Consider the following 456,414-nt stretch of genomic DNA (forward strand, 5'->3'; position numbering starts at 1 on the left):
GTGGCGGTTGCCGGCGTACGCGATGCGCGGCGGGAAAGCCGGGTCGAGGTCGGCGGCGGCCCAGTCCAGTGCGGCCAGCGCCTCCGCCACCTCGCTCTCCGCCACGTCCGCCACGTGCGGCTCGACGCTGGTGAGGGTGGCGCGGTACGTGCCGTCGGCGGACTCGGTCACCTCCACCGGGACCGTGCCGGCCGGCGTCTCGAAGACCAGCTCCCCCGGGCGGCCCCGGTGCTCGGCGAGCGCGATCGCCGTCGCGACGGTGGCGTGACCGCAGAACGCGACCTCGGCCTGCGGGCTGAAGTACCGGACGGTGAAGGCGCGTCCGGGCTCCAGCTCCTCCGTGAGGAACGCGGTCTCGCTGTAGCCGACCTCGGCCGCCACGGCGAGCATGGCCGTGTCGTCGAGCCCGGCCGCGTCCAGGACGACACCCGCCGGATTGCCGCCCTCCGGGTCGGTCGAGAAGGCCGTGTACCGCAGGACGTCGGTGGGGGTGAACGACTTCATACCGCGGTCAACCACCGCACCCGCCGTGATGTTCCCTCCGTCGTGCTGTCCCCTCAGCCGCGCCCGACGTACGGCATCGTCGTCGCCAGCACCGTCGCGAACTGCACGTTCGCCTCCAGCGGAAGCTCCGCCATGTGCAGCACCGTGCGCGCCACGTCCCGCACGTCCATCACCGGCTCCGCCATCAGCTCGCCGTTCGCCTGGAGGATGCCCGCCTGCATCCGCTCCGTCATGTCCGTCGCCGCGTTGCCGATGTCGATCTGGCCGCACGCGATCCGGTACGGACGCCCGTCCAGGGAGAGGGACTTCGTCAGGCCCGTCATGGCGTGTTTGGTGGTCGTGTAGGCGAGGGAGTGCGGCCGGGGCGCGTGCGCCGAGATCGAGCCGTTGTTGATGATCCGGCCGCCCTGCGGGTCCTGGCCCTTCATCTGCCGGAACGCCGCCTGCGCGCACAGGAACGAGCCGGTGACGTTCACGTCGACGACCGAGCGCCACTCCTCGTACGCGATGTCCTCCACCGGCACACCGCGCGGCCCGAACGTGCCCGCGTTGTTGAAGAGCAGGTCGAGCCGCCCGTACCGCTCACGCGCGGCGGCGAAGAGCGCGTCCACGTCGCCGGGCGCGGACACGTCCGCCGGTACGCACAGGGTGTCGCCGCCGGCCGCCTCCGCGGTCTCTTCGAGGGGCTGCGCACGCCGTCCCGCCAGCGCCACCGACCACCCCGCCCCGGCCAGGGCGAGTGCGACGGCCCGGCCGATGCCCGAGCCCGCTCCGGTCACGACGGCGGTCTTCGTCCGAGGGTTCATGGCCCAGCAGCGTACGTGACACGTACATGAAAGCGTGGCGACGCCCCGTGCCACTCCAATGCCTGTGACAACAGCCGTCAGGGGAGGGGCAGATGACTACCACATCGGGCGCGTCGGACGCGTCAGGCGTGTCAGGCGCATCGGGCACGTCAGGCGTATCGGGCGCATCGGGCCGTGGTCACGGCCGGGAGCTCAGGGCCGCAGCGCGGCACATCCACCGCCGCCGGTTCCTCACCGTCACCGGAGCCGCCGCCGCGCTCGCCTTCGCGACGAACCTGCCGGGGACCGCACAGGCCGCGGAGTTCGACGCCAAGAAGATCGCGGACGACCCCTTCACCCTCGGCGTCGCGTCCGGCGATCCGCTGCCCTCGTCCGTACTCCTGTGGACGAGGCTCGCCCCCAGGCCGTACGAGCCGGACAGCGGCCTGCCGCGCGCCCGCGTCCAGGTGCGCTGGGAACTCGCCCGCGACGCCGGTTTCAGGCGGACCGTCAGGCGCGGCCACGTCACCGCGCACCCCGAGTTCCACCACAGCGTCCGCGTCGAGGCCGGCGGGCTCGACCCCGACCGCGTCTACTACTACCGCTTCCGCGCGGGCGACTGGATCAGCCCGGTCGGCCGCACCCGCACGGCGCCCGCCCGCTCCGCGCGGATCAGCGAGCTGCGGCTCGGCGCGGTCTCCTGCCAGGCGTACCACGACGGGTACTTCACCGCGTACAAGCACCTCGCGGAGGAGGACCTCGACGTCGTCCTCCACCTCGGCGACTACCTCTACGAGTACGCCGTGAACGCCGCCGGGGGCGCCCGCGCCTACCCCGACCGCCGCGTGCCCGCCCACTTCAACCGCGAGACGGTCACGCTGGAGGACTACCGCCTGCGGTACGCCCTCTACAAGTCCGACCCCGACCTGATGGCCGCGCACGCCGCGCACCCCTTCGTCGTCACCTGGGACGACCACGAGACGGAGAACAACTACGCGGGCGGCATCCCCGAGAACGGCGTACCGCCCGAGGAGTTCCTGCTGCGCCGGGCGGCGGCGTACCGCGCCTACTGGGAGAACCAGCCGCTGCGCGCCCCGCAGCAGCCCGACGGCGCGGACATGCGGCTCTACCGGCGGCTGCACTTCGGGCGGCTCGCGCAGTTCGACATCCTCGACACCCGCCAGTACCGCTCCAACCAGGCGTACGGCGACGGCTGGCAGCTCCCGGGCCCCGAGTCCGAGGACCCGTCGCGCACCATGACCGGCGCGGAGCAGGAGCGGTGGCTCATCGACGGCTGGCGCGACTCGCGGGCGCGGTGGAACGTCGTGCCGCAGCAGGTCACCTTCGCCCGGCGGCGCAGCGCGGGCGACCCGAAGGTCAGCATGGACGCGTGGGACGGCTACCCGGCCTCGCGCAGGCGCGTGCTCGACGGCGCGGAGGCGGCCGGCGTCGACAACCTCGTGGTGCTCACGGGCGACGTCCACGTGTCGTACGCCTTCGACCTGAAGAAGGACTTCGAGGACCCGGCCTCGCGCACCGTCGGCACGGAGTTCGTCGCCACGTCCGTTTCCAGCGGCAAGGACGGCGCGCAGAGGCCCGCCAACTACGACCGCCTGATGCAGGGCAACGCGCACCTGAAGTTCTACGACGGCAGGCGCGGCTACACGACACTCACGCTCGGCGAGGACGCGGCGCGCGCGGACTTCCGGACGGTGTCCGCGGTCACCACGCCCGGCGCGCCGGTCACGACCGCCGCCTCACTGGTCACCGAGGCGGGGAATCCAGGACTGAAGCCCGCCTAGACCTCGTCTCCCGGGTAGCGGACGCCGATGCGGTCGCGCACCGCGTCGAGCGTCCGCATCACGGCGAGGCTGCCGTCCAGCGGGACCAGCGGCGACTCCTTCTCGCCCGCGCGCAGACAGCGCATCACCTCCGCCGCTTCGTACTGGAGGCTGTGACGGCTGCCGGCCCCGACGGTGAACTCCTCAGGCTCCGCCCCGTTCCGGTGCAGCGTGAACCGGTCGGGGTAGAAGAAGCCGTGCCCCAGCTCGATCCTGCCCTTCGTCCCCGTCACGGCCGCCGTGACGGGGGTGTCGGCGGTGATGGAACAGCTCAGCAGCGCCGTCGCCCCCGCGTCCCACCCGAGCAGCATGCCGGTGTTCAGGTCGACGCCCTCCGGCGACAGCAGCGCGTCGGCCTGTACGCGGTCCGGCTCGCCCAGCAGCAGATGCGCGAACGACACCGGGTACACGCCGAGGTCCAGCAGCGCCCCGCCGCCCAGCGCGGGATCACGCAGCCGGTGCTCGGGCGCGAACGGTCCCGCGAGCCCGAAGTCGGCGTGCACGGTGCGCACTTCCCCGATCGCACCGTCCCTCACCAGCTCCGCGAGCCGTCTGATGGCGGGGTTGCAGTACATCCACATCCCCTCCATCAGGAACCGGTCGTGGCGCCGGGCCACGGCGACCAGTTCCTCCGCCTCACGGGAGTTGAGCGTGAACGCCTTCTCGCACAGCACCGCCCGGCCCGCCTCCAGGCACAGGCCGGCGGCCACCCGGTGCGCGGAGTGCGGGCCTGCGACGTACACCACATCGACGTCCTCGTCCGCGGCGAGCTCCGCCCAGCTCCCGTACGCCCGCGGTATCCCGAACCGCTCGGCGAACGCCTTCGCGCCGGCGGTCGTACGGGATGCCACCGCCACCACCTCGGCGTTCTCCGCCTCCCGCATCTCCAGCAGATCCGCGGTGAACGAGGACGCGATGCCGCCCGTCGCCAGCACACCCCACCGCACGGTTGTTCCGCCCATACCCAGCTCCCAGGAAAAGGTGTCGACCACTCCGGCCGAGCTGAGAGCATAGATGCGTATTCAACGACATGGAGATGCGAATGCCGGAGACCGGCCAGTCCGCGCAAGGTCACATACCCGGGGCGGAGGCCGCGGCCGCAACCGCCCCCGCCCCCGCCCCCGTTGCCACCACCACCGCCCGTCGCACGGGTCTCCTGGTCACGCTGGTACTCGGCGGGCTCACCGCCCTGCCGCCGCTCTCCATGGACATGTACCTCCCCGCCCTGCCCGTGGTCACGGAGTCCCTGCGCTCGCCCGCCGCGACCGTGCAGCTCACCCTGACCGCGTGCCTGGCCGGCATGGCGCTCGGACAGTTGGTCGTGGGCCCGATGAGCGACCGGTTCGGCCGCCGAGGGCCGCTCCTCCTCGGCATGGTCGTGTACGTCGTGGCCACCGCGATCTGCGCGTTCGCACCCTCCGCCGAACTCCTCGTCGCCTTCCGCCTCCTCCAGGGGCTCGCGGGGGCGGCGGGCATCGTGATCGCCCGAGCGGTGGTCCGCGACCTCTACGACGGCGTCGAGATGGCGCGTTTCTTCTCCACCCTGATGCTGATCTCCGGTGTCGCGCCGGTCGTCGCGCCGGTCATCGGCGGCCAGGTGCTCCGCCTGACGGACTGGCGGGGCATCTTCGTCGTCCTCACCGCCGTCGGCGTCCTCCTCACCCTCGTCGTGTGGAAGTGGCTGCACGAGACGCTGCCGCCCGGCCGGCGCCACGAGGGAGGCGTGGGCGAGGCCCTGCGCACGATGCGCGGACTCCTCGCGGACCGCGTCTTCACCGGCTACCTGCTGGCCGGTGGCCTCGCCTTCGCCGCCCTCTTCGCCTACATCGCCGCCTCGCCCTTCGTGATCCAGGAAATCTTCGGCGCGTCCCCGCAGACCTTCAGCCTGCTCTTCGGCATCAACTCGATCGGCCTGATCACCGTCGGCCAGATCAACGGCAAGCTGCTGGTGGGCCGGGTCAGCATGGACAAGGTCCTGGCCGTGGGCCTGGTCCTCATCGCGCTCGCGTCGCTCGCGCTGCTCCTGATGACCACGGGCGTCTTCGGCGAGGCCGGCCTGGTCCCGGTCGCGGCCGGACTCTTCGTCCTGATGTCGTCGATGGGCCTCGCCCTGCCCAACACCAACACCCAGGCCCTGATGCGCACTCCGCACGCGGCCGGCTCGGCGTCCGCGCTGCTCGGCACGTCGTCGTTCCTGATCGGCGCCATCGCCTCACCGCTGGTCGGCATCGCGGGCGAGGCGACGGCGGTCCCGATGGCGGTGGTCCAGCTGACCTGCGCACTGGCCTCGCTGACGTGCTTCGCGGTCCTGTGCCGCCCGTGGCGGCGCACCGCGTCGGTGTGACCCCGGCGTCCCCCGGGCGGCCTGCCCGCAACCGTCGGGCGCGCCCGGGGCCTCAGCCCCGGCGGGCGTAGGCGATCAGGTGGGGGCGGTCCCTGCGGTCCGTCCAGGAGAACAGGGCCGTGCCCGCCACCTCCACCGCGGGTACCTGCACGTTCGCCGGGAGCGCCGTCGGCTCCGACGTGGTGAGGTCGGCCTCCACGGGGGTGCGCGTCGCCGTCGTGCCGTACGCGATGCCCCTGTCCGTCACCGCCGTCAGGGACAGCGGCTTCGTGCCGTCCGCCTCCTCGAAGCAGTGCCCCGACCCCGTCTCCAGGTCGAATCCCAGCCTTCCCGCCACCACGTACCGCCCCTCCGGCGCCACCGCCGCCTGCGGGTGCCTCCCGGGCTCCATCGCCGGCTTGCGGCACTCCGCCTTCGCCAGCGCCATCCCCGTCGCCGCGTCGTGCACCGCCCACACGTCGTAGCCGCCCGCGCCCGCGCTGCCCCGCTTCTTCTGCCACCTGGCGAGCACGCGCCCGCCCGTCACCGACGTCGGCACCCCCGACGCCGCGTCAGTCCCGGCCGGGGCCGCCTTCCGGCTGTGCCAGCCGTCGCGCACCCAGAAGCCCCGGCGCCCGCTCACCAGGACCCCCTTCTCCGTGACCGCCCGCACCTGGGTCTGCACCCGGCAGTCCCCGCAGCCCTTCGGGTGACGGAGGTCCTGCGGGGCCAGCAGCGACACCCGGCCCGTCACCGGATCGACGACCGCGCTGTCCGCGCCGCCGTCGCTGACGAGGATGCCGGGGCCGGACCCGTTCACGGCCGGGGTGCCGGCCCAGGGCAGTTCGACGCGCCGCTGCGCACCGCTTTGCGCGTCGTACACGTCGAGCGCCACGATCATGTCGGCGGCGGTCAGCGCGTCCTCGCCGGCCTGCCCGTACGACCAGGTGACGAAGAACTCCCGGCCGTCCTTCGCGACCGACAGCAGCCGGGGGAAGTACGCCGGGTCGGAGAGCGGCCGCCAGGCGTCGCCCGCCCACCGCGTCCTCCCGCTCACCGCGTCGACGGCCCGCAGCCGGAAGCGGGCGGCGGACACCCGCTCCAGGTACCCGACCCGGCCCGCGCCCACGGCGACCGCGTACTCGGCCGACGCGCCGGTGACCTCCCAGCCCCGCCGGTTGGTGTACGCCGGAGGAACGGCCAGCCGCGTCGCGGGCCCGGCCGCGCCCTTCCGCGCGGGCTCCGCCGGCCCGGCCTTCCGCGGCCCGCCCGTACGGCCGTCGCCGCCGCACGTGGCCAGCAGGAGCAGCAGGGCCAGGACGGTCACACCGGCCACCAGCGCCACGCGTACGACCCGCTGTCTCATGCGTCCCCCCGACGGTCGAGTCAACGGGCGCCAGCGTAGCAACCGCCTCTCGCACCGCATCAGTTCGTCCGAGCCCCCTCCCGCCCCGGTACGGGCGATCCGCGGCGTACTCCGGAAGTGCCTAAAATCTTCCGGTGAACTCCACCCTCCCCACCGCAGAAGCCCTGCGCACCGCACTCGCCGGACTTCTCGACGGGCTGCCGCCCAAGCAGGCCGCACAGGCCGTCGAGCGGCTGATCACCAGCTACCGGGGGACCACCCCCACCGACGCGCCCGTCCTGCGCGACCGCTCCGACGTCGCCGCGTACGCCGCGTACCGGATGCCGGCGACCTTCGAGGCGGTACGCTCCGCGCTCGCCGCCCTCCGCGACGCGGCCCCGGAGTGGGTCCCGGCGACGCACACGGACATCGGCGGCGGGACGGGGGCCGCGACCTGGGCCGTGGCGGAGGCGTGGCAGGAGGAGCCGGCCAGCACGGTCGTCGACTGGGCCGAGCCCGCCCTCGCGCTCGGCCGGGAGCTCGCCGAGGCCTCCGGCTCGCCCGCCCTGCGCGCGGCGGCCTGGCAGCGCTCCCGGATCGGATCGGCGCTCCGGATCGAGAGCACCGATCTCGTCACCGTCTCGTATGTTCTCAAGGAGCTCACCGCCGCCGACCGCGCGCACCTCGTCACCGAGGCCGCCCGCGCCGCCCGCGCCGTCGTGGTCGTCGAGCCCGGCACCCCCGACGGCTACCTCCGCGTCATCGAGGCCAGGCGGCAGCTGATCGACGCGGGCCTGCGCGTCGCCGCCCCCTGCCCGCACAGCGGCGCCTGCCCCATCGAGCCCGGCGCCGACTGGTGCCACTTCTCGGCCCGGGTGAGCCGTTCCTCCCTGCACCGCCAGGTGAAGGGAGGAACGCTGCCGTACGAGGACGAGAAGTTCAGTTACGTCGCCGCCGTCCGCGACGACGCGGACGGTCCGGCCGCCGTTCCGGCCGCCAACCGCGTGATCCGCAGGCCGCAGATCCGCAAGGGCATGGTCCTGCTGGAACTGTGCGCGAAGCCGGAGGAACTCACCCGCGAGACGGTCACCAAGAAGCGCCACGGCGACCTCTACCGGGCGGCCCGGGACATCGACTGGGGCGACGCCTGGCCGCCGCCCCCGCCGGCCGCTCCCTAGCCGCGCAGCTCCTGTGTGCAGCACTTCACACTGCCGCCGCCCTTGAGCAGCTCCCCGAGGTCCATCCCGACCGGTTCGTACCCGCGCGCCCGCAACGGCTCGAAGAGCCCGAGCGCGCTGTGCGGCAGCAGCACGTGGCGCCCGTCGCTCACCGCGTTGAGCCCGAGCGCCACCGCGTCCGCCTCCCGGGCGACGATCGCGTCGGGGAAGAGCCGGGCGAGGACGGCCCGGCTGCCGGGGGAGAAGGCGCCGGGGTAGTACATGATCCCGTCCTCGCGGTCGTCGAGGACGGCCAGCGCGGTGTCCAGGTGGTAGTAGCGCGGGTCGACGAGGTCCAGGCCGATGACCGGGCGGCCGAAGAACTCCTGCGCCTCGTCGTGCGAGAGCGGGCTGGAGCGGAAGCCCCGCCCGGCGAGGATCCAGGACGAGGTGACGGCGAAGTCGCCCTCGCCCTCGTTGATGTGCGAGGGCTCGCGGATCTCGGTGAAGCCGTGGGCGCGGAACCACTCCAGGTGCGCCTCGGCCTCCGGCGTCCGCTCCGCGTACGCGAACCGGGCGCCGAGCACCCGTCCGTCGATGACGGTGGCGCCGTTGGCGGCGTACACCATGTCGGGCAGGCCGGGCCTGGGGGTGAGGAGCTCGACGGTGTGGCCGAGGCTCAGGTAGCGGTCGCGCAGGTCCTCCCACTGGGCGAGGGCCAGCGGCAGGTCGACCGGCTTTCCGGGGTCCATCCAGGGGTTGATGGAGTACGTCACCCTGAAGTGCTCCGGGGGGCACATCAGATAACGGCGGGGCGAGGCGTCACGAGGCAATGAGGGCTCCTCACGAGCGGCATGGCGCACCGAGTGTGCGTGAGAGCCATGGTGCGCCGTACGGGGCCGTCGCGCTGTGCACCGATCGGGTGGTTCCCGGCTGGTCAGTCCGCGCCCAGCGTGCGAGACGTATCGTCTCGCCATGCTGGTAGATTGGCCTCATGGCCGACACCGGAACCCCCAGAACGCCCAGGACCCCCGACTCCACGCGCCGCAGCGAGCGCTCGCGCCGCGCGATCTACGAAGCGGCCCTCTCCCTCGTCGGCGAGGCGGGCTACGCCAGGACGACGATCGAGGGCATCGCCGCCCGCGCCGGCGTGGGCAAGCAGACGATCTACCGCTGGTGGCCCTCGAAGGCCGCCGTGCTGCTCGAAGCCTTCATCGACCTCGGCGAACAGGCCGCGAAGGCGGCGGGCAGCGGCGACGGCGTGTACGAGTTCCCCGACACCGGCGACCTGGCGGCCGACCTCAGGACGGTCCTGCGCGCCACCGTCGACGAACTTGTCGACCCCAGGTACGAAGCCCCCACCCGCGCCCTCACCGCCGCGGGTGTCGTCGACCCGGCCCTGGGCGCGGAGTTCGTGGAGAAGCTGCTCGAACCGTCGCTCCAGCTGTACGTGAAGCGGCTGCGCGCGGCGCAGGAGGCCGGCGACGTACGGGACGGGATCGACCCGCGCGTCGCCGTGGAGCTGCTCGTCGGCCCGCTCTCCCACCGCTGGCTGCTGCGCACCCTCCCGCTCACGCACGAGTACGCCGACGCCGTCGTCGACTGCGCGCTGGGCGGTCTCGCCCCGCGCCGGTAGCACGCGGAGGTGAATTCGCTCACGGGGCCGCGGGGGCGGTCGCTGCCGTACGGGCGGTCGCCGCAGGGCCGCGTACCGGGGCAAAGGTGTCAATCGCACCGCCGCCGCGCCGACGGCCCGCGTACCCCGGATGGGGACTGCGGCCACCCGGGGCGCAGGATGGTGGCAGCATGGACAGCACAACGCTGAGGTGAGGGGTTGAATGGGCGCCGACTTCGGCCGCTATCGCGGCACAGAGAGCAGGCAGAGGGTGGAGGGCAGACTGCCCCAGTGGCTGCGCCGCCGCCCGAAGGCCGCCGCCCACGACGCGGCCGAGAACCGCGAGGCCCTGCTCCTGGCCGCCGCCGCCGCGGGCCTGCCGCTCGCCCCCGCGGCGCATCCCGTCGGATACCGGTGTTCGTGCGAACGCGTCGGCTGTCCCACCCCCGCCCGGCACCCCCTCTCGTTCGCCTGGCAGACCCAGTCGACCACCGACTCCGCGCAGGTCGAACGCTGGGTCGAGGGGCAGCCCGAGGCCAACTTCATCACCGCGACGGGCATGGTCCACGACGTGCTCGACGTACCGCTCGAAGCGGGCCGCAGCGCGCTGGAGCGGTTGCTCGAAGCCGGGGTCGACGTCGGGCCCGTGGCCGAGTTCGGCGCCGGCAACGGCGACGAGGCGCGCCTGCTCTTCTTCACCGCCACCCGCGGCACCCCGGACGACGAGGACGAGTGGTGGCCGTGCGAGCTGGACTGCCACCCCGAGACCATGGACGAGCATCCGGGGCTGCGCTGGCACTGCCGCGGCAGCTACGTCCTCGTACCGCCCGCGAAGCTGCCCGGCGAGCACGAGGTCAGCTGGGTCCGCGGCCTCGAACACCCGCTGCCCGACCCGCTGACCCTCCTGGAAACGCTGACCGACGCCTGCGCGCGGTACGTCGGCGAGGACGACCCCGACGACCACCACGCGGTGGCCTGGCCGCTGGGCCGCTGAGCTCCGGGCCGCGCGCGGGCGCCGGTCAGGAGCCCTGGGCGGCCGTGAGCCCCTGGATCCGGGAGAGCACCGTCACCTGCTGCTCCTGCTGCCTGCTCCTGCCCGCGCCGGCCGCGCCCTTCTCCGGGACCTGCACGACCTGACTGGAGACCCGCTCCTTGGTGAGCTTGGTCTTCGCGGTGCCGGTCATCAGCGCCCGTACGTCGGCGTTGAGGTCCAGCCGCACCCCCTTGGCCACGGTCTGCTGCTCGTACTGGCGGGTGGCGAAGAACACTGTCGCCCCGCCGCCCTCCGTGGCGAGCCCCAGCGGCGCGAACGCCCCGCTGTCCAGGCGTTGGTCGGCGTACTGGACGGAGCGCCCGATCTGGCGCGCCGCCTTCTGGCGCGCCTGGCGCACGGCGGAGGTGTGCGGCCCCGGCGCGAAGACCTCGGGCTCGCCGTTCCGCAGGTACGACGCGTACTGCTCGCTCAGGTCCTTCGGCGCCACCACGAGTCCGGACGCGTCCGGCTCGACCGCCTCGGCCCAACCGTCCTCGTCCTTCTTGAAGTCCGGCATCCGGGCCGGTGTGAGGACCCACAGGTGCGAGACCTCCCACAACTGGTCGGCGCCGCCGCGTACGAACACCAGCAGCCAGCGGGTGTCGAGCCGGCCGGTGTCCTGGTCGCGGTTGCTGTCGACGTCCGCGACGAACCACCGGGGCCAGCCCGCCTTCTTGGGGATGGCGTACTCCGCGTCGGACAGCTTCAGCGGCTCGTGGCGCGGATTGCCGTCCGGGTTCTGCGCCTGCCGCGCCTTGAGCCCGGCCTGGTTGATCGCGCCGAGCGCGCCGGTGACCCGCCCCGCGTCGAGGGCCGGGTCGTACGCCTTGTCCGCCTTGTTGTACGCGGCCGTGAAGTCCTTGAGGGCCCGGGCGGCCTCGGCCTTCGTCGCCGACGGTACGACCTCCAGCTCGCCGTGCACCGTCACGCACCCACTCGCCGTCACCGACAGTGCCGTCGTCGCCGCGAGACCCGTTCCCAGCCGCTTCAGCGTGCTCAGCCTGCTCATGCGCTGCCTTCTGTGTCTTCGTCCCCACCGACTCCGGAACCCTACCGGGGGCAGGGGAGGCGCGAGCGTGGGGACCGGGTACAGCGGCCGCACCGTGACCTGGCGGACAGCCGGACCACGGCGGGCCGGTGCTTCAATGCCGGGATGAACGAACTCGACGTACTCCACGTCTTCTGCGGCCCCGGCGGACACCACGGCAACGCCCTCGGCGTCGTGCGCGACGGGCGTACGTGTCCCGACGAGGCGTCCCGGCAGGCGCTCGCCGCCGAACTCGGCTTCAGTGAGACCGTGTTCGTCGACGACCCGGAGCGCGGCGTCGTCGACATCCACACGCCGGGCCTGCGCCTGCCCTTCGCCGGACACCCCCTGGTGGGCGTCGCCTGGCTGCTCGACCTGGAAGTGGTCAACCCGCCCGCCGGGGAGGTGTGGGCGCGCCACGACGGCGAGTTCACCTGGATCACGGTGCGCCCCGAGTGGGCCCCGCCGCGCCGCCTCCAGAGGTACGCGACGGCCGCCGAGGTCGACGCGCTGCCCGCGCCTCCTCCGGGGGAGGGCTGGCTGTACGCCTGGGCCTGGGAGGACGAGGCGGCGGGCCGGGTCCGCGCCCGGGCGTTCCCGCGCCGCGACGACGGCATCGCGGAGGACGAGGCGACCGGCGCGGCGGCCCTCCTGCTCACCGCCGGACTGGGCCGCGCCCTGAACATCACGCAGGGCCGCGGCTCCCAGATCCTGACGGCGCCGGCGCCCGACGGCATGATCGAGATCGGCGGCCGGGTCCGCTTCGCCCCGCACGCGGCGCACCGGTCGCACTAAGCGGTGAGCGGGAACTCCCTGCCCAGTTCGCGGAAGACCGCGCCGTTGAAGTCGAAGGCGCGCTTGCACTCGTCGACGATGCGCCGCTTCTCCAGGTCGTCCGCGTTCACCCGGTCCAGCAGCTCGCGGTAACCCCGCTTGAAGGCCGCCGGGTTGGGGATGTCCTCGAAGACGTAGAAGCGCACCCCGTCACCCTTGCGCGCGAAGCCCCACGTCTTCTCCGCCTTGTCGCGGATGATCTGGCCGCCCGACAGGTCGCCGAGGTAGCGGGTGTAGTGGTGCGCCACGTACCCGGCCGGCCAGTCGCGCGCGCACTCGGCGACCCGCTCGGCGTACGCCGCGGTCGCGGGCAGCGGCCCGGCCCCTTCACGCCAGTGCGCGCCGCGCAGGTGCGCCAGGTCGCGCTCCAGCTCGGCCGTGCGCATCAGCTCGGGCTGGATGAACGGGCCCGCGACCGGGTCGTCCGCCAGTGACCCGGCCGCGTCCTCCAGCGCCCGGTACACGAACCACAGCTGCTCGGTGTAGCGCGCGTACGCGTCCACGGGGAGCTTCCCGCCGAGCAGGTCGCTCATGAAGGTCGAGGTCTCCGCCTCGGTGTGCTGCTCGTGCGAGGCGACACGGATGAGCGTGGAGAACGGTGTTCCGGCGGTGGTGGCGGCTGTGACGGTTGCGTCCAAGGCGGGCCTCCGGGGGCCGAGGGGACGGGAAAGGAGGAGCGTGCGGTGGCAGCACGCGCAGCCGCCACCGCCGATCTTCCTACTTAGGTATGCCTAAGTCAATGGGTTCCCGACGACCTGTCGGTAAAAACGCTACCGCGCGGATCCGTTCACGGCAGCGTGAGAATGTCCGCGCCGGTCTCCGTCACCACCAGGGTGTGCTCGAACTGCGCCGTCCGCTTCCGGTCCTTGGTCACGACCGTCCAGCCGTCGTCCCACATGTCGTACTCGTGCGTGCCGAGCGTGAGCATCGGCTCGATGGTGAAGGTCATGCCGGGCTGCATCACCGTCGTCGCGTGCGGGCTGTCGTAGTGCGGAATGATCAGTCCGGAGTGGAACGACGAGTTGATGCCGTGCCCCGTGAAGTCCCGCACCACGCCGTAGCCGAAGCGCTTGGCGTACGACTCGATCACCCGCCCGATGACGTTGATCTGGCGCCCCGGCTTGACGGCCTTGATCGCGCGCGTCAGCGACTCCCGGGTGCGCTCCACGAGCAGCCGCGACTCCTCGTCGACGTCGCCGCACAGGTACGTCGCGTTGTTGTCGCCGTGCACGCCGTTGATGTACGCCGTGACGTCGAGGTTCACGATGTCGCCGTCCCGCAGCACCGTGGAGTCCGGGATGCCGTGGCAGATGACCTCGTTGACGGAGCTGCACAGCGACTTCGGGTAGCCGCGGTATCCGAGGGTAGACGGGTACGCACCATGATCGATCATGAAGTCGTGAGCGACCCGGTCCAGTTCGTCCGTGGTCACCCCCGGCGCGATGTGCTTGGCGGCTTCCTCCATCGCCTGCGCGGCGATGCGGCCCGCGATGCGCATCCGCTCGACGGTGTCGGAATCCTGGATCTCCGGGCCGGTGTACGGCGTGGGCGCCGGCTTCCCGACGTACTCGGGGCGCCGGATGTTGCCGGGGACGGAGCGGGCGGGAGAGAGCTCCCCTGGTACGAGCAGCGACTGGCCAGACATGCAAGCGAGTGTATCCAGCCGCCATCGGGCAGCATGGCGGCAGAGGAAGGAGCCGACGATGGCCCTGTTCAAGAAGCGCACAGCCGGAAAGCCGGGCGAATGGTTCTACTGCCTGGAGCACAAGAAGGTGGAAGAGGGCCCCGAGTGCCCGGCCAAGGACCGCTTCGGCCCCTATCCGACGCGCCAGGAGGCGCAGCGCGCGATGGAGACCGCGGCCGAGCGCAATCTCCAGTGGGAGACGGACCCGAAGTGGCACGACAGGAACGACGAGCGGCCGGGGGCGGACGGCGCCTGACCACCGGGCGCCCGCTTCGCCGGGCGCCCGCTCATCCCGCCGCTTCAGCCGTCGCCGCGTCCTTCTGGGCCCGGCGGCGCTGTGCGTCCGCGTCCGTGTCCGCGTCGTACGTCATGAGCTTCGGCAGCGCCGCGGCCAGCAGGCCGACGGAGGCCAGGCAGGCGAGGCCGCCGCTCCAGACGGCGGGCCGGGTCCCGGACCAGCCCGCCATGGCGCCGGCCCGCACCTGGCCGAGCTGCGGGCCGACGCTGTACGAGAGCACTTCGATGCCCGCGAGCCGGCCGCGCAGCTCCTCCGGGACGGTCTGGTTCCAGATGGTCGACCGCCCGAGCCCGCTGAGCATGTCGCCCCCGCCCGCGACGGCCAGGCACACCAGCACCGCCCACACGTTCGAGAACCACCCGGCGGCGGTGATCGCGAGCCCCCAGCCGGCCGCGCCGTACACGACCAGCTGCCCGTGCCGCCTGATGCGCGAGGTCCAGCCGCTGGTCAGGCTGACGACGACCGATCCGACGGACCCCGCGGCGAACATCAGGCCGAGCGCCCACTCGGCGTCGAGGTCGTCCGCGAGGAACGGGAAGACCGCGTTGGGGAACGCGAAGAACATCGCGGCCATGTCGACGGCGTACGTCCCGAGCAGTACCGGGCGGCTCCACGCGTAGCGCGCGCCCTCCGCGATGCCGCGCAGGGAGGGCCTGGACGCGTCGCGAGGGGCCGGCGCCGCCCCGAGCCGGGTGCACAGCGCGACGGACACCGCGAACGCGGCGACGGTGACGGCGTACGCCGTGGCATGCCCGGCGTACGCGACGACCACGCCCGCCAGGGCGGGGCCGGCGATCGCACCGGTCTGCCAGCGCAGTGAGTTGAGCGCGGCGGCGGCGGTGAGCTGGTCGTGCGGCACGATCCGCGCCATGAGGGAGTCGAGCGCCGGACGCTGCAGCCCGGCGAGCGCGGAAACCCCGGCCGCCACCCCGTACAGCGGCCACAGCGAAGGCTCGTCCAGCAGCGAGTTCACCAGCAGCAGGACCGCCAGCACGCCCAGCCCGGCCTCGCTCAGCAGGATGACCTTGCGCCGGTCGGCGGCGTCGGCCAGCGCCCCGCCGTACAGCCCGAACACGACCAGCGGCACCAGTTCGACGGCGCCCATCGCGCCGACGGCGAGCGGCGAGTCGGTGAGCTCCTTGATCTGCAGCGGCATCGCGACCATCGCCATGAAACTGCCGAAGTAGGTGATGAGCCCCTGGACGAACAGCAGGCGGAAGTCGCGCGACGAGCGCCAGGGGGCGAGATCCGGCAGTACCGCCGCGAGCTTCGAGGTCACGACCGGCCATGGTCCGCGACCACGCACCCCCAGGACAACCGGTTTACGTCCTGCCGGGCGACTTCGGCCGCGTCGGCGCCGGCACCGCCCGCGCTCCCTGACACCGTCCCGGCCGGCTGACGGACCCCTACCACCGCCCCGGCGGCGGGGCCGTCAGCTGGTCGGCCAGCCGGGACAGCCGGTCCCGCAGCCGCCGCTTCCCCCGCGGCGCGGGCAGGCTGTTCTCCCCGGCCGCCGCGCTCACCAGGTGCTGCACCGTGTCCAGGTCCACGTCCCCGTCCGCCGGTACGGACAGCGCCTCGTGCGCCAGCCCCTGGATCTCCCGGTCCCCGCCGTCCAGCGAGAGCACGGTCGCCCCGGCCCGCCGCGCGTCGTGCACCCGCTCCAGCAGCCCCGCCCCCGGCCGCTCCGGCGCCACGACGAGCAGGGTCTCGCCCCGGCCGGCCGCCTCGATCCTGCCCAGCCCCACCGACAGGTGCGCGGGCTCTCCGGGCCGCACCCGGTGGCGTACGAGCGTGGGGGTCAGTTCCGCGAGCCCGGACCAGGCCGCCTCGTCGACGAGGTGTGCGGCCAGGTGCCACGGCTCGTACGCCTCGGTCCCCACCAGCAGCAGCCCGCCGCCGTGCGGTACGACGGACGACCGCAGGGTCCCGGCGAACCGCCGCGTGGCCGGCAACCACTCGGTGCCGTCGAGGACTTCGCGCAGCAGGGCGACACGTACGGCATCCATGCCGCGGCATCATGCCGTACGTCCGCGCCGGTCGCGGGCGAATGCCGTCGCCTCACCCGGACGAGCGTGCTACCTCCGAGTAGGGTCGGCTCATGACTTCCACCGACAACGCGAAGAAGCCCGTCGCCAAAGATCCCTGGGACCTCCCGGACGTGTCCGGCCTGGTCGTGGGGGTGCTCGGCGGGACCGGCGATCAGGGGCGCGGTCTCGCGTACCGGCTGGCCAGGGCCGGCCAGAAGGTGATCATCGGCTCGCGCGCCGCCGAGCGCGCGCGGAGCACCGCCGGCGAGCTGGGCCTCGGCGTCGAGGGCGCGGACAACGCGGAGTGCGCGCGCCGCAGCGACATCGTGATCGTCGCCGTGCCGTGGGACGGCCACGCCGAGACGCTCGAAGCGCTGCGCGAGGAGCTGCGCGGCAAGCTCGTCGTCGACTGCGTCAACCCGCTCGGTTTCGACAAGAAGGGCGCGTACGCCCTGAAGCCGGAGGAGGGCAGCGCCGCCGAGCAGGCCGCCGCCCTGCTGCCGGACTCGCGGGTGACCGCCGCCTTCCACCACCTGTCGGCCGTCCTCCTCCGGGACGCGGCGGTCGAGGAGATCGACACCGACGTGATGGTGCTGGGCGAGACGCGCGCCGACACCGACCTGGTGCAGGCCCTGGCGGCCCGCATCCCGGGCATGCGCGGCGTCTTCGCGGGCCGGCTGCGCAACGCCCACCAGGTGGAGTCGCTGGTCGCCAACCTGATCTCGGCGAACCGCCGCTACAAGGCGCACGCGGGCCTGCGCGTGACCGACGTATAAGCACGATCGGGGCATGGTGGACACTGGACGGGAACCATTCCGCACCCGGACAGGAGCCGCTCCCATGCCCCGCCTCGCTCTGTACGCCCTCGTCGTCTGCGCCCTCGCCGTGGCCGCGGCGGTGGTGTCCTTCGTCCAGGGCACCTGGCTCGGGATCATCTGGATCCTGCTGGCGGGAGTCACCTCCAACATGGCCTGGTACTACCTGCGCAGGGCGAAGGCCGAACGGGGGACCCCGGTCACCCGATAGTCAGGGGCAGCTGCGGTTCGCCCTGCCAGAAGCGGTAGAACCGCTGGCCCAGGGCGGGGTCCAGGGCGGGGACGCCCAGCCCGCGCAGGACCGCGTCCACCGCGTCGAAGAAGAGCTGGTTGACCCCCGGGATCCACAGCACGCCGAAGACCAGCAGCAGCCCGAAGGGCGCGAGCGGCTCGACCTGGCGGCGGATCCCGTACGAGAGCCAGGGCTCTATCACGCCGTAACCGTCGAGGCCCGGCACCGGCAGGAAGTTCAGGATCGCCGCCGTGACCTGGAGCAGGGCGAGGAACCCGAGTGCGTAACGGAACACGTCGGGGACGCCGTCCAGCGCGTCCAGCCAGAACGGCGCGGTGCACACGACCGCGAACAGCACGTTCGTCAGCGGCCCCGCCGCCGAGATCAGGCTGTGCTTCCAGCGGCCCCGGATGCGGTTCCGCTCGATGAAGACGGCGCCGCCGGGCAGGCCGATACCGCCCATGATCACGAAGAGCACCGGCAGCACGATGCTCAGCAGCGCATGGGTGTACTTCAGTGGATTGAGGGTCAGATACCCCTTCGCGCCGATGGAGATGTCGCCGCTGTGCAGGGCGGTGCGGGCGTGCGCGTACTCGTGCAGACAGAGCGAGACGATCCACGCGGACGTGACGAAGAGGAAGACGGCGAAGCCGGTGCTGGCCGAGAATTCCGTCCACACCGCCCAGCCGGAGACCGCCATGACGGCGGCGATCCCGAGGAAGACGGGACTGATCCGCCGGTCGCGACGGGTGAGGGCGGTGGTCATGCGCGGGGCTCCCGGGGTGGAGGACGGGCGTACGGGGGACTGGGAAAACGTCTCGCGCGGCAACGGTAGTTCCGGCGAAGCTGGATCCATGGCGCTCTGGAGAATCATGTACGACGGCCGGCAGACGGAATGCTGCGGCGAACCGTTCCCGGTGGGCGACGATGTGCGGTGGCGGCTGACGCTGCGTGGGCCGGACGAAGGGGCGGCGCCCGAGACGTGGCAGGACAGCTACAGCGCGCTGGAGCCGGTGGGCGGTGGACTGGCGGGCGGTCCCGGCGTCATCGCGCTCCGCGCCGGAGAACCCCCCGCCCGCCCGGTCGGCCTCCTCGCGGTCGCGACGCACGGACCGGGCCCGGACGACGTGCCGGAGACCGTCGGCACGGTCCGCTCCCTCCAGGTGGTCGCCGAGGGGTACGCCGCGACGCGCGCCGGGGGGCGTACGTACGAGCCGGTGCCCGGCGAACGCCTGCTGCGGGCGGTCGGCACCTGCTCCGAGCGGTTCGGCGAGACGGCGGAACCGGACCGGGCGGGGCGCGCTCGCCGGTGCCGGGGGGCCGGGGTCCTGGTCGGACTGGGAACACCCGGCGGCCCGGCGGCCGCACGCCTTGGACAATAGGGCCGTGCGCTACCGCATCCTCGGCCCCACGCAGGCACTCCGCGACGACGGCACGACCGTCCCCGTCGGCGGAGCGCGGCTGCGCGCGCTGGTGACGGCACTGGCGCTGCGGCCCGGGCGTACGGTCACGGCCGGCGCCCTCGCCGACGAGGTGTGGAACGGCGACCCGCCCGCCGACGCGACCGGCGCGCTCCAGGCCCTGGTCGCCCGCGCCCGCCGGGCCCTGGGCCATGCGGCGATCGCCTCCGCCGACGGCGGCTACCGGCTGTGCGCCGATCCGGAGGACGTGGACCTGTACCGCTTCGAGCGCCTCGCGGGGGAGGGTGCGAAGACCCTGGACGCCGGTGACCCCGGCAAGGCGGCGGCGCTGCTCGACGAGGCGCTGGGGCTGTGGCACGGACCGGCCCTGGCCGACCTTCCCGACCGTACGGCGGAGGCGGCCCGCTGGGAGGCCCGCCGCCTCGCGGCCCGCCGGGGCCGTCTGGCCGCCCTGGCCGGCCTGGGACGGGCCGAGGAGGCCCTGCCGGAGCTCACGGCGCTCTGCGACGACCACCCCATCGACGAACCGCTCCACTCCCTGCGCCTGCGCGCCCTGCGCGACACGGGCCGCACCGCGCAGGCGCTCGCGGCGTACGAGGAACTCCGCCGCGACCTGGCGTCGCGCCTGGGCGCGGACCCGTCCCCCCAGCTCCGCGCCCTGCACACCGAACTGCTCACGCCGCCGGACCCGTCCGGCCGCCCCGGCCGGCCTTTGGCGGGCCGGTCGCCGGAGGACCGGCCTCCGGCCGACCACCGCGTCGCGCACGGCAACCTGCGGGCCCGGCTGACCTCCTTCGTGGGGCGCGAGGCCGACATCGAGGCCCTCATCGGCGACCTCGCGCGCGCCCGTCTCGTCACCCTGCTCGGCCCCGGCGGCGCCGGCAAGACGCGGCTGTCGCAGGAGGTGGCCGAGGCCGCCCAGGCCGCCGACGGTGCCTGGCGGGACGGTGTGTGGCTCGTGGAGCTCGCGCCCGTCGACGACCCCGAGACCGTTCCCGAGGCGGTGCTCATCGCGCTGGGCGCGCGCGAGACCGTCCTGCGCGGCGCCGGTGCCGAGGAACTGCGCGCCGCGGACCGGCACGGCGACGATCCGCTCGTACGCCTCGTCGAGCACTGCGCCCGCCGCCGGATGCTGATCCTGCTCGACAACTGCGAGCACGTCGTCGACGCCGCGGCCCGCCTCGCCGAGGAACTGCTGGCCCGCTGCCCCGGCGTGACCGTACTCGCCACCAGCCGTGAACCGCTCGGCGTGCCCGGCGAGACCGTCCGGCCCGTGGAGCCGCTGCCCGACCCCATGGCGCTGCGCCTCCTCGCCGAACGCGGCGCGGCCGCGAGGCCGGGCTTTCGCGTCGACGACGACCCGGCCGCCGCCGAGATCTGCCGGCGCCTCGACGGGCTGCCCCTCGCCATCGAACTGGCCGCCGCCCGGCTGCGGATGCTCACCCCGCGCCAGATCGCGGACCGCCTCGACGACCGGTTCCGGCTCCTGACCGGAGGCAGCCGCACCGTGCTGCCGAGGCAGCAGACCCTGCGTGCGGTCGTCGACTGGTCGTGGGACCTGCTGGACGAGCGGGAGAGGGCCGCGCTGCGCGCCCTGTCCGTCTTCGCGGGCGGCTGCGACCTGGCCGCCGCCGAAGCGGTGTGCGGTCCGGACGCGCTCGATGTGCTCGGCTCACTGGTCGACAAGTCGCTGGTGGTGGCGGCCCCTTCGGACGACGGCGGCGGCATGCGCTACCGCCTCCTCGAAACCGTCGCCGAGTACGCCGCCGAACGCCTCGACGAATCGGGCGACCGCCCCACCGCCGAGCGCCGCCACCTCGTCCACTTCCGCGAGCTCGCCCGCCACACCGAACCCCTGCTGCGCGGTCACGAGCAGCTCGCCCGCATCAGCCTCCTCCAGGTCGAGTACGAGAACCTGCGCACCGCCCTGCGCCGCGCCGTCGCCGCCCACGACGAGCACGAAGTGCTCTGCCTCGTCCACTCGCTCGCCTGGTACTGGACGATCCGCGGCCTGCGCGGCGAGGCCCGCCACTGGTCCCAGGCCGCAACCCGGCTCGGCCCCGACCCCTTCGCCCCGCCGGTCGCCCCCGTTCCCGCCCTGTACGAACGGTGCACGGACGCGCCGCCGCCCATGGCGTCCGAGCAGCTTCTGGAGGCCAGGCGCGGAGCCTGGCTGATCCACCTGGCGAGCATGAACCACGAGCTCGACGACTGGACGGGCGACGAGGCCATGGCATGGCTGCGCCGTGTCGCCGAGGTCTACCGGCCCGGCCTGCCGCAGACCTGCCGCATGCCGGGGAGCCTCTCGTTCTACGCGGTCATGCTGACCGGCAGCCCCGGGCAGCTGCAGGAGATCGTCAACCGGAACGTCGACGCCTGCCGGGAGTACGGCTACACCTGGGAGCTCGCCTCCGCCCTCCAGATGCGGGCCAACATCCTCGCCAACCGGAGCGACTGGGTGGGCGACGCGAGCCGCGACGCGGAGGAGAGCCTGGAGATCTTCACCCGGCTCGGCGACGCGTGGGGCGCGGCCGAGGCCCTCGCCGCGCGCGGCGAGGCGCGCGAGCGCAGGGGCCGGTTCGGTCTCGCCGCCGAGGACTTCCGCGCCGCGATCGGCCACGCGGTCCGGCTCGGCGCGCAGTCGCAGGTGTCGCTGCTGCGGGCCCGGCTCGCGGGCGTACTGATGGAGACGGGGGACGGCGAGGAGGCCGAGGCGATGCTGCGCCGGATCCTCGCCGAGGTCGAGCAGCACGGGCACGAGTCGGAGCCCGCCGCCCGCATGTACCTCGCGATGTGGTGCGGCCGAACGGGCCGCACCGACGAGGCACGCGAGCAACTGGAGCTGATGCGCCGGTCCTTCAACCGGTCCAACCTCGCGATCTTCGCCGGCTTCGTGCTCGGCCTCCTCGCCTGGATGGACAACCTGGACGGCCGGTACGACGAGGCGCTCGACCGTGCCCGCCAGGCGCTGGAGCGCTCGTGCGAGCCGCTGTCCCGGATGGTCGCCCCGCAGATGCCGGCGATCCACCTGGTGACGGTGGCCCGCGCCCTGGCCGGGCTCGCCGGGCCGGGACAGGCACGCGACGCCGCCCGGCTGCTCGGCGCACACGAAAGCCTCCTGCCGGCGGGCCACTTCGTGACGGTCCAGGACCGCGACACCAGGGAGGACGCCGAGGCGGCGACCCGCGCCGTGCTGGGCGACACCGCGTACGAGGCGGCGTACGCCGAGGGCGGCTGCCTCACGCTGGACGAGGCGGCCGCCCTCGTCGGCCTCTGACGCGGTCTCAGGACCTCATGACCTCAGGTCTTCTTGCGGAACTTCGAGATCGCGAGCGGCGCCGTCACCAGCGTGATGACCACGGCCCAGGCCACCACCATCCACACGTCGCGGGCGACCGGCCCGCCGATGAACAGCCCGCGCGCCGCGTCGGCCAGGCTCGACAGCGGGTTGTAGTCGGTGAAGGCCCGGAGCCAGCCCGGCATGGTCGACGGCGGGGTGAAGATCGAGGACCCGAACTGCAGCGGCATCAGGACGAGCATCGCCATCCCCTGCACGGCCTGCGCCGTCTTCACGGACAGTCCGATCAGAATGAAGATCCACATGAGCGAGGCGCCGAACATGAGCGAGAGCCCGATCGCGCCCAGCACGTGCAGCGGCGACGTCTCGACCGACATGCCCAGCATGAAGCCCACGGTCAGCAGGATCGCGAAGGCGACCATCATCCGGCCGACCTCGACGACGATCTTCGCTATGAGGACGGAGGACCGGGCGATCGGCATCGTGCGGAACCGGTCCATGACCCCCTTCTGGAAGTCCTCGTTGATGCCGGTGCCGACCGCCATGGAGACGTTCAGGCCCATCATCGCCATCAGGCCGGGGACCAGATAGCTGACGTACTCGTCCTGCTTGCCGTTGCCCGCGACCGCACCGCCGAAGACGAAGACGAAGAGCAGGGTGAAGACGATCGGCATCAGCAGCACGTCGAACATCGACTGCGGGTCCTGCTTGATCTGCAGGGCGTTGCGGCGGGCGAGCGCGCCGATGTGCCGGAGATTGGCCCGCAGGCCGATCCGTCCCTCGCCGTCGTGCGTCGCCTTCACGGACGCCGGCGCCGGCGGGGTCACTGTCGCCGCGCTCATGCCGCGACCTCCTCGTGCTTGTTGTTCGCGGGGGACTCGAGCGTGGCGGTCTCGGCCGCCGCTTCGCTCGTCTTCTCGCCCGTGATGGCCAGGAACACCTCGTCCAGGCTGGGCAGATGGGTGCCGATGTGCGCGATGCCGAAACCGCGCGCGCCCAGCAGGCCGACCACCGCGGTCAACTGCTCGTCGCTGAGGATCGGTACGTACAGCAGGCCCTCGTCGGCGTCGACCTGCGAGCCCGCGATGCCGTCGAGCCCCGCCTCGCTCAACGCCCGTGCCATGGCGGTCAGTTGCTCGGGATCGGTCGGCCGGACCTCCAGCGTGCGGCCGCCGACCTTCGCCTTCAGCTCGTCGACCTTGCCGCCCGCGATGACGCGGCCGCGATCGATGACCGTCAGCTCGCTCGCGAGCTGCTCGGCCTCCTCCATGTACTGGGTGGTGAGCAGGACGGTGACCCCCTCGCCCACCATCCGCTTGACCTCGTCCCACACCTCGTTGCGCGTACGGGGGTCGAGTCCGGTCGTCGGCTCGTCCAGGTAGAGCACGGCGGGCTGCCCGATCATCGACGCCGCCAGGTCCAGGCGCCGCCGCATGCCGCCGGAGTACTGCATCACCGGCTTCTTCGCGGCCTCGGTGAGCGAGAACCGCTCCAGCAGCTCGTCCGCGCGCCGCCGCGCGTCCTTGCGGGACAGGTCGAGCAGCCGCCCGATCATGTAGAGGTTCTCCCAGCCGGCGAGCTTCTCGTCGACCGAGGCGTACTGCCCGGTCAGGCCTATCGTGCGGCGAAGCTGCCGGGGCTGCTTCACCACGTCGTACCCGGCCACGACGGCCGTGCCGGCATCCGGCCGGACCAGCGTGGACAGGCATCGTACGAGAGTGGTCTTGCCGGCGCCGTTGGGCCCGAGGACACCGAGCACGGTGCCTTCCCGTACGTCCAGGTCCACGCCGTCCAGCGCCTTGGTCTCGCCGTAGTGCTTGACCAGTCCCCTTACCTGGACGGCGTTGGCCGCGCCGCCCGTGGGGTTCGTGTCGAATCGCGTCATGCCGACCATGAGAGCAGCCGCCACTGACAACGCGCCGACAGAACGCCGACGGCAGGCCGACGGCGGGACGGCAGACGCCGACAGCCCGCCGATGGGGGAAGTCGGCGGGCTGTCCTGGTGCGGGCAGTGGCTAGTGGAAGGTGTGCTCCTCCTGCGGGAACGCCCCGCCGACGACATCGCCGGCGAACGCCTTGGCCGCGTCCCCGAGGGTCTCCCGCAGGTTCGCGTACTGCTTGGTGAAGCGCGGCACCTTGCCGCCCGTCAGGCCCGCCATGTCGGTCCAGACGAGGACCTGCGCGTCCGTGTCGGGCCCCGCGCCGATGCCCACGGTCGGAATGTGCAGCGAGCGCGTCACCTCGGCGGCCAGCTCGGCCGGTACGAGCTCCAGCACGACCGCGAACGCACCCGCGTCCTGCGCCGCCTTCGCGTCCCGCAGCAGCTGGTGCGCGGCCTCGTCGCTGCGGCCCTGGACCCGGTAGCCCATGGTGTTGACGGACTGCGGCGTCAGCCCCAGGTGCGACATGACCGGAATGCCGGCCTTCACCAGCAACTCGGTCTGGGCGTGCGAGCGCTCGCCGCCCTCCAGCTTCACCGCGCCCACGCCGGCGTCCTTGATCAGCCGGGTCGCGTTGCGCAGGGCCTGCACCGGCCCTTCCTGGTACGAGCCGAAGGGCAGGTCGCCGACGACGAGGGCGCGCCTGGTGCCCCGTACGACAGCGGCGGAGAGCAGAGTCATCTCGTCCATCGTGACGGGCACGGTGGTCTCGTAACCGAGGTGGCAGTTGCCCATGGAGTCCCCGACGAGCAGGACCGGGATGCCGGCCTCGTCGAAGACGGAGGCGGTCATCGCGTCGTACGCGGTGAGCATGGGCCACTTCTCGCCGCGCTCCTTGGCGGCGGCGATGTCGTGGACGGTGATGCGGCGAGTGCCCTTGCCGCCGTACAGCGCCTTGCCGCTGTCGGCGGAAGTCTTCTGGGCAGCCTGAAGCGTCATGGCCTACGGCTCCTTCGAAATCTCGAGGCGCCCTGACGGCGTCCCCGGACCACGTCCATGGTGGCATCCCCACCGGCTCCCCGGGAAGTGGGGGCGCGCCGTCGCACGCGCCCACTGGCTGGTTTGTGCGCGTTTCGTCACAGCATTCGCCCGACGCGCCCGGGCCGGAACCCGCCGCGGCGCCCCGTCGTCCTCGTGGCAGTACGGCCGCCGTGTTCGGCGGCGGGGAAAAACACCGGTCATCACCTAGGGTCTGAAGGCGGGAGCGGTGTGCACGGCAAGGCAGTGAGGACAGCGGAATGGCGCAGGCGTACATGACGGACACGGAGAACGGCAGCTCAGGGCCTGAGCGTTCCGGATCCCGGCTCCGGCGCCGCCTCGAAAGCCTGCGTCACGACCGCGGCATCTGGCGGCGCGGCATCCTCCTCGCGCTCTGCGCGCTCCTGATCACGCTGCTGATGGTCTTCCACGCGCAGATCCCCAACGCGATCGGCAACCTCGGCAGCCTCACCGAGACCTTCCTTCCCTGGCTGGGCCTGGGCGTTCCGCTTCTGCTCGCCGCCGCCCTGCTGCGCCGCTCGGCGACCGCGTTCGTCGCCCTGCTGCTGCCTGCCCTGGTCTGGCTCAATCTCTTCGGTGGCCTGCTCACCGACAAGTCGGAGACGGGCGGCAACCTCATGGTCGCCACCCACAATGTCAACGCCGCCAACCCGGACCCCCGGGGGACGGCCCGCGAGCTGGCCGACTCGGGCGCGGACGTGGTGGCGCTGCAGGAGCTCAAGCCGAGTGAGGTGTCGTCGTACGAGAGCGCCCTGTCCGACACGTACGCGTACCACTCGGTGCAGGGCACGGTCGGTCTGTGGAGCAAGTACCCGATGACCGGCACGCAGCCCGTCGACATCAAGATGGGCTGGACCCGCGCCATGCGCTCGACGGTGGCGACGCCGTCGGGCGACGTCGCGGTGTACGTCGCCCACCTGCCGTCGGTACGGGTCAAGGTCAACGCCGGTTTCACGGCCGGGCAGCGCGACGACAGCGCGGACGCGCTGGGCGAGGCCATCGCCCGCGAGCCCGTCGGCAAGGTCGTCCTCCTCGGCGACCTGAACGGCACGATGAACGACCGGGCCCTGAACGCCGTCACCTCGCAGATGCGGTCCACGCAGGGCGCGGCGGGCGACGGCTTCGGCTTCAGCTGGCCGGCGTCGTTCCCGATGGCGCGGATCGACCAGATCATGGTGAAGGGGATCAGGCCGGTGTCGTCGTGGGCCCTGCCGGAGACGAACAGCGACCACCTGCCGATCGCGGCGCGCGTGGAGATCTGACGCGCGGGATCCGACGCCCCGACCTGCGGGATCCGACGCCCCGACGTGCGGGATCCGACGCCCGCACGCCCTGCCGCAATCCCGTGTTCACGTGGCGGAACATTTCACCTGAGAGACTTTGTTCAGTACAGGAACGAAGTCCCTCTTGTGGAAGGTCTCCCCATGCCCCGGCCGCCCAGGCCCGTAGCTCTGCTCGCTCTCGCCGTGAGTGCCTTCGGCATCGGCACCACCGAATTCGTCATGATGGGCCTGCTGCCCAATGTCGCGGACGATCTGGACACCTCGGTGCCCACCGCCGGCTACCTCGTGTCGGCGTACGCGATCGGCGTGGTCATCGGCGCCCCCCTGCTCACCGCCCTCGGCTCGCGCATCCCGCGCAAGCGCATGCTCCTGCTGCTCATGGCCCTCTTCACGGTCGGCAACCTCGCCTCGGCCCTCGCCCCCGGCTTCGGCTGGCTGGTGGCGGGCCGGGTGCTCGCCGGGCTGCCGCACGGGGCGTTCTTCGGGGTCGGCGCGGTGGTCGCGGCGCGGCTGGTCGCGGACGGGCGGCAGGCGCGGGCCGTGGCGACGATGTTCCTGGGCCTGACGGTCGCCAACATCGTCGGCGTACCCGCCGCCACCCTGCTCGGCCAGCACCTGGGATGGCGCGCCACGTTCCTGGTGGTGGCGGTGATCGGCCTGGTCGCGATGGCGGCGCTGGCCCGCCTGGTTCCGTACGTGCCGACGGACACCCGGCAGAGCGTGGGCCGCGAACTGCGCACCCTCGGCAACCGCCAGGTCCTGCTCGGCCTGCTCACCGCCGTCTTCGGCTTCGCGGGCGTCTTCGCGGTCTACTCCTACCTGGCCTCGATGACGACCGAGGTCATGGGCTTCGGCGAGTCCTCCGTGACGCTGGTCCTCGCCCTCTTCGGCATCGGCATGACGCTGGGCGCCCTCGCGGCGGGCCCGCTGACCGACCGCGCCCTGCGCCCCACGCTCTACGGCTCACTGGGCGCCCTCGCGGTCGTCCTGCTGGCGTTCGACTACACCGTGCACGTGCAGTGGGCGGCGCTGGTCACCGTGGTGGTGCTGGGCGCGGTCGGCTTCATGACCACCACACCGCTCCAGATGCTGGTCATGAACAAGGCCAAGGACGCCCCCACCCTGGCCTCGGCCTCCAACCACTCGGCCTTCAACCTCGCCAACGCGGGTGGTGCGTGGCTCGGCGGCATGGCGATCACCGCCGGCTGGGGCTGGATGTCCCCGACGCTGGTCGGTGCGGTGCTGGCGGCGGCGGGTCTCGCGATCGCCGTCACGGCGGGCCTCCTGGACCGCGCCCCGGCGCCGTCCCGCTCGCGGGTGGTGGCCGGGGGCGCGGTGAACCGGGAGCCGGTGCGCGACACGGTGGCCTGACGGGGTCTTCCGCCTGCCCGCCGTCCCTTCCCGGGCCCCAGGGGCTCGCCTCCGGACCCCCGGGCCCCCCGGGGCCCTCCAGGGCCCCGGGGCGGAGCCCCGCGGCACACGCGTCAGACGGGCGACTCGCGCCACCGGTTCGTGATCGGCAGGCGGCGGTCCTTGCCGAAGCCCTTCGGTGAGATCTTCGTGCCCGGCGGGTACTGCCGGCGCTTGTACTCCGCCGCGTCCACCATCCGCAGCGTCTTCGCGACCAGCGCCCGGTCGAAGCCCGCGGCCACGATCGAGTCCAGGCCCTGGTCCTTGTCGACGTACATCTCCAGGATCCGGTCCAGCACGTCGTAGTCCGGCAGCGAGTCGGTGTCGACCTGGCCGGGGCGCAGCTCCGCGCTCGGCGGCTTGGAGATGGAGTTCTCCGGGATCGGCGGGGTCTGGCCCCGCTCCTCGGCCGCCTTGTTCCGCCACCTCGCCAGCGCGAAGATCCACGTCTTGTAGACGTCCTTGACCGGCCCGTACGCGCCGACCGAGTCGCCGTAGAGCGTCGAGTAGCCCACCGCCAGCTCGGACTTGTTGCCCGGCGCGAGCACGATCTGGCCCTCCTGGTTGGAGATGGCCATCAGAGTGGTGCCGCGCAGCCGCGACTGGAGGTTCTCCTCGGCGAGCCCGGTCAGGCCGAGCGAGCCCATGTACGCGTCGAACATCGGCTCGATCGGTACGGTCCGGAAGTTCAGTCCGGTACGGCGGGCCAGTTCGGCCGCGTCGTGCCGGGAGTGCTCCGAGGAGTACCTCGACGGCATGGACACGCCGTACACGTTCCGCGCGCCCAGCGCGTCGCACGCGATCGCGGCCACGAGCGCCGAGTCGATGCCGCCGGACAGCCCGACCAGGACGGAGCCGAAGCCGTTCTTGGCGGCGTACGCGCGCAGGCCCACGACCAGCGCCGAGTACACCTCCTCCTCGTCCTCCAGGCGCTCGGCGTATCCGCCGGTCAGCTCGGGCTCGTAGGCGGGGAGGGGCTCCTCGGAGAGCACGACGTGGTCGATGCGCAGCCCGTCGTCGACCGTCCCGGACGGGGGGACGGGGCTCGCGGCAGGCAGGTCCAGGTCGAGCAGCATGCTGCCCTCCGAGAACTGCGGGGCGCGCGCGACGACCTCGCCGTCCTTGTCGCAGACGATCGAGTCGCCGTCGTAGACCAGCTCGTCCTGGCCGCCCGTCATCGCGACGTACGCCGTCGTGCAGCCCGCCTCCCGGGCACGCTTGCGCACCAGCTCCAGACGGCTGTCGTCCTTGTGGACCTCGTACGGGGAGGCGTTGACGGAGAGCAGCAGACCCGCCCCGGCGGACCGGGTGGCCGGTACGCGGCCGCCGTCCTGCCAGAGGTCCTCGCAGATGGCGAGGGCGACGTCGACGCCGTGCACGCGGACGACGGGCATGGAGTCGCCCGGCACGAAGTACCGGAACTCGTCGAAGACGCCGTAGTTGGGGAGGTGGTGCTTGGCGAAGGACAGCGCGACCTCGCCGCGGTGCAGCACGGCGGCGGCGTCCTGCGGGGAGCCGGCGGGCTGGCCGTAGCGCGGCTGGGCCTTCTCGCAGCGGTCGAGGTAGCCGACGACGACCGGGACCTCCCCGAAGCCCTCTTCGGCGAGGCGCACCGCGAGCGCCCGCACGGCGTCGCGCGACGCCTCGACGAAGGACGACCGCAGGGCGAGGTCCTCCACGGGGTATCCGGTCAGTGCCATCTCGGGAAACGCCACGAGGTGGGCGCCCTGCCCGGCGGCGTGCCGGGTCCAGCGGACGATCGCTTCGGCGTTGCCGGCGAGGTCCCCGACGGTCGAGTCGATCTGGTTCAGAGCGAGGCGTAGTTGAGGCACGCGCCCAGTTTATCGTCTCTCTGACGCGATGTCCTCGGAAAGTCATGCCGGACCCGCTCGGCCGGGTCCGGCCCTACGTGGCGGGGCCGGACCAGAAGGCGTCGTCGTACTTCATCAGGTCGGGGCTGAACGTCACCCGTATCCGGTCGGCCGCGCCGGCGGGCAGCGAGAAGGCGTACTTCCCGACCGCACGCTTGCCGGGAAGGAGCATGCCGGTGAGGACCTTCTGCCGGCCGCTGCCGTCGATCAGCAGCTCCGCATCGGCCCCGTCGGCGTCGCCGACCCTCGGCAGGCCCGTCTTGAGGTCGGTCTTCTCGCTGCCCCCGTTGACCACGGTCACCGTCACCTCGACCGCCTTGTTGCCTTTCGGGTGGCCGAACGCGAACTCGTCCGGCACGAACGGCCGCGGCCCGGAGACCGTGACCTTCAGGCCGTTCTCGTACGTGTACGTCTCGCCGAACGCCAGGTTCCTCGCCTCCTCCGCCGCGGCGGAGGCGGAAGCCTCAGCCTTTGCCGACGCGGCGGCGGAAGCCTCCGCCGCGTCCGCTTCCGCCTCGGCGGTCTCGACGTCCGAGCGGATGCCGTCGGTGAACTCCGCGACCTTCGAGAAGGTGAACACCCCGCCGCCGACGGCGAGCAGCAGTCCCGCCGCGCCGAGGACCAGCCCGGTGAGGGCCATCGCCTTGTTGGTCGCCAGCCCCTTGCGGGCGTGGCCGAGCCCGACGATGCCGAAGACCAGTGCCAGCAGGGCGGGCAGCCAGGAGATCCAGAACAGGAACACGGCCAGGCCGAGGACCGCACCGATCGTGCCGAGTACCAGCGCCGTGATGCCCATGCCGTTGCGGGGCTGCTGCCCCACCGGGGGCGGCGGTGCCGGGAACCCGGCCGGTGGCGGGCCCCACGGGCTCTGGTCGGAGGGCGGGGCGGGCATGGTCATCCGGCGTCCTTCAGGCATGGGCGAACGAAAGTTCGACGACTTCAACAGGACGGACCGCCCGGACGCGGTGGTCCGGGCGGTCCGTGAGGGCGGGCGGCGGGGCGGCCCGGTCAGGGGCGGGGAGCCGCGCCCCGCGCCTTCAGCAGGTCGGCCATCAGCTTGATCTCCGACTCCTGGGCGTCGACCATGCCCTGCGCCAGGGACCGCTCCGTGGTGACCTCGCACCGGTCGGCGCAGCCCTGGGCCATCGCGACGCCGCCCTCGTGGTGGTCGGTCATCAGCTGGAGGTAGAGGATCTCCGCCTGCTTGCCGTCCGCCTCGCGGAGCTCCGCCAGCTCGGCCCTGGTCGCCATGCCGGGCATGAGCGCTCCGTCACGCGCCTCGTGCGCCCCGTGGCTGCCGTGGCCGGAGGAATCCTCCCCGGCCATCCAGGCCATCGGCTCGTCCGGCGAGTGCTTCGGCAGGCCCCACAGATCGAGCCAGCCGAGCATCATGCCCCGCTGGTTGGCCTGGGTGTTGGCGATGTCGTACGCCAGCCTGCGCACCTCTTCGTCCTCGGTGCGGTCGCGCACGATGAACGACATCTCCACCGCCTGCTGGTGGTGCACCGCCATGTCCCGCGCGAAACCCGCGTCCGCCGAGTCCCCGGCGGGCGTCCGGCCCGCGGCGGCGGTGCCGCCGCCTTCGCCGCCGTTCCCGGAGGCGACCGTGACCGCCCCGGCCGCGAAGAGCAGCGCGAGGACCACGGCCGTGACGGCGGCCCAGTACGTACGCGTCATCACTGGCCCATACCGCCCGTGCACGCCGCACCGGGCTCGGGCGTCTGCGGTCCCTGCACGTACTTCGTGAAGAACTGGTCGACCCGCGGGTCCGCCGCGCTGTCCACGGTCACCTGCTTGCCCCACGCGCTGAGCATGAGCGCCCCGGCCTGGTCCTTGACCGGGCTCATCATCGAGTACGAGGTCTTGCCGACCTTCTCGGCGAGCTTCTCGACGTCGGCGTCCGACGCCTTGTCGTTGTACGTCACCCAGACCGCGCCGTGCTCCAGCGAGTGCACCGCGTTGACCTTGGGGATCTCCTTCTTGTAGACGTCCCGGTCGCAGTTCATCCACACCTGGTGGTGGTCACCGCCCACCGGCGGCGTCATCGGGTAGGAGACGTCCTTGGTGACGTGATCGCGGCCCAGCTTCTTGGCCTCCCAGGACTTCTCGCCCTTGACGGGAGCCTTGGCCTGGGCCGTCGCCTTCTCCTTCTTCTCCGACTCCTGGAGGAAGACGTACGAGCCGAATCCGACCAGGCCGGCCACGACGACCGTGCTGATGACGATCGTGATGAGCCGGTTGCGGCGCTCGCGCGACTGCTCGGCGCGGCGCATCTCCTCTATTCGGGCCTTGCGCGACGCGTTGGCGGTCTTGTTGGAAGCCATGATGTATGTCCTTCGCCTGCTGAAGAGGGGGTCGTGGGATGCCGGGGGCCCGGGTGCGGGCGGTCCGGCTACGTCCGCATCACCTGAAGGACATGTCGCCCCGGCGCCCGGGGAAGCGCCCCGGCGCCGCGTACCGGGTCGGTGGCGGCCCGCGGTGCGCAGTGCTGCGGCTCGGCGGTCACCGGCGTCGCCGGCGGCGGCACGGTGAGCACGGCGGGGGACAGGTGCGGGAAGGCGCCGCAGTGCTGGGAGTCGTACGGACAGACGTACGCGTGTCCGTCCCGCGCGGGAGCGGCGACAGCGGCGGCCGTGGAGGCGACGGGAACGGGAAGGGCGGTGCCGGCGACGGCCCCGTGGTGCTCCCGGGGCTCGGAACCCGGCTCGAACCCCCCACCCAGGCAGACGAAGAGCGCGACGAGCAGCGTCGCCACAGCGCTCAGCAGCGCTATGGGACGTGTGGTGCGTCTGGTACGCCCGGTGCGGGATTGCCGCAGTCCCCCCATGGGCGCAGATCGTAGTGCGCGAAGGCCCCTCCCATGCCATGCGGGCTGCATCCAGTGGGGCGGATGTTTTGTGTCCCGGCGATCGGCAACCCGTCTTCCATGGTGCAAATCGGATACACGATGATGACCGAGCAGGCCGGGCCCCGCGATCTGGTCGACCACGTGGTCGCCGCGGAGCGCGCCGGCTTCGACTTCTCCGTCACCTCGGACCACTACTTCCCGTGGCTGGACGAACAGGGCCACGCACCGTACGCCTGGAGCGTGCTCGGCGCGGCGGCCCAGGCCACCTCACGCATTCCGCTGATGACGTACGTGACCTGCCCGACGGTCCGCTACCACCCCGCCGTCGTCGCCCAGAAGGCCGCGACCGTGCAGCTGCTCTCGGAGGGCCGGTTCCGGCTCGGCCTCGGGTCGGGCGAGAACCTCAACGAGCACGTCGTCGGCGCGGGCTGGCCCGCCGCCCACGTCCGCCTGGAGATGCTGGAGGAGGCCGTGGAGATCATCCGCGCCCTGTTCGCCGGCGGCGACGTGAGCCACCACGGCACGCACTACGACGTCGAGAACGCCCGGCTCTGGGACCTGCCCGAGCAGCTCCCCCCGATCGGCATCGCGGTCTCCGGCCCCCGGTCCTGCGAGCTCGCCGGCCGGCTCGGCGACCTGGTCGTCGCCACCGAGCCCAAGAGGGAACTCCTGGAGGCGTTCGACCGCCACGGCGGCAGCGGAAAGCCCCGGGTCGGCCAGGTCCCGGTCTGCTTCGACACCGACCGGGACGCGGCGCTCAAGCGGGCGCACGAGCAGTTCCGCTGGTCCGTCGGCGGCTGGAAGGTCAACTCCGAGCTGCCGGGTCCCGCCGGATTCGGCCAGGCCACCCGGTTCGTACGACCCGAGGACGTCGCGCAGTCCATCGCGTGCGGCTCGGACGTCGAGACGTTCGTCGAGGCGGTACGGCCGTACGCCGAAGCGGGCTTCACCGAGATCGCCCTGGTCCAGGTCGGCGGCGACCACCAGCGGCCCTTCATCGAATGGGCGGAGAAGGAACTGCTGCCCGCCCTGCGCGAACTCTGAGAACCGGCGGCGGGGCGGGCGGCGGAAGGCGGCCGGCGCGGACGGAGGGCGGTCAGCGCGGAGCACCCGTGTGGGCCAGCGTGAAGGAGTGCCCCGCCGGATCGGAGTACACGCGTTCGTCGCGCGGGCCGCTGTTGTTCTTCGTGTCCACGGGCCGGGCACCGAGGCTCACGGCCTCGCGCTCCGCCTCGTCCATGTCGCCCCGCCCCACCAGGATCCGCAGGTGCGCCTGCTGCGAGTCCTCCGGACGCGGCCAGCTGGGCGGGGCGTAGCCGTGGTCCCTGCGGATCGCCAGCTCTACGCCCCGGTGGCCCACGATCTCCACGAAGTCCGGGTTGGTCCCGACCCTGGCTTCCGCGCCCAGCAGGGCGGCGTAGAACTCCGCCAGCTCCTCGGGCTTCGCGCAGTCCAGGACGAGAACGCTCTGTTTCGCGACTGTCATCTGCTCTCCCCACTCGACGCAGGCGGCCGGACGGCCGTTCACCCGCCTACCGTCTACCCGCGGGATGCGGCGGCACACGGACCGTCACGGCCTCCGGATCCGGGCCGGACGCATCGCCGCCGCGCAAGCGGGTACCCGCGCCGCAGCCATCCGGGCGCCGACCTGCGGTACCGCCGGACCGCGGACCCGCCGGTCCGCGGTCTCCGGTCGCGTACGCGATCCCGCCGGGTGAGCCTGGGGATCGGCGACGACGAGAGAAAGAGGCCTCACCGTGAACAGCACGGAACACACCGGAACGCAGGTCCTGGTCGAAGTCACCGGGAGCTCCAAGGAGGACGCCAACGCCGTTTTCGGCGCCCTGTGCACCGCCTTCACCTCCGACCGCCCGTCCGACGACGCACCGCGGGACGACACGGGCGGACGTCCGATGGTGTGGAGCGCCACCTACGACGTGTCCGCCGTGCGGGAGCAGGCCGCTCCCGCACGGCTGACGGAGTCCGTCTCCGTCACCCTCCAGGGCGGCTACCGGGCGGTGGACCAGCTGCGCGAGCAGCTCGAATCGGCGTTTTCCGTGTCCGAGGAGGGCTCCGCCTCCGGCGACCAGGAGAAGGAGCTTCAGCTGCGTCTGGAGAGCGGGCCCGGGACGGCACCATGAGCGATGCGGGGCCCCGGGGGCTCCGGCGGGGCCGTAACGAGACGGAGGAGGAGCGGGCGGACCGTCTGTGGGCCGAGCTGCTCCAGGAGCTGCGGGTCGCGCAGACCGGCGTGCAGATCCTGTTCGCCTTCCTGCTGACCGTCGTCTTCCAGCCGCGGTTCGCCGACCTGTCGACGACCGACCGGAACATCTACGTCGTCACGGTCGTGGTCGGAGCGGCGACGGTGGGGTCGCTGGTCGGCCCGGTCTCCTTCCACCGCCTGGTCACCGGCCGCCGGCTCAAGCCACAGACGGTGATGTGGGCGTCCAGACTGACCCTTCTCGGGCTGGTGCTGCTGCTGGGCACGATGGCGCTGGCGCTGCTGCTGATCCTTCGGCTGGCGCTGGACAGCTCGCTCGCCCTGTGGCTGGTCGGCGGGCTGGTGGCCTGGTTCGTGCTGTGCTGGTTCGTACTGCCCGTCTGGGCCCGGCATGCCGGTGCGGGCAAGAACTGACCGAAGTCGCTCCTTGCCCGCACCGGCCCTGCCCGTACTGCGCGCGCTGCCGCGCGTGTCGCTCAGGAAGCGCAGCCCTGATTACGCGGCGCTGCCCCGGCTGCCGCTGCCGCTGCTCCCGCTGCCGTAGGCGCGGCGGCGCGACTGCGCCGGAGCGCTGCGCCGCCCGCGCTGCGAGGACGCGCTGCGCCTGGGGCGCTCGCTGACCGGCGAGGAGATCGTGACGGGGATGCCGGAGGGTGCCTGCGCGCCGGTGATCCGGGTCAGCTCGGCGTCGCCGGAGCGGACCTGGGCGGTGTGCGGGGTGATGCCGGCGGCCTGCATCAGCCGGGTCATCTCGCGGCGCTGGTTGGGCTGCACCAGGGTGACGACGCTGCCGGACTCGCCGGCGCGGGCGGTACGGCCGCCGCGGTGCAGGTAGTCCTTGTGGTCGGTCGGCGGGTCGACGTTGACGACCAGGTCGAGGTTGTCGACGTGGATGCCGCGTGCCGCCACATTGGTGGCGACCAGCACCGTCACGTGCCCGCTCTTGAACTGGTCGAGCGTGCGGGTGCGCTGCGGCTGCGACTTCCCGCCGTGCAGCGCGGCCGCCCGCACCCCGCTGGCCAGCAGGTCCCGGGTCAGCCGGTCCACGGCGTGCTTGGTGTCCAGGAACATGATCACCTTGCCGTCGCGGGCCGCGATCTCGGTGGCCGTGGCCTGCTTGTCGGCCGGGTGGACGTGCAGCAGGTGGTGCTCCATCGTCGTGACCGCGCCCTGTGCGGCGTCGACCGAGTGGACCACCGGGTCGGTCAGGTAGGTGCGGACCAGCTTGTCGACATTGCGGTCCAGCGTGGCCGAGAACAGCATCGTCTGGCCCCCGGGGGCGACCTGCTGGAGCAGCTCGGTGACCTGGGGCATGAAGCCCATGTCGGTCATCTGGTCGGCCTCGTCCAGCACCGTGATCTTCACCTGGTCCAGGCGGCAGTCACGGCGCTCGATCAGGTCCTTGAGCCGGCCCGGGGTGGCCACGACGACCTCGGCCCCGGTGCGCAGCGCGCCGGCCTGGCGGCCGATGGACATGCCGCCGACCACCGTGGCGATCCGCAGCCGTACGGCGCGCGCGTAGGGGGTGAGCGCCTCGGTGACCTGCTGGGCCAGCTCGCGGGTGGGCACCAGCACCAGCGCCAGCGGCTGACGCGACTCGGCGCGCTGTCCGGCCGTGCGGGCCAGCAGCGCCAGCCCGAAGGCCAGGGTCTTGCCCGAGCCGGTACGCCCGCGGCCCAGGACGTCGCGTCCGGTCAGCGAGTTCGGCAGCGTGGCGGCCTGGATCGGGAACGGCACCGATACGCCCTCGGCGGCGAGCGCCGCCAGCAGGGGCGCGGGCATGCCCAGCTCACCGAAGGCCTCGACCGCGGGCAGGGCCGGCGTGGTGCTGACCGGCAGGGCGAACTCACCCTGCGGCGCGGAGGACCGGCGCTGGGCGGGCCGGCGGGAAGAGCCGGAAGACCCGGAGGGGCGGCCCGGCCCCGCCGGGCGGAAGCGCTCGCCGCGGTCGCTGGTGCGGCCGGCGAAGTTGCCGCCGGCGCGGGTACGGGAGAATCGATCACGGTCGTTCGAGCGTGCTGCGCGGTTCATCTGAACCTTTCCTCGATGGGCACGTTTCGAGGAATTCCGGGCAGCAGTGACTGCCGCAAGGAATCGCAAGAACGAGCCGGTAAATAAGAAGCCGAAATGAAGTCGGCCCGGAAAGGTTTGAATACCTTTCGGCCGGGCGCTTCGAAGTGGCTGGAATCCGTACGGAGAAAGCACGGACGGGGGCGGGGCCGACGGGAATCGTGGCCGACCGCTCATGAGTCGGTGGCGCTGTACGGCGACCGAGTCGGGGCAACGATTCGAAGCAACGAGACGGGGCCCGCACCCTCAGGTGCGGGCCCCGACCGTGTGTACGCGTCAGCGTCAGGCGGGAACGATGTTCTCGGCCTGCGGGCCCTTCTGGCCCTGCGTGACGTCGAAGGTCACCTTCTGGCCTTCCTGGAGCTCACGGAAGCCCTGGGTGGCGATGTTGGAGTAGTGGGCGAAGACGTCGGCGCCGCCGCCCTCCTGCTCGATGAAGCCGAAGCCCTTTTCTGCGTTGAACCACTTCACGGTGCCGGAAGCCATGTCATTCTCCTTTGGAGCAGTGCCGGAGGCCGCCCTGTGCGGACTCCGAGTCGCGTTGCCGCGATGATTGCCCCGTCCGGAAACAAAGCACCGGAAATACGAAAGTGCGCCCGCGGCATGGAGCCGTAGGAGCACTTGAAGTTTTGGGAACCACAACTGCAACTTGAGATCCACACTAGCACGGCGTCGCGGACGTGCCAGGGGTCTTTCGTCACATCCGCTGCGCCGCCATAAACTCTCCATGCGGACCGCTTTAAATTCTGCAGCTGCCGCACTAGATATTCTGCTCCTGCTGTTCGGAACGGCCTGGCTCACGCAGTTGTTCGTTCATGCGCAGGGCGTCTTCCAGCTGGTCCTCGAGGATGACGATCCGGCAGGCCGCGTCGATGGGGGTGCCGTGGTCGACCAGTTCCCGGGCGCGGGCGGCGACGCGCAGCTGGTAGCGGGAGTAGCGGCGGTGGCCGCCCTCGGAGCGCAGCGGGGTGATCAGCCGTGCTTCGCCGACGGCCCGCAGGAACGCGGGGGTGGTGCCGATCATCTCGGCGGCCCGGCCCATGGTGTAGGCGGGGAAGTCGTCGTCGTCGAAACGGTCGGCCTTGGTGTTCTGGTGGGTCTCAGCGGTCACTTGCACCATCTTCTGTAGCGCTCGGAGCGGAACACTACGAGTGTGGCATGTCTGCTCCGGCCGTGACAGATATCCCGTCGCCGATGTGCCGGCGTGGACCCGCCCCGGCGTGCCGCGGACACTGTGGGGAAAGCGGTACAGGGGTGGTGCCGGGCCGCAGCCTGCTGTACACCCGTACGACGCCGGATGTCGGTCCGAGGGGCCGCAACGTGTTGGAAACCGTGTGGTGGGATGCTCAGGTGCCCCGACGTGCGCCCGAGGCGTGGGAGCAGGCGGCTTGACCGGCAAGGATGGGTAGGAAGACCAGATGGATAAGCAGCAGGAATTCGTGCTCCGTACGCTCGAGGAACGCGACATCCGGTTCGTGCGCCTGTGGTTCACCGACGTACTCGGCTTCCTGAAGTCGGTCGCGGTGGCCCCGGCCGAACTTGAACAGGCCTTCGACGAGGGCATCGGTTTCGACGGCTCCGCGATCGAGGGCTTCGCCCGCGTGTACGAGTCCGACATGATCGCCAAGCCGGATCCGGGCACCTTCCAGATCCTCCCGTGGCGGGCCGAGGCCCCCGGCACGGCCCGGATGTTCTGCGACATCCTGATGCCGGACGGCTCGCCGTCCTTCGCGGACCCGCGCTATGTGCTGAAGCGGATCCTCGCCAAGACCTCGGACCTCGGCTTCACCTTCTACACCCACCCCGAGATCGAGTTCTTCCTGCTGAAGAACAAGCCCCTGGACGGTACCCGGCCCACGCCCGCCGACAACTCGGGCTATTTCGACCACACCCCGCAGAACGTCGGCATGGACTTCCGCCGCCAGGCGATCACCATGCTGGAGTCCATGGGCATCTCGGTCGAGTTCAGCCACCACGAGGGCGCCCCGGGTCAGCAGGAGATCGACCTCCGTTACGCCGACGCGCTGTCGACCGCCGACAACATCATGACGTTCCGGCTGGTCATGAAGCAGGTGGCGCTGGAGCAGGGCGTGCAGGCCACCTTCATGCCGAAGCCGTTCAGCGAATACCCGGGCTCGGGCATGCACACCCACCTCTCCCTCTTCGAGGGCGACCGCAACGCGTTCTACGAGTCGGGCTCGGAGTACCAGCTCTCCAAGGTCGGCCGCTCCTTCATCGCGGGCCTGCTCAAGCACGCCGCGGAGATCTCCGCCGTCACCAACCAGTGGGTCAACTCCTACAAGCGCATCTGGGGCGGCTCCACCCGCACGGCCGGCTCGGGCGGCGAGGCCCCGTCGTACATCTGCTGGGGCCACAACAACCGCTCCGCGCTGATCCGCGTCCCCATGTACAAGCCGGGCAAGACCGGCTCGGCGCGCGTCGAGGTCCGCTCGATCGACTCCGGCGCCAACCCGTACCTGACGTACGCCGTCCTGCTCGCCGCCGGGCTCAAGGGCATCGAGGAGGGCTACGAACTCCCGCCGGGCGCCGACGACGACGTCTGGGCGCTGTCCGACGCCGAGCGCCGCGCGATGGGCATCGAGCCGCTGCCGCAGAACCTCGGCGAGGCCATCGCCCTGATGGAGCGCAGCGAACTGGTCGCCGAGACGCTGGGCGAGCACGTCTTCGATTTCTTCCTGCGCAACAAGAAGCAGGAGTGGGAGGAGTACCGCTCCGAGGTCACCGCCTTCGAGCTGCGGAAGAACCTGCCGGTGCTGTAAGCGCAGGTCAGCGGGCACTTTCCGCCTGAGCGACGCTCCGGGCCGGCACCGCGATGGTGCTGGCCCGGAGGCGTCTCATTCACTCTGGGCCGTCTCTGGGCCGTCCGGCGTGGATTCGGCGGCCTCGTACATGCTGTCTACCGCCTTGCGGGTCCGGCCCTCGCTGCTGGGCATCAGGTGCGTGTACGTCCGGAGCGTGAAGCCGGGATCGCTGTGACCGAGGTAGGCGCTCAGAGCCTTGATGTTCTCCCCGGCGTCCAGGAGGACCGACGCGTAGAAGTGCCGCAGGGCATGCATCCCGTGCTCGCGCGCTGCCGCGTGCCTTTCCCCGGCCTTTGGCTCTGAGATCACCCCAGCAGCCACGAGCGCAGGCTTCCAGATCCGGGTGTTGAAGTCGGTGCGACGGACCGCGCTGCCACCCGTGAGGCTGAACAGCAGTCGTTTGGTGACGGGGGAGCCGTCCGGGCGGAGCCACGGGAGCGTCACAGGTACCGGCGGGAAATCCTTCCGGTGCTGCCTGAGCACGCGAGCGACGCTCGCGGGCAGCGGTACGTCGCGCTCTTTGCCCCGCTTCGGCGGTGCGAACACGAGGTGCCCGTTGACGACCTTGACCTGATAGGCGACGTGCAGCCACCCGGTCTCGTAGTTCACCTCGTCCTCCGGTAGCCCGAAGATCTCCCCTTGCCTGAGGCCGCAACCGCCCCCAAGGTCGGTCATCGCTTGGTAGCGCTTGGGGAGCGCCGCCCGTACCGCGAAGACGCGCTCCGCAGGCCACGGACGTACGCGAGGCGCAGCCCGCTCCGGCGCTCGGACCGAACGGGCCTTGCACGGATTCTTGGCGAGCAGGGTGTCGTCTACGGCAGCACTCAGGACAGACGACACGCTCGCGAAAATGACACGGCGGTAGGACGACGCGGGGATTGCGCGCTCCAGCTCGCTCAGCCACTCCCTGATGTGCGTGGGCTGGAAGGAGTCCAGCGGGCGCGAGCCCATGTACGGGAAGGCGTGAAGCCTGAGCTGTACTGCCACCGGAACGCGTGTCGTCATGTCGGTGGTCTGCGAGGCGATCCACTTCTCTCCGTACTGCCGGAAGGTGGTGCGGCCGGCGGTCGGGTCGATGTAGGCGCCGCGTGACATGTCGGCCTCTATGTGAGAGAGCCATTGTTCGGCGAGGCGCTTCTGCCGGTCAGGGAAGGACTTGCTCTTCTCGGTGCCGTCGGGACCGATGTACCGGGCGCGGTAGCGCATGCCGGTGCCGTGTCGGTCGGTCTTCACACGCCGAGTCCTGCCGTCGGTTCCTGGTTCGGTCTTGTACCAGCGGTCTTGGATGTGGCCGGCCAACGCGGCCTCCTTGGTCATAGGGCGGGTGTGGTGCCATGCCGAGCAGCGGGGGCCTGACAGGCCCCCGCTGCTCGCGTGACTCGTTCAAGCTGCTTCTTTGTCGAGCGAGTTGACCCACGCGCGGACGGCTTCGGGGTCGTAGCGCAGGTGCTTCCCGACGCGGAATCCGGGCGGGCCGGTGCGCTTCTTGCGCCAGGCGTAGACGGTCTCGACGCTCGGGAGGCTGAACATTTCCGCGAGGTCTTCAGGGGTGAGGTACCGATCCGGAAGCCCGGATCGCAGCGTTGCGCGTGAGTCTTGGGGCGTGGCCACGGCTTCTCCTGTCGATGGCGGAGCGCCACAGAAACCACGAAATACACAGAAAGCCGGGGCAGGTGCTCTGACCTGGGGAAACGTCGACCCCGGGGGTAGGGCGGGCTGCCACAGAAATCGCGGGAAGTTCCACAGAAATAAGCGGCCCGGAGTGGGCTCGTATTTGTGTGGGACTTCTGCGGGTTTCTGTGGCAGCCCGCCCCCAGGCCGCCCCTGACAGTGTTTGTGCAGGTCAGGGGGTGGGCGGGGTTATTTCTGTGATTCTGTGGTTTCTGTGGCGGGGGTCAGACGGCTGGTTCGCTCAGCTGCGGGTGAACCAGGTAGCGCGGTGACGGCGGCCGGCCACGTCCACCGCTGCGGAGGACGGGCTGGGCGCGGATGTAGCCGTGCTCTTCGAGGAGGTTCAGCGCGGGGTCGAGGTCGGCCACGGTGGGGAACTCCGCGCGGGAGAGCTTGGTCATGACCTCGCGTTTGCTGACCTCGGTCCACGCGTTGGCGCGCAGCAGCTCGTAGACGATGCGAGCGCGGTTGGCGGTGTGGTCGGCTCCCATGAGGTCGAAGACCGCGAGGGCGTGGCCGGTGAAGTAGTCCGAGAGCTTGACCGCGTCGGCCATGGTGTCGGCGGGGATGGGCCGCGTGTGCCCGTTCTCGGTGTGCGTGGCCAGGTGGAGGAGACCTGCGAGGCGGCAGGTTGCGCCGCCAAGTTTGGCTGCCCAGTTCCCGACGTGCCCCAGGTCTCCGCCGCGCTGACGAAGCCGCGGCTCCTGCCGTCGCTCGTAGGCGACGAGCACCTCGTTGGCTTCCGGCGAGAGCTGAAGGACGGCGGGGTCTGTCCAGTCCGCGAGGGACATGGTCAGGTCGATGACGCGATTCTCGTAGGTGTCGGCCACCTCGTCGGGGATCGTCTCCGGCAGGATCTTGCGGTGCCCCACCAGGGACTGAGGCAGTGAGTAGAGGAACCGGCCCAACAGTCCTCGATCGCCCGCTCCTTTGATGCGGCCGATGTCTTCCAGGACGGACGGTTGCACGGTCAGGCCCATGGTCAGGGCGGGGGATTCGATGAACTCCTCACGCCCCCGGCGGTCGACCCGGAGGCGGTCGCCCGCCTGTCCCCTGAGGAAGACCTCCATGTTCGGGGTGCCGGAGTAGCGCCCGGCGATGATGTCGAAGATGCCACCCTCCGCGCTCATCACGGAAAGCCTGCCGCCCTGTTCGGCCAGCAGCGAAGCGATGACTTCCGGGGTGGCGTCGTCGGCCAGCAGGCGGGGTTTTGCGGGAACCGTGAGCCCTTCAGCGGCTTGCGCCAACCCGATCGCTTCGGCAATGAGTTCGTCGCGCTTGTCGGCGTCTGCGCGGGCCGCCTTGGCGGCTGCGTTCTCCGCAACTTCCTTGGCGAGCTTCGCGGTGAGCTCGGCCTCGATGATTCGGCCGGCGGACGCGGCGGCCAGCATCGTCTCGGACTTGTAGAGCGGGTTCGTCATCAACGAGAACACCGCCGACTTCCGGTTGCCCGGTGGCAGCGCCACGACCACGAACGCGTTCGTCGGCTCGCGCCACCGCCCCCGGACGTGGACCACGGTGCGGCCCCCGGCAGCGGTAGCCAGCACGGCCAGGGCGAGGGAGGCGGCCATGTCCACCGGCGTCTGCGTCTCCTCCGCCACCGCCCGCACGAAGTCCCCCAGCCAGGCCGGGAAGACCTCGGTGGGGAAGGCGGGCAGTTCCCGCCGTGCGGTGAGCGGGATCGGGTCTTCCCACGGCGCGGTGGCTGCCTGCTGCGCGTCCAGGGCCTCGAAACCGGCCCACAGCTCCGAGCTGTCTACGGGCTGTGCGCTCATGCCGCACTCGCCTCCAGAGCGCCGCCCCGGACGAGTCCCGAGCGGATCGCGGTACGGCACTCTGCGGCGGACAGGCCGATCGACTGTCCGGCGCTCATCAGCTCGCTGCTGACGGAGGTCTCGGTGAAGTCGCCGTTGCGGATCATCCGTGCGAGGGCGTAGGCGGCGAAGTACACCGCACGATTACGACCGCCCTGGCGGGCGGACAACACCTTCTCCAGCTCACCACGCAGTGCGGCGGTGCTGTAGGCAGTGGCGTTGCGCATCCGGGCGGACAGCTCTGCCAGCGGCATCGGAGCCGGTGCGGGCTGCGGGGTAAGCAGGTCACAGAGCCACGCAGGGAGGGGGGCCGGGGGCGCGTCGTGAATGACCTCGTAGGGCGCTCCGCCGACGACGCTGCCGGCCGCAACCACGTACCCGCCCCAAGCGCGGGTATCGACCTTCCACCCCAACGTGCCGCCCGTGCTGCGTAGCCGCTTTTCACCAGGCGCGGTGAAGTACAGGTGCTGTCCGCCACGGCGGGTGCGCACCGTGTAGGTCTCGGTCGGCAGCCGCGCGCCAGCCTGCTCGCACAAGGCGGCGAACACGTCCAAGCCATCGGCCAGGCCCGCCCACTCGGGCGGCGCGGTGTCCGTGTCGTCCTTGGGGAGATCGAGGTCCAACACGACGAGTCCGGCCGGTCCGGTGGCGATGCCGACGTTGTAGGGGGCTGCCTGCCAGCACTGGGTGATGTGCTCCGCGTTGCGGGTGGCGCGCTGTTCGGGGGTGCGGTGCCCGTCCGCGCATCGGCCGGTACGGGGGCAGCGGGCCTCAGCGTGCCCGGCGGGCCGCTTGTCGTCAGGCCGCAGAGGAAAGACGGGCCAGCCCCGTGCGGCGACGGCCAGGGCGGTACAGAGCAGCGCCGAGGAGTTCGTTGGTGTCATGCTAGGGGTTCTCCTGTTTCTGCGAAGGGACAGAGAGCCGGGGCGGTCGCGGTCTTTGGCGAGAGGCGACCGCCCCGGGCGTATTTATTGGTGCTTGGCCCAGCGGGCGTACTCCTGGCGGACGTAGCCGCGCGGGTTGGCGATGGACTCGGGGTGCCCGGGGCCGTAGGGGTCGCTGTTGCTCGCGGAGGGCCCCAGCACCAAGGCGTTGTCGATGACCAGCACCCGACGCCCGGCCTCGGTCGCGGCCTCAGCCGCGTCATTCGGTTCGACCTCGTCGGCCTCACAAAGCGCGATGCGGTCCAGGACCGCGGCCTTACGAAGCCAGAACTCCCTCACGTCCGCCAGACCGATGGGGGAGATGGCTTCGCTGGCGCGCTCTGCGGTCCAGCCGATCTCACTGATGATGCTCGGCGCGCTCTTGTAGGCGAGTTCCGGTGTCGGCCACGGTGCGGTACCGGGCCGCTGCTCGGCGGTGATGTAGAGACGTACCTTGCTGCCGGCAGGGCTGGGGTACCGTCGCGCGTTGCCGGTGGTGAACGTCTGGGACAGCGCATTGGTGATCTGGCTTGCCTCGGGTTCGGTGCAGATGATGCGGATCTCGAACATGGGTCAGTGCTCCTTGGGGTTCTCGATGGCGGGGAGTTCGGGCAGCCCGGCCCGGGTGAGCTGGGTGGGGTCGAAACCGGGCAGCGCCTCGCGGTGAATGAGGGCCTGGGCGAGCGCCTGCGCGTACTGGGCGCCCTCGCGGGCCACCTCGATCTGCGCCCCGGCGCGCAGGGCTTCAACGCGTTCGATGTGGCCGTGTTCCTCGCGCCGCTGGGTGGTGTGCCGCTCGTGGGCGAGCGTGTCACGGCGGTCGGTGCGCCAGTAGCGGGCGGCGATGCCGTAGGCAGCGGTGGTGGCCAGGGCCCACAGCAGCAGCGGCAGCGGCAGGCCGTCGGCGTATCCGGCGACTCCGGCTAGGGCCAGCGCGCCGGAGCTGGCGAACGCGGTCCCGGCGATCACCGGGTCACCCGCGCGGCCGGCCGACGCGAAAGCGCCGGCGGTGGCTGCCCCGGCGGCCAGGACGACCATCAAGGCCGCGTTGCCGGTTGAGTGTTCGGCGCCGTTGGCGTTCCAGACCCGCCCCAGAATCAGCACGGTGGACGTGGCCACGGCGGGGGCCGCCTTGGGGGCGGCGAGGGCGAGCCAGTGGCGGGCGACGATGGGTTCGTTCATGACCGGCCTCCTAGAGGTTGCCGAGGGCGTCTACGACGGCGGTGGTGAGGTCGTTCATGGGCTTGGAGGCTCCGGTGGAGGCGAGGTAGAAGCCGAACATCGTGGCGATGAAGGCGGAGCCGTAGCCGAGGGTCTTTGAGCGGAGGAGGAAGAACAGGACGAGCCCGAACAGGGCGACGAGAGAGACGGTGATGGCCACGGTGGAATCTCGCTTTCGGTGGGCGAGGAGAGCTGGTTAAGATCCGCAGGTCCCCGGGTGCTCGCAAGCTTGGGGATTTGACCGGCGACCGCGCCTGCCTAGCTCCTGCTCGGAGCGGGGTCCGTCTCATGACGGGCGGTCGCCGGTCGCTTTGTGGCCGCTTGGGTCAGCGGGTGCCGTCGCGGTGGATGCGGGCGGCGACGTTGAACAGGTGGCGGCCGACGCGGATGCGCTTGCGGTCGCCACGGCAGCGGCGGCAGGTCTTGCCGGACCTGAGCCGTCCGCGCCGGTCCTTCTTGAGCGCGTAGCCGAAGCCCTTGCACTTGCGGCAGTTGCCGAACGGCGAAGCCGCGCACAGCCCGCCGTAACAGATTGTGATAGCCAGCAGGCAGGCGATAGCTAGGAGGGCAGGGGGCATGAAGGGCCTCCACAGGCGGTTTCAGAGGTTTCCGCAGGTGGGCCGCTATACGCTAGCGACCTGATCAGCGCTCATGTGAGCTGCTATCGGGGCTGCTATCGATAGCGGGTCAGCCCGCTATCGATAGCAGCCTCGGACGGTCAGCTCGCGTCCCGGCTTCGGTTACGCTCCGCTACCACGGTGGTGATGTCGTCGCGCTTGATTCCGCGCTTGTTGACGAACTTGCCGTCGATCCGGCGCCCGACCTGCCCGGTGGCGATGCCGTAGGGCTTGAGGGCTGCGGTCAGGTGCGCGGTCTGCTCCTCGCCGCTCATGCGGGCCCAGTCGCCGTAGCGTTCGGGCCGCAGCTCCGCGAGGCGCTCCACGATCGTCTCGTTCCACACCTTGGCCTCATCGGCGGGCATGACCGCGAGGATGTCGGCCAGCAGGGTGTCCGCGACCTTCTCCTTCTTCGGCGCGTCCAGGTCGGGCAGTGTGCCGGCCGCCGCGCGGGCGGCCTTGGCGCGCTCGCAGATCTTGTCGGCGGTGGCGTTGTCGATGTAGTAGGAGCGGACGATCTGCGGGTTCGGCCCCGCCCCGACCAGGTAGCCGATACCCAGGTCGGCGGCGGTGAACGAGGTGGCGCGGATGCCGTTCTTGTACATCGAGGTCCCCAGGACCATGTCGTTCTCGGGCTGGCCCATGACCTGAAGGCAGAACCGGATGCCGACGTTGGCGCTGATGGCCTTGGGCAGGCTGTCGGCGTCCGGGCGCTGGGTACCGAGCAGCAGGATCACCCCGAGTGCGCGGCCGCGCTTGATGATGGCGGTGGCCAGTTCGGCGGCCTTCTTGCCGAACTTCTCGTGGGTGAAGACTTCCTGGCACTCGTCGATGGACATCACCAGCGGGTGCAGGCCAAGGGAGTTCTTCGCCGCGAGGGCTGGGGTGACCTTGTTCTCCGGGCAGATGTCCTTGGGCAGCTTGTTGATGACCCGCGCCCGCCGGTCCAGTTCGCCGTAGACGTACTCCATGGCGTCCACGCAGCCTTCGACCGTGGCGTCATCGCCGGGGCCGGAGCCGTAGGAGTGGGAGATGGGCTGGAACGAGGAAAAGTCGCCGGTGCCCTTGAACTCCCAGGTGTGCAGCTCCGCCGTGGGGTCCATGGCCGCCGCCAGCAGCAGGATGCGCAGGGCGAACGTCTTGCCGCGGCCCGGCATGGCGCCGGTCAGGAAGTTCGCGTACATCAGGTCGAAACCGACCTGCCGGCCGCGCGGGTCCGTTCCGTACGGGACGGGCTTGAACAGCGAAGCGGTGCCGGTCTTGAGCAGCGGCCACGACGGCTGGGGGGCGCGGGCCATGTCCTGATCCCCCACCCACAGCATCACCCGCCCCGGGTGCTCCCCCGGGACAGGCTCGGGCCACACGCAGCCCAGCGACTTGCGCAGACCCGAGGCGAGGCGTTCGCGCCGGTCCAGCACATCGGACACGGTCACTCCGTACGGGAGATCCAGGTCCGCGCGCCAGCCCTTGCCGTCCCGCTGGATCGGGGCCTTGAACTCGATACCGGGCTTGCCCTTGGCCGCCTGCTTGTTGATCTCCGCGATACCGAGAGCGGCGAACGCCCGGGCCACGATGTCCGAGGTCAGGCGCTGCACCTGCGGCAGGTCCACCGCACGCGTGATGACCGGTGCATCCTCGGGCCGCCCCGCATGACCCAGGGCCAGCAGCAGCGCACTGACCGACACGGCCTGAAGCCAGCCGGGGGCCAGCACGTACAGGGCAAGGGCTGCACCCATGCCGATCAGCCCGGCGAGTACGGCGACCAGGGTCCGCAGCCGCACCCGCGCATCACGCTGCCGGGACAGCTTGAGGTAGGTGGCGGCGTCCTCCTTCTCCACCATCGCCAGCCGAACCGGCTCACCCTCCTTATCGGCAACCCAGCGCAGGGTGCCGCCGACGAACTTGGCGGCCCCGCGTGGTGACAGCAGCGCGAGGCGGGCGGCGTAGACCGGGGAGCGGAAGGCGTGGTACCCGGCCTTGTGGCCGTAGTGCCCGGCCACCCAAGCGGTGGCGGCCTTGAGTTCCGCCGTGGACTTTAGCCACATCGGGACGACCGGGCGGCGCTTGGCGCCCTTGATGCGGTCCATGAACCCGGGCCCGACCGGGGCCGGTCCGTCGACCATCACCGGGGCCGCCCCTGCACCCGACTGAGCCGGGGCCGGGCCGGTCGACTCGCCCGCCTCGGAGTCGGCCGACCCGGTACGGGCCGACCGTGCCTTGTCGAGGTCGACCACGTCCGCACCCGAGTCGGCGGGCATGTCGGCTTCGAGGCGGTTGAACAGTTCGCTTTCGTCGTCGTGATTCACTGCTGATTCCTTCCGGAAACGGAGGGGTTGGAAGGGGCCCGGACGGCGCTTTGGTAGGCCGACCGTCCGGGCCCCGCTGAGCGAAGTGGTGCAGGTCAGGGGGTGCACTGTTCTTCGGGGTAGGCGCAGGTCACGCACATGCCGAGTGATGTCGGGATGCAGTAACCGGCGTCCGTACGGCAGTTAGGGCAGGTGCGGCGGGCGGCCATCGCCTTTGCGTGGGCAGCCCACTTCGCGGGAGTCATCGGCCGTACCGGCTTCGCCCGGTCGATGCGGTAGAGGTAGGTGACCAGGACGCCGGCCTTTCGGCGGCGGGAGCGGCGCATCACCTGTGCGGCGACTGTCTGACCGCCGGGGCGTAAGCCGCGGGCTCGAAGCTGACGGCGGGTGGCGTAGCCGTCCGGGGCGAAGCGCCACTGGAACGTGGGTATCCCGTACGTGGTGCCGTTCGGGTCATAGCACTTGCCGAATGTCGGGGACATCAGGCGACCTCTGCCCCGGGCTCGCGTCCGGCAAGGAACTGAGTGGCGATCCAGTGGGCGTAGGCGGGGGGTACCGCCTTGCGGGCTTCGCGGTTGGTCATCCACGTGCAGCCCATAGCGTCTGCGTAGGCACGCTCGCCCTTGTGTTCAAAGGCCAGCAGGCCCTTGCGGTGCCAGCACGGCGGGACCAGGTCCCCGCCGCCGCCCCAGGACGTCTCGAAAGCCCGGTGGCGGCGGACACTTAACCCGAACTGGGTGCCACACAGCAGGTAGTCGGGGCGCAGCAACTTGCCCCAGGCCGTCTCGGGCACGTTCTCGATCACCCACGGCACGCCTGATGCGGCCAGCCGCTCGCGGCCGGCGGCGAGCAGGTCAGGGTGGTCGTCCTGGCGGCCGCGCCAGGCGGTGACACGGGCGTAGCGCTCGCACGGCCACGACGCGTGGACCAGGTCGAAGCCGTCCAGCGGGAAGGTGAGCGCGTCGGCCCGGTGGAAGGTGAACGGGTAGTTCGGCTGAGGGGCGATGTCCACGCCGGTCACTTCGAACCCGGCCAAGTGGTAACCCATGGATAATCCACCGGCGCCGCAGCACAGGTCCAGCAGCCTGAGGCCATTCGGCTGCCGCAGTGGCAGTACGTGCCCGCTCATGCCGACACCGCCTCAGGCTCTGCGCTGCCCCTATCCCGCTCGGCCCGCAGCGCGTCGCGGAGCATCCGGCCGTTGGCCGACGACGTACGGACCGCCTTACGGATCGCTTCAGCAGTCAGCTCGCCATCCGACCAGTCCGCCGTAGCCTCGCGGGCCTCGCTCAGCAGTTGGTCGGCGGTTCGGGTCGGTCGGGGCGTGCGAGCCGACTGCGGTACCCGACCAGTCGCCCGACGCGGAGTCTGCGCTACGGAGGTGACCGCCTTCACCGGAGGCGGCTCGGGCGGCTCGGTCGGCAGCCCGAGACCTTCCAGGACGCGTTCACGAGCCGTCTCGTCAGGGGCAGCCGATTCGGTCTCAGTCGGCTGGGCAATCGGGTCCGGGTCGGCCGACTCGACCGCCGGGAGTTCGGCCACCGCAGGGGCCGGTTCGGGGGCCGACTCATGCAGGTCAGACCTCAACCGATTTACGGTGATCTCAGGCGTTTCATCCTTGTTTGTGGACAGCGTTGGAGTGCGTGGGCTGGGTGCGGTGAACATGGCCGCGAGGGCGGCGTCGGCGCCGCTGGTGACGCGTTCGCGCTGGATGTCCAGTAGGCGCACACCCAACGACGCGTCGCCCAACCCGACCTTCCGGGCGAGCTTCCAGGACGTGCGGTCGGACGACGCTCGTACCCGCTTCTGCGGGTGGTTCACAGCTCGGGCCCGGTGGTATGCCAGCGCCCGCACGACGGTGGCGGCCTTGGCCTCCGCCTCAATGTCACGCCCGTCCTGGTGGACCACGATCCGCCGGGCCAGGAACGCCATGCCCTCCGCCGACACGCACATGCCCATCGGCGTCACCGCGTAGATCACCGTGCGGCCCGGATCGTCGGCGGCCATCGCAGCCATCGCGGACGCGGCGGCGGGAAGGGCCCACAGGCCCAGCCGGATGATGGCCGGGGAGGACTGCCCCAGCATCGTCAGGCCGAGCAGTACGAGCGCCAGGACGGCGGTCGCGCCCTCGCCGGCCGCGACGGCGCCCAGCGCCGTACCGGAGCCGTAGGCGTGGCTGATGTTGCTGTACGTTCCAGCGCCACCGGCGACCCCGGTGGCGAGCATGGGCACGAACGCAGCCGTCAGGACGACTTTCTGCGCCTTGGTCAGGGACTGTCGGCTGGTCATCACGCCACCTCCCAGCCGGTGCCCGTACGGCCCTCGCGGCGGCCGTTGACCGTGCCGCGTACCGGGCTCAGGCCCTTAGCGACGTACCAGCCGCCTCCTGCCTGCTTCGCCACGTACATGGCCTCATCCGCCCGGCGCATGAGCGTGGGCAGAGTGCCGGCCAAGTCGCCGTCGTTGCGGATGGCGCCGATGGAAGCGCCCAGCTCCACCCGCTGGCCGTCGAAGGTGAACGGCTCGCACAGCGTCTCGTGGAGGTCCTCCAGGGCCGACATCAGATCCACGTCGTAAGCGGCCGTGGCCACGGCGGCGAACTCGTCGCCCCCCAGCCGTGCCGCGCATCCGCTCATGCGGATCGCCCAGTCGTTCAGGCGCGCGGCGACGATGATCAGCCCGACATCCCCGGCCGCGTGGCCGTGGGTGTCGTTCAGGGCCTTGAAGCCGTCGAGGTCGATGACCACCACGGACGTGAGGCTCTTGCGCAGGTCGCGTCCGGCGCGGGCCTCGAACGCCTCACGGCGCATCAGGCTCGTCAGCGGGTCGAGGCGGGCGACCTCGATCCGGCGCCTCAGCCGCAGGCTATGCACGGACCATCCGGCCGCTAGCGGCAGGGCGGCGGCCAGAGCCGTCAGGGTCTGGCTCATGCCGCCACCTCCCCGGCCTGGGTGGAACGGTCGGCGTCGCGGGCGGCGCGCAGGAACGGCACCGTGCGGGTCAGCGCGTCCGCGTACAGCGCGTCCCATGCCGCGATCTCGTCACCGCCCTCGCCCTGGGCGGCCAGTTCCGCGATGACCTCGCGGGCCACCGCCTCGCGGGCCGCCTGCTCCTCGGGCGACTCCGGGGTGAGCGGGCCACGGAACAGGTCGCGGTCAAGGCCCAGCGGCAGCTCGTCGAAGCCGAGCGCCAGCTCTTCGAACTCCACAGCAGTCAGCACCTGGTGTGTGCCGATGTACGTACGCATGTCGATTGCTCTCCTCGAAAGCGAAGGGAGCCGGGGCGGCCTCGGTCCTTGGCGAGAGGCAGCCGCCCCGGCGGGGGGGTGAAGAAAAGGAGCGTGGTCGCGGCCCTTGGCGAGAGACGACCAACCGGGGGTCAAGCCGTGCGGCTCACCTCAGCCCCGCCCGTACGAGACGGGCGGAGGAGGCAACCGACCGCAACGCGTTGAGCGCTGCGGAATGAGGCTGGACCGCGCGAGCTGCACCGGACTGAGGTCGGGGCGTCTCGCGCGGCGGTCATGAGATGACGCAAGGAGCCTTGCCGTCGTACCGGTCCAGCACGGCCGGCGCCCGCGTATGTCGACGGAACACAGCAGCCTCCAAGTGGGAGAACTCAGAGCTTCACTGGAGCACCGTTGCCACGGTGCTCCAGTCCCGAACCTAGGAATCGGGCGCGTCATCGTCGCTGCTCTGACGCCAGCAGGGCGGCGCGGACTGGGTGGCACCCCGAGGGGTGTTCTCCAGAGCCAGCACGCAAAAGGGGCCGCCGACGACGTCACCCGGTCGTCACGGGGACGAGGAATCTCACCTCGTCGATTGGCACGCTGTTCAGTTCTCAACGAACCAACGCTTCCTTCGAACCCGTTTTCAAGGGGCCCTCTGGGCGATGACTTCAGATTGACCTAGGTCAATCTGACTGTCAAGGGGAACTCAGGCAGAAACCGGAATTGACCTAGTACAGCTACGCTCGGGGGCATGGATTCCAGCCCCGAAGCGCCCAAGCCGACGGCCAAAGAGATCGCCACGAACCTGCGCGGTCAGATTGCGGACGGCACCTACGGGCCCAACGCCCAACTCCCGCCGGCCCGCAAGCTGGCCAAGGAGTTTGGTGTGCAGCTCATGACGGTGCAGAGCGCTATCCGACAGCTGCGAGACGAGGGGCTGGTCGTTACCCAGCAGGGTCGGGGGACGTTCGTCCGCGACCCCGCCGTGCCACTCGGCACGGAGGCCGGCAGCAGTCCAGCCTTCACCGCGCTCGCCTCGGAACTCAGCGTGATTCACGAGACGCTCCGGCAGCTCGGCGACCGGATGGACCGCTTGGAGCAACTTGTCGGGCGTGAAACTCCGCCCTCGCAGTGAGGTCATCCGCGCGGCGCAGAAGCCGTGTGGCCGTGGCCCGCGCCTCGCTCAGACTCGCTGTGATCAGCGCGAGTTCAGCGGGCGTGAGGCCGTCCCACTCGTTCGATCGCTCGTTGATCCTTGGCATGCGAACGAGCATGTGGCCGATAAGCGCGAAGGACCCGGACAGAGTGTCCGGGTCCTCTTTCCTTGCAGGTCAGTTGTCTTGACGCTCCATCAGTGAAACAGAGAGTCGACGACGTCGAGAACGGCATCCCAGGGCAGCCCGCGCCCAGCGGCCCCCTCGCGCGGCTCGTACAACGGCCAAACGTCAGGCCCGTACACCAGCCGGACATCCGCTTCGCGAAGCGTGTCGATGTGCCGCCGCCACGCGGGATGGCGGGCGTGGGCTGCATTGACGCGCGGAAAGACGACGACCGGCAGGTCCAGGGTGCCGATCGCCTCGCCCACCTGCGTAAGTGCCTGATTGTCTGCGATACCCACAGCCAGCTTGGCCACAGTGTTCGCACTCGCCGGGGCGACGACGAAGCAGTCCACTGGAGGGTGTGGCCGCGCCTTGCCCGGAAGCCGCGGGGTGTCCCGTACGGGAAGCCCGGTCAGCTTCTCCAGTTCCTCGACCTCCCCGATGGACCGCAGCCACTCGCCGGCCGTCGGCGTCAGGGTCACCGCGACCCGCCAACCGCGTTCTACGGAAGGTTCGACCAGGCCGGTTCGCAGGCTTTCCACTCCGCCGGCGCCTGTGCCGACAACACCGAGCACTCCGCGCGTATTCGTCCTCACCGACTTACTGCACCGCCTTGCATCGCTGCGCCATGATGAACACCTCGGACGAGCGGGTGCCTCCGCTCACGGGCGACTGCTTGATGAGATCCCGCAGCGTCTCCCGCACACGGGGATTGTTGCGTACGAGCTGCGGGGACGTGCGCTCGGCCGTACGCAGCTCGGTGAAGGCGTCGTCACCACGGCCCGCCAGGGTGAGCGCGCGGGCGTAGTCAATGCGATGTGAGACACCGCGCTCGGGTTGCATGTGGTCCACGTCGACCTCGCCGTTCTCGACCACGTACGAGACGTTGTCCAGGTCAAGTTCAGCCGACAGCTTGTGCAGCATGACGTTCGTCGGACCGAAGCTGGTCTGCCAGTGGTTCGCGTCCGAGCCGAGCCGGTTTGCCAACGTCTCAGCCCGACCGAGCAGGTTCGTCGCGGTGGGCCGGTCCTGATGGCGAGCCGCCGCGATAGCGGCACGCAGGTGAATCATGCCGAGCAGGCTCAGTGCCTCGGGGTCGTCCTCCTCGATGCGGGAAGCCAGCCATGTCGCCGTGGTCTCGCCCAGCTCCATTGCGTCGTCATACCGCCCGTTGGCGAGCAGTGCATGTGTGCCGGAACGCGCGGCGGAGGCCAGTACCAGCGGATCACCGGACTCATCCGCCGCCCGCATCGCGCGCTCAGCGGCCAGCCACGAGATATCCGACTCGCCCACCTTCGCGAGCGTCGTCGCTGCGAGGTGATGCGTCCGGGCGGAGACTGCCCAGCAGTCCATTCGCTCCTGTGCCGAGCGCGCCGCACGGTCCTCCAGTTCCTGTGCGGCCTGGAGCAATCCGGGCAGAGCCGCCACGACGTTGCCGAGCCGCCCGCCCTGGTAGTCGGCCCAGCTCCGCTCCACCATCGGCCGGACCGCACCGGGCATGGGTAGCTGCGCCTCTGCCTGCGGTCCGAAGAGTAACCGGGAGAGGCGGCGAGGGCTCATGAGCGCGTCACGCACGGCGGGTACGTCATCTTGCTGTTTGTCGTCCTCCATGAAGACCGTCTGACCGATCAGGTCTCCGAGCGGGACGCGCATGACGCGCGCTAGCTCGGCGAGCATGTCAATGCGGGGCGGCTGCCGACGGCCGGTCTCCGCCTTCGCGAGCCAGTCAGTGCTGCGCCCCACGAGACCGGCCAGCACCTCTTGGGTGTAGCCGCGGCGCTTGCGGTAGAAGGCGATCCGTTCCCCAATGCTGAGGTGATCTCCAAGACCACGCATACGTGCTGCCTCCTGAGAGTTGGGCCAGTCTCACGGTATCGAGACGGCCACAGGGCGGACCGGAACCCTCCGTGCGTACCGGCCCGGCCTGGAACGAGGATGGGCGACGCCAAGCGAAGAGACCCGGACGGTATGTCCGGGTCTCTCATGAACGTCGGGTTGCCTTTTGGACCAGTGCCTTTTTGAGTAGGCCCCAATGCCCTTGGCGGCGCGGCCTGCCTCCTGTCACCGCCCCGGCTGGCTGCGTCCGGCGGCGCGCTACGCGCAGCGGGCGGAGTGGGAGAAACCCTCTGTGCGTGGGGCGGTCCGCAGGATCACCACCTGCCCGAGTTGCCGGCTAGCGTACGACCCCCTGATCAGGCTCAACCCAAAACCGGCAGGCCACCGGCCAAGCCAGATCCACCGACGGGGCCCCCGTCAGTCACGGCGTTGAGGGAGATTTCTGGCCTGCAGAACAAAAAGTGCCCACGCCACTCTCTTTCGTTCCTTCCTGTCTTGGTTCCACTCGGAGAGCGAAATTGCGCCACTCAGAACGCTTCCGATTCCAGGGTGCAGCAGATTTCCTACGGGACCTACGCTGGCCTTGCCAATTGTTCGCAGCCGCCCGCGCCCTTTGATGAATCGCTCCATCACGTCTATAGAATGCTTAGCAGCGAGATCGTTTACCTCACTGGCCAGCGCAAGCGCATCCGCATCCGGTCTGTCTGCTTCTGCCAGGAAATTGCGAAACTCCTCTAGCTGGGAGTGCCCCCGCAGGTCTTCCAGAGACTCGTGGTAGGCCCCGCTCGGACCGAGGTAGTCGACCGTCCGCATAGCGATCGCTTCTTCAGCCGCCTGAATCTGCCATTGCTCGAATGTCTCAACCTTTGGTCCGCTAGTCTCCAGGGAGCGCAAGGCTCGAGCCATTGTGCTGTTAGTAATGACATCCAGGTCTTTATCCAAGGAAGCCGCAATTCCCAAATCCTGAATAAAGAGACGCGCATCTGCGGCATTTCCCTGACCAAACCCGGGGGTGATGCCCCGCGAGTGATTATCGGGCCTAAAGTCGAATTGCAGGCTGCGCTTGATTCGGTCCACGGTTTCGAAGTAGTCGTCTGGGCGCTTCTCGTAGATCAAATCGGCGGCCGCGTGAAAGTCTTCGTGGCCGTACTGTTCGCGCGCCACTAGTGCGCGCTGCCACAGCTCTGGAAAATCTGTCACAAACTGCACGTACGGAAGCTCCTGCAAATCCGAAGGGCAAAACTCGCGGGAGACGAACCAGATTTCGTCATAGCAAAGGAGGAGCCCTGTTACGTTCTCCAGAACGGCGTTGGGCACAGCGGAACCAGAAATGGTTTCACCGACGCTATTGCGGTAGTCGTAGGTGAGAGGGGTGGAAAGTCCTACAAATGCGCGCTTCATATATCCCCCATATAGCGACGTGGACTCCACGCTAGCGACCAGCAGCGCCTCCTACACCTCAGTTGGCCAAACCGATCCGGAAGGGGGAACTGCAGGCGTGTCACTCGTTTCCATGCTAAGAGATCCATGCCACGAAGCAGTAGACCAAGGCGCCCAGTAGACGTTTGTGGCCGCCGTGCCGATGCATGCCATATGGCGTGGTAGATGGCGTTCTTCCACATGCTCATCCTGATCAGGAGCTGCTGCGCCAGGGCCAGTACAGCGCGTCAGGCCATGAGTGCGAGCAGCCGTTGAAGGCCTGCGGCTTCACCTTTCGGCCGTGAGACGATGGCTCGACGAGCCTGCCGCATGTGGCGGTACCCGGGTCAGCACATCTGGTGGAAGTGGGCGGACCTCCCGTCAACCCGCTAGATCCCTGCCCCCACCCACACCTGTTCCGTTTCTGGCATCAGCGGCTGACGTCAACGGCGGGCGCTAGCGGACTAGAGTGCTTGATGTGTCGCCGCACTCACTCGAGATGCGCGGATAGGGCTGCTATTGCACGTTCAGTCACGTCCCGGACTTTGCCAAGGCCAGAAATGGTGATCAGGCGCCCCTCTGTCTGGTATTTACGAATCACAGGAACCGTGCTGTGACTCCAAAGCTCTAGGCGACTCCCGATCACGCGCCTCGAATCGGCGTCCCGCAGAGCGAGACCGCCACCGCAGACGTCACAGACCCCATACTGCTTAGCCGGCATGTAGTCGGTGTGGAAAACGTGAGTGGAATCCTTCAGGCAGATCCGTCGTCCAGCCATGCGCTTGAATATTTCTTCATTTGGGATTTCCAGGTCTAGGGCAACGTCGATCTTTTTGCCTTCTAGCGCCAGCAGTTCATCCACCTTCTGCGCCTGGGTGATTGATCTCGGCACGCCATCCAGAATGAACCCGCGATGGACGTCAGGCTCGGCCAACCGCTCCGAGAGCATGGTCACGAAAACCTCGTCCGGAATCAAATTACCTGACTCGATACATCGCTTGACGGTGGCACCAAGCTCTGTTTGCGCATGGACGTGTGCCCGGAATAGGTCTCCGATGTGTACAGCCGGAATTTCCAGTTCTTGACTGAGGAACGCTTTCTGAGTCCCTTTACCTGACGCTGGCGGCCCCACGAGAACGATCCGAAGTGCCTTCCTGGAACGCAGCTTAGGGACACTCGCCCCTTGCTCTTCGGACTGCGCTGCGATGAGCACCTCCTTTGCCGATAGCAGCGTCGCCTCCGCCTGTGCTCTAGCAGTCGCGAGGAGAGTCTCTGCCTCGGACCGGGCAGCAGCAAGCATCTGGACTGCTTCTTCCCTCGCCTTCTCTAAGACGCGTTCGGCAAGTTCCGGTGGCGGAAGTGGCAGCTCACGAGCCGGGGCCGCCTCGGCCAGATCTTTCGGCCAAGGAGCGCGACGCGCACTTTTGAGCGCGTTCGCTGCTCGTCGCTGGTGGAGCTTCGCCTTCTTCCAGCGTTCTCGCCAGTCCTCCCGTATGCGGGCATCGTCGCCTACCAGTTGACGCACTAGTTCCAGCGTGAACTCCATGGACGGGAGCCTCTTGCCACCGAGGGCCTCGGAGATCGCTGAGGTGGAGAGCGTTACGCGTCCTGCAGCTCTAGCTGCGGCCTGGATCTCGCGGTAGGCGGGGGCGCCACGATCGACATGCAGTGTGCGGAGCGCGTCGGCGAAGGTGGACAGCTCACGCTCATAGGCATGGATGCGCCCAAGATCAGTAGAGTTTGAAGGCTCAGTTGCCACCACGGCTACCCCTCCCGCTTCCGGATGTCCAGCGTAGAGGGGTTCCGCCGAATTTTGCCGAAGAGTTGCGAACGCGCTTCGCGTTCTCCTGTGTTCGGCTCATACCGCCATAGATCCGGTCACGTTCGAGCCTCTCCGAGGCTCGTCGTTCCGCTACCCGTGTGAGTGCTGTCGCCGCTCTCATTGAGTCGTCGCACGGACCGCCTCGATGGTCGGGGAGACCGAATCTGTGCGAGAAACGAGGTTTTCTCATGCCCCGCCTGCCGCGCACGCCCTGCCCATCGTGCTCGCGCCCGGTCGCCCTGCTGCCAACGCAGCGAGTTGGATACGGATCGATCTACGACCACAAGAAGGAGCCGCGTGCTTTGGTGCTGTGTCCCGGCAGCATGGTCCACGTGGCGTACTCGGAGGGGACCGCGTGGCAACTGGAGCTGGCCGACTGGGAGGAAGTGGGCTCGGCGGGCGAGTCGATCGCACTGTTCTGATCTCGCGTCGCCGATGCCGGCGGCGCTCTACGTTTCCGAATTCGACCTGTCGGCTCCCGACCTGTGCGACACACTGCGGGCCATGTACTCGGCATGGATGACGCTCGCGGCGGCCAAAGACCCTGCCGTCTGGGCACCTCTCTGGGCAATCGCTGGTGTCGTGGTCACGGGTGGCTTTGGGCTCGGCCTCGCGTGGGTGCAGCACCGTACGACAATGAAGCAGGCGGAACTGCAAGCGAGCCGTGAACTTAGTAAGTGGCACCGTGAACTGCGGCGTCAGTCGTACGTGGATTGCCTCGTCACCTATGAGCGGTTGCGCGACATGATCGTCCCGCTGAGCAACTCCATTGCGTGGCCGGTCTCCGGTGCGCTCACCACCGATGAAGTGTCCCGCCTGGATGCCCTGCTTGTCTTGCTCGACGAGCGGTACGACGAAGCGTTCCAGCGGTGTCAGGTCGTGCGACTTGAAGGGCCTGTGGACCTTGCTGAGACCGCTCAGAGGCTGCTGTTAGCCGGTTCCCGCTTCCGGCATGCAGCCGAAGCAAGGGCGCAGGCGGCCAAGAGGGGGCAGCTCCTCGTGGGGCGAGGCTGGGACGACGCGGCTGAGGGGATGAACGACGCGTTGGAGTCGTTCATTGAACAGGCAAGGGCCGTAATCGCTGTTGATTGATCAGCACCTCCGCTGATAGTGGCGACTCCGGCCCTGTGGACTACGCGTGCGTCTGATCTGGCGAGCCCTTGCGACGCACGGGGGCCTATGGAGCCATGTGCGCGGGGCCGTCTGGGGGCCGTCGAAGGGCAGCCTGCAGCGACCATCAACGACCACGGAGCACCACTCGGTTGCAGGTCAGCGGCATCGGAACATGGGTTGTTTGAGGACAGCTCTACGCTGCTCAACTTCCTGCGCAACAAGAAGCAGGAGTGGGAGGAGTACCGCTCCGAGGTCACCGCCTTCGAGCTCCGCAAGAACCTGCCGGTGCTGTAGCGGCAGCCCCGGGCCGTCGGGGCCGGCGGCCGTCAGGGCCTCTCCGGCGCCTGTCCGGGCGTAGAGCACCACCCGGCCCGTGCGGTGCGCTCACCAGGCCCGCCGCGCGCAGCGCCGTCAGGTGCTGGGAGACGCCGCCCGGAGTGAGGCCGACGCGGCGGGCCAGGTCCGTGGTGGAGGCGGGGGCGGTCAGCTCGGCCAGCAGCAGGGCGCGGGTGCGGCCGAGTACGCCGGCCAGGGCGCCCGAGCAGGGCTGGGGGCGCTGCTCCCAGAGGGTGCCGACGCCGCGCGGCGGGTAGCGCAGGGTGGGCTGCCCGTCGTCGTCGCCGAGCGCGGAGAAGATCCGCGGCCAGGTGAAGGCGGAGGGACGAGCAGCAGCCCCCGGCCGTCGAGGCGGCGTACCCCGCGGATGCAGCGGTGGGTCATCTGGAGCGTGCCCGCGTCCCAGGTGAGCTGCGGGTCCAGGTCCTCGAAGAGCCGCCGGGCGCCGCCTTCGGCGAAGTGCTTGGCGCGGTGCAGGATGTCGCCCTCGAGCAGGGCGAGGACGCGCGGCCAGTACGGCGCCAGCGCCACCTCCCAGTACGCGGCGATCACGTCCGCCAGCCGGCCGAGCCCGCGCCCGGCGCGTTCACCGCGTCGCTCGACAACCTCGGCGCGCAGATCATCAATACCCTCCTCCCGGTGCTGTTCGCCCGCGAACTCGGCCTGTCCGCGGGCGTCCTCGGCCTGTACTGGGCGGCGGGCGGCGTCGGTATCCTCCTCGGCGCGCGCTGCGCCCGCCCCGTCGCCCGCCGCCTGGGCCACGGCCGCGCCCTCGGCCTCGTCGGCCTGTGCGCCGCGCCGGCCGCGCTGCTGATCCCGCTCGTCGACCGGGGGGCCTGGCTCTGGCTCGCCGGGGCCGGCTGGGTGCCGGCCACGTTCAAGATGGGCGTCGACAACGTCCTCGGCGTCATTCTGCGCCGGCGCCCGACGCCCGCCCCGCTCCTCGGCCGCATGAACGCCACCTTCCGTTTCATGCTCGGCGGTGCGCTCGCCGTCGGCTCCGCGGTGGCGGGCGTGATCGACGAGTTCACCGGGGTGCACACGGCGCTGTGGGTGGGCGGCTGCTGCCTGGCGCTGGCCTTCGTGCGGTCTTCCTCTCCCCGGTCCGTACGCGACGGGAGCTGCCGCGGGAGGAGGCCGCTGTGCCCCGGGTGAGTACCGGGGCGGGGAAAAGCCGGTGCGGCGGGACCGGCGACGATGGGAGGGTGCGCGGATGAACCGATCACTGATCTCGCGGCTGGCCCATGCCAGTCATCCCGTCGCCGCCCCGCTCGGCGACGAATCCGTACGCCGCCTCCTCGGGCGGGCCGTCGTCCGGGGGGACGAGCGACTGCTCGACCTCGGGTGCGGGCAGGCCGAATGGCTCGTACGGGCGCTGGTCGCGCATCCGGGGACGACGGCCGTGGGCGTCGACGTGTCGGCCGACGCGCTGGAGGAGGCGCGCGAGCAGGCCGACGCGCGGGGCGTCGGGGACCGGCTGGTGCTGCATGAGCAGGATGCCGGGGCGTTCGCCTCGGAGCGGGGCTTCGACGTCGTGATGAGCGTGGGGGCCACCCACGCCTTCGGCGGGCTGACGGGCACGCTCGCCACGGCCCGCGAGCACCTCGCGCCCGGCGGCCGGGTGCTCGTCGGTGACGCGTACTGGGAGGCCGCGCCCAGCGCCGGGGCACGGGAGACGCTCGGGGAGTACGAGGATCTGGCCACGACCATGGACCGGGTGGTCGCGGACGGCTGGACGCCCGTGTTCGGGCACCTCAGCACCCGCCGGGAACTGGACGACTACGAGTGGCACTGGACGGGGACCCTGGCGGAGTGGGCCCTCGACCACCCCGGGGACCCTCTCGCCCAGGAGGCCCTCGCGGCGGCGGACCGGCACCGGTCCGAGTGGCTGCACGTGTACCGGGGCTGCTTCGGGTTCCACACCCTGGTGCTGCGGCCCACGCCGGCCGGCTGAAACGGCCGGCCGAAGCGGCCGCGGCCGAGGGATCAGCCGAAGAGCCAGCGGGTCTGGCTGTAGACGCCCTTGCCGAAGCCGAAGGCCGTCGACGGGGCGACGCGGAACACCAGGGCGCGGTCGCCCCCGCCCGCGCCCTGGAACGCCCCGTCGCGTACGTCGAAGTGCCAGTCCGGGCCGTACTTCGTCTCGTACGCCTCCGCCAGGCGCCGCAGGCGCGGCTCGTCGGTCTCCCGCACCGCCTCGCCCTCGACCACCAGGTCGATCCCCTCGTGCAGGGTGTTCCTGCCGGTGGTCAGGACGACGTTCCGGTTGGCGGCGAGGTTCTTCGCCTTGCGTTCCGCCGGGCCCGTGCAGAAGTACAGCGCGTCGTCCTGCCGGACGGCCAGCAGCGGGGTGACGTGCGGGCGGCCGTCCGGGCGTACGGTCGTCAGCCAGAACAGCTCCGCCTGTTCCAGGCGCGCCACCGCGTCGGACCAGGAGGCCGCGGTCGCGCCCTCGTCGCTGTAGCGGGGGTCCAGCCTGCTCTGCGGTTCCGGTTCCGGTTCCACGGTGTTTCCCTCTCGCTCGCGGTCCGCCTCTCGTTACAGAGTCCTGTCGGCAGGGGCAGGCCGCGAGCGGAACTCATCGGGCGTTCGTGCCCACCGGCTGCCAGCCGGAGGAGTCCCGGCCGCTCCAGTGGAGCCGGCCGTCCAGGGCCACCGCCGCCACCGAGGTGTTCCCCGCCGTGTCCGTGGCGGACGCGGGGGCTCCGCCGAAGAGGAAACCGCCGCTCCTGTTCCAGCGCGGTGCGCCGGCGGGGCCGGTGGGAAGTTCGGCCGTGCCGAGCCGGCCCGAGCCGTCGCGGGCCGCCAGCAGGGTGCCCGCGGCGCTCACCGGACCGAAGCCCGCCCGGCCGCCCAGGTCGATGACGCGCGGGGCCGCCGGGGCCGCGGCGGTCACCGCGCCCGGGGCGGTCCCGGCGGTGAAGCGGGCCGTCCGGACCGCGCCGGAGTCCGGCTTGCGGAAGTACAGGCGTACGCCGTCACCGTCCGGACGGACGGTCGGCGGCAGCGGCGTCGCGGGCAGGGCGGTGGGCGCGGGGCCGTGCATCGGGGCGCCGGGTGCGTCCTGGGTCCACACGACGGTCGACGTGAGGGTCTGCGCGAAGACGTAGTCGCGGCCCGCGCTGTCGGTGGCCGTGGCCGGGTCGCCGAACACCTGCCGGCCGCCCAGCGCCCGCCAGGGCGCCCAGGTGCCGTCGGACAGCTGCGTACGGGAGCTGAGCCCGTGGTCGCCGTCGCGGAGGTAGACCGTCGCCCGGCCCCCGCGGTCCACCGTCACCGCCGGGGCGCTGATGTCCAGGGACTCGGGCGCGTGGGCGGGGCGCGGCATGCCGAGGGCCTGCCAGGGGCCGAACGTGCCGCCCACGGTGCGCTGCACGGTGGTGACGACGTCCCTGCGGTAGCCGGCGGGGCCGTCGAAGGAGGTGCGGGTGCCGAAGAGGGCGATGCGGCCGTCGGGCAGCTTCTCGGAGGTGATGCCGCTGTCCAGACCGGTTTCGCCGAGCAGCGTCGGACCGGTCCACACGGGCCGGTCCCCCGCCCCGGTGCCCGCCTCGCGGTGCCAGACCGCGAGGCGCGTGTCCAGCACCGAGAACGCCCACAGCTCGCCCTCCCGCGCGCCGCTCTGGAGCCACGAGGTGCTGGTGTTGCGCGAGTAGCGGATGCCGTACACCCAGCCGGGGCCCGTGGGCCGCCCCGCGACCTTGCGGTCGCCGCAGCCGGCCTCCGCGCCGCAGTAGTTGTCCGGGTAGTCGGTCCAGGCGTACGTCTCCAGCGTGTGCAGCTTCTCCCGCACGGCCTCGGGGCCCAGGACGTGCGGCAGGCTGCCGTTGAGGTAGCCGAGGTAGTTCTGGACGGTGAAGTGCGGGCGGCCGGCGGTTTCGCCGTACTCGCTGAGCGCCAGTTGGGCGAACCTGGCGCCGTACATGTGGTCCTGGTGGTCGGGGAGCACCTGCGGCGTGGTCTCGCGGCCGTTCGTCGGGTCCAGCATCCGCACGAACGTCGGCCGGAAGCGCTCCAGCACCCCGGTGATCGTCCGCACCACCTCGTCCTTGGTGTACGCGAAGGTCTCCTTGACCGGGGTGTCGGACGACAGGTGCGACTCCAGGGCCTGTATCCGGCCGTCCCACAGCCCGTGCAGGCTGTGCGGCCGGTCCGCGGCGCTGGCGCCTGCCTCGTGCAGCTGCAGCCAGACCAGGCTGACCTTCGGGTGCGCCTTCAGCGTGTCCAGCTCGGCCCAGCCGCCGCCCGCCGTGCGGATCGCGGACCGCTTCCAGGGGCTGGTGCGGTCGCCGGTGGCCATCTCGGCGTACGCGGCGCGTATGCCGTTCTGCCGGGCCTCGGCGTACCGCATCTTGTCGGGGGCGGGCAGCGGGACGCCCTCGTTCCTGCCGCCGCGGAAGGAGTTGACCCCGTCCGCCTCGCCCGCCGTCAGGTAGACCGAGGTCAGGCTCTGGCCGGTGCGTATCGACTGGCTGAGGTCGGGGTTCATGAAGAACAGGTCGTCGTCCGGGTGGGAGAGGATCTGCACCACGGACTCGTGTGCGCCGCGGGACGGCCCGTCGGCGTCCGCCGTGCCCGCGGTGTCGGCCGTGACGGTCCTGGCCGCCGTGGAACCGGAGGACGGCGCGAGCGGGACGGCGGGACGCGCGAGCTGGGCGCCCGTCACCGCCAGCAGCAGCGTCGCGAGAGCGAGGCTGGGCATGCTGCGGCGGGGCAGGCGGAAGGGACTACGGGCCCTGGGCGGCATAGGAACGGTGCTTTCGGTGTGCGGGGGTACGGCGTACGGAACGGGGTTGCGCCCAGGACGGCGCTGGCATCGCGCTGACTGTGGAGCAGAAGTGAAGAGAGTGGCACGGGGCATCCGGTTCACCGGCACCGGGAACCGGCGATGTTGTACATGTCACTGGCCTTTTCCGTCACAGCCCTTCTCCCAGGTCCGCCGGGTGGGAGGCCGTCTCGCCGCTCCTGCGGATAGGCTCGTGAGCCGGACCTTGACCGGGCGGCCGTACGGTCCGCGGGACGGCCGGAGCAGGAGGCACAATGTCGGCGCCGGGGCGCAGGAGCAGTACCTTCACGCGGCTGCTGCGGCACGGTTTCACCGATCCGTCCGCCGCCGAGCGGCTCCTCGACACCCCCGAACTCGCGACCGTACGGACCGACCCGGTGCTCCTGGACGCGCTCGGCGCGACCGCCGACCCCGACCTGGCGCTCCTCGGGCTCGTACGGCTGGCCGAGGCGCAGGACGACGCCGGGCGGCGCGTCCTCCTCGACACCCTCGTCACCGCCAAGCCGCTGCGTGACCGGCTGCTCGGTGTGCTCGGCGCGTCGGAGGCGCTCGGCGACCACCTGGCGCGCCATCCGCACGACTGGCACGCACTCGTCATGTACGAGGCGGCCGACCTGCACCCCGGGGTCGTCGAATTCGAGCGGTGCCTCGCCGGTGCCACCGACCCGGTGTCGCTGCGGGTCGCGTACCGGCGCTGCCTGCTGTCGATCGCGGCCCGCGACGTGTGCGGTACGACCGACGTCGCGCAGACCGCCGCCGAACTGGCCGACCTGGCGACGGCGACCCTGCGCTCCGCGCTCGCCATCGCCCGCGAGGCCGCCCCGGAAGACGCCGCCGCGTGCCGGCTCGCGGTGATCGCGATGGGCAAGTGCGGCGGCCACGAGCTGAACTACGTCTCCGACGTGGACGTGATCTTCGTGGCGGAGGCGCCGGAGGGGGCGCAGGGCGCCGACGAGGAGAAGGCGATCGGCGCCGCGACCCGGCTCGCCTCCCACCTGATGCGGATCTGCTCCGAGACGAACACCGAGGGCACGATCTGGCCGGTCGACGCGAACCTGCGGCCCGAGGGACGCAACGGGCCGCTGGTGCGGACGCTCTCCAGCCACCTCGCGTACTACCAGCGGTGGGCCAAGACCTGGGAGTTCCAGGCCCTGCTCAAGGCGCGGCCGGTGGCCGGCGACCTCGCGCTGGGCCTGGAGTACGTCGAGGCCGTGTCACCGCTCGTGTGGCAGGCCGCCGAGCGCGAGAACTTCGTGCCCGACGTGCAGAAGATGCGCCGCCGCGTCGTCGACAACATCCCCGCCGCGCAGGTGGACCGCGAGCTCAAGCTGGGGCCCGGCGGGCTGCGGGACGTCGAGTTCGCCGTACAGCTCCTCCAGCTGGTGCACGGGCGCAGCGACGCGACGCTGCACCACGGGTCGACGCTCGGGGCGCTGAAGGCACTCGCGGCGGGCGGGTACGTGGGGCGGGCGGACGCCGCGCAGCTGGACGAGGCGTACCGCTTCCTGCGCGCCATGGAGCACCGCATCCAGCTGTACCGGCTGCGCCGCACGCACCTCGTGCCGCAGGGCGAGGCCGACCTGCGGCGGCTCGGGCGCTCGCTCGGGCTGCGCACCGAGCCCGTCGCCGAGCTCGACCGGGCGTGGCGGCGGCACGCGGCGGTGGTGCGGCGGCTGCACGAGAAGATCTTCTACCGGCCGCTGCTCGACGCGGTCGCCCAGCTCGCGCCCGGCGAGATCCGGCTCAGCCCCAAGGCGGCGGGGCAGCGGCTCGAAGCGCTGGGTTACGCCGATCCGGCCGCCGCGCTGCGGCATCTGGAGGCGCTCGCGTCCGGTGTGACGCGCAAGGCGGCCATCCAGCGGACGCTGCTCCCGGTGCTGCTGGGCTGGTTCGCGGACTCCGCCGACCCGGACGCCGGGCTGCTCGGCTTCCGGAAGGTGTCCGACGCGCTGGGCAAGACGCCCTGGTACCTGCGGCTGCTGCGGGACGAGGGGGCGGCGGCGGAGAACCTGGCGCGGGTCCTGTCGGCCGGGCGGCTCGCCCCCGACCTGCTGCTGCGGGCGCCGGAGGCGGTGGCGCTGCTCGGCGACCCGCAGGGGCTCAAGCCGCGCGGCCGGGCGCACCTGGAGCAGGAGGTGCTGGCCGCGGTCGGGCGGGCGGACGGTGCAGAGGCGGCGGTCGTGGCGGCGCGGGGGGTGCGGCGGCGGGAGCTGTTCCGTACCGCCGCCGGCGACATCATCGGGTCGTACGGAACCGAGGAGAGCCCGGCGGAGGAGGACCCCGGAGCGCTGGTCGACCGCGTCGGCAACGCCCTGACCGACCTCAACGCCGCCACGCTCGCCGGCGCGCTGCGGGCCGCCGTGCGGGAGCGGTGGGGGAACACGCTGCCGACGCGGTTCGCGGTGATCGGGATGGGACGCTTCGGCGGCCACGAGCTGAGCTACGGGTCCGACGCGGACGTTCTCTTCGTGCACGAGCCGCGTGAGGGCGCGGACGAGCAGGAGGCGGCGCGGGCCGCGAACACGGTCGTCACCGAGATGCGGCGGCTGCTCCAACTCCCCACCTCGGACCCGCCGTTGATGATCGACGCGGACCTGCGGCCGGAGGGTAAGAGCGGACCGATGGTGCGCACGCTCGCCTCCTACGCGGCGTACTACCGGCGGTGGTCGCTGGCCTGGGAGAGCCAGGCGCTGCTGCGCGCGGAGCCGGTGGCGGGGGACGAGGACCTCGGGCGGCGTTTCGTCGAGCTCGTCGATCCGCTGCGGTATCCGCGGGCGGGGCTCGGCGAGGAGGCGGTGCGCGAGATCCGGCGGCTCAAGGCACGCATGGAGTCCGAGCGGATGCCGCGCGGCGCGGACCCGACGCTGCACGCGAAGCTGGGCCGGGGCGGGCTCAGCGACGTGGAGTGGACGGTCCAGCTGCTCCAGATGCGCCACGGGGCGGCGGAGCCGGGCCTGCGGACCACCCGTACGCGCGAGGCCCTCGCGGCGGCGCGCGAGGCGGACCTCATCGCGGCGGACGACGCGGCGGTGCTGGACGAGGCGTGGGTACTGGCGACGCGGGTCCGCAACGCGGTGATGCTGGTCCGGGGGAGGGCGGGCGACACGTTCCCCTCGGACGCGCGCGAACTGGGCGCGGTGGCCCGGTACCTGGGATACGAGGCGGGGCACATGGGGGACATGCTCGACGACTACCGGCGCACGACGCGGCGCGCGCGGGCCGTCGTCGAGGAGCTGTTCTACGGGGGCTGAGGCCTGCCGCGCCCAGTGCGCCGGGATGTGCGCGTCCAGCGCGGCGGTCCACCGCGCCCGGTCCGTGTCCGCGTGGCCGGCGGGCAGCCGCCCCGGGGCAGATCGACGGCGTCCTGGCGGGCGACGAACACCGCCTCCGACTCGGACCGCCCGCGCCCGGCGGACCCGGGGGAGGAGAGGCCGGTCTCCTGCCGGGAGGGCGCCACCCGCCGGCCCCGCATCCGTCCGACCTCGGCGTCCGCTCCGCCGCCCCGGACGGTCACGGCGCAGTGGAGCTGCTCGCCCGGGCGGGCGACGGGATTCCCGGCCACCGTCCCGACGCCGGGCGCGTTGATGCCGAATGAGCTCGGAAGCCTGCGGAACGCCATGAAAAGGACCCCCTCCCTGCCCCCCGAACCGTCCTGTCCGCCGGGCGCTCTAGGCGGACGCACCCCCCAGCAGGCGGCGGCAGTGTGCCATGAAGCCCTCCAGGGCCAGGTCGAACGCCGTGTGGGTGCGGTCGGGGCCGGCCGCCGCCAGGGCGCGGGCCAGCTCCGGCGTCGCCGTCTCGTCCGGAAGCTCCCACATCGTCTCCGGCGCCGCCATGTCCAGCGCCGAGCCCAGCACCAGGTTCTCCAGCGCGCTGATCACGACCATCACGTCCGCCGGCCCGAAACCCGCGTCCAGCAGCAGCCGCGCGGCGCGCTCGTAGTGCCCGAGGACCTTCGGCGCGCGCACCGGTGAGGTCATGAGGAGCGGGATCGCCCGCGGGTGGGCGGCGAAGGCGGCGCGGTAGGAGCGGGCCCAGGCGGTCATCGCGGCGTCCCAGGGGCCGGTCTCCAGCGTCGAGGTGTCGATGGCGGAGGTGACCCGTACGCGCAGCAGCTCGACGATCCCGTCCCGGCCGTCGACGTGGTGGTAGACCGACCCGGTCTGCACTCCGAGCCGCCGTGCGATCTGCGGGACGCTGAATTCGCCCTGCTCGTCGACGAGCTCCAGCGCCGTCGTGGTGATGCGCTCCCTGTCCAGCAGTGGTGTGCGCGGCCGGCCCATGTCTGTTCCCCTTCGGTCTCGGGTCGCTTCCAGGTCTTCCCGGATGACCGTCCGGAGGCTACATTGCCGAAACCGAAAGCCTTTAGGTTTCCGGTCGCCCCTGCCTCCCCGCCTGCCGCAGAAGGGCCTGCCCCCCGCATGTCTGTGACCCCCCAGACCTCCCCGAGCTCCCGGGACGAGAGAACCGGACCGGCCGCCGGGCCGCCCACCCTCCGCCGCGCCACCCTCGGCACCTCGGACATCGTCTTCTTCGTCGTCTCGGCCGCCGCCCCGCTCACCGTCATGGCCGGCGTCGCCCCGCTCGCCGTCATGCTCGGCGGCGTCGGCGCCCCGGCCGGCTACCTCATGGCCGGCATCACCCTCGCCGTCTTCGCCGTCGGGTTCACCACCATGACCCGGTACGTACGCCACGGCGGCGGCTTCTACGCGTACATCACCCGGGGCCTCGGCCGCCCCGTCGGCATGGGCGCCGCGCTGCTCGCCCTGATCGGCTACAACGGCATGGAGATCGGTGTCTACGGCCTGCTCGGCAGCGCCGCCCAGGACACCGCCGAGTCCCTGTGGGGCATCCACATCCCGTGGCTCCCGGTGTCCGTCGCCGGGCTCCTGCTCGTCTGGTACCTCGGCTACCGGTCCATCGACTTCGGCGCCAAGGTCCTCGGCGTACTCCTCCTCGCCGAGACCGGCATCCTCGTGCTGCTGGCCGGCGGCGTCCTGCTGGACGGCGGGGCCCAGGGGCTGTCCGCCGACTCCTTCGCCCCCGGCAACATCGTCGCGCCCGGCATGGTCGCCGTCCTCGCGATGGCCTTCGCCGCGTTCACCGGCTTCGAGTCCACCGCGATCTACCGCCGCGAGGCCCGCGATCCCGGCCGTACGATCCCGCGCGCCACCTACGTCGCCGTCGCCTTCCTCGGCCTCTTCTACGCCTTCGTCGTCTGGACCGTCATCCAGGCCTACGGCTCCGACAAGGTCGTCCAGGCCGCCACGGACGACCCCGGCGGCCTCTTCTTCACCGCCATCACCACCTACGTCGGCGGCTGGGCCGCGGACCTGATGCACATCCTCATCGTCACCAGCGTCATCGCCTCCCTCCTCGCCTTCCACAACGCCATCAACCGGTACGGGCTCTCCCTCGCGGAGGAGAACGTCCTGCCCGCCGCACTCGGCAGGGTCCACCCCCGCCACCGCTCGCCCCACCTCGCCGGCGCCGCGCAGACCGCCCTCGGCCTGGCCGTCGTACTCGGCTTCGCCGCGGCCGGGGCGGACCCGTACACCGAGCTGCTGCTGTGGGTGAACACCCCCGGCATGATCGGCCTGATGGCGCTGCAACTGCTGGCCGCCATCGCCGTGCCGTTCTTCTTCCGGCGCGTCAGCCACACCGAGAACATCTGGCGCACCACCATCGCCCCCGCCGCGGCCGCCGTGCTGCTCGCCACCGCGCTCCTCCTCGTGACGAGGAACGTCGACCTGTTCTCGGGGGCGACCACCGGCGTCAACGTCGTCCTCGTCTCCGTCGTGCCCGCCGTCTTCCTCCTCGGCGTCGCCCTCGCCCTGCGCCTGCGCCGCAGCAGGCCCCAGGTGTACGCCGGCTTCGCCGCAGAACCGAACGAGTGAGAAAGCAGAGAAACATGCCCGCAGCCGACCTCGTCCTCACCGACGCCCGCGTCCGCACCCTCGACCCCGACCGCCCCGAGGCCACCGCCGTGGCCGTGAAGGACGGGCTGATCGTCGCCGTCGGCGGCGAGCCGGACGTACAGGACTGGCGCGGCCCCGGCACCGAGACCGTCGGCCTGGCCGGGGCCACCCTCACCCCCGGCCTGGTCGACAGCCACAGCCACCCCGTGTGGGGCCTGGAGATGTCCACCGGACTCGACCTCTCCGCCGTACGCGACCTCGACGCGCTCCGTGCCGCCCTCGCCGGCGCCGACCGCAACGAAGGCTGGATCACCGCCTGGGGCCTCGACCACAACGCCTTCGGCGGCCGCCCCGTCGACCGTGCCCTCATCGAGGACGCCGTGGCCGGCGCCCCCGCTTTCATCCGCCTCTACGACGGTCACTCGGCCCTGGCCAGCGGCGCCGCACTCGACGCCGCCGGGATCGCCGGGCCGCGCACCTTCGCGCAGCGCTCGGAGATCGTCCGCGACGCCGACGGCCGCCTCACCGGGCACCTGATCGAGCACGCCGCCATGGAACTGGTCGGCGCCAGGGTGCCCAGGCCGTCGTACGCCGAGCGCCGCGCCCGCCTCGGCGAGCTGCTCTCCGCGATGGCCGCCACCGGCCTGACCGGCGCCCATGTGATGGACCTCGGCGGCGACGCCCTGGAGCTGCTCCGGGCGGCCGAGGAGACGGACGACCTGCCCGTACGGCTGCTCCTCGCCCCGTGGTGCATGCCGGGCGCGGACACCGCCGAACTCGACGGGCTCGTCGCCCTCCAGAGGGAAGCGGGCCGCCTCTGGCGCGTCGGCGGCGTCAAGTTCTTCATGGACGGCACGGTCGAGGGCGGCACCGCCTGGCTGGAGCACGCCGACTGCCACGGCCAGGGCACCGAAGCGTTCTGGCCGGACCCGGCGGCGTACACCGGGGCCGTGCGCCACCTCCACGAGGCAGGGGTGCGCACCGCCACCCACGCCATCGGTGACGCCGCCGTGCGCCACGTCCTGGACACCGTCGCGTCCCTCGGCCCGAGCGGGCGGCTGCGCCACCGCATCGAGCACATCGAGACCGTCCCCGGGGACCAGATCGCCCGCTTCGCCGAGCTCGGCGTGATCGCCTCGATGCAGCCGCCCCACACCGCGTACACCCGCGCCGACCACACCGACGAATGGTCGAAGCGCCTCGGCGGCGAACGCGCGGCCCGCGCCTGGCGCTGCCGTGACCTGCGCGACGCCGGCGCCGTCCTGGCCCTCGGCTCGGACTGGCCCATCGCCCACTACGACGCACGCCAGGTCCTGGCCACCGCCCGCGCCCCGCGCGGCGCCGCCGGGGCCGGCCGCGCGCTGACCGGCCTGATGGCGCTGGAGGGCTGCACCACGCACGCGGCGGTGGCGGCGGGCGAGCAGACCGTCTCGGGCCGCATCGCCCCGGGCCTGCGGGCGGACCTGGCGGCCTTCGGCCTGGACCCGGTGGAGGCACCGGCCGACGAGGTGGCGCAGGCGCCGGTACGCCTGACCGTGACCGGCGGCAGGATCACGCACCGGGGCTGACCCGGCGCGGGCACCGCCCCTTGGGCTACGCCCGGACCGGCCACACCCGGCGGCCGGTCCGGGGCCGCGACACGTCCTCGTCGACCAGCTTCGGCAGGCGGTGCGGCAGGGAGCCGTACCAGGCACCGCTGAGGGCGTAACCGAAGGAGAGGCAGAGCATGCCGCCGACCGCGTCCAGCCAGAAGTGGTTGGCGGTGGCGACGATCACGACCAGGGTGGCCGTCGGGTAGAGCAGGCCGAGGGCCCTCGCCCAGGGGACGGTGGCCACGGCGAAGATCGTCAGGCCGCACCAGAGGGACCAGCCGATGTGCATCGAGGGCATCGCGGCGTACTGGTTCGACATGTTCTTGAAGTTGCCCGAAGCCATCGAGCCCCACGTCTGGTGCACCAGGACCGTGTCGATGAAGCCGTGCCCGTTCATCAGGCGGGGCGGCGCCAGGGGATACAGGTAGTAACCGAGGAGGGCGATGCCCGTGGTCGCGAAGAGGACGAGGCGGGTCGCCGCGTAACGGCCGGGATGCCAGCGGAAAAGCCAGACCAGGACGCCGATCGTGACGATGAAGTGCAGCGTCGCGTAGTAGTAGTTCATCGACACGACGAGCCATGTCACCGAGTTCACGGCGCGATTGACCGTCTCCTCGACCGCTATCCCGAGGGTCTGCTCGGCCTGCCAGATCCAGTCCGCGTTGCGCAGGGCCGCGGCCTTCTGCTCCGGCACGGCGTTGCGGATCAGCGAGTACGTCCAGTAACTGACCGCGATCAGCAGGATCTCGAACCAGATCCGCGGACGGCGGGGCGAGCGAAGCCTTTTCAGAGCCGCCGACCGTGCGGACGGCTGATGCTGCTCGTCGTCCGCGCTGGGTGAGGGGGCGGTGGCCGCCCGGCCTTCCACAGTCTTCACGGTCAGTTCACCCATGGGGAGAGAGTCTGCCAGATGAGGGCCACCCCTCCGATCATCCTCCGGTCGGGTGGTGCTCGCACGTGCTCAGCCCTAAGGACGAGGCCCCGATGCCGTTGAACCACGCACCACCAGCTCGGGCATGAAGACGAACTCGCTGGGCGGGGCAGGGGTGCCGCCGACCTCTTCGAGGAGGGTGCGGACCGCGGCCTGCCCCATCGCCGTCACCGGCTGCCTGATGGTCGTCAGGGGAGGGTCGGTGAACGCTATGAGCGGCGAATCGTCGAAGCCGACCACCGAGACGTCACGCGGTACGTCGAGGCCCAGGCGGCGGGCGGCGCGGATCGCTCCCAGCGCCATCATGTCGCTGGCGCACACGATCGCCGTGCAGCCCCGCTCGATGAGGGCCGAGGCGGCGGCCTGGCCGCCCTCCAGGGTGTAGAGCGAGTGCTGGATCCGCTCCTCCGCCTCCTCGGGGGTGAGGCCGAGCCGCTCCTGCATGGCGGTCCGGAACCCCTCGATCTTGCGGAGTACGGGAACGAACCGCTTCGGGCCGACGGCCAGACCGATCCCGGTGTGGCCCAGCGACGCCAGGTGCGTCACGGCCAGCCGCATCGCCGCCCGGTCGTCGGGCGAGATGAAGGGCGCCTGGACCTTCGGCGAGAAGCCGTTGACCAGGACGAAGGGGACACCCTGGGCGCGCAGCTGTTCGTAGCGCTGCATGTCGGCGGTGGTGTCCGCGTGGAGCCCGGAGACGAAGATGATGCCGGAGACACCGCGGTCCACGAGCATCTCGGTGAGCTCGTCCTCGGTGGAGCCGCCGGGGGTCTGGGTGGCGAGGACGGGGGTGTAGCCCTGGCGGGTCAGGCCCTGGCCGATGACCTGGGCGAGGGCCGGGAAGATCGGGTTCTCGAGCTCGGGGGTTATGAGGCCGACCAGTCCCGCGCTGCGCCTGCGCAGGCGGACGGGGCGCTCGTATCCGAGGACGTCGAGCGCGGCAAGTACGGATTCGCGGGTGGCCGCGGCAACCCCCGGCTTGCCGTTGAGCACGCGGCTGACCGTCGCTTCACTGACCCCCGCCTGGGCTGCGATGTCGGCAAGCCGTGCGGTCATGGGAGTGGACTGTACCGGGCGCACGTCAGATTGCCCACCAAGCGCAGGAATCGGGCGGGAGAGTGACGGCGCCGCCGTGCACGGCGGGAGCCTCGGAAGCGACCAGGAGGCGCCCCGGAGCGGGGAGTTCGGCGGGGCGGGCCGTGGCGTTGAGCGTGCAGACGAAGCCGGGGCGGCCGAAGACCAGCAGGCCGTCGGGGGCCTGCCGCCAGGTGATCGGTCCGTCTCCCAGACCCGGGAGTTCGCGGCGCAGGGCCAGTGCGGAGCGGTAGAGCTCCAGGGTGGAGTGCGGGTCACCGGTCTGGGCCTCGACGGTCAGGTCCTTCCAGGTGTCGGGCTGCGGCAGCCAGGAGGGGGCGGCGGACTCGGGGAGAAGCCGTACGGCGGCGCGTCGCCCGACCAGGGCATCGGCACCCTGCATCCGTCGCGCAGGCCGTCCTGGCCGTCGCTGCGGAAGAAGGACGGGTCCTGGCGGACCGCGTCGGGCAGGTCGGTGACCTCGGGCAGACCCAGCTCCTCGCCCTGGTAGAGGTAGGCCGAACCGGGCAGCGCCAGCATCAGCAGCGCGGCGGCGCGGGCCCGGCGCAGGCCCAGCGCGTCGTCCCCGCCGCCGTAACGGGTGGGGTGGCGGACCACGTCGTGGTTGGACAGGACCCAGGTGGTGGGGGCTTCGACCAGGGTGGTCGCGGCGAGCGACGCCTCGATGACGGCGCGCATCGCCTGCGCGTCCCACGGGCAGTTCAGGAACTGGAAGTTGAACGCCTGGTGCAGCTCGTCGGGGCGTACGTACAGGGCGAGCCGCTCGGGGGTGGGGGCCCACGCCTCCGCGACACCGATGCGCTCGCCGTCGTACGAGTCCAGCAGCCTGCGCCAGGAGCGGTGGATGTCGTGCACGCCGTCCTGGTCGAAGAACGGCAGGACCTGGGAGCCGATCATCTTGGCCTGCTCCCGGGCGCCGATGTCCGGCAGCCCCTCCGCCTTGATCATGCCGTGCGCGACGTCGACCCGGAAGCCGTCCACGCCCAGGCCCAGCCAGAAGCGCAGGATCGACTCGAACTCCTCGTGGACCTCGGGGTTGTGCCAGTTGAGGTCGGGCTGCTGGGGCGCGAAGAGGTGCAGGTACCAGTCGCCGTCGGGGACGCGGGTCCAGGCGGGGCCGCCGAAGACCGACTCCCAGTCGTTGGGCGGGAGTTCGCCGGCGGATCCCCGGCCGGGGTGGAAGTGGTAGCGGTCGCGGGCCGGGCCGTCCTGCTGGTCGGCCAGGGCGGCGCGGAACCACGCGTGCTGGTCGGAGGTGTGGTTCGGGACGACGTCGACGATCACCCGCAGGTTCAGGTCGTGCGCCGCGTTGATCAGTTCCGCGGCGTCGTCGAGGGTGCCGAAGAGCGGGTCGACGGTGCGGTAGTCGGCGACGTCGTAACCGCCGTCGGCCTGCGGAGAGGCGTAGAAGGGGGTCAGCCAGACCGCGTCGGCACCCAGGGCCGCCACATGCGGCAGGCGCTCGCGGATTCCGCGCAGATCGCCGATGCCGTCGCCGTCGCCGTCCGCGAAGGAGCGCACGTACACCTGGTAGATGACGGCGTCGCGCCACCAGCCGCGCGCCGGGGTCGTCCGGGTGGATGCGAGCTCCTGCGTCATGAAGGTCCCTCTCGTACGGGCGGGCTGGATCGGTCACTACGAGATCAACGCGGACAGATCCTGAAAGTAACAGCTCTGCAAGTCTTTGCGGTAGTGCTTGCAGGGTCGGCCGCGAGTCACTAAGTCTTCTCCTGCCTGCCTGGCAAGGGGTTCGATGGCAACTGTGAGGACACGTCGATGTAACGATCGGTTGTTCTTGCGGAAAATCTTCGCAAGCTCTTTCGGACTTCTTTCATCCTTGTTACGTTCCTCGACGACCCGGCGCCGCGACGGAGCGGTTCGGCAGTTGAAGGAGTTCAGATGCGACGTGGCATAACGGCCACCGCCCTGGTCGCGACCCTGGCGCTCGCGGCGACGGCTTGTGGTGGCGACAGCGGTGACACCGGTGAGAAGAAGGCTTCGGGCGAGCTGTCCGGCACCGTCACCTGGTGGGACACCTCGACCGTCGGCAGCGAGGACAAGGTCTTCAAGAAGCTCGCCGAAGGTTTCGAGAAGAAGCACCCGGGCGTCGACGTCAAGTACGTCAACGTCCCCTTCGGTGAGGCGCAGAACAAGTTCAAGAACGCCGCCTCGTCCGGCTCCGACGCTCCCGACGTGATCCGCTCCGAGGTCGCCTGGACCCCCGAGTTCGCGGACCTCGGCCTGCTGGCCCCGCTGGACGGCACCGCCGCGCTCAAGGACGACAAGGACTTCCTGGCGCAGGCCGCGGCCAGCACCGAGTACGACGGCAAGACGTACGCGGTGCCGCAGGTCATCGACTCGATGGGTCTCTTCTACAACGAGAAGATCTTCAAGGACGCCGGCGTCGAGGTGCCCGAGAGCATCGACGAGCTGAAGACCGTCTCGAAGAAGATCAAGGAGAAGACCGGCAAGACCGGCCTCTACCTGCGCGGCGACGACGCGTACTGGTTCCTGCCCTTCCTCTACGGCGAGGGCGGCGACCTGGTCGACGCCAAGAGCAAGAGCGTCACGGTCGACCAGGAGCCCGGCGTCAAGGCGATGAAGGTCGTCAAGGACCTCGTCGACTCGGGTGCCGCCAAGACGGACGCCACCGACGGCTGGGAGAACATGCAGGCGGCGTTCAAGGACGGCAAGGTCGCCATGATGATCAACGGCCCGTGGGCCGTCGCCGACACCTTCGCCGGCAAGGAGTTCAAGGACAAGGCCAACCTGGGCATCACCACGGTCCCGGCCGGCAGCAAGGGCCAGGGCGCCCCGCAGGGCGGCCACAACCTCGCGGTCTACGCGGGCTCCAAGAACCTGGACGCCTCGTACGCCTTCAGCGAGTACATGACCTCCGCCGAGAGCCAGGCGCTCGTCGCCAAGGAGCTCAGCCTGCTGCCGACCCGCACCTCGGTCTACTCCCAGCCGGACGTCTCCGGCAACCAGATCGTCGGCTTCTTCAAGCCCGTGGTCGACAAGGCCGTCGAGCGCCCCTGGATCCCCGAGACCGGCAGCCTCTTCGCGCCGCTGGTCACCGAGTACACCAAGGTCCTCACCGGCCAGACCACCCCGGAGAAGGGCGCCAAGGCCACCGGCGACCAGTACCGCAAGCTCCTCAAGGGCTGGAAGTAACAGAAAGGCAGGCCGACTGATGGCTGTCCACACCAGCCAGTCGGTGGCGAAGGCCGCGGGCGACGACGTCGCCCGCGGCCCCAGCCGCGGTGCTGGCACACCTCCGGGCAAGCTCCGGCGATCGCTCTCCACCCACTGGTACGCCTGGACCATGGTCGCCCCCGTGGTGATCGTGATCGGCGTGATCATCGGGTACCCGCTGGTCCGCGGCATCTACCTGTCGCTGACCGACGCCAACGAGCGCAACGTCGAGCGCAGCATCGGCGTCAACCACCTCCCCGCCACGTACGAGTTCGTGGGGCTGGACAACTACGCCGACGCGCTCACCGGCTCCCAGTTCCTCGACACCCTCGGCTGGACGCTGGTGTGGACGGTCTCCTGCGTCAGCATCACGTTCCTGCTGGGCCTGGGGCTCGCGAACATCCTCAACCGCAGGATCGCCGGCCGGTCCGTCTACCGGATGATGCTGATCCTGCCGTGGGCCATCCCCGGCTTCGTCTCGGTCTTCGCCTGGCGCTTCCTCTACAACGAGGACCGCGGCTTCCTGAACCGGCTCCTGGCCGGCGGCGGCATCGACGCGGTGCCATGGCTCAACGACCCGACGATGGCGAAGATCTCGGTCATCGCCGTCAACGTCTGGCTCGGCGTGCCGTTCATGATGGTCGCCCTCCTCGGCGGCCTCCAGTCCATCGACAGCGCCCAGTACGAAGCCGCCGAGATGGACGGCGCCAACGCCTGGCAGCGCTTCCGGCACATCACCCTGCCGGGACTGCGCCCCGTCAGCTCCACCGTGATCCTGCTGTCCACGATCTGGACCTTCAACATGTTCCCGGTGATCTTCCTGCTCACCCGCGGCGGGCCCGGCGACGCCACCCAGATCCTGGTCACCCAGGCGTACAAGTTCTCCTTCGAGATCAGTCCCCGCGACTACGCGCAGTCCTCCACCTGGGGCGTACTGATCCTGATCCTCCTGATGCTCTTCGCCGCGGTCTACCGGCGAGTGCTCCGCAAGCAGGGAGATGTCTGGTGACCACTGCCTCCAACGCCCCCGCCCCGGCCTCCGCGAACGTCCCGGTGAACGCCCCGCTCCGCGGCCGGCGCTCCCCGCTGGCCTCGGCCGGCCTGCACGTCACGCTCGTCGTCGCGTCGGTGATCGCCGTGTTCCCCGTGCTGTGGGTCCTGCTGACCTCGCTCAAGCCGGCGGCGTACGCGACGTCCACCGACTTCTTCAAGGACACGACGTCCGAGAACTACACCAACCTGCTGCGTGACACCCCGTTCCTCACCTGGTTCGGGAACTCGCTGCTCGTCGCGGGCCTGTCCACGGTCCTCGGCGTCTTCGTCGCCGCCACGACCGGCTACGCCGTGAGCCGCTTCCGGTTCCCCGGCAAGCGCGGCCTGATGTGGACCCTGCTGATCACCCAGATGTTCCCGGTCGCGGTCCTGATCGTGCCGATCTACAACATCATGTCGAGCATGGGCCTGCTCAATCAGCCGGCCGGCCTGGTGATCACCTACCTCACCATCTCCGTGCCGTTCTGCGCCTGGATGATGAAGGGCTTCTTCGACACCATCCCGCGCGAGATCGACGAGTCGGGCCAGGTCGACGGCCTCACCCCGTTCGGCACCTTCTGGCGGCTGATCCTGCCGCTCGCCAAGCCGGGCATCGCGGTGACCGCGTTCTACTCCTTCGTCACCGCCTGGGGCGAAGTGGCGTACGCCTCCGCCTTCATGGTCGGCGACGAGAACATGACCCTCGCGGGCGGCCTCCAGAAGTTCGTCAACCAGTACGGCGCCCAGTGGGGCCCGATGGCCGCCGCCTCCGTGCTCATCGCCATCCCGGCGGCGCTCGTCTTCCTCTTCGCCCAGCGCCACCTGGTGACCGGCGTGTCCGCCGGAGCCGTCAAGGGCTGACCGCCCTTTCCCCCTTCCGTACACCGGCGGCGCCGGGCCCCGCACCGAGGACCCGGCGCCGCTCCCGCCCCCATGACTTCCAGGGACGACATGACCCAGCACCTCGCTGCCCCCACCGCCCCCACCCGCGGCAACCGCACCGGCTGGTGGCGTGACGCGGTGATCTACCAGGTCTATCCGCGCAGCTTCGCCGACGGCAACGGCGACGGCATGGGCGATCTCGAAGGGGTACGCGGCCGCCTCCCGTACCTCAAGGAGCTCGGCGTCGACGCCGTCTGGCTCAGCCCCTTCTACGCGTCGCCGCAGGCCGACGCCGGCTACGACGTCGCCGACTACCGGGCCATCGACCCGATGTTCGGCACCCTCCTCGACGCCGACGCCCTGATACGCGACGCCCACGCCCTGGGCCTGCGCATCATCGTCGACCTGGTGCCCAACCACTCCTCCGACCAGCACGAGTGGTTCAAGCGCGCGCTGAAGGAGGGCCCCGGCTCGCCGCTGCGCGACCGCTACCACTTCCGCCCCGGCAAGGGCGCGGGCGGTGAACTCCCGCCCAACGACTGGGAGTCCATCTTCGGCGGCCCCGCCTGGACCCGTACGACGGACCCGGACGGCACGCCCGGCGACTGGTACCTGCACCTCTTCGCGCCCGAGCAGCCCGACTTCAACTGGGAACACCCGGCCGTCGCCGACGAGTTCCGCTCCATCCTCCGCTTCTGGCTCGACATGGGCGTCGACGGCTTCCGCATCGACGTGGCGCACGGCCTGGTGAAGGCGGACGGCCTTCCGGACCTCGGCAGCCACGACCAGCTGAAGCTCCTCGGCAACGACGTCATGCCCTTCTTCGACCAGGACGGCGTCCACGAGATCTACCGCTCCTGGCGGCAGATCCTCGACGAGTACCCGGGCGAGCGCATCGGTGTCGCCGAGGCGTGGACGCCGACCGTGGAGCGCACGGCCAACTACGTGCGCCCCGACGAGCTGCACCAGGCGTTCAACTTCCAGTACCTGGGCACCGGATGGGACGCGGCCGCGCTGCGCGAGGTCATCGACGTCTCGCTCGCCGCGATGCGCCCGGTCGACGCGCCCGCCACCTGGGTGCTGTCCAACCACGACGTGACCCGGCACGCGACCCGGTTCGCCAACCCGCCGGGCCTCGGCACGCAGATCCGCACCCCCGGCGACCGTGAGCTGGGCCTGCGCCGGGCCCGCGCGGCGACGCTGCTGATGCTGGCGCTGCCCGGTTCGGCGTACATCTACCAGGGCGAGGAGCTCGGGCTGCCCGACGTCACCGACCTGCCCGACGAGGCCCGCCAGGATCCGTCGTTCTTCCGCGCGGAGGGTCAGGACGGCTTCCGCGACGGGTGCCGCGTGCCGATTCCGTGGACGGCCGGGGGGCCGTCCCACGGTTTCGGTACGGGCGGCAGCTGGCTGCCGCAGCCGGCGGGCTGGGGCGAGCTGAGCGTCGAGACGCAGACCGGCGACCCGGCGTCGACCCTGGAGCTGTACCGCTCCGCGCTGGCCGTACGCCGTGAGCACCCCGGCCTGGGCGCCGGCACGGACGTGGCGTGGCTGGACGCGCCCGAGGGCGTGATCGCCTTCGCGCGCGAGGGGTTCGTCTGCACGGTCAACACGACGGGCGCGGCGGTACGCATCCCCGCACCCGGCCGCGCGCTGCTCGCCAGCGGCGAAGTGACCCTGCGCGAGGGCGATGTCGACCTGCCGGCGGACACCACGGTGTGGTGGACGGTGTGATCGTGCCCGCGCCGCCCCGGCTGGCGCACATAGCGGAGCACGCCTCCGTCAGCGAGGCCACCGTGAGCCGGGTCCTGAACGGCAAGCCGGGCGTCGCGGACACCACGCGCCAGCGGGTGCTCGCGGCGCTCGACGTGCTCGGGTACGAGCGGCCGATGCGGCTGCGGCAGCGCAGCGCGGGCCTGATCGGGCTGGTGACGCCCGAGCTGACCAACCCGATCTTCCCGGCGTTCGCCCAGGTCATCGAGCAGGTGCTGGCGGGGCACGGCTACACGCCGGTGCTGTGCACCCAGCTGCCGGGCGGGGCGACGGAGGACGAGCTCGTCGAGCAGTTGGTGGACCGGGGGGTCGGCGGCATCGTCTTCCTGTCCGGGCTGCACGCCGACCTGTCGGCCGACCCCGCGCGGTACGGCCGGCTGGCCGAGCGCGGGGTCCCGCACGTCCTGGTCAACGGCTACAACGAGGCGATCAGCGCGCCCTTCGTGTCCCCGGACGACCACGCCGCGATGCGGATGGCCGTCGGCCACCTCGCCGAGCTGGGCCACGAACGGATCGGCCTCGCGGTCGGCCCGGGGCGGTACGTCCCTTCGCGCCGCAAGCGGGAGGGCTTCGTCGACGCGCTCGCCGGCCTGCTGCGGACGCCGCGCGGCGAAGCCGAATCCCTGGTCCAGCACACGCTGTTCAGCGTCGAGGGCGGCCGGGCGGCGGCGGGCGCGCTGCTCGACGAGGGGTGTACGGGCATCGTCTGCGGCAGCGACATGATGGCGCTGGGCGTGGTGCGGGCGGCGCGCGAGCGCGGGCTCGAAGTGCCGGACGGCCTCTCGGTGGTGGGCTTCGACGACTCGCAGCTGATCGCCTTCACCGATCCGCCGCTGACCACGGTCCGCCAGCCGGTGCAGGCGATGGCGACGGCGGCGGTCGGGGCGCTGCTGGAGGAGCTGGGCGGCAGCCCGGTCCAGCGCACGGAGTACGTGTTCCAGCCGGAGCTGGTGGTGCGGGGTTCCACGGCGCAGAAGCGCGCGTAGCGGAACGCGCCGCCGAGGGGCGGGGCGGCAGGGGAACCCCGGGCCTGCCCAGACAGGGCCGCGGGGATTCGACGGTCCGGGGAGTCCCCCGTCGTACCCGACCCGGCCGGCCGGGCGCGTGGGGCCCGGACCTGCCGGGCCCCCGGTCGGCCGGGCCGGAGTCGAGGAGAACGTAGCAGCTCCGCAATGACTTGCGAAAGAGACTGCAAGAAGAAATTCGACAGGTTTCCCGCAGGTGAGCGGAGTGTGTCATAAGGGTTGACCGCGCTGGTGAGGGCTCGTACGGTCTGCCCCGCAGCAAGTTTTCAACTGTTGCTGCAAGAACATTCAAGCCTTGAGGGCAAGGCGCGTTGCCGCGCGAGGCTGCACCGTCGCACCCGCACCTCCCCCCATGCAGGAGGAACACATGGCCCGCAGACCTTTCTCTGCCGCCCTCGCTCTCGCCCTCGCGGCCGGCGCGGGAGTCCTGGTGGCCCCCATGGGCGCCGCGCAGGCCGCCCCGCCCGGCACCAAGGACGTCACCGCCGTCCTCTTCGAGTGGAAGTTCGACTCGGTCGCCAAGGAGTGCACGCGGACCCTCGGACCGGCCGGTTACGGCTTCGTCCAGGTATCCCCGCCGCAGGAGCACATCCAGGGCGGCCAGTGGTGGACCTCGTACCAGCCCGTCAGCTACAAGATCGCCGGAAGGCTCGGCGACCGCACCGCGTTCGCGAACATGGTCAGCGCCTGCCACGGGGCGGGCGTGAAGGTCATCGCCGACAGCGTCATCAACCACATGGCGGCCGGCAACGGCACCGGCACCGGCGGCTCGGCGTACGAGAAGTACAACTACCCCGGCACCTACTCGGGCTCGGACATGGACGACTGCCGCTCCCAGATCAACAACTACCGGGACCGGGGCAACGTACAGAACTGCGAGCTGGTCGGGCTCGCCGACCTGGACACGGGTGAGAACTACGTGCGCGGCCGGATCGCGGCGTACCTGAACGACCTGCTCTCCCTGGGCGTCGACGGCTTCCGGATCGACGCGGCCAAGCACATGCCGGCCGCGGACCTCGCCGACATCAAGTCCCGGCTGAACAACCCGGGCGTGTACTGGAAGCACGAAGCCATCCACGGCGCGGGCGAGGCGGTCTCGCCGGACGAGTACCTGGGCTCGGGCGACGTGCAGGAGTTCCGGTACGGCCGGGGCCTCAAGCAGGTCTTCAACCACGAGAACCTCGCGAACCTCAAGAACTACGGCGAGGGCTGGGGCTTCATGGAGAGCGGCAGGTCCGCCGTCTTCGTGGACAACCACGACACCGAGCGCGGCGGCGACACCCTCAGCTACAAGGACGGCGCCACCTACACCCTCGCCAGTGTCTTCATGCTGGCCTGGCCGTACGGCTCCCCGGACGTCCACTCCGGCTACGAGTTCTCCAGCCACGACGCGGGGCCGCCCGGCGGCGGAACGGTCAACGCCTGTTACAGCGACGGGTGGAAGTGCCAGCACGACTGGACCGAGATCAGGAGCATGGTCGGCTTCCGGAACGCGGCGCGCGGTCAGGGCGTCACGAACTGGTGGGACAACGGCGGCGACCAGATCGCCTTCGGCCGCGGTGACAAGGCGTACGTCGCCATCAACCACGAAGGCTCCTCGCTGACCCGCACCTTCCAGGCCTCGCTCGCGGCCGGCACCTACTGCAACGTCCAGAACAACACCGCCGTGACGGTCAACAGCTCCGGCCAGTTCACGGCCACCCTCGGCGCGAACACCGCCGTCGCCCTGCACGTGAACGCCAAGACCTGCGCCGGCGGCACCGGCCCGGCGCCGATCACCGCCGGCGCCTCCTTCAACGTCGACGCCACCACCACGGTCGGCCAGAACATCTACGTCACCGGCGACCAGCCCGCACTCGGCAACTGGAACACCGCCGCCGCGATCAAGCTGGACCCGGCGAGCTACCCGGTGTGGAAGCTCGACGTCTCCATGCCCGCCGGCACGTCCTTCGCGTACAAGTACATCCGCAAGGACGCCTCCGGCAACGTCACCTGGGAGAGCGGCGCCAACCGTACGGCGACCGTCCCCGCGGGCGGCAAGGTCACGCTGAACGACACCTGGCGCGGCTGACCCCTCCGTCCGTATCCCGTACGTCCCCGCACCTTCCGAGGAGTTCCCGCTGTGATACGCCCGTCCCTGCGAAGAGCGGCCGTCGGCGTCGTGAGCGTGGCGCTGTGCGCCGCGCTCGCGCCCGCCGTACCGGCGGCCGCGGCCGCGAAGCCGCCCGCCCCGCCGTCGGACAAGGCCCTGGCCGCCGAGCCCGCGCGGCACGACCTGACCCGGGAGCAGTTCTACTTCGTGCTGCCCGACCGGTTCGCGAACGGTGACACGGCCAACGACAGGGGCGGGCTCACCGGATCACGCCTCGAAACGGGCTTCGACCCCGCCGACAAGGGCTTCTACCAGGGCGGCGACCTCAAGGGCCTGACGCGGAAGCTCGACTACATCAAGGGCCTCGGCACCACCTCCCTCTGGATGGCGCCGATCTTCAAGAACAAGCCCGTCCAGGGCACCGGCAAGGACGCCTCGGCCGGCTACCACGGCTACTGGATCACAGACTTCACCCAGGTCGACCCGCACTTCGGCACCAACGCCGACCTGGAGGAGCTGATCGACAAGGCCCACGCCAAGGGCATGAAGGTCTTCTTCGACGTCATCACCAACCACACCGCCGACACCGTCGACTACGCCGAGAAGAAGTACGGCTACCGCCCCAAGGGCGCGTACCCCTACCTCGACAGGAACGGCCGTCCCTTCGACGACCGTGCGGGCGTCCCGGACGTCGACGAGGACGCGTACCCCTACACGCCGAAGACGCGCGCGGACGAGAAGAAGGTCCCGGCCTGGCTCAACGACCCGACGATGTACCACAACAGGGGCGACTCGACCTTCGCGGGCGAGAGCTCCGAGTACGGCGACTTCTCCGGGCTCGACGACCTGTGGACCGAGCGTCCCGAGGTCGTCGACGGCATGAAGAAGATCTACGAGAAGTGGGTCCGCGACTTCGACATCGACGGCTTCCGCATCGACACCGTCAAACACGTCGACCTGGACTTCTGGACCCAGTGGGCCACCGCCCTCGACGCGTACGCGAAGAAGCGGGGTCGCGACGACTTCTTCATGTTCGGCGAGGTCTACTCCGCCGACACCGCGGTCACCTCGTCCTACGTGACGCGCGGCCGCCTCGACTCCACCCTCGACTTCCCGCTCCAGGACGCCACCCGCGCGTACGCCTCCCAGGGCGCGGCGGCCGGCAGGCTGGCCGAGGTCTTCGCCGAGGACTACCGCTACACCACCGACAAGGCCAACGCCTACGAGCAGGTCTCCTTCACCGGCAACCACGACATGGGCCGCCTCGGCACGTTCCTCAGGCAGGACAACCCGAAGGCCGGCGACGCCGAGCTGCTCAAGCGCGCCCGCCTCGCCAACGAGCTGATGTTCCTCTCGCGCGGCAACCCCGTCGTCTACTACGGCGACGAGCAGGGCTTCACCGGCGCGGGCGGCGACAAGGACGCCCGCCAGCCCCTCTTCGCGTCGAAGACCGCCGACTACCTCGACGACGACCAGCTCGGCACGGACCGCACGCACGCCTCCGACGCGTACGACACCACGCACCCCCTCTACCGGTCGATCGCCGCACTGTCGAAGCTGACGAAGGACCACCCCGCGCTGCGCGACGGCGTACAGCGGGAACTGCACGCGCAGGGACCGGTCTACGCCTTCTCCCGCACGGACGCCGAGCGCGGGACCGAGTACGTCGTCGCCACCAACAACGACGCCGGACCGAGGGCCGTCGAGCTGACGACCGGCTCCGCGCACACGGACTTCCGTGCGCTGTACGGCACTTCGGAGACGGTACGCAGTGACGCCGGCCGCAAGGTGAAGGTCACCGTGCCCGCGCTGTCGTCCGTCGTGCTCCGGGCGGCCGAGCCCCTCCCCGCCCCGGCGGCCGGGCCGTCCCTCAGCCTCGAGGCACCGGCGGCCGGCGCCACCGGCACCGTCGAGATCGGCGCGGACGTCGACGGCGGACAGCTCAACCGTGTCGTCTTCGCCGCCCAGACGGGCCACGGCAAGTGGCGCACGCTCGGCTCCGCCGACCACGCCCCGTACAAGGTCACCCAGTACCTGGGCGACGACGTGAAGGCCGGAACCACCCTGCGCTACAAGGCCGTCGTGGTGGACAGCGCCGGACGCACCGCGAGCGCCCTCGCCTCGACGACGGCGGGCCGGGCCCCCGCGCCGGACAGGCCGGCGGCCGTCGAGCGCGACCACGCCGTCGTCCACTACAAGCGCCCCGACGGCGACTACGACGGCTGGCAGCTGAAGTCCGGCGACAAGGCCGCCGCCTTCACCGGGCGCGACGCGTACGGCGCCTTCGCGTGGATCAAGCTCGCCGAGGGAGCCTCGTCGCTCCCGTACACCGTCGAGAAGGACGGCACGGCGGACGGCCCGCAGCGCACCGTCGACCTCGGCAGGACCGGCGAGGTGTGGATCGAGCAGGGAGAGGACGGCCAGGCCGCCAAGGCCCCCGACGGCGCGTACCCGCCCCAGGACAAGGCGAAGGCCGTACTCCACTACCAGCGCGCCGACGGGGACTACGACGGCTGGGGCCTGCACACCTGGGCCGGCGCCAAGGAGCCCACCGACTGGTCCAGGCCGCTGATGCCGGTGAAGGAGGACGCGTACGGCGTGACCTTCGAGGTCCCGCTCGCCTCCGGTGCCACGTCCCTCAGCTACATCCTCCACAAGGGAGACGAGAAGGACCTCCCCACCGACCAGTCCCTCGACCTGGCCACCTACGGCCACGAGGTGTGGATGCTGGCCGGGCAGCCCGCGTACCTGCTGCCGCAGGCCGCCGGGGCGGCCTCGCTCGACCTGGCCAAGGCCGAGGCCCAGTGGATCGACAAGGACACGGTCGTCTGGAAGGTCAAGGCCACCGACGCCACCAGCCAGCAGCTCGTGTACGCCCGTGACGGCGGCATCTCCGTCGTCGACGGGGCGCTCTCCGACGAGGGCCGCTGGCTGCGCCTCTCCCCCTCCACCCTGACCGACGCGCAGAAGGCGAAGTACCCGCACCTCAAGGACCACCCCGCCTTCACCGTCGACCCGCGCGACCGGGACCGCGTCCGCGAGGCCCTGCGCGGCCAGGTCGTCGCCACCCAGCGGGCCGCCAACGGCGCCCTGCTCGCCGCCACCGGCGTGCAGCTGCCCGGCGTACTGGACGACACCTACAGCGCCTCCGCCACCAAGGCGTCCCTCGGCCCCGTCTTCCGCAAGGGCCGCCCCGCCCTCTCCCTCTGGGCCCCCACCGCCCAGCGCGTCGCCCTCGAACTCGACGGCAGGACCGTCCCGATGAGGCGCGACGACCGCAGCGGCGTCTGGTCCGTCACCGGCGCCAGGTCCTGGGCGGGCAAGCCGTACCGGTACGTCGTGAAGGTCTGGGCGCCCAGCGTCCAGAAGGTGGTCACCAACAAGGTCACCGACCCGTACTCGACCGCGCTCACCGCCGACTCCGCCCGCAGCCTCGTCGTCGACCTCACCGACCCGAAGCTCGCCCCCAAGGGCTGGTCGACGCTCAAGAAGCCGGCCGCCACCCCGCTGCGCGACGCGCAGATCCAGGAGCTGCACGTCAGGGACTTCTCCGTCGCCGACCGCACCGCGAAGCACCCGGGGGAGTACCTGGCCTTCACCGACCGCGGCTCGAAGGGCATGAAGCACCTCGACAAGCTGGCGGAGGCCGGCACGTCGTACGTCCACCTCCTCCCGGTCTTCGACATCGGCACCATTCCCGAGAAGAGGACCGGCCAGCAGCGCCCCGCCTGCGACCTGGCCGTGTACGCGCCCGACTCCGAGGAGCAGCAGGCGTGCGTGGCGAAGGCGGCGGCGAAGGACGCGTACAACTGGGGCTACGACCCGCTGCACTACACCGTCCCCGAGGGCTCGTACGCCAGTGACCCGGACGGCACGCGGCGCACGGTGGAGTTCCGGCAGATGGTCAAGGGCCTGAACGACTCCGGCCTGCGCACGGTCATGGACGTCGTCTACAACCACACCGTCGCGTCCGGCCAGGCCGACAAGTCCGTACTCGACAAGATCGTCCCCGGCTACTACCAGCGGCTGATGGCCGACGGCAGCGTGGCCACCTCCACCTGCTGCGCGAACACCGCGCCCGAGAACGCCATGATGGGCAAGCTCGTCGTGGACTCCGTCGTCACCTGGGCCCGCGACTACAAGGTCGACGGCTTCCGCTTCGACCTCATGGGCCACCACCCGAAGGCGAACATCCTGGCCGTGCGCAAGGCGCTCGACGAGCTGACGCCCGCCCGCGACGGCGTCGACGGCAAGGAGATCGTCCTGTACGGCGAGGGCTGGAACTTCGGCGAGATCGCCGACGACGCCCGCTTCGAGCAGGCCACCCAGAAGAACATGGCCGGCACGGGCATCGCGACCTTCTCCGACCGCGCGCGCGACGCCGTGCGCGGCGGCGGGCCCTTCGACGAGGACCCGGGCGTGCAGGGCTTCGCCTCGGGCCTGTACACCGATCCCAACCCGTCGGCGGTGAACGGCACCCCGGCCGAGCAGAAGGCCCGCCTCCTCCACTACCAGGACCTGATCAAGGTGGGCCTGACCGGCAACCTGGCGTCGTACACCTTCACCGACACGGCCGGCCGTACGGTCAAGGGCTCCGAGGTCGACTACAACGGCGCGCCCGCCGGGTACGCCGCGGCCCCCGGCGACGCCCTCGCCTACGCCGACGCCCATGACAACGAGACCCTCTACGACGCGCTGGCCTTCAAGCTGCCGCGCACGACCCCGGCCGCCGACCGGGCGCGCATGCAGGTCCTGGCCATGGCGACGGCGGCGCTCTCGCAGGGCCCGGCCCTGTCCCAGGCGGGCACGGACCTCCTCCGCTCCAAGTCGCTCGACCGCAATTCCTACGACAGCGGTGACTGGTTCAACGCGATCCACTGGGACTGCCGCGACGGCAACGGCTTCGGCCGGGGCCTGCCGCCCGCCGCCGACAACAAGAGCAAGTGGTCCTTCTCCAAGCCCCTGCTGACCGCCCCGTCGCCGACCCCGGACTGCGGGGACATCGAGGGCGCCTCGGCGGCGTACGGGGACCTGCTGAAGATCCGTACGACGGAGAAGGCATTCAGCCTCGCCTCGGCGGACCAGGTACAGGAGGCGGTCTCCTTCCCCCTCTCCGGCAAGGAGGAGACGCCCGGCGTCATCACCATGCGCGCCGGCGGCCTGATGGTGGTCTTCAACGCGACCCCGTCCGCGCAGCGGCAGAAGGTCGCCGGCCCCGGCGACGCGGCGTACGCCCTGCACCCGGTCCAGGCGGCGGGCGCGGACGCGACGGTCAAGAAGGCGGCGTACGAGAGGAGCACCGGCACGTTCACCGTTCCCGCCCGCACGGTCGCCGTCTTCACCCGGGGCTGACCCACGGGGCTGACCCACGGGGCGGGCCTCGGGTCCCGGACACCCTCCGGAACCCGGGGCCCGCCCCCGCACGGCCGCCCCGCTGCAGCCGCCGCTCCAGCAGCGTCACCCCGTACGGACTTTCGCCCCGCGGCCCCGCCTCGGCCGGCTGCTCGCCGACCACCCGGTACCCCGCCCCCTCGTAGTACGTCCGCAGCCGCGGATTCGACGTCAGGCAGTCCAGCCGCGCCAGTTCCCGCCCCGCCTCCGCGATCCGCCGCTCCGCCCGCGCCGGCAGGAGCCGTCCGAGGCCGGCCGGCGCGCCCGTGCGGCCGGTCATCAGCCGGTGCACGTACCCCGCGACCGGCGGCTGCGCGCTCCACGCCGGTTCGTCGTCCCACCACAGCTCGTACGCCCCGACGGCCACGCCTCCCGGCGTCTCGGCCAGCCACACCTCGCCCTCCCTCATCCGCAGCCGGAAGTGCTCCTCGTCCTTCCCGCCCGGCTGCCACTGCGCGATCCCGCGGTTCCGCGTCCAGCGGGCGGCCCCGTCGTAGAGGGGGACCAGGCCGGCCGCGTCCTCCTCGTCCGCGATGCGGAACGTCACTTGTGCCGTCGTGCGATCACCGTAAAGGTGATGGGACAGCCCCCCCGACCTGGAGTGTGCTCATGCCGCAGATCACCGTCGACTACTCCGAGCCGCTGGCGGACTCCTTCGACCGCCGGGGTTTCGCCCTGGCCCTGCACCCCCTGGTCGCCGACACCGTCGGCACCCGGCTCGACGCCTGCAAGACGCGGTTCCGCCGCGCCGACGACACCGTGGTGGGCGACGCGGACACCGGCCACACCCTCGTGCACATCGGCATCGCCCTGCTGCCGGGCCGCACACCGCGGGTGAAGGAGGAACTCACGGCCGCCGTACTGGAACTGGCCGCCCAGTACGTCAAGCCGGCCGACGGGACGGAGCTGCACTTCTCGGCCGAGGTACGCGACCTGGAAGCGTCGTACCGCAAACGCTGAGTGGCCACGGCCTCCGGGGGAATCCGTACCGTATGACTCTCACCGGACAGCAGCTCAACAGGCCCCCGCGCCGCACCGGGCTCCCGTGGTGGGCCAAGGCGACGGGCGTCCTCGCGGTACTGGTGGCGCTGCTGCTCGTCGGCGGCAGGCTCAGTCTGCTGCCGGACCTCGACGACGTCTTCGGGGAGGAGACCCACGACCGTTCGGGCCCGGCGCTCCTGAAGTCCATTCAGGACATGAGCCGTTACGAGGCGGCGTCCGGCAACTTCCAGGTCGTCGTCGACCTGGAGAAGGACGCCAAGTTCCTCCCCGACGCCCTGCGCGGCACCCGCACGCTCTACGTCGGCGCGGGCACCGTCAGCGCGTACGTCGACCTCGGCGAGGTGGGGGAGGGGCAGGTCACCGTGAACGAGGAGCGCACCGCCGCCACCCTGCGGCTGCCGCACGCGCGGCTCGGCAAACCGGCGCTGGACGCGGACCGTTCGTACGCCGTGTCCAAGGAGCGCGGTCTGCTCGACCGGCTCGGGGACTTCTTCTCCGACAACCCGGCCGACGAGCGGGCCGTCAACCGTCTCGCCGCCCGTCACATCGGGGAGGCCGCGCAGGAGAGCGAACTGGCCGCGCGCGCCGAGAAGAACACCACCAGCATGCTCCAGGGCCTGCTGCACTCACTCGGCTTCAGGGACGTCACCGTCCACTACGGCGACGTCGGGCGCTGACCGGGCACGCTCTTCGGCGCCGCAGTCAGGGAGGCCAGCCGCGTGAGCAGGTCCCCGAAGGGCCCGTCGGCCGGCTCCAGCACCAGGATCCGCAGCACGATCCGCGCCATCTCCTCGTCGTACGCCGCGCTCACGGCGGCCAGCGCCGCGAAGTCGTGCACCAGCTGCAACTCCAGCTCGGCGCGCGGGATCTGCCGCCCGTCCAGCCAGATCAGCGCCGTCGACTCGGCGAGCGACACCCACGACCGCACGACCATCGCCAGCCTCGCCGGCGGGTCGGTGACCCCGAGGTGCGCGACGATCTGCTCGTACGCCGCCCGGCGCACCTCGTCGATCATGGCGTTCGTCGTCGACGAACCGGCCGCGGGGCCGCCCCGCATCAGCGCGGAGAACCCGGGCCCGTGGTCGTCGACGAAGTCGAAGAAGCGCCCCATGACCCGCAACAGCCGGTCGCCCAGCGGCCCTTCGCGCGGTTCGGTGAACCGGGCGGCGAGCTCGTCGGCCGCCCGGCGCAGCGCGGCTTCGTACAGGTTCTGCTTGCCGGGGAAGTAGTGGTAGACGAGCGGCCGCGAGATGCCCGCGGCGGCCGCTATCTCGTCGATCGACACGTCGTCGGGCGAGCGACGGCTGAACAGCTCCAGCGCCACGCCGATCAGCTGCTGTCTGCGTTCCTCGACGCCCATTCTTCGGCGCACCCCGGTCGTCATACGAGCAGCGTAACCGCCGTTGTCTGCCGGGAACCCCGGGGCCGGGACCGGGCCGGGGGCCGGTCCCGGCCTAGCGCAGTGCCCCCACCCGGGCGCCGCTCTCCACCTGCCCGTCCAGGTCCGCCTGTGCGCCCGCCTTCGCCCGTACGGCGAGGAGGTTGCCCTGCGCGGCGCCCTCCACCCCGCCCGAGGTGGTGACCGAGGTGAACTGCTCGCTGCCGGCCGCGAGTACGTACCAGTTGCCGCCCCGCGACTTCCACAGCACACCCGCCAGCACCTGCGGATCACGCTCCCCGCACGCGGGCGAGTGCTCGGCGCGCGCGACGATCGCGCCCGGCGCCCCCTCCTTCGCGGACGGCGCCTGGAACTGCGCGAGCACCCTGCTGCCCGTGCCCCGCCACGTCTCCGCGCGGGTGCAGAGCCACTGGGCGGTGCCGTTGTCCTCGGGCAGGGGCTGCTCGGCGTACGCCCACGAGTTCACGCTGCGCACGCCGTGCGCACGCACCGCGGGCAGCAGGCAGGCCGTACGGGCCCAGCGTGCCCGCTCGCGCGCGCCCGTCACATCGCGCGGCGCGGAGGGCGGGCCCGATGTCAGCCGGGCCGGGGCGAGTTCACCGAGGTCGGTCATCAGCCGGGGGCCCACGTCGTCGCGCAGTTCGAGCGCGTCCCAGGAACGGCAGTCACGGGCCTGCGCCGGACTCGTGAGCGGGTCCGTCACACCGTCCCGGGTGCGGCCCAGGGGCGCCGGCGCCCCGGCCGGGTCGAGCAGGTCCCGTACGGACGCCTTGCGCACCCAGGGGGCCGTCAGGTAACGGACGTTGCCGTCGGTGCGGCCCACCACCAGGGCGTTCGCCCCGGCCGCGTCCGCGCCGTCCACGCGCGCGAAGTCGAGCGCCGCGCCCACCGTGCCGCCCTGCGGTTCGGCGTACCGGACGACGCGCAGACCGTCGTACAGCAGCACCACCCTCGCCCGGTCGACGTCGCCCGCGAAGAGCAGCTGCGGCGGCCCCATCGGCGGGCCCACCGGCGTGGCGGGCGTCGCGGAGGTCTGCACGGACGGGCCCGGCCTGGCCCAGACGGCGAGGGCGCGGCGCAGCAGGGCGTTGTCGTCGGTGAGGCCGCCGCGGGCCGGCCAGACGGAGAAGTCGGTACGGGAGGACCGCTTCCACACGGCGGGTCCGACCCGGACCGCCTTCGCCGGGTCGAGGGCCCGCTCGGCAGCCGGGTTGCGGGCGTACGAGGGCGCGGCCGCACCGTCGGGGCCCCAGCCCTCGCCCGGCAGCCCGAGCAGCGTCCCGCAGACCACGGCGGCGGCGGTCGCGGCGAGCGCGGCCTTCGTGTGCTGCCTGCGCCGCATCAGGTCGGTGGGCCTGGCCTGGAGGGAGCACGGGTCGAACTCGGCGGACCTCAGCAGCTCCTCCGCACGCGCGCCGTCCGCAGCCCCGGCCTTCGGCCCGGTCCCCGCCGCGACGCCGTCCGCCTCGGCCAGTGCCGCGTCCGGGTCGGCGGCCCCGGCGGCGGCGAGTGTCTGCGCCACCTCCGCGTCCCGCATGCGCTCCAGGCCGCGCAGTACGTACGCGGCCCGGCCGGGACCGCTGAGCGCCGAGAGCCGCTGGTCCAGGGCCAGTTCATCGGCACCGCCGGAGCGCGGGAACAGCCGCAGCCCCCACACCTGCGGCAGCAGCGGCGGCAGCTGCGCCCGCTTGGGCCAGGCCATGCGGCGCAGCGGCAGCCCGGCCTCCAGGGCCTGGCGCAGCACCTGCTGCCGTACGTACGCGTACCCCGGGTCGGGGCGGGCGCCCTCGCGGCGCGGCAGCGGAAGGCCGGACACACCCGGGGTGCGGCCGCGCGGCAGCGAGCGCTGCACGAGCGAATGGGCGGTCAGGACCCGGCGGTTGCGGCCGAGACGCGGCGGCAGCACGAGGTACGCCAGCCGTACGAGCCGCGGATAGTGTTCGACGAGCGCGGCCTCGGCCTGCTCGACGTCGATGGGATCGGGGGCAGGGGGGGTGATGACATCCTGTGGGCGCACGTTCAGCAAAACGAGCGAATCGTCCGATGGTCACCTCGCCGGCCGCCGCACCGGCCCGTGCCCCGCCCCGGGACTCAGCCCGCGATCAGACGCTCGCGGATGCGCGCGATGCTCTCCTCGGACACGCCGAGCCCTTCCCGTACGTACTTCTCGACCGAGCCGTGGCGCGCGTGCGCCTCGTCGAGCGCCGCCGCCAGGTACTCGGGCACGACCCCGATGACGGCGAGGGCGGTCTCCGGGTCGCCGCCGGCGGCGACGAACCCCTCGACGAGGGGGGCGAAGGCCTGCCGCACGGCCGGGTTGACGGAGAGGTACTCGCGCTCGATCGTGGCGTCGTCCGCGCCGAGGAGGGACAGCACCAGGGTCGCCGCCCAGCCGGTGCGGTCCTTGCCCGCCGTGCAGTGGAACAGCAGCGGCCCCGCGTCGGGTGCGCCGAGTTCGGTGAGGAAGGTCCGGTAGGCGGCGCGGGCCGAGCCGGACGTCACGAAGGAGCGGTAGGTGTCGGCGAACAGCTTCCGGGCCCTGCCGCCGCCGAGGTGCTGCTCGGCGAGGGCCGGGTTGGAGAGGATGTGCTTCAGCTGGGCGGGGGCGGCCCGGGCCGTGCCGGCGGCGAGCCGGTCGGCCAGTACGTCGGCGACGATCAGCCGCGCGCCGTCCGGGACCCGGTCGGGGTGGTCGGCGCGCTCGGCGGCGGAGCGGAAGTCGACGACCGTACGGAGGGGGAGCGCGGCGACGGCGGGGTCGGACGCGGGGTCCATCCGGTCGAGCTGCCCGGAGCGCAGGACGAACCCGGGGCGTACGGAACGGCCGCCGGGGAGCGGGGTGCCGCCGAGGTCGCGGAGGTTCGCGACGGTGGTGGCGGGGATCTGGGGCATGGGTGCTCCTGGGGCGTTCGTTCTCAGCCACTGCGCGTCCGGACCGAACGCTATCCGACGGTCCCCCGGCCGGCCGGGGGGCGAGGGCCGTGCGGGTCGCCTGCGCCGCTGTTCCCCTGCCCGCCCCTTCCCGGACGGGGGCAAGCACCGGACCCCGGGCGCCCTTCGGGCGTGTCCTCAATCGCCGGGGGACTCGCACCGAGCCCCTCCGGCGATTGAGGAGCGGGGCCCGGGGCGGGCAGAGGAAAGCCCCACCGCAGGCAACCCGCACCGCACCGCACCGCGCACCGCACCGCACCGCACCGCGCACCGCGCACCGCGCACCGCGCACCGCGCACCGCACCGCGCACCGCACCGCGCGCCCGTGCCCGCACCGCGCATCCGCACCGCACCGCACCGCGCGCCCGCGTCGTTCAGGACACGCGCCACCCGCTGAACTCCACCATCCCCCGCGCCCCGCTCCCCCCATGCGTCGCGCTCATGAACATCCCCGCGTCCTGGACCCTCGTCGCCCCCGCCACCTGTACCGTCGCGACCGTCCGCCACGTCGCCCCGCCGTCCGTCGAGCACGCCCCCGTGAACGCCCCGCCCGCCCGCGAGAGCCGCAGCAGCACCGGTGCCCTGACGCCGGTGACGCGCTGGTAGGTGTCCACCGTGCCGTCGCCGTTCGTGTCGTACGACAGCACCACACCGTTCGCCGGGGTGACCGCGAGGTTCAGGAAGCCCCGCGCCCCCGGTGTGTCCAGGCTGTTGCGGACGGCGATGCCGGCACGCGCCCACGCGCCCGTCACCTCCTGCGCGTCCACCCGCACGGTGATGCCGCCGCCGTCCCGCAGTGCCCCCTGCCGGTACAGCGCGCCGAACTCCGTGGTCGCCTTCCACAGGTCCTGACCCGCCCCGTCGATCGCGTACCGGTCCTCCAGCTGCCCGAAGACCGCGCCGTTGTTCGTGTACGTCCGCCAGCCCCCGGCCAACGGCCCGGCGACGTACAGGCTGCCCTCCTGGACGGTGGTGACCCGGGTCTCGCCCTGCGGGCCGTACGCCGTGCTCAGTTCGTACGGCACCGGTTCGAGTGGACGGGTCAGCGGTGTGCCGGGGGCCTTCACGCGCCAGGAGGCGCTGCCCCTGCCCGCCGCCGGGACGGACGCCAGCGACACCGGGCCCCCGGGCTCCGCCTCCGCGCCGCCGGACGCGAAGCCGAGCGCGAAGTCGACCCGGCCGGTCGCCCGCAGCCCGTTGACGTTGCGGAAGGCGGCGGTGACCAGCGCCGAGCCACCGGGCGGGAAGACGGCGGGCTCGGCGGTGACGGTGACCGCGCCCTGGTAGGGCGCGCGGGCGAGCACGTCGTGGACGCGCCGGGCCGTGCGGTACGGGTCGTTCGGCGGACGCAGCGGATACGCCTCGCGCTCGCGCGTCCACGGCTCCTCGACGGCGTACCAGTCGAAGGACTTGGGCGCGCGGTCCGCCGCGAGCGCGTCCTCCAGCTCCTCCAGGTACGCCCGCCACTGCGGGAGGTGGAAGTCGCCGATGAGTCCCTGCCAGTCGCGGTTGGCGTAGTTGACGAGGCGGCCGCCGTCCGCGGTGGGCCTCTCGGCCCAGGTGGTGACGAGCACGCGCGCGGTGCGCTCCAGCTGCTCGGCCTCGGCGGGCGAGGACGCCAGGCGCTTCGCGTCCTCGATCCACGGCCCGAGCAGGAACGCGCGGTGCGAGCCCGCCATGTCCTCGCTCAGCCGCATCAGCTTGAGCCAGAGGGCGGACAGGGCGCGGAAGGCGGGCAGGTCCTTTCGCGCGTACGCCGCCTTCAGCTGCGGCAGCAGCTGCCAGGAGCGGTTGGCGAGGGCCTGGCGGCCCAGGTCGGTGAGGTCGTAGCGGTACGCGTCGGACCGGCGCAGCGGTTCGCGTACGCCGAGCAGCGCACCGAACGCCTTGTCGAAGTCCGCCGGGTCGAAGGCGGGCGTATGGGTGGCGTAGTGCGTACCGGAGGCGGCGGACAGGCTCGGGCGGGAGGCGAAGACGGAATCGTGCGGGCGGCCGTCGCGGCTGGTGATGCGGTACGCCGTCTCGCGCAGCGCGGCGAAGGCGGCGCGGGCGTTCGCGTCCCGGCCGCCGTAGCGCAGATCGGCGTAGCCCTCGAACCACTCCTCGCGGTCCACCGCCTCCCTCCGCCACGCCAGCTCGGAGAACAGCTCCAGCGCGGCCGGATCGCGCTCGGCGGCCTCCGGCATGTAGGCGGTGCCGACGAGGGCGGACCCCGGCCGGTCGCGCCAGACGGTGAAGCGCTCGGTCCACAGGTGGGTCTTGGCGCCGATCGTCGTGCGGCCGCCGAAGTTGGGGATGGTGCCGAAGGCGTACGGCGCGCCGCCCCAGTCCTTCTCCCGGTCGGTGACGGTGTCCAGGTCGGAGAGGCCGTCCACGATCAGGAGGTGTCTCCTGTCCAGCGCGTCGAGCAGGTCGCGGCGCGGGTTCGCCTGCCAGCCGAGGATCACCCAGGTGGCGCCGGGGCGGGCGTCCTGGAGGGCCGTCTCGACCGCTCGGGCGGCCTCGGGGACGGGCACGTCGCCCGCCGAGCCGCCCTCGTGGAGGAGGTCCATCTTGAAGTGCCGCACCGGGCCGAAGAGTTCGTGCTGGTGGCGGTAGAAGGAGGCGGCGACCTCGCGGAAGGCGGTGGTGCGCGGGTCGAGCCAGTCGGGGCGGCGCAGACCCGCCCAGTCGCCCTGAGGGACGGTGCGGGCGCCGGGGTTGCGGGCGGCGAAACCGTCGGGGACGGTGCCGAAGTAGCCCGGGAGGACCGGTTCCATGCCGAGCTCGCGCAGGCGGTCGGCGATGCGGCGGCCCAGATCGGCGCGTTTCGCGACGAGTTCGGGGGAGAGCGGGCCGCCGTACGCGCTCATGTTCTGCAGGAGCCACCAGGGCTGGTGGGAGGGCGCGGGCAGCCAGGCGCGGGTTTCGGCGTCGGAGTAGCCGAAGTCCTGGAGGAGGCGGTGGTAGACGGCTTCCTGACCGGCCGTGACGAGCACTTCGTTGCAGCCGTGCAGCGCGAGTACGTCGATCATCCGCTCCCAGCGGGACCAGTCGGCGTACGGCGCGGTGTAACCGTCGTGGGTGTCGTTGAACGCGAAGCGGTGCGGGACGGTCGCCGACCGCTCCAGGGGCTCGCGGGGCGCGGGAAGCCGCCGGGGGAGGTCGAGCTGGGTGCCCGACCAGGAGATGTGCGCCCCGCAGACGTACTTGAGGTACCAGTGGACGCCGGTGAGCAGGGCGGCGGGGCTGGTGCCCGCGACCTCGACGCGGCCGGTGGCACCGTCGACGCGAAAGCGCTCGGGGCGGCCGTCGCCCGTCGTGAGGGTGCTGAGGCGGAACTGGCCGGCGTGGTCGGGCAGCAGCCGTTCCAGGGCGGCGCGCGCCGGGGCGGCGGGGTCGGGAGCGGTGGCGGCGCCGGGCCTGCCCGCTGCCGTGGCCGGGGTGGGCCCGCCGACCGCGGCTGTGACGCCGATCGCTCCGGCGGTGCCCAGCAGCGTGCGTCGCGACAGACGGTGATCGGGCATCGGGGCGCTCCTCGGGGGGACGACAGGCGCGTACGGAGCGCACGTTAATGACGGTGCGGGAGCGCAGCAATGGGGCATGCGATGTGTTCGTATCCGCCCCACCGTGTGGCCCAACGCGGCACGATGGGCGGATGCGCTACCAAGGCCGTCGTACGGCAAATTCCGCATCGAATCCGGTGGTTCTGGCCGCCCTGGCCGCCCTGGCCGTGCTCGCCGCGGGCTGCGGTCCGGCCGAGGACGGGAAGCCGGTGCCGGACACGGCGAAGGGCAGCCTCGAACAGCTCGCGGCGAAGGCGGAGTGCGCGCCGGACATCCGGACGGACGCGGCGGAGCTGCGCCAGGCGAACTGCGGGACCGGCGACGGCCGCTATGTGCTGGCCACCTTCGCGACCGACCGGGGGCAGCGCGAGTGGATCAACGAGGCGAAGGACTACGGCGGTGCGTACCTGGTCGGCAGGAAGTGGGTCGCGGCGGGCGACCGGGAGGTGGTCACAGCGCTGCGCGGCCGGCTCGGGGGGACGGTGGAGACTTCCTCGCACCACTCGGGGGAGAGCGGCGGTGGGGGGAACGAGGAGGAGCACTCCGGTCACCACGGGAGCTGACCGCGCAGGTTCTCGGGGGTGGACTCTTCAGTGGCCGGGCGGGCTCACACCGAGCCGGCCCGGCCACTGCCTAGGCGCACTTACGGCCGTCGTTCACGCAGGACACCACCTTCTTCATCAGCCGGCTGTCGAAGACGTTGATGAAGTCCCCGTGGTCGGTGACCGGCTTGTGGAGCTGCTCGGGGAAGGAGTCGACCGCGAACCCGGGGCCCGGCGGGACGTCGTACACGATCCGCTGCACCAACTGCGGAATGGCACGGAATCCGTCGGGGCAGCCACCGTTTTCTTCCGCGAATGCGACATGCGTGCGGTGATTGGCGCTGTCGGTGTTCTTTCCGTCCCAGCAGCTCTGGAACGCGAAGGTGCGGACGACCTGGCTGCCTTCCGGGCAGATCGGGTATTTGTCCTTGAGCTGGCGGTCCTCGAATCCGGTGCAGCTCCAGGAAGCATTGGCATTGGAGTCACCGTTGGTGAACGCCTTGGCGTCGCCGGTGACGATGCGCAGGAAACGCGGCATCGCAGTGACCTTGGCGACGGGACTTCCGACGAATTTCAGCGAGACCTGCGTGGGCGTCTGGATCTCCCCGACGTTGCTGTCCCTGCCTCCGCCGTCGGCATCGGCGTCGTTCTCGTTCTGGCCGTTCTGGAGGCGCAGGACGGGCCAGTAGTACGTCGACCTGTCGCCCTGGTTCCGGCAGGTGGTGGCACCGCGGGCCAGGTCGTTGTCGCTCGCGAAGGCGTCGTTGGCCTGGTTGCCGACGTAGTCGTGCATGTGGTGGGCGCCATTGCTCACGCCTGGGGCGACAATGACGTTGTCCGGATTGAACTTCCCGTTCTCGTTCCGCCCGCAATCGGTGGTGAACTCGCCGCGGGAGGCGCCGGGCCGCTTGCGCGGCTGCTGGACGTTCGGCTGGACGGACTGGATGTCGACGAAGTCGGAGGCGTCGGGGCCGTTGCCGGCCTGCCCGCCGTTGCCGTTGCCGTCCTGGCCGCCTCCCTGGTCACCGCCTTGGTCACCGCCCTGACCGGCGTTGTCGCCGCTGTCGTCCTGGCTGTCGTTCCCCTGTCCGTCCCCGCCGCCCCCCGCGTTGTCGTCGGCGCGCAGTGTGCAGGGTGCGAGGCTTTCGAGGCCCTGGGGGCGCTCGGCCGCGCGGTCGACGGCGGTGGCGATCCGGTCGACGGAAGCCAGCCGCTTGTCCCTCAGCGGCCGGAGAATGGCGTTTTCGGCAAGGCCCGGGTCCCGGGTGATCTGCTCCTTGGAATCGGCGAACCGCTTGTACGCCTCCGTGATCTGGGAATCGAGATTCGCGAGCTCCCGATCGACTTCCCGGCGCGCGGAATCGGGTACGTCGGGCAGGTCGTTCGCCACCTCCGGGCAGTCGATGGTCGACAACTGCTGACCGGCGTTCTGAATCCGGCCGGACTGGCCCGGCCCCGGACCGGACGGCCCGGACCCGCCTTCTCCCGCGGATGCGGAGACATTGACCACGAGCAGTCCACCCCCGCCCAGGATCAGGGCGGCCGATGCGGCAATCGCCCGGTTCGTCAGCGTGGAACGTTTTCTTGATGTGCGTCGCATGGAACTCCTCTGCTTCGTTGCCGGGTGAAGGTAAGGGGGTCCCGGCAGGGGAGAAGCGCTCCCTCCCCATACGGGCCCTGTTCGCGTCCCGTTCAAACCTCTTTCGAATTCGTAGGTGTACACATCCGCGAAGCGGGACGGATGCCGACGTACGGGACGACGTGAGGCGCGGTGTCGCGGGGGCGTGCGGCACGGCAGGACGCGGGAGGGGAGGGGGAGGAGTTCCCGTACTCGTCACCCGCTGTACGACCGAGGACCTGCCGGCGGCGGACCGCTTCGGCTGGTGGCACGACATGACGGCGTCCGCGATGATCCCGACCGCGATAACGAGCGACCGGACGGAGGGCTTCCGGACCGCGGCGGCGGTGCTGGACCTGGGGCCCGTACAGATCACGCCCCTGACGTACCCGACCCTCGTCACCCGGCGCACGCCACGGCTGATCCGCCGGCGCGACCCCGGCTCCTACCAGGTGTCCCTCACCGTGAACGGGACGATGCGCCTGTCCCAGGGCGGCAGGGAGAACGATTTCGGGATCGGCGGCCTCACGGTCTACGGCTCTTCGCAGCCCCTCGTCGGCCACCCGTCGGTCTTCAGCCGGGCCTTCCGGACGGCGTACGGCGCTTCGCCGCAGGAGTACCGGCGCATGTGCGCGCAGCGTCGATGAACCGTGCGCTGTGGGCCGACGACAGGGGTGAGCGGCGCTCCGCCGAATGGGCGCGAGATCCAGCAGGGGGCCACCGCGGCGGGGGTGCGGGGAGCCGGGGCCGGGACGGGGAAACGCACGGCGCGCCATGGGGAAGCGCGCCCCGTCCCGGGACCCGGCCCCGGGCGGGGCCCGACCTCAGCCGGACGGCGTCCCCACCCGGAGCCGGTTGCCGTCGGGGTCCCGCAGCTCGACCTCGCGCGCCCACGGCTGGTCCTGCGCCGTTACGCCGAACTCCGCGGCGACGGCGTCCACGTCGCGCACCTGCAGATACACCAGTGTGTCGGGGAGCGCGTCCCTCTGGTGCTCCGACAGGAACAGCCGCACGGGGCCGCGCGCCACCTCCACGAAGGCGGGGAAGCCCGGCTCGTAGCGGTGCTCCCACTGTTTCTCGAAGCCGAGGCGGGCGTACCAGGCGACCGCCGCCTCCGCGTCTTTGACGTGCAGGACCGGAATGGCTTCCTCGTTGATGGTCATGAGGCCATCCTCCCGCGCCGTCACTCCTTCCAGGCGAACGGCGTGAGCTGTTCGTCCAAGGGGGCGCCGGTCAGCCGGTTGGCCAGGGTCGACGTCGTGTAGGCCCCGATGCCCAGGACGACCTCCAGCGCGTTCTGCGGGGTGTGACCGTGGGCCAGGAAGGTCTGGAGCGTGCCGTCGGAGACCGCACCCGAGGTGGCGACGGCCTCCAGTGTGAACTGCCTTACTGCTTCCAGTCGTCCGTCGCCCAGCGGCTGCTGCTCGCGCAGCGACTCGACCAGGCCGGCACCGGCTCCCAGCGCGGTGAGCTTCGCCGTGTGCATCGCGACGCAGACGTGACAGCCGTTGCGGGTCGCGATCGTCATGATCACGACCTCGCGGGACAGCGGATCCAGGGTCGCCGACTCGAAGAGCGCGCTGATCTTCAGGAAACCGTCGAGCAGTTCCGGGGACGCCGCCATGCGGGCGACGGGGGCCGGCAGGTAGCCCAGGCGCTTCGCCGTCGCCTCCATGGAGCGGCGGGAGGCGGCGGGGGCCGTCTCGGTGGTGTGGTCGGGGAAGCTGGGCCGGGACGCGGTCAAAGGGCCCCCTCGGGTAAAGTGGTCAACATGGTTGTCGAAAAGGTAAACGTTGTTGACGAGTTGCGCAATGGCTGAGGGGTACGAGCTTCCGCTGCTGCTGTTCGCCGGATTCCGCTCGTTCATCGACGAGTTGCACGCCGAACTGGCCGCACAGGGCCACCCCGACGTCCGCCCCGCACACGGCTTCGCCCTCCAGGCCGTCGGCCGCGACGGCGTGACGGCCGGTGAACTGGGCCGGCGGCTCGGGGTCTCCAAACAGGCCGCGGGCAAGACCGTCGAGCGGCTGGAACGGCTCGGTTACGTCGAGCGGGCCGATGATCCGGACGACGGGCGGCGCAAGCTGGTGAGGCTCACGCCGCGCGGGTCCGACGCCCTCGCGCGGTCGGCCGTCATCTTCGGCCGGCTGCGGGCCCGGTGGGTCGAGGCCCTCGGTGCGCAGCGGGTGGACGCGCTGGAGGCGGACCTGCGGGCCATGGCCCCCGGAGGCGGCGGCCTGCGGCTGGACGCGGCCGGCTGGTTCGGGTCCTGACCGTCCTCAGCTTCCGCCGACGCGTCCGTTCCCGCTCCCGTTCCCGTTCCCGTTCCCGCCCCGGTCCAGGTAGGCCAGTACGGCCAGCACCCGCCGGTTGTCGTCGTCCGACACGGGCAGGCCGAGCTTGCCGAAGATGTTCGACGTGTGCTTGGCGATCGCCCGCTCGGTGACGACGAGCCGGTCCGCGATGGCCGCGTTCGACCTGCCCTGCGCCATCAGCTCCATGACCTCCCGCTCCCGCGGCGTCAGGTGGCCCATCGGCTCGTCCTGGGCGCGGCGGGAGAGGAGCTGGGAGATCACCTGGGGGTCCATCGCCGTGCCGCCGGCCGCCACCCGCCGTATCGCGTCGACGAACTGCTCGGCGTCGAAGACCCGGTCCTTGAGCAAGTACCCGATACCGCCGTTGCCGTCGGCCAGCAGCTCGCGGGCGTACAGCTGTTCCACGTGCTGGGAGAGCACCAGCACCGGCAGGCCCGGCCGCGCCCGGCGTGCCTCCAGCGCGCACTGGAGACCCTCGTCGGTGTGGGACGGCGGAAGCCGGACGTCGACGACCGCGACGTCCGGTTCCAGCTCGGCCAGTGCCCGGGACAGCTCGGGCCCGGTCTCCACGGCGGCCAGGATCTCGAAGCCGAAGGCTTCGAGCATGCGGACCAGGCCGTCGCGGAGCAGGAAGAGGTCTTCGGCTAGGACAACTCGCAAGGTATCTCCATGGTGACCATGGTGGGACCGCCCGCGGGACTGCTGACGGCCAGGACGCCGTCGAATGTACCGAGCCGGCGTTCGACACCGCTCAGACCGGAGCCCGCCCCGACGTCCGCCCCGCCGTGCCCGTTGTCGGTGACGGAGATCCGCAGCATGCCGTCGGCGTGGTGCATGTCGGCGTGGATCCGGTCCGCTTCCGCGTGCTTGACCGCGTTCGTGAGGAGCTCGCTGACCGCGAAGTACGCCGCCGACTCGACGGGCGCGTCCACGCGGCCCGGCAGGTCCACCGTCACCTCCGTCTCGACGGGCAGGCGCAGCGCCAACGCCCGTACCGCGTCGCCGAGTCCGCGTTCGGCGAGCACCGGCGGGTGGATGCCGCGCACCAGGTCGCGCAGTTCGGTCAGGGCCTCGGCGGAGGACTCGCGGGCGATGGCGAGGAGCTTCTTGGCCTGGGCAGGGTCCTTCTCGACGAGCGCCTCGATGGTGGAGAGGTTCATGCCCATGGCGACCAGCCGGGCCTGCGCGCCGTCGTGCAGGTCCCGCTCGATACGGCGCAGTTCGGCGGCCGAGGTGCCGACGGCGTCGTGCCGCGTCTCGGTCAGGTGGTCGATGCGCCGGGCGAGCACCATCTCGTGGGTGGGGCGCAGCAGCGACCCGGTGAGGGTGAAGTGGGCGCGCAGCAGCGCCGGGTTGTAGCGCATGGCCACGTGGAAGAGGGCGATGCCGAGCGCGACCGCGAGGAGTGCGGTCCCCTGGCTGTCGACGGGGACGGGGCCGTACCGGTACGGATCGTTCTCGAACACCCGCCACAGCCCCGCCGCCAGCACCAGGCTCTCCAGCGGATAGAGCAACAGCGCGGCGGGCAGGAACGCGCTGAGACAGCCGGCCGTCATGTCCACCTGGAGCCACAGGAAGTCCCGCCAGGTCGCCGGGTCCCTCAGCATCAGCACGCACCGCTCGACCTGTCCGACGAGGCCGCCGCGCAGGTCGGCGGGCATCCGGCGGTACGGGACCGGGATGCGCGCGTCCGACCACTTCGCCACGAGGAGCCTCCGCCGATCGGCGTAGCCGCGGAGCGCGGTCAGAACGACAGGGGTGGTGAAGAGGCCGATCCCGATCGGGATGAGCGCGAGGGAGACGACCGTGAACGTGGACAGGACGACCGATGCCGTGAGCGACATGATCGTCAGTGCCAGTCCCCGCACACCGGCAAGGAACGTGCCGCGTATTCTGGTCGCCATCATGCTGTTCAACCCTCTCCTCGGCGGCCCGTACGCCGGGCACGCGCCCAGTCTTGCCTGAGGCCGCCTCCAAGGTCACGGGGTTCCGCACCCGGACCCGGGGTGTACCTGCCACCACCCCCGGCCCCTCCTCGCCGCACAGCTGTGTCCTGCACCGATGTCCCCACCAGGGCCCCCGGAGTGGCAGCATGTGCGGACCATGACGGACGCCCGGTCACCCCTGCGCGCACTGCGAGCCGCACTCTTCGCGGCGGTGTGCGTCCTCGCGGCGGCCGTGGGCCATTCCTCCCTGTCCGGGCACGGGGTTCCGGTTCCGGGGCTGCTCGCGGCCTTCGCGGTGACGGCCGGGCTCGCGTGGGCCGCGGGTCACAGGCGGCACGGGGTCTTCGCCGTCGGCGGCGGCCTCCTCGCCGTACAGGGCGTACTGCACCTCGTCTTCGGTACGGCGCAGGAGTCGGGCGCCGGCCACCACCGGATGTCCGTCACGCACCAACAGTTCATGGACCCCGAAGCCATGGCGGCCGCGGGGTCCGTCCCCGCCCAGGGTTCCTCCCCGCTCGCGATGACCGCCGCCCACCTCGTCGCGGCCCTCGTCTGCGGTCTGTGGCTGGCGCGCGGCGAGGCGGCCTTCTTCCGGCTCGCACGCGCCGTCGACGCGTCGGCCTTCACCCCGCTGCGGCTGCTGCTCGCCGTCGTACGGCCCCCGGAGCTGCCGGAGCGGGTACGCCCCCGGGGCCCCCGCTCCACTCGCCGCCACGGCCACGGCGTCGTCCTCGCGCACACGCTGTCGCGGCGCGGGCCGCCGCGGGTCCGGAGTACCCGCGCCACGGCCCCCGCCCTTCCCACTGTCTGACCACTGTCCGACCGCGTGACCAGGGGGCCGCTCCACCGACCCCGTGACCCAGGTCACCCCGTCGACAACTCCGAGGACAGTCATGGCCATTGACGACCCCGTACAGCCCGCACAACTCGCACAACCCGCGCAGGAAACGGACGCGGAAGCGGATGCGGATGCGGAAGCCGGTCCGGCACCCGCCGCCGGCGGACGCGGAACCACCTGGAGCGCCCTGCGCCCCCTCGTCCTGCGCGTCCACTTCTACGCGGGCCTGCTGATAGCCCCGCTCCTGCTGATCGCCGCCACCAGCGGCCTCCTCTACGCGCTCTCCTTCCAGGCCGAGAAGTTCATCTACAGCCATGAGCTGGAGACCCCGGTCGGCGAACGCTCGCTGCCGCTCGGCGACCAGCTCGCGGCCGCCCGCGCCGCCCATCCCAAGGGCACGGTGACCGCCGTCTGGCCCTCCGCCGAGGACGGCGCGACCACCAGGGTGCTGATGACGACGCCCGAGGTCGAGGAGGGCAAGTCGCTCGCCGTCTTCGTCGATCCGTACACCGCGGAAGTACGGGGCGAGCTGACCAGTTACGGCTCCTCCGGCGCCCTGCCGCTGCGTACCTGGCTCGACGAGCTCCACCGCGACCTGCACCTCGGAGACCTCGGCCGCCACTACGGCGAACTCGCCGCGAGCTGGCTGTGGGTGGTCGCGCTGGGCGGCCTGTTCCTGTGGCTGGGCCGCAGGCGCACGGCGAAGCGCGACCTGATCGTCCCCGAGCGCGGGGCGAGGGGCCGCCGCAGGACGCTGTCCCGGCACGGGGCCCTCGGCACGGTGGCGGTGCTCGGACTCGTCCTGCTCTCGGCGACGGGTCTCACCTGGTCGCGTTACGCGGGCGAGAACATCGGCGCCGTACAGGACCAGCTCGGCGGCGCGACCCCGGTCGTCTCCGCGGCACTCGCCGAGGGCGGCGGAGGCGGCGGCGGGGAACACGAAGGCCACGAGGGCCACGGCGACGCGGGCTCCCACGAGGGCACGGCCGGCACGGACATCGGCATCGACAACGCGCTCGCGGCCGCCCGCCAGGCCGGGATCGAGGGGAAGCTCTCGGTGATCCTGCCGAGCGAGGGCAGCGGTTACGTCGTCAAGGAGACCGACACCCAGTTCCCGGTCCACCTGGACTCGGTCGCCGTCGATCCCTCCGACGGCCTGGTCATCGACGAACTGCGCTTCGCCGACTATCCGTTGCTCGCCCAGCTCACCCGGTTCGGCATCGACGCCCACACCGGCGTCCTCCTCGGCCTGGTCAACCAACTGGCCCTGGCAGCCCTCGCGGCGTCCCTGATCCTGCTCATCGTCTGGGGCTACCGGATGTGGTGGCTGCGCAGGCCGACGAAGGAACGCAGGCTGTCCGCGGGCCGCCCGGTGCCGCGCGGCGCCTGGCGGAAGGCGCCGGTCACGGCACTGCTGCCCCTGGCGGCACTCACCGTGCTGGTGGGCTGGTTCGTACCGCTGCTGGGCATCAGCCTGCTGGTGTTCCTGGCGGTCGACCTGCTGCTGGGCGCGGTGGCCCGCTTCCGCGCCCGCACGGCCCGTACGGCGGACTGAGGGCCGGGGCTGCCCGTACCGCCGCGCCGGGCGGGCAGCCCCTCCGCCGTACCCCTCAGGGCCTCAGGGCGTGAACTTGTACCCCACGCGCCGCACCGTCTGGATCCTGCCGCGGTGCTCGGCGCCCAGCTTGCGGCGCAGCCGCGCGATGTGGACGTCGACGGTCCTGCCGTCACCCACATGCCCGTAGCCCCACACCGTGGACACCAGCTGGTCGCGCGTGTGCACCCGGTGGGGATGCGCCACCAGGTGGGCGAGCAGCTCGAATTCGAGGTACGTGAGGTCCAGCGTCCGCCCGTCCACGGCGGCGGTGCGCCCGGCGCCGTCGATCCGCACGGGCCCGTTGCCCCGGGCCCCGGCCCCCTCCTCTTCCGCGGCCCCTCCCGTCGCCTTTTCCGTGACGGGCGTGACGGGCGTGACGGCGGGCTGCCGGTCGGCCGGTACGAGCACGAGGTACCCGACCATCGGCGGCCGGCCCGGCAGCGCGGGCAGCGTGTGCTCGGGCGCGGGCAGCCAAGTGGCGCCCGGCGGCAGGAAGTCGCCCATGTCGAGGGCCCGGCCGGGAGCCCCGCCGGTACGTGCCCCCTCGTGCCGTTCGACGGCCCGCAGCCGGTGGCGGCCGATGACGGCGGAGGACTGGGAAGCGGCGGAGAAGGGACGGGTGTTCGCCATGAGAGGTCAGCTTCTTTCGCGCGGAGGAGTCGTCGAGGACGTACTGCGTCGTGCTGCGCGCGGACCGAAGACCGGTGTGAACGGCTTTAGAGGGCCCGCGCGTTCCTCGCGCGACAACACACCCGGTCGAAGTCGTGATGCTGACGGGAAGGCCAGAACGGCTCGAGGTCGCTGCGACGCGCTGTCGCGGTGTCCTGGTGGCCGGTCATGCGCCCCATTGAAGCAGATGCCCGCCGCCGGCAGCAGCCCCCCTTTCCCCGGCAGCAGCCCCCCCTTTCCCCCGGCCTCCGTACGGCCGGGCGCCTGCGGCACGCCGGACCGGGGTACGCGAAGGGGGCGCCCGCCGGATCGGCGGGCGCCCCTTCGACGGGAGGCCGGGAGCGGGGATCAGACCTGGCCGGCCTTCTCCATCGCGGTGCAGCAGGTGTCGACGATCAGGCGCGTCACGACGTACGGGTCGACGTTGGCGTTCGGACGGCGGTCCTCGATGTAGCCCTTGCGGTCCTGGCCGACCTGCCACGGGATACGGACCGAGGCGCCGCGGTCGGAGACGCCGTAGCTGTACTCGTTCCACGGGGCGGTCTCGTGCAGTCCGGTCAGGCGGTCGTCGATGCCCGCGCCGTAGTTCTTGACGTGGTCCATCGGCTTCGATCCCTCGCCCAGCGACTCGCACGCGGTGATGATCGCGTCGTAGCCCTCGCGCATCGCCTTCGTCGAGAAGTTGGTGTGCGCGCCCGCGCCGTTCCAGTCGCCCTTGACCGGCTTCGGGTCGAGGGTCGCGGACACGTTGAAGTCCTCGGCGGTGCGGTACAGCAGCCAGCGGGCGACCCACAGCTGGTCGGCGACCTCCAGCGGCGCCAGCGGGCCGACCTGGAACTCCCACTGGCCGGGCATGACCTCGGCGTTGATGCCGGAGATGCCGAGGCCGGCGGCGAGGCAGTGGTCGAGGTGCTTCTCGACGATCTCACGGCCGAAGATCTCGTCCGCGCCGACGCCGCAGTAGTAACCGCCCTGCGCGGCCGGGAAGCCGCCCACCGGGAAGCCGAGCGGACGGGCACCGTCGAAGAAGGTGTACTCCTGCTCGATGCCGAAGATCGGCTCCTGGTCGGCGAACTGCTCGGCGACCGGGCGCAGCAGCGCACGCGTGTTGGACTCGTGCGGCGTCATGTCGATGTTCAGGACCTCGCACATGACGAGGATGTCGTCACCGCCGCGGATCGGGTCCGGGCAGGAGAACACCGGCTTCAGCACGCGGTCGGACGCGTGGCCCACGGCCTGGTTCGTGCTGGACCCGTCGAAACCCCAGATGGGCAGCTCGGTGACGTCCGCGGCGGAATCCGCCATTATCTTCGTCTTCGAGCGGAGCTTGGCGGTCGGCTCGGTGCCGTCGATCCAGATGTACTCGGCCTTGAAGGTCACGGACGCCATCCTTTGTGGTGCTGCGGTGTGCTGCTGCGGGGCTGCGGCTGATGAGCGCAGCTTCGCAAGCGCTGATTTCCCGTCCGTTGCCCGATGGTGAACCCCGTGTTACTCAGGTTTCCGGCGGATCACGGGCGTTCGCCGGTCACGCACCGGCCGCGAAGGCCGGGAGACCTGCGGGTTCCCCGGCCCCGCGGGCACACTGGCGGGCATGACCGAATCGTTGAGCAAGCCGCGCATCGGACTCCTCGGCACCGGCCCCTGGGCGGCCGGCACCCACGGACCCGCGCTCGCGGCGCACCCCGGTATCGAATTCGCGGGCGTGTGGGGCCGCAGGCCCGAGGCGGCCGCCGCCCTCGCCGCCGCCCACGCCACCACGGCGTACGACGACGTCGACGCCCTCCTCGCCGCGTGCGACGCCGTGGCGATCGCCCTGCCGCCCGACGTCCAGGCCCCATTGGCGGTACGGGCCGCGGCCGCCGGATGCCACGTGCTGCTGGACAAGCCGGTCGCGACGACGGTGGCGGGGGCACGGGAGGTCGCCGGGGCGACGGAGAAGGCGGGCGTGGCGTCGGTGGTCTTCTTCACCCTGCGCTTCGCGACCGGAACGGCGCGGTGGACCGCCGAACAGGGCGCGGTTGGCGGCTGGTTCACCGCACACGCACGGTGGCTCGGCGCGCTGTTCTCCCCCGGCGCGGACAGCCCGTACGCCGTCTCGCCGTGGCGTGGAGAGAAGGGCGCGCTGTGGGACGTGGGACCGCACGCCCTGTCCGTACTGCTGCCGGTGCTCGGCGACGTCACGTCGGTGACCGCGGCGTCGGGCCCCGGAGACACCGTCCACCTCGTCCTGTGCCACGCCTCGGGCGCGTCGAGCACGGTGACGCTCAGCCTGAGCGCCCCGGCGGGTGCGGCGGGTGCGGCGGTCGAACTGCGGGGCACGGCGGGCGTGGCCGCACTGCCTCCGTGGGGCAGTGCGGCCGGGGCCTTCCACGCGGCCGTCGACGCGCTGCTGCACTCCGTACGGACGGGAGAGGCGCATCCGTGCGACGCGGCCTTCGGGCTGCGCGTCACGGAGATCCTGGCCGACGCGGAGGCGCGACTGGGGCGCTGAGGCGGGGCGGTGCCTCTGCGCCGGCCGCGTCGTCCGCACGGTTCGCGCCGCCCGGCCGCCGGACGGGCCCGGTCCGCGAGTCCGCCCGGACGCGGCCCGCTCACAGCCGGCGCGGAGGCACCCCCGGCACAGCGGACCGGGCGGCGACTTCCGCATCAGGCGGGCGGCAGCGCCCGGCACAGCGCGTCCAGCGCCCCCGCGTACAGGTGCTCGGCCGGCGTCGAGTAGCCCACGACCAGCCCGTCGCGCCCGCCGCCCCCGGCGCTGTCCCCGGAGCCGTCTCCCGCCCCCGTCCCGCGGACGCTCCCCGGATGCCGGTAGTCGGAAAGCCCCTCCACCGCCAGCCCCTGCCACGCCGCCGCCTTCACCACCGCCCGCTCGGTGCCCGGCGGCAGTTCGAGCACGGCGTGCAGCCCCGCCGCGATCCCCGTCACGCGCACGTGCGGCGCACGCTCGGCCAGCACCGCGACCAGCCGGTCGCGCCTGCGCCGGTGACGCTGTCGCATCCTGCGCACATGACGGTCGTACGCACCCGAGGCGACGAAGTCCGCCAGCGTCAGCTGCTCCGTCGCGCTCGACCACTGCTCGCGCTCGCCCTTCGCCGCCGCGACGTCGTCCACGAGCCGCTCCGGCAGCACCATCCAGCCGATCCGCAGGGTGGGGGAGAGGCTCTTGCTGACCGATCCGATCAGCACCACATGGTCCGGATCGAGCCCCTGCACCGCGCCCACCGGCTGCCGGTCGTAACGGAACTCACCGTCGTAGTCGTCCTCCAGGACCAGCCCGCCCGTCGCCCGCGCCCAGTCCACGACGGCCGCGCGCCGCTCCGGACGCAGCGGCCCGCCCGTCGGGAACTGGTGCGCGGGGGTGAGCAGTACGGCTTTCGGCCCGGCCAGTTCGTCCACCCTGGCCCCGCCCCCGTCGACCCCGACCGGCACGGTACGCACCCCCTCACCGGTCAGCAGCGCGCGGTGGAACGGCAGTCCGTACTCCTCCACCGCCCACGTCCCGCCCACCACCTCCGCCAGCAGCCGCAGCGCGTGCGCGGCCCCCGAGCACAGCACGATCCGCCCGGCGTCCGCCCGTACCCCGCGCACCCGCGCCAGATACTCCGCCAGCGCCTGCCGCAGCTCCGCCCTGCCCCGCGGATCACCGGGCCCGAAGGCGTCGTGGGGCGCGGCGGTCAGCGCCCGGCGGGCCGAAGCGAGCCAGGCGCCGCGCGGGAACACGGAAGGGTCCGGCCGGCCCTGGACCAGGTCGTACGCCGGCCGGGTGGCCCGCGCCGGAGTGCGTGCCCGCCGCACGGGCGCGGCCGGCTCCGCCCGCTGGGCGACCCGGGTGCCGGACCCCTGCCTGGCCGTCAGCCAGCCCTCCGCCACCAGCTCGGCGTACGCGTCGGCGACGGTGTTGCGGGCGAGCCCGAGGTCGGCGGCGAGGGAGCGGTACGGCGGCAACCGCGTCCCCGGAGCGAGCCGCCCGCTGCGGACCGCTTCACGCAGCGCCCGCATGAGCACGGCGCGCCGGCTGCCGGCCCCCGCCTTCTCCAGCTCCAGGTGCAGATCGCTGCCGAGCCCCTCCGCGGAATTGACCCACGATCGTGCCACTCGAATGCACCTCTCCTCCGGTCGCCCGCGCTCGTAGATTCGTATCCATGACGACGACAGAGCTCCAGCAGAACCCCTCCGCCCCCGCCCCCTCCGCCACCCGCCTCAACTTCGCCAAGAGCGCGCCCAAGGCGTTCAGAGCGGTGATCGGCCTCGACGCCGCCGCCCGCGAGGGCCTCGACCCGGCGCTCGTGGAGCTGGTGCAGATCCGCTCCTCGCACCTCAACCACTGCGCGTACTGCCTGCACATGCACACCTCCGACGCGCGCAGGGCGGGCGAGAGCGAGGAGCGGCTGCACATGGTCGCGGTGTGGAAGGAGGCCGCGCACTTCTTCACCGCGAAGGAGCAGGCCGCCCTGGCCCTCACGGACGCGGTGACGCTGATCGCGGACGGCGGGCTGCCGGACGACGTGTACGCACGGGCGTCCGCCCACTTCGACGACAAGGAACTGGCCCAGCTCCTGGCCCTGATCCTCACGATCAACACCTGGAACCGCATCGCACTGGCGACGGCGAAGACCGCGGGCGAGGACGAACGCGTCTCCTGACCCGGCCGGCGGTGGGGACCCGTGCCCGCACGCCGGCCCGGGGCCTCACCGCCGCGACATGGCGTCCCGTACCGCCTCGTCCGTGCGGGCCACCACGGCCGTACCGTCCTCGGCCGTGATGATCGGCCGCTGGATCAGCTTCGGGTGCTCCGAGAGCGCCGCGATCCACCGGTCCCGCGAACCGGCGTCCCGGGCCCACTCCCCGAGCCCCAGCTCCTTCGCCGCGGCCTCCTGCGTGCGCGTGATGTCCCACGGTTCGAGCCCGAGCCGCTCCAGCACCGCACGGATCTCGTCCTGCGTCGGTACGTCCTCGAGGTAGCGGCGCACCGTGTACTGGGCCCCCTCCTCGTCCAGCAGACGCACCGCGCCGCGGCACTTCGAGCAGGCGGGATTGATCCAGATCTCCATGGCCCCAACCGTATCTTCAAGCACCCGCCGCACAAGGTCTGGCCAGGGCCGATTGTCAGTGGCGGGCAGTAAAATCGAGGGTGTCAGAGAGGGTTCCCGAGCGCCCCCAGGAGGACGCCCATGGCCGCAGCCGCACTGCTTCCGCTCGCTCCGCAGGCCCTGTCGAAGACCCCACTGCCGGCCGGGCGGCCGCGCGCGTGGTACGAGACCCACAACCGCCGCCTCAAGGCGATGCGCCTTGCCATCGCGCTGCTCGACACCGGTGTGTACCACCCGGCGCAGGCGTCCAACGACAAGATACGCACCATGGCGGAGCTCGTCGGCATACACCCGCCGTCGGACACGACCTGCCGGATGGTGCGCGCTCTGATCCGCTACGGCCGCTGACCCAGGAACGACGGACGCCTGAGGGCCGTCACCCCCGCGCGACGCGGGGGTGACGGCCCTCAGGACGTGATCTCGTGATCTTTAGAGGTCGAAGTACAGCTCGAACTCGTGCGGGTGCGGGCGGAGCTGGATCGGGGCGATCTCGTTCACGCGCTTGTAGTCGATCCACGTCTCGATCAGGTCGGGGGTGAAGACACCGCCGGCCAGCAGGTAGTCGTGGTCCGCCTCGAGCGCGTCGAGGACGGCCGGGAGCGAGGTCGGGACCTGCTGGACGTTCGCGTGCTCCTCGGGAGCCAGCTCGTAGAGGTCCTTGTCGATCGGCTCGGCCGGCTCGATCTTGTTCTTCACGCCGTCGAGGCCCGCCATCAGCAGCGCCGAGAAGGCGAGGTACGGGTTCGAGGACGGGTCCGGGGCGCGGAACTCGACGCGCTTGGCCTTCGGGTTCGAGCCCGTGATCGGGATGCGCATGGCCGCCGAGCGGTTGCGCTGCGAGTAGACCATGTTGACCGGGGCCTCGAAGCCGGGCACCAGGCGGTGGTAGGAGTTCACCGTCGGGTTGGTGAAGGCCAGGAGCGACGGGGCGTGCTTGAGGATGCCGCCGATGTAGTACCGCGCCATGTCCGAGAGGCCCGCGTAACCCTGCTCGTCGTAGAAGAGCGGGTTGCCGCCGGACCACAGCGACTGGTGGACGTGCATGCCCGAGCCGTTGTCACCGAAGATCGGCTTCGGCATGAAGGTCGCGGTCTTGCCGTTGCGCCAGGCGACGTTCTTCACGATGTACTTGAAGAGCATCAGGTCGTCGGCCGCGGCGAGCAGCGTGTTGAACTTGTAGTTGATCTCGGCCTGGCCGGCCGTGCCGACCTCGTGGTGCTGGCGCTCGACCTGGAGGCCGTTCTTGTCCAGCTCCAGGGAGATCTCGGCGCGCAGGTCGGCGAAGTGGTCGACCGGCGGGGTGGGGAAGTAGCCGCCCTTGTAACGGACCTTGTAACCGCGGTTGTTCTCGACCGCACCGGTGTTCCAGGCGCCGGCCTCGGAGTCGATGTGGTAGAAGGACTCGTTCGCGGAGGTCTGGAAGCGGACGTTGTCGAACACGTAGAACTCGGCCTCCGGGCCGAAGTACGCCGTGTCGGCGATGCCGGTGGACGCCAGGTACGCCTCGGCCTTCTTCGCCACGTTCCGCGGGTCACGGCTGTACTGCTCGCCCGTGATCGGGTCGTGGATGAAGAAGTTGATGTTGACCGTCTTGTCCTTGCGGAACGGGTCGATGCGTGCCGTCGACAGGTCCGCACGGAGCGCCATGTCGGACTCGTGGATGGCCTGGAAACCGCGGATCGACGATCCGTCGAAGGCCAGCTCCTCGGTCGGGTCGAACGCCGCGGCCGGGATCGTGAAGTGCTGCATCACTCCGGGCAGGTCGCAGAACCGGACGTCGACGAACTTGACGTCTTCGTCGGCGAGGAACTTCTTCGCGTCGTCGGCGTTCTGGAACATCCAACTCCTCCTACTCCCACCCGGTGGGGATGGGGTTGCAGCTCTTCGTGCGGCCAGTGCGGTGGCACACGCTGGACCCGACCATAGGCAAACCGGATTTCTCAAGCATGACCCATTTGTTTCGCCCAAGTTAACCGGACCGGCTCCGGGCGGCCCCGGCCTCCAGGATATGAAAGCGGGCGCAGTACCGTGGACGGGTGGACAACAGGCAAGCAATTGGATCGTGGCTCTCCGGGCCGGGCGAAGCCGCCAAGCAGATGGGTGCCGACACCGGGTACCGCGGCGAGCGGCTCGGATTGCCGGAGCACGGGCCGGGCGCCGTCGCCCCGCTCGGCCGGCGCTTCGGCGCCCTCTTCGCCGACTGGGCGCTCTGCATGCTGATCGCATACGGGTTGCTCACCGGCGGTGACGCGCAGGCGTCGGGCAACTGGGCGCTGGGCGTGCTGCTCGTACTGAGCGTGCTCACCGTCGGCACGATCGGCTCCACCCCCGGCAAGCGCCTCTTCGGCCTGCGCGTCGTCGCCGAGAACGGGGACCGCCTCGGCTTCGGCCGGACGTTCGTCCGCAGCGTGCTCCTGTGCCTCGCGATCCCGGCCCTGGTCTGGGACCGCGACGGCCGGGGCCTGCACGACCGCCTCGCGCGCGCCGTCCAGGTCCGGCTCTGACGCGCCCGTAGCCGGGCAGGGGCGGACGAAGGAGACGAAGGAAGGGCGGCCCGGAACCTCATCGGTTCCGGGCCGCCCTTCGGTGTATGTCCGTATGTCCTGGTGGCGTACGGGAGGAGCGGAAGGCTCTCAGCGCATCTTTCCGCCGCGCGGCATGCGCATCCCCTTGGGCATGGGCCCCTTCGGCAGGGGCATGTTCGACATCAGGTCGCCCATCGCGCGCAGCCGGTCGTTGGCCGTCGTCACCTGCGGACCCGTGAGGACGCGCGGCAGCTTGAGCATCGTGGTGCGCAGCTTCTTCAGCGGCACCTGGCCCTCGTCGTTGCCGACGATGATGTCGTGGACCGGTACGTCCACCACGATGCGCGCCATCTTCTTCTTCTCGGACGCCAGCAGGCTCTTGAGCCGATTGGGGTTGCCCTCGGCCACCAGGACGATGCCGGCCTTGCCGACCGCCCGGTGCACGACGTCCTGGCTGCGGTTCATCGCCACCGCCGGAGTCGTCGACCAGCCCCGGCCGACGTTCTGCAGCACGGAGGCCGCGGCGCCCGGCTGCCCCTCCATCTGCCCGAACGCCGCTCGCTCGGCACGGCGTCCGAAGACGATCGCCATCGCGAGGAAAGCCAGCAGGAAGCCAAGAATGCCCAGGTAGACCGGGTGATCGATCAAGAAGCCGATCGCGAGGAAGACACCGAAGGTGACGATGCCCACAGCCGCGACGACAAGACCCACCTTCGAGTCGGCCCGCCGGGTCATCTTGTAGGTCAGGGCAATCTGCTTGAGTCGCCCGGGGTTCGCAGTGTCCGCGTTGTCTGCGCGTTCCTTCCTCGCCATGCCTGAAGTTTACGTTGCCCGGGAAGTACGGGCCGCCCCGGCCTCCAGTACGCGCTCGGCCTCGACCCGGTCCTTGGCCCTGCGCCGGTCCTCGAGCACCGACGTCCAGGCGTTGCGGCGGGCGGTGCGCTGTCCGCCGCCCATCAGGAGCGACTCGACGGCGCGCAGGGCGGTGGTGACGGACGGGATGGCGGTGGCGCGGGTGACTGGCGTCGTCGCTGCGTGGACGGGCGTCGCGGCCGGCATGGTGGGGATCCCCCTCGGGAGCGGTGACTCGGGAACGGGTGGGATGTGCGGGTGCGCGTGCGGACGCAGGCGCGGGTGCTGGAGTGCAGCTGTGTGTAAGCCCAGGGTCACTGATTGGTGTTACCAGCGCATGGCCGGGCGGTCAAACACCCATGAATCCTTGAGGCGTACGTCCGGGGCGCGGGCCGGGACACGGATGCGGCCCGCACCTTCCCCGACCTGCGGGGACTGTGCGGGCCGCGTCGCCCTGGCCACTGCTGACCGGTAATCGCTTGTGCCTGGATTCACACAGTGGGGGTTGTGGTCAGCGCGCCGCGCCGCTCCATCGCCTGGCCGAAGAGCCGGCCCGCGCGGTACGAGGAACGGACCAGCGGCCCGGACATCACACCGGAGTAGCCGATCTCCTCGGCCTCCTCCTTCAGCTCCACGAACTCGTGCGGCTTCACCCAGCGCTCGACCGGGTGGTGGCGCGGGGAGGGGCGCAGGTACTGCGTGATCGTGATGAGCTCGCAGCCCGCGTCGTACAGGTCCTGGAGCGCCTGGCTGACCTCTTCGCGCTCCTCGCCCATGCCGAGGATGAGGTTCGACTTGGTGACCAGGCCCGCCTCGCGGGCGCGCGTGATCACTTCGAGGGAGCGCTCGTAGCGGAAGCCGGGGCGGATGCGCTTGAAGATGCGCGGCACCGTCTCGACGTTGTGCGCGAGCACCTCGGGGCGGGACGAGAAGACCTCGGCCAGCTGCTCGGGGACCGCGTTGAAGTCGGGGATGAGGAGCTCGACCTTGGTGCGGCCCTCCGCGCGCTCCGACGTCATCGCGTGGATCTGGCGCACGGTCTCCGCGTACAGCCAGGCGCCGCCGTCCTCCAGGTCGTCGCGTGCGACGCCGGTGATGGTGGCGTAGTTCAGGTCCATCGTGACGACGGACTCGCCCACGCGGCGCGGCTCGTCCAGGTCGAGCGCGGCGGGCTTGCCCGTGTCGATCTGGCAGAAGTCACAGCGCCGGGTGCACTGATCACCGCCGATGAGGAAGGTGGCCTCGCGGTCCTCCCAGCATTCGTAGATGTTCGGACAGCCGGCCTCCTGGCACACCGTGTGCAGTCCTTCGCCCTTCACCAGGGCCTGCATCTTGGTGTACTCGGGGCCCATCTTCGCCCGGGTCTTGATCCACTCGGGCTTGCGCTCGATGGGGGTCTGGCTGTTCCGGACCTCCAGGCGCAGCATCTTGCGTCCGTCGGGTGCGACTGCGGACACGTCCGGCTCCCTACGACTTCGATTCTTCGGCGCCCACCAGGGTACGCCCGATATTTGTATGGGGATTACGTCCCGCCAACCCGTGGCCAGAGGAGCGCATTCCCGGGGCTTCCTAGGCGGAGGCCTTCTCGATGATCCGGGGGGCCGGATCCGCGTTCTCCAGTACGTCCCGCAGGTGCTTCTCGACGACCGGCAGGACCTCGTCGACGGTGATCTCCCGGCCGAGCTCGCCCGCGAGCGAGGCGACGCCCGCGTCGCGGATGCCGCAGGGCACGATCCGGTCGAACCAGGTGTTGTCCGGATTCACGTTCAGCGAGAAGCCGTGCATCGTGACGCCCTTGGCGACGCGGATCCCGATGGCGGCGAGCTTGCGGTCCTCGCGGCGCTGGCCGGCGTTGGACGGGGCGTACTCGGGACCGTTCAGCCGCGGGTCGAACTCCTCGTCCTGGAGCCGCGGGTCGAAGTCCAGGGAGAGCCCGCCGAGCGCCTGGCGCTGCTCCACCGGGTCGCCGAGCACCCACACGCCGCTGCGGCCCTCGACCCGGGACGTCTCGACGCCGAACTCCGCGCACGCACGGATCAGGGCGTCCTCCAGGCGGCGCACGTGCGCCACCACGTCGACCGGACGCGGCAGCTTCATGATCGGGTAGCCGACGAGCTGGCCGGGGCCGTGCCAGGTGATCTTGCCGCCGCGGTCCACGTCCACCACGGGCGTGCCGTCCAGCGGCCGCTCGCTGTCCGCCGTACGCCGTCCCGCCGTGTAGACGGGCGGGTGCTCGAGGAGCAGGCACGTGTCCGGGATCTCGTCCGCGAACCGTGCGGCGTGCACCTCGCGCTGCTTCTGCCAGGCCTCCTGGTACTCGACGGCTTCCTCGCCGAACCCCAGTCGGACAAACCGCAGCTCACTCACGGCAACGCCTCCTTAGAACCTTCACCGTGCACGTATCGCGCCCCAGCCACTGTACGGCGGCGACGGTTCCGGCCGCCGGGCAGGTCGTTTTCGTCAGCGTTCCCACAAATCCTCACACGATCGGATGAATGTGGGTGGAAGGGGCCGGAGCGGTCTGCGGGTGCAGCTAAATTCGCGCCGTTCCATGAGGGCTGCTCCCGGAGCCCAGAAGGCAGGAGACCGCACAGCTGATGACGGAACGACCTCCGCAGCGCACCCCCAACCGCCAGCTCGCCGCGCTCATCGCGGAAGCGGGATTCTCCAACGCAGGCCTTGCCCGACGGGTGGACCAGCTAGGTCTGGAACACGGCCTGGACCTCCGGTACGACAAGACCTCGGTGACCCGCTGGCTCCGCGGCCAGCAGCCGCGCGGTACCACCCCCGCGCTGATCGCCGAGGTCTTCGCCCGGCGCCTCGGGCGGCGGCTGACCGCCCAGGACCTCGGGCTGGACGCCTGTGCGCCCGTCTACGCGGGCCTGGAGTTCGCGGCCACCCCCGAGGAGGCCGTCGACATCGTCAGCGGGCTGTGGCGCAAGGACTCCGGCAGCCACGCCGAGCTGCGCAAGATCGCGTTCACCCCGGCCGGACTCGTCGTCCCGAGCCGGGACTGGCTGATCGGGCGGGCGGACGACCGGGTCGCGCGCACCGATCAGCCGGTGACCGGGGCGACCGGGGCGCGGGTTCCCGCTCCGGGCCGCTCCGCGATGCCCCGCCAGCGGCAGACGGACCGCAGCCCCGGGCAGCGCGTCTCCACGGGGGACATCGCGGCGCTGCGCTCGGTCGGCGAGCTGTTCCGGACGCTGGACGACGCCTACGGCGGCGGGCACGCCCGGCAGGCCCTCGTGCGCTATCTGGAGCACGAGGCGGAGCCGATGCTGCGCGGTACGTACGGGGAGGCGACGGGGCGGAGGCTGTTCGCGGCCGCCGCCGACCTGACCCGGCTGGCCGGCTGGACGTCGTACGACATCGCGGCGCACGGCCTCGCCCAGCGGTACTTCGTCCAGGCGCTGCGCCTCTCGCAGGCGGCGGGCGACCGGCCGTACGGCTCGTACGTGCTGGCCACCATGAGCCGGCAGGCCGTCCATCTGGGGCACGGGCGGGAGGCGGTGCAACTGGCCAGGGTGGCGCAGCAGGGTGTGGGCAGCACGGCGCCGGCCGTCGTGCAGGCGCTGCTGCACTCGGTGGAGGCGCGCGGACACGGGGTGCTGGGGGAGGTCCGGGCGTGCACGGCCTCGCTCGTACGGGCGGAGCGGGCGATGGAGGCGGCGCGGCCGGGGGACGAGCTGCCGCACTGGGCGCGTTTCTTCGACGAGGCGCAGCTGGCGGACGAGTTCGCGCACTGCCACCGGGACCTCCAGCAGCACCGGGCGTCGGCGCAGCACGCGGAGCGGTCGTTGCAGTTGCGGCCGCCCGGCCATGCGCGCAGCCGGCTGTTCTGCCGGGTGGTACTGGCGTCGGCGCGGCTCGGGCTCGGGGAGCTGGACCAGGCGTGCGCGCTGGCGGCGGAGTCGGCGCAGCAGGCCACGGAGATGCGGTCGGCCCGGGCGCTGGAGTACGTCCGGGACTTCGAGAAGCGGCTTGAGCCGTACCGGGACGCGGCGGCGGTCCGCAGCTACCGGGACCGGGTCGCGGCGCTGGGGTGAGGAGCGCCGCTCCTCGGGCGCCGGCGGGCACCCGGGGGAACAAGCCCCGCAGGGCGCGCCGGTGGGCGCGGACTCCTCTCGTCCGGGCCCTTTCCGGCTCGTTCGGCGGTGGTGGTCCGCGACATGGACCCTCACCTGAGCGGCACTCAGTGCCTCGCCCCGGATGAACGGTTCGTCCGGCGCGGCGGGAGCGGGGAGGACCGTGGTGCGGTGGCAAGAGGACCTGCGGGGGTCGGATTTGACCGTTCCCCGCAGGTCCTGATCCTGCCGCGGCCCGGACGCACGGGGGCTCAGGCGGCCTCGCGCAGATCCCCGGCCGCGTAACCGGGCTGGATGCCGAAATCGCGGAGGATCTCCTGCGCGGCCCGGCGGCCCGAGTGGAGCGCGCCCTGCACCGTGCTCGTTTCGCGGTGGTCGCCGCAGACGTACAGACCCGAGAGGAGCCGTACGGGGCGGCGCAGGTCGTGCGGCGCCGGCATGGCCGGGACCGCTTCCTTGTCGTGGTGGACCGCGAGGAGTTCCCAGTCGTCCGTGGGGACGCCGTAGAGCCTGGCCAGGTGGGCGCGCACCACGCGGTCGGCGTCCGGCGGGGGAGTGCCCAGGACCGTCGAGGAGATCAGCGCGCGGCCGCGCGGCGCGCGCGACGGGTCGACCTCGCTGAGTACGGCGGTGTGCGAGACGGGGCCGCTGCGGTCGGCGTCCAGCAGCAGGGACGGGTCCGCCAGCGGGGTTGTGGGCGCGGCGTGGTGAAGGACGGTCACCGGGTGGAAGGGCGGCACCCGCAGACCGGGCAGCAGGCCGGCGGCGGCGCGGGCGCCGGTGGCCAGCAGGAGGGAGCGGCAGCCGAACGTGCCGTGCTCCTCGGTGGTGACGGAGGTGGTGGAAGCCGCGGTCACCCGTACGCCCGTACGCACGGTTCCCGGCGGCAGCGTGGCGGCCAGCAGCTCGGGCAGCGCGGATGCCCCGCCCTCCGGTACGCACAGCCTGCCGCGCGCGAAACCGCGCAGCGCGAGGTCGGCACACCGGCTGGAGGTGGTGAGGTCCGGGTCGCTGAGCAGCGCCGACAGCAGCGGGCGCAGGAGACCGTCGACCGTACGGGGCGGCAGTCCGCGCCCGGACAGGGCCTCGGCGGCGGTTTGTTCGGGACGGGCCGCCAGGCGGCGCACCGGGGTGGCCGCGAACCGCCCGAGCGCCGCGCCGAGGCGGGCCTGGTCGAGTGCGCCGCCGAACGGGGGCCGCGGGGCGCTTGCCAGGGCGCGCGCGGCGCTGAGAGCGCCCCGCGCGCTCCCTGCTCCTCCGGCGCGGTAGTGGCGGCCTTCGCTGTGCACGAGGACACCGGGGGAGAAGGTGCGCAGCGCGAGCCCTTCGAGTCCCGGTGTGCGGAGCAGTTCCGGGTACGCCGTGCTGAGGACCTGGCCGATACGGTCGAGCCGGAATCCGTCGACCTCCTCGGTGGCCATCCGCCCGCCGGCCCGAGGTGCTGCCTCCAGGACGCCGACCGTTACACCGGCGCCGGTCAGCCGGTGAGCGGCGGAGAGTCCGGCGACCCCGGCCCCCACAATGACGACGTCCGCGTGGTGTGCGGTGGTGAGCACGTGCCCCTCCCCGAGGTCGGCGTGACCGTGGGAGGACTCATGCCCTCGGCAGGTTCACGGAATGCCCGAGTTCGAGTTGCAGCGTAGAAGCGGACGTGGGAGGGCACAGTCGCGCACCGACCGGGGCACTGGAGCACAACCGGAGCACAATGGTCGCGCGACGATCGCATAGCGGACAGGAACGATCAGAATCGGTCAGTGCGGCACGGGTCGGTGCAGCGCCGCCCGCACCGCGTCGTCGATCTCCGGGAACGCGAACGAGAAGCCCGACTCCTCCAGCCGCCGCGGCAGGGCCCGCTGGCTTCCCAGCACGTCCACGGAGAGCTCGCCCAGCGCGAGCCGCAGCGCCGGCGCCGGCACGGCGAACGGCGTCGGCCGTTTCAGCACCCGCCCCATCGCCTCCGTGACCTCCCGGTTGGTGACCGGCCGCGGCGCCGTGAGGTTCACGGGACCCGAGAGCGACCCGGTGTCGATCAGATGACGCAGCGCCGCGATCTGGTCGTGCATCGCGATGAAGCTCCAGTACTGGCGCCCCGACCCCAGCCGCCCGCCGAGCCCCGCCCTGAACAGGGGGAAGAGTCTTCCCCAGGCGCCGCCCTCGCGTGCGACCACGAGTCCGGTGCGGGCGAAGACCGTCCGTACGCCCGCCTCCTGCGCCGGAGCTGCGGCCTCCTCCCACTCCACACACACGGACGGCAGGAAACCGTCACCGGGCGGCGCGTCCTCGTCGACCGCGCGGTCCCCGGTGTCCCCGTAGAAGCCGATCGCGGAACCGCTCACCAGAACCTTCGGCGGCACGTCCAGGGAGGCGACGGCCTCGGCGATCGCGGCCGTACCGAGGACCCTGCTGTCGCGGATCTCCTTCTTGTACGCAGCACTCCAGCGGTGGTCGCCGATGCCCGCCCCGGCGAGATGGACGACCGCCTCGCACCCGGCGAGCCCGCCGGCGTCGACGTACTGCCGCTCCGGGTCCCACGTCACCTCCTCCGCGCTCCGCGCCGCGCGCCGCACCAGGCGGGCGACCTCGTGTCCGTCCGCGCGCAGTGAGCGCACGAGCGCCGTACCGATGAGACCGGACGAGCCGGTGACCGCAATTCGCATGCCGCCCATCCTGCCCCCGTCCGGGCCCGGACGGGTCCGCATGGCACAGTGACAGCCATGCCAGAGCCCCGCATCGCGCACTTCCGTCCCGCCATACGTCCCGCCACGCGGGCCGACGACAAGGAACTGGCCGCGCTCGACCGGGAGACCTGGTCGCCCGTGCACTCCGTGCAGCCGAGGCCGCAGCCGCCGTACGGTCCGTTCTTCGACGGGAGCGACCGGCCCGAGGACATCCTGGTGGCCGAGGCGGACGGCGTGATCGTCGGATACATCCGGACGGTCCCGCCCACCCCGCTCGCCTCCAACGCGCACGTCCGGCAGATCCAGGGCCTGGCCGTGGCGGAGCGGGCACGGGGCCGCGGGACCGGGCGCGCGCTGCTGCGCGCGTCCCTCGACGCGGCGCGGCGCCAGGGCGCCGTGCGGATGACGCTGCGGGTGCTCGGCCACAACGCGCCCGCGCGTGCGCTGTACGAGGCCGAGGGATTCGCCGTCGAGGGCGTGCTGCCGGGCGAGTTCCACCTGCGGGGGAGTACGTCGACGACGTGTTCATGGGGCGCGCGCTGACGGACGTGCGCTGACAGGCGTGCGGTGACCGCCTGAGCCATAGTGGGAGGGGTATGAAGGAGCTCCGGATGCCGCCCACCCCAGCTGCCTCGTCAGCGACCCGCGCGACCGGTCGCGGGCCCTTCGTCCGATGAGCTCGGTCCGGGCCAGAGGTGCCGAAGAGACCTCAGGCGGGCTGCGCGGAACGCCGCAGCCGCGCTGGCTGAGGGCCCTGCCCGCGGTGATCCTCGCGCTCCTCACCTTCGCCCAGGTCATCACCCCCGAGACCCTCCAGCTGGGTTACTTCGTCGTCGCCGTGACACCGGTCGCGGCGCTCGCCTACGGCCCGGTGACCGTCGTGGTGCTCGGCTGTCTCACCCTGGTGACGCTGAGCCTGCCGTACGGCCGCCGGACCTGGGACGTCGAGACCCCGGACCTGCTCGCGGTGGTGGTCGTCGTCGTGCTCAGCGCGGTCATCGCCTGGGTGCGCACCCGCCGCGACCAGCAGCTGGTGACGGTCCGCACGGTGGCCGAGGCCGCCCAGCTCGCCGTACTGCCGCCGCTGCCCACCGCCGTGGGCCGGGTGCGGTGCGCGGGGCTGTACCGGGCCGCGCAGCGCGGGACGCTGGTGGGCGGCGACCTGTACGACGTGCGCGAAGGGCCCTGCTGCGTACGGGCCGTGGTGGCCGACGTGCGGGGACACGGGCTGGAAGCGGTCTCCACGGTCGCCGCTCTGCTGGGCGCCTTCCGCGAAGCCGTACTGGACGAGGAGGACCTCGCGGGGGTGGCGGCGCGGCTGGACAGGCGACTGGTCGTGGACTCCACCGTCGTGGAACACGCGGAGCTCTTCGCCACCGCGGTCGTGCTGGAGTTCCCCGACGGAGAAGCCGTCGTACGGGTGGTCAGCTGCGGCCATCCGCCGCCGCTGCTGCTGAGGGACGGGGCGGCGCAGGAAATCCGGGTGGACCCGGCGCCGCCGCTGGGCCTCGGCCTGGCCGGGGCGGACCCGGCCCCGGTGGTCTGCGTGCCGCTGGAGCCCGGGGACCGGATCCTCGCCCACACGGACGGGGTGACGGAGGCGCGCGACGCCTCGGGAGCCTTCTTCCCGCTCGCGCGGCGGCTGCCCGCGCTGGCCGCCTCCGTACCGGAGGGGGACCTGCTGGCCCTCAACGAGGCCGTGCACAGGGATCTGGTGCGCTACGTGGGCAAGGTGGAGAACGTGCACGACGACGTGGCCCTGCTCGCGCTGGAGCCCGGGGCACCGTCGGGCGGGAGCCGGCAGCCGCGTCGTCCCCCGACGGCCGTTAGCCCCTCACCTGTACCTGCCGAACCGTTCCCACAGCCGGGGGTAGCGGTCGGCCAGGGCCGCGTCGTCCTCGAAGTCGAACGGTGTGCCCTCCGGCTCCGGGGCCTGTGCCGGGACCCCCAGGTCCGGTGCGACCGCGCCGGTGAGCTGCTCGTACGCCTCGTCCGCCGAGTACCCCAGCTCCTCGCCGTCCCCGTCGACCTCCTCGTCGAACTCGTCGAGGAGGTCGGCCAGGTTGTCCGGATCGTGCAGCGCCCCCTCGAAGACCTCCCGGCCCTGGCCGATCAGCCAGCAGCGGAAGTAGTCGAAGGCGTCGTCGCTCGCACCGCCGAGCAGTACGGTCGCCGCGCCCCACAGGTCCCAGCGGTACGCGCGGTTGTAGCGGACCTCGAAGTGTCTGGCGAAGTCGAGCACGGAATCGGGGTCCCGCTGGAGCAACTGCTCGACCAGCAGGTCGGCGTGGTCCTCGGGGTCGCCCTCGGCGGCCTCGCGGGTGGTGTCGATGATCTCCCAGAATTCCGTCTCGTCCATCACGGGACAAGCATCGGCCCTGGACCCGGGCCCGTGCACGCCCTGTCCCCCGGATGCGGCTGTGTCGTTACCGGACACACGTCGAGAGGAGTAATCACGACAGAAGGTGTCGGCTTTCGCTGTCAGTGTGGAGCCGCGTACGGGACGAAGAGCCACGGACAGCGGTACCGAAGGAGCGGACATGAGCGAGCACGACGCACCCCTCACCGGCAGGATCGCGCTGGTGGCCGGGGCGACCCGGGGCGCGGGGCGGGCGATCGCCGTGCAACTGGGGGCGGCGGGAGCGACGGTGTACGTGACCGGGCGCACCACCCGCGAGAAGGTCAGCGAGGTCGGACGGCCCGGCGAGACCATCGAGGAGACCGCGGAACTCGTCACCGCGGCGGGCGGCACCGGGATCGCCGTACCCACCGACCACCTGGAACGCGACCGGGTGCGAGCCCTGGTGGAGCGCATCGACCGGGACCACGGACGGCTGGACATCCTGGTCAACGACGTCTGGGGCGGCGAGCACCTGGTGGGGGAGGTTATCGAGGAGAAGCCCAGGATGTGGGAGTACGACCTCGACAAGGGCATGCGGATGCTCGAACTCGGTGTCCGCAGCCACATCATCACCAGCAGTCTCGCCCTGCCGCTGCTGGTGCGGAACCCCGGCGGCCTGGTCGTCGAGGTCACCGACGGCACCGCGGAGTCCAACCGGCGCTACCGCGAGAACTTCTACTACGACCTCACCAAGAACGCCCCGATCCGGATGGCGTTCTGTCTCGCCGAGGACCTGAAGGACTTCGACGGCACGGCGGTCTCCCTCACCCCCGGTTTCCTGCGCTCCGAGCAGATGCTCGACGGGCTGGGCGTCACCGAGGACACCTGGCGGGACGCCGTCGAGAAGGTCCCGGAGTTCGCGATCGCCGAGTCCCCGGTCCTCGTGGGGCGCGCGGTGGCGGCGCTGGCCGCCGGCCCCGGGAAGCGGCGCTGGAGCGGCCGGTCGCTGTCCAGCGGGCAGCTCGCCAAGGAGTACGGCTTCACCGACGCGGACGGTTCCCGGCCGGACGCCTGGCTCTACTTCAAGGAGGTCGTCTGGGGTGACAAGGACGCCCCGGTGGACGACTACCGGTAGCGCCTACGCGTAGAGCTCCCGCATCCGCCTCGCGGTCTCCGCGAACCGGTCGCGCAGCTCGCCCGGTTCCAGCACCTCCACCTCGGGGCCCAGCGGCAGGAGCTGGCCGTGCGCCACCTCGGGGGACTCGACGAGCAGGGTCGCGGTGACCCGGCCCTGTTCGTCGGGCGGCCCCGCCGCGTCCAGCGCCTCGTGGGCCGCGGCGCGGTCCATCGCGTACGGCAACTGCCGCACGCCCGCCTCCGACAGCCGCACCACCACCTCGGCACGCAGGATCGAACGGGCGAAATCGGCCGCCCGCTCCTCCCAGAACTCCGGGAGCACGAAGCCCTCGTCCCGTGCGAAATGCTCCTCGGACACGGCCACCGCGGTGAAGCGGTCGATCCGGTACACCCGGAAGTCACCGTCCGTGCGGGCGCACAGGTACCAGACCCCGGCCTTGAGCACGAGGCCGTACGGCGCCAGTTCCCGCTCCGCCTCAGAACCCTGGCGGCGCCGGTAGCGGCCGGTGATCATCCGGTCGTCCCAGACGGCTTCCGCGATCGCCGGCAGCAGCTCGGGCGTCTCCGGCTCCTGATACCAGCCGGGCGCATCGAGGTGGAACCGCTGCGCGGCCGTGTCGGAAGCGTCCCGCAGCGAGGGGAGCAGCGCCGCCGACACCTTCAGCCGCGCGGCCGACGCGGCGTCGTCGAGCCCCATCTCCCGCAGCGCGCCCGGCAGTCCGGACAGGAACAGCGCCTCGGCCTCACTGCGGGCCAGCCCGGTCAGCCGGGTGCGGTACCCCCCGATCAGCCGGTAGCCCCCGCTCCGGCCCCGGTCGGCGTACACCGGAACGCCCGCCTCCGACAGCGCCTGCGCGTCCCGTGTGACGGTCCGCTCGGAGACCTCCAGTTCACGGGCCAGCTCGGCCGCGGTCATGGAGGGGCGGGACTGGAGCAGGAGCACCATCTTGATCAGGCGGGCAGCGCGCATGACGTCATCATGCACGCCGCCTCTGACAAACGGTCCTGATCAGCGCCCCGGCGAGCGGTCCTGGCCGGCAGCCCCTACAGGCCGTACCGCTGACGGGCCTCGGCCACCGCCTCCGCCTTGACCTCGCCCCGGCGGGCGAGCTGGGCGAGCGCCGCGACCACGATCGACTGGGCGTCGACGCCGAAGTGGCGGCGGGCCGCCTCGCGGGTGTCGGAGAGGCCGAAGCCGTCCGTACCGAGCGAGGAGTAGTCCTGCTCGACCCACTGGCTGATCTGGTCGGGGACCTGACGCATCCAGTCGCTCACCGCGAGGACGGGGCCCGGCGCGCCTTCGAGCGCGCGGGTGACGTACGGCGTGCGCAGCTCGCCGCGCAGCAGCGCCTCGTCGCACTCCAGCGCGTCGCGCCGCAGCTCGCCCCACGAGGTGGCGGACCAGACGTCGGCCGCGACACCCCAGTCCGCGGCGAGGAGTTCCTGCGCCTCCAGGGCCCAGTGGATCGCCGTGCCCGAGCCGAGCAGCTGGACGCGCGGGGTCTCGGGGGTGGCGTCCGCCGCCTCCTTGAAGCGGTAGAGGCCCTTGATGATGCCCTCCTCGACGCCTTCCGGCATCGCGGGCTGCGGCTTCGGCTCGTTGTAGACGGTCAGGTAGTAGAAGACGTTCTCGGCCTCGGGGCCGTACATCCTCCGCAGACCGTCCTTGACGATGACGGCGATCTCGTACGCGAACGCCGGGTCGTAGTTGAGCGACGCCGGGTTGGTGGACGCGATCAGGTGCGAGTGGCCGTCCGCGTGCTGGAGGCCCTCACCCGTCAGGGTCGTACGGCCGGCCGTCGCGCCGACGATGAAGCCGCGGCCGAGCTGGTCGCCGAGCTGCCACATCTGGTCGGCGGTGCGCTGCCAGCCGAACATCGAGTAGAAGATGTAGAACGGGATCATCGGCTCGCCGTGCGTCGCGTACGACGTCGAGGCGGCGATGAAGTCGGCCATCGCGCCGGCCTCGGTGATCCCCTCGTTGAGGATCTGGCCGTCCTTGGCTTCCTTGTAGTACATGAGCTGGTCGCGGTCGACCGGCTCGTACGTCTGGCCGAGCGGCGAGTAGATGCCGGCCGACGGGAACAGCGACTCCATGCCGAACGTACGCGCCTCGTCGGGGACGATCGGGACCCAGCGCTTGCCGGTCTCCTTGTCCCGCATCAGCTCCTTCGCCAGGCGTACGAAGGCCATGGTGGTGGCCATCTCCTGCTTGCCCGACCCCTTGAGGAGGGCGCTGAAGGCGCGGTCGGCGGGCTCGGGCAGGGCCACCGCGTGCACCCGGCGGGCCGGGGCGGGGCCGCCGAGGGCGGCGCGGCGCTCCTGGAGGTAGCGGACCTCGGGCGAGTCGGCGCCCGGGTGCCCGTACGGTACGAGCTCCTCGTCCAGCCTCGCGTCCGGGATCGGCAGCTCCAGCAGGTCCCGCATGGCGCGGAACTCCTTGCCGGACAGCTTCTTCATCTGGTGGTTGGCGTTCTTGGACTCGAAGCCCGGGCCGAGCGTGTAGCCCTTCACCGTCTGCGCGAGGATCACGGTCGGCGCGCCCTTGAACTCGACGGCCGCCTTGTACGCCGCGTAGACCTTGCGGGCCTCGTGGCCGCCGCGCGAGGTGAAGAAGCACTCGGCGATCTTCGCGTCGGTCAGCAGCTTCCCGAGCTCGGCCAGCGCCGGCTCGGCGCCGAAGAAGTGCTCGCGGATGTAGGCGACGTCGCGGGTCGCGTAGGTCTGGAACTGGGCGTCCGGCACCTCGCGCAGGCGGCGCAGCAGCGCACCCTGGGTGTCGAGCTGGAACAGCTCGTCCCAGGCGGAGCCCCACAGCGTCTTGACGACGTTCCAGCCGGCGCCGCGGAACTGGGCCTCCAGCTCCTGCACCACGCGGAAGTTGGCGCGGACCGGGCCGTCGAGGCGCTGGAGGTTGCAGTTGATGACGAAGGTCAGGTTGTCGAGCTGCTCGCGGGCGGCGAGGGTGATCGCGGTGGTCGCCTCGGGCTCGTCCATCTCGCCGTCACCGAGGAACGCCCACACGTGGGAGTGGGAGGTGTCCTTGATGTTGCGGTTGGTGAGGTAGCGGTTGAAGCGCGCCTGGTAGATCGCGGAGAGCGGGCCGAGGCCCATCGACACGGTCGGGAACTCCCACAGCCAGGGCAGGCGCCGCGGGTGCGGGTACGACGGCAGTCCGTCGCCGCCGGCCTCCTGGCGGAAGCGGTCGAGCTGGTCCTCGCTCAGGCGGCCGTCGAGGAAGGCGCGGGCGTAGATGCCGGGGGAGGCGTGGCCCTGGATGTAGAGCTGGTCGCCGGAGCCGTCCCCCTCCTTGCCGCGGAAGAAGTGGTTGAAGCCGGTCTCGTACAGCCAGGCGGCGGAGGCGAAGGTGGCGATGTGGCCGCCGACGCCGAAGCGCGAGCCGCGGGTCACCATGGCGGCCGCGTTCCAGCGGTTCCAGGCGGTGATGCGGGACTCCATCGCCTCGTCGCCGTCGAAGGCGGGCTCGGCGGAGGTCGGGATGGTGTTGACGTAGTCCGTCTCCAGCAGCTTCGGCAGCGCGATGCCGGCGCCTTCGGCGTGCTGGAGCGTGCGGCGCATCAGATACGCGGCCCGGTGGGGGCCTGCGGCCTTGGTGACGGCGTCGAGAGAGGCCGCCCATTCGGCGGTCTCTTCGGTGTCACGGTCCGGGAGCTGGTCGAGCTCGCTCGGAGAAATGCCTACGGGGTCGGTCACGATGGCCGCCTTCCGGACAGGAGGGGGGTGCAGAAAAAAGGGGGGGCCTTGTCTGGCAGGACAGGGCGGTGGAGCACGGGTCGGATGGACCCGTCTTCGACTGTAAGTCTCTGATCGATGATCGATCAAAGCCTGGGGCGAAAAAACTTCTCCATGCAACGAAATTGGCATTCCGTGCCGCGAAACGGGGCACGCGGTGCCTGGGCGTATGTGGCATTTCGGGCGTGGACCGGTGGGTGGTGCGGGGCCGGGCGCCTGCGACGCTTCCCTCGCCCGCCCCGCGCGGCGGTACGCGTCACGCGCGCGGGGCGCAGCCCAGGACGTGGGCCTTGACCAGGGCGCCGATGGCGGGGTCGCGGCGGCGGAAGGCCTGCACCAGGGCCTCGTGCTCCTCCGCGTACGACTTCTGGACCGTACCCAGCCAGCGGATGGACAGCGCGGTGAAGACCTCGATGCCCAGGCCCTCCCAGGTGTGCAGCAGAACGCTGTTGCGGGCCGCGCGCACCAGCTCCCGGTGGAAGGCGACGGTGTGGCGCACCTGCGCCGTCCCGTCCGCCGTGCGGTCCGCCTCGTACAGGGCCGCCACATGCGGCTCCAGGGCCGAGCAGTCCTCCGCCAGGGCGGACGCCGCCAGTTCGGCCGCGATCTGCTCCAGGCCGGCCCGTACGGGGTAGCTCTCCTCCAGGTCGGCCGCCGTGAGGTTCCGGACCCGTACGCCCTTGTTGGGCGCGGACTCGATCAGGCGCAGCGACTCCAGCTCGCGCAGGGCCTCCCGCACCGGCGTCTGGCTGACCTCCAACTCGGTGGCGATCCGGCGCTCCACGATGCGCTCGCCCGGCTTCCAGCGCCCGCTGACGATCCCCTCCACAATGTGCTCGCGGATCTGCTCGCGCAGCGAGTGGACGACGGGCGGGGTCATGAAGCGCTCCTTCAAGCCGTGTTCGGTCTCTAGACCATACGGCGGCGCCCCCGCCCGGATGACTCCGGACGGGGGCGCCGACGCTGGTGAGACGAGCGTTACAGGCCGAGCTCGACCTCGAACTCGCCGGCCTCCAGGATCGCCTTGACGGCCGTCAGGTAACGGGCCGCGTCGGCGCCGTCCACCAGGCGGTGGTCGTAGGAGAGGGCCAGGTAGGTCATGTCGCGGATCGCGATGGTCTCGCCGAGGTCCGGGTGGTTGATGACCACCGGGCGCTTGACGGTGGCGCCGATGCCCAGGATGGCGACCTGGTTCGGCGGCACGATGACCGTGTCGAACAGCGCACCGCGCGAACCGGTGTTGCTGATCGTGAAGGTCGCGCCGGACATCTCGTCCGGGCTGATCTTGCCGGAGCGGGCCTTGCCGGCCAGTTCGGCGGTCTTCTTGGAGATGCCGGCGAGGTTGAGGTCGCCCGCCCCCTTGATGACCGGGGTCATCAGACCCTTCTCGGCGTCCACCGCGATACCGATGTTCTCGGTGTCGAAGTAGGTGATCGTGCCCTCGTCCTCGTTGATCCGGGCGTTGACGACCGGGTAGGCCTTCAGCGCCTGGGCCGCGGCCTTGACGAAGAACGGCATCGGGGACAGCTTGACGCCCTCGCGGGCGGCGAACGCGTCCTTCGCCTTGTTGCGCAGCTTCATCAGCTTCGTGATGTCGACCTCGACGACCGAGGTCAGCTGGGCCTGCGTGTGCAGGGCCTTCATCATGTTGTCGCCGATGACCTTGCGCATGCGGGTCATCTTGACCGTCTGGCCGCGCAGCGGGGACGTCTCCAGGGCCGGAGCCTTGGAAGCGGCCGCCGGAGCGGCGGCGGCCGGAGCCGGGGCGGCGGCGGCGGCCTTGGCGGCCTCCGCGGCGGCCACGACGTCCTGCTTGCGGATACGGCCACCGACGCCGGTGCCCTTGACCGAGCCCAGGTCGACGCCGTTCTCGGCGGCGAGCTTACGGACCAGCGGGGTCACGTACGCACCGTCCGCGTCGCCCGAAGCAGGGGCGGCGGGGGCGGGAGCGGCCGGAGCGGCGGCCGGAGCCGGTGCCGGCGCGGGGGCCGGTGCCGGCGCGGGGGCCGGTGCCGGCGCGGCGGGCGCGGGCTGGGCCGGGGCCGGAGCCTCGACAGCGGCCTCGGCCGGAGCCGGAGCCGGAGCGGGAGCGGGGGCCGGTGTCGGCGCGGGGGCCGGAGCCGGAGCGGCGGGGGCCGGGGCCTCCTGAGCCGGGGCGGCGGCCGGGGCCGCGCCCTTGTCACCGATGACGGCGAGCTTGGCGCCGACCTCGGCGGTCTCGTCCTCGCCGACCAGGATCTCCAGCAGCGTGCCCGCGACGGGGGAGGGGATCTCGGTGTCGACCTTGTCGGTCGAGACCTCGAGCAGCGGCTCGTCCTCCGCGACCTCCTCGCCGACCTCCTTCAGCCAGCGGGTGACGGTGCCCTCGGTGACCGACTCGCCCAGCGCGGGCAGCACGACATCGGTACCGGAGGCGCCAGCGGCCGGTGCGGCAGCCGGGGCCGGTGCCTCGGCTGCGGGCGCCGGAGCGGCCTCGGGCTCTGCGGCGGCCGGAGCCGGTGCCTCGGCCGGTGCCTCGGCCGGTGCCTCGGCGGCGGCCGGGGCGGGTGCCTCGGCGGGCGCACCCGTGCCGTCGTCGATGACGGCCAGCTCTGCGCCGACCTCCACCGTTTCGTCCTCGGCGACCTTGATGGACGCGAGGATGCCTGCGGCGGGGGAGGGGATCTCGGTGTCGACCTTGTCGGTCGAGACCTCGAGCAGCGGCTCGTCGGCCTCGACGCGCTCGCCCTCGGCCTTCAGCCAACGGGTGACAGTGCCCTCGGTGACGCTCTCGCCGAGCGCCGGAAGGGTTACGGAAACCGACATGGTTTCTGTTGCTCCTTACAAAATTGCGGAAGTGGTCGTCGCGCCCGGACTGGATCAGTCGTGGGAGTGCAGAGGCTTGCCGGCCAGGGCCAGGTGGGCCTCGCCCATCGCCTCGTTCTGTGTCGGGTGGGCGTGGATGAGCTGCGCGACCTCGGCCGGCAGGGCTTCCCAGTTGTAGATCAGCTGAGCCTCGCCGACCTGCTCGCCCATACGGTCACCGACCATGTGGACGCCGACCACGGCACCGTCCTTGACCTGGACGAGCTTGATCTCGCCCGCGGTCTTCAGGATCTTGCTCCTGCCGTTGCCCGCGAGGTTGTACTTCAGAGCGACGACCTTGTCCGCGCCGTAGACCTCCTTGGCCTTGGCCTCGGTGATACCGACGGAAGCGACCTCGGGGTGGCAGTACGTCACGCGCGGCACACCGTCGTAGTCGATCGGGACGGTCTTGAGGCCGGCCAGCCGCTCCGCGACCAGCATGCCCTCGGCGAAGCCGACGTGCGCGAGCTGGAGGGTCGGGACGAGGTCACCGACGGCGGAGATCGTCGGGACGTTGGTCTGCATGTACTCGTCGACGAGGACGTAGCCGCGGTCCATCGCGACGCCCTGCTCCTCGTAACCGAGTCCCTGCGACACGGGGCCGCGGCCGATCGCGACGAGCAGCAGCTCGGCCTCGAACTCCTTGCCGTTGGCGAGGGTGACCTTGACGCCGTCGTTCGTGTACTCGGCCTTCTCGAAGAAGGCGCCCAGCGAGAAGTTGATGCCGCGCTTGCGGAACGCGCGCTCCAGCAGCTTCGAGCTGTTCTCGTCCTCGACCGGCACGAGGTGCTTGAGGCCCTCGACGATGGTGACGTCGGTGCCGAAGGACTTCCACGCGGAGGCGAACTCGACGCCGATGACGCCGCCGCCGAGCACGATCGCGGACTTCGGGACCCGGTCCAGCGTCAGCGCGTGGTCCGAGGAGATGATGCGGTCGCCGTCGATCTCCAGCCCCGGCAGCGACTTCGGCACGGAGCCGGTCGCCAGCAGGACGTGGCGGCCCTGGATGCGCTGGCCGTTGACGTCGACGGATGTCGGGGAGGACAGTCGGCCCTCGCCCTCGATGTACGTCACCTTGCGTGAGGCGACCAGGCCCTGGAGGCCCTTGTACAGGCCCGAGATCACGTCGTCCTTGTACTTGTGGACGCCCGCCATGTCGATGCCGTCGAAGGTCGCCTTGATGCCGAACTGCTCGGACTCGCGCGCCTGGTCGGCGATCTCGCCCGCGTGCAGCAGGGCCTTCGTGGGAATGCAGCCGTTGTGCAGGCAGGTGCCGCCGAGCTTGTTCTTCTCGATCAGGGCGACGTCCAGGCCCAGCTGCGCTCCGCGCAGGGCCGCGGCGTAACCGCCGCTACCACCGCCGAGGATCACTAGGTCGAAAACGGTGCTGGCGTCGTTCGCCACGTCACGTCCTCCATGCATGTGCGCCGGGCGCGGTCTTCGATGACCGGGCGGCGGCTGGTGTTCGGCCGCTTGTTATTCGGCCCTGTGGTGGGGGCCCTGTCCTGCCGAGAACCCATCTTCGCACTTGTTGACGGACGGCGGGACGCGGGGCCGGAGTGCGAGACGGTCATGGACCGCTCGCCAGGTGTTACCGGGGCGTACAGAGGCGCGGATTTCGTCGAAGGCGAAACCGGCCGTACGCGCCCGTGCGTGGATACGGCCCCGGACGCCGGCCCGGAACCGTATCCACGACGGCTCCGCGGGGGATCAGCCGAGGTCGCCCGCGGCGGTGCGCTCGGCGAGCGCCACCAGGGTGCGGACGGCGGAGCCGGTGCCGCCCTTGGGGGTGTAGCCGAACGGGCCGCCCTCGTTGAAGGCGGGACCCGCGATGTCCAGGTGCGCCCAGGCGATGTCCTCGCCGACGAACTCCTGGAGGAACAGGCCGGCGACCAGGCCGCCGCCCATCCGCTCGCCCATGTTGGCGATGTCGGCGGTGGCGGACTCCATGCCCTTGCGCAGCTCCGCCGGCATCGGCATCGGCCAGGACTGCTCGCCGGCCTCCTCCGCGATCTCGTGGACCGCGGTACGGAACGACTCGTCGTTGCCCATGATCGCGAAGGTGCGGTTGCCGAGCGCCAGCACCATCGCGCCGGTCAGCGTCGCCACGTCGACGATCGCGTCCGGCCGCTCCTCGGAGGCGCGGGTCAGCGCGTCGCCCAGGACGAGACGGCCCTCGGCGTCGGTGTTGAGCACCTCGACGGTCTTGCCGCTGTACATGCGCAGCACGTCGCCGGGGCGGACGGCGCTGCCGGACGGCATGTTCTCGGCGAGCGCCAGCCAGCCGGTCACGTTGACCTTCAGGCCGAGGCGGGCGGCCGTGACGACGGCGGCGAACACGGCGGCGGCGCCGGCCATGTCGCACTTCATCGTCTCGTTGTGGCCGGCCGGCTTCAGCGAGATGCCGCCCGAGTCGTAGGTGATGCCCTTGCCGACGTACGCCAGGGTCTTCTCCGCCTTGGGGTGCGTGTAGGCGAGCTTCACCAGGCGCGGGCCGTGCTCCGAGCCCTGGCCGACGCCGAGGATGCCGCCGAAGCCGCCCTTGGCGAGGGACTTCTCGTCGAACACCTGCACCTTGAGACCGTGCTCCTTGCCCGCTGCGGCGGCCACGGCGGCGAAGGACTCGGGGTACAGGTCGTTCGGCGGGGTGTTGATCAGGTCGCGGGCGCGGTTGATCTCCTCGGTCAGCGCGAGGGCGCGCTCCGCGGCGGCCTTGAAGGCCTTGTCGCGCGGCTTGCCGCCGAGCACGGTGATCTCGGCGAGCGGCTGCTTCGCACCGCCGCCCCCGGGCTTCTCGCCCTTCCCGGACTTCTCGCCGCCCTGGTACGCGGTGAAGGCGTACGCACCGAGCAGCGCGCCCTCGGCGACGGCGGCGGCGTCCTCGACGGCCTCGACGGGCAGCGCGAAGCCGGCCTTCCTGGAGCCGCTGAGCGTGCGGGCGGCCACGCCGGCCGCACGGCGCAGCGCCTCGGCGCTGTACGTGTCGTCCTTCTCCGGGAGCACACCGAGGCCCACGGCCAGTACGACCGGGGACTTGAGGCCCGACGGCGCGGGCAGCTTGGTCACCTCGCCCTCGGCCCCCGAGGCGCCGAGGGTCTCCAGGACGGAGGCGAGCTTTCCGTCGAACGCCTTGTCCACGGCCTCGGCGCCCGGTGCGACGACCGGCCCCTTGGCGCCCTTCGCCACACCGACGACGATGGCGTCGGCGCGCAGCGCCGCCGCGCCGGAAGTGCTGAGAGTGAGAGCAGTCACGGTGGTGAAATCTCGCTTCCGTAGAGTTGTTCGGCCGATGGGGTGGGGCCGACCGTGCCCGGCGCATCCGTCGTGATCCCGGCTGCCCGGCCGGATGAGCGCCGGTGATGAGCCTACGCGCGCTTGCCCCGTTCGATCACAGCAGCGAGCAGTTCACTCATCAGAGGTGTCCTTTTTGCGTTGACGGTGCCCGGCGTGAGACTCCTTCGCGCTGGCCGAGGACCTCTTCGCACGGGTGCCCCGCGCCTACCCCGGGCCGGACGAGCCGCCGCCCGACGGCTCCTGGCGCACGGGCCTCGCCGGCTGTCTGCTGTGCGGGCTGGTGTTCGCGCTGCCGGGACTCGCGCACGTCCTGGGGGCGCCGTTCCTGGCCGGCGCGGCGGGGGACGGGCGCGGCCTGCCCGCCGGGACGGACGTCCTCCTCGTCGGCGCGCTCGCCGGCTGGGCGTGGAACCAGGCGCCGGCCCACCGCGCGTACACGTGGCTCGGGCTCGGCGACCGGCCGGCCGCCGCCCGCGCCCTGCTCACCGGCGCCCCGACGGGTGCCCTGCTGGGCACGGCGGCCGCCGTCGCCGTGACCGGGCCCGGGGAGGGCCGGGCGGCCGCGTTCTCCACGGCCCGGGCGCTGTACCAGGGCGCGGCGACGGCGCTGCTGGTGCCGGGCCATGAGGGCCTGCTGCTGTACGCCCTGGCGCCGATGGCACTGGGCGCCCTGCTGACCCTGGTGCACGACGTGCCGGACGCGGGGAGGGCGGCGCTGCCGGCGGGGCTGGGGGCGGCGGTCCTGGCCCTGGCGGCCCGCGAGGTGCTGCGGGCCCGTCGGCGCGGGGTGCGACGCGGGGTGCGGCACGGGGTGCGGCACGGGGAAAGAAGGAAAAGCCCCGCCGGGCCGTCGCTGCTGCGGTCGCTGCCGTACGGCGTCTTCGGGCTCGCGGCCGGTGTGCTCGTGCTGCACGCCGTGCTCCAGAACCTGGTCGCCGGAGGCGTCTCCGGCATCGTCGCCGCCCCCGGCGCCGTCGCGCTCAGCATGGGGCCCGCCGAGTGGCTCCTGTACCGGTTCCGGCGCCGGTGCGACGCCGGGTTGCGGGCGAGCACCACGTCCCGCGCCTTCCGGCGCGCCGCCACCGCCACTCCCGCCCAGTGCCTCGGCGGGTGCCTCGCCGTGCTGCTCGCCCTCCTCGCCGCGACGACCCTGCTGTGGCTCGGCGCGCTCGTACCCGACGCGACCCGCGCGACCGGCCTGCTGCTCACCGGTGTCATGCTGTGGACGGGGCTGCTGTTCCAGTCGTCCGGCGCGGTGTCCGTCGCCGCGACCGTCTGCGGCGCGGCCGCGCCGCAGACGGCGGCGCTCTTCGCGGACCTCGCCGTCACCGGCCCCGCCGCGCCCGCCGTTCCCGGCGTCGCGTCCGCCGTCCTGACCGCCCTGGTCTGCGTACGGCTCGGCCGCGCGACGGCCCACCGTCACTGAGGAGGCCCACGTGAAGAACCTGCTCGTGCCCTTCTACGAGTACCCCGCCGAACGCCCGGACGCCCGGGAGGCCCTGGTCCGCGCCGCCCCCCGTCTGTACGGCGTCGTCCTCAACCCCGGCAGCGGTTCCGGCACCGCGCCGGACCCGGCCTTCGCCGCCGTGTCGTCGAGGCTGCGCGCGGCGGGCGTACGCGTCCTCGGGTACGCCGGCACGGACTATGCCCGGCGCCCGCACGCCGCGGTGCTCCAGGACCTGCTGCGCCACCGCGACTGGTACGGCGCGGACGGCGCCTTCCTGGACCAGGTGGCGTCGGAGCCGGACGCGCTGCCCCACTACCGGCGCCTCGCGGTCGCCGCGCGGGCGGTCGGCGCGGCCACCCTCGTGCTCAACCACGGCGTCCACCCCGACCCCGGCTACCTAGGACTCGCCGACGTCCTCGTCACGTTCGAGGGCGCCTGGGACACGTACCGCGACGCCCCGGAGGCCCCGCCCCGGACGGCGGCGCACACGCCCGGCCGGTTCTGCCACCTCGTGTACGCCGCGCCGCCCGCCGCCGCGTTCACCGCCGGGACCGGCTGCGCCGTACCGGGCGGCCTGCCGCACCCGTGGGGGGCCCTGCCGCACGCCCTGGAGGCGGCCCGGTGAGGCCCCGGAGCGCACTGCCCCTCCTGCTGGTGCTGCTGCTCCTCACCGGCTGCGCGGGCGGCGGCACCCCCGCACCGGACGACCGCGGGCCGAAGGCCGCGCGCTGGCAGCCGGAGCCCGGACTCACCTGGCAGTGGCAGCTCAGCGGCAAGCTCGACCCGGCCGTCGACGTGGCGGTGTACGACATCGACGGCTTCGACCACCCCGCCTCCGCCGTGGCCGACCTGCACCGCCGGGGCCACAAGGTCATCTGCTACCTCTCGACCGGCGCGTGGGAGGACTTCAGGCCGGACGCCGGCGAGTTCCCGAAGTCCGTACTGGGCCGGGGCAACGGCTGGAAGGGCGAGCGCTGGCTCGACATCCGCCGTACCGACGTCCTGGAACCCCTGATGGCCCGCCGCATGGACCTGTGCCGGGACAAGGGCTTCGACGCGGTCGAGCCCGACAACATGGACGGCTACCGCAACCGCACCGGCTTCCCGCTGACCGCCGCCGATCAGCTGCGCTACAACCGCCTGATCGCCCGCCTCGCCCACGACCGGGGTCTCGCCGTCGGTCTCAAGAACGACCTCGACCAGATCCCGGAGCTGGTGGGCGACTTCGACTTCGCGGTCAACGAGCAGTGCGCCGAGTACGACGAGTGCGCGGAGCTCACCCCGTTCGTCACGGCTGGCAAGGCGGTCTTCCACGTGGAGTACGAGCTGGCGACGCGCGACTTCTGCCCCGGGGCGCGCGAGCTGGGGCTCAGCTCGATGCTGAAGAAGTACGACCTGGGGGTGTGGCGCGAACCCTGCGCGTGACCGCGCCTACTCGTCCTGCGGGCAGTCGTACGACGTACCGCCCTGCTGCCACTCCTTCCCCGCGTCGATGTTCTTTCCGGAGTCCCCGCACATTAGCACCGGTGCCGAACCGTCCTCCCCGTGGTGCAGGACGGTCAGCAGCTTGTTGAGCGGGCGCTGCAGCGAACCCGCCGCGAACCGCAGGCGGCCGCTGGCCCCCTCCAGGTCGAACGAACCGCTGTTGACGATCTGCTGGACATTGGGACGCGTCAGTTCCACGCCCGCCGCGTTCGCCTGACTCGTGGCCTGGGCGAGCACCTGGACCGCGTCGTGGGCGAGCGCGGCGTGCCCGTCGTTCAGCCACAGGTCGGATTCCGTGAATTTCTCGGTGTACGCGTCGTTGAACGCCTTCGCCGTCGCACTGCGGTCCGGATGACCGGCGGGCAGCATATGGGCCGTGTGATAGAGGTGCAGCCACGACTTCCCCACGAATCCGCCGGAGAGCGCCGCATTGGTGAGCTCGTTTCCGCCCATCACCGTGAGGTCCTTGTTGGCGCACTTGCTCAGGCTCTGGTACGTCTCCAGGAAATTGTCGAATTCCCTCACCCGCGAGGTCCAGTAGACCAGCGTCTTCTTCTTTCCCGCGACCCTGCTGCACACCGCCTCCGCCACCTCGGACATGCTGAACTTCATGTCGAGGTCGGGCTCGTTCGGTACGACGACTCCGCTGTTCCCGCCGGGTATGTAGCCGATGCGGCTCTCCGCGGAGCGGAAGTCCTTGGCGAACTCCTTGCCCAGCTCGTCGCTGTACACATCGGTCGGGTCGGTCACCACGGCGACGCTCTCCGCGGGCGCGCAGGAATCCTCGCCCGTGCGTACCGTGTTGGCTCTCTTCGCGAACTCCGCCACGACCCGCGCCTCCCGTTTGTTGTTGGGCGCGGCGCCGTGGTAATAACGCCCGACCTCCATGGCTTTCGCCGTGGCCGTGGAGCTCACGATGGGAATCCGGGCGGAATTCAGCATGCGCAGCGCCTCGACCGTTTCCGTCCGGCTCTCGGTGAATCCGGTGACGCCGATGAGGTGCTGGTCCTTCTCCGCCTCGCGGACGATCTCCGCCGCCACCTTGCGGGCGTTCCTGAACTGCACCCCGGCGTCGTACGTCTTGATCCGCACCCAGATCCCGTTGTCGTTGGCGGGCGCCAGCCCGTGCAGCGCCTGCTGGGCCAGGGCCAGCCCGCGCAGTTCGGGGATGGCCGCGCCGGACCGCCGCTCGGCCGCGTTCGGCGCCATCGAGGCGCGGACGTGGGCGATGGTCACGGTCCGCTCCGGCTCGCCCTCGGTCCGCGCGACCCTGTTCTGCTCCGCGATCATCTCGAGCGCGTCGGCGTACTGGGCGGGGAGCGCGGGCCCGCCCGCCTCGGACTGCCGCACGTAGTCCGTTCCGGTGAGGCACCGCGTGTAGGTGTCGGTGAAGGGGCTGTCGAGGTACGGGACGAAGGCGAGCTGTCCGGTGAGCCAGAGGGTGACGGCGAGCGCCCCCGCTTCGAGGGCCAGTTCCCTGCCGGGCCGCAGCCGCACCCACGGCGTCCACACCGGCGGCACCGTGATGCCGCGGCTGCCCGGCTCCGGGCGGGCGAGCCGCACCTCGTAGGGCGTCGGCACCGTTCCCCTCACGGGGTCGAGCCGGCGCGCGGCCTCCTCCAGCGTGCCGCCGCCCGGCGCCGCGTCGTGCGTGTCCGGCAGCGCGGCCACCACCACCGTGGCGGCGTTGGGACTCGGCCGCTGCTGGTCGCCGTACAGCCGGACGAAACCCGCCACGGCCGCGCTGCCCCCGTCGCCGCCGGGCCCGGTCCGCGCGCCGTTGAGCAGCAGCGCGTGGCGCGGGCGGCGGCGTCTGCGGCCGGGGTGGAGCAGGCCCTGGCGCGCGTGGCCGTACAGATCGGTCATGAGGGCGGCGAGGAGCAGCCCGTCCCACCGGTCGGCGTCCCGGGGGCCGCTGCCGGGCCGGGCGGCCGCCTCCCACATCCGGAGGAACTCGTCGAGCGCCGCGGCGTACGTGCGCTTGCCGCGGTAGTTCTCCGGCCACAGCAGGCGGTAGCGCCTGCGCCGCGCGAGACGCCACTCCCAGCGGCGTTCCCAGAGCTTGAGGCGGACGCGCTCCGCCACCGACCAGACGGAGCGGAGCGGAACGGTCATGAATCCCGCGTTGATCGCGGGGCCCGTGTCGTCCCTGGTCGGCAGCACCGCGGTGGCGCGGCCCCGGTGCCGGGCGAACACCCGGTCCGCCAGCTGCGCGTCGGTCCCCGCCCGGTGGTCGGCGACGCACCGGAGCAGGTCGTACGCGGGCAGCCGCATCCTGCCCGCCTCGTCGGGAGCGTTCTTCTTCAGCTCCTCGGCGATCCTGGAGATCAGCTCGGTCCTGGAGCCGCCGCGCCAGTCGACGTGGGCGTACGGCGTGCACGGTACGGTGCCCCGCGCCCTCGACGAGCGCTGGAGGCCCAGCTCCAGGGCCTCCAGGGCCTGCTGGGCCTCCTCCGCGCCGGTGCGCAGCACGATGGGCGGGTGCTTGGGGCCGCGCTTCGACAGCCGCGACCGGCTGCGCACCGCCTTGCGGTAGGCCTCGGTGAATTCGCTGCTGTGGTCCCAGCCAGGAAACTCGGGCATTTTCTGTCTCCCCCGACAGCCGTGGGGGAAGAGCGTGCACCTTGCAGTGACAGCGCGTCAACTGCCTTGTGCGGCGCGGGTGTTCTCCTGTCACTCCAGCACCAGGACCACCAGTGCGGCCGTCGCCGCGGTCTCCGCGACGCCGCCGAAGACGTCACCCGTGACCCCGCCGAAGCGGCGCACGCAGTGGCGCAGCAGCAGGTGTGCGGCGGCGAGCGCGACCAGGACGGCGACCGCGTGGTGCAGGGCGGCGTACGGACCGAGGAGCGCGCCCGCGGCGCCCGCGCAGGCGACGGACACCAGGAGCGCGGCGGCCGTCGCGGCACCTGCCGGAACCGTCCCCGCGACCGCCGCGCCCAGCCCTTCGGGGCGGGCCGGCGGGACGCCCGCGCGGGAGGCGAGGGTCAGGGCGAGGCGGGCGGCGACGGCCGATGCGGCGGCCCCGGCCGCACCGTGCGCCCACCCGGCGGCGTACAGCTCGAAGAGTGCCGCGACCTGGGCCAGCAGTACGAACAGCAGCGTGATGACGCCGAAGGGGCCGATGTCCGACTGCTTCATGACGCGCAGCGCCTCGTCGGCGGGCTTGCCGCTGCCCAGGCCGTCGGCCGTGTCGGCGAGACCGTCGAGGTGCAGGCCCCGGGTGAGGGCGGCGGGCACGGCCGTACCCGCCACGGCGGCGAGCAGCGGCCCCGAGCCGAGCAGCAGGAGGCCGCCGCCGGCCGCCGCCGCGCACAGGCCCACGACGAGCCCCGCGAGGGGGGCGCACAGCATCCCGGCGCGGGCCGCTTCGCGGTCCCACCGGGTCACGCGTACGGGAAGCACGGTGAGCGTGCCGAAGGCGAAACGTATGCCGTCGCTGAGGAGAGAGGTCACGGCGCGCACGCTAGTCGCCGGGGGAGGCCGGTAAGTTGCGCATAAGGCGCGAAATCACCCAGAGGGGGCCGAGTGGCATGGATCACTGGTGGTACCGGAACATCCTCGAACCGGGAAAGCTCCCGCTGCTGCTGGCCCTGCTCTCCTTCGTCCTCACGTTCGCGGCCACCCGCACCGTCACCCGGATGATCCGGGCGGGCCGCGGCCCCTTCCGGAACGTCTCACCCGGCGGTCTGCACATCCACCACGTGGTCCCCGGCGTGATCCTGATGACGATCGGCGGCTTCGGGGCGGTGGCCACCGGTGCGCACGGCGTCAGCTCGGCGATCTGCGCGGTGATCTTCGGGACGGGCGCGGGACTGGTCCTCGACGAGTTCGCGCTCGTCCTCCATCTCGACGACGTGTACTGGAGCGAACAGGGCCGGCGGAGCGTGGAGGTCGTGGTCGTGACCGCCGCCGTGGTGGGGCTGGTCCTCATCGGATCCGTGCCCTTCGGAGTGGACGAGCTGTCGCCGGACGAGCGGGAGAGCCGCGCCGCACTCGTCCTGAACGTGCTCTTCAACTTCTCCCTGGCGCTGATCGCGCTCAGCAAGGGCAAGGTCCTCACCGCGCTCTTCGGCACGGTCGTGCCCCTCGTCGCGCTCGTCGGCGCGATCCGGCTGGCCAAACCCGGCTCCCCGTGGGCCAGACGTCTCTACCGCCGGCGCCCCAGGGCCCGCGCCAGAGCCGCGCTGCGCCTGTGGCGCCACGACCGCCGCTGGTCGGGGCCCGGCCGGAAGATCCAGGACCTCATCGGCGGGGCCCCGGACCGGACGCCCGCGCGCGACGGGAAGTGAGCACGGGAGGCGCCGCTTCTTCCCTTCGGCGGCTTCTTCCCTTCGGCGGCCGAGCGGACTTCTGTCATGAAGCGCGGTGATACGGGCCGCCGCGGTGCGGAGGGGGCGGCAGGTGCGACCGCGGCCGCACCTGCCGCACACGCGGTCAGCCCGTCGCGCCGCCGGTCCCGTCGGCTGCCACGCCGGTCGTCGCCCCGTCGTCCGCGGCCTTGTCGTCCGTCGCCCCGGCGCCCGGCACCTCGTCGCCCGGCACCTCGTCGTCCGGCGCCCGCTCGGGCAGCTCCGCTGCGAGAGCGGCGGCGGCCTGCACGAGGGGGAGCGCGAGCAGGGCCCCGGCCCCTTCCCCCACGGTGACGCCCTGGTCGAGCAGAGGGGTGAGCGCCATCCGGTCCAGCGCCTTCGCCTGGCCCGGCTCACCGCTCACCTGGCCCGCGAGCCACCAGTCCGGCGCCCGGAAAGCGGCGCGCTGGCCGACCAGGGCGCAGGCCGCGGACACCACGCCGTCGAGGATCACCGGCGTACGCCGTACCGCGCACTGGAGCAGGAAACCGGTCGCCGCGGCGAGGTCGGCGCCGCCCACGGTCGCCAGCAGTTCCAGCTGGTCGCCGAGGACCGGCCGTGCCCGGCGCAGCGCGTCCCGGACGGCCGCGCACTTGCGCATCCACGCCAGGTCGTCGATGTGGACGCCGCCGCGCCCGGTGACCACGGAGGCGTCCGTGCCGCACAGGGCGGCGACCAGGGTGGCGGCGGCGGTCGTGCCGCCGACGCTCAGGTCACCGAGTACGACCAGATCGGTCCCGGAGTCGGCCTCCTCGTCGGCGATCGCCATGCCCAGGCGTACGGCCTGCTCGGCCTCCTCCACGGTGAGCGCGTCCTCGACGTCGATGCGCCCGCTGCCGCGCCGCACCCGGTGGCGTACGACGTCTTCGGGGAGGAGCCCCGGATCGCAGTCGAGTCCGGCGTCGACGATCCGCACCGACGCGCCCGTACGGCGGGCCAGCACGGCGACGGGGCTCTCGCCGTCCAGCACGGCGCGCACGAGCAGGTGGGCGCTCCCCGCGGGACGGGCCGACACGCCCAGCTCCGCCACGCCGTGGTCACCGGCGAAGAGGACCACGCGGGCCCGCTCCACGGGCTTGACCCGTACGGACGCCTGCGCGGCCGACAGCCACTCACCCAGCTCGTCGAGCCGGCCGAGCGCGCCGGGCGGCACGGTCAGCCGCTCCCGGCGCTCTTCGGCGTCGCGCCGTACGCCACCGTCCGGGCGCTCGATCAGGTCGGAAAAGTCGTCGAGGTTAAGCGAGCTCATTCGCCGAACAGTACCGGCACCTTCGCTGACGAACCGTCAGCGGTTCGGGCGCCCCGCGGGGCTGTCCGTGTCCTCGGGCACCGGACGGGCCGACGCGGCCGGGCCGGGTGCGCCACCGGGCGGCTCCGGCCCCTCCGGCGCTCGAAGGGCGGGCCCCGGAGCGCCCCCCGGAAGGCCGCACTCACCCGCGCACCACCATCGCCTGCCCCGCCACCACCAGCAGGACCTGCTCGCACTCCCCTGCGAACGCCGCGTTCAGCCGCCCCAGTTCGTCCCGGAACCGGCGCCCGCTGGCCGTGGCCGGCACCACGCCCGATCCCACCTCGTTGCTCACCGCCACCACCGTCCGCCGCGTGGCCCGCACCGCCTCCACCAGCTCCACCACCCGCTCCCGCAGCGCCCGCTGCCCGTCCGCCGCCCACTTCGCGTCGTCCCACGCCCCGACCCGGTCCATCGCGTCGGTCAGCCACAGTGCCAGGCAGTCGATCAGCAGCGGCGGCCCGTCCGCCGCCAGCAGCGGCGCCAGCTCGCACGTCTCCTCGGTGCGCCACGCACCCGGTCTGCGCTCCCGGTGCAGTCCCACCCGCTCCGCCCACTCCTCGTCACCGTCGCGGGTGCCGCCGGTGGCGACGTACACCACCTCGGGAAAGGTCTCCAGGCGCCGCTCGGCCTCCACCGACTTGCCCGACCGCGCCCCGCCCAGCACCAGCGTCCGGCGCGGCACATCCGGCACCGCGTGGTACTCGCCGACGACCACGGTCGTCCCGTCCGGCACGGCCCGCGCACCCGCCGCCGCGAGCCGCCGCTCCAGCTCGGGGCCCGGAGGCACGTCGTGGTCGAGGTGTACGGCGACGACGTCCGTGGCCGCACCGACGGCTCCGGCCGCCCGCAGCCGCGCCAGCGCGTCGGGCCGGCCCGTGATGTCGGCGACGACCATGTCGTACGTACGGCCGCCCGCTGCCACCCCGGCGGGAGCGCCGCCCGGCGGCAGGTACAGCAGCACCTCGCCGTCCGGCGAGGTCACCTCGTACCCCGTGCCGGGCGCGTCCATCGGGACGGCCCGCACCCGGTGGCCGCTGATCAGCGTCAGCTCCCGTCCGTCCGGCACCCGCCCGGCCGCCGGCAGTCCGGCCGGCAGCTCCATCGGAGGGCCGTCGTGCGGATGCGTCAGCAGCACCTGCCGTACGCCGGTGAGCGGGTGCCCGGCGCGGGCGGCGGCCAGCGCCGCCCCCGGCGTCAGGTCGAGCAGCAGCGCGTCGTCCACGAGCAGGGCGGTCGCCGCCCGCGCCAGACCGCCGCGGGCGGTGGCGCACGAAGCGCAGGGGCAGTCGGGGCGGGGCAGGCCTGCCGGGGCCCCGGTGCCGAGGAGAGTCAGTTCCACGAGGACGATCCTCCCGCGTCCCCGCCGGTGACGCGCGCCCGGATACCCCGGCTACTCTGCGGGGCAGGCTGTGCTGGACAAAAGCACGGGCGGGAACCGGGAGGCGAACATGGCGTGGACGTGGCGGTTCGAGAAGGCCGACGGTACGGAGGTCCAGCCGGCGGTGGTGCCGGAGGAGTTCACCACGCAGGGCGACGCGGAGTCGTGGATCGGCGAGGTCTGGAAGGACCTGGTCGAGGGCGGCGCCGACCAGGTGGTGCTCTTCGACGACGGCACGAAGATCTACGGCCCGATGAGCCTGCACGCCGAAGAGGCCTGACGGTCCGACGGCCTGACGGTCCGACGGTCCGACGGCCTGGCGGCTCGGCGGTGCGCGGATGTGACGGCCGGCCACATGTCCCCGGCCGCCGGACGGGCTCGCGCCGAGCCCGCCCGGCGGCCGGGGACATACCGGACGCGCCCTAGATCTCGCCGAGGGTGACGTCCGCCGTGCGCTTCTCGCCGTCGCGCAGGTAGCTCACCCGCACCCGGTCGCCCGGCTTGTGCGGGGCCAGCGCCTCCGCCAGCGAGGTGACCGTGGTGATCGTGGTGGAGCCGACCGCGGTGATGACGTCCCCGGCCTTCAGGCCCGCCTGCGCCGCCGCGCCGTCCGGCTCGGCCGAGACGACGGCGACGCCGGCCGGTTCGAAGGCGCTGTCCACGACCGTACGAGCCGTGATCTCCAGGGCCGCCCGCCCCGAGTCGGTGACCCTGCCGTCCTTGATGATCTGGTCGGCGACCGTCCTCACCATCGAGGACGGGATCGCGAACCCGATCCCCGGCGCCGCGCTGCCGCCCAGGGCCGGGTCGGTCGCCGCGAGCGTCGGGATGCCGACGACCCCGCTGTCGAGGCCGACCAGCGCGCCCCCGCTGTTGCCCGGATTGATCGCGGCCGAGGTCTGCACCATGTTCGCGAGGGTCGCGCCCGTCCCGCCGCCCGAACGCGGCTCGCTCACGGTCCTGCCGACCGCGGAGACGATGCCCTGCGTGACGCTGCTGGAAAGCCCCAGCGGACTCCCCATCGCCAGCACGATCTGCCCCACCTCGACCCTGGAGGAGTCCGCGAACCTCGCGGCCCTCAGCCCGTCGGGAAGACGGTCGAGCTTGATGACGGCGAGGTCCTGCTCGGGGTAGGCGGCGACCAGCCTCGCGCCGAGCGTGGTACCGCCGGTGGCCGCCGTGACCTTGAAGTCCCTCTCCCGGCCGACCACATGGGCGTTGGTGACGACGTGTCCCTTGTCGTCGTACACGACGCCCGACCCCAGACCGCCGGGCGCTTCGATCTGCACGACCGAGGGCAGCACCTCCCTGATCACCTCTTGGTAGTCGTTCTGCAGGTCCTCCCGCGCCCCGGGCGCCACCGGCGCTCCCGCGTCCGCGGTGGACACCGGCGAGTCGGGCGCCGGGTGCGGGGCGGAACAACCACTCGGACCCAGCAGCGCGACCGCGCAGGCTCCGGCGGTCAGGGGCAGCAGGAGCCGACGGCACGCACGGCTGGGATTACGTGATCCATCCATGCCTGGAGTGTCCCTCTTGTGGAAATCCCAGGCCCGTGGAGCGGGTCCATCGGAGGGCCGCCGGGCTTCTCGGCCGCGTGCGCCGCACAGGTGCGGCAGCGCCGCGACCCGCCGGCAGGGGGCGGTGCGTCCGGCCCGGACTGTTTTGGCGCGTCCCCCGCACCGTTCGGCGCCGGGGCGCCTCTCGGGCTCCGGGCGCTGCGGCGGACTCCGTCCGCAGGGGGTGGGGCGGGGCTTCTCAGCCGCGTACGCCGCACAGGTGCAGCAGCGCCGCGACCTGCCGGTAGGGGTCGGTGCGCCCGGCCCGGTCCTCCAGGGCCAGTACCCGCTCCAGCTCCTCCGGGGAGAGTTCCGCCCCGTCGCCCTCGACGTGGTCGGTGAAGACCCGCACGCCGTACCAGGCGTGCAGCGGGGCGGCGATCCCGGCGAGGGTCGCCTTCAGCGCGCCGAGCCGGTCGGCGCGGACCGGCAGACCGAGCCGGTTGGTGTACGTGTCCGAGTCGAACGCGGCGAGCGCCCCCGCCCAGTCCCCGGCGAGGCCGGGCCGCATCGCGAGCGCGTCGGCGTTCCGTACGAGCAGCGACAGCAGTCCGCCGGGCGCCAGCATCCTCGCCAGGCCCGCGACCATGGCGTCGGGCTCCTGGACGTGCATCAGCACGCCGTGGCACAGCACCACGTCGAAACTGCCGGGCAGGAAGTGGACCCCGGTCTCCGTGCCGTCGCCCTCGATCAGGTGCACCCGCTCGCGGATGCCCTCGGGCTCACCGGCGAGCGCCTCGCGCGCCGCCGCCAGCATGTCCCGGTCGGACTCCAGGCCGGTCACCTTGTGACCGGCCCGGGCCAGGCGCAGGGCCTGCGCGCCCCGGCCCATGCCGACGTCGAGCACGGCGAGCCGCCGGCCCACCGGGAAGCGGGCCGATATCTGCTCGTCGAGCCGGCGGGCGACCAGTTCCTGGCTGACGGTGTCGCGCAGGGCGCCGGCGCCCTGCGGCGATCCGGCCGCCGCGCTCTGGGGCCGGGACGTGCCCGTGATGTCCGTGGCGTCCGCGCTCAGGGCCGTTCCCCGCGCTTGACCTGGGGCTTCGGCAGGCGCAGGCGGCGCATCTGGAGCGTACGCATCAGGCCGTAGGCCACGGCGCCGCGCTTCGGCTCGTTCGGGAAGCGCTCGTTCAGCTGCTTCTTGAGCCGGATGACCAGGCCGATCGAATCGATCACGATCATCACGATCACACCGAGCCACAGCAGCAGCGCGATGTTCTGGATGTTGCTGATGCGGATCATGCTGAGGACGAGGATCACCACCGCGAGCGGCAGGAAGAACTCGGCCACGCAGAAGCGGGAGTCGACGAAGTCGCGCACGAAACGGCGGACGGGGCCCTTGTCACGGGCCGGCAGGTAGCGCTCGTCTCCGCTCGCCAGTGCCTCCCGCTGCCTTGCCAGGTCCGCACGGCGGGCTTCGCGCTGACGCTTCATCGCCTCCTTGCGGTTCGCCGGGGTCGCCGCCACGCTGCGGCGCTGCGACTGTGCGACAGCGCGCTTCGGGGTGGGGCGGCCCTTCGGGGCCTGCGGATCACGGGGCTGCTTGGAGAGGTCCACCTGCACCTTGTCGGTGGGGGCCTTCTCTTCCTTGGAGGAACGGCTACGGAACACAAAACCCAAGGGTACGGGGTGCCGGGCATGGACCACAGCCCTGAGGGGAACGATCCCGCAACGGTCGGTTTCCCCGGCCGTCACCTACTCCCTGGGCCGGAGCCCGGCGGGCCGTAGTCGTCCTGGAGGAGGAGCGCATCGGCCCGCGAACAGTGCGGTAATGGATGCAGGGCCCGTAATGTGGGTTCAAGTGCTGGAGCCTGAGTCCGTAGTCCGTCAGAAGGGGGCGCGCGAAGCCCATGAGCGGTGTCATGAAGCGTATGGGGATGATCTTCCGCGCGAAGGCAAACAAGGCCCTTGACCGGGCCGAGGATCCGCGCGAGACCCTCGATTACTCGTATCAGAAGCAGCTGGAGCTGCTGCAGAAGGTACGCCGCGGTGTCGCCGATGTGGCGACGTCGCGCAAGCGCCTCGAACTGCAGCTGAACCAGTTGCAGGGCCAGTCCTCCAAGCTGGAGGACCAGGGGCGCAAGGCGCTCGCGCTCGGCCGGGAGGACCTCGCCCGTGAGGCGCTGTCCCGTCGTGCCGCGCTGCAGCAGCAGGTCACCGACCTGGAGACGCAGCACCGGACGCTCCAGGGCGAGGAGGAGAAGCTGACGCTCGCCGCGCAGCGCCTCCAGGCCAAGGTCGACGCCTTCCGCACGAAGAAGGAGACCATCAAGGCCACCTACACCGCCGCGCAGGCGCAGACCCGGATCGGAGAGGCCTTCTCCGGCATCTCCGAGGAGATGGGCGACGTCGGCCTGGCGATCCAGCGGGCCGAGGACAAGACCGCGCAGCTCCAGGCACGGGCCGGCGCGATCGACGAGCTGCTGGCCTCCGGCGCCCTGGACGACCCGTCCGGGATGGCGAAGGACGACATCGCCGCCGAGCTGGACCGCATCTCCGGTGGTACGGATGTGGAGCTGGAGCTGCAGCGCATGAAGGCCGAGCTGGCGGGCGGTCCGACGGCGCAGCAGCAGGCGCTCGAAGGCGGCGCGCAGGACGGGACGCAGCAGTCGCAGCCCCGGCACAACTTCGACAAGCAGTAGGCCGCCCTCACTCCACCAAGGGAGAACGTCGTGATCGTACGGATCATGGGAGAGGGGCAGGTGAAGCTGGCCGACAGCCACTTCGCCGAGCTGAACAAGCTGGACGACGAACTGCTCGCCGAAATGGAGAGCGGGGACGAGTCCGGCTTCCGGCGCACGCTCGGTGCGCTCCTCGAAGCGGTACGCCGCCTCGGGGAGCCGTTGCCGGACGCGTCCCTGGAACCTTCGGAACTGATCCTCCCGTCGCAGGACGCGACGCTGGACGAGGTCCGCGAGATGCTGACCGACGACGGCCTGATCCCCGGCTGACCGGGCGGGGGAGCGGCCCCGCGCCCCTGCCCGCACGCCGTACCGTTGCGCCATGACTGCCCTCGGTACGGGTTACGCCCGGTCCCGGTGCTGGCTCCGCGCACACCCCCTCGCCCTCGACGCCGCCCTGGCGCTCGCCGTGCTGGTGATGATCGTGGCCGGGGCCTTCGCCGACCCGCACGGCGGCCCCAACGGGCCGACCTTCGGCACCCGGGCCCCCGGGGGCCGCAGCGTCGTCCTGATGGTGCTCGGCTCCGCCGCCCTCGTCCTGCGGCGCCGCAGGCCCATGGCCGTACTGGCCTTCACGGGCGTGGTCACGCTCGTCGAGCTCGTCGCGGGCGACCCGCCGACGCCCGTCGCGATGAGCGCCGTCATCGCGCTCTACACCGTCGCGTCCCGCACGGACCGCCCCACCACCTGGCGCGTGGGCCTGCTGACGATGACCGGCCTGACGGCCGCCGCGATGTGCTTCGGTTCCGGCCCCTGGTACTCCCAGGAGAACCTGGGGATCTTCGCCTGGACCGGTATCGGGGCGACCGCCGGAGACGCCGTACGCAGCCGCCGCGCCTTCGTCGACGCCATCCGTGAACGCGCCGAACGTGCCGAGCGCACCCGGGAGGAGGAGGCCCGCCGCCGTGTCGCGGAGGAGCGCCTGCGCATCGCCCGCGACCTCCACGACGTCGTCGCCCACCACATCGCCCTCGTCAACGTCCAGGCGGGCGTCGCGGCCCATGTCATGGACAAGCGCCCCGACCAGGCCAAGGAAGCCCTCGCGCACGTACGGGACGCCAGCCGCTCCGCACTGAACGAGCTGCGCGCCACCGTCGGCCTGCTCCGCCAGTCCGGCGACCCCGAGGCCCCGACCGAACCCGCCCCCGGCCTCGCCGTGCTCGACCAGCTCCTGGACACCTTCCGCCACGCGGGCCTCCCGGTGGAGGTGGCCAGGCCGGACAACGAGACGGCCGCCCCCCTGCCCGCCGCCGTCGACCTCGCGGCGTACCGGATCATCCAGGAGTCCCTGACCAACGTCCAGAAGCACGCGGGCCCGCATGCCAGGGCCGAGGTGAGTGTGGTCCGCGTCGGCCCGTCCGCCGAAGTCACGGTGATCGACAACGGTGCGGGGACGGCGGGGGCGGAGGGCCCCGGAGCCGGCGGCGGCCACGGCCTCACCGGGATGCGCGAGCGCGTCACCGCCCTCGGCGGGACCCTGACCGCGGGCCCCCGCTACGGCGGCGGGTTCCGCGTGCATGCGATCCTGCCGTTCACGGCGCGTACCGGTACGGGGGAAGACAGATGACGACGGCCACGACCATCCGCGTCCTGCTCGCCGACGACCAGGCGCTCCTGCGCAGCGCCTTCCGGGTCCTGGTGGACTCCGAGCCCGACATGGAGGTCGTCGGCGAGGCCGCGGACGGCGCCCGGGCCGTCGAACTCGCCCGCGCCCTGCGCGCCGACGTCGTCCTGATGGACATCCGCATGCCCGGTACGGACGGCCTCGCCGCCACGCGCATGATCAGTGAGGCCCCGGAGCTGTCCGCGGTGCGCGTCGTCATGCTGACGACCTTCGAGGTCGACGAGTACGTCGTGCAGTCTCTGCGCGCCGGTGCCTCCGGCTTCCTCGGCAAGGGGGCGGAGCCGGACGAGCTGCTCAACGCCATCCGTATCGCCGCGGCCGGCGAGGCCCTGCTCTCGCCCGTCGCCACGAAGGGCCTGATCGCCAAGTTCCTCGCCCAGGGCGGCACGGCGGAGGACGACGAGGCCACCGCGGCCCGCGCCGAACGGCTCTCGGCGCTGACCGTGCGCGAGCGCGAGGTCCTCGTCCAGGTCGCGGGCGGCCACTCCAACGACGAGATCGCCGAGCGGCTGGTCGTCAGCCCGCTCACCGTCAAGACCCATGTGAACAGGGCGATGGCGAAGCTCGGCGCCCGCGACAGGGCCCAATTGGTGGTAATCGCGTACGAATCGGGCCTTGTGCGGCCGAGGGTGGAGTGAAGGTGTAGGGACGCGTACTCCAGCTGCGGTATGTGCGGCATAAGAAAGGCACCTGGGAGCGACGAATCGCCCTCTTCACATGGCTGATCGTATAAGCGGACCACCGTGTCCGCCTGCCTCGCACGCCACAGAAGAGAGACCCACCCATGTCCTGGCTGTCCAGATTCAGCCTCGCTCAGCGGGCGCTGATCGGTCTGATGTCGATCATCGCGATCGTCTTCGGCGCTCTCGCGATACCGCAGCTCAAGCAGCAACTGCTGCCCACCATCGAGTTCCCGATGGTCTCCGTGCTGGCGCCTTATCAGGGTGCGTCCCCCGACGTGGTCGAGAAGCAGGTCGTCGAACCGCTCGAGAACACCATCAAGGCAGTCGACGGCATCACCGGCGTCACCTCCACGGCGAGCGAGGGAAACGCCGTGATCATGGCCCAGTTCGACTACGACAACGACACCAAGCAGCTCGTCGCCGACGTCCAGCAGGCCGTGAACCGCTCCCGCGCCCAGCTGCCCGCCGACGTCGACCCGCAGGTCGTGGCCGGCTCGACGGACGACATACCGACCGTCCTGCTCGCCGTCACCTCCGCCCAGGACCAGCAGGCGCTCGCCGACCGGCTGGAGAACACCGTCGTCCCCCGCCTGGAGGACATCGACGGTGTGAGCCAGGTCGGCATCGACGGCGTACGGGACCTCCAGGTCGCCGTCACCCCCGACGACAAGAAGCTCGCGGCGGCCGGCCTCGACGTCTCCGCGCTCAGCCAGGCCCTCCAGGCGGGCGGCGCCACCGTCCCGGGCGGTTCCTTCGCCGAGGACGGCAAGAGCCGTACGGTCCAGGTCGGCGGCGGCTACACGTCGCTGCGGCAGATCGAGGACCTGCGCGTCACCGCTGCCGCCACCGGCGCACCCGCCGGCCAGGGGGGCAAGCCGCCGAAGCCGGTACGCCTCGGTGACGTCGCCACCGTCGAGGAGCAGCCCGCCACCGCGGTCTCCATCACCCGTACCAACGGCAAGCCCAGCCTGTCCCTGGCCATCACCATGGACCAGGACGGCAGCGCCGTCGCCATCTCCGACGCGGTCACGGACCTCCTCCCCGACCTGCGCGCGAGCATCGGCGCGGACAGCGAGATCGCGGTCGTCTTCGACCAGGGCCCGGCCGTCTCCAAGTCGATCTCCGGCCTGACCACCGAGGGCGCCCTCGGCCTGGTCTTCGCCGTGATCGTCATCCTGGTCTTCCTGGCGTCGATCCGTTCGACGCTCGTCACGGCCATCTCCATCCCGCTGTCGGTCGTCCTCGCGCTGATCGTGCTGTGGACCCGCGACCTGTCGCTCAACGTCCTCACGCTCGGCGCGCTGACCATCGCGATCGGCCGCGTCGTCGACGACTCGATCGTGGTCCTGGAGAACATCAAGCGTCACCTGGCGTACGGCGAGGAGCGCCACTCGGCGATCACCACCGCGGTCAAGGAGGTGGCCGGCGCGGTCACCGCGTCCACGCTGACCACCGTCGCGGTCTTCCTGCCCATCGGCCTGGTCGGCGGCATGGTGGGCCAGCTGTTCGGCTCGTTCTCCCTCACCGTCACGGCCGCCCTGCTCGCTTCGCTGCTGGTGTCCCTCACCGTGGTGCCGGTCTTCTCGTACTGGTTCCTGCGCGCGCCCAAGGGCTCCGAGGGCGTCGACCCGGCGGAGCTGCGCCGCGAGGCGGAGGAGAAGGAGCGGCGCAGCCCGCTTCAGCGGACGTACGTCCCGGTCCTGCGCTTCGCGACCCGCCGCCGCCTCACCAGCCTGGCCATCGCGGTCGTCGTCCTTCTCGGTACGTTCGCCATGGCGCCGCTGCTGAAGACCAACTTCCTCGACCAGGGCGAGCAGGACACCCTGTCCGTCACCCAGGAGCTGGAGCCGGGCACCAGCCTGGCCGCCGCCGACCGGGCCGCGCTGAAGGTCGAGAAGGCGCTCGACTCCATCGACACGATCAAGGACTACCAGGTCACGGTCGGCTCCTCGGGCTTCGCGGCCGCCTTCGGCGGAGGCACGGGCGCCAACCAGGCGACGTACCAGCTGACCCTCGAGGACGCCTCCGACTTCGAGGCCACCCAGGACCGGATCGACAAGGAACTGGGCAGGCTCGACGGCATCGGCGAGACCACGATCGGCGCGGGCGGCGGCTTCGGCAGCCAGGACCTGAGCGTCGTGGTCAAGGCCGGTGACGGCGATGTGCTGAAGAAGGCGTCCGAGCAGGTGCGGGACGCGGTCGCGACCCTCGACGACGTCACCGACGTCCAGAGCGACCTGGCCCAGAGCGTGCCCCGGATCTCCGTCAAGGCCAACGACAAGGCGGCCGCCGCGGGCTTCAACCAGGCCACGCTCGGCGCCGCCGTCACGCAGGCGGTGCGCGGCACCACCTCGGGCAAGGCGATCCTGGACGACACCGAGCGCGATGTCGTCGTGAAGTCGGCCAGGCCGGCCACCACGATGGACGAGCTGAAGAAGCTGAACCTCGGCCAGGTGAAGCTCGGTGACATCGCCGACGTGAAGCTGGTCGCGGGGCCGGTCTCGCAGACCCGGATCGACGGCGCCCGCGCCGCGACGATCACGGCCAAGCCGACCGCCGACAACACGGGCGCGGTGACCGCCGCGCTCCAGACGGAGATCACCGAGCTCAAGAAGAAGCTGCCGGAGGGCGCGAGCGTCGAGATCGGCGGCGTCTCCTCCGATCAGAACGAGGCGTTCGCCCAGCTCGGCCTGGCCATGCTGGCGGCCGTCGCGATCGTCTTCATGCTGCTGGTGGCGACGTTCCGCTCGCTCGTCCAGCCGCTGATCCTGCTGGTGTCCATCCCGTTCGCGGCGACCGGCGCGCTCGGCCTGCTGCTCCTCACCGGTACGCCGATGGGCGTCCCCGCGATGATCGGCATGCTGATGCTGATCGGCATCGTGGTCACCAACGCGATCGTGCTGATCGACCTGATCAACCAGTACCGGGCCCAGGGCCTGGGCGTCGTCGAGGCGGTCCTGGAGGGCGGGCGTCACCGTCTGCGCCCGATCCTGATGACGGCACTCGCGACGATCTTCGCGCTGCTGCCGATGGCGCTGGGCATCACCGGCGAGGGCGGTTTCATCTCGAAGCCGCTGGCGATCGTGGTGATCGGCGGTCTGATCACGTCGACGCTGCTGACGCTGCTGCTGGTGCCGACGCTGTACGCGATGGTGGAGCTCCGCAAGGAGCGCCGGGCCGGGAAGAAGGCGGCCAAGCGCGCGGCGAAGGCGGGTGCCCCGGCCCCGTCCGGCTCCGAGTCGCCGGAGCAGGAGCCGGCGAAGGTCTGACCGGCGTACGGCACGGCACGGCGGTGGGCCCCGGCCCCCTTCTCCAGGGGGCCGGGGCCCATCCCGTTCCGGGCCCGGCCGGGTCCGCTCAGGGCTCCGGCACCTCGGGCGGCCCCTCCGGGACGGCGTGCACCTCGACCGGGTCGTTCCCGGGCTTTCCGCCGGGGCCGGGGCAGGCCGAGGCCCGCGCGGCGATCTCCAGGGCCCGTTCCTCGTTCTTGACGTCGACCACCCAGTAGCCGGCCAGGATGCGTCCGGGCTCCGCGGGTCCGTCGGTCACCTTCGCCCGACCGTCGTCCGTCGCCCGGACCGTCTTGACCATCGCGGGCCCGCCGAGACCGCGGGCCTCCACCAGCTCGCCCGCCGCGCCGATCTCCTGGTTGAGCGCGTCCATGTGCGCGAACATCGCCAGCATGTCGTCCTTGGAGAACGACGACATCATGCCGTCCCACTCGTCGGCGGGCACGTTCATCTGGATCATGTACTGCATGTTCCTCACCCTTCCGGGGTGCTGATGGCCTTGTGCAGTGGTAGACGCCGGGACACCGCGGAACTCATCGCTTCCCACGCTTGCAGGTAAGCCGCAGCCCCGCACCCGGTAACGCAGGTGAGGGGCACCCCGCAATGCGGGGTGCCCCTCACCTGCGTACGAGAAGCGGGAGGCGCGGCTACGGCAGCGCCAGCATCCGCTCCAGCGCGAGCTTCGCGAACTGCTCGGTCTCGCGCTCGACCTCGATGCGGTTGACGAGGTTGCCCTCGGCCAGCGACTCCAGCGCCCACACCAGGTGCGGCAGGTCGATGCGGTTCATGGTCGAGCAGAAGCAGACCGTCTTGTCGAGGAAGACGACCTCCTTGCCCTCCGGGGCGAACCGGTTGGCGAGCCGCTGCACCAGGTTCAGCTCGGTGCCGATGGCCCACTTGGAGCCGGCCGGAGCCGCCTCCAGCATCTTGATGATGTACTCCGTCGAGCCGACGTAGTCGGCGGCCGCCACCACCTCGTGCTTGCACTCGGGGTGCACGAGGACGTTGACGCCCGGGATGCGCTCGCGCACGTCGTCGACCGACTCGACCGAGAAGCGCCCGTGCACCGAGCAGTGCCCGCGCCACAGGATCATCTTCGCGTTCCGCAGCTCCTCGGCGGTCAGGCCGCCGTTCGGCTTGTGCGGGTTGTAGAGCACGCAGTCGTCCAGCGACATGCCCATGTCCCGCACGGCGGTGTTGCGCCCCAGGTGCTGGTCGGGAAGGAAGAGGACCTTGTCACCCTGCTCGAAGGCCCAGTCCAGCGCCCGCTTGGCGTTCGACGACGTACAGATCGTCCCGCCGTGCTTGCCGGTGAACGCCTTGATGTCGGCCGAGGAGTTCATGTACGACACGGGCACGACCTGCTCGGCCACCCCCGCCTCGGTCAGCACGTCCCAGCACTCGGCGACCTGCTCGGCGGTGGCCATGTCGGCCATCGAGCAGCCCGCCGCCAGGTCGGGGAGCACGACCTTCTGGTCGTCGGAGGTCAGGATGTCCGCGGACTCGGCCATGAAGTGCACGCCGCAGAAGACGATGTACTCGGCCTCCGGCCTGGCGGCCGCGTCCTTGGCCAGCTTGAAGGAGTCCCCGGTGACATCGGCGAACTGGATGACCTCGTCACGCTGGTAGTGGTGGCCGAGGACGAAGACCTTGTCCCCGAGCTTTTCCTTGGCCGCGCGGGCGCGCTCCACCAGGTCCGGGTCCGAGGGCGAGGGCAGGTCGCCGGGGCAGTCCACGCCGCGCTCACTCCTGGCATCGGCCTCGCGGCCGAGCAGCAGGAGAGCGAGCGGCGTCGGCTGGACGTCCAGTGGCTGGGCGGTGGTCACGGCACGCACCCTTTCTTGTCTGCGAACACGCTTTTCGTCGATTTGACGTTATCTATCATAACCGCTTCATGTCACTTTGACGATGCCGATGTCGTCGATGTGACGAATTGCCGTCGGCTCCAGCCCCGTGCCCCCAGGGAACGGTGTGTGCGAGCATGAAGGGAGAAGGCAAGCGCTCAGGCCCGGAATGAATCCGCGGCCGCGCCGGTTGCAACCGTCGGCAAGCAGTCCGTACAACCCGGGAGAGATGTAGATGTCCGTTCAGGACGACAAGACCACCGTGAGCGACGGCATTCTCCTGTCCGACGCCGCCGCGGCCAAGGTCAAGGCCCTGCTGGACCAGGAAGGCCGGGACGACCTGGCGCTGCGCGTCGCCGTGCAGCCCGGTGGCTGCTCCGGCCTGCGGTACCAGCTCTTCTTCGACGAGCGCTCGCTCGACGGTGACGTCGTCAAGGACTTCGACGGCGTCAAGGTCGTCACCGACCGCATGAGCGCCCCGTACCTGGGCGGCGCCTCCATCGACTTCGTCGACACCATCGAGAAGCAGGGCTTCACGATCGACAACCCGAACGCCACGGGCTCCTGCGCCTGCGGCGACTCGTTCAGCTAGATCTGAACCGCGCGTGAGAGAAGGCGGCCGCCCCGGACCGGGACGGCCGCCTTCTCCGTGCTCTGCGGCGTACGGGCCTAAGCGCGCGGCACCGTCTCGCCGCTCCGCGCGTCCACGACCTTCCGGCCGTCCAGCGGCTTGTCGAGCGTCACGGTCTCCGTCAGCTCCTTGGCGATCATGATGCAGGCCCTCCCCGGCTCCGGACTGGTCTCGGTGATCCTCACCTTCACCACCCCGTCCTCCTCGCTCGCCTTCGCGCCGTAGTCGCTGCACACCCCGCCCCAGAAGCGCAGGGTCAGCTCGCGCCCGTCTGCGCTGTACGACTCGACGTGCCGCGCGGGCGCCGAGGGCTCTTCGCTCTCGGGCGGGGCCGGCGGAGCGCTCTCGCGCGGCGACGGCGCCGCGGGCGGCTCGGCCAGGTAGTCCGGATCGACCGCGGGGTGCGTGACGGTGAAGGGCTGCGCGCCGCCCCCCGGCTTCACCTCGAAGAGCCACGAGGGTACGAGCGCCTGCCGCCCGTCGACGTACTGCGCCGCCAGCCCGAAGACCGCCTTGCCCACGGTCACGGGCTCCGGCGCGGCCGGCGGCTGCCCGCCGCCCGTCTCGCACGGCGCCTCGGCCTCGGCCCCGGCGCCGGCCGCACGGTCCTCGGCCCCGTGGGGGACGGGTGTGGCGCAGCCGCCGATGCCGGTCTTGCCGGCGCCCTCGCCGGCCCTGTTCAGCTGCTCCAGCGCCTCACCCGCGCTGATCACCGGGTACTCGGCGCCCTTCGTCAGGCTCTTCAGCTGCCCGCTGCCCCCCACCAGCCGGCCGTCGGGGCCGATCTGGACCCCGGTCGCCCAGCCGTACGTGGGCAGCCCGCCCACCTTCGGGTCGGCGTTCACCACCCGCACCGCGCCCATCAGCTGGCGTGCGTCCAGCTCGGCGTCGCCCTGGCCCACCGCCTTCAGCACCGGCGCCGCCGCGTCCTTCGCGGCTTTCTCGCTCACCGCGGAGCCCTGGCCGCCGGGCGCGTAGGAGGTGTCGGAACACTTCTCGCGTGTGGCGCAGTCGTCGCTGCCGCCCCGGCCGTACTGCGCGAAGGTCCAGGTGCCCGGCGCCTGCCGGTTGACCTGGAGCACCGGTCCCGAGCCGTCCTTGGTGACGCCGGCCTTCCAGGCCGGGCCCTCCACGCGCGGCTTGCCCGGCAGGCCGAGCGCCTCGGCCAGTCGCGCCACCTCGGCCTCGGTGACCGTGCCCGACGCCCGGTACACCGGGGCGGAGCCGGGCCCCTTCGGCAGCTTCCCCGCCGCGCGGTAGGTCGCCCCGCCGTTCGGGTCGGGCTCGCCGGACGCGATGCCCGGAGCGCCGCCCCCATGGCCGTCGAGGTTCAGCGGCGGCGGAGTGCCGTCGCCCGCCGCCACGCCGCTCCCGGTGCCGCTGCCGCCCGGGGCGGTCGACGCCCAGTACGCCGCGCCGCCCCCGGCCAGCAGCACCGCCGCGGCCACTGAGGCGGCGACCAGTGGGGAACGCCGCCCGCGGGCGCTGACTGCGTCCTTTTCCGGTCCCTCGGTGCTCACCGCATCGCTCCTTCGGCTGCTCGGCCGTCCTGTGTCGTATGTCGTATCCCTTTTACGGGGGACACCGGTGGGACGGAACGGGGGAGCGCGCGGTTCCCCCGTATGCCGCAGGAGGAGGACTCAGCCGCCGTATTCGGACATCCCGCCCACCAGCCGTGCCGAGGCGGGCGGCACGGAGATCCCGTGGATCAGGGAGGCCGGTACGGGAGCCGGCGCGGGAGCCGCGGGCACCGCCCAGTGCGGGACCATCCGGGCGCAGTCTCCGCGCAGTTCCTCCAGGCTGCCGTCCTGCTCGGCCCGGACGGACACCATGACGCTGTGCTTGTGCATGCGGGATACTCCCGTAGCTCTCGGGGCCGCACGTCCACGGACCCTGACATGGGCACCGTAGGCACCTCGGGCAACGGAAAAAAGCCCTACTATTGGGTAGTTTTGCCGCTTAGTGCGGGAGGGCTACGACCGGGTAGCGTGAACTGTCCTCACCCCTCGCCCGCAGGAGCGTCCTCGCCGTGCGTATCGCAGTCACCGGCTCCATCGCCACCGACCACCTCATGACCTTCCCCGGCCGCTTCGCCGACCAGCTGGTCGCGGACCAGCTGCACACGGTCTCGCTCTCCTTCCTCGTCGACAACCTCGACGTACGCCGGGGCGGAGTCGGCCCGAACATCTGCTTCGGCATGGGCCAGCTCGGCGGCAACCCGATCCTGGTCGGCGCCGCCGGCTCGGACTTCGACGAGTACCGCGCCTGGCTCGACCGGCACGGAGTGGACACCGGCTCGGTGCGCATCTCCGAGGTCCTGCACACCGCCCGCTTCGTGTGCACCACCGACGCCGACCACAATCAGATCGGCTCCTTCTACACGGGCGCCATGAGCGAGGCCCGCCAGATCGAGCTCCAGGCGGTCGCCGAGCGCGTCGGCGGCCTCGACCTGGTGCTGATCGGTGCGGACGACCCCGAGGCGATGCTCCGCCACACCGAGGAGTGCAAGACCCGCTCCATCCCGTTCGCCGCGGACTTCTCCCAGCAGATCGCCCGCATGTCCGGCGACGACATCCGCACGCTGCTCGACGGCGCGACCTACCTCTTCTCCAACGAGTACGAGAAGGGGCTCATCGAGTCCAAGACCGGCTGGACCGACGCCGAGGTCCTCGGCAGGGTCGGCCACCGCGTGACCACGCTCGGCTCCCGCGGTGTCCGCATCGAGCGCGTCGGCGAGGAGCCGGTGGTCGTCGGATGCCCGGAGGAGGAGAGCAAGGTCGACCCGACCGGTGTCGGCGACGCCTTCCGCGCCGGATTCCTGTCCGGCCTCGCCTGGGGCGTCGGCCTCGAGCGCGCCGCGCAGGTCGGCTGCATGCTGGCGACCCTGGTCATCGAGACCCTCGGCACCCAGGAGTACACGCTGCGCCGCGCCAACTTCATGGACCGCTTCACGAAGGCGTACGGCGACGAGGCGGCGGAAGAGGTCCGGGCGCACCTGTCCTGACCCGGGACGCCCCCGAGGCCTCCCAGGGCGCCGGACGGACGGGAGGACCGGCCGCCCGGCGTCCGGGGAGCGGGGCTCGGGGCGGAGTCCCCGCCCGGCGGAGCCGCGAAGGGCCACAGGGGGAGGGGCGGGCAGGCGGCGGAAAGCGCCGCGGGCCCGCCCCGTCCGCACCCCTCAGGCGAGCCGCCGCACCACGTACGCCACGCCCCGCTCCGCCGCCCGCTCGCCCACGTACTCCTGCCCCCGCATCCCGCACCACGCCGGGATGTCCAGCCGCGCCGCCTCGTCGTCCGACAGCACCGTCACCGTCCCCCCGACCGGCACGTCGCCGATCACCTTGGCCAGCTCGATCACCGGGACCGGGCACCGCTTGCCGAGCGAGTCCACGACGAGCGACGGCGTGCCGGACTGTTCGGCGGCAGGCGGCGCGACCGGCGCGCCCAGCCGCTCCCGCACCCCCGCCACCGCACCCGGCAGCACCTCCAGGAAGCGGTCCACGTCCTGCGCCCGGGTCCCCGGCGGGAGCGAGATCCGGACGTTGCCTTCCGTCAGCACCCCCATCGCCCGCAGCACGTGACTGGGCATGAGCGTGCTGCTCGTGCAGGACGAACCGGACGATACGGAAAAACCTTCCCGGTCCAGCTCGTGCAGCAGCGTCTCCCCGTCGACGTACAGGCACGAGAAGGTGACCAGGTGCGGCAGTCGCCGCACCGGATCGCCGACCACCTCCACGTCCGGTACGAGCTCGGGCACCCGGGCCCGGATCCGTTCCACCAGCGCCCGCAGCCGCGCCGCCTCGCCGGCCGCCTCCGCCCGTACGGCCCGCAGCGAGGCGGCCGCCGCCACGATGGCCGGCAGGTTCTCGAAGCCGGCCGCCCGCCCGGACTCCCGCTCGTCGGCGGGCCCTCGGGGGCGAACCGCACCCCCTTGCGCACGGCCAGCAGCCCGACCCCCGCGGGGCCGCCCCACTTGTGGGCGCTCGCGGTCAGCAGCGACCAGTCCCCCTCCACCGGACCCCACCCCAGCGACTGCGCCGCGTCCACCAGCAGCGGCACACCCGCCGCCCGGCACTCCTGTGCGATTTCGGCCACCGGCTGCTCGGTGCCGACCTCGTGGTTGGCGGTCTGCAGGCACGCCAGCGCGGTGTCCTCGCGCAGCGCCCGCGCGTACGCCCCGGGGGCCACCCGGCCCGTCCGGTCCACCGGGACCTCCGTCGTCGTGCCGCCCCCGCCCTCGTGCTCGGCGGCCGAGTGGAGCACGGAGGAGTGCTCGACGGCGGAGACGACCAGGTGGCGGCCGACACGCCGGCGCGCGGCGAGCGCGCCGGAGATCCCGGAGTGCACCGCGCGGGTGCCGGAAGGGGTGAACACGAGCTCGTCCGGGCGGCACCCCACGGCCTCCGCCGCCGCCTCGCGGGCCGCGTCCAGCAGCAGCCTGGCGCGCCGCCCCTCGCGGTAGAGACGGGCAGGGTCGGCCCACCCCTCGTCGAGCGAGGCCAGCAGGGCCTGCCGGGCGACGGGATGCAGGGGGGCGGAGGACGCGGCATCGAAGTAGGGCACGCCGCCACGCTAATCGCCGTTGCGGCGGGCCGGTGCCCCGCCACCAGGGAAATGGCCGTCAGGAGACGGGCGGAGGCCGTGATTCCACCGAGAAGCCATCCCTTCGGGGAGGGGTACGGCGCGTTGGGCACCCTCCCCGCGCGGCCCCAAATAGCGTCCAGTAGGGTTTGGTCCGCATAAACATCCAAACCCCTGCCCGCGTCAGGGCCGGCGACCGACCAGCGAGACGGCCGCGACCCACCGCGCGGGCGAGACTCTCGGGAAGGCGCTACGTGAGTCCCAACGGCTCCGACCGCTCGTCGCGGCGCCCGATGCGGCGGAAGCTGCTCCAGGTGCTGACCGCGGGCGTGGTCCTGGCGACCGCCTCTGGTTGCTCGTACACATGGGAGGACTTCCCCCGCCTCGGGATGCCTACCCCGGTCACCGAAGAGGCTCCCAGGATTCTCTCCCTCTGGCAGGGCTCGTGGGCGGCAGCGCTCATCACGGGCGTCCTGGTGTGGGGACTGATCCTGTGGAGCGTCTTCTTCCACCGGCGTAGCCGCACCAAGGTCGAAGTACCTCCGCAGACCCGGTACAACATGCCCATCGAGGCGCTGTACACCGTGGTCCCGCTCATCATCGTCTCGGTCCTCTTCTACTTCACCGCGCGCGACGAGTCGAAGCTCCTCGCGCTCGAGGACAAGCCGGCCCACACCATCAACGTGGTCGGCTTCCAGTGGAGCTGGGGCTTCAACTACGTGGAGGACGTGGACGGCGACGCCGCCACGGGAGCCAAGCCCGCCAAGGAGCTCGGTTCCATCCCCGACCGGTACGCCAAGCAGTTCCCCGCAGGGGCCGAAGGCGTCCACGCGGTCGGCACGCCGGGCGAGCGGAACCCCCAGAACGGCAATCCGGGCCCGACCCTGTGGCTGCCCAAGGGAGAGAAGGTCCGGTTCGTCCTGACCTCCCGCGACGTCATCCACTCCTTCTGGGTGGTGCCGTTCCTGATGAAGCAGGACGTCATCCCCGGTTACACCAACGTCTTCGAGGTGACCCCCACCCGTGAGGGCACCTTCAAGGGCAAGTGCGCCGAGCTGTGCGGCGTCGATCACTCCCGGATGCTCTTCAACGTCAAGGTGGTCTCCCCGGAGCGCTACCAGCAGCACCTCAAGGAGCTGGCGGAGAAGGGGCAGACCGGCTACGTCCCGTCCGGTATCGCGCAGCTCGACACGGCCAGGAACGCGGGAGCGAGCAAACTGTGACCATCCTCAACGAACCTCACGGTGGCGCAGCGGCCGACGAGGTGTCTCACCAGAACGAGCTGCCGGTACGGCGCAAGGAGCCGGGAAACCTGGTGGTGAAGTGGCTGACCACCACTGACCACAAGACCATCGGCTCGCTCTACCTGATCACGTCGTTCGTGTTCTTCTGCGTCGGCGGACTCATGGCGCTCTTCATGCGCGCCGAACTGGCCCGTCCCGGCACGCAGATCATGTCGAACGAGCAGTTCAACCAGGCGTTCACGATGCACGGCACGATCATGCTGCTGATGTTCGCGACGCCGCTGTTCGCCGGATTCGCGAACTGGATCATGCCGCTGCAGATCGGCGCGCCCGACGTGGCGTTCCCGCGGCTGAACATGTTCGCGTACTGGCTGTACCTCTTCGGCTCGATCATCGCGGTGGCCGGCTTCCTCACCCCGCAGGGCGCCGCCGACTTCGGCTGGTTCGCCTACGCCCCGCTGTCGGACGCGGTCCGCTCGCCGGGTGTCGGCGCCGACATGTGGATCATGGGCCTGGCCTTCTCCGGCTTCGGCACGATCCTCGGTTCGGTCAACTTCATCACCACGATCATCTGCATGCGCGCACCCGGCATGACGATGTTCCGTATGCCGATCTTCACCTGGAACGTGCTGCTGACCGGCGTGCTGGTCCTGCTCGCCTTCCCGGTGCTGGCCGCCGCGCTCTTCGCGCTGGAGGCGGACCGTAAATTCGGTGCGCACATCTTCGACGCCGCAAATGGCGGATCGCTCCTGTGGCAGCACCTCTTCTGGTTCTTCGGTCACCCAGAGGTGTACATCATCGCGCTGCCGTTCTTCGGAATCATTTCCGAGGTGATTCCGGTCTTCAGCCGCAAGCCGATGTTCGGTTACATCGGACTTATCGGTGCGACGATCGCGATCGCCGGCCTCTCGGTCACGGTGTGGGCCCACCACATGTACGTCACGGGCGGCGTGCTGTTGCCGTTCTTCTCGTTCATGACCTTCCTGATCGCGGTACCGACCGGTGTGAAGTTCTTCAACTGGATCGGCACCATGTGGAAGGGCTCGCTGTCCTTCGAAACCCCGATGCTCTGGGCCGTCGGCTTCCTGATCACCTTCACCTTCGGTGGTCTGACCGGCGTCATCCTGGCTTCGCCCCCGATGGACTTCCACGTCTCCGACTCGTACTTCGTCGTCGCGCACTTCCACTACGTCATCTTCGGCACCGTGGTCTTCGCGATGTTCTCCGGATTCCACTTCTGGTGGCCGAAGTTCACGGGCAAGATGCTGGACGAGCGCCTGGGCAAGATCACCTTCTGGACGCTGTTCGTGGGCTTCCACGGCACGTTCCTGGTGCAGCACTGGCTCGGTGCCGAGGGCATGCCGCGTCGTTACGCGGACTACCTCGCCGCCGACGGCTTCACCCTGCTGAACACGATCTCGACGATCGCCTCGTTCCTGCTGGGCCTGTCCATGCTTCCGTTCTTCTACAACGTCTGGAAGACCGCGAAGTACGGCAAGAAGATCGAGGTCGACGACCCCTGGGGTTACGGCCGTTCGCTGGAGTGGGCGACGTCCTGCCCGCCCCCGCGGCACAACTTCATCACGCTGCCGCGGATCCGTTCCGAATCCCCGGCGTTCGACCTGCACCACCCTGAGATCGCCGCTCTCGAAATGCTCGAGAACGACGGACAGAAGGACACCGCGCTGTTCGGCGGCAAGGAGGTCGGCAAGTGAAGATCCAGGGCAAGATGTTCCTCTGGCTGTCAGCCTTCATCCTCGCCATGGCGATCGTCTATGGCTTGTGGTCGAAGGAGCCCGCCGGAACCACGGCGCTCTTCCTGGCCTTCGGCCTGAGCATCATGATCGGCTACTACCTGGCCTTCACGGCCAAGCGTGTCGACGCCATGGCTCAGGACAACAAAGAGGCCGACGTGGCGGACGAGGCCGGTGAAGTGGGGTTCTTCGCTCCGCACAGCTGGCAGCCGCTCTCGCTGGCCATCGGTGGCGCCTTCGCCTTCCTGGCCGTCGCCATCGGCTGGTGGCTGCTGTACTTCTCCCTGCCGCTGCTCCTGATCGGCCTCTTCGGCTGGGTCTTCGAGTACTACCGCGGTGAGAACCAGAACCAGTAGTCCGCGGCAGGCCCGGCATTCGCAGTAGCCCGTGGCATTTGCAGCACCCCCGAGGGGCCCGCTCACCTGCAGTTCAGGTGGCCGGGCCCCTCGTTTGCATCGCTGGGCTCGCTGAATGTGATGAATGTTCTTAATCTGTGATCATGAGCCAAGCACCCCGATTCCGGACGGTCCTGAGCTGCTCTCTGCTGATCGCGTCCCTCGCGGCGGCCGGGACGGCGTGCGACGGGTCCAGCGACGGCCATCCGCTCTCCGCAGCGCCGTACGACGCGGCGGACCAGGTCTCCTTCAACGCCGGGGCGGGCACGGCGAAGGCCGATCCCGAGAAACCCCTGGAGATCACCGCCAGGGACAAGGACGGCCGGATCACCGATGTCACGGCTTCCGATGCCGCAGGGCGCTATCTGGCGGGCGAACTCTCCGCCGACGGGGCGCGCTGGCGCAGCACCGCCCCCCTGGCCGCGGGGGCGCGCTACACGGTCAGGGTCAGCACCGAGAACTCGGACGGCGCCCCCGGCCTGCGGACGCTCTCCTTCGAGACCGCGCAGGCCCCGGCCAAGAAGCGCCTGACCGTCACCTTCGGTCCCGAACCGGGCAAGTACGGCGTCGGCCAGCCGGTCACCGCCAAGCTCAGCGCCCCCGTCAAGGGCGAGGAGGCCAGAGCGGTCGTCGAGCGCGCGCTGAAGGTCGGCTCGGCGCCCGCGGTGGAGGGCGCCTGGCACTGGGTGGACAGCGAGAACCTGCACTTCCGCCCGAAGGAGTACTGGCCGGCCAACGCCACCGTCAGGGTGCGCAGCACCCTCGAGGGCATCAAGGTCGCCGACAGGCTTTACGGCGGCCCCTCCAAGCAGGTGCAGTTCACCACCGGTGACCGGCTCGAAGCCATCACGGACGCCGGCTCCTACCGGATGACGGTGAAGCGCAACGGCAAAGTGATCAACACCATTCCGGTGACCACCGGCAAGCCCGGCTTCTCCACCCGCAACGGGGTCAAGGTCGTGCTGGGCAAGGAGTACTTCGTACGGATGCGCGGTACGACCGTCGGCATACCGGAGGGCACGGCCGACTCGTACGACCTGCCCGTCTACTACGCCACGCGGGTCACCTGGAGCGGCGAGTACGTCCATGCCGCGCCCTGGTCCGTCGGCTCGCAGGGGTCCGCCAACGTCAGCCACGGCTGCACCGGCATGAGCACCGGCGACGCCGAGTGGTTCTACGAGACCGTCCGCCAGGGCGACATCGTCAAGGTCGTCAACAGCGCCGGCGACATGATGGACCCCTTCGGCAACGGCTTCGGCGACTGGAACCTGTCCTGGGACAAGTGGCGCAAGGGCAGCGCCCTGCTGACCGGCCCCTCGGACGGCGGAAGCCCCGTCGACGCGGCCAGACTGCGGCCGGAGGTCTGACGGGGCCCGCGGGGTGTCACGCCTCGACCGCGCGCCTGCCGCGCAGCAGGGCGGCCAGGGCGCCCGAGAACTCCACGGGGTCGACCGGAAGCGTCACCGCGCTCTCCGCGCGGCTCCAGGTGGCCAGCCAGGAGTCCTGGGGGCGGCCGATCAGCAGCAGCACGGGCGGGCAATTGAAGATCTCGTCCTTGATCTGCCGGCATACGCCCATGCCGCCCGCGGGCGTGGCCTCGCCGTCCAGCACGCAGACGTCGACACCGCCCCTGTCCAGTGCCGTGAGGACGGCCGGCAGCGTGGCGCACTCCAGGAACTCGACCGGCGGCACGTCCGGCGCAGGCCTGCGACCCGCTGCCAGCCGCACCTGTTCGCGGGTGTTCGCGTCGTCGCTGTAGACCAGGACCGTGGCGGTCATTGTTCCTCCATGCATCTGAAAGCCTTCGAAGGCTCGGTGTCGGATCAGGAACCGATGCGCGGATGCTACTCCGTCCGACACCTTGTCAGCAGGGGTTCGGACACCCCTTCGATGAGCCGTTCGGGTCAGGTCGCAGAGCCTTCCGGGAGCGTGGACACACCGAATGGCACCCCCGGGAGTGAGGGCGGGATAAGCGACCGACATAATGTCGGTCGTGGCGACAGCAACGACAGTAGATACCGGGCACGCGCACCCGTCGGTCAATCGACCGAACCTCACCAGCGTCGGAACCATCATCTGGCTGAGTTCCGAGCTGATGTTCTTCGCGGCCCTCTTCGCGATGTACTTCACCCTGCGATCGGTGACGGGTCCCGACCACTGGAAGGAAATGGCGTCTTCGCTGAACTTCCCGTTCTCGGCGACGAACACCACCATCCTGGTGCTCTCCTCCCTCACCTGTCAGCTCGGCGTCTTCGCCGCGGAGCGGGGCGACGTGAAGAAGCTCCGGGCGTGGTTCATTCTCACGTTCGTGATGGGTGCGATCTTCATCGGAGGCCAGGTCTTCGAGTACACCGAGCTGGTCAAGCACGAGGGCCTCTCGCTCTCGTCCGACCCGTACGGCTCGGTGTTCTACCTGACCACCGGCTTCCACGGACTGCATGTGACGGGCGGACTCATCGCCTTCCTGCTGGTCCTCGGCCGTACATACGCGGCCAAGAGATTCACCCACGAGCAGGCAACCGCCGCCATCGTCGTGTCCTACTACTGGCACTTCGTCGATGTCGTCTGGATCGGCCTCTTCGCCACGATCTACATGATCAAGTAGGTCGGGTCCGCACCCGCCTCATATCCAGCACCATCGACGCAGAAGATCCTGACACCGGGGTAATCCGTGAAAAAGCTCTCCGCACGACGACGCCATCCGCTGGCGGCGGTCGTCGTCCTACTCCTCGCGCTGGCGGCCACCGGGGGGCTGTACGCCGCGTTCGCACCCGCGAGCAAGGCACAGGCCGATGAAACCGCCCAGTCCCTCGCCATCGACGAGGGCAAGAAGCTGTACGCCGTCGGCTGCTCCAGCTGCCACGGCACCGGCGGTCAGGGCACCTCCGACGGTCCGTCCCTCGTGGGCGTCGGCTCGGCCGCAGTGGACTTCCAGGTCGGCACCGGCCGTATGCCGGCGCAGCAGCCCGGCGCCCAGGTGCCGGAGAAGCCGGTGGTCTACTCGCAGGCCGAGATCGACCAGCTCGCGGCGTACGTCGCCTCCCTCGGCGCCGGCCCGATCACGCCGACCAAGGAGCAGTACAACCCTGAGGGTGCGGACATCGCCAAGGGTGGCGAGCTGTTCCGCACCAACTGCGCCCAGTGCCACAACTTCACCGGCGCGGGGGGTGCCCTGACGAACGGCAAGTACGCTCCGCCTCTTACCGACGTGGACCCGAAGCACCTCTACCAGGCCATGCAGACCGGCCCGCAGAACATGCCGTCCTTCCCCGACACGACGATGCCGGAGCAGGAGAAGAAGGACATCATCGCGTACGTCCGGACCGTGAACGGTGAGAGGACCGCGACCCCCGGCGGCTTCGGGCTGGGCGGCATCGGCCCCGTCACCGAGGGGCTGTTCGGATGGATCTTCGGTCTGGGTTCGCTGATCGCCGTCGCCGTCTGGGTCGCGGCCCACACCGCTAAGGCCAAGAAGTCATGAGTAACCAAGAGATTCCAGAGAAGAACCTGCCGAGTGGGCAGGACACCGCGCACGGCGCGGTGGCCGTGGCGGAGGACCCGTTCGCGGACCCGGGGCTGCCGCCCCACAAGCCGCGCATCCAGGACATCGACGAGCGGGCCGCCAAGCGCTCCGAGCGTACGGTCGCCCTCCTGTTCACGCTGTCGATGCTGGCCACGATCGGCTTCATCGCCTCCTTCGTGGCGTTCCCGGTCGACAAGATCGTGTACGTGTGGCCGCTGGGCCACGTCAGCGCGACGAACCTGTCGCTCGGTCTGACGCTGGGCATCGCGCTCTTCTGCATCGGCGCGGGCGCGGTCCACTGGGCCCGCACCCTGATGTCCGACCACGAGGTCGCCGACGACCGGCACGCGATCGAGGCCACGCCCGAGGTCAAGGCCAAGGTCATGGCCGACTTCGCGGACGGTGCCCGGGAGTCCGTGATCGGTCGGCGTCCGCTGATCCGCAACACGATGTTCGGCGCGCTGGCCATGGTGCCGCTCTCCGGCGTGGTGCTGCTGCGCGAGCTGGGCCCGCTGCCCGAGAAGAAGCTGTTCCACACGTCGTGGGACAAGGGCAAGCAGCTCATCAACATGAACACGAACGAGCCGCTGCGTCCCGAGGACGTCGTCGTCGGTTCGCTCACCTTCGCCAAGCCCGAGGGCCTGGAAGAGGACGACCACGAGTTCAACAACAAGATCGCCAAGGATGCCTTGATGATCGTCCGGATCCAGCCGGAGGACATCAAGGACAAGCGCGAGCTGGAGTGGTCGCACGAGGGCATCGTGGCCTTCTCCAAGATCTGCACCCACGTGGGCTGCCCGATCTCCCTGTACGAGCAGCAGACCCATCACGTCCTCTGCCCGTGCCACCAGTCCACCTTCGACCTCTCCGACGGCGCCCGCGTCATCTTCGGCCCGGCCGGTCACGCCCTTCCGCAGCTGCGGATCGGCGTGAACAACGAGGGCTTTCTCGAGGCGCTCGGCGACTTCCCCGAGCCCGTCGGCCCTGCATTCTGGGAGCGCGGATGAGCACCACGACCGCAACACAGTCACCGGGCGCCGACGCGCCGGGCAACCGGAAGGCCCCCGCCGGCGAGCGGGTGGCCGACTGGGCCGACGGACGGCTGGGGATCTACTCGCTGGCCAAGGCCAACATGCGGAAGATCTTCCCGGACCACTGGTCCTTCATGCTGGGCGAGATCTGCCTCTACAGCTTCATCATCATCATCCTCACGGGTGTGTACCTGACGCTGTTCTTCCACCCGAGCATGAACGAGATCGTGTACCACGGCTCGTACGTGCCGATGCACGGCATCCGGATGACCGAGGCGTACGCCTCGACCCTGGAGATCAGCTTCGACGTCCGCGGCGGTCTGCTCATCCGGCAGATCCACCACTGGGCCGCCGTCATCTTCATCGCCGGCATGTTCGTGCACATGATGCGCGTGTTCTTCACGGGCGCGTTCCGCAAGCCGCGTGAGATCAACTGGCTGTTCGGCTTCCTGCTGTTCGTCCTGGGCATGTTCACCGGTTTCACCGGTTACTCGCTCCCGGACGACCTGCTCTCCGGCACCGGTGTCCGCTTCACGCAGGGCGCGATCCTGGCGACGCCCGTCGTCGGCACGTACATCTCGATGTTCCTGTTCGGCGGCGAGTTCCCCGGCCATGACATGGTGGCCCGGTTCTACTCGATCCACATCCTGCTGCTGCCGGGCATCATGCTCGGCCTCGTGGTGGCGCACCTGATCCTGGTCTTCTACCACAAGCACACGCAGTTCCCCGGCCCCGGCCGGACGAACAAGAACGTCGTCGGCATGCCGCTGCTGCCGGTCTACATGGCCAAGGCCGGAGGCTTCTTCTTCCTGGTCTTCGGTGTCATCGCGGCCATCGCCGGCATGTTCACCATCAACCCGGTGTGGGCCCTCGGTCCGTACCGTCCGGACCAGGTGTCCACCGGCGCCCAGCCCGACTGGTACATGGGCTTCGCCGAGGGGCTCATCCGTGTGATGCCGGGCTGGGAGATCAACATGTGGGGCCACACGCTGGTCCTGGGCGTGTTCATCCCGCTGGTGCTCTTCGGCGCGATGCTCATCGCGATCGCGGTCTACCCGTTCATCGAGTCGTGGATCACCGGCGACAAGCGGGAGCACCACCTCCTGGACCGGCCGCGCAACGCGCCGACCCGGACCGCTCTCGGTGTCGCCTGGGTCACCGCCTACATGATCATGCTGCTGGGCGGCGGCAACGACATCTTCGCCACCCACTTCCACATGTCGCTCAACGCGATCACCTGGTTCGTCCGGATCGCCTTCTTCGTCGGCCCGGTCGTCGCGTTCATCGTCACCAAGCGGATCTGCATGGGTCTGCAGCGGCGTGACGCGGAGAAGGTGCTGCACGGACGTGAGTCCGGCATCATCAAGCGGCTGCCGCACGGCGAGTTCGTCGAGATCCACGAGCCGCTCAGCCAGGACCAGCTGTACAGCCTCACGGCGCACGAGCAGTACACGCCGGCCGAGGTCGGTCCGTCGGTCGACGAGAACGGTGTCGAGCGCAAGGTGACCCGCGGCCAGAAGCTCCGGGCCAAGCTCAACAAGGGCTACTACGGCGAGGGCAACCAGGTCCCCAAGCCGACCGCCGAGGAGTACAAGGAGATCACCAGCGGCCACGGCCACCACTGATCCCTCCGGTCTTCGACCAGACCGGCCTGACACAGGTCGCCACAGCAGGAGCCCCGTCCACGCGCCGGACGGGGCTCTTCGCCGTCCCCTGGGCTGGATAGGGTAGGAGCCACTCTTACTGGCTGTGGACCCTGGAGCGGACCATGAACGTTGTGACCCCGGTCGGCGGCGACAGCGTGGCGGCCGGCTCCTGGCCGGGCGTGCTGAATCCCCTGCTGCGCGGCGAGAACCTGTCCGCGGACGACACCGCCTGGGCCATGGACCGCATCATGAGCGGCGAGGCGACCGACGCCCAGATCGCCGGTTTCGCGGTGGCGCTGCGCGCCAAGGGCGAGACGGTCGGTGAGGTCACCGGGCTGGTGCGGGCCATGTACGCGCACGCCAACACCATCGAGGTGCCCGGCCGTACGGTCGACATCGTCGGTACGGGCGGCGACCTGGCCAAGACGGTCAACATCTCCACGATGTCGGCGATCGTCGTCGCGGGCACCGGGGCCAAGGTCGTCAAGCACGGCAACCGGGCCTCCTCGTCCGCGAGCGGGGCCTCGGACGTACTGGAGAAGCTCGGCGTCAACCTGGAGCTGACGCCGAAGCGTGTCGCCGAGGTCGCGGAGGAAGCGGGCATCACCTTCTGTTTCGCGGTGAAGTTCCACCCGGCCCTGCGGTACGTCGCGAAGGCGCGCAAGGAACTGGGCGCGCCGACGACGTTCAACATCCTCGGCCCGCTGACGAACCCGGCGCAGGTGAAGGCGCAGGCGGTCGGTGTCGCCGACGCCCGGATGGCCCCCATCGTGGCGGGTGTGCTCGCCGAACGGGGGAATTCCGCGCTGGTCTTCCGGGGCGACGACGGCCTCGACGAACTGACCACCACCGCGACCTCGCGCGTGTGGGTCGTACGGGACGGGGCGGTCCGGGAGCAGTCCTTCGACCCGCGCGACGTGGGCCTGGAGATCGTGCCCGTGGAGGCGCTGCGGGGCGCGGACGCGTCGTACAACGCGGATGTCGCGAGGCGGCTGCTGGCCGGCGAGACCGGCCCCGTGCGGGAGGCGGTGCTGCTCAACACGGCGGCGGCGCTGGTCGCCCTCGACCCGAGCGACGCGTCCCTCGACGAGCAGATCGCGGCGGGGATCGCCAGGGCGGCGGAGTCGATCGACTCGGGAGCGGCCCGTGCGGCGCTGGAGCGCTGGGTGGCTGCCAGCAACAGCTGAGCGACCGGTGCGGGACGCTAGGCGCAGTCCAGACCTCTTTGGTCTCAAACAGTGGACTGCGCCTTGCGTCTTCTTGATCGTGTGGCAGGATGCTTGGCAGGTCATGAGTGACAGCGTTTTGGCCCCGGCTTGCTGTCCGGCAACCCTCCGTCCGTGGCGGGGTGCCCCGGGTGAAGACCGGGTCGTGGACAGAAAGGTCCACGGCAAGCGCGGACCCCTCGAAACCTTGGGGTCCTGGTCCTCAGGGAGCCTCTTGTGAGCAAGCGAATGCGATAGGGCCTTTCGCCCCTTCTTCGCACACCCCTTTTCTCTTTCTTTTCCAGCGCTGCCGCGTATCCGCCGGCGCGGGGAATTCGCCTGCCTGTTTCAGGAGTTCGCCATGTCTGTCTCCACCGCTGCCGCCGACCAGACCGTTTGTGCGCCCCTGCCCGTTCTCGGGCGAGATGTCCTCGTGCCGCTCGTGACGGGTGGTGAGGTCACCTACGCCGCCCTCGACTACGCGGCGAGCGCCCCGGCCCTCCAGCGCGTGTGGGACGACGTGGCGGCGTACGCCCCGTACTACGGCAGCGTGCACCGCGGCGCCGGCTACCTCTCGCAGCTGTCGACGGACCTCTTCGAGAGCAGCCGCGCCACCGTCGCGGAGTTCCTCGGCTGCCGTGACAGCGACCAGGTCGTCTTCACCCGCTCCACGACCGACTCGCTCAACCTGCTCGCCGCGGCCCTCCCCGCCGACTGCCAGGTGTTCGTCTTCGAGACCGAGCACCACGCCTCGCTGCTGCCCTGGCGCGACGCGGAGGTCGACTTCCTGAACGCGCCCCGGACCCCGGCCCAGGCCGTCGAGACCCTGGAGCGGGCGCTGGCCGACCGCGACCCGTACGGCCCCGCCCTGGTGTGTGTCACCGGCGCCTCGAACGTCACCGGTGAGCTGTGGCCGGTGAAGGAGCTCGCCGCCGCCGCCCACGCCCACGGCGCGCGGATCGTGCTCGACGCCGCGCAGCTCGCGCCCCACCACCCGCTGGACATCGCCGAACTGGACGTCGACTGGGTCGCGTTCTCCGGGCACAAGCTGTACGCGCCGTTCGGCTCCGGCGTGCTGGCGGGCCGCGCCGACTGGCTGCAGAGCGCCGAGCCGTACCTCGCGGGCGGCGGCGCCTCGCGCAAGGTCGCCCGCCGCGCCGACGGCGGCGTGGACGTCGAGTGGCACACCACGGCCGCCCGCCACGAGGCCGGTTCGCCCAACGTCATCGGCGTGTACTCGATCGCCTCCGCCTGCAAGGCGCTCACCGAGGCCGGCTTCGACTCCCTCGTCGAGCGCGAGCAGGCGCTGGTGACGGAGGTCCTGGAGGGGTTGGCCGAGGTCGGCGCGGTCAGGGTGCTCTCCCTCTTCGGGGACGACGCCCCGCGCGTCGGCGTCATCTCCTTCGTCGTCGAGGGCTGGAACAGCTCCCATTTCGCGGCCGCGCTCTCCGCCGAGTACGGAATCGGCGTACGCGACGGCCTGTTCTGCGCCCACCCGCTGGTCCGGACCCTGCTCGGCAGCGACCCGCAGGACCCGGGCGAGTGCGGCGCGCCGGAGGCCGAGCCGGGCGAGCGCTCGTTGAACGCGATCCGCGTGAGCTTCGGTGCCGGTACGCCCGACGAGCACGTGAAGCGGTTCCTGCGCGCCGTCAGGGAACTCGTCGAGGACGGCGCGAAGTGGAACTACCGCACCGAGGAAGGCCGCTGCGTCCCGGCGGTCTGAGCGGTCTGAACGGCCCGGGCTCCCATCAGGACCATCCGCAGCGCCCGCTCGGTCGCGTCGGTGAGGAACTCGGCCCCGCGCCCGAGCGCTTCGGTCAGTGACATCGGCGCGGGCAGGATCGAGCTGTACGCGTCGACGCCCGCCGCGCGCACCTCGTGGGCGCCCTCCCCGATCGTGCCCGCCAGCGCGAGCACCGGGCGTCCCGACAGCTTGGCGCGGCGGGCCACTTCGGCCGGGATCTTGCCGCACGGCGTCTGCTGGTCCAGGGCGCCCTCGGCGGTGACGACCAGGTCGGCGCGGGCGAGGCGGGCGTCCAGGTCGATGTGGTCCAGCAGGACGTCGAAGCGGGGGAGCAGCCGGGCGCCGAGCGCGGCGAGCCCGGCGCCCAGGCCGCCGGACGCGCCGGTGCCCGCGCCGAAGCGCAGGTCGGTCCCGGTGGGGGCGAGGGTGCGGTCCAGGACGTACGCCCACCGGTCGAGGGCGGCCGCCAGCTCCTCCACCTGGGGCGGGGTCGCGCCCTTCTGCGGGCCGAAGACGCGGGCCACGCCGCGGGGGCCGCACAGGATGTTGTACGGGTTGCAGGCGACCAGGATCTCGGTGTCCCCCAGGCGCGGGTCGAGTCCGGTCGCGTCGATGTCGTGGAGCCGGTTCAGCTCCCTCCCGCCGGGCGCCAGTTCGCGGCCGTCCGCGTCCAGCAGGCGGGCGCCGAGGGCCTGGAGCGCGCCGGCGCCCCCGTCCGACGTACCGGAGTCGCCGCAGCCGACGAGGATGCGGCGCACGCCCTGGCCGAGCGCGGCGCGGATCAGTTCGCCGACACCGTACGTCGTCGTCGCGCCGGGGTCGCGCAGGGAGCGCGGGACCAGGGACAGGCCGGCCACGGCCGCCATCTCGACGACCGCGCTCCCGTCACCGAGCAGCGCGAAGTGGGTGCCGACGGGCCGGCCGACGGGCCCGGTGGCGGACAGCGCCACGAGGCGGCCGCCGGTGGCCGCGGCGAGCGCACGGGCGGTGCCCTCGCCGCCGTCGACCAGGGGGATCAGGTCGATGTCCGCGTGGGGAACGGCACGGCGCACCCCGGCGGCGATGGCCTCGGCGGCCGACTGGGCGGACAGCGACTCCTTGAAGCCGCTGGGCGCCACGGCGAAGCGGGTGAGGGCGAGAGGCATGGCTCAACTTCCTTCGGTGAGGACGGGGACGCCGAACAGCGGCCAGACGGCGAGGGCGAACGCCAGCACCACGGCCGCCGTCAGCGGGGCGAGCACCGCCGACAGCCGCAGCAGGTCGCGCGAGGTGTACGTCGGGGTGCCCGGGAGGTCGGAGAAGAGAGTCACCGGCTTCGCGGACGCGGGCAGGGTGTGGCAGAAACCGGCCGCCGCGGTCGACGCGAGGGCGGCCGCGACCGGGTTGACGCCGGAGCCGGCCGCGGCCGCGACCACCAGCGGCACCAGCACGCTGGAGCGGGCCGAACGGGACTGGAGGACCAGGTGGGCGGCCGTACTGACCGTGATCACGGCGGCCAGGAAGAGCCACGGCGGAACGCTCACCGGCAGCCCCGACACCAGCCAGCGGGCCGCGCCCGAGTCGGCGAGGGCGACGCCCATCGCCATCGTGGCCGCCATGAAGAGCAGCAGTGGCCACGGCACGGTTCTGAGGGCGTCCTTGAGGCGTACGGTGCCGAGCGCGGGGGACGACGCGACGACCGCGCCGATGAGGGCGACGACGGCGGGAGGCACCTGGTGCAGCGGCTCGCTGCACCACAGCACCACCACCGTGGCGAGCAGCGCCGCGCACCGGGTCTCGGCGGGGCCGAGCGTGCCGGTGACCGGTTTCTCGCTGTGCTCCTGGATCTGCTCGGCGGTGATGCGGACCGGACCGCAGCGGTCCGTGCGGCGCGTGGCCGTCAGCAGCACCGCCTCCGCCGCCAGATGGGACGACACGGCGGCCAGCGGCAGCCCGAGCAGCAGCCACTGGGTGAAGCCGATGCGCTCGCCGGTCGCCTCCCAGAGCACGGAGACCGTGATCAGGTGGGCGCCGGCACCGATCAGGGTGGCGACCGCGGACAGCAGGATCACCGTGGGGAAGAGGAGGGCCAGCATGACGACCAGGCGGCGGCGGTCCGCGAGGACCTTGGCGAGGGCGAGGAAGACGGGCAGGGCGAGGGCCGCGCGGCCGGAGGTGGCGGGCACGGCGAACGCGGTGACGACCAGGGCCGCGGTGGTGAGGTGCGTGAGCTGGCGTACGGTACGGGCGCCGCTCACCAGGAACGCCGCGGCCCGGCCCGCGAGACCGGTCCGCGCCACGGCCGCCGCCAGCACGAACGCGCAGATCAGCAGCCATACGGTCTCGTCACCCAGGGTTCCGAAGAGGGTCTCGCTGCTGATCACGCCGGTCGCGGTGAGGGCGAGGCCGGCGCCGAGGGCGACGTAGGTGTCGTCCACGGGGGTGGCGATCCAGGCGCAGGTCGCCAGGGCGAAGACGGCGAGGGTCAGGCGGGCGTCACCGGACAGACCGGGGGACACGCCGGGGACGGTGAGCAGTGCGCACAGGGTCAGCGCGGTGCAGAGCGCCGCGTACTGCCACGGCTTCAGCGGGGTCAGGGTCACACCGAGAAGCCTCGGAGTCCCGGGTGAGCCTCGCATGAGCCGTTCATGAAGGGAACTTCACCCGGTGCGGCCGGCCTCCTGCCCCGTGGGAAGGCGGTAGCCCATGCCGCGCACCGTTTCGACGCGCTCCGCGCCCAGCTTCTTGCGCAGGGCCCGGACGTACACGTCCACGATGTTCGAACCGGGGTCGAAGTCGTAGCCCCACACGTGGGAGAGGATCTGCTCGCGCGACAGGACCTGGTCCGGGTGGCGGAGGAACAGCTCCAGCAGCACGAACTCACGCGCCGTCAGGTCCACCGTCCGCTCGCCCGACCGCGCCCTGCGCGTCCGCAGGTCCAGTGACAGCCCGCCACTGCGCAGCACCGTGACCTCCGGCGCCCGCGCCGCCGTGCGCAGCCGCAGCCGGACCCGGGCGAGCAGCTCCTCGAAGCGGAAGGGTTTGGTCATCCAGTCGTCGGCGCCGCCTTCGAGGCCGGCCACCGTGTCCCGTACGGAATCGCGCGCCGTCAGGACGATCACCGGCACGCTCACCCGGGCCTCGCGCATCTCGCGCAGCACCGTGAAGCCGTCCTTGCCGGGGAGCCCGATGTCGAGGACGACCAGGTCGAAGCCGCCGGTGCAGGCGTAGTCGTACGCCGTCTCACCGTCGGAGGCGACCGTCGTGGTGAAGCCGTTGGAGCGCAGGCCCTTCTCCACGAAGGAGGCGATGCGCTCCTCGTCCTCGACGATGAGAATCCTGCTCATTGGTCCTCCAGTCCGATGACGAGTACGAAGGTGGCCCCGCCGCCCTCGGTGGGGCGCAGCTCGACGCGGCCCCGGTGCCCCTCGGCGATCGCCTTGACGATGGACAGACCGAGCCCCGCGCCGGTCCCGCGCGCCCCGCGCCGCGCCGTCCCGCGCCGGAACCGTTCGAAGATCACTTCGGTGTCCTGCTCCTGTACGCCCGGCCCGCTGTCGGCCACGTACAACTCGGCCCGGCCCTCGCGGGCCCGCGAGCCGATGTGCACCCGCTGCCCCGGCACGGTGTGCTGCACGGCGTTCTGCGCGAGCTGCACCATCGCCTGCGTGATGCGCTGCGGATCGAGGTGCGCCTCCCGGTCGGCGACCGTGTCCAGTACCCACGCGCGGTCGCCCAGGGTGCGCGCCTTCACGTAGACGTCCGCCGTCAGCTCGGCCAGCTGCACCGGCTCCGGCGTCACGAAGTCGGGACGCTCCGCCTTGGCGAGCAGCAGCAGGTCCTCGACGATGCGGCTCATCCGGTCGAGCTCGTCGGTGACCAGACGTACGGTCTCCTCGCGTTCGGCCGGGTCGTCGCCCATCAGCTCCAGATGGCCGCGCACGATCGTGATGGGCGTGCGCAGCTCGTGGCCGGCGTCGTCGACGAACTCCCGCTGCGCGGCGAACGCCCGCTCCAGCCGGTCGAGCATGGCGTTGAAGGTCTCGGCGAGCGCCGCGATGTCGTCCCGTCCCTGGACGGGGATGCGCCGGGTGAGGTCCTGCTCGGTGAGCTGCGCCGCTGTCGTACGCACGACCCGTACGGGGGCGAGGATGCGGCCCGCGACCGCCCAGCCGATGCCGGTGGTCATCAGCAGCGCCACCCCCGAGATGGCCAGCAGCGTACGGAACGCCTCCTCCGCGATGGCCCGCTCGTTCTCCGCGTGGAAGGCGACGACGAAGGCGGCGTGCGGCGCGGCGCCGGCCGGGGCGATCTCGACCTTGGCCCAGCGGACCTCGCCCTGCGGCCTGCGCAGGGTGCCCGAGGACGCGTCGGAGGCGAAGATCTCGGCGAGCGAGGCCCGGTCCCGGTGCAGGGGGGTGCCTACCGGGATGTCACGGGGCTGGCGCAGCACGTCCGGCACGGGGTTCGGTGACCGGGTGAGGCCGAGCAGTTCCTCGTCCGGGTCGGAGTACTGGCGTTGCAGGAAGACCTCGAGCAGCCTGCGCGGTTCGCCGAAGCGGCCGCCGGTGGCCGGGTCGACTCCCTGGTCCACGAAGTTCGCGAACTCACGGGTCTCCTGGGTGAGCAGCCGGCCGATCCGGTGGTCGAGGTCCCGCAGCAGGATCGAGCGGGTGGTGGTCGCCACGGCACCCAGTGCCACCGCCATCACCGCCAGCAGCCACAGCAGGATGCGGACCCGCGCGGAGATCCTGCGCGATTCAGTCCTTCTCACCGGGATCGTCGTCGTCGGCGTCCGAGTCGTCGTCGGCATCGCCGTTCGTGGCCGTGGGGCCCGGGACGACCGCGTCGCTCGGAGTGGTGCCGGGAGTGGCACCGGGTGTGGTGCCCGGAGTCGTACGGGGCGAGGGCGGCCGGGTGCCCGGAGCGGTGCTCTCCAGCTCGACCTTGGACGGCACCTTCGGCGGCTCGGGGCTGTCGGTCAGGGCGTAGCTGGTCGCGGCGATGCCGAGCGGGATTGCGACGACGGCCGCGAGTGTCGCCAACCGGTGGGAGAAAGCCATGGACGCCATCGTGGTGGGGGCGCGTGGAGCCCGGATGAGGCCGGGATGAAGAAACCTTCATGTGCGCGCCGGGAAGCCGGAGGCGTTACGCGTCGAGCCCGATCGCGAAGGCCGCTTCCAGGTCGTGCTGCGAGTACGTGCGGAACGCGACATGCGTGTCGGTGCCCTCGACGCCGGGGATCTTGCTGATCCGGCCGGGGATGACGTCCGCCAGGTCGTCGTGCCTGGCCACGCGGACCATGGCGATCAGGTCGTACGTACCGGTGACGGAAAAGACCTCGCTGACGCTGTCCAGCGCGGCGATCGACTCCGCGATCTCGGGGATCCGGTCCACGCTGGTCTTGATGAGCACGATCGCGGTGATCACGGTTGGCTTTCTCCCTGGGTGGCCGACGCTGAGGTCTTCACTCTATCCGTACGCCGGTAACGCCCCCAGGTGTAGAGGAAGCCCGCGCAGAACCCCGCCACATGTGCGAGATACGCCACTCCGGGCCCCGGGTCCGCGCTGCGCGCCGCCAGCCACTGCAGGACGAACCAGAAGATCAGGACGATCCACGCGGGGAAGCGCAGCGGCAGGAAGAGGAGGAAGGGGAACAGGCTGGTGACGCGGGCGCTGGGAAAGAGGAAGAGGAACGCGCCGAGCACCGCCGAGATCGCTCCCGAAGCTCCCACCAGCGTCTCCTCGGAACCGGAGTGGGCGACGGCGTACGCGAGCAGGGCGAGGTAGCCGCAGCCCACGGAGAACAGGATGAACGGGACGCGGCCCATCCGTTCCTCGGTCATCACCCCGAAGACGTACAGGAAGAGCATGTTGCCCAGCAGGTGCAGCCAGTTGCCGTGCACGAACAGGGCGGTGAGCGGAGTGACCAGCGCGGCCGGGGTGCCGCTCAGCAGCTCGCGCGGGATCACCCCCCAGCGCTCGAAGTACGCGCTCTGTGTGGCGAGGAGCATGTCGCCGGTGCCGTAGGACGGATTGAGCCCGGAGAGGGGGCCGAGGGCGAAGACCAGGCAGCAGAGGCCGATGGCGCCGTACGTCACCACGGGCCCCCGGGCCGCTTTCCGCCAACTGATCATGCCCGGATCATCCCGTAACGGGAACGGGCGGGGCGGATCGCCTCGCCGGGCCCCGTCCCGCACGGTGGACTGTCCGCCGCATGGGGTACCCGTGAGGCCGTAGGGTTACGGGCAGTAGGCACAAAGAAAGAGGACGCACGATGACCACGGTTCCCCTGCCGACTGCCGAGACCCGGTGGCGCTGCGCCCTGTGCGGCAACCTCACGCGTTTCGATGTGACCCGCTCGTCCAAGGTGGTCGAGTACGTCCACCTCGACCTGGCCGGAGAGCCGAAGGTCGAGGAACGCGAGGTGGTCAGTGAGACCATCGAGTCCGTGCGCTGCCGCTGGTGCAACGCGGTGGACCAGATCGAACTGGTGGACAGGCCGGGTGCCGGCTCCTGAGAGGACCGGCCGAGAAGTAGTGGGGTGACGGATCGTGGAGCATGCAAGCGGCGCTGAACCGGCCGATTCGGCCGGGGACGTCGCGGAGGTGCTCGACCGCCCGCTGCCCGAAGGCGTACGGCACAAGGTCGTCGCGCTGGTCTCGGACGCCTTCGGCGGGCTCACCGTCGCCGAACTCCCGACCCAGCTGAGGCAGTACGCCCGCTTCACCCCGACCCGGCGCGCCAAGTTCGCGGGCAACGCGATGGCCGCGGCCCTGGAGGGGGACCCGGTGTTCCGCCAGCGCATCGGCGAGCGGCTGCGCGAGGCGCAGCCCGAGCTCGCCCGCGCGCTGGAGTCCGGTGCCCCCCCGGCCGCCGCCGACCCCGCCGACGTGGCGGCCGCGGCGTACGTGCTGCGTCCCGTCGGCTGGGTCAAGCTGGTGGCGGCCGCGGGCGAGGAGGCCCTGCGGGCGGACGCCGAGCGCGCCGACGAGGTCGCCCAGCGCGAGCTGGAGCGGCTGCGCGGGGAGCTCGCGCAGGCGCGCGAACACACGAAGACCGAGACCGAGCGGCTCCGCACGGAGCTGGAGGCCGCCCGCAAGGAAGCCGACGTACTCCACCGCAAACTGCGCAGCGCGCTGAGCGACGTGAAGCGCGGCGAGGCCGCCCTGCGCCGTACGAACGCCGAGACCGAGGCGCTCAGGACCGAGGCCGCCGCCCAGGTCGCCGCCGCCGAGAGCGAGGCGCGGCGGCTCAGGACCCGGCTCGGCGAGGCGGAGGCGGCCGTCGAGTCGAGCCGCAGGGCGGTGCGCGAAGGCCGCAGCATGGAGGACATGCGGGTGCGGCTGCTGCTCGACACGGTGCTGGACGCCGCCCAGGGGCTGCGCCGCGAACTGGCCCTGCCGCCGGCGTCCGTGCACCCCGCCGACACGGTGGAGGCCGTCGAACCGGGTCGTATGAGCCCCAAGGACATCGCGGCCAGGGCGCTCTCCGAGACCGACCCCGCGCTGCTCGACCAGTTGCTGGAGCTGCCGCAGTGCCATCTGGTCGTGGACGGCTACAACGTCACCAAGACCGGCTATCCGCAGATGCCGCTGGACAAGCAGCGGTTGCGGCTCCTGGGCGGTCTGTCGATGCTCGCGGCGCAGACGGGCGCCGAGGTGACGTGCGTCTTCGACGGGGCGGAACTGGTGGCGCCGGTACTGCTCGCGCCGCCGCGCGGCGTCCGCGTGCTGTTCAGCAAGCCGGGGGTGACCGCCGACGAGCTCATCAGGCAGCTCGTACGGGCGGAGCCGCCGGGGCGGCCCGTGGTGGTGGCCTCCACCGACCGCGAAGTGGCCGACGGGGTCGCGAAGGTGGGCGCCCGGCCGGTCGCGTCCGCCTTGCTGCTGAAGCGGCTTTCGCGCGTCTAATGACTCTTCGGCGCAATGCCCGGATTGAGGAAACGTAACGTCAAGTGGCCATTACTACGCGTGTGATGTAAGTAAATAATGTGACCAGGGGGTGAGTTTTTAGCCCTTGGGATTTGATCTGATCACAAGAAGGTCACTAAGGTCTGCCCTCGAACCTTCGCACGGTTGATCGCCCACCCGGGGCGGCAGCGGAGGTACCGCCGAGTCCATGCAATTCGGTCCAAGTTCCGCGGGGGAACCGAATCGTGGAGCCGGGGACGACGTCCCCCGCCCCGGTAGGCGGCTCGAGGAAGAAGGAGCTCGCCTTCGTGGCGTCCCACCGTCGTCCCAAGCAGCCGAGCCGCACTCGTGTGACTGTGCTCACAGCGACCGCAGCCGCAGCCGTCGCTCTCACGTCCCAGACCGCTCAGGCCGATCCCAAGCCGTCCAAGAGCGAAGTCAAGGCCAAGGTCGACAAGCTGTACCACGAGGCCGAGGTGGCCACGGAGAAGTACAACCAGTCCAAGGAGCGGCAGGACGAGCTCAAGGAAGAGGTCGACAACCTCCAGGACAAGGTCGCCCGCGGCCAGGAGGACCTCAACGACCTGCGCGGCCAGCTCGGTTCGGTGGCCAGCGCGCAGTACCGCTCCGGCGGCATCGACCCCTCCGTGCAGCTCTTCCTCTCCACCGACCCGGACAGCTACCTCGACAAGGCCGGCGCGATCGACCAGTTGAGCGCCAAGCAGGCCGAGTCGCTGGAGAAGATCCAGGCGAAGCAGCGCGCCCTCGCGCAGCAGCGCGCCGAGGCGACCGACAAGCTCGCCGACCTCGAGGACGTGCGCAAGGAACTCGGCGACAAGAAGAAGAAGTTCCAGGGCAAGCTCGCCGAGGCGCAGCGCCTTCTCAACACGCTCACCGCCGAGGAGCGGGAAGAGATGCGGGAGAAGGAGCGGGAGAAGGAGCAGCGCGCCAGCCGCGCGGTCGGCGACCGGGTGGAGCTGGGCAAGGAGCAGGCCGCTTCCGGGCGCGGCGCCGCGGCACTGGCCGCCGCCGCCACCCAGATCGGCAAGCCGTACGTCTCCGGCGGATCCGGCCCCAGCTCGTACGACTGCTCCGGGCTGACCCAGTGGGCGTACGCCCAGGCCGGTGTCTCCATCACCCGGACCACGTACACGCAGCACAACGACGGCACCAAGATCGGCCGCGGTGAGCTCAAGCCCGGCGACCTGGTGTTCTTCAGCAACCTCTCCCACGTGGGGCTCTACGCCGGCAACGGGCAGGTGCTGCACGCCCCTTACCCGGGAACCAACGTCCGCTACGAGGCGATGGAGTACCTGGGTACCTTCCAGTTCGGCGTGCGTATCTGACGGCGCACGCCCGACGAACGCCGAAGGCCGTCGCCACACCGCCCGTTCGGGCGAATTCCGGCAACGTCCGCTGACTGTCCGCCCCGCCGGTGACCTGGTTCTCCGGCGGGGCGTCACTGTCTGTGCCCGGCGCGGCCTTTGGTCACCGTGTGATCGCACCGCTACTGTCTGCACGCGCAGCTCCCCGGTCCATCGGTCCGCCCGCCCGGGCGGCAGGGGGCTGCACACAGCGGAAGGGAGTGCGGCTTCCTGTGACGATCCATCGGCGTCCTTCACAGTCCGGCCTCACACAGAGCGCCCGGGTCACAGTTCTGTCCGCTGCCGCGGCCACGGCGGCGGCAGCGTTCGCCGCCCCGTCGGCGGGCGCCGACCCCCACGACACCTCCTCGGCCACCTCCTCGGCCACCCAGGCGCGGGTCGACCGGCTCTTCGAGCAGGCCGAGCAGGCCACCGAGAGGTTCAACGAGGCCGACGAGCGCGCGGGCCGGCTGCGCGAACAGGTCGACCGGGCCCGGGACGAGGCCGCGCGCGGCCAGGAGCGCATCAACCGCATGCGGGGCGCGCTCGGCGCGATCGCGGGCGCCCAGTACCGGGAGGGCGGCATGGACCCGGCACTCGCCCTGCTGCTGACCGAGAACCCCGACAGCTACCTCTCCAAGGCCGCGGCACTCGGCCGCGTCAGCGCCCGCCAGGCCGCCGCCCTGACCGAACTGCGGTCCGCGCAGCGCGAGCTGAGCCAGGAACGCGCGGAGACCTCCGCCGCCCTCGGCGAGCTGGAGCGCAGCCGGGCCGCCGTCGCCCGCCACAAGCGCACCGTGGAGCGCAAGCTCGCCGAGGCGCGGCGGCTGCTCAACTCCCTGTCGTCCGCCGAGCGCGAGGAGTTCGACGACCGGGCGTCCCGTTCCGGCCGCAGCGGGACGCCTCCCACGGCCGTGCCGGCCGAGGCGGCGGGAGCGCCCGCCTCGTCGCGGGCCTCGGCGGCCGTGTCGGCCGCGCGGCAGGCCGTGGGAAAGCCGTACGTCTGGGGCGCCAACGGCCCGACCGGCTTCGACTGCTCGGGCCTCACCCAGTGGTCGTACGCGCAGGCGGGCGTCTCCCTGCCGCGCACCTCGCAGGCACAGCGGTACGCCGGACGGCAGGTTCCCCTTGACCAGGCGCAGCCCGGCGACCTCGTGGCGTACCGCGACGACGCGAGCCACATCGGGATGTACATGGGCAACGGCCAGGTGGTGCACGCGCCCTACCCCGGCGCCCCGGTGCGCTACGACCCGGTCGGCATGATGCCCGTCTCCTCGGTGACCCGGGTCTGACCCGGTCGCGCACCGGGGCCCGTACGATCGGCCGGGTGGCAGGACGGCGGCGCGTGACTCGGTGGCAGCGGTGGGCGGGGCCGGGCCCCGCCGCGTTCCTCGCCGCGCTCCTGCTCGCGTCCGGGTGCGCGGCCCCCGGGGAGCCGGCGGACACCGCGGCCCAGGACATCCGGCGGGCACTGGACCGCAGGGCGGCGGCCGTCGTCGACCGTGACGAGAGCGCGTATCTCGCCGCCCTCGACCCGGTGGCGGCGAGCCTGCGGGCGGCGGAGCGCAGGGAGTTCGCGAACCTCGCGCAGGTGCCGCTGCGCTCCTGGGAGTACCGGCTGACCGCCCTCGACCGTACGAGCGCGGAACGCGCCACCGCCGAGGTCGAGCTGCGCTACCGGTTCGACGGGTACGACGACGCGCCCGTGAAGGCGGCCGAGCGGCTGGACCTGGTCCGGCGGGACGGGCGCTGGTACGTCGCCGCCGAGCACCCGGGCAGCGGCGGCGGGCGCCAGTTCTGGGAGCAGGGCGAGGTCACGGTCGTACGCGGCGCACGCAGCCTGGTCCTCGGCGCAGGCCAGGACGAGCAGCGGCTGCGCGCCATGGCGGACGCCGCCGACCGCGCGGTGCAGGCGGCGGACCGGGCCTGGCCGGGCCGGTGGGCGCGGCGCCTGGTGGTCCTGGTGCCCCCCTCGCTCGACTCCATGGGCTCGCTGCTCGGCGCTCCGGCGGCCGGGTACCGGGGCATTGCGGCCGTCACCACCGGGAAGACGGGCGGCTCGGGCGCCGCGCCGGCGGACCGGGTGATCGTCAACCCCGAGGCGTACGCGCTGCTCGGCGGCTTCGGACAGCAGATCGTCCTCACCCACGAGGCCGCCCATGTCGCCACCCGTGCCGACACCTCGGCCGCCACCCCGATGTGGCTCTCGGAGGGCTTCGCCGACTGGGCGGCGTACCGGGGGACCGGGCGCACCGCGAGCGAGGCCGCCCCCGAACTCGGCCGGGCCGTGCGGAAGATGGACCTGCCCACCGCACTGCCGACGGACCAGGAGTTCGGCTTCGGCGCGGACGCGGAGGCGGACGCGGAGGCGGACGCGGACACGCTGGCGCGCTCGTACGAGGGCGGCTGGCTGGCCTGTGCGCTGATCGCGCAGGAGTGGGGCGAGGAGAGGCTGACGGCCTTCTACCGGGCGGTCGGCGGGCACGGGCGGCGCGAGGGCGCGGTCGAGAAGGCGATGCACGAGGTGCTGGACACGACTCCGGAGGACTTCACGGCGCGGTGGCGCGCGTACGTGCGGGAGCGGCTCGCGTAACCGCGGAGCCGGGGCGGGGCGGGCGGGGAGAGGCTCCGCGGGGGCGCGGTGCCCGGCCTGTCGCGCCGGCGGGCCGGGCCGTTCGGTACTGTCGGCGGCGATGCACAAGACCTTGATCGTGACCAACGACTTCCCGCCCCGCCCCGGCGGCATCCAGGCGTTCCTGCACAACATGGCGCTGCGCCTGGACCCCGGGCAGCTCGTCGTCTACGCCTCCACCTGGAAGCGCGGCAGCGAGGGCGCGGCTGCCACCGCGGCCTTCGACGCCGAGCAGCCGTTCACCGTCGTGCGCGACCGGACGACGATGCTGCTGCCGACGCCGCGCGTCACCCGGCGCGCGGCCGGGCTGCTGCGCGAACACGGCTGCGGGTCCGTGTGGTTCGGGGCGGCCGCGCCGCTCGGACTGATGGCTCCCGCCCTGCGCAGGGCGGGAGCGGAGCGGATCGTCGCCACCACGCACGGCCACGAGGCGGGCTGGGCCCAGCTGCCCGCCTCCCGGCAGCTGCTGCGCAGGATCGGCGAGGGTACGGACACGATCACCTATCTCGGCGAGTACACCCGCTCGCGGATCGCGGCCGCGCTCACGCCCGAGGCCGCCGCGCGCATGGTCCAGTTGCCGCCCGGCGTCGACGAGAAGACCTTCCATCCCGGCTCCGGCGGCGGCGCGGTCCGTGAGCGGCTCGGGCTCGCCGGCCGGCCCGTGGTGGTGTGCGTGTCCCGCCTGGTGCCGCGCAAGGGCCAGGACACGCTGATCCTGGCGATGCCCCGGATCCTGCGCGAGGTGCCCGACGCGGTGCTGCTGGTCGTGGGCGGCGGGCCGTACGCCAAGGAGCTGAGGAGGCTGGCCGCCGAGACCGGGGTCGCCGGCGCGGTGCGTTTCACCGGGCCGGTGCCGTGGGCGGAGCTGCCGGCGCACTTCGGCGCGGGCGACGTCTTCGCGATGCCGTGCCGTACGCGCCGGGGCGGGCTCGACGTCGAAGGGCTCGGCATCGTCTACCTGGAGGCGTCGGCGACCGGGCTGCCGGTGGTGGCGGGCGACTCGGGCGGGGCGCCCGACGCCGTACTGGACGGGGAGACGGGCTGGGTGGTGCGCGGCGGGCCCGCTGAGGTCGCGGCCGAGGAGTCCGCGGAGCGGATCGTCACGCTGCTCCAGGACCCGCAGCTGCGGCGGCGGATGGGGGAGCGGGGCCGGGAGTGGGTCGAGGAGAAGTGGCGCTGGGACCTGCTCGCGGAGGAACTGAAGGCATTGCTGTGAGGCAATGAGGCGGGGGGCCGAGGGGGCGACGCCGTGCGGGGCGGCCGGTGGAGTCCCGGCTCCGGGACTCCACCGGCGCCGGGCCGTCAGCCCCGGTAGAGCGCCTCGATCTCGTCGGCGAAGTCCTTCGCCACCACGTTGCGCTTCAGCTTGAGCGACGGCGTGATGTGTCCGGCCTCTTCGGTGAACTGGGCCGCCAGCACGCGGAACTTGCGCACCGACTCGGCCTTGGACACCGCCGCGTTGCCGTCGTTCACCGCCTGCTGGACGACCGCGAGCAGCTCGGGGTCCTCGCGCAGCGCCGTCGCGGTCGAACCGGCCGGCTTGCCGTTCTCGGCGGCCCAGCGGCCGAGGAACTCCTCGTCGAGGGTGACCAGCGCGCCCACGAACGGCCGCCCGTCGCCCACCACCATGCACTCCGCGACCAGGGCGTGCGCCCGGATGCGGTCCTCGATCACCGCGGGGGCGACGTTCTTGCCGCCCGCCGTGACGATGATCTCCTTCTTGCGGCCGGTGATCGCGAGGTAGCCGTCCTCGTCCAGCGTGCCGATGTCGCCGGTGTGGAACCAGCCGTCGGTCAGCGCCTCGACGGTGGCGCTCTCGTTGTTCCAGTAGCCGGAGAAGAGGTGCTCGCCGTGGAGCAGCACCTCGCCGTCGTCCGCTATCCGCACGACCGAACCCGGCAGCGGCTGGCCGACCGTACCGATCTTCTGCCGGTTCCACGGGTTGAAGGCGGTGGCCGCGCACGACTCGGTCAGGCCGTACCCCTCGAGGACGGTGAAGCCGATGCCGCGGAAGAAGTGGCCGAGGCGCTCGCCCAGCGGGGCGCCGCCGGAGATCGCGTACTCGCCGCGGCCGCCGAGCACCGCGCGCAGCTTGTTGTAGACCAGCTTGTCGAAGACCTTGTGCTTGAGCTTCAGGCCGAAGGACGGGCCCTGCGGGGTGCCGATCGCGCGGCTGTAGGCGATCGCGGTGTCCGCGGCCTTGTCGAAGATCTTACCCTTGCCGTCCGCCTGCGCCTTGGCGCGGGCCGAGTTGTAGACCTTTTCGAAGACGCGCGGCACACCGAGGATCATCGTCGGCCGGAAGGAGGCGAGTTCGTCGGTGAGGTTCTTGATGTCCGGTACGCAGCCGAGCTTGATCGGCGCCATCACCGACGCCACCTCGACCAGCCGGCCGAAGACGTGCGCGGCCGGCAGGAAGAGCAGTACGGAGCACTCGCCCGTACGGAACAGCGGCTTCAGGCGCTCGACGACGTTGCCGCACTCCGCGAAGAAGCTGCGGTGCGTGAGCACGCAGCCCTTGGGGCGGCCGGTGGTGCCGGAGGTGTAGACGATCGTGGCCGGGTCGTCCGCCTTGGCGCTCGCGCTGCGCTCGTCGACCGTCTCGTCCGTGACCCCGGCGCCCGAGGCGCACAGGTCCTCCACGGCGCCCCCGTCGATCTGCCAGACGTGCTCCAGGGCGGGCAGCCGGTCGCGTACGGACTCGACGGCGGCGGCGTGCGCGCCGCTCTCGACGATCACGGCCACCGCGCCGGAGTCGCCCAGGATCCACTGCACCTGCTCGGCGGAGCTGGTCTCGTACACCGGCACGGTCACCGCGCCCGCGCTCCAGATCGCGAAGTCCAGCTGCACCCACTCGTAGCGGGTGCGGGACATCAGGGCGACCCGGTCTCCCGGCCGCACGCCGGCCGCGATCAGGCCCTTGGCGGCGGCGCGGACCTCGGCGAGGAACTCGGTGGCGTTGACATCGGTCCAGGCGCCCCCGACCTTGCGGCTCATGACCGCCACTTCTGGGTGCTGCGTGGCGTTGCGGCGGATGAGATCTGTCAGGTTGCCGTCCGAGGGGACCTCGTACAGGGCCGGAAGGCTGAACTCGCGCAAGACTGCTGCTCCTCATCGGGCGCCGGCGCCACGTCGGTGTGCGCGTCGACTGCGGTCCAAGACCGGGCAGGTGCTCAGTGGGGTGAGCACGTTTGGACTGCCCGGACGTTACCCACCAGTAGTCGGTTCCCGATAGGGGGGCAAGACCAGATGTTCGCTGCGTCACACGTCGCGGCGGTGCTCCGCGCAGACTAGTCCAATCCGGCGGCAACCCGGAAGTAACCGCAGGTCCGACCCCCTCTACCCAGTCCCGGGCGGGCGTCCTAGGGTGATCGTCATGCGAGTCCATGTGGTCAGCGACGTACACGGGAACGCCAGGGACCTGGCCAGGGCGGGAGACGGCGCCGACGCGCTCGTCTGCCTCGGTGACCTGGTGCTCTTCCTCGACTACGCCGATCACTCCCGCGGTATCTTCCCCGACCTCTTCGGCACGCGGAACGCGGACCTGATCGTCGAGCTGCGCACCGCCCGCCGCTTCGAGGAGGCCCGCGAGCTCGGCCGCAGGCTGTGGGAGGGCATCGACCGGGCGGCCGCCACCGAGAAGGCGGTGCGCAAGCAGTACGCCGAACTCTTCGCGGCGTTCCCCACCCCGACGTACGCCACCTACGGCAACGTCGACATGCCGCAGCTGTGGCCCGAGTACGCCGGGCCCGGCACCACCGTCCTCGACGGCGAGCGCGTCGAGATCGGCGGCCGCGTCTTCGGCTTCGTCGGCGGCGGCCTCAGGACGCCGATGCGCACGCCCTACGAGATCGACGACGAGGAGTACGCCGCCAAGGTCGAGGCGCTGGGCGAGGTGGACGTGCTGTGCTCGCACATTCCGCCCGAGGTCCCCGAGCTCGTGTACGACACCGTCGCCCGCCGGTTCGAGCGCGGCAGTCGGGCCCTGCTCGACGCGATCCGCCGTACCCGCCCCCGGTACGCGCTCTTCGGCCACGTCCACCAGCCGCTGGCCCGGCGCATGCGCGTCGGCGCGACGGAATGCGTGAACGTCGGTCACTTCGCGTCCACCGGCCGCCCCTGGGCGTTGGAGTGGTGAGTCCGGAGCGGTGACGGGCCCCCGGCCGATCGCGGTAGCCTTCACGCGGACATGCCCCCGAAACCCCCGTCCCCTGACCGGAACCGCACTGGAGGAGCCACAGCGATGGCGGAACACACCAGCTCGAGCATCACGATCGAGGCGGCGCCGGCCGACGTGATGGGCGTGATCGCCGACTTCGCCCGCTACCCCGAGTGGACCGGCGAGGTGAAGGAGGCCGAGGTCCTGGCCACCGACGCCGAGGGCCGCGCCGAGCGGGTGCGCCTGCTCCTGGACGCCGGCGCGATCAAGGACGACCACACCCTCGCGTACACCTGGACCGGTGGCAACGAGGTCAGCTGGACGCTGGTCAAGTCCCAGATGCTGCGCGCCCTCGACGGTTCGTACAGCCTCGTCCCGCTGGACGGCGGCCGCACCGAGGTCACCTACCGGCTGACCGTCGACGTCAAGATCCCGATGCTCGGCATGATCAAGCGCAAGGCCGAGAAGGTCATCATCGACCGCGCCCTGGCCGGTCTGAAGAAGCGCGTCGAGAGCCACCCGAGCCAGCCGAAGGGCTGATGTCCCGCATGCGTACGGTCCTCGTCACCGGCCCCGGCGGCGCGGGCCGCACCACGGTCGCCGCGGCGACCGCCCTCGCGGCGGCACGCGGCGGGGACGGGTCCTCCCCTTCCCGGACGCGGCCGGGAGGCCGGGGAAAGGTCCTCGTCCTCTCCACCGACGCGACGGACACCCTGGGCGCGGCCCTGGGCACGGCGACCGGCCCCGCGCCCGTCGAGGCGGCCCCGGGGCTCTGGGCCGCCCGGCTCGACTCCGGCGCCCACTTCCGCGCAGAGCTCCTGGCGCTCCAGGAGCGGGCGGCTTCCATACTCGACCTGCTCGGCGCGAACCGGCTGGCCGCCGAGGAACTGACCGAGCTCCCGGGCGGCGAGCAGTTCGCCCTCCTGCGCGCCCTGCGCGCCTGCGCCGAGGCCGGTGCCGGCGACGGCACCGGCGGCCTTTCGGAAACGTACGACCTGGTGGTGGCCGACCTGCCGCCACTGCCCTCGGCCCTCGCCGTCCTCGCCCTCCCCGAACAGCTGCGCCGCTACCTGCGCCGGCTGCTGCCGCCCGAGCGGCAGGCGGCCCGCGCGCTGCGGCCCATGCTCGCCCAGCTCGCCGGTGTCCCGATGCCCGCGCAGTGGCTGTACGAGACGGCCGCCCGCTGGGACGGGGAACTGGCCGCCGTCCAGACCCTGCTCGCCGACCCCGGCACGACCGTACGGCTGGTAGCCGAGCCCGGGCCCGCCGGGGCCGACGCCCTGCGCACCGCCCGTACCGGACTGGCCCTCTTCGGCCTCGGCGTCGACGCGGTCACGGCGAACCGGACGCTGCCGCAGGACTCCCCGGACACCTGGCTCGCGACGCTCTCCGCCCAGCAGCAGAAGTGTCTGGCCGAGTGGGGCGACGTGTGGCAGCGGGTGGCGCCGGTCCGCGAGGTGCGTCACCTCGGCCGCGACCCGCGCGGTCTCGACGACCTGGACGCGCTGGCCGGGGACGGGGCCCTCGCGGTGGAGCCGGGGCGCGGGGAAGCGGCCGGGCCCTGGTCCGTGGAGGACCGGCTCGCCGACGACGGCGTCCTCGTCTGGCACCTGCCGCTGCCCGGCGCCGTGAAGGAGGAGATCGGCCTGGTCCGCCGGGGCGACGAACTCGTCATCGACGCGGGCCCGTTCCGCCGGATCCTGCCGCTGCCCTCCGCCCTGCGCCGCTGCGACGTCTCGGGCGCGGGCCTGACGGGCGGCGTGCTGAAGGTCCGGTTCACGCCGGACCCCCGGCTGTGGCCGCAGACCAAGTGAACCGCCTGCCGCCGTTCGGGTAACGTCAGTGGTACGAGGCGTACGTACGGTACGAACCGCCCCCTGTCGCAGGAGTCCGCCATGAGCGATGCCACCGAGCTCCCCCACGGCTCGAAGAGCATGGGAGGGGCCCCCTTCTCCCCTGATCCCGCCGAGGCCCCCGACGCCGACGCGTGGGCGAAGGCGTGCGCCGAGGATCTCGCCGCCGAGAGGGCCCGTCGTCGTGCCCAGGACGGCGGGGCGCAGCCGGGGTCCGCCGCCGAGGAGCTGCGCAAGCTCGTCGACGCCGTCGCCGACAAGGTCGCCTCCCTCCAGTCGGCGCTGCCCGGCATGGCCGCGCAGGGCGCCGTCAGCCAGTTCATCAGCCAGGCGAAGTCCGCCGTCGAGCCGGTCATCGAGCGCAACCCGGAGGTCTTCGACCACCTGGCCGCGGCCGGCAACGAGCTGCTCGCCGCCTACCGCTCCGCCGTCCAGGGCCAGGAGGGCCGCTGGACCCGCGGCCCGTCGCAGCCGGAGGAGGGCAAGCCGGAAGAGCGCAAGAAGGACGGCGCCGACGGCGAGGACGGCCCCGAAGGCCCCTCGTCGAGCACCCACATCGATCTGGACTGAGCCGGGCCTCGGGTACGGTTGCCCCTAGCGGGGCTCGACCGAAAACTGAGGGACACATGGGACTCACCATCGGCGTCGACATCGGCGGCACGAAGATCGCGGCAGGCGTGGTCGACGAAGAGGGCGCCATTCTCGACACCCACAAGGTGCCCACTCCGTCGACTGCCGAAGGCATCGTCGACGCGATCTGCGCGGCCGTCTCGGAGGCGGGCAAGGGCCACCAGATCGACGCGGTCGGCATCGGCGCCGCCGGGTACGTCGACGACAAGCGCGCCACCGTTCTCTTCGCGCCGAACATCCACTGGCGGCACGAGCCGCTGAAGGACAAGGTCGAGCAGCGCGTCGGTCTGCCGGTCGTCGTCGAGAACGACGCGAACGCGGCGGCCTGGGGCGAGTACAAGTTCGGCGCCGGCCAGGGCCACGAGGACGTCATCTGCATCACCCTCGGCACCGGTCTCGGCGGCGGCATCATCATCGGCAACAAGCTGCGCCGCGGACGATTCGGCGTGGCCGCCGAGTTCGGCCACATCCGGGTCGTCCCCGACGGCCTGCTGTGCGGTTGCGGCAACCAGGGCTGCTGGGAGCAGTACGCGTCCGGGCGGGCCCTTGTCAGGTACGCCAAGCAGCGCGCCAACGCCACCCCCGAGAACGCCCGGATCCTCCTCGCCCTGGGCGACGGCACGGTCGAGGGCATCGAGGGCAAGCACGTCAGCGAGGCCGCCCGGCAGGGCTGCCCGGTGGCCGTCGACTCCTTCCGCGAGCTGGCCCGCTGGGCGGGCGCGGGCCTGGCCGACCTGGCCTCGCTCTTCGATCCGTCGGCGTTCATCGTCGGCGGCGGTGTCTCGGACGAGGGCGAACTCGTCCTCGACCCCATCCGCAAGTCCTTCCGGCGCTGGCTCATCGGCGGCCAGTGGCGTCCGCACGCGCAGGTGCTCGCGGCGCAGCTGGGCGGCAAGGCCGGCCTCGTCGGGGCGGCGGACCTGGCCCGCCAGGGCTGACGCCCGCACGTCCGTACGTGTGCGGAGTGCCCGCCATGCCCTCTTGGGGCGCGGCGGGCATTTCCGTATCTTGATCCGCATGGCGACGAGTAGGACTGCGACGAGCACGCTGCCCGCTTCCCGTACCGAGCCGGACGGTTCGGCCGTGATCCGTGTCCTCAGCTACAACATCCGCTCCATGCGCGACGACCGCGAGGCGCTGGCCCGGGTGATCGCCGCCTGCGAGCCCGACCTCGTCCTCGTGCAGGAGGCGCCGAGGTTCTTCCGCTGGCGCAAGCGCGCGGCGTGGCTCGCCGCCCACAGCGGCCTGGTGGTGCTCGGCGGCGGAGCCACCGCTTCGGGGCCGCTGCTGCTGTGCTCGCTGCGCGTGACGGTGGAGCGTACGGAGGACGTGCTGCTGCCGCGTACGCCGGGGCTGCACCAGCGGGGGTTCGCGACGGCGGTGGTACGGATCGGGGGCGCCCGGTTCGGCGTACTGAGCTGCCACCTCAGCCTCCAGGGCGAGGAGCGGTACGCGCAGGGCGGGATGCTGCTCGACCGTGTCGGGGAGATGGGCGTGGAGCACGCGGTCGTGGGCGGCGACCTCAACGACCGGCCGGACGGGCGTACTTTCCGCCGGCTGGCGGGTGAGCTCCAGGACTGCTGGGCGGCGAAACCGTGGGGCGGGGAGTTCACCTCGACCCCGGAAGACCCCCACCAGCGCATCGACGCGGTCTTCGCGACGCCGGGGATCGAAGTCCTGGGCTGCGGCGTCCCGCCGGACCTCCCGGAGGCGGACGTGAGGGCGGCCACGGACCACCTGCCGGTGCTGGCGGCGCTGCGGGTCCCGGCAGCCTAGGCGCGGGCGTGTGCTCGCACCGGACGGGCCCGATCCGAGCCCGCCCAGTGCGTGAGGACACGGGGGAGGGGCGGAGGAAAGCCTTTACACGACCGCGCCGCGGCCGGGGTCGTCGCCGTCCTCGTCGTCGTCGTGCGTCATCCGCGCCACCAGCGTGGCGAAGCCGCCCAGGAAGCCGCCGACGCCGAGTGTCGTCAGCCACCACGTCATGTCCCACCCGAACAGCACGGCGGCGAGCAGCAGCAGCGGGCCGCCGAGAACCGCCATCCAGGCGAACTTGGCCGTGGCGTCGGCGGGCGGCAGCGGGGGCGGCTCCGGCGGGACGAAGTGGCCCTCGTCGCTCCCGTCGAGGTCGTCCTCGCGCGGCTCCGCCAGGGAGTAGTTGCGCGGGCCGCCGATGCCGGGGGCGAAGACGACGGAGCTGCCGAGCGGCCTGTCCGGATCCGGGTCCGTGTCCTCCTGCCCGGTCCCGGTCCCGGTCCCGGTGTCCGCTCCGGCCTCCGGGCCCTTCTCCAGCGGCTCCTCCGGCCGGCCGGTACCGGTGCCGGTGCCGTTGAGGTCGTCGTCGCCCTCCGGCAGGAAGAGGTCCTCGATCGGCTTGAACGGCTTCGCGCCCGGCGGATCCGGCGGCTCCTCGCCGTACCCGGCGACGATCGCGGCCCACGCCGCGTCCTCGTCGGCAGGAGGCCCGGCGGACGGCCCGGCGGGCGCCCGGCAGCGGGCGCTCCGGTGGCGGCCGCCTCGGCAGCCCCCGCCGTCTCGTCCGGCTCCCGCCCCTCCTCGCGGCCCGCGGGTTCCGCGTCGTGCTCAGCCACCGGTGGTGCTCCCCTTCTTCCCGGCACGTGGAGCGAGGCGGCCGATGAACGCATCACTCTCGTCGAAGATCCGCTCCGCGTCATGGTCCAACGTCGCGACGTGGTAGCTCTGTTCCAGCAGGATCTCGGTGACGTCCGTCGACGAGACCCGGCTGAGGATGCGGGCCGAGTCGGCCGCCGGCACCACATGGTCCTGCGGGCTGTGCAGGAGCAGCATCGGCTGGGTCACCTGCGGCAGCTCGGAGTCGACGATCCGGAAGAAGTTCCGCACGGAGTGGGCCGCGTGCAGCGGGACGCGGTCGTAACCGACCTCCTCCACCCCCGTCCTGGCGATGTCGCTGCGCAGCCCCTTCGTCGTACGTACGAGATGGCGGGCCACCGGCAGCGCGTACGCCGACAGGCCGTGCACCTTGTTCGCCGGGTTGACCACGGCGATCCCGCTGATCGCGTCCCCGTGCTTCGCGGCCAGGCGCAGCGTCAGGGCCCCGCCCATGGAGAGCCCGAAGACGAAGACCTGGCTGCACTGCCGGCTCAGCACGCGCAGTTCGCGGTCGACCTCCGCGTACCAGTCCTGCCAGCCCGTGAGCTGCATGTCCTCCCAGCGGGTGCCGTGGCCGGGCAGCAGCGGGAGGGAGACGGTCAGTCCGCGCTCGGCCAGGTGGCCGGCCCAGGGGCGCAAGGACTGCGGGGAACCGGTGAAGCCGTGGCAGAGGAGGACGCCGACCTCTCCGCCCTCGTGGCGGAACGGCTCGGCTCCAGGGAGGACCGGCACCGGGGTCTCCTGTTCATGAGTCTTGGACGGCGAAGGGGGGTGCGCACGATGTACTTCACCGTACGCGACCGGACCGACACCGACCAGGTCCGTCGGGCTGCCTTGTGCGGAGAGAGCGCAGGCCCCGCACCGGTTATGGTCTTGTCGACAGACACAGGGAAGGCACTCGGTTGATCTACGGCGCAATGAAGTTCTCCATCGGAGGGCCACTGAAGGCTGCCTTCAGGCCCTGGGTGGAGGGACTGGAGAACATCCCCGCCGAGGGCCCGGCGATCCTCGCGAGCAACCACCTGTCCTTCTCGGACTCCTTCTTCCTGCCCGCCGTCCTCGACCGCAAGGTCACCTTCATCGCCAAGGCCGAGTACTTCACCTCGCCCGGTGTGAAGGGGAAGCTCACCGCCGCCTTCTTCAAGGGCGTCGGCCAGCTGCCCGTGGACCGCTCGGGCGCGCGCGGCGCGGGCGAGGCGGCGATCAGGGCCGGCATCCAGGTCATCAGGGGCGGCGGCCTCTTCGGCATCTACCCCGAGGGCACCCGCTCGCCCGACGGCCGTCTCTACCGCGGCAAACCGGGCGGCCTCGCGCGCGTGGCGCTCGCCACCGGCGCTCCCGTGATCCCGGTCGCGATGATCGACACCGAGAAGATCCAGCCGCCCGGCAAGGTCATGCCCAAGCTGATGCGGCCGGGGATCAGGATCGGCAAGCCGCTGGACTTCGGCCGTTATCACGGGATGGACGGCGACCGGTTCATCCTGCGGTCGGTGACCGACGAGGTCATGTACGAGATCATGAAGCTTTCCGGCCAGGAGTACGTCGACATCTACGCGACGGCGGCGAAGCGCCGGATCGCCGACGCGGAGAAGGCCGCCAAGGCCGAGAAGGCGGAGCAGGGCGGCGCGTAACCGCGTCCGTCCGGGGGGATGGGGATGATGGCCAAGGCCCGGCGCGAGCGGGTCGTACGCATGTCGGTCGAGCAGCCGCTGTGGCGTGCGCTCACCGCCTACCGCGTCCTGACGATGCTCTACGCGGTGTTCCTCTTCGTGTTCACCCGGGAGAAGTTCGAGCGTCCGTGGGTGGCCGTCGCCTTCCTCGCGGTGATGTCCCTCTGGACCCTCGTCACGCTCCCCAAGGTGGCGAACGCGGCGAGCTGCACCAAGCGCTTCCTCGGCGTCGACCTCGCCGTCGCCCTGACCGGCATCCTGCTCACCCCGCTCGCCGACTTCCACGCGCAGCGGGTCGACGGCTCCACCCTGCCGTCGATATGGACCGCGGGTTCCGTCCTCGCGTTCGCCATCAAGGGCGGCTGGCGCTGGGCGGCCTTCGCCTCCTCCTTCGTCGCCGCCGCCAACATCGTCGAGCGCGGCCACCCCAGCCGGGACACCCTCCACAACGTCCTGCTGGTGTGGGTCGCCTCCATCGCGATCGGTTACGTCGTCGAGGTCGCCCGCGCCTCCGAGCGCACCCTCGCCCGCGCCCTGGAGATCGAGGCCGCGACCCGCGAGCGCGAGCGCCTCGCCCGTGACATCCACGACAGCGTGCTCCAGGTCCTCGCCATGGTGCAGCGGCGCGGCGCGGCCCTCGGCGGCGAGGCGGCCGAACTGGGCAGGATGGCCGGGGAGCAGGAGATCGCCCTGCGCTCCCTGGTCTCCAGCGGCCTCGTACCGGCGACGCGCGCCTCGGAGGACGCCGCGCAGGGCGCGGTGGTCCGTACGGTCGAGGTGGACGACGGCGACGAGGGCGGCGGCACGGGCGACGGACGCCCCTGCGATCTGCGCTCCCTGCTCGCCCCGCACGCCGGTTCCAGGGTCACCTTCGCCGAGCCCGGCGCCCCGGTCCTGCTGGAAGCGGCGGCGGCCCGGGAGCTCGCGGCGGCTGTCGGTGCCGCACTGGACAATGTTCGCAGACACGCGGGAGAGGACGCCCGGGCCTGGATCCTGGTCGAGGACTGGCCGCAGGAAGTGATCGTGACGGTGCGGGACGACGGCCCCGGCATCCCCGAGGGCAGGCTCGCGCAGGCCGAGGGGGAGGGGCGCCTCGGGGTCGCCCTGTCGATCCGAGGGCGGCTGCGGGACATCGGGGGCACCGCCGAGCTGATCTCGGTGCCGGGGCAGGGCACGGAAGTAGAACTGAAGGTTCCACGGGGGAAGGCAGGACAGGGGCGATGAGCGAAGAGCAGCAGCAGGCGATCAGGGTGATGGTCGTCGACGACCACCCGATGTGGCGGGACGCGGTCGCCCGCGACCTCGAAGCCGCGGGCTTCGACGTGGTCGCCACGGCGGGCGACGGGCCGCAGGCGGTGCGCCGAGCCCAGGCCGTCGGACCCCAGGTCCTCGTCCTCGACCTCAACCTCCCCGGCATGCCCGGCGTCCAGGTCTGCAAGGAGCTCGTCGGCGCCGACCCGGCGCTGCGGGTCCTCGTGCTGTCCGCGAGCGGCGAGCACGCCGACGTACTGGAAGCGGTGAAGTCCGGCGCGACGGGCTACCTGCTGAAGTCCGCGGGGCCCGACGAGCTCATCGACGCGGTACGGCGCACGGCCGCCGGCGACCCGGTCTTCACCCCGGGCCTGGCGGGCCTGGTCCTCGGCGAGTACCGCCGGCTGGCCTCCGACCCGGTGCCCGCGGCCTCGCCGAACGAGCCGAAGGCGCCCCAGCTCACCGACCGCGAGACCGAGGTGCTGCGGCTGGTCGCCAAGGGGCTCTCGTACAAGCAGATCGCCGAGCGCCTGGTGATCTCGCACCGCACCGTCCAGAACCACGTGCAGAACACCCTCGGCAAGCTCCAGCTGCACAACCGCGTGGAACTCGTCCGCTACGCCATCGAACGCGGCCTCGACGACGCCTAGCACGCCCGGTGGGCCCGTGAGCCCGGGGCGGCCCCGGACCGCCCCTCCGCCCCGCGCCGTCGTGTCCCGGGCCGCCACCGGCGTGGCCGCGCGCGGCACAGCCGAACGGGGCGAAGGGAGAGCCCCGAGCGGGCCGGAGTGCCGACCGGGGAGGCGGCGGCGCGGCTCAGGACGGCCGGCCCGGAGCTCTGCGCCGGGGCCGGGGGCTTCTTCGGCCGAGCGGGACGAAGACACGGGCCGTATATTCGCGATGTCCGCGGTACGGCCCCTGTCTCTGCTTTCGCTCCTCCCGGGAGACGTCGTGGAAATCCTGGCATTCGGTGTGCAGTCCGACGAGAGACCACTGATCGAGAACGCCTTCGCCGGCCACCACGACATCCGCTGTCTCGATGTCTTCCTCAGCGAGGACACCGCCCCCATCGCGGCCGGCCACGAGATCATCAGCACCAGCGTCAACGCCGATCTGGGGGCGGGCGTCCTGCGCGCGCTCGCCGCCGGCGGAACGAGGATGATCGCCCAGCGCTCCACCGGCTTCAACAACATCGACCTCGACGTCGCCGGGCAGCTCGGCCTGACGGTCGCCCGCGTCTCGTACTACTCGCCGTACTCCGTCGCCGAATTCGCCTGGACCCTCGCGATGGCCGTCAACCGCCGCATCGTGCGCGCCGCCGGACGCACCCGCGACTTCGACTTCCGCCTCGACGGGCTCCTCGGCCGTGACATGCGCGGCCGTACGGCCGGTGTCCTCGGCACCGGAAAGATCGGCGAGGCGTTCACCCGTATCGCCCACGGCTTCGGCATGAACCTGCTCGGCTGGGACCTCGTCCAGAACCCCGCCTGCGTCGGGCTGGGCATGGAGTACGTCGACAAGGACCGCCTCCTCGCCGAGTCCGACCTGGTCAGCCTGCACCTGCCGCTGATGCCCGCCACGCACCGCCTCATCGGTGCCGACGAGCTGCGCGTCATGAAGGACGACGCGATCCTCGTGAACTCGAGCCGCGGTGGTCTCGTCGACACCGCGGCTCTCGTCCGTGAACTGCGCCTGGGCCGCTTCACCGGAGTGGGGCTCGACGTGTACGAGGCGGAGGCCGGGCTCTTCTTCCTGGACAAGTCCCTGGAGGTCGTCGACGACGACACCCTGGCCCGGCTCGTCACCCTCCCGAACGTCCTGGTCACCTCGCACCAGGCGTACTACACCGTCGACGCGGTCGGCCAGATCGTCGAGGCGACGCTCGGGAACGTCCTCGACTACACGGCGGGCCGCCGCAGCGAGAACGTCCTGGTCCCGGCGGAACCGGCCGTGAGCTGACCGAGCAGCTCGCCCACGATCGCCGTGCCCCGCAGCGTCAGCACCGACTCCGGGTGGAACTGCACGCCCGCGAAGCCGGGCCCGCGCAGGGCGTGCACCTCGCCGGTGACCGGGTCACGGCTGACCTCGACGCCGTGCGCGGTCAGCTCCGCCGCCTCGTCCTCGCGGCAGCGGGCGACGAAGCTGTTGTAGAAACCGACGGTCTCCGGCCGCCCGAAGAGATCGATCCGGGTCTGCGCCCCCTGGTACGGCACCCGCTTGCGCACGGTCCCCAGGCCCAGCTCGGCCGCCAGCAGTTCGTGCCCCAGGCAGACCCCGAGCAGTCCGTGCCGGTGTTCGCGCACCAGCTCCGCCGTGAGTCCGCGCAGGAACCGCATCTTGGGGTCGTCCGCGTCGGAGGGGTCCCCGGGCCCGGGGCCGAGCACCACGGGGCCCTCGTGCGCGAGCGCGGCCTCCCGCAGGCCCGGCTCGTCGTACCGCCGTACGGACACGTCGAGCCCGGACGAGCGCAGCAGATGCGCGAGCATCGCCGTGAAGGTGTCCTCCGCGTCGATCACCAGCGCGTGTCCGGTCAGGGACGACGTGCGCTCCTGCATCCGCAGCCAGAACGGCGCGAGGGACGCGCGCCGCGAGTCGAGCGCCTCCCGTACGCGCGGATCGTCCGCCAGCCCCGGCAGTACGTCCTCGCGCTCCGGCCTCGCGGGACGCACCCCCAGCGCCGCCAGTACCCCCGCCGCCTTGGCGTGGGTCTCGGCGACCTCGCTGTGCGGGTCCGAGTCGCGCACCAGCGTCGCCCCGACCGGCACCCGCAGCCGCCCGTCCGGTGCGATGTCGGCGGTGCGGATGAGGATCGGCGAGTCCAGGGTCTGGGCGCCGCCCGCGTCACGGCCGACGAGGGCCAGTGCGCCCGCGTAGTAGCCGCGTCCTCCGGTCTCGTACCGCTCGATGACCCGGCAGGCGTTCTGCACCGGCGACCCGGTGACGGTCGCCGCGAACATCGTCTCCTTCAGTACCTCGCGCACGTCGAGGGACGTCCGGCCCCGCAGCTCGTACTCGGTGTGCGCGAGATGGGCCATCTCCTTGAGCCGCGGGCCGACCACGACCCCGCCCCGGTCGCCGACGGTGCACATCATCTTGAGCTCTTCGTCGACGACCATCGAGAGTTCCGCGGTCTCCTTGCCGTCGTCGAGGAAGTCCAGCAGCCCCTCGGCGCTCGGGCCCTGGGCCGGGTAGCGGTACGTACCGCTGATCGGGTTCATCACGACGGTCCCGCCGCTCATCCGCACGTGCACCTCGGGGCTCGCGCCGACCAGCGTGCGCTCCCCGGTGTGCACGACGAAGGTCCAGTACGCGCCCCGCTCACCGGCGAGCAGCCGCCGGAAGAGCGCCAGGGCGTCGGCCCGCCCGAACCCGGGGACGCTGCCCTCGAAGGTCCGCCGGATGACGAAGTTCGCGCCCTCGCCGCGCCCGATCTCGTCCTCGATGACCCGCCGTACGATCCCGGCGTACTCCTCGTCGGCGATGTCGAAGGCCCCGCCCTCGACCCGCACCTCGTGCGCGGGCAGCTGCGCGAGGACGTCGTCGAGCGGCAGGGCGTACGCCTCGTCGGCGACCAGCACACTCAGCGGTGTCCCGTCGTCCCGTACGTCGAACCCGCGCTCCCTGATCTGCCGGAACGGCACCAGCGCGAGCACGGGCAGGTCATCGGAGCCGACCGGGACGTCGGCGAGGCGCGCGGCCTCGCGCACGTCCCCGATCAGCAGCTCGACGGTGTCGTGGTCGTGGCCGGGGGTCCGCCTGCGCAGGAGGGCGAAGGGGCGGGTGTCGTCCAGTAGTGCGCTGATGAGCATCGGTGGTGTTCCTTCCGAGTCCGGGGGGGAGTCCGAGTGGAGCCCGAGCGCGGAGCCGAGTGGAGAGGAACGGCCTCTGGGAACACCGAAGGCCGCCTCTCGGGCGGCCTTCGCGGTTCAGTGGTGCGCGCGATTGTCAGTGGGCCGCCGGATGAGCGGTCCACCACCAGGTCTGAGTCGTCTGCGCGAACATGCTCCGAACCCTAGCGGACCCGGGCGCGCGCGTCATGCATGTCCGCCGTTCCGCGCGTTCCATGGACCCGGCCCGTCTCATCTGGTGAGCCGAGGGATGGACGGACGGGCCGACCACGTAATGTTGTCAAGGTGACCGTGAACGCTAAGACCACCCCCAACGGTGGCAACACCTGGCGAGACCTTCCCGCGGCGCAGCAGCCCGAGTACCCCGATGCCGAGGCTCTGCGCGATGTGATCGCGGACCTCGAGTCGTATCCGCCGCTCGTCTTCGCGGGCGAGTGCGACCAGCTGCGCGCCCGACTGGGAGCCGTCGCCAAGGGCGAGGCGTTCCTGCTGCAGGGCGGCGACTGCGCCGAGGCATTCGACGCCGTGTCCGCCGACCACATCCGAAACAAGCTCAAGACCCTTCTCCAGATGGGCGCGGTGCTGACGTACGCCGCCTCCGTGCCCGTCGTGAAGGTGGGACGGATCGCCGGCCAGTACTCCAAGCCGCGCTCCAAGTCGACCGAGACCCGCGACGGCATCACCCTGCCGACCTACCGCGGCGACTCCGTCAACGGCTTCGAGTTCACCGAGAAGGCCCGGATCCCGGACCCCGAGCGGCTGAAGCGGATGTACCACGCGTCCGCCTCGACGCTGAACCTCGTGCGCGCCTTCACCACCGGCGGTTACGCGGACCTGCGCCAGGTGCACGCCTGGAACCAGGACTTCGTGAAGTCGTCGCCGTCCGGACAGCGTTACGAGCAGCTGGCCCGGGAGATCGACAACGCGCTGAACTTCATGAAGGCCGCCGGGACCGACCCCGCGGAGTTCCGCACGGTCGAGTTCTACGCCTCGCACGAAGCGCTGCTCATGGACTACGAGTCCGCTCTGACCAGGGTCGACTCGCGTACGGGTCACCTGTACGACGTATCGGGCCACATGCTGTGGATCGGTGAGCGCACCCGCCAGCTGGACGGCGCGCACATCGAGTTCGCCTCGAGGATCCGCAACCCGATCGGCGTGAAGCTCGGTCCGACGACCACGGTCGACGAGGCGCTGAGCTACGTCGACAAGCTCGACCCGGACCGCGAGCCCGGCCGGCTGACCTTCGTCGTCCGCATGGGCGCCGACAAGGTCCGCGACAAGCTCCCCGAGCTGGTCGAGAAGGTCACGGCGTCCGGCGCGGCCGTGGCATGGGTGAGCGACCCGATGCACGGCAACACCTTCGAGGCCGCCTCCGGCCACAAGACGCGTCGCTTCGACGACGTGCTCGACGAGGTCAAGGGCTTCTTCGAGGTGCACAAGGGCCTCGGCACGCACCCGGGCGGCATCCACGTCGAGCTGACCGGTGACGACGTCACGGAGTGCGTGGGCGGCGGTGACGAGATCTTCGTCGACGACCTGCACCAGCGCTACGAGACGGCCTGCGACCCGCGGCTCAACCGCAGCCAGTCGCTGGACCTGGCGTTCCTGGTCGCCGAGATGTACCGCGACCAGTAAGAACCGGCGGAACCGGACCGGAAGAAGGCCGTGGGGCGCGGATCGAATGTGATCCGCGCCCCACAGCCGTCTCCGGGACTTTTGCGTACGGGGGGTGACGGGTAAGGTTAGGTTGACCTTACCGATTGGTCGTCCCCTCGGCCCGCGTCAGGAGGTGTACCGCGTGTTCGTCTGCTCCTGTTTCGGCGTGACCGACCAGCAGATCAAGGAGCACGCGGCCGCCGGTGCCTGCACACCGCGCCAGATAGCGTCGGTCAGCAAGGCGGGCACGGACTGCGGTTCCTGCGTACGCACGATCCAGGGGCTCCTGGGCCGTGGCGGGTGCCCGCGCCGCGCACTGGCCGAACAGGGCGGGGCGGCGCTCACCGGGGCGCCTCTCCCCGAGGCCGCCTGACCGGCGCCCGGCCGGCTGTCAGCTGCTCGGCTGCTCGATCAGCTGGGCGATGTAGAGCGCCTCGCCGAGTTTCTCCACCAGCTCCAGCTGGGTGTCGAGATAGTCGATGTGGTGCTCCTCGTCCTTGAGGATGTCCTCGAAGATGTTCGCCGACGTGACATCGCCCTTGGCCCGCATGACCTCGATGCCGCGCTTGAGGCGGTCGATGGCCTCGACCTCGATCTGCCGGTCGGCCTGGAACATCTCGGTGACGGTCTGGCCCACCCGCACATGGAAGAGCCGCTGGTAGTTCGGCAGGCCGTCCAGGAAGAGGATCCGGTCGGTCAGTGTCTCCGCGTGCCTCATCTCGTCGAACGACTCGGCCCGGGTGTACTTGGCGAGCTTCGTCCAGCCGAAGTTTTCCTGCATCTTGGCGTGCAGGAAGTACTGATTGATGGCGGTCAGCTCGGCGGTCAGCTGCTCATTGAGGAATTCGATGACCTCGGGGTCGCCCTGCATCGCAGAGGCTCCTTCCAAGCGTGGTACTGGGCAGGTTCGCGCATCCTCGCACCATGGGCGGGAGCCGTCTAGTAAGTGCAGACTTATCAGGAATTGCCCCGAATAGGGTCAGACCTGGTCATGACCACCCCTTGCGGTCTGTCACCATGGAGTCATGGGTCAGCCGGAAAGCCGGGAACATCACGAATCAGCACAGCCCGAGCTTCCGCCGGGACAGCGGCTGCAGCGTGGCTGGCCGGTCACCCACTACGGTCCTGTACCCAAGTTCAAGCCGGACCGCTGGGAGTTCAGGGTTTTCGGCGCCACGGCGGACGGCGACAAGCACTGCTGGAACCACGAGGAATTCTCGGCGCTCCCGTTCGCCACGGTCGAGGCCGATCTGCACTGCGTCACGAAATTCAGCATGCTCGGGGCTGAATGGGGTGGCGTGCTCGCTCGTACGCTCGTCGAACTCGCGCCCCCCGCGCCGAGCGTCACGCACGTCATGGTCTGGGCCGAGTACGGCTTCAGCGCGAACCTGCGGCTCGCGGACTTCACTTCCGACCGGACGATCTTCGCCACCCACAAGGGCGGTGAACTGCTGACCGCCGAGCACGGATTCCCGCTGCGCCTGGTCGTACCGCACCTGTACGCCTGGAAGGGGCCCAAGTGGGTCCGGGGCGTCGAGTACATGACGGCGGACCGCCGCGGTTTCTGGGAGGAGCGCGGCTATCACAACGTCGGCGACCCCTGGCGCGAGCAGCGGTACTCCTACCAGGAGGAGCCGGGGGACGGCCCCGAGCTGTAGGGCCCGGCGGCCGCGCCTTCCGGTCGGTGCCTTCCGGTCGGTGCCTTCCGGGCGGTTCCTTCCGGTCAGTGGTAGTACGGGTGGACCGCCACGTGGCCCTTGCCGCGGCCGATCATCCACTTGTTGACGGGTGTGGTGATGAGGGAAGCGGCGAAGAGCGCGAAGGCGAGCACGCCCCAGAACATTCCGTCGGTGAGATGCGCGTCCATCGCGCCGGGCCGCAGCGCGAGCACGCCGTTGTCGATCAGCTCCATCACCGCGATGGAGAGGGTGTCGGCGGCGAGGGCGACCCGGAAGGCGGCCCTGAAGCCGACGTCGGCCTTGAGGACGCCGCGCAGGGTGAGGGCGTAACCGAAGAAGAAGGCCCGGACGACCGCCAGGGCCGTCGTCTGCGCGTTGTCCCACCCGAGCGAGGTGCCGATGACCATGCCCAGTACCTCGCCGATGGCACAGCCGGTGAGGCAGTGGAGCGTGGCCTGGGCGGCCATGGACCAGCCGACCTTGCCGTGGCCGGCGTGGGCTGCGTGATCCATGTGGTCCGCGTGGACTGCGTGATTTTCGTGCCCTGCGTGACCGCCATGGCCGTGGTGCATGCCGTGCGTGTGTGCGTCGTGCTGCATGGCGTGCCCCCAGGGCTGGACAGCGGTTCCTGCCGACAGGCAGGACCATTTACCCCTAGGGGTATTCCTCAAGGGGCTTCAGCGGTTCTCGGCAGGAGTCGCGCAGCTCCTTCAGCCGCGCCACATCGGCCGCGTGGCCTTCCTTGCCGCCCGGCGTCTCGATCGTCAGCGGTACGCCCTCGGTCGCCGGGTGCGCGAACAGCTCCCGGAACGGTTCCGCGCCGATGTGGCCGGAGCCGATGTTCTCGTGGCGGTCCCTGTGCGCGCCGACGCCCTCCTTCGAGTCGTTGGCGTGGATCAGCTTGAGCCGGCCCTCGCCGACCGTGTCCACCAGCAGGTCCAGTGTCTGCTTCATCCCGCCGGGCCCCGCGAGATCGTGCCCCGCCGCGTAGATGTGGCAGGTGTCGAGGCAGACGCCCAGCTTGGGGTGTGCGTCGAGCGCCTCGAAGTACGGGCCGAAGTCCCAGGTGCGCGAGCACAGGGAGGAGCCCTGCCCCGCCGTCGACTCGAGCAGCAGCAGCGGGTCGTCGTCGTGCGTCAGCTCGTCGAGGAGCGGCAGCAGGTACGTGCGCACTTGCGCGAGCGACTCCGAACGCGGCCGGCCACCGGTCGCCGAGCCGGTGTGCACCACCACGCCCAGCGCGCCGATCTCACGTCCGCGGCGCAGCGAGTGCCGCAGCGACTCCACGGACTTCTCGGCGGTCGCCTCGGTGTGCGAACCGAAGTTGATCAAGTAGGGGGCATGGACGTACGCCGGTATCCGCTCGGCGGCGCAGGCCGCGCGGAACAGCTCGTCCTGGGCGGGATTTCCGGTGGGCGTCGCCCAGCCGCGCGGGTTCGCGACGAAGACCTGAACGGCCTCGGCGCCCAGCTCACGGGCGTATGCGAGACCGTTCGTGGCGAGACCGCCGGCTACGGGGACATGACTGCCGACGGGGTTTCGGGAGGGGAAAGGTGCGTTGCTCATCGGCATCAAGGATGCCAGGACGCCGGTGCGAAGGGCCGCCGGCCGGGTGGCGGCCCTTCGCGGGCGGACTCCTACAGGCCCTTGGTCCTGAGGGTGATCGTGCTGCCCTCCGGAGCCTCGTCGCCCTCCTCGACCGACTGGCTCGCGATCTTGTCGCTGAAGGAGAGGAAGGGGCGGTCCACCTTCACCTCGAAGCCCGCCTCCCGGAGCGTGCGCTTCGCGTCGTCGACGTCGTCACCGACCACATCGGGCACGGAAACCATGCGCGGCCCCTTGGAGACCGTCAACGTGACGGTGTCGCCCTCGGCGAGCCGGTCGCCCTCGGCCGCGGACTGCCTGACGACCGATCCCGCCTCCTCCCGGGACGTGACGCGCCCGGGCGCGACCTTCACGGTGAGCCCGGCCTCCTCCAGCTCGGTGGTGGCGTCCTCCACGCTCTCGCCGGTCACGTCGGGCACCTCCACGGGGGCGCCCTTGCTGACGACGAGGGCGATCGCGGAGTCCGGGTGCCGCTCGGTGCCGGCGCGCGGGGTCGTACTGACGACGGAGCCCCGCGGGACGTCCTCGTCGAACGTCCTGGTGACGATGCCGGGGGCCAGACCGGCCTTCTTGAGCTTGTCCCTGGCCTCGGCCAGCGGCAGCCGCCCCACGTCGGGGACCCTCACGGTTTCCGGGCCGCGCGAGACGACCAGCGTGACGGAGCCGTTGCCGCGGATACGGGCACGGGACGCGGGGTCGCTGTTCATGACGGTGCCGCGGTCGTACGCCTTGCTGTACTCGCGCCGCACCTCCTTCACATCGAGACCGGCGGCGGAGAGCCGCGCGGCGGCCTCCTTCTCCGTCTGGCCGAGGAGCGAGGGGACGCGGGTGAACTGCCCGGAGTTGATGTACCAGACGCCGGCGCCGACTCCGAGGACGAGCAGGACGGCGGTCACGACCGCGAGCACGCCGCGCCCGGGCGCGACGGCGCGCCTGGAGGGCGCCGCCGCCGGTTGCGGCGGGGGCATCCGGAGCCGGCTGGTGCGGTTGAGGGGCTCGTCGCCGGTGGCGCCGGAGGTCCCGATCGCGCGCGGGATGACGCTCGTGCGGTCCTCGGCGCCGTCGTGCGTCTGCGCGCGGGCCTGCGGCGGCACCGCGTCGAGCTGCTCGTCGCTGAGCGCGGCGCGCGCCTCCCTGGCCTGCGCGAGGAGTGCCACGGCGTCGTATGGACGGATCTCCGGGTCGCGCGCGGTGGCGCCCGCGACCAGCTCGTCCAGTCCGGCCGAGAGCCCGGGAACGGCGGCGGACGGGACGGGCACGTCCTCGTGGAGGTGCTGGTAGAGAACCTGCGCGGGGGTGCTGCCGGAGTGCGGTTTGGCGCCGGTCAGCATCTCGTACAGCACGACGCCGCAGGCGTAGACGTCGGCGCGGGTGTCGGCCGTGCCGTGCTCTATCTGCTCGGGCGCGAGGTACGACACGGTGCCGAGGACCGACCCGGTGGTGCTGGTGACGGTGTCCACGGCCCGTACGAGACCGAAGTCGGCGACCTTGACCCGGCCGTCGTCCCCGATCAGCACGTTCTCCGGCTTCATGTCCCGGTGCACGAAGCCGGCGCGGTGCGCGGCCCCGAGCGCGGCCAGCACCGGCTCCAGGATGTCGAGGGCGGCACGGGGCTGGAGAGCGCCGCGCTCGCGCAGTACGTCGCGCAGCGTGCAGCCGGCGACGTACTCCATGGCGAGGTAGACGTACCCCCCGTCCGTTCCCTGGTCGAAGACGCCGACCACATTCGGGTGCGCGAGCCGGGCGACCGACTTCGCCTCCCGGATGAAGCGGTCCACGAAGGAGTCGTCGGCGGCGAGGGCGGGGTGCATCACCTTGAGGGCGAGCACCCGGTCGAGGCGGGTGTCGACGGCCCGGTAGACCGTGGCCATGCCACCGACGGCGATGCGCGCGTCGACGCGGTAGCGGCCGTCGAGCACGTGCCCGACGAGCGGGTCCTGAAGGGTCGTATCCACGGAGCGAGTCTACGAGCCGCCGCCGACACGTCCGGCAGGTGCGGGTTTCCCGGGCCGGTACTGCAGCGGAGCTGTGACAGCGGGTGGCGCCCGCGGGACTCCGCCCCGGGACCCGACGGGCGTCCGGGGCGGGGCCTGCTCCCCCCGTCGCGGGAAGGGGCGGGGCGGGGAAGAGGACCGCGCGTCGGCCCGCCGGTCAGAACGCCGGACGTTCCGGGTCCAGCACCGCCCGCCCCGCCACCGGCGACGACGCCTCCGCGAAATGCCGCCGCGGGATCCGCCCCGCCCGGTACGCGAGCCGTCCCGCCTCCACCCCGTGCCGCATCGCCTCGGCCATCAGCACCGGCTCCTGGGCCCGCGTCACCGCCGACGCCAGCATCACCGCCGCGCACCCCAGCTCCATCGCCAGCGCCGCGTCCGACGCGGTGCCCGCCCCCGCGTCCAGCACGACCGGCACGCGCGCGTGCTCCACGATCAGCTGGAAATTGTGCGGGTTGCGGATACCGAGCCCCGACCCGATCGGCGACCCCAGCGGCATGATCGCCGCGCACCCCACGTCCTCCAGCTTCCGCGCGAGCACAGGATCGTCGTTCGTGTACGGCAGGACGGTGAAGCCGTCGTCCACCAGCGTCTCCGCCGCGTCCAGCAGCTCGATCGGATCGGGCAGCAGCGTCCGCTCGTCGGCGACGACCTCCAGCTTCACCCAGTCCGTACCCAGCGCCTCCCGCGCGAGGCGCGCCGTCAGCACGGCCTCGCCCGCCGTGAAACACCCCGCTGTGTTCGGCAGCACCCGGATGCCCAGCTTCTCCAGTACGGAAAGCACCGATCCCTGGACGGTCGGGTCCAGCCGCCGCATCGCGACGGTCGTCAGCTCGGTCCCGGACGCGACGAGGGAGCGTTCCAGTACGTCGAGGCTCGGCGCTCCGCCCGTTCCCATGATCAACCGTGAGGAGAACGTGGTGTCGCCGATGGTCAGAAGGTCGTCGGCCATGGTTCAGCCTCCCTGGACTGCGGTGAGGACTTCGATGCGGTCGCCGTCGCCGAGCACGGTGGCGTCCCACCGCCCGCGCGGTACGACGGTTTCGTTGAGGGCGGCGGCGACCCCCGAAGGGGCCCGGGTGAGGGTCGCGACGAGCGCGCCCAGCGTCGTACCGGCGTCGAGCTCACGGTTCTCGCCGTTCACGGAGATGGTCATACGGGCTGCTCCTGCGGTACGGAGACGGGGGAAGGGAGGGAGGCGGGAGGGGCGGCCGGCGCGAAACGCAGCGGGCTGAACGGACGCGCCTCGTCCGGCAGCTCCCCGCCGGCCAGGACAGCGGCCATCGCATCGCCGGTGACCGGCGTGAGCAGCACCCCGTTGCGGTAGTGCCCGGTGGCCAGATGCAGCCCGTCCAGCGCGGTCGGCCCGAGCAGCGGCGCGTTGTCCGGGGAGCCGGGCCGCAGCCCCGCGCGGGTCTCCGTCAGCGGCAGCTCGGTGATGCCCGGCATCAGCTCGTGCGCGTCGCGCAGCAGCTCGTACACCCCGCCCGCCGTGACCGTCGTGTCCCAGCCGAGCTCCTCGCTGGTCGCCCCGACGACCAGTTCGCCGTTCTCGCGCGGTACGAGGTAGACGTGGCTGCCCCGCACCACGGCACGCACCGTCCGGCTCAGGAAGGGCGCGTACGCGCGTGGCACGGCCAGCCGCAGCACCTGCCCCTTCACGGGCCGTACCGGCGGCAGCGCCTCCCGCGGTACGCCCGCGAGCCGGCCGCTGAGGCTTCCGGCCGCCAGCACCACCTGGCCGGCGGTGAGCTCCGTCCCGTCCGCCAGTACGGCGCCGACGGCCCTCTCCCGTACGACACGGAGCCGTTCGGCCCAGCCGCGGTGGAAGACCACCCCGGCCCGCTCACAGGCTGTCAGAAGGGCTGCGGCCAGCAGCCTCGGGTCGACCTGGTGGTCACCGTCCACCCGCAGGCCCCCGCGCACGCCCGGCGCGAGCATCGGCTCCAGGCGGCGGCACTCGCGCCCCGTGAGCCACTCCGACGCGAGCCCGGAGCGGCGTTGCAGGGCATGGAGCTCGCGCAGGTGGGCGCGGTCGTCCGTGTCCAGCGCGACGGCGAGCGTGCCGCAGGAGCGGTAACCGGTGGCCTGCCCGCTCGCCGCCTCCAGCTCGGCGACGAACGCGGGATAGCGCTCGGCGGACGCGAGGTTGAGGCCGAGGAGCGTCTGCTCCCCGTAGTGGAGTTCGGTGACGGCGGCGAGCATTCCGGCCGCGACCTGTGCGGCCCCGCCGCCCGGCTGCGGATCGGCGACGGCGACGCGCAGCCCGCGCTGCGCCGCCCGCCAGGCCGTGACCAGGCCGATGATTCCGCCCCCGACGACGAGGACGTCTGACGATGTACGCGGCATGGGCGTCCAGCCCCTCCCTTCGCCGGCATGACCCGGATCAGGTTCGTACGGTCGGAGGCCGTCCAGCCTCCCTCTCAGCCCGGTACGTCCGGGCTCCCGCGAGTGCTTTACGGTGGCCACCCTAACGCCAGGCCCCGACGCGCTGTAAGGGAGCAACTCCTGTGGCCCGCTCGCTCGACGGACTCGTCCTCTCGCCGGTCGCCGACCAGGCGCCCGGCCAGGTCGGGACACGGACCCGGTTCACGTACCACGAGGAGGGCGGCCGGATCTGGGCCGAGTACACGGGCGGCGACGTCGTACGGGGCCGTCTCGTCGGCACGCGCGAGGGCGACGCGCTGGACTTCCGTTACGTACAGCTGAAGCAGGACGGCACGACCTCGTCGGGGCACTGCGCGTCCACCGTCGTCGACCTCCCCGACGGGCGCGTGCGGCTGGAGGAGACCTGGGCCTGGGAGTCCCAGGAGGGCAGGGGGACGAGCGTCGTCGAGCAGCTGCCCCTGTGACGCTGCGCCGGAGGTCTTCCTCCGCGGTCCCGGCGAAGGCGGCGGAACGCGCCGTCCTACAGTGACCGGGTGAGCGAGCAGAGGCAGACAGAGCGGCGCGTCGTCATCGTCGGCGCGGGAATGGCCGGTGTCCAGACCGCGGTGTCCCTGCGCGAGCAGGGCTGGACCGGCTCCGTCACGCTGATCGGCGCCGAACCGCATCAGCCGTACGACAGACCGCCGCTGTCCAAGGCGGTGCTGCTCGGCCACGCCGAGGAGTCGGCCTTCGACGTCGACTTCGAGGCGCTCGGCATCGAACTCCACCTGGGGCGCGAGGTGACGGGCGTGCGCCCCGGGGCGCACGAGATCGACACGCCCTCGGGCCCCGTTCCGTACGACGTGCTGGTCGTCGCCACCGGAGCGCTGCCCCTCACGCTGCCCGGCGGCGAAGGCGTACCCGGAGTCCACCTCCTGCGCACCCTCGACGACGCCGCGCGGCTGCGGCCCGTGCTCGGCCGGCGGCACGACGTCGTGGTCGTCGGGGCGGGCTGGATCGGCGCGGAGTTCGCCACGGCCGCCCGCGAGGCGGGCTGCGCGGTGACCGTCGTCGAGGCCGCGGACCGGCCGCTCGCGGGCACCCTGCCCGCCGATGCCGCCGTCCCGATGGCCGCCTGGTACGCCGAGAGCGGCGTGGAACTCCTCACCGGCGCGCGCGTCGCGCGCGTCGAGCCCGGCACGGTCGTCCTCGCCGACGGTCGTCGGCTCGCGGCCGGCGCGGTGGTCGTCGGCATCGGAGCCAGGCCCGCGACGGCCTGGCTCGCGGGCTCGGGGATCGAGCTCGGCCCGGACGGATCCGTCACCGCCGACGCCCGCCTGCGCACCTCGGTCCCCGATGTGTACGCGGTCGGGGACTGCGCCTCCTTCCCCTCCGCCCGCTACGGCGAACGCCTGCTCGTCCACCACTGGGACAACGCGCTCCAGGGCCCGCGCACGGTCGCGGCGGACATCCTCGGCGGGACACCGCGGGACTACGACCCCGTCCCGTACTTCTGGTCCGAGCAGTTCGGCCGCTTCGTGCAGTACGCGGGCCACCACGCCCACGCCGACACGACGGTGTGGCGCGGCGACCCGGCCGGCGCCGCCTGGTCGGTGTGCTGGCTGCGCGAGGGGGCGCTGGTCGCGCTGCTCACCGTGGCCCGGCCGCGCGACCTCGCGCAGGGGCGCAGGCTCATCGCGGCGGGTGCCCCGATGGACCCGGACCGGGTCGCCGATCCGTCCGTCCCGCTCAAGACCGCCACCCTTTAGGCCGGTAGTCGGGGCCGCACGGCAGGCCCCGACTACCGACTGTCAGTCCCAGATGGCACGCTTGTCCCGTGACCGAGATTGACGCAAAGATCGATGCTCTCGTCCCCGCCTGGTTCAACCTCCCCGACATCGCGGAAAAGCTCGGTGTCGAGGTGACGCGCGTCCGGCAGCTGGTCAAGGAAGGCCAGCTGATCGCCGTACGCCGCGGAGAGAACCGGGTGCTTCAGGTGCCTGCCGCCTTCATCGACGGCGACAAGGTGGTCAAGGGGCTCGCCGGGACCCTGACCCTCCTGAGGGACGACGGCTTCTCCGACGAAGAGATGCTCGAGTGGCTCTTCACCCCCGACCCGACCCTGCCCGGCACCCCCGCGCAGGCGCTGAGTGAGAATCGCGGCACGGAGGTGAAGCGGCGGGCCCAGGCGCTCGCCGTCTGATCACTGACGACACAACCGCACGCGGTGCACGGGCCTTCGCCGGCCTGTGCACCGCCCACCCACGGGGGGACACCACCATGCCCACGTCCACCGAGAGTTCCACGACGGCGCGCGAGCAGCTCGCCGGTGCCCGGCTGTACCTGTGCACGGACGCGCGCAAGCGCCAGGGCGACCTCCCCGAGTTCCTGGACGCCGTCCTGGCCTCCGGCGTGGACATCGTGCAGTTGCGCGACAAGGGCATGGAGGCCGCCGAGGAGCTGGAGCACCTCCAGGTCTTCGACGACGCCTGCCGCAGGCACGGCAAGCTGCTCGCCGTGAACGACCGGGCCGACGTGGCCCACGCCGTCGGCGCCGGCGTGCTGCATCTGGGGCAGGGCGACCTGCCGGTTCCGGCCGCGCGCGCGATCCTCGGCGCCGACATCCTCGTCGGCCGTTCCACGCACGGCGAGTCCGAGGTGGACGCGGCCGTCGCGGAGCCCGGCGTGGACTACTTCTGCACGGGGCCCTGCTGGCCCACTCCCACCAAGCCCGGCCGGTACGCCCCGGGCCTCGGCCTCGTCCGGTACGCCGCCGGGCTGCACCAGGACCGCCCGTGGTTCGCGATCGGCGGCATCGACGCGGGCAACCTCGACGAGGTGCTGGACGCGGGTGCCCGCAGGGTCGTGGTCGTACGGGCGATCACCGGGGCCGACGACCCGGCGGCCGCCGCGGCGGAGCTCGCGAAGAGGGTCAGGGCGTACGCCCTGTAACTGCCCCGGCCGTCCGTGACCCTCTGCGGCCGTCCATGGCTGTCCATGGCTGTCCAAGGAGTGGACAACAGTCCGGCAATACGGATAAAACGCCTGCTCTGGTTGGGTCATGGCCGAGCCCTGGTTAACCTGCGGATATGGCCCTTGGCACAGCTTCGACCAGGACGGATCACGCGCCTACCGTGCGTGATCTGCTCGCGACCGGCAAAACTTCGTATTCGTTCGAGTTCTTCGCCCCCAGGACCGAGAAGGGGGAGCGGAGTCTTTGGAACGCGCTGCGCCGGGTCGAGGCGGTGGCCCCCAGCTTTGTCTCCGTGACCTACGGGGCCGGAGGGTCCACCCGTGCCGGCACGGTCGGCGCCACCCAGCAGATCGCCGCCGACTCCACGCTCACCCCGGTCGCGCACCTCACGGCGGTGGACCACTCCGTCGCCGAACTGCGCAACATGGTCGGACAGTACGCGGACGCCGGGATCCGGAACATCCTCGCCGTGCGGGGAGACCCGCCCGGCGACCCGATGGGCGAGTGGGTCGAGCATCCGGAGGGTGTGCGGTACGCCGCCGAACTCGTCCGGCTCATCAAGGAGTCCGGCGACTTCTGCGTGGGCGTCGCGGCCTTCCCGGAGATGCACCCGCGCTCGACCGACTGGGACACCGACATTCGCCACTTCGTGGACAAGTGCCGCGCGGGCGCAGATTACGCGATTACCCAGATGTTCTTCAATCCGGAGAATTATTTGCGGATGCGCGACAGGGTCCAGGCGGCCGGCTGCGAGACCCCGATCATCCCCGAGGTCATGCCTCTCACCAGCGTCAAGCAGTTGGAGCGGTTCCCGCAGCTCAGCAACGCCACGCTCCCGGCGGAGCTGAAAGAGCGGATCCTCGCCGTCAAGGACGATCCCGCGGCTGTACGCTCCATTGGCATCGACTTCGCCACGGAGTTCTGCGCGAGGCTGCTCTCCGAGGGCGTACCCGGATTGCACTTCATCACGCTCAACAACTCGACGGCGACGCTCGAAATCTACGAGAATCTCGGACTGCACGCGCAGTCGTGACCGGCCGTACCCGCTCCCTTCCGCGGTGACGGCCGCAGGAGGGGGCGGGCATGGGCGGCTGGACGGTCCTCTACATCGCATTCGGAATCGTCGCGCTGTGGCTGCTCGGCGAGGTGCTGTTGCAGTACAAGGCGCGGCTGAGATGGCGGCTGCTGGCCTTCACCGGCTTCATGGGCGTGGTTCTCGGGGTGCTGCTGCCCTCCGTGTTCGTGATCGCGGGCGGTGCCGTCGCGTTCGCCATCGGCCAGACCTACGTCACGCTCTCGTTCCGCCGAGGCTTCTCGACGGGCTGGGCGATCGGCGGCAGGCCCGGTGAGAGCCGCCGCCGCAAGCGCGGTGCGCGGGCCGTCGAGCAGGAGCCGACGCTGCAGGTGTCGGACCTCGAGTACGAGCCGGCCGCTCCGGCGGAACCGGTGTACGCGTCGGTGGAGCCCCTCCCGGACGAGACCGGGCAGTACGGCGTGTACGACGCGGCGGCGTACGCGGCACAGGAGCAGCCCCGGAGCGACGGCTTCGGCGCCGGGTACGACGTGTACGACTCCCACTCCGGCCACGGCCGGCCCGGCCAGGACACCTACGCCGGCCAGGACACCTACGCCGGCCAGGACGCCTACGCCGGTCAGTACGACTACGCCGGTCAGTACGACTACGCCTCGGACCGGCAGCAGTACGCCGCGTACTCCGACCCGTACATCGGCACCCAGCCGTACGGCGCTCAGGAGTACGGCGACCAGCAGTACGGCAACGAGACGCCGCCCGGAGGTGTGTGGGTCCCGCAGCAGCGCGACGGCGAGCAGCCCTTCGGGAGCCCGCAGCCGTCCCAGGAGCAGTACCAGAACGACTACGACACCACCGGCTACAACGAGCAGTACCGCTACTGACCGCCCGCTACCGCGAGCCGCGGAAGCCGTCGCCCTCCACGACGAGTCCCGCGACGAGTGCCCCGGACATTCCGGCATGCGCGAGTCCGCCTCCGGGGTGCGCCCAGCCCCCGGCCAGCAGCAGACCGGGCAGCCGCGTGGTGTTGGCCGTGTGCAGATGGCGGCCCCCGGCCCCCGCCAGCGCGGGCGCCGGCACCGAGCCCCCCGCGGCGCCGGTCGCGGCCGCGGTGTCCGCCGGGGTGCGGACCTCACGCCACAACAGCCGCTCCCGCAGGTCCGGCACAGCCGCGAGCGCGGCCTCGGCCACCTCGTCGGCGTACCGCGCGACGAGCGCCTGGTCCGTCCAGTCGACCGGCCCCTGCGCGGCCACGGTCGCCGTGAGCGTGACCGCCTCGTGGGCGTCGTCCGGCCGCGTCAGCGGGTCGTCGGGCCGCAGCACGGTGACGGTGGGGCGCTCGGCGTGCTCACCGCGGAACGCCGCGGACGCCTCCGCGCCGGCGTCGGGGAGTGGACCACCGTCCGGTGGACCGTGCCGTCCGGGCGGCCGCCGCGCAGCGCGAGGAACACCGTGAACCGGCCCGGGAGCATGGGCCCCGGCCCCACGTCGCCCGGTGCCCACACCTCGCGTCCCTGCGTCATCCCGGTGAGGGCGCGGGGGTCGGCGCCGAAGACCACCGAGTCCGCTGCGACGACCGTGCCGTCCGCCAGCTCCACACCCGCCGCACGGCCGTCCTTCTCCGTGACCGCGGCCACCTCGGCACCGAAGGTGAACTCCACCTTCCGGGCCAGACACCGCTCGTACAGCGCCCGCGCCAGCTCCCGCATCCCGCCGCGCACGTACCAGCTGCCGAAGGTCTGCTCCATGTACGGCAGCACGGCCGCCGCCGCGGGCGCGGTGCGCGGGTCGAGTCCGTACGCCAGGGCGTAGCTGTCCAGCAGGGCCGCCAGCCGGGGCTCCGCCAGTTCCCACGCTCCGATCTCCCCGACCGTGGCCGCCTGCCGGTCGTGCCGCAGCACCCTGCGCCGGCGCACCGACGGATACGGATCGCGGCCGAGCACCCGCCAGTCCGGCCGCAGCGGTTCTTCGAGCAGCGGCCGTCTGGTCCTGTCCCACGCGTCACGGGCGCGGTTCAGGAAGTCGCCCCAGCGCTCACCGGCCCCCGCGCCCAGCGCGGTGTCGAGCGCGGAGGCGACCCCGGCACGCGAGGCGTTGGGCAGCGAGACGTCCGTACCGTCGTCGAAGAGGTGCCGGCTCGCGGGGTCCACCGGCGTGAGCGCGACGCACTGCTCCAGGGGCTCCTTGCCGGTCTTGACGAACAGGTCCCGGTAGACGGCGGGCAGGTGCAGCAGTCCCGGCCCCGTGTCGAAGACGAAGCCGTCCCGGTCGAACCTGCCCAGCGCGCCGCCGTACGTCGCCGCGCGCTCGTACACCGCCACGCGGTGGCCCGCGACGGCCAGCCGGGCGGCGGACGCCATCGCGCCCATCCCGGAGCCGATCACCACAATCCGTGCCATGCCAGGGACTGTATCGGCCGCCACTGACAACCCGTTCAGGAGCCCGCGAGGGGGCGGAAGGGGAGTGGGGCAGTACGAACACGGACGTGATCGGGACCAGCCGTCGCCGGGCCGGGCTGGGGCCGAACGCGCAGGCCTGAGTACCTGAGTATTCGTACCTAGTGCGGGAGATGAGTAGGTGTGCGGATGGGCTCCGGCCCGCGCAGACGAAAGAGTGGGGACCACGGAAGGGGCGCAGCGCCGACACCGCCGACACGGGGCGGCGGAGACGGCGCGGCTCCCCTGACGGAGCGGGGGTGTACACGGGGGCCGGGGGCCCGCGGGGGAACACGGGGAAACGCCGGTCCGGCGAGGCTCGGGGGGATCGAGCCTCGCCGGACCGCTTCTCCGCTGCCGTCCGCTAGTGGCCGCTCACCCGGCCGCGCAGCAGCAGGGACAGCGCCGAGTGGACGTCGTCGATCGTCCGCTCCCGCTGGAACGCCTGCCAGTCGAGCGCCGCCACCAGCACCATGCCGACCAGCGCGGCCGCCGTCAGGGGAATGTCGATCTCCTTGCTGAGCTCACCGTTGGCGACGCCGTCGCGCAGCACCGTCTCGACGACGGCGACGGCTTCCTGCCGTACGACCAGGAGCGTCGACTGCCAGGCCCTGTTGGTGCGCCACAGCTCGGCGACGTACAGCTGGGTGAAGGCCGGATAGCGGTCGATGAAGCCCAGGCCGGCCCTGATCATCGCGTCGAGGGCCTCCACCTTGGTGCCCCCGCGTTCCGCCGTCTCGTCGGCCGCTGCCTGGAGGGAGGCGGTGAGCAGCCCGACGCCGTGCCGCAGCAGCTCTTCGAAGAGCTCCGTCTTGCTCTTGAAGTTGTAGTAGACCGTGCCCTTGGCGACCCCGGCGCGCTCGGCGATCTCGTCCACCGTCGTCGAGGAGAAACCCTGCTCCGCGATGAGGGTGACGGCTGCCTCGTAGAGCTTCTGCCGGGTGACCTCGCGGCGCGTTCTGCTGCTTTCCATGGACACGATTCTCACAGGCTGAGCTCCGGGTGGAGACGGTCGAGCGTCCACACCTGCTTGCGCCGGGCGGAGACGGCCGTCAGCGCCAGCGCTCCCACCGTGAAGGCGAGCAGCACCAGGCTGCCCGTCCAGACCGGTTCCAGGCCGCCGCCCGTGATCAGCCGGCGCAGGCCCTCCACGACGTAAGTCATCGGAAGGAAGGGGTGGATGGCGTTGAAGAAGTCCGGACTGGTCTGTACGGGATAGGTGCCGCCCGCCGAGGTCAGCTGGAGCATCAGCACGGCGAGGACCAGGATGCGGCCCGCCGCGCCGAAGCGGGCGTTGAGCCACTGCACGATCGCCGCGAAGCAGCCCGTCACGAGGGCCAGGAAACCGACCGTTCCCGCGACGCGCGCCAACTGCAGCCCGAGACCCCAGTGGAGTACGGACATCAGAGCGGCACTCTGCAGCGCCCCGAGCGCGGCCACCGGCAGCCAGCCCGCGAGGGCGGTCCGCCAGGCGGAGGCCCCCGCCGCGAGGGCGCGGCGGTTGAGCGGCTGGATCAGCATGTACGCCACCATCGCGCCGACCCACAGGGACAGCGGGATGAAGTACGGGGCGAATCCGGTGCCGTAGTTGGGCGCCTTGTGCATCGACTGGGAGGCGAGCTGGACCGGGTCGGCCATCACCTGGGTGCGCCGGTCGCGGTTCTTCTCGTCGTAGTCGGGGATCCGGCCGACGCCCTTGTGCAGGCCCGTGGCGAGTTCACCGGAGCCGTCGGCGAGCTTGACGAGGCCGCCGTTCAGCTCCCCGGCACCGGACCTGAGCCCGCCGATGCCGCTGTCCAGGTCGGTGGCACCGGTTTTGAGCCTGCCGATGCCGCTGTCGAGGCCGGTGGCACCGCTCCTCGCGGTGGCCAGGCCGGTGTTGAGGTCGGCGGCGCCCCGGGCCACCTTCCTGGCGCCGGCGTTGAGCGCGTTGACCTCGCCGACGGCGCTGCTCAGGTCCTCGTCGAGGTGGGGAGCGCGCGTCGAGAGCCTGTGCGCCTGCTGCTGGAGCTCGGCCAGGTACTTGTCCAGCTGCGCCAGGTCGCCACGCTGGTCCTTGACCAGCTCGTCGACGTCCGCGGCGACGAGCGCCGCGTCCGCGGCGGCCTTGTCGGCCTTCTTCAGCTGCGGGCAGGCGGGGTCGGCGAGCGGCTGGTCCACACAGAGCGACTGGTGGACGGTGTGCAGGTCGTCGGCGGCAGCCCGGGACGCCTCTGCCGCGACGGGCGCGTCCTTCACGAGCTTGCCGAGGTTGTCGCGGACCACCCGGGTGCCGTCGGCGACGAACTTCGCCGTGTCCCCGACCGTCCCGCCGTTGTCCTTGAGGTACGGGCGGACGGTTCCCGCGATGTCGTTGACCGTGTCGGCGAGCTTCTGCGTGCCGTTCGCCACCTGCTGCGTGCCGCTCTTCAGATCGCCCGATCCCTTGTGCAGCTTCTTCAGCCCGCCGGACAGGTCACCACTGCCCTTCTTGGCGTTCCCCAGACCGTCCACGAGATCCTTCGAGCCGGCCTTGGCCTTGTCGAGGCCCCCCTTGAGGTCGTCGGAGCCCTTTTTCGCCTTTCCGATGCCGCCCTCGATGCCGTCGGCGCCCTCGGCCGCCTTCTGTGTGGCGTCATGGATGTCGGAGAAGGAGATGAAGATCTTGTCGAGGAACGAGCGGGAGGCGTTCTTCGAAGCGGCGGTGCGCACCTCGGAGAAGACCGTTCGCGAGATCTGCCCGACGATGTAGTTGTTGGCGTCGTTCGTGCGCACCTGAAGGGCGCTCGCCTCGGGAGCGTCGCCCGAGCTGGACGCGATCCGCTCGCTGAAGTCCGGCGGCATGGTCAGGGACAGGTAGTACGCGCCGTCCTCGACGCCCCTGCGGGCCTCGCCGGCGCTCACCTCGTGCCACTCGAAGACCTTGCTGTCGCGCAGCTTCCCGGTGATCTCGTCACCGGCGGCGATCTTCCGGCCGTCTGCGGTGGCGCCCTTGTCGTCGTTGACGAGGGCGACGGGTATCCGGTCGAGCCTGCCGTACGGGTCCCAGAAGGACCACAGGTACAGCGCGCCGTACAGCAGCGGAAGCAGCAGCAGCGCGACGAGCGCGGCGCGCGGCAGCTTCCCCCTGCCGAACCGCTTGAGCTCAAGCGCGGCCAGTTTCGGCGAGCGCATCGGCCGCCCCCTCTTCGGTGTCGTCGGAGTTCCCGGTCCCGGCCCCGCTCTCGCTGCCGGTGGTGACCCGCAGCGCGTCGTCGGGCGCCTCACTGCACACCGCGACGACGGTGGTCCCCGCCCGGGCGACGGAGCGCAGCAGCTCCCAGGCCAGAGCGCGTTCGGCGTCGGAGAGCTTGAGGTCCAGATCGTCCACGGCGAGCAGCCGGGGACGACCCGTCAGCGCCAGCCCGACGGACAGGCGCAGCGCCTCGAGACGCTCCAGATCCCGTACGGACGTACGCGTCCCCTTGGGCAGCGTGTCCAGGTCCAGCCCCGCGGTGTCGAGCGCGGCGTCGAGCCTGGCCCGCGCCTGGGCGGCGCGCTCGGCGCGGGGCCGCAGCAGCGCGCGCAGCGACCCGTCGTAGCGGCGCTGGAGGAGCGCGCGCTCCCGCAGGTGCTCGGCGACCGTGAAGGCCGGGTCGAGTTCGCTGACGCCGGTGACCGGACCCAGCGCGCTCATGCGGCGCACGGCGGCCATCTTCTTCGGCAGCCGTACGCCACCGACCTCCGCGTGGCCCTCGGTGGCGCGCATGCGGCCGGTGAGGGCCAGCAGAAGACAGGTGCGGCCGGAGCCGGAAGGTCCTTCGACCGCGATGAGCGCGCCGGGCTCCGCCGCGACACGCACGTCGCGGAACACCCAGCCGCGAGGGCCCTTCAGTCCGAAGCCCTCCGCCGTCACGGCTGCCCCGTGCGGGCTGTCCACAAGCCCTCCCCATTTTTGAACTGACCAGTCAGTTCAAAAGCTATCCCGAACGCGCGGTCGAAGCAAAAGGCCAGGTCAGCGGTGACTGTCAGTGGCGCCCTTCACGATGGGCACATACGGCCACAGAGCCGTCACGCGACGAAGGAGGTTCGTCATGGCCCGCACGTCCGCAGCCGCCGCACACCGGCGCCGCGCCACCGGCCCTGCCCCCTCACCGGCCGGCCCCGCCGCCGACGTCCACCCGGTGCTGCGCAGGGCCGGTGCCCCGCCCGCCGCTCTCGACCTGCTCGCCCAGGCCCGCGGCGGACTGGACGAGGCCGCCGCCCTCGAAACGCCGAACGAGCGGTACGCCACGGCCCACCTCGCCGCCCTGCGCACCGCTGCCGCCGTCCTCGCGGCCCGTGGTCGGCCCGAGACCACCGTGCCCCGGCGCCGGCGGATCCGCAGCGCCTGGGAGGTCCTTCCGGAGATCGCGCCGGAGCTGGCCGAGTGGAGTGCCCTGTTCGCCTCGGGAGCCACCCGCCGGGCGCGCGCCGAAGCGGGCATACAGGGGGCGGCGAGCGCCCGCGACGCCGACGACCTGCTGCGCGACGTGGCGATGTTCCTGCGCCTGGTCGAGCGGCTGCTCGCGCTGGATCCGGTGCTGCCCCAGGCCCGGATCGAGGGAGCGGACCACCCGGACGCGGGATGACAGGACCGGTTCCCGGAGGCAATAGGGTGGGCATGGCGTTCACCGCCCGCACCGTTCACCGCCCCGCCGCCCGCGGCGGCACCGCGCCGAGGAGTCAACTGCCGTGTCGGACCCGATGCGCCCCCGCGCCTCCCTCCGTACCGCCGTGGTCTGGGAGGTCCTCAGGGACGCTCTCGACCACAAGGTCAAGGCGACCGGGAGCGACGCCCTGGACGTTCTCGACACCGGCGGCGGCACGGGCAACTTCGCGGTGCCCGTCGCCCGCCTCGGCCACCGCGTCACCGTCGTCGACCCCAGCCCCAACGCGCTGTTCGCGCTGGAGCGCCGGGCCGCGGAGGCCGGCGTCGCCGACCGCGTGCGCGGCGTGCAGGGCGACATCCACGGCCTCTTCGACGTCGTCGACCGCGGCGGCCACGACGTGGTCCTGTGCCACGGCGTCCTGGAATACGTCGACGACCCGGCCGAGGGCGTGCGCAACGCCGTCGACGCGCTCCGCCCCTGCGGCATCCTCAGCCTGCTCGCCGCCGGTCTCGGCGGCGCCGTTCTGGCCCGGGCCCTGGCCGGTCACTTCACCGAGGCCAGGCAGGCCCTCGCCGACCCGGCGGGCCGCTGGGGCGAGGGCGATCCCGTGCCCCGGCGCTTCACCGCGGAGCAGCTCACCGGGCTGGTCGGCGCGGCCGGTGTCGAGGTCGGTGCCGTCCACGGCGTACGGGTCTTCGCCGACCTCGTACCCGGTGCCCTGGTGGACACCGAGCCCGGCGCCCTGGACGCCCTGCTCAAGCTGGAGGCCGCGGCCGCCGAGCTGCCCGCCTTCCACTCCGTCGCGAGCCAGCTGCACGTCCTGGGGCAGAAGCAGGAGCCAGGCGACGGCTGAGGAACCGTTCTGCGCGGCGCGAAAAGCGGCTGATCAGCAACGCAGTGGCACATGGAGTCCGCCACAGGCCCCCCGATCGGCCGCCTCGCCCCGTATGATCGGAGCACACCGTGCGCATGGCGGATCAGCCAATGGGGAATGTACTCCTCAGGCGACTGAGACGGCGTGGCGGCCCGGATTGTGAATTGGCGTAGAGGGCGGGTTTCACGGGGGCGATTCCCTGCCTATTCTGAAAGGGCCGCAAACGGTCGCCCCCCGCGACCGACGAGTAGGAGGACTCCCGTGCCGCTCTCGGAGCACGAGCAGCGAATGCTCGAGCAGATGGAGCGAGCGCTGTACGCCGAAGATCCCAAGTTCGCGACAGCGCTTGAGGGAAGCGGGCTGCGTACGTACACCCGGCGACGGGTCTACCAGGCAGTCGCAGGCTTTCTGGTGGGTATCGCGCTCCTCATGGCCGGAATGGTCGCACAGCAGATCTGGGTCAGCGTGGTGGGCTTCCTTGTGATGCTCGGCTGCGCGGTGCTCGCGGTTACCGGCTGGCGCAAGGCCCCTAAACCGGGGGAGCAACCTGCTCCCGCCGGTACCGGTCCGGCCGCTCGCAGTCGGCCCCGGCAGCGACGGTCGGTCATGGACCGCATCGAGCAGCGGTGGCAGCGCCGCCGCGAAGAAGGCCAAGGACACTGAGACAGGTCTCCGAGCGCCGGCCGCGCTCACACCGGCCGCGTCCGATTCTCACCGACCGCATCCGACACTTGCTGTACGAGTGAGGGGTGACCGCCTCCGGGCGGTCACCCCTCACTCGTATCCAGGCCTGTACGGCCCGTCAGCCGCGCTGCCGGGACGGGCGGCGCCGCAGGGCGCCCGCCCACCGTTCCACGGTCCAGCGGCTCGCGCCCCATCGGCTCCTCACGCCGGCCCAGCGTGCCGACACCGCCCAGACCACCCGGACAGCCGAGCGCGGTGCGAGAACAGCCCGCAGGCGTGCCCCACGTCCCGCCGCGCCCCGCAGGCCCGCCCGTACCTGCCGGGCCTCCTCGGTGAGGTTGCCCGGGACAGCAGGCCGCGGGGCGTAGAGCACCTGCTCCACCGCGCCCGCCGCCCGGTGCACCGCATCGGCCGACGCACCGTCGAGCCCGCCGAGGCGCACGATCCGCGCGGCGGCCTTGCGCGGCGTCTGCGAATCGTCGGGCGCGACGCCGTAGTCCCACGCCGAATCGGTGATCTCGCGCCAGCCGGACAGCGTACGGGCGGCCACGTCCTCGGGCGTGCGTCCCACGGAACCCAGCCGCCGCGCACGCACCTGGCTCCGCCACAGCAACGGCAACAGAGGCAGCAGCACCACGAGCACCACGGCCAGCGCCAGCAGGACCAGCCGGCCGACGGGAATCCCCGTGTCCGTGGGGCCCGCTCCGCCCTGCTGCGCGACCCCGCCGCACTCGCCCAGCTTCCGCATCTGCGGAGGGCAGCTGTCGGTGACGCTGGGCGCCGCCGAAGGCGCGGCCGAGGTGCTCGGCTGTGCCTGCGCGGGGTCGGACGCGGAGCCGGACGGGGTGTCCTGACGGGTGTACTCCGGCACTGAGCCCCGGGACGGCGTCGGTTCGAACCGCGTCCACCCCACGCCCTCGAAGTACAGTTCCGGCCAGGCGTGCGCGTCACGCAGACCGACCGACATGGTGCCGTCGGACTGCGCGGTGCCGGGCGTGAAGCCCACCGCCACCCGCGCCGGGATGCCGAGCGTCCTGGCCATGGCGGCCATCGAGAACGAGAAGTGGACGCAGAAGCCCTCCTTGTCCCGGAGGAAACGGACGATCGCCGCCGTACCGCTGCCCGACTGCACCTGTGTGTCGTACCTGAAGCCGCCGTCGGAGGCGAACCAGTCCTGGAGCCTGACCGCCCGCTCGTAGTCGTTCGAGGCGCCCTTCGTCACGTCGAGCGCGGTCGACCTCACCACCTGGGGCAGCGCCTCGGGAACCTCGGTGTACTCGCGCAGCAGACCGGCCGGCGGCGTGGTGGCCGCGGCCAGCTGCTCGCGGGTCGGCCGCACTGTCAGGCTGCTGACCGTGTAGCGCACGCCGCGGGTGGTCTGGCCGCGGTCGCCCACGAGCGTGCGCCCGGACGGCTCGTAACGCCAGCGGCCGTCGATGCCCACCTGCGTCGCCGGGTAGGGGAGCGGCAGATAGCTCTGGGAGTACCAGCCGGCCGCCGAGACGGTGGAGTTGATCTCGGTCGTACGGACGTCGGTGCTGAGCCCCTGCGGGCGGGGCAGCCGGTCCGGTACGTCGTCGATCCTGCGTTCCGCCGACTTCCAGGCGGATCCGTCGAACTGGTCCAGCGCGACGATCCGCAGATAGAAGTGCTCGGTGTCCTGCGTGTTCGTGCGGTACCGCAGCACCTCGCGGTCCTCGGGCTGGTTCAGGCTGTTCTGGAGCGAGACCAGCGGGTTGACCGCCGAAATGGTCCCGCCGCCGGAACCGCCGCCGCTCCCGCCGCCCGCGCCGCCCAGCAGCCCGCCGTCCAGGGCGGGCAGGGACGCGGGGACGACCAGGGCGATGCCCAGCGCCACCGCGCCGATGCGCCGGCCCGTACGGACCGGCACCGGCGCAGAACCGCCCGCCGTCTCGAATCCGGCGGCTGCCGTGCGTCCCCCGGTGCGCGGCGCACCGCCGAAGACGCGGCCCCACTGGGAGAGCCGGTCCCGTCCCTCGGCCAGCAGGAGCAGCAGGTAGCCGGAGGCCGCCAGCACGAACCACAGCCAGCTCGCGCCACCTGGTGAGAGCCCGGCGGCCACCGAGTAGAGCGCCAGCAGCGGCAGCCCGGCCGGGGCCGCGCTGCGGAACGTCACCGCCAGCGCGTCCACGGCCAGAGCGATCAGCAGGACACCGCCGATCAGCATCAGTCTGATGCCTTCGGTCGCGGGCGCCGGGATGGCGTACCGACCGACGTCCTCGACGCCGGCCGTCAGCAGCCGTGCGAACTCCTGGAACGCCTCGGGTCCCGGCAGTACTCCGCCGATCGCCGAGTCCATGGCGAACACCACGGTGAGCATCACCAGCGCCACGAACGCCTGGACGGTCACGGTCAGCGGCCGGGCCAGCGGCACCCGCCGGGCGAGCGCGCCCACCCCCGCCTGGATCACCACCGCGACGGCCGCCGTCAGGAACCAGGACGTTTTGTTGATCAACGGCAGCAGCGCGCCCGCCGTCATCAGGGTGGCCGCCGTGGCGCACAGCGCCATCCGTCCGCGACCGCTCATGACCAGCCCCCACTCGTACCTGCCGCCCCGCCGGCGGGAGAGCCCCCCGTACCGGTGCGCTGTCGTTCGGCCATCCGCCACAGGTCTGCGAGGAGCATGCCGGGGGGCACGGTCAGCACCGTCCACCCCGCCTCGCGCAGCGACCTGACCCGCTCCTCGGCGGCGGCCGGTACGCGTGCCATGAGGCCCGCGGCGTCCGCCGCCCGGCCCTGGACCGGGCCCTTCCCCCGCGTCCAGGCCCCGCTGTCCAGTACGAAGGCGACGGCGGCCCCGCTGCGCGGGCGCATGCGCGCCACCACGGCCGCCTGGTCCTCGTCCAGGTCACCGAAGAAGGCGACCAGGAGACCTTCGTTCCCACCGCGCAGCGCGTCGTACGCCGCGGAGAGTCCCGTGCCGTCCGAGTGCTCGACGACGGCGAGCGTGTCCATCATCAGCCCGGCGGAATCGGCCGTCTCCTGGGTGGCCCCGGCGAAACCGCCGGCCCCTTCACCGGGCACCGAATTCCCGGTGTCGGTCAACAACCTCACCGAATAGCCCCGTTCGAGCATGTGCACCAGGGCGGAAGCGGCCCCCGACACCGCCCACTCGAAGGCCGAGTCCGGCCCGGCCCCCTGGTACGCGGCCCGCCGGGTGTCCAGGAGCACCGTGCACCCGGCGCGCTGCGGCTGCTCCTCGCGGCGCACCATCAGCTCGCCGTAGCGCGCGGTGGAGCGCCAGTGCACGCGGCGCAGGTCGTCACCGTGCCGGTAGCCGCGCGGGATGACGTCGTCCTCGCCGGCCAGCGCGAGCGAACGGTTGCGCCCGTCGCCGTATCCCGGCGCCTCGCCGGTCAGCCGCACGGCGGGCAGCGCCTCGACGCGCGGAATCACGGTCAGGGTGTCGTACGCGCTGAACGAGCGGGTCAGCTCGCACATGCCGAAGGGGTCCGTCAGCCGCAGCTGGAGCGGGCCCAGCGGGTAGCGCCCGCGCAGGTCCGAGCGGACCCGGTAGGACACCTCGCGCCGGCCGCCCGCCTCCACCCGGTCGAGGATGAACCGCGGCCGCGGCCCCAGGACGTACGGCACCCGGTCCTGGAGCATCAGCAGACCGGTGGGCAGCCGGGAGACGTTGTCCAGTCGCAGGTGCACGCGCGCCTCCGAGCCCGTCGCCGCGCGCGACGGTGTCAGCCGCCTGCTGCCCGCGACCCGGTAGCGCGTGCGGTACAGCACGGCCACGCAGACCAGCGGCAGCACGGTGAGCAGCAGCCCGACCCGCAGCAGGTCCGCCTGGCCCAGGACGTACGCGCACACCGCGGCGGCCACGCCCGCCGCCAGGAACGACCGGCCGCGCGTGGTCAGTCCCGAGAGCGCGGCCCGCAGGCCGCCCTTCCCGCCCTCGTCGTCGCTGCCGCCGACCCCGTCCGCCCCGGCGGGCACGGTGGCAGCGACCGGCGCGGCGGGCCCCCCGGCCGCCATCACAGTCGCCGTACGCCGGGCTGCTGGTGGCCGTACAGCGGAGCACCGGAAGGCGGCGTCGCCGCCGCCCGCCCCGTGGCGTAGCCACCGTCGGGCGCCGCGGCCGTCGGTACGGCGGTGCGCTGGAGGATCTCCAGTACGACCTGCTCGGAGGTACGCCGGTTCAGCTGGGCCTGGGCCGTCGGCAGCAGCCGGTGCGAGAGCACCGCCACCGCGAGTGCCTGTACGTCGTCGGGCAGCGCGTAGTCGCGCCCACTCAGCGCGGCGGACGCCTTGGCGGCGCGCAGCAGGTGCAGCGTGGCGCGGGGCGAGGCGCCGAGCCGCAGGTCGGGGTGGCTGCGGGTGGCCGCGACCAGCTCCACGGCGTACCGCCGCACCGCGTCGGCCACGTGCACCGTGCGGACCGCGTCGATCAGCTTCAGGATCTCGTGGGCGTGCGCCACCGGCTGGAGGTCGTCGAGCGGTGAGGCCGCGCCGTGCACGTCCAGCATCCGGAGCTCGGCCTCGGCGCTCGGGTAGCCGATGGAGACCCGCGCCATGAAGCGGTCGCGCTGGGCCTCGGGCAGCGGGTACGTGCCCTCCATCTCCACCGGGTTCTGCGTGGCGACCACCATGAAGGGCGTGGGCAGTTCGTACGTCTGCCCGTCGATGGTGACCTGGCGCTCCTCCATCGACTCCAGCAGCGCGGACTGGGTCTTCGGCGAGGCGCGATTGATCTCGTCACCGATCACGACCTGGGCGAAGATCGCGCCCGGTTTGAATTCGAAGTCGCGCCGCTGCTGGTCGTAGATGCTCACACCGGTGATGTCCGAAGGCAGCAGGTCCGGCGTGAACTGGATCCGCCGTACCGAGCAGTCGACGGATCTGGCGAGCGCCTTGGCGAGCATCGTCTTGCCCACGCCCGGCACGTCTTCGATGAGCAGATGCCCCTCGGCGAGGAGCACGGTCAGAGAAAGCCGTACGACCTCCGGCTTGCCCTCGATCACACCCTCCACCGACCTGCGGATGCGCTCCGCTGTGGTGGTCAGATCTGTGAGGCTCGCTCGATCGTCATAGGTCGTCACCCGGCCCTCCTCGGCCCCTTCCCCGAGCTCTTGACGAGCAGGGGATACACCATCAAGGGCCGGCGCCACGACGACGGAACGGCCCACCCCGAAACACGGACCTCACGCGCGGACGGATCCGGCGCGATGTCACACCCGCATTGTTGTTGCCGTTACCGCTTCGTGTCACTCGGCTGTGGATAACTGAGGGTGGTATGTCGAGGGTTGTCGGGTTTTCGTCCGCTCGGCCGCGCTACTTCACCGGGGCGATCTCCCGCAGCAGGCCGGTGGACACATCGAAGACGAAGCCGCGCACGTCGTCGGTGTGCGGCAGGAACGGCGAGGTCCGCACGCGCTGCATCGACTGGCGTACGTCCTGGTCGACGTCCCGGAAGGACTCCACGGCCCACGGCGGGCGCTGCCCGACCTCGGCCTCCAGCTCGTGCCTGAACTCCTCGGTGAGGGTCTCCAGGCCGCAGCCGGTGTGGTGGACGAGTATGACGCTGCGGGTGCCGAGCGCGCGCTGGCTGATGGTCAGGGACCTGATGACGTCGTCGGTGACCACGCCGCCCGCGTTGCGGATGGTGTGGCAGTCGCCCAGTTCGAGGCCGAGCGCGCTGTGCAGGTCCAGGCGTGCGTCCATGCAGGCGACCACGGCGACGCGCAGCACGGGCCGCGCGTCCATCCCCGGGTCGCGGAAGTCCGCTGCGTACTGCTGGTTCGCTTCGACGAGGCGGTCGGTGACCGTGCCTCCGGTACGTGCCGCGGAGGGCGTCGCGACGGCGGGATCGGCGGGAAGGTGCGCAGAAGTCGACATGCCGTAGACGTTAATGGGAACGCGCGGCTCGGGCTCGCTGTGAGAAGGGACAAAGAACGCCAACAAGGATTGTTGTGAGGTAACCCACAAGGATGATCCGTGAGCGTCGGTGGACGTCCTCCGTGCGGGTGAAAACCAGGCCGTGCGGCGCGCTGGCCCGTTGATTGACCGGGAGGACGGGTGGACTAAAGTGACGCGAAGTGGGTGGCGTGATGTGCCCTTACTGCCTTACCGACACATACCGCACATTCCGAATTTCTCCCGCGTGCGCGGCGTACGTACGGCCCGGCCTCCTCCCGCTCGCCGGTCGGCCGACGCCCCTTCCCCGGCGGCGGCAGGCCGTTTCCCCTTCTGAGCGGGTGGGGGCCAGGCCGTACGTACACGACCGCGCCGGTACCTGAGAGGGCGCATGAGCCAGACCCGACACGTCCCGGTGATGCTCCAGCGATGCCTGGACCTGTTGGCCCCGGCCCTCGGCGAGCCGGGAGCGGTGGTCGTCGACTGCACCCTCGGCCTCGGCGGACACAGCGAGGCCCTGCTCACCGCCTTCCCCTCGGCGCGGCTCGTCGCGCTCGACCGGGACAAGGAGGCGCTGCGGCTCTCCGCCGAGCGGCTCGCCCCGTTCGGCGACCGGACCACCCTGGTGCACGCCGTCTACGACGAGCTGCCCGAGGTCCTGGAACGCCTCTCCGTCCCGCGCGTCCAGGGCGTCCTCTTCGACCTCGGCGTCTCGTCGATGCAGCTCGACGAGCGGGAGCGCGGTTTCGCGTACGCCCACGACGCCCCGCTCGACATGCGCATGGACCAGACGACGGGCGTCAGCGCGGCCGAGGTCCTCAACACCTACCCGCCGGGCGAGCTGGTGCGGATCCTGCGCCAGTACGGCGAGGAGAAGCAGGCCAAGCGGATCGTCTCGGCGATCGTGCGCGAGCGCGAGAAGGAGCCGTTCAGCAACAGCGGCCGGCTCGTCGAACTGATCCGCGACGCCCTGCCGCAGGCGGCCAAGCGCACCGGCGGCAATCCCGCCAAGCGCACCTTCCAGGCGCTGCGCATCGAGGTCAACGGTGAGCTCAGCGTGCTGGAGCGGGCCATCCCGGCGGCGGTGAAGTCGCTCGCCGTGGACGGCCGGATCGCGGTCCTCTCGTACCACTCGCTGGAAGACCGCCTGGTCAAGCAGGTCTTCGCGGCCGGAGCCGCCAACACCGCGCCCCCCGGTCTGCCCGTCGTGCCGGAGCAGTACCAGCCGCGGCTGAAGCTGCTGACGCGCGGCGCGGAACTGCCGACGGACGAAGAGGTCGCGGAGAACCGCCGCGCCGCCCCGGCCCGGCTGCGCGGGGCGCAGCGCATCCGGGAGGACGTGCTGTGACCGAACCGGCCAAGCAGCTGAAGGGGCGGGCCGCGCGGTTGTCGCGGCTGATGCCCTCGGGTCCGGCCCAGGCGGCCAGGACCCCCTTCGTGCTGCTGGTCGTGCTGCTGCTCGGCGGCGGCCTCATCACCCTCCTGCTGCTGAATTCCTCGCTCAACCAGGGCTCGTTCGAGCTGAGTGAACTCAAGAAGCGGACCACCGAGCTGACCGACGAGGAGCAGGCGCTCCAGCAGGACGTGGACGACCGGTCCGCGCTCGGCGCGCTGGAGCGCAGGGCGCGCGAACTCGGCATGGTGCCCGGCGGCAGCCCCGCCTTCCTCGGCCCCGACGGTACGGTCCGGGGCGTACCGTCCAGAGCGGCCGCCGAGACCGCCGCCGGTCCCGTGCCGCTGAGCCTGCCCGGTCCCGTGCCGCTGAGCCCGCCCGATCCCGGCCCGCCCCTGGCGGCCTTCTCCCCGCAGGTACCGGCGCCGCCCGCGCCCTCCGCGGCCGCCGTTCCTCCCGCCGCCGTTCCCGTCCCGTGAGCCCGTCCGCGAAGCCGACCACGACCCCCGGCAGGTGACGCAGTGCCCCCCCAGGAACCACCGCGCCGTCGCGTGCCCGGCCCCGGGCGACCGCACAGCGGCGGGCGCCCGAGGCCCGCAGCGCGGCCCAGGACGCGCCCCCCGGTGGGGCGGCCGCGTCCCGCGCCCAGGGCCGCCCGCTCGTTGCAGCTCGGCAGCCCCAGGCCCCGGCTGCGGCTGGTCGGCGTCGGACTGACCCTGGTCATGCTGGCCTTCGTCGTACGGCTGCTCCAGGTCCAGGCCGTGGACGCGAGCGCGTACGCCGCCAAGGCCGAGGAGAACCGGTACTTCACCTCGACCCTGGCCGCCGAGCGCGGCAAGATCACCGACCGCAGCGGCATCGCCCTGGCCACCAGCGTCGACGCGCACGACATCACGGCCGACCCGTCGATGTTCACCGCCAAGTTCACCAAGGCTCCGGACACGCCCGAGCGGGCCGCGGAGATCCTCGCGCCGATCCTGCGCAAGGACGCGGCCGAACTGACGAAGAAGCTCAGGACGCCCAAGAGCAGGTACGCCGTCCTGGCCCGCCGCCAGACCCCGCAGATCTGGAAGCAGATCAAGGACCTCAAGAGCGTCTTCGCCAAGAAGGCCAGTGCGGACAGGGCCAGGGGCGGCAAGGGCGTCGACGTGCTCGCCGGTGTCTTCCAGGAGGCCAGCAGCAAGCGCGTCTACCCCAATGGCGACCTCGCCGCCGGGGTACTCGGTTACGTCAACGCCGAGGGCAAGGGCGCGGGCGGTCTGGAGACCCAGCTGGACGAGGAACTCGCGGGCAAGGAGGGCGAGATCAAGTACGCCCAGTCCGGCGGCCGCAGGGTTCCCACGGTCGGCGCCCGGGAGGTCCCCGCCGTCCCCGGCTCCGACATCGAGCTGACCATCGACCGCGACATCCAGTGGGCCGCCCAGGACGCCATCGCCGAGCAGGTGGAGAAGTCCGGGGCGGACCGCGGCTACGTGATAGTCCAGGACACCCGCACCGGCGAGGTCCTCGCCATGGCCAACGCCCCGGGCTTCGACCCCAACGACCTCTCGCAGGCCGACGCGGCCGCCATGGGCAACGCCGCCCTCCAGGACGCGTACGAACCGGGCTCCACCGCCAAGGTCATGTCCATGGCCGCGGTGCTGGAGGAGAACGCGGCGGTGCCCGGCACCCATGTCGTCGTACCCAACCGGCTGCACCGCGGCGACCGCCTGTTCAAGGACGACATCGACCACCCCACCTGGTACCTGACGCTCAACGGTGTGCTCGCCAAGTCCAGCAACATCGGCACGATCCTGGCGACCGAACAGCTCGGCAAGACCCGGGCGCAGGCCAACCAGGTCCTCTACTCCTACCTGCGCAAGTTCGGCCTCGGCCGTCCCAGCGGGCTCCACTACCCCGGCGAGACCGCGGGCATCCTCGCGGCCCCCGGCGACTGGAGCACCTCGCAGCAGTACACGATCCCCTTCGGCCAGGGCCTCTCGCTCAACGCCATGCAGGCGGCCTCCGTCTACTCGACGATCGCCAACGGCGGCGTACGGATCCAGCCAACCCTGGTCCGCGGCACCAAGGGGCCCGACGGCCGCTTCACGCCCGCCCCCGAGCCCAAGAAGAACCGGGTGGTGAGCGAGAGGACCGCCAGGACCCTGGCCACCATGCTGGAGTCGGTCGTCGACGACGAGGAGGGTACGGGGACCAGGGCCCGCATCCCCGGCTACCGCGTCGGCGGCAAGACCGGAACCTCCAACCGGGTGGATCCGGCCACCGGACGCTACAAGGGCTACACCGCGTCCTTCGCCGGTTTCGCCCCCGCGGACAAGCCGCGGGTCACCGTGTACTGCGCCATCCAGAACCCCACCAGAGGCAGCTACTTCGGCGGCCAGATCTGCGGCCCCGTCTACAAGCAGGTCATGGAGTTCGCACTCAAGACCCTCCAGGTCGCACCGACCGGCAGCGAGCCCGCCCGGCTGCCGGTGTCCTTCACACCCGGCGAGTGACTCAGGACCATCAGTGACAACGATCACCCCGTACCCCGGGAACCAAGAAGACCCCGCTCCGCGTCGGCACCCCTCGTTTCGCGAGGGGCCGGGTACGCCCGGTACGCTCACCGCCGTGCCACACGCTGATCAGTCCCAAACCACCCAGAAGGACGCCCCGGTGACGTATCCCGGAGCGCCCCGGCCGGTCCAGGTCCGCCCGACACCCCTCGGGGAGCTGGCCGAGCGGCTGGGTACCGAGGCCCGAGCCGTCGAGAGCGCCGTCGAGGTCACCGGCATCACGCACGACTCCCGTGCGGTGAGGCCCGGCGACCTGTACGCCGCCCTCCCGGGGGCGCGCCTGCACGGCGCCGACTTCGCCGCGCAGGCGGCGGGTCTCGGCGCGGCCGCGATCCTCACCGACCCGGCGGGCGCCGCGCGCGCGGCCGAGGCCGGCCTGCCGGCCCTGGTCGTCGACGACCCGCGCAGCCGGATGGGCGAGCTCGCCACCGAGATCTACGGCCACCCCGGCGACGCCCTGCTCCAGCTCGGTATCACCGGCACGTCCGGCAAGACCACCACGGCGTACCTCGTCGAGGGCGGTCTGCGGGCGGCCGGGAGGCTGACCGGCCTCATCGGCACGGTCGAGATGCGCATCGGCGACGAGCGCATCAAGTCCGAGCGGACCACCCCCGAGGCCACCGACCTCCAGGCCCTGTTCGCCGTCATGCGCGAACGTGGCGTCGAGGCGGTCGCCATGGAGGTCTCCAGCCACGCGCTGGTGCTCGGCCGGGTCGACGGCTGCGTCTTCGACGTCGCGGTCTTCAACAACCTGAGCCCCGAGCACATGGAATTCCACTCCGACATGGAGGACTACTTCCAGGCGAAGGCGCGTCTCTTCACCCAGGAGCGCAGCAGGGTGGGCGTCGTCAACTTCGACGACGAGTACGGGCGCAGGCTCATCACCGAGTCCGGCGTCCCGGTCACCTCCTTCTCCGCCGAGGGCCACCCGGACGCCGACTGGCGCGCCGAAGGCGTCGAGGTCGGCCCGTTCACCAGTACGTTCACGGCGGTCGGCCCCAAGGGCGAGCGCATCGCCGCGAAAGCCCCGCTGGCGGGTCCCTTCAACGTCGCCAACACGCTCGCCGCGATCGTCACGCTCGCCGTGGCCGGCGTGGACCCGCAGACCGCCGCCGACGGCATCGCCGCCGTCCCCGGCGTCCCGGGCCGCCTGGAGCGCGTGGACGAGGGCCAGCCCTACCTCGCCGTCGTCGACTACGCCCACAAGACGGACGCCGTCGAATCGGTCCTGCGCGCGCTGCGCAAGGTCACCGAGGGCGAACTGCACATCGTGCTCGGCTGCGGTGGCGACCGCGACAAGCAGAAGCGGCCCTCGATGGGCGCCGCCGCCGCCCGCCTCGCCGACACCGCCGTACTGACCTCCGACAACCCGCGCTCCGAGGACCCCCTCGCGATCCTCGCCGCGATGCTCGCGGGCGCGGCCGAGGTACCCGCGCACGAGCGCGGCGACGTCCTGGTCGACGCCGACCGTGCCTCGGCCATCGCCGCGGCGGTCGCCCGCGCCAAGCCCGGCGACACCGTGCTCGTCGCGGGCAAGGGCCACGAGCAGGGCCAGGACATCGCCGGAGTGGTACGCCCCTTCGACGACCGCCAGGTGCTCCGCACCGCGATCCTGAGCGCCGCACCGACCCACGACGGCGAGGTGGCCCGTTGATTGCCCTCTCCCTCGCCGAGATCGCCGGGATCGTCGGCGGGCAGTCGCACGACATACCGGACAGTGCCCTGCGGGTGACCGGCCCCGTCGTCATCGACTCCCGCGAGGTCCGGCCCGGCAGCCTCTTCGCCGCCTTCGCGGGCGAGCGCGTCGACGGCCACGACTTCGCCGCGCGCGCCGTCGACGCGGGAGCGGCAGCCGTACTGGCGACCCGCCCCGTCGGCGTACCCGCCATCGTCGTGGACGACGTCACCGAGGCGCTGGGCGCCCTGGCGCGCGCCGTCGTCGAACGGCTCGGCACGAAGGTCGTCGCGCTCACCGGCTCGGCCGGCAAGACCTCCACCAAGGACCTGATCGCCCAGCTGCTGGAGCACAAGGCCCCCACGGTCTGGACGCCCGGCTCCCTCAACAACGAGATCGGTCTGCCGCTCACCGCGCTGCGCGCCACCGAGGAGACCGAACACCTGGTCCTCGAAATGGGCGCGCGCGGCATCGGCCACATCCGGTACCTCACCGGTCTGACCCCGCCGCGCATCGGCCTCGTGCTGAACGTCGGGACCGCCCACATCGGCGAGTTCGGCGGACGCGAGCAGATCGCCGAGGCCAAGGGCGAAATGGTCGAGGCGCTGCCGCCGGCGGAGGAGGGCGGCGTGGCCGTCCTCAACGCCGACGACCAGCTCGTACGGGCCATGACGTCCCGTACGAAGGCCCGGGTGGTGCTCTTCGGCGAGGCCGCCGACGCGGACGTACGTGCCGAGAATGTCCGGCTCATGGAGAATGGCCGGCCCTCCTTCGTCCTTCGCACACCCACCGGGTGCAGTGACGTGACCATGCGGCTGTACGGTGAGCACCACGTGTCGAACGCGCTCGCCGCGGCCGCCGTCGCCCATGAGCTGGGCATGTCCGTCGACGAGATCGCCACCGCGCTCTCCGAGGCGGGCACGCTGTCCCGCTGGCGCATGGAGGTCACCGAGCGTCCTGACGGCGTGACAGTCGTCAACGACGCCTACAACGCGAACCCCGAATCCATGCGAGCCGCCCTGCGCGCGCTCGCGGCCATGGGCCAGGGGCGTCGTACGTGGGCGGTGCTCGGCCAGATGGCCGAACTGGGTGACGATTCGCTCGCCGAGCACGACGCGGTCGGACGGCTCGCCGTCCGGCTCAACGTCAGCAAGCTCGTGGCAGTCGGGGGCAGGGAAGCGTCCTGGCTGCAGCTGGGCGCTTACAACGAGGGTTCGTGGGGTGAGGAGTCGGTGCACGTGTCCGACGCGCAAGCGGCGGTCGACCTGTTGCGCAGTGAACTGCGTCCGGGAGACGTCGTGCTGGTGAAGGCTTCCAGGTCGGTCGGTCTCGAGCGGGTCGCCCAGGCGCTCCTCGACCACCGCACCGAGGGCGAGGTCACCGGCCGATGAGGCAGATCCTCTTCGCGGGAGTCATCGGGCTCTTCCTGACCCTGATCGGCACCCCGCTGCTCATCAAACTGCTGGCCCGCAAGGGATACGGGCAGTTCATCCGGGACGACGGTCCGCGCGGCCACCACGGCAAGCGCGGCACGCCCACCATGGGCGGCATCGCCTTCATCCTGGCCACGCTCATCGCGTACGCCCTGGCGAAGGTGATCACCGGCGAGAGGCCGAGCGCCTCCGGTCTGCTGGTGCTGTTCCTCATGGCGGGCATGGGCCTGGTCGGCTTCCTCGACGACTACATCAAGATCGTCAAGCAGCGCTCACTGGGTCTGCGGGCCAAGGCCAAGATGGCCGGCCAGCTGATCGTCGGCATCGCCTTCGCCGTCCTGGCCCTGCAGTTCAAGGACGTGCGCGGCAACGCCCCGGCCTCCACCAAGCTCTCCTTCGTCCAGGACTTCGGCTGGTCGATCGGCCCGGTGCTGTTCGTGGTCTGGGCGCTGTTCATGATCCTGGCGATGTCGAACGGTGTGAACCTCACCGACGGCCTCGACGGCCTCGCCACCGGTGCCTCCGTGATGGTCTTCGGCGCGTACACCTTCATCGGCCTGTGGCAGTTCCAGGAGTCCTGCGCGGACGCGCCGAGCCTGACCAACCCGGAAGCCTGCTTCGAAGTACGAGATCCACTCGACCTCGCGGTCGTCGCGGCGGCCCTCATGGGTGCCTGCTTCGGCTTCCTGTGGTGGAACACCTCGCCCGCCAAGATCTTCATGGGCGACACCGGTTCGCTCGCCCTCGGCGGCGCGCTCGCGGGTCTGGCGATCTGCTCGCGCACCGAGTTCCTGATGGCGCTCCTCGGCGGCCTGTTCGTCCTGATCACGATGTCCGTCGTGATTCAGGTCGGCTCCTTCAAGATGACCGGCAAGCGCGTCTTCAAGATGGCGCCGCTCCAGCATCACTTCGAACTCAAGGGCTGGTCCGAAGTCCTCGTGGTGGTCCGCTTCTGGATCATCCAGGGCATGTGCGTGATCATCGGCCTCGGACTCTTCTACGCGGGCTGGGCGGCCGACAAGTGACAGACACGACCTGGACCGGCAAGCGGGTGACCGTCGCGGGTCTCGGCGTCTCCGGGATCCCCGCAGCACGTGTGCTGCGGGGCCTCGGGGCCCACGTCACCGTCGTCAACGACGGCGACGACGACCGCTCCCGCGCCCAGGCCGCCGAACTCGAAGCGCTCGGCGTCACCGTCCGCCTCGGCGACGGCGCGACCCTCCCCGAGGGCACCGAGCTGATCGTCACCGCGCCCGGCTGGAAGCCCGACAAGCCGCTCTTCCTGGCCGCCGCCGAGGCGGGCGTGGAGATCTGGGGCGACGTCGAACTGGCCTGGCGCCTGCGGGGCCCGGATGCTGCTCCCTGGCTCGCGGTCACCGGCACCAACGGCAAGACCACGACCGTACGCATGCTGGCCTCCATCCTGGAGGCCGCCGGCCTGCGGACCGCCGCCGTCGGCAACATCGGTGTCTCGCTGCTCGACACCGTCCTCGGCGACGAGGAGTACGACGTCCTGGCCGTCGAACTCTCCAGCTACCAGCTGCACTGGGCGCCCTCGCTGCGCGCCCACTCCGCGGCCGTACTGAACCTCGCCCCCGACCACCTCGACTGGCACGGCTCCATGGAGGCGTACGCCGCCGACAAGGGCCGGATCTACGAGGGCAACCAGGTCGCCTGCGTCTACAACGTCCAGGACCCCGCGACCGAGGCCCTGGTCCGCGAGGCCGACGTCGAGGAGGGCTGCCGCGCGATCGGCTTCACCCTCGGCCCGCCCGCGCCCTCCCAGCTCGGTGTCGTCGACGGCATCCTGGTCGACCGCGCCTTCGTCGCGAACCGCCAGAAGAACGCCCAGGAGCTCGCGGACGTCTCCGACGTCGACCCGCCCGCCCCGCACAACATCGCCAACGCCCTCGCGGCCGCGGCCCTGGCCCGTGCCTACGGCGTCGAACCCGCCGCCGTACGCGACGGACTGCGCGCCTTCCGCCCGGACGCCCACCGCATCGAGCACGTCGCGGACGTCGCCGGTGTCGCGTACGTCGACGACTCCAAGGCCACCAACACCCACGCCGCCGAGGCCTCCCTCGCGGCGTACGACCCCATCGTGTGGATCGCGGGCGGCCTCGCCAAGGGCGCCACCTTCGACGAACTCGTCCAGAAGTCGGCGAAGCGGCTGCGCGGTGCCGTCCTCATCGGCGCCGACCGCGCGCTGATCCGTGAAGCCCTCGCGCGACACGCGCCCGAGGTGCCGGTGGTCGACCTCGACCGGACCGACACTGGGGCGATGCCGGCGGCGGTCCGCGAAGCGGCGCGGCTCGCGCGGCCCGGGGACACGGTCCTGATGGCCCCGGCCTGCGCCTCCATGGACATGTTCACCAACTACAACAAGCGTGGCGAGGCATTCGCCGATGCCGTACGCGAGTTGGCTCCGGAGCGCGACTAGCGGGCCGGTCCCCGCGCCACGGACCGGCCGGCGCAGCTCACGAGTGGAGGGGACACCGAGATGTTGGCCGACGACAGCGCCCGGCGCGGCCGCACCGCCTTGCGCGGGCACACGGGCACCGCGGCGGCGCGAACGCCGGGCAAGGCGGGGAAACGCACGGCCCGCCGTCCGGCCGCCGTACGCCGCCGCGTCACCCTCCGGTCCGGGCTGCCCCGCGGGAGCGGCCTGCGGCGCCTGTACGAGCGGGCGCGCCGCACCTGGGACCGGCCGCTCACGGCGTACTACCTCATCCTGGGCAGCGTCCTACTGATCACCGTGCTCGGCCTCGTGATGGTCTACTCCGCGTCGATAATCAAGGCGCTGGAACTGTCGCTGCCCGCCTCGTACTTCTTCCGCAAGCAGTTCCTCGCCGCGGTCATCGGCACGGGTCTCCTGCTCGTCGCGTCCCGGATGCCCGTCAAACTGCACCGCGCGCTCTCCTACCCCCTGCTGGCCCTGACCGTCTTCCTGATGGTGCTGGTCCAGATCCCCGGGATAGGAGTCTCGATCGGCGGCAACCAGAACTGGATCTCGCTCGGCGGCCCGTTCATGCTCCAGCCCAGCGAGTTCGGGAAACTGGCCCTCGTCCTGTGGGGGGCCGACCTGCTCGCCCGCAAGCAGGAGAAGCGGCTGCTGAACCAGTGGAAGCACATGCTGGTGCCGCTCGTGCCCGTCGCCTTCCTGCTGCTCGGTTTGATCATGCTCGGCGGCGACATGGGCACGGCGATCCTCCTCACCGCGATCCTCTTCGGCCTGCTCTGGCTCGCGGGAGCGCCCACCAGGCTCTTCGCCGGCGTGCTCGCCTTCGCCGCCTGCGTCGGGGCCATCCTCATCAGCAACAACGCCAACCGGATGTCGCGGCTCGCCTGCACCGGTGCGACCGACCTCGGTCCCAAGGGCGAATGCTGGCAGGCGGTGCACGGAATCTATGCTCTCGCCTCGGGCGGATGGTTCGGTTCCGGACTGGGTGCAAGTGTGGAGAAATGGGGTCAACTCCCGGAGCCGCACACCGATTTCATCTTCGCCATCACCGGTGAGGAACTGGGTCTGGCGGGGACGCTGTCGGTACTCGCCCTCTTCGCGGCTCTAGGCTATGCGGGTATCCGCGTGGCCGGACGCACGGAGGACCCCTTCGTGAGGTACGCCGCGGGAGGTGTGACCACCTGGATCACGGCCCAGGCCGTGGTCAACATCGGTGCGGTGCTCGGCCTGCTGCCGATCGCCGGTGTCCCGCTCCCGCTGTTCTCCTACGGGGGCTCTTCTCTGCTGCCGACCATGTTCGCCGTAGGGTTGCTGATCGCCTTCGCGCGAGAGGATCCCGCTGCGAAGGCCGCCCTCGCCATGCGAAGGACCGTCCTTGGCAAAGGGGCCGGGGTGAGATGGAAGACGATGAGACGGCGCGTCAAGAAGCGTCCGTCCGGAGAGCGGTGAATTTCGGTGCATGTCGTACTCGCCGGTGGGGGGACCGCCGGCCACATCGAGCCCGCGCTTGCCCTCGCGGACGCACTGCGGAGGCAGGACCCGGCCGTGGGCATCACAGCCCTCGGCACGGAGCGCGGACTTGAGACCAGGCTCGTACCCGAGCGCGGCTACGAACTCGGGCTCATCCCCGCGGTGCCACTGCCCCGCAAACCCACCCCGGAACTGATCACCGTCCCCGGGCGGCTGCGCGGCACCATCAAGGCCGCCGAGCAGATCCTGGAGCGTACGAAGGCGGACTGCGTCGTCGGGTTCGGCGGTTACGTCGCCCTGCCCGGCTACCTCGCGGCCAAACGCCTCGGCGTGCCGATCATCGTCCACGAGGCCAACGCCAGGCCGGGACTGGCCAACAAGATCGGCTCCCGCTACGCGCACGCCGTGGCCGTCTCCACCCCCGACAGCAAGCTGCGCGGCGCCCGCTACATCGGCATTCCGCTGCGCCGCACCATCGCCACCCTCGACCGGGCCCGGGTCCGCCCGGAGGCGCGCGCCGCCTTCGGCCTCGACCCCAACCTGCCGACGCTGCTGGTCTCCGGCGGCTCGCAGGGCGCCCGCCGCCTCAACGAGGTCATCCAGCAGGTCGCGCCGGTGCTCCAGCGCTCCGGCATCCAGATCCTGCACGCGGTCGGTCCCAAGAACGAACTGCCGCACGTGGACAACATGCCCGGTATGCCGCCCTACATCCCGGTACCGTACGTGGACCGGATGGACCTCGCGTACGCCGCGGCCGACATGATGCTCTGCCGCGCGGGCGCGATGACCGTCGCCGAACTCTCCGCCGTCGGGCTCCCGGCCGCCTACGTCCCGCTGCCCATCGGCAACGGTGAGCAGCGGCTCAACGCCCAGCCGGTGGTCAACGCCGGGGGCGGCCTGCTGGTCGACGACGCGCAGCTGACGCCGGAGTGGGTGCAGGACCAGGTGCTCCCGGTCCTCGCGGACCCGCACCGGCTCTTCGAGATGTCCCGCGCCGCCGCCGAGTTCGGCCGCCGGGACGCCGACGACCTGCTCGTCGGCATGGTGTACGAGGCGATCGCCGCACGCAGGGCCGGCTGAACGGCCCACCGGCGCAGGAGTCCAGGAGGCGACAGGGAGTGGCCGGACCGACGACCGCCCAGCGCGGTGCACGACAGGCGCAGGGGTCGTCGGCGGCCCGCCCGCCGCACGGCGGCCCGTCGGGCGGCCGGTTCCGGCTGCCCGGCCGGGGCGTCCTGATCCTGTCGCTGGTCCTGGCGGTGATGCTCACCGCGGGCGGGATCTGGGTGCTCTACGGCTCTTCCTGGCTGCGCGTGGAGCGGGTGGAGCCGTCGGGCACCCAGGTCCTGACGCCTGATGAGGTGCTCGCGGCTGCGGCCGTCCCGGTCGGAGCGCCACTGATTTCGGTCGACACGGACGCCATTGAGGACCGGCTGCGCCGGAAATTGCCCCGTATCGACTCGGTGGAAGTCATTCGTTCCTGGCCGCACGGGATCGGTCTGAAAGTGACCGAGAGAAAGCCGGTGCTGCTCATCGAAAAGGGCACAAAGTTCGTCGAAGTGGACGATGAGAGTGTGCGGTTCGCCACGGTCGCCAAGGCGCCCGAGGGCGTGCCGCTGCTGGAACTGGCGTCCGGCCGGTCCCCGAGCCTGCGACGCTTCGGCGCGGACCGGCTGCTGAGCGAGGCGGTCCAGGTCATGGGGGACCTGCCGGAGTCCGTCGCCCGTGACACGCTGGCCGTCCAGGCCGGCTCGTACGACTCCATCACCCTGAAGCTGGCCGGGGACCGTACTGTCGTCTGGGGCAGCGCCGAACAGGGCGCGGCGAAGGCGCGCACGCTGAAGGCCCTCATGAAAGCGGCGCCGGAGGCCGGGCGCTTCAATGTGAGTGCGCCCACGGCCCCGGCCGCGTCGGGCAGTTGACGGCCATACGCCCTGGCCAGCACCCTGGTTGGCCAGCGATATGGGTGATCACATAGGGTGAAAAGAAAAACGGGAGGTTCGGCGTGTTCGTTGAACGCGCGCCACTTGTCGACTTAGTGTCCTGTTCGGAGAGTCCAAAGAACAGACACACTGGTAACCCTAAACTTCAAGGTTAGGGTTCGGGTCGGCGTTCGGACCGTCCCAATCGGCATCAGTCGTCGCGGCGCTGCAACTCCGCGGCGGCACGTAACTCGAGGCGAGAGGCCTTCGACGTGGCAGCACCGCAGAACTACCTCGCAGTCATCAAGGTCATCGGTGTCGGCGGCGGTGGTGTCAATGCCATCAACCGAATGATCGAGGTCGGTCTCAAGGGCGTCGAGTTCATCGCGATCAACACTGACGCGCAAGCCCTGTTGATGAGCGACGCCGACGTCAAGCTCGACGTCGGACGTGAACTGACCCGCGGCCTCGGCGCCGGAGCCAACCCGGCAGTCGGCCGCAAGGCGGCAGAGGACCACCGCGAGGAGATCGAGGAGGTCCTCAAGGGGGCCGACATGGTCTTCGTCACCGCAGGCGAAGGCGGTGGCACCGGAACCGGTGGCGCACCTGTCGTCGCCAACATCGCGCGCTCGCTCGGCGCCCTCACGATCGGTGTGGTCACCCGCCCGTTCACCTTCGAGGGCCGGCGTCGCGCGAACCAGGCGGAGGACGGCATCGCCGAACTCCGCGAAGAGGTCGACACCCTCATCGTCATTCCCAACGACCGGCTGCTGTCCATCTCGGACCGCCAGGTCAGCGTGCTGGACGCGTTCAAGTCCGCCGACCAGGTACTGCTCTCCGGCGTCCAGGGCATCACCGACCTCATCACCACCCCCGGCCTGATCAACCTCGACTTCGCCGACGTCAAGTCGGTCATGTCCGAGGCCGGTTCGGCGCTCATGGGCATCGGTTCGGCGCGCGGCGACGACCGCGCGGTGGCCGCCGCGGAGATGGCGATCTCCTCGCCGCTCCTGGAGGCGTCCATCGACGGCGCCCGCGGCGTGCTGCTCTCCATCTCCGGCGGCAGTGACCTCGGTCTCTTCGAGATCAACGAGGCCGCGCAGCTGGTGAGCGAGGCCGCCCACCCCGAGGCCAACATCATCTTCGGCGCGGTCATCGACGATGCGCTGGGCGACGAGGTGCGGGTCACCGTCATCGCCGCGGGCTTCGACGGCGGACAGCCGCCGGCCCGCCGCGAGAACGTGCTCGGCGTCGGCACCGGCTCGGGCGCCAAGCGCGAGGAGTCCGCGCCGTCCCGGCCCGCCGAGCCCTCGCGGCCCGTCGGCGGCATCGGCACCGTTCCTCCGCGCGAGCGCGACGAGCCGGCTCCGGCCCAGTCCCAGGCCGAGGCCGCCCCGGCGGTCGAGCTCCCGAGCACGCCGGCCTCGCCGGCGCACGTACCGCCGGCCCGTCCCTACCAGGACAGCCAGGCGGAAGAGCTGGATGTTCCGGACTTCTTGAAGTGACAGTGCAGCCCGACGCGATACACGAGAACGGCGCGCACTTCGCCTTCACCGACAGGTGGGGCGGCGTGAGCGCCGTTCCGTACGACCAGCTCAATCTCGGCGGTGCGGTCGGCGACGACCCCGCCGCCGTGCGCGGCAACCGGGAGCTCGTCGCCACGTCGCTCGGCCTCGACCCGGACCTGGTCGTCTGGATGAACCAGGTGCACGGACGCGATGTGGCCGTGGTCGAGGGACCGTGGGGCGGCGCGAGCGCCGGGAAGGACCGGGCCGTTCCGGCGGTCGACGCGATCGTGACCGCCCGTCGCGGCCTCGCCCTCGCCGTACTCACCGCGGACTGCACGCCCGTCCTGCTGGCCGACCCCGTCGCCGGTGTCGCGGCCGCCGCTCACGCCGGACGCCCCGGCATGGTCGCGGGGGTCGTCCCGGCCGCGGTCGAGGCGATGATCGCACTGGGCGCCGATCCTTCCCGTATCACCGCGCGTACGGGGCCCGCCGTCTGCGGGCGCTGCTACGAAGTCCCGGAGGAGATGCGGGCCGGGGTGGCGCAGGCCGTGCCCGAGGCATGGTCGCAGACCAGCTGGGGAACACCGGCCGTCGACGTGAGCGCCGGAGTGCACGCCCAGCTCGAAGCGCTCGGCGTACGCGACCGGTGGCGGTCGCCGGTCTGCACGCTGGAGTCGGGCGACCACTTCTCCTACCGCCGCGACCGCACCACGGGGCGGCTCGCCGGATATGTCTGGCTGGACGGATGGGCATGACGGACCGCAAGGAACAACTCGCCGCGAACCTGGCGCAGGTGGAGGAGCGGATCGCCGCCGCCTGTGCGACCGCGGGGCGGGAGCGTGAAGAGGTGACCCTGATCGTGGTCACCAAGACGTACCCGGCCGGCGATGTGCGCCTGCTCGCCGAACTCGGCGTGCGCCATGTCGCGGAGAACAAGGACCAGGACGCGGCGCCCAAGGCGGCCGCGTGCGCAGATCTGTCGCTCAACTGGCACTTTGTTGGGCAACTTCAGACAAACAAGGCCCGTTCTGTGGCCAGTTATGCCGATGTGGTGCAGTCCGTCGACCGGGCGAAGCTCGTCACGGCGCTCTCGGCCGGAGCGGTACGGGCCGGGCGCGAGCTGGACTGCCTCCTTCAGGTCGCCCTCGACGCGGAGTCGGGCGAGCGGGGGGAGCGCGGTGGTGTCGCGCCCGACGGCATCGAGGAGTTGGCCGCGAAGGTGGCCGGCGCACCGGGTCTCAGGCTCAAGGGGCTGATGACCGTCGCGCCGCTCGCGGGACCGTACGCGGGGCGCCAACGGGCGGCGTTCGAGCGGCTGATGGAATTCTCATCCAGCCTGCGCGTGGCTCACCCTGCTGCGAACATGGTCTCGGCAGGGATGAGTGCGGACCTTGAGCACGCGGTGGCCGCCGGAGCGACACATGTACGCGTCGGTACTGCGGTGCTCGGAGTCCGACCCGGGCTCGGGTAACGTCGCGAAGCAGGTCGGACCACAGCAGAAAATATGGTCATTCCCACTGTGAGGTGGGCAGACCGAGTGGATCGCGGGCACTTGGTAACGATGCCGATCCACCACAGAGCGGAGGACTCAGAGAATGGCCGGCGCGATGCGCAAGATGGCGGTCTACCTCGGCCTCGTGGAGGACGATGGGTATGACGGCCGGGGTTTCGATCCCGATGACGATTTCGAGCCCGAGCCGGAGCCGGAGCGGGAGCACCGTCGGCACCAGCCCCCGCATCAGGAGCGGCACGAAGAGCCCGTGCGTGCGGTGCAGCCGCCCGCCCAGCGTGAGCCGGTGCCCCACGTCACCCCGCTTCCCGCAGAAGTCGGGCGACCGGCACGTATCGCCCCCGTGGCATCCATCACACCTGAACGTCCGAACCTGGAGAAGAACGCACCGGTGATCATGCCCAAGGTCGTGTCCGAGCGGGAGCCCTACCGCATCACCACGCTGCACCCGCGGACCTACAACGAGGCCCGTACCATCGGGGAACACTTCCGCGAGGGCACTCCGGTGATCATGAACCTGACCGAGATGGACGACACGGACGCGAAGCGACTTGTCGACTTTGCGGCGGGACTCGTCTTCGGCCTGCATGGCAGCATTGAACGAGTGACGCAGAAGGTGTTCCTGTTGTCGCCTGCTAACGTCGATGTCACGGCGGAGGACAAAGCCCGTATCGCAGAGGGCGGTTTCTTCAACCAGAGCTGAGACAAGGCACCGGGAACAACCCCGGCCGGCAGGCCGGATCCACGAGAGCACGGGGAGAGGGAAGCGCGAGATGGGTATCGCACTGGACGTGATCTACATCGCGCTGATGTGTTTCCTCATCGTGCTGATCTTCCGGTTGGTCATGGACTACGTCTTCCAGTTCGCACGCTCATGGGAACCCGGCAAGGCGATGGTGGTCGTCCTGGAGGCCACCTACACTGTCACCGATCCACCGCTCAAGCTTTTGCGGCGGTTCATTCCGCCGCTGCGTCTCGGGGGCGTGGCACTCGACCTGTCCTTCTTCGTTCTGATGATCATCGTCTACATCCTGATCAGCCTCGTGAACAACTTTGCGAGCCGGATGTGAGCGATACGGTCCTGCCGACTGCCGACGACTACGTAGAGGTGAAGAAGAGATGCCGTTGACCCCCGAGGACGTGCGGAACAAGCAGTTCACGACCGTCCGTCTCCGAGAAGGCTATGACGAGGACGAGGTCGATGCCTTCCTCGACGAGGTCGAAGCTGAACTGACACGCCTGCTCCGCGAGAACGAGGACCTGCGCGCGAAGCTGGCCGCCGCGACGCGTGCCGCCGCGCAGAACCAGCAGCAGCAGGGTATGCGCAAGCCGCCGGAGCAGCAGGATCGCCCCGGCGCGCCCGTGCCCGCCGCCATATCTGGTCCGCCGGTCCAGCAGCAGCCGCCGCAGATGGGCCCGCCCCAGCTGCCGGGTGGTGCTCCGCAGCTGCCCGCGGGCCCCAGTGGTCACGGACAGCAGGGCCAGCACGGACAGGGCCAGCTCGGCCCGGGCCAGCAGCACGGCCAGGGCCAGCACGGTCCCGGCCCGATGGGCCAGGGCCAGCACGGTCCCGGCCCGATGGGCCAGGGTCAGATGGGCCAGGGTCAGATGGGCCAGGGTCAGATGGGGCAGGGTCCCATGGGCCAGGGTCAGATGGGCCAGGGCCAGATGGGCCAGGGCCAGATGGGCCAGAACCCGATGGGCGGCCCGATGGGCGGCCCCATGGGCGGCCACGGCCCGCAGCTCCCGCAGCCCGGTCAGGGCCCCGGCGGTGACAGCGCCGCACGTGTGCTCTCGCTGGCGCAGCAGACTGCCGACCAGGCGATCGCGGAGGCCCGTTCCGAGGCCAACAAGATCGTCGGCGAGGCGCGCAGCCGTGCCGAGGGTCTGGAGCGGGACGCCCGTGCGAAGGCCGACGCGCTGGAGCGGGACGCGCAGGAGAAGCACCGCGTGGCGATGGGCTCGCTGGAGTCCGCCCGCGCCACGCTGGAGCGCAAGGTCGAGGACCTGCGTGGCTTCGAGCGCGAGTACCGCACCAGGCTGAAGTCCTACCTGGAGAGCCAGCTGCGTCAGCTGGAGACCCAGGCCGACGACTCGCTGGCCCCGCCGCGGACCCCGGCGACCGCTTCGCTGCCGCCGGCTCCGCAGATGAGCGGTTCGATGGCATCGGCCGGTTCGGGTGGCATGGGACACGGCATGGGAGGCAACCCGTCGATGGGCGGCCACGGTGGCCCGTCCTCCAACGGTCCGTCGTACGGAGGCCAGCAGCAGATGTCGCCGGCGATGACCCAGCCGATGGCGCCTGTGCGGCCGCAGGCGCCGCAGCCGATGCAGCAGGCTCCGTCACCGATGCGCGGATTCCTCATCGACGAGGACGACAACTGACGGCCGTGCGCGCGCTGAGCGCGTAGCCGTCGGCAGGCTGAGGGCCGGGCCCCGGGGATTTCTCCCCGGGGCCCGGCCCTTTTTTGCGTACGCGCGGTGCGGATGCGGGTACGGGCCCGGCGCCTGCGGCGGACTTGTTCCCGACCCCTCCCGTAACCGGGACTCCGCGCCGGACCCCGGCCCTCGGGCACCGGGCGGGCTGGATCTTCCAATCCGCCCGGGGACTGGGGAAACACGAAGGCCCGGCCGACGAGAGTCGGCCGGGCCCGGGTGCCGGGCGGCGTTACGCCTCGGTCTTGCGGAGGCGGAAGGTCAGGGACAGCCCCTCGTCGGTGAACGGGGCGCCGTACGTCTCATCCGCTTCCGTCGCGGCGAAGTCCAGCGCCAGGACCTCGTCCGCGATGAGCGCGGCGTGCTCGGTGAGCGCCTCCTCCGTCTCCGGGGAGGCGGCGGTCCAGCGCACGGCGATACGGTCCGCGACGTCCAGGCCGCTGTTCTTGCGGGCCTCCTGGATCAGGCGGATCGCGTCACGGGCCAGGCCCGCGCGGCGCAGTTCGGGGGTGATCTCCAGGTCCAGGGCGACCGTGGCGCCCGAGTCGGAGGCCACCGACCAGCCCTCGCGCGGGGTCTCGGTGATGATCACCTCGTCGGGGGAGAGGGACACCTCTTCGCCGTCCACCGCGACCGTTGCCGTGCCCTCGCGCAGGGCCAGGGACAGAGCTGCCGCGTCCGCCTCCGCCACGGCCTTGGCCACCGCCTGCACGCCCTTGCCGAAGCGCTTGCCGAGGGCGCGGAAGTTCGCCTTGGCGGTCGTGTCGACGAGCGAGCCGCCCACCTCGGAGAGCGAGGCGAGGGAGGAGACGTTCAGTTCCTCGGTGATCTGGGCCTGGAGCTCGGGGGTGAGGGAGTCGAAGCCGGAGGCCGCGACGAGGGCGCGGGACAGGGGCTGCCGGGTCTTGACCCCCGACTCGGCGCGCGTCGCGCGCCCCAGCTCGACCAGGCGGCGCACCAGCGTCATCTGCTGGGACAGCGTCGGGTCGATCGAGGCCAGGTCGGGCTCGGGCCAGGTGGAGAGGTGCACCGACTCCGGGGCGTCCCGGGTGACCGGGACGATCATGTCCTGCCAGACCCGCTCGGTGATGAAGGGGGTCAGGGGGGCCATGAGGCGGGTGACCGTCTCGATCACGTCGTGCAGGGTGCGCAGCGCCGCCTTGTCGCCCTGCCAGAAGCGGCGGCGCGAGCGGCGTACGTACCAGTTCGAGAGGTCGTCGACGAAGGCGGACAGGAGCTTGCCGGCCCGCTGGGTGTCGTACGACTCCAGGGCCTGCGTGACCTGGTCGGTCAGCGCGTGGAGCTCGGACAGGAGCCAGCGGTCCAGCACCGGGCGGTCCACGGGGGCCGGGTCGGCCGCGGACGGGGCCCAGTTCGACGTACGGGCGTACAGGGCCTGGAAGGCGACCGTGTTCCAGTACGTGAGGAGGGTCTTGCGGACGACCTCCTGGATCGTGCTGTGGCCGACCCGGCGGGCCGCCCAGGGGGAGCCGCCGGCCGCCATGAACCAGCGGACCGCGTCGGCGCCGTGCTGGTCCATGAGCGGGATGGGCTGGAGGATGTTGCCCAGGTGCTTGGACATCTTCCGGCCGTCCTCGGCGAGGATGTGGCCCAGGCAGACCACGTTCTCGTACGACGATTTGTCGAAGACCAGCGTGCCGACGGCCATCAGCGTGTAGAACCAGCCGCGGGTCTGGTCGATGGCCTCCGAGATGAACTGCGCCGGGTAGCGCTTCTCGAAGAGCTCCTTGTTCTGGTACGGGTAGCCCCACTGCGCGAACGGCATCGAGCCCGAGTCGTACCAGGCGTCGATGACCTCGGGGACGCGCGTCGCGGTTCGGTCGCAGGCCGGGCAGGGGAAGGTCACCGCGTCGATGTACGGGCGGTGCGGGTCCAGGGACGACTGGTCGGTGCCGGTGAGCTCGGAGAGCTCGGCGAGCGAGCCGACGCACGTGAGGTGGTCGTCCTCGCAGCGCCAGATGGGCAGCGGGGTGCCCCAGTAGCGGTTGCGGGACAGGGCCCAGTCGATGTTGTTGTTCAGCCAGTCGCCGAAGCGGCCCTGCTTCACCGACTCGGGGAACCAGTTGGTCTGCTCGTTCTCGCGCAGCAGCGCGTCCTTGACCGCGGTGGTCCTGATGTACCAGGACGGCTGCGCGTAGTAGAGGAGCGCGGTGTGGCAGCGCCAGCAGTGCGGGTAGCTGTGCTCGTAGGGGGTGTGGCGGAAGAGCAGGCCGCGGCGGTCCAGGTCCTCGGTGAGGGCCTCGTCGGCCTTCTTGAAGAACTGACCGCCGACCAGGCCGAGTTCCGGCTCGAAGGTGCCGTCGGGCAGGACCGGGTTCACGACCGGGAGACCGTACCCGCGGCAGGTCTTGAGGTCGTCCTCACCGAAGGCGGGGGCCTGGTGGACCAGACCCGTGCCGTCCTCGGTGGTGACGTAGTCGGCGTTGACGACGTAGTGCGCTGCGGAAGGGAACTCGACCAGCGCGAAGGGGCGCTCGTACGTCCAGCGCTCCATCTCGGCGCCGGTGAAGCTCTGGCCGGTCGCCTCCCAGCCCTCGCCGAGGGACTTCTCCAGGAGGGGCTGGGCCACGACCAGCTTCTCCTCGCCGTTCGTCGCCACGACGTAGGTGACGTCGGGGTGCGCGGCGACCGCCGTGTTGGAGACGAGGGTCCAGGGGGTCGTCGTCCAGACCACCAGTGACGCCTCGCCCGCGAGCGGGCCCGAGGTCAGCGGGAAGCGGACGAAGACCGAGGGGTCGACGACCGTTTCGTACCCCTGCGCCAGCTCGTGGTCGGACAGGCCGGTGCCGCAGCGGGGGCACCAGGGGGCGACGCGGTGGTCCTGGACCAGCAGGCCCTTGTTGAAGATCTCCTTCAGCGACCACCAGACGGACTGGACGTACGCCGGGTCCATGGTCCGGTACGCGTCGTCGAGGTCGACCCAGTAGCCCATGCGGTTCGTGAGCTCGGTGAAGGCGTCGGTGTGGCGGGTCACCGATTCGCGGCACTTCGCGTTGAACTCCGCGATGCCGTACGCCTCGATGTCCTTCTTGCCGTTGAAGCCCAGTTCCTTCTCGACGGCGAGCTCGACCGGCAGGCCGTGGCAGTCCCAGCCGGCCTTGCGGGCGACGTGGTAACCGCGCATGGTGCGGAAGCGCGGGAAGACGTCCTTGAAGACGCGGGCCTCGATGTGGTGCGCGCCCGGCATGCCGTTGGCGGTGGGCGGGCCCTCGTAGAACACCCACTCGGGGCGCCCCTCGGACTGTTCGAGACTCTTCGAGAAGACCTTGTTCTCGCGCCAGAAATCGAGCACGGCGTGCTCGAGCGCGGGCAGGTCGACCTGGGCGGGCACCTGGCGGTACAGCGACATCGATTCCTCCGGCGGACTGTGACTTCCGTCGGAGGGACGAGAGCGCTGGGCTCCCGCGGTACCACCCTCCTTGGCCACGGGCGGCGCCCGTGACCCCCTCATTGGGGCAGCGATGCCGGTTCTACCGGCCCTGCGCCCGTGGGCGGGCCCACTGCTCAGAGCTTTCTTCCGGCGGCTCAGGGGTGATGCTTCACGTCGCGCTCGCCGCCGGGCTCACACCGTCCCCGGATCGCTCTTCGCTGCGTACGACGCTACTCGTCCCCGTCGTGGCCTTTCGCTGCGCCCAGTGTACGGGCCACGCGGCCGGGCGGCCTCCCCGTTTCGCGCGGCGGCGCAGTGCGCGCCGCTCACCCGGATGGCCAGACGCGGTTCCGCGGGCTCCGTGCGCGTCCCCGGGGCGGATTACCGGGCGGAGAGCTGGGCACAACCGATGCAGGCTCGCCGTGCCCGACGCGCGGCCGGCCGAACCGGCGGCGCGCCCCGTTGCCGCGGGGCTGGAGTCGACTTATCGTCCCAGAACGATTCGCGTGCAAAATCACAATATGTGAAGGGGCCGCGGCCATGGTGGCTAAGAAGACCGCCGCACAGAGCGCAGACGGGGCCGGCACGGCGGGGAAGGACCCCGTCGTGGAGAAGACCGCTGTCAAAAAGGCTGCCGCCAACAAGACCGACGCCAAGAAGACCGACGCCAAGAAGACCGACGCCAAGAGGACCGACGCCAAGAAGACCGCCGCGAAGAAGGCGGCACCGGCCAAGAAGGCACCTGCCGAGAAGGCGGCTGCGAAGAGGGCCGCTCCTGCGGCCAAGGGGGCGGCTCAGGCCGCGGAAGAGACAGGAGCCAAGACGGTGGTTGCGAAAAAGGCTACGAGCAGGGCCACGGCCGCCAAGAAGACGGTCGCGGCCACGGCGACGACGCTTCCCAAGTCCCGCACGGCGGCCCCCGACGAGCTCGCGGTCAGGCCGGGGGAGGACCCGTGGACCCCGGACGAGGTCGCCGGGGCGCGGGCCCAGCTGGAGAAGGAGGTCTCCGACCTCAGGGCGGAGATCACCGCCTCGGAGGAGGCGGTGTCCGGACTGATGCGGGACTCCGGGGACGGCGCCGGCGACGACCAGGCCGACACCGGCACCAAGAACATCTCCCGGGAGTACGAGCTGGCACTGGCGGCCAGCGCCCGCGAGCGCCTGGAGCAGACCGAGCGGGCCCTGGAGCGGCTGGACGCCGGGACGTACGGGCTCTGCGAGGTCTGCGGCAAACCGATCGGCAAGGCGCGCATGCAGGCGTTCCCGCGCGCCACGCTGTGCGTGGAGGACAAGCAGAAGCAGGAGCGCCGCTACTGAGCCGGAGCCGGAGCCGGAACCCGGGCTCACCGGCGAGTCCGTCCCCGAGGCCGTCCGTACGTGTGTGCCGTACCCTCGTGCTCAGTCAGGCACCTAGGTTGAAGGACTCACGTGGCAGAGGCGGAGCGCATCATCGGTATGCCGGATACCCCTGAGACCGGGGGAGCCGAGCCGGAGCGGCCCTCCGGCGAGGCGGCACCGGCCGAGCAGCCCGTGAGCAGGGGCAAGCGGAAGATCGCCGTGCTGTTCACGGTGGCACTCGTGGCCTACCTGCTCGATCTGATCAGCAAGATGATCGTGGTGGCCAAGCTGGAGCACCACGAGCCGATCGAGGTCATCGGCGACCTGCTGAGGTTCGAGGCGATCAGGAACGCGGGCGCCGCCTTCGGCATCGGCGAGGCCTTCACCGTCATCTTCACGATCATCGCGGCCTCCGTGATCGTGGTGATCGCCCGGCTCGCGCGCAAGCTCTACAGCCTGCCCTGGGCCATCGCGCTGGGCCTGCTGCTCGGTGGTGCGCTCGGCAATCTCACCGACCGGATCTTCCGCTCGCCCGGCGTCTTCAAGGGAGCCGTGGTCGACTTCATCGCCCCGGCGAACTTCGCGGTCTTCAACCTCGCGGACTCCGCGATCGTGTGCGGCGGCATCCTGATTGTGATCCTGTCGTTCCGGGGGCTGGACCCCGACGGGACCGTTCACAAGGACTGACAAGGCATACTCGACGGGTGAGTACCATTCCCGAGTTCCGCACCCTGCCCGTTCCCGATGGCCTCGAGGGCGAGCGCGTCGACGCCGCCATCTCCCGGATGTTCGGGTTCTCCCGTACGAAGGCGGCCGAGCTTGCCGCCGCCGGGAAGGTTCAGGTCGACGGGTCGGTGGTCGGGAAGTCCGAGCGGGTCCGCGGCGGGGCCTGGCTCGAGGTGGAGATGCCGCAGGCCGCAGCCCCCGTGCAGATCGTCGCCGAGCCCGTCGAGGGCATGGAGATCGTGCACGACGACGACGACATCGTCGTGATCGCCAAGCCGGTCGGCGTCGCCGCCCATCCCAGCCCCGGCTGGACCGGCACCACCGTGATCGGCGGCCTCGCCGCCGCCGGGTACCGGATCTCGACGTCGGGCGCGGCCGAGCGGCAGGGCATCGTGCACCGCCTCGACGTGGGCACCTCGGGCCTCATGGTCGTGGCCAAGTCGGAGCGGGCGTACACGCTGCTCAAAGCGCAGTTCCGGGACCGGGTCGTCGAGAAGAAGTACCACGCGCTGGTCCAGGGCCACCCGGACCCGATGAGCGGCACCATCGACGCCCCGATCGGGCGCCACCCGAACCACGACTACAAGTGGGCCGTGACGGCCGAGGGCAAGCCCTCGGTCACGCACTACGACCTGATCGAGGCCTTCAGGGCCGCGTCGCTCCTCGACATCAAGCTGGAGACGGGCCGCACCCACCAGATCCGCGTGCACATGTCCGCCCACCGCCACCCGTGCGTGGGCGACCTGACCTACGGCGCCGACCCGACCATGGGCAAGCGGCTCGGCCTGACGCGGCAGTGGCTGCACGCGGTGCGGCTCGGCTTCGAGCACCCGTCGGACGGGCAGTGGGTCGAGTTCCGGAGCGAGTACCCCGCCGACCTGCAGAAGGCGCTGGACGTGATCCGGGCCGAGAGCGAGTGAGCGGGCAGCCGGTGAGCGTGCCTGCGTACGAGGTCCGGATCGCGGAGGGGCCTGCCGACATGGAGGCCTGTTTCGCCGTGCGCAAGCAGGTCTTCGTCGTCGAGCAGGAGGTGCCCGCCGACATCGAGTACGACGCGTACGACGCAGACGCGGTGCACGTCCTGGCGGTGACCGGTGACGGGCTGCCGCTGGGCACCGGGCGGCTGCTGTACGGCGCCGCCGCGGCCGGCAGGACCGGCGGGGACGCGACGGTCGGCTCCCTCGGCCGACTGGCCGTCAGCAGGGAGGCGCGCGGGTTCGGCGTCGGGGCGGCGCTGGTGCGGGCGATCGAGCGCGTGGCCGGGGAGCGCGGTCTGAGCGCGGTGGACCTGCACGCGCAGACGCACGCGCTCGGCTTCTACGAGCGGCTCGGGTACGTCGCGTACGGACCCGAGTTCCCGGACGCGGGGATCGCGCACCGGGCGATGAGGCGCGCGCTGTAGACCGCGCGCCGCAGACCCGGGCCGTGGCCCCGGACGGCATGCGCGTCGCGTGGCGCCCGATGGATCCGGCGGGCACGGCATGGGGAGCAGCCCGGCCGGGACGCGTCGCATGGCACGCTTGAAGCCTTGATCGCCGAGGTTTCGAGCCGCCGGATGGTGCACCGTGGATCAATTGGCCCTGTTGTTCGTGCTGTTGCTGGGGGCCGTCGTCACGGTGCCGCTGGGGGAGCGTCTGGGGCTGCCGGCGCCGGTACTGATGACCCTCGCCGGGATCGTCCTGGCGCTGCTGCCGGTCGTACCGAACGTCGAGGTCCCGCCCGAGTACATCCTGCCGCTGGTCCTGCCGCCCCTGCTGTACGCCGCCGTGCAGCGCACCTCCTGGCGGCAGTTCGCCGCGAACATCCGGCCCATCCTGCTGCTGGCGGTGGCGCTCGTCTTCGTCACGACCGCCGCGGTGGCCGCGGTCGCCCACGCCGTCGTCCCGGGGCTGCCGATCGCCGCGGCCATCGCGCTCGGCGCGCTCGTCGCCCCGCCCGACCCGGTCGCGGCGACCGCCGTCGCCGGGTCGCTCGGACTGCCGCGCCGGCTCGTGTCGATCCTGGAGGGCGAGGGGCTGTTCAACGACGTGACGGCCATCGTGCTCTACCACGTGGCGGTCGCGGCGGCGGTGAGCGGGACGTTCTCCTGGCCGACGGCGGTCGGGGAGCTCTTCCTGTCCGCGCTCGTCGCCGTCGTCGTCGGATTCGGGCTGGGCTGGGTCACCGACAGGCTGATGGACTTCCTCGGCGACACGACCCTCCAGATCAGCCTCACGCTGCTGGCGCCCTTCGTCGCCTACGTGCTGGCGGAGGAGTTCAAGGGCTCCGGCGTGCTCGCCGTGCTCGTCATCGCGCTGTACCTCGCGGAGCACGCCGTCGACGCCGACGACGTACTCGGCCGCCTCGCCGGACAGACCTTCTGGGAGATCGTCGACACCCTGGTCACGGGTGTCGCCTTCGGGCTGATCGGCCTTGAACTGCACAACGTCTTCGGCACGGCCGACGGCCGCATGGGCGAGATGCTCGGCTGGGGCGCCGCGGTCGTCGGCGTCGTCGTCGGCGTACGCCTGGTGTGGCTGCTCCCCGCGACCTGGCTGGCCAAGCGGCTGCACACGCTGCGGGACTACGACGAGGACATCCCGGTCAGCTGGCGCGAGACCGTCGTCATGTGGTGGTCGGGAATGCGGGGGGTGGCGTCGGTCGCGCTGGCGCTGGCCATTCCGATCACGACGGACGACGGCTCGCCGTTCCCGGCCCGGGACGAGATCGTGTTCGTCGCGTTCTCCGTCATCATGGCCACCCTCCTCGTCCAGGGGCTCACCCTGCCGTGGCTGGTGCGCAGGCTCGGCGTACGCGCGGACACGGGAGCGGAGCGCGAGCTCGAACACGACCTGGCGGTACGGGCGGCGAAGGCGGCCAGGCACAGGCTCCGGGAGATCCAGGAGGTCGAGGACCTGCCGGACGACGTCCTGGACCGGCTGCAGCGGGGCGCGTTCGACATCGCGGCCAGGATCAGCCCCGAGATCGTGGACGACGAGCGGCGCGAGGCGTCCGCGCAGCGCGTCGAGCGGATCAAGTCGGTGCACCGGATCCAGCGGGAGATGATGTCGGCCGCCCGCCACGAGGTGCTCTCCGCGCGCAACGAGCCCGGGGCGGATCCGGAGGTCGTCGACCGGGTGCTGCACCACTTGGACGTGCGCGGCCTCAAGTAGGGCAGGGGGCCGCGCCTCTGGCCGCCGCGATCGCCGGGCGGGCCCGGCCGGCGGTCTACCCCCGCCCGGTGCGCGGCTTTTCGTCCGTGGCCTGCGGCTTGCCGTTCGGGGGCTGGGCGGCCGGCGCGGTGGCGATGCGGGGGAGGGCGTACGGATGCTTCTCGCTCAGCCAGCCGATCAGCTGCTCGCGCACGGTGCACCGCACCGTCCAGACGTCGTCCGCGTCCTTGGCGGTGACCACCGCCCGCACCACCATGGTGTTCGGCGTCGTGTCGGTGACGGCCAGGCTCCAGTCGCGGCCGTCCCACGCCTTGCAGGTGCCGAGGACCTCCCGGAGCTTTTCCCGCATCAGGTCCACCGGCGCGCTGTGGTCCAGGTGGAAGAAGACCGTGCCGGTCATCTGGGCCCCGCCGCGCGACCAGTTCTCGAACGGCTTGCTGGTGAAGTACGACACCGGCATGGTGATCCGCCGCTCGTCCCAGGTCCGTACGGCGAGGAAGGTGAGCGTGACCTCCTCCACCACACCCCACTCGCCGTCCACGACCACCGTGTCCCCTATGCGCACCATGTCGCCGAAGGCGATCTGGAAGCCGGCGAAGAGGTTGCCGAGGGTCGACTGGGCCGCGACACCGGCGACGATGCCGATGATTCCGGCCGAGGCGAGCATCGACGTGCCGACCGCCTTCATGCCGGGGAAGGTCATCAGCATCGCGCCGACCGCCACCACGACCACGACCGCGGTCACGATCCGCATGATCAGCGTCACCTGCGTACGGACGCGCCGTACGCGGGCCGGATCGCGCGTGGTGGACGCGTAGCGGGCGTACGACGACTCCACGACGGCGGAGGCGATCCGGATCACGAGCCAGGCACTGGCGCCGATCAGCACGAGGGAGAGAACCTGGCCGATGCCGGCCCTGTGGTCCTGGACGATGCCCAGGCGGGTCTTCTCGTACGCCCCTCTCAGGACGGCGGCCAGGATGAGGACCTGCAGCGGCACGCGGCAGCGGCGCAGCAGGCCCCACAGAGGGGTCTCGTGGTGACGGGCGTCGGTGCGGCGCAGCAGCAGGTCGGCGGCCCAGCCGACGACCAGTGTGAGCACGACCGAGCCACCGATGACGATCAGCGGGCGCAGTACGGTCTCCATGACTCCGAAGCTCAGTGGGAGGATGGCGGGATGGACATCATGCTTTTCCATTCCGTCTACGGTCTGCGCCCGGCGGTGCACGCCGCAGCAGAGCGACTTCGTGCCGCCGGGCACCAGGTGCACGTGCCCGACCTCTTCGAGGGCCAAACCGCCGGGACCGTGGAGGAGGGGATGGCGGTCAAGGACGGCATCGGCCGGGACGAGCTGCTGCGGCGCGCCGTCCTCGCTGCCGCCCCGCACTCCGAGAAGGGGCTGGTCTACGCCGGTTTCTCCTTCGGCGGATCCGTCGCGCAGACCCTGGCGCTCGGCGACGAGAAGGCCCGTGGCCTGCTGCTTCTGCACGGAACCTCGGACATCGCGGACGACGCTTCGGCGCCCGACCTGCCCGTGCAGCTGCATGTCGCGGACCCGGACCCGTTCGAGTCGGACGACTGGCTGAACGCCTGGTACCTGCGGATGCGGCGGACCGGCGCGGATGTGGAGATCTACCGCTATCCCGGAGCCGGGCACCTCTACACCGACCCGGACCTGCCGGACCACGACGCGGCGGCCGCCCAGCAGACGTGGAAGGTCGCGACCGGGTTTCTGGCGACGCTCTAGCGGTTCGGCGGGCACGGACGGTTCGGCGGTCCCGGGAGCACTTCGTGCCCGGTGCGCGCCGCCTGGGGGGCTCCCGACGGCCCCCGGCCCGCTCGCGGTGTCAGGGCAGGGGGCCGGGTGGTCAGCCGGCGCGGTAGGCGGTCCAGTTGTCGGTCATCCGCGCGGTCTGGCCCGCGGTGAACTGGTACATGCAGTTGTCGTACGTGTAGTCCATGAAGTTGTGGACCGGGTCGACGCCGGTCTTGCTGGCGCAGGAGTCACGGCCGGTCGGGCACTGGTACGCGGCGCTCTTCTCGGCCGGGGTGTCGGTGACGTAGTCGCCGTTGCCGTTGCAGCCGCCCTGGAAGGTGTGGTAGAGCCCCATCCAGTGGCCGACCTCGTGGGTGGCGGTGTCGCCCTCGTTGTAGTTGGCGGCGCTGCCGCCCGGGAGCGAGCTGTCGAGGACGACGACGCCGTCCATCGTCGGGTTGGACCTGTACGAGCTCGGGAAGGTCGCCCAGCCGAGCAGGCCGCCGCTGAGGTTGGCGGTGTAGAAGTTGAGCGCGCCGGCGCCGCCCTGGCGCAGGGCGGCCTTCATCTCCTTCTCGGCGGTCGAGCCGGACGCCAGGTTGTACCAGGAGGCGTTGTCCGTGTAGTCCGTACCGGCCAGCGTGAACTGGAAGTTGGAGTTGACGTTGCCGGTGCCCTGGCCGCCGAAGGCCGAGTTGAGAACCGCCATCTGGTTGTTGATGTCGGTCGCCGTGAGCTTGCCGGCGGCGCCGCTGTGCACGACGTGGAAGTACACCGGGATGGTGGTCACGGCGGTGGTGGAGAAGCTTTTGCCGGTGGTGCCCGACGTGCGCAGCTTGTCGAGTCTCTTGCGCAGGTCCGCGTCCATGGCCTTGGCCTTGGCCTCGGTCACCTCGTTGGGCTCGTGGGCGTGCGGGTCGCCGGAGGGGCGCGCCTTGCGGGCGGCGCTCGTGTGGGGCTCCTCGACGCACTTCTCGGCGGCGGTCTTGGCGGGGGCCTTGGCGACGGCGGTCCCGGCGGGCGCGGAGAGGGTGGACAGGGCCAGGGTTCCGGCCATCACCGCCGCACCGATGAACCGCTTGCGCAGAAGGGGGGATATATGAGCAAGAGCACGCATATTGACTCCTCGCGGGGGTGGGCGGGGGTGGGTTCCCCGCCGCTGCCCGGAGGTTATGTGTGCATGTCAGATCTTGATGAGGATCGATCAAGCCCAATCAATCCTCGGGTCAATTAGGGCAACAGGACGAAAGCTTTCGGCCTGGTCCAGACTTTGAGATGTGCGGGTAAGTCCTGGGGCTATCAAGGCGGGTGGTGTGTCCGCATTCGGACGGCGGATTTACACCACCCGCCTCCTGGCGTGATCTGCCCGTAACAGGCCGCGTGATGGCTGGAATTCGACGGTCAGCGGACCGGCTGGTTCACCCGCTCGACCTTCTGCGTTCCGCTGAGGGTGCGGTACGAGCGCGTCCACCGCGCTGTCGCGTCCTGCCGCCTCTTGTCGGAGACGACGTAGTAGTCCATCTGCGAGCGCTCGTCCGTGACGTCGAGGACGCCGTAGCCGTGGGAGTCCATGTCCAGCCACTTCACATGGCGGTTGGCGGCCCTGACCGCCGAGGCCGCGACCAGCGAGACGGTCTGCGGCGCGACGTGCAGGATGTCGTCGAGGTTGTCGGAGGAGACCGAGGTGACCACGAACTCGGTCGCCGCCGACCCCGACAGCGGGTACGTCGCAGCCTTGACCGGCACGTCGTTGGCCCACGCCATGTGGATGTCGCCGGTCAGGAAGACCGTGTTCCCGATCGCCCGGTCCCGGAGGTGGGCGATCAGCTCCTTGCGGTCGTCGGTGTAGCCGTCCCACTGGTCGACGTTGACCGCGAGCCCCTCCTCGGGCAGACCGAGGAGGCCGGCCAGCGGCGCGAGCAGATGGGCCGGTACGGAGCCGAAGGCCACCGGCGAGATCATCACCGACGTACCGACCAGCTTCCAGACGGCGTCGGAGGAGGCGAGCCCCGCCTTGAGCCAGTCCAGCTGGGCGCGGCCCGTCACCGTGCGCTCCGGGGCGTCCACCGCGCCGCTGCCGGTCTTCGCCTGCTGGGAGCGGAACGACCTCAGGTCGAGCAGGTGCAGATCGGCCAGCTTGCCGAAGCGCAGCCGGCGGTAGACGGTGCCCTCGGTGGAGGCGCGGACCGGCATCCACTCGAAGTACGCCTGCTTGGCGGCCGCCACGCGCGCGGCCCACTCGCCCTCCGCGCCCGGCGTGTGGTTCTCCGCACCGCCCGACCAGGCGTCGTTGGCGAACTCGTGGTCGTCCCAGATGGCTATGACCGGGTGTGCGGCGTGCAGGGCCTGGAGGTCGGCGTCGGTCTTGTAGTGGCCGTGGCGGGCGCGGTAGTCGGCGAGTGTGAGGATCTCGTGGGCCGGCTGGTGCTGCCGCACGGTGTACGGGGGCGCCGGGTAGCCGCCCGAGGCGTACTCGTAGAGGTAGTCGCCGAGATGGAGGACCGCGTCCAGGTCGGCGCGGGCGGCGAGATGCCGGTACGCCGCGAAGTAACCCGACTCCCAGTTGGCGCAGGAGACCACCCCGAAGCGCACGCCGGGCGTGGCGGTGTCGGCGGCGGGAGCGGTCCTGGTGCGGGCGGCGGGGGACACCGCGCCGTCCGCGGTGAAGCGGAAGTAATAGGCGGTGGCCGGGCGCAGGCCCCTTACGTCGACCTTGACGGTGTGGTCGGTCGCCGCCCCGGCGGTCGTCGTACCCCGGGCGACGGTCGCCGAGAACCCCTTGTCCTCGGCCACTTCCCAGCGCACCACCACGTCGGGGCCCTTGCCGGAGCCCGGCGCGGCCCCGGGGACGGGAGTCACCCGGGTCCACAGCAGTACGCCGTCGGGCAAGGGGTCACCGGAGGCGACTCCGTGGAGGAACGCGGGGCTCTGTGCGTCGGTGGCGTCGGCGGCGGCCGAGGTACTCGCACCGGCGGCGACGGGGACGGCGACGGCGGTGGCGGCGGCGGCCCTGACGACCGTACGGCGACTGGGAGATGAAACGAATCGGCTGGTCACAGCCGTACATTACTGATCAGTACGGCTCAAGGGCGGGCGAACGCAAGAACGTTCGCCCACCCTCGGGTGAAATACCGTGCGGCGACTACGCCTTGAGGGCCTTGTCGATCGCGGCCTTGAACTCCTCCGGCGCCATGGGCGTGTTCTCGCCGTCCGACCCGGTGAGCTTCTTGCCGTCCATCTTGAGCGTCGGGGTGCCCTGCACACCGCTCTTGTCGAAGACGGCCGACATCTTCAGCGCCCAGGCGTCGAAGGTGCCGTCCTGCACGTTCCGCTGGAACTCCTTGTTGCCCTTGAGCGCGTCCACCTCGTCGGCCACCTTGATCAGGTAGTCGTCCTCGGCGAACTTGTCGTCCTGCTCCGCCGGGTGGTTCTTCTGGGAGTAGAGCGCGCCCTTGTACTCCAGGAACGCCTCGGGGCTGACGTCGAGCGCGGCGCCCAGCGCGCTCAGCGCGTTCTTCGAGCCCTCGCCGTTGTCACTGTTGTCGAGGAAGGTGGCGCCGACGTACTTGAGCCTGTACTTGCCGGCGGCGACGTCCTTCTCGATCGTCTCGCCGTTCGCCTGCTCGAAGGTCGCGCAGATCGGGCAGCGCGCGTCCTCGTACAGCTCCAGGGTCTTCTTGGCGTCCTTCTTGCCGACGACGACGCTCGTGCCGTCCTTGCCCTCGGTGTTCGCGGGCGCGGTGACCTGCGTCTCGTTCTTGGCGGCCTCCCACTGGGAGGGCTTGTTCGCCTGCATGACGGCGTAACTGATGCCGCCGGCCACCGCGAGGACGCCGACGATCGACAGGGCGACGATCACCTGACGGCGCGTCCTGTCCTTCTTGGCCTGGCGCTCGCGCTCGGCGCGCAGTCGCTCGCGGGCCGCCGCCTTGTTGGCCTGGTGGTTGCGTGCACTCATGGTCGTGTTCTCCGTAGGTGAAGAGGGGGAGGGGCTGCTGGGCTCAGGCGAAGACGCGTGCCGAGCGCGGCGGTCCCCTCCGTCCCACGGAGTACGCGAACAGACGGCCGTGGAAGGCGGTACGGACCCGGTGGGCGGGCCGCACCGTGTGCCGTACGGGCCGGTGGGCCGCGACGGTCACGGCGGTGGCGATCAGCAGCGGCCGGAAGGCGAACGCGGCCAGGGTCCCCACCAGACCGGCGAGCGCCGCCTCGCCGCGCCGCAGCCAGGCCGCGGCGAGCAGCCCCACCGTGACGTGGGCGGCGAGCAGCAGCCAGGGGAGGGCCGGGCCGGGGGAGCCGAGGAGGGCGGCGGCGCTCTCGCGGGAGCCCGAGGCCGGTACGAGCGGGGCACCCAGGCCGGCGCCGGCGCCCCCGCCGCACAGCACGTCGAATCCGACGGAGCGCAGGGAGCCCGTCACCGGGCCGCCCGCCGGTCCGTAACAGAGGTGCTGTCCGGTGGTGAAGACGGTGTCGGCGGCCAGCTCCAGCGGGACGAGCAGGCCGGCGATGGCGCCGAAGCCGCGCTCCCGGCCCGCCAGCGCGTACGCGACGGCGAACACGCCGGCCGCGATCCCGGCCACCGCGGTCAGGGGCAGCGGGACCCGGGAGAGCAGCACGTGGGACGCGACGGAGAGCGTGACGACGAGCGCGGTGAAAAGCGCCGCGCGCGCCGCCCTCAGCTGCGTCCCGGATACGTCCATGGAACGTGAGTTTGCCACGGCTTCCCGTAAGAGGTCCCTAAAGCCCGGCCGGCCGGCCGGTCAGAGGCCGGGGATCCGGCCGTTGCGGAACAGGTCGACGAAGATCTGGTGGTCGGCCCGCGCCCGCGCCCCGTAGGAGTGCGCGAAGTCCACCAGCAGGTCTGCGAAGTTCTCCTCGTCGCCCGCGATCGCCGCGTCGATCGCCCGCTCCGTGGAGAACGGCACCAGCGAGTGGCCGCTCTCGTCGTCCGCCGCCGCGTGCATCGTGGCGGTGGCCCTGCCGAGGTCGGCGACGACCGCGGCGATCTCGTCCAGGTCGTCGATGTCCGACCAGTCGAGGTCCACGGCGTACGGCGACACCTCCGCGACCAGCTGCCCCGCCCCGTCCAGCTCCGTCCAGCCCAGCCACGGGTCCGCGTGCGCCTGGAGGGCGCGCTGCGAGATCACCGTGCGGTGGCCCTCGTGCTGGAAGTAGTCGCGGACGGCGCCGTCGGTGATGTGCCGGGAGACCGCAGGGGTCTGCGCCTGCTTCATGTAGATCACGACGTCGTTCTCCAGCGCGTCGCTGTTGCCTTCGAGCAGGATGTTGTACGAGGGCAGGCCCGCCGATCCGATGCCGATGCCGCGCCGCCCGACGACGTCCTTCACGCGGTAGGAGTCGGGGCGGGTCAGGCTGGACTCGGGCAGCGTCTCCAGGTAGCCGTCGAAGGCCGCCAGGACCTTGTAGCGGGTGGCGGCGTCGAGGTCGATGGAGCCGCCGTCCGACGAGAAGCGGCGTTCGAAGTCGCGGATCTCGGTCATCGAGTCGAGCAGCCCGAAACGGGTCAGCGAGCGGGCGGAGCGCAGCGCGCCGAGCAGCGGGCCCTCGGCCGTGTCCAGCGTGAAGGGCGGCACCTCGTCGTTCTTGGCGCCGGTGGCCAGGGCGCGGATGCGCTCGCGGTAGGCGGCGGCGTACGTCCGCACCAGCTCGGTGATCTGCTCGTCGCCGAGGGCCTTGGTGTAGCCGATGAGCGCGACGGAGGCGACGAAGCGCTTGAGGTCCCAGGTGAAGGGGCCGACGTACGCCTCGTCGAAGTCGTTGACGTTGAAGATCAGGCGGCCCTGGGAGTCCATGTACGTGCCGAAGTTCTCGGCGTGCAGATCGCCGTGGATCCACACCCGCCCGGTGCGCTCGTCCAGGTACGGGCCACCGTGCTGCTCGCGCTCCAGGTCGGCGTAGAAGAGGGACGCCGTGCCCCGGTAGAAGGCGAAGGCGGAGGCGGCCATCTTGCGGAACTTGACCCGGAAGGCGGCCGGGTCGGCGGCCAGAAGTCTGCCGAACGCGGTGTCGAAGACGGCGAGGATCTGCTCGCCGCGCTGAGCGGCGTCTGTCTGCTGGACCGACATCGCCGGTTGCCTCCTGGTGCATGACGTTCTTGACAAATAGGACAGGGTTTTCCCTGTGTCCAACGCCCGACCGTACCCGTGAGTGCCCGCTCGTTGTCAGTGGGCCGACGTAGACTTCCAAGCTGTCCCCCGACCTGTCACCGACCGTTTTGCCGGAGGCCTCCGCCGTGACCAAGCCGCCCTTTACGCACCTCCACGTCCACACCCAGTACTCCCTGCTGGACGGTGCCGCGCGGCTCAAGGACATGTTCGAGGCGTGCAACGAGATGGGCATGTCGCACATCGCGATGACCGACCACGGCAACCTGCACGGGGCGTACGACTTCTTCCATTCGGCGAAGAAGGCGGGGGTGACGCCGATCATCGGCATCGAGGCGTACGTCGCCCCCGAGTCGCGGCGCAACAAACGGCGCATCCAGTGGGGTCAGCCGCACCAGAAGCGTGACGACGTGTCCGGTTCCGGTGGTTACACGCACAAGACGATCTGGGCGGCGAACAAGACCGGCCTGCACAACCTCTTCCGGCTGTCCTCCGACGCGTACGCCGAGGGCTGGCTGACGAAGTGGCCCCGCATGGACAAGGAGACCATCTCCCAGTGGTCGGAGGGGCTCATCGCCTCCACCGGATGTCCCTCGGGCGAGGTGCAGACGCGGCTGCGACTCGGTCAGTTCGACGAGGCGGTCCAGGCCGCCTCGGACTACAAGGACATTTTCGGCGAGGGCAAGTACTTCCTGGAGCTGATGGACCACGGCATCGAGATCGAGCGCCGGGTCCGTGACGGGCTGCTGGAGATCGGCAAGAAGCTGAACATCCCGCCGCTGGTCACCAACGACTCGCACTACACCTACGCCCACGAGGCGGGCGCGCACGACGCGCTGCTGTGCATCCAGACCGGGAAGAACCTCTCCGACCCGGACCGCTTCCGCTTCGACGGCACCGGCTACTACCTGAAGTCGACCGACGAGATGTACGCCGTCGACTCCTCCGACGCCTGGCAGGAAGGCTGCGCCAACACCCTCCTGGTCGCCCAGCAGATCGACACCGAGGGCTGGTTCCAGGAGCGGAACCTGATGCCCAAGTTCGACGTGCCCGAGGGCTACACCGAGGTGACGTGGTTCCGCGAGGAGACCATGCGCGGCATGGCCCGGCGCTACCCGGACGGCATCCCGGACGACCGGCTCAAGCAGGTCGAGTACGAGATGAAGATCATCATCGACATGGGCTTCCCGGCGTACTTCCTCGTGGTCGCCGACTTCATCATGTGGGCCAAGAACAACGGCATCGCGGTCGGCCCCGGGCGTGGCTCCGCGGCCGGTTCGATCGTCGCGTACGCCATGGGCATCACCGACCTCGACCCGATCGAGCACGGCCTGATCTTCGAGCGGTTCCTCAACCCCGAGCGCATCTCCATGCCCGACGTCGACATCGACTTCGACGAGCGCAGGCGCGGCGAGGTGATCAGGTACGTCACCGAGAAGTACGGCGCCGACAAGGTCGCCATGATCGGCACGTACGGAAAGATCAAGGCCAAGAACGCGATCAAGGACTCCGCGCGCGTCCTGGGCTACCCGTACGCGATGGGCGACCGGCTCACCAAGGCCATGCCCGCCGACGTCCTCGGCAAGGGCATCGACCTCAACGGCATCACCGACCCCAAGCACCCGCGCTACAGCGAGGCGGGCGAGATCCGGTCGATGTACGAGAACGAGCCGGACGTCAAGAAGGTCATCGACACCGCCAAGGGCGTCGAGGGCCTGGTCCGGCAGATGGGCGTGCACGCGGCCGGCGTGATCATGTCCAGCGAGACGATCACCGACCACGTGCCCGTCTGGGTGCGCCACACGGACGGCGTGACGATCACGCAGTGGGACTACCCGAGCTGCGAGTCGCTCGGCCTGCTGAAGATGGACTTCCTCGGCCTGCGCAACCTCACGATCATGGACGACGCCGTCAAGATGGTGAAGTCCAACAAGGGCATCGACCTGGAGCTGCTCTCCCTCCCGCTGGACGACCCCACGACGTACGAACTGCTCTGCCGCGGTGACACGCTCGGCGTCTTCCAGTTCGACGGCGGCCCCATGCGGTCCCTGCTGCGGCTGATGAAGCCCGACAACTTCGAGGACATTTCCGCCGTCTCGGCCCTGTACCGGCCGGGCCCGATGGGCATGAACTCGCACACGAACTACGCGCTGCGCAAGAACGGCCAGCAGGAGATCACGCCGATCCACCCGGAGCTGGAGGAGCCCCTCAAGGAGGTCCTCGGCGTCACCTACGGCCTGATCGTCTACCAGGAGCAGGTGCAGAAGGCCGCGCAGATCATCGCCGGCTACTCGCTCGGCGAAGCCGACATCCTGCGCCGCGTCATGGGCAAGAAGAAGCCCGACGAGCTCCAGAAGAACTTCGTGCTCTTCCAGGCGGGCGCGAAGAAGAAGGGGTACTCCGACGCGGCGATCCAGGCGCTGTGGGACGTGCTGGTCCCCTTCGCCGGATACGCGTTCAACAAGGCGCACTCCTCGGCGTACGGCCTGGTCACCTACTGGACGGCGTACCTCAAGGCGAACTACCCCGCCGAGTACATGGCGGCGCTGCTGACCTCGGTGAAGGACGACAAGGACAAGTCGGCCGTCTACCTGAACGAGTGCCGGCGCATGGGCATCAAGGTGCTGCCGCCCAATGTGAACGAGTCCCAGTCGAACTTCGCCGCGCAGGGCGACGACGTGATCCTCTTCGGCCTGACCGCGATCCGCAACGTCGGCCAGAACGTCGTGGACTCGATCATCAGGTGCCGCAAGGCGAAGGGGAAGTACACCTCCTTCCCGGACTTCCTCGACAAGGTCGAAGCGGTCGTCTGCAACAAGCGGACCGTCGAATCGCTCATCAAGGCCGGTGCCTTCGACGAGATGGGCCACACCCGCAAGGGCCTCGTCGCGCACCACGAGCCGATGATCGACAACGTGGTGCAGGTCAAGCGCAAGGAGGCCGAGGGCCAGTTCGACCTCTTCGGCGGCATGGGTGAGGAGGACAGCGACGAGCCGGGCTTCGGGCTCGACGTGGAGTTCTCCGACGTGGAGTGGGAGAAGTCGTACCTGCTGGCGCAGGAGCGCGAAATGCTCGGCCTGTACGTCTCCGACCACCCGCTCTTCGGGCTGGAGCACGTCCTGTCGGACAAGGCCGACGCCTCGATCTCCCAGCTCACCGGCGGCGAGCACTCCGACGGCGCGATCGTCACGGTCGGCGGCATCATCTCCGGCCTCCAGCGCAAGATGACCAAGCAGGGCAACGCCTGGGCGATCGCGACCGTCGAGGACCTGGCCGGCTCCATCGAGTGCATGTTCTTCCCGGCGACGTACCAGCTCGTCTCGACCCAGCTCGTCGAGGACACCGTGGTCTTCGTCAAGGGCCGCCTCGACAAGCGCGAGGACGTCCCCCGGCTCGTCGCCATGGAGCTGATGGTCCCGGACGTGTCCTCGGCGGGGACGAACGCTCCCGTGGTCCTCACCATCCCGACGGTGAAGGTCACGCCGCCGATGGTGACCAAGCTCGGCGAGATCCTCAAGCACCACCGGGGCAACACGGAGGTCCGGATCAAGCTCCAGGGGGCCCGCAAGACGACGGTGCTGCGGCTCGACCGGCACCGGGTCCAGCCGGACCCGGCGCTCTTCGGCGATCTGAAGGTGCTGCTCGGGCCGTCCTGTCTGGCGGGATGACCGGCCGGAGCGGCCGAGGACCAAGAGCGCGCGCAGACAGAAGCACACAGGAAGCGCGCGCAGACAGAAGCATCCGCAGAAGGGGCGCCCCCGTCGTCACGGGGGCGCCCCTTCTGTCTTCGCGTGGCGTGCGTCAGTTGTGGCCGAAACGTCGCTGGTGCTTACGGGCAACATCGACAGGGCTGCCCTGGGCGTGCGAATGCTGCTGGATGTGGGATTCGAAGGCGCTGTCCTTCGCCTGGTCGGTTCCACGTGTCACAGCGGACGCACGGTCCTGCGGGGAACCCTGCTTGCGGTTCTTGTTCTTGGCCATGGTGCTGCCTCCTGTGGGGATTCTGGGGGCCAGGGCCGGGACCAGATTCACACAAGCCGACAAAGCCCGCATTTTGGATCATTACTGTGCGTAATTGAGATCGGCGCGGAACAACTTCGTTATTCGCCACGCCGATGATCGAGTTCCCGCCGTTAACCCCCATGTAGTCGGGCAGACTCGAAGGAAGCCCGAAGCACTCCCGAAGCACCTTCCGATCCCGAGGTTCCCGAAAGAGGGTGGAACGCGTGGACCGCTGCGTCGTCCTGGTGGACGCCGGCTACCTGCTGGGCGCCGCCGCGAGCCTGCTCGCCGGAGAACCGGCCCGATCCCGCATCACGGTGGATCACACGGCCCTCATCCAGGGCCTGCGAGAACGTGCCGAAGCGGACACCCAGCAGCCGCTGCTCCGCATCTACTGGTTCGACGGCGCCCCCGACCGCGTACCGCAGCCCGAGCACCGGCGGCTGCGGGTCATGCCGCGCGTGACGGTCAGGCTCGGGGCGCTGACCCGCAGCGACGGGCGCTGGGCGCAGAAGGGCGTCGACGCGGCGATGCACGCGGAGCTGACCGAACTGGCCAGAAATCGCGCCTGCTCGGACATCGTGCTGGTGACCGGGGACGGTGATCTGCTACCGGGGCTGATGTCCGCCAAGGAACACGGTGTAGCGGTCCACCTGTGGGCGGTGCAGGCCGCCGACGGGGACTACAACCAGTCCGAGGACCTGGTCGCCGAGGCCGACGAACGGCGCGTGCTGGACCGGGTGTGGATCACCAAGGCCGTACGGGCCAAGGACCTCACCGGGATCTGCGCGCCGCCGCCGGTGCCGCGGCCGGAGATCGCCGCGATCCTGTCGGCCCCGCTGCCGGAGTCGGCGCTCGCCGCTTCGGCGGAGCGGGCGGCGCAGGCCCAGGCGCAGGCACGGACCGAAGCCCCGGACGGAGAAACAGGGCCGGGTACGGGCACGGCCGTACGCAACGGATCCTCGGCCGCGGGTCCCGCCTCCCCGTCGGCCCCCGCGTGCACTTCCGCCGCGAACGGGTCCGGCGAGGCGCATCCGCCGCACGGCGCCAGGGGCGTGCCGACCCCGAAGGACCTCGCGAGCCTGCGCGGTCCCGGCGCGCAGGCGGCGCAGCATTCGGCCGGGACCGGGACGGCGAACGGGACGACGGCCGGCACCACCGGGGCGACCCTGCGCTGGTCGTCGGACAAGGGCTGGGCGGAACGCCCCGGCGGCAGCCCTCTCGGTGAGCCGGCCGAGACCGCCTCGCTGCCGACGCTGGCCCAGCTGACCAGCGCGGAACAGCGCTGGGCGGACCGCGAGGAGGACATCACCACGGTCGGCGGCGATCCCTTCGAGGTCGGGCAGGTCTTCGCCCGGCGGTGGATGGAGCGGCTGCCGGATCCGGGCCACACCCAGAAGCTCTCGACGATGTACCCGAGGATCCCGCACCGCATCGACGGTGAGCTGCTGCGGTACGCGGCGCGGTTCGGGCTGCTGGCACACAAGGACGACCAGATCGACGAGCACGACCGGTACGCGATCAGGGCGGGCTTCTGGCGCGAGATCGACGTACGGGCCGCGGCCGAGCACGCGACGGCGGGGGAGTAGCGCGGCGGCGGGCAGGGGGAAAGAAGGCCGTTCCCCGCGCCCGCTCCGCCGCGCCTCCGCCGCCCCGGCGCCGGTGCTGGACCGGGAACCCCGTAGGCTCGTCCCTCGTGAGTACGGGCACAGCGCAGGCGGGACGCGGCACGGGAGTCGTGTGTGCCGTGCGGGATCTGGTCAAGACGTATCCCGCCGCCCGGGGCCGGCGCGGGACTCCCGCGACACCGGCCGTACGGGCCACGGACGGGATCTCCCTCGACGTACGGCGCGGCGAGATCTTCGGGCTGCTCGGGCCCAACGGTGCCGGTAAATCCACTCTCGTACGCCAGCTGACCGGCCTCATGCGGCCGGACTCCGGAAGCGTCGAGCTGCTGGGGCACGACCTCGTGCGCCACCCCGAGCGGGCCTCGCGGCTCGTCGGGTACCTCGGCCAGGAATCCACCGCGCTGGACGAACTGACCGTGTCCCTCGCCGCCGAGACGACCGGACGCCTGCGCGGGCTCACGGCGAAGGCCGCGCGGGCCGAGCGGGACGACGTGCTCGAAGAGCTCGGACTGGGCGAGATCGCCGGGCGTCCGCTCAAGAAGCTGTCCGGCGGACAGCGGCGGCTCGCCTGCTTCGCCGCCGCGCTGGTGGGCGAGCGGCCCGTGCTCGTACTGGACGAACCGACCACCGGCATGGACCCCGTCGCGCGGCGCGCGGTGTGGGCGGCGGTCGACCGGCGGCGGGCGCAGAACGGTGCGACCGTCCTGCTCGTCACCCACAACGTGATCGAGGCCGAGACCGTCCTGGACCGGGTCGCGGTGCTGGAGAGCGGCCGGGTGATCGCGTGCGACACCCCCGCCGGGCTCAAGGCGCGCGTCGCCGGTGAGGTGCGGCTCGACCTCGTGTGGCGGGAGCGGGCGCCGCTGGACGTGCCCGAGGTCGCGGCGCTGCGCGAATCCGCGCAGGAGTCCGGGCGGCGCTGGGTGCTGCGGCTGGCTCCCGACGAGGCGCGGGCGGCGGTGGCCGCCGTGACCGGTGGCGCGGCCTTCGCCGCGCTCGACGACTTCACGCTGGCGACGCCGAGCCTCGAAGACGTGTACCTGGCACTCGGCGGACGTACGAAAGGGCTGGTCAAGGCGTGAGTGTCGTGCCCGCGGAGACCCGTTCCGCGCAGACGCGGATCAAAGAAGCGAAAGAAGAGGGGGAAGTGGGAGGAGCGGCCGTCGGCATGACCGGCCGGGGGCCCGCGCCGCTCGCGCCCCGCGCCCGGCTGCTGCCGTCGCTCGCCGCCGTCTACCGGGCGCAGCTGTCCCGGGCGCGGGTGGCGCGCATCCCGCTGCTGTTCGTGGCGACGTTCCAGTCCGTCGGGATCATGGTTCTGATGCGCGGGGTCGTCGACGGGGGTGGCGAGGCACGGGCGGTCGTCGCCGGGTCGAGCGTACTCGTGGTCGCCTTTGTCGCACTGAACCTGCTCGCCCAGTACTTCGGACAGCTGCGGGCGAGCGGCGGCCTCGACCACTACGCCACGCTGCCGGTGCCGCCTGCCGCGGTGGTGCTGGGTACGGCTGCCGCGTACGCCTCCTTCACCGTGCCCGGCACCTTCGTCACGGCCGTCGTCGGCTGCACGCTCTTCCAGCTGCCGCTCACGCACCTGTGGGTCCTGGCCGCGGTGATTCCGCTGGCGGGGGCCGCGCTCGCCGGGCTGGGCGCGGCGCTGGGGCTGCTCGCGCCGCGGCAGGAACTCGCGACGCTACTCGGACAGCTGGGCATGTCCGCGGCCCTGCTGCTGGGCGTGCTGCCCGCGGACCGGCTGCCCGCGCCGATTTCGTACGCCCGGGACCTGCTGCCCTCGACGTACGGCGTCGAGGCTTTCGCGCGGACCTTCGACGCGCACCCCGACTGGCCCGCCGTGGCGCTCGATCTGGCGGTGTGCGCGGCCGTCGGGGTCGTCTCGCTGGCGATCGCCACCTGGGCGTACCGGCGGGCAGCGGTCCGTTAGACGGCCGGCAGCGGTCCGATGAGGCGTGGGCCCGGGGCGCCTGGCACGATGGCAGGGTGACCGCTCCTCTGACGCCGCCCCACCGGCAGCCGCCGAACGATCCCCGGCAGAAGTCCGACGCCCAGGCCGCCGCTCAACTTCCGTCCCGGCCCCGCCACGGCCACGGCCCCGACGCCGTGACCGCCACGGAGGCGGACGGGGACGGCGGCGGGGGCGGCGAGCAGGACGTCAGTCTGTCCGCGGAGGTGGCCAGGGCCTTCGCGGTGGTCCTGGCGCTGACGGTCCTGGGCGTCGCGCTGGGGCTGCTGTGGCTGTGGCTGGCGCCGCGCGTGCCGCTCGTCTCCACCGACAAGGCCGTCTTCCTCAAGGACACCGAGAGCGAGGAAGCGGTGGGCGCGGACGGCACGTTCGTGCTGCTGGCGCTCGCGTTCGGCGCGGTCAGCGCGGCCCTGGTCTTCTGGTTCAACCGGCGCGGCGGCATCCCGTTGGTGGTGGGGCTGGCGCTGGGCGGACTGCTCGGCTCCCTGCTGGCGTGGGGTGTCGGCGTCTGGTTCGGGCCGACGGACGACGTGGTCGCGCGGGCGCGGGAGGTCGGGCAGGGCGTCGCGTTCGACGCGCCGCTCCAGCTCGGGGCGAAGGGGGCGCTGCTGGCGTGGCCCATGGCCGCGATGCTCGTCCACCTGGCGCTGACGGCTCTCTTCGGGCCGCGGGACCCGGAATCGGAGTGGGGGACGGCGTACGGGGACCCGGGGCCCGTACCGGATCCGGGCCCGGACGTACCCGGCCCGGGACCGGACGCCGGGGACGGCACGCGCGCCTGAAGCCGCCGCCGGCGCCGGTACGCAGTCGGCGGACCCGCCACGAGCCCGCCGGCCGGGTTACGCGCGGCCGATCGGGGCGATCACCGCGTCCGTCAGCGCCGCCAGGTCCGCCGGGGACAGCTCGACCTCCAGGCCGCGGCGGCCCGCCGAGACGCACACCGTCTCGTACGACGAGGCCGAGGCGTCCAGGACCGTGCGGAGCCTCCTGCGCTGCCCCAGCGGGGAGATGCCGCCGCGGACGTACCCCGTGGTGCGTTCCGCGGCCGCCGGATCCGCCATCGCCGCGCGCTTTCCGCCGACCGCCGCCGCCAGTGCCTTGAGGTCGAGGGAGCCCGCCACCGGGACGACCGCCACTGTCAAGGTGCCGTCGATGTCGGCCACCAGGGTCTTGAAGACGCGGTCCGGAGAAACACCCATCGCCTGCGCCGCCTCCTCGCCGTACGAGGGGGCCGCGGGGTCGTGCTCGTACGCGTGGAGGGTGTACGCCGTGCCCGCAGCCACCAGGGCGACCGTCGCGGGCGTGCCTGCGGACTGCTGCTTCTTCTTGGCCACTGCGGCTCTGCCTCCGGATCAGTTGGGGCTGGTGGGTTTCCTGGTCAGTTCGGTGGCCGGCAACGAGGGCAGGTGCCGGATCACCGCCGTCTCGGCGCGCAGGAGCTTCAGTTCTTCACGCAGCCGGGTCGCGGTGTCGGGAGCCTGCAGCAGGCGCTGCCTCGCCGGGATGTCCAGCACCGTCGCGGCGGCGACCAGGTACGAGACGACGGACGGCTCGTCCGGCAGCTCCGCGCCGGTGGCCAATGAGCGCTCACGGGCGCCCGCCAGCCGCTTCTGGTAGCTGCGGAACGCCCGCAGCACAGCCTCGGCCAGCGCGCCCGCGTCGTCGCCCTGCTCCTCGGGCAGTTCCTCCACCTCGGCGGTGAGGTACGGGCCGCTCGCGTCGACGGAGAGGAGCCGGACGCGGGTCGTCCCGGTGGCCAGCACCTCGTAACCGCCGTCTCCGAGCTCGCGGATCGTCGCCGCGTCCGCGATGCAGCCCACCCGGTGGAACGCCTGGATCGGGTCCGGGCCGAAGCCCGCGGCGGGGCCCCGCTCGGCCATGGCCGTGGCGTCCGGCATGCCGGGGGCGGTGGCGGCGACCTCACGGCCGTCGCGGATGGCCACGACCACGAAGCGGCGAGGCTCCTCCTCCTCCTCCTCGGAGAAGGAGGAGGACGCGTCGGAGGGGTTCTCCGGGCCGCCGGAGTCCGCGCCCTTCGACAGGTCGCGCATCATGGCGCGATAACGCTCCTCGAAGACGTTCAGCGGCAGTACGAGGCCGGGGAAGAGTACCGAGTTCAGCGGGAAGAGGGGCAGGCGAGCGGTGGTCACAGCGGCTAAGCGTAATGGCCGTCCGGCCTGATCCGGCGGGCCGTCCTGCGCAGAGGCCGCAAAGGCATCGCCGAGGCCACCCGGATCCTCGCGGCGTCACGCACTTCCAGGAACGCGCCCAGCACGTCGTCGCTCAGGTGCGCCCAGGGGAACGAGGTCGCGTACGGCCCGATCAGCCGGAACTGTTCAAGAGCCTCGGCCCACCGCCCCCGGGCGGCCAGGACGTACACCAGCAGGTTGCGGACCTCGGCCGGCCACGGGTCGCCCGCCGCGTACTCGGCGGACAGGGCGATCGCCAGGTCGGCCGCCGCGTCGACGCGCTCGTACGGGATCACCGCGGCCGGGCGGGCCGCGTCGGCACCGCTCAGCAGGTGCGCGAAGGCCGCGCGTACGGGCAGCGCCTGCACCAGCGATCCCGGCAGGGCGTCTTCGGCGGCCTGCTCGGCGAAGTCGAAGCACTCGCGGTGCGAGCCGTGCCACTGCGCGGAGAGGTACTGGAGCGCGGAGACGTGACACCCGTAGTGGTGCGCGGAGCGGTTCACCGCCTGGGCCCACAGTTCCTCGAAGGCGGTGTGCGCGGCGCGGATGCCGCGCGCGTGGTCGAGGGCGATGCGCCACGGCACCGGATCGCGCGGAGCGGCGTCGGCCGCCGCCCCGATCAGCGGGGCCGCTTCGCGCAGCCGCTCGGCGCGGGCCGGTGAGTCCCAGAGCCTGCGCACCGACAGCTCGGCCTTGACGAGCAGGGCGTCGGGGTGGTGCGGGGCGGCGGCCAGCCAGCTGTCGAGCCAGTCCTGCCGGCTGTGCGCGAAAGTGGCGAGGCGGACCGTGTACCGGTCGCGGTTCTCCCACTCGGCGCCCTCGCGGGTGGCGGCGAGGAGATCGGCAGCGGGGCCGTGGTCGCCCAGGGCCGCGGCGACCAGGGCCGGGCCCAGTCGCCCGTCGGGAACGTCGAGCAGCACCTGGTCGTCGCCCGGCAGGCCGGAGCCGAGCTCCGGGGCGTGGCGGATCATGCGCGCGGTGCTGGTCAGAGCGCGAAGGAATGACATGGTGGGGACCATTGAAAACCGCAGGTCGGAGCCGCGCCAGAGGGTTCTGTGAAGCTTTCGCATCGACCGGAAAGGTTGTGCGCCGACAGGTCAAGGGACGGCAAAGAGGCGGGGGGCGGGGGCGGGGTGGACTGCGTCCCCGATCCCGGCCCGGAAGCCGCCCCCGCCCTCGTCCGCCGGGCGGGTTCCGGTCCGGTCAGCCGCGCCGCAGCAGCCGTGACGCCCCCGCCGCGACCGTCGTCGCCAGGATCCAGCCGAGCAGGATCAGCCCGGTCGCCGCCCACTGCCAGCCGTCCCGCAGCAGCCAGTGCCCGTCCTGCCCCAGATCGATCACCGGCAGCAGCAGGTCGAGCGAGAAGAGGGAGGGGTTCCACTGCGGATGCTCCCCGGGCTTGAGCGGATCCGGGTCGAGCCGGGTGAACGCCACCGTGCCCGCCGCCCAGAGCACGGCCATCCACACGGCCGCCCGGCCCGGACGGTAGCCGTACGCCACCGTCCAGTCCTGGAGGAAGCCCCACAGTTTCCCGGCGAGCGGCAGCGTCTCGCGCCGCCGGCGCTGCTTGGCCAGGAGCACCTCGCGGGCGTCGGCGTCCTCCCCGCTGCCGCGCAGTACGGCGGCGAGCCGCTCGTACGGTTCGGGGGCGTACTCCGGAGTCGCCGCCGTCACCCACTCCAGCCGCTGCGAGAGCGGGAACAGCCCGCGCGGTACGAGGCAGTCGTACGTGAAACCGCCCATGGCGAGCCCGCCCGGCCGCGGCCAGCTGTCCGCCTTGTCCACCAGGTTGCCGACCTTCGCCCCGGACAGCACCACCTTCCCCTCCTCCGGCCGCTCGCACAGGAACCGCAGCTCGGGCGTCTGGACCCGGCGCATCGACAGTTCCTGCCCGAGCGACATGACGAACCGCGCGCCGTCGAAGTCCACGGCGTCCCCGAACCGCCCGTCGTCCAGCCGCAGCCCGCCCTCGCACTCGAACCGCTGTACGCGGGTGCCGCGTACCGGTGTGTTCCCGATGCCGTACGGCGGAGTGGTCCCCGGCGCCGCGCCCCGGGGCCCGATCCCCGCCGGCGTCATGTAGAGCGTGCGCTCCACCGTCATCTGCGGAGCGTTCAGCGCCCGCCGCCCCTCCACGCCGTACGGCCTGCGCAGCCGGCTGCCGCGCAGGCTCAGTGAGACCCCGACCTTCGCGCCGCGCAGGCTGAACTCGCCGTGCGACTCGATCATCTCCGCCTGGAGGTCCTGGGCGACGGACAGGCCGTCCGCGGCGATCGAGCGGCCGTTGCGGTCCTGGCGTACGACGATCTGGCTGATCAGCAGGTCCGTACCGATCTGGGCGTCGGTGAGCCGGATGCCGCCGGGGACGCTGCAGCGCGGCAGGTGCAGATCGCCCTCCGTATGCAGCCGGGCCGCCTCCAGCCGGGGGATGGCGCACCCCACCATGCGCAGTGTGGTGAAGTGGCACTCGGGCAGCAGTACCTCCTTCTCGAAGCGGCAGCCGCTCATCTCGACGTACGGCTCGACCCGCCCGCCCGCGAGATTGAGGGTCCCCGTGATCTGTACGCCGACGAGCTTGAGCGCGGCGACCCGCCCGGGCAGCGCGGGCGGTCCGCTGAGCAGCAGCAGCGCGACGACGCGGGCGCGGACGCTGCGCTCCGGGGGCCATGGCCGGATGGACAGGGGGTCGTCGAGGACGGGATTGCGGGTGCGGAGGTCGTACGTACTGCCGTTGCGGAACGCCTGCCACATGCCCATTTCGGAGACACTGAGCCAGTCGGGCGCTTCGACGTCTTGCTGCGGCTCGGTCAAGGCCGCCCCTTTCGTCGACTCGTACAGCCGTTCTTCCCTCTGGGTGACGGACTGAACGCGTGTAGTCATGAATGACGCGTGAGACGTGTATCAGCCAGTGATACAGAGGCTCGGCTGCCGGATGGGGTCTGAGAGAATTGGCAGCGTGATCTCTCGAATCGATCTGCGCGGTGACGCCCTCCCCGAGGGCGCCGACCTGCGCGACCTGCTGCCCCGTGCCGAATTCGACGTACAGGCCGCCCTCGACAAGGTGCGGCCCATCTGCGAGGACGTGCATCATCGGGGCACGGCGGCGCTGATCGAATACGCGGAGAAGTTCGACGGTGTGAAGCTGGAGCGCGTACGGGTCCCGGCCGAAGCGCTGAGCACCGCCCTGGAGCAGCTCGACCCCAGGGTCAGGGCCGCGCTGGAGGAGTCGATCCGGCGCGCCAGGATCGTCCACCGCGAGCAGCGCCGCGACGAGCACACCACCCAGGTCGTGCCCGGCGGCACGGTCACCGAGCGGTGGGTGCCGGTCGGGCGGGTGGGCCTCTACGCACCCGGCGGCCGCTCCGTCTACCCCTCCTCCGTGATCATGAACGTGGTCCCCGCGCAGGAGGCGGGCGTCGAGTCCATCGCCCTCGCCTCCCCCGCGCAGAAGGAGTTCGGCGGCCTGCCGCACCCGACGATCCTGGCGGCCTGCGCGCTGCTCGGCATCGACGAGGTGTACGCCGCGGGCGGCGCCACGGCCGTCGCGATGTTCGCGTACGGCACCGACGAGTGCGCGCCGGTCAACATGGTCACGGGCCCCGGCAACATCTGGGTCGCCGCCGCCAAGCGCTACTTCACCGGACTGATCGGCATCGACACCGAGGCCGGCCCGACCGAGATCGCGGTCCTCGCCGACGCCACCGCCGACCCGGCGCACGTCGCCGCCGACCTGATCAGCCAGGCCGAGCACGACCCGCTGGCCGCCGCCGTGCTGGTGACGGACTCCGAGGAGCTCGCGGACGCGGTCGTCAAGGAGCTGGAGCCGCAGGTCGCGGCCACCAAGCACAGCGACGACCGGATCATTCCGGCGCTGGGCGGCAAGCAGTCCTCGATCGTCCTGGTCGACTCCATGGAGGAGGGCCTCAAGGTCGTCGACGCGTACGGCGCCGAGCACCTGGAGATCCAGACCGCCGACGCCGCCGCGCTCGCCCGGCGCGTACGCAACGCCGGCGCGATCTTCGTCGGCCCGTACGCCCCGGTCTCGCTCGGCGACTACTGCGCCGGCTCCAACCACGTCCTGCCGACCGGCGGCTGCGCCTGCCACTCGTCGGGCCTGTCGGTCCAGTCGTTCCTGCGCGGCATCCATATCGTGGACTACACGCGCGAGGCGCTCGCCGAGGTCACGCACCACGTGGTGACGCTGGCCGAGGCGGAGGACCTGCCGGCGCACGGCGCGGCCCTCAAGGCGCGGTTCGGATGGAAGGTGCCGACGGAATGACCCGCAGCGTCCGCATCGACGATCTGCCCATCCGCGACGAGCTGCGCGGCAAGTCCCCGTACGGCGCGCCGCAGCTGGACGTGCCCGTACGCCTCAACACCAACGAGAACCCGTACCCGCTGCCCGAGGCGCTCGTCGAACGCATCGCCGAGCGCGTGCGCGACGCGGCCCGCGAACTCAACCGCTACCCGGACCGGGACGCGGTCGAACTCCGCACCGAACTGGCCCGCTACCTCACCCGCACCGCCGGGTACGAGGTCGCCATGGCCAACGTCTGGGCGGCCAACGGATCCAACGAGGTCATCCAGCAGCTGCTCCAGACCTTCGGCGGCCCGGGGCGTACCGCGATCGGCTTCGAGCCGTCGTACTCGATGCACGGCCTCATCTCGCGCGGCACCGGCACCGGCTGGATCTCAGGACCGCGCCACGAGGACTTCACCATCGACGTCGCCGCGGCCGAGAAGGCCATCGCCGAGCACCGCCCCGACGTCGTCTTCATCACCTCGCCCAACAACCCCACGGGCACCGCGGTCGGCGCGGACACCGTCCTCGCGCTGTACGAGGCCGCCCAGGCGGCCAAGCCGTCCCTGGTCGTCGTCGACGAGGCGTACGGCGAGTTCAGTCACCACCCGTCCCTGCTGCCGCTGATCGGGGGCCGGCCGAACATGGTGCTCTCCCGCACCATGTCCAAGGCGTTCGGCGCCGCCGGTCTGCGCCTGGGCTACCTCGCGGCCGACCCCGCCGTGGTCGACGCCGTACAGCTGGTGCGGCTGCCGTACCACCTGTCGTCCGTCACGCAGGCCACCGCGCTCGCCGCGCTGGAGCACACCGATACGCTGCTGGGGTACGTCGAGCAGCTCAAGGCCGAGCGGGACCGCCTGGTCACCGAGTTGCGCGCCATCGGATACGAGGTCACGGACTCGGACGCGAACTTCGTCCAGTTCGGCCGGTTCGACGGCGCCGCCGGCTCCCACGCCGCGTGGCAGCGGATCCTCGACCACGGAGTCCTGGTCCGGGACAACGGCGTACCGGGCTGGCTGCGGGTCACCGCCGGCACCCCCGAAGAGAACGACGCGTTCCTCGATGCGGTACGCGAACTCAAGAAGGAGCAGAGCTCATGAGCCGCGTAGGACGCGTCGAGCGCACCACCAAGGAGACCTCGGTCCTCGTCGAGATCGACCTCGACGGCACCGGCAAGGTCGATGTGTCGACGGGCGTCGGCTTCTACGACCACATGCTCGACCAGCTCGGCCGCCACGGCCTCTTCGACCTCACCGTGAAGACCGACGGCGACCTGCACATCGACTCGCACCACACCATCGAGGACACCGCCCTCGCGCTCGGCGCCGCCTTCAAGCAGGCGCTCGGCGACAAGGTCGGCATCTACCGCTTCGGCAACTGCACGGTTCCACTGGACGAGTCGCTCGCCCAGGTCACCGTGGACCTCTCCGGCCGCCCGTACCTCGTGCACACCGAGCCGGAGAAGATGGCGCCGATGATCGGCGAGTACGACACGACGATGACCCGGCACATCCTGGAGTCCTTCGTCGCGCAGGCCCAGATCGCCCTGCACGTGCACGTCCCGTACGGGCGCAACGCGCACCACATCGTGGAGTGCCAGTTCAAGGCCCTGGCCCGTGCCCTGCGGTACGCCTCGGAGCACGACCCGCGCGCCGCCGGCATCCTCCCCTCGACCAAGGGCGCACTGTGACCGGCCTCTCCACCATCCTGATCGTCGTCGGGCTCTTCCTGCTCGGCGGCGTGTACTCCTTCTGGAAGCAGGAGCTGCCCAAGGGCCTCGTCGTGCTTCTGGGTATCGGCGCCGTGATGTGCCTGGTCGCCGGTGTCATGCGAATCCAAGGACTCTGGGAATGAGCGACACGAGCAAGAAGGTCGTCGTCTTCGACTACGGCTTCGGCAACGTCCGGTCCGCCGAACGGGCGCTGGCCCACGTCGGCGCGGACGTCGAGATCACCCGCGACTTCGACAAGGCCATGAACGCGGACGGGCTCCTCGTCCCCGGCGTCGGAGCCTTCTCCGCCTGCATGAAGGGGCTGCGCGAGGCGCGCGGCGACTGGATCGTCGGCCGCAGGCTCGCCGGCGGCCGCCCGGTCATGGGCATCTGCGTGGGCATGCAGATCCTCTTCGAGCGCGGCATCGAGCACGGCGTGGAGACCGAGGGGCTCGACGAGTGGCCCGGCACGGTCGGCCCGCTCCAGGCGCCCGTCGTCCCGCACATGGGCTGGAACACCGTCGAAGCGCCCGCGGACAGCGAGCTGTTCGGCGGCCTCGACGCCGACGCGCGCTACTACTTCGTGCACTCGTACGCCGTGCACGACTGGAGCCTGGAAGTCACCAACCCCAAGATCCGCGCGCCCAGGGTCACCTGGACCACGCACGGTGAGCCCTTCGTGGCGGCCGTCGAGAACGGCGCGCTGTGGGCGACCCAGTTCCACCCCGAGAAGTCCGGCGACGCCGGTGCCCAGCTGCTGACCAACTGGATCGGAACCCTCTGATGTCCCAGAAGCTCGAACTGCTCCCCGCCGTCGACGTCCGCGACGGCCAGGCCGTGCGCCTCGTCCATGGCGAGTCCGGCTCGGAGACGTCGTACGGCGACCCGCTCCAGGCCGCCCTCGCCTGGCAGCGGGCGGGCGCCGAGTGGCTGCACCTCGTCGACCTCGACGCGGCCTTCGGCACCGGCGACAACCGGGCGCAGATCGCCGAGGTCGCCCGCTCCATGGACATCAAGGTCGAGCTGTCCGGCGGCATCCGCGACGACGCCTCGCTCGCCGCGGCGCTCGCCACCGGCTGCAAGCGCGTCAACCTCGGCACGGCCGCGCTGGAGACCCCCGAGTGGGTCGCCAAGGTCATCGCCGAGCACGGCGACAAGATCGCGGTCGGCCTGGACGTACGGGGCACGACCCTGCGCGGCCGCGGCTGGACCCGCGACGGCGGCGACCTCTACGAGACGCTGGCCCGCCTCGACTCCGAGGGCTGTGCACGTTACGTCGTCACCGACATCGCCAAGGACGGCACGCTCCAGGGCCCGAACCTGGAGCTCCTGAAGAACGTCTGCGCCGCGACCGACAAGCCCGTCGTCGCCTCCGGTGGCGTCTCCTCCCTCGACGACCTGCGCGCGATCGCGTCGCTCGTCCCGCAGGGCGTCGAGGGCGCGATCGTCGGCAAGGCCCTGTACGCGAAGGCGTTCACGCTGGAAGAGGCGCTGAAGGCGGTCTCGGAATGACGGAACCCCTTTCGGGCTCCTCCGCTTCCGTGCGCCGGGTCTCGACCGGCGCCCCCTGGGAGGAGGAGTTCGGCTACTCCCGCGCCGTGGAGCTGCCGAACGGGCTGGTCCTGGTGTCGGGCTGCACGTCGGTCGTGGACGGTGTCATCGACGCCGGTACGCCGTACCAGCAGACCGTCACCGCCTTCGGCGTCGCCTTCGGCGCACTGGAGCAGCTCGGCCTCGGGCGCGAGGACGTCGTGCGCACCCGCATGTACCTCACGCACGCCCGGGACGTGGACGACATCGGCCGCGCCCACAAGGAACTGTTCGACGACGTCCGTCCGGCCGCGTCAATGATCATCGTCTCGGGCTTCGTGGACCCGAGCCTGGTCGTCGAGATCGAGATCGAGGCCTACCGAGGAGGTCGCGCGTCATGACCCTCGCGGTCCGAGTGATCCCCTGCCTGGACGTCGACAACGGCCGGGTCGTGAAGGGCGTCAACTTCCAGAACCTGCGCGACGCGGGCGACCCCGTCGAAATGGCCAAGCTGTACGACGCGGAGGGCGCCGACGAGCTGACGTTCCTCGACATCACGGCGTCGTCCGGCAACCGCGAGACGACGTACGACGTGGTGCGCCGCACCGCCGAGCAGGTCTTCATCCCGCTGACGGTCGGCGGCGGCGTACGCACCACCGAGGACGTCGACAAGCTGCTGCGGGCCGGCGCGGACAAGGTCGGCGTCAACACCGCCGCGATCGCCCGCCCCGACCTGATCCGCGAGATCGCGGAGCGCTTCGGCCGCCAGGTCCTGGTCCTGTCGGTCGACGCACGCCGTACGGAATCCGGCTCCTTCGAGGTCACCACGCACGGCGGCCGCAAGTCCGCCGGCATCGACGCGGTCGAGTGGGCGCACCGGGCGGCCGAGCTGGGCGCGGGCGAGATCCTGCTCAACTCGATGGACGCGGACGGCACCAAGGACGGCTACGACACGGAGATGATCGCGGCGGTGCGCAAGCACGTCACGGTGCCGGTGATCGCTTCCGGCGGCGCGGGCCGCCTGGCCCACTTCCCGCCGGCGATCGCGGCGGGGGCGGACGCGGTACTGGCGGCGTCGGTCTTCCACTTCGGCGACCTGCGCATCTCCCAGGTCAAGGACAGCCTGCGCGAGGCGGGCCACCCGGTCCGCTAGCTGCCTCCCCGGGGCGCGCCCTCGGGTGCCGGGCGGGCCGCACGTGCCCGCCGAGCGGGGAGCTTTCCCGCTCGGCGGGCACTACCGTCACCGTGACGTCAACGTGCTGCGCTGGCTCGGCGCGTACACGGCCTCGATGGTCGGCGACAGCGTCTACTTCATGGCTCTGGCCTGGGAGGCGGCCCGCTCCGGAAGCCCCGCCCAGGCCGGCCTCGTCCTCGCGCTCGGCTCCGTACCGCGCGCCGTGCTGATGCTCGGCGGGGGAGTGCTCGCCGACCGCTTCGGGCCGCGGAGGGTCGTCATCGGCAGCGACGCCGTGCGCTGCGCGGTGATCCTCGGTACGGCGGCGGCGCTGCTCCTGACCAGCCCCTCCCTCGGGCTGCTGATCACGGTGGCGCTGGTCTTCGGCACCGTCGACGCCCTCTTCCTGCCCGCCGTCGGAGCCCTGCCGCCCCGGATCGCCGGACCCGCGCAACTGGCCCGCCTCCAGGGACTGCGCGGCCTCGCGGCGCGCGTCGCCCACGTCACCGGGGCGCCGCTCGGCGGGCTCGTGGTCGCGCTGGGCGGGTCGGCCGCCGCCTTCGCCGCCGCCGGAGCGCTGTTCGCCGCGTCGCTCGCGCTGCTGTTCGCCGTGCGGATCGCTCCGCTGCCCGCCGACGGCGCCGAGGCCGTCCGCGGCACCGCCCGGCGGGAACTGGCCGACGGGCTGCGCCACATCCGCCACCACCGCGTACTCGCCCCGGTGATCCTCGTCATCGCCATCGGCGAGCTCGGCTTCGTCGGGCCGCTCAACATCGGCCTCACCCTGCTCGCCCAGCAGCGCGGCTGGGGCGCCGCCGGCATGGGCTGGATCGTCGCCGCCTTCGGCGCGGGCGCGGCTGCGGCCTCACTGCTGATCGCGGTCCGGGGGCGGCTGGAGCGCGCGGGACTCGTGCAGTGCCTGGCGTTGCTCGCCGGCGCCGTGCCCGTCGGCGCCCTCGCGTTCGTGCCGAACGCCGCGCTCGCCATCGTCGCCGGGGTCCTGATCGGGCTGTTCGCCGGGCTCGGCGGCGCCCTCGGCGCCGCACTCGTCCAGACCCACAGCGCCCCCGCCTGCCTGGGCCGCGTCACCTCGGTCCAGATGCTCTTCGCCCTGGGCCTCGCCCCGCTCTGCCATCCGGTCGTGGGCGTGGCGATCGACGCCTGGGGCACTCGGCCGGTCTTCGCGGTCAGCGCGGGAGTGTGCGCGGCGGGCGCGCTGGCCGGCCTCTGCGTCCGGGACCTGCGCCGCGCCGAACTCCCGCACTGAAGACGTCGTCCGCTACATGGCGATACCGAGCCTGGCGTCCTGGAGACGGGAGATCGCGTCCTTGTCGCCCTCCAGCTCCACCCGCGCCGCGTCCTGCCGCCCGAAGGCGAACAGCACCAGCTCACCCGGCTCGCCGGTCACCGTCACCACCGGCGTCCCGCGGTGCGCCACCGCAGTCTGGCCGTCCGGGCGCCGCAGCACCATCCCCACCGGTGACTTCCGGCCGAGGACGCGGGCCATCTTCTCGATCCGCGACCACAGGGCGTTGGCGAAGACCGCGTCGAGCTCGCGCGGCGTCCAGTCGGGCTGGGCCCGCCGGACGTCCTCGGCGTGGACGTAGAACTCGACGGTGTTGGCGGCCTCGTCGACCTGTTTGAGGGCGTACAGGGACATGCGGGGCGGACCCGTACGGATGAGCTGGATCAGTTCCTCGTACGGCTTGGCGGCGAACTCGGCCTGCACCCGCTCCAGGCGGGCCTTCAGCGGCCCCAGCATTATCCCGCCCGCGGCGTCCGCGCGGCGCTCGCGCACCACCATGTGGGCGGCGAGATCGCGGGTCTTCCAGCCGTCGCACAGCGTCGGGGCGTCGGGTCCGGCCGCTTCCAGGAGATCTGCGAGAAGGAGCCGTTCACGCTTGGCATGGGTCGACATGATGGCCAGCGTACGGCCGTTGCCCCGCCACGACCACGGCGCCGCGCGTCCAATGACCGGACGACGTCCGTGCCGGAGCCCGCGGGCGCGGCACAATGGCGCACATGACCAGCACGCCCCAGCCAGGCACCCCCCACCCGGGTACCCCCCGCCCCAGCCGCCTCGACCCCGCCGTCGCAGCCCGCCTCAAGCGCAGCGCCGACGGCCTGGTACCGGCCATCGCCCAGCAGTACGACACCGGTGAGGTGCTGATGCTCGGCTGGATGGACGACGAGGCGCTCCACCGGACCCTCACCACCGGCCGCTGCACGTACTGGTCGCGCAGCCGCCAGGAGTACTGGGTCAAGGGCGACACCTCCGGACACTTCCAGTACGTCAAGTCCGTCGCGCTCGACTGCGACGCCGACACCGTGCTGGTCCGGGTCGACCAGGTCGGCGCCGCGTGCCACACCGGCGACCGCACCTGCTTCGACTCCGACGTCCTCCCGCTCGCGCTCGCGCAGTAAGGCCACCGACACCATGGACATCGAGACCTTCCGCAAGCTGGCCGTCGACCGCCGTGTCATCCCCGTCAGCCGCAGGCTGCTCGCGGACGGCGACACCCCGGTCGGCCTCTACCGCAAGCTCGCCGCCGAGCGCCCCGGCACCTTCCTCCTGGAGTCCGCCGAGAACGGGCGCTCCTGGTCCCGGTACTCCTTCGTCGGCGTGCGCAGCGCCGCCACCCTCACCGCCCGCGACGGCCGGGCGCACTGGCTCGGTACGCCGCCCGTCGGCGTACCCGTGGACGGCGACCCGCTCGACGCGCTGCGGACCACCGTCGAGGCCCTGCACACCCCGCGCGACCTCGCGGGCGGCCTGCCGCCGTTCACCGGCGGCATGGTCGGCTACCTCGGGTACGACGTCGTACGCCGCCTGGAGAGGATCGGCGAGCACGGGCGGGACGACCTCCAACTGCCCGAGCTGACCATGCTGCTCACCTCGGACCTCGCCGTGCTCGACCACTGGGACGGCTCGGTCCTGCTGATCGCCAACGCGATCAACCACAACGACCTCGACACGGGCGTCGACGAGGCGTACGCCGACGCGCTCGCCCGGCTCGACGCGATGGAGACCGACCTCAGCCGGGCCGTGCCGACCACGCCCGCCGCCCTGCCCCCCTCCGCACTCCCGCCGTACACCGCCCTGTGGGGCGGCGAGGCATACCAGGCCGCCGTCGACGACATCAAGGAGCGCATCCGCGCGGGCGAGGCCTTCCAGGTCGTACCGTCGCAGCGCTTCGAGACGCCGTGCACGGCGAGCGCGCTGGACGTCTACCGGGTCCTGCGCGCCACCAACCCGTCGCCGTACATGTACCTCTTCCGCTTCGACGGCTTCGACGTCGTCGGCTCCAGCCCCGAGGCGCTGGTCAAGGTCGAGGACGGGCGCGCGATGGTGCACCCGATCGCCGGGACCCGGCCGCGCGGCGCCACGCCGCAGGAGGACCAGGCGCTCGCCGACGAACTGCTCGCCGACCCCAAGGAGCGCGCCGAGCACCTGATGCTCGTCGACCTCGGCCGCAATGACCTGGGCCGGGTCTGCGAGCCCGGCAGCGTCGAGGTCGTCGACTTCATGTCCGTCGAGCGGTACTCGCACGTCATGCACATCGTGTCGACCGTGACGGGCCGTGTCGCGCCGGGCCTCAGCGCCTTCGACGTCCTGACCGCCTGCTTCCCGGCCGGAACGCTCTCCGGCGCCCCGAAGCCGCGCGCCATGCAGATCATCGAGGAGCTGGAGCCGTCGCGGCGCGGCCTGTACGGCGGCTGCGTCGGCTACCTCGACTTCGCGGGCGACTCCGACACCGCCATCGCCATCCGCACCGCCCTGCTCCGCGACGGCACGGCGTACGTGCAGGCCGGCGCGGGTGTGGTGGCGGATTCGGACCCCGTCGCCGAGGACACCGAGTGCCGCAACAAGGCGGCGGCGGTGCTGCGCGCGGTGCACACGGCGAACCGCCTCTGAGTCCCCCTCCGAGCGCGGAAGGGACGTAAGGGATAGTGGAGTACGTGAGTGCCGCATCCCCCGTACCCCTTCCGATTCCGCGAAGCGAAGCCGCGCCGGCCGCCCCCACGGGCCGTCGCAGCCTCGCCGCCGCGCTGCTGCTCGGTGCCCTCGGCGCCGCCGTCGTGCTCCTCGGCTCGGGCCGGACCTGGGCCGAGGGCGCGGCGGCCGCCGGGGGCGGCAGGCTGCCGCTCGACGTCGAGGGCCAGGACGTCACCGGCGCCCCCGCGGCGCTGGCCGTCGTCGGCCTCGCCGCGCTCGTCGCGGTCTTCGCCGTCCGCAGGACGGGCCGCCTGCTGGTCTCCGTGCTGCTCGCGCTGAGCGGCGCGGGCGCCGCCGTCACGGCCTTCCTCGGCGCGTCCGGCGGAGCCGCCCTCGACGAGAAGGCCGCGGAGATGACCGGCGACGCCGCCGCGACGGCCTCCTCGCTGAGCCACACCGCCTGGCCGTACGTGACCGCGGCCGGCGGCCTGCTCATCCTGATCGCCGGCCTCCTCGCGCTGTGGTGCGGCCGGAAGTGGCCCGCCATGTCGGGCCGTTACGAGCGCGACGGCAGCCCACGGCCCCGCAGGGCGCCCGCCGCCCCGGACCCGGACCGGCCCGAGGACCTCTGGAAGGCCCTCGACCGCGGTGAGGACCCGACGCGCGACGCATGACCCCGAGATCACGCCGCCGGTCCGCGTACGGGACAATGAGTGACGAGCGCACGACTCACGGACTCACCACAGAGCAACAGCAACGAGGAGCAACTCATGGCGGGCAGCAGCCACGGACACAACCCGGCCGCCTGGACCGGTGTCACCATCTCCTTCATCGGTTTCTGCATTTCGGGCGCCTTCACGGTGCTGGCCAATCCGCTCGGCTTCTGGGCCGGAATCGTCGTGATCCTGCTCGGTGGTGTCGTCGGCCTGGCCATGAAGGCCGCGGGTCTCGGCGCGCCGAAGGAGTCCGAGGAAGCGCGGCGGGCGCGTGAAGAGGCCGGCCGGGCGCAGCCCCTGAGCCAGATCCAGACCCACTGACCCAGCGCGGATCCCGGCGCGGACGCGGTTCTGACGCGAGGCGCAGCCCCCGGGGGCTGCGCCTTTCCTCATGAGCGGGGACAATCGGCGCGTGGACGCCATGCCTTCGCCTGCCCAGCCCCCCTCGCCCGCCCCTGCCGGCCCCGCTGCGGCCCCACTCGCCCGGCGGCTCGCCGCACCGGCGGTCACGCTGGCGGGCGTCGCCGCGGCCTTCGCGTACGTCGGCGCCGTCGACCCCAACGAGCCGGGCCACTACCCGGTCTGCCCGCTGCTCCAGCTCACCGGGATCTACTGCCCCGGCTGCGGCGGCCTGCGCAGCGCGCACGCCGCCGCCACCGGCGATCTGGCCGGTGCGTTCGGTTCCAACGCCATGGCGGTCGTCGGCTACGGGGTCTTCGCCGTGCTCTGGTCCGTATGGGTGGTACGCGCGGCCCGGGGAACCCCGACGCGGATCACCCTCAGGCCCGTCCACTGGTGGAGCATCGGCGTGGTGGCGGCGGTCTTCAGCGTCGTCCGGAACCTGCCGTTCGGCTCGTCGCTCGCTCCGTGAAGTTCCAGGGAGTGGGACTGGCGCCCGGTCGGTGCGAGACCTGAGGCCTCCTGCGGATACCATTGGTATGGCTGATCCCGGCCCACCGACAGTCATCACCGTCCCGGAAGGGGACCGCTCGCGTGAGTGTGCTCGACGAGATCATTGAAGGCGTGCTCGCCGACCTTGCGGAGCGGCAGGCAAGCGTCAGTCTCGACGAGCTCAAGGACCGCGTGGCCAAGGCGTCCCCGGCCAAGGACGGAGTCGCCGCGCTGCGCGGCGACGGCGTCAAGGTCATCTGCGAGGTCAAGCGTTCCAGTCCCTCCAAGGGCGCGCTCGCCGCGATCGCCGATCCCGCCGGGCTCGCCGCCGACTACGAGGCGGGCGGCGCGGCCGTCATCTCCGTACTCACCGAGCAGCGGCGCTTCGGCGGCTCGCTGGCCGACCTGGAGGCCGTACGCGCCAGGGTCGACATCCCGGTGCTGCGCAAGGACTTCATCGTCACGGCCTACCAGCTGTGGGAGGCGCGGGCGTACGGCGCCGACCTGGCGCTGCTGATCGTGGCCGCCCTGGAGCAGGAGGCCCTGGTCTCGCTGATCGAGCGGGCCGAGTCCATCGGGCTGACGCCGCTGGTCGAGGCGCACGACGAGGAAGAGGTCGAGCGCGCGGTCGAGGCCGGCGCGAAGATCATCGGAATCAACGCGCGCGACCTCAAGACGCTCAAGGTCGACCGCGGCACGTTCGAGCGGGTCGCCCCGGAGATCCCCGCGGGCGTCGTCACGGTCGCCGAGTCCGGCGTCCGCGGCCCGCACGACCTGATCGCGTACGCCAACGCGGGCGCCGACGCGGTGCTCGTGGGCGAGTCCCTGGTCACCGGCCGCGATCCGAAGGGCGCCGTCGCCGACCTCGTCGCCGCGGGCGCCCACCCGGCCCTGCGCCACGGCCGGAGCTGACCGAAACCCCCATGACCGCTCTCCGCCGTACCGCCGCACGCACCCGGCCGGGCCTTCGCCCGCTCGCCGGGGCGCGGGCGCGCGACCCGCACGCGCCGCTGGCGCGCGGGTGCCGTCCGCGCGGGTGCCGGGCTCCGGCGCGGCGGGTGCGAGGACGCCGGGTGCGGTACCACATCGGTTCCGAGCCCGGCCAGATCAACGGCATGCGATGGCGCACCGAAGGCGCACCGCAGCGATCCGTCCTGCCCGTACGCACGCCCTGAGCGGCGTACCGGGGCGGACTCGCGCGCGGCGCATACGGTGAAGTCCACTCGTTGATCTTCCATGGGGCGCGAGCCCCTTCTGAGGAGTACGTCGGATGTCTTCTGACTTCTTCATTCCGGACCCCGAGGGCACCGTCCCCAGCGTCGAGGGCTACTTCGGCGCGTACGGCGGCAAGTTCATCCCCGAGGCGCTCGTCGCGGCGGTCGACGAGGTCGCCGTCGAGTACGACAAGGCCAAGACCGACCCGGCCTTCGCGGCCGAGCTGAACGAGCTCATGGTCAACTACACGGGCCGGCCCAGCTCGCTCACCGAGGTGTCGCGGTTCGCCGGACACGCGGGCGGCGCACGGATCTTCCTCAAGCGCGAGGACCTCAACCACACCGGCTCGCACAAGATCAACAACGTGCTGGGCCAGGCGCTGCTCACCAAGCGCATGGGCAAGACCCGTGTGATCGCGGAGACCGGCGCCGGCCAGCACGGCGTCGCCACCGCCACCGCCTGCGCCCTCTTCGGTCTCGAATGCACCATCTACATGGGCGAGATCGACACGCAGCGCCAGGCGCTCAACGTCGCCCGCATGCGGATGCTCGGCGCCGAGGTCGTCGCCGTGAAGTCCGGCAGCCGGACCCTGAAGGACGCCATCAACGAGGCGTTCCGCGACTGGGTCGCCAATGTCGACCGTACGCACTACCTCTTCGGCACGGTCGCCGGACCGCACCCCTTCCCCGCCATGGTCCGCGACTTCCACCGGGTCATCGGCGTCGAGGCGCGCCGGCAGATCCTGGAGCGCACGGGGCGCCTGCCCGACGCCGCCGTCGCCTGCGTCGGCGGCGGCTCCAACGCCATCGGCCTCTTCCACGCCTTCATCCCGGACACGGACGTGCGCCTCGTCGGCTGCGAACCCGCCGGGCACGGCATCGAGACCGGTGAGCACGCGGCCACCCTGTCGGCGGGCGAGCCGGGCATCCTGCACGGCTCCCGGTCGTACGTCCTCCAGGACGAGGAGGGCCAGATCACCGAGCCCTACTCGATCTCGGCGGGCCTGGACTACCCCGGCATCGGCCCCGAGCACGCGTACCTCAAGGACAGCGGGCGCGGCGAGTACCGGGCCGTGACGGACGACGCGGCCATGCAGGCGCTGCTGCTCCTGTCCCGCACCGAGGGCATCATCCCGGCCATCGAGAGCGCCCACGCGCTCGCCGGCGCGCTGGAGCTCGGCAAGGAGCTCGGCAAGGACGGGCTGATCCTGGTCAACCTGTCCGGGCGCGGCGACAAGGACATGGACACGGCCGCCCGCTACTTCGGCCTGTACGACACCGACGCCGCGGTCGAGGCCGACGCCTCCGCCGCCGAGGGCGCCGCCGAGATCCAGAGGGACACCAAGTGAGCGGGAACATTCAGCTGCTGGCCGACACCCTGGAGCGCGCCAAGTCCGAGGACCGGGCCGCCCTCATCGCCTACCTCCCGGCCGGATTCCCGACCGTCGACGGCGGGATCGACGCCGTCAAGGCGGTCATCGCGGGCGGAGCGGACGTCGTCGAGATCGGTCTGCCGCACAGCGACCCGGTCCTCGACGGCCCGGTCATCCAGACCGCCGACGACATCGCGCTGCGCGGCGGCGTGAAGATCGCCGACGTGATGCGCACGGTCCGCGAGGCGCACGAGGCGACCGGGGCCCCGGTCCTGGTCATGACGTACTGGAACCCGATCGACCGGTACGGCGTCGAGCGCTTCACCGCGGAGCTGGCCGAGGCGGGCGGCGCGGGCTGCATCCTGCCCGACCTGCCGGTGCAGGAGTCCGCGCTGTGGCGCGAGCACGCCGAGAAGCACGGCCTGGCCACGGTCTTCGTGGTCGCGCCGAGCAGCAGGGACGAGCGGCTCGCCACCATCACGGCGGCCGGTTCGGGATTCGTCTACGCCGCCTCGTTGATGGGCGTCACCGGCACCCGCGAGTCCGTCGGCGCGCAGGCCCAGGACCTGGTGCGCCGGACGCGGGCGACGACCGGTCTGCCGGTGTGCGTCGGGCTCGGGGTCTCCAACGCCGTGCAGGCCGAGGAGGTCGCGGTCTTCGCCGACGGCGTGATCGTCGGCTCCGCCTTCGTCCAGCGGCTGCTGGACGCTCCGGACGCGGCCGCGGGCCTGGACGCCGTACGGGCACTCGCCGGTGAGTTGGCGGAAGGCGTCCGCAGGGGCCGCGCGAACAACTGAGCGGTGTAGCCCGTACGAGTGGACCTGGACCGGGGAGGCGCGCGGGCGCCTCCCCGGTTCGTTGCTGCGGGTGTGAGTGACAAAAACCGTGACGGAAAACGAACCGCCCGTGAGCGCCTGGTGCAGGAGCGCGAGGCGCAGAAGGCGCGTGACAGGCGCAGGCGGACCATGATCGTGTCCGCCGCCGTGGTCGGAGTGCTGGGCCTGGCCGCCGTGATCGGGGTCCTCGCCGCGAACTCGGGCTCGGACTCGGGCAGCGACGACAGCGCGGGCCCCGTCGTGGTGCCCAGGGGCACGGACGCCGAGGGCGACCCGATGATCCCGGTGGGGGCGAAGGACGCGCCGTCCACGCTCACGGTCTGGGAGGACTTCCGCTGCCCGGCCTGCGCCCAGTTCGAGAACGCCTTCCGGGACACGGTCCACGAGCTGGAGGCGTCGGGACAGCTCAGGACCGAGTACCACCTGGCCACGCTCATCGACCGGAACATGGGCGGCACCGGATCACTGAGGGCGGCCAACGCCGCCGCGTGCGCGCAGGACGCCGGAAAGTTCGCGCCGTACCACGACGTGCTCTACCAGAACCAGCCGCCGGAGGTCGACGACGCCTTCGGCAGGAACAGCCGCCTGATCGAGCTGGCGGGCAAGGTCGACGGGCTCGTCACCGAAACGTTCAAGCAGTGTGTGAACGACGGGACGCACGACAGCTGGGTGCGGAAGGCCAATGAAGCCTTCGAGAAGGGCGACTTCCGAGGCACGCCGACCGTGCTGCTCAACGGGGAGTCCGTCTTCCCGAAGAAGGGCAACGAGCAGATCACGCAGGAGAATCTGAAGAAGTGGGTCGCGGAGGCGAACAGGGGCAAAAAGGCGGGGACGGCGACCGCCTCACCCGCGGCGACGCCGTAGTACGTGCGCCGGGCTCGTTATCCAGACGTTGCCGGGTGGGTTGCCGTACCTCCCACCCGGCAGGGTAGCGTCGACCCTGCCATGGAACTTGCCTATATCCCCAGCCCGTCGACCGGTGTGATCGAGCTCGGACCGATCCCGCTCCGCGGCTACGCGTTCTGCATCATCATTGGCGTTTTTGTGGCCGTCTGGTACGGCAACAAGCGCTGGATCGCCCGGGGGGGCAAAGCCGGCACGGTGGCCGACATCGCCGTATGGGCGGTTCCCTTCGGCCTCGTCGGCGGGCGGCTCTACCACGTCGTCACCGACTACCAGCTGTACTTCAAAGAGGGCCGGAACTGGGTCGACGCCTTCAAGATCTGGGAGGGCGGCCTCGGTATCTGGGGCGCCGTCGCCCTCGGCGCGGTCGGCGCCTGGATCGGCTGCCGCCGCCGCGGGATCCCGCTGCCGGCCTGGGCCGACGCCATGGCCCCCGGCCTCGCCTTCGCCCAGGCCATCGGCCGCTGGGGCAACTGGTTCAACCAGGAGCTGTACGGGCGGGAGACCGACCTGCCCTGGGCGCTCAAGATCTCCGAGGGCGTGAACCGCGAAGCGGGGACGTACCACCCGACCTTCCTGTACGAGTCGCTGTGGTGCGTCGGCGCCGCGCTGCTGGTCATCTGGGCCGACCGCCGCTTCGAGCTCGGGCACGGCCGGGTCTTCGCGCTGTACGTCGCGCTGTACTGCACGGGCCGCGGCTGGATCGAGTACATGCGGGTCGACGAGGCGCACCACGTGCTGGGGCTCCGGCTGAACGTGTGGACCTCGATCGTCGTGTTCGCGTTCGCGGTGGCGTACTTCGTGATCTCGGCGAAGGTCCGGCCGGGGCGCGAGGAGACGGTCGAGCCGGATCCTTCGGACAAGGGCGAAGCGGCTGCGGTGACTGAGGCGGAGGGTGGCGCCGATGCCGATGCCGATGCCGATGCCGATGCCGGTGCCGGTGTCGGCGACAGGGCCGAGGCCAAGGACTAGCGCCTCCGGCGGCCGGGGCCGCCGGGTTACGGCCCGGCGGCAGGGGTACGGGACGCCAGGGCCAGGGTCCGGTGGGCGGTCGCGACCACCGCCGCGTCCACGAACCGGCCGTCGGGAAGCGCCAGCGCGCCCCGGTCCGCGGCCGCCGCCTTGACGATCTCCTCGGCTTCTTCCACCTCCCGGGGAGTGGGCAGGAAGGCGCGCTCGATCACCGGCAGCTGGCGGGGGTGCACCGCCGTACGGCCCAGGAAGCCCAGGGCCCGGCCCCGGGCGCACGAGGCCGCCAGCCCTTCCAGGTCCCGGATGTCCGGGTACACCGACTGGGCCGGCGGCTCCAGGCCCGCCGCCCGGGCGGCGACCACCACCCGGCTGCGCGGCCACGCGAGCCCGGTGTCGTCCCGTACGCCCAGATCCGCGCGGAGGTCGGCCTCACCGAGCGCGATACCGCGCAGCGAGGGGTGCGCGCCGGCGATGGCGTGGGCGCGCTCGATGGCGAGTGCCGATTCGAGCAGGGCGTACAGCGGCACGTCCGGCATCGTGTTCGCGACGTACCGGACCTCGGCCGGGTCCGTGACCTTGGGGACGCGGAGGGCCGACAGGCCGGGCAGCCCGACCAGGACGTGCAGATCCGCCTCGGCGAACGGGCTGTCCAGGGTGTTCACGCGGACGTGGACGGGGGTGGAGGGCCGCTCGGTGAGCAGCTCGGCGGTCGCGGAGCGGGCGTACCCCTTGCGGTCGGGCGCGACCGCGTCCTCCAGGTCGACGATCACGGCGTCGGCGCCCGCGCGCAGCGCCTTGGCGACGGTCTCGGGGCGGTCACCCGGTACGTACAGCCAGGTCAGGGGCGTGGGTGCGGTCATCGCGTGCCGCCGGTGGCGCGCAGGGCGGCGATCTCGGCCTCGGACAGGCCGGCCTCGGTCAGGACCGCGTCCGTGTCCGCGCCGTGCGGGCGTCCCGCCCAGCGGATCGCGCCGGGCGTCTCGGAGAGGCGGAAGAGGACGTTCTGCATGCGCAGCGGGCCGAGTTCGGGGTCCTGGACCGTGGTGATGGTGTCCAGGGCGCGGTACTGGGGGTCGGCCATGACGTCCTGGATGTCGTAGACGGGGGCGATCGCCGCTTCGGCTTTCTCGAACGCGGCGAGTGTGTCGGCCCGGGTGTGGCGGGCGATCCAGTGGCCGACCGCCTCGTCGAGTTCGTCGGCGTGCTCGGCGCGGCCGCTGCCCGTGGTGAACCACGGCTCGTCGACGAGGTCGGGGCGGCCCACCAGGCGCATCACGCGTTCCGCGACGGACTGGGCCGAGGTGGAGACGGCCACCCAGGCGCCGTCGGCGGTGCGGTAGGTGTTGCGGGGGGCGTTGTTGCGGGAGCGGTTGCCGGTACGGGGCTGGACGTAGCCGAGCTGGTCGTACCAGAGGGGGTGGGGGCCGAGGACCGTGAGGATCGGTTCGATGATGGCCATGTCGACCACCTGGCCGCGGTGGGTCGTGGCGCGGGCCGTGAGCGCGGTCATCACGGCGTAGGCGGTCGCGAGCGCAGTGATCGAGTCGGCCAGGCCGAACGGGGGGAGCGTGGGCGGGCCCTCCGGTTCGCCGGTGATCGCCGCGAAGCCGCTCATCGCCTCGGCGAGCGTGCCGAAACCCGGGCGGTGGGAGTACGGGCCGGACTGGCCGAAGCCGGTGACACGGACCAGGACCAGGCGGGGGTTGGCCGCGCTCAGTTCCGCCGGGCCGAGGCCCCATTTCTCCAGGGTGCCGGGGCGGAAGTTCTCGATGATCACGTCGGTGGTGGCGGCCAGGCGGAGGAGGGCGTCGCGGCCGGTGGGGGCGGAGAGGTCGAGGGTGATGGTGCGCTTGTTGCGGCCCAGGAGCTTCCACCACAGGCCGATGCCTTCTTTGGCGGGGCCGTGGCCTCGGGACGGGTCGGGCCTGGTGGGATGCTCGACCTTGATCACGTCCGCGCCGAAGTCGCCGAGCATGGTGGCGGCGAGGGGGCCGGCGAAGAGGGTGGCCAGGTCCAGGACGCGGAGGCCGGTGAGCGGCGGCGGCGTGGCGGGAGCGGCTTCGGCGGGAGCGGCCTCGGTGGTGGGGGGCGTTCGGGTCATGGGGAGTTCTTCACCTGGGATTCGGGCTTGGGTTCAGGGCATGACGCGCCGGCGGGCGCGGTGCGGTGCGCCTCTACGAGGGTGAGGCGGGCGAGGGTGTCGAAGCCGATGCCGTCGAGGCCGGCGACGGACGTGGCCAGGCGGTTGCGGAGGGGGGCGGTCCAGTGGGCGGGGAGGGCTTCCGGGGAGCCTGCGAGGAGGCCCGCGATGCTGCCGGCGGTGGCACCGTTGGAGTCCGTGTCCCAGCCGCCGGACACGGCCCGGCAGATCGAGGCGGTGAAGTCGCCGTCGGCGTGGGTGAGGGCGGCGGCGACGAGTGCGGCGTTCGGGACCACGTGCACCCAGTGGTGGTGGCCGTAGGCGGCGTGGAGGTCGTCCACGACGGCGTCGAAGGCGGTTGCGGCGCGTGCTGCCTCGATGCCGTGGCGGACCGCTCGGGCCAGACGGGACTCCGGGGGGACGACGCTCAGGCCGGTGCGCAGGCAGTGGTGTACGTCGGTGGTGCCGGCGGCGGCTTCGGCGATGGCCGCCGCGATGAACATCGCGCCGTACACGCCGTTGGCGGTGTGGGTGAGGACCGCGTCCCGGTGGGCCTGGCCGGCGGCGGCGGCCGGGTCGCCGGGGTGCGTCCAGCCGTGGATGTCGGCGCGGATCAGGGCGCCGATCCATTCGCGGAACGGGTTGCGGTGGGTAGCGGTGTGAGGGGGTGTCAGTCCTTGGAGGAGGTTGCGGTAGGCGATGCGCTCGGCGGTGAACGTGCGGCCGGCCGGGAGTTCGTCCAGCCAGAGGCGGGCGAGGTGGGCGGTGGTGAAGGCCTTGGTGTGGCGCTGGAGGAGGAGCAGGCCCAGGAGGGGGTAGTTCAGGTCGTCGTCCTCGGGCATGCCGTCGATGTTCTCGGCGAGGGAGGTGGGCGCGGAGCGGCGGTTCCAGGGGTGGCGGGCCAGGAGGGCGGCGGGGACGCCGCGGGCGGTGAACCAGGTGCGCAGGGGCCAGTTGCCGGCGGCGGTGGCCAGGTGGCGGATGGCGGGGAGGGGGAGCTTCTCGACGGGTTTGCCGAGGAGGCAGCCGGCGGCGCGGCCCAGCCAGGCGGCGTGCAGGCGGTCGAGGAGGGGGGCCGGTTCTGGCTCCGGGGACAGCGCGGGTGCGGGGACGTGGGGACCGGTGCCGCGCCGGGGTGTCTCCTCGGGCGCCGCACGTTCGGGTACGGGTTTCTCTTCGGGGCGGTCGCGTCCGGCGCCCTGCGGGGAGCGCCCCGGCGCGCCCCCTCCCGGCGCCGGGCTCGCCGGGAGGGGCCAGGCCGGGCAGGCGGACCTGATGGCGGGCAGAGAGGTCGGTTCGGCCCGGGCCAAGGGGGAGGGGAGGTGGTGCAGTTCGTCGAGGAGGACTTCGGCCAGGGCGCGCAGGTGCGGGGGCGCGGGGGTGGCGGACACGCCCGTGACGGGGGGTGCGAGCGGGCCGCCCGCCCGGTGCCAGCGGGCGCGGATCTCTGCCGTGTCGCGGCCGTCCTCGCATGCCTGGCGGAGTTCGTGGGCGATCAGGTCCTCCGGCTGGACCCAGGTCAGCCGGAGACTCATGACGTGCCCGTCAGTGCCTCGAACGCCGTTCTGTGGGCGTCGCGGCGCTGCGTGTCCCGGACGTACACCTCGCGGGCCACATCGATCAGGGTGCGGGCGGGAGCGTGCAGGTCGGTGCGGCTCGCTTCGGCGACTGTTTTCGCCCAGTCGGAGGGGACGGCCGCCTCGCCGTGCAGCGCCCCGGAGAGGGCGCCGCTCATCGTGGCGATCGAGTCGCAGTCGCGGCCGTAGTTGACCGAGCCCAGGACGGTGTGGCGGTAGTCGCCTCCGGCCACGAGGAGCATGCCCAGGGCGACGGGGAGTTCCTCGATGGAGTGCAGGCGGGAGGGGCGGCGGGCGGCGAGGGTCGGCCTGCGGTAGTCCGGGCCGACGGTGTCGAAGGGGGCGACGGCGTCGCGGAGGGGGGTGAGCGCCGACTCGAAGTCGTGGTGGCGGACCGCCGCTTCGGCCACCGCTTCGATCGCTGCGCGGGTGCCGTCCTTGGCGAGGGAGAGGCAGGTGTCGACGACGGTGGCCGGTGTCGCGTCGGGGGCGCAGGCGGCGGCCACGGCCGCGGCGAAGACGCCGGCCGCCTCGCGCCCGTACGAGGACTGGTGGGCGCCGGCGATGTCGATCGCCTCGGCGTACGCGGATGCCGGGTTGCCCGCGTTGACCAGGCCGACCGGTGCCATGTACATCGCGGCGCCGCAGTTGACGATGTTTCCGGTGCCGGCTTCCCGGGGGTCCACGTGACCGTAGTGGAGGCGGGCGACGATCCACTTCTCGGCGAGGAAGACGCGCTGGAGGGGAAGGGCTTCCGTTTCCAACTCCGGGATGTAGACGGGCTTTTCGATGAGCTGGGGGACGAGGTGGTCGGCGATCGCGTAGGCGTCCAGGTGGTCGCGCACGGCGTCGTACACGCGGATCAGGGCGTGCGTCATGAGGGTGTCGTCGGTGATGTGGCCGTCGCCCTTGTGGTACGGGGCGATGGGGCGCGCCGTACGCCAGTCCTCGTGGAAGGGGCCGACGATGCCGTGGACGCGGCCGCCGTGCCGTTCGGTAATCTGCTCGGGGGTCCAGCCCTCGACCGGGCCGCCGAGCGCGTCGCCGACCGCCGCGCCGATCAGGCTGCCGGTGATGCGGTCTTCGAGTGTGAGGGGGGTGAAGGTCGTCATGTCCGGATCCGTTCATGGTGGAGTCGTGCGGCGAGTTCGATGAGATCGGTGCCGGCCAGGCGGGGGAGGGCGCAGCCGACCAGCGTGCGGCAGGTGTCGCGCCAGCCGGGCGGGAGCGCGTCGCCGCCGCAGAGCGCGCCGGTCAGCGCGCCGGAGAGGGCGGGGGCGGAGTCGGCGACGCGGGACAGGCAGGCGGCGGCGGGCACGGCCTCGGTGACACGGCCGCGGGCGGCGGTGGCGAGGGCGAGGGCCACGGGGACGGTTTCGGCGGCGGCGATGCCGTAGCTGTAGACGTGGTCGACGATCTGGTGTTCGAGGGTGGGGACCAGGGCGAAGGCGCCGGTGGTGGCTGCGGCCAGACGTACGGCGTGGGTCGCGTTGCGGCCGATCTCGGTGGCTTCGGGGAGCTGGGCGAGGGCGGCGTCCACGGCTTCGTCGACTCCGGCGCCGCCGAGGGCCGCCGCGACCGCCGCGGCCATGGCGCGGGCCCCGTGGACGCCGTCGCCGTCCTGGGTGTAGCGGGCGTCGAACTCGGCGAGCTCGGCGGCGGCGGCCGGGTCGCCGGGGTGGGCGGTGGCGAGGACGCAGGCGCGGACGCAGGCGGCGTCGTCGAAGTAGTGCGGGTTGTCGTGGCCGGTCGCGGGCGGGCGCAGGCCGGTGGCGAGGTTGCCGAGACCGGCGCGTACGGAGATCCGGGCGCGGAGGGGGAGTACGGCGGACTCGACCTCGGGGGCGCGGTCGGCGGCGGCGGCGACCTCGGCGGCGAGGGCGGTCCAGGCGCGGTCGACCGCGGCGCGGATCGTGCCGGGGGCGGTGTCCAGGATCGTGACGCCGGTGAAGGCGGCCCACTCCGCGTCGTCGGAGGGGCCCAGGCGCAGGGGCTCGGGGGGCTGGTTGAGGGCGATGGGGACGGGGAGGGTGGTGGTGGCGTTCTGCTCGGCGAAGGTGTCGAGTTCGCGAGTGAGGCGACGGGTCCAGTCGGGCATGCGGGCGGCGCGGTGGCGGGCGGCGGGCCAGCCGGCGGCGTCGCCCGCCGCCAGGCCGAGGAGGAGACCCTCGACGCGGCGGAGGTCCGGGGCGGCGGGGCCGGCCGGGGCGTCCGGTGTGGTCCGGGGCGCGGCCTGCGGGGGGTTGTAGGGAGTCATGAGGCTGCCGGGGGATCGTCGTCCGGGGCCAGCAGGTCCGCCACGTCCAGGACGTGGTGGCCCCGCATGGAGGGGAGGCAGCTGCCCCGTGCCGGGGCGATCGCCGACGACCAGGCCGGGGGGATCGCGCCCGTGCCGCACAGGGCGCCGGCCAGGGCGCCCGCCACCGCTGCCGTGGTGTCCGCGTCGCGGCCCATGTTGACCGCCGTGAGCACCGAGGCGGTGAAGTCGCCGTGGGACGCCGCGAACGCTCCGAAGGCCAGGCCCACCGCTTCGGGGGCCAGGTCCGTCCAGGGGTAGCCGCCGATCACCACCGCCGAGCGGACCGCGCGTTCGCCCTGCGGGGCGGCGGCCACCGCGCGGCGCAGGGAGCGGGCCGTCCAGGAGTCGGACGGGATGACCGAGAGGGCCGCAGCGGTGATCGCGGCGGCGGTGGCGCCCGTCATGGCCGCCGCCACGCCCGCCGCCACCGCCTGGCCGCCGTAGATGCCCTCGCCCTCGTGGCTCACACAGCCGTCGATCGCGACCAGGCGCGCCGCCTCCGCCGGGCGGCCCGCCGCGAAGACGCCGAACGGCGCGGCGCGCATCGCGAGGCCGTCGCTCCACGCGTGGCGGTGCTGGGCGGAGATGGGCGCGGCCAGGCCCCGGCGGAGGTTCTCCAGCGTGCCGCGTTCGCTGAAGCCCGCGCCGCGGAAGGGGCCCTCGTCCAGGTCGGCGATCCACAGGTGCCACGCGTTCTCGACGTGGGCCACGGTGAGCGCCGAGCCGTGGCGGGCGAGGAGGAGGCCGGAGAAGATGGCGTACTCCGTGTCGTCCGTACCGGCGGGGTCGGAGGACACGAAGCCTTCGATACGGCCCCAACGGCGGCGGATCTCGGAAGGCTTCATGTTCTCCGCGGGGGCCCCGAGCGCGTCGCCCACCGCCAGCCCCAGCAGGGCGCCCCGCCCCCGGTCGCGGAGCGCGCGTACGGCGTGAAGTCCGCGCAGGGCCTGAAGCGCGCGACCGTGATCGGTGCGGGATTGCATGCAGTCAACTCCCTGGGCTCGTTCCTGGATCTGTGCCACGCCAGGGCCCGGCAAAGGCTTCGAAACGTCAGCGTCACCCGGTCGGCGTGGGGTCTGAGCTGCGGGTAAGTACGGCCTGCCTTGCTGGCGGGGGGTCTGAATCGTGCGTACTTTCGATGGCGTTGAGGGGGTGGAGCGGGCCGCACACGGCCCCGCCTCCGGCGAGAGGGGAACGGGCGAAATGGCCATCATCGAGACCGAGGCGACGCTGCACGAGGCGCACCGCGACAACCACACGCACCGTGACGTGAACGGGGGTTGGCTGCGCCCCGCGGTCTTCGGCGCGATGGACGGTCTGGTGTCCAACCTGGCGCTGATGACGGGTGTCGCCGGCGGATCCGTGGGCCAGCAGGCGATCGTCATCACCGGGCTCGCCGGACTGGCCGCCGGAGCCTTCTCCATGGCGGCGGGCGAATACACCTCCGTGGCCTCGCAGCGGGAGCTGGTGGAGGCCGAACTGGACGTCGAGCGGCGTGAGTTGCTCAAGCATCCCAAGGACGAGCTGGAGGAGCTCGCCGCGCTCTACGAGTCGCGGGGGTCGAGGCGGGGCTGGCGCGCGAGGTCGCCACCCAGCTGTCCAGGGACCCCGAGCAGGCGCTGGAGATCCACGCCCGCGAGGAGCTCGGTATCGACCCCGGGGACCTTCCCTCGCCCCTGGTCGCCGCCGTATCGTCGTTCGGGGCGTTCGCGCTGGGCGCCCTGCTGCCCGTACTGCCGTACCTGCTCGGGGCCTCGACGATGTGGCCCGCGGTGCTGCTCGCGCTCGTCGGCCTCTTCGCCTGCGGAGCGCTGGTGGCGAAGGTGACGGCACGGTCCTGGTGGTTCAGCGGGCTGCGGCAGCTGGCGCTCGGCGGGGCCGCGGCGGGTGTGACGTACGCCCTCGGCGCTCTGTTCGGAACGGCCGTAGGGTGAGACGCTATGCGGGGCTTCACATAAGTAGTCTGTTACCCGGTGGTTTCGATTCCGCTAACACCGGGCATGACCCCACAACGCCGCAGGCAATGAGGCCTGCTCCGTGACGGCCGGACGCATACCGGTCTGTCCACCTGTGACCCACCTCCACCGCTATGAGCGGTGTCCGCATGTTGGAATGAGCTATCCACTTCGCGAGAAGCCAGCCATCATGTAACCTGCACGAAATTTCGCGGAGGGCCAATGTCGTCCCTCGGTAGTTGCTCCCCCGGACTTCGCCCGGGAGGTGCCCCCACCCACGACGACGACGGGAGTGCCGATGCGTTCCGACGCCTGGTCGCCCATGGACGGTCGCCCCGCCCAGCAGGGGATGTACGACCCCCGTAACGAGCACGACGCCTGCGGCGTCGGCTTTGTGGCCACCCTCACCGGTGTGGCCAGCCATGAGCTGGTCGAGCAGGCGCTGACCGTACTGCGCAATCTCGAACACCGCGGTGCCACCGGGTCCGAGCCCGACTCCGGCGACGGCGCCGGAATCCTGCTCCAGGTCCCGGACGCCTTCCTGCGCGAGGTCACGGACTTCGACCTCCCCGAGGCCGGGGCGTACGCCGTCGGCATCGCCTTCCTCCCTGCCGACGGCTCCGCACAGGCCGTCTCGCAGATCGAGGCGATCGCCGCCGAAGAGGGACTCGAGGTCCTGGGGTGGCGTGAGGTTCCCGTCACTCCTTCGCTGCTCGGCAACGGGGCCCGTGCCACCATGCCGGCCTTCGCCCAGATCTTCGTGGCGGACGGTACGTCCACGGGCCTGGCCCTGGACCGCAGGGCCTTCGTGCTGCGCAAGCGCGCCGAGCGCGAGGCCGGGGTCTACTTCCCGTCGCTGTCGGCGCGGACCATCGTCTACAAGGGCATGCTCACCACCGGGCAGCTGGAGCCGTTCTTCCCGGACCTGTCGGACCGGCGCTGCGCCACGGCCGTCGCCCTCGTCCACTCGCGGTTCTCGACGAACACCTTCCCGAGCTGGCCGCTCGCCCACCCGTACCGCTTCGTCGCGCACAACGGCGAGATCAACACGGTCAAGGGCAACCGCAACTGGATGAAGGCCCGCGAGTCCCAGCTCGCCTCCGACCTCTTCGGGAGCGAGAACCTGGAGCGGATCTTCCCCGTCTGCACGCCCGACGCCTCCGACTCCGCGTCCTTCGACGAGGTGCTGGAGCTGCTGCACCTCGGCGGGCGCTCGCTGCCGCACTCCGTGCTGATGATGGTCCCCGAGGCGTGGGAGAACCACGACTCCATGGACCCGGCCCGCCGCGCGTTCTACCAGTACCACGCGACGATGATGGAGCCCTGGGACGGCCCGGCCTGCGTCACCTTCACCGACGGCACCCAGGTCGGCGCCGTACTGGACCGCAACGGTCTGCGTCCCGGCCGCTACTGGGTGACGGACGACGGGCTCGTCGTGCTGTCGTCCGAGGTGGGCGTGCTCGACATCGACCCCGCCAGGGTCGTCCGCAAGGGACGGCTGCAGCCCGGCAAGATGTTCCTGGTCGACACCGCCGAGCACCGGATCGTCGAGGACGACGAGATCAAGGCCGGCCTCGCCGCCGAGGCTCCGTACCAGGAGTGGCTGGAAGCCGGCGAGATCGAGCTGGAGGACCTGCCCGAGCGTGAGCACATCGTGCACACGCACGCCTCGGTCACGCGCCGCCAGCAGACCTTCGGCTACACCGAGGAAGAGCTCCGCGTCATCCTCGCGCCGATGGCCCGCACCGGTGGTGAGCCGCTCGGCTCCATGGGCACCGACTCGCCCATCGCGGCGCTGTCCGAGCGGCCCCGGCTGCTCTTCGACTACTTCACCCAGCTCTTCGCGCAGGTCACCAACCCGCCGCTGGACGCCATCCGCGAGGAGCTCGTCACCTCGCTGCGCTCCTCGCTCGGCCCGCAGGGCAACATCCTGGAGCCGACCGCCGCGACCTGCCGCAATGTCGCGCTGCCGTTCCCGGTGATCGACAACGACGAGCTGGCCAAGCTGATACACATCAACGCCGACGGCGACATGCCGGGCATGACGGCCGCCACGCTGTCCGGCCTCTACCGCGTCAGCGGCGGCGGCGACGCGCTGGCCGCCCGTATCGAGGAGATCTGCGCCGAGGCCGACGCCGCCATCGAGGCCGGCGCCCGCCTGATCGTGCTCTCCGACCGGCACTCGGACGCCGAGCACGCGCCGATCCCGTCGCTGCTGCTCACCTCCGCCGTGCACCACCACCTCATCCGTACGAAGCAGCGCACCCAGGTGGGGCTGCTCGTCGAGGCCGGCGACGTGCGCGAGGTGCACCACGTCGCGCTGCTCATCGGTTTCGGCGCCGCCGCCGTCAACCCGTACCTTGCGATGGAGTCCGTGGAGGACCTCGTCCGCGCCGGTACGTTCATCGAGGGGGCCGAGCCCGAGCAGGCCATCCGGAACCTGATCTACGCCCTGGGCAAGGGCGTCCTGAAGGTCATGTCCAAGATGGGCATCTCGACCGTCGCCTCCTACCGGGGCGCGCAGGTCTTCGAGGCCGTCGGTCTGGACGAGGCCTTCGTCGAGAAGTACTTCAACGGCACGGCCACCAAGATCGGCGGCGCCGGCCTCGACGTCATCGCCAAGGAGGTCGCCGCCCGGCACGCCAAGGCGTACCCGGCCTCCGGCATCGCCGCCACGCACCGCGCGCTGGAGATCGGCGGCGAGTACCAGTGGCGCCGCGAGGGCGAGCCGCACCTGTTCGACCCGGAGACGGTCTTCCGCCTCCAGCACGCGACGCGCAACCGCCGGTACGACATCTTCAAGCAGTACACGGACCGGGTGAACGAGCAGTCCGAGCGGCTGATGACCCTGCGCGGGCTCTTCGGCTTCAAGAGCGGGCGTGCGCCGATCCCCATCGACGAGGTCGAGCCGGCCTCCGAGATCGTCAAGCGCTTCTCCACCGGCGCCATGTCGTACGGCTCCATCTCCCAGGAGGCGCACGAGACCCTCGCCATCGCCATGAACCAGCTGGGCGGCAAGTCCAACACCGGTGAGGGCGGCGAGGACGCCGAGCGGCTGTACGACCCGGCGCGGCGCTCCAGCATCAAGCAGGTCGCCTCCGGCCGCTTCGGTGTGACGAGCGAGTACCTGGTCAACGCCGACGACATCCAGATCAAGATGGCGCAGGGCGCCAAGCCCGGCGAGGGCGGCCAGCTGCCCGGCCACAAGGTCTACCCGTGGGTCGCCAAGACCCGGCACTCGACGCCGGGCGTGGGCCTCATCTCGCCGCCGCCGCACCACGACATCTACTCCATCGAGGACCTGGCTCAGCTGATCCACGACCTCAAGAACGCCAACCCGGCGGCGCGCATCCACGTGAAGCTGGTGTCGGAGGTCGGTGTCGGCACCGTCGCGGCCGGTGTGTCCAAGGCGCACGCCGACGTGGTGCTGATCTCCGGACACGACGGCGGTACGGGCGCTTCGCCGCTCACCTCGCTGAAGCACGCGGGCGGTCCGTGGGAGCTCGGCCTCGCCGAGACCCAGCAGACCCTGCTGCTCAACGGGCTGCGCGACCGCATCGTCGTCCAGGCCGACGGCCAGTTGAAGACCGGCCGCGACGTCGTCATCGCCGCACTGCTCGGCGCCGAGGAGTTCGGTTTCGCGACCGCGCCGCTCGTCGTCTCCGGCTGCGTCATGATGCGCGTCTGCCACCTCGACACGTGCCCGGTCGGCATCGCCACCCAGAACCCGGTCCTGCGCGACCGCTTCTCCGGCAAGGCCGAGTACATCGTCAACTTCTTCCAGTTCATCGCCGAGGAAGTGCGCGAGCTGCTGGCCGAGCTCGGTTTCCGTACGCTCGAAGAGGCCGTCGGCCACGCCGAGCTGCTCGACACCGACGCGGCCGTGACCCACTGGAAGGCGCAGGGCCTCGACCTGGAGCCCCTGTTCTACGTTCCCGAGCTGCCGGAAGGCGCGGTCCGCCACCAGATCACCACCCAGGACCACGCGCTGGAGAAGGCGCTCGACAACGAGCTGATCAAGCTCGCCGCCGACGCCCTGGCCGTGGGCAGCGCCGAGGCGGCGGGGCCGGTCCGCGCGCAGGTCGCGATCCGCAACATCAACCGGACCGTCGGCACCATGCTGGGCCACGAGGTGACGAAGAAGTTCGGCGGCGCGGGCCTGCCCGACGACACCATCGACATCACCTTCACCGGGTCCGCGGGCCAGTCGTTCGGCGCGTTCGTGCCGCGCGGTGTGACGCTGCGGCTCGAAGGCGACGCCAACGACTACGTCGGCAAGGGGCTCTCGGGCGGCCGGATCATCGTCCGACCGGACCGGGGCGCCGACCACCTCGCCGAGTACTCGACGATCGCGGGCAACACCATCGCGTACGGCGCGACCGGCGGCGAACTGTTCCTGCGCGGCCGGACGGGCGAGCGCTTCTGCGTCCGCAACTCCGGCGCCACGGTCGTCTCGGAGGGCGTGGGCGACCACGGCTGCGAGTACATGACCGGCGGCCGCGCGGTCGTCCTGGGCGAGACCGGACGCAACTTCGCGGCCGGCATGTCCGGCGGCATCGCGTACGTCATCGACCTCGACCCGGACAACGTCAACTCCGGCAACGCCGGGGCGGTCGAGGCGCTCGACGACGCCGACAAGCAGTGGCTGCACGATGTGGTGCGCCGCCACGAGGAGGAGACCGGGTCCACGGTCGCCTCGAAGCTGCTGGCCGAGTGGGACACCGCGGTGACCCGCTTCAGCAAGATCATCCCGTCCACGTACAAGGCAGTGCTCGCCGCCAAGGACGCCGCTGAGCTCGCCGGTCTCTCCGAGCAGGAGACCACCGAGAAGATGATGGAGGCGGCGACCAATGGCTGACCCCAAGGGCTTCCTGACCACCGGACGCGAGGTCGCCAAGACCCGTCCCGCCGGTGAGCGCGTCAAGGACTGGAACGAGGTCTACGTTCCCGGCTCCCTGCTGCCGATCATCAGCAAGCAGGCCGGCCGCTGCATGGACTGCGGCATCCCGTTCTGCCACAACGGCTGCCCGCTCGGGAACCTCATCCCCGAGTGGAACGACTACGCCTACCGCGAGGACTGGTCGGCGGCGTCCGAGCGGCTGCACGCCACGAACAACTTCCCGGAGTTCACCGGGCGGCTGTGCCCGGCCCCGTGCGAGTCGGCGTGCGTGCTCGGCATCAACCAGCCGGCCGTCACCATCAAGAACGTCGAAGTCACCATCATCGACAAGGCGTGGGGCAACGGCGACGTCACCCCGCAGCCGCCCGAGCGCCTCTCCGGCAAGACCGTCGCCGTCATCGGCTCGGGCCCGGCGGGTCTCGCCGCCGCCCAGCAGCTGACCCGGGCCGGTCACACGGTCGCGGTGTACGAGCGCGCCGACCGCATCGGCGGGCTGCTGCGCTACGGCATCCCCGAGTTCAAGATGGAGAAGTCGCACATCAACCGGCGCATCGAGCAGATGCGCGCGGAAGGCACCAAGTTCCGCACCGAGGTGGAGATCGGCCGCGACATCGACGCCGCGAAGCTGCGGCGCCGGTACGACGCAGTGGTCATCGCCGCCGGCGCGACGGTCTCCCGCGACCTGCCCGTCCCGGGCCGCGAGCTCAACGGCGTCCACTTCGCGATGGAGTACCTGCCGCTCGCCAACAAGGTGCAGGAGGGCGACCTGACGGTCTCCCCGATCACCGCCGAGGGCAAGCACGTCGTGGTCATCGGCGGCGGCGACACCGGCGCGGACTGCGTGGGCACCGCCCACCGCCAGGGCGCGGCCTCCGTCACCCAGCTGGAGATCATGCCGAAGCCGGGCGAGGAGCGCGGCGCCGACCAGCCGTGGCCGACGTTCCCGATGCTCTACAAGGTCACCTCCGCGCACGAGGAGGGCGGTGAGCGGGTCTACTCCGTCTCGACCACCCACTTCGAGGGCGACGAGGACGGCAACGTCCAGTTCCTGCACCTCGTCGAGGTGGAGTTCAAGGACGGCAAGCTGGAGCAGAAGCCGGGCACGGAGCGGAAGATCCCCGCCCAGCTGGTCACCCTCGCCATGGGCTTCACGGGCACGGACCAGGCGAACGGCCTGGTCCGGCAGTTCGGCCTGGAGCTCGACGCCCGCGGCAACATCGCGCGCGACGCGCAGTACGCCACGAACGTCGACGGCGTCTTCGTCGCCGGTGACGCCGGCCGCGGCCAGTCGCTCATCGTGTGGGCGATCGCCGAGGGCCGCTCGGCGGCGCGCGGCGTGGACCGTTACCTGACGGGGACGAGCGAACTGCCGGCCCCGGTCAGGCCGACGGACCGTGCGCTGACCGTCTGACGTACGCTCCCCCCAAAGACGTCCCGTACAACGGCGTGCGGAACTGAACGCGGCGCCTGCCCCCGTCCCCGACCGGACACTGGGTGGGCGCCGCGGCGCGTCCCGGGCCCGCACCCCCGGACGGGACCCGTGCCCTCCCGGCCGCGCACGGTCTGGCGGGTCCGCACACGCGGCGGAACTCGGCGGCCACCGCGGAGCCGTCTACCGCGCCCGGTTCAGCCCGGACGGCACAGTGTTCGCCACGGCGGACCGCGGCCGGGAGGCGCTGGAGACACAGGGGGAGCAGGGGGAGCAGGAGGAACGGGACGGCACGGTACGGATCTGGAACCTCCCGGAGGGCGGGGATCCCGCGCTGCGGGCCACTCTGATCGGCGTGCCGGGCGGGTGGGCCACCCTCACGCCGGCCGGCGGGTACAAGTACGAGGGCGATGTGGCCGGGGAGTTCTGGCACGTGGTCGGGATGGCGCGGTTCAGCCCCGGAGAGCTGGACGCGTACCTTCCCGGAGTCCACCAGCTGGCGCTGGGGGAGGAGTTGTGGGGCCGGGCCGCTCCCTCGGCGGGGCCCGGCACACCGTGGACCACGACCGCCGTCGGCGTCGGCGTCAGACCACGGCCACGGCCGCCGTCAGCGCCGAGGTCTTCATCATCACGAGTGCGGCCAGCAGCACCAGCACCCCGGCGCCCACCGCCACCTGGATCGCGGTGCGGTTCCTGCGGGGCGCGTACGCCAGGGCCAGGCTGACCAGCGCTCCGGTGAGCAGGCCGCCCAAGTGGGCCTCCCAGGAGGCGAACAGCGCGGAGACCACCATCCAGATGAGGAGCCCCGCCAGGAAGCGGTTCACGGCCTGCATGTCACGGCCCAGGCGGCGGCAGATCACGTAGTACGCGGCGGAGATGCCGAAGACCGCACCCGAGGCGCCCACGACGGTCTCGTGCGGCGCGACCAGACAGACCATCACCGAACCGCCGAGCGCGGACAGCAGGTAGAGACCGGCGTAGCGCGCCCGGCCGAGCTGGTCCTCGACGGTCCTGCCCACGTTCCACAGGCACAGCATGTTCATGATGATGTGCATGATCCCGAAGCCGCCCCCGGTCGCGGGCAGGTGGAGGAAGGCGCCGGTGAGCATCCGGTACCACTCGCCCTCGGCCACCCCGACGGCGGTCAGACCGGGGTGGACCACGCCCTCGTGGAGGAAGAGGGTGCCCTCGGGGCCCAGCAGGCCCAGGCCGAGCATGCCGAACCGGTCGAGGAGATCGGGGCGCGCCAGTTCACCGAGGTAGGCGAGGACGTTCAGCGCGATCAGCGCGTACGTCACCACGGGAGCCGCCGCCCCGGTCACCGCGCCGCCGAAGACCGTGCGCGCCTGCCGGACCGACTTGTGGCCCTCCTTCACGCACTCCGGGCACTGGTGTCCGACCGCCGCGTCACGCATGCAGTCGGGGCAGATGAATCGCTCGCAGCGCGTGCAGCTCACGTACGTCTCGTACGCGGGGTGGCGGTAACACGTCGTGACAGCGGCTTCCACGGCCGGCTCCTTGGACTTCTGGGTAAACGGGGGAGAGCCGGTGGGGTCGGCGGCGATCAAGATAGCGTACGGATCCGGCAGTTCCGTCGACCCCGCCCATCTCGCCCATCCCGCCAGCCCCGTACGAAACGGAGACCCGACGTGGCGACAAGCCTCCACAAGGTCGAGGAGACCGCGCCCGCACTCGTCAGCTTCTACAGGAGCGCCGGGGTCTCGCTGCACAAGCACGGGCTGAGCGGGCAGCGCGCGGCCGTCTACCTGGTCCTCGACTACTCGGGTTCCATGAAGCCGTACTACCAGGACGGCAGTGTGCAGGCGCTCGCCGACCGGGTGCTCGGGCTCTCGGCCAATCTCGACGACGACGGCAGCGTGCCCATCGTCTTCTTCTCGACGGACGTCGACGCGGTCACGGACATCGCCCTCGACAACCACCGGGGGCGGATCGACTCGATCGTCGCCGGGCTCGGGCACATGGGGAAGACCAGCTACCACCTGGCCATGGACGCGGTGATCGACCACTACCTCGACAGCGGGTCGACGGCGCCCGCCCTGGTCGTCTTCCAGACCGACGGCGGTCCGGTCAACAAGCTCGCGGCGGAGCGGTACGTCTGCAAGGCCGCGAAGCTGCCGCTGTTCTGGCAGTTCGTGGGCTTCGGCAACACGCGCAGCACGCAGTTCGACTTCCTGCGCAAGCTGGACGAGCTGGCCGTCCCGGCGAGGCGCCCGGTCGACAACGCGGGTTACTTCCACGCCGGAGCGGACCCGCGTCAGGTTCCGGACGCGGAACTGTACGACCGGTTGGTCCGGGAGTTCCCCGCCTGGCTGGCGGCCGCGCGGGCGCAGGGCGTCGTGCGATGACGGTCCGGGTGCTGAGGGCGGCCGGCCGTGCGGCCGTGGCGTGGAAGAACGGCGGCGGGGTCACCCGGGAGATCGCGGCGTGGCCCGAGGGCGCCGGGACGGCCGGCTTCGACTGGCGGATCAGCCTCGCGGAGGTCGGAGAGGACGGCCCGTTCTCGGCGTTCCCCGAGGTGGACCGGATCCTGACGATGGCCGAGGGCGCGGGGATGGACCTCACGGTGGGCGGGGAGCGGCGGCTCGTCGACGAGCGATACGTCCCGCAGGACTTCCCCGGGGACGTCGCCACCGACTGCCGGCTGCTCGGCGGCCGGGTGGTGAACTTCAACGTCATGTACCGCAGGGGCCGCACGGCCGCTCGGGTCGTGGTGGCGCGCGGCCGTGCGGACGTCCCGGTCCTGCCCGGCGGGACGGTGGTGATCGTCGCGCTGGACGGGGCCGCGTCGTTCGGGGGCGTCGCCCTCGGCCGGTACGACGCCGTGGTGACCGGATCGCCGGGCCCCCTCTCCACCGGGGGACACGCGGCGGTCGTCACCCTCCCGGCCGGCTGAGCGGGGTCCGGCGGCGCGGCTCTCCTTTGCCGCGGCGGGGAACGGACCGGGGCCTCCAGGAGGCCGCCGGTGCCCCGCCGGTGGCGATCCTCGCGGCGGCCTCGGCGGCGGCCTCGGCGCCGGCGGTCTCCGAGGCCCAGGCCGCGTAGCCGTCGGGGCGGACGAGCAGGGCGGTGCGGCGCCCGCTCGCCCAGTGCGCCACGGTGAACCGCGCGTCGGGGCCGGCCTTTGTGCCCCGCGGGGTGATCAGCACGAACCGGCCCGCGCGCAGCGCCTCGTACAGCCGGCCCTCCTCGAGCCGGACGTCCGGCACGCGCCTGCCGGTGAGCGGGTGGGCGCCGAGCGGCGCTTTGTACGCGTAACCGATGCCGGTGATCCGGCCGATCGCGCCGCGGGCCACCGGACGCACGTGGCCGACGGCCGCGGTCAGCAGGGTGCGAAGTCCGCGCTGCGGCGGGTTGTGCGCCATGGCGAGGCGCAGGAGCGCGCCACTGCTGCGCAGCACGGCCCTGCCGACCGGATGCCGCTCGGCGTGGTACGAGTCCAGCAGGTCCTCCGGTGCCCGCCCGTTCACCACGGAGGCCAGTTTCCAGCCGAGGTTGGCCGCGTCCTGGAGGCCGGTGTTCATGCCCTGGCCGCCGGCCGGGGAGTGCGTGTGTGCCGCGTCGCCCGCGAGCAGGACCCTGCCCACCCGGTAGCGCGGGACCTGGCGTTCGTCGCTGTGGAAGCGGGACATCCAGCGGGGGTCGTGCATCCCGAAGTCGCTGCCGAAGACCCGCTCGGTGATCCGGCGCAGCTCCTCCAGCCCGACGGGTGCGGTGTCGGGGACCTCGCCGTGCGCACGGTCCCAGCCGCCCACGCGCCAGTACCCGTCCCCGAAGGGGACGACGAAGCCGAAGGCCGTGTCCCTGCCGTTCAGCGCGACCGCGGCGCCGGGTTCCCGGGCCAGCAGCACATCGGCCAGGACGATCGACTTGATGACCGGGCGCCCGGGGAAGGGCAGCCCCAGAGCCGCGCGCACGGCGCTGCGCACTCCGTCGGCGCCCACCGCGTAGGCCGCCCGCAGTGTCCCGGCCGTCCCGTCCGCGTGCCGCACGTCGAGCGTCACGCCCGCCTCGTCCTGCGCGAGACCGGTGACCTCCGTTCCGTACAGGAACACGGCGCCGTTCTTCCCGGCCCGGCGCAGCAGCAGCCTCTCCACTTCGGACTGCGGCGTCACCAGCAGGTACGGGAAGCGTGACGGCAGGCCGGAGATGTCGACGGAGAGGGAGCCGAAGAGCCGCAGCGCGGTGACGGTCCGGCCGGTGCGGACGAGCTCGTCGGCGAGGCCGCGGGCGTCCAGCTGCTCCAGGGTGCGGGCGTGCACGCCGAAGGCGCGGGTCAGGTTGCTGATGCCTTCCGGGCGCCGCTCCACCACCGTGACGGGGACGCCCGCGGCGGCCAGATCGCCGGCCAGCAGCAGCCCGGCGGGGCCCGCGCCGACGACCACGACGTGGCGCCGGGAGGAAGTACCGGTCGTGCCGTTCATGGCGGCCTCCTGATGCCAACACCTGTTGGTCAACGCTTGTTGGCAAATGTAGGACGCGCGTCTCGTCGATGTCAACGGCCGTTGGTACGGGGAGTCGGCCGGGAGGAGGGGGTGGCGGGCGGCACGGTATTCCGGGACGAAGGGGTGGCGCTCAGGCGGCATCGTGTTAGGCTGGGCGAGTTGCAGTTTTGGTACCCATAAACATTATGTGCGCCTGACGGGAATGCTTCCTCAGGCGCATTTTGTTTTCCGGTTCTCCGGATGGGGCTCATTGCGGCGACGTGGAATCCGTGCAGTGCGGATTTCCGGATCTGCCCCAGTTTTTTAGGAGAATGACATGGCTACTGGAACCGTGAAGTGGTTCAACTCGGAAAAGGGCTTCGGCTTCATCGAGCAGGACGGCGGCGGCGCTGACGTCTTCGCCCACTACTCCAACATCGCCACCCAGGGCTTCCGTGAGCTCCAGGAGGGCCAGAAGGTCTCCTTCGACGTCACGCAGGGCCAGAAGGGCCCGCAGGCGGAGAACATCGTCCCGGCCTAATTCGCCGACGCGATACCTCGCCAGCCGGGGCCCGCACCGTGAAGGTGCGGGCCCCGGCTTGTGCTTGTTTCCAGGAAGGCAAAACCTGAATGACCCGCTCCGAACGCCCCGCCGCCAGCGCACGCTCCGCCCGTCCCGTCCGCAACCGCTCCTCGCAGGCCGCCCGCGGCAAGGCCCCCGCAAAGGGTTCCGCCCGCAGGGCCGCGCCCGTGCAGGGTGAATTCGCGATGCCGGAGACCGTCACCCCGGCGCTGCCGGCCGTCGAGGCCTTCGCCGACCTCGACATGCCCGCGGCCCTGCTCAAGACCCTGGCGGCCCAGGGCGTGACCGAGCCCTTCCCCATTCAGGGCGCGACCCTGCCGAACTCGCTCGCGGGCCGCGACATCCTCGGCCGCGGACGCACCGGCTCCGGCAAGACGCTCGCCTTCGGCCTCGCGCTGCTGGCCCGTACCGCGGGCCGGCGCAGCGAACCGCGCGCACCGCTCGCGCTGGTCCTGGTTCCCACCCGGGAGCTCGCGCAGCAGGTCACCGACGCGCTCACGCCGTACGCCACGGCCGTGAACCTGCGGATGGCCACGGTCGTCGGCGGCATGTCGATCACCAAGCAGGCGAACACGCTGCGGCGCGGCGCCGAGGTGCTCGTCGCGACCCCCGGTCGCCTCAAGGACCTCATCGAGCGCGGCGACGCGGAGCTCGGGCAGGTGTCGATCACCGTCCTGGACGAGGCCGACCAGATGGCCGACATGGGCTTCCTCCCCCAGGTCACGGCGCTGCTCAAGCAGGTCGAGCCGGACGGGCAGCGGATGCTGTTCTCGGCGACCCTGGACCGCAACGTCGACCGCCTCGTGCGGATGTTCCTGACCGACCCGGTGGTCCACTCCGTCGACCCGTCCGCGGGCGCGGTGACCACGATGGAGCACCACGTGCTGTACGTCGCGGACGAGACCGACAAGAAGGCCGTCGCCATGCGCATCGCGGCCCGCGACGGGCGGGTGATCCTCTTCGTGGACACCAAGCGTGCCGCGGACCGCTTCGCCAAGCGGCTGCTCGCCAGCGGTGTGTACGCCGCGGCACTGCACGGCGGCCGTTCACAGCCTCAGCGCAACCGCACGCTCGACCAGTTCAAGACCGGGCAGGTCACCGCGCTGGTGGCGACCAACGTGGCGGCGCGCGGCATCCACGTCGACGACCTCGACCTCGTGGTCAACGTCGACCCGCCGGCCGATCACAAGGACTACCTGCACCGCGGCGGCCGCACCGCCCGCGCCGGCGAGTCCGGCAGCGTCGTCACGCTGGTACTGCCCGACGAGAAGCGCGAGATGACGCAGCTGATGTCGGCCGCCGGCATCGTTCCGCAGACGGCGCGGGTCAAGTCCAGCGACGACGAGCTGGCCCGGATCACCGGTGCGCGGGAGCCCTCGGGCGTCGCCATCGTGATCGAGGTTCCGCAACAGCAGCAGGCTTCCGCGCAGCCGAAGCGGCGTCCGCAGAGCGGCGGCCGCGGTGGTGGCGGCGGTGCCGGCCGCGGGGGCGGCGGCACCGGTGGAACCCGCACGCAGGGGGGCGGCCGTACGCAGGGCGAGCGCACCCAGGGCGCCGGTCGCGGCCAGGGCGAGCGTGCCCAGGCGGGTGGCCGTGCGCAGGGCGGCGGCGGCCGTGGGCAGGGCGGCGGCCGCGGTCAGGGCGCTCAGGCCGGTGGCGGCCGCGGTCAGGGCGAGCGTGCTCCCGGCAGCCGCGGCAGGGGTCGGGGCAGCCGCAGCGCTGCCGCCTAGACCGGCGCCCGGGGCGGGTCCTTCCCCCGCCCCGCCCCGTGGCACTTTCCCGTGACCGGAGCAGACCCCGGACCCCCGGACCCCGGGCGTCCCACGGGCGTGTCCCCGATCGCCGGAGAGGCGGGAAACGGGAGAGCAGAGGCTTCTCAGCGCTGGCGCGGCGGCGTGCGTTCCAGTCGGCGCCGTACCGACGCGTCCTCGATGTGCTCCAGCGCCTCCACCGCCGTCGCGTACGCGTACCCCTCCGGGTCCTCGTCGCCCAGCAGGCGGGCCAGCGCATCGACCGCCCGGGGATCCCGGCGCGCCGCCAGACCGCGCGCCGCCTCCGCCGCCGTGTCGGCGTCGTGGTCCCCCAGCCGGTCCGCCAGCGCGTCGCGGATCTCCGGGGTGTCGGCGTCGGAACCGGCGAGCGCCAGTGTCGCCCAGTCGCGCACCTCGTCGTCGGGGTCGCGGCTGAGCGCGACCAGCGCCGCCACGCCCTCCTGGTGGCCGGCGGGGACGAGGCCGAGGAGGGAGAGGGCCACCCGGTGCCGCACCTCGGCGTCGGGGTGGTCCGCGTGGCGCAGGATCTCGGGCAGGGCGGCAGGGTCGCCGTGGTGCCCGAGCGCCAGCACGGCGGCCTGGACCGGTTCGGGGTCCCGGGCCTCGCGCGCCAGCTCCCGCAGCAGCGGCAGGGCGCGCGCCGCGAACGGCTTCCCGCCCTGCTCGAACCCCAGTTGCGCCAGGACGTCGGCGGCGAAGGTCTGCCGATGGGGGTCGCCGCTCGCGCACCATTCGGACGCCGCCCGGAACGTCTCCTCGTCGCCGCGCCGCCACAGCACGGCCACCGACTCCGTCCACTCGTCCCGGCCGGGACCGCCGCCGCTCAGGGCCCGTTCGGCGAGTTCGGCGAAGTGGGTGCGGATGCCCAGCCGCTCCTCCAGAAGAGTCGCGATCGCGGCGTGACCGGTCTGCTGCTCGGCGCCGGCGGACGGTTCGCCGTCCCGCAGCAGCTCGACGACGACGGTCACCCCGCCGTCCTCCTCGATGCGGCTGGTGACGGTCTCGGGCTCCGCCCCGCCGTGCGCGAACGTCTCCAGGAGCCCCGCCCGCAACTCCTCCTCCACATCGGCCCCGAGCCACCGCCGCGCCTCCTCCAGCGCCTTCCGCCGCGCCGAAGCGCCGTGCCGCAGAAGCGTCCGTACGGTCTCGGTGGACCCGCGCCGCGCGGCGAGCACCAGGGGCGGCTCGGTGCCGGGCGCCGGGAGGTCGGGGTCGGCGCCGTGTTCCAGAAGGGCCTCCGCGGTCTCCGCGTGCCCCTGCCCGGCGGCCCAGGCCAGCGCGGTGAACCCGAGGGCCTCACGCAGGTCGGGCGTCGCGCCCGCCGACAGCAGGGCCTCCACCACCTCGGTGCGGCCGCCGGCCGCCGCGCCGCACAGGGGCAGGTCGCCGCCCTCCGGGCCGTCCTCCGGGCCGCTCGCCCGGTCGGGGTCGGCGCCCGCCGCGAGCAGCAGCCGCACCATGCCGGGGCGGTCCTGCACGGACGCCGTGTAGAGCGCGGTCACGCCTTCTTCGTCGGTGGCCCCGGCGGGGACGCCGGAACGCAGCAGCCGTACGACGGCGTCGTCCCCGCCGTCGTACACGGCTTCGAACAGGGTGCGGGGGCCCGCTGCCGGATCGTTCGTCATGTCCCGACCCTACGTGCGCGGGTTCAGGTGTCGCATTCGAAAACCGTGCGGCAGAGCGCGCAGCGCGCCCGTACGCGGCCGCGCACGGGGATCCGGATGCGCTGCCGGCAGGTGGGGCAGGGGAACGAGACGCGCAGCGCGTCGCGCCCGCCGCCTTCGAAGGCGTACGGGGAGCCGGGGTCAGCGCGGCCGCCGTGCTCCTGCGCGTGCCGCCGCTGCCTGGCGTACCGGCGGCGTCCCGCCCAGCCGGCGGCGGTCAGCGGCGGCTGCTGCTCGTCGCGGCGGGCCTGTGCGAGGCCCTGGGTGTACGCCGTGTACGCCTGCGCGCTGGTGAACCAGGGCGAGGGGTCCTCGCCGAAGGCGATCGCCCGTTTCGCCAGGACGTACCCGAACTCCTCCGGGGTGAGGTAGCCGAGTTTCTGGCTGGACACGCCGTCCTCGCGGAACGCGTCGAGCAGCAACCAGCCCGCCCCGAGGTACGTCGTGACGGTGTCGGTGAGGATCTCGTTGTCGCGGATGCCGGCGAAGGCCAGGCCGAGCCGGTGCAGCAGCACATGCGTGATCTCGTGCGCGAGGGCGGCGCCGATGTCGCACCGGTGCGTCCGGAAGCGGTCGTTGAGCTCGACGAAGTACTCCGGGCCCGCCGTCAGCTCCACGCTCGCGGCGTGCTCCATCTCGCGGAAGCTCACGATCACGCGGGCGTCCGGCAGACGCAGGTGGTGGACGAGGGCGCGGGCCACGCGCTGGGCGCCGAGGTGGAGGTCGTCCTGGTCGCAGAAGGCCACGTCGGCGGGGAGGACGCTCGGGGCGTAGGAGTGCACACCGTCGTACGAGAGCCGCTTGTGGAGCGCGGTGATGGCGGACCGCACGGTGGCCAGGTGCGGATAGCCGTGTACGACCTCGCTCCCGCTGGTCACGTCGGCACTCACCCCCACACGCCTGCGGCACGACGGTGAACAGGTCTCCACTGTAAGCCGATTCGACGGGACCGGTCGGCTCCGGCGGGGCATCGGCCGGCTCCGGGGGACCGGTCGGCTCCGGTGGGGCCCTCGTGGGCCGCGGCCCGCCTCGGCGGTTTCGGCGAACGGGGAGGGAGCCGCCCGGCGTGCGGATGTGGCTGGATTGCCTCCCTTGCCGGGCGGACGGACTGCTTCGCATAATCCAGCAACGCTTTGACGGGCACATGCCATCTTTTTCGGTGGTGTGCGTGCTGCCCGTCGGACGCGCGCACAGCGACCCCCCACGGTTTCCCACGAGAGGCAGTTCGTTGAAGAACCTTCTGCGTGCCTTCAAGAGATGTGCCGCCGCAGGCGCAGTGATCCTCGTCGCGGTCAGCATCCAGCCCGCCGGCGCGTCCGCGGCCTCCGCGTCGACGCCACCCGTCGTCGGCGGAACCCGCGCGGCCCAGGGCGAGTTCCCGTTCATGGTCCGGCTCTCGATGGGCTGCGGCGGCTCGCTCTACGCCCAGGACATCGTCCTGACCGCCGCCCACTGCGTGAACGGATCCGGCAACAACACCGGCATCACCGCCACCGCAGGTGTCGTCGACCTGCGCAGCACCAGCGCCGTCAAGGTCAAGTCCACCAAGGTCCTCCAGGCCCCCGGCTACAACGGCAAGGGCAAGGACTGGGCACTGATCAAGCTCGCCAGGCCGATCAGCCTGCCGACCCTGAACATCGCCACCACGACCGCGTACAACCAGGGCACGTTCGACATCGCCGGATGGGGCGCGGCCGTCGAGAACGGCGGCCAGCAGCGCTACCTCCTGAAGGCGAAGGTGCCGTTCGTCGACGACGCCACCTGCCGGGGGGCGTACGGGAACGACCTCGTGCCCGCCGAGGAGCTGTGCGCCGGCTTCGTCGACGAGGGCGGCACCGACACCTGCCAGGGCGACTCCGGCGGCCCCATGTTCCGCAAGGACAACGCCGGAGCGTGGATCCAGGTCGGCATAGTCAGCTGGGGCACCGGCTGCGCCCGGCCGGACTACCCGGGCGTGTACACCGAGGTCTCCACCTTCGCCGCCGAGATCAAGAAGGCCGCGGCCACGCTGTGACGTAGAGCCCGGACACCGGGCGTGAGCGGGGAGGGGCGGGTGCCGGACGTGTCGGTCCGGCACCCGCCCCCCTCTGCTCGTAGGCGCAGCCGTCCCCCGCGGCACACGCCGACTGCACACCACGCCGTCGGGCGACAGGAGGGCGAGCGTGCACGCACGAACCCCCGGGCCCGGCCGGTGGGGCGGCGGCGGCGGCGAAGGACGGGGCCGTGCCGGCTCCCGCGAACCGGGGGCGCGCGCCGCTCCCGCTTCCCGCACACCGTGCCGTACACCGACCGCGGCACCGGCGCACGGCTGTACGGGCAGGAGGACCCGGTCGCCACGGTGCTGATCGACCGAACCGCCCGTACGCCCGGGCGACCGCCCGGGCCGCGACCGTGCGGCGTACGCCCCGGCCTCCGGGGGCGGAGCCGGGGCCAGGTGGAGACCCGCGTCACGCGGACCGCCGGTACCGCCGCCCCGCGCGCCGGCACCCTCCAGGACGTTCCGCTCGTGTCAGGCGAACTCCGGAGCCTGCTCCCCGGCGCTCTCCAGCTCCAGCACCCACACCTCGTTCGCACCCTCGCGCAGCACGGGCCCGGGAACGTACAGAGCGTCCTGGGGCCCCGCCGCCCAGTACCGGCCCAGACAGAAGCCGTTCACCCACACGAAGCCCCGCTCCCAGCCCGGCAGCCGCAGCGACGCGTCACCCGCACCCCGGACCTCGAACGTTCCCCGGAACAGCCCCGGCGCGCCCGTCCCCGCTTCCGGGGAACGGTACGGAACCCTCCCGAGCGCGTCCGCGTCCTCGAACGCCTCCAGGGAGAGCCCCCGCGCCCGTACACCGTGCAGATACTGCCGTTCATGCAGTACGCCGCCCGTGATGCCCTTCGGCTCGGCGAAACGCGGCCCGTAATTGACCCGCCCCAGCGACTCCACCCACAGCTCCACCGCGGCCGGCCCGGCCACGGGCCCGTCCAGCGCCGCGTAATCGCCCGACCCGCCGCTCAGCACGCCGGCCCGCACCCCGTCGACGTACACCACGGCCCGGTCCCGCAGCCCCGTCACGCCCAGCGGATACGCCTGCCGGGGCCCCGGCACGTCCACCTGGTAGCGGACCAGCCCCCGGTCCACCCCCAGCTCCTCGAACGTCGGCGGCACCGCACGCTCCGCCTCCGCGCCCCCGAGCACCTCCAGTACGTCGCCGGGCGGTGCCCACCCCGTGAGCTCCGCCCGGACCGGCGCACCCAGCGCGGCAGGCGCGGCCGGCACGTCGGGCAGGGGCGCCCCGCCGTCCCGGTACGACGCCAGAACGTCCCGGAACAGCCAGAACTTCTCCGTCGGGCGGCCGTACTCGTCAATGGGCGCGTCGTAGTCGTACGACGTCACCGTCGGCCGCAGCTCCCCGTCGTGGAGCTGCCCGGAACGGTTCGCCCCCGACCAGCCCGCGAAGTTCGTGCCCCCGTGCGCCATGTAGACATTGACCGAGGCGCCGCACTCCAGAATCTCCTCCAGCGCCGCCGCCGCGTCGGCGGGATCCCGTACGACATGCTCCGCGCCCCAGTGGTCGAACCAGCCGCACCAGAACTCCATGCACATCAGAGGACCCGAGGGCTGATACCGCCGCAGGACTTCGAAGCCCTCGCGCGCGCCCGCCCCGAAGTTCACCGTCGCCAGGACCCCGGGCACGGAGCCGCCCGTCAGCATGTGCTCCTCGGGCCCGTCCGAAGTGAACAGCGGCACCGTCACACCGCATCCCCGCAGGAACTCCGCCAGGTGCCGCAGGTACGCCTGGTCCGAGCCGTAACTGCCGTACTCGTTCTCGACCTGCACCATGATCACCGGACCGCCCCGGTCGGCCTGCCGCTCCACCACCTGCGGCAGCAGCCGCCCGAACCACCGCTCCACGTGTCCCAGGTACTCCGCGTCGTGCGTGCGCACCCGCGTCCCCAGCGCACCCGTCAGCCAGTGCGGCAGCCCGCCGTTCTCCCACTCGGCACAGATGTACGGCCCCGGACGCACGATCACCCACAGCCCCGCCTCCCGCGCCGCGTCCAGGAACCGGCCCAGCGCCCCCGCGTCCCGCAGCCGCCCGGGCTCCGGCTCGTGCAGGTTCCACGGAACGTACGTCTCGACACAGTCGAGCCCCATGGCACGCAGCATCGCCAGCCGGTGCCCCCACTGCCCCTCGTGCACCCGGAAGTAGTGCAGAGCCCCCGACAGCAGCCGCACCGGCCGCCCGTCCAGCTCGAAATCCGTCTCGCCCACCGTGAAGTCAGCCACGGTCCCCGCCTCTCGCTCCACTGTCCGCGCCCCAGCCTCACCCCCTGGCGGCGGAACGGTCCATGGACAAAGATCAGCGCTGATTGGACACAACGGCACGCCACCCGGGCAGGCGGGGAGGAAGCGAAGCGGATGTACCACACCTGGATGCGCTATTTCACCCCCAGCCCCACCCACCACAAGCTCGGACTGGTCTGCCTCGGAGTCGGCCTGCAACACGGCACCCTGCCCACCGTCGGCCCCCGCACCCTCGACCACCACGTGGCCGTCGTCATCAACGCGGGCGGCGGCTGGTACCGCGGCCCCGACGGGCGGCGCGCCACCGTCACCGCCCCCGCCCTGATCTGGCTCATACCCGGCGTTCCGCACCACTACGGGCCCGACCCGGCCACCGGCTGGGACGAAAGCTTCGTCGACTTCACCGGGCCCGCCACCACGACGTACACCGAGCTCGGTTACATCGAGCCCGACCGCCCCGTCGTCCCCCTCGCCGACACCGCGGCCGCCCGCGCCGCCGTCGGCCGCATCGCGCGCGCCGCACGCCGCGGAAACCCCCTCCTGGAGGTCGAGACCGGCGCCGCCGTCCACGAACTCCTCGTCGCCCTGCGCCGCGCCCGCGCCGACGTCGGAGCCGACGGGGACCCCGTGCTCCAGTCCCTGGCCCGCGACGCCTTCCAGCCCCTGACCGTCGCCGAACACGCCTCCCGCCACGGCATGACCCCCGCCGAACTGCGCGCCGCGGTACGCCGCAGCGCCGGATGCAGCCCCAAGGACTACCTCCTCGGCATCCGCCTCGGCCGCGCCAAGGAACTCCTCGCCGCCACCGAGCTCCCCGTGGCCGCCGTCGCCCGCCGCGTCGGCTACGGTGACCCCGCCTACTTCTCCCGCCTCTTCACCCGCCGCGTCGGCATGGCCCCCGTCCGCTTCCGCGCCCAGCAGGGACGCGCCGTCCACGGCGGCTGGAGCCACCGGATCCCAGATCCCGAACACCCGCCGACCATCGCGATCCGGCCGACGTAAGCTCCCTGACCATGACCTCCAGCGAAACCGACGAGTCCGTCGTCGCCGAACTGAGCCGACTGCGCGACAGCATCGACAACATCGACGCCGCCGTCGTCCACATGCTCGCCGAGCGCTTCAAATGCACCCAGCAGGTCGGCCACCTCAAGGCCCAGCACCAGCTCCCGCCCGCCGACCCGGCCCGTGAGGCCAGCCAGATCAGCCGCCTGCGCGAACTCGCGGAGAAAGCCAAACTGGACCCGGCCTTCGCCGAGAAGCTGCTGAACTTCATCATCGCGGAGGTCATCCGCCACCACGAGACCATCGCGAAGTCCTAGCCGCGGGCACAAGGACCAGGACAAGGCGCGGACACGCGGCACGGACACCTCGCGCACTCCGCCCCCGGCACCGCGCAGCACAGCGCCGGGCCGGGCCGGCCGCCGGAACCGCTGGAAGCGACCGGCCGGCATGCGGACGGCTTACCGGCGGCGTACAGCCGGAGCAGGGCCGGTGTACCGCCGCCCGCTGTGCCGCCCCCGCGCCATCGGGCAGCATGTCCCCATGTCCGTACTGACGCGCGACGAAGCGCAGACCCGAGCCCAGCTCCTCGACGTCCACCGGTACACGATCGACCTCGATCTGACCCGCGGCGAAGACACCTTCGACTCCCGCACCGTCATCCACTTCACCACGCACACCGCCGGAGACACCTTCGTCGAGGTCAAGCCCGCCACCCTGCGCACCGCCACCCTCGACGGACAGCCCCTCGACCCCGAAACGCTCGACGGAAACCGCATCCCCCTCACCGGCCTCGCCCCCGGAGACCACGAGCTGCGCATCGACGCCGCCATGCGCTACTCCCGCACCGGCGAAGGCATGCACCGCTTCACCGACCCCACCGACGGCGAAACGTACGTCTACACCCAGCTCTTCATGGACGACGTCCAGCGCGTCTTCGCCGCCTTCGACCAGCCCGACCTCAAAGCCGTCTTCGCCCTCACCGTCACCGCCCCCGGCCACTGGACCGTCCTCGGCAACGGCATCGCCGAACACCAGGGCGCGGGCCGCTGGACCATCGCCCCCACCCCCCTCATCTCCACCTACCTCGTCGCCGTCGCCGCGGGCCCCTGGCACTCCGTACGCACCCACCACGCCGGCCTGCCCTTCGGCATCCACTGCCGCCGCTCCCTCGCGTCGCACCTGAACGCCGACGCCGAGGAGATCTTCGACATCACCCGTGCCTGCTACGACCGCTACCACGAGAAGTTCGAAGAGCCCTACCCCTTCGACTCCTACGACCAGGCGTTCGTCCCCGAATTCAACGCCGGCGCCATGGAGAACCCCGGCCTCGTCACCTTCCGCGACGAGTTCGTCTACCGCTCCGCCGTCACCGACACCGAACGCCAGACCCGCGCCATGGTCATCGCCCACGAAATGGCCCACATGTGGTTCGGCGACCTCGTCACCCTCCAGTGGTGGGACGACATCTGGCTCAACGAGTCCTTCGCCGAGTACATGGGCTACCAGACCCTCACCGAGGCCACCCGCTTCACCGGCACCTGGACCGACTTCGCCGTCGCCCGCAAGGGCTGGGGATACGACGCCGACCAGCGCCCCTCCACCCACCCCGTCGCCCCCGACCCGGACGCCGTCCCCGACACCGCGTCCGCCATGCTCAACTTCGACGGCATCTCCTACGCCAAGGGCGCCTCCGCCCTGCGCCAGCTCGTCGCCTGGCTCGGCGAGAAGGACTTCCTGACCGGCATCAACACCCACTTCGCCCGCCACAAGTTCGCCAACGCAACCCTCGCCGACTTCATCGACAACCTCGCCTCCGCCACCGACCGCGACGTCCACGCCTGGGCCGGACAGTGGCTCCGTACGACCGGGGCCGACACCCTCACACCACGGACCGCCGAGGCCGGGGGCCACTGGCACCTGAGCGTCGACCAGGACGGCAGCCGTCCCCACCGCATCGCCGTCGGCACCTACGACCACGACCTGGTCGACAGCCGGAGCCTCGTCCTGCGCGAGCGGTTCGAGATTGACGTGCCCCAGGGCGAGTCCGTGACCGTACGGGCCGGCCGCCGCCCCGCCCTCGTCGTCCTCAACGACGGCGACCTCACCTACGCCAAGATCCGCCTCGACAAGGAGTCCGAGGAGAGCGCGCTGCGCACCCTCTCCGGCATCCCGGACCCCCTCACCCGCGCCGTCGTGTGGAACTGCCTGCGCGACATGGTCCGCGACGGCGAACTCGAACCCGTCACCCACCTGGAGACGGCCCGCGCCCACCTCCCGGACGAAACCGACCTCGCCGTCGTCCAGGGCGTACTCGCCTTCGCCGCCACCCACATCACCGACCGCTACCTCTCCCCGGCCGCCCGCCCCACCGGCCTCGCCACCCTCACCTCCCTCTGCCGCGACCTCATCCGCCGCACCGAGGACGGCACCAGCCCGGGCCTGCGCCTCACCGCCGTACGCCACTTCATCGACGCCGCCACCCAGCCCGACGGCATCCAGGACTGGCTCCACGGCGGCAGCGTCCCCGGCGGCCCCGAACTCGACCCCGCCCTGCGCTGGCGCATCCTGCGCCGCCTCGCCGTACTCGGCGCCACCGACGAGACCGCCATCGCCGCCGAACTCGACCGCGACCCCAGCGCCACCGGCCAGGAAGGCGCCGCACGCTGCCTCGCCGCCCTCCCCACCCCCGAGGCCAAAGCCGCCGCCTGGACCCGCATGTTCGAGGACGACACCCTCTCCAACTACCTCTTCACCGCCACCGCCCAAGGCTTCTGGCAACCCGAACAGGCCGCCCTCGTACGCGACTACGTCCCCCGCTACTACCGCGACGCCAAAGCCGTCGCCGACCGCCGCGGCCCCGCCATCGCCGAAGCCGCGGGCCGACACGCCTTCCCCCACTTCGCCGTCGACACGGACTCCCTGCGCCTCGGCGAGGACTTCCTGCGCGACACCGAGATGATCCCGGCCCTGCGCCGCAAACTCGTCGACCAGCTCGACGACCTGCGCCGCGCCATCGCGGTACGGGAAAGCTGACCCACCGGGACCCGGTCCGGCGCGACGCCACCGCCCCCACCGGACCGGGCCCCCTACCAGCTGCACGCGGCGAACTCTCCTCTCCCACGCGGCAGTACCACTTTCGGGTTGAGATCGTTGAGCACTCCGGACGCGCCGGCTCATGCCTGTACACGCTGGTGTGCCAGCCCAGCGCACCCGAAGGACCACGCATGAGTACGCCGCCCCCCGGCACCCCCCTCCCGCCCCTCGCCGGCGGCACAGGAGGCCCCGCCGCCCTGCGGCCCCTGCTCGACACCGTCCTCGACGCCCTCCACCAGGGCGCCCTCGCCCGCGGCGGACCGCTCCCCGCCGGCGGCCCCGGCCCCGTCACCGAACGGCTCCTGGACGCCGTCGGACCCGCGCTGCCCGCCACCGGCACCGGAGCCGAGGAAGCCCTCCGCACCCTCGTCCGCGCCCTCACCGAAGGCGCCGCCGACCCCGCCGACCCCCGGTGCGCCGCCCACCTGCACTGCCCGCCGCTCGCCGTCGCCACCGCGGCCGACCTCGCCGCGTCCGCACTCAACCCGTCCATGGACTCCTGGGACCAGGCACCCGCCGCCTCCGCCCTGGAAACCCACATCGCCCGTGCGCTCGCCGCCGAGGTCTACCCCCAGGCACCCGCACCCGACGCCCTCCTCACCACCGGCGGCACCGAATCCAACCAGCTCGCCCTCCTCATCGCCCGGGAACGCCACGGCCCCGTACAACTCGTCTGCGGCGCCAACGCCCACCACTCACTGCCCCGCGCCGCCTGGCTCCTCGGCCTCCCCGAACCGGTGACCGTCCCCGCCCCCACCGGCGTCATCGACCCCGCCGCACTCGACGAAGCCCTCACCGACCTCCACCACCCCCTCCTCGTCGCCGCCACCGCGGGCACCACCGACACCGGCAGTATCGACCCCCTCACCGACATCGCCGACCTCTGCGCACGCCACCACGCCGAACTCCACATCGACGCCGCGTACGGCGGCCCCCTGCTCTTCAGCGACGTACACAGAACCCGCCTCGACGGCCTCTCCCGCGCGCGCACCGTCACCCTCGACCTGCACAAACTCGGCTGGCAGCCCGTCGCCGCGGGACTCCTCGCCGTCCCCGACGCCGCCACCCCGGCCCCCCTCGGCCACCAGGCCGACTACCTCAACGCCGACGACGACACCGAAGCCGGCCTCCCCGACCTCCTCGGCCGCTCCCTGCGTACGACCCGGCGCCCCGACATCCTCAAAATCGCCGTCACCCTCCGCGCCCTCGGCCGCCGAGGACTCGCCGACCTCGTCGACCGCACCTGCGCCGCCGCCCAGCACCTCGCCGACCTCATCGAGAACACCCCCGGCCTCGAACTCCACGACCGCCCCACCATCAGCACCGTGCTCTTCCGCCCCACCCGCGCCACCGACGACGACATCGCCGCCATCCGCCGCACCCTCCTCACCGAAGGCCGCGCGGTCCTCGGCCGCGCCCGCGCCGACGACCGCCTCTGGCTCAAAGCCACCCTCCTCAACCCCCACACCACCCACAGCGACCTCGAAGCGCTCCTCTCGCTCCTCTCGTCCCTGTCACTCCCGGAAGGCAGCACCCACCGATGACCGCCCCCCAGCACCAAGAACCCGACCAGTCCCACGACCTGGTCGGCATCGGCATCGGCCCGTTCAACCTCTCCCTCGCCGCCCTCGCCGACGGCGTGCACGGCGGCCTCACCACCGCCTTCTACGAACAACGCCCCGCCTTCCACTGGCACCCCGGCCTCCTCATCGAAGGCACCACCCTCCAAGTCCCCTTCCTCGCCGACCTCGTCACCCTCGCCGACCCCGCCAGTCCCTGGTCCTTCCTCAACTACCTGCGCACCCGCGACCGGCTCTTCCCCTTCTACTTCGCCGAGCGCTTCCACATCCAGCGCGCCGAGTACGACGCCTACTGCCGCTGGGTCAGCACCAACCTCCCCGGACTCCACTTCAGCCATCAGGTCGACGCCGTCCGCTGGAACGCCGAACGCGAAGCCTTCGAAATCGACTTCACCCAACTCGACACCGTCGGCGAAGCCGAAGCCCTCGGCCGCGCCTACACCCGCAACGTCGCCCTCGGCATCGGCACCCAGCCCCACGTCCCCGAACCCCTCCGGCCACTCGCCGAAGCCCCCGCCGTCCCCGTCATCCACTCCGCCGAATACCTCGACCACCGCGAACGGCTCCTGACCGCCGAACACATCACCGTCATCGGATCAGGACAGTCAGGCGCCGAGATCTTCCTCGACCTGCTCCGCGCCCGCCCCGCAGGCCGCGAGAAGATCACCTGGCTGGCCAGGACCGAAGCCTTCGCCCCCATGGAGTACTCCAAGCTCGGCCTGGAGCACTTCACCCCCGACTACAGCCGCTACTTCCACGCCCTCCCCGAGTCCGTACGCGACGCCCTCGGCCCCCGCCAGTGGCAACTCCACAAAGGCATCGACACCGACACCATCGCCGCCATCCACGAAGAGCTCTACCGGCGCAGCCTCCACGGCGGCTGGCCCGACGCGGTCCTCACCCCCGGAGTCTCCGTACGCACCGCCGGCCGCGTCGGCACCACCAAGGTCGAACTCCACCTCGAACACCTCCAACAGGGCACCCGCTCCCGCCTCACCACCGGCGCCGTCGTCCTCGCCACCGGCTACCGCGAACGCCCCCTCGGACGGCTCCTCGCCGGACTCGACCCCTACATCCGCCGCGACGCCGCCGAACGCCCCCGCATCGACGACCAGTTCCGCATCGTCCTCGACCCCGCCGTCACCGGATCCGTCTATGTACAGAACGCCGAACGGCACACCCACGGCGTCGGCGCACCCGACCTCGGCCTCGCCGCATGGCGCAGCGCGACGATCCTCAACTCCCTCACCGGTACCGACCCCTACCCACTGCCGACGCGCACCGCGTTCACCAGCTTCGGCCTGGAACGCCGTGAGGCACCCAGGATCCCCGCACAGCAGCCGGCCCTCACCCCGCTGTCCCAGGGCCGCTAGGAACACCGGACGGGCCGGACCCTCCCGCTGAGCGGGTACGTCCGGCCCGTCCGGCGTCGGCGCCGGGGGACCGAGGTGCGGAGCGGAACCTCGCAGGGCCAACGCGCCCGCCGCCCCTAGAACACCGGCACACCGCCCCGCGTCAGCTTCCAGCCCACCGACGCGAACTCCGCCGGATCCAGCACACCCTTCGCCCGCACCCAGGTGATGATCGTGTTCCGGATCTCCTCCGAATTCGCCCACACCTGCTTCGCGCCCGCGATGTGCGGAAACGCCCCGCCACCACTCGCCCGGTAGTTGTTGACCGCCAGCACGAACTCCGCCGCCGCATCCACCGGCTCGCCCTCGAACGCGAGATCCACGATCCGGGAACCGGCCGGCTTCGCGATGTCGACCTCGTACGTCAGACCCGACACCACGTCGTAGTTGTAGTCCGGGATGCCCCCCGCGTTCGTCAGCTTCGACGTGTCCACCGCGGCCCCCGCCGCCGTCTGCACGTAGTACCGCGCCGAGAACTCCAGGTACTCCCTCAGCTGCGCGCCGGTCAGCACCCGCGCCTCCAGCGTGTTCTCGAACGGGTACAGACCCGCCGCGTCCTTGATCGTCACCTCGCCGGCCGGCACCTTCGCCGTCCGCGAGAAACACGACGCCTGCGACAGCACCGGAAGCCCCGCGTACGCCCCGCCCGCCAGCGCCGCCCGCACCGTCTCGGTCTGCACGTGGTTGATCAGATCGATCAGCGGCTCGTCCTTCCACGCCGCCTCGGCCGTCGTCATCGCGGCCGTCGACGTGCCGATGACCTGGTTGACGTACGCCACGACCTTCTCGTGCTCGTCACCCAGCAGCCGCACGATCTCCGGGTCCTCCGGGACCGTGTTCGAGTTCAGGACCTGCGCGCCGGCCTTCTCGACCGTCCAGCGGCCCTTCGACCACACCAGGTCGAAGTCGAAGAGCGTCAGCCGCTGCCCCCACTTCAGGGGCTCCGACAGGACGACCTTCTTGCCCGTCTCCTCGTTCTCCACGAAGTACTCGGGAATCTCCGTGTGCGCGTGTCCGACGAGGATCGCGTCGATGCCGGGGACCTGCTCGGCGACCAGACCCGCCGCGTTCTCGACGTACGGAAGCTGGTCACCGTACGACGACGTGCCGCTGGAGCCCGAGTGCGCCGACACGATGACGACGTCCGCGCCCATGGAGCGCAGCTTCGGCACCCACTTCGCCGCCTGCTCCTCCAGACCCGGGAACGTCATCCTCCCCTGCACGTTCGCCTTGTCCCAGATCGCGATACCCGGGTTCGTCAGACCGAGCACCGCCACCCGCACATCACGGCCGTGCGGCGTACGCAGCCTCTTCATGACGTACGGGGGGAACGCCGGACGCAGCGTCTTCGCGTCCAGGGCGTTCGCGCCGAGCAGCGGGAAGTCGCACTGCTCCTCGAACTTCCGCAGCACCGGTATGCCGTAGTTGAACTCGTGGTTCCCGAGAGCGGCCGCGTCGTATCCGATGGCGTTCATCGACTGCGCCATCGGGTGCACAGGACCGCGGGCCGCCGTGATCGGGTCGATCTTGGCGTAGTAGTACGACAGCTGCGTTCCCTGGATGGTGTCGCCCGCGTCGATGAGCAGCGTGTTGTGGCGGCCCTTCTCCTCGCGGACCCGGTTCACCAGGGTGGAGATCTTCGCCAGGCCCACATCGTTGTGCGCCTTGTCGTCGAACTCCCTGTCCGTGAAGTAGTCCCAGTTGAAGACATTGCCGTGCAGGTCCGTCGTGCCCATCACGGTGAAGGAGTACCGCTTCGGCGCCCGTCCCTTCCCGCGCGCTTCGGCGGCGGTGGCGGGGGCAGGGGCGGCGACGGCCCCGCCGGCCACGGCGACACCGGCTCCTGCGGCGGCCGACCGGCCCAGGAACGTCCTACGGTTCAGCGGCATCTTGTCGTCTCCTCGTTCCGTTGCGCTGTGTGACGCGCGTAGATTCTGACCCAACCCGTCACACCGGCAACACCCCTTTCACGTTTCGATCTGATGACCACCCGTTGTCACCCCCGGATGCGACAGTGGAAAGCGTGACCGACGAACCGAATCCCCCGGCCCCCCACGCCCCGTACGGCACCCCCGAAGCCCCCCGCCTCGCCGTCCAGGGCGAAGCCCGCCTCGCATTCGACCCGGAAATCGCCCGCATCGGCATCACCGTCAACGCCCGCGGCACGGACCGCCGCACCGCACTCGAAGACCTCACCCGCCGCAACAGCCTCGCCCTCGACCTCGTCAAGTCCTACGGCGACGCCGTCGAGAAGGTCGAAACCGGCGCCTTCTCCATCAGCCCCGAACTCACCCGGCGCGGCCGCGGCGAACGCGTCCGCGCCTACCACGGACGCGTCCGCATCACCGCCGCCCTCACCGACTTCACCGCGCTCGGCGAACTCGCCACCCGCCTCGCCGACCTCGAACTCACCCAGGTCGACGGCCCCTGGTGGGCCCTGCGCCCCGACTCGCCCGCATACGCCGAAGTACGCCGCCACGCCGTACGAGAAGCCGTCAAACGCGCCCGCGAATACGCCCAGGCCCTCGGCGCCGACCTCGCCGCCCTCGTCGAACTGGCCGACCCCGGCGCCGAAGACGCCCGCCCCGCACCGTCCGCCTTCGCCGGCCGCATGCGCTCCGCCGCACCCGAAACGGCCGAAGACGCCCCCGCTCCCGCCCTCGACCTCGAACCCCGGCGCCAGACCGTCCACGCCCTCGTGCACGCCCGCTTCACCATGACCCCGCCCCGGCTCTGAGGCTCCGGAACGCCCCTCTTCGCGTGCTCATCGGAGCACCCCCATGCACATTAAACACTTGTCAACAACCTTTCACGCAAAGGTTGTTGAGCAGTCATGCGCGACCAATTGTCTACTGACTGGTAAGCCCTAGGCTCGAACCATGCGCCGAGCCAAAATCGTTTGCACCCTAGGGCCCGCCACCCACACATACGACCAGATCAAGGCACTGGTCGAAGCCGGAATGGACGTCGCCCGCTTCAACCTCAGCCACGGCACCTACGCCGAACACGAAGAGCGTTACCAGCACGTACGCAAAGCCTCCGACGAAACCGGCCGCAGCGTCGGCGTACTCGCCGACCTTCAAGGCCCGAAGATCCGCCTCGGACGCTTCCGCGAAGGCCCCGTACTCCTTGAACGAGGCGACGATTTCACCATCACCGTCGAACCCATGGAAGGCGACCGCCACACCTGCGGCACCACCTACCAGGGCCTCGCCACCGACGTCAGCGCAGGCGAACGCATCCTCGTCGACGACGGCAAAGTCACCCTCGAAGTCACCGGCGTCGACGGACCCCGCGTCCGCACCCTTGTCATCGAAGGAGGCATGGTCTCCGACCACAAGGGCCTCAACCTCCCCGGCGTCGCCGTCTCCGTACCCGCGCTCTCCGAGAAAGACATCGAAGACCTCCGCTGGGCCCTGCGCACCGGAGCCGACATCGTCGCCCTCTCCTTCGTACGCAGCGGACGCGACATCGAAGACGTCCACCGCGTCATGAAGGAGGAAGGCCGCCGCCTCCCCGTCATCGCCAAAATCGAAAAGCCCCAGGCCGTCGAGAGCATCGACGACATCGTCGCCGCCTTCGACGGCATCATGGTGGCCCGCGGCGACCTCGGCGTCGAAATGCCGCTCGAGCAAGTCCCGATCGTCCAGAAGCGCGCCATCAAACTCGCCAAGCGCAACGCCAAGCCGGTCATCGTCGCCACCCAGATGCTCGACTCGATGATCGAAAACTCCCGCCCCACCCGAGCCGAAGCCTCCGACGTCGCCAACGCCGTCATCGACGGCACCGACGCCGTCATGCTCTCCGGCGAGACCAGCGTCGGCAAATACCCCATCGAGACGGTCAGGACCATGGGCCGCATCGTCGAAGCCGCAGAGGAAGACATCCTCGCGAAGGGGCTCCCGCCGCTCACCGAACGCAACAAGCCCCGCACCCAGGGCGGGGCCGTCGCCCGCGCCGCCGCCGACATCGGCGACTTCCTCGGCGCGAAGTTCCTCGTCGCCTTCACCCAGTCCGGCGACACCGTCAAGCGCCTCTCCCGCTACCGCTCGCCCATCCCGCTGCTCGCCTTCACCCCCGACCCGGCGACCCGTTCCCAGCTCAACCTCACCTGGGGTGTCGAAACCTTCCTCGGCCCCCACGTCGACTCCACCGATGCCATGGTCGCCCAGGTCGACGAGTACCTCCTGCGCATCGGCCGCTGCAGGAAGGGCGACGTCGTGATCATCACAGCCGGCTCCCCGCCCGGCGTCGCGGGCTCCACCAACCTCGTCCACGTCCACCACATCGGCGAGAACGGCACCGCCCCGAGCTAGCCGCCGCAAAGGGCCCCTCCGGGGAGGGGCCCTTCCCTGTGCCGCGGATGCCGCCGGATCAGTGCTTCGGGCCGATGTGCGCGTCCATGAGCGCGACGGACGCGCGCTTGGCGACCGAGATGTTCTGGGCGGCACGGCTCTGGTGCGACGGCTTCCACGCGACGCCGAGTGCGTCGAGGGTGTCGGTGAAGAGGCGCAGGATGTCGGCGGATGTGTTGGTGAAGAAGTACCGCGGGTATTCATAGCGCTTCTGCTCGCCGCCGATGAGGCGGGTGGTCCAGTTGGTGATCCGGCATCCGTCCGAGTGGATGAGCCCCCGGACGAATTCCCATGGACGGTCGTCCACGGCGGCCTGCTGCCAGGCTTCGAGCACGATCGCCCGCTCGTGCTTCTTGCCCGGCCCGTGCTGGGGGAAGAGGCACGGCCAATGGCGGCCGTAACTGGTGACCATCACGCAACCCTCCTGCCGGAGGACATGGACGGAATCCTCGGGACGGACGGCTGTGACGGCGTTCCGGCACAGATCGATCAGGCCCGGCCAGGCATCGGCGCACGCGATGCGCAGGTAGTAGCCGCCGCGGCGGTGCGGGCTGATGCAGCGTCACCGAGGTAGAGGCCCAGGAGGTACGCGTACGCGGCGGTGTCGGCCGGAACTCCCGGTACGGGCAGGCACCGAGGGCACGGTGCGGCTTGCCCGGACATGCGCGGCAGCGGCTCGACGCGGGCCTGCCATTCACGGATCGCGGACCGGGATATGCCGGTCTGCCTGCTCACGGAGCTGAGGCTGCGGCCTTGGGCGACGAGTGTCAGAACGTTCTTGCGCGTGTCGAGGTCGTACATGCGACCGAGCCTGACCGGGTCTTGTCGGCTCAAGGTCGGAGCAGTGCCGCGTTCACGCGTTTACGTGAAATCCGACGGTTCTTCTGCGGCCTTCGAATCTAAGGAAAAGTGCCCCGAGTCGGACTCGAACCGACACTGGATGGGTTTTGAATCCATTGTCTCTGACCAATTGGACTACCGGGGCTCAGGGAATCGAAGATTGATCTCGACCCGCTGCGCGTCCACCATACCGCAGCTAGGTAGGCTCATGGAGAGCTGTACCTGCCGTGGAACGAGGAGCCCCGTGACCACCCCCGAGTCGCCCCAGCCCGTCGCCGACGACGACAACAAGTCGCACGTCCCGCCGCTGACGACCCGCGTCGTCATCGCCGAGGACGAAGCCCTCATCCGCCTCGATCTCAAAGAGATGCTCGAGGAGGAGGGCTACGCGGTCGTGGGCGAGGCCGGCGACGGGCAGCAGGCCATCGAGCTCGCCCGCGAGCACCGGCCCGACCTCGTCATCCTCGACGTGAAGATGCCCGTCCTCGACGGGATCTCCGCCGCCGAGAAGATCACCGAGGAGTCCATCGCCCCCGTCCTCATGCTGACCGCGTTCTCGCAGCGCGATCTGGTGGAGCGGGCGCGGGACGCCGGGGCGATGGCGTACCTGGTGAAGCCGTTCAGCAAGAGTGACGTCGTGCCGGCCATCGAGATGGCGGTGTCGCGGTTCACGGAGCTGAAGGCGCTGGAGAACGAGGTCGCGGACCTCACGCAGCGGCTGGAGACGCGGAAGCTGGTGGACCGGGCGAAGTCGGTGCTGCAGACGCAGTACGGGCTGACGGAGCCGGCCGCGTTCCGGTGGATCCAGAAGACGTCGATGGACCGCCGCCTGTCCATGCAGCAGGTGGCCGAGGCGGTCATTCAGGATGCCGAGGAGAAGAAGGCCGCCAAGGAGCAGTCCTCGTAACTCCGTGGCGCCCGCGTGTCGGGGCCCGTACCGCCCACCGGGCGGTGCGGGCCCTTTCCGCGTTCTGTGCTGACCCTCGGTGAGCAGGACGTTTTCGTCTCCTCAGGCCCTCGGGACGGTCCGGATTCAAGTCGTCCTGATCTTGTACCGCATGAGCGACATGTCCGCTCACGGGTAAGGAGTGTTCTCTTTCCGGCGCATGACCGAGGTCACAGGGCGATCACACATCCGTTCGTCACCTATGCGGGTGACGTGGAGGCTGAGTAGATTCCCCGCACATCACGCGGTGTTGTGGCGGCGTGTGTGCATGGGGAGTCAACTCCCCTTGTTTTACAAGATCGCTGTGGCTGCCCCAGGGGGTTCGTAGTGCTGAATAAAACTATCGTCAAGGTGGCCATTCCGGTGGTCATCGGCGCGCTGGCGCTGACTGGTTGTGCTGGGGACTCCGAGGCCGGGGACGGCGGCTCGTACAAGATCGCTTTCCAGGGCCCGCTCTCCGGCGACAACACCGCGCTGGGCGAGAACGAGGACAAGGGTGTCCGGCTGGCCATCGACCAGGCGAACGCCAAGGGTGATCTGCCGTTCAAGCTGGAGTACCTGCCGGTCGACGACCAGGGGCTGCCGGAGAAGGCGACCGCCGCCGCCCAGAAGGCCATCGACGACCCGGACGTGATGGCGGTCGTGGGTCCGGCCTTCTCGGGTCCGACGAACTCGGCCGCCCCGCTCTTCGGTGACGCCGGGCTGACCGCGCTGTCGGCGTCGGCCACCAACCCGACCCTGACCGAGCAGGGCTTCAAGACCTTCCTCCGCGGTGTGCCGAACGACAGCGCCCAGGGCGCCGGCATGGCGACGTACTACGCCAAGAAGCTGAAGGCGAAGACGGTCTACCTGGTCGACGACAAGTCGGACTACGGCGTGGGTCTGGCCACCGTTGCCGAGAAGGAACTGAAGGCCGCGGGCGTCAAGGTCATCAAGAAGTCCGTTCCGGCGAAGACCCCGGACTACAGCGCGGCGGCCAAGGAGGTTGTCAACTCCAAGGCGGACGCGCTGATTTACGCGGGTTACTACCAGGACGGCGCGCCGTTCGCGAAGAAGCTGGACGAGGCCGGTTACAAGGGCGCGGCGATCTCCGGTGACGGTACGAACGACGTGAAGTTCATCGAGCTGGCCGGCGAGGCCACCGAGGGCTGGTACCTGACGTGCCCGTGCACCGACGCCAACGTCGAGTCGGCGACCAAGGAATTCACCACGGAGTACAAGAAGAAGTTCAAGGTGAACCCGGGTACGTACTCGGCCGAGGCGTACGACCTGGCGAACATGATCATCCAGGAGATGAAGAAGCTGGGTGACAAGGTCGACCGCCAGAGCCTCCACCAGGCGCTGCAGAAGGCCACGTACAAGGGTCTGACCAAGGAGTTCTCCTTCGACGACAAGGGTGAACTGAAGATCCAGAACGTGTACCTGTACCAGGTCAAGGACGGCAAGATCGAGTACCAGGGCGCCGTCGAGGAGCTGGCCGGAAGCTGATCCGGCACGGGGCCGCGTCCTTCCGGGTGGGGGACGCGGCCCGCTGCTATCCACCGCACACATCTGCTCAGCACGGCCGGGTCCGGTGCCGATCGCATCGGTCGGCCGGTCTGGTACAGCTCCCACAAGGAAGTCAGCTCGATGTCCCTCAATGAGTTCTGGGACTATTTGGTCCTAGGGGTGGTGCTCGGCTCGATCTATGCCGTCATCGCCATCGGTTACACCCTGGTCTACGGCGTGCTCCAGCTGATCAACTTCGCGCACAGCGAGGTCTTCATGCTCGGTGCGTACGGCGGCCTGATATCCCTCACCATCATCGCGCCGGGCGACAGTCCCTCGGCGCTCGCCTCGGTCGGTTATGTGGCGCTCGGTCTCGCGGCGGGCGGGCTCTTCGGAGCCGTCACCGCGTACGGCCTGGAGAAGGTGGCGTACCGGCCGCTGCGCCGGCGCGGCGCGCCACGGCTGATCTTCCTGATCACCGCGATCGGCGCCTCGTTCTTCCTCTACAACCTGGCGGGCAAGCTCTTCGGCCGCGACCCGCTGCCGATGCCCGACGCGTACGAGAACAAGAAGGTCTTCACACTCTTCGGGGCGGACCTGAACGTCACGCAGCTGCTGCTGCTCGGGGCGGCCGTGGTCATGATGATCGGCCTCGACCTGATGGTGAACCGCACCAAGCTCGGTTCCGGTATCCGCGCGGTGTCGCAGGACGCCGAGGTGGCTGGTCTGATGGGTGTGGACATCGACAAGGTGATCTCGCGGACGTTCGTCATCGGCGGTGTGCTCGGTGGTGCGGCGGGTTACCTGTACGGCACGTTCACGCAGGTCAAGTTCGACATGGGCTTCATCCCGGGCATCACGGCGTTCGCAGCGGCGGTGGTCGGCGGTATCGGCAACATCCGCGGGGCGATGCTCGGCGGGATGATGCTGGGCATCGTGGAGACGCTGACGGTGCCGGTGTTCGGCGGCGAGTGGCGCCACGTGGGCGCGTTCGTCGTACTGATCGGTGTGCTGATGTTCCGGCCGACCGGCATCCTCGGTGAGCGAGTGGGGAGGACGGCATGAGCGCGGATGTGTCGGTGAAGGATCCGGCGGCCAGGGCGGCGCGGCTGCGTCATGTGGCGTGGTACCAGCAGCCCCGGATGAAGCGGCTCGGCGCGATGCTGGCGCTGGGTGTGGTGCTCACGATGATGGTGGGCGAGCAGGGCAATACGCGTGACATCTTCTACTCGCTGGAGACCAGCTTCACGGGTGTGAACCTGTGGGTGTGCGTGGGGCTCGCGGTGGCGATCTGGGCGGTGCGCGAGTTCGCGGGCACGTCCGTGTCGAAGGTGGCGGGCTCGGCGGTGGCGGCCGGCCGTGCGCTGCCGGTGGACCGGGTACGGACGCTGCTGCGTACCCAGCCGAAGCTGAAGTGGGTGCTGGCGGCGGCGGGGCTGCTGCTGGCGCTGTTCGCCCCGTACAACCTGACGGGTTACTGGCAGACGGTGCTGGTGGACCAGGTGGCGACGTACGCGTTGCTGGCCATCGGGCTGAACGTGGTGATCGGCTGGGCGGGCCTGCTGGACCTGGGGTTCGTGGCGTTCTTCGCGGTGGGCGCGTACAGCGCGGCGTTCTGGACCGGTGCGCTGCCGGTGGATCCGCCGGTGGTGCTGAACAACTTCCTGGTGATTCCGGTCGCGGTGGTCACGTGTCTGATCGCGGGTGTGCTGCTGGGTGCGCCGACGCTGCGGTTGCGCGGTGACTATCTGGCGATCGTGACGCTGGGTTTCCACGAGATCGTGTACATCGTGGCGAAGAACGCGGACGGTTTCACGGGTGGTTCGGCCGGTGCGCGGCAGATTCCGAAGTTCTCGGCGTTCGGGTACGAGTGGAGTCTGGAGCGGATGCCGTACTGGTATCTGCTGGTGACGGTCATCGTCGTTCTGATCATTGTCTTCGTGCGGCTCGAGCACTCGCGGGTGGGCCGGGCGTGGACGGCGATCCGTGAGGACGAGGTGGCGGCCGCCGCCAACGGTGTGGACACGGTGCGGTTCAAGCTGATGGCGTTCGCGATCGGTGCTTCGACGTCGGGTATCGCGGGTGTGGTGTACGCGAGCAAGGTGGGTTACTTCAACCCGGAGAACTTCGTCATCCTGAACTCGATCCTGGTTCTGGCGTACGTGATCTTCGGCGGTATGGGGTCGATCCCGGGTGTGCTGATCGGCGCGGCGATCCTGGTGTGGCTGCCGGAAGTGCTGCGTGACTACGTGGATCCGTCGGACCGGTACATGTACCTGGGTGCGCTGCTGGTGGTCATGATGATCTACCGGCCGCAGGGTGTGTGGCCGTCCAGGCGCCGGCAGCGGGAGCTGAAGCTGGCGGAAGAGGGCTTGGGCGACGCGGATGCGATGTCCGAGCCGGCAGGAGGCAAGGTCTGATGTCCACCGATGTGACACCTGGTGCGGGTGGTTCCGGGGCGGCCGCGGCCGCCGAGGAGGATCTCGTCCTCCGGACGTCGGACGTGACGTTGCGGTTCGGCGGTCTGACCGTGCTCGACAAGGTCGAGATGCAGATGCGGCGGGGTGAGATCCTCGCGGTGATCGGTCCGAACGGTGCGGGCAAGACGTCGTTCTTCAACTCGCTGACGGGGGCGTACACCCCGCAGGAGGGCCGGATCCTCTTCCTGCCGAAGGACGGCGGGGAGAAGTCCCTGCTGGGCAGCAAGCCGCATCTGGTCAACCGGTACGGTCTGGCGCGCACGTTCCAGAACATCCGGTTGTTCGGCGCGCTGACGGCTCTGGAGAACGTGAAGATCGCGGCGGAGACGCGGCTGAAGGCCGGTCCGGTGTCGATCATGCTGGGGCTGCCGAGTGCGCGGAAGGCGGAGCGGGAGAGCGACGAGCGCTCGATCCGGCTGCTGAAGTTCGTGGGGCTCCATGACAAGCTCAACGAGGTGGCGGGGTCGCTGTGTTACGGCGATCAGCGCAGCCTGGAGATCGCGCGGGCGCTGGCCACGGAGCCGCAGGTGCTGCTCCTGGACGAGCCGGCGGCGGGCACCAACCCGACGGAGAAGCTGGAGCTCGAGCGGCTGATCCGGCGCATCAACACCGAACTGGGTGTCAGTGTGCTGCTGATCGAGCACGACATGCGGCTGGTGATGTCGGTGGCGGACCGGGTGATGGTCCTGAACTTCGGCAAGAAGATCGCCGAGGGGACGCCGAGTGAGGTGCAGCAGCACCCGGCGGTGGTGGAGGCGTACCTAGGTACGTCGGCCGCCGACGCGGACGCGGTGCGGAACATCATTGCCGAGCAGCGTTCGGCGCCGGACGAGGAGAGCACTCAGTGAGCACGACGACCGAGCTGCAGAAGGAGTCCGGCGGGCCGGTCGCGGTGCCGCTGCTGGAGCTGAGCGGGCTGCGGGTGGCCTACGGTGCGATCGAGGCCCTGAAGGGGATCGACCTGACGGTCGGTGAGGGCGAGATCGTGGCCCTGCTCGGTGGCAACGGCGCGGGCAAGACGACGACGCTGCGTACGGTGTCGGGAATGCTGACGCCGCGTCAGGGCGAGGTGCGTCTGCGCGGGGAGCGGATCGACGGCATCAAGTCGCACGAGCTGGTCAACTTCGGGATCGGTCATGTGCCCGAGGGGCGCCGGGTGTTCGCGCGGATGAGTGTGCGCGAGAACCTGGAGATGGGCGCGTACCGCTTCAAGGGTGTGGACTCGGCCGACATGGACCGGGTGTACACGCTCTTCCCGCGGCTCGCGGAGCGCAGGAGCCAGCTCGCGGGCACGTTGTCGGGCGGTGAGCAGCAGATGCTGGCGATCGGCCGCGCGCTGATGAGCCGGCCGGAGCTGTTGCTGCTCGACGAGCCGTCGATGGGTCTGGCGCCGTTGATCGTGGAGCAGATCTTCGTGATCATCCGGGAGATCAACGAGCAGGGCACGACGGTGCTCCTGGTGGAGCAGAACGCCACCCAGGCGCTGGGGCTCGCGCAGCGCGGTTATGTGCTGGAGACGGGTTCGGTGGCGGTCTCGGGGCCGGCGCAGGACCTGCTGGCGGACCCGCGGATCCGGGCGGCGTACCTGGGTGAGGGCGCCGCGTGAGGTAGCTGCTGGTGCGGGCGCGGCCCGTGTGCCGCGGCTGTGTGCCCTGTCGCCCCTGATCACCGCTCCGGCCCCGGCCCGGACGCTCTCCGCGTCCGGGCCGGGGCCGACGGCGTTGTGGCGCTGCCGGCCCCGGCCCGGCGGTCAGCCCTGGGGGCCGTTGCCGCCCATGTCGCGCAGCATGCAGGTCAGGCGGGCCGTACAGACGCGCTTGTCCTGCTCGTCGGTGATGACGATTTCGTACGTCGCGGTGGAGCGTCCGCGGTGGACGGGGGTGGCCACGCCGGTCACCAGACCGCTGCGGGCGCCCCGGTGGTGTGTGCAGTTGAGGTCCACGCCGACGGCGAGCTTGGAGGAGCCACCGTGCAGCATCGAGCCCACGGAGCCGAGGGTCTCGGCGAGCACGGCGGAGGCCCCGCCGTGCAGCAGGCCGTAGGGCTGGGTGTTGCCTTCGACGGGCATGGTGCCGACGACGCGCTCGGCGGACGCCTCGACGATCCGCACGCCCATGCGGGCGCCGAGGTCTCCGGCGGAGAAGAGGGCGGGCAGGTCCACGCCCAGCCGGGCGTACTCGTCGATGACCTCTTGCGGGAACTTCACAGTTGTCTGCTCGCCCATGGGGCCCGGCTCCGATCGTCGTACGGCGTCCATCGTCCTTAAGCGAACGCTTAGGCGGTGGGTGATTGTTCCAGACGTACGATCACGGACTTGCTCGCGGGAGTGTTGCTGGTGTCCGCGGTGGCGTCCAGGGGCACCAGCACGTTGGTCTCGGGGTAGTAGGCGGCGGCGCAGCCGCGCGCGGTGGGGTAGTGCACCACGCGGAAGCCGGGCGCGCGCCGCTCGACGCCGTCCTTCCACTCGCTGACGAGGTCGGTGTACGCCCCGTCGGCGAGGCCGAGCTCGCGGGCGTCGTCCGGGTTGACGAGGACGACGCGGCGGCCGCCCTTGATGCCCCGGTAGCGGTCGTCGAGGCCGTAGATGGTGGTGTTGTACTGGTCGTGCGAGCGCAGCGTCTGGAGCAGCAGCCGGCCTTCGGGGAGCTCGGGGTACTCGACGGGGGCGGCGGTGAAGTTGGCCCTGCCGGTGGGGGTGGCGAAGCGCCGCTCGTCGCGCGGGCCGTGCGGCAGGGTGAAGCCGCCGGGGCGGGCGACGCGCGCGTTGAAGTCCTCGAAGCCCGGGACGACACGGGAGATCCGGTCGCGGATCGTGGCGTAGTCCTTCTCGAAGTCTTCCCAGGGGGTGGCGGACGCGGGGCCGAGGACGGCCCGTGCCAGCCGGGCGACGATGGCCGGCTCGGACAGCAGGTGCGGGCTCGCGGGGGTGAGGTTGCCGCGGGAGGCGTGCACCATGCCCATGGAGTCCTCGACGGTGACGAACTGCCTGCCCCCTGCCTGTACGTCCTTGTCGGTGCGTCCGAGGGTGGGCAGGATCAGTGCGCGGGCGCCGGTGACGGCGTGCGAGCGGTTGAGCTTCGTCGACACGTGGACGGTCAGGCGCGCCCTGCGCATCGCGGCCTCGGTGACGGCCGTGTCGGGGGTGGCGCCGACGAAGTTGCCGCCCATGGCGAAGAAGACCTTGGCGTCGCCGTCGCGCAGTGCCTGGATGGACCGTACGACGTCGTATCCGTGGTGGCGGGGCGAAGTGATCCCGAATTCCTTGTCGAGGGCGTCGAGGAAGGCGGGGGCGGGGCGCTCGAAGATGCCCATGGTGCGGTCGCCCTGCACGTTGGAGTGTCCGCGCACGGGGCAGACGCCGGCGCCGGGGCGGCCGATGTTGCCGCGCAGCAGCAGGAAGTTGACGACTTCGCGGATGGTCGGCACGGAGTGCTTGTGCTGGGTCAGGCCCATGGCCCAGCACACGATGGTGCGCCGGGAGGCGAGGGCCATGGCGAGGGCCCGTTCGATCTCCGTGCGCTCCAGGCCGGTGGCGGCGAGGGTCTCGTCCCAGTCGGCGCCGCGGGCGGCGGCAGCGAACTCCCCGTACCCGTGGGTGTGCTCGCGTACGAACTCCTCGTCGACGGCGCCTTCCGTCTCGATGATCAGCTTGTTGAGCAGGCGGAAGAGGGCCTGGTCGCCGCCGAGGCGGATCTGGAGGAAGAGGTCGGTGAGGGCGGCGCCCTTGATCATGCCCTGCGGGGTCTGCGGGTTCTTGAAGCGTTCGAGTCCGGCCTCGGGAAGCGGGTTCACCGAAATGATCTTCGCGCCGGCGGCCTTGGCCTTCTCCAGGGCGCTGAGCATCCTCGGGTGGTTGGTGCCCGGGTTCTGCCCGGCGACGACGATCAGGTCGGCCTGGTGCAGATCCTCCAGGGAGACGCTGCCCTTGCCGATGCCGATGGTCTCCGTCAGGGCGGAGCCCGACGACTCGTGGCACATGTTGGAGCAGTCCGGCAGGTTGTTCGTGCCGAACTCGCGGGCGAAGAGCTGGAGCAGGAACGCCGCTTCGTTGCTGGTGCGGCCCGAGGTGTAGAAGACGGCCTCGTCGGGGGAGCCGAGCGCCTTGAGCTCCTCCGCGATGATCTCGAAGGCCCGCTCCCAGGTCACCGCGTCGTACCGCTCCGCGCCCTCCGCCAGGTACATCGGCTGGGTGATGCGGCCCTGCTGGCCCAGCCAGTACCCGCTGCGCGCGGCCAGGCCGGCGACGGGGTGCGCGGCGAAGAAGTCGGGTGTGACGCGGCGCAGCGTCGCCTCCTCGGCGACGGCCTTGGCGCCGTTCTCGCAGAACTCCGCGGTGTGCCGCTTGTCCTCCTCGGGCCAGGCGCAGCCGGGACAGTCGAAGCCGTCCTTCTGGTTGACCTTGAGGAGTGTCTGCGCGGTGCGGCGGACCCCCATCTGCTGCTGGGCCATCTTCAGTGTGTGTCCGATGGCGGGAAGCCCTGCGGCGGCGTGCTGGGGCGCCGCGACCTGCGGAGCGTCCTGGACCGGGTCACCTGCGGGCGGCTTGGCAGCCATGGTGCTCCCCTTCGAGCGGGCGGTTCTGTTCCGTGCGCCTCCGATCCTGTCACGCTCCACTGACACAGGGCGAGGCCGAGGGCGAGGGGCCGGATTGTCGGTGGCGGCGCCTAGGATCGGTGGCGTGTCAGAGACAGCATCGAAGAAGACCGCAGACAACCGTCCTCGCCTGCTCCTCATGGACGGGCACTCCCTGGCGTACCGGGCGTTCTTCGCGCTGCCCGCGGAGAACTTCACGACCGCGAGCGGCCAGCCGACGAACGCCATCTACGGCTTCGCGTCGATGCTGGCGAACACGCTGCGCGACGAGGCGCCCACGCATTTCGCGGTGGCCTTCGACGTGTCGCGCAAGACGTGGCGCTCCGAGGAGTTCCCCGAATACAAGGCGACCCGTTCGAAGACGCCCGACGAGTTCAAGGGGCAGGTCGAGCTGATCGGCGAACTGCTCGACGCGATGCACGCGGACCGGTTCGCGGTCGACGGGTTCGAGGCGGACGACGTCATCGCGACGCTCGCCACCCAGGCCGAGGCGGCCGGCTTCGAGGTGCTGATCGTCACGGGTGACCGGGATTCGTTCCAGCTGATCAGCGACCACGTCACCGTGCTGTACCCGACCAAGGGCGTCTCGGAGCTGACCCGTTTCACCCCGGAGAAGGTCCAGGAGAAGTACGGGCTGAGCCCGCGGCAGTACCCGGACTTCGCGGCGCTGCGCGGCGACCCGTCCGACAACCTGCCGGGCATCCCGGGGGTCGGTGAGAAGACGGCGGCGAAGTGGATCAACCAGTTCGGCTCGTTCGAGGAGCTGGTGGCCCGCGCCGACGAGGTCAAGGGCAAGGCCGGGCAGAACTTCCGGGACCACCTGGAGGCCGTGAAGCTGAACCGCCGCCTGACCGAGATGGTGCGTGACGTCGAGCTGCCCAAGGGGCCGCTCGACCTGGAGCGCGCTCCGTACGACCGCGCGGCGCTGACCGGTGTCCTCGACGTACTGGAGATCCGCAACCCGAGCCTGCGCGAGCGCCTGCTCGCCGTCGACCCGGGCGCCGGCGAGGAAGAGGCCCCGGCCCCGGCCGCCGGTGTGGAGATCGACGGCACGGTGCTCGGCTCCGGCGAGGTCGCGCCCTGGCTGGAGCGGCACGGCGGGCAGCCGCTGGGTGTCGCCACCGTCGACGCGTGGGCGCTGGGCTCCGGCAGCGTCAGCGAGATCGCGCTGGCCGCGGCCGACGGCGCGGCGGCCTGGTTCGACACCTCCCAGCTCGACGAGGCCGACGACAAGGCGTTCGCCGCCTGGATCGCCGACCCCACGAAACCCAAGGTCATGCACAACGCCAAGGGCGCCATGCGGATCTTCCCCGAGCACGGCTGGCAGGTCGACGGCGTCACCATGGACACCGCGCTCGCCGCCTACCTGGTCAAGCCGGGCCGCCGCTCCTTCGCGCTGGACGCCCTGTCCGTGGAGTACCTCCACCGCGAGCTGGCCCCCGCGGCCGCCGCGGACGGGCAGCTCGCGTTCGGTACGGACGAACGGGCCGAGGCCGACGCCCTGATGACGCAGGCCCGCGCGGTCCTCGACCTCGGCGAGGCCTTCGGTGAGCGTCTCGACGAGGTCGGCGCCACCGACCTGCTGCACCGTGTGGAGCTGCCCACCTCCGTCCTGCTGGCCCGCCTGGAGCGGCACGGCATCGCCGCCGACCGCGCCCACCTGGAGGCCATGGAGCAGCAGTTCGCGGCAGCCGTGCAGCAGGCCGTGAAGGAGGCGCACGACGCGGCGGGCCGGGAGTTCAACCTCGGCTCGCCCAAGCAGCTCCAGGAGATCCTCTTCGGCGAGCTCGCGCTGCCCAAGACCAAGAAGACCAAGACGGGTTACACCACGGACGCCGACGCCTTGGCGTGGCTGGCGGCACAGACCGAGCACGAGCTGCCGGTGATCATGCTGCGCCACCGTGAGCAGGCGAAGTTGCGCGTCACCGTCGAGGGCCTCGTCAAGTCCATCGCGACGGACGGCCGCATCCACACCACCTACAACCAGACGGTCGCGGCCACCGGGCGGCTCTCCTCCACCGACCCCAACCTCCAGAACATCCCGGTGCGTACGGACGAGGGCCGGGCCATCCGCCGCGGCTTCGTCGTCGGCGAGGGCTACGAATCGCTGATGACCGCCGACTACAGCCAGATCGAACTGCGGGTGATGGCCCACCTGTCGGAGGACGAGGGCCTGATCGAGGCGTTCCTGTCCGGCGAGGACCTGCACACCACCGTCGCCTCCCAGGTGTTCGGTGTGGAGAAGTCCCAGGTCGACCCCGAGATGCGCCGCAAGATCAAGGCCATGTCGTACGGACTGGCGTACGGCCTCTCGGCGTTCGGCCTGTCCCAGCAGCTGAACATCGACGCCGGTGAGGCCCGCGGCCTGATGGACACCTTCTTCCAGCGGTTCGGCGGCGTACGGGACTACCTCCAGCACGCCGTCGAGGAGGCCCGCGCCACGGGCTACACCGAGACGATGCTCGGCCGCCGCCGCTACCTCCCCGACCTCAACAGCGACAACCGCCAGCGCCGTGAGATGGCCGAGCGGATGGCGCTCAACGCCCCGATCCAGGGCACGGCCGCGGACATCGTCAAGGTCGCCATGCTGAACGTCGACCGGGCCCTGGGGGAGGCCGGGATGACCTCCCGGATGCTCCTCCAGGTGCATGACGAAATCGTGCTGGAGATCGCGCCGGGCGAGCGCGAGCGGGTGGAGGAGATCGTCCGCCGCGAGATGGCCGGCGCCGTCACGCTGCGCGCGCCGCTCGACGTGTCGGTGGGTGTGGGACCCGACTGGGAGTCCGCCGCCCACTGACCCCCGGGGCGCCCCGCGGGCGTGCCCTCAGTCGCCGGACGGGCCCGATGTGCCGGCCCGGGCCGGGACGCCCGGCCCGGCCGGCGACTGGGGCCCGGGGTCCGGGGCCGCGCCCCGCTCCGTGCCCCGGGCCGGCGCGCCGCGCAGCCACAGCCGCACCCCCACGGCGTACAGCACCAGTCCCACGGCGAGCCCCGAGCCGGCGCCGAAGCATACGGTCGGGACGTAGTCGAGCGGCTTCAGCTGCACGGTCTGCGCGGCGTACCAGCGCACGCACCGGTGGACGGCGCCCAGCAGCACGCACAGCGCGAGCAGCCCTTCGGCCGCCCACCTCCCCCGCGCGTCCAGCAGCGGTACGGAGGAGGGGGCGGGGCCGTCCGGCAGGCGCCGCAGCGCCGAGACGGTGAACCACACGATCACCGCGAGGGCGACGGCCGAGCCGCCGTACTGCGCGTACCAGTACACCGGGAAGCCGGCGACGACCTCACCGAGCACCGGCAGGACCTTCGTGCCCCATCGGTCGAGATGCGTGAAGGTGTCCCAGAAGACGTGTGTGCACGCGCCGATGACCGCCGAGAGGAGGAACCGCCAAGCGAGGGAGGGGAGTTGCATCCCGCTCCAGTCCTGGCCGCGCACGAAGCCGTGGAAGCGGGCCTGCCGGTGGCGCGGCACCAGGGCCAGCAGGGGTTCCCGCAGCAACAGCCACAGACCCACGAGTGCCGCCGTGATGAACACGTCGGCGGTGACGAGGCCCGGCAGGGAGTGGGTGACGTCTCCGAAGGCCATCGCGGCCGGGGCGGCGGTGGCCGCGAAATAGGTCATGTCGGGCGCGAACGACCCGGCGACGAGCGCCGATGCGAGCAGCGGTCCGCGCGCGGTACCGTTCCGTCGAATGCCCGGCAGCACGGCCGCGGCATGGCTGAGTGTGAACGGCAAAAGCACCCCTCGGTCCGCTTCTGGTCGATGGCGATCAGTATGCCGTTTTGTGTTCCGAGATGAATTTCCGTGAACAACCGGTAATAAGGCGACGGCGGCCGGTGTTCCGGTGCGGGTAGTTGTCGTAGTGTCGCTTGAGTCCTCGCGCTGGGGAGCGCGAACAGCCGTTGACGGGAGGGGCCAGACGTATGGCAGCGCAATTCGGTCGCAGGCTGCGCAAAGGGGCGACAGCCACCACGGTGGCGGCGCTCGTAGTGGCGGCGCTCTCCGCCTCGCAGGCACCGGGCAGTACTTTGGGGCCCGCCGACGAGAGAGCCGCGAAGGCGACCGAACCCCCCGGCACCCCGGTAACGGGCAACTCGCCGTACTTCACCGATCTGCCGCCCCTGAACACTCCGAACAAACCGGGCACTTCGATCGATCTCCCCGTCATCACCGGCCCGGCGGAGGCAGGCATACCCGCCACGGTCCTGGCCGCGTACAAGCGGGCGGAAGGGACCGTCAAGGGCACCGACCCCGGCTGCCGCCTCCCGTGGCAGCTGCTCGCCGCGATCGGCAAGGTCGAGTCGGGCCAGGCACGCGGCGGCCGGGTCGACGACGACGGAACGACGCTGACCCCGATCCTCGGCCCGCAGCTCAACGGCGTCGGCTTCGCCAACATCTCCGACACCGACAACGGCGCGTACGACGGCGACTCGACGCACGACCGCGCGGTCGGTCCGATGCAGTTCATCCCGTCCACCTGGGCGGCCTGGGGCCAGGACGGCAACGCCGACGGCCGCAAGGACCCGAACAACATCTACGACGCGGCCCTCGCCGCCGGCCGCTACCTCTGCGCCCACGACCGCGACCTGTCCGTCCAGGCCGATCTCGACCAGGCGATCCTCGGCTACAACCGCTCGCGGGAGTACCTGCGTACGGTCATGTCCTGGTTCGACTACTACCGGCGCGGCAGCCACGAGGTGCCGGACGGCTCCGGAGTCCTGCCGGGCAGCAGCGAACCCGACAGCCACAACGGTGGCAGCGGAAACGGCAACGGCGTGCCCGCAGTTCCCGGTGGGACGACTCCGCCGGCCGGCCCGGGCACTCCGGGAACCGGCGGCACCCCGACCCCGCCGACGACGCCCCCGCCGACGACGCCCCCGACGCCCCCGCCGTCGACGCAGCCTCCGACGACTCCGCCGCCGTCGACGCGGCCCCCGACGACCCCGCCGACGACTCCGACTCCGCCGACGCAGCCCCCGGCCCCGGCGCCCGTCACCACCCTGGAGCGGCTCGGCACCGCGAGCGTGACCGCGACCGAGGGCGAGAAGTTCACCGACCGGCTGCGCGTGCGGGCCAAGACCTCCGCGGGCAAGGTGGTGGTGGGCGCCCGGGTCCAGTTCCAGATCGTCGGCGACACGGACGCGCGCTTCCCCGGCGCCCGGACCCGCGTCACCGTCACCACCGGCGCCGACGGCATCGCCACCGCCCCCACGCTCGGCGCGGGCGGGCGGACGGGCACGTTCACCGTGCGCGCCAAGGCGCTGGGCACCAGCGCCCCCGCCGCGAACTTCACCGCCGACGTCAAGGCCGAGCCGGCGCCGGCGCCGCGGTCCGACGCGCTGGTCCGCACCTCCGACAAGGAACTCAAGGCCGAGACCGGTGGCTCCTTCGCCGACCCGGTCGAGGTGAAGGCGACGTACAAGGGCAGGGCCGCGGCGGGTGTCGCAGTGACCGCGACGATGGTCACGGGTGACTCCGGCGCGTCCGCGGAGAACGACAAGGGCCCGTACTTCAAGGGCGCCGACGGCAAGGCGGTCCGCACCCTGACCGCGCTCAAGACGGACGCCGACGGTCTGGTGGCCCTTCCGAAGGTCTACGCCGACGGCAACGCGGGAACGTACGAGCTGCGCCTCACCACCGCCGACGGTGTGGTCCTCACGGTCGAACTGACCGTCACCGCGGCCACCACCGCACCGTCGACCGATCCCTCGACCGATCCCTCGACCGATCCGACGACGGACCCGTCGACCGGATCGACGACCGACCCGTCGACGACCCCCTCCGCTCCCTCCTCCACCACCCCCACCGCGTAACCACTTCCCGGCCCTGCCGCCGCTGCCCCGCCCGGACCGTGTTCCGGGCGGGGCAGCGGCATGTCACCCGGATCCGCCGGGCGACCCGGCCGACGGCGTCGTCCCTGGGGACGAAGCTCCGTCAACACCTCGGGACAGCGGCCGAGTTGTACGATCACGGGCAACGGACCCGGGGGAGGGGCAAGGCTGCCGTCGTCGTCGTACACGGCATCGGAGAGCAGTACCTGGAGGCCCACACCCTGCACCGCGGTATCGCCTCCGCCGTGCTCGACGGCCGTGAAAGGCGAGCCCGCGCCGCGCTGACCCGGGTGCCCGCACAGTCGTGGGTGGCGGAGTGGGCCTTCCTCCCCGGCGCGCCGTATCCGCACCGCTCGGTCGGGGACTTCCCCGGAGGCGTCAACCGGCTCGTGCTCCTCGACTGCGCGGGCCGCAGGACGCTGGTGACCGTGGACGCGGAGGGGCACCGGCAGACGGTCCCGCACGACCGGCTGGAAACGCTGGGCGACTTCGCCGCGGCGGCCGTCGGTACGGACGAGGTGATGCTCGTGACGGGAACGCACATGCGGGGCCCGGTGCCGGTGCGGGTCTTCCGGCTCGACGGTTCTCAGGCGGGCGCGGTGAAACCCCGGAGGTTCTCCGCGCTCTTCGGCATGACGCTGAGCCCGGCGCGGGTGGCCCGGCGGGAAGTGCCGGCGCTCGCCGACGACACCGCCCTGCGCCTGCTGGACCCCGGGACCGGACAGGTGATCACCTGGGCGGCCAAGCGGCGCGACGACCGCGTCGTGGGCGCGCGCGGCCTTCCGCCGCTGTCGCACGACTGGCGGCCGCGCCGCGGGGACCACTGGCCGGTCGGGCTGCTGGGGGCGGCGCGGCGTCGTATGCGCCTGCGGGACTGCCCGCCCGGCAGGCCGTCCGTGCTGCATGCGGTCGGCGGGCCCGGGCGGGGCGCCGTACTCGCCCTGGTCGACCGGCAGCTGGTGGTCTGGTCGTGGAACGGCCGGAAGCTGTGCACGGCAGGTCTGGACGGTCCGGGCGGGAAAGTGCGCGATCTGGTGTGCGCAGCCGTCGGGGACCGGCTTTTCGCCGCGTACCGCACCAGGGAGGACGGGCTGCGCGTCCTCGAACTCCCGGCCGGAACGACAGCGCTGCACCTGGAGCAGACGCCCGGCCTCACCGTCGATCCGGGGATGCCGTGGCGGGGGCAGGCCGCCGGTTTCGCGCTCGGCGACCGGGACGGTGAACCGGTCGCCGGCCCCCTGTCCTCGGGCAGCGGCATCGGGGTGCACCGGATCCGCGACGGGGCACCGCTGTGGAGCTGGAATCCCGGGCCGGGCACCACCCGGCACTTCAGAACGCTCCAGCTGCACCACGTGGGCGGGTGCCCGGTGGCCGTCACGGTCGGCTTCGACGACTACGTGACGCTCTTCGACATGAGGGACGACCGTGAGGTGTGCCGCGTCTTCATGGGCTCGGCGGTGCAGCGCCTGCCCCCCTGCCGGACGGACGCGTCGCGGTCGTCACGGACACCGGGGTCTCCTGCCTCGGCTTCCCCGGGCTCAGTTCCGCCCGAGCCGCGCCTTCGTATGACGCGTGGGCGCCGTCGTCGCGGGGTCCTCCGGCCACGGGTGCTTCGGGTAGCGGCCGCGCAGTTCGGCCCGCACCGCTCGGTACCCGTCCCGCCAGAAGGACGCCAGGTCGGCGGTGACGGCCGCCGGGCGCCCCGCCGGGGACAACAGGTGCACCAGCACCGGCACGCCGGCCACCCGCGGCGTCTCGGCCAGCCCGAACATCTCCTGGAGCTTCACCGCCAGTACGGGCTGCTCACCGCCGTACTCCACCCGGACCCGCGACCCGCTCGGCACCTCGATCCGCTCCGGCGCCAGCTCGTCCAGCCGGGCCGCGTCGCCGGACGCCCACGGCAGCAGCCGGTTCAGCGCCTGCCCCGCCTCGATCCGGCCGAGGTCGGCTCTCCTGCGCGCCCGTGACAGCTCCGGCTCCAGCCACGCGTCGGTACGGTCCGTGAGCGCCGCGTCCGACACGTCCGGCCACGGAGCGCCCAGCACCCGGTGCAGGAAGGCGAGGCGCTCGCGCAGTCCCCGCGCGTCCCGTGTCCAGCGCAGCAGACCGAGGCCCTCGCGCCGCAGGCCGTCGAGCAGCGCTTCCCCCACCCGCTCCGGATCCGGTTCCGCGAGCGCCCGTACGGTCAGTTCGACCGCCCCCAGCCGCTCCACGTGCCGCGCGACGACGTCCCCGCCCTCCCAGCGCACCTCTTCGCCGGACACGAGCAGATGCTCGGCGGCCAGTCTCGCGGTGTCCTCGTCGATGACGGCGGCGAGGCGTACGCGCGCGGAGGCGGCGTGGACGGGACGGTCGGCGACGGCGACCGCCAGCCACGGGGCGGTGCGCAGCCGGGATCCGTCGCCGAGCCCGGCCCCGGTTCCGGAGGCCATGAGGAAGGTCCCCCCGTTCCGGCCCCTGGCGACCCGCTCGGGAAACGCGAAGGCGGCCACCACTCCGGCGACGGCGTCGTCACCACCGGCCCCGGGAGCCCCTGCCTCCGCGCCGGTGGTTCCGGACGCGCCGGAACCACCCGCCGCCGAAGCCAGCCGCCGCGCCTCCTGACGCCACCGGGCTCCGTACGCGTCGTTGCCGCGGCGGGCCGCACGCCAGGCCGCGGCCAGGTCGTCGCCGTACTCCCTCGGGGGCTCCTCGCTCAGCAGGGCGACCACCTCCGCCGCCCGGCGCGCGCCGACCTCCCGCGCGCCGTCGACGAGCGCCCGCGCGAGCCGGGGGTGCAGACCGAGGCGGGCCATCCGTACGCCCCGTCCGGTCGCGCGGCCGGCACCGTCCACCGCGCCGATCGCGGCCAGTACCGTGCGCGCCGCCGCCATGGCCCCGCCCGGCGGCGGGTCCAGCAGGGCGAGGCCGCTCGCGTCGGGGTCGCCCCAGCACGCCGCCTGGAGGGCGAACGCCGTCAGGTCCGCGACCTTGATCTCGGGGGAGGGGAAGCGCGGCAGCCGTACGTCGTCGGCCCGGTCCCAGCACCGGTAGACCACACCCGGCGCCTCCCGTCCCGCCCGCCCCGCGCGCTGCCGTGAGGCCGCCTGTGAGGCCCGTACGGTCGTGAGCGCGCTCAGCCCCCGCGCATGGTCCGTCCGGGGCTCACGCGCGAGCCCGGAGTCCACGACGATCCGTACACCGGGCACGGTCAGGCTCGACTCGGCCACCGAGGTCGCCAGCACCACCCTGCGCGTACCCGCGGAACCGGCCAGTACGGCGTCCTGCACCGCGGCCGGAGCCCGCCCGTGCACCTGGAGTACTTCCGCGCCCACCCCGGACAACTGCCCCGCCACGCGCGCGATTTCGCCCACGCCGGGCAGGAAGCACAGCACGTCGCCCTCCCGCTCGGCGAGCGCCCTGCGCACCACGGCGGCCACGTGCGACAGCAGCGCCGGATCGACCCGCATGCCGTGCGGCGGCCGCACCGGACGGGCCGGCGGCGCCCACACCGTCTCCACGGGGTGCGAGACGCCCTCGGCCTCCACCACCGGCGCGTCGCCCAGCAGCCGCGCCCAGCCCTCGGCGTCCGTCGTCGCGGAGGCGGCGAGGAGCCGCAGCTCCGGCCGCAGGGCGGCCCGTACGTCGAGGAGGAACGCGGCGACGGTGTCCGCGTCCAGGTGCCGCTCGTGGCACTCGTCCAGGACGACGACGTCGGTCCCGGCGAGCTCCTGGTCGCGCTGGAGGCGCTGGAGCAGTACGCCGGTGGTCACGACCTCCACCACCGTGTCGCGCCCCACCACGCGCTCCCCGCGCACGGTGAAGCCCACGCGCCCCCCGACGCTCTCGCCCAGCAGCCACGCCATCCGCCGGGCCGCGGCCCGCGCCGCGATCCGCCGGGGCTCCGCGACGACGACCTTCCGCACGGACCGTCCTCCGTCGAGCAGCCCGGCCAGCACCAGCGGCACCAGCGTCGTCTTGCCCGTCCCCGGCGGCGCGCACAGCACCGCCGTCCCGTGCGCGTCCAGGGCGCGCTCCAGGGCGGGCACGGCGGTACGTACGGGCAGCTGCCCCAGGGCGTCGGTGCGGATCACGCCCCTAGTCTCGTACGCACACGAAAATCGCCGTTCCCGGGATCAGGTTCCCCCGCAGCGGGGACCAGCCGCCCCACTCCTGGGTGTTCCAGGCGGGCCACTCCGGCTCGACGAGGTCGACCAGGCGGAAGCCGGCCGCCACCACGTCCCGTACACGGTCACCGAGCGTTCTGTGGTGCTCCACGTAGACCGCGCGTCCCTGGTCGTCCTGCTCGACGTAGGGCGTGCGGTCGAAGTAGGAGGCGGCGACCGACAGGCCCTCGGGGCCGGGCTCGTCGGGGAAGGCCCAGCGGATGGGGTGCGTGACGGAGAAGACCCACCGCCCGCCGGGCCGCAGGACACGCCGTACCTCGCGGAAGACCTCCGCCGGGTCGGCGACGAACGGCACCGCCCCGTACGCCGAGCACGCGAGGTCGAAGGACGCGTCCCTGAAGGGCAGCGTTCCGGCGTCCGCCTGCACCAGGGGCACGCCGGAAGCACCGCCGCCGATCCGCAGGGCGTGCTGGAGCTGCCGGTGGGAGAGGTCCAGGGCCACCGGACGCGCGCCCTGCGCGGCGAGCCAGCGCGAGCACTGCGCGGCGCCCGCGCCGATCTCCAGGACGTCGAGTCCCTCCAGGGACGCCGCCGGCCCCAGCAGGCCGGCCGCGGCCTCGTCGAGCCCTTCCGGGCCCCATACGAAACGGTCGTCACCGAGGAACGCCCCGTGTTCGCTCTGGTACTCGTCGGCGTTGCGGTCCCACCAGCCCCGGCTGGCCCGGCTGCTCTCGGCCTCCGAGGTCTGGCGCCGGGTCGCCTCCCCCTCGTCCGCGTCGTCCGGGACGTAGGTGTCGAGGGCCTCGAAAGCGTCTGTGGCGTCTTTGCTGTGGCTCATTGCGCCCGTCTGTCTCGTCTGCGTAGGCTCCGTCGAACCTGTAGCTGCAGAGTGCGATGCGGCCGTTGTGGCCTCGCCGAACCTTAGTTGTGCCGGGTATGCGAGGTTCCGCCCCGGGTGTGCGCCTTCGCGCATTGACCCTGCCCGGCTGCCCCCGTATGCTACAAGTTGCGCTGCGAGCCTGCGCACCTCAGACAGAGCAGGCTGCGCTTGCACCGGTTGTATGTCCCCTCGGTTGTCGAGGCGTTTCCGTCACGCGGAATCGCGCCTCCTAGGCTGCCCGGCGTCAGCAGGTGCCGATACGGGCTCCCGGCGTAGCAGTACCTACGACTTACTGTCCGTACCGGAGCCCTTACCCACATGACGAGCAGCACCGAGACCACCGCCACCACCACCCCGCAGGTAGCGGTCAACGACATCGGTAACGAGGAAGCCTTCCTCGCCGCGATCGACGAGACGATCAAGTACTTCAACGACGGCGACATCGTCGACGGCGTCATCGTGAAGGTCGACCGGGACGAGGTCCTGCTCGACATCGGTTACAAGACCGAAGGCGTCATCCCCTCCCGCGAGCTTTCCATCAAGCACGACGTCGACCCCAACGAGGTCGTCGCCGTGGGCGATGAGATCGAGGCTCTTGTTCTCCAGAAGGAGGACAAGGAAGGCCGTCTCATCCTGTCCAAGAAGCGCGCACAGTACGAGCGCGCCTGGGGCACGATCGAGAAGATCAAGGAAGAGGACGGCATCGTCACCGGCACCGTCATCGAGGTCGTCAAGGGTGGTCTCATCCTCGACATCGGCCTCCGTGGCTTCCTGCCGGCCTCCCTCGTCGAGATGCGCCGCGTCCGTGACCTCCAGCCCTACGTGGGCAAGGAGCTCGAGGCCAAGATCATCGAGCTGGACAAGAACCGCAACAACGTGGTCCTGTCCCGCCGTGCCTGGCTCGAGCAGACCCAGAGCGAGGTCCGTCAGACCTTCCTCACGACCCTGCAGAAGGGCCAGGTCCGCTCCGGCGTCGTTTCCTCGATCGTCAACTTCGGTGCGTTCGTGGACCTCGGTGGCGTCGACGGTCTCGTGCACGTCTCCGAGCTCTCCTGGAAGCACATCGACCACCCCTCCGAGGTTGTCGAGGTCGGCCAGGAAGTCACCGTCGAGGTCCTCGACGTCGACATGGACCGCGAGCGCGTCTCGCTGTCGCTCAAGGCGACGCAGGAAGACCCGTGGCAGCAGTTCGCCCGTACGCACCAGATCGGGCAGGTCGTTCCCGGTAAGGTCACGAAGCTCGTTCCGTTCGGTGCGTTCGTGCGCGTCGACGAGGGCATCGAGGGTCTGGTCCACATCTCCGAGCTGGCCGAGCGCCACGTGGAGATCCCGGAGCAGGTCGTCCAGGTCAACGACGAGATCTTCGTCAAGGTCATCGACATCGACCTCGAGCGCCGCCGCATCAGCCTCTCGCTGAAGCAGGCCAACGAGTCCTTCGGTGCCGACCCGGCCTCGGTCGAGTTCGACCCGACGCTGTACGGCATGGCCGCGTCGTACGACGACCAGGGGAACTACATCTACCCCGAGGGCTTCGACCCCGAGACCAACGACTGGCTCGAGGGCTACGAGACCCAGCGCGAGGCCTGGGAGACCCAGTACGCCGAGGCGCAGCAGCGCTTCGAGCAGCACCAGGCCCAGGTCATCAAGTCCCGCGAGGCCGACGAGGCCGCTGCTGCCGAGGGCGCTGCCGCCCCGGCCGGTGGCGCCCCGGCTGCCTCCGGCGGCAGCGGTGGCGGCGGCTCCTACTCCTCGGAGTCGGCGGACAACTCCGGCGCCCTGGCGTCGGACGAGGCCCTGGCCGCGCTCCGCGAGAAGCTGGCCGGCGGCCAGAGCTGACGCTCTGACCTCCAGCTGGTAACCGGCTGAAAGCAAGGCCCGCTCCCCACGGGGGGGCGGGCCTTGCTCGTGCCCGCCCCGCGCCCACCGGCCGGGCGGCCGGCCCGGTCCTCCGGCCGAGGACGTCCAGGAGCGGCCGCCCGGCCGGGAAGCGCCGCGAAGCCTCTCGCGGAGCCCGTCGGAGAAGACGGTGCGGGCGGGAATGCCTGTGCCCCGCGGCACGTTCTTCCGTAGGAACACGAGGAGGAGCGGTAATCGTGCTTGATCCGCAGGATTTGTACGCGTGGGAGCCGAAGGGTGTGGCCGCCGTCGACATGGCGCTCGCGCAGGAATCGGCCGGACTGGTCATGCTCTACCACTTCGACGGTTACATCGACGCGGGCGAGACCGGCGAGCAGATCGTCGGGAAACTGCTGGACACACTGCCCCACCAGGTCGTGGCCAGGTTCGACCACGACAGGCTGGTGGACTACCGCGCCCGCCGCCCGCTGCTGACCTTCCGGCGCGACAAGTGGTCCGAGTACGAGGCACCCGAGATCGACGTCCGGCTCGTCCAGGACGCGACCGGGGCGCCCTTCCTGGTGCTCTCGGGCCCCGAGCCGGACGTGGAGTGGGAGCGGTTCGCCCTCGCCGTGCGACAGGTCGTCGAGCGGCTCGGTGTGCGCCTCTCGGTGAACTTCCACGGCATCCCGATGGGCGTCCCGCACACCCGCCCCGTCGGCCTCACCCCGCACGGCAACCGCACCGACCTCATGCCCGGCCACCGCAGCCCGTTCGACGAGGCGCAGGTGCCCGGGAGCGCGGAGGCGCTCGTCGAGTTCCGGCTGGAGGAATCGGGGCACGACGTGCTCGGCGTCGCGGCGCACGTGCCGCACTACGTCGCGCGTTCCGCGTACCCCGATGCCGCGCTGACCGCCCTGGAGGCGATCACGGCGGCGACCGGCCTGGTGCTGCCCGGCGTCGCGCACGCGCTGCGTACGGAGGCCAGGCGCACCCAGGACGAGATCGACCGGCAGGTCGATGAGGGCGACGAGGAGCTCGTCTCGCTCGTACAGGGCCTGGAGCACCAGTACGACGCGGTGGCGGGCGCGGTGACGCGGGGCAACCTGGTCGCCGAACCCGTCGATCTGCCGTCGGCCGACGAGATCGGTCTCGAATTCGAACGTTTCCTCGCGGAGCGGGAGGGTGACGTCTAGGCCCGTCCAGGTCGCTCGTCTAGGCTTCCGCGCATGCTGAAAGTGGGCCTGACCGGCGGAATCGGCGCCGGAAAGAGCGAAGTGTCGCGGCTGCTCGTCTCGTACGGAGCCGTGCTGATCGATGCCGACAAGATCGCGAGGGAGGTCGTCGAGCCCGGAACGCCGGGGCTCACGGCCGTCGTCGAAGCCTTCGGCGAGGACGTCCTCACCCCGGACGGGACCCTGGACCGTCCGAAACTCGGCTCGATCGTCTTCGCCGACGCCGCCCGTCTGGCGACGCTGAACGCGATCGTCCACCCGCTGGTGGGCGCCCGGTCGGCGGAGCTTGAGAGCGGGGCGGGCCCGGACGCCGTCGTCGTCCACGACGTACCGCTGCTCACCGAGAACGGCCTGGCGCCCCTGTACGACCTGGTGGTCGTCGTGGACGCGTCCCCGCAGACACAACTGGACCGGCTCGTACGGCTGCGCGGCATGACCGGGGACGAGGCGCGCGCCAGGATGGCCGCCCAGGCGACGCGGGAGCAGCGGCTGGCGATCGCGGACCTGGTGATCGACAACGACGGACCGCTGACGGCGCTCGAGCCGCAGGTGCGCGAGGTCTGGGCGGAACTGACCGGACGGGCCGCACGGCCGGCGTCCTGACGGAAGGCGGCAGGCGGAATACGGCATGCTGCCGGGGCCGTTGGAAAGGATGAGGGGCGAGCGGAAGGATTTCAGCGTGCCCGAAAGCAGCCCGGAAACCCACATCATCGACTACCGCGCGGCGGAGCACCTGCTGGCCGCGCGTGATCCGCGCGGAGCCGTGAAACTCCTGGACTCGGTCATAGCGGCCCATCCGGAGAACACGGCGGCTCGGCTGCTGCGTGCCCGCGCCTTTTTCGCGTCGGCCCAATTGCGCTCCGCCGAGCTCGAGTTCCAGCTCGTACTGGAGCGTGAGCCCGACAACGCCTTCGCTCACTTCGCCCTCGCGCGCACCTACGAGCGTGCCTCGCGCGGGGACCGGGCGAAACGCCACTTCAGGCTGGCGGCGGCGCTCGACCCGAAGCCGGAGTACCTGGCGGCGGCACGGTTCGACGCGGACGAGTGAGACGGGCGGGCGGCCGCGCGGCCGCCCGCGTTCACGGGTGCGGCGGATCGTACGGCGGGATGTCGCGGCCGGGCTGGTAGTGCGCGCCCTGACGGAGGTGGCGCACGACCATCACCAGGTCCGCGGTGACCACGACGGCGAGGCAGCCGCAGGCGACGGCCCAGCCGGTGCGGCCGGCGGCCGCGAAGGCGACCGTTCCGCCGACGGCCCAGAGCAGACCCCACAGGCTCAGCCAGAGCCGCAGCCGGAGGGGACTGCGTGCGGTTCTCGGTTCACTTCCAGTGCGCATGATCATGATCGATCGCCTCTTCCTCACAGGCGCGTACCCGGTCCGGAGATTCGCAGGCCGTCCGGCGACGAGTTCCGGGAGGCGGCGCGGTCTGTATCCGTGAAAGCACACGGAGCACCGCTTCCAGGGGAGACCACGATGTCCGACGCAACGAACACCGTCGCAACCGTCACCGCCACCGCGCCCGCCACGCCCGCCGCCTCCCGGGTGCCGGGTGAGGCGCCGGCCGCACCGGGCCGGCGCGTACGGATCACGGTGCGCGTCCTTCAGATCCTGCTGGCCGTGTTCTTCGCCGTGCCCAGCGCGAGTCCCAAGCTGGTCGGTCACTCCTCGGCGGCGGAGAGCTTCGACAGGATCGGCTTCGGCGACTGGTTCATGTACCTGGTCGGGGGCCTGGAGCTGGCCGGTGCGATCGCGCTGCTGGTCCCCGTTCTGTCCGGGGCGGCGGCGCTCGCTCTCGGTGCGCTGATGGCCGGGGCGTTCGTCACCCAGCTGATGGCCTTCGACGGCGAGAACGCCGCGACGCCGCTGGTCCTGCTGGTGCCGCTCGCCGCCATCGCCTGGTCCCGCCGCCACCACAACGCGGAGCTCGTCGCGCTGGTGCGTCGCCGGCCTTCGCGCTGACGGCTCTGACGGCGGCGGGACCACGGCACCTGTCCGGCGGTGTCCTCTTCGGTCCCGGTCTCAGTGCCCGTGCCGGTTCCCGTGCTCGTCGTGGCGGTGGGCGGACTCCTGGGCGCCCAGGTTGGGCGACAGGGCGTCGCCGCCCTCGCCGTCGACCTCCCCGCGGGCGGGATCCCTCTTCGCCGTGTGGGGCCCCGACCGCTTGATCTCCTGCGCGAGCTCGTCGGCGGCGGTGGCGGGCTTGTCGCGGTGTTCGGTCATGGGGGGGCTCCTCTTCCTCGGACGACCGGATCGGTCCGGTCCGGGTGCCTCGTCCCGCGATGTTCATGCACACGCCGTCCCTCGCACCCGCGCCCTCCGCGCCCCCGCGGCGTCGCCCGGGAACCGGTGTCGGACCCCGCCCGTAGACTCGCACGTGGACAGAGACGGACGCGCCGAGCGGGACGCGGGATGTGCGGGACGGGGGGGTGAAGCGATGGCAGGCACGGGACGACGCGCCGCGGTCTTCCTCCCCGCCGAGCTGCCGCGCGAAGGCAGGATCGCCCTCTGGGACCCCGAGGGCGGCGCGCTGCCCGGTACTTCCGCGCTGCCCGGCATTTCCGCACGCTCCGAAACCTCCGCGCTGCCCGAGTCGTCCGCGGAGATCACGGTCGTACGGCGGCACGGGAGCCGGGGCACTGCCGTACGCCGCCACACCGTGCCCGCCGTTCTCCTCCCCCTCTCCGACGCGCTGCCGCTGCTGGTCCGGGCCCGCCACGATCCCGCCGCCCACCCCGCCGCCCGCTGCTGGGGCGCGGCGGCGCTGCACGCCCTGTACCTCGCCGCGCGGGGCCGGCTGCTGCCCGGACTGACATCCGGGGACCACGACGCCTGGCGTGCCGGGCCGCTCGACGCCGACGACGTCGCGCAGGTACGGGCCATCGCCGCGGCCATGCCCGCCGAGGCGCACGCGGTCCCGCTCGCCGGGCGGACACCCCTCCAGCTGCCCGACCCCGAAGCCCTGGTGAAGGCGTTCCTCGACGCGGTCGCGGACCTGCTGCCCCGCACGCCTTCCGCGGCGTACGCCGTGGGAGCGCCCTTCGCGGCCCGCGCCGCCCAGCACCTTCCGGAGCTGCGGGAGTGGGCGGCGGAGGTCGCGGCCGGGGTCGACGCGGGGGTGCGGGTGTCACTGCGCCTCGACCTGTCCCAGTTCGAGATCTTCGACAGCACGGACCACGGAACACCGGACGAAGAGGGTGAAGGGGGCGGAGGGGGCGAAGAGGCGGACAAGGCCGTCGACGGGGGCGGCGGGGAGCAGCGCCGGGCTGGCGCGGCCCTGGTCCAGGTGCACAGTCTGGCCGACCCGACGCACGTCATCGACGCCGCCGCCCTGTGGGCCGGCGGCGGCAGCGAGGGCTTCGGCCCCCGCGCCCGCGTCGACGCGGTGCTGGCGCTGCGCCGCGCGGCCCGCGTGTGGCCGCCGCTCGGCCGCCTCCTGAGCCGCCCGGTCCCCGACGTACTGCCGCTGTCGGAGGACGAGCTGTACGAGCTGCTGGGTCCGGCGGCGACCAGACTCGGCGCTGCCGGTGTGGCCGTCCACTGGCCCCGCGAGCTGGCCCGTACGCTCACGGCCGCCGCGGTCGTACGTCCCGCGCCCGGGTCCGCGACCGACGGCACCTCCTTCTTCGACGCGCAGGAACTCTTCGCCTTCAGCTGGCAGCTGGCGGTCGGCGGCGAGCCGCTCAGCGAGGCGGACATGGACGCGCTCGCCGAGGCGCACCGCCCGATCGTCCGCCTCCGGGACCAGTGGGTCGTCGTCGATCCGGCGCTCGTACGCAAGGCGCGCAAGCGTGAACTGGGCCTGCTGTCGCCGGTGGACGCGCTGGCCGCAGCCCTCACCGGCAGTGCGGAGGTCGACGGCGAGCAGGTCGAAGCGGTCCCCGTGGGCGCCCTGGCCGCGCTCCGCGACCGCCTCACGGCCGGCACCGGCGCGGGAGCGCTCGTCCCCCAGCCGCCCGGCCTCGACGCCACCCTGCGCGACTACCAGCTGCGCGGTCTGGCCTGGCTGGACCGGATGACCTCCCTCGGTCTCGGCGGCTGTCTCGCCGACGACATGGGTCTCGGCAAGACGATCACGGTCATCGCCCTCCACCTCCGGCGCGCCCGCAGCGCCCCCACCCTCGTCGTCTGCCCCGCCTCCCTCCTCGGCAACTGGCAGCGCGAGATCACCCGCTTCGCTCCGGGGGTGCCCGTCCGCCGCTTCCACGGCGCGGCCCGCACGCTCCACGACGCCGGCGGGCCCGACGGCGGTTTCGTCCTCACGACGTACGGCACGATGCGCACCAGCGCCCCCGAACTGGCCGCGCACACCTGGGGCATGGTCGTCGCCGACGAGGCGCAGCACGTCAAGAACCCGTACTCCTCCACGGCGAAGGCGCTGCGCACCATCCCCGCCCCCGCGCGCGTCGCCCTGACCGGCACCCCCGTGGAGAACAACCTCTCCGAGCTGTGGGCCCTCCTCGACTGGACGACGCCGGGCCTGCTCGGCCCGCTCAAGTCCTTCCGCGCCCGCCACGCGCGCCTGGTCGAGAGCGGCGAGGACGACGAGGCGTCCGAGCGCCTCGCCCGTCTCGTACGTCCCTTCCTGCTGCGCCGCAAGAAGTCCGACCCGGGCATCGTGCCGGAGCTGCCGCCCAAGACGGAGACCGACCACCCCGTCTCCCTCACCCGTGAACAGGCGTCCCTCTACGAAGCGTCCGTACGGGAGTCCATGGCGGCCATCGAGGGGGCGGAGGGCATCGCGCGCCGGGGCCTCGTCATGAAGCTCCTCTCCTCCCTCAAGCAGATCTGCAACCACCCCGCGCAGTATCTGAAGGAGGACACCCGGCGCCTCACCGGCCGTTCCGGCAAGCTCGAGCTCCTCGACGAGCTCCTCGACACGATCCTGTCGGAGGGCGGCTCGGTCCTGGTCTTCACCCAGTACGTGACCATGGCGCGCCTGCTCGCCGACCACCTGGAGGCCCGCGCGGTCCGGGCCCAGCTCCTGCACGGCGGCACACCCGTCGCCCAGCGCGAGGAGATGGTGGACCGCTTCCAGTCCGCGGAGGTCCCCGTCTTCCTGCTCTCCCTCAAGGCGGCCGGCACCGGACTGAACCTCACCCGCGCCGCCCACGTCATCCACTACGACCGCTGGTGGAACCCGGCGGTCGAGGACCAGGCGACCGACCGGGCGTACCGCATCGGACAGACCCAGCCCGTGCAGGTGCACCGGCTGATCGCGGAGGGCACGGTGGAGGACCGCATCGCCGAACTGATCGCGTCCAAGCGGGCGTTGGCGGACGCGGTCCTCGGCGGCGGAGAAGCGGCCCTGACCGAGCTCACCGACCGCGAGCTGGCCGACCTGGTCTCGCTGCGGAGGCCGGCATGAGCGCGAGCGGCGGCAAGGCCGGCAGCAGCTGGTGGGGCAGAGCCTGGACCGAGGCGCTCGAAGCGCTGTCGCTCGACCCGGCCCGCCTCGCCCGCGGCCGTACGTACGCCAGTGAGGGCAACGTCGGCGCCATCAGTGTGGCGCCGGGCCGGATCGTCACGTACGTACGGGGCAGCCGCCCCCGCCCGTACCGCACGGAGATCCGCCTGCGCGCACTCGACGACGAGGCATGGGAGCGGTTCCTGGCGACGGCGGCGGCCAACCCGGCCCACATCGCGGCCCTGCTGGACAAGGACATGCCGCACTCCCTGGCGGATTCGGCGGCCGAGGCGGGCGTGGACCTGCTGCCGGCCCCCGGCGACCTGGTTCCCTCCTGCTCGTGCCCGGACCGAGGCCATCCCTGCAAGCACGCGGCCGCCCTCTGCTACGAGACCGCACGCCTGCTGGACGCCGACCCCTTCGTCCTGCTCCTCATGCGGGGCCGGGCCGAGCGCGACCTCCTCGACGACCTCGCCCGCCGCAACGCCGCCCTCTCCGTCCGTGAGAAGCCGGCGCCACCGCCCTTCCCCGGTGTCCCGGCCGCCGCCGCCCTGGCCCCGCGCACCCTCCCGCCGCTGCCGGGCCCGCTGCCCGTGCCCCCGCACCCCGGCCACGCCTGTGGCGCGTACCCGGGCACGCGGGGCGCTCCCGACCCGCTGACCCTGGACCTCCTGGCGACGGACGCGGCGGTCCGCGCCCACACGCTCCTGACCAGCGGCGCCGACCCCATCGCGACGCTCACGCCCTGGCAGGACGCGGTCCGCCTGGCGGCCGCCCAGCCCGGCTCGGGCCTGACGGCCGCCACGCGCGCCCTGTACGCCGCACTCGCCCGCGCGACCGGCCGCACCCCCACCGACCTGGCCCGCGCGGTGGCCGCCTGGCAACAGGGCGGCCCGACCGGCCTGTCCGTCCTCGAAACCCCCTGGGACCCCCGGCCGGCCCCTTCGACCGGGCCCGCCCGGCCCTGGCCGCCGCCGGCCTCCCCGCCTGCGCCCCCACCGCAACCGCCTCGGCGACGCGGAACGCGGCATCCAGCTCCGCCTGGGCCAGGACGACCGCTGGTACCCCTACGAAGCGGACCCCGGCACGGACGACTGGTGGCCGACGGGCGCCCCGGACAAGGACCCGGTGGACGCACTCACCGCGCTGCTCGACACCTGAGCCGGCTCAGCCGTACCAACTGCCGCCACTGGCATGGCACTTCGGGGACCGCGGGATCGGTCAGGCGGCCGTGCCCCGGCCGGCCGGCCGCGGCGGGCGGGGGCCGCCACGGCCCGCTCCTCGTGGCGTCCGGCGGCACCGGCGGCGCGGGCAGGACGGCACCCGCCTTCCAGCCGGCCCGCGAACCGCGCGAGCGCTGCCGGGACGGCATCCTCGCGCTGCCCCACTGCTTCTGTCCGTGCGCGTGGACGAACTGCCCGGTCAGTCGGGGGAACAGGAGGTTCGAGTGAGTCCCGGCTGCGACGGTGGTGTCCGCCAGGCGGTGAGGACCGCGTCGATCACGGCCGCCACCCTCGCCCGCGCCCTCCTTCTCGGTACGCCGCTCATCAGCAGCGCGTCGTACGCCGTGTCGACGTGCCGTACGGACGCCCGTACCGCCGCCGTCACCGCGCCCTCGTCCAGGGAGCGGCCCGCCGCGCTGCGGCCGACCCGGCCGCTGCCGCGTTCCGAGGCGTGGGCGGCGACGGCCTGTGCCCGAGACGGCGGGCAGGACGGGAAGAGGCGCAGGATCTCGGCGGCCAGAGCGGCGGTGAAGCGCACGTCCTCGGCCGCGCGGCGTGCCGCGTCGCGTTCGCGGCGGCGGGCGCGGGCATCGGCGTCCGCCAGGCAGGCGGCCTCGGCGCGGGCCAGGGCCGCCTCCTCCACGAGGATGCCCTGGCGTTCGTACCGGGTGCGGCGCTTGTTGGGGCGGACGACGACCGCCCAGAGCGGACTGGCCTCACGGGCCCGGCGCGTGAGGGCCGCGTCGCCGCGTGGCAGGTAGACGAGGTGGCCCAGGTCGGCGCAGTCGAGGCAGTACGGGGCGTTGTGCTCCAGGACGAGGAGGGGGAGCGGGCCCCGGCGGCACTCCGCGCAGTGGAGGCGCGGCGTGAGGGGGGCGACGACCACCGGTTCGGTGCCGGACACGTCAGCGGACCCCCGGCGCCGCGGTCGCGATGAACGCGCGCACCGCCTCCTGCGCCTCCTCCGGGCGCAGCGAGCGCTCCGCCTCGTCCGTCGCCTCGTGCATGCGGTTCGTGGCTTCGAAGGCCGAGACCGCCAGCTGCACGGCGGCGTTGTCGCCGCACACCAATTGGACGCGGTAGAGCGCCTGCCGGGCGGCCGCGCGCAACCGGTACGACTCCATGCGGGCCGATTCGGCGCTGTCGCTGCCCGGCGCCTCGGCCCGGCGGTGCCAACGGTCGTTCTGGCCGCGCCGGTAGTCGACGACCGCGCCGGCGAAGGCGCTGTACGCGGGGATCCGCTCCTGACGGAGCTGTTCGGCGCGGGCGAGGGCGGCGGTGCGCTCTGCCGTCTGGCGCTGGAGGAAGTGCGTCACCACCGAGCCGAGCAGGGTGCCTATGACGGCGACGAGGGCTGTCCCCATGGTACGTACTCCCCGGAAGTCCCAAATAATCGTTCGAGTGCGGGCGGGTGATGTTGTTAGCGTCATGGACGTGGCGAAACTCAATCAGATCATCGCAGTGGAGAAAGGCGTCAAGTCCAAAGCGCAGCAGGACCTTACGGCGGCCCACCACGGGCTCCAGAAGCCGGCGCTGCTGGCGGGCATCTCGCGCACGTACCAGCCCAAGGACGAGGAGGGGGAGCAGCTTCCGCCCGAGTCCACGCGGGTCCAGGTCAAGGCCGAGGACGTCCTGCGCGAGACCGCGAAGACGCTGACCCGGCTGTTCGACGTGACCGCCACCAAGGACTGGGCCAACTGCGAGGCCCGCGCCGACGTGACCGTCGACGGGCGGGTGCTCGTGAGCGCGGTGCCGGTCTCCTATCTGCTCTTCCTCGAGAAGCAGTTGACGGACATCTACGCCTTCGTGCGGAAGCTCCCCGTGCTCGACGCTTCCGAGGCGTGGACGCTCGACCCGTCGACCGACGACTGGAGGACGGACGCGGTACGTACGCTCCGTACGAAGAAGGTGCCGCGCAACCACGTGAAGGCCGAGGCGACCGACAAGCACCCGGCGCAGGTCGAGGTGTACTACGAGGACGTTCCGGTCGGGTACTGGACGACCGTGAAGTTCTCCGGGGCGCTGACGGCCCGGCGCGTGAGCGAACTGCTGGAGCGGGTGGAGAAGTTGCAGCAGGCCGTGAAGTTCGCCCGCGAGGAGGCGAACGGCGCCGAGGTCACGGACCGGCGGGCGGGGGACGCGGTCTTCGGCTACCTGTTCGGGTGACCGAGGCGGGGCGGGTGGCCTCATTGACTCCCCGGCCGCCATCGTGCGGCCGGGGTGCGCGAGGAGCGCAAAGCTGAAACTGAAGTTCGTCGTGACTGCGCGGTACCGGAGCCGGGCCGCGTTCAATCTCAGACTCTTGCTCCAGACTCAGCATCCGCCGCCGATCGCCGTACCGACCGGGCCCGGGCCCACGCGCGTCGAGATGCCGGTTCAATTCCGGCCCGCAGAGCTTCGATCTGCGGTGGTCCAAAGGCAGGACGCGACGACATCACGACTGATCCGGGTCTGTTCAACGGGCGGCGCATCAACCAGGTGGCATCACACAGGGCTCGGGGGCCGGCTACGCCCCGGGCCCGCTTCCTTTTCCTTCGGGTTCCTCCGGTTTCCCCCGGGTTCTTTCGGCCGGGGCGAGGTCGGTCGGAGCGTGGTCCCGATCTTCCGGAAGGCGTCGGGCGCAACCCCTGGGGCGCCTGGTGGGTCTCGGATACGGTGAGGCGATTTCAGTGATCATGGCGGCGGGAGCTCCGATCGAGTACCCGTCCCGTACCCGGGAGTTGGAGGGTTTCGCATGGGATTCTGGGGGTTCTTGGAATTGGTGCGGAGCGGCAGGCAGGTGCGGGGGCGCAAGGACATGGTCCTCGGCGGGGGCCTGGCGATGCTCGGCATGGTGCCGTCCGCCGCACTCGCGACGCCCGGGAACGGAGTGAGCGGCACGGTGCTCGCCACCGGCACCTCCGCCGGGACGATGAAGGTGGAGACCCAGGGGCCCACCGATGTGGTCGTACGCACCATCACCATCGCCCCGGGCGGCTCCACCGGGTGGCACCACCACCCCGGACAGCTCATAGCCGTCGTACAGAAGGGCACGCTGTCCCGGACGCTGGAGGACTGCTCCGTCGAGACGACGACAGCGGGCCAGTCCTTCATCGAACCGCCCGGACCCGAGCACCGGCACATCGGGCGCAACCTGGGGAGTGAGCCTGTGGTGCTGTACCTGACCTACATGCTGCCCACCGGCAGTCCGCTCTCCGTCGACGCCGACGCGCCGGAGTGCGGGACGGGCGGGACGAGCGGGACGGGCGGGACGAGGAAGGCGGGGAGTAGGCGGCGTGTGGGGGCGGGAGCGGGGCTTGCGCGGTCCCGGCGAGCGGCACCGTCCTGCGGCCCGCAGGGGCGTCCTGCCGCTGATACCGGTGTTGGTGCTGTTCCTGGGGGTGCGGTTAGGGTCGGCCGTATGACTTCGGACCTCTGGGCCTCGCTGCCCGCCGCCGTACGCGAGAAAGTCGACGCACTCGTCGTTCAGGGGCGGTCGGTCCAGGCCGTCTTCGCCGTACGTTCCTCCGGCGTCACGCCGAGGCCGGGACTGCGCGCCTGCCAGGACGTGATCGCCGAGCGCGGTGCCGTGCTCGGCGACCGGTCCGAGGCGCCGTTCCCCTCCGACGGGAGGGGCGGGCCGGACCGGGCGGATGAGGCGGACCGGCCCGTGCCGCCTGCATGATGGGGCTGTGCAGTTCGAAGCGATCACCTGGGAACGGCTGACCGACGCCCTCGCCGACCACCTGGACCACCTGGGCGGTCCGGAGCCGGCCGCGGACGGGGAGCCGTCGCCGTGGCTCAGGGCCGCCGTCGACGGCGCGCCCGCCGCCCGCACCGGCGAGATCACCGAGCGCCTCGCCGAGGCGTTGCGGCTGCGCGGCCGGACGGTCGTGGTCGTCGGCGCGGAGGGATTCCTGCGGCCGGCGTCGCTCCGCTACGAGTTCGGCAAGGAGGACGCCGACTCGTACTACGACGGCTGGTTCGACATCGGCGCCCTGCGGCGTGAGGTCTTCGGACCCCTGGAGCCCGGCGGGACCGGGCGCGTTCTGCCCGACTTGTGGGACCCGGCCACGGACCGCGCCACGCGCAGTCCGTACGTGCGGCTGCCGGACGGTGGTGTGCTGCTGCTGCACGGGCCGATGCTTCTGCGGCACCGGTTTCCGTTCGACCTGACAGTGCATGTGCGGTTGTCCGCGGGGGCGTTGGAGCGCCGGACCGAGGAGCGGGAGAAGTGGACCCTGCCCGCCTTCGCCCGTTACGAGCGGGAGGCGGGGCCCGGGGAGACCGCCGATGTGCTCGTACGGGCCGATGATCCGAGGCATCCGGCGTGGACGGGGCTGCGTGGTTAGGACGGGTCCTGTCCGGCGGGGCCCCGGTTCGCGAAGGGGCGGGGCGGGCCGAGCGGGGTGACGGGGTGCGTGGTGCGGAGGACGGTGGGGGAAGCTCCGTCGGGACTACCGGTCCCCGCCCGCCAGCCGCGCCCCCAGGTCGCTCAGGCCGTGCAGCACCACCCGCCCCGCCCGCGCCCGCGTCACCAGGCCCGCGCCCGGGAGCACCGGGAGGTGCTGTGAGACCGCGCTCGGGGTGACGCCCAGGCTGCGGGCCGGTTCGGTGGTCGACGCCGGCGCCCCGGCGTGAGGCGGGCGGTGGCTCCGCCGGCGTCCTCCGCGACCGCCACCACCTCGGGCTCGCCCTCCTGAACGGACTCCTGATCCTCCACCGCGCACTCCTCGAAATCGCCGTTCCGTTGTGGGTGACCGGTCATACCGATGCCCCCGCGTGGACCGCGCCGGCGCTGCTCCTCGTCAATGCGGTGCTGGCCGTCGCCCTCCAGATGCGGGCCGGACGCGGGATCCGCGACACCGGTTCGGCGGCGCGCGATGCGGCGGGCGGGACTCGCCGTACTCACCTGCTGCCTGGTCTTCGCGACCACGGGTTCGCTGCCCTCGGCCGCCGCCGAACTGCTGCACTCCGCCGGCCCGTGGGGACTCCCGTACGAACTGGCTCCGGCCTCGCGGATCGGCGCGTACCAGGCCGTGTGGAGCATGGGCACACAACTGGGCCGCTCCTGTGGTCCGTTCGTCATCGCGCTCGCCCTGACCGAACGGGGCGCGGCGGGCTGGATCGCCCTCGGGATCGGATACGCGGCGGTCTCGGCCCTCGTCGTGCCGCTGGCCCGGCGCTCACGCGTCGCGGCGGTCGCCCACGACGCAGCACCCGCCTCGATCCCCACCTCCACTTTCGCTTCCGCCTCCACTCCAGCCGCCCGGCATCGTCCCGGCTCAGACACCAAAGTCCTGCCGGAGTATGAGGACGGTCCGTCTCTCTCCCTCCTCCTACCGGGGCCGGCCCGCCCGGCAGGCAGCGCATGACACGGACGTCCTCCCGGCCGTACTTCCGGCGCTTCTGGCGCCGGGCGGAAGAGGGCGCTGCTCGCCGACCGCTCGACCGGGTCGGGCGGTCGGCAGCAGGCCGGCGGAGGCGCGACGAGTCACCGCGAGCGCGACGAGTCACAGGAGCAGCCGCCGCGTCACGGGAGGGGCGGCCGCCCGCCCACCACCGTCACGGCGTGCGCTCCGGCCGCACATCCCGCCGCCGCGGCCTGCGCATCGTCCGCCCCGGCGAGGCGCGCCGCAAGGAACGCACCGCTGAACGCGTCACCCGCGCCCGTCGAGTCCACCGCCTCCGCCGGGGCGGCCGGGACGCGGTCCCGTACGCGGCCGGCCGCGGCGAGCAGCGCACCCCCGGAGCCCAGCGTGACGGCGACGAGTGGAAAGCGGCGGCTCAACTCGGCTGCGGCGTCCGCCGCTTCCGGCAGCCCGGTGAGCAGCCGGGCCTCGTCCGCGTTGGGCAGCAGTACGTCCGCCCCCGCTGCCGCCTCCAGGAAACGGTCCACCCCCAGCTCGGCGATGAACCCCGCCGACGCCGGGTCCACGCTCACCGCCACCCCCCGCTTCCGGGCCTCCAGAAGGGCGAGGCGGGCCGTCCGCCGGCTCGTACCGGCGAAGAAGAGGTAGCCGGAGAGGTGGAGATGGGCGACGCCGTCCAGGAACGACGCGGACCAGTCGGCGGGGGAGAGGCGCAGGGCGGCGCCGCTGTCGGTGAGGAACGTGCGCTCGGCTGCGGCGTCGACCAGGGAGATGACGGTGGCCGTCGCCGCCTCCCCGTCGAGCACGATCTGCGGGCGTACCCGCGCGCGCCGCAACCGCTCCTCGTGCCAGGCACCCGCGTCCGCACCGACCCGCGCCAGCAGCCGTACGTCCGCGAGTCCTGTGTACGCCGCCCAGCAGGCCACGTTGGCACCCGCCCCGCCCGGCAGCGTCCTGATGTCCGCCGCCGTGTCGGTCGCCGGCGCGAGCGGTGCGCGGTGGCGGGCCACGACGTCGGTGACCACATCGCCGACCACCAGCAGCGCGCCGCCCGGGCCGTGGCTCCTGCCCTCGGCCCCGCCCTCGCCGCCACCGTCGCCCGCGCCTCCTCCCGCGCTTCTTCCGGCGCCTCCTCCCGCTGCCCGGCTCATGTCCGCGTCCACGCGGCCGCGATCCGCGCCGCCAGCCGTACGTTGCCGCGCACCGCCGCCAGGTTGGCCTCCAGGGAGGCGCCCCCCGTACCCCGCACCAGGTGGTCCAGCAGGAACGGTGTGACCCCCTGGCCCGTGATCTTGCGCTCCCTGCACTCCTCCAGCGCCTGAGCCAGTACCCGGTCGTGCAGCGCCGGATCGAGCTGCTCGGCCTCCGGTACGGGGTTGGCGACGAGCAGGGCCGCTTCCGGCCCGCCGAGCGCGTCCTGGGCGCGCATCACCGCCGCCACCTCACCGGGCGTCCGCACCGTCCAGTCGACCGGCTCCCCCGAACTGCTCAGATAGAACCCCGGAAAGTGCTCCGTGCCGTATCCGAGGATGCCGACCCCCAGCGTCTCCAGCCGCTGCAACGTCGCCGGGACGTCGAGGATCGACTTGACCCCCGCGCACACCACCGTGATCCGCGTCCGCGCCAGCAGTCCCAGATCCGCCGACTCGTCCTGCGTCTCGGTCCACTCGCGGTGTACGCCGCCGAGCCCGCCGGTGGCGAAGACGCGCAGGCCGGCCCGGGCGGCCAGGAAGGCCGTCGCCGACACGGTCGTCGCCCCGTTCGCCCCCGCCGCCAGCGCCGGCGCGAGATCGCGATGACCCAGCTTGCGCACCGATTCGTCGTTCGCGACCCGCTCCAACTGGGCTTTGTCCAGGCCGACATGCGCCCTGCCGTCGAGGACGGCAATGGTCGCGGGAACGGCTCCGGCGGTACGCACCTCCTCCTCCAGCTCCTTCGCGACCCGCAGATTGCGCGGGCGCGGCAAGCCGTGCGCGATGATCGTCGATTCGAGGGCTACGACGGGGCGACGCCGCTCCAGCGCCTCCCGCACCTCCCCGGACAGCAGCAGCGTGGTGTCAGGCATGCCCCCATTCCTGGCGCACCGGCCGGGCCCGCAAACGTCCCGCGGCGCGCCCCTTGCGTCCGTCGGCGGTCACGCCGCAGCCTGTGCGGATGACAGAAACGCATCTCGATCACGTCGTGCTGTGGGCGAACGACCCGCTTGCCTCGCTGGAGTTCTACGAGAAGACCGTCGGACTGGCGGGCGTACGAGCCGCCGAGTTCGCGGAGGGCAAAGCGCCCTTTCCCTCCGTGCGCGTCTCCGCGCAGTCGCTGCTCGACCTCGTCCCGCTCACCATGGCCGGGGCCATGAACGCCGTCCCCGGAGCCGAGAGCGCGGCCGGCCACCCGGTGAACCACGTCTGCCTCGCCATGGACCGGCAGGCGTTCGAGGCCCTGCGCGGCCGGCTGGAGGAGGGTGGTGTCGCCGTCTCGCCGTACTCCTACAACAGCTTCGGGGCCCGAGGTACCGCTCCCCGCTCCTTCTACTTCCGCGACCCCGACGGGAACATCGTCGAGGCCCGCCATTACGACGAGTGACACGTGACGTGTGAGGGCTGTGGCCGCCCGGCGGGCTCCAGCCGCTCACCACACGCCCGTACAGCCGACTGCCGTCGTCCGGAGGGCGCCGGACCGTACGGGTTCCGGCCGACCGGTACTGACAGCCGGCCGGTACTGACGTACGCGGCGGTACCGGTGCCCGTTAAGGTGACGCGCCATGACGACAACTGATCAAGGTCCTGCCTCGTTCTCCGTGCACATTCCGGACGCTGACCTCGAACCCGAGCCGCTCGACCCCGGCCAGATCGTCTCCGGCGAGCCGGTGGTGACGGGCAAGGTGCTGTGGGGGTCGCCCGACGGCAGGCAACTGCGCGGCATCTGGCAGATCACGCCGGGCGTGGTCACCGACACCGAGGCCGACGAACTGTTCGTCGTGGTCGGCGGGCGTGCGACGGTCGAGGTGGACGGCGGCGACACCCTGGAGATCGGGCCGGGGGACGCGTGTGTGCTGCGCGAGGGGGACCGTACGACCTGGACCGTGCACGAGACGCTGCGCAAGGCCTACCACATCAGCCTTTAGCGGTCGGTTCCGCCGGTTCGACCGGTTCCCCCGCTCCGACCGGGCCGACCGGGCCGGCTGTCCCGGGCGCGGCGGCCGTGCGGCTGCGGGCCGTCAGCAGGGCGAGCACGGCCATCGGCAGCAGCAGGCAGGCGCCGATCGCGTTGAGCCAGCCGTAGCTGGCCTGCGAGACGATCAGGCCGGCGGCCGCGCCGCCGATTCCCGCCGCCGAGTTCATGGTCAGGTCGGACAGGCCCTGGACCGCGGCGCGGGCGGGCTGCGGCACCGAATCGGTGAGCAGGGCGGAGCCCGAGACCAGGCCCGCGGACCAGCCGAGGCCGAGCACGAAGAGACCTGCGGCGGTCTGGGCGTGGCTGGGGCCCGCCGTGCCGGCCAGCAGGGCGGCGAGGCACAGCAGCCCGGCCGCCAGGCCGATGACCGCGAGGCGCCCGACCCGGTCGGACAGCCAGCCCATGACCGGGGAGAACGCGTACATGCCGGCGATGTGACCGCTGATGACAAGGCCGACGAGTTCCAGGCCGGCCCCGTGGTGTCCCAGGTCGACCGGGGTCATCACCATGATCGAGACCATGACGGTGTGGGTGACGGCCACGGTCACCAGGGCGAGCCTGGCCCGTGACGACGCGGCCACCGCCGCGATCCCGGCGCGCAGGGAACGGCTCTGCGCGGACTGCGATCCCTCCGGGGCCAGGGCCCGGGCGGTGAGAAGCGGATCGGGCCGCAGCAGCACGGCGACGACCAGTCCCGTGACCAGGAAGATCCCGGCGGCCCACAGGAACGGACCCGCCGTCTCGGGTATGGAGGTGCCGGCGAAGGACCGGCCCGCCGGGGCCGCGATGTTGGGGCCGAGCACCGCGCCGATCGTCGTAGCCCAGACCACCGTCGAGATGGCGCGGGCACGCCGGTCCGGCTCCGCGAGGTCGGCGGCGGCGAAACGCGCCTGGAGGTTGGCCGAGGAAGCGGCACCGAACCCGGCCATGCCGACCAGTAGCAGCGGGAAGTTCCCGATGACGGCGGCGACGACCACGAGCGCCGCGCCCAGTGCGCCGATCAGATAGGCGAGGACGAGTCCCGGGCGCCGGCCGCGCGAGGTCATCAGGGAGGCCAGCGGGATCGACAGCAGGGCCGTACCGACGACGGAGGCGGTCGGGGCGAGACCCGACACGGCCTCCGTGCCGCTGACCTCGACCGCCAGGACGGGGGCGAGGGCGATGCCGATGGGCACGCCGAGGCCGCCCAGGATCTGGCTCACGACGAGTACGGCCGAGGTGCGCCGCTGGAGGACGCGCAGTGCCTCGGGCCCGGGTACGGCCGCTGTCGCGGCCGTTGTGCCGGCTGTCCCGCCGGTCGTCTTGTCGGCCGTACTCACCGTGCGTACGCCTTTCCCCCGCCGGCCGCGAGCGCTGCGGCGACACGGCCGTTCGTCCTGCGCCGCTCCTCGCCGGACACCTGGGGCAGCAGGCCGTCCCGGAGGGGGAGCGCGATGCCGCCCAGCGGCATGACCGCGCGCTCCACGCGCCGGAGCATCGGGCCGGTCCGGGCGGCGAGCGGCTCGACCCGCATCTCCCCCTCCAGCGGGAGGAGGTCCCGCGTGACGAAGGAACGCTCGGGGACCGGCAGGCTCTCGCCGGCCGGCAGGCGGCCGGCGAAGGGACCGGATCCTGGCTCGTGTGCGGCAGGGATGGTAGTCACCGCCGCAGTGTGCCAGTCCTTACGAACGTACGGAACCGAGAAAACCTCCGCGAAGTCCGCCCCGGCTCAGAACAGCGGTTGCGGCAGCACCCCTTCGAGGGCCAGCAGCGCCCGTTTGGTCTCCAGGCCGCCGCCGAACCCGCCGAGTCCGCCGTCGCTCTCCACCACCCGGTGGCAGGGCACCACCACGGGCAGCGGATTCGACCCCATCGCCGCGCCGACCGCCTGCGCCGCACCGGGCTGCCCGACCCACCCCGCCAGATCGCCGTAGCCGACGACCGTGCCGTACGGAACACCGGTCGCCAGCTCGCGCAGCACCTGCCGGTTGAATCCGGAGGTGAGCGACCAGTCCAGCGGCAGGGTGAAGTCGCGCAGCTCGCCCGCGAAGTACGCCGTGAACTGCCGTATGGGCTCGGCCAGCCGCGCGGAGGCCGGCGCCTGCGTCACCTCGGCGCCCAGCCGCGCCCGCAGCCGGCCGAGCGTCTTCTCCCGCACTTCGGGGCCGGCGTGGAAGGCCACGCAGACCAGCCCCTCACCGGTGGCGGCGAGCAGCAGCGATCCGATGCCGCTGCCGCCACTGCCGACGACCGCCCACTCCACGCACCGCCCGTCGCTGTCCATGCGCACCACGGTACGGCCGGGCACTGACAGCCCGGCCGGTTCCGGGCCTCACCGGCTGACGGCGTCCCGCACGATGTCGGGGTTGTTGGTGATGATCCCGTCCACGCCGAAGCCGTCGACCCGCGTCGCGGCCGCCGCAGTGTTCACCGTCCAGGTGTTGACCCGGAGCTGCTTGCCGTGCGCGCCCTTCAGCTTGTGGACGGCTGCCACGTAGTCGGCCGTGAGCGAGGTGTGCGTCGGATTGATCTGGTCCGTGAACTTTGCGTACTTCGGCAGGTCGGCGACCGGGGGCGTACCGAGGAAGCCCGTCGTGACGTCGGGCCGCTGCTTGTGCACCGCCTTTACGCTGTTTGCCCCGAAGCTCTGGATGACGAGCTTGTGCTTGACGTGGTGGCGGTCCAGCCAGCCCTCCTTGCGCAGTACGCGCAGGGTGTCCTTCTCGATGCCCGGGTAGATCTCGGGCTTCTTGATCTCCAGGAGCAGCTTCTGGTGGTTGCGCTCGACCCGGTTCACGTACTGCTTCAGGGTCGGCACGCGCGCGCCCGTGAACTCCGGACCGAACCAGCTGCCTGCGTCCAGCTCGGCGATCTCCGCCGCGGTGAAGTCCTTGATCTTCCACGGCGACCGGCCGGGGAAGACCTGTTCCACGTTGGTGGTCCTGGCGAGGCTGTCGTCGTGCACGACCACCAGTTCGCCGTCCTTGGTGCGGTGGACGTCGTTCTCCACCCACGCGAAGCCCATCCGGTCGGCCAGGTCGACCGCCGCCAGCGTGTTCTCGGGCGCGTACGCGGACGCGCCCCGGTGGGCGATGACGGTGGGCTCGTCGTGGGGGCCGGCGGCGGGGGCCGCCTGGGCGGCCGTGCCGGGCAGCAGCAGTGCGGCGGCGCCCAGGAGTGCGGCGGCCCTGGCCGAGGCGGTGCGTGCGTACACAAGGACTCCTCACATCGCGTGATCACAGACAGTCCGAGAGTGACAGCGAATGACCAACGATGGACAGGCGAAGGATGGCCATGAAATGAACGAAACCACCGGTGTCATGTCGCACGGGGGTCCCACTCTCGGCAAATTGCCGAAAAACGTGTGCGGACCACTCGGCCCGGCCTACTCTCGCCCGACCGGGCCTCCGCACCACTGGCAGGGCCTTTCCATCCGAGCGACCGAAGCCGAGGGACACCCAGGGCATGCAGGGCACTGTCGACGGATTCAGCCACGGTCTCGTCACCCCGGTCGCGGCGTACCTCATGGCGTGCCTCGGCGGCGCGCTCGGACTGCGCTGCACCGCGAGGTCGCTCACGAGCGGGCACGGCCGGAAGACCGGCTGGCTCGCGCTCGGTGCGACCGCCATCGGCTCGGGCGTATGGACCATGCACTTCATCGGGATGACGGGTTTCACGGTGAGAGAGGCCCCGGTCACTTACGACGCCCCCCTGACGTACGCCAGTCTCGGTGTCGCCGTCGTCATGGCCGGCATCGGCGTCTTCATCGTCGGGTACCAGGGAGCCACTGCGATGGCCCTGGTCACGGGCGGCGCCGTCACCGGTCTGGGGATCGCTTCCATGCACTACCTCGGCATGGCCGGAATGCGTCTGCGCGGCCGGCTCGAGTACGACACCCTCACCGTCGGGCTCTCCGTGGTGATCGCGGTGGTCGGCGCGACCTTCGCTCTCTGGGCCGCCGTGTCGGTCCGCGGTCTCCTGCCCGGTCTGGGCGCCGGCCTCGTCATGGGCCTGGCCGTGAGCGGCATGCACTACACCGGCATGGCGGCGCTCGACGTCCATCTCCACGGGCCGGCGGGCGCCGTCGGCGGCGAGACGCCCCTCCTGCTCCTCGCGCCGGTGCTGATCGGTCCGGTGGTCTTCCTGTTCCTGGCGGGCGTGGCCGTGATGTCCGGTCCGCTGCTGGTACGGGCCCGCCCCGGCCGGCGGCGTCCGGCCGGGGCGGGCGCCTCGCGGCCGGTCCCGGGAACGCCGAGGCGCCGGTGACCCCACGCGATCGCCGCGTGAGTGTCAGTGCCGGGTCGTACGGTTGATGCATGCGGCCCGTTTCCAAGATCGAACGTACGGTGGCGCCCTTCGAGGTCGTCAGTTCCTACCAGCCCAGCGGCGACCAGCCGGCGGCCATCGCCGAGCTGGAACGGCGCATCCGCGCAGGTGAGAAGGATGTGGTCCTGCTCGGCGCGACCGGCACCGGCAAGTCGGCGACCACTGCCTGGATGATCGAGAAGCTCCAGCGCCCCACGCTCGTCATGGCGCCGAACAAGACCCTCGCCGCCCAGCTGGCCAACGAGTTCCGCGAACTCCTGCCGAACAACGCCGTCGAGTACTTCGTCTCGTACTACGACTACTACCAGCCCGAGGCGTACGTCCCGCAGTCGGACACCTACATCGAGAAGGACTCCTCGATCAACGAGGAGGTCGAGCGGCTGCGCCACTCCGCGACGAACTCGCTGCTCACCCGCCGCGACGTCGTCGTGGTCGCCTCCGTCTCCTGCATCTACGGCCTCGGTACGCCGCAGGAGTACGTGGACCGCATGGTGCCCCTGAAGGTCGGCGAGGAGATCGACCGCGACCAGCTGCTGCGCCGTTTCGTCGACATCCAGTACACCCGCAACGACATGGCCTTCACGCGTGGCACCTTCCGGGTCCGCGGCGACACCATCGAGATCTTCCCGGTCTACGAGGAACTGGCCGTCCGCATCGAGATGTTCGGCGACGAGATCGAGGCGCTCTCGACCCTCCACCCGCTCACCGGCGAGATCATCAGCGAGGACCAGCAGCTGTACGTCTTCCCGGCCAGCCACTACGTCGCCGGACCCGAGCGCATGGAGAAGGCCATCAGGGGCATCGAGAAGGAGCTGGAGGAGCGGCTCGCCGAGATGGAGAAGCAGGGCAAGATGCTGGAGGCCCAGCGTCTGCGCATGCGCACCACGTACGACCTCGAGATGATGCGCCAGATCGGCAGCTGCTCCGGCATCGAGAACTACTCGATGCACATGGACGACCGCGCGCCCGGCACCGCGCCCCACACCCTCATCGACTACTTCCCCGAGGACTTCCTGCTGGTCATCGACGAGTCGCACGTCACCGTGCCGCAGATCGGCGCGATGTACGAGGGCGACGCGTCCCGCAAGCGGACCCTCGTCGACCACGGCTTCCGGCTGCCGTCCGCCCTGGACAACCGCCCCCTGAAGTGGGAGGAGTTCCAGCAGCGCGTGGGCCAGGCGGTCTACCTCTCCGCCACCCCCGGCGCATACGAACTCTCGCGCTCCGACGGCTTCGTGGAGCAGATCATCCGTCCCACCGGCCTCATCGATCCCGAAGTGGTCATCAAGCCCACCGAGGGCCAGATCGACGACCTGGTGCACGAGATCAGGAAGCGCACCGAGAAGGACGAGCGCGTCCTGGTCACCACCCTCACGAAGAAGATGGCCGAGGACCTCACCGAGTACTTCCTCGAACTCGGCATCCAGGTCCGCTACCTGCACAGCGACGTCGACACCCTGCGCCGCGTCGAGCTGCTGCGCGAGCTGCGCGCCGGTGAGTACGACGTCCTGGTAGGCATCAACCTGCTCCGCGAGGGCCTCGACCTGCCCGAGGTCTCACTGGTGGCCATCCTCGACGCGGACAAGGAAGGCTTCCTGCGCTCCGGAACCTCCCTGATCCAGACCATCGGCCGCGCGGCGCGCAACGTCTCCGGCCAGGTCCACATGTACGCCGACAAGATCACCCCGGCGATGGAGAAGGCCATCGACGAGACCAACCGGCGCCGGGAGAAGCAGATCGCGTACAACACGGAGCGCGGGATCGATCCGCAGCCGCTGCGCAAGAAGATCAACGACATCGTCGCGACGATCGCGCGCGAACAGGTCGACACCGAGGAGCTCCTCGGCTCCGGTTTCCGGCGGACGAAGGAGGGCAAGGGCGCCAAGGCTCCGGTCCCGGCGCTCGGCGGCAAGGCGGCCAAGGCCGGCGGCAAAGCGGGCAAGAAGGGCGAGGTGCTCACCGACCGCCCGGCCGCCGAACTGGCCTCGCTCATCGAGGAGATGACCGAACGGATGCGGGCGGCCGCCGCCGAGCTGCAGTTCGAGGTGGCCGCGCGGCTGCGCGACGAGGTGGGCGAGCTGAAGAAGGAGCTGCGGCAGATGAGGGAGGCGGGGCAGGCCTGACGGGCCGGCACCTGGTGTGTTGCAAGACCGACACAAAGTACACGCGGGTTGTGTCGGCCTCGGCGCGACTGCGTAGGGTGCTGGACAGCCGCACACACGGGCGGTGATGGCGTTTGTGGAGAGGGGACAGCGCGTGACGGTCAACATGACCAAGGGTCAGGCCATCAGCCTGCAGAAGAGCGACGGGGGAACCCTGACCGCTGTGCGCATGGGGCTCGGGTGGCAGGCCGCGCCGCGCCGCGGTCTGTTCGGCTCGCGCACCCGGGAGGTCGACCTCGACGCCTCGGCAGTCCTGTTCGCGGACAAGCAGCCGGTCGACGTCGTCTTCTTCCGTCACCTCGTCAGCGACGACGGCTCTGTGAAGCACACCGGTGACAACCTGGTCGGCGGTGCCGGCCAGGGCGGGGACGACGAGGCGATCCTCGTCGACCTCGAGCGGGTGCCGGTCCACATCGACCAGATCGTCTTCACGGTGAACTCCTTCACCGGCCAGACGTTCCAGGAAGTGCAGAACGCGTTCTGCCGCATCGTCGACGAGACCAACGGCCAGGAGATGGCCCGTTACACGCTCGACGGCGGCGGCCAGTACACCGCCCAGATCATGGCCAAGGTGCACCGTGCCGGCGCCGGCTGGAAGATGACCGCCATCGGCAACCCCGCCAACGGCCGTACCTTCCAGGACCTGATGCCGTCGATCCTGCCGCACCTGTAAGCAGGCCTCTGCCGCAGTACGCGCAGCTTCCGGAGGCATCGTGCCGCCGGGAGCTGCACCACGTGCCACCACCGGCCACCGCTGTGGCCGCCGACAACGCGACGCGGGGGAGACAGGCGATGACGGCCGAGCTGGTCCGGGGGCAGAACCACTCCCTGCCCCAGGCCCGTTTGGAGATCAGGGTGTCGGCCGGCAAGCCGGTCGTGGCCGGTGCGACTCTCGGCGACGAGCAGGGCACCGTACGCGGCGCGGAGTGGGTCGCCCACCCCGGTTCGCCGAACCTTCCCGGACTCGAAGTGTCCAGGCAGGCCGCGGCCGACCACCGGCTCGCGGTGGACCTCGGCGCGCTGCCCGAGACCGTGCACCGGGTGAACATCCTGCTCGCCCTTCCCCCGGGTGCGGGCGGCCCGGACCGCTTCGGCGCCCTCGCGGCGCCCTTCGTCTCCGTCACCGGGCTCGACGGCTCCGAGGTCGCCAGCTACACCGTGACCGGACTGGACAGCGAGTCGGCGGTCGTCGTCCTGGAGCTCTACCGCAGGCAGGGCATCTGGAAGGTGCGCGCCGTAGGACAGGGCTACGCGGGCGGCCTCGCCGAGATGCTCGGCGACCAGGGCCTCGCACAGGCCCACGAGCTCGCCGCCGCCATCCAGGAAGCGGTCGGCAGCGGCCCGGCCCGCTCCGTCGCGGCGCCCCCGGCCCGTTCCCAGGACGGCGGCCGGACACGCCGTACGCCGTCCCGGGCGACGAACGGCGGACACGACGAGCGGACCGGCGCCCCGCCACCGCCCGCACCTGTTCCCGCGCCGCCGCTCCCTCCCGCCTCCTCGCCCGCGGCGGCGGACGGCCCGGACGGCGGTGCGCCCCAGACAGCGCCCGGCGGCCCCATCGACTACGCGCACCCGCGCCGCCGGAACACCCCGCCCCCGCAGCCCACCGCGCCACCGGTTCCGCCGGGACAGCACCCGCAGCCCGTCGCGGGCGACGCGACCGGCTGGTCCATGGACGAGCGGCTGTACAGCCAGGTCTGGGGCATGTTCGAGGACCTGGCCCGCACCACCGCGGCGTACCGCAGCGCGGTGGACTTCGCCGAGTCCCGGATGGAGCAGGAGCTCGACAAGGCCCTCTCCGACCCGCGCAGCCGGATCGGCACGGCCGGCGACACCGCCCGCGCGACGGCCCGGGCCAAGCACGACGAGCTCGTCGGCCGGGCCCGCGACGTACTGGAGCGCGACCTGGCCCAGCTCGCCGCCGAATCCGGCGTCGTCGAACCCGCCCTGCCGCCCGCCTTCGCCTCCTGGGACAACCCGGTCTGGCATGGTTACCGGGTCCCCATGGAGATCCCGATGGCGCTGCGCGTCGGCGATCTGCATCTGCCCGAGCGCCCGGACCTGCGCATCCCCATGCTGCTGCGCCTGCCGCTGGAGCGTGGCCTGTGGATCGACAGCGGCCGCTCCGGTTCCGAGGCCGCGCTGATGCTGGAGTCCGACCAGCTGCGCAGGGCGGCCATGGAGTCGGCCGTAGCGCACGCGGCACGCCTGCTGGCGGTCTATCCCGCCGGCGAGTTCACGGTCCGTGTCATCGACCCGGCCGGCACGGGCACGCCCGCGCTCGCCCCGCTGACCGGGTCGGGGGTGCTCGACGCGCCGCCCGCCGCGGGCGCCCGGGGCGTGACGGCGGTGCTGGCCGAACTCACGCAGCGCGTGGACCTGGTGCAGATGGCGCTCCGGGGCGGGGCGGCGGACTCGCTCCCGCCCGGTCTGGACACGGCCGAGCAGCTCCTGATCGTCAACGATTTCCCGCACGGCTTCGACGACCGCGCCGTCACCCAGCTCCGCTACCTGGCCGACGAGGGGCCGTCGGTCGGCGTGCATCTGATGATGGTCGCCGACCGCGAGGACGCGAGTGCGTACGGCCCGGTGCTCGACCCGCTGTGGCGGGCGCTGCTGCGTGTCACACCAGTGCCCGACGACCACTTGGCCGACCCGTGGGTCGGTCACACCTGGACGTACGAACCGCTGCTGCCGCCACCGGGAAGCCAGGTCGTGCAGCAGGTGCTGGCGCAGGTGGCGGCAGCGAGGCGATAACTGCAGTCACTCCACTGACCAGCTTTTTTGGGGTCTCTTTAGTCATCCCTTTACCTTTTCTTGGGTGTTCCTGTACTCTTCGAGGAGCGGAGGGGAGTACTCCCGGCTGCGACGTACCCGTCAATACGGACCGCCATCGGTCCCGGGGCGTCGGCCCGAGGCGCTGAAAGCGCCCGGGTGGAAGAGACCTCCGGCAGCGACGACGCTGAATGAGTTGCCGTAGCTATCTGCCGGAGGCGCAGTGGATGTTTCTATGACCCTTTGGGTGCTGACCATTCTTGGTCTGGTCGCCCTGATCGCCGTCGACTTCCTCATCGGGCGCAAGCCCCATGATGTGTCGATCAAGGAAGCCGGAATCTGGTCGGTCGTCTGGATCGCCCTGGCCGTGCTCTTCGGCCTGGGGCTGCTGATCTTCGGCACCGCGCAGGCGTCCGGAGAGTTCTTCGCCGGCTTCATCACCGAGAAATCGCTCAGCGTGGACAATCTCTTCGTCTTCGTCCTGATCATGGCGAAGTTCTCGGTGCCGTCCCACCTCCAGCAGCGCGTGCTGCTCATCGGTGTGCTGATAGCCCTGGTGCTGCGTGCGATCTTCATCGCTGCCGGCGCCGCTGTCATCGCCAACTTCTCGTGGGTCTTCTACATCTTCGGCGCGTTCCTGATCTACACCGCCTGGAAGCTCATCCAGGAGGCGCGCGCAGAGGAGGAGGAAGAGGCTTTCGAGGAGAACCGTCTCCTCAAGTCGATCGAGAACCGCTTCGGTGTCGCCGACAAGTACCACGGCACCAAGCTCTTCATCCGGAACAACGGCAAGCGCGTCCTGACGCCCCTGATGGTCGTCATGCTCGCCATCGGCACCACCGATGTGCTGTTCGCGCTGGACTCGATCCCGGCGATCTTCGGCCTCACCCAGGACCCGTACATCGTCTTCACCGCCAACGCCTTCGCCCTCATGGGTCTGCGGCAGCTGTACTTCCTCATCGGCGGACTGCTCAAGAAGCTGGTCCACCTGAGCTACGGCCTGTCGGTCATCCTGGGCTTCATCGGCGTCAAGCTGGTGCTGCACGCCCTGCACGAATCCGGGGTGCACGTTCCCGAGATCTCCATCCCCTTCTCGCTGACGGTCATCTGCGGCGTGCTGATCATCACCACGATCACCAGCCTCATCGCCAACAAGAAGACGGAACAGCGTGCCGCGGAGGCCGAGGCCGCCGAGGCCGCCGACAAGGAGAGCGTCGAGTCCTGACCGCCCGCGACACCCGGGTTTCCCGCACCGGCCGGTGCGGGCGGAGCGATCCGCCCGCACCGGCCGCTGTGTGCGTGGAGGGAGTCAGGCCGGGGTGGCCTCCGCCACGGGGGCGGGCGCCGGCCTGGTCTCCGGCAGCAGCGTGAAGCACGCCAGGCTCAGCAGCGCGAGGGCGGTCAGATACGCGGCGACGCCCCACGGCGGCCCCTCGCCGTGTGCCATCGCCGTCGCGACGAGCGGGGTCAGGGCGCCGCCGAGGACCCCCGCCAGGTTGTAGCCGACAGCCGCGCCCGTGCAGCGCACCCTCGGCTCGTACAGCTCGGGCAGATACGCGGCGACCACCGCGAACATGGTGATGAAGGCCAGCATCGCCCCCAGGAAGCCGAGGAACATCAGCAGCGGCTCGGCGGTGTGCAGCAGCGCCACCATCGGGAACATCCACAGCGCTGCCGCCGTGCAGCCCGCCAGGCACAGCGGCCTGCGCCCGTAGCGGTCACCGAGCATCGCGGCGAACGGCGTGACCGCGCCCTTGACTGCCACGGCCGCCATGATGCAGGTGAGCATCACCGTACGGCTGACGCCGAGGTGCTCCGTGGCGTACGCGAGGGACCAGGTCGACACGGCGTAGAACAGCGCGTAACCGACGGCGAGCGCCCCAGCCGTGAGCAGGACGAGCCGCCAGTGGCCGCGTACGACCTCGGTGAGCGGGGCACTCGCGCGCCGCCCCGTCTCGGCGAGCTGCTTGAACTGCGGGGTCTCCGGTACGGACGTACGCAGCAGGAGTCCGGCCGCGGCCAGCAGACCCGCCGCCCAGAACGGCACACGCCATCCCCACGCCGCGAACTGCGCTTCGGTCAGCGAGGCCGAGAGGGCCAGCATCACGCCGTTGGCCAGGAGGAAGCCGACCGCGGGACCGATCTGCGGGAAACTCGCCCACAGTCCGCGGCGGTTCGCGGGCGCGTGTTCGGCGGTCAGCAGCACCGCGCCGCCCCACTCACCGCCGAGCCCGAGTCCCTGCAGAAAGCGCAGCACCAGAAGGAGTACGGGTGCCGCGGCTCCGATCGACCCGTACGTCGGTACGCAGCCGACGGCGACGGTCGCGACTCCCGTGAGCAGCAGTGAGGCGAACAGGACAGGACGGCGTCCGTAGCGGTCGCCGATGTGCCCGAAGACGACGGACCCGAGCGGCCGCGAAATGAAACCGACGGCGAAGGTGCCGAAGGCGGCGAGCGTTCCCGCGAGCGGCGAAAAGGTCGGGAAGAAGAGCGGCCCGAGAACCAGCGCGGCGGCCGTTCCGTAGATGAAGAAGTCGTAGAACTCGACGGCTGTTCCGGCGAGCGACGCGGTGGCGAGGCGGGCCATGGAGGGTGGTCGTTCTTGGCGCATGCGGCCACAACCACCCGCCGCGAACCGCGGTTACGGGGCGCACGGAAGCGACGGAAGCAGTCGCACCGGCTCGCGAAGCACTTCGCGAGCCGTCCGGCGCTCTACCAGCCGCGTTCGCGCCACTCGGGCAGGTGCGGGCGCTCGTTGCCGAGCGTGGTGTCGTTGCCGTGGCCGGGGTAGACCCAGGTCTCGTCCGGAAGCCGGCCGAAGAGCTTCTCCTCGACGTCCCCGATCAGGCTCGCGAAGGCCTCCGGGTCCTTCCACGTGTTGCCCACGCCGCCGGGGAACAGGCAGTCCCCGGTGAAGGCGTGCGGGTGCCCGTGCGGGTCGTCGTAGACCAGGGCGATGGAGCCGGGGGTGTGCCCGGCCAGGTGGCGGGCGGTGAGTTTCACGTGGCCGACCTGGAGGGTGTCGGCGTCGTCGAGCAGGATGTCGGTCGGGACGGGGATGCCTTCCGCGTCGTACCGGCCCGCGTACGTACGCGCCCCTGTCGCCTCGACGACCTCGGCGAGGGCCTGCCAGTGGTCGCCGTGGCGGTGGGTGGTGACGACGGACGTGATGCCGTCGTCACCGATCAGCCGGAGGAGGGTGCGCGGTTCGGCGGCCGCGTCGATCAGCAGCTGCTCGTCGGTCTCCCGGCAGCGCAGCAGATACGCGTTGTTGTTCATGGGCCCGACCGCGACCTTGGAGATCATCAGGTCCTTGAGCTCGTGCACGTCCGCAGGCCCGCCGACCCTGACCGCTCCGCTGTACGTCATGGAGTCAGCCTATAGCGGCGGCAGCATCGGCAGCGGGGCCCCGGCGACGTCGAGCGCGTCCCCGTCGCGGCGGCCCGCGAGCCAGCCCAGCAGGTCGGGGGCGGTGCCGGTGACGGTCACGGGATCACCTTCCGTGCCCCCCGTACGCCACTGCCGTCCGCCGGTGGCGCTCAGCGCGATCGCGGGTACGCCGGGGTGCCCGTCGAAGCGTTCCGCGAGGAACGCGATCTCGCGTTCCGTGAAGTCCTCGGGCAGGTCCTCCAGCTCGTAGCCGACCCCCAGGTCGACATGGTGCAGCTCGACCTCGACGAGACGGCGGAAGGGGATGCGGGAGGCCGCGTCCGTGACGCCGTTGCGCAGGGCGACCGTGCGGGACCAGTCGGCGGGAGCGGCGGCCGCCTCCTGGAAACGCGCCGCGCTGTCGCGCACGTCCTCCAGCTGCGCGGCGAGCGGGCGCGGGGCGCCCTGTTCGATGTCGGCGTCGCGGACCCGGGCGTCGGCGTACATGGGCCGGCCCTCGAGAACGTTCACGAGGGCGTCCGCGTTACGGGCGACATGGGCCAGCACGTGACCGCGGGTCCAGCCGGGCAGCCGTGACGGTTGCGCCACAGCGGCGTTGTCCAGTTTGCCGGTCGCGGCGAGGAGCCGGTCGGTCGCTTCGCGTACAGAGACCAGGTCGCGCACGTGATCGTTCATGGCCCCGACGATAGTCCGGTCACACGATCGGGTGAAGCCGTTTGAGTGAGGCCATAAATCGAATGCACGTGCTATAGGCTCGTCGGAGGCATCAGGAATCCTTACCACCTCGCTGTGGTTACCCCCATAGATCTGAGAACCGGGGGGCTCAGTCCTCTCTGCCTCTCTCAAGAAAGGTGCGGACCGGCGTGGCCGACCGTCTCATCGTTCGTGGCGCTCGCGAGCACAACCTCAAGAACGTCTCGCTCGACCTCCCGCGTGACTCCCTCATCGTGTTCACCGGGCTCTCCGGATCGGGCAAGTCGTCCCTCGCGTTCGACACGATCTTCGCCGAGGGGCAGCGCCGGTACGTCGAGTCGCTCTCCTCCTACGCCCGCCAGTTCCTGGGCCAGATGGACAAGCCCGACGTGGACTTCATCGAGGGTCTGTCGCCCGCGGTGTCCATCGACCAGAAGTCGACCTCGCGCAACCCGCGTTCGACGGTCGGCACCATCACCGAGGTCTACGACTACCTCCGCCTGCTGTTCGCCCGTATCGGCAAGCCGCACTGTCCCGAGTGCGGCCGGCCGATCACGCGCCAGTCGCCGCAGGCCATTGTCGACAAGGTGCTCGAGCTGCCCGAGGGCAGCCGCTTCCAGGTCCTGTCCCCGCTGGTGCGGGAGCGCAAGGGCGAGTTCGTCGACCTCTTCGCCGACCTCCAGACCAAGGGGTACAGCCGTGCCCGGGTCGACGGCGAGACCATCCAGCTGAGCGAGCCGCCCAAGCTCAAGAAGCAGGAGAAGCACACCATCGAGGTGGTCATCGACCGCCTGACGGTGAAGGACAGCGCCAAGCGCCGGCTCACCGACTCGGTGGAGACCGCCCTCGGACTGGCCGGCGGCATGGTCATCCTCGACTTCGTCGACCTCCCCGCCGACGACCCCGAGCGTGAGCGGATGTACTCCGAGCACCTCTACTGCACGTACGACGACCTGTCGTTCGAGGAGCTGGAGCCGAGGTCCTTCTCCTTCAACTCGCCCTTCGGCGCCTGCCCGGACTGCACCGGCATCGGTACGCGCATGGAGGTCGACCCGGAGCTGATCGTCCCGGACGAGGACAAGTCCCTCGACGAGGGCGCGATCAACCCCTGGTCCCACGGGCAGTCCAAGGACTACTTCGCGCGCCTCGTCGGCGCGCTCTCCGACGCCCTCGGCTTCCGTACGGACATCCCGTGGGCGGGACTGCCGCAGCGCGCCAAGAAGGCCCTGCTGCACGGCCACAAGACCCAGATCGAGGTCCGCTACCGCAACAGGTACGGACGCGAGCGGGCGTACACCACGTCCTTCGAGGGCGCGGTGCCGTTCGTCAAGCGGCGCCACTCCGAGGCCGAGAGCGACTCCAGCAGGGAGCGCTTCGAGGGCTACATGCGCGAGGTGCCCTGCCCGACCTGCCACGGCACCCGCCTCAAGCCCCTGGTCCTCGCCGTCACGGTCATGGAGAAGTCCATCGCCGAGGTCTCGGCGATGTCGATCAGCGACTGCGCGGACTTCCTGGGCGAGCTGACGCTGAACGCCCGCGACAAGAAGATCGCCGAGCGCGTGCTCAAGGAGGTCAACGAGCGGCTGAAGTTCCTGGTCGATGTCGGCCTCGACTACCTGTCGCTCAACCGCGCGGCCGGCACGCTGTCCGGTGGCGAGGCGCAGCGCATCCGGCTCGCCACCCAGATCGGCTCCGGCCTCGTCGGCGTGCTGTACGTCCTGGACGAGCCCTCCATCGGCCTGCACCAGCGCGACAACCACCGCCTCATCGAGACGCTGGTCCGGCTGCGTGACATGGGCAACACCCTGATCGTCGTCGAGCACGACGAGGACACCATCAAGGTGGCCGACTGGATCGTCGACATCGGCCCGGGCGCGGGCGAGCACGGCGGAAAGGTCGTCCACAGCGGCTCCCTCAAGGAACTGCTGGACAACAAGGCGTCCGTCACCGGCCAGTACCTGGCCGGCGAGAAGTCCATCGCCATGCCGGACGTCCGCCGCCCCGTGGACCCCGCGCGGCAGCTCACCGTCCACGGCGCCCGTGAGAACAACCTGCGCGACATCGATGTGTCGTTCCCGCTCGGCGTGCTGACGGCCGTCACCGGCGTCTCCGGATCCGGGAAGTCGACGCTGGTCAACGACATCCTCTACACGCACCTGGCACGCGAGCTGAACGGCGCCCGCACGGTGCCGGGCCGCCACACGCGCGTGGAGGGCGACGACCTCGTCGACAAGGTCGTCCACGTCGACCAGTCGCCCATCGGCCGGACGCCCCGGTCCAACCCGGCGACGTACACCGGTGTCTTCGACAACGTGCGCAAGCTGTTCGCGGAGACCATGGAGGCGAAGGTGCGCGGCTACCTGCCGGGCCGCTTCTCCTTCAACGTCAAGGGCGGCCGCTGCGAGAACTGCTCGGGCGACGGCACGATCAAGATCGAGATGAACTTCCTGCCGGACGTGTACGTCCCGTGCGAGGTCTGCCACGGGGCGCGCTACAACCGGGAGACCCTGGAGGTCCACTACAAGGGCAAGTCCATCGCCGAGGTGCTGGACATGCCGATCGAGGAGGCCCTGGACTTCTTCGAGGCCGTCCCGACGATCGCCCGTCACCTCAGGACCCTCACCGAGGTGGGTCTCGGGTACGTCCGCCTCGGCCAGTCGGCACCGACCCTTTCCGGCGGCGAGGCGCAGCGCGTGAAGCTCGCTTCCGAGCTCCAGAAGCGCTCCACGGGGCGCACGGTGTACGTCCTGGACGAGCCGACCACGGGTCTGCACTTCGAGGACATCTCGAAGCTCATCAAGGTCCTGTCGGGCCTGGTCGACAAGGGCAACTCGGTGATCGTCATCGAGCACAACATGGACGTCATCAAGACGGCCGACTGGGTGGTCGACATGGGGCCGGAGGGCGGCAGCGGCGGTGGCCTGGTCGTCGCCGAGGGCACCCCCGAGCAGGTGGCCGCGGTGCCGGCCAGTCACACGGGCAAGTTCCTCCGGGACATCCTGGGCGACCGGGTGAGCGACGCGACCCCGGTGAAGAAGAAGGCACCGGCGAAGCGGGCGGTGGCGGCGAAGTCGGCCCCGGCGCGGAAGTCGGCGACGGTGAAGACGGGCACCGCGAAGAAGGCCGCGGGTGCGGCCGTTCCTGCGAAGGCGGTGCGCTCCCGCAAGGCGTGACACGCGTTTCCCGTGCGGCCCCTCGCCCGAGCCCGGGCGAGGGGCCGCACGCGTGGGCGGGCAGAGCGAAAGGCTCCGCCGGACGCGCCGGCCCTACGGCGCCAGCTCCGTCGCGTACGGCGGATCCGCGCCCGGGCGGGAGCACGTGATGGCGGCCGCGCGGGCCGCGAAGGCCAGGATGTCGGCCCAGGCGGCCGTGGCCAGCGCCGACAGCGCCGCAGGCGCCCCCGCCGACAGCGCGCCGTGGGCCGAGAGCCGGTGCAGCAGCGCCGCGTTCACCGTGTCGCCCGCGCCGATCGTGTCGGCCACCTCGCCCCGTACCGCCGGGACGTCCAGGGCCGCCCCGCCCCGCGTCCGTACCGTCAGCCCCTCCGCGCCCCGCGTCAGCACCACCGCCGCGGGCCCGGCCGCCAGCCACTCCTCCACCGACCCGCCCAGCCACGCCGCGTCGTCCTCCGACAGCTTCAGCAGCGAGACGTACGGAAGCCAGCTCTCGAAGCGGGCCCGGTAGGCGTCCGGGTCCGGGATCAGACCGGCCCTGACGTTCGGATCGAGCAGGGTGAACAGTCCGCGCCCCGCCTCACGCCGCAGCAGCGCCTCGTACGCGCTCGCCCCCGGCTCCAGCACCAGCGAACACGTGCCGAGCGCCAGCGCCCGTACGCCGGAGGGGAGCGGCGCGGCCGGCAGCTCGAAGAGGCGGTCCGCGCTGCCTTCGGCGTAGAAGCCGTACCCGGCCGACCCGTCGGCCCCCAGCGTCGCCACCGCCAGCGTCGTCGGCTCCGGGCCGCGCTGCAGGAGCGAGGTGTCCACCCCGGCCGCCCGCAGCCCGTCGACGAGAGCCTCGCCGAAGCCGTCCGTCGAGACGCGGGAGCAGAACGTGGTGCGGGCGCCCAGCCGCCCCAGGGCGACAGCGGTGTTGTACGGCCCGCCGCCGAGCCGCGGCAGCAGAGGCGCCAGTGCGCCCGTCCCCTGCGGCACCAGGTCGATCAGGGACTCTCCGGCGACGACGATCACGGGCCCGAACGTAACCCATCGCAGCCCCGCAGGACAGCCCGGAGGACACCAGGAGGGCAGCCGCAGGGCAGCCCGTGCGAGGGCCGCCGATCTCCGCCGGTATCGTCGGGTCTGTCACCGCACCCCTGACCAGTGGAGCCCTCATGTCCGGCCAGTCAGCCCCCCGCCGCACCGTGCTGAAGGGCGCCGTCCTCGCCGGCGCGGCAGGACTGGGGGTGGCGGCCTGCTCCACCGAGTCGAAGCTCGGCCACGCCAAGCCGCTGCCGTCCACGCCCGTGAGTCTCGGCGCGCCGGACGAGGTCCCGGTCGGCGGCTCCAAGCTCTACCGCGAGCAGCGCATCATCGTCAGCTGCCCGGCCGAGGGCGAGTTCAAGGCGTTCAGCGCGCAGTGCACGCACGCGGGCTGCGTCCTGGACAAGATCGAGAAGGAGGAGGGCAACTGCCCCTGCCACGGCAGCCGTTTCGACGTGACGACGGGGGACGTGCTCCAGGGCCCGGCGACCGTGTCGCTGCCCGCGATACCGGTCAAGGTCGAGGGCGGCAAGCTCGTCGCAGGCCCGGAGGCCTGATCCGCCCCGCCCGTCCCGCCCGCCTTCCCGCCCTCCGGCCCCCCGCGTTGTCACTGCCCGCAAGTAGGGTGTGTGGCATGGCAGACCCCTCCAGCTACCGCCCCAAACCGGGACAGATCCCCGACTCGCCGGGGGTCTACAAATTCCGCGACGAGCACCGCCGGGTGATCTACGTCGGGAAGGCGAAGAGCCTGCGCCCACGCCTCTCCTCGTACTTCCAGGACCTGGCCAATCTCCACCCGCGCACCCGCACCATGGTCACCACGGCCGCGTCCGTCGAGTGGACGGTGGTCTCCACGGAGGTCGAGGCGCTCCAGCTGGAGTACTCCTGGATCAAGGAGTACGACCCCCGTTTCAACGTCAAGTACCGCGACGACAAGAGCTACCCGTCCCTCGCGGTGACGCTGGGCGAGGAGTTCCCCAGGGTCCAGGTCATGCGCGGCCCCAAGAAGAAGGGCGTGCGCTATTTCGGCCCGTACGGACACGCCTGGGCGATCCGCGAGACCGTCGACCTGATGCTCCGCGTCTTTCCCGTGCGCACCTGCTCGGCCGGCGTCTTCAAGAACGCCGCGAGGACCGGCCGCCCCTGCCTCCTGGGCTATATCGGCAAGTGCTCCGCGCCCTGCGTGGGCCGCGTCACACCCGGGGAGCACCGGGAACTGGCCGAGGAGTTCTGCGACTTCATGGCCGGCCGCACCGGCCAGTACCTCAAGCGCCTCGAACAGCAGATGCGCGAGGCCGCCGAGGACATGGAGTACGAGAAGGCCGCCCGCCTGCGCGACGACATAGGGGCCCTGCGCCGCGCCCTGGAGAAGAACGCGGTGGTGTTCAACGACGCCACCGACGCCGACCTGATCGCCGTCGCCGAGGACGAGCTGGAAGCGGCCGTCCAGATCTTCCACGTACGCGGCGGCCGGGTCCGCGGCCAGCGCGGCTGGGTCACCGACAAGGTCGAGGCCGTCGACACCGCGGGACTCGTCGAGCACGCGCTCCAGCAGCTGTACGGCGAGGAGCAGGGCGACGCGGTGCCCAAGGAGGTCCTCGTACCGGCCCTGCCCGAGGACGCCCCGGCGGTCTCCCAGTGGCTCGCCGGGCGGCGCGGCTCGAACGTCTCGCTGCGCATCCCGCAGCGCGGCGACAAGAAGGACCTGATGGCGACGGTCCTGCGCAACGCCCAGCAGGCCCTCGTCCTGCACAAGACCAAGCGCGCGTCCGACCTGACCACCCGTTCCCGCGCCCTGGAGGAGATCGCCGAGGCGCTCGGACTGGACTCCGCCCCACTGCGCATCGAGTGCTTCGACATCTCCCACCTCCAGGGCGACGACGTGGTGGCCTCCATGGTCGTCTTCGAGGACGGCCTGCCCCGCAAGAGCGAGTACCGCCGCTTCCAGATCAAGAGCTTCGAGGGCCAGGACGACGTCCGTGCCATGCACGAGGTGCTCACCCGCCGCTTCCGCCGCTACCTCCAGGAGAAGGAGAAGACGGGGGAGTGGACCGAGGAGGGCGGGGCCGGGGGGACCGGGGTCCTGGAGGTGCCCGCCGGGCCGCAGCCGGAGGACGACGGCAGGCCCAGGCGTTTCGCGTACCCTCCGCAGCTCGTCGTCGTCGACGGCGGACAGCCCCAGGTGGCCGCCGCCCAGCGCGCCCTCGACGAGCTCGGCATCGACGACGTCGCCGTCTGCGGTCTCGCCAAGCGCCTCGAAGAGGTCTGGCTGCCGGGCGAGGACGACCCGGTGGTCCTGCCCCGCAGCAGCGAGGGTCTCTACCTCCTCCAGCGGGTGCGTGACACGGCCCACGACTTCGCCATCCGCTACCAGCGCGCCAAGCGCGCCAAGCGCTTCAGGGCGGGCCCGCTCGACGAGGTGCCCGGCCTCGGCGAGACGCGGAAGCACGCCCTGATCAAGCATTTCGGTTCGGTGAAGAAGCTCCGGTCCGCCACAATCGACCAGATCTGCGAGGTTCCGGGGATAGGCCGCAGGACGGCCGAGACCGTCGCCGCGTTCCTCGCGCAGGCCACGCCGGCCGCGCCCGCCGTGAACACGGCGACAGGAGAGATCATTGAAGACGACGAGGAATCCGCCGCCACCACGGCCGCGTTCTCCCCGTCGGAACGGGGGCAGCAGGAATGACCGAGCACGACGGAGACGGAGCACACGTGAGTACGGGCACGACCGGGGAAACCGGCGAGACCGGGCACAACGGGCACAACGGTGAGGCGGCCGAGGCGGCCATCCCCGAGCTGGTGATCATCTCGGGCATGTCGGGAGCGGGCCGCAGTACCGCCGCGAAGTGCCTCGAAGACCTCGGCTGGTTCGTCGTCGACAACCTGCCGCCCGCGCTGATCCCCACCATGGTGGAGCTCGGCGCCCGCTCGCAGGGCAATGTCGCCCGTATCGCCGTCGTCGTGGACGTCCGCGGCCGGCGCTTCTTCGACAACCTCCGCGAGTCCCTGGCCGACCTGGACGCCAAGGGGGTCACCCGCCGGATCGTCTTCCTGGAGTCCTCGGACGACGCCCTGGTGCGCCGTTTCGAGTCCGTACGCCGCCCCCACCCGCTGCAGGGCGACGGCAGGATCACCGACGGCATCGCGGCCGAGCGCGACCTGCTGCGCGAGCTGCGCGGCGACGCCGACCTGGTCATCGACACCTCCAGCCTCAACGTCCACGAACTGCGCGCCAAGATGGACGCCCAGTTCGCGGGCGACGACGAGCCGCAGCTGCGCGCCACGGTCATGTCCTTCGGCTACAAGTACGGCCTGCCGGTCGACGCCGACCTCGTCGTCGACTGCCGCTTCCTGCCGAACCCCCACTGGGTCCCGGAGCTCCGCCCCTTCACCGGCCTCAACGAGGAGGTCTCCGGCTACGTCTTCAACCAGCCGGGCGCCAAGGAGTTCCTCGACCAGTACACCGAGCTGCTCCAGCTCATCGCCGCCGGCTACCGCCGTGAGGGCAAGCGTTACGTCACCATCGCCGTCGGCTGTACGGGAGGCAAGCACCGCAGCGTCGCCATGTCCGAGAAGCTGGCCGCCCGCCTCTCCTCCGAAGGCGTCGAGACCGTCCTCGTCCACCGGGACATGGGGCGCGAGTGACCGGACGCAATTTCCGCCTGCGCCGGCTGCGTGGCAGCGATGCCGCGCGGCCGTTGCGCAAACGCGGTGCCCAGCCCAAAGTCGTCGCCCTCGGCGGCGGCATGGGGCTTTCCGCGTCGCTCACGGCGCTGCGCCGCATCACCGGCGACCTGACCGCGGTGGTCACGGTCGCCGACGACGGCGGCTCCAGCGGGCGGCTCCGCGACGAACTGGGCGTACTGCCGCCGGGTGACCTGCGCAAGGCGCTCGCCGCGCTGTGCGGGGACGACGACTGGGGCCAGACCTGGTCGCGCGTCATCCAGCACCGCTTCTCCAGCCGCGGCGACCTGCACGACCACGCCGTCGGCAATCTGCTGATCGTCGCCCTGTGGGAGCAGCTCGGCGACCATGTCCAGGCCCTCGACCTGGTCGGCAAGCTGCTCGGCGCGCACGGCCGGGTGCTGCCCATGTCCGCCGTGCCGCTGGAGCTCCAGGCGCTCGTACGGGGGCACGACCCCCGGCGCCCCGACGAGGTGGACACGGTCCGCGGCCAGGCGACCGTGGCGCTCACCCCCGGCGAGGTGCAGTCCGTGCACCTGATCCCGCAGAACCCGCCGGCCGTCCCGGAGGCCGTCGCCGCCGTCCGTGACGCGGACTGGGTGGTGCTCGGTCCCGGCTCCTGGTTCTCCTCCGTGATCCCGCACCTCCTGGTGCCCGAGCTGCTCGACGCCCTCGTCGAGACGAGGGCCCGCCGGGTCCTGTCGCTCAATCTCGCGCCGCAACCCGGAGAAACCGATGGCTTCTCTCCGCAGCGTCATTTGGAGGTTTTGGGACGACACGCCCCTAAACTCGCCCTGGACGTGGTGTTGGCCGACGAGGCTGCCGTGCCCGATCGCGAGTCTCTCGCCGATGCCGCCAAGCGGTTCGGAGCCGCGGTCGAGCTGGCGCCGGTCGCCGCGCCCGACGGTTCCCCGGTCCATGATCCGGAGCTGTTGGCCGCCGCGTACGACCGTATTTTTCGGATGCATGGAAGGATCGGCCCATGGCGATGACGGCAGCGGTGAAGGACGAAATCTCCCGGCTCCCCGTCACCCGGACCTGCTGCAGGAAGGCGGAGGTCTCGGCGATTCTTCGGTTCGCGGGCGGGCTGCACCTGGTGAGCGGCCGGATTGTGATCGAGGCGGAGCTGGACGTGAGCTTCGCCGCCCGAAGACTCAAGAAGGACATTCTTGAGATTTTCGGGCACCACTCGGAGCTGGTGGTGATGGCGCCGAGCGGACTGCGCCGCGGTTCCCGTTATCTCGTACGGGTGGTGGCGGGCGGCGACCAGCTGGCCCGCCAGACCGGCCTGGTCGACGGCCGCGGCCGGCCCATCCGCGGGCTGCCCCCGCAGGTCGTCTCCGGCGCCACGTGCGACGCCGAGGCCGCCTGGCGCGGCGCGTTCCTCGCCCACGGCTCGCTCACCGAGCCCGGCCGTTCCTCCTCGCTGGAGGTCACCTGCCCGGGGCCCGAGGCCGCCCTCGCCCTGGTCGGTGCCGCCCGCCGACTCTCCATCGGGGCCAAGGCGCGCGAGGTGCGCGGCGTGGACCGCGTCGTCGTACGGGACGGGGACGCGATCGGCGCCCTGCTGACCCGCCTCGGCGCGCACGAGTCCGTGCTGGCCTGGGAGGAGCGGCGGATGCGCCGCGAGGTCCGCGCCACCGCCAACCGCCTGGCCAACTTCGACGACGCGAACCTGCGCCGCTCCGCGAGGGCCGCGGTCGCCGCGGGGGCCCGGGTGGGGCGTGCGCTGGAGATCCTCGGCGATGAGGTGCCCGAGCACCTCGCCGCCGCCGGGCGGCTGCGCATGGACCACAAGCAGGCATCTCTGGAGGAGCTGGGCGCGCTGGCCGACCCGCCGCTGACGAAGGACGCGGTCGCCGGCCGGATCCGCCGTCTGCTGGCCATGGCCGACAAGCGGGCCCAGGACCTCGGCATCCCCGGCACGGAGTCCACGATCACCGAGGAAATGGCCGACGGGCTGATCGGCTGACCGCTCCCGCCGTACGACTGGCCGCTGCCGGTGCCCCACGGGGTGCCGGCGGCGGCTTTTCACAACCCCTGACGCGCTATTGACATGACCATGGACTGTCATGAGCCTGGCGCTTGTTCACTTACGTGGCAGACAACAGCAAAGGTGGCTCATGAGACGCAGAGCGAGATCGATCCTCGCAGCGGGCGCGTTGCTGCTCGGCGGTGTGGTGGCAGCGCCCGTCGCCCAGGCTGAGGGAGCGGGGAGCGCCGGACCCGGGAGCGCCGGAGCGGACAGCGCCGACATGAGCGCCGACGCCGTCAAGGTGTTCAACGCGGACGTCACCAGGGCGCAGATCCCCCTGCTCCTGGCGGCCGGGCAGGACGCCCACGAGATGGGCGAACGGGCGCCGGAGAAGGGCACGGCGCGCGTCGAGCTCTTCCTCACCGACGCCCAGGCCGGGGAACTGGCCGCCAAGGGCGTCAGGAACCTCACCGAGCGCAAGGTCTCGACGAAGACCCAGTCGCGCCTCGCCGCCGCCGGGGACGGCGTCTACCGCCCGTACAGCGGCAAGGGCAATCTCCAGGAGGAGATCGTCAGGACGGGGCAGGCGCACCCCGACCTCACCAAGGTCGTCTCCATCGGCAAGACCCTCCAGGGCAAGGACATCCTCGCCCTCAAGCTCACCAAGGGCGCGAAGAAGACCAAGGACGGCGCCAAGCCCTCCGTGCTGTACCTGTCCAACCAGCACGCCCGTGAGTGGATCACCCCGGAGATGACCCGGCGGCTGATGCACCACTACCTGGACCGGTACGGCAAGGACCGCCGCATCACGAAGATCGTGGACTCCACCGAGCTGTGGTTCGTGCTCTCCGCCAACCCGGACGGCTACGACTGGACCCACGACCCGGACGGCGACCGCCTCTGGCGCAAGAACATGCGCGACATCGACGCCGACGGCAAGTACACCGCGAGCGACGGCGTCGACCTCAACCGCAACTTCGCGTACAAGTGGGGCTACGACAACGAGGGCTCCTCGCCGAACCCCGCCAGTGCCACCTACCGCGGCGCGTCCCCCATGTCCGAGCCCGAGACCCGGGTGCTCGACCGCTTCCAGAAGCGCATCGGTTTCGAGTACGGCATCAACTACCACTCCGCCGCCGAGCTGATCCTCTACGGCGTCGGCTGGCAGGTCGCCACCCCGAGCCCCGACGACGTGCTCTACAGGGCGCTCGCGGGCACGCCCGAGAAGCCGGCCGTCCCCGGGTACCACCCACAGGTCTCCTCCGAGCTCTACACCACCAACGGCGAGGCCGACGGACACGCGGCCAACGTCAACGGCACGATGATGTTCACCCCGGAGATGACCACCTGCCAGACGGCGTCGAACATCGACCCCGACGACCAGTGGAAGCCGCAGGACTGCCAGTCCGGCTTCAACTTCCCCGACGACGAGAAACTGATCCAGGCGGAGTTCGCCAAGAACATCCCCTTCGCCCTCTCCGTCGCGGAGACCGCCGCCCACCCCGACCGGCCGTCCTCGCCCGTCGGCATGGCCGCCCCCGACTTCACACCCGACACCTTCGCGACCTCCTACGCGGCGCGCGGCGGTGACCAGGAGGTCGCCGTCACGGCCCGCAAGTCCGTACGCGACAAGGAGCTCAACTACCGCGTCAACGGAGGCCGTACGCACGACGAGGACCTGGAGCGCTGGAAGGGCGGCGAGACGTACGGCGGCGAGGACAACCTCTGGTTCGACGAGTACCGCGCGGAGGTCGAGGACGCCGGGCCGGGCGACACGGTGGAGGTCTGGTTCACCGGCCGCACCAAGGCGGGCAAGCGCACCTCCAGCGAGCACTTCACGTACACGGTCGCCGAGCGTTCCCACGCGGACACCCTGGTGATCGCCGAAGAGGGCGCGCCCGCGCAGCACGCCCGGAAGTACGTCGACGCCCTCAGGGCGAACGGCCGCACCGCCGCCGTCTGGGACGTCGCCACCCAGGGCGCACCGCACGCCCTCGGCGTCCTCTCCCACTTCCGCACCGCTGTCCACTACACCGGCGCCAAGGCGCCCGCCGGCCCCACCCAGACGGCCGTACGCGCCTTCCTCAACGAGGGCGGCAAGCTGATCGAGGCCGGTGAGATGGCGGGCGGCAACGCGGTCGTCGGCCCGGCCGTCACCGACGACTTCAGCCAGTACTACCTCGGTGCCTACGGACGTACGAACGCCGGCGGTGCCACCGGGTTCACCGGCGCGGGACCGCTCGCGGGAACGGCCGGACCGCTCACGGGAGCACCCGGAAACCCGCTGGACGCGGCGGGCGCGTACACCGTCACCTCGGACACGCTGCCCGCCGACCGGTTCCCGCAGTTCCGGAGCGCGCAGGCGGGCCGGTACGACGGGATCACCAACCCGTACGCCCCGCACACGGGCCAGTGGATGGCGGCCGCCGCGCACGAGGACGGCGACTGGAAGCGCCTCGCCCGTACGGTCGACCTCACCGCGGTGAGCGCCGCCGACAAGCCGCAGCTGCGTCTCGCCCTCAACTGGAACACCGAGAACGCCTACGACCACGCGGTCCTGGAGGCGCATACCGAGGGAGCCGAGGACTGGACGACGCTTCCCGAGGAGGGCGGCGCCACCAGGACAGCCGTCCCGGCCGAGTGCGACCAGGGCTACTTCATCAACGGCCACCCCTTCCTGCGGCACTACCTCACCCTGGAGGCGGGCGGCTGCCGGGCGACCGGCAGCACCGGCGCGTGGAACAGCTTCACCGGCTCGTCCGGCGGCTGGAAGCAGGTCTCCTTCGACCTCAGCGCCTACGCGGGCAAGAAGGTCGAGCTGGCGCTCAGCTCCATCACCGACCCCGGCAGCGGCGGCCGCGGCGTCTTCGTGGACGACGCGCGGCTGACCGTCGGAGGGGCCGACAGGGAGAGCGAGGGGTTCGAGACCTCGCTCGGCGCCTGGACGGCCCCCGGGGCCCCGGCCGGGAGCCCCGCTGCCGGGGGCGACTGGGCCCGGTCGGGTGAGCTGTTCAAGTCCTATGCGGCAGTCACTACACGTGACACCGTTCTGTTCGGGTTCGGCCTGGAACACGTGCAGGACGCCGCGGAGCGGACCGCGCTGCTGGGCAAGGCGCTGGGTTCGCTGCGGCACTGACTCCGCGCTGACTCTGCGTAACCGGCCCCGGAAGGGCCGCAGGTACCGGAGGTCCGTAATCCTACTGGGGAGTACGGACCTCCGGGCCGCGTCCGGGGCCGCTCGATGTCACCCACAGCGCCGCGTAGAGGTAGGGTCGGAAGCGGTCGGGGACATCCCATACATCTCGCCGGCGTCGAAACCCGGCGTACCAACGAGGAGATCGGTTTCGTGACGATCCGCGTAGGCATCAACGGCTTCGGCCGCATCGGGCGCAACTACTTCCGGGCGCTGCTGGAGCAGGGTGCGGACATCGAGATCGTGGCTGTCAACGACCTGGGTGACACTGCGACCACGGCACACCTGCTGAAGTACGACACCATTCTCGGCCGCCTCAAGGCCGAGGTGTCGCACACGGCGGACACCATCACCGTCGACGACCACACCATCAAGGTGCTGTCCGAGCGCAACCCGGCGGACATCCCGTGGGGCGAGCTGGGCGTCGACATCGTGATCGAGTCCACCGGCATCTTCACCAAGAAGGCGGATGCCGAGAAGCACCTCGCCGGTGGTGCGAAGAAGGTCCTCATCTCGGCTCCGGCCAAGAACGAGGACATTACCATCGTCATGGGTGTCAACCAGGACAAGTACGACGCGGCCAACCACCACGTCATCTCCAACGCCTCCTGCACCACCAACTGTGTGGCGCCGATGGCCAAGGTTCTCGACGAGAACTTCGGCATCGTCAAGGGCCTGATGACGACGGTGCACGCGTACACCAACGACCAGCGCATCCTGGACTTCCCGCACTCGGACCTGCGTCGCGCCCGCGCCGCCGCCGAGAACATCATTCCGACCACCACGGGCGCCGCCAAGGCCACCGCGCTGGTCCTCCCGCAGCTCAAGGGCAAGCTCGACGGCATCGCGATGCGCGTCCCGGTCCCGACCGGCTCGGTCACCGACCTGGTCATCACGCTGGAGCGCGAGGTCACCAAGGACGAGATCAACGCGGCCTTCCAGAAGGCCGCCGAGGGCGAGCTCAAGGGCATCGTCGAGTACACGGTCGACCCGATCGTGTCCTCCGACATCGTCAACGAGCCGGCGTCCTGCACCTTCGACTCCTCGCTGACCATGGCCGAGGGCACCCAGGTCAAGGTCATCGGCTGGTACGACAACGAGTGGGGCTACTCCAACCGCCTCGTCGACCTCACGGTCTTCGTCGGCAGCCAGCTCTGATCCGTCCGGCAGGCACCTCGATGTGAGCACAGGGCTCGGCCAGCGCAACGCGGCGCTGGCCGGGCCCTGTCACGTGTTTTGTCTCCCAAGGAGTCCAGTAACAGATGAAGACGATCGACGAACTTCTCGCCGAAGGGGTCGAGGGCAAGCGGGTATTCGTCCGCGCCGACCTCAACGTGCCGCTCGACGGCACCACCATCACCGACGACGGCCGCATCCGGGCCGTCCAGCCGACGATCGAGAAGCTCGCCGCCGCGGGTGCCCGCGTCGTCGTCGCCTCGCACCTGGGCCGCCCCAAGGGCGCCCCGGAGCCGGCCTTCTCGCTCGCCCCCGCCGCCGCGCGCCTCGGTGAACTCCTCGGCACCGAGGTCGCCTTCGCGACCGACACGGTCGGCGAGTCCGCCAAGGCCGTCGTCGCGGACCTCGGCAACGGCAAGGTCGCCGTCATCGAGAACCTCCGCTTCAACGCCGGCGAGACCTCGAAGGACGACGCCGAGCGCGGCGCCTTCGCGGACCGGCTGGCCGAGCTCGCCGACGTGTACGTCGGCGACGGCTTCGGCGCCGTGCACCGCAAGCACGCCTCGGTCTACGACCTCCCGGCCCGGCTCCCGCACGTCGCCGGCGGCCTCATCGCCACCGAGGTCGGCGTCCTGAAGAAGCTCACGGAGGTCGTCGAGCGGCCGTACGTCGTGGCCCTCGGCGGCGCCAAGGTCTCCGACAAGCTCGGCGTGATCGACCACCTGCTGGAGAAGGCCGACCGCATCCTGGTCGGCGGCGGCATGGCGTACACCTTCCTCAAGGCCCAGGGTCACGAGGTCGGCATCTCGCTGCTCCAGGCCGACCAGATCCCGACGGTTCTGGAGTACCTGGAGCGGGCCAAGGCCAAGGGCGTGGAGTTCGTGCTCCCCGTCGACGTACTGGTCTCGGCCGAATTCCCGGACCTCAGGACGAAGGCTCCGGCGAACCCGACGACGGTCGCCGCGGACGCCATCCCGGCCGACCAGGAGGGTCTGGACATCGGTCCCGAGACCCGCAAGCTGTACGCATCGAAACTCGCCGACGCGGCCACCGTCTTCTGGAACGGTCCGATGGGCGTCTTCGAGCACCCCGACTACGCCGAGGGCACCAAGGCGGTCGCCCAGGCCCTCGTCGACAGCCCCGCCTTCACGGTGGTCGGTGGTGGCGACTCCGCCGCCGCCGTCCGCATCCTGGGCTTCGACGAGAACGCATTCGGCCACATCTCGACCGGTGGCGGCGCCAGCCTCGAATACCTCGAAGGCAAGACGCTTCCCGGCCTCGCCGCACTGGAGGACTGACTCTTCATGACCACCCGCACCCCGCTGATGGCGGGCAACTGGAAGATGAACCTCAACCACCTCGAGGCCATCGCGCACGTCCAGAAGCTCGCCTTCGCGCTCACCGACAAGGACTACGACTCCGTAGAGGTCGCGGTCCTGCCCCCCTTCACGGACCTGCGGTCCGTGCAGACGCTGGTGGACGCCGACAAGCTCAAGATCAAGTACGGCGCCCAGGACATCTCGGCGCACGACTCCGGCGCGTACACCGGTGAGGTCTCGGGCGTGATGCTCGCCAAACTCAAGTGCGCGTACGTCGCCGTCGGGCACTCCGAGCGCCGGCAGTACCACAACGAGACCGACGAGGTCTGCAACGCCAAGGTGAAGGCCGCGTACAGGCACGGTCTGACCCCGATCCTGTGCGTCGGCGAGGGTCTCGACGTCCGCAAGGCGGGCAACCAGGTCGCGCACACGCTCGCCCAGCTCGACGGCGGCCTCGAGGACGTCCCGGCCGAGCAGGCCGAGTCCGTCGTGATCGCGTACGAGCCGGTGTGGGCCATCGGCACCGGCGAGGTCGCCACTCCCGAGGACGCGCAGGAGGTCTGCGGAGCGATCCGCGGCCGTCTCGCGGAGCTGTACTCGCAGGAGCTGGCCGACAAGGTCCGCATCCAGTACGGCGGCTCGGTCAAGTCCGGGAACGTCGCCGCGATCATGGCGCAGCCGGATGTCGACGGGGCCCTGGTGGGCGGCGCGGCGCTGGACGCCGACGAGTTCGTCAAGATCATTCGGTTCCGCGACCAGTGAGTAGGCCGTAGGGCCGATCCGTCGTACCCTGGCGGGGGCCGGGGCTGTTGCACAACAGCCGTCCGGCCCCCGTTGTCCGTCTCCGAAGTCCGAAGTCCGAGGAAGTTGGTCCAGCCGTGGTTATGGGGTTCTCGATCGCCCTGATCGTCTTCAGCCTGCTGCTGATGCTGCTGGTTCTGATGCACAAGGGGAAGGGCGGCGGTCTCTCCGACATGTTCGGTGGCGGCATGCAGTCGTCCGTCGGTGGGTCCTCGGTCGCCGAGCGCAACCTCGACCGCATCACGGTGGTAATCGGTCTGATGTGGTTTGCCTGCATTATCGTGCTCGGTCTGCTGATGAAGCTGGACAGCTGACCCGTCGTCCGGTACGCAGACGGGAGCGCGGCCTATCATGGGGCCGACGGCTCGCGTCTGTGCGGCAGGGGTGCAACTCCAGCCACTGGACGCGCGTTGGGTCCTGCGTAGAGTGGGGCGCTCGCAGCTGAGCTGTTTGACGACTCCGCGGCGGTAGCCGCTGATTGATGCAGTGCAGCACCATCACGCAGGGAGTTACGACCGTGGCAAGTGGCAACGCGATCCGGGGAAGCCGGGTCGGAGCGGGGCCGATGGGTGAGGCCGAGCGCGGCGAGTCCGCACCCCGTCTCCGCATCTCCTTCTGGTGTTCCAACGGGCACGAGACGCAGCCGAGCTTCGCCCATGACGCTCAGGTTCCGGACACGTGGGACTGCCCGCGCTGCGGATTCCCGGCCGGACAGGACCGGGACAATCCGCCGGCCCCGCCGCGCACGGAGCCGTACAAAACGCATCTCGCGTACGTACGGGAACGGCGCAGCGACGCGGACGGCGAGGCGATTCTCGCCGAGGCTCTCGCGAAACTGCGGGGCGAGATCTAGGAATTGCGATCCGGCCGGACACCTTCGGGTGTCCGGCCGGACTGCTTGTGCGGTCCGCTCTCCGGTCCGCTCCTCGGATCCGGTTGTCAGTGGCACCCTCTACGGTTCTCGAATCACAGGACCGGAAGGGGGAGTTGTGACGACGAGCAAGACCGCGGCCGCGCAATCGGGGGCGGAGGAGGCGCCGGCCCCGGCCTGGCGCGGGGGGTTCGGCCGGCTGTGGACCGCGGCTGTCGTCTCGAAGTTCGGCGACTCGCTGCGTACGGCCGCGATGCCGCTGCTGGCCGCCTCGCTGACGTCCGACCCCGTGCTGGTTGCGCTGGTGACGGCGTGCGGTTACCTGCCGTGGCTGCTGTTCGGGCTGCTGGGCGGAGCGGTGGCGGACCGGGTGGACCAGCGCCGGGCGATGTGGGCCGTGGATCTGGTGCGGGCCGCGTTGATGGCCGCCTTCGCGGTGGCGGTCGCCCTCGGCCACGCCTCGATCGCACTGCTCGTCGCGCTCGCCTTCGCGCTCACCGCCCTCCAGACCCTCTTCGACAACGCCGCCACGGCCCTGCTGCCCTCGCTGGTGCCCAAGGCCGCCCTGGGCAGCGCCAACGCCCGGCTGCTGACCGGGCAGCAGATCGCGGGAGGCCTCCTGGCCGCTCCGCTGGTGCCGGTGCTGCTCCTGGCGGGCGCGGCCGTGCCGTACGCCGCGGACGCCGCGACGTACGTCCTGGGGGCCGTGCTGATCGCTTCGCTGCGGGTGACGGCGCCGGAGCGGGCGCCGAGACCCCCGGGCAGCACGCTGCGCGGGGACATCGCGCAGGGGCTGCGGGTGCTGTGGCGGGACCGCGTGCTGCGCGGACTCTGTGTCGCCACCACGCTGTGCAACGTCGGCATGGCCGCGCTCATCGCCACCCTGGTCCTCCAGGTCACCGGCTGGCTCGACGCCGGGCACGGCGGTTACGCGGCGGCCATCGCGGCGTACGGCGTGGGCAGTATGGCGGGCGGGCTGCTGGCCGGCCGGCTCTCCAGGCGGATCGGGCGGATACGCAGTGTGTTCGCGGCCGGAGCCGTGCAGATCTGCTGTCTGACGGCGATGGGGCTCGTCCGCGAACTGTGGGTGACGGTCATCGCGCTGGCGCTGTTCGGCCTCATGGGGCTGGTGTGGAACACCAACCAGGTGACGCTGATGCAGGAGCGCAGCCCGGAAGCCATGCTGGGAAGGATCGGTTCGGCCTTCCGCACGCTCGCGGTCGCAGGCGCACCGCTCGGCGCGCTGCTGGGCGGCGCGGCCGCCTCCGCCTGGGGTCTGAACACCCCCGCCCTGCTGGCGGCGGCGCTCTTCGCGGCCGCCACAGCATCGCTGGCCGCCCTGATCAATTAGGTTGGAGCTGCCAGGGGGCATGCACACAGGTACGAGGAGAAGTGGGCTGATGTCCGAGATGAATGCAGAAAGCCGCACCAGGCTCAACCGGATGCCCGAGTGGACCGCTCTCGTGAAGCACCGCGAGCAGCTGGGCCGGACGCATCTGCGAGAACTGTTCGCCGCCGATCCCGAACGGGGCACCGGATACACCGTCAAGGTCGGGGACCTCTACCTCGACTACTCCAAGCACCTGGTGACGGACGAGACGCTGGGGCTGTTGCGCGACCTGGCCCGCGGAGCCGGGGTCGCCGAGCTGCGGGACGCGATGTTCCGCGGCGAGAAGATCAACACCACCGAGGACCGCGCGGTGCTGCACACCGCCCTGCGCGCGCCGCGCGACGCGGTGATCGAGGTCGACGGGGAGAACGTCGTCCCCGCCGTCCACGCGGTGCTCGACAAGATGGCCGCCTTCGCCGACCGGATCAGGTCGGGGGAGTGGACCGGCCACACCGGGAAGCGCATCAAGAACGTCGTCAACATCGGCATCGGCGGCTCCGACCTCGGTCCCGCCATGGCGTACGAGGCGCTGCGCTCCTTCACCGACCGGGACCTCACGGTCCGTTTCGTGTCGAACGTCGACGGGGCCGATCTGCACGAAGCCGTGCGGGACTTGGACCCGGCCGAGACGCTGTTCATCATCGCGTCCAAGACCTTCACCACGATCGAGACCATCACCAACGCCACGTCGGCGCGCGACTGGCTGCTGACGAACCTCCGTGCGGACAGCGGCGCCGTCGCCAAGCACTTCGTGGCCCTGTCCACGAATGCCGAGAAGGTCGCGGACTTCGGCATCGACACGGCCAACATGTTCGAGTTCTGGGACTGGGTCGGCGGGCGGTACTCGTACGACTCGGCCATCGGCCTGTCGCTGATGATCGCGATCGGCCCCGGCCGCTTCCGCGAGATGCTCGACGGCTTCCACCTGGTCGACGAGCACTTCCGCACCGCGCCGGCCGAGGAGAACGCGCCGCTGCTGCTCGGTTTGCTGGGCGTCTGGTACGGGGAGTTCTTCGACGCGCAGGCGCACGCGGTCCTCCCGTACAGCCACTACCTGTCGAAGTTCACGGCGTACCTCCAGCAGCTCGACATGGAGTCCAACGGCAAGTCCGTGGACCGCGAGGGCAACCCGGTCGACTGGCAGACGGGACCGGTGGTGTGGGGGACGCCGGGCACCAACGGGCAGCACGCGTACTACCAGTTGCTGCACCAGGGCACGAAGATGATCCCGGCGGACTTCATCGGCTTCGCCAGGCCGGTCGCCGACCTGATGCCGGGCCTGGAGGCGCAGCACGACCTGCTCATGGCGAACTTCTTCGCCCAGACGCAGGCGCTGGCCTTCGGCAAGACGCCCGACGAGGTGCGGGCGGAAGGGGTGGCCGAGGAACTGGTGCCGCACAAGACGTTCCGCGGCAACCACCCGACGACGACGATCCTCGCGGACGAACTCACCCCGTCCGTGCTGGGGCAGCTGATCGCGCTGTACGAGCACAAGGTGTTCGTCCAGGGAGCCGTCTGGAACATCGACTCGTTCGACCAGTGGGGCGTCGAACTCGGCAAGGTCCTCGCCAAGAAGATCGAGCCGGTCCTGACGGAAGGCGCGGGCGGCGAGCAGCTGGACAGCTCGACCGCGACCCTGGCCGCCAAGTACCGCACACTGCGCGGTCGCTGACCGGCCGACGGACGGGAGACGGGGCGATGGCCGGGGGGACGGGGAGTGTGCGGCTCAGGCCGCCGAACAACACGCTCGACCGGCGGGTCATCGGCTGGTGGCGGACCCAGTGGCTGCTGCTGACCGCGGTCCCGGTGGCCGTACTGGCCGTGCTGGGCGCGCTCGTCGCGCCCGCACGGCCGTGGCTGCTGCTGTCCGCCGGCGTGCTCGCGCTGCTCGGCGCGGTCGTCACGGTGTTCCTGCCGCCGTGGTGGTTCCGGGTGCACCGCTGGGAGGTCACGGACGACGCGGTGTACGTGCGTACCGGCTTCTTCTGGCAGGAGTGGCGGATCGCGCCGATGTCGCGGATCCAGACCGTGGACACCGTGCGCGGGCCGCTGGAACAGGCGTTCAGGCTCGCCACGGTCATCGTCACCACCGCGTCCTCCAAGGGCGCGGTGAAGATCGAGGGGCTCGACCACGAGCTCGCCGCGGAGCTGGCGGAGCGGCTGACCCTGATGACGCGGGCCACCCCCGGGGACGCGACGTGAGCGTCCCGGGGGATGCCCCCGGGGACGGGGAGCGGCCGGAGAGCGGCGGCGGCTGGCGGCGGCTGGCCCCGCGCACCGTACTGGCCGCCGCGCTGGTCATGGCGGGCATCGCGGTGGGCGCCGGAGTGCCGGCCTTCATCGGGCTCGCGGGGAGCAGGCCGGTGTGGCGGGCGCTCGCCTGGGTGGGAACCGGAGCCGCCCTGCTGATCGTGGGCGGCTCCGCGCTCGACTACGTGCGCTGGCGCAGGACGCGGTACCGCATCGGTGCCGAGCGCGCCGAACTCCACACGGGTCTGCTGCTGGTCAAACGCCGCTCGCTGGCCCGTGAACGCATCCGCAGTGTCGACCTGACGGCCAATGTGCTGCTGCGGGTCCTCGGCCTCGTGAAGGTCCGTATCGGCACCGGTGAGAACACCGGCGGCGGCGAGTCCACGCTCGAACTCGACCCGGTGACCCGGGAGGAGGGCGAACGGCTGCGCAGGGAGCTGCTGCACCGAGGAACGACCGGGGGACCCGGCCCTCACCGGGAGGGCGAACTGGCCACGCTCGACCCCGCGTGGATCCGGTACGCCCCGCTCTCCTTCGTCGCCCCCGCACTGGGCGGCGCGGTGGCCGGCGGACTGATGCAGGTCAGCGAATGGTTCGGCGCGCAGGGGAAGCTGATCGAGTGGGTGCGGGACCGGTTCCACGACACACCGGTCGTCTGGATGATCGCGGTGCTCGTCGTCGGGGCGTGCGCGGCGGGGGTCGTGGGGGCGCTCGGCCTGTGGGTCGAGATGTGGTGGAACTACCGGCTGGAGCGCGAGCCGGGCGGCACGCTGCGGGTCCGCCGCGGCCTGTTCACCACGCGGTCGATCTCCATCGAGGAGCGCAGGCTGCGCGGTGTGGAGCTCGTCGAGCCGCTCGGGGTGCGGACGCTGGGGGCGGCGCGGGTGGACGCGGTCGCCACCGGGCTGGCGGCGGACGAGGACAGCCGGCACGCCGACCACAAGACGCTGCTGCCCGCCGCGCCGCGGATCACCGCGGAGAGGGTGGCGGCGCACGTCCTGCGCGAGGCGGCCTCACCGACGGGCGCGGCCGGCCTCACGCCGCACCCGCCGGCCGCCCGCACGCGCCGTCTGCGCTGGGCGGTGGGCGCGGCGCTGGTCCCGGTGCTCGTCCTCGCCGCCCTCGGTGTGCTGCTGACCGACGCTCTGCTGTACGTCGCAGGAGCGTGCGCGGTGGTGCTGCTGCCCCTCGCGGTGCTCCTGGCACTGGACGCGTACCGGAGCCTGGGGCACGCCATCAGCGGCGGCTACCTGGTGGCACGGTCGGGGACGGTGCGGCGTACGACGGTCGCGCTCCAGCGGGGCGGGGTCGTCGGGTGGACGGTGAAGCAGTCGTACTTCCAGCGCCGGGCCGGCCTGATCACGCTGACGGCGACCACCGCGGCGGGAGCGGGGGCGTACTCGGTCTACGACGCGGAGGAGCCGGAGGCGCTGGCCTTCGCGGAGGCGGCGGTGCCGGGGCTGCTGGCGCCGTTCCTGGAGCGGCCGCGGTAGCGGGGCCGGGACCGGGTGGCCGGGCCCGCTGCGCGGAGCTTTCCCCACCCCGGCCCTTCCCGGACCGGGGCGCTGCCCCGGCCCCGGCCCGCAATCGCCGGACGGGCTGGAGGGTTTCCCGTAACGGGAGCGGAAGACGCGGCCGCACCGGGGACCGGGTGGCGCCGGTCATCGGCGATCGGGGAGGCGCCCGTAGGGCGTCCGGGCCGGGGACCCGCGGGCGGGCGGAGCAGCCGGGCCGGGGCCCGCAGGTGGGCAGGGCGTTGGGAGCCGGGGCTCGCAGGTCCGCGGACCGCAGGGGAAAAGCCACGGCCCGGACCGCCTCGAGGGCGGTCCGGGCCGTGGCCGTGCCGGAGTGGCGGATCAGGTCGAAGCCGGGCGGTGGAGGTCGCGCGGGAGCTGTGAGGCCGCCGCGTCGTCCAGGAGCCACAGCGTCCGGCGACGGCCGTACGCGCCCGCCGCCGGGGCCTGGATCTCCCCGGCGCCCGACAGCGCGACGACCGCGGCCTTCGCCTTGTCCTCGCCCGCCGCCAGCAGCCACACCTCGCGTGCCGCGCGGATCGCGGGCAGCGTGAGCGTGATGCGGGTGGGCGGGGGCTTGGGGGCGCCGTGGACGCCCACCACCGTACGGTCCGTCTCACGGACCGCCGGGAGCTCCGGGAAGAGCGACGCCACGTGCGTGTCGGGGCCCACACCCAGCATCAGGACGTCGAACGTCGGGACGGGGCCGTGGTCCGGCCCCGCCGCCGAGGCCAGTTCGGCGGCGTACGCGGCGGCTGCCGCGTCCACGTCGGCCCCGAACACGCCGTCCGAAGCCGGCATCGCGTGGACCCGGGCAGGGTCCAGCGGCACCGCGTCCAGCAGCGCCTCGCACGCCTGGGTGTGGTTGCGCTCCGGGTCCCCGGCGGGGAGGAAGCGCTCGTCGCCCCACCACAGGTCCAGACGCGACCAGTCGATCGCGTCCCTGGCCGGAGCCGAGGCGAGCGCGGCCAGCAGGCCGTTGCCGTTGCGGCCGCCCGTCAGTACCACCGACGCCGAGCCGCGCGAGGCCTGGGCGTCCACGACCCTAGTGATCAGCCGCGCCGCCGCGGCCTGCGCCATCAGCTCCTTGTCGTGGTGGACGACAAGCTGGGGTGCCCTCACTTCGACGCCGCCTTCTTGGAGGCCGAAGAGGGAGCCGGGGCCGAGGACGAGGCCGACTTCTTCGCGGGCTTGGTGGCAGCGGCGGGCTCGTCCGCTTCCGCCGCCGGCGGGGCCGCTTCGCTCTCCGGGCCCTCACCGAGCCGGTCGACACCGAACTTCAGCGTCGCCGCGTACGTGTCGTCCGGGTCGAGCCTGCGCAGTTCCTCGGCGATCAGCTCGGAGGTATCCCGCCGCTTGAGCGCCACCGCGCGGTCCGGCTGCCCCTCGATGGACAGGGAGGCCAGTGAGCCGTCCGCCCGGTCGAGCTTGATCGGGCCGCAGCTGGTCTCCATCTTCACGCCGGTCAGGCCCGGGCCGGAAGACACGGAACGCTTCACGGGTACGCGAAGCCGGTCGGCGAGCCACATGCCGAGCAGCTCGACGCTCGGGTTGAACTCCTCGCCCTCCACCTCCACCGAGGTGACCTCGCACTCCACCTGGTCCAGCGCGGCCGCGAGCATCGAGCGCCACGGCGTGATGCGCGTCCACGACAGGTCGGTGTCGCCCGGCGTGTAGGCCTCGGCGCGCGCCCTCAGCTCATCGACCGGGTGCTCGGCGGCGTACGTGTCCGTGACGCGGCGCTGCGCGAGCGCGCCGAGCGGGTCGTGCGCCGGGTCGAGCGGCGCGTTGGCCGCCCACCACACCACGACGGGCGCGTCCGGCAGCAGCAGCGGCAGCACCACCGACTGCGCGTGGTCGATGACCTCGCCGTACAGCCGCAGGATCACCGTCTCGCCGGTGCCCGCCGCCGTGCCCACCCGCACTTCGGCGTCGAGGCGTGCCTTGGCGCGGTCGCGCGGCGAGCGCGAGACCCGCTTGATGACGACGAGGGTGCGCGAGGGGTGCTCGCGGGATGCCTCGTTGGCCGCCTTGAGCGCGTCGTACGCGTTCTCCTCGTCGGTGACGATGACCAGCGTGAGGACCATGCCCACGGCCGGCGTGCCGATGGCGCGGCGGCCCTGGACGAGAGCCTTGTTGATCTTGCTGGACGTGGTGTCCGTCAGGTCGATTTTCATGGCCGACGCCAGCTCCGTCCGTCTCGTGCGAGCATTTCGTCCGCCTCGACCGGGCCCCAGGTGCCGGCCGGGTACTGCGCGGGCTTGCCATGGGTGTCCCAGTACTCCTCGATCGGGTCGAGGATGCGCCAGGACTGCTCGACCTCCTCCAGACGCGGGAAGAGGTTGGCGTCGCCGAGCAGGACGTCCAGGATCAGGCGCTCGTACGCCTCGGGGCTGGACTCGGTGAAGGACTCGCCGTACGCGAAGTCCATCGACACGTCCCGCACCTCCATCGAGGTGCCCGGCACCTTGGAGCCGAAACGGACCGTGACGCCCTCGTCCGGCTGGACGCGGATGACCAGGGCGTTCTGCCCCAGCTCTTCCGTGGCCGTGTGGTCGAAGGGGGAGTGCGGGGCGCGCTGGAAGATGACCGCGATCTCGGTGACGCGGCGGCCGAGGCGCTTGCCGGTGCGGAGGTAGAACGGGACGCCCGCCCAGCGGCGGTTGTCGATCTCCAGCTTGATCGCGGCGTAGGTGTCGGTCTTCGACTTGGGGTCGATGCCCTCTTCCTGGAGGTAGCCGACGGCCTTCGCGCCGCCCTGCCAGCCCGCCGCGTACTGCCCGCGCACGGTCTCCCGGCCCAGGTCCTTGGGGAGCTTGACGGCGCCGAGCACCTTGGTCTTCTCGGCGACCAGCGCGTCCGCCTCGAAGGAGGCGGGCTCCTCCATGGCGGTCAGCGCGAGCAGCTGGAGGAGGTGGTTCTGGATGACGTCGCGGGCGGCGCCGATGCCGTCGTAGTAGCCGGCACGGCCGCCGATGCCGATGTCCTCGGCCATCGTGATCTGGACGTGGTCGACGTACGACCGGTTCCACAGCGGCTCGAACATCTGGTTGGCGAAGCGCAGCGCCATGATGTTCTGGACCGTTTCCTTGCCCAGGTAGTGGTCGATCCGGAAGACCTCGTTGGCCGGGAAGACCTCGTGGACGATCCGGTTCAGCTCCTGCGCGGAGGCCAGGTCGTGGCCGAAGGGCTTCTCGATGACGGCCCGACGCCAGGAGCCTTCCTTCTGGTCGGCCAGGCCGTGCTTCTTGAGCTGCTGGACGACCTTGGGGAAGAACTTCGGGGGCACGGACAGGTAGAAGGCGAAGTTGCCGCCGGTGCCCTGTGCCTTGTCCAGCTCCTGGATCGTGGCCTTGAGCGTCTCGAACGCGTCGTCGTCGTCGAAGTTGCCCTGGACGAAGCGCATGCCCTGGATCAGCTGCTGCCAGACCTCCTCGCGGAAGGGCGTGCGGGCGTGTTCCTTGACGGCGTCGTGGACGATCTGGGTGAAGTCCTCGTTCTCCCAGTCGCGCCGGGCGAAGCCGATGAGGGAGAAGCCCGGTGGCAGCAGGCCGCGATTGGCCAGGTCGTACACGGCGGGCATCAGCTTTTTACGTGACAAATCGCCCGTGACGCCAAAGATGACCAGGCCCGACGGCCCCGCGATACGCGGGAGCCGTCGGTCCTGAGCGTCACGCAGCGGATTGCTGCTGGACAATTTTTAGGCCTCCGAAGGGGCGAGGCGCTTGAGCTCCGCCTCGGTCGACTTGAGCAGGTCGTTCCAGGACGCCTCGAACTTGTCGACGCCCTCGTTCTCGAGCAGCTGCACCACGTCGTCGTAGGAGATCCCGAGCTTCTCGACGGCGTCGAGCTCGGCGCGCGCCTGCTCGTAGGTGCCTGCGATCGTGTTGCCCGTGATGTTGCCGTGGTCGGCGGTCGCTTCCAGCGTCGCCTCGGGCATGGTGTTCACCGTGCCGGGGGCGACGAGGTCCTCGACGTACAGCGTGTCCTTGTACGCCGGGTCCTTGACGCCGGTCGAGGCCCACAGCGGACGCTGCTTGTTGGCGCCGGCCCGGTCCAGGGCGGCCCAGCGGTCCGAGGAGAAGACCTCCTCGTACGCCTGGTACGCCAGACGGGCGTTGGCGAGGGCGGCCTTGCCCTTGAGCGCCTTGGCCTCGTCCGTGCCGATGCCGTCGAGACGCTTGTCGATCTCGGTGTCCACGCGGGACACGAAGAACGAGGCCACCGAGTGGATCTCGGAGAGGTCCAGGCCCGCGGCCTTCGCCTTCTCCAGACCGGTCAGGTAGGCGTCCATGACCTTGCGGTAGCGCTCCAGCGAGAAGATCAGCGTCACGTTGACGCTGATGCCCAGACCGATGGTCTCGGCGATCGCCGGGATGCCCGCCTCGGTGGCCGGGATCTTGATCAGGGTGTTCGGACGGTCCACCAGCCAGGCGAGCTGCCTGGCCTCGGCCGTCGTCGCCTTGGTGTTGTGCGCCAGGCGCGGGTCGACCTCGATCGACACGCGGCCGTCCTGGCCGCCGGTCGCGTCGAAGACCGGCCGCAGGATGTCGGCGGCGTCCCTCACGTCAGCCGTCGTGATCATGCGGATGGCTTCTTCGACGGTGACCTCGCGGGCGGCCAGGTCGCTGAGCTGCTGGTCGTAACCGTCGCCCTGTGAAATCGCCTTCTGGAAGATCGACGGGTTGGTGGTGACGCCCACGACGTGCTGCTGGTCGATCAGCTCGGCGAGGTTGCCGGACGTGATCCGCTTGCGCGAAAGGTCGTCAAGCCAGATCGCGACGCCTTCGTCGGAGAGGCGCTTGAGTGCGTCTGTCATGAGAGTTGCATCTCCTACTTGTCGTATGTACCGGCGTCAGCGGGTAGCGGCGGCCAGAGATTCCCGGGCCGCGGCCGTGACCGCGTCCGCGGTGAAGCCGAACTCCCGGAAGAGCACCTTGGCGTCCGCGGAAGCGCCGAAGTGCTCCAGCGAGACGATGCGGCCGGCCTCGCCGACGTAGCGGTACCAGGTCAGGGCGATGCCCGCCTCGACCGCCACACGGGCCTTGACGGAGGGCGGCAGCACGCTGTCGCGGTACCCCTGGTCCTGCTCCTCGAACCACTCGATCGACGGCATGGAGACCACACGGGTCGGGATGCCGGCGGCCTGGAGCTGCTCGCGGGCCTCGACGGCGAGCTGGACCTCGGAGCCGGTGCCGATCAGAACGACCTGCGGAGTGCCGCCCTCGGCCTCGAAGAGCACGTATCCGCCGCGCGCGGCGTCCTCGTTGGACTCGTAGGTCGGCACGCCCTGACGGGTCAGGGCCAGACCGTGCGGGGCGTCGTTGCGCCGCAGGATCTCGCGCCAGGCGATCGCGGTCTCGTTGGCGTCGGCCGGGCGGACCATGTTCAGGCCCGGGATGGCGCGCAGCGCGGCCATGTGCTCGACCGGCTGGTGCGTCGGGCCGTCCTCGCCCAGACCGATGGAGTCGTGCGTCCACACGTACGTCACGGGCAGCTTCATCAGCGCGGCGAGGCGGACGGCGGGGCGCATGTAGTCGGAGAACACCAGGAAGGTGCCGCCGTAGATGCGCGTGTTGCCGTGCAGCGCGATGCCGTTCATCGTCGAGCCCATGGCGTGCTCGCGGATGCCGAAGTGGACCGTACGGCCGTACGGGTCAGCCTCCGGCAGCGGGTTGCCGACCGGCAGGAACGACGACGTCTTGTCGATCGTCGTGTTGTTCGAGCCGGCGAGGTCGGCGGAGCCGCCCCACAGCTCGGGGATGACCCCGCCGAGCGCCTGGAGGACCTTGCCGGACGCGGCACGGGTCGCCACGGCCTTGCCGGGCTCGAAGACCGGGACCGACTTCTCCCAGCCCTCGGGCAGCTCGCCCGCGGCGATGCGGTCGAACGTGGCGGCGCGCTCGGCGTTGGCGTTGCGCCACTCCTGGAACTGCTTGTCCCAGGCGGCGTGCGCCTCACGGCCGCGCTCGCCCGCCTTGCGCACGTGCGCGAAGACGTCCTCGTCGACCTGGAAGTGCTGCTCGGGGTCGAAGCCCAGCACGCGCTTGGTGGCCGCGATCTCCTCCTCGCCCAGTGCCGAGCCGTGCGAGGCCTCGGTGTTCTGCGCGTTGGGGGCGGGCCAGGCGATGATCGTGCGCGCCGCGATGAGCGAGGGGCGCTCGGTCTCGTCCTGCGCGGCCTTCAGCGCCGCGTGCAGCGCCTGGACGTCGAAGTCGCCGTTGGCGTTCTGCTCGATGCGCTGGACGTGCCAGCCGTACGCCTCGTACCGCTTGAGGACGTCCTCGGAGAAGGCGGTCTCGGTGTCGCCCTCGATCGAGATGTGGTTGTCGTCGTACAGGGCGACGAGGTTTCCGAGCTTCTGGTGGCCCGCGAGCGAGGACGCCTCGGCCGAGACACCCTCCTCCAGGTCGCCGTCGGAGACGATCGCCCAGATGGTGTGGTCGAACGGGGAGGCGCCCGCGGCGGCCTCCGGGTCGAACAGGCCGCGCTCGTAGCGGGCGGCCATGGCCATGCCCACGGCGTTGGCGATGCCCTGGCCCAGCGGCCCGGTCGTGGTCTCCACCCCGGTCGTGTGCCCGTGCTCGGGGTGACCCGGCGTCAGGCTGCCCCAGGTGCGGAACGCCTTCAGGTCGTCCAGCTCCAGGCCGTAGCCGGCCATGTAGAGCTGGATGTAGAGCGTCAGGCTGGTGTGACCGGGAGAGAGGACGAATCGGTCGCGGCCGGTCCAGTTCGCGTCATTGGGGTCGTGCCGCATCAGCTTCTGGAACAGCACATACGCGGCCGGGGCCAGGCTCATGGCCGTACCAGGGTGGCCGTTGCCGACCTTCTGTACGGAATCCATGGCCAGGACGCGGGCGGTGTCGACAGCCCGCTGGTCCAATTCGGTCCACTCGAGATCTGTGGTGGTCGGCTTGGTGCTCACCCTGAGTCAGGGCTCCTCTCCACATGTCGAATCCCGGTACTGGATAGGCGCACCGGGCGATGTTGAGCCTACCCCCGCAAGAACCCGCTCATTTCGGCCTCGCGTCCTCCAAAAGAGCGGGCATGGCCCAGGGTGCGGGGCATTCACGGCCTTCGCCTCCCGGCGGGCGGGACAGCCCGCCGACAAGCCGGCGAGTACCCCACTCAACACGACCCCACCCCGGCGGAGAACGAAGTATGGGCAACGTCTAGAGTGGCGTGGTACGCGCAAGTCTTTACCGGGCCTTCACGTCCGGAGCTTGCTGGAATTTCTCTGTCAGGGGTGTGCGTGACGGCCGTCGAGTCCCGACCCGCAGGGGTCGCCTTGACTCCCAGCCCGGGAGGCCATCGGCCGTTCGGAGCCCGGGTCAAGGCGTTCGTGGCACTGACCAAGCCTCGGATCATCGAACTGCTGCTGATCACCACCGTCCCGGTCATGTTCCTGGCCGAACAGGGTGTGCCCGACCTGTGGCTGGTCCTGGTGACCTGCCTCGGCGGTTACCTGTCGGCCGGCGGCGCCAACGCGCTGAACATGTACATCGACCGCGACATCGACGCACTGATGGACCGCACGTCGCAGCGGCCACTGGTCACCGGCATGGTCAGTCCGCGCGAATGCCTTGTTTTCGGCATCAGCCTGGGCGTGATCTCGACCCTCTGGTTCGGGCTGCTCGTCAACTGGCTGTCCGCCGCGCTGTCGCTCGGCGCTCTCCTCTTCTACGTCGTCGTCTACACGATGATCCTCAAGCGGCGTACCGCGCAGAACATCGTCTGGGGCGGCATCGCCGGCTGCCTGCCGGTCCTCATCGGCTGGTCCGCGGTCACCAATTCCATGTCCTGGGCCGCCGTCATCCTGTTCATGGTCATCTTCTTCTGGACGCCGCCGCACTACTGGCCGCTGTCGATGAAGGTGAAGGAGGACTACGCGCGGGTGGGCGTTCCGATGCTCCCCGTCATCGCCTCCAACAAGGTCGTGGCCCGCCAGATCGTCGCCTACAGCTGGGTGATGGTCGCGGTCTCGCTGCTGCTGACCCCGCTGGGCTACACCGGCTGGTTCTACACCGCGGTCGCCCTCGTGTCCGGCGGCTGGTGGCTCAAGGAGGCGCACGGGCTCCAGTCCCGTGCGAAGTCCGGGGTGACCGGTGGCAAGCTCAAGGAGATGCGGTTGTTCCACTGGTCCATCACCTACGTCTCGCTGCTCTTCGTCGCCGTCGCGGTGGACCCCTTCCTGCGCTAGGGAACCTGTCCTGGACCCCTGCTCTACCCGTCGGTAGCATCGTGGGCATGGCAGACACGAAGCAGGCAGAGCGCAAGGCGGCGAAGCTCGCCAAGGAGATCACCGCCTTCGCCAAGCAGCACGGCGGCGCCGAGGGCCAGCTCGCGTACCTCGGACAGATGGGCACCCGCATCGTGCTCGTCGGCGGGGACGGCGGCTGGGGCGACCTCGTGGCCCCCTCCCACGCCGTCGCGCAGAGCGCCGCCGAGAAGGCCGGGATCACGCTCCACGAGTCCTTCGACGGCGACTTCGCGGCCAAGGTGCGCACGGGACCGTACGAGTGGAGCCGGATGGCCGGCATCCAGGTCGGCGGCCCGTCCGACGACCTGCCGCGGAGCGCCTAGCAGCACCTGACGCGGGGGTCACCCGTTAGAGCCTGTGGAAGCACGTCCACCACAGGAGCCCCGGATGATCGAAACGCCTCCCCTGGTGGACCAGTACTGCCACGGAGTGCTCCGTACGGAGCCGGGCCTCGGGGCCTTCGAGACCTACCTCGCCACGACCCCCGCGCCGCCCGCGCCCGGCACCACCTTCTTCGAGACCCAGACGGGCTTCGCCGTACGCCGCTGGTGTCCGCCGCTCCTCGGCCTCGAACCGCACTGCCCGCCCGCGCTGTCTCGCGCGCCGCAGGGAACTGGGCGTACTGGAGACCGGGAGGCGGCTGCTGAGGGGCACCGGGATCGCCACCTGCCTGGTGGACACCGGGCCGCCGGGGATCTCACGGGACCCGCCGAGACAGCGGCGGCCGGCGCCGCCCAGGCCCGGGAGACCGTGCGCCTGGACCTGCTCGCCGAGCAGGTCGCCGACACGTCCGGAACCGTCGAGAGCTTCCTCGCCAACCTCGCCGAGGCCGTGCACGGCGCGGCGGGGACCGCCGTGGCCTTCACCTCCGTGACGGGCGTACGGCACGAACTCGCCCTCGCGCCGCACCCGCCGGGACCCGGCGAGGTGCGCGGGGCGGCGGGGCGCCGGCTGGCCGGACGCCGGACCGGGGGCCGGCTGGCCGACCCCGTGGTGCTGCGGCACCTGCTGTGGACGGCCGTCGCCTCCGGGCTCCCCCTGCAACTGCACGCCGGTGCCGCGGGCCCCGGTCTGCGCATCGACCGTACGGACCCGGTGCTGCTCACCGACTTCGCGGCCGCCACCGCGGGCCTCGGCACCGACCCGGTACTGCCGCACGGCTACCCGTACCACCGTCACGCCGCCCACCTGGCGAGCCTCTTCCCGCACGTGTACGCCGACCTGGGGGCCCGCGCTCGCCCACACCGGGGCGCGGGCCGCGGACGTACTCGCGGAGATCCTGGAGCCGGCGCCCTTCGGCAAGCTGCTCTTCTCCGGCGGCACGCGGGGGCTGCCGGAGCTGCGCGTCGTCGGCGCACGGCTGTTCCGCGAGGCGCTGGGCAGGGTGCTCGGCGGCTGGGTCGGCGACGGCGCGTGGTCGCTGACGGACGCCGAACGGGTGGCGGGGATGATCGCGGCGGGCAATGCCCGCCGCGTCTACGGGCTGACCGACGGGCGGCCGTCAGACGGTGGCGGCCACCGATGAGCCGGGCTGGGCGGCGGGCAGCGGAGCCGGGGCTTCGAGCGGGCGCTCGCGCAGGCTCAGCGCCAGCCGCAGTACCGCGATCCACATCAGGGACGAGCCGAGCATGTGGGCGCCGACCAGGATCTCGGGGACCTCGGTGAAGAACTGGACGTAGCCGACGGCACCCTGCGCCAGCAGGACGACCAGCAGGTCGCGGGCGCGCGCCCGGGTGTCGTCCGGGGCGTCCACCACGCGCAGGACGAACCACATGGCGATGGCCAGCGCGCAGACGACCCAGGCGGCCGCGGCGTGCACGTGAGCGGCGTCGATCCAGTCCCACGGCATGCGCGGTACGTCGCTGCTGTCACCGGCGTGCTTGCCCGAACCGGTCACCGTCGTACCCAGGGCGATCAGGAGCCCCGAGGTGACGAGGAGCGCCCAGGACAGCTTGCGGACGGGGCGCGGGACGCGCGGCCGGGGGGCGGTGTCGCCCTCGCGGGTGCGCTGCCAGGTGATCACGGCGACCGTGAGGAGGGCGTTGGCGAGGAGGAAGTGACCGGCGACGGTCCAGGGGTTCAGACCCGCCCAGACCGTGATGCCGCCGAGGACGGCGTTGCCCAGCACGATCCAGAACTGGAGCCATCCGAGACGGGTGAGACCGCGCCGCCAGGGCTTCGTGGACCGGGCCGCGATGATCGCCCAGCCGACCGCGGCCGACAGGACGTACGTCAGCATGCGGTTGCCGAACTCGATCGCGCCGTGGATGCCCTGTTCGGGCGTCGCGAAGAGGCTGTCGTCGGTGCACTTGGGCCAGGTGTCGCAGCCGAGGCCGGATCCGGTCAGTCGTACCGCGCCGCCCGTGACGATGATGACGACGGTCATCACGACGGGGGCGAGCGCGGCGCGCCGGAGGATGCGGGGGGTGGGCGTCCAGCGCCGCGCGATGAGGGCGAGGGGGGTCAACACGGCAACCATCGTAGGACGAAGCTTGTGCAGGAATTCACGAGGGGGTGCGGAACGGACGTTCCTTATTCCCAGCGGAAGAAACGGGCGGCCGCGCCCAGCCCCAGGACCGCCCACACCGCGAGGATCCCGAGGCCGCCCCACGGAATGGCCGCGCCGTGCTGGAGCACGTCGCGCAGGCCGTCCGACAGCACCGAGATCGGCAGCAGGCCGAGCACCGACCGGACCGCGTCCGGGAACTTGTCGAGCGGGACGATCACGCCACCGCCCACCAGCAGCAGGAGGAAGACCAGGTTGGCGGCGGCCAGCGTCGCCTCGGCCCTGAGCGTGCCGGCCATCAGCAGGCCGAGACCGGAGAAGGCCGCCGTACCGAGGGCGAGGAGGAGGAGCACGGCGAACGGGCTGCCGTGCGGGGACCAGCCGAGACCGAAGGCGATCGCGGTGAGAAGGGCTACCTGGAGGACCTCGGTGACGAGTACCGACAGGGTCTTCGCCGTCATCAGCGCCCAGCGGGGCAGCGGGGAGGTGCCCAGCAGCTTGAGCACGCCGTACCGGCGCTCGAAGCCGGTCGCGATCGCCTGCCCGGTGAAGGCGGTGGACATGACGGCGAGCGCCAGGACGCCCGGGGCGAGGAAGTCGACGGACCTGCCCGGGCCCTCCGCGGTCCCCACCGGCACGGTGATGATGTCGACGGACGAGAACAGCACCAGCAGCAGCGCCGGGATGATCACCGTCAGCAGCAGCTGTTCGCCGTTGCGCAGCAGCATCTTCGTCTCGAAGACGGTCTGCGCCGCGATCATCCGGGGCAGCGGGGCCGCTCCGGGCCGCGGGGTGTACGTACCGACGCTCATGAACGGAGGTCCTTACCGGTCAGCTCGAGGAAGACGTCCTCCAGGGAGTGCCGCTCGACGGAGATGCCGCTGGGCATCACGCCGTGCTGTGCGCACCAGGAGGTGACGGTGGCCAGCAGCTGGGGGTCGACCTCGCCGGTGATCCGGTACGTCCCGGGCGTCAGCTCGGCCGCCAGGGTGCCCACGGGCAACGCCTTGAGCAGGGACGCGATGTCGAGCCCGGGGCGCCCGGTGAAGCGCAGGGTGTTCTCCGCGCCGCCGCGGCACAGCTCCTCGGGACTGCCCTGGGCGATGACCCGGCCCGCGTCGATGATCGCGACGTCGTCGGCGAGCTGCTCGGCCTCGTCCATGAAGTGCGTGGTGAGGACGGTACTGACGCCGTCCTCGCGGAGCTCGCCCACGAGGTCCCAGGTGGACCGGCGGGCCTGCGGGTCCAGGCCGGCGGTCGGTTCGTCGAGGAAGACCAGTTCGGGGCGGCCGACGACGGCCATCGCCAGGGCGAGCCGCTGCTGCTGCCCGCCGGAGAGCCGCCGGTACGTCGTACGGCCGCAGCTGCCGAGCCCGAGGCGCTCGATCAGCGCGCCGACGTCCAGCGGGTGGGCGTGCAGCGCGGCCATGTGGCGCAGCATCTCGTCGGCCCTGGCCCCCGAGTACACGCCGCCGGACTGGAGCATCACCCCGATCCGGGGACGCAGCCGCGCCGCGTCGGCGACCGGGTCGAGGCCGAGGACGCGCACGGTCCCGGCGTCCGGCCTGCGGTAGCCCTCGCAGGTCTCGACCGTGGTGGTCTTCCCGGCTCCGTTGGGGCCGAGGACGGCGGTGACGGAGCCGGCGCGCACCTCCAGATCGAGGCCGTCGACCGCGGTCTTGGTTCCGTACCGCTTGACCAGTCCTGTGACCTGGACGACGGGCTCGCTTCTCATGCCGTGAAGTCTAAAGAGGGGGTGCGGCTCCGCTGCGCGGGGCTCCGGAGCACCCGCGCTGACCAGGTGTTCAGCATCCGCGCCACCGCCCGGCCATGACCGGGCTGATCATTTCCGCAGGTCAGGTTAGGTGTGCCTAAGTGATGCACCCCACCAGAGCTTGATCAGGACGCGGGTTGTCACCCTCCTCGGAATTACGCAACAATGGCGTTGTGAAAAACGCTGTGGGTTCGACGGGGCCTCCGCAGGAGGAGCTCGCGACCGGTGAGCGCTCCACGCGCAACCGGATCGCGCGGTCCGTCCTGGATCACGGCCCGTCCACCGCCGCCGATCTCGCGAAGCGCCTCGGTCTCACCCAGGCCGCCGTCCGCCGCCACCTCGATTCGCTCGTCGCCGAGAACGTCGTCGAGCCCCGCGAGCAGCGCGTGTACGGCACCAGGACCCGTGGCAGGCCCGCGAAGGTCTTCGCACTCACCGACTGTGGCAGGGACGCCTTCGACCAGTCCTACGACAAGCTCGCCGCCGACGCGCTGCACTGGATCTCCCAGGCGGCGGGCGGCGGTGAAAAGGGTGAGGCAGCGGTGGCCGCCTTCGCCCGTGCGCGGTTCGCCGCCCAGGCCGGGGCGTACCGCGAGGCGGTCGAGGCCGTCGCGCCCGAGGAGCGGACCGAGGCGCTTGCCAGGGCCTTGTCGGCCGACGGGTACGCTGCTACGGCGCGTAACGCACCGGTCGGAGAGCAGCTCTGCCAGCACCACTGCCCGGTCGCCCATGTCGCCGAGCAGTATCCGCAGCTGTGCGAGGCGGAGACCGAGTTCTTCTCCGAGCTGCTCGGGACGCATGTGCAGCGTCTGGCCACCATCGCCCACGGCGACGGGGTGTGCACGACGTTCATTCCGCGCAGTAGCAGCACAGCACAGACCACTCATTCAGCATCTGCAAGTACGGCCGGGAGGAACCCCGCATGACTCTCCCCACGGAGACTGCCCACCCCGAACTCGAGGGCCTGGGTACGTACGAATTCGGCTGGGCCGACTCCGACGCGGCCGGCGCCGCTGCCAAGCGCGGCCTCTCCGAGGACGTCGTACGCGACATCTCGGCGAAGAAGAACGAGCCGGAGTGGATGCTGAAGCTGCGGCTCAAGGGCCTCAAGCTGTTCGGCAAGAAGCCCATGCCGAGCTGGGGCTCCGACCTGTCGGGCATCGACTTCGACAACATCAAGTACTTCGTGCGGTCCACCGAGAAGCAGGCGGAGTCCTGGGAGGACCTGCCGGAGGACATCAAGAACACGTACGACAAGCTCGGCATCCCCGAGGCGGAGAAGCAGCGTCTGGTCGCCGGTGTCGCCGCGCAGTACGAGTCCGAAGTGGTCTACCACCAGATCAACGAGGAGCTCGAGAAGCAGGGTGTCATCTTCATGGACACCGACACCGCGCTGAAGGAGCACCCGGAGCTCTTCCAGGAGTACTTCGGCACGGTCATCCCGGTCGGCGACAACAAGTTCGCGTCGCTGAACTCGGCCGTGTGGTCCGGCGGATCGTTCATCTACGTACCCAAGGGTGTGCACGTCGACATCCCGCTCCAGGCCTACTTCCGCATCAACACGGAGAACATGGGCCAGTTCGAGCGGACGCTGATCATCGTCGACGAGGACGCCTACGTCCACTACGTCGAGGGCTGCACCGCCCCGATCTACTCCTCCGACTCGCTGCACAGCGCCGTCGTGGAGATCATCGTCAAGAAGGGCGGCCGCTGCCGCTACACGACGATCCAGAACTGGTCGAACAACGTCTACAACCTGGTCACCAAGCGCGCCGTGGCGTACGAGGGCGCGACCATGGAGTGGGTCGACGGCAACATCGGCTCCAAGGTGACGATGAAGTACCCGGCCGTCTACCTGATGGGCGAGCACGCCAAGGGCGAGACCCTGTCGATCGCCTTCGCGGGCGAGGGCCAGCACCAGGACGCCGGCGCCAAGATGGTCCACATGGCGCCGAACACCTCCTCCAACATCGTCTCCAAGTCGGTGGCGCGAGGCGGCGGCCGCACCTCCTACCGCGGTCTGATCGAGATCGGCGAGGGAGCCCCCGGCTCCAAGTCGAACGTGCTCTGCGACGCGCTGCTCGTCGACACGATCTCCCGCTCGGACACGTACCCGTACGTCGACGTGCGCGAGGACGACGTGTCCATGGGGCACGAGGCGACCGTCTCCAAGGTCTCCGAGGACCAGCTCTTCTACCTGATGAGCCGCGGCATGACCGAGTTCGAGGCCATGGCGATGATCGTGCGCGGCTTCGTCGAGCCGATCGCCAAGGAGCTGCCCATGGAGTACGCCCTGGAGCTGAACCGGCTGATCGAGCTGCAGATGGAGGGTTCGGTCGGCTGAGGCCCCCGTACCCCGCAGCGACTTACCTCACGACCCAGAGAGAGAGCACTACGACAGCCATGGCTGAGGCTCAGAACGCCCCCAAGGACCTCCGGCAAGCTACGGTCCAGGGGGGACCCCCACCGGTGGGTTCCACCACCGCCGGCTCGATCGCGGTGGCCGCCGAGTCCACCGTCGCCACGCGCATGAGTGCGCCTCCGTCGTACGACGTGGCGGCCTTCCCCGTCCCGCACGGCCGCGAGGAGGAATGGCGGTTCACCCCGCTGGACCGCCTGCGCGGGCTGCACGACGGGACCGCGGCCGCCGACGGCGGCATCCGCGTCGAGGTGACCGCCCCCGCGGGCGTCATCCAGGAGACGGTGGACCGTGACGACCCGCGTCTGGGCAAGGCCGGCAAGCCGGTGGACCGGGTCGCCGCCCAGGCGTACTCGTCGTTCGAGAAGGCCTCGGTCGTGACCGTCCCCAAGGAGACGGTCCTCGACGAGCCGATCCGCATCGCCGTGCACGGTGAGGGCGGGACCGTCTTCTCCCACCAGGTCGTGGAGCTGGGCGCCTTCGCCGAGGCTGTCGTCGTCATCGACCACACCGGTGACGCCGTGCTCGCCGCCAACGTCGACTTCGTCCTCGGCGACGGCGCGAAGCTGACCGTCGTCTCCGTGCAGGACTGGGACGACACGGCCGTGCACGTCGCGCAGCACAACGCGCTGATCGGCCGCGACGCCTCGTTCAAATCGGTCGTGGTGACCTTCGGCGGCGACGTCGTACGTCTCCACCCGCGCGTGAGCTACGCCGGCACCGGCGGCGAGGCCGAGCTGTTCGGCCTGTACTTCACCGACCGGGGCCAGCACCAGGAGCACCGCCTCCTCGTCGACCACAACGTGCCGCACTGCAAGTCGAACGTCGTCTACAAGGGCGCGCTCCAGGGCGAGGGCGCACATGCCGTGTGGATCGGTGACGTCCTCATCGAGGCCGCCGCCGAGGGCACCGACACGTACGAGATGAACCGCAACCTCGTCCTCACGGACGGCGCGCGCGTCGACTCGGTCCCCAACCTGGAGATCGAGACCGGCGAGATCGTCGGCGCCGGCCACGCCTCGGCGACCGGCCGCTTCGACGACGAGCAGCTCTTCTACCTCATGTCGCGCGGCATCCCGGCCGGTGAGGCCCGCCGCCTCGTCGTCCGCGGCTTCTTCGCGGAGCTCGTCCAGCAGATCGGTCTGCCCGACGTCGAGGAGCGCCTCCTCGCCAAGATCGACGCCGAGCTGGAGGCGTCCGTCTGATGGCCTTCGTCAAAGCCTGTGCGCTGAGCGAGCTGGAGGACGACACCCCGAAACGGGTGGAGCTCGACGGCACGCCGGTGTCCGTCGTCCGCACCGAGGGCGAGGTGTTCGCGATCCACGACATCTGCTCGCACGCGAACGTCTCCCTCTCGGAGGGCGAGGTGGAGGACTGCATGATCGAGTGCTGGCTGCACGGATCGAGCTTCGACCTCCGCACCGGCAAGCCCTCCGGCCTTCCCGCGACGCGCCCCGTCCCCGTATACCCCGTCAAGATCCAAGGGGACGATGTGCTCGTCTCCGTCACCCAGGAGTCCTGAGACACCCATGGCAACGCTTGAAATCCGCGACCTGCACGTTTCCGTCGAGGCCGACAACTCCACCAAGGAGATCCTCAAGGGCGTCGACCTGACCGTGAAGCAGGGCGAGACCCACGCCATCATGGGCCCCAACGGCTCCGGCAAGTCCACCCTCGCGTACTCGATCGCCGGTCACCCCAAGTACACGATCACCAGCGGCACCGTCACCCTCGATGGCGAGGACGTCCTGGAGATGTCCGTCGACGAGCGCGCCCGCGCCGGCATGTTCCTCGCCATGCAGTACCCGGTCGAGGTCCCCGGCGTCTCGGTCTCCAACTTCCTGCGTACGTCGGCGACGGCGATCCGCGGCGAGGCCCCCAAGCTGCGCACCTGGGTGAAGGAGGTCAAGTCCGCGATGGAGCAGCTCCAGATGGACCCGGCCTTCGCCGAGCGCAACGTCAACGAGGGCTTCTCCGGCGGTGAGAAGAAGCGTCACGAGATCCTTCAGCTGGAGCTCCTCAAGCCGAAGATCGCGATCCTCGACGAGACCGACTCCGGCCTCGACGTCGACGCCCTGCGCCAGGTCTCCGAGGGCGTCAACCGCGTCCACGCGAGCGGCGAGGTCGGCACGCTGCTGATCACGCACTACACGCGCATCCTGCGCTACATCAAGCCGGACTTCGTACACGTCTTCGCCAAGGGCAGGATCGTCGCGTCCGGTGGCCCGGAGCTTGCCGACAAGCTCGAGGCCGAGGGCTACGAGGAGTACACGAAGGGTGGCGTAACCGCGTGACACAGCTGCCGGGCCTTCTCGACACCGAGGCGATCCGCAAGGACTTCCCCCTGCTGGATCGTGTGGTCCACGACGGGAAGAAGATCGTTTACCTGGACAACGCGGCGACTTCGCAGAAGCCCCGCCAGGTACTCGACGCGCTGAACGCGTACTACGAGCAGAGCAACGCCAACGTCCACCGTGGCGTCCACGTGCTCGCCGAGGAGGCCACGGCGCTGTACGAGGGCGCCCGCGACAAGGTCGCCGCCTTCATCAACGCGCCGAGCCGCGACGAGGTCATCTTCACCAAGAACGCCTCGGAGTCGCTCAACCTCGTGGCGAACATGCTGGGCTGGGCCGACGAGCCCTACCGCGTGGACGCCGAGACCGAGATCGTCATCACGGAGATGGAGCACCACTCCAACATCGTGCCGTGGCAGCTGCTCTCGCAGCGCACGGGCGCGAAGCTGAAGTGGTTCGGCATCACCGACGAGGGCCGTCTCGACCTGTCGGACATCGACGAGGTCATCACCGAGAAGACGAAGATCGTCTCCTTCACGTTGGTCTCGAACATCATGGGTACGGTCAACCCGGTCGAGGCGATCATCCGCCGCGCCCAGGAGGTCGGCGCGCTGGTCTGCATCGACACCTCGCAGGCCGCACCGCACATGATCCTCGACGTACAGGCGCTCCAGGCCGACTTCGTGGCCTTCACCGGACACAAGATGGTCGGCCCGACCGGCATCGGTGTGCTCTGGGGACGCCAGGAGCTGCTGGAGGACCTCCCGCCGTTCCTCGGCGGCGGCGAGATGATCGAGACCGTGTCGATGAGTTCGTCGACGTACGCTCCGGCTCCGCACAAGTTCGAGGCGGGTACGCCCCCGATCGCCCAGGCCGTCGGCCTCGGTGCGGCCGTGGACTACCTCACCGCGATCGGCATGGACAAGATCGCGGCGCACGAGCACGCGATCACGGAGTACGCGATCAAGCGGCTCAAGGAGGTCGAGGGCCTGCGGATCATCGGCCCGACGACGGCCGAGGACCGCGGGGCGACGATCTCCTTCACGCTCGGCGACATCCACCCGCACGACGTGGGCCAGGTCCTCGACGAGCTGGGCATCGCGGTCCGGGTCGGACACCACTGCGCGCGGCCCGTCTGCCTGCGGTACGGAATTCCTGCGACCACGCGAGCGTCGTTCTATCTGTACTCCACGCCGGCCGAGGTCGATGCCCTCGTCGAGGGCCTGGAGCACGTCCGGAACTTCTTCGGCTGAAGGCTGGGATCGTGAAGCTTGATTCGATGTACCAGGAAGTCATCCTGGACCACTACAAGCACCCGCACGGGCGGGGCTTGCGGGACGGCGACGCCGAGGTGCACCACGTCAACCCGACGTGCGGCGACGAGATCACGCTCCGCGTGAAGTACGCCGGTGACACCGTCGAGGACGTCTCGTACGAGGGCCAGGGCTGCTCCATCAGCCAGGCCAGCGCCTCCGTGCTGAACGATCTGCTGGTCGGCAAGGAGCTGGCCGAGGCCCAGAAGATCCAGGCGACCTTCCTGGAGCTGATGCAGTCCAAGGGCCAGATCGAGCCGGACGACGCGATGGAGGAGGTGCTGGAGGACGCGGTCGCGTTCGCCGGTGTCTCGAAGTACCCGGCGCGTGTGAAGTGTGCTCTGCTGAGCTGGATGGCATGGAAGGACGCGACGGCCCAGGCACTGGGCGAGAGCGCCGAGAGGAAGACCGCATGAGCGAGAACACCGCGACACCCACCGAGACCGAGACCGTGACGACCAAGCCGGCCACCGAGGAGGAGGTCCGCGAGGCGCTGTACGACGTGGTCGACCCGGAGCTGGGTATCGACGTCGTCAACCTCGGTCTGATCTACGGCGTCCACATCGACGACTCGAACATCGCCACGCTCGACATGACGCTGACGTCCGCGGCCTGCCCGCTGACCGACGTCATCGAGGACCAGGCGAAGTCGGCGACCGAAGGCATCGTCAGCGAGCTGAAGATCAACTGGGTCTGGATGCCGCCGTGGGGCCCGGACAAGATCACGGACGACGGCCGCGAGCAGCTTCGCGCGCTCGGCTTCAACGTCTGAGACCAGCGGACCAGCGGTCCAGCAGATCCAGAGCAGGTCCAGCAGACCGGTACGCCCGGTCGGGAGGCCCCCGGCAAGCACCTGCCGGGGGCCTCTTCGCCGTGCTGCCGGGAGGAAGCAGCCGGCCGGAGTCACCGGTCCGGCGAGGACGCGGCCTCGGCGAGGACCGGGGCCAGGTTCTCCTTGCGGATGCGCTGGTCGACGTAGAGCAGACCGGTCACCAGCTGGGGGAAGGTGGTGGCGATGATCTGGCTGACGATGCCGCCCAGCAGGATGAACACCAGGTACGTCCCCATCGGGGCGACGACCTCCGTGACGCCGGGTTCGGGGCCGAGGTCCGCCATGCCGGGCATGCTCGACATCGCGCCGATGACCGTGAGCGGGAACTGGACGATGTAGCCCGCGACCATGGCGATGATCCAGGCCAGCATGGTGATGCCGAAGATCCGCCACCAGGAGCCCTTCACCAGCCGGGCCGAGCGGCGCAGCGCGGCGACGGGCCCCTGGGACTCGAAGACCACGGCGGCCGGAGTGAGGCTGAACAGCACCCACACCCAGACGGCCACCGGCATGGACGCGAGCACCAGGAGGAAGCCCAGGGCGGCCCAGGCTCCGGACGCGCCGTCCGAGACCAGGGAAACGATCAGGGCGACGTAACTGGCCGTGAACAGCGCCATGACGAGCGCCGCGGCGACCCAGGGCAGCAGCATCGCGCCGATCACGGAGGGCACCCGGGGCCGGGCGCGGCGCCACACCGTGCCGATCGTGGTACGGCGGCCGAGCACCGCGTCCTGGAGGACGGCGGGACAGGTGGCCATGACGGTCGCGGTGGTGACCACCATGGCCAGTACGGCGACGATCCACACCGCTCCGAAGGCGGCCGCCAGTGACCACGCGGCGTCGGAGTCGAGGGAGTCGCCGTACCGGTCGGAGTACGGACCGGAGCGGAAGACCTTCTCCAGGTCGTCGCGTGTCGCGGAGAACGCGACCGCCGCGGTCGCGGCCACCACCAGGAGCGCGCCGCCGTACGCCAGCGCGGCTATGCCGAACAGCTGCTTCCCGTACCGGCCCATCGTGGCGAACGTGCCGCCCAGCAGGTCCCCGAACTGGAGCGGGCCGAGCGGGACCACGCCCGGCTGCGGCGGCCGGGGCGGCGGCGTCCACCCGCCGCCCCGGCCGGGCGGCGGGGGTCCTCCGTACGGTCCGCCGCCGTGGGGGCCGTTCCAGCCCGAATCGTGCGCCACGTTCCCTCCGCTGTGCTCCGTGCCCTGACCGGGCGCTACACCGTAACCGGTGCCCGTGGCGGGTGGAGCGGCGCCGGGGGCACGGATGTGTACGGCCGTACACAACGATATGTACACTCGTACACATGCCTTGTGTACTGCTGGCCGCTGCCATCGCGGCGGAAGTGGCCGGGACCACGGCCATGAAGTACAGCGACGGCTTCACCAAGTTGTGGCCCTCGCTCGGCACCGCCGTCGGCTACCTGCCGGCCTTCACCCTGCTCGCGCAGACGCTCAAGACCATGTCGGTGGGCACCGCCTACGCGATCTGGGCGGGTGCCGGCACCGCGGCCGTCGCCGCCATCGGCACGTTCTTCCTCGGGGAGTCGGCGAACACCGTCGAGCTGGCGGGGATCGCCCTCGTCATCGTCGGAGTCGTCCTGCTCAACCTCGGCGGCGCGCACTGATGGCCCGCCGTCACGACCCCGGGCGCCGCCGGCGGATCATCGACGCCGCGATACGGGTCGTCAGGAGCAAGGGCATCGCGGGGCTGACCCACCGGTCGGCCGCGGCCGAGGCCGATGTGCCGCTCGGCTCGACGACGTACCACTTCAAGACCCTCGACGAGCTGATGGTCGCCGCGCTGCGGCAGGCCGGTGAGGGCTTCGCGAAGGCGGTGAGCGCACGTGGCGCCTTGGAAGACCCGCACGCCGATCTCGCGGACGAACTCGCCCGGCTGCTGGGGGAGTGGCTGTCCGGGGACCGTGCCGGAGTGGAGCTGGAGTACGAGCTCTACCTGGCCGCGCTGCGCCGGCCCGCGCTGCGCCCTGTCGCCGCCGAGTGGTGCGCGGGCCTGGCGGACCGGCTGGCGCGGCGCACCGACCCGGTCACGGCGCGGGCGCTGGTCGCGTTGATGGACGGGATCTGCCTCCAGGTGCTGCTGACCGGGACGGCGTACGACGCGGAGTACGCCCGCGAGCTGCTGGCCCGCGTCATCGGCTGGGACCGCGAACGGCGGCCGGCGCCGCCTCGATGCCCGCCGCGATCTCCGTGACCGGACAGCCGTGACCGGACGGAAGACCTCGCGGACCGTACGGTCGCGCTCCACCACCGGCGTCAGCCGCTTCAGCCGGCTCGTGCCCGCCGCGCCGGGCGTGCGGCGGTGTGCGTCGGGCCCGTCCCCGGCCCTCGCCCCCTCCTAGGGCTTCGGGAGGCACCGGCGCCCGCCATCCGGGACCGGTTCGCCTCGGCGTGCCGGTCCCGGTTAGCGTTCGGACATGACCGATACGACTGCTACTCGCACCACCGGCGCCGTCGCCGCCGGCCTCGCCACCCTCGCCGCGGACGGCACCGTCCTCGACACCTGGTTCCCCGCCCCCGAGCTCGTCGCCGAGCCGGGCCCCGCCGGCACCGAGCGCCTCACCGCCGAGCGCGCCGCCGAGCTGCTCGGCGCCGCCGCGCCGAAGACCGTCGGCCCCGACGCCCGCCGCGGCGTGGAGGTCGTCGCCGTCCGTACGGTCATCGCCTCGCTCGACGACAAGCCGCTGGACGCCCACGACGCGTACCTGCGCCTCCACCTCCTCTCGCACCGCCTGGTCCAGCCGCACGGCCAGAACCTGGACGGCGTCTTCGGCCTCCTCGCCAACGTCGCCTGGACCTCGCTCGGCCCGGTCGCCGTCGACCAGCTGGAGACGGTACGGCTGAACGCCCGCGCCGAGGGCCTGCACCTCCAGGTCACCTCGGTCGACAAGTTCCCGCGCATGACGGACTACGTCGCCCCCAAGGGCGTCCGCATCGCCGACGCCGACCGCGTCCGCCTCGGCGCGCACCTCGCCGAGGGCACCACCGTGATGCACGAGGGCTTCGTCAACTTCAACGCCGGCACGCTCGGCACCTCCATGGTCGAGGGCCGCATCTCCGCCGGGGTGGTCGTCGGCGACGGCTCCGACATCGGCGGCGGCGCGTCCACCATGGGCACCCTCTCGGGCGGCGGCAACGTCCGCATCACCATCGGCGAGCGCTGCCTGGTCGGCGCCGAGGCGGGTGTCGGCATCGCGCTCGGCGACGAGTGCGTCGTCGAGGCGGGCCTGTACGTGACGGCGGGCACCCGCGTCACGATGCCCGACGGCCAGGTCGTCAAGGCCCGCGAGCTGTCCGGCGCGAGCAACATCCTCTTCCGCCGCAACTCGGTGACCGGCACCGTCGAGGCCCGCCCGAACAACGCGGTCTGGGGCGGCCTGAACGACGTACTGCACAGCCACAACTGATCAGCTGCGGCCGTCTGATCAACGAGCGCCCTTCCACGGCCCCAGGACGGCCCGGGAGGGCGCTCGTGCGTGAGCAGCACCGCATGAGGAGTCCGGCAGGTGCCGACCGCTGTCGTCCTTGACCGCCTGGTCATGGACGAACAGGAGTTGCTCGAGGCCGTTCACTCTCCAGTAACGCTGAGCCATCGAGTCCGAGCTGCCGGAAGAGGGAGCGCCGCGCCGCCGGACGAAGCCGGCGTAGCGGGCGCGGCGTTCTCCGTGCGCGCCGTACTCGCCGCCGTGAACCGCACTCCGACGGGTGACCTCGCGTGACCTTTGGGCCGTTCGGGTGGATAGGCAGGTCGCCACATTGGAAGAGGAATCACAAGAGTCACGGTGAGGGAGCGGCATGAAGGAGCAGCAGGCACGGGCACTGGCCCGGTGGATCACCGGATGCGGTGCGGTACTCATGGCGGTGGGGCTGCCCGCCGGGGCGGCGCACGCAGACGAGACGCACAGGGACTCGCACAACGCGCCCCGTGTGATGCTCTTCTCCACCGGTCAGATCGACGATCCGGCGGAGGACGTGCTGGAGCACGCCGCGATCCTCGGACGGACCTACGTCTGGGACTGACCCGGCCCCGCCGGCCCTGCCGGTTCCGCGCATTCCGGGAGTTCTCCGTACGCCTTGAGCAGCCCGTCGACCGTGGCCGGGTCGGCGGGCTGCAGTGGTTCCCTGACCGGGCCCGCCGGCAGGCCGAGCGCGCCGAGCAGCCCTTTCGTGGTGACCGTGCCGGGCAGGCCCGACGCCATCGTCAGCGTGACGAGGGGCAGCGCGCGCAGGTGGGCGCGGGTGGCTCCCGCCGTGTCCCCGGCGTCGTACGCGTCGAGGACCGCCCGCATCGCGCGGGGCGCGGAGTTGGCGACCGTACTGACATAGCCGGCGCCGCCGATCGCGTAGAGCGGCAGGTTGAGCTCCTCGGAGCCCGAGTAGTACGCGAGGTCCGTCCGGGAGATGACGGTGGCGCTGCCCAGCAGGTCGTGCGCGCAGTCCTTCACCGCGGTGATGCGCGGATGGCGGGCGAGCCGCAGCATCGTCCCGGCCTCGATGCGGGTGCCGGTGCGGCCGGGGATGTCGTACAGCATCAGCGGGACGCCGACCGAGTCCGCGACCCGCAGGAAGTGCGCCTCCACGGCCTCCTGGGGCGGCCGGCTGTAGTACGGCGTGACGACCAGCAGCCCGTCGGCGCCCGCCCGTTCGGCCGCCCGCGCCAGCTCGACGGTGTGCCGGGTGTCGGCGTTCCCCACCCCGGCGAGGACCGCCGCCCGGTCGCCGACCGCCTCGCACACGGCCCGTACCAGCGCGCTCTTCTCGGCGTCGGTGGTGGTCGGGGACTCGCCGGTGGTGCCGTTCAGTACGAGACCTTCGCAGCCGCCGTCGGACACCAGGCGCTCCGCGAGCGACTGGGCGCCGTCCAGGTCCAGCGCGCCCCCGGGGGTGAAGGGCGTGATCATTGCGCACAGGGCGCGGCCGAAGGGGCCTGATGCTGTCATACGGTGAGTCTCGGCCGTCGGATGGTGAAGGTCCACTTAGATTTCCTTCGCGCAAGCGGTAAGCAAGGCTGAACATTCGGGGGTGCGTCGTGCGGTGTCTGGCATGATCGGCACTCCGCGGCCGACGGGATCGACGGCGCGGCCAGGGCGATGGAGGCGGCGGCGGGGGCGGACACCTGTCGCGGCACCGAGGCGGGGAGTAGGCGCATGAGCGTACGAAGAGCCGGGATCGCGACCGTACTGGCGTTCGCCGGAGCGGTGGTCCTGGGGGATGCGCCGGCTTTCTCGTACCGGACGGCGAGGGCGAACCGGAGCCGACGCCCACGGCGAAACCGGTTCCGGCGCACAGCGCCACCCCTTCGGCACCGTCCTCGCCCGGTTCCGCCGCGCGCGGGCCGGAGCGGCCCCCGGCGCCCCCGGCCTCCTCGGCGGGGACCCCGCCGGGCCGCTGTTCGTCCGGGCGCCCCGAGGTGTCCATGGGCGAGGTGCAGGCGGCCCTCGGCCACCGGGCCGTCGGACTCACCCTGACCAACTGCGGCAAGGAGCCCCACCAGGTCTACGGGTACCCCACCGTCCAGGCACTGGACCCCGACGGCAAGGTCCTCGACATCTGGGTGAACCGCGGTTCCTCGTACATGGGCCAGGACAAGGGCCCCGCCTCGGTGATCCTCGACCCGGGCGAGAGCGTGCGGTCGCTCCTTTCCTGGACGAGCAACCCCTCGGCCGGACGGCTGCGCCAGGCGTCCGCCCTCGCGATCGCCCCGGCCCCCGGCGGGGAAGCGCAGAAGTTTCCGCTGGAGGGCGAGATGCGCACCGTGGACGAACTCACCCTGACCGCCTGGAGCGCCGGGTCCGCCGGCTGACCGCCTGCCCTCCCGGCCTCAGAGGGCGAGCTTGAACCCCTCGTGGCTGCACGCGAATCCGAGCGAGGCGTAGAAGCGGTGCGCGTCGCTGCGCCGCTTGCCGCTGGTCAGCCGGACCAGCGTGCAGCCACGCTCGCGGGCCCGCTCGACGGCCCGCGTGACGAGCTCACGCCCGAGCCCCTCCCCGCGCCGGTCCGCCCTGACCCGTACCGCCTCGATGAGGGCCCGTTCGCCGCCGTGCTTGCCGAGGCCCGGTATGTACGTCGCCTGGAGGCAGCCCAGCACCGTGCCGGACTCGTCGGTCAGGACCAGCATCTCGTTGCGGCTGTCGCTGTCGATCGCCGCGAAAGCCCGCTCGTACGCCGCGTCGACGACGACCGACGCCGGATCGACGACCTTCTCCTCGTCCGCGAGGAGGGCGAGGACGGCGGGCAGGTCCTGGCGGGTGGCGGCACGGAAGATCATGGCCCGGATTCTGGCACAGCCGCGGTGGGCGGCCCGTTCGGCCTCGACCGGACTTCACGCCTCGGCACGGGGCACGGGGCACGGGGCGTGCCCCGGTGGTGCGCCGGACGGGGAGGAACCCCCGTGCCCGTGCGGAACGTACCGTCCGGCACACCTTCCCGGGCGTGACGGGCGGCGGAGTGAAGCGGTGCACGCCCGCGCCCGGCCTCGGCGCGGGCGTGCGGGGGATCGGAGACTACGGGCGGAAGCGCAGCACCTGCGGGTCGTGGTCGCTGTTCTGCTCGGCGAACTCCGCGTTGATGTGCACGCTGTCGTACGTGAAGTCCCTGATCGACGGGCTGGTCAGGATCTGGTCCAGGACCTGGCTGTTGCCCTGGAAGACGTACGAGTAACGCTCCGGGCGGGGCAGGGACTTGACCGCCGGGAAGAGCGCGCCGTCCGCCGTCAGCGCCTTCGTCGTCGCCGAGAACTCGAAGTCGTTGATGTCGCCCAGGACCAGGACGTCCGCGTTCCGCTGGGCCTTGAGGATGTCCTTGACGAAGGAGTTGACCGCCTCCGCCTGCTCCAGCCGCTTGACCTCCGACTTGCGCACCGGCGGCTGGTGGTGCGACGGCAGGCCCTCGTCGCCGCCCTTCGAGCCGAAGTGGTTGGCGATCACGAAGACCGTACGGCCGCGGAAGGTGAACTCGCCGGCGAGCGGCTTGCGGCTGTTCTCCCAGGCCGCGTTCGCCGGGTCGACGCGGCCGGGGGAGTGGGTCAGGGCCGCGCGGCCCTTCTCCCGTACGACACCGGTCGCGGTGGCGGCGTCACCGGCCCCGCGGTCGGTGAAGGAGACCCGCTCGGGGTTGAAGAGGAAGACCTGGCGGATGTTGCCGCCGGGCTCGCCACCGTCCTTGTCGTCGGCGGGGTCGACGGTGCGCCAGTCGTAGGACGGGCCGCCGGCCGCCGCGATCGCGGCCGTGAACTTCTTCAGCGTCTCCCCGGCGGAGACCGTACCGTCGTTCTTCGCGCCGTTGTCGTCCTGGATCTCCTCCAGGGCGAGGATGTCGGGCGAGGCGAGGTTGTCCACGACCGCCGCCGCCAGCGCGTCGAACTTCGCCTGCGGGTCGCCGGGGTCGAGGTTCTCGACGTTGTACGTCGCCACCGCCAGCTCGCCGCGGCGCTGCGGCCGGGTCGACTCGCGCTCCAGGCCGCGGTCGGTGACCGTGCCGAGGGTGCGGGCCGTGAGCGTGTAGCCGCCGTACTGGTTGAAGTCCAGGGGCCCTTCGGTCGTACCCGACAGCACGTCACCGACGTTCGCCTTGGGGAACGGCTGCTGGGAGACCGGGGCGAGCTGCTGGATCTGGAGCCGGCCGGTGTTCTGGGAGGTGTACGAGCCGTACACCGTGCCGCCGCGCCGGTTGTCATTCTCCTCCGGCTTCACCGTGACCCACAGCTCCGAGTGCGGGTCGGTCGCGCCGACCACGCGCGACGAGCCGATGCGGATGTTGCTGCCCTCCAGCGACTCGTAGTAGTCGAGGGCGTACGCCGACGGGTCCAGCGGCAGCGCGTTGATGCTGCCGCCCGCCGCCGGGTCGCCTTCGGGGGCGTACGCGGCGGGGACGGACTTCGCCGAGACGGCGACCGGCGCGGGCAGCGCGTTGCCCGAGGAGACCACGGTCACGGCCGGCCTGGAGATCTGGGTGAGCGACTGGTTGCCGGACGAGGTGCCGCCGGGGACGTACTCGCCGACCGTGCCCGACACCTTGACGGCGTCGCCGACGGCGACGGTCGGCGCGGAGCTGGTGAAGACGAAGACGCCCTCGCTGGTGGCGGCGTCGGCGTCGGCCCGCGGGTCCTGGAACCAGAAGCCCTTCGAGCCGTACGTCCGCACACCCGTGACGATGCCGGACACGTCGGTGACCTGCTGTCCCACGAGCGGGGATATCCGGGTGGTGCCCTGGATGTCGTGGATCCGCACCTCGGCGGTGGCGGACGCGGATGCGGAGGCCGAGCCCGCCAGCAGTCCGCCTGCCAGTGCGGTGGCTACGACGGCCGCGACTGCGGCGGATCTCGGGAGGGAGGAGGAACGGGCTGTCATCACGTGGCTCCGAGTGCGAGGGATGAGGGGGGCCGAACGAGGTTCTACGCGCGTCAATCTCTTGTGTGGGCCCGGGGATTGTCAAGGGGCGCCGGGTGTACGGATCTTGACGGGTACATGAACCCGGTGGCATGGGGGCAAATACGTCTACGCTGGGGGCCGCCCGACCCGCACGCGCCCGAGGAGAACCCCCAGATGTCCGGAGAACGCCCCACCCTGCCGCCGGTGCGGCTCCACTCCGACGCAGAGCTGGCGCGTGAGGCGCTCACCTCGCCCCTGCTCGCGCGCGCCGCGCGGCTCGCCCGGTGGGCGGGGCCCGCTACCCGGGTCGGCGCGGGCGGTGAACTCGTCGACGAGCAGCTGCCCGAGGCCGCCGAACACCTCGGCCTCGCCGCAGACGAGGACGGTGCGGCCGAGGCGAGCGAGGCCTGGCGGCTCGCCGTCGACGCGGGACTTGTCGAGGTGACGGACCCCGGTGAGGGCGCCGACGGCTCGGACGGCTCGGACGGCTCCGAGGGCGGCTCCGGAGCCACGGGGACCGCCACGGCCGGCGAGAACCTGGCGCTGCTCACCTCCGGGAGCCCCCAGGACGTACTCGCCATCTGGCTCGACGCCTTCGACGCCGTCTTCGCCGACGCCACCGCGCCCGTCCTGGACGACCTCGCCGGAGTCATCGGCGAGGACGGGCAGATCGACTTCGAGGCGCTGGAGTGGGACCCGGAGGCGGAGGCCGAGTTCCTGGAGGGCGTACTCGGCAACCTGTATCTGCTGACCGTCTCCGAGGGGGTGGCGGACGGGCCGGTGCCGCTGCCCGCGCTCGCCGCCTCGATGATCGTGCCCGACGACATGGGCGAGCCCACCGACGACGTACTGGAGCAGGTGTCGGACGCGATGATGCGCCTCGACGACCAGTTCAGGGTGCTGGAGCCGATCGGGCTCGTCACCTACCAGCCGGTCGACGAGGCGCTGATGGCGGAGGAGGGCACGGAGCCCGAGCCGCCCGCCGACGACGAGGACGTCTCCCGGTACGGAATGGTCGCGCTCACCCCGCTCGGTCTGTACGGGGTACGGGCCCGCATGCTTGAAGCGGGCGTCGACGCGCCCGCCGTCGGCGATCTCGCCGAGAAGGGTGCGGAGGCGCTGCTCGACGGCATCGCGTACTTCCCCGAGGCGTCGGCCGGCGCCGAGACCCAGCTGTGGCTCGGCCGTCGCGAACCGGTCGCGGCGGCACGGGAGTTGCTCGCCGCCGCGCGCGGCTCCGACACCGGTGCGCCGCTGCGCAGGCTCCGCAGCCAGCAGGCGCTGTCGCTGGTCGGCCCGGAGGCGGAGGGCGCGGTCCGCGAGGTGCTCGACGACGCGGAACTGGGCGGTCTGGCCCGGGTCTGGCTCGCCGAGCACGGCGCTTCGGACGTGCCGCCGCCGCCCGAGGAGATGGTCTTCTGGCTCGCGATCGACACCATCGCCGCGCAGCTCGACGTGGACGGCGAACCGGACGAGCTCCAGGGGCTGGTGGCGGGCCTGACCGGGCGGCACAGCGGCTTCTTCGACGCGGCCTGGCGGGTGGAGCACCCGGCGACGGCGGACGTCCTGGAGGCGATGGGGCGGCTGCACCCGGACAAGAAGGCGGCGAAGGAGGCGCGGAAGGCGGCGTTCAAGGCGAGGTCGCGCAGGTCGGGTTGAGGAGCCCGGGGCCCGGGGTGCGGATGCGGGTGCCCCTGCGCGGCCTGCCCGCCCCGCCCTGGCCCGAGAGGCAAGGTCCCCTGGCCCCTGGCCCCCGGGTCCCCGGACCCTTTGGCTCCTGGGCCTCTGGGCTCCTGGCCCCGGGCCCTCGGGCTTGCGGGCCCTCGGGCTTCCGGGCCCTGGGTCTCTTGGTCCCCGGGACGTGCTCCGGGCGTGTCCTCGATCTCCCCCGGACTTCGTCCGGGGCCCCGGCGGGCCGGAAAGTCCAGCTTCTCCGGTGATCGGGGAGCGGGGTCCAGGTCGGTGCCCCCCTGTGGCGGAGCCGCGAAGCGTCACAGCGGGAAGGCGCCGGGTGGGGACAGGCCCCGCAGGACCACCCGCACCCACCCCCGTCGGCCTCAAGTCCGGAGGTGGGACGCCCCGTTGAGGTCCAGCACCGCCCCCGAGGACCACTCCGCACCCGGCGACGCCAGCCACACCACCGCGCCCGCGATCTCCTCCGCCGACGCCACCCGCCCGAACGGGCTCTGCGCCCGGATCGCCTCGCCCTCCGCCCCGCTCAGCCGGTCCGCCACGCGCTCGGTGTCGAAGAATCCCGGCGCTACGGACGCCACCCCGATGCCGTACGGCGCGAGGGAGACCGCCAGCGACTGGCCGAGCGCGTGCACCGCCGCCTTCGTCGCTCCGTACGCCGGGTGGTCCGGCTCCCCCCGGAAGGCGCCGCGCGAGCCGATGTTGACGATCCGGCCGCCCGTGCCCTGGTCGATCATGCGGCGGGCCGCGAGATGGCTGAGATTGGCCGTGGCGAGCAGGTTGACGGCCACGTGGCGCTGCCATGCGGCCGCCCACTCGTCGTACGGCGTCTCGGCAAGGGGGTGGCGTTCGTTGACGGCGGCGTTGTTCACCAGGATGTCGATGCCGCCGAGCCCCTCCGCCGCCAGGTCCGCCACGGCGGCCGCGCCCGCCGGGTCGGACAGGTCGCCGCCGGCCAGCACATGGCCCGTACCCGCGAGTCCTCCGAGGGTGCGCTCGGCGTCCTCGCGCCGGGAGCCGTAGTGGACCGCGACGCGGTCGCCGCCCGCCGCGAAGGCGTGGGCGACGGCGCGGCCGAGACCGCGCGAGGCGCCGCTGACGAGGACGCGGCGGCCGGAGGGGGGCGGTTGCGGGGGCAGGTGCATGACGGTGGCCTCTCGGGCGTCGGACGCTGTTCAGTCCTCGTTTATACGCGCGCGGGAGTCTGGGGCCGAAAACACGTGCCCCTCACGGGCCTCAGGAGGTACGCATGACGATCACCCGCAGGGACTTCGCCAGACGCTCCGCGCTCACGGGCGCCTCGGTCGCGCTCGTCGGCAGCGTCGGCGCGCTCGCCACCGCCCCCGGAGCCCTCGCCGCCGACGACCCGGCGGAGGGCGAGGGCTTCGACGGCGAGACCGGAAAGGACCGGCGCGACCCCGGCTACGGGCCGCTCGTCCCCGATCCCGAGGGCGTCGTCGCCCTGCCCGCGGGTTTCTCGTACCGGATCATCACGCACTCCGGTGTCACCAGGCTGGAGTCCGGCGAGTACACGCCGTCCAACCACGACGGCACCGCGACCTTCGAGGGCCCGCGCGGTGTGACGCTCCTCGTCAACAACCACGAGCTCAAGGGCGCGCGCTCCAAGTGGAAGCACCCCGTGCCGCTCGCCGAGGGCCTGGTGTACGACCCGGCCGCGTCCGGCGGCTGCACGGTCGTCGAGGTGCACCGCGGCGGCGAGGTCGCCGAGTGGGTCGGCATCGCGGGGACCTCGACCAACTGTGCGGGCGGGCGCACCAGTTGGGGCACCTGGCTGACCTGCGAGGAGAACTCCGACCGGGCCGGCGAGAACGGCATGACCAGGGACCACGGCTACGTCTTCGAGGTCGACCCCTACGACCGCCGGGCGAACCTCGACCCCCGGCCCGTCAAGGCCTTCGGTCGCTTCGACCACGAGGCCGTCGTCATCGACCCCAAGCGCGGCCACGCCTACCTCACCGAGGACGACTCGGCCCCCAACGGGCTGCTCTTCCGCTGGGTCCCGCCGCACGGCTTCAAGCACGGCCGCGGACAGCTCCGCAAGCTCGCCGACGACGCGGGCATCCTCCAGGCCACCCGGTGCTTCGACTCCGGCGGCCGGTTCGTCGACGACCTGTCGCGCGCCACGCGCATCGGCACCGTCTACGGCGTCGACTGGATCGACGTACCCGACCGGGACGGCAGGACGGTCCCGGTGCGCGAGCAGTTCGACGACGGGGACATCACGCGCGCCCGGAAGCTGGAAGGCATGTGGTGGGCCGACGGCGGCGCGTACATCGTCTCGTCGTACGCCCGTGACGAGAGCCCCGGCGAGCCGCACGACGGCCAGGTGTGGTTCTACGACCCCAAGCGCCGCACGCTCACGCTGAAGGTGCTGCTCGGTACGGGCGGGCAGTTCGACGGCCCCGACAACATCACCGTCTCGCCGTACGGCGGCCTGGTCATCGCCGAGGACGGCGACGGCGGCCAGCACCTCTTCGGCGCCACGGAGAGCGGCCGTACGTACCCGATCGCCCGCAACGAGCTCAACGTGGGGAGCGAGGCCGAGCCCAGGTTCAGCGAGTTCGCCGGGGTCGTCTTCTCGCCCGACGGGAAGACGCTCTACGCCAACATCCAGAACCCGGGCATCCTGCTCGCCATCACCGGTCCGTGGCGGCGCCGTCGCCCTCACTGACCGCGAGGAGTTCGGCCAGGTCCTCCTCGTGCTCGCGGATCAGGCCGGCCGCGGGCTCCTGCTCCCACCACGGCACGGGGGCGGCCCGCTCCGCGCACCAGGCGAGGGCCTCGGGCATGCTCGGCCGGTCGGCGGGGGCGGCGGCCAGGCAGCGGGCGAGGAAGCCGGGCCACTCGGTCCCCGGCACGCCGAGGAGGTCGGGGGCGTCGTGCAGGGTCCGGTGGGCCACCTGTCCGGCGCTGCCCGACCCGAACGGGTTGCGCCCCGTACTGGACAGCGCGAGGAGCGCCCCCAGTGCGAACACGTCGGCGGGCGTGTCCGCCCGGCTGCCCGGTGTCAGCTCCTCGGGGGCGACGAACCCGAGGAAACCGGAGTCGGCCGGGTTCAGCCCGGCGGAGCGGCCGGCCGTGCCGAAGTCGACGATCTTCGGGCCCCGGTGGGTGATCAGGACATGGGCGGGCTTGAGGTCGAGGAGGGCGGGCCCCGCGCCGTGGATGGCGGACAGGGCCACGGCGAGCGCCGAGCCGAACGTGCCGAGGTCGGCGGGGCCCAGCGGTCCGGTCGTGGTGACGGCCTCGACGATCGGGGGCCCCACGCAGAACTCGGAGGCCAGCCAGGGCCGCTGGTCCTCCGTGCCGGCGTCCAGCACCGTCGCGGTGAAGGGGCCCCCGACCCGGAGGGCGGCGGCGGCCTCGCGGCGGAACCGCTCACGAAAGCGCGGGGCGGCGGTCAGGTGGTCGTGGACGGTCTTGAGGGCCACCAGCCGCCCGGCGGGGTTCCGCGCCAGGTGGACACGGCCCGTACCGCCCTCTCCGATCAGGGAGACGGTGCGATACTCCGCGCGCTCGGCCATGCCGTGGTCCCTCCCGGTCGTACGGTCACCGGTCGTCCGGCCCGTCCAGTGGTGACGATCACGGTCATGGTCGCGACCTCGTTCGCGACCAGTGTCCCGGACATCGTCTGCGACGCGTACGGGGGCCTGTCGGTTGCCGAGGCTTCGCGGCAGGCCCGCCGGGACCGCTCCTCGCCGACTGCTCCTCGCGGACCGCTCGCCGGCGCGGCCGTCGCGGACGGCGGGATGTGAAACCCCGGTGACAGGGCGTGGAGCCCCCGAACGAGGCCCGGTTGACGGTGAACATTCCGGCCCGCTCCCGGAATCTCGCTGGGTGCCGAGCCGGTCACACTCCGTCCGGAACGCCTGGTCGGCACGTGTCCACCGACCCGGTCCCGGGTGACCCGGGGTGAAGTGATCATGGACGGGCATGGCGTGGCGGCCTCCCGGGGCGCATACTCTCAACTAATGACAAAGTCAGCCGGAGCCCGGCGCTACCTGCCGTCCAGTCCCTTCAACGTCCCGGCCGCGGACGCCCCCCCGATCGAGGTTTTCGAGGTGGGCGACCGGGTCTCGCATGATCAGTTCGGACTCGGGAGGGTCATCGCAATCGAGGGTGATGCGGCGGTTCTCATCGACTTCGCGGGCCGGCAAGGCCGCATCCTGAGCCCTTTCACCAAGCTGACCAAGCTCTAGTTCCCTCCGGCGCGCGAGCGCTAGAGGGCCTGGGCTGCCGGCTTGACCATGCCGCGAACGGTGCGACTCTTCACGAAGTCGCCCATCGCGGTCATTTCCCATTCTCCCGAGAACTGCTTGATCAGCTTCGCCATCATCACTCCCGTCTGCGGCTCGGCGCCCGTCAGGTCGAAGCGGACCAGTTCCTCACCGGTCGCCGCGTCCAGCAGACGGCAGTAGGCCTTGGCCACGTCGGTGAACTTCTGTCCCGTAAAGGAGTTCACCGTGAACACCAGGCCCGTAGCCTCCGCGGGGATGCGGCCGAGGTCGACGGTGATCACCTCGTCGTCGCCCGCGCCCTCACCGGTGAGGTTGTCCCCGGAGTGCTTGACGGCGCCGTTCAGGATCGACAGCTTGCCGAAGTAGCAGCTGTCCAGGTGCTTGCGGTTCCCGTTGTAGGCGATGACGGACGCGTCCAGGTCGATGTCCTTGCCCCGGAACGCCGGCTCCCAGCCGAGGCCCATCTTGACCTGGGACAGCAGCGGGCGGCCTGCCTTGACCAGGGAGACCGTCTGGTTTTTCTGGAGGCTGACCCGGCCCTTGTCGAGGTTGATCTTGCCGCTCGCGGCGGGAGCCGGGGCAGCGGGCGGGGCGGGGGGAGCCGCAGGGGCCGCGGTCCTCGGATCGGCCGCCCGGGGCGCGGGCGGCGCCGCGGCCGCCTGGGCGGGGGCGGCCGCCTCGGGCTCCTCCACCGAGACGCCGAAGTCCGTGGCGATACCGGCGAGTCCGTTCGCGTACCCCTGGCCGACCGCGCGCACCTTCCACGCGCCGTTGCGGAGGTAGATCTCGACGACCACCAGCGCCGTCTCGGAGCCGAGTTGGGGCGGGGTGAACGTGGCGATCACCGCGCCGTCGTCGGCGCCCCGCACGGTGGCGGTGGGCTCGATGCCCTGGAAGGTCTGGCCCGCGGCGTCGGGGCTCGCCGTGACCACGATCTTCTCGATGCCCGGCGGGACCGCCGCGGTGTCCACCACGATCGCGTCGGGGGCGGTGCCGCCTCCGGAGCGGTAGGTGACACCGGGGCCCGTCGGCTGGTTGTAGAAGATGAAGTCGTCGTCGGAGCGCACCTTGCCGTCGGCGGTGAGCAGCAGGCCCGATACGTCGAGCCGCACCGGGGCGGCAACGTCCACGGCCACGCGGGCGGTGGGAAGCGGAATGTTCGAGCCGGGTGTCATTGCGGTCATGACAGGGCTAACGACCGACACGTCTTTGCCGTTCCCTTACCCGTCACCCGTTGCGCGGGTGATTCTTCGCCGTCCGCTCGTTGCCGTGCTTGTACGCCCCCGTCCAGCGGGCCATGACCAGCTGCCCGTCGCCCGCCTCCGCCTCGGCCAGGAACTTCTCCGCGCGGGCGCCCCGCAGGGTGCCCGCGGGGCGTTCCCGGTGGGTGATGACGACGCGGCCGTCGCCGTACCGCTCGTAACTGAATCCATGAGGTCTGGGCATGGGGTCATCGTGCCCGCCGGACGGCCGCGCGGTCGCGTGATTTTCAGTACGGCCACTGGGGCGGGCTGGTGCAGAAGTGACCGCCCAGGTGCGCGTGGTCGGGGTTGCCGGGGTCGAGTTCGCCCTGGTCCGCGAGGAGCTTCTCGGCGTACTGCTCGGAGTCGTCCTGCGGCTCGTAACCGAGGGCCCGTGCGGACGACAGGTCCCACCACAGGCGGGTGTTGGCGGAGGACCCGTAGACGACGGTGTGACCCACGTCCTCGGCGGTGAGCGCGGCGTGGAAGAGGCGGGCGCCGTCACCGGGGCTCATCCAGACCGACAGCATCCGTACAGAGGTGGGCTCCATGAAGCAGGAGCCGATCCGCACCGAGACGGTTTCGAGGCCGTGCCGGTCCCAGTAGAGCTGTGCCAGGTCCTCGCCGAAGGCCTTGGAGAGGCCGTAGAAGGTGTCGGGGCGGTGCGGGGTGGCGACCGGGATGAGCGGCGCGTCCCCGGCGGGGACGGGGGTGAAGCCGACCGCGTGGTTCGACGAGGCGAAGACGATCCGGCCGACACCCTCCTCGCGGGCCGCCTCGTAGAGGTTGTACGTCCCCTCGATGTTGGAGCGCATGATCTTCTCGAAGGACGCCTCCAGCGAGATGCCCGCCAGATGGATGACCGCGTCGACGCCGCGCACGGCCTCGCGCAGCGCCTCCTTGTCCGCCAGATCGGCGGTGATCGCGTCCGGCTCGCCCTCTAGGGGAGTGGCGTCGAAGAGGCGCAGTGCGTAGCCGTACGCCGGAAGGAGTCCGCGCATCAGGGTGCCGAGACCTCCGGCGGCGCCGGTCAGCAGGACGGTGCGGGGTGCGGGCATCGGCGGGTCTCCTCGGGGCGCGGTGGTCGGCATGGGCCGCAGGGGCACGGCAAACGGACGCGTCCGTGGACCGTATTCACATGCGTGGACACGCTAAGGAGTGGTGGCGAACCGCGTCAAGTATCGCGCGGAGGGGCCCGATCCGCCATTTTCCTTGCGGCTTTCCGTCTTGACCGGCTCCGGGCGGCTGCCCTAGCGTGACGGCGTTCAGGGACATAGACGCGGATCATAATTGTGTACGCACAGGGAGCACCCGTGACCTCAGCCCCGCTCGCCGGCCGACTCGACGGCCTGCTCTTCTTTCCCGTCACCGCGTACGGACCGGGCGACGGCCTGGGCCGCCTCGATCTCGACGCGTTCCGCGCACACGTACGCGCCGGCATCGACGCCGGCGCCGCCGCGGTCTTCGCCTGCTGCGGCACCGGGGAGTTCCACGCCCTGACGCCGGAGGAATTCCGCGCCTGCGTGGCCGCAGCCGTGGAAGAGGCGGCCGGCCGGGTGCCCGTCGTCGCCGGCGCCGGATACGGCACGGCGCTCGCCGTCCAGTACGCGAAGGCCGCCGAGGAAGCGGGCGCCGACGGGCTGCTCGCCATGCCTCCGTACCTCGTGGCCGCCGACCAGCGGGGACTGCTGCGCCACTACACCGAACTGGCCGCCGCCACCTCTCTCGACGTCATCGTCTACCAGCGCGACAACGCCGTCTTCACCCCCGAGACCGTCGTCGCGCTCGCACGGGTGCCGGGCATCATCGGGCTCAAGGACGGGTACGGCGACCTGGACCTGATGCAGCGCATCGTCGGCGCGGTGCGCCGCGACCTGCCCGGCCACCCCTTCCTCTACTTCAACGGCCTGCCCACCGCCGAACTCACCGGCCTCGCCTACCGGGGCATCGGCGTCACCCTCTACTCCTCCGCCGTCTTCTGCTTCGCCCCCGACATCGCGCTAGCCTTCCACCGGGCCCTGAACACCGGCGACGACGACACCGTCAACCGCCTGCTCGACGGCTTCTACGCCCCGCTCGTCGAACTGCGCAACCTCGGCCGCGGGTACGCCGTCTCGCTGGTCAAGGCGGGTGTGCGGCTCGGCGGCCTGGAGGTCGGCACCGTGCGGCCGCCGCTCAGCGAACCCGACCCCGTACACGTCAAGATGCTGGCCGAGCTGATCGAGCGCGGCCGGACCCTGATCGGAGAACGCGCGTGAAGACCGCGGCCTTCCTCTACCCGTGGGACGTCGTCGGCGACCCGGACGCCGCCGCGCGCCTCGCGGACCTCGGCGTCCAGCAGGTCACCCTCGCCTCCGCCTACCACTCGACCCGCGCCCTGACCCCGCGTCACCCACGCCACCGGATCGTCACCGCCGCACACGCCGCCGTGCTCTACCCCGCCGACGAGGACCGCTGGTCGGGACGGAGCCTGCGGCCGTACTCCGCCGGGGACTGGGCGCCCACCGCCGACCCGTACGGCGAGGCGGCCGAAGCGCTCGCGGCCGCCGGGCTCGACGTGCACTCCTGGGTCGTCCTCGCCCACAACTCCCGCCTCGGCGCCGACCACCCGGACACCTCCGTCGTCAACGCGTACGGCGACCGCTACCCCTGGGCGCCCTGCATCGGCCGGCCGGCCGTCCGCGCGTACCTGACCGATCTGGCGGCGGAAGCGGCCGTACGCCCCGGCGCGCGCGGCACCGAGCTGGAGTCCTGCGGCTGGTACGGGCTCGCCCATCTGCACGCCCACGACAAGATCTCCGGGGTGACGCTCGGGGACGCGGCCCAGTACCTGATGTCGCTCTGCTTCTGCCCGGACTGCCGCACGGGGTACGCGGAGGCCGGGGCGGACGCGGACGAACTGCGGGAAACCGTGCGCCGCGCCCTGGAGCCCACGTGGTCCGCCGGGGCCTCCGGTGCCGGATGGCCCGCCGTCGAGAAGCTCATCGGCGCCGGACCCGCCGCCGCGACCCTCGCGTGGCGCACCCGGGCCGCCCGTACGCTCCAGGAATCGGCCGTCGCGGCGGTACGGGCCGCCGCGCCCCCCGGTTTCCAAGTGCTGCTGCACGCCGATCCGTCGGCGTACCGCTGCGGGGCGAACGCGGGCGTCGACCCCCGGCACGTCCTGGGGGTCGCGGACGGCGTGGTCGTGCCGTGCACGGGCGGCCCGGAGCTGCTCGCCCCCTTCGCGGAGCACCGCGCCGGCCCCGGGACCGTCGTCGCCGCCAACCTCACGGTCGTCTCCGGGATGGGCGGCAGCCCCGGCACGCTCGCCCGGGACGCGGCCCGCGCGGCCGAAGCGGGGGCGACCGAACTGCGCCTGTACCACGCCGGACTGGCCTCCGACGCCGATCTCGGGCTCGTACGCGCCGCTCTGCGGCCGTGAGGGCGGGGGATCGGGCGGATGCCGTAAGGGGCGCGGTGTCTGTGCGGGGCCGGTGCGGCGTCCGTGCGGGGCTCTGGGAGGTTTCCCCGCCCGGAAAACCGCCGCTCGGGAGGACCGACGGCCCAGGCGTCAGCCTTCCTGCTCCAGAGCGGCGAGGTCGTGACGGTTGCCGACCACCGCACGACCACAGCCCGGAGGCAGACGCTCCGCCACCATCTCCACGGCTGCCTCAGCGGTGTCGGCCTCGCCGACGTACTTCACCGCCGACGTCACGCAACGGCGCGAGACAGGAGTCAGAGGACATGCGAACCAGGCCGACCGAAGCCCGGCGAGAGGACTGCGAACCGTGGCTATGACCCGCAGGGGGGCAGCGGCACGCAACCCCCGCACTTCGAACTTCGCTGCGGCGGGCTGCACTTGACTGCCCAGCGCATCCCCGGACGGCTCGTGGCCCTGGTCACCGCGGCCGGCGGGGTGGTAGGGGCATGGTGGTCACAGCAGTAGGCCCGAAGCCTCGCCCGCCTTCTCCGGTGGCACTCACGGCGCAGGGGGTGAACGTTCCCGTCCGTGTCCTCACCCCCGAGGGCGAGCGGCTGCACATGGTCCACGTCCACCCCGTCCGCGGTGCGTCGCCGGGGCGGTGCAGTCGATACGGCGCACAGTCCCGCACCCCCTCCGGCTCGTCGTCCTGGTGCTCGTTGTCGATTCGCTCCAGTCCTGGCCGAAGCTCGTTCGAAGGCCACGAAGTCTCGCCGGCGTGTTCCGCACCGGTTCCCAACCGAAGTGGCGGGCTCGGACCGGGCCCCTGCGGCGTCCGGGGAGGGGCCCGGATTGTTTCCCGGACAGGCGTCCATTAGGTTAGGTCAGCCTTACCTAAAAGCCTAGCGGGATCTGGATGGGAACAGAGTGAGCACCGAGGTCTTCCGGGACGCCTGGGGAATCCCCCATCTCCGCGCCGAGAGCGCACACGAACTCGCTTTCGCGCAGGGCCGCAACGCCGCCACCGACCGTGCCTGGCAGATCGAGGTCGAGCGGCACAGGTCGCAGGGCACCACCGCGTCCTTCCTCGGCCCCGACGCCGTCGACTGGGACGTCTTCGCCCGGAGCTCCCGGCTGGACGACACCGCCAGACGCTGCTTCCGCGCCCTCGACGCGGACACGGCCGCCTGGATCACGTGTTACGTCGAGGGGGTCAACGACGGCCTCGCCCGGGGGCGCTCCGCGCACCGGAATTCGCCGCCACCGGGCTGGTCCCGGGAGAGTGGGAGCCGTGGACGCCGCTGGGGATCTGGCTGTCCACGCACATCCTCTTCGCCGGCTTCCCGACCAAGCTGTGGCGCGACGAGGTCGCCCGCAGGCTCGGCGACGAGGCGATCACCCTGTTCGCCACGGACGGGCCCGGCACCTCCGGCAGCAACGGCTGGCTCGTCACCGGGGAGCGCACCGCCACCGGGTCGCCGCTCATCGCGGGCGACCCGCACCGGTTCATCGAGGACCCGGGGGTCTACCAGCAGATCCGCCTGGCCTGCCCGGAGTTCGACGTGGTGGGTCTTGCCGTCCCCGGCATCCCCGGCATGGCCCACTTCGGCCACACCTCCACCGTGGCCTGGGCGATCACCAATGCCATGGCCGACTACCAGGACCTCTACCGGGAAGAGCTGCGGCGCGGGCCGGGCGGCGCGGGCGTGGAGGCGCTCGGCCCTGACGGCTGGCGGCCCGCCACCGCCCACACCGAGACCATCGAGGTGGCGGGCGGCGACCCGGTCGAGACCGAGGTCGTCGAGACCGAGCGCGGGCCCGTCATCATCGGCGGCCCCGGCGAAGCCGTGACGATCAGCCTCCGCTGCCCGACGCGGGTGGACGAGGACCTCGGCTTCGCCGCGCTGCCCGCGCTGCTCAGGGCGCGCACCGTCGCCGACGTGGACCGGGCGTTCGAGCGCTGGGTCGAGCCCGTCAACGTCGTGCAGGCCGCCGACACCGGGGGCGGGCTGCTGCACCGGGTCGCGGGCCGGGTGCCGCTGCGCCACCGGGACAACGGGCTGCGTGTCGTGCCCGCCTGGGAGGCGGCGTACGCCTGGAGCGGTGAGCACCGGCCGCTGCCCCGCGCGGAGGTCGACGGCGTCGCCGTGATGGCCAACCAGCGTGGCCTGGCCGGGCCGCTGGGCGTGGAGTTCGCACCGCCGTACCGGGCCGACCGCATCGGCCGGCTGCTCGACGGGTCGAAGGCGTGGACCGCCGGGGACATGGCGGCCGTCCACACCGACACCTACCTCGCGTCCGCCCGGCCCCTGCTGGACCTGGCCGCCGGGCTCGAAGGGCTCAGCGCGCGGGGCGCGCGGCTGCGGGAGCGGCTCCTGGGCTGGGACCGGCGGATGGAGGCCGACAGCACCGACGCGACGGTGTACGCCGCCGTACGGACGGAAGTGGTGCGGCGCCTCGCGGCCCACCGGGAACTGGCCGCACTGACCGAACCGGTGGCGGACCCGGCGTACCCCGCGGTCTTCCTGCCCTGGCTCGCGCTCACACCGCGCGTCGGCTTCGCGCTGGAGACCCTGCTGACCACGGACCTGCTGCCCGGCATCGACAGGCCCGCCGTCGTGGCGGCGGCGGTCGAGGCGGTCGCCGCCGCCACGGAAACGGCCCCGCCGGCCGCCTGGGGCGACGTGCACCGCCTCGCGCCGTGGCAGGCGCTGCCCTCCGCCCCGCCCGGGGGGTGGCCGGGGGTGGCCGGGGACCACGACTGCGTGCTCTCCACCTCCAGCGTCCCCGGCGTCACCGACCGCTGCGCGCGCGGGCCGGCCGCCCGTTACGTCTGGGACCTCGCGCGGCGCGAGGACAGCCTCTGGGTGGTGCCGCTCGGCGCGTCCGGCGTCCCGGGCGACGCCCACCACCGCGACCAACTGCCGGTGTGGCTGCGGGGCGGACTCGTCCCCGTGGTCACGGACTGGAACCGTCTGACCAAGGAGTCCGCATGACTGCGACCGCTGAGCCCGTGTACGAGCAGAAGATCGACGGTTTCGGGACGGTCCGCCTCGTCCCCGTGGACCCGGCGCGCGACGCCGGGCTGCTGCACGGCTGGGTCACCCAGGAGCGTGCCCGGTTCTGGGGCATGGGCGACGCGACGCGCGAGCAGGTCCAGGAGGTCTACGAGCACCTGGACTCCCTCGCCACCCACCACGGTTACCTGGTCCTGCGGGACGGCGAACCCGCCGCGCTCTTCCAGACGTACGACCCCGAGGCGGACCGGGTCAGCGAGTGCTACGACGCCCGGCCGGGGGACTTCGGGGTGCACCTGCTGATCGGGCCCACCGGCGACGCGGCCCCGGAGCGCGGGTTCACCGCGAACCTTCTCACCGCGACGCTCGGCTTCGTGTTCGCGGACCCGGACCGCCGGCGGGTCGTGGCGGAACCGGACGCGCTCAACGAGAAGGCGGTGGCGCGGCTGGAGCGGGCGGGGTTCGTGATCGGGCCGGAGGTCGTCATGCCGGAGATCGATCTGCCGGAGGTCTTCCTGCCGGAGAAGCGGGCCCGGCTGGCGTTCCTGACCCGCGCCGCGTTCGAGGCGTCCCGCACGGCGTGACCCCCTCCGCCCGTCCCCTCCCGCGGGCCCGCCCGGCGCACCGATGAGTTCCGGGGCGGCCGGCGGTCACCACTGCGCAGACATTCCCGGCTCACCGGAGGCAGTGCCATGACCGCCAGCACCCCCCTGCTCGACTTCGAACCGGCCGTCCGGCAGGTGGCCCGGCTGCTCGACGGGATCACGGACGAGCAGCTCTCGGCCCCCACCCCCTGCGAGAAGTACGAGGTGCGCCACCTCCTGGCGCACCTCGTCGGCCTCACCGCGGCCTTCCGCGACGCGGCGAAGAAGGAACTGGGCCCGTCGACCGACACCGACCCCGGCGCCGCCCTGCCCGTACTCGACGACGACTGGCGCACCCGCCTTCCGCGGCAGCTCGACGAGCTCGCCGCCGCCTGGCGCGGCCCCGACGCCTGGCAGGGCACGACGCGGGCCGGCGGGGTCACGCTGCCCGGTGACATCGCCGGGAGAGTGGCCCTGAACGAGGTCGTCGTGCACGGCTGGGACCTGGCCCGCGCCACCGGCCAGGCGTACGCGCCCGACGCCGCGGCCCTGAGGTCGTCGTACGAGCTGCTGGAGCCGACGGGCGACGCCCCGGGCGACGACGGGATCTTCGGGACCCCCGTCGAGGTGCCCGGGGAAGCGCCGCTCCTGGACCGGGTCGTCGCGCGCGCGGGGCGCAGTCCGTCCTGGCCGGAAAAGTAATGGACCGTACGTTCCAAAATCTGCTAGCGTCCTCACCATGGCCCGGCCGAGAGAATTCGACGAGGTGCGGGCGGTCGACGCCGCGATGCGGGCGTTCTGGGCCGCCGGTTACGAGGGAACGTCCACCCAGGACCTGTGCGAGGCCACCGGCCTGGGGCGCAGCAGCATCTACAACACCTTCAAGAGCAAGCGTGATCTCTTCGGCCGGGCGCTCGCCCGTTACATGGAGGTCAACAACGCCGGGCTGAGCGAGCTGATGGAGAGCGGTCTCCCGGTCCGGCAGAAGATCCGCACGCAGTTCCAGCGCGTCATCGACGAGGAGTTCGAGGGCGGCCCCGAGGGCGGTGGCTGCCTCGTCGTCAACACCGCCGTCGAAGTGGCCGCCCGTGACCGGGAGGTCGCGGGCGGCCTGGCCCGTGACTACCAGGTGCGCCTCGCGGTGATCCGCACCGCCATCGAGGCGGGGCAGCGGGACGGCGACATCGCCCGCGACAAGGACCCCGCCGCGCTCGCCCACTTCGTCATCGCCACCATCGCCGGCCTCAGGATCTCGGCGCGCGTCACCCCGCAGCGGTCCGTCCTGGAGAGTGTCGCGGACGCCGCCGTCTCGGCTCTCTGAAACCGGCGAAACCGCCCTTGTTCCTTTTCTGTGGTTTTCCGTGGGCCTTCTCATGGGCTCATTTTGGACTGCGTGGTTCAAAATTCGATCGACAGAGGAGCACCTGCTCGTGCCAATCGCCGTCCGCATACTCGGCCTGGGCATCTTCGCCCAGGGGACCTCGGAGTTCATGCTCTCCGGCCTGCTGCCCTCCATGGCCGACGACCTCGGCGTCTCCATCCCCGACGCGGGACTGCTCATCTCCGCCTTCGCCGTCGGTATGGTCGTCGGCGCGCCCCTGATGAGCGTGCTCACCCTGCGCGTCCCGCGCCGCAGCGCGCTCGTCGCGTTCCAGGCGGTCTTCATCGCCGGGCACGTGGTGGCCGCCCTCGTCCCGGAGTACGCCGTGGTGTTCGCGAGCCGCGTCGTGACGGCGGTCGCCTACGCGGGGTTCTGGAGCGTGGCCGCCTCGGCCGCCGTGAGCCTGGTCCCCGCGACGGCCAAGGGCAGGGCGCTCTCAGTCGTCGCCACCGGACTGACCCTGGCCACGATCGTGGGCGTACCCGCCGGAACGCTGATGAGCCAGCACGCGGGCTGGCGCGCGGCCTTCTGGGGAGTGGCGGCCCTCACCGCCGTGAGCCTGGTGGCGACCCTGGCCGTACTGCCGGGCGGTCACGCGAAAGGGCGCGAAGTCCCTTCCGTGCGACGCGAGCTGAAGGGACTCGCGCGGCCCGAGCTGTGGGTCTCCTTCGCCGTGACCGTGCTGGCCTTCGGCGCGGCCATCGTCACCTTCAGCTACCTGGCTCCCCTGCTCACCGACGTCGGAGGGCTGCCGGAGGGCTGGGTTCCGGCCGTGCTCTCGCTGTACGGAGCCGGTGGACTCGTCGGCATGACGATCGGCGGCCGCGTCGCCGACCGCGCTCCCGTCCGCACCCTCTGCCTCGGCATCGGCGCCCTCACCCTCGCCTCGGCGGGCGTCGCGCTCGCCGCGCCCCACCTCACCGTCACCGTCGTGCTGGTCTTCGTCCTCGGCGTGGCCGGTTACGTCACCAATCCCGTACTCCAGTCACGGGTGTTCACCCTCGCGCCCGACGCGCCGACGCTGGTCCCCGCCTTCTCCACCTCGGCCTTCAACGTGGGCATCACGCTCACCCCCATGCTGGGCGGCGCGGCCATCGACGCGGGCTTCGGCTACGCCTCCGTCGCATGGGTCGGCGCCGGGACCGGCGCGCTCGCCCTCGCGGCGGCCGCCTGGGCGGCGGCGCTCGCGCGGCGCGCGTCCCGGGCGGCCGCGGATGCCGCACCCGTACCGGCGCTCACCGCCGTCAGCCCGCCCAGCGTCCCGACAGGAAGGTGACGGTGAGGACCGTCGCCACCGGCGCGACGACGCACAGGTAGGCGCTCCGCACCCAGGGGCGGCGCAGGCTCCACGCGGCGAGCAGCACCCACATGGGCCACCACAGGAGGGTGGCGCGGGGGATCGAGGTGTACCAGTACGAGGTGCCCAGGGCCCACAGGGTCAGCCCGATGTACACGGCCTCCGGCCACCGCCGCCGTCTCAGCAGCAGTCCCAGGAGGAGCAGGCCGACGGCCATGGCGAGGAGTTCGGCCTGGAACACGACGGCGTAACCGGTGGACTGGGTGTGCGAGAAGGCGGCCGTCCACGTGTGCTGCCACGCCTCCCAGGGCGCGTGGAAATTCCGGTACCAGCCGCGTTCCTGGGCATGGTGCCAGGCCATCCAGTCGCCGGTGTGCGCGTGCAGGAACCAGACGTAGAGGGCGGCGGGCAGAGCGGGCAGGGCGACCCACGGAAGCGAACGCCACCGCCTGCGGAGATCCGTGGTGGTGACGAAGTGGACCGCGATCGCCGCCGCGAGGAAGAGCCCGCTGACCCGTACGCCGGTGGCCAGGCAGGCCAGGATGCCCGCGAGCGGCCAGTTGTGGCGCCGGGCGGCGAGCCAGGCGGGCAGGGCGAGGGCGAGGAAGAGCGCCTCGGTGTAACCGGCGGCCAGGAACACCGCGCAGGGGGACAGGAGGAAGAAGAGCACGGCACGCCGGCCCAGGGCGCTGTCGGGCAGGTGGAGTCCGGCGACGCGGGCCAGGGCCAGGACGGCGACGGCCCCCGAGACGAAGGAGACCAGCAGGGCCGCCGCGGTCCAGTCCGGGACCACCACGTGGACGGCGCGGAGCACCAGGGGGAAGCCGGGGAAGAAGGCCTCCCTGTTGTCCCAGCCGTCCGTCCCGGGGCCGGCCCCGCCGGGGAAGTAACCGTCCCGGGCTATGCGCAGGTAGTGCCACGCGTCCCACTGGTTCCACGACGACAGCGCGGGCCGTACGTCCCGCGCCGTACGGTCGCCGGCGAACAGCCATCGGGTGCCGTAGGCGGTGGCCCAGATGCCGGCCCGGGTGAGGACGTAGAGGAGCAGTACGTCCCGGTCGCCGGGGCCGGGCCACAGGCGGGATCCGGCCCTCGCTCCCGCGCGCGTGCGGGGGACGGCTGCTGCCGGCCGTTCCGGCGCCGGGGTACGGGCGGGCTGCGCGGGGGGCCGCAGAGGGGGCGCGGTGGCCATGGGGAACTCCTGGTGCGGGCTTGTCGGGGCGGCGGGCGGTGGGAACCGGGGCATGCCGGACCGCCCCGCGGCGGATACGGCCGGCGGGCAGGGGCGGTCGGCGGGCAGGGGCGGTCGGCGGTGGGCCGGGTGCGGTCAGCCGGTCCCGGGCGGCGGCGAGGTCGGTGCCTGCCGGGTCGACGCGCCTTCCGGGCCGTTCTCCGGGGTGCCGGACGAGGCCCCGGGCGGAGGCGAGGACGTCGCCGGGGGAGTGGTGCGCGTGAAGGACGACGAGAAGGAGGGTGAGGACGAGGGTGAGGAGGAGGGGAGGGACGAGGTCGAGGGCAGGCCGGACGGGGTGGAGGCGGGGGCCGCGGGCCCCGTGCCGCCGTCCGGGAGCAGAGCCGTCACCGCCGCGGCGCCCGCACCGGCGAAGGCCAGGCACGCGGTGGCGACCACCGCGGCCAGGCGCCGCCGGTGGCGCCGGCTGCCGCGCTCGGCGATACGCGAGACGGGCACGGGGCGCGCGCCTGCCTGCCCGGCCGCCGCCGCTTCCCTGAACGCGTTCCTCAAAGGGTCATGGGGCTCAGGCACCGGATGCCTCCTCAGCGCGCGGATCCTGCAGAAGGTGGGAGAGCGCGGCCCGGCCCCGGACCAGGTGCGTCTTGACGGTGCCGGTGGACAGGCCGGTCTCGGCGGCGATCTGGACGACCGTCAGGTCGCACAGGTAGTGCAGGGTCACCGTCCGCCGCTGCCTGGGCGGCAGTTCGCGCAGCGCCGACACCAGCGCGACCTGTTCGGGGCCGGGCCCCGGGGCGGCCGACGGGCTGCCGTCCCCGCGCCGCTGCCAGGCGTCCGCCGAGCGGCGGCGCACACGCCATCTGCTCACCGCCAGACGCCATGCCACCGTGCGGATCCACGCCTCGGGCTCCCCGCCGCCGTCGAGCCGGTGCCGCCGGCTCCAGCCCCGTACGAAGGCCTCCTGTACGACGTCCTGGGCCTCGTGCAGATCGCCGAGCATCACATACAGCTGTCCGATGAGCCGGGAGGCCGTATGCGCGTAGAACTCTTCGAACTCCTCGACGGTCAACAACCACTCCTGGATCTCTTCGGTCTCACCAGGCATACGCCCGGGCACCGGTGCCCGGTTGACAGGGGAGCCAAAGATCCGGAGTGAGGCCGGTCACAGTACGAAAGCGCATGCCGTGCGGCGCGTCGTATCAGCGCATCATCATCACCTCCGGCCGAGGGGACTCCAACGTGCGCACCAAGGTCCTGCCTTCTCTGCCCTGTGCCGGCCCCATGGCGGCAACCGGTCCGCTGGCCGGTTCACCCGCCGTCACCGCGCGGCCGGTACCACGTCGGCCGCCGCTGCCGCCGACATCCGCGAAAAGCTGGAAGAGATACCCGGGCTGACGGTCGTTTCGGTGACCGACGAGGGCGGATTCCCCCTCTCCACCCTGACGCTGACCCAGCCCGTCGACCACCGCGACCCCGGCACCTTCCAGCAGAGACTCACGCTCTGGCACAAGAGCGAGACGGCGCCCGTCGTGCACTGCACCGGCGGATACGGGCTGTCCTCGGGCACCCGCGAGATCACCACGCTGCTCGGCGCCAACCAGGTCAGCGTGGAGCACCGCTCCTT

General features: G+C 71.6%; 400 protein-coding genes, 1 tRNA gene, 13 pseudogenes and 2 riboswitches (2 of these 416 only partly in view). Of the genes and pseudogenes, 228 read left to right on the plus strand and 186 right to left on the minus strand.

All coding sequences use genetic code 11. The annotated features are described in order from the left end of the window. Both BN1555_RS22675 and BN1555_RS22680 read right to left on the minus strand, forming a co-directional pair. Positions 1-504: the 5' portion of a PhzF family phenazine biosynthesis protein gene (locus BN1555_RS22675; protein WP_093801088.1), read on the minus strand. The gene continues 384 nt to the left of window position 1, outside the view; only the first 504 of its 888 coding nucleotides appear in the window; its start codon is at positions 502-504; the stop codon falls past the left edge of the window. Between the two features lie 53 nt (positions 505-557). Beyond that, on the minus strand, positions 558-1,310 hold the full coding sequence (locus BN1555_RS22680) for an SDR family oxidoreductase (RefSeq protein WP_093801089.1): 753 nt from the start codon (positions 1,308-1,310) through the stop codon (positions 558-560). Positions 1,311-1,402: 92 nt separating this feature from the next. Between BN1555_RS22680 and BN1555_RS22685 the strand changes: the two genes are divergently transcribed. Next, positions 1,403-3,091: an alkaline phosphatase D family protein gene (locus tag BN1555_RS22685; protein ID WP_093801090.1), complete on the plus strand. Its 1,689-nt coding sequence runs from the start codon at positions 1,403-1,405 to the stop codon at positions 3,089-3,091. On the opposite strand, the gene BN1555_RS22690 is transcribed toward BN1555_RS22685, so the two are convergent. Beyond that, positions 3,088-4,092, minus strand: a complete 1,005-nt coding sequence (locus BN1555_RS22690) for a Gfo/Idh/MocA family protein (protein ID WP_093801091.1) — start codon at positions 4,090-4,092, stop codon at positions 3,088-3,090. The genes BN1555_RS22685 and BN1555_RS22690 overlap by 4 nt on opposite strands. A gap of 80 nt (positions 4,093-4,172) precedes the next feature. Between BN1555_RS22690 and BN1555_RS22695 the strand changes: the two genes are divergently transcribed. Continuing rightward, on the plus strand, positions 4,173-5,474 hold the full coding sequence (locus BN1555_RS22695) for a multidrug effflux MFS transporter (RefSeq protein WP_093801092.1): 1,302 nt from the start codon (positions 4,173-4,175) through the stop codon (positions 5,472-5,474). A 52-nt stretch (positions 5,475-5,526) separates the two neighbouring features. On the opposite strand, the gene BN1555_RS22700 is transcribed toward BN1555_RS22695, so the two are convergent. Further along, positions 5,527-6,819, minus strand: a complete 1,293-nt coding sequence (locus BN1555_RS22700) for a hypothetical protein (protein ID WP_176710104.1) — start codon at positions 6,817-6,819, stop codon at positions 5,527-5,529. Between the two features lie 134 nt (positions 6,820-6,953). On the opposite strand from BN1555_RS22700, the gene BN1555_RS22705 reads away from it, so the two are divergent. Then, positions 6,954-7,976, plus strand: coding sequence for a small ribosomal subunit Rsm22 family protein (locus tag BN1555_RS22705; protein ID WP_093801094.1), 1,023 nt, complete (start codon positions 6,954-6,956; stop codon positions 7,974-7,976). Here BN1555_RS22705 and ddaH read toward each other — a convergent pair. Then, on the minus strand, positions 7,973-8,932 hold the full coding sequence (gene ddaH / locus BN1555_RS22710) for a dimethylargininase (protein ID WP_369688991.1): 960 nt from the start codon (positions 8,930-8,932) through the stop codon (positions 7,973-7,975). The two genes, BN1555_RS22705 and ddaH, sit on opposite strands and share 4 nt — an antisense overlap. A 17-nt stretch (positions 8,933-8,949) precedes the next feature. On the opposite strand from ddaH, the gene BN1555_RS22715 reads away from it, so the two are divergent. Beyond that, positions 8,950-9,591 carry a TetR/AcrR family transcriptional regulator gene (locus BN1555_RS22715; RefSeq protein ID WP_093801095.1) on the plus strand — a complete coding sequence of 214 codons (642 nt, stop codon included), beginning with the start codon at positions 8,950-8,952 and terminating at the stop codon, positions 9,589-9,591. Positions 9,592-9,793: 202 nt separating this feature from the next. Beyond that, positions 9,794-10,564 carry a bifunctional DNA primase/polymerase gene (locus tag BN1555_RS22720; RefSeq protein WP_093801096.1) on the plus strand — a complete coding sequence of 257 codons (771 nt, stop codon included), beginning with the start codon at positions 9,794-9,796 and terminating at the stop codon, positions 10,562-10,564. 25 nt (positions 10,565-10,589) lie between these two features. Here the strand turns inward: BN1555_RS22720 and BN1555_RS22725 are convergent, their stop codons facing one another. After that, positions 10,590-11,612 carry an SCO2278 family lipoprotein gene (locus BN1555_RS22725; protein ID WP_093801097.1) on the minus strand — a complete coding sequence of 341 codons (1,023 nt, stop codon included), beginning with the start codon at positions 11,610-11,612 and terminating at the stop codon, positions 10,590-10,592. A gap of 144 nt (positions 11,613-11,756) precedes the next feature. On the opposite strand from BN1555_RS22725, the gene BN1555_RS22730 reads away from it, so the two are divergent. Then, complete coding sequence (locus BN1555_RS22730; RefSeq protein ID WP_093801098.1) at positions 11,757-12,425, plus strand: PhzF family phenazine biosynthesis protein; 669 nt, start codon at positions 11,757-11,759, stop codon at positions 12,423-12,425. On the opposite strand, the gene BN1555_RS22735 is transcribed toward BN1555_RS22730, so the two are convergent. Both BN1555_RS22735 and map read right to left on the minus strand, forming a co-directional pair. Continuing rightward, positions 12,422-13,102, minus strand: a complete 681-nt coding sequence (locus BN1555_RS22735; RefSeq protein ID WP_093801099.1) for a biliverdin-producing heme oxygenase — start codon at positions 13,100-13,102, stop codon at positions 12,422-12,424. The two genes, BN1555_RS22730 and BN1555_RS22735, sit on opposite strands and share 4 nt — an antisense overlap. Positions 13,103-13,251: 149 nt before the next feature. Next, complete coding sequence (map, locus tag BN1555_RS22740; protein ID WP_093801100.1) at positions 13,252-14,109, minus strand: type I methionyl aminopeptidase; 858 nt, start codon at positions 14,107-14,109, stop codon at positions 13,252-13,254. Positions 14,110-14,167: 58 nt separating this feature from the next. On the opposite strand from map, the gene BN1555_RS22745 reads away from it, so the two are divergent. After that, complete coding sequence (locus tag BN1555_RS22745) at positions 14,168-14,404, plus strand: hypothetical protein (protein WP_093801101.1); 237 nt, start codon at positions 14,168-14,170, stop codon at positions 14,402-14,404. Positions 14,405-14,435: 31 nt separating this feature from the next. Here BN1555_RS22745 and BN1555_RS22750 read toward each other — a convergent pair whose 3' ends face one another. Both BN1555_RS22750 and BN1555_RS22755 read right to left on the minus strand, forming a co-directional pair. Then, positions 14,436-15,725, minus strand: a complete 1,290-nt coding sequence (locus tag BN1555_RS22750; protein ID WP_093801102.1) for an MFS transporter — start codon at positions 15,723-15,725, stop codon at positions 14,436-14,438. A 127-nt stretch (positions 15,726-15,852) separates the two neighbouring features. Beyond that, a complete protein-coding gene (locus tag BN1555_RS22755) occupies positions 15,853-16,455 on the minus strand; it encodes a hypothetical protein (protein ID WP_093801103.1) in 603 nt (200 codons plus the stop codon). 92 nt (positions 16,456-16,547) lie between these two features. On the opposite strand from BN1555_RS22755, the gene npdG reads away from it, so the two are divergent. Together npdG and BN1555_RS22765 are read left to right on the plus strand one after the other, a co-directional pair. Continuing rightward, complete coding sequence (gene npdG, locus BN1555_RS22760) at positions 16,548-17,252, plus strand: NADPH-dependent F420 reductase (RefSeq protein ID WP_093801104.1); 705 nt, start codon at positions 16,548-16,550, stop codon at positions 17,250-17,252. Positions 17,253-17,316: 64 nt separating this feature from the next. Beyond that, a complete protein-coding gene (locus BN1555_RS22765; RefSeq protein WP_093801105.1) occupies positions 17,317-17,502 on the plus strand; it encodes a hypothetical protein in 186 nt (61 codons plus the stop codon). Here BN1555_RS22765 and BN1555_RS22770 read toward each other — a convergent pair. Then, complete coding sequence (locus tag BN1555_RS22770; protein ID WP_093801106.1) at positions 17,492-18,289, minus strand: site-2 protease family protein; 798 nt, start codon at positions 18,287-18,289, stop codon at positions 17,492-17,494. The genes BN1555_RS22765 and BN1555_RS22770 overlap by 11 nt on opposite strands. 88 nt (positions 18,290-18,377) lie before the next feature. On the opposite strand from BN1555_RS22770, the gene BN1555_RS22775 reads away from it, so the two are divergent. Together BN1555_RS22775 and BN1555_RS22780 are read left to right on the plus strand one after the other, a co-directional pair. Beyond that, on the plus strand, positions 18,378-18,905 hold the full coding sequence (locus tag BN1555_RS22775; protein WP_141662879.1) for a DUF6578 domain-containing protein: 528 nt from the start codon (positions 18,378-18,380) through the stop codon (positions 18,903-18,905). A 4-nt stretch (positions 18,906-18,909) separates the two neighbouring features. Beyond that, complete coding sequence (locus tag BN1555_RS22780; protein ID WP_093801108.1) at positions 18,910-22,221, plus strand: ATP-binding protein; 3,312 nt, start codon at positions 18,910-18,912, stop codon at positions 22,219-22,221. Between the two features lie 23 nt (positions 22,222-22,244). On the opposite strand, the gene BN1555_RS22785 is transcribed toward BN1555_RS22780, so the two are convergent. From BN1555_RS22785 to panB, 3 genes are all read right to left on the minus strand, one after another. After that, positions 22,245-23,084: an ABC transporter permease gene (locus BN1555_RS22785; RefSeq protein ID WP_093801109.1), complete on the minus strand. Its 840-nt coding sequence runs from the start codon at positions 23,082-23,084 to the stop codon at positions 22,245-22,247. Next, positions 23,081-24,136 (minus strand): ATP-binding cassette domain-containing protein, encoded by a 1,056-nt coding sequence (locus BN1555_RS22790; protein WP_093801110.1) that lies wholly within the window; start codon positions 24,134-24,136, stop codon positions 23,081-23,083. The genes BN1555_RS22785 and BN1555_RS22790 overlap by 4 nt, the downstream gene beginning before the upstream one ends. Before the next feature lie 121 nt (positions 24,137-24,257). After that, entirely contained in the window at positions 24,258-25,121 is an 864-nt protein-coding gene (panB, locus tag BN1555_RS22795; protein ID WP_093801111.1) for a 3-methyl-2-oxobutanoate hydroxymethyltransferase, read from the minus strand. Positions 25,122-25,420: 299 nt separating this feature from the next. Between panB and BN1555_RS22800 the strand changes: the two genes are divergently transcribed. Continuing rightward, a complete protein-coding gene (locus BN1555_RS22800) occupies positions 25,421-26,443 on the plus strand; it encodes an endonuclease/exonuclease/phosphatase family protein (protein ID WP_093801112.1) in 1,023 nt (340 codons plus the stop codon). Between the two features lie 162 nt (positions 26,444-26,605). Next, positions 26,606-27,835: an MFS transporter gene (locus BN1555_RS22805; protein ID WP_093801113.1), complete on the plus strand. Its 1,230-nt coding sequence runs from the start codon at positions 26,606-26,608 to the stop codon at positions 27,833-27,835. A 113-nt stretch (positions 27,836-27,948) separates the two neighbouring features. Here the strand turns inward: BN1555_RS22805 and BN1555_RS22810 are convergent, their stop codons facing one another. The 5 genes from BN1555_RS22810 to BN1555_RS22830 all read right to left on the minus strand — a co-directional run bounded on the left by BN1555_RS22810 (position 27,949) and on the right by BN1555_RS22830 (position 32,572). After that, the gene (locus BN1555_RS22810) at positions 27,949-29,706 is read right to left on the minus strand and encodes an NAD+ synthase (RefSeq protein ID WP_093801114.1); all 1,758 of its coding nucleotides are present in this window, start codon (positions 29,704-29,706) and stop codon (positions 27,949-27,951) included. Positions 29,707-29,779: 73 nt separating this feature from the next. After that, entirely contained in the window at positions 29,780-30,643 is an 864-nt protein-coding gene (locus tag BN1555_RS22815) for a DUF4190 domain-containing protein (protein WP_255306131.1), read from the minus strand. Between the two features lie 110 nt (positions 30,644-30,753). Beyond that, positions 30,754-31,422, minus strand: a complete 669-nt coding sequence (locus BN1555_RS22820; RefSeq protein WP_093801116.1) for a DUF305 domain-containing protein — start codon at positions 31,420-31,422, stop codon at positions 30,754-30,756. Beyond that, entirely contained in the window at positions 31,422-32,069 is a 648-nt protein-coding gene (locus tag BN1555_RS22825) for a DUF3105 domain-containing protein (protein WP_093801117.1), read from the minus strand. Before BN1555_RS22825 ends, BN1555_RS22820 begins: the two co-directional genes overlap by 1 nt. 68 nt (positions 32,070-32,137) lie before the next feature. After that, entirely contained in the window at positions 32,138-32,572 is a 435-nt protein-coding gene (locus tag BN1555_RS22830; RefSeq protein ID WP_093801118.1) for a hypothetical protein, read from the minus strand. 99 nt (positions 32,573-32,671) lie between these two features. Here BN1555_RS22830 and BN1555_RS22835 point away from each other — a divergent pair, with 99 nt between their 5' ends. Next, complete coding sequence (locus tag BN1555_RS22835; RefSeq protein WP_093801119.1) at positions 32,672-33,637, plus strand: LLM class F420-dependent oxidoreductase; 966 nt, start codon at positions 32,672-32,674, stop codon at positions 33,635-33,637. A gap of 52 nt (positions 33,638-33,689) precedes the next feature. On the opposite strand, the gene BN1555_RS22840 is transcribed toward BN1555_RS22835, so the two are convergent. Continuing rightward, the gene (locus tag BN1555_RS22840) at positions 33,690-34,079 is read right to left on the minus strand and encodes a VOC family protein (protein WP_093803572.1); all 390 of its coding nucleotides are present in this window, start codon (positions 34,077-34,079) and stop codon (positions 33,690-33,692) included. 271 nt (positions 34,080-34,350) lie between these two features. Between BN1555_RS22840 and BN1555_RS22845 the strand changes: the two genes are divergently transcribed. Both BN1555_RS22845 and BN1555_RS22850 read left to right on the plus strand, forming a co-directional pair. Next, positions 34,351-34,734, plus strand: a complete 384-nt coding sequence (locus BN1555_RS22845) for a hypothetical protein (RefSeq protein ID WP_093801120.1) — start codon at positions 34,351-34,353, stop codon at positions 34,732-34,734. Further along, positions 34,731-35,228, plus strand: a complete 498-nt coding sequence (locus BN1555_RS22850) for a DUF6328 family protein (RefSeq protein ID WP_093801121.1) — start codon at positions 34,731-34,733, stop codon at positions 35,226-35,228. The genes BN1555_RS22845 and BN1555_RS22850 overlap by 4 nt, the downstream gene beginning before the upstream one ends. A gap of 81 nt (positions 35,229-35,309) precedes the next feature. On the opposite strand, the gene BN1555_RS22855 is transcribed toward BN1555_RS22850, so the two are convergent. The 3 genes from BN1555_RS22855 to BN1555_RS22865 all read right to left on the minus strand — a co-directional run bounded on the left by BN1555_RS22855 (position 35,310) and on the right by BN1555_RS22865 (position 38,004). Then, positions 35,310-36,845, minus strand: a complete 1,536-nt coding sequence (locus tag BN1555_RS22855) for a DEAD/DEAH box helicase (protein ID WP_093801122.1) — start codon at positions 36,843-36,845, stop codon at positions 35,310-35,312. Between the two features lie 321 nt (positions 36,846-37,166). Further along, entirely contained in the window at positions 37,167-37,370 is a 204-nt protein-coding gene (locus tag BN1555_RS22860) for a cold-shock protein (RefSeq protein WP_028811307.1), read from the minus strand. 274 nt (positions 37,371-37,644) lie between these two features. Continuing rightward, a complete protein-coding gene (locus BN1555_RS22865) occupies positions 37,645-38,004 on the minus strand; it encodes a MerR family transcriptional regulator (protein ID WP_093801123.1) in 360 nt (119 codons plus the stop codon). Positions 38,005-38,302: 298 nt separating this feature from the next. Here BN1555_RS22865 and BN1555_RS22870 point away from each other — a divergent pair, with 298 nt between their 5' ends. Next, complete coding sequence (locus tag BN1555_RS22870) at positions 38,303-39,664, plus strand: glutamine synthetase family protein (RefSeq protein WP_093801124.1); 1,362 nt, start codon at positions 38,303-38,305, stop codon at positions 39,662-39,664. Positions 39,665-39,739: 75 nt separating this feature from the next. Here the strand turns inward: BN1555_RS22870 and BN1555_RS22875 are convergent, their stop codons facing one another. The 14 genes from BN1555_RS22875 to BN1555_RS22940 all read right to left on the minus strand — a co-directional run bounded on the left by BN1555_RS22875 (position 39,740) and on the right by BN1555_RS22940 (position 51,505). Then, on the minus strand, positions 39,740-41,005 hold the full coding sequence (locus BN1555_RS22875; RefSeq protein WP_093801125.1) for a tyrosine-type recombinase/integrase: 1,266 nt from the start codon (positions 41,003-41,005) through the stop codon (positions 39,740-39,742). Between the two features lie 84 nt (positions 41,006-41,089). Beyond that, positions 41,090-41,317 carry a helix-turn-helix transcriptional regulator gene (locus BN1555_RS22880; RefSeq protein WP_093801126.1) on the minus strand — a complete coding sequence of 76 codons (228 nt, stop codon included), beginning with the start codon at positions 41,315-41,317 and terminating at the stop codon, positions 41,090-41,092. A 284-nt stretch (positions 41,318-41,601) separates the two neighbouring features. Next, positions 41,602-43,152 carry a YfjI family protein gene (locus BN1555_RS22885; RefSeq protein WP_093801127.1) on the minus strand — a complete coding sequence of 517 codons (1,551 nt, stop codon included), beginning with the start codon at positions 43,150-43,152 and terminating at the stop codon, positions 41,602-41,604. Next, complete coding sequence (locus BN1555_RS22890) at positions 43,149-44,075, minus strand: bifunctional DNA primase/polymerase (RefSeq protein WP_093801128.1); 927 nt, start codon at positions 44,073-44,075, stop codon at positions 43,149-43,151. Before BN1555_RS22890 ends, BN1555_RS22885 begins: the two co-directional genes overlap by 4 nt. An 84-nt stretch (positions 44,076-44,159) precedes the next feature. Beyond that, a complete protein-coding gene (locus BN1555_RS22895) occupies positions 44,160-44,684 on the minus strand; it encodes a hypothetical protein (protein ID WP_093801129.1) in 525 nt (174 codons plus the stop codon). Between the two features lie 3 nt (positions 44,685-44,687). Continuing rightward, complete coding sequence (locus BN1555_RS22900) at positions 44,688-45,296, minus strand: hypothetical protein (protein WP_093801130.1); 609 nt, start codon at positions 45,294-45,296, stop codon at positions 44,688-44,690. Positions 45,297-45,306: 10 nt separating this feature from the next. After that, entirely contained in the window at positions 45,307-45,495 is a 189-nt protein-coding gene (locus BN1555_RS22905) for a hypothetical protein (protein WP_093801131.1), read from the minus strand. 166 nt (positions 45,496-45,661) lie between these two features. Next, positions 45,662-45,913 (minus strand): hypothetical protein, encoded by a 252-nt coding sequence (locus tag BN1555_RS22910; protein WP_093801132.1) that lies wholly within the window; start codon positions 45,911-45,913, stop codon positions 45,662-45,664. A gap of 140 nt (positions 45,914-46,053) precedes the next feature. Beyond that, positions 46,054-48,258 (minus strand): cell division protein FtsK, encoded by a 2,205-nt coding sequence (locus BN1555_RS22915; RefSeq protein WP_093801133.1) that lies wholly within the window; start codon positions 48,256-48,258, stop codon positions 46,054-46,056. Positions 48,259-48,353: 95 nt separating this feature from the next. After that, on the minus strand, positions 48,354-48,740 hold the full coding sequence (locus BN1555_RS22920; RefSeq protein ID WP_093801134.1) for an RRQRL motif-containing zinc-binding protein: 387 nt from the start codon (positions 48,738-48,740) through the stop codon (positions 48,354-48,356). After that, positions 48,740-49,387, minus strand: coding sequence for a class I SAM-dependent methyltransferase (locus tag BN1555_RS22925; protein ID WP_093801135.1), 648 nt, complete (start codon positions 49,385-49,387; stop codon positions 48,740-48,742). The genes BN1555_RS22920 and BN1555_RS22925 overlap by 1 nt, the downstream gene beginning before the upstream one ends. Next, positions 49,384-50,547 (minus strand): conjugal transfer protein, encoded by a 1,164-nt coding sequence (locus BN1555_RS22930; protein WP_093801136.1) that lies wholly within the window; start codon positions 50,545-50,547, stop codon positions 49,384-49,386. Before BN1555_RS22930 ends, BN1555_RS22925 begins: the two co-directional genes overlap by 4 nt. Continuing rightward, positions 50,547-51,188, minus strand: a complete 642-nt coding sequence (locus tag BN1555_RS22935) for a GGDEF domain-containing protein (protein WP_176710105.1) — start codon at positions 51,186-51,188, stop codon at positions 50,547-50,549. The genes BN1555_RS22930 and BN1555_RS22935 overlap by 1 nt, the downstream gene beginning before the upstream one ends. Continuing rightward, complete coding sequence (locus BN1555_RS22940; protein ID WP_093801137.1) at positions 51,185-51,505, minus strand: hypothetical protein; 321 nt, start codon at positions 51,503-51,505, stop codon at positions 51,185-51,187. Before BN1555_RS22940 ends, BN1555_RS22935 begins: the two co-directional genes overlap by 4 nt. A 730-nt stretch (positions 51,506-52,235) precedes the next feature. Here BN1555_RS22940 and BN1555_RS22945 point away from each other — a divergent pair. Continuing rightward, positions 52,236-52,619 (plus strand): GntR family transcriptional regulator, encoded by a 384-nt coding sequence (locus BN1555_RS22945; RefSeq protein ID WP_093801138.1) that lies wholly within the window; start codon positions 52,236-52,238, stop codon positions 52,617-52,619. Positions 52,620-52,835: 216 nt separating this feature from the next. Here BN1555_RS22945 and BN1555_RS22950 read toward each other — a convergent pair whose 3' ends face one another. From BN1555_RS22950 to BN1555_RS41665, 4 genes are all read right to left on the minus strand, one after another. Then, the gene (locus BN1555_RS22950; RefSeq protein WP_255306132.1) at positions 52,836-53,345 is read right to left on the minus strand and encodes a flavoprotein; all 510 of its coding nucleotides are present in this window, start codon (positions 53,343-53,345) and stop codon (positions 52,836-52,838) included. Between the two features lie 58 nt (positions 53,346-53,403). Further along, on the minus strand, positions 53,404-54,639 hold the full coding sequence (locus BN1555_RS22955) for a helix-turn-helix domain-containing protein (protein ID WP_093801140.1): 1,236 nt from the start codon (positions 54,637-54,639) through the stop codon (positions 53,404-53,406). 417 nt (positions 54,640-55,056) lie between these two features. Next, positions 55,057-56,040 carry a hypothetical protein gene (locus BN1555_RS38545; protein ID WP_141662880.1) on the minus strand — a complete coding sequence of 328 codons (984 nt, stop codon included), beginning with the start codon at positions 56,038-56,040 and terminating at the stop codon, positions 55,057-55,059. A gap of 508 nt (positions 56,041-56,548) precedes the next feature. Beyond that, entirely contained in the window at positions 56,549-57,604 is a 1,056-nt protein-coding gene (locus tag BN1555_RS41665) for a nucleoside monophosphate kinase (RefSeq protein WP_369688992.1), read from the minus strand. 711 nt (positions 57,605-58,315) lie between these two features. On the opposite strand from BN1555_RS41665, the gene BN1555_RS22965 reads away from it, so the two are divergent. Together BN1555_RS22965 and BN1555_RS22970 are read left to right on the plus strand one after the other, a co-directional pair. Further along, positions 58,316-58,972 (plus strand): hypothetical protein, encoded by a 657-nt coding sequence (locus tag BN1555_RS22965; RefSeq protein WP_093801142.1) that lies wholly within the window; start codon positions 58,316-58,318, stop codon positions 58,970-58,972. Between the two features lie 198 nt (positions 58,973-59,170). After that, the gene (locus BN1555_RS22970) at positions 59,171-59,287 is read left to right on the plus strand and encodes a glutamine synthetase (RefSeq protein ID WP_218058199.1); all 117 of its coding nucleotides are present in this window, start codon (positions 59,171-59,173) and stop codon (positions 59,285-59,287) included. A 33-nt stretch (positions 59,288-59,320) separates the two neighbouring features. On the opposite strand, the pseudogene BN1555_RS22975 reads toward BN1555_RS22970, so the two are convergent. After that, positions 59,321-59,905, minus strand: a pseudogene (locus tag BN1555_RS22975) (winged helix-turn-helix domain-containing protein); the annotation flags it as partial. Positions 59,906-59,968: 63 nt separating this feature from the next. Here BN1555_RS22975 and BN1555_RS22980 point away from each other — a divergent pair. Then, entirely contained in the window at positions 59,969-60,484 is a 516-nt protein-coding gene (locus BN1555_RS22980) for an MFS transporter (protein WP_369688993.1), read from the plus strand. 58 nt (positions 60,485-60,542) lie between these two features. Beyond that, the gene (locus BN1555_RS22985) at positions 60,543-61,283 is read left to right on the plus strand and encodes an SAM-dependent methyltransferase (protein ID WP_093801144.1); all 741 of its coding nucleotides are present in this window, start codon (positions 60,543-60,545) and stop codon (positions 61,281-61,283) included. 32 nt (positions 61,284-61,315) lie between these two features. Here the strand turns inward: BN1555_RS22985 and BN1555_RS22990 are convergent, their stop codons facing one another. Both BN1555_RS22990 and BN1555_RS22995 read right to left on the minus strand, forming a co-directional pair. Next, positions 61,316-61,834, minus strand: a complete 519-nt coding sequence (locus tag BN1555_RS22990) for a pyridoxamine 5'-phosphate oxidase family protein (RefSeq protein ID WP_093801145.1) — start codon at positions 61,832-61,834, stop codon at positions 61,316-61,318. Between the two features lie 73 nt (positions 61,835-61,907). After that, positions 61,908-64,031, minus strand: coding sequence for a PIG-L family deacetylase (locus tag BN1555_RS22995; RefSeq protein WP_093801146.1), 2,124 nt, complete (start codon positions 64,029-64,031; stop codon positions 61,908-61,910). Between the two features lie 338 nt (positions 64,032-64,369). Between BN1555_RS22995 and BN1555_RS23000 the strand changes: the two genes are divergently transcribed. Further along, the gene (locus tag BN1555_RS23000) at positions 64,370-67,366 is read left to right on the plus strand and encodes a bifunctional [glutamine synthetase] adenylyltransferase/[glutamine synthetase]-adenylyl-L-tyrosine phosphorylase (RefSeq protein ID WP_093801147.1); all 2,997 of its coding nucleotides are present in this window, start codon (positions 64,370-64,372) and stop codon (positions 67,364-67,366) included. On the opposite strand, the gene BN1555_RS23005 is transcribed toward BN1555_RS23000, so the two are convergent. Both BN1555_RS23005 and BN1555_RS23010 read right to left on the minus strand, forming a co-directional pair. Beyond that, positions 67,354-67,734 carry a sporulation protein gene (locus BN1555_RS23005; protein ID WP_093801148.1) on the minus strand — a complete coding sequence of 127 codons (381 nt, stop codon included), beginning with the start codon at positions 67,732-67,734 and terminating at the stop codon, positions 67,354-67,356. The two genes, BN1555_RS23000 and BN1555_RS23005, sit on opposite strands and share 13 nt — an antisense overlap. Before the next feature lie 49 nt (positions 67,735-67,783). Then, the gene (locus BN1555_RS23010; RefSeq protein ID WP_093801149.1) at positions 67,784-68,398 is read right to left on the minus strand and encodes a TetR/AcrR family transcriptional regulator; all 615 of its coding nucleotides are present in this window, start codon (positions 68,396-68,398) and stop codon (positions 67,784-67,786) included. 138 nt (positions 68,399-68,536) lie between these two features. Between BN1555_RS23010 and BN1555_RS23015 the strand changes: the two genes are divergently transcribed. After that, positions 68,537-70,012, plus strand: coding sequence for an APC family permease (locus BN1555_RS23015; protein WP_093801150.1), 1,476 nt, complete (start codon positions 68,537-68,539; stop codon positions 70,010-70,012). Positions 70,013-70,026: 14 nt separating this feature from the next. Next, positions 70,027-71,601, plus strand: a complete 1,575-nt coding sequence (locus tag BN1555_RS23020; RefSeq protein WP_093801151.1) for an amidohydrolase — start codon at positions 70,027-70,029, stop codon at positions 71,599-71,601. A 25-nt stretch (positions 71,602-71,626) separates the two neighbouring features. Here the strand turns inward: BN1555_RS23020 and BN1555_RS23025 are convergent, their stop codons facing one another. The 3 genes and pseudogenes from BN1555_RS23025 to BN1555_RS23035 form a co-directional block, all read right to left on the minus strand. After that, positions 71,627-72,517 (minus strand): phosphatase PAP2 family protein, encoded by an 891-nt coding sequence (locus BN1555_RS23025; RefSeq protein WP_093801152.1) that lies wholly within the window; start codon positions 72,515-72,517, stop codon positions 71,627-71,629. 75 nt (positions 72,518-72,592) lie between these two features. Then, positions 72,593-73,612: a LacI family DNA-binding transcriptional regulator gene (locus BN1555_RS23030; protein WP_093801153.1), complete on the minus strand. Its 1,020-nt coding sequence runs from the start codon at positions 73,610-73,612 to the stop codon at positions 72,593-72,595. Between the two features lie 25 nt (positions 73,613-73,637). Continuing rightward, positions 73,638-75,250 (minus strand): annotated as a pseudogene (locus tag BN1555_RS23035) (glycoside hydrolase family 13 protein). Between the two features lie 300 nt (positions 75,251-75,550). On the opposite strand from BN1555_RS23035, the gene BN1555_RS23040 reads away from it, so the two are divergent. From BN1555_RS23040 to pulA, 7 genes are all read left to right on the plus strand, one after another. Then, positions 75,551-76,825 carry an extracellular solute-binding protein gene (locus BN1555_RS23040; protein ID WP_093801154.1) on the plus strand — a complete coding sequence of 425 codons (1,275 nt, stop codon included), beginning with the start codon at positions 75,551-75,553 and terminating at the stop codon, positions 76,823-76,825. A gap of 19 nt (positions 76,826-76,844) precedes the next feature. Then, entirely contained in the window at positions 76,845-77,855 is a 1,011-nt protein-coding gene (locus BN1555_RS23045) for a carbohydrate ABC transporter permease (RefSeq protein ID WP_093801155.1), read from the plus strand. 44 nt (positions 77,856-77,899) lie between these two features. Further along, positions 77,900-78,739, plus strand: coding sequence for a sugar ABC transporter permease (locus tag BN1555_RS23050; RefSeq protein ID WP_255306450.1), 840 nt, complete (start codon positions 77,900-77,902; stop codon positions 78,737-78,739). Positions 78,740-78,829: 90 nt separating this feature from the next. After that, a complete protein-coding gene (locus BN1555_RS23055) occupies positions 78,830-80,494 on the plus strand; it encodes a glycoside hydrolase family 13 protein (protein WP_093803574.1) in 1,665 nt (554 codons plus the stop codon). Continuing rightward, entirely contained in the window at positions 80,479-81,519 is a 1,041-nt protein-coding gene (locus BN1555_RS23060) for a LacI family DNA-binding transcriptional regulator (protein WP_093801157.1), read from the plus strand. The genes BN1555_RS23055 and BN1555_RS23060 overlap by 16 nt, the downstream gene beginning before the upstream one ends. 406 nt (positions 81,520-81,925) lie before the next feature. After that, a complete protein-coding gene (locus BN1555_RS23065; RefSeq protein WP_093801158.1) occupies positions 81,926-83,629 on the plus strand; it encodes a carbohydrate-binding module family 20 domain-containing protein in 1,704 nt (567 codons plus the stop codon). Positions 83,630-83,680: 51 nt separating this feature from the next. Continuing rightward, positions 83,681-89,002 carry a pullulanase-type alpha-1,6-glucosidase gene (pulA, locus tag BN1555_RS23070; protein WP_093801159.1) on the plus strand — a complete coding sequence of 1,774 codons (5,322 nt, stop codon included), beginning with the start codon at positions 83,681-83,683 and terminating at the stop codon, positions 89,000-89,002. Here pulA and BN1555_RS23075 read toward each other — a convergent pair. After that, positions 88,989-89,588 carry a GNAT family N-acetyltransferase gene (locus BN1555_RS23075; protein ID WP_255306133.1) on the minus strand — a complete coding sequence of 200 codons (600 nt, stop codon included), beginning with the start codon at positions 89,586-89,588 and terminating at the stop codon, positions 88,989-88,991. The two genes, pulA and BN1555_RS23075, sit on opposite strands and share 14 nt — an antisense overlap. Positions 89,589-89,650: 62 nt before the next feature. On the opposite strand from BN1555_RS23075, the gene BN1555_RS23080 reads away from it, so the two are divergent. Together BN1555_RS23080 and BN1555_RS23085 are read left to right on the plus strand one after the other, a co-directional pair. Next, entirely contained in the window at positions 89,651-90,001 is a 351-nt protein-coding gene (locus BN1555_RS23080) for a 5-carboxymethyl-2-hydroxymuconate Delta-isomerase (protein ID WP_093801160.1), read from the plus strand. 32 nt (positions 90,002-90,033) lie between these two features. Continuing rightward, positions 90,034-90,720: a DUF4230 domain-containing protein gene (locus BN1555_RS23085; RefSeq protein ID WP_093801161.1), complete on the plus strand. Its 687-nt coding sequence runs from the start codon at positions 90,034-90,036 to the stop codon at positions 90,718-90,720. Here the strand turns inward: BN1555_RS23085 and BN1555_RS23090 are convergent. From BN1555_RS23090 to BN1555_RS23105, 4 genes are all read right to left on the minus strand, one after another. Next, the gene (locus BN1555_RS23090; RefSeq protein WP_093801162.1) at positions 90,699-91,427 is read right to left on the minus strand and encodes a TetR/AcrR family transcriptional regulator; all 729 of its coding nucleotides are present in this window, start codon (positions 91,425-91,427) and stop codon (positions 90,699-90,701) included. The genes BN1555_RS23085 and BN1555_RS23090 overlap by 22 nt on opposite strands. Positions 91,428-91,497: 70 nt before the next feature. Further along, positions 91,498-93,468 (minus strand): hypothetical protein, encoded by a 1,971-nt coding sequence (locus BN1555_RS23095; protein WP_176710106.1) that lies wholly within the window; start codon positions 93,466-93,468, stop codon positions 91,498-91,500. Between the two features lie 65 nt (positions 93,469-93,533). Continuing rightward, entirely contained in the window at positions 93,534-94,334 is an 801-nt protein-coding gene (locus BN1555_RS23100) for a tyrosine-protein phosphatase (protein ID WP_093801163.1), read from the minus strand. 413 nt (positions 94,335-94,747) lie between these two features. After that, on the minus strand, positions 94,748-97,879 hold the full coding sequence (locus BN1555_RS23105; protein WP_093801164.1) for an alpha-N-acetylglucosaminidase: 3,132 nt from the start codon (positions 97,877-97,879) through the stop codon (positions 94,748-94,750). Positions 97,880-98,010: 131 nt separating this feature from the next. On the opposite strand from BN1555_RS23105, the gene BN1555_RS23110 reads away from it, so the two are divergent. After that, positions 98,011-98,481: a hypothetical protein gene (locus tag BN1555_RS23110; protein ID WP_255306134.1), complete on the plus strand. Its 471-nt coding sequence runs from the start codon at positions 98,011-98,013 to the stop codon at positions 98,479-98,481. 70 nt (positions 98,482-98,551) lie between these two features. Here BN1555_RS23110 and BN1555_RS23115 read toward each other — a convergent pair whose 3' ends face one another. Further along, on the minus strand, positions 98,552-100,060 hold the full coding sequence (locus BN1555_RS23115) for a DUF1996 domain-containing protein (RefSeq protein WP_093801166.1): 1,509 nt from the start codon (positions 100,058-100,060) through the stop codon (positions 98,552-98,554). Between the two features lie 293 nt (positions 100,061-100,353). Between BN1555_RS23115 and BN1555_RS39100 the strand changes: the two genes are divergently transcribed. Then, positions 100,354-100,725 carry an AraC-like ligand-binding domain-containing protein gene (locus BN1555_RS39100; RefSeq protein WP_176710107.1) on the plus strand — a complete coding sequence of 124 codons (372 nt, stop codon included), beginning with the start codon at positions 100,354-100,356 and terminating at the stop codon, positions 100,723-100,725. 177 nt (positions 100,726-100,902) lie between these two features. Here the strand turns inward: BN1555_RS39100 and BN1555_RS23125 are convergent, their stop codons facing one another. Further along, entirely contained in the window at positions 100,903-101,235 is a 333-nt protein-coding gene (locus BN1555_RS23125; RefSeq protein WP_093803577.1) for a glyoxalase superfamily protein, read from the minus strand. Positions 101,236-101,261: 26 nt separating this feature from the next. After that, entirely contained in the window at positions 101,262-101,753 is a 492-nt protein-coding gene (locus tag BN1555_RS23130) for a carboxymuconolactone decarboxylase family protein (protein ID WP_093803578.1), read from the minus strand. 136 nt (positions 101,754-101,889) lie between these two features. On the opposite strand from BN1555_RS23130, the gene BN1555_RS23135 reads away from it, so the two are divergent. Next, on the plus strand, positions 101,890-102,351 hold the full coding sequence (locus tag BN1555_RS23135) for a MarR family winged helix-turn-helix transcriptional regulator (RefSeq protein WP_093801167.1): 462 nt from the start codon (positions 101,890-101,892) through the stop codon (positions 102,349-102,351). A gap of 6 nt (positions 102,352-102,357) precedes the next feature. Here the strand turns inward: BN1555_RS23135 and BN1555_RS23140 are convergent, their stop codons facing one another. Together BN1555_RS23140 and BN1555_RS23145 are read right to left on the minus strand one after the other, a co-directional pair. Next, positions 102,358-103,053 (minus strand): LuxR C-terminal-related transcriptional regulator, encoded by a 696-nt coding sequence (locus BN1555_RS23140; protein WP_093801168.1) that lies wholly within the window; start codon positions 103,051-103,053, stop codon positions 102,358-102,360. Then, positions 103,038-104,300, minus strand: a complete 1,263-nt coding sequence (locus BN1555_RS23145; protein WP_093801169.1) for a sensor histidine kinase — start codon at positions 104,298-104,300, stop codon at positions 103,038-103,040. Before BN1555_RS23145 ends, BN1555_RS23140 begins: the two co-directional genes overlap by 16 nt. A gap of 196 nt (positions 104,301-104,496) precedes the next feature. Between BN1555_RS23145 and BN1555_RS23150 the strand changes: the two genes are divergently transcribed. Both BN1555_RS23150 and BN1555_RS23155 read left to right on the plus strand, forming a co-directional pair. After that, positions 104,497-105,150, plus strand: a complete 654-nt coding sequence (locus tag BN1555_RS23150; RefSeq protein ID WP_093803579.1) for a hypothetical protein — start codon at positions 104,497-104,499, stop codon at positions 105,148-105,150. Between the two features lie 82 nt (positions 105,151-105,232). Further along, entirely contained in the window at positions 105,233-106,732 is a 1,500-nt protein-coding gene (locus tag BN1555_RS23155; protein ID WP_093801170.1) for a PepSY-associated TM helix domain-containing protein, read from the plus strand. A gap of 63 nt (positions 106,733-106,795) precedes the next feature. Here BN1555_RS23155 and BN1555_RS23160 read toward each other — a convergent pair whose 3' ends face one another. Further along, positions 106,796-107,404, minus strand: coding sequence for a winged helix-turn-helix domain-containing protein (locus BN1555_RS23160; protein WP_093801171.1), 609 nt, complete (start codon positions 107,402-107,404; stop codon positions 106,796-106,798). A gap of 387 nt (positions 107,405-107,791) precedes the next feature. Continuing rightward, positions 107,792-108,823, minus strand: a complete 1,032-nt coding sequence (gene glnII / locus BN1555_RS23170; protein WP_093801173.1) for a glutamine synthetase — start codon at positions 108,821-108,823, stop codon at positions 107,792-107,794. 211 nt (positions 108,824-109,034) lie between these two features. Between glnII and BN1555_RS23175 the strand changes: the two genes are divergently transcribed. Next, positions 109,035-109,934, plus strand: coding sequence for a Gfo/Idh/MocA family protein (locus BN1555_RS23175; RefSeq protein ID WP_093801174.1), 900 nt, complete (start codon positions 109,035-109,037; stop codon positions 109,932-109,934). A 155-nt stretch (positions 109,935-110,089) separates the two neighbouring features. Here the strand turns inward: BN1555_RS23175 and BN1555_RS23180 are convergent, their stop codons facing one another. After that, complete coding sequence (locus BN1555_RS23180; protein WP_093801175.1) at positions 110,090-111,538, minus strand: MocR-like pyridoxine biosynthesis transcription factor PdxR; 1,449 nt, start codon at positions 111,536-111,538, stop codon at positions 110,090-110,092. Positions 111,539-111,585: 47 nt separating this feature from the next. Here BN1555_RS23180 and BN1555_RS23185 point away from each other — a divergent pair, with 47 nt between their 5' ends. Next, positions 111,586-112,086, plus strand: a complete 501-nt coding sequence (locus tag BN1555_RS23185; RefSeq protein ID WP_093801176.1) for a carboxymuconolactone decarboxylase family protein — start codon at positions 111,586-111,588, stop codon at positions 112,084-112,086. 45 nt (positions 112,087-112,131) lie between these two features. Here the strand turns inward: BN1555_RS23185 and BN1555_RS23190 are convergent, their stop codons facing one another. Continuing rightward, positions 112,132-112,494 (minus strand): arsenate reductase family protein, encoded by a 363-nt coding sequence (locus BN1555_RS23190; protein ID WP_093801177.1) that lies wholly within the window; start codon positions 112,492-112,494, stop codon positions 112,132-112,134. 120 nt (positions 112,495-112,614) lie between these two features. Between BN1555_RS23190 and BN1555_RS23195 the strand changes: the two genes are divergently transcribed. Then, positions 112,615-112,881 carry a hypothetical protein gene (locus BN1555_RS23195; protein WP_093801178.1) on the plus strand — a complete coding sequence of 89 codons (267 nt, stop codon included), beginning with the start codon at positions 112,615-112,617 and terminating at the stop codon, positions 112,879-112,881. Positions 112,882-112,962: 81 nt separating this feature from the next. Here the strand turns inward: BN1555_RS23195 and glnA are convergent, their stop codons facing one another. Then, a complete protein-coding gene (glnA, locus tag BN1555_RS23200) occupies positions 112,963-114,372 on the minus strand; it encodes a type I glutamate--ammonia ligase (protein WP_093801179.1) in 1,410 nt (469 codons plus the stop codon). 197 nt (positions 114,373-114,569) lie between these two features. Here glnA and BN1555_RS23205 point away from each other — a divergent pair, with 197 nt between their 5' ends. Further along, positions 114,570-115,037: an RDD family protein gene (locus tag BN1555_RS23205; RefSeq protein ID WP_093801180.1), complete on the plus strand. Its 468-nt coding sequence runs from the start codon at positions 114,570-114,572 to the stop codon at positions 115,035-115,037. A gap of 129 nt (positions 115,038-115,166) precedes the next feature. On the opposite strand, the gene BN1555_RS23210 is transcribed toward BN1555_RS23205, so the two are convergent. The 4 genes from BN1555_RS23210 to lipB form a co-directional block, all read right to left on the minus strand. Then, the gene (locus BN1555_RS23210; RefSeq protein ID WP_093801181.1) at positions 115,167-115,871 is read right to left on the minus strand and encodes a DUF4191 domain-containing protein; all 705 of its coding nucleotides are present in this window, start codon (positions 115,869-115,871) and stop codon (positions 115,167-115,169) included. Between the two features lie 9 nt (positions 115,872-115,880). Further along, the gene (locus tag BN1555_RS23215) at positions 115,881-116,117 is read right to left on the minus strand and encodes an SCO2195 family GlnR-regulated protein (RefSeq protein WP_093801182.1); all 237 of its coding nucleotides are present in this window, start codon (positions 116,115-116,117) and stop codon (positions 115,881-115,883) included. 284 nt (positions 116,118-116,401) lie between these two features. Beyond that, positions 116,402-117,367, minus strand: a complete 966-nt coding sequence (gene lipA / locus BN1555_RS23220) for a lipoyl synthase (protein WP_093801183.1) — start codon at positions 117,365-117,367, stop codon at positions 116,402-116,404. A 112-nt stretch (positions 117,368-117,479) separates the two neighbouring features. Further along, on the minus strand, positions 117,480-118,277 hold the full coding sequence (gene lipB / locus BN1555_RS23225; protein ID WP_093801184.1) for a lipoyl(octanoyl) transferase LipB: 798 nt from the start codon (positions 118,275-118,277) through the stop codon (positions 117,480-117,482). Positions 118,278-118,507: 230 nt separating this feature from the next. Between lipB and BN1555_RS23230 the strand changes: the two genes are divergently transcribed. After that, positions 118,508-119,959, plus strand: coding sequence for an NsdA family TPR-like regulatory protein (locus BN1555_RS23230; protein ID WP_093801185.1), 1,452 nt, complete (start codon positions 118,508-118,510; stop codon positions 119,957-119,959). Positions 119,960-120,249: 290 nt separating this feature from the next. Here BN1555_RS23230 and BN1555_RS23235 read toward each other — a convergent pair whose 3' ends face one another. Together BN1555_RS23235 and BN1555_RS23240 are read right to left on the minus strand one after the other, a co-directional pair. Further along, the gene (locus BN1555_RS23235) at positions 120,250-121,554 is read right to left on the minus strand and encodes an NAD(P)/FAD-dependent oxidoreductase (protein ID WP_093801186.1); all 1,305 of its coding nucleotides are present in this window, start codon (positions 121,552-121,554) and stop codon (positions 120,250-120,252) included. Positions 121,555-121,749: 195 nt separating this feature from the next. Next, entirely contained in the window at positions 121,750-122,664 is a 915-nt protein-coding gene (locus BN1555_RS23240) for a TIGR01777 family oxidoreductase (RefSeq protein ID WP_093801187.1), read from the minus strand. Between the two features lie 48 nt (positions 122,665-122,712). Between BN1555_RS23240 and BN1555_RS23245 the strand changes: the two are divergent. Together BN1555_RS23245 and BN1555_RS23250 are read left to right on the plus strand one after the other, a co-directional pair. After that, positions 122,713-123,233 (plus strand): annotated as a pseudogene (locus tag BN1555_RS23245) (N-acetyltransferase family protein). A 116-nt stretch (positions 123,234-123,349) separates the two neighbouring features. After that, positions 123,350-124,390 (plus strand): annotated as a pseudogene (locus tag BN1555_RS23250) (PP2C family protein-serine/threonine phosphatase); the annotation flags it as partial. Between the two features lie 120 nt (positions 124,391-124,510). On the opposite strand, the gene BN1555_RS23255 reads toward BN1555_RS23250, so the two are convergent. Continuing rightward, on the minus strand, positions 124,511-125,035 hold the full coding sequence (locus tag BN1555_RS23255; protein ID WP_093801188.1) for a DUF4240 domain-containing protein: 525 nt from the start codon (positions 125,033-125,035) through the stop codon (positions 124,511-124,513). 181 nt (positions 125,036-125,216) lie between these two features. Here BN1555_RS23255 and BN1555_RS23260 point away from each other — a divergent pair, with 181 nt between their 5' ends. Then, positions 125,217-126,152 (plus strand): SDR family oxidoreductase, encoded by a 936-nt coding sequence (locus BN1555_RS23260; RefSeq protein ID WP_093801189.1) that lies wholly within the window; start codon positions 125,217-125,219, stop codon positions 126,150-126,152. A gap of 3 nt (positions 126,153-126,155) precedes the next feature. Here BN1555_RS23260 and BN1555_RS23265 read toward each other — a convergent pair whose 3' ends face one another. From BN1555_RS23265 to BN1555_RS23290, 6 genes are all read right to left on the minus strand, one after another. Further along, the gene (locus BN1555_RS23265; protein WP_093801190.1) at positions 126,156-127,124 is read right to left on the minus strand and encodes a helix-turn-helix transcriptional regulator; all 969 of its coding nucleotides are present in this window, start codon (positions 127,122-127,124) and stop codon (positions 126,156-126,158) included. 74 nt (positions 127,125-127,198) lie between these two features. Continuing rightward, positions 127,199-129,868, minus strand: coding sequence for a pyruvate dehydrogenase (acetyl-transferring), homodimeric type (aceE, locus tag BN1555_RS23270; protein WP_093801191.1), 2,670 nt, complete (start codon positions 129,866-129,868; stop codon positions 127,199-127,201). A 295-nt stretch (positions 129,869-130,163) separates the two neighbouring features. Beyond that, a complete protein-coding gene (locus tag BN1555_RS23275) occupies positions 130,164-130,787 on the minus strand; it encodes a GntR family transcriptional regulator (protein ID WP_093801192.1) in 624 nt (207 codons plus the stop codon). Positions 130,788-130,885: 98 nt separating this feature from the next. Then, positions 130,886-132,712: a 2-oxoglutarate dehydrogenase, E2 component, dihydrolipoamide succinyltransferase gene (sucB, locus tag BN1555_RS23280; protein ID WP_093801193.1), complete on the minus strand. Its 1,827-nt coding sequence runs from the start codon at positions 132,710-132,712 to the stop codon at positions 130,886-130,888. 54 nt (positions 132,713-132,766) lie between these two features. Then, positions 132,767-134,155 carry a dihydrolipoyl dehydrogenase gene (gene lpdA, locus BN1555_RS23285; RefSeq protein ID WP_176710108.1) on the minus strand — a complete coding sequence of 463 codons (1,389 nt, stop codon included), beginning with the start codon at positions 134,153-134,155 and terminating at the stop codon, positions 132,767-132,769. Positions 134,156-134,461: 306 nt separating this feature from the next. Next, entirely contained in the window at positions 134,462-136,003 is a 1,542-nt protein-coding gene (locus BN1555_RS23290; RefSeq protein WP_093801195.1) for a leucyl aminopeptidase, read from the minus strand. A gap of 235 nt (positions 136,004-136,238) precedes the next feature. On the opposite strand from BN1555_RS23290, the gene BN1555_RS23295 reads away from it, so the two are divergent. Genes BN1555_RS23295 through BN1555_RS23305 form a run of 3 tightly spaced genes read left to right on the plus strand, consistent with a single transcriptional unit; the run spans position 136,239 to position 138,917 of the window. Continuing rightward, the gene (locus tag BN1555_RS23295) at positions 136,239-137,471 is read left to right on the plus strand and encodes a hypothetical protein (protein WP_093801196.1); all 1,233 of its coding nucleotides are present in this window, start codon (positions 136,239-136,241) and stop codon (positions 137,469-137,471) included. Positions 137,472-137,481: 10 nt separating this feature from the next. Further along, positions 137,482-138,117: a spherulation-specific family 4 protein gene (locus tag BN1555_RS23300; RefSeq protein WP_093801197.1), complete on the plus strand. Its 636-nt coding sequence runs from the start codon at positions 137,482-137,484 to the stop codon at positions 138,115-138,117. After that, complete coding sequence (locus BN1555_RS23305) at positions 138,114-138,917, plus strand: endo alpha-1,4 polygalactosaminidase (RefSeq protein WP_107081097.1); 804 nt, start codon at positions 138,114-138,116, stop codon at positions 138,915-138,917. Before BN1555_RS23300 ends, BN1555_RS23305 begins: the two co-directional genes overlap by 4 nt. A 6-nt stretch (positions 138,918-138,923) precedes the next feature. Here the strand turns inward: BN1555_RS23305 and BN1555_RS23310 are convergent, their stop codons facing one another. Both BN1555_RS23310 and BN1555_RS23315 read right to left on the minus strand, forming a co-directional pair. Continuing rightward, positions 138,924-141,560, minus strand: coding sequence for a type 1 periplasmic-binding domain-containing protein (locus tag BN1555_RS23310; protein WP_093801199.1), 2,637 nt, complete (start codon positions 141,558-141,560; stop codon positions 138,924-138,926). Positions 141,561-141,650: 90 nt separating this feature from the next. Beyond that, entirely contained in the window at positions 141,651-142,433 is a 783-nt protein-coding gene (locus BN1555_RS23315) for an adenosylcobinamide-GDP ribazoletransferase (protein WP_093803580.1), read from the minus strand. A 77-nt stretch (positions 142,434-142,510) separates the two neighbouring features. Here BN1555_RS23315 and BN1555_RS23320 point away from each other — a divergent pair, with 77 nt between their 5' ends. Continuing rightward, entirely contained in the window at positions 142,511-143,269 is a 759-nt protein-coding gene (locus tag BN1555_RS23320; protein WP_093801200.1) for a hypothetical protein, read from the plus strand. A 145-nt stretch (positions 143,270-143,414) separates the two neighbouring features. Here BN1555_RS23320 and cobT read toward each other — a convergent pair whose 3' ends face one another. Together cobT and BN1555_RS23330 are read right to left on the minus strand one after the other, a co-directional pair. Then, on the minus strand, positions 143,415-144,578 hold the full coding sequence (gene cobT / locus BN1555_RS23325; RefSeq protein WP_255306135.1) for a nicotinate-nucleotide--dimethylbenzimidazole phosphoribosyltransferase: 1,164 nt from the start codon (positions 144,576-144,578) through the stop codon (positions 143,415-143,417). Between the two features lie 181 nt (positions 144,579-144,759). After that, entirely contained in the window at positions 144,760-145,959 is a 1,200-nt protein-coding gene (locus BN1555_RS23330) for a bifunctional adenosylcobinamide kinase/adenosylcobinamide-phosphate guanylyltransferase (RefSeq protein ID WP_176710109.1), read from the minus strand. A 109-nt stretch (positions 145,960-146,068) separates the two neighbouring features. On the opposite strand from BN1555_RS23330, the gene BN1555_RS23335 reads away from it, so the two are divergent. Beyond that, positions 146,069-146,278 (plus strand): hypothetical protein, encoded by a 210-nt coding sequence (locus BN1555_RS23335; RefSeq protein ID WP_093803583.1) that lies wholly within the window; start codon positions 146,069-146,071, stop codon positions 146,276-146,278. A 142-nt stretch (positions 146,279-146,420) separates the two neighbouring features. Here BN1555_RS23335 and BN1555_RS23340 read toward each other — a convergent pair whose 3' ends face one another. The 3 genes from BN1555_RS23340 to BN1555_RS23350 form a co-directional block, all read right to left on the minus strand. Further along, entirely contained in the window at positions 146,421-147,515 is a 1,095-nt protein-coding gene (locus BN1555_RS23340) for a S1C family serine protease (protein WP_093801201.1), read from the minus strand. A gap of 238 nt (positions 147,516-147,753) precedes the next feature. Further along, entirely contained in the window at positions 147,754-148,548 is a 795-nt protein-coding gene (locus tag BN1555_RS23345) for a class I SAM-dependent methyltransferase (protein WP_255306451.1), read from the minus strand. Between the two features lie 17 nt (positions 148,549-148,565). Beyond that, positions 148,566-149,165 carry a DUF3043 domain-containing protein gene (locus BN1555_RS23350; protein ID WP_093801202.1) on the minus strand — a complete coding sequence of 200 codons (600 nt, stop codon included), beginning with the start codon at positions 149,163-149,165 and terminating at the stop codon, positions 148,566-148,568. A 251-nt stretch (positions 149,166-149,416) separates the two neighbouring features. On the opposite strand from BN1555_RS23350, the gene BN1555_RS23355 reads away from it, so the two are divergent. The 5 genes from BN1555_RS23355 (at position 149,417) to BN1555_RS23375 (ending at position 155,811) form a co-directional block, all read left to right on the plus strand. Then, positions 149,417-150,196 carry a PspA/IM30 family protein gene (locus BN1555_RS23355; protein ID WP_093801203.1) on the plus strand — a complete coding sequence of 260 codons (780 nt, stop codon included), beginning with the start codon at positions 149,417-149,419 and terminating at the stop codon, positions 150,194-150,196. A 30-nt stretch (positions 150,197-150,226) separates the two neighbouring features. Continuing rightward, positions 150,227-150,505, plus strand: coding sequence for a PspA-associated protein PspAA (locus tag BN1555_RS23360; protein WP_093801204.1), 279 nt, complete (start codon positions 150,227-150,229; stop codon positions 150,503-150,505). Between the two features lie 52 nt (positions 150,506-150,557). Further along, on the plus strand, positions 150,558-151,802 hold the full coding sequence (locus BN1555_RS23365) for a sensor histidine kinase (protein WP_093801205.1): 1,245 nt from the start codon (positions 150,558-150,560) through the stop codon (positions 151,800-151,802). Further along, complete coding sequence (locus BN1555_RS23370) at positions 151,799-152,497, plus strand: response regulator (RefSeq protein WP_093801206.1); 699 nt, start codon at positions 151,799-151,801, stop codon at positions 152,495-152,497. The genes BN1555_RS23365 and BN1555_RS23370 overlap by 4 nt, the downstream gene beginning before the upstream one ends. A gap of 146 nt (positions 152,498-152,643) precedes the next feature. Further along, a complete protein-coding gene (locus tag BN1555_RS23375; protein WP_093801207.1) occupies positions 152,644-155,811 on the plus strand; it encodes an efflux RND transporter permease subunit in 3,168 nt (1,055 codons plus the stop codon). 88 nt (positions 155,812-155,899) lie between these two features. Here the strand turns inward: BN1555_RS23375 and BN1555_RS23380 are convergent, their stop codons facing one another. After that, complete coding sequence (locus tag BN1555_RS23380; RefSeq protein ID WP_255306136.1) at positions 155,900-156,301, minus strand: YciI family protein; 402 nt, start codon at positions 156,299-156,301, stop codon at positions 155,900-155,902. Positions 156,302-156,479: 178 nt separating this feature from the next. Continuing rightward, a complete protein-coding gene (nadA, locus tag BN1555_RS23385) occupies positions 156,480-157,658 on the minus strand; it encodes a quinolinate synthase NadA (protein WP_093801208.1) in 1,179 nt (392 codons plus the stop codon). Between the two features lie 253 nt (positions 157,659-157,911). On the opposite strand from nadA, the gene BN1555_RS23390 reads away from it, so the two are divergent. Beyond that, the gene (locus BN1555_RS23390; RefSeq protein WP_093801209.1) at positions 157,912-158,268 is read left to right on the plus strand and encodes a HesB/IscA family protein; all 357 of its coding nucleotides are present in this window, start codon (positions 157,912-157,914) and stop codon (positions 158,266-158,268) included. Between the two features lie 77 nt (positions 158,269-158,345). On the opposite strand, the gene BN1555_RS23395 is transcribed toward BN1555_RS23390, so the two are convergent. Further along, positions 158,346-159,827, minus strand: coding sequence for a hypothetical protein (locus BN1555_RS23395; RefSeq protein WP_093801210.1), 1,482 nt, complete (start codon positions 159,825-159,827; stop codon positions 158,346-158,348). Between the two features lie 120 nt (positions 159,828-159,947). Continuing rightward, positions 159,948-160,157 (minus strand): hypothetical protein, encoded by a 210-nt coding sequence (locus BN1555_RS23400; protein ID WP_093801211.1) that lies wholly within the window; start codon positions 160,155-160,157, stop codon positions 159,948-159,950. A gap of 179 nt (positions 160,158-160,336) precedes the next feature. On the opposite strand from BN1555_RS23400, the gene BN1555_RS23405 reads away from it, so the two are divergent. Beyond that, the gene (locus BN1555_RS23405; RefSeq protein WP_093801212.1) at positions 160,337-161,311 is read left to right on the plus strand and encodes a carbohydrate kinase family protein; all 975 of its coding nucleotides are present in this window, start codon (positions 160,337-160,339) and stop codon (positions 161,309-161,311) included. Positions 161,312-161,485: 174 nt separating this feature from the next. Here BN1555_RS23405 and BN1555_RS23410 read toward each other — a convergent pair. Beyond that, a pseudogene (locus BN1555_RS23410) lies at positions 161,486-162,870 on the minus strand (cysteine desulfurase/sulfurtransferase TusA family protein). Positions 162,871-163,142: 272 nt separating this feature from the next. On the opposite strand from BN1555_RS23410, the gene coxB reads away from it, so the two are divergent. The 4 genes from coxB to BN1555_RS23430 all read left to right on the plus strand — a co-directional run bounded on the left by coxB (position 163,143) and on the right by BN1555_RS23430 (position 167,648). Continuing rightward, positions 163,143-164,111, plus strand: a complete 969-nt coding sequence (coxB, locus tag BN1555_RS23415; RefSeq protein WP_093801213.1) for an aa3-type cytochrome oxidase subunit II — start codon at positions 163,143-163,145, stop codon at positions 164,109-164,111. Then, positions 164,108-165,847 carry an aa3-type cytochrome oxidase subunit I gene (gene ctaD / locus BN1555_RS23420; RefSeq protein ID WP_093801214.1) on the plus strand — a complete coding sequence of 580 codons (1,740 nt, stop codon included), beginning with the start codon at positions 164,108-164,110 and terminating at the stop codon, positions 165,845-165,847. Before coxB ends, ctaD begins: the two co-directional genes overlap by 4 nt. Then, complete coding sequence (locus BN1555_RS23425; protein ID WP_093801215.1) at positions 165,844-166,242, plus strand: cytochrome c oxidase subunit 4; 399 nt, start codon at positions 165,844-165,846, stop codon at positions 166,240-166,242. The genes ctaD and BN1555_RS23425 overlap by 4 nt, the downstream gene beginning before the upstream one ends. A 143-nt stretch (positions 166,243-166,385) precedes the next feature. Next, positions 166,386-167,648, plus strand: coding sequence for a L,D-transpeptidase (locus BN1555_RS23430; protein ID WP_093803586.1), 1,263 nt, complete (start codon positions 166,386-166,388; stop codon positions 167,646-167,648). 16 nt (positions 167,649-167,664) lie between these two features. On the opposite strand, the gene BN1555_RS23435 is transcribed toward BN1555_RS23430, so the two are convergent. After that, a complete protein-coding gene (locus BN1555_RS23435; protein ID WP_093801216.1) occupies positions 167,665-168,060 on the minus strand; it encodes a DNA-binding transcriptional response regulator in 396 nt (131 codons plus the stop codon). Between the two features lie 205 nt (positions 168,061-168,265). On the opposite strand from BN1555_RS23435, the gene BN1555_RS23440 reads away from it, so the two are divergent. From BN1555_RS23440 to BN1555_RS23465, 6 genes are all read left to right on the plus strand, one after another. Next, positions 168,266-168,886 carry an aa3-type cytochrome oxidase subunit III gene (locus BN1555_RS23440; protein WP_093801217.1) on the plus strand — a complete coding sequence of 207 codons (621 nt, stop codon included), beginning with the start codon at positions 168,266-168,268 and terminating at the stop codon, positions 168,884-168,886. Between the two features lie 66 nt (positions 168,887-168,952). Further along, positions 168,953-169,762 (plus strand): cytochrome bc1 complex diheme cytochrome c subunit, encoded by an 810-nt coding sequence (locus BN1555_RS23445; protein WP_093801218.1) that lies wholly within the window; start codon positions 168,953-168,955, stop codon positions 169,760-169,762. Continuing rightward, positions 169,759-170,811 (plus strand): cytochrome bc1 complex Rieske iron-sulfur subunit, encoded by a 1,053-nt coding sequence (locus BN1555_RS23450; protein WP_093801219.1) that lies wholly within the window; start codon positions 169,759-169,761, stop codon positions 170,809-170,811. The genes BN1555_RS23445 and BN1555_RS23450 overlap by 4 nt, the downstream gene beginning before the upstream one ends. Further along, positions 170,808-172,460, plus strand: a complete 1,653-nt coding sequence (locus BN1555_RS23455) for a cytochrome bc1 complex cytochrome b subunit (RefSeq protein WP_093801220.1) — start codon at positions 170,808-170,810, stop codon at positions 172,458-172,460. Before BN1555_RS23450 ends, BN1555_RS23455 begins: the two co-directional genes overlap by 4 nt. 143 nt (positions 172,461-172,603) lie before the next feature. Further along, a complete protein-coding gene (gene trpD, locus BN1555_RS23460; RefSeq protein WP_093801221.1) occupies positions 172,604-173,668 on the plus strand; it encodes an anthranilate phosphoribosyltransferase in 1,065 nt (354 codons plus the stop codon). A 99-nt stretch (positions 173,669-173,767) separates the two neighbouring features. Continuing rightward, a riboswitch (SAM riboswitch) is annotated at positions 173,768-173,884 on the plus strand. 163 nt (positions 173,885-174,047) lie between these two features. Next, positions 174,048-175,409 (plus strand): aminotransferase class V-fold PLP-dependent enzyme, encoded by a 1,362-nt coding sequence (locus BN1555_RS23465; RefSeq protein ID WP_093801222.1) that lies wholly within the window; start codon positions 174,048-174,050, stop codon positions 175,407-175,409. Here BN1555_RS23465 and BN1555_RS23470 read toward each other — a convergent pair. The 7 genes from BN1555_RS23470 to BN1555_RS23500 form a co-directional block, all read right to left on the minus strand. Further along, positions 175,370-176,575 carry a glycerate kinase family protein gene (locus tag BN1555_RS23470; protein WP_093801223.1) on the minus strand — a complete coding sequence of 402 codons (1,206 nt, stop codon included), beginning with the start codon at positions 176,573-176,575 and terminating at the stop codon, positions 175,370-175,372. The two genes, BN1555_RS23465 and BN1555_RS23470, sit on opposite strands and share 40 nt — an antisense overlap. A gap of 3 nt (positions 176,576-176,578) precedes the next feature. Beyond that, the gene (locus BN1555_RS23475) at positions 176,579-178,012 is read right to left on the minus strand and encodes an SLC13 family permease (protein ID WP_093801224.1); all 1,434 of its coding nucleotides are present in this window, start codon (positions 178,010-178,012) and stop codon (positions 176,579-176,581) included. A 57-nt stretch (positions 178,013-178,069) separates the two neighbouring features. Then, positions 178,070-178,756, minus strand: coding sequence for a response regulator transcription factor (locus BN1555_RS23480; protein WP_093801225.1), 687 nt, complete (start codon positions 178,754-178,756; stop codon positions 178,070-178,072). Then, on the minus strand, positions 178,753-180,222 hold the full coding sequence (locus BN1555_RS23485; protein ID WP_093801226.1) for a sensor histidine kinase: 1,470 nt from the start codon (positions 180,220-180,222) through the stop codon (positions 178,753-178,755). Before BN1555_RS23485 ends, BN1555_RS23480 begins: the two co-directional genes overlap by 4 nt. Further along, the gene (locus BN1555_RS23490) at positions 180,170-180,472 is read right to left on the minus strand and encodes a small hydrophilic protein (RefSeq protein WP_093801227.1); all 303 of its coding nucleotides are present in this window, start codon (positions 180,470-180,472) and stop codon (positions 180,170-180,172) included. Before BN1555_RS23490 ends, BN1555_RS23485 begins: the two co-directional genes overlap by 53 nt. Before the next feature lie 85 nt (positions 180,473-180,557). Next, positions 180,558-180,839 carry an Lrp/AsnC family transcriptional regulator gene (locus tag BN1555_RS23495; RefSeq protein ID WP_065488891.1) on the minus strand — a complete coding sequence of 94 codons (282 nt, stop codon included), beginning with the start codon at positions 180,837-180,839 and terminating at the stop codon, positions 180,558-180,560. Further along, positions 180,836-181,546: a rhomboid family intramembrane serine protease gene (locus BN1555_RS23500; RefSeq protein ID WP_093801228.1), complete on the minus strand. Its 711-nt coding sequence runs from the start codon at positions 181,544-181,546 to the stop codon at positions 180,836-180,838. The genes BN1555_RS23495 and BN1555_RS23500 overlap by 4 nt, the downstream gene beginning before the upstream one ends. Positions 181,547-181,686: 140 nt before the next feature. Between BN1555_RS23500 and BN1555_RS23505 the strand changes: the two genes are divergently transcribed. From BN1555_RS23505 to BN1555_RS23530, 6 genes are all read left to right on the plus strand, one after another. Further along, positions 181,687-181,929, plus strand: a complete 243-nt coding sequence (locus tag BN1555_RS23505; RefSeq protein ID WP_093801229.1) for a hypothetical protein — start codon at positions 181,687-181,689, stop codon at positions 181,927-181,929. Positions 181,930-181,960: 31 nt separating this feature from the next. Continuing rightward, a complete protein-coding gene (locus tag BN1555_RS23510) occupies positions 181,961-183,322 on the plus strand; it encodes an NYN domain-containing protein (protein ID WP_093801230.1) in 1,362 nt (453 codons plus the stop codon). A 308-nt stretch (positions 183,323-183,630) separates the two neighbouring features. Then, positions 183,631-184,668, plus strand: a complete 1,038-nt coding sequence (locus tag BN1555_RS23515; RefSeq protein WP_093803587.1) for a C40 family peptidase — start codon at positions 183,631-183,633, stop codon at positions 184,666-184,668. Positions 184,669-184,919: 251 nt separating this feature from the next. Further along, positions 184,920-185,978 (plus strand): C40 family peptidase, encoded by a 1,059-nt coding sequence (locus BN1555_RS23520; protein WP_093801231.1) that lies wholly within the window; start codon positions 184,920-184,922, stop codon positions 185,976-185,978. A 53-nt stretch (positions 185,979-186,031) separates the two neighbouring features. After that, the gene (locus tag BN1555_RS23525; protein WP_093801232.1) at positions 186,032-187,279 is read left to right on the plus strand and encodes a hypothetical protein; all 1,248 of its coding nucleotides are present in this window, start codon (positions 186,032-186,034) and stop codon (positions 187,277-187,279) included. Between the two features lie 100 nt (positions 187,280-187,379). Further along, the gene (locus tag BN1555_RS23530) at positions 187,380-188,534 is read left to right on the plus strand and encodes a glycosyltransferase family 4 protein (RefSeq protein WP_093801233.1); all 1,155 of its coding nucleotides are present in this window, start codon (positions 187,380-187,382) and stop codon (positions 188,532-188,534) included. Between the two features lie 86 nt (positions 188,535-188,620). Here BN1555_RS23530 and BN1555_RS23535 read toward each other — a convergent pair whose 3' ends face one another. Next, complete coding sequence (locus tag BN1555_RS23535; protein ID WP_093801234.1) at positions 188,621-190,417, minus strand: AMP-dependent synthetase/ligase; 1,797 nt, start codon at positions 190,415-190,417, stop codon at positions 188,621-188,623. 289 nt (positions 190,418-190,706) lie between these two features. Between BN1555_RS23535 and BN1555_RS23540 the strand changes: the two genes are divergently transcribed. The 6 genes from BN1555_RS23540 (at position 190,707) to BN1555_RS23565 (ending at position 195,736) form a co-directional block, all read left to right on the plus strand. Further along, positions 190,707-191,456: a metallophosphoesterase family protein gene (locus BN1555_RS23540; protein ID WP_093801235.1), complete on the plus strand. Its 750-nt coding sequence runs from the start codon at positions 190,707-190,709 to the stop codon at positions 191,454-191,456. A 105-nt stretch (positions 191,457-191,561) separates the two neighbouring features. Then, entirely contained in the window at positions 191,562-192,017 is a 456-nt protein-coding gene (locus tag BN1555_RS23545) for an SRPBCC family protein (protein WP_093801236.1), read from the plus strand. 8 nt (positions 192,018-192,025) lie between these two features. Then, entirely contained in the window at positions 192,026-193,291 is a 1,266-nt protein-coding gene (locus BN1555_RS23550; protein ID WP_093803588.1) for an ArsA family ATPase, read from the plus strand. A gap of 120 nt (positions 193,292-193,411) precedes the next feature. Beyond that, positions 193,412-193,900 carry a DUF5304 domain-containing protein gene (locus BN1555_RS23555; protein WP_093803589.1) on the plus strand — a complete coding sequence of 163 codons (489 nt, stop codon included), beginning with the start codon at positions 193,412-193,414 and terminating at the stop codon, positions 193,898-193,900. A 56-nt stretch (positions 193,901-193,956) separates the two neighbouring features. Next, positions 193,957-194,898, plus strand: a complete 942-nt coding sequence (locus BN1555_RS23560; RefSeq protein WP_093801237.1) for an ROK family glucokinase — start codon at positions 193,957-193,959, stop codon at positions 194,896-194,898. A gap of 79 nt (positions 194,899-194,977) precedes the next feature. Then, on the plus strand, positions 194,978-195,736 hold the full coding sequence (locus BN1555_RS23565; RefSeq protein ID WP_093801238.1) for an endonuclease/exonuclease/phosphatase family protein: 759 nt from the start codon (positions 194,978-194,980) through the stop codon (positions 195,734-195,736). Between the two features lie 84 nt (positions 195,737-195,820). Here the strand turns inward: BN1555_RS23565 and BN1555_RS23570 are convergent. Next, positions 195,821-196,551: pseudogene (locus tag BN1555_RS23570) on the minus strand (hypothetical protein). Further along, on the minus strand, positions 196,544-197,323 hold the full coding sequence (locus tag BN1555_RS23575) for an alpha/beta hydrolase (RefSeq protein WP_093801240.1): 780 nt from the start codon (positions 197,321-197,323) through the stop codon (positions 196,544-196,546). The pseudogene BN1555_RS23570 and the gene BN1555_RS23575 overlap by 8 nt, the downstream one beginning before the upstream one ends. A gap of 170 nt (positions 197,324-197,493) precedes the next feature. On the opposite strand from BN1555_RS23575, the gene BN1555_RS23580 reads away from it, so the two are divergent. The 4 genes from BN1555_RS23580 (at position 197,494) to BN1555_RS23595 (ending at position 201,471) form a co-directional block, all read left to right on the plus strand. Further along, positions 197,494-198,222 carry a lysophospholipid acyltransferase family protein gene (locus BN1555_RS23580; protein WP_176710111.1) on the plus strand — a complete coding sequence of 243 codons (729 nt, stop codon included), beginning with the start codon at positions 197,494-197,496 and terminating at the stop codon, positions 198,220-198,222. Between the two features lie 18 nt (positions 198,223-198,240). Further along, positions 198,241-199,485 (plus strand): MacS family sensor histidine kinase, encoded by a 1,245-nt coding sequence (gene macS, locus BN1555_RS23585; RefSeq protein WP_176710112.1) that lies wholly within the window; start codon positions 198,241-198,243, stop codon positions 199,483-199,485. Next, entirely contained in the window at positions 199,482-200,162 is a 681-nt protein-coding gene (locus BN1555_RS23590) for a response regulator (RefSeq protein WP_093801242.1), read from the plus strand. The genes macS and BN1555_RS23590 overlap by 4 nt, the downstream gene beginning before the upstream one ends. 301 nt (positions 200,163-200,463) lie before the next feature. Next, positions 200,464-201,471, plus strand: coding sequence for a 2-hydroxyacid dehydrogenase (locus BN1555_RS23595; RefSeq protein WP_093803591.1), 1,008 nt, complete (start codon positions 200,464-200,466; stop codon positions 201,469-201,471). Here BN1555_RS23595 and BN1555_RS23600 read toward each other — a convergent pair. After that, positions 201,411-203,321: an anthranilate synthase family protein gene (locus BN1555_RS23600; protein ID WP_093801243.1), complete on the minus strand. Its 1,911-nt coding sequence runs from the start codon at positions 203,319-203,321 to the stop codon at positions 201,411-201,413. The genes BN1555_RS23595 and BN1555_RS23600 overlap by 61 nt on opposite strands. Before the next feature lie 136 nt (positions 203,322-203,457). Further along, entirely contained in the window at positions 203,458-203,595 is a 138-nt protein-coding gene (locus tag BN1555_RS41670; RefSeq protein ID WP_141662881.1) for a trp operon leader peptide, read from the minus strand. A gap of 50 nt (positions 203,596-203,645) precedes the next feature. Here BN1555_RS41670 and BN1555_RS23605 point away from each other — a divergent pair, with 50 nt between their 5' ends. Continuing rightward, entirely contained in the window at positions 203,646-204,998 is a 1,353-nt protein-coding gene (locus tag BN1555_RS23605; RefSeq protein ID WP_093801244.1) for a class II 3-deoxy-7-phosphoheptulonate synthase, read from the plus strand. 154 nt (positions 204,999-205,152) lie between these two features. Further along, entirely contained in the window at positions 205,153-205,392 is a 240-nt protein-coding gene (locus tag BN1555_RS23610) for a (2Fe-2S)-binding protein (RefSeq protein ID WP_093801245.1), read from the plus strand. 18 nt (positions 205,393-205,410) lie between these two features. On the opposite strand, the gene bfr is transcribed toward BN1555_RS23610, so the two are convergent. Then, positions 205,411-205,890: a bacterioferritin gene (gene bfr / locus BN1555_RS23615; RefSeq protein WP_093801246.1), complete on the minus strand. Its 480-nt coding sequence runs from the start codon at positions 205,888-205,890 to the stop codon at positions 205,411-205,413. Positions 205,891-206,044: 154 nt separating this feature from the next. Between bfr and BN1555_RS23620 the strand changes: the two genes are divergently transcribed. Beyond that, the gene (locus tag BN1555_RS23620; protein ID WP_093801247.1) at positions 206,045-206,677 is read left to right on the plus strand and encodes a sulfite oxidase-like oxidoreductase; all 633 of its coding nucleotides are present in this window, start codon (positions 206,045-206,047) and stop codon (positions 206,675-206,677) included. Between the two features lie 65 nt (positions 206,678-206,742). Here the strand turns inward: BN1555_RS23620 and BN1555_RS23625 are convergent, their stop codons facing one another. The 6 genes from BN1555_RS23625 to thiO form a co-directional block, all read right to left on the minus strand. Continuing rightward, positions 206,743-207,210: a DUF4396 domain-containing protein gene (locus BN1555_RS23625; protein ID WP_255306137.1), complete on the minus strand. Its 468-nt coding sequence runs from the start codon at positions 207,208-207,210 to the stop codon at positions 206,743-206,745. A 142-nt stretch (positions 207,211-207,352) separates the two neighbouring features. Further along, entirely contained in the window at positions 207,353-208,264 is a 912-nt protein-coding gene (locus BN1555_RS23630; RefSeq protein WP_093801249.1) for a deoxyribonuclease IV, read from the minus strand. Between the two features lie 71 nt (positions 208,265-208,335). Then, positions 208,336-210,258: a Stk1 family PASTA domain-containing Ser/Thr kinase gene (gene pknB, locus BN1555_RS23635; protein ID WP_093801250.1), complete on the minus strand. Its 1,923-nt coding sequence runs from the start codon at positions 210,256-210,258 to the stop codon at positions 208,336-208,338. Positions 210,259-210,454: 196 nt separating this feature from the next. After that, a complete protein-coding gene (locus BN1555_RS23640; RefSeq protein WP_093801251.1) occupies positions 210,455-211,249 on the minus strand; it encodes a thiazole synthase in 795 nt (264 codons plus the stop codon). Between the two features lie 3 nt (positions 211,250-211,252). Beyond that, positions 211,253-211,453, minus strand: a complete 201-nt coding sequence (thiS, locus tag BN1555_RS23645; RefSeq protein WP_093801252.1) for a sulfur carrier protein ThiS — start codon at positions 211,451-211,453, stop codon at positions 211,253-211,255. After that, on the minus strand, positions 211,450-212,646 hold the full coding sequence (gene thiO, locus BN1555_RS23650; protein WP_093803592.1) for a glycine oxidase ThiO: 1,197 nt from the start codon (positions 212,644-212,646) through the stop codon (positions 211,450-211,452). The genes thiS and thiO overlap by 4 nt, the downstream gene beginning before the upstream one ends. Beyond that, positions 212,644-212,756: riboswitch (TPP riboswitch) on the minus strand. Its footprint overlaps the gene before it by 3 nt. A 51-nt stretch (positions 212,757-212,807) precedes the next feature. Between thiO and BN1555_RS23655 the strand changes: the two genes are divergently transcribed. The 6 genes from BN1555_RS23655 to BN1555_RS23680 all read left to right on the plus strand — a co-directional run bounded on the left by BN1555_RS23655 (position 212,808) and on the right by BN1555_RS23680 (position 217,552). Beyond that, positions 212,808-213,149, plus strand: coding sequence for an avidin-fold protein (locus BN1555_RS23655; protein WP_093801253.1), 342 nt, complete (start codon positions 212,808-212,810; stop codon positions 213,147-213,149). A gap of 69 nt (positions 213,150-213,218) precedes the next feature. Then, positions 213,219-214,433, plus strand: a complete 1,215-nt coding sequence (locus BN1555_RS23660; RefSeq protein ID WP_093801254.1) for an NAD(P)/FAD-dependent oxidoreductase — start codon at positions 213,219-213,221, stop codon at positions 214,431-214,433. 68 nt (positions 214,434-214,501) lie between these two features. Beyond that, positions 214,502-214,867: an Rv2175c family DNA-binding protein gene (locus tag BN1555_RS23665; protein ID WP_093801255.1), complete on the plus strand. Its 366-nt coding sequence runs from the start codon at positions 214,502-214,504 to the stop codon at positions 214,865-214,867. Between the two features lie 77 nt (positions 214,868-214,944). After that, a complete protein-coding gene (gene thiE, locus BN1555_RS23670) occupies positions 214,945-215,616 on the plus strand; it encodes a thiamine phosphate synthase (RefSeq protein WP_093801256.1) in 672 nt (223 codons plus the stop codon). 137 nt (positions 215,617-215,753) lie between these two features. Next, positions 215,754-216,671, plus strand: a complete 918-nt coding sequence (gene metF / locus BN1555_RS23675) for a methylenetetrahydrofolate reductase [NAD(P)H] (protein ID WP_093801257.1) — start codon at positions 215,754-215,756, stop codon at positions 216,669-216,671. Positions 216,672-216,721: 50 nt separating this feature from the next. Further along, positions 216,722-217,552 (plus strand): hypothetical protein, encoded by an 831-nt coding sequence (locus BN1555_RS23680; protein WP_093801258.1) that lies wholly within the window; start codon positions 216,722-216,724, stop codon positions 217,550-217,552. Between the two features lie 7 nt (positions 217,553-217,559). Here BN1555_RS23680 and BN1555_RS23685 read toward each other — a convergent pair. The 4 genes and pseudogenes from BN1555_RS23685 to BN1555_RS23700 all read right to left on the minus strand — a co-directional run bounded on the left by BN1555_RS23685 (position 217,560) and on the right by BN1555_RS23700 (position 223,001). Then, positions 217,560-219,067, minus strand: a pseudogene (locus BN1555_RS23685) (phytoene desaturase family protein). A gap of 400 nt (positions 219,068-219,467) precedes the next feature. Further along, the gene (locus BN1555_RS23690) at positions 219,468-220,076 is read right to left on the minus strand and encodes a TetR/AcrR family transcriptional regulator (RefSeq protein ID WP_093803593.1); all 609 of its coding nucleotides are present in this window, start codon (positions 220,074-220,076) and stop codon (positions 219,468-219,470) included. Positions 220,077-220,087: 11 nt separating this feature from the next. Further along, positions 220,088-222,256 carry a YhgE/Pip family protein gene (locus tag BN1555_RS23695; RefSeq protein WP_093801259.1) on the minus strand — a complete coding sequence of 723 codons (2,169 nt, stop codon included), beginning with the start codon at positions 222,254-222,256 and terminating at the stop codon, positions 220,088-220,090. Beyond that, positions 222,228-223,001 (minus strand): ATP-binding cassette domain-containing protein, encoded by a 774-nt coding sequence (locus tag BN1555_RS23700; RefSeq protein WP_093801260.1) that lies wholly within the window; start codon positions 222,999-223,001, stop codon positions 222,228-222,230. Before BN1555_RS23700 ends, BN1555_RS23695 begins: the two co-directional genes overlap by 29 nt. A 154-nt stretch (positions 223,002-223,155) precedes the next feature. Here BN1555_RS23700 and BN1555_RS23705 point away from each other — a divergent pair, with 154 nt between their 5' ends. From BN1555_RS23705 to BN1555_RS23715, 3 genes are all read left to right on the plus strand, one after another. Further along, the gene (locus BN1555_RS23705; protein WP_093801261.1) at positions 223,156-223,692 is read left to right on the plus strand and encodes an SAV_6107 family HEPN domain-containing protein; all 537 of its coding nucleotides are present in this window, start codon (positions 223,156-223,158) and stop codon (positions 223,690-223,692) included. 103 nt (positions 223,693-223,795) lie between these two features. Beyond that, positions 223,796-224,566, plus strand: coding sequence for a methyltransferase (locus BN1555_RS23710; RefSeq protein WP_093801262.1), 771 nt, complete (start codon positions 223,796-223,798; stop codon positions 224,564-224,566). 282 nt (positions 224,567-224,848) lie between these two features. After that, positions 224,849-225,250, plus strand: a complete 402-nt coding sequence (locus tag BN1555_RS23715) for a DUF3040 domain-containing protein (RefSeq protein ID WP_093801263.1) — start codon at positions 224,849-224,851, stop codon at positions 225,248-225,250. A 139-nt stretch (positions 225,251-225,389) separates the two neighbouring features. On the opposite strand, the gene BN1555_RS23720 is transcribed toward BN1555_RS23715, so the two are convergent. The 4 genes from BN1555_RS23720 to BN1555_RS23735 all read right to left on the minus strand — a co-directional run bounded on the left by BN1555_RS23720 (position 225,390) and on the right by BN1555_RS23735 (position 231,133). After that, positions 225,390-227,819 (minus strand): transglutaminase TgpA family protein, encoded by a 2,430-nt coding sequence (locus BN1555_RS23720; protein ID WP_093801264.1) that lies wholly within the window; start codon positions 227,817-227,819, stop codon positions 225,390-225,392. Next, positions 227,816-229,273: a DUF58 domain-containing protein gene (locus BN1555_RS23725; protein WP_093801265.1), complete on the minus strand. Its 1,458-nt coding sequence runs from the start codon at positions 229,271-229,273 to the stop codon at positions 227,816-227,818. The genes BN1555_RS23720 and BN1555_RS23725 overlap by 4 nt, the downstream gene beginning before the upstream one ends. Beyond that, the gene (locus BN1555_RS23730) at positions 229,273-230,337 is read right to left on the minus strand and encodes an AAA family ATPase (RefSeq protein WP_093801266.1); all 1,065 of its coding nucleotides are present in this window, start codon (positions 230,335-230,337) and stop codon (positions 229,273-229,275) included. The genes BN1555_RS23725 and BN1555_RS23730 overlap by 1 nt, the downstream gene beginning before the upstream one ends. 232 nt (positions 230,338-230,569) lie before the next feature. Further along, a complete protein-coding gene (locus BN1555_RS23735) occupies positions 230,570-231,133 on the minus strand; it encodes a beta-class carbonic anhydrase (protein ID WP_093801267.1) in 564 nt (187 codons plus the stop codon). A 409-nt stretch (positions 231,134-231,542) separates the two neighbouring features. On the opposite strand from BN1555_RS23735, the gene rsmH reads away from it, so the two are divergent. From rsmH to BN1555_RS23820, 16 genes are all read left to right on the plus strand, one after another. After that, on the plus strand, positions 231,543-232,499 hold the full coding sequence (rsmH, locus tag BN1555_RS23740) for a 16S rRNA (cytosine(1402)-N(4))-methyltransferase RsmH (RefSeq protein ID WP_093801268.1): 957 nt from the start codon (positions 231,543-231,545) through the stop codon (positions 232,497-232,499). Continuing rightward, entirely contained in the window at positions 232,496-233,023 is a 528-nt protein-coding gene (locus BN1555_RS23745) for a cell division protein FtsL (protein WP_093801269.1), read from the plus strand. The genes rsmH and BN1555_RS23745 overlap by 4 nt, the downstream gene beginning before the upstream one ends. 42 nt (positions 233,024-233,065) lie before the next feature. Further along, entirely contained in the window at positions 233,066-235,039 is a 1,974-nt protein-coding gene (locus BN1555_RS23750; protein WP_093801270.1) for a peptidoglycan D,D-transpeptidase FtsI family protein, read from the plus strand. A 13-nt stretch (positions 235,040-235,052) separates the two neighbouring features. After that, entirely contained in the window at positions 235,053-236,753 is a 1,701-nt protein-coding gene (locus BN1555_RS23755) for a UDP-N-acetylmuramoyl-L-alanyl-D-glutamate--2,6-diaminopimelate ligase (protein WP_093801271.1), read from the plus strand. Further along, a complete protein-coding gene (gene murF, locus BN1555_RS23760) occupies positions 236,750-238,165 on the plus strand; it encodes a UDP-N-acetylmuramoyl-tripeptide--D-alanyl-D-alanine ligase (RefSeq protein WP_093801272.1) in 1,416 nt (471 codons plus the stop codon). Before BN1555_RS23755 ends, murF begins: the two co-directional genes overlap by 4 nt. Next, a complete protein-coding gene (gene mraY, locus BN1555_RS23765) occupies positions 238,162-239,232 on the plus strand; it encodes a phospho-N-acetylmuramoyl-pentapeptide-transferase (protein WP_093801273.1) in 1,071 nt (356 codons plus the stop codon). The genes murF and mraY overlap by 4 nt, the downstream gene beginning before the upstream one ends. Then, positions 239,229-240,647 carry a UDP-N-acetylmuramoyl-L-alanine--D-glutamate ligase gene (gene murD, locus BN1555_RS23770; protein ID WP_093801274.1) on the plus strand — a complete coding sequence of 473 codons (1,419 nt, stop codon included), beginning with the start codon at positions 239,229-239,231 and terminating at the stop codon, positions 240,645-240,647. The genes mraY and murD overlap by 4 nt, the downstream gene beginning before the upstream one ends. 60 nt (positions 240,648-240,707) lie before the next feature. After that, positions 240,708-242,117 carry a putative lipid II flippase FtsW gene (ftsW, locus tag BN1555_RS23775; RefSeq protein WP_093801275.1) on the plus strand — a complete coding sequence of 470 codons (1,410 nt, stop codon included), beginning with the start codon at positions 240,708-240,710 and terminating at the stop codon, positions 242,115-242,117. A gap of 6 nt (positions 242,118-242,123) precedes the next feature. Continuing rightward, positions 242,124-243,218 carry an undecaprenyldiphospho-muramoylpentapeptide beta-N-acetylglucosaminyltransferase gene (gene murG, locus BN1555_RS23780; protein WP_093801276.1) on the plus strand — a complete coding sequence of 365 codons (1,095 nt, stop codon included), beginning with the start codon at positions 242,124-242,126 and terminating at the stop codon, positions 243,216-243,218. Between the two features lie 38 nt (positions 243,219-243,256). Further along, entirely contained in the window at positions 243,257-244,060 is an 804-nt protein-coding gene (locus BN1555_RS23785) for a cell division protein FtsQ/DivIB (protein ID WP_093801277.1), read from the plus strand. A gap of 272 nt (positions 244,061-244,332) precedes the next feature. Continuing rightward, on the plus strand, positions 244,333-245,565 hold the full coding sequence (gene ftsZ / locus BN1555_RS23795; RefSeq protein ID WP_093801278.1) for a cell division protein FtsZ: 1,233 nt from the start codon (positions 244,333-244,335) through the stop codon (positions 245,563-245,565). Beyond that, on the plus strand, positions 245,562-246,323 hold the full coding sequence (pgeF, locus tag BN1555_RS23800) for a peptidoglycan editing factor PgeF (protein ID WP_176710114.1): 762 nt from the start codon (positions 245,562-245,564) through the stop codon (positions 246,321-246,323). Before ftsZ ends, pgeF begins: the two co-directional genes overlap by 4 nt. Then, positions 246,320-247,039 (plus strand): YggS family pyridoxal phosphate-dependent enzyme, encoded by a 720-nt coding sequence (locus BN1555_RS23805; RefSeq protein WP_093803596.1) that lies wholly within the window; start codon positions 246,320-246,322, stop codon positions 247,037-247,039. Before pgeF ends, BN1555_RS23805 begins: the two co-directional genes overlap by 4 nt. Before the next feature lie 124 nt (positions 247,040-247,163). Further along, positions 247,164-247,781: a cell division protein SepF gene (locus BN1555_RS23810; protein WP_093801280.1), complete on the plus strand. Its 618-nt coding sequence runs from the start codon at positions 247,164-247,166 to the stop codon at positions 247,779-247,781. A gap of 70 nt (positions 247,782-247,851) precedes the next feature. After that, complete coding sequence (locus BN1555_RS23815) at positions 247,852-248,148, plus strand: YggT family protein (RefSeq protein ID WP_093801281.1); 297 nt, start codon at positions 247,852-247,854, stop codon at positions 248,146-248,148. Positions 248,149-248,197: 49 nt separating this feature from the next. Continuing rightward, on the plus strand, positions 248,198-249,463 hold the full coding sequence (locus BN1555_RS23820; protein WP_093801282.1) for a DivIVA domain-containing protein: 1,266 nt from the start codon (positions 248,198-248,200) through the stop codon (positions 249,461-249,463). Positions 249,464-249,746: 283 nt separating this feature from the next. Here the strand turns inward: BN1555_RS23820 and ileS are convergent, their stop codons facing one another. After that, complete coding sequence (ileS, locus tag BN1555_RS23825) at positions 249,747-252,884, minus strand: isoleucine--tRNA ligase (RefSeq protein ID WP_093801283.1); 3,138 nt, start codon at positions 252,882-252,884, stop codon at positions 249,747-249,749. A gap of 561 nt (positions 252,885-253,445) precedes the next feature. Here ileS and BN1555_RS23830 point away from each other — a divergent pair. The 5 genes from BN1555_RS23830 to BN1555_RS23850 all read left to right on the plus strand — a co-directional run bounded on the left by BN1555_RS23830 (position 253,446) and on the right by BN1555_RS23850 (position 258,121). After that, positions 253,446-254,222, plus strand: a complete 777-nt coding sequence (locus BN1555_RS23830) for a TraR/DksA family transcriptional regulator (RefSeq protein WP_093801284.1) — start codon at positions 253,446-253,448, stop codon at positions 254,220-254,222. A 111-nt stretch (positions 254,223-254,333) separates the two neighbouring features. Beyond that, the gene (gene lspA / locus BN1555_RS23835) at positions 254,334-254,930 is read left to right on the plus strand and encodes a signal peptidase II (protein WP_093801285.1); all 597 of its coding nucleotides are present in this window, start codon (positions 254,334-254,336) and stop codon (positions 254,928-254,930) included. A 17-nt stretch (positions 254,931-254,947) separates the two neighbouring features. Next, positions 254,948-255,889 carry an RluA family pseudouridine synthase gene (locus BN1555_RS23840; RefSeq protein ID WP_093801286.1) on the plus strand — a complete coding sequence of 314 codons (942 nt, stop codon included), beginning with the start codon at positions 254,948-254,950 and terminating at the stop codon, positions 255,887-255,889. An 11-nt stretch (positions 255,890-255,900) separates the two neighbouring features. After that, entirely contained in the window at positions 255,901-256,371 is a 471-nt protein-coding gene (locus BN1555_RS23845; RefSeq protein WP_255306138.1) for a GNAT family N-acetyltransferase, read from the plus strand. A 163-nt stretch (positions 256,372-256,534) separates the two neighbouring features. Next, positions 256,535-258,121 (plus strand): Na+/H+ antiporter, encoded by a 1,587-nt coding sequence (locus tag BN1555_RS23850; RefSeq protein WP_093801287.1) that lies wholly within the window; start codon positions 256,535-256,537, stop codon positions 258,119-258,121. A 55-nt stretch (positions 258,122-258,176) separates the two neighbouring features. On the opposite strand, the gene BN1555_RS23855 is transcribed toward BN1555_RS23850, so the two are convergent. Next, on the minus strand, positions 258,177-259,268 hold the full coding sequence (locus tag BN1555_RS23855; RefSeq protein ID WP_093801288.1) for a mechanosensitive ion channel family protein: 1,092 nt from the start codon (positions 259,266-259,268) through the stop codon (positions 258,177-258,179). 30 nt (positions 259,269-259,298) lie between these two features. On the opposite strand from BN1555_RS23855, the gene BN1555_RS23860 reads away from it, so the two are divergent. Next, the gene (locus BN1555_RS23860; RefSeq protein WP_093801289.1) at positions 259,299-259,868 is read left to right on the plus strand and encodes a dienelactone hydrolase family protein; all 570 of its coding nucleotides are present in this window, start codon (positions 259,299-259,301) and stop codon (positions 259,866-259,868) included. A 121-nt stretch (positions 259,869-259,989) separates the two neighbouring features. On the opposite strand, the gene BN1555_RS23865 is transcribed toward BN1555_RS23860, so the two are convergent. From BN1555_RS23865 to BN1555_RS23885, 5 genes are all read right to left on the minus strand, one after another. Continuing rightward, positions 259,990-260,994 (minus strand): zinc metalloprotease, encoded by a 1,005-nt coding sequence (locus BN1555_RS23865; RefSeq protein ID WP_255306139.1) that lies wholly within the window; start codon positions 260,992-260,994, stop codon positions 259,990-259,992. A gap of 284 nt (positions 260,995-261,278) precedes the next feature. Next, positions 261,279-262,934, minus strand: a complete 1,656-nt coding sequence (locus tag BN1555_RS23870) for an alkaline phosphatase D family protein (protein ID WP_093801291.1) — start codon at positions 262,932-262,934, stop codon at positions 261,279-261,281. An 85-nt stretch (positions 262,935-263,019) separates the two neighbouring features. Then, positions 263,020-263,835 carry a DsbA family protein gene (locus BN1555_RS23875; protein WP_093801292.1) on the minus strand — a complete coding sequence of 272 codons (816 nt, stop codon included), beginning with the start codon at positions 263,833-263,835 and terminating at the stop codon, positions 263,020-263,022. Positions 263,836-263,878: 43 nt separating this feature from the next. Then, complete coding sequence (locus BN1555_RS23880; RefSeq protein WP_093801293.1) at positions 263,879-264,577, minus strand: hypothetical protein; 699 nt, start codon at positions 264,575-264,577, stop codon at positions 263,879-263,881. Positions 264,578-264,637: 60 nt separating this feature from the next. After that, the gene (locus BN1555_RS23885) at positions 264,638-265,963 is read right to left on the minus strand and encodes a DUF2252 domain-containing protein (RefSeq protein ID WP_093801294.1); all 1,326 of its coding nucleotides are present in this window, start codon (positions 265,961-265,963) and stop codon (positions 264,638-264,640) included. Positions 265,964-266,130: 167 nt separating this feature from the next. On the opposite strand from BN1555_RS23885, the gene dnaE reads away from it, so the two are divergent. Beyond that, positions 266,131-269,670 carry a DNA polymerase III subunit alpha gene (gene dnaE / locus BN1555_RS23890; RefSeq protein ID WP_093801295.1) on the plus strand — a complete coding sequence of 1,180 codons (3,540 nt, stop codon included), beginning with the start codon at positions 266,131-266,133 and terminating at the stop codon, positions 269,668-269,670. 133 nt (positions 269,671-269,803) lie between these two features. On the opposite strand, the gene BN1555_RS23895 is transcribed toward dnaE, so the two are convergent. Continuing rightward, positions 269,804-269,983, minus strand: coding sequence for a hypothetical protein (locus BN1555_RS23895; protein WP_093801296.1), 180 nt, complete (start codon positions 269,981-269,983; stop codon positions 269,804-269,806). A 236-nt stretch (positions 269,984-270,219) separates the two neighbouring features. Here BN1555_RS23895 and BN1555_RS23900 point away from each other — a divergent pair, with 236 nt between their 5' ends. The 4 genes from BN1555_RS23900 (at position 270,220) to BN1555_RS23915 (ending at position 274,392) form a co-directional block, all read left to right on the plus strand. Further along, positions 270,220-271,593 carry an NYN domain-containing protein gene (locus BN1555_RS23900; protein ID WP_093801297.1) on the plus strand — a complete coding sequence of 458 codons (1,374 nt, stop codon included), beginning with the start codon at positions 270,220-270,222 and terminating at the stop codon, positions 271,591-271,593. Positions 271,594-271,742: 149 nt separating this feature from the next. Further along, positions 271,743-272,714, plus strand: coding sequence for an ABC transporter ATP-binding protein (locus tag BN1555_RS23905; protein ID WP_093801298.1), 972 nt, complete (start codon positions 271,743-271,745; stop codon positions 272,712-272,714). Then, entirely contained in the window at positions 272,711-273,571 is an 861-nt protein-coding gene (locus BN1555_RS23910; protein WP_093801299.1) for an ABC transporter permease, read from the plus strand. Before BN1555_RS23905 ends, BN1555_RS23910 begins: the two co-directional genes overlap by 4 nt. Before the next feature lie 56 nt (positions 273,572-273,627). Beyond that, on the plus strand, positions 273,628-274,392 hold the full coding sequence (locus BN1555_RS23915; RefSeq protein WP_093801300.1) for an ABC transporter permease: 765 nt from the start codon (positions 273,628-273,630) through the stop codon (positions 274,390-274,392). Positions 274,393-274,449: 57 nt separating this feature from the next. On the opposite strand, the gene ybaK is transcribed toward BN1555_RS23915, so the two are convergent. The 4 genes from ybaK to BN1555_RS23935 all read right to left on the minus strand — a co-directional run bounded on the left by ybaK (position 274,450) and on the right by BN1555_RS23935 (position 278,610). Continuing rightward, the gene (gene ybaK, locus BN1555_RS23920; RefSeq protein ID WP_093801301.1) at positions 274,450-274,944 is read right to left on the minus strand and encodes a Cys-tRNA(Pro) deacylase; all 495 of its coding nucleotides are present in this window, start codon (positions 274,942-274,944) and stop codon (positions 274,450-274,452) included. 18 nt (positions 274,945-274,962) lie between these two features. After that, positions 274,963-275,760, minus strand: coding sequence for an LON peptidase substrate-binding domain-containing protein (locus BN1555_RS23925; protein WP_093801302.1), 798 nt, complete (start codon positions 275,758-275,760; stop codon positions 274,963-274,965). 5 nt (positions 275,761-275,765) lie between these two features. Further along, entirely contained in the window at positions 275,766-276,818 is a 1,053-nt protein-coding gene (locus BN1555_RS23930) for a hypothetical protein (RefSeq protein ID WP_093801303.1), read from the minus strand. A gap of 184 nt (positions 276,819-277,002) precedes the next feature. Then, positions 277,003-278,610, minus strand: coding sequence for an oxidoreductase (locus BN1555_RS23935; protein WP_093801304.1), 1,608 nt, complete (start codon positions 278,608-278,610; stop codon positions 277,003-277,005). Positions 278,611-278,755: 145 nt separating this feature from the next. Here BN1555_RS23935 and hisD point away from each other — a divergent pair, with 145 nt between their 5' ends. From hisD to BN1555_RS23975, 9 genes are read left to right on the plus strand one after another with little or no spacing between them, the layout of a single operon-like run. Next, positions 278,756-280,078: a histidinol dehydrogenase gene (hisD, locus tag BN1555_RS23940; RefSeq protein ID WP_093801305.1), complete on the plus strand. Its 1,323-nt coding sequence runs from the start codon at positions 278,756-278,758 to the stop codon at positions 280,076-280,078. Next, complete coding sequence (locus BN1555_RS23945) at positions 280,075-281,199, plus strand: histidinol-phosphate transaminase (protein WP_093801306.1); 1,125 nt, start codon at positions 280,075-280,077, stop codon at positions 281,197-281,199. The genes hisD and BN1555_RS23945 overlap by 4 nt, the downstream gene beginning before the upstream one ends. Continuing rightward, positions 281,196-281,789, plus strand: a complete 594-nt coding sequence (gene hisB, locus BN1555_RS23950; protein ID WP_069929187.1) for an imidazoleglycerol-phosphate dehydratase HisB — start codon at positions 281,196-281,198, stop codon at positions 281,787-281,789. The genes BN1555_RS23945 and hisB overlap by 4 nt, the downstream gene beginning before the upstream one ends. After that, positions 281,786-281,953, plus strand: a complete 168-nt coding sequence (locus BN1555_RS39105; RefSeq protein ID WP_176710115.1) for a hypothetical protein — start codon at positions 281,786-281,788, stop codon at positions 281,951-281,953. Before hisB ends, BN1555_RS39105 begins: the two co-directional genes overlap by 4 nt. Then, positions 281,944-282,594, plus strand: a complete 651-nt coding sequence (gene hisH / locus BN1555_RS23955; protein WP_176710304.1) for an imidazole glycerol phosphate synthase subunit HisH — start codon at positions 281,944-281,946, stop codon at positions 282,592-282,594. The genes BN1555_RS39105 and hisH overlap by 10 nt, the downstream gene beginning before the upstream one ends. Next, complete coding sequence (gene priA / locus BN1555_RS23960) at positions 282,594-283,322, plus strand: bifunctional 1-(5-phosphoribosyl)-5-((5-phosphoribosylamino)methylideneamino)imidazole-4-carboxamide isomerase/phosphoribosylanthranilate isomerase PriA (protein ID WP_093801308.1); 729 nt, start codon at positions 282,594-282,596, stop codon at positions 283,320-283,322. The genes hisH and priA overlap by 1 nt, the downstream gene beginning before the upstream one ends. Continuing rightward, positions 283,319-283,741, plus strand: coding sequence for a RidA family protein (locus BN1555_RS23965; RefSeq protein ID WP_093801309.1), 423 nt, complete (start codon positions 283,319-283,321; stop codon positions 283,739-283,741). The genes priA and BN1555_RS23965 overlap by 4 nt, the downstream gene beginning before the upstream one ends. Next, positions 283,738-284,493 (plus strand): imidazole glycerol phosphate synthase subunit HisF, encoded by a 756-nt coding sequence (hisF, locus tag BN1555_RS23970; protein ID WP_093801310.1) that lies wholly within the window; start codon positions 283,738-283,740, stop codon positions 284,491-284,493. Before BN1555_RS23965 ends, hisF begins: the two co-directional genes overlap by 4 nt. A 43-nt stretch (positions 284,494-284,536) precedes the next feature. Then, complete coding sequence (locus BN1555_RS23975; RefSeq protein ID WP_255306142.1) at positions 284,537-285,781, plus strand: MFS transporter; 1,245 nt, start codon at positions 284,537-284,539, stop codon at positions 285,779-285,781. Between the two features lie 12 nt (positions 285,782-285,793). Here the strand turns inward: BN1555_RS23975 and BN1555_RS23980 are convergent, their stop codons facing one another. Continuing rightward, positions 285,794-286,432: a TIGR03085 family metal-binding protein gene (locus tag BN1555_RS23980; protein ID WP_093801311.1), complete on the minus strand. Its 639-nt coding sequence runs from the start codon at positions 286,430-286,432 to the stop codon at positions 285,794-285,796. A 104-nt stretch (positions 286,433-286,536) separates the two neighbouring features. On the opposite strand from BN1555_RS23980, the gene hisI reads away from it, so the two are divergent. From hisI to lgt, 11 genes and pseudogenes are all read left to right on the plus strand, one after another. Further along, positions 286,537-286,938 carry a phosphoribosyl-AMP cyclohydrolase gene (gene hisI / locus BN1555_RS23985; protein WP_093803599.1) on the plus strand — a complete coding sequence of 134 codons (402 nt, stop codon included), beginning with the start codon at positions 286,537-286,539 and terminating at the stop codon, positions 286,936-286,938. 4 nt (positions 286,939-286,942) lie between these two features. After that, positions 286,943-288,430 (plus strand): annotated as a pseudogene (locus tag BN1555_RS23990) (anthranilate synthase component I); the annotation flags it as partial. Positions 288,431-288,465: 35 nt separating this feature from the next. Continuing rightward, positions 288,466-289,125, plus strand: a complete 660-nt coding sequence (locus tag BN1555_RS23995) for a TIGR02234 family membrane protein (protein WP_093801313.1) — start codon at positions 288,466-288,468, stop codon at positions 289,123-289,125. 96 nt (positions 289,126-289,221) lie between these two features. Further along, positions 289,222-289,488: an HGxxPAAW family protein gene (locus tag BN1555_RS24000; RefSeq protein ID WP_093801314.1), complete on the plus strand. Its 267-nt coding sequence runs from the start codon at positions 289,222-289,224 to the stop codon at positions 289,486-289,488. A gap of 100 nt (positions 289,489-289,588) precedes the next feature. Continuing rightward, on the plus strand, positions 289,589-290,038 hold the full coding sequence (locus tag BN1555_RS24005; RefSeq protein WP_255306452.1) for a DUF2752 domain-containing protein: 450 nt from the start codon (positions 289,589-289,591) through the stop codon (positions 290,036-290,038). A gap of 122 nt (positions 290,039-290,160) precedes the next feature. Continuing rightward, positions 290,161-290,970, plus strand: coding sequence for an indole-3-glycerol phosphate synthase TrpC (trpC, locus tag BN1555_RS24010; RefSeq protein WP_093801316.1), 810 nt, complete (start codon positions 290,161-290,163; stop codon positions 290,968-290,970). Between the two features lie 11 nt (positions 290,971-290,981). Then, positions 290,982-291,233 carry a tryptophan biosynthesis modulator TrpM gene (gene trpM / locus BN1555_RS40520; RefSeq protein WP_093801317.1) on the plus strand — a complete coding sequence of 84 codons (252 nt, stop codon included), beginning with the start codon at positions 290,982-290,984 and terminating at the stop codon, positions 291,231-291,233. 95 nt (positions 291,234-291,328) lie between these two features. Further along, complete coding sequence (gene trpB, locus BN1555_RS24020; RefSeq protein WP_093801318.1) at positions 291,329-292,621, plus strand: tryptophan synthase subunit beta; 1,293 nt, start codon at positions 291,329-291,331, stop codon at positions 292,619-292,621. Next, positions 292,618-293,442 (plus strand): tryptophan synthase subunit alpha, encoded by an 825-nt coding sequence (trpA, locus tag BN1555_RS24025; RefSeq protein WP_093801319.1) that lies wholly within the window; start codon positions 292,618-292,620, stop codon positions 293,440-293,442. Before trpB ends, trpA begins: the two co-directional genes overlap by 4 nt. Positions 293,443-293,514: 72 nt before the next feature. Further along, positions 293,515-294,345, plus strand: coding sequence for a DsbA family protein (locus BN1555_RS24030; protein ID WP_093801320.1), 831 nt, complete (start codon positions 293,515-293,517; stop codon positions 294,343-294,345). Between the two features lie 81 nt (positions 294,346-294,426). Next, entirely contained in the window at positions 294,427-295,356 is a 930-nt protein-coding gene (gene lgt, locus BN1555_RS24035; RefSeq protein WP_093801321.1) for a prolipoprotein diacylglyceryl transferase, read from the plus strand. A 26-nt stretch (positions 295,357-295,382) separates the two neighbouring features. Here the strand turns inward: lgt and BN1555_RS24040 are convergent, their stop codons facing one another. The 6 genes from BN1555_RS24040 to BN1555_RS24065 are packed head-to-tail and all read right to left on the minus strand — an operon-like array spanning position 295,383 to position 302,355. Then, positions 295,383-296,216, minus strand: coding sequence for an HpcH/HpaI aldolase/citrate lyase family protein (locus BN1555_RS24040; RefSeq protein WP_093801322.1), 834 nt, complete (start codon positions 296,214-296,216; stop codon positions 295,383-295,385). Next, positions 296,213-297,457, minus strand: a complete 1,245-nt coding sequence (locus BN1555_RS24045; protein ID WP_093801323.1) for a CaiB/BaiF CoA transferase family protein — start codon at positions 297,455-297,457, stop codon at positions 296,213-296,215. The genes BN1555_RS24040 and BN1555_RS24045 overlap by 4 nt, the downstream gene beginning before the upstream one ends. After that, positions 297,454-299,031, minus strand: coding sequence for an ADP-ribosylglycohydrolase family protein (locus tag BN1555_RS24050; RefSeq protein WP_093801324.1), 1,578 nt, complete (start codon positions 299,029-299,031; stop codon positions 297,454-297,456). The genes BN1555_RS24045 and BN1555_RS24050 overlap by 4 nt, the downstream gene beginning before the upstream one ends. After that, positions 299,028-300,185: an ADP-ribosylglycohydrolase family protein gene (locus BN1555_RS24055; RefSeq protein ID WP_093801325.1), complete on the minus strand. Its 1,158-nt coding sequence runs from the start codon at positions 300,183-300,185 to the stop codon at positions 299,028-299,030. The genes BN1555_RS24050 and BN1555_RS24055 overlap by 4 nt, the downstream gene beginning before the upstream one ends. Further along, on the minus strand, positions 300,182-301,330 hold the full coding sequence (locus BN1555_RS24060) for an ADP-ribosylglycohydrolase family protein (RefSeq protein WP_093801326.1): 1,149 nt from the start codon (positions 301,328-301,330) through the stop codon (positions 300,182-300,184). The genes BN1555_RS24055 and BN1555_RS24060 overlap by 4 nt, the downstream gene beginning before the upstream one ends. Next, positions 301,327-302,355 carry an ADP-ribosylglycohydrolase family protein gene (locus BN1555_RS24065; RefSeq protein ID WP_093801327.1) on the minus strand — a complete coding sequence of 343 codons (1,029 nt, stop codon included), beginning with the start codon at positions 302,353-302,355 and terminating at the stop codon, positions 301,327-301,329. The genes BN1555_RS24060 and BN1555_RS24065 overlap by 4 nt, the downstream gene beginning before the upstream one ends. 355 nt (positions 302,356-302,710) lie before the next feature. Between BN1555_RS24065 and BN1555_RS24070 the strand changes: the two are divergent. From BN1555_RS24070 to BN1555_RS24080, 3 genes and pseudogenes are all read left to right on the plus strand, one after another. Next, a pseudogene (locus BN1555_RS24070) lies at positions 302,711-303,306 on the plus strand (VIT1/CCC1 transporter family protein). A gap of 319 nt (positions 303,307-303,625) precedes the next feature. Further along, entirely contained in the window at positions 303,626-308,185 is a 4,560-nt protein-coding gene (gene gltB / locus BN1555_RS24075) for a glutamate synthase large subunit (protein ID WP_093801328.1), read from the plus strand. Then, positions 308,178-309,638, plus strand: coding sequence for a glutamate synthase subunit beta (locus BN1555_RS24080; protein ID WP_093801329.1), 1,461 nt, complete (start codon positions 308,178-308,180; stop codon positions 309,636-309,638). Before gltB ends, BN1555_RS24080 begins: the two co-directional genes overlap by 8 nt. 602 nt (positions 309,639-310,240) lie before the next feature. On the opposite strand, the gene BN1555_RS24090 is transcribed toward BN1555_RS24080, so the two are convergent. Then, on the minus strand, positions 310,241-311,164 hold the full coding sequence (locus BN1555_RS24090; protein ID WP_093803600.1) for a rhomboid family intramembrane serine protease: 924 nt from the start codon (positions 311,162-311,164) through the stop codon (positions 310,241-310,243). Positions 311,165-311,305: 141 nt separating this feature from the next. On the opposite strand from BN1555_RS24090, the gene BN1555_RS24095 reads away from it, so the two are divergent. Then, the gene (locus tag BN1555_RS24095; protein ID WP_093801330.1) at positions 311,306-312,022 is read left to right on the plus strand and encodes a VWA domain-containing protein; all 717 of its coding nucleotides are present in this window, start codon (positions 311,306-311,308) and stop codon (positions 312,020-312,022) included. Further along, positions 312,019-312,570, plus strand: coding sequence for a HutD/Ves family protein (locus BN1555_RS24100; protein ID WP_093801331.1), 552 nt, complete (start codon positions 312,019-312,021; stop codon positions 312,568-312,570). Before BN1555_RS24095 ends, BN1555_RS24100 begins: the two co-directional genes overlap by 4 nt. Here the strand turns inward: BN1555_RS24100 and BN1555_RS24105 are convergent. Next, the gene (locus tag BN1555_RS24105) at positions 312,551-314,098 is read right to left on the minus strand and encodes an FAD-dependent monooxygenase (RefSeq protein WP_093801332.1); all 1,548 of its coding nucleotides are present in this window, start codon (positions 314,096-314,098) and stop codon (positions 312,551-312,553) included. The genes BN1555_RS24100 and BN1555_RS24105 overlap by 20 nt on opposite strands. Before the next feature lie 337 nt (positions 314,099-314,435). Between BN1555_RS24105 and BN1555_RS24110 the strand changes: the two genes are divergently transcribed. Together BN1555_RS24110 and BN1555_RS24115 are read left to right on the plus strand one after the other, a co-directional pair. Beyond that, positions 314,436-314,639: a cold-shock protein gene (locus tag BN1555_RS24110; protein ID WP_015607926.1), complete on the plus strand. Its 204-nt coding sequence runs from the start codon at positions 314,436-314,438 to the stop codon at positions 314,637-314,639. An 89-nt stretch (positions 314,640-314,728) separates the two neighbouring features. After that, positions 314,729-316,411, plus strand: coding sequence for a DEAD/DEAH box helicase (locus tag BN1555_RS24115; protein ID WP_093801333.1), 1,683 nt, complete (start codon positions 314,729-314,731; stop codon positions 316,409-316,411). A 146-nt stretch (positions 316,412-316,557) separates the two neighbouring features. On the opposite strand, the gene BN1555_RS24120 is transcribed toward BN1555_RS24115, so the two are convergent. Further along, the gene (locus tag BN1555_RS24120; RefSeq protein ID WP_093801334.1) at positions 316,558-318,078 is read right to left on the minus strand and encodes an ankyrin repeat domain-containing protein; all 1,521 of its coding nucleotides are present in this window, start codon (positions 318,076-318,078) and stop codon (positions 316,558-316,560) included. A gap of 23 nt (positions 318,079-318,101) precedes the next feature. Beyond that, positions 318,102-318,995: a hypothetical protein gene (locus BN1555_RS24125; protein WP_093803602.1), complete on the minus strand. Its 894-nt coding sequence runs from the start codon at positions 318,993-318,995 to the stop codon at positions 318,102-318,104. Positions 318,996-319,345: 350 nt separating this feature from the next. Here BN1555_RS24125 and BN1555_RS24130 point away from each other — a divergent pair, with 350 nt between their 5' ends. Further along, positions 319,346-320,131, plus strand: a complete 786-nt coding sequence (locus BN1555_RS24130) for a S1 family peptidase (RefSeq protein ID WP_093801335.1) — start codon at positions 319,346-319,348, stop codon at positions 320,129-320,131. A 495-nt stretch (positions 320,132-320,626) separates the two neighbouring features. Here the strand turns inward: BN1555_RS24130 and BN1555_RS24135 are convergent, their stop codons facing one another. Continuing rightward, positions 320,627-322,393 carry a glycoside hydrolase family 35 protein gene (locus BN1555_RS24135; RefSeq protein ID WP_093801336.1) on the minus strand — a complete coding sequence of 589 codons (1,767 nt, stop codon included), beginning with the start codon at positions 322,391-322,393 and terminating at the stop codon, positions 320,627-320,629. 132 nt (positions 322,394-322,525) lie between these two features. Between BN1555_RS24135 and BN1555_RS24140 the strand changes: the two genes are divergently transcribed. From BN1555_RS24140 to BN1555_RS24160, 5 genes are all read left to right on the plus strand, one after another. Continuing rightward, on the plus strand, positions 322,526-323,413 hold the full coding sequence (locus tag BN1555_RS24140) for a helix-turn-helix domain-containing protein (protein ID WP_093801337.1): 888 nt from the start codon (positions 322,526-322,528) through the stop codon (positions 323,411-323,413). A gap of 11 nt (positions 323,414-323,424) precedes the next feature. Beyond that, entirely contained in the window at positions 323,425-323,730 is a 306-nt protein-coding gene (locus BN1555_RS24145; protein WP_093801338.1) for a chorismate mutase, read from the plus strand. A gap of 223 nt (positions 323,731-323,953) precedes the next feature. Continuing rightward, positions 323,954-326,446 carry an aminopeptidase N gene (gene pepN, locus BN1555_RS24150; RefSeq protein ID WP_093803604.1) on the plus strand — a complete coding sequence of 831 codons (2,493 nt, stop codon included), beginning with the start codon at positions 323,954-323,956 and terminating at the stop codon, positions 326,444-326,446. A gap of 191 nt (positions 326,447-326,637) precedes the next feature. Beyond that, a complete protein-coding gene (locus BN1555_RS24155) occupies positions 326,638-328,050 on the plus strand; it encodes a pyridoxal phosphate-dependent decarboxylase family protein (RefSeq protein ID WP_093801339.1) in 1,413 nt (470 codons plus the stop codon). Then, positions 328,047-329,459 (plus strand): lysine N(6)-hydroxylase/L-ornithine N(5)-oxygenase family protein, encoded by a 1,413-nt coding sequence (locus BN1555_RS24160; protein WP_093801340.1) that lies wholly within the window; start codon positions 328,047-328,049, stop codon positions 329,457-329,459. Before BN1555_RS24155 ends, BN1555_RS24160 begins: the two co-directional genes overlap by 4 nt. A 116-nt stretch (positions 329,460-329,575) precedes the next feature. Here the strand turns inward: BN1555_RS24160 and BN1555_RS24165 are convergent, their stop codons facing one another. Further along, positions 329,576-331,387 carry a bifunctional metallophosphatase/5'-nucleotidase gene (locus BN1555_RS24165; RefSeq protein WP_093801341.1) on the minus strand — a complete coding sequence of 604 codons (1,812 nt, stop codon included), beginning with the start codon at positions 331,385-331,387 and terminating at the stop codon, positions 329,576-329,578. Positions 331,388-331,521: 134 nt separating this feature from the next. Between BN1555_RS24165 and BN1555_RS24170 the strand changes: the two genes are divergently transcribed. Both BN1555_RS24170 and pyk read left to right on the plus strand, forming a co-directional pair. Continuing rightward, positions 331,522-332,235 carry an SIMPL domain-containing protein gene (locus tag BN1555_RS24170; RefSeq protein WP_093801342.1) on the plus strand — a complete coding sequence of 238 codons (714 nt, stop codon included), beginning with the start codon at positions 331,522-331,524 and terminating at the stop codon, positions 332,233-332,235. Between the two features lie 142 nt (positions 332,236-332,377). Further along, positions 332,378-333,814, plus strand: a complete 1,437-nt coding sequence (gene pyk, locus BN1555_RS24175; protein ID WP_093801343.1) for a pyruvate kinase — start codon at positions 332,378-332,380, stop codon at positions 333,812-333,814. 58 nt (positions 333,815-333,872) lie between these two features. Here the strand turns inward: pyk and BN1555_RS24180 are convergent. Together BN1555_RS24180 and BN1555_RS24185 are read right to left on the minus strand one after the other, a co-directional pair. Next, a pseudogene (locus BN1555_RS24180) lies at positions 333,873-334,654 on the minus strand (helix-turn-helix domain-containing protein). A 109-nt stretch (positions 334,655-334,763) separates the two neighbouring features. Continuing rightward, positions 334,764-334,838 (minus strand) — tRNA-Leu (locus BN1555_RS24185). A gap of 99 nt (positions 334,839-334,937) precedes the next feature. On the opposite strand from BN1555_RS24185, the gene BN1555_RS24190 reads away from it, so the two are divergent. The 6 genes from BN1555_RS24190 (at position 334,938) to BN1555_RS24215 (ending at position 341,213) form a co-directional block, all read left to right on the plus strand. Further along, a complete protein-coding gene (locus BN1555_RS24190; RefSeq protein WP_093801344.1) occupies positions 334,938-335,600 on the plus strand; it encodes an ANTAR domain-containing response regulator in 663 nt (220 codons plus the stop codon). A 366-nt stretch (positions 335,601-335,966) separates the two neighbouring features. Then, positions 335,967-337,127 carry a branched-chain amino acid ABC transporter substrate-binding protein gene (locus BN1555_RS24195; protein WP_093801345.1) on the plus strand — a complete coding sequence of 387 codons (1,161 nt, stop codon included), beginning with the start codon at positions 335,967-335,969 and terminating at the stop codon, positions 337,125-337,127. 141 nt (positions 337,128-337,268) lie between these two features. Then, positions 337,269-338,192 carry a branched-chain amino acid ABC transporter permease gene (locus BN1555_RS24200; RefSeq protein WP_093801346.1) on the plus strand — a complete coding sequence of 308 codons (924 nt, stop codon included), beginning with the start codon at positions 337,269-337,271 and terminating at the stop codon, positions 338,190-338,192. After that, positions 338,189-339,547, plus strand: a complete 1,359-nt coding sequence (locus BN1555_RS24205; RefSeq protein ID WP_093801347.1) for a branched-chain amino acid ABC transporter permease — start codon at positions 338,189-338,191, stop codon at positions 339,545-339,547. The genes BN1555_RS24200 and BN1555_RS24205 overlap by 4 nt, the downstream gene beginning before the upstream one ends. Further along, a complete protein-coding gene (locus tag BN1555_RS24210; protein ID WP_093801348.1) occupies positions 339,547-340,455 on the plus strand; it encodes an ABC transporter ATP-binding protein in 909 nt (302 codons plus the stop codon). Before BN1555_RS24205 ends, BN1555_RS24210 begins: the two co-directional genes overlap by 1 nt. After that, positions 340,452-341,213 carry an ABC transporter ATP-binding protein gene (locus BN1555_RS24215; RefSeq protein ID WP_093801349.1) on the plus strand — a complete coding sequence of 254 codons (762 nt, stop codon included), beginning with the start codon at positions 340,452-340,454 and terminating at the stop codon, positions 341,211-341,213. Before BN1555_RS24210 ends, BN1555_RS24215 begins: the two co-directional genes overlap by 4 nt. Positions 341,214-341,357: 144 nt before the next feature. On the opposite strand, the gene BN1555_RS24220 is transcribed toward BN1555_RS24215, so the two are convergent. Both BN1555_RS24220 and BN1555_RS24225 read right to left on the minus strand, forming a co-directional pair. Beyond that, the gene (locus tag BN1555_RS24220; protein WP_093801350.1) at positions 341,358-341,831 is read right to left on the minus strand and encodes a PaaI family thioesterase; all 474 of its coding nucleotides are present in this window, start codon (positions 341,829-341,831) and stop codon (positions 341,358-341,360) included. Between the two features lie 50 nt (positions 341,832-341,881). Continuing rightward, complete coding sequence (locus tag BN1555_RS24225; RefSeq protein ID WP_093801351.1) at positions 341,882-344,161, minus strand: FdhF/YdeP family oxidoreductase; 2,280 nt, start codon at positions 344,159-344,161, stop codon at positions 341,882-341,884. 124 nt (positions 344,162-344,285) lie between these two features. On the opposite strand from BN1555_RS24225, the gene polA reads away from it, so the two are divergent. Next, positions 344,286-346,997 carry a DNA polymerase I gene (gene polA / locus BN1555_RS24230; RefSeq protein WP_093801352.1) on the plus strand — a complete coding sequence of 904 codons (2,712 nt, stop codon included), beginning with the start codon at positions 344,286-344,288 and terminating at the stop codon, positions 346,995-346,997. 27 nt (positions 346,998-347,024) lie between these two features. On the opposite strand, the gene BN1555_RS24235 is transcribed toward polA, so the two are convergent. Next, positions 347,025-347,933, minus strand: a complete 909-nt coding sequence (locus BN1555_RS24235) for a DUF4184 family protein (protein ID WP_093801353.1) — start codon at positions 347,931-347,933, stop codon at positions 347,025-347,027. A 188-nt stretch (positions 347,934-348,121) separates the two neighbouring features. Between BN1555_RS24235 and BN1555_RS24240 the strand changes: the two genes are divergently transcribed. After that, entirely contained in the window at positions 348,122-350,011 is a 1,890-nt protein-coding gene (locus tag BN1555_RS24240) for a lytic transglycosylase domain-containing protein (RefSeq protein WP_093801354.1), read from the plus strand. A gap of 1,556 nt (positions 350,012-351,567) precedes the next feature. Here BN1555_RS24240 and hrpB read toward each other — a convergent pair. Next, positions 351,568-354,102 (minus strand): ATP-dependent helicase HrpB, encoded by a 2,535-nt coding sequence (gene hrpB, locus BN1555_RS24245; RefSeq protein WP_093801355.1) that lies wholly within the window; start codon positions 354,100-354,102, stop codon positions 351,568-351,570. 4 nt (positions 354,103-354,106) lie between these two features. Continuing rightward, a complete protein-coding gene (locus tag BN1555_RS24250) occupies positions 354,107-354,973 on the minus strand; it encodes a class I SAM-dependent methyltransferase (RefSeq protein WP_093801356.1) in 867 nt (288 codons plus the stop codon). Between the two features lie 360 nt (positions 354,974-355,333). Here BN1555_RS24250 and rpsA point away from each other — a divergent pair, with 360 nt between their 5' ends. The 4 genes from rpsA (at position 355,334) to BN1555_RS24275 (ending at position 359,134) form a co-directional block, all read left to right on the plus strand. Then, positions 355,334-356,851 carry a 30S ribosomal protein S1 gene (rpsA, locus tag BN1555_RS24260; RefSeq protein WP_093801358.1) on the plus strand — a complete coding sequence of 506 codons (1,518 nt, stop codon included), beginning with the start codon at positions 355,334-355,336 and terminating at the stop codon, positions 356,849-356,851. A 257-nt stretch (positions 356,852-357,108) separates the two neighbouring features. Then, the gene (locus tag BN1555_RS24265; RefSeq protein ID WP_093801359.1) at positions 357,109-358,047 is read left to right on the plus strand and encodes a PAC2 family protein; all 939 of its coding nucleotides are present in this window, start codon (positions 357,109-357,111) and stop codon (positions 358,045-358,047) included. Positions 358,048-358,080: 33 nt separating this feature from the next. After that, positions 358,081-358,689: a dephospho-CoA kinase gene (gene coaE / locus BN1555_RS24270; protein WP_093801360.1), complete on the plus strand. Its 609-nt coding sequence runs from the start codon at positions 358,081-358,083 to the stop codon at positions 358,687-358,689. 76 nt (positions 358,690-358,765) lie between these two features. Next, the gene (locus BN1555_RS24275) at positions 358,766-359,134 is read left to right on the plus strand and encodes a tetratricopeptide repeat protein (protein WP_093803605.1); all 369 of its coding nucleotides are present in this window, start codon (positions 358,766-358,768) and stop codon (positions 359,132-359,134) included. Between the two features lie 31 nt (positions 359,135-359,165). Here the strand turns inward: BN1555_RS24275 and BN1555_RS24280 are convergent, their stop codons facing one another. Beyond that, positions 359,166-359,423, minus strand: coding sequence for a DUF6343 family protein (locus BN1555_RS24280; RefSeq protein ID WP_093803606.1), 258 nt, complete (start codon positions 359,421-359,423; stop codon positions 359,166-359,168). Between the two features lie 138 nt (positions 359,424-359,561). Here BN1555_RS24280 and BN1555_RS24285 point away from each other — a divergent pair, with 138 nt between their 5' ends. After that, complete coding sequence (locus BN1555_RS24285) at positions 359,562-360,047, plus strand: DoxX family protein (protein ID WP_093801361.1); 486 nt, start codon at positions 359,562-359,564, stop codon at positions 360,045-360,047. 60 nt (positions 360,048-360,107) lie between these two features. On the opposite strand, the gene BN1555_RS24290 is transcribed toward BN1555_RS24285, so the two are convergent. Then, on the minus strand, positions 360,108-360,308 hold the full coding sequence (locus BN1555_RS24290; RefSeq protein ID WP_093801362.1) for a hypothetical protein: 201 nt from the start codon (positions 360,306-360,308) through the stop codon (positions 360,108-360,110). Positions 360,309-360,522: 214 nt separating this feature from the next. Here BN1555_RS24290 and BN1555_RS24295 point away from each other — a divergent pair, with 214 nt between their 5' ends. Then, complete coding sequence (locus tag BN1555_RS24295; RefSeq protein WP_093801363.1) at positions 360,523-363,453, plus strand: DEAD/DEAH box helicase; 2,931 nt, start codon at positions 360,523-360,525, stop codon at positions 363,451-363,453. Between the two features lie 26 nt (positions 363,454-363,479). After that, positions 363,480-364,653: pseudogene (locus tag BN1555_RS24300) on the plus strand (SWIM zinc finger family protein); the annotation flags it as partial. A gap of 261 nt (positions 364,654-364,914) precedes the next feature. Here the strand turns inward: BN1555_RS24300 and BN1555_RS24305 are convergent. Both BN1555_RS24305 and BN1555_RS24310 read right to left on the minus strand, forming a co-directional pair. After that, positions 364,915-365,619 carry a DUF2293 domain-containing protein gene (locus BN1555_RS24305; protein ID WP_176710116.1) on the minus strand — a complete coding sequence of 235 codons (705 nt, stop codon included), beginning with the start codon at positions 365,617-365,619 and terminating at the stop codon, positions 364,915-364,917. A 1-nt stretch (position 365,620) separates the two neighbouring features. Next, a complete protein-coding gene (locus tag BN1555_RS24310) occupies positions 365,621-366,079 on the minus strand; it encodes a hypothetical protein (protein ID WP_093801364.1) in 459 nt (152 codons plus the stop codon). 70 nt (positions 366,080-366,149) lie between these two features. Here BN1555_RS24310 and BN1555_RS24315 point away from each other — a divergent pair, with 70 nt between their 5' ends. From BN1555_RS24315 to BN1555_RS24330, 3 genes are all read left to right on the plus strand, one after another. Then, positions 366,150-366,881: a DUF7873 family protein gene (locus BN1555_RS24315; RefSeq protein WP_093803608.1), complete on the plus strand. Its 732-nt coding sequence runs from the start codon at positions 366,150-366,152 to the stop codon at positions 366,879-366,881. Positions 366,882-367,449: 568 nt separating this feature from the next. Beyond that, positions 367,450-368,379 (plus strand): cupin domain-containing protein, encoded by a 930-nt coding sequence (locus tag BN1555_RS24325; RefSeq protein WP_255306143.1) that lies wholly within the window; start codon positions 367,450-367,452, stop codon positions 368,377-368,379. 7 nt (positions 368,380-368,386) lie between these two features. After that, positions 368,387-369,046, plus strand: a complete 660-nt coding sequence (locus tag BN1555_RS24330) for a nucleoside/nucleotide kinase family protein (RefSeq protein ID WP_093801366.1) — start codon at positions 368,387-368,389, stop codon at positions 369,044-369,046. Between the two features lie 105 nt (positions 369,047-369,151). Here BN1555_RS24330 and BN1555_RS41675 read toward each other — a convergent pair whose 3' ends face one another. Further along, the gene (locus tag BN1555_RS41675; RefSeq protein WP_093801367.1) at positions 369,152-369,424 is read right to left on the minus strand and encodes a helix-turn-helix domain-containing protein; all 273 of its coding nucleotides are present in this window, start codon (positions 369,422-369,424) and stop codon (positions 369,152-369,154) included. A gap of 153 nt (positions 369,425-369,577) precedes the next feature. Between BN1555_RS41675 and BN1555_RS24340 the strand changes: the two genes are divergently transcribed. Continuing rightward, complete coding sequence (locus BN1555_RS24340; RefSeq protein ID WP_093801368.1) at positions 369,578-370,069, plus strand: hypothetical protein; 492 nt, start codon at positions 369,578-369,580, stop codon at positions 370,067-370,069. 158 nt (positions 370,070-370,227) lie between these two features. Here the strand turns inward: BN1555_RS24340 and BN1555_RS24345 are convergent, their stop codons facing one another. Together BN1555_RS24345 and BN1555_RS24350 are read right to left on the minus strand one after the other, a co-directional pair. Beyond that, positions 370,228-371,217 carry a carbohydrate kinase family protein gene (locus tag BN1555_RS24345; RefSeq protein WP_093803611.1) on the minus strand — a complete coding sequence of 330 codons (990 nt, stop codon included), beginning with the start codon at positions 371,215-371,217 and terminating at the stop codon, positions 370,228-370,230. Then, positions 371,214-372,131, minus strand: coding sequence for a pseudouridine-5'-phosphate glycosidase (locus tag BN1555_RS24350; protein WP_093801369.1), 918 nt, complete (start codon positions 372,129-372,131; stop codon positions 371,214-371,216). The genes BN1555_RS24345 and BN1555_RS24350 overlap by 4 nt, the downstream gene beginning before the upstream one ends. A gap of 89 nt (positions 372,132-372,220) precedes the next feature. On the opposite strand from BN1555_RS24350, the gene BN1555_RS24355 reads away from it, so the two are divergent. Next, the gene (locus tag BN1555_RS24355) at positions 372,221-372,646 is read left to right on the plus strand and encodes a VOC family protein (protein WP_093801370.1); all 426 of its coding nucleotides are present in this window, start codon (positions 372,221-372,223) and stop codon (positions 372,644-372,646) included. A 178-nt stretch (positions 372,647-372,824) separates the two neighbouring features. Beyond that, on the plus strand, positions 372,825-373,187 hold the full coding sequence (locus BN1555_RS24360; protein WP_093801371.1) for a cupin domain-containing protein: 363 nt from the start codon (positions 372,825-372,827) through the stop codon (positions 373,185-373,187). Here BN1555_RS24360 and BN1555_RS24365 read toward each other — a convergent pair. From BN1555_RS24365 to BN1555_RS24380, 4 genes are all read right to left on the minus strand, one after another. Further along, the gene (locus BN1555_RS24365; RefSeq protein WP_255306453.1) at positions 373,177-374,478 is read right to left on the minus strand and encodes an MFS transporter; all 1,302 of its coding nucleotides are present in this window, start codon (positions 374,476-374,478) and stop codon (positions 373,177-373,179) included. The two genes, BN1555_RS24360 and BN1555_RS24365, sit on opposite strands and share 11 nt — an antisense overlap. A 74-nt stretch (positions 374,479-374,552) precedes the next feature. Further along, positions 374,553-374,879, minus strand: coding sequence for a hypothetical protein (locus BN1555_RS24370; protein WP_093801373.1), 327 nt, complete (start codon positions 374,877-374,879; stop codon positions 374,553-374,555). 66 nt (positions 374,880-374,945) lie between these two features. Beyond that, on the minus strand, positions 374,946-375,500 hold the full coding sequence (locus BN1555_RS24375) for a methylated-DNA--[protein]-cysteine S-methyltransferase (RefSeq protein ID WP_093803612.1): 555 nt from the start codon (positions 375,498-375,500) through the stop codon (positions 374,946-374,948). A 48-nt stretch (positions 375,501-375,548) separates the two neighbouring features. Continuing rightward, positions 375,549-376,430 carry a glycerophosphodiester phosphodiesterase gene (locus BN1555_RS24380; RefSeq protein WP_093801374.1) on the minus strand — a complete coding sequence of 294 codons (882 nt, stop codon included), beginning with the start codon at positions 376,428-376,430 and terminating at the stop codon, positions 375,549-375,551. Between the two features lie 251 nt (positions 376,431-376,681). On the opposite strand from BN1555_RS24380, the gene BN1555_RS24385 reads away from it, so the two are divergent. The 5 genes from BN1555_RS24385 to BN1555_RS24405 all read left to right on the plus strand — a co-directional run bounded on the left by BN1555_RS24385 (position 376,682) and on the right by BN1555_RS24405 (position 383,704). Next, positions 376,682-377,482: an MHYT domain-containing protein gene (locus BN1555_RS24385; RefSeq protein WP_093801375.1), complete on the plus strand. Its 801-nt coding sequence runs from the start codon at positions 376,682-376,684 to the stop codon at positions 377,480-377,482. A gap of 50 nt (positions 377,483-377,532) precedes the next feature. Continuing rightward, complete coding sequence (uvrB, locus tag BN1555_RS24390; protein ID WP_093801376.1) at positions 377,533-379,665, plus strand: excinuclease ABC subunit UvrB; 2,133 nt, start codon at positions 377,533-377,535, stop codon at positions 379,663-379,665. 133 nt (positions 379,666-379,798) lie between these two features. Then, on the plus strand, positions 379,799-380,377 hold the full coding sequence (locus BN1555_RS24395) for a TerD family protein (RefSeq protein ID WP_093801377.1): 579 nt from the start codon (positions 379,799-379,801) through the stop codon (positions 380,375-380,377). Between the two features lie 119 nt (positions 380,378-380,496). After that, the gene (locus BN1555_RS24400) at positions 380,497-382,461 is read left to right on the plus strand and encodes a TerD family protein (RefSeq protein ID WP_093801378.1); all 1,965 of its coding nucleotides are present in this window, start codon (positions 380,497-380,499) and stop codon (positions 382,459-382,461) included. Positions 382,462-382,702: 241 nt separating this feature from the next. Then, the gene (locus BN1555_RS24405; RefSeq protein WP_093801379.1) at positions 382,703-383,704 is read left to right on the plus strand and encodes a TerC family protein; all 1,002 of its coding nucleotides are present in this window, start codon (positions 382,703-382,705) and stop codon (positions 383,702-383,704) included. 84 nt (positions 383,705-383,788) lie between these two features. Here BN1555_RS24405 and BN1555_RS24410 read toward each other — a convergent pair whose 3' ends face one another. From BN1555_RS24410 to BN1555_RS24420, 3 genes are all read right to left on the minus strand, one after another. Continuing rightward, positions 383,789-385,066, minus strand: a complete 1,278-nt coding sequence (locus BN1555_RS24410; protein ID WP_093801380.1) for an MFS transporter — start codon at positions 385,064-385,066, stop codon at positions 383,789-383,791. Positions 385,067-385,191: 125 nt separating this feature from the next. Further along, positions 385,192-385,848, minus strand: coding sequence for an MBL fold metallo-hydrolase (locus BN1555_RS24415; RefSeq protein ID WP_093801381.1), 657 nt, complete (start codon positions 385,846-385,848; stop codon positions 385,192-385,194). Between the two features lie 9 nt (positions 385,849-385,857). Further along, positions 385,858-386,544, minus strand: coding sequence for a maleylpyruvate isomerase family mycothiol-dependent enzyme (locus BN1555_RS24420; protein WP_093801382.1), 687 nt, complete (start codon positions 386,542-386,544; stop codon positions 385,858-385,860). 188 nt (positions 386,545-386,732) lie between these two features. On the opposite strand from BN1555_RS24420, the gene uvrA reads away from it, so the two are divergent. After that, positions 386,733-389,735 carry an excinuclease ABC subunit UvrA gene (uvrA, locus tag BN1555_RS24425; RefSeq protein ID WP_093801383.1) on the plus strand — a complete coding sequence of 1,001 codons (3,003 nt, stop codon included), beginning with the start codon at positions 386,733-386,735 and terminating at the stop codon, positions 389,733-389,735. A gap of 93 nt (positions 389,736-389,828) precedes the next feature. On the opposite strand, the gene BN1555_RS24430 is transcribed toward uvrA, so the two are convergent. Continuing rightward, a complete protein-coding gene (locus tag BN1555_RS24430) occupies positions 389,829-390,749 on the minus strand; it encodes a carbohydrate kinase family protein (RefSeq protein ID WP_093801384.1) in 921 nt (306 codons plus the stop codon). 143 nt (positions 390,750-390,892) lie between these two features. On the opposite strand from BN1555_RS24430, the gene BN1555_RS24435 reads away from it, so the two are divergent. From BN1555_RS24435 to BN1555_RS24505, 15 genes are all read left to right on the plus strand, one after another. Then, positions 390,893-391,318 carry a Rieske (2Fe-2S) protein gene (locus tag BN1555_RS24435; RefSeq protein ID WP_093801385.1) on the plus strand — a complete coding sequence of 142 codons (426 nt, stop codon included), beginning with the start codon at positions 390,893-390,895 and terminating at the stop codon, positions 391,316-391,318. Between the two features lie 77 nt (positions 391,319-391,395). Continuing rightward, positions 391,396-393,447 (plus strand): excinuclease ABC subunit UvrC, encoded by a 2,052-nt coding sequence (uvrC, locus tag BN1555_RS24440; RefSeq protein ID WP_093801386.1) that lies wholly within the window; start codon positions 391,396-391,398, stop codon positions 393,445-393,447. Continuing rightward, complete coding sequence (gene rapZ / locus BN1555_RS24445) at positions 393,444-394,406, plus strand: RNase adapter RapZ (protein ID WP_093801387.1); 963 nt, start codon at positions 393,444-393,446, stop codon at positions 394,404-394,406. The genes uvrC and rapZ overlap by 4 nt, the downstream gene beginning before the upstream one ends. Further along, positions 394,403-395,437: a gluconeogenesis factor YvcK family protein gene (gene yvcK, locus BN1555_RS24450; RefSeq protein WP_093801388.1), complete on the plus strand. Its 1,035-nt coding sequence runs from the start codon at positions 394,403-394,405 to the stop codon at positions 395,435-395,437. The genes rapZ and yvcK overlap by 4 nt, the downstream gene beginning before the upstream one ends. Beyond that, positions 395,428-396,417 carry a DNA-binding protein WhiA gene (gene whiA / locus BN1555_RS24455; protein ID WP_093801389.1) on the plus strand — a complete coding sequence of 330 codons (990 nt, stop codon included), beginning with the start codon at positions 395,428-395,430 and terminating at the stop codon, positions 396,415-396,417. Before yvcK ends, whiA begins: the two co-directional genes overlap by 10 nt. Positions 396,418-396,568: 151 nt before the next feature. Then, entirely contained in the window at positions 396,569-399,556 is a 2,988-nt protein-coding gene (locus BN1555_RS24460) for a M14 family metallopeptidase (protein WP_093801390.1), read from the plus strand. A gap of 210 nt (positions 399,557-399,766) precedes the next feature. Further along, the gene (gap, locus tag BN1555_RS24465; RefSeq protein ID WP_028813908.1) at positions 399,767-400,771 is read left to right on the plus strand and encodes a type I glyceraldehyde-3-phosphate dehydrogenase; all 1,005 of its coding nucleotides are present in this window, start codon (positions 399,767-399,769) and stop codon (positions 400,769-400,771) included. 104 nt (positions 400,772-400,875) lie between these two features. Beyond that, a complete protein-coding gene (pgk, locus tag BN1555_RS24470; RefSeq protein ID WP_093801391.1) occupies positions 400,876-402,087 on the plus strand; it encodes a phosphoglycerate kinase in 1,212 nt (403 codons plus the stop codon). A 6-nt stretch (positions 402,088-402,093) separates the two neighbouring features. Next, positions 402,094-402,870: a triose-phosphate isomerase gene (tpiA, locus tag BN1555_RS24475; RefSeq protein WP_093801392.1), complete on the plus strand. Its 777-nt coding sequence runs from the start codon at positions 402,094-402,096 to the stop codon at positions 402,868-402,870. A gap of 122 nt (positions 402,871-402,992) precedes the next feature. Further along, positions 402,993-403,223 carry a preprotein translocase subunit SecG gene (secG, locus tag BN1555_RS24480; protein WP_069929293.1) on the plus strand — a complete coding sequence of 77 codons (231 nt, stop codon included), beginning with the start codon at positions 402,993-402,995 and terminating at the stop codon, positions 403,221-403,223. Between the two features lie 203 nt (positions 403,224-403,426). Beyond that, the gene (locus BN1555_RS24485; RefSeq protein WP_093801393.1) at positions 403,427-403,762 is read left to right on the plus strand and encodes an RNA polymerase-binding protein RbpA; all 336 of its coding nucleotides are present in this window, start codon (positions 403,427-403,429) and stop codon (positions 403,760-403,762) included. Between the two features lie 136 nt (positions 403,763-403,898). Continuing rightward, complete coding sequence (locus BN1555_RS24490) at positions 403,899-405,131, plus strand: MFS transporter (protein WP_093801394.1); 1,233 nt, start codon at positions 403,899-403,901, stop codon at positions 405,129-405,131. A 58-nt stretch (positions 405,132-405,189) separates the two neighbouring features. Next, positions 405,190-406,842: a glucose-6-phosphate isomerase gene (gene pgi, locus BN1555_RS24495; RefSeq protein WP_093803613.1), complete on the plus strand. Its 1,653-nt coding sequence runs from the start codon at positions 405,190-405,192 to the stop codon at positions 406,840-406,842. A gap of 26 nt (positions 406,843-406,868) precedes the next feature. Then, the gene (locus BN1555_RS24500) at positions 406,869-407,372 is read left to right on the plus strand and encodes a PH domain-containing protein (protein WP_093801395.1); all 504 of its coding nucleotides are present in this window, start codon (positions 406,869-406,871) and stop codon (positions 407,370-407,372) included. After that, entirely contained in the window at positions 407,369-408,913 is a 1,545-nt protein-coding gene (locus BN1555_RS24505) for a PH domain-containing protein (RefSeq protein WP_255306144.1), read from the plus strand. The genes BN1555_RS24500 and BN1555_RS24505 overlap by 4 nt, the downstream gene beginning before the upstream one ends. A gap of 363 nt (positions 408,914-409,276) precedes the next feature. Here BN1555_RS24505 and pgl read toward each other — a convergent pair whose 3' ends face one another. The 5 genes from pgl to tkt are packed head-to-tail and all read right to left on the minus strand — an operon-like array spanning position 409,277 to position 415,859. Further along, positions 409,277-410,056, minus strand: coding sequence for a 6-phosphogluconolactonase (gene pgl / locus BN1555_RS24510; protein WP_093801396.1), 780 nt, complete (start codon positions 410,054-410,056; stop codon positions 409,277-409,279). Beyond that, the gene (gene opcA / locus BN1555_RS24515) at positions 410,053-411,111 is read right to left on the minus strand and encodes a glucose-6-phosphate dehydrogenase assembly protein OpcA (RefSeq protein WP_093801397.1); all 1,059 of its coding nucleotides are present in this window, start codon (positions 411,109-411,111) and stop codon (positions 410,053-410,055) included. The genes pgl and opcA overlap by 4 nt, the downstream gene beginning before the upstream one ends. Then, positions 411,108-412,631: a glucose-6-phosphate dehydrogenase gene (zwf, locus tag BN1555_RS24520; protein WP_093801398.1), complete on the minus strand. Its 1,524-nt coding sequence runs from the start codon at positions 412,629-412,631 to the stop codon at positions 411,108-411,110. The genes opcA and zwf overlap by 4 nt, the downstream gene beginning before the upstream one ends. Positions 412,632-412,634: 3 nt before the next feature. After that, complete coding sequence (gene tal, locus BN1555_RS24525) at positions 412,635-413,753, minus strand: transaldolase (protein ID WP_093801399.1); 1,119 nt, start codon at positions 413,751-413,753, stop codon at positions 412,635-412,637. Positions 413,754-413,789: 36 nt separating this feature from the next. Next, entirely contained in the window at positions 413,790-415,859 is a 2,070-nt protein-coding gene (gene tkt / locus BN1555_RS24530; RefSeq protein WP_093801400.1) for a transketolase, read from the minus strand. 321 nt (positions 415,860-416,180) lie between these two features. Between tkt and BN1555_RS24535 the strand changes: the two genes are divergently transcribed. From BN1555_RS24535 to BN1555_RS24545, 3 genes and pseudogenes are all read left to right on the plus strand, one after another. Continuing rightward, positions 416,181-417,134, plus strand: coding sequence for a heme o synthase (locus tag BN1555_RS24535; RefSeq protein WP_176710117.1), 954 nt, complete (start codon positions 416,181-416,183; stop codon positions 417,132-417,134). A 47-nt stretch (positions 417,135-417,181) separates the two neighbouring features. After that, positions 417,182-417,517: a hypothetical protein gene (locus BN1555_RS24540; protein ID WP_093801401.1), complete on the plus strand. Its 336-nt coding sequence runs from the start codon at positions 417,182-417,184 to the stop codon at positions 417,515-417,517. A gap of 64 nt (positions 417,518-417,581) precedes the next feature. Next, positions 417,582-418,719, plus strand: a pseudogene (locus BN1555_RS24545) (amidohydrolase family protein). Here BN1555_RS24545 and BN1555_RS24550 read toward each other — a convergent pair. From BN1555_RS24550 to BN1555_RS24560, 3 genes are read right to left on the minus strand one after another with little or no spacing between them, the layout of a single operon-like run. Beyond that, positions 418,696-419,673: a COX15/CtaA family protein gene (locus BN1555_RS24550; RefSeq protein WP_093801402.1), complete on the minus strand. Its 978-nt coding sequence runs from the start codon at positions 419,671-419,673 to the stop codon at positions 418,696-418,698. The pseudogene BN1555_RS24545 and the gene BN1555_RS24550 overlap by 24 nt on opposite strands. Before the next feature lie 53 nt (positions 419,674-419,726). Further along, positions 419,727-420,512 (minus strand): ABC transporter permease, encoded by a 786-nt coding sequence (locus BN1555_RS24555; protein WP_093801403.1) that lies wholly within the window; start codon positions 420,510-420,512, stop codon positions 419,727-419,729. Next, positions 420,509-421,435, minus strand: a complete 927-nt coding sequence (locus tag BN1555_RS24560) for an ABC transporter ATP-binding protein (RefSeq protein WP_093801404.1) — start codon at positions 421,433-421,435, stop codon at positions 420,509-420,511. The genes BN1555_RS24555 and BN1555_RS24560 overlap by 4 nt, the downstream gene beginning before the upstream one ends. Before the next feature lie 212 nt (positions 421,436-421,647). Here BN1555_RS24560 and BN1555_RS24565 point away from each other — a divergent pair, with 212 nt between their 5' ends. The 8 genes from BN1555_RS24565 to BN1555_RS24600 are packed head-to-tail and all read left to right on the plus strand — an operon-like array spanning position 421,648 to position 428,272. Next, positions 421,648-422,400, plus strand: coding sequence for a helix-turn-helix transcriptional regulator (locus BN1555_RS24565; protein ID WP_093801405.1), 753 nt, complete (start codon positions 421,648-421,650; stop codon positions 422,398-422,400). Further along, a complete protein-coding gene (gene sufB / locus BN1555_RS24570; protein ID WP_093801406.1) occupies positions 422,397-423,818 on the plus strand; it encodes a Fe-S cluster assembly protein SufB in 1,422 nt (473 codons plus the stop codon). The genes BN1555_RS24565 and sufB overlap by 4 nt, the downstream gene beginning before the upstream one ends. Positions 423,819-423,877: 59 nt before the next feature. Next, the gene (gene sufD / locus BN1555_RS24575; RefSeq protein WP_255306145.1) at positions 423,878-425,098 is read left to right on the plus strand and encodes a Fe-S cluster assembly protein SufD; all 1,221 of its coding nucleotides are present in this window, start codon (positions 423,878-423,880) and stop codon (positions 425,096-425,098) included. Further along, positions 425,098-425,415, plus strand: a complete 318-nt coding sequence (locus tag BN1555_RS24580; RefSeq protein ID WP_093801408.1) for a non-heme iron oxygenase ferredoxin subunit — start codon at positions 425,098-425,100, stop codon at positions 425,413-425,415. The genes sufD and BN1555_RS24580 overlap by 1 nt, the downstream gene beginning before the upstream one ends. A gap of 7 nt (positions 425,416-425,422) precedes the next feature. Further along, positions 425,423-426,187, plus strand: a complete 765-nt coding sequence (gene sufC, locus BN1555_RS24585; protein ID WP_093801409.1) for a Fe-S cluster assembly ATPase SufC — start codon at positions 425,423-425,425, stop codon at positions 426,185-426,187. Then, positions 426,184-427,440, plus strand: coding sequence for a cysteine desulfurase (locus BN1555_RS24590; RefSeq protein ID WP_093801410.1), 1,257 nt, complete (start codon positions 426,184-426,186; stop codon positions 427,438-427,440). The genes sufC and BN1555_RS24590 overlap by 4 nt, the downstream gene beginning before the upstream one ends. Before the next feature lie 11 nt (positions 427,441-427,451). Next, positions 427,452-427,916 carry a Fe-S cluster assembly sulfur transfer protein SufU gene (sufU, locus tag BN1555_RS24595; protein ID WP_093801411.1) on the plus strand — a complete coding sequence of 155 codons (465 nt, stop codon included), beginning with the start codon at positions 427,452-427,454 and terminating at the stop codon, positions 427,914-427,916. Further along, complete coding sequence (locus BN1555_RS24600; protein ID WP_093801412.1) at positions 427,913-428,272, plus strand: metal-sulfur cluster assembly factor; 360 nt, start codon at positions 427,913-427,915, stop codon at positions 428,270-428,272. The genes sufU and BN1555_RS24600 overlap by 4 nt, the downstream gene beginning before the upstream one ends. A gap of 131 nt (positions 428,273-428,403) precedes the next feature. On the opposite strand, the gene BN1555_RS24605 is transcribed toward BN1555_RS24600, so the two are convergent. Then, complete coding sequence (locus tag BN1555_RS24605; protein ID WP_093801413.1) at positions 428,404-429,516, minus strand: DUF7847 domain-containing protein; 1,113 nt, start codon at positions 429,514-429,516, stop codon at positions 428,404-428,406. Positions 429,517-429,641: 125 nt separating this feature from the next. Between BN1555_RS24605 and BN1555_RS24610 the strand changes: the two genes are divergently transcribed. The 4 genes from BN1555_RS24610 (at position 429,642) to BN1555_RS24625 (ending at position 432,375) form a co-directional block, all read left to right on the plus strand. Then, the gene (locus BN1555_RS24610; RefSeq protein ID WP_093801414.1) at positions 429,642-429,962 is read left to right on the plus strand and encodes a DMT family transporter; all 321 of its coding nucleotides are present in this window, start codon (positions 429,642-429,644) and stop codon (positions 429,960-429,962) included. Beyond that, the gene (locus BN1555_RS24615; protein WP_093801415.1) at positions 429,962-430,549 is read left to right on the plus strand and encodes a TetR/AcrR family transcriptional regulator; all 588 of its coding nucleotides are present in this window, start codon (positions 429,962-429,964) and stop codon (positions 430,547-430,549) included. Before BN1555_RS24610 ends, BN1555_RS24615 begins: the two co-directional genes overlap by 1 nt. A 223-nt stretch (positions 430,550-430,772) precedes the next feature. Then, the gene (gene dapD / locus BN1555_RS24620; protein ID WP_093801416.1) at positions 430,773-431,762 is read left to right on the plus strand and encodes a 2,3,4,5-tetrahydropyridine-2,6-dicarboxylate N-succinyltransferase; all 990 of its coding nucleotides are present in this window, start codon (positions 430,773-430,775) and stop codon (positions 431,760-431,762) included. A gap of 388 nt (positions 431,763-432,150) precedes the next feature. Continuing rightward, a complete protein-coding gene (locus tag BN1555_RS24625) occupies positions 432,151-432,375 on the plus strand; it encodes a hypothetical protein (RefSeq protein WP_093801417.1) in 225 nt (74 codons plus the stop codon). On the opposite strand, the gene dapA is transcribed toward BN1555_RS24625, so the two are convergent. Next, the gene (dapA, locus tag BN1555_RS24630) at positions 432,360-433,295 is read right to left on the minus strand and encodes a 4-hydroxy-tetrahydrodipicolinate synthase (RefSeq protein ID WP_093803616.1); all 936 of its coding nucleotides are present in this window, start codon (positions 433,293-433,295) and stop codon (positions 432,360-432,362) included. The two genes, BN1555_RS24625 and dapA, sit on opposite strands and share 16 nt — an antisense overlap. Positions 433,296-433,771: 476 nt before the next feature. Between dapA and BN1555_RS24635 the strand changes: the two genes are divergently transcribed. Further along, positions 433,772-434,158, plus strand: a complete 387-nt coding sequence (locus tag BN1555_RS24635; RefSeq protein WP_255306146.1) for a DUF4232 domain-containing protein — start codon at positions 433,772-433,774, stop codon at positions 434,156-434,158. Between the two features lie 18 nt (positions 434,159-434,176). On the opposite strand, the gene BN1555_RS24640 is transcribed toward BN1555_RS24635, so the two are convergent. Together BN1555_RS24640 and BN1555_RS24645 are read right to left on the minus strand one after the other, a co-directional pair. Beyond that, positions 434,177-434,623, minus strand: a complete 447-nt coding sequence (locus tag BN1555_RS24640) for a GNAT family N-acetyltransferase (RefSeq protein ID WP_093801418.1) — start codon at positions 434,621-434,623, stop codon at positions 434,177-434,179. A 235-nt stretch (positions 434,624-434,858) separates the two neighbouring features. Then, positions 434,859-436,703, minus strand: a complete 1,845-nt coding sequence (locus BN1555_RS24645) for an endonuclease/exonuclease/phosphatase family protein (protein WP_093801419.1) — start codon at positions 436,701-436,703, stop codon at positions 434,859-434,861. A gap of 195 nt (positions 436,704-436,898) precedes the next feature. Here BN1555_RS24645 and BN1555_RS24650 point away from each other — a divergent pair, with 195 nt between their 5' ends. After that, complete coding sequence (locus BN1555_RS24650) at positions 436,899-438,383, plus strand: hypothetical protein (RefSeq protein ID WP_093801420.1); 1,485 nt, start codon at positions 436,899-436,901, stop codon at positions 438,381-438,383. A gap of 398 nt (positions 438,384-438,781) precedes the next feature. On the opposite strand, the gene BN1555_RS24655 is transcribed toward BN1555_RS24650, so the two are convergent. Beyond that, positions 438,782-439,561, minus strand: coding sequence for an SDR family NAD(P)-dependent oxidoreductase (locus BN1555_RS24655; RefSeq protein ID WP_093801421.1), 780 nt, complete (start codon positions 439,559-439,561; stop codon positions 438,782-438,784). Positions 439,562-439,665: 104 nt separating this feature from the next. Between BN1555_RS24655 and BN1555_RS24660 the strand changes: the two genes are divergently transcribed. Then, the gene (locus BN1555_RS24660) at positions 439,666-441,108 is read left to right on the plus strand and encodes an alkaline phosphatase PhoX (RefSeq protein ID WP_093801422.1); all 1,443 of its coding nucleotides are present in this window, start codon (positions 439,666-439,668) and stop codon (positions 441,106-441,108) included. Here BN1555_RS24660 and BN1555_RS24665 read toward each other — a convergent pair. Continuing rightward, entirely contained in the window at positions 441,074-441,961 is an 888-nt protein-coding gene (locus tag BN1555_RS24665) for a protein kinase domain-containing protein (protein ID WP_176710119.1), read from the minus strand. The two genes, BN1555_RS24660 and BN1555_RS24665, sit on opposite strands and share 35 nt — an antisense overlap. Positions 441,962-442,027: 66 nt before the next feature. Here BN1555_RS24665 and BN1555_RS39110 point away from each other — a divergent pair, with 66 nt between their 5' ends. Then, complete coding sequence (locus BN1555_RS39110; RefSeq protein ID WP_176710120.1) at positions 442,028-442,192, plus strand: hypothetical protein; 165 nt, start codon at positions 442,028-442,030, stop codon at positions 442,190-442,192. A gap of 216 nt (positions 442,193-442,408) precedes the next feature. Beyond that, a complete protein-coding gene (locus BN1555_RS24670) occupies positions 442,409-442,636 on the plus strand; it encodes a hypothetical protein (RefSeq protein ID WP_093803617.1) in 228 nt (75 codons plus the stop codon). A 20-nt stretch (positions 442,637-442,656) separates the two neighbouring features. Here BN1555_RS24670 and BN1555_RS24675 read toward each other — a convergent pair whose 3' ends face one another. From BN1555_RS24675 to BN1555_RS24685, 3 genes are read right to left on the minus strand one after another with little or no spacing between them, the layout of a single operon-like run. Then, positions 442,657-443,859, minus strand: a complete 1,203-nt coding sequence (locus BN1555_RS24675; protein WP_176710121.1) for a TerD family protein — start codon at positions 443,857-443,859, stop codon at positions 442,657-442,659. A 43-nt stretch (positions 443,860-443,902) separates the two neighbouring features. Then, on the minus strand, positions 443,903-444,121 hold the full coding sequence (locus BN1555_RS24680) for a hypothetical protein (RefSeq protein ID WP_093801425.1): 219 nt from the start codon (positions 444,119-444,121) through the stop codon (positions 443,903-443,905). Positions 444,122-444,164: 43 nt separating this feature from the next. Beyond that, positions 444,165-444,974 carry an NAD-dependent epimerase/dehydratase family protein gene (locus BN1555_RS24685; protein ID WP_093801426.1) on the minus strand — a complete coding sequence of 270 codons (810 nt, stop codon included), beginning with the start codon at positions 444,972-444,974 and terminating at the stop codon, positions 444,165-444,167. 255 nt (positions 444,975-445,229) lie between these two features. On the opposite strand from BN1555_RS24685, the gene BN1555_RS24690 reads away from it, so the two are divergent. Both BN1555_RS24690 and BN1555_RS24695 read left to right on the plus strand, forming a co-directional pair. Continuing rightward, on the plus strand, positions 445,230-446,174 hold the full coding sequence (locus BN1555_RS24690; protein ID WP_093801427.1) for a 5-dehydro-4-deoxyglucarate dehydratase: 945 nt from the start codon (positions 445,230-445,232) through the stop codon (positions 446,172-446,174). Beyond that, the gene (locus tag BN1555_RS24695; protein WP_093801428.1) at positions 446,171-447,340 is read left to right on the plus strand and encodes a hypothetical protein; all 1,170 of its coding nucleotides are present in this window, start codon (positions 446,171-446,173) and stop codon (positions 447,338-447,340) included. Before BN1555_RS24690 ends, BN1555_RS24695 begins: the two co-directional genes overlap by 4 nt. A gap of 129 nt (positions 447,341-447,469) precedes the next feature. On the opposite strand, the gene BN1555_RS39115 is transcribed toward BN1555_RS24695, so the two are convergent. Beyond that, entirely contained in the window at positions 447,470-447,613 is a 144-nt protein-coding gene (locus BN1555_RS39115; protein ID WP_176710122.1) for a DUF6193 family natural product biosynthesis protein, read from the minus strand. A 77-nt stretch (positions 447,614-447,690) separates the two neighbouring features. Then, positions 447,691-448,194 carry an HNH endonuclease gene (locus BN1555_RS40530; protein WP_255306147.1) on the minus strand — a complete coding sequence of 168 codons (504 nt, stop codon included), beginning with the start codon at positions 448,192-448,194 and terminating at the stop codon, positions 447,691-447,693. Between the two features lie 52 nt (positions 448,195-448,246). Between BN1555_RS40530 and BN1555_RS24705 the strand changes: the two are divergent. The 4 genes and pseudogenes from BN1555_RS24705 to BN1555_RS24725 all read left to right on the plus strand — a co-directional run bounded on the left by BN1555_RS24705 (position 448,247) and on the right by BN1555_RS24725 (position 453,577). After that, positions 448,247-450,920, plus strand: a pseudogene (locus BN1555_RS24705) (GNAT family N-acetyltransferase). 108 nt (positions 450,921-451,028) lie between these two features. Beyond that, complete coding sequence (locus BN1555_RS24715; RefSeq protein ID WP_093801431.1) at positions 451,029-451,622, plus strand: TIGR03086 family metal-binding protein; 594 nt, start codon at positions 451,029-451,031, stop codon at positions 451,620-451,622. 37 nt (positions 451,623-451,659) lie between these two features. Next, positions 451,660-452,241: a TetR/AcrR family transcriptional regulator gene (locus BN1555_RS24720; RefSeq protein ID WP_093801432.1), complete on the plus strand. Its 582-nt coding sequence runs from the start codon at positions 451,660-451,662 to the stop codon at positions 452,239-452,241. A gap of 109 nt (positions 452,242-452,350) precedes the next feature. Then, positions 452,351-453,577 carry a Cmx/CmrA family chloramphenicol efflux MFS transporter gene (locus BN1555_RS24725; protein WP_093801433.1) on the plus strand — a complete coding sequence of 409 codons (1,227 nt, stop codon included), beginning with the start codon at positions 452,351-452,353 and terminating at the stop codon, positions 453,575-453,577. Here BN1555_RS24725 and BN1555_RS24730 read toward each other — a convergent pair. From BN1555_RS24730 to BN1555_RS24740, 3 genes are all read right to left on the minus strand, one after another. After that, positions 453,546-454,790 (minus strand): mannosyltransferase family protein, encoded by a 1,245-nt coding sequence (locus BN1555_RS24730; RefSeq protein WP_093801434.1) that lies wholly within the window; start codon positions 454,788-454,790, stop codon positions 453,546-453,548. The genes BN1555_RS24725 and BN1555_RS24730 overlap by 32 nt on opposite strands. A gap of 135 nt (positions 454,791-454,925) precedes the next feature. Further along, positions 454,926-455,363, minus strand: coding sequence for a hypothetical protein (locus BN1555_RS24735; protein WP_141662883.1), 438 nt, complete (start codon positions 455,361-455,363; stop codon positions 454,926-454,928). Next, on the minus strand, positions 455,356-455,859 hold the full coding sequence (locus BN1555_RS24740) for a SigE family RNA polymerase sigma factor (protein ID WP_093801436.1): 504 nt from the start codon (positions 455,857-455,859) through the stop codon (positions 455,356-455,358). Before BN1555_RS24740 ends, BN1555_RS24735 begins: the two co-directional genes overlap by 8 nt. A 337-nt stretch (positions 455,860-456,196) precedes the next feature. On the opposite strand from BN1555_RS24740, the gene BN1555_RS40535 reads away from it, so the two are divergent. Then, positions 456,197-456,414, plus strand: the 5' portion of a protein-coding gene (locus BN1555_RS40535; protein ID WP_255306148.1) for a hypothetical protein. 43 nt of this gene lie beyond the right edge of the window; the window shows 218 of its 261 coding nt (coding positions 1-218); it begins with the start codon at positions 456,197-456,199; its stop codon lies beyond the right edge, outside the window.

The organism is Streptomyces sp. Wb2n-11 (assembly GCF_001049855.1).
In the GTDB taxonomy this organism is placed as follows: Bacteria; Actinomycetota; Actinomycetes; order Streptomycetales; family Streptomycetaceae; genus Streptomyces; species Streptomyces altiplanensis.

Coding starts and splice junctions, on each gene's coding strand:
- BN1555_RS23885 (WP_093801294.1), bottom strand. CDS start 265,963: ATGTCGGTCCAGCAGACAGACGCCGCTCAGCGCGGCGAGCAGATCCTC.
- BN1555_RS22945 (WP_093801138.1), top strand. CDS start 52,236: ATGGATTCCAGCCCCGAAGCGCCCAAGCCGACGGCCAAAGAGATCGCC.
- BN1555_RS22745 (WP_093801101.1), top strand. CDS start 14,168: ATGGCCCTGTTCAAGAAGCGCACAGCCGGAAAGCCGGGCGAATGGTTC.
- bfr (WP_093801246.1), bottom strand. CDS start 205,890: ATGCAGGGCGACCCCGAGGTCATCGAATTCCTCAATGAGCAGCTGACC.
- BN1555_RS23485 (WP_093801226.1), bottom strand. CDS start 180,222: ATGCCGACGACGACTCGGACGCCGACGACGACGATCCCGGTGAGAAGG.
- BN1555_RS23480 (WP_093801225.1), bottom strand. CDS start 178,756: ATGAGCAGGATTCTCATCGTCGAGGACGAGGAGCGCATCGCCTCCTTC.
- BN1555_RS23625 (WP_255306137.1), bottom strand. CDS start 207,210: ATGGATCACGCAGCCCACGCCGGCCACGGCAAGGTCGGCTGGTCCATG.
- BN1555_RS22935 (WP_176710105.1), bottom strand. CDS start 51,188: ATGAGCCAGACCCTGACGGCTCTGGCCGCCGCCCTGCCGCTAGCGGCC.
- BN1555_RS23145 (WP_093801169.1), bottom strand. CDS start 104,300: ATGATGGCGACCAGAATACGCGGCACGTTCCTTGCCGGTGTGCGGGGA.
- opcA (WP_093801397.1), bottom strand. CDS start 411,111: ATGAAAATCGACCTGACGGACACCACGTCCAGCAAGATCAACAAGGCT.
- BN1555_RS23500 (WP_093801228.1), bottom strand. CDS start 181,546: ATGATCAGTTGGCGGAAAGCGGCCCGGGGGCCCGTGGTGACGTACGGC.
- BN1555_RS22890 (WP_093801128.1), bottom strand. CDS start 44,075: ATGACACCAACGAACTCCTCGGCGCTGCTCTGTACCGCCCTGGCCGTC.
- trpB (WP_093801318.1), top strand. CDS start 291,329: ATGTCTTCTGACTTCTTCATTCCGGACCCCGAGGGCACCGTCCCCAGC.
- BN1555_RS22885 (WP_093801127.1), bottom strand. CDS start 43,152: ATGAGCGCACAGCCCGTAGACAGCTCGGAGCTGTGGGCCGGTTTCGAG.
- thiE (WP_093801256.1), top strand. CDS start 214,945: ATGCCCACGTCCACCGAGAGTTCCACGACGGCGCGCGAGCAGCTCGCC.
- BN1555_RS22715 (WP_093801095.1), top strand. CDS start 8,950: ATGGCCGACACCGGAACCCCCAGAACGCCCAGGACCCCCGACTCCACG.
- BN1555_RS23450 (WP_093801219.1), top strand. CDS start 169,759: ATGAGTAACCAAGAGATTCCAGAGAAGAACCTGCCGAGTGGGCAGGAC.
- BN1555_RS23440 (WP_093801217.1), top strand. CDS start 168,266: ATGTCGGTCGTGGCGACAGCAACGACAGTAGATACCGGGCACGCGCAC.
- BN1555_RS24610 (WP_093801414.1), top strand. CDS start 429,642: ATGCCTTGTGTACTGCTGGCCGCTGCCATCGCGGCGGAAGTGGCCGGG.
- BN1555_RS23865 (WP_255306139.1), bottom strand. CDS start 260,994: ATGCGTGCTCTTGCTCATATATCCCCCCTTCTGCGCAAGCGGTTCATC.
- BN1555_RS23010 (WP_093801149.1), bottom strand. CDS start 68,398: ATGGGCCGGCCGCGCACACCACTGCTGGACAGGGAGCGCATCACCACG.
- BN1555_RS24285 (WP_093801361.1), top strand. CDS start 359,562: ATGTCCGACGCAACGAACACCGTCGCAACCGTCACCGCCACCGCGCCC.
- pgi (WP_093803613.1), top strand. CDS start 405,190: ATGAATGCAGAAAGCCGCACCAGGCTCAACCGGATGCCCGAGTGGACC.
- BN1555_RS24720 (WP_093801432.1), top strand. CDS start 451,660: ATGGCCCGGCCGAGAGAATTCGACGAGGTGCGGGCGGTCGACGCCGCG.
- BN1555_RS23725 (WP_093801265.1), bottom strand. CDS start 229,273: ATGGCGGCCGGGGGGCCCGCCGCGCCGGTCGCTGCCACCGTGCCCGCC.
- BN1555_RS23090 (WP_093801162.1), bottom strand. CDS start 91,427: ATGACGACCGGGGTGCGCCGAAGAATGGGCGTCGAGGAACGCAGACAG.
- BN1555_RS23175 (WP_093801174.1), top strand. CDS start 109,035: ATGACCGAATCGTTGAGCAAGCCGCGCATCGGACTCCTCGGCACCGGC.
- BN1555_RS23255 (WP_093801188.1), bottom strand. CDS start 125,035: ATGGACGAGACGGAATTCTGGGAGATCATCGACACCACCCGCGAGGCC.
- BN1555_RS23335 (WP_093803583.1), top strand. CDS start 146,069: ATGGCGTGGACGTGGCGGTTCGAGAAGGCCGACGGTACGGAGGTCCAG.
- BN1555_RS23810 (WP_093801280.1), top strand. CDS start 247,164: ATGGCCGGCGCGATGCGCAAGATGGCGGTCTACCTCGGCCTCGTGGAG.
- rapZ (WP_093801387.1), top strand. CDS start 393,444: ATGACCGAGCACGACGGAGACGGAGCACACGTGAGTACGGGCACGACC.
- BN1555_RS23185 (WP_093801176.1), top strand. CDS start 111,586: ATGACGACGACAGAGCTCCAGCAGAACCCCTCCGCCCCCGCCCCCTCC.
- BN1555_RS24080 (WP_093801329.1), top strand. CDS start 308,178: ATGGCTGACCCCAAGGGCTTCCTGACCACCGGACGCGAGGTCGCCAAG.
- uvrB (WP_093801376.1), top strand. CDS start 377,533: ATGCGGCCCGTTTCCAAGATCGAACGTACGGTGGCGCCCTTCGAGGTC.
- BN1555_RS24220 (WP_093801350.1), bottom strand. CDS start 341,831: ATGGGCGAGCAGACAACTGTGAAGTTCCCGCAAGAGGTCATCGACGAG.
- BN1555_RS22930 (WP_093801136.1), bottom strand. CDS start 50,547: ATGACCAGCCGACAGTCCCTGACCAAGGCGCAGAAAGTCGTCCTGACG.
- BN1555_RS24295 (WP_093801363.1), top strand. CDS start 360,523: ATGGCAGGCACGGGACGACGCGCCGCGGTCTTCCTCCCCGCCGAGCTG.
- glnA (WP_093801179.1), bottom strand. CDS start 114,372: ATGTTCCAGAACGCCGACGACGCGAAGAAGTTCCTCGCCGACGAAGAC.
- BN1555_RS24340 (WP_093801368.1), top strand. CDS start 369,578: ATGCGGCGGGCGGGACTCGCCGTACTCACCTGCTGCCTGGTCTTCGCG.
- BN1555_RS23465 (WP_093801222.1), top strand. CDS start 174,048: ATGTCTGTCTCCACCGCTGCCGCCGACCAGACCGTTTGTGCGCCCCTG.
- BN1555_RS24040 (WP_093801322.1), bottom strand. CDS start 296,216: ATGACCGCACCCACGCCCCTGACCTGGCTGTACGTACCGGGTGACCGC.
- BN1555_RS24140 (WP_093801337.1), top strand. CDS start 322,526: ATGTACCACACCTGGATGCGCTATTTCACCCCCAGCCCCACCCACCAC.
- npdG (WP_093801104.1), top strand. CDS start 16,548: ATGACTTCCACCGACAACGCGAAGAAGCCCGTCGCCAAAGATCCCTGG.
- BN1555_RS24200 (WP_093801346.1), top strand. CDS start 337,269: ATGTCCCTCAATGAGTTCTGGGACTATTTGGTCCTAGGGGTGGTGCTC.
- BN1555_RS24060 (WP_093801326.1), bottom strand. CDS start 301,330: ATGACTCCCTACAACCCCCCGCAGGCCGCGCCCCGGACCACACCGGAC.
- BN1555_RS24120 (WP_093801334.1), bottom strand. CDS start 318,078: ATGACGAACGATCCGGCAGCGGGCCCCCGCACCCTGTTCGAAGCCGTG.
- BN1555_RS23965 (WP_093801309.1), top strand. CDS start 283,319: ATGACGGAACCCCTTTCGGGCTCCTCCGCTTCCGTGCGCCGGGTCTCG.
- BN1555_RS23680 (WP_093801258.1), top strand. CDS start 216,722: ATGGGCGGCTGGACGGTCCTCTACATCGCATTCGGAATCGTCGCGCTG.
- rsmH (WP_093801268.1), top strand. CDS start 231,543: ATGAGCCAGACCCGACACGTCCCGGTGATGCTCCAGCGATGCCTGGAC.
- BN1555_RS23375 (WP_093801207.1), top strand. CDS start 152,644: ATGTCCTGGCTGTCCAGATTCAGCCTCGCTCAGCGGGCGCTGATCGGT.
- BN1555_RS23320 (WP_093801200.1), top strand. CDS start 142,511: ATGGATCACTGGTGGTACCGGAACATCCTCGAACCGGGAAAGCTCCCG.
- hisF (WP_093801310.1), top strand. CDS start 283,738: ATGACCCTCGCGGTCCGAGTGATCCCCTGCCTGGACGTCGACAACGGC.
- priA (WP_093801308.1), top strand. CDS start 282,594: ATGTCCCAGAAGCTCGAACTGCTCCCCGCCGTCGACGTCCGCGACGGC.
- gltB (WP_093801328.1), top strand. CDS start 303,626: ATGCGTTCCGACGCCTGGTCGCCCATGGACGGTCGCCCCGCCCAGCAG.
- BN1555_RS24155 (WP_093801339.1), top strand. CDS start 326,638: ATGAGTACGCCGCCCCCCGGCACCCCCCTCCCGCCCCTCGCCGGCGGC.
- BN1555_RS24500 (WP_093801395.1), top strand. CDS start 406,869: ATGGCCGGGGGGACGGGGAGTGTGCGGCTCAGGCCGCCGAACAACACG.
- BN1555_RS23875 (WP_093801292.1), bottom strand. CDS start 263,835: ATGAGTGCACGCAACCACCAGGCCAACAAGGCGGCGGCCCGCGAGCGA.
- BN1555_RS23530 (WP_093801233.1), top strand. CDS start 187,380: ATGCACAAGACCTTGATCGTGACCAACGACTTCCCGCCCCGCCCCGGC.
- BN1555_RS24660 (WP_093801422.1), top strand. CDS start 439,666: ATGACGATCACCCGCAGGGACTTCGCCAGACGCTCCGCGCTCACGGGC.
- BN1555_RS24005 (WP_255306452.1), top strand. CDS start 289,589: ATGCCTTCGCCTGCCCAGCCCCCCTCGCCCGCCCCTGCCGGCCCCGCT.
- BN1555_RS22860 (WP_028811307.1), bottom strand. CDS start 37,370: ATGGCTTCCGGCACCGTGAAGTGGTTCAACGCAGAAAAGGGCTTCGGC.
- BN1555_RS24645 (WP_093801419.1), bottom strand. CDS start 436,703: ATGACAGCCCGTTCCTCCTCCCTCCCGAGATCCGCCGCAGTCGCGGCC.
- BN1555_RS24225 (WP_093801351.1), bottom strand. CDS start 344,161: ATGGCTGCCAAGCCGCCCGCAGGTGACCCGGTCCAGGACGCTCCGCAG.
- lgt (WP_093801321.1), top strand. CDS start 294,427: ATGGAACTTGCCTATATCCCCAGCCCGTCGACCGGTGTGATCGAGCTC.
- BN1555_RS24280 (WP_093803606.1), bottom strand. CDS start 359,423: ATGCGCACTGGAAGTGAACCGAGAACCGCACGCAGTCCCCTCCGGCTG.
- BN1555_RS39110 (WP_176710120.1), top strand. CDS start 442,028: ATGGTCGCGACCTCGTTCGCGACCAGTGTCCCGGACATCGTCTGCGAC.
- BN1555_RS22910 (WP_093801132.1), bottom strand. CDS start 45,913: ATGCCCCCTGCCCTCCTAGCTATCGCCTGCCTGCTGGCTATCACAATC.
- BN1555_RS24410 (WP_093801380.1), bottom strand. CDS start 385,066: ATGGCCCGCCTCGCCACCGCGTCGCTCGCCGGAACAGCCGTCGAGTTC.
- BN1555_RS23085 (WP_093801161.1), top strand. CDS start 90,034: ATGACTCTCACCGGACAGCAGCTCAACAGGCCCCCGCGCCGCACCGGG.
- BN1555_RS22985 (WP_093801144.1), top strand. CDS start 60,543: ATGAACCGATCACTGATCTCGCGGCTGGCCCATGCCAGTCATCCCGTC.
- BN1555_RS23025 (WP_093801152.1), bottom strand. CDS start 72,517: ATGGGTGAACTGACCGTGAAGACTGTGGAAGGCCGGGCGGCCACCGCC.
- BN1555_RS24600 (WP_093801412.1), top strand. CDS start 427,913: ATGAGCGAGAACACCGCGACACCCACCGAGACCGAGACCGTGACGACC.
- BN1555_RS23855 (WP_093801288.1), bottom strand. CDS start 259,268: ATGGAGACCGTACTGCGCCCGCTGATCGTCATCGGTGGCTCGGTCGTG.
- BN1555_RS24325 (WP_255306143.1), top strand. CDS start 367,450: ATGGGATTCTGGGGGTTCTTGGAATTGGTGCGGAGCGGCAGGCAGGTG.
- map (WP_093801100.1), bottom strand. CDS start 14,109: ATGTCTGGCCAGTCGCTGCTCGTACCAGGGGAGCTCTCTCCCGCCCGC.
- BN1555_RS23695 (WP_093801259.1), bottom strand. CDS start 222,256: ATGCGCTCGCCGAAACTGGCCGCGCTTGAGCTCAAGCGGTTCGGCAGG.
- BN1555_RS22865 (WP_093801123.1), bottom strand. CDS start 38,004: ATGGTGCAAGTGACCGCTGAGACCCACCAGAACACCAAGGCCGACCGT.
- BN1555_RS23590 (WP_093801242.1), top strand. CDS start 199,482: ATGAGCGAAGAGCAGCAGCAGGCGATCAGGGTGATGGTCGTCGACGAC.
- BN1555_RS24435 (WP_093801385.1), top strand. CDS start 390,893: ATGTCCGGCCAGTCAGCCCCCCGCCGCACCGTGCTGAAGGGCGCCGTC.
- BN1555_RS24655 (WP_093801421.1), bottom strand. CDS start 439,561: ATGCACCTGCCCCCGCAACCGCCCCCCTCCGGCCGCCGCGTCCTCGTC.
- BN1555_RS23705 (WP_093801261.1), top strand. CDS start 223,156: ATGGCCCGCACGTCCGCAGCCGCCGCACACCGGCGCCGCGCCACCGGC.
- sufB (WP_093801406.1), top strand. CDS start 422,397: ATGACTCTCCCCACGGAGACTGCCCACCCCGAACTCGAGGGCCTGGGT.
- BN1555_RS38545 (WP_141662880.1), bottom strand. CDS start 56,040: ATGAAGCGCGCATTTGTAGGACTTTCCACCCCTCTCACCTACGACTAC.
- trpD (WP_093801221.1), top strand. CDS start 172,604: ATGAACGTTGTGACCCCGGTCGGCGGCGACAGCGTGGCGGCCGGCTCC.
- BN1555_RS24290 (WP_093801362.1), bottom strand. CDS start 360,308: ATGACCGAACACCGCGACAAGCCCGCCACCGCCGCCGACGAGCTCGCG.
- uvrC (WP_093801386.1), top strand. CDS start 391,396: ATGGCAGACCCCTCCAGCTACCGCCCCAAACCGGGACAGATCCCCGAC.
- BN1555_RS22855 (WP_093801122.1), bottom strand. CDS start 36,845: ATGAACCGCGCAGCACGCTCGAACGACCGTGATCGATTCTCCCGTACC.
- BN1555_RS23275 (WP_093801192.1), bottom strand. CDS start 130,787: ATGACCCCGCCCGTCGTCCACTCGCTGCGCGAGCAGATCCGCGAGCAC.
- BN1555_RS23215 (WP_093801182.1), bottom strand. CDS start 116,117: ATGCCGGCCGCGACGCCCGTCCACGCAGCGACGACGCCAGTCACCCGC.
- sufD (WP_255306145.1), top strand. CDS start 423,878: ATGGCTGAGGCTCAGAACGCCCCCAAGGACCTCCGGCAAGCTACGGTC.
- rpsA (WP_093801358.1), top strand. CDS start 355,334: ATGACGAGCAGCACCGAGACCACCGCCACCACCACCCCGCAGGTAGCG.
- BN1555_RS24680 (WP_093801425.1), bottom strand. CDS start 444,121: ATGCCCAGACCTCATGGATTCAGTTACGAGCGGTACGGCGACGGCCGC.
- BN1555_RS41665 (WP_369688992.1), bottom strand. CDS start 57,604: ATGGAGTTCACGCTGGAACTAGTGCGTCAACTGGTAGGCGACGATGCC.
- BN1555_RS23815 (WP_093801281.1), top strand. CDS start 247,852: ATGGGTATCGCACTGGACGTGATCTACATCGCGCTGATGTGTTTCCTC.
- BN1555_RS23340 (WP_093801201.1), bottom strand. CDS start 147,515: ATGGATGGATCACGTAATCCCAGCCGTGCGTGCCGTCGGCTCCTGCTG.
- BN1555_RS24665 (WP_176710119.1), bottom strand. CDS start 441,961: ATGGCCGAGCGCGCGGAGTATCGCACCGTCTCCCTGATCGGAGAGGGC.
- BN1555_RS23820 (WP_093801282.1), top strand. CDS start 248,198: ATGCCGTTGACCCCCGAGGACGTGCGGAACAAGCAGTTCACGACCGTC.
- secG (WP_069929293.1), top strand. CDS start 402,993: ATGGGGTTCTCGATCGCCCTGATCGTCTTCAGCCTGCTGCTGATGCTG.
- BN1555_RS23555 (WP_093803589.1), top strand. CDS start 193,412: ATGGGAGGGGCCCCCTTCTCCCCTGATCCCGCCGAGGCCCCCGACGCC.
- BN1555_RS23805 (WP_093803596.1), top strand. CDS start 246,320: ATGACGGACCGCAAGGAACAACTCGCCGCGAACCTGGCGCAGGTGGAG.
- BN1555_RS23055 (WP_093803574.1), top strand. CDS start 78,830: ATGACCCAGCACCTCGCTGCCCCCACCGCCCCCACCCGCGGCAACCGC.
- BN1555_RS23560 (WP_093801237.1), top strand. CDS start 193,957: ATGGGACTCACCATCGGCGTCGACATCGGCGGCACGAAGATCGCGGCA.
- BN1555_RS23210 (WP_093801181.1), bottom strand. CDS start 115,871: ATGGCGAGGAAGGAACGCGCAGACAACGCGGACACTGCGAACCCCGGG.
- BN1555_RS23455 (WP_093801220.1), top strand. CDS start 170,808: ATGAGCACCACGACCGCAACACAGTCACCGGGCGCCGACGCGCCGGGC.
- pyk (WP_093801343.1), top strand. CDS start 332,378: ATGCGCCGAGCCAAAATCGTTTGCACCCTAGGGCCCGCCACCCACACA.
- sucB (WP_093801193.1), bottom strand. CDS start 132,712: ATGTCGGTTTCCGTAACCCTTCCGGCGCTCGGCGAGAGCGTCACCGAG.
- BN1555_RS22790 (WP_093801110.1), bottom strand. CDS start 24,136: ATGGTCGGCATGACGCGATTCGACACGAACCCCACGGGCGGCGCGGCC.
- BN1555_RS24385 (WP_093801375.1), top strand. CDS start 376,682: ATGCAGGGCACTGTCGACGGATTCAGCCACGGTCTCGTCACCCCGGTC.
- BN1555_RS22900 (WP_093801130.1), bottom strand. CDS start 45,296: ATGAACGAACCCATCGTCGCCCGCCACTGGCTCGCCCTCGCCGCCCCC.
- BN1555_RS24205 (WP_093801347.1), top strand. CDS start 338,189: ATGAGCGCGGATGTGTCGGTGAAGGATCCGGCGGCCAGGGCGGCGCGG.
- BN1555_RS24400 (WP_093801378.1), top strand. CDS start 380,497: ATGACGGCCGAGCTGGTCCGGGGGCAGAACCACTCCCTGCCCCAGGCC.
- BN1555_RS22925 (WP_093801135.1), bottom strand. CDS start 49,387: ATGAGCGGGCACGTACTGCCACTGCGGCAGCCGAATGGCCTCAGGCTG.
- BN1555_RS22690 (WP_093801091.1), bottom strand. CDS start 4,092: ATGGGCGGAACAACCGTGCGGTGGGGTGTGCTGGCGACGGGCGGCATC.
- BN1555_RS23380 (WP_255306136.1), bottom strand. CDS start 156,301: ATGCAGTACATGATCCAGATGAACGTGCCCGCCGACGAGTGGGACGGC.
- dapD (WP_093801416.1), top strand. CDS start 430,773: ATGACCGATACGACTGCTACTCGCACCACCGGCGCCGTCGCCGCCGGC.
- pepN (WP_093803604.1), top strand. CDS start 323,954: ATGTCCGTACTGACGCGCGACGAAGCGCAGACCCGAGCCCAGCTCCTC.
- BN1555_RS24115 (WP_093801333.1), top strand. CDS start 314,729: ATGACCCGCTCCGAACGCCCCGCCGCCAGCGCACGCTCCGCCCGTCCC.
- BN1555_RS23545 (WP_093801236.1), top strand. CDS start 191,562: ATGGCGGAACACACCAGCTCGAGCATCACGATCGAGGCGGCGCCGGCC.
- BN1555_RS22700 (WP_176710104.1), bottom strand. CDS start 6,819: ATGAGACAGCGGGTCGTACGCGTGGCGCTGGTGGCCGGTGTGACCGTC.
- thiO (WP_093803592.1), bottom strand. CDS start 212,646: ATGCCGCGTACATCGTCAGACGTCCTCGTCGTCGGGGGCGGAATCATC.
- BN1555_RS24375 (WP_093803612.1), bottom strand. CDS start 375,500: ATGGACAGCGACGGGCGGTGCGTGGAGTGGGCGGTCGTCGGCAGTGGC.
- ftsW (WP_093801275.1), top strand. CDS start 240,708: ATGTTGGCCGACGACAGCGCCCGGCGCGGCCGCACCGCCTTGCGCGGG.
- BN1555_RS23390 (WP_093801209.1), top strand. CDS start 157,912: ATGTCCGTTCAGGACGACAAGACCACCGTGAGCGACGGCATTCTCCTG.
- mraY (WP_093801273.1), top strand. CDS start 238,162: ATGAGGCAGATCCTCTTCGCGGGAGTCATCGGGCTCTTCCTGACCCTG.
- BN1555_RS22995 (WP_093801146.1), bottom strand. CDS start 64,031: ATGCCCAGCCTCGCTCTCGCGACGCTGCTGCTGGCGGTGACGGGCGCC.
- BN1555_RS24415 (WP_093801381.1), bottom strand. CDS start 385,848: ATGACGTACAGCGGAGCGGTCAGGGTCGGCGGGCCTGCGGACGTGCAC.
- whiA (WP_093801389.1), top strand. CDS start 395,428: ATGGCGATGACGGCAGCGGTGAAGGACGAAATCTCCCGGCTCCCCGTC.
- BN1555_RS22765 (WP_093801105.1), top strand. CDS start 17,317: ATGCCCCGCCTCGCTCTGTACGCCCTCGTCGTCTGCGCCCTCGCCGTG.
- BN1555_RS23430 (WP_093803586.1), top strand. CDS start 166,386: ATGAGCCAAGCACCCCGATTCCGGACGGTCCTGAGCTGCTCTCTGCTG.
- BN1555_RS24160 (WP_093801340.1), top strand. CDS start 328,047: ATGACCGCCCCCCAGCACCAAGAACCCGACCAGTCCCACGACCTGGTC.
- BN1555_RS24640 (WP_093801418.1), bottom strand. CDS start 434,623: ATGATCTTCCGTGCCGCCACCCGCCAGGACCTGCCCGCCGTCCTCGCC.
- BN1555_RS23365 (WP_093801205.1), top strand. CDS start 150,558: ATGACTGCCCTCGGTACGGGTTACGCCCGGTCCCGGTGCTGGCTCCGC.
- BN1555_RS23030 (WP_093801153.1), bottom strand. CDS start 73,612: ATGACCGCACGGCTTGCCGACATCGCAGCCCAGGCGGGGGTCAGTGAA.
- thiS (WP_093801252.1), bottom strand. CDS start 211,453: ATGACCATCTCCGTGAACGGCGAGAACCGTGAGCTCGACGCCGGTACG.
- BN1555_RS22785 (WP_093801109.1), bottom strand. CDS start 23,084: ATGAGCGCGGCGACAGTGACCCCGCCGGCGCCGGCGTCCGTGAAGGCG.
- BN1555_RS24650 (WP_093801420.1), top strand. CDS start 436,899: ATGTCCGGAGAACGCCCCACCCTGCCGCCGGTGCGGCTCCACTCCGAC.
- BN1555_RS41670 (WP_141662881.1), bottom strand. CDS start 203,595: ATGAGACGGGCCGGGTCCATGGAACGCGCGGAACGGCGGACATGCATG.
- BN1555_RS24165 (WP_093801341.1), bottom strand. CDS start 331,387: ATGCCGCTGAACCGTAGGACGTTCCTGGGCCGGTCGGCCGCCGCAGGA.
- BN1555_RS22895 (WP_093801129.1), bottom strand. CDS start 44,684: ATGTTCGAGATCCGCATCATCTGCACCGAACCCGAGGCAAGCCAGATC.
- BN1555_RS24240 (WP_093801354.1), top strand. CDS start 348,122: ATGGCAGCGCAATTCGGTCGCAGGCTGCGCAAAGGGGCGACAGCCACC.
- BN1555_RS23005 (WP_093801148.1), bottom strand. CDS start 67,734: ATGGCGTTCCGCAGGCTTCCGAGCTCATTCGGCATCAACGCGCCCGGC.
- BN1555_RS24685 (WP_093801426.1), bottom strand. CDS start 444,974: ATGCCCGCACCCCGCACCGTCCTGCTGACCGGCGCCGCCGGAGGTCTC.
- BN1555_RS23045 (WP_093801155.1), top strand. CDS start 76,845: ATGGCTGTCCACACCAGCCAGTCGGTGGCGAAGGCCGCGGGCGACGAC.
- BN1555_RS22965 (WP_093801142.1), top strand. CDS start 58,316: ATGCCGGCGGCGCTCTACGTTTCCGAATTCGACCTGTCGGCTCCCGAC.
- BN1555_RS23265 (WP_093801190.1), bottom strand. CDS start 127,124: ATGCGCGCTGCCCGCCTGATCAAGATGGTGCTCCTGCTCCAGTCCCGC.
- BN1555_RS24715 (WP_093801431.1), top strand. CDS start 451,029: ATGACCGCCAGCACCCCCCTGCTCGACTTCGAACCGGCCGTCCGGCAG.
- BN1555_RS23240 (WP_093801187.1), bottom strand. CDS start 122,664: ATGGGCGGCATGCGAATTGCGGTCACCGGCTCGTCCGGTCTCATCGGT.
- BN1555_RS24145 (WP_093801338.1), top strand. CDS start 323,425: ATGACCTCCAGCGAAACCGACGAGTCCGTCGTCGCCGAACTGAGCCGA.
- BN1555_RS23130 (WP_093803578.1), bottom strand. CDS start 101,753: ATGGAGGCGACGGCGAAGCGCCTGGGCTACCTGCCGGCCCCCGTCGCC.
- BN1555_RS22825 (WP_093801117.1), bottom strand. CDS start 32,069: ATGGCTTCCAACAAGACCGCCAACGCGTCGCGCAAGGCCCGAATAGAG.
- coaE (WP_093801360.1), top strand. CDS start 358,081: ATGCTGAAAGTGGGCCTGACCGGCGGAATCGGCGCCGGAAAGAGCGAA.
- BN1555_RS23115 (WP_093801166.1), bottom strand. CDS start 100,060: ATGCGACGCACATCAAGAAAACGTTCCACGCTGACGAACCGGGCGATT.
- BN1555_RS22730 (WP_093801098.1), top strand. CDS start 11,757: ATGAACGAACTCGACGTACTCCACGTCTTCTGCGGCCCCGGCGGACAC.
- BN1555_RS24580 (WP_093801408.1), top strand. CDS start 425,098: ATGGCCTTCGTCAAAGCCTGTGCGCTGAGCGAGCTGGAGGACGACACC.
- BN1555_RS22840 (WP_093803572.1), bottom strand. CDS start 34,079: ATGACAGTCGCGAAACAGAGCGTTCTCGTCCTGGACTGCGCGAAGCCC.
- BN1555_RS23830 (WP_093801284.1), top strand. CDS start 253,446: ATGGTGGCTAAGAAGACCGCCGCACAGAGCGCAGACGGGGCCGGCACG.
- BN1555_RS23015 (WP_093801150.1), top strand. CDS start 68,537: ATGTCTGTGACCCCCCAGACCTCCCCGAGCTCCCGGGACGAGAGAACC.
- BN1555_RS23020 (WP_093801151.1), top strand. CDS start 70,027: ATGCCCGCAGCCGACCTCGTCCTCACCGACGCCCGCGTCCGCACCCTC.
- BN1555_RS23110 (WP_255306134.1), top strand. CDS start 98,011: ATGCGCTACCAAGGCCGTCGTACGGCAAATTCCGCATCGAATCCGGTG.
- BN1555_RS23720 (WP_093801264.1), bottom strand. CDS start 227,819: ATGAGCGGTCGCGGACGGATGGCGCTGTGCGCCACGGCGGCCACCCTG.
- BN1555_RS24615 (WP_093801415.1), top strand. CDS start 429,962: ATGGCCCGCCGTCACGACCCCGGGCGCCGCCGGCGGATCATCGACGCC.
- BN1555_RS23435 (WP_093801216.1), bottom strand. CDS start 168,060: ATGACCGCCACGGTCCTGGTCTACAGCGACGACGCGAACACCCGCGAA.
- BN1555_RS23550 (WP_093803588.1), top strand. CDS start 192,026: ATGCGTACGGTCCTCGTCACCGGCCCCGGCGGCGCGGGCCGCACCACG.
- BN1555_RS23260 (WP_093801189.1), top strand. CDS start 125,217: ATGAGCGAGCACGACGCACCCCTCACCGGCAGGATCGCGCTGGTGGCC.
- cobT (WP_255306135.1), bottom strand. CDS start 144,578: ATGAGCTCGCTTAACCTCGACGACTTTTCCGACCTGATCGAGCGCCCG.
- hisB (WP_069929187.1), top strand. CDS start 281,196: ATGAGCCGCGTAGGACGCGTCGAGCGCACCACCAAGGAGACCTCGGTC.
- BN1555_RS22955 (WP_093801140.1), bottom strand. CDS start 54,639: ATGCGTGGTCTTGGAGATCACCTCAGCATTGGGGAACGGATCGCCTTC.
- BN1555_RS23620 (WP_093801247.1), top strand. CDS start 206,045: ATGGGTCAGCCGGAAAGCCGGGAACATCACGAATCAGCACAGCCCGAG.
- BN1555_RS24460 (WP_093801390.1), top strand. CDS start 396,569: ATGAGACGCAGAGCGAGATCGATCCTCGCAGCGGGCGCGTTGCTGCTC.
- BN1555_RS24635 (WP_255306146.1), top strand. CDS start 433,772: ATGGGCGAGGTGCAGGCGGCCCTCGGCCACCGGGCCGTCGGACTCACC.
- macS (WP_176710112.1), top strand. CDS start 198,241: ATGGGGATGATGGCCAAGGCCCGGCGCGAGCGGGTCGTACGCATGTCG.
- BN1555_RS22920 (WP_093801134.1), bottom strand. CDS start 48,740: ATGTCCCCGACATTCGGCAAGTGCTATGACCCGAACGGCACCACGTAC.
- BN1555_RS24560 (WP_093801404.1), bottom strand. CDS start 421,435: ATGAGAAGCGAGCCCGTCGTCCAGGTCACAGGACTGGTCAAGCGGTAC.
- BN1555_RS23640 (WP_093801251.1), bottom strand. CDS start 211,249: ATGGCCGACGACCTTCTGACCATCGGCGACACCACGTTCTCCTCACGG.
- BN1555_RS24675 (WP_176710121.1), bottom strand. CDS start 443,859: ATGACCGCAATGACACCCGGCTCGAACATTCCGCTTCCCACCGCCCGC.
- BN1555_RS23470 (WP_093801223.1), bottom strand. CDS start 176,575: ATGCCTCTCGCCCTCACCCGCTTCGCCGTGGCGCCCAGCGGCTTCAAG.
- BN1555_RS24540 (WP_093801401.1), top strand. CDS start 417,182: ATGGCAGACACGAAGCAGGCAGAGCGCAAGGCGGCGAAGCTCGCCAAG.
- BN1555_RS22695 (WP_093801092.1), top strand. CDS start 4,173: ATGCCGGAGACCGGCCAGTCCGCGCAAGGTCACATACCCGGGGCGGAG.
- BN1555_RS23100 (WP_093801163.1), bottom strand. CDS start 94,334: ATGCCCCAGATCCCCGCCACCACCGTCGCGAACCTCCGCGACCTCGGC.
- BN1555_RS39100 (WP_176710107.1), top strand. CDS start 100,354: ATGACGGCGTCCGCGATGATCCCGACCGCGATAACGAGCGACCGGACG.
- BN1555_RS23080 (WP_093801160.1), top strand. CDS start 89,651: ATGCCGCAGATCACCGTCGACTACTCCGAGCCGCTGGCGGACTCCTTC.
- BN1555_RS22685 (WP_093801090.1), top strand. CDS start 1,403: ATGACTACCACATCGGGCGCGTCGGACGCGTCAGGCGTGTCAGGCGCA.
- BN1555_RS23105 (WP_093801164.1), bottom strand. CDS start 97,879: ATGCCCGATCACCGTCTGTCGCGACGCACGCTGCTGGGCACCGCCGGA.
- BN1555_RS24625 (WP_093801417.1), top strand. CDS start 432,151: ATGAAGGAGCAGCAGGCACGGGCACTGGCCCGGTGGATCACCGGATGC.
- BN1555_RS24100 (WP_093801331.1), top strand. CDS start 312,019: ATGACGGTCCGGGTGCTGAGGGCGGCCGGCCGTGCGGCCGTGGCGTGG.
- BN1555_RS22680 (WP_093801089.1), bottom strand. CDS start 1,310: ATGAACCCTCGGACGAAGACCGCCGTCGTGACCGGAGCGGGCTCGGGC.
- BN1555_RS24065 (WP_093801327.1), bottom strand. CDS start 302,355: ATGCAATCCCGCACCGATCACGGTCGCGCGCTTCAGGCCCTGCGCGGA.
- BN1555_RS22805 (WP_093801113.1), top strand. CDS start 26,606: ATGCCCCGGCCGCCCAGGCCCGTAGCTCTGCTCGCTCTCGCCGTGAGT.
- BN1555_RS24555 (WP_093801403.1), bottom strand. CDS start 420,512: ATGAGCGTCGGTACGTACACCCCGCGGCCCGGAGCGGCCCCGCTGCCC.
- BN1555_RS23980 (WP_093801311.1), bottom strand. CDS start 286,432: ATGTCGACCCATGCCAAGCGTGAACGGCTCCTTCTCGCAGATCTCCTG.
- BN1555_RS23195 (WP_093801178.1), top strand. CDS start 112,615: ATGGCCGCAGCCGCACTGCTTCCGCTCGCTCCGCAGGCCCTGTCGAAG.
- BN1555_RS24355 (WP_093801370.1), top strand. CDS start 372,221: ATGACAGAAACGCATCTCGATCACGTCGTGCTGTGGGCGAACGACCCG.
- BN1555_RS23630 (WP_093801249.1), bottom strand. CDS start 208,264: ATGAGCAACGCACCTTTCCCCTCCCGAAACCCCGTCGGCAGTCATGTC.
- BN1555_RS23370 (WP_093801206.1), top strand. CDS start 151,799: ATGACGACGGCCACGACCATCCGCGTCCTGCTCGCCGACGACCAGGCG.
- dapA (WP_093803616.1), bottom strand. CDS start 433,295: ATGACAGCATCAGGCCCCTTCGGCCGCGCCCTGTGCGCAATGATCACG.
- BN1555_RS22720 (WP_093801096.1), top strand. CDS start 9,794: ATGGGCGCCGACTTCGGCCGCTATCGCGGCACAGAGAGCAGGCAGAGG.
- BN1555_RS24345 (WP_093803611.1), bottom strand. CDS start 371,217: ATGAGCCGGGCAGCGGGAGGAGGCGCCGGAAGAAGCGCGGGAGGAGGC.
- BN1555_RS23400 (WP_093801211.1), bottom strand. CDS start 160,157: ATGCACAAGCACAGCGTCATGGTGTCCGTCCGGGCCGAGCAGGACGGC.
- ileS (WP_093801283.1), bottom strand. CDS start 252,884: ATGTCGCTGTACCGCCAGGTGCCCGCCCAGGTCGACCTGCCCGCGCTC.
- BN1555_RS23895 (WP_093801296.1), bottom strand. CDS start 269,983: ATGGCCAAGAACAAGAACCGCAAGCAGGGTTCCCCGCAGGACCGTGCG.
- BN1555_RS24210 (WP_093801348.1), top strand. CDS start 339,547: ATGTCCACCGATGTGACACCTGGTGCGGGTGGTTCCGGGGCGGCCGCG.
- sufC (WP_093801409.1), top strand. CDS start 425,423: ATGGCAACGCTTGAAATCCGCGACCTGCACGTTTCCGTCGAGGCCGAC.
- BN1555_RS24110 (WP_015607926.1), top strand. CDS start 314,436: ATGGCTACTGGAACCGTGAAGTGGTTCAACTCGGAAAAGGGCTTCGGC.
- BN1555_RS24420 (WP_093801382.1), bottom strand. CDS start 386,544: ATGAACGATCACGTGCGCGACCTGGTCTCTGTACGCGAAGCGACCGAC.
- BN1555_RS24055 (WP_093801325.1), bottom strand. CDS start 300,185: ATGACGACCTTCACCCCCCTCACACTCGAAGACCGCATCACCGGCAGC.
- BN1555_RS22800 (WP_093801112.1), top strand. CDS start 25,421: ATGGCGCAGGCGTACATGACGGACACGGAGAACGGCAGCTCAGGGCCT.
- BN1555_RS22770 (WP_093801106.1), bottom strand. CDS start 18,289: ATGACCACCGCCCTCACCCGTCGCGACCGGCGGATCAGTCCCGTCTTC.
- trpM (WP_093801317.1), top strand. CDS start 290,982: ATGACCGCTCTCCGCCGTACCGCCGCACGCACCCGGCCGGGCCTTCGC.
- BN1555_RS23310 (WP_093801199.1), bottom strand. CDS start 141,560: ATGCCCGAGTTTCCTGGCTGGGACCACAGCAGCGAATTCACCGAGGCC.
- BN1555_RS24310 (WP_093801364.1), bottom strand. CDS start 366,079: ATGGGGACAGCCCTCGTCGCCGTCATAGGCACCCTGCTCGGCTCGGTG.
- BN1555_RS24050 (WP_093801324.1), bottom strand. CDS start 299,031: ATGAGTCTCCGGCTGACCTGGGTCCAGCCGGAGGACCTGATCGCCCAC.
- BN1555_RS23490 (WP_093801227.1), bottom strand. CDS start 180,472: ATGGCTTTCTCCCACCGGTTGGCGACACTCGCGGCCGTCGTCGCAATC.
- BN1555_RS22755 (WP_093801103.1), bottom strand. CDS start 16,455: ATGGATGCCGTACGTGTCGCCCTGCTGCGCGAAGTCCTCGACGGCACC.
- BN1555_RS22870 (WP_093801124.1), top strand. CDS start 38,303: ATGGATAAGCAGCAGGAATTCGTGCTCCGTACGCTCGAGGAACGCGAC.
- BN1555_RS23690 (WP_093803593.1), bottom strand. CDS start 220,076: ATGGAAAGCAGCAGAACGCGCCGCGAGGTCACCCGGCAGAAGCTCTAC.
- pgk (WP_093801391.1), top strand. CDS start 400,876: ATGAAGACGATCGACGAACTTCTCGCCGAAGGGGTCGAGGGCAAGCGG.
- BN1555_RS22775 (WP_141662879.1), top strand. CDS start 18,378: ATGGCGCTCTGGAGAATCATGTACGACGGCCGGCAGACGGAATGCTGC.
- panB (WP_093801111.1), bottom strand. CDS start 25,121: ATGACGCTTCAGGCTGCCCAGAAGACTTCCGCCGACAGCGGCAAGGCG.
- hisI (WP_093803599.1), top strand. CDS start 286,537: ATGACCAGCACGCCCCAGCCAGGCACCCCCCACCCGGGTACCCCCCGC.
- BN1555_RS40530 (WP_255306147.1), bottom strand. CDS start 448,194: ATGGACGCCTGTCCGGGAAACAATCCGGGCCCCTCCCCGGACGCCGCA.
- BN1555_RS24730 (WP_093801434.1), bottom strand. CDS start 454,790: ATGGCCACCGCGCCCCCTCTGCGGCCCCCCGCGCAGCCCGCCCGTACC.
- BN1555_RS23505 (WP_093801229.1), top strand. CDS start 181,687: ATGACCACGGTTCCCCTGCCGACTGCCGAGACCCGGTGGCGCTGCGCC.
- BN1555_RS22940 (WP_093801137.1), bottom strand. CDS start 51,505: ATGCGTACGTACATCGGCACACACCAGGTGCTGACTGCTGTGGAGTTC.
- ddaH (WP_369688991.1), bottom strand. CDS start 8,932: ATGGCGAGACGATACGTCTCGCACGCTGGGCGCGGACTGACCAGCCGG.
- BN1555_RS22830 (WP_093801118.1), bottom strand. CDS start 32,572: ATGGGGGGACTGCGGCAATCCCGCACCGGGCGTACCAGACGCACCACA.
- BN1555_RS23065 (WP_093801158.1), top strand. CDS start 81,926: ATGGCCCGCAGACCTTTCTCTGCCGCCCTCGCTCTCGCCCTCGCGGCC.
- BN1555_RS23040 (WP_093801154.1), top strand. CDS start 75,551: ATGCGACGTGGCATAACGGCCACCGCCCTGGTCGCGACCCTGGCGCTC.
- BN1555_RS24550 (WP_093801402.1), bottom strand. CDS start 419,673: ATGGTTGCCGTGTTGACCCCCCTCGCCCTCATCGCGCGGCGCTGGACG.
- BN1555_RS23355 (WP_093801203.1), top strand. CDS start 149,417: ATGAAGCGTATGGGGATGATCTTCCGCGCGAAGGCAAACAAGGCCCTT.
- BN1555_RS23880 (WP_093801293.1), bottom strand. CDS start 264,577: ATGGACGTATCCGGGACGCAGCTGAGGGCGGCGCGCGCGGCGCTTTTC.
- BN1555_RS23230 (WP_093801185.1), top strand. CDS start 118,508: ATGACGGAACGACCTCCGCAGCGCACCCCCAACCGCCAGCTCGCCGCG.
- metF (WP_093801257.1), top strand. CDS start 215,754: ATGGCCCTTGGCACAGCTTCGACCAGGACGGATCACGCGCCTACCGTG.
- BN1555_RS23735 (WP_093801267.1), bottom strand. CDS start 231,133: ATGTCGACTTCTGCGCACCTTCCCGCCGATCCCGCCGTCGCGACGCCC.
- BN1555_RS24360 (WP_093801371.1), top strand. CDS start 372,825: ATGACGACAACTGATCAAGGTCCTGCCTCGTTCTCCGTGCACATTCCG.
- BN1555_RS23000 (WP_093801147.1), top strand. CDS start 64,370: ATGTCGGCGCCGGGGCGCAGGAGCAGTACCTTCACGCGGCTGCTGCGG.
- BN1555_RS22725 (WP_093801097.1), bottom strand. CDS start 11,612: ATGAGCAGGCTGAGCACGCTGAAGCGGCTGGGAACGGGTCTCGCGGCG.
- BN1555_RS24250 (WP_093801356.1), bottom strand. CDS start 354,973: ATGAGCCACAGCAAAGACGCCACAGACGCTTTCGAGGCCCTCGACACC.
- BN1555_RS23945 (WP_093801306.1), top strand. CDS start 280,075: ATGACCCGCAGCGTCCGCATCGACGATCTGCCCATCCGCGACGAGCTG.
- BN1555_RS23860 (WP_093801289.1), top strand. CDS start 259,299: ATGGACATCATGCTTTTCCATTCCGTCTACGGTCTGCGCCCGGCGGTG.
- BN1555_RS24000 (WP_093801314.1), top strand. CDS start 289,222: ATGGCGGGCAGCAGCCACGGACACAACCCGGCCGCCTGGACCGGTGTC.
- tal (WP_093801399.1), bottom strand. CDS start 413,753: ATGACAGACGCACTCAAGCGCCTCTCCGACGAAGGCGTCGCGATCTGG.
- BN1555_RS24350 (WP_093801369.1), bottom strand. CDS start 372,131: ATGCCTGACACCACGCTGCTGCTGTCCGGGGAGGTGCGGGAGGCGCTG.
- BN1555_RS23930 (WP_093801303.1), bottom strand. CDS start 276,818: ATGGTCCCCACCATGTCATTCCTTCGCGCTCTGACCAGCACCGCGCGC.
- BN1555_RS23190 (WP_093801177.1), bottom strand. CDS start 112,494: ATGGAGATCTGGATCAATCCCGCCTGCTCGAAGTGCCGCGGCGCGGTG.
- BN1555_RS24045 (WP_093801323.1), bottom strand. CDS start 297,457: ATGACCCGAACGCCCCCCACCACCGAGGCCGCTCCCGCCGAAGCCGCT.
- BN1555_RS24105 (WP_093801332.1), bottom strand. CDS start 314,098: ATGAACGGCACGACCGGTACTTCCTCCCGGCGCCACGTCGTGGTCGTC.
- BN1555_RS23135 (WP_093801167.1), top strand. CDS start 101,890: ATGGCTGAGGGGTACGAGCTTCCGCTGCTGCTGTTCGCCGGATTCCGC.
- BN1555_RS22820 (WP_093801116.1), bottom strand. CDS start 31,422: ATGACGCGTACGTACTGGGCCGCCGTCACGGCCGTGGTCCTCGCGCTG.
- BN1555_RS22815 (WP_255306131.1), bottom strand. CDS start 30,643: ATGACCATGCCCGCCCCGCCCTCCGACCAGAGCCCGTGGGGCCCGCCA.
- BN1555_RS23565 (WP_093801238.1), top strand. CDS start 194,978: ATGGCGACGAGTAGGACTGCGACGAGCACGCTGCCCGCTTCCCGTACC.
- BN1555_RS22835 (WP_093801119.1), top strand. CDS start 32,672: ATGGTGCAAATCGGATACACGATGATGACCGAGCAGGCCGGGCCCCGC.
- BN1555_RS23155 (WP_093801170.1), top strand. CDS start 105,233: ATGGCCATTGACGACCCCGTACAGCCCGCACAACTCGCACAACCCGCG.
- BN1555_RS22850 (WP_093801121.1), top strand. CDS start 34,731: ATGAGCGATGCGGGGCCCCGGGGGCTCCGGCGGGGCCGTAACGAGACG.
- BN1555_RS23600 (WP_093801243.1), bottom strand. CDS start 203,321: ATGCTCATCAGCGCACTACTGGACGACACCCGCCCCTTCGCCCTCCTG.
- tpiA (WP_093801392.1), top strand. CDS start 402,094: ATGACCACCCGCACCCCGCTGATGGCGGGCAACTGGAAGATGAACCTC.
- BN1555_RS23150 (WP_093803579.1), top strand. CDS start 104,497: ATGACGGACGCCCGGTCACCCCTGCGCGCACTGCGAGCCGCACTCTTC.
- BN1555_RS23160 (WP_093801171.1), bottom strand. CDS start 107,404: ATGGCGAACACCCGTCCCTTCTCCGCCGCTTCCCAGTCCTCCGCCGTC.
- BN1555_RS24670 (WP_093803617.1), top strand. CDS start 442,409: ATGACAAAGTCAGCCGGAGCCCGGCGCTACCTGCCGTCCAGTCCCTTC.